Source organism: Borreliella garinii (genome assembly GCF_001922545.1).
Taxonomy (GTDB): domain Bacteria; phylum Spirochaetota; class Spirochaetia; order Borreliales; family Borreliaceae; genus Borreliella; species Borreliella garinii.
Genome location: NZ_CP018744.1, coordinates 115,343 through 576,715, shown reverse-complemented (window position 1 = coordinate 576,715; position 461,373 = coordinate 115,343). Strand labels below are relative to the sequence as shown.

Here is a 461,373-nt window from a genome sequence, read left to right as displayed (position 1 = left end):
CTCCACCACCACCAACGCTGACATATTTAAGAATATTATTTAAATAAGGGATAGTATTAAAATCAAAAGCTTTGGTTAAAAAATCTTCAAGATAGTCTTTATAAAAAACAAGACCTATTCTATAGGATTTAAACTTTTGCAGTTGAGGCTCTATTATTGAAAATAAATGCTCTTTTAAAATCTCAATATTACTTTTCATGCTGTCAGTAACATCAACAACAAGCACTAGATCTAAATCATAAACTGAATCTTCTGAGTTTTTTAAAATTTTTTTTATTTTATCAACAATATCAATGCCATTATTAGCAATAACAACCTCATCTGAAAATTTTGTAAAAGTATCCCTTAATTCATTAAATTCAATTTTTCCTTGATTTTGAGTATCCTTGAAAAACAATTCATAAGCATTGTCTTGATACCTACCTAAATAATCATTATATTTTTTCTCAAAAGATCTTATAGAAAACCAAAAAGGTTCTTTCTTGCTCTTTAATATTTCTAAATCAATCTCACCACTTCTTGTTGAAAAATTTGGAAATCCATATTTTAATTTTTTTGGAATCAATATATGAAAAGCTTCTCCAAACTTCTTATTAGGAACAGGTGTTGACGATGTTAATGATAAAAGTTCTTTATTCTTAATAACCCTCCCATTTAAAATTCGAATTTCATCTCCATTAATCTTATTATAACTTAATGTGCGAAATGAATAAGTCGCCACATCTTTTTTCTTATCAGGAATTTCAAAAGACTCTGTCAATATTACTGACTTGATTGAAGGTTTTTTTCTAATAAAAAGATGAAATCCCTCTTCATGGGCCTCAACATAAACATCATCAATGTCGATTTTTAAAGAATTATCTTCAAATCCAAACAAATAAAAGCTAATAAAAAGAAAGAAAAAAATTTTCTTCATAAGGAAACCACCCTCATAAATAATTCAAAACAAATGAATAAGACCCATAATTAAAGTTTTTCGGATAAATTTTCATAAAACAAAACATTCGATTTAAAAAAATTATTCTTAAAAATATTCCTGAGATTTAAGCTAGCAAGATCTTTTTTAACACTTTTTATCATATCTTCATCTCTATTTAATATATCAAAAATCTTAGCTGATTCGCTTAAATTACTAACTCCAGAATTAAAAAGTTTAGTATCTCTTATGGATGAAAAAGAAGCAATCACTTCTACAACTCCAAGATTATTATAAGTTTCAATTTCTTTTAATAAAAGAATTTTATGATAATCATTTTCTTTGGGATTAAAATTCAAAACATTAGCCTTTTCTAGTTCTAAATTTTGCATAACTCTTAAATAATAGCTCCTGGAAGCTAAAAAATCACCTATTTTATAAAGAGTTAGAGCAATAGAATTTAAAACTTCGTTACTACTTGAAAACCCCGCCATGCTCTCTACTTTAAACAAATATTTCAATGCATCATCATAATTATTTTCCCTATAACTAAGTAATCCAACCTTATAGTAAACATCCGGATAATCAACACCCTCATTTATTGCCAATTTATAAGAAGATATCGCAGACTTAAAATCATTTAAAGATCTAAGAATATCGCCTTGCTTTTCATAAATCGAAGAAATCTCCTTAGACCCTTTTATAAGATTATGTTTTTTGTAAAAAGAATAATCATTTAGGGCCAAACCAATAATATTGCTAGCTCTAAGAGAATCCTTAGATTTTTCATAAATGTCTGCTAAAATTTTATAAGCCAATATCTTGTCACCAGCATCTTCAATTGAATTTTTCTGCCTAAAGCTACTTAATGCCTTAAGCAAATATACTTCCGCTTTCTTGAAATCACCTATATAATAAGAATATCTTCCACTTTCAAAAAGTGCCTTATCATAATTGGGATTTTTATTTAATATTTTTCTGAGAATGTATTCAATCTCTGAATTCATATTAACATTATTGTCAAGCTTAAAAATAGTTCTACCATCATTTCTTTTAAAATCAGAGAATTCCTTATTCAATAAATTTGTTTGTCCATTAAGATAATTTAGGTTTATGGCAAGATTATTTGCCCTCTGGTTATAGGTCACAAAAGAAATATACTTGTCTATCAGCTTTTTAGCATATTTTGTATAAACAACTTCATCAACATCTAGGATTTCATTTGACTTAATAAAATTATTAACATTGTCAGACTCAGTATCTAAATCGGCTTCAATATAAGCATTGAAAAGTTTAAATAAAATTTCCTTTTTTTGTCCATACTTCGAAAGCGCAACTGTATAACTATTAATACTATCTTTATAGTAATTATAATTTGTCTTAGCCCATTTAAAATAATTATCTCCCTTTAATACTAAAGCATCATAATCATAAAGATCATAAGATATAACCTCATCAAGTATTGAATTGGCCTGAGAGTATTCTCCAAGACTAATTTTCATAGAAGCATACGCAATATATCCTTCCTTATTAAACTTTTTTCGCCTTCTGCTTGCAGAATTTTTAGAAAAAGGCTCAATTGTAAACAATTCTTCATACTTCTCTTCAGCACTATCAAAATCTCTGATTTCTTCAAACGCTTTAGCATAATTTAAAAACCATTTATCATCGGGCCTAATGTAATAAGCGTCTCTAAAGATAGCTTTTGCAAGCTCTCTTTTATTTGCATATATAGATTCTATACCCTCTTTATACTTGCCCTCAGAGGCAACATAAAAAAATACTACATCTACTATAAAGTATAAAGAAACTAATACTAAAACAACAAAAAGAGAAGCTATTTTTATCAAAGGTAGTAAAGCCCTTGAGATTCTATAGCTTAATTTCTGCTGAAGCTTGTTAAATTCTTCCGCCTTAAAATAAATTAAAGGCAATTTAATAGATCGCCCAACAATATCCCCTACAAATTTAGCAATAAATTTTAACCCTTTTTTATTTTTTTCAACAAGGTCAATTAAAGCTTCAAGTTTATACCTTGAAACATTCTCTTTAGTTAAAGCCTCGGCAATTGCAATTCTTAAATTTCTAGGATAGGAACTTAAATGTTTCAAAAATAACGGATAATTAACCTTAAATTCAAAGCGTTTAGAATTTGTATTTTGATCATACTCTAAAAATTTAAAATCATCTGCAACATTTTCAAAATCATTGTCATCAGTGCCTAAATTTAAATCATCTCCAACAAACATCTCTGATTGTTCGTTTGCCTGGATTTTATCATTTACTGTGGCATCAATATTAATTTCATTAGATTTATTAGATTCTAAAAAATCATCATCCCCCGAAACAAAAAAATCATTGCTAGATTCTAAAAAATTATTATTGTCTTGATTGTTAATCAATTCTTCAGAATTAAATTCTGAAGAATTGATTAAATTATCAAAATCAAGTTTAGAAGCAATGTCTAAATCAATAGAATTATCATCAAGAACTTTGTCAATATTATTTTCAAAAGAATCGCTAGAAGAAACGTCAAAATCATTATTCAAAGTTGAAAACTCTGAATCCATATCAACTTTCAAGTCAGAACTACTTAAAGGTAAATTGTCATTAAAAATGTCAGAGTAAGGCAATTTATCCTCACTCTCAAGAGCATCAAGCATAAAATTTAAATCAAGCTCATCATCATTTTCCTCTAAAGCAAGATCTTCATTTATCCAAGGAACAATACTCTCTCCAGGTTCAGGGACATTAACATCCATACTTACACCAAAAGATTCTTTAGATAATCTTTCATTAGAAAGATTATCTAATATTTCTTTTTTAAACTGCTTTATCTTATCTATATCAGGCATATTGTAATCAAGTTCCTAGCTCATCAAAAACTCTTTTTATAAACTTCAAGCCCTTCTGCATGAAGCACATTAAAACGATTTTCTAAATCTTCAGCAATTTTTAACCCTAAAACTTCTTTTGTAATCTCTGTCTGACAATCTTTTAAAGCGCTTAAAATTTCATCCCTATATTCAGCAATACTCATAACCTTGTCAGCATTATATATAAGAGAATCTCTTTTAAAAACATCGTGAGACATATCTCCATCTTCAGAAACCTCTAAAACATTTCCATTGACTCCAATCATCAAATAATAATCAAAAATTTTAAAATAATTACCAATTTCGAAAATTATTTTTTTTGTTTCGGGCTTTCCTTTTCTATATCTAGTAGCCGTAGGGAAAATAAGTATAATGTATCCACTATTTTTCTTTTCATAAATATATTTCATAGAATTAGCATTAAAAACACGTCTTTGCCTCGCATGCTCTAAACCAACCCCAACAAATGCGTGTGGTGGATACACCAATATTGCATTGTATCCCAAAGAAAGAGTTTTAACAAATAAATTGTCTCTGAAAAGCTTAACTCCAGCTATTGGAATAATATGATCTGCAATTTCATGATAACCCATTTTATAAAGTAAAAATTGGAAACAGGGAAAATCAAAATTACTGTAATGCTCCATTAATATAATTGAAGACTTGCCAGATTTGGCCTTTTCGTAAAGTTCTAAAATATTTTGAATGCCAACAATTGTAGATCCGCTCTTAAGAAGTCTCTCTATCATTCTATCTGCCAATTTTCTACTATTAGAATCTGCATTACGATAAGATTTATCTAAATAATTAACATTTTCAACAGACTTAAATTGACTTATAAAGTCGCTCTCCATGTCTTTAAAATATTTATCAAAACTTTCATTTTGTACAAACATAAAACTAGCACCTTTTAAAGCATTCTATGTTGCCACTTAATCATTAGTTAAATCATTTTTTACTAACAAATAATTCTAAAATAATTCTAAAAAACTAAAAATACATAACTAATATTAAAAGCATACATTTTTGAAAACATTTTAAACCCATTATACCTTATTTATTACACAAATTAAAGTAACATTTTAGCCTACAATAATAGAAAAATATCACTAAAGAGTACCCAATTTATTAGACTTTCTTTATTGCAAGATTTAAAGTAAAATTTAAACATAAGGCAAATCAAAGTACCAGGAGGCACATATATTTAAAAGCAAAATATAATAAAAAATTTTTTATTAAAAAAGATTAATAAAAAATCAACAAAACAAATATATAAAATATGGAAAAAGGAAAATCCCATGAAATACATAAAAATAGCTTTAATACTAACTATCTTCTCTTTAATAGCTTGTACTAATAATGGAAAAAAAGAAAAAATAACCTTTAGAGCGTCAAACTTAAGCGAACCATCATCACTTGATCCACAGCTCTCAACAGACCTTTACGGTAGCAATATTATTAGAAACCTATTCTTAGGGCTAGCAGTAAAAGATTCACAAACTGGGAAATATAAACCGGGACTTGCAAAAAGCTGGGATATTTCTGGCAATGGAACTGTTTACACATTTAACCTAAGAGAAGATATAGTTTGGAGCGATGGAGTTGCCATTACTGCTGAGGAGATAAAAAAATCATATCTAAGAATTTTAAATAAAAAAACAGCTGCACTATATGCCAATTTAGTAAAATCTACAATAAAAAACGCACAAGAATATTTTGATGAGACAGTGCCTGAATCTGAGCTTGGCATAAAAGCTATTGACAGCAAAACCCTAGAAATAACATTAACATCTCCAAAGCCTTATTTCCCCGATATGCTAACACACTCAGCATACATACCAGTTCCAATGCATATTGTTGAACAATATGGAGAAAATTGGACAAATCCCGAAAATATAGTTGTTAGTGGCGCATACAAACTCAAAGAAAGATTAATTAACGATAAAATCGTAATAGAAAAAAATGAAAAATATTATAATGCAAAGAATGTAGAAATTGATGAAGTGATATTTTATCCAATAGAAGGTAATGTAGCTTACAATATGTACATAAACGGTGAACTCGATTTTCTGCAAGGAGCAGAAAAAAGCAATTTAGAAGAAATTAAAATAAGAGATGATTATTACTCAGGATTAAAAAATGGAGTGGCATACATAGTATTCAATACAACCATAAAGCCACTAGACAATTCAAAAGTTCGACAAGCCATCTCACTTGCTATTGATAGAGAAACTTTATGTAAAATAGTTTTAAAAGGAAGTTCAGAGCCAACAAGAAACCTAACTCCAAAATTTGATGATTATTCTTATGGAAAAAATTTAATATTATTTGATCCTGAGAATGCAAAAAAACTTTTAGCTGAAGCTGGATATCCAGATGGGAAAGGATTCCCTACATTAAAATATAAAGTCTCAGGGAGAGACCAAAAAGGAGCAGAATTCTTACAAGAACAATTTAAAAAAATCCTAAATATTAAAATAGAAATCGAGAACGAAGAATGGACAACATTTTTAGGAAGCAGAAGAACTGGAAATTACCAAATTTCAAGTTTGGGGTGGTTAGGAGACTATTTTGATCCTTTAACATTCTTAGAAAGCTTACTTACAACAGAAAATCATTTTTTTGGAGCATACAAATATTCAAACAAAGAGTATGATGCATTAATAACAAAATCTAATTTAGAACTTGATCCAATAAAAAGGCAAGACATTTTAAGAGAAGCTGAAGCAATCATAGTAGAAAAAGATTCTCCTATGGCACCCTTATCTATACCCAAATCTCATTACCTTTTCAGAAATGATAAATGGACAGGATGGGCACCAAATATTGCAGAAAGCTATTTATACGAAGATATTAAAACTAAAAAATAATAAAATAAGTAATTTTAAAATTAAGATTTAAAATTAATATCTACAGAAGGAAAATTATAAAATTAAAGTTAGCTTTAAAACGGAGGTATAAAAAATTATGAAATTACAAAAATCATTATTTTTAATAATATTTTTTCTAACCTTTCTTTGTTGTAGCAAAGAGAAAGCACAAGAAGGAGTATCATTTAAAATAAGCTTAGGATCAGAGCCAAGTAGCCTTGACCCTCAATTGGCAGAAGATAATGTAGCATCAAAAATGATAGACACAATGTTTAGAGGGCTTATTACAGGCGATCCTAACACAGGAGGAAATAGACCAGGACTTGCAAAAAGTTGGAACATTTCTCCTGACGGAACAGTTTACACATTTACACTAAGAGAAAAAATCACCTGGAGTGACGGAGTTGCAATCACTGCAGAAGGAATTAGAAAATCTTATCTTAGAATTTTAAATAAGGAAACTGGCTCAAAGTATGTTGAAATGGTTAAATCAGCAATTAAGAATGGTCAAAAATATTTTGACGAACAAGTGCCTGACTCTGAAGTTGGAATTAGGGCAATTGACGAAAAAACATTGGAAATAACACTAGAATCACCTAAGCCTTATTTTATTGACATGCTAGTACACCAATCATTTATTCCAATCCCAATTCATGTTACCGAAAAGTATGGACAAAGCTGGACAAGCCCTGAAAACATGGTTACCAGTGGTCCTTTTAAATTAAAAGAAAGAATTCCTAACGAAAAATATGTAGTCGAAAAAAATGACAAATACTACAACTCAAACGAAGTAGAAGTACAAGAGATTACATTTTATACAACAAATGACAGCTCAACAGCATACAAAATGTATGAAAATAAAGAATTAGATGCAATATTTGCCTCCATACCGCCTGATTTAATTAAAGATCTAAAATTAAGAAACGATTATTACTCATCAGCTGTTAATGCCATATATTTTTACGCATTCAACACAAAAGTTAAACCGCTTGACAATGTTAAAGTTAGAAAAGCCTTAACTCTTGCTATTGATAGAGAAACACTTACATATAAAGTTCTTGACAACGGAACTACTCCTACAAGAAGAGCAACTCCTAACTTTAGCTCGTATTCTTATGCAAAAAATTTAGAATTATTTAATCCTGAAATTGCAAAAACCCTTTTAGCTGAAGCTGGTTACCCTAATGGCAACGGATTCCCCATTTTAAAATTAAAATATAATACAAGCGATGCAAATAAAAAAATTTGTGAATTTATTCAAAACCAATGGAAAAAAAATTTAAATATTGATGTGGAACTTGAAAATGAAGAATGGACAACTTACTTAAACACTAAAGCAAATGGAAATTACGAAATAGCAAGAGCAGGATGGATAGGTGATTATGCTGATCCAGCAACATTTTTAAGCATATTCACACAAGGATATACACAATTCTCATCTCACAATTACTCAAACTCAGAATACAACGAACTTATTAAGAAATCTGATCTTGAACTTGATCCAATAAAAAGACAAGACATCTTAAGACAAGCAGAAGAGATAATTATTGAAAAAGATTTTCCAATAGCCCCAATATACATATATGGAAATAGTTATCTTTTCAGAAATGACAAGTGGACAGGCTGGAATACTAATATTTCAGAAAGATTTGATTTATCTCAACTAAAATTAAAAAAATAAACAATTAATATTTAATTATTAAATAAAAATCGTCTATTAATTTATTTTTGATGGACGATTTTTTATTGACTTTATTCTAAAAAAAAGATAGCTTAAAGTTTATAAATAATTTTAATTTGGGGAAAGGTTAAAATGAACTTTAATAAAGCTAAAAAAATCGGTAAAAAAATTAAAATAGCAACACTAATTATGCTTGCCGTATCTTTAATTACATGTAAGAGTAATTTAGAAAAGGAAAAATTAACATTTAAAGTATATATAGGGGGAGCACCTTCATCGCTTGACCCACACTTGGTAGATGAGACAATCGGAGCAAGGATTTTAGAACAAGTATTCTCAGGGCTCTTGACATTAAATACTAAAACAGGAAAGCTTAAGCCTGGACTTGCTAAAAATTGGGAAGCTTCAAAAGATAAAAAAACATATCAATTTTATCTAAGAGATAATCTTGTTTGGAGCGATGGAGTTCCAATTACCGCTGAAGGAATAAGAAAATCTTTTTTAAGAATTTTAAATAAAGAAACAGAATCTACACATGTTGATATGCTTAAATCAATAATAAAAAATGGACAGGAGTATTTTGATGGAAAAGTATCTGATTCTGAACTTGGAATTAAAGCAATTGATAGCAAAACATTGGAAATAACACTTACATCTCCAAAACCCTATTTTCTTGAATTACTTCTACATCACACATTCATGCCAGTACCTATTCATGTTATTGAAAAATATAAGGGAAATTGGACAAACCCTGAAAACATGGTTACCAGCGGTCCTTTTAAATTAAAAAAAAGATTGCCTAATGAAAAAATTATATTTGAAAAAAACGAACATTATTACAATGCAAAAGAAGTAGAACTTGAAGAGCTTGTCTACATTACCTCTGACAATGATATGACTGTATATAATATGTACAAAAACAATGAAATCGATGCTATTTTTAACAGCATACCGCCGGATATTGTAAATGAAATAAAACTACAAAATGACTATTATCAACACAAAAGCAATGCAATTTATTTATACTCATTTAATACAAAAATAAAACCCCTTGATGATGCTAAGGTTAGAGAAGCTTTAACGTTAGCTATTGACAGAGAAACTTTAACTTACAAAGTACTTAATGACGGAACAGTTCCCACAAGAGAAATAACGCCTAATCTTGAAAATTACAATTATGGCAAAAAGTTGGCTTTATTTGATCCTGAAAAATCTAAAAAGCTTTTAACAGAAGCTGGATATCCTAATGGAAAAGGATTCCCAACCCTAACGCTAAAATATAATACAAACGAAACTCACAAAAAAGTTGCTACATTTATTCAAAACCAATGGAAAAAAATTTTAAATATAAACATTATGCTTACTAATGAAAATTGGCCTGTTCTTACCAATAGTAGAAATACGGGTAATTTTGAAATAATAAGAATTGGACGCATTGGGGAATATTTGGATCCACACACATACTTTACTATATTCACAAGCGAAAATTCTCAACTTGCATCATACAAATATGCAAACTTAGAATTTGACAAGCTCATCAAAGAATCAGATTTTGAAAAAGATCCTATAAAAAGAAAAAATTTACTCAGAAAGGCAGAATCAATAATAATTGAAAAAGATTTTCCTGCCGCACCAATATACATATATTCTGGACACTATCTTTTCAGAAACGATAAATGGACTGGATGGAATCCTAATGTATCAGAAATTTATTATTTTTCTGAATTAAAATCAATTAAAAATGCAAAACAAAATTAATTAATTTTTTCAAAAGGCTTAATATAAATTGAAAATAATATTTAAGTCTAATATAAAAGTAAAAATATACAAATAACGTTTAAGATTCTAAGTTGAAATTACCTTAGAATCTTAAATAAAAAAATAAATCTTTCTCTAATCAATATAGCAAAATTTATAATAAAAAATTTTAAAAAAGACAAAAGTTCATTTTATTGAAAATTAAATTATTAATTACAATGCAAAAAACCTTCTATTTCATCAAAAATTATAATTTACAGCTTGAAAAACAATAAACACTATATGATATAATTGACTAATACGTAATGTTGTCAATCTATTTACAAAGGGGCAAAAATGTTAAGGTTTACTTTAAAAAAAATAATAGGAATGATACCAACTTTACTAGCAATAGTTTTTTTATGCTTTTTTGTAATGAGAATGGCTCCTGGAAGTCCATTTGATTCTGAAAAGCCTATTGATCCTCAAGTAAAAGCAAGATTAATGGAAAAATATCATCTTGACAAACCTTTTTATATTCAAGCTTTTTATTATATTTTAAACGTTCTAAAAGGAGATCTGGGGCCTTCTTTAAAAAAGAAAGACCTTACAGTTAATCAATACATAAAATTGGGATTTCCAAAATCACTTACACTAGGAGTAATATCCCTTATAATATCACTATCAATAGGAATACCAATAGGAATATTAGCTGCTATTTATAAAAATACTTATATAGATTATATAATAATATCAATAGCACTATTCGGGATTTCCATACCATTATTCGTAATAGGACCAATTTTACAATACTTTTTTGCAATTAAATGGAGTTTGCTTTACACCTCCGGATGGATCACAGAAAGAGGGGGATTTTCAAATTTAATTCTACCTATAATAACTCTTACCATGCCCAATGTAGCTATTTTTTCAAGAATAATCAGGGGCTCAATGCTAGAAATAATACAGAGTGACTTTGTAAGAACTGCACGTGCAAAAGGGCTAAGCTTCAGAAAGATCGTTATAAAGCACATGTTAAGAGGAGCAATGCTGCCTGTAGTAAGTTATATAGGTCCAGCATTTGCTGCCATAATCTCTGGAAGCGTAGTTATTGAAAAAATATTTAGAATTGCTGGGATGGGAATGTTTATAACAGAATCCGCACTAAACAGAGATTATCCAGTATTAATGGGGGGATTGTTAGTATATTCAATAATACTTCTTATTTCTATATTAATATCAGATATTATATATAAAATGTTAGATCCAAGAGTATAAAAAAAGGAAATCAAAATGAATAGCATTGAAAAACAAAATGAAGAAAACAATTCTAAATCCGAAAGAAGAGCTTGGTCAAGATTCAAAGAAAATAAACTGGCATTTGGCAGTCTTTTTGTAATTGGATTTTATATCTCAATTGCCATTCTTCGGCCAATATTGCCAATATATAAATACCATACTCAAATAGTAGAGCATTCCGATTTACCACCATCTTTCCAGCCTGCTGGAGAACTATGGTACCAAAAAGAAAAAAAATTTATTGAAAGATTAGCAAAAAAAGAAAAAAGAGAAATAAATGAAAACGAACTAAAAAAACTTGAAGACATAAAAAGAAAAATAGAGAATGAAGTTCAAATAATAGACAAAAAGGAAGTAAAAGTACATAAAAGAGTGTATGTGCTTGGCACAGACAATCTTGGAAGAGACTTGCTTGCAAGATTAATACAAGGCAGCCAAATATCTCTTGCTGTAGGATTTATTGGGGCTTTTTTGTCTATGATAATAGGAACTATTCTAGGCTCAATAGCAGGATTTTTTGGAGGATTGCCTGACAAAATAATCACCAAAATAATCGAAATTCTTTATGTATTGCCCTATTTGCTTATTGTAATAATACTAATGGCAATAATGGAAAGAAGTATAATAGGATTATTCATAGCACTTGCATTTGTATCATGGTTAACAGTAGCTCGAGTTGTAAGAGGCCAGGTACAATCACTATCAAGTTCAGAATTTATACAGGCAGCCAAAACCTTTGGTGCAACAAATCAAAGAATAATCTTAAAACACTTAATACCTAATAGCATTGGAATGATAGTTATATTCACAACAATAAGAGTTCCAAGCTTTATTATAGCTGAGGCATTTTTATCCTTTTTAGGACTTGGAATTTCAGCTCCAATGACAAGCTGGGGAGAATTAGTACAAAATGGAATTGCTACATTTGTTGAATATCCATGGAAAGTTTTTATTCCGGCTATAGTTATGACAATATTTCTATTATTTATGAACTTTTTAGGTGACGGGTTAAGGGATGCATTTGATCCAAAAGATAGCATCTAAGGAGAAATTGAATGGAAAAAGAGAATATATTGGAAATAAAAAATTTAGCAATTGAATTTAGATTAAAACATACAACAATTCATCCCGTAAGAAATATTAACCTATCTGTAAAAAGAGGAGAAATCAGAGCTATTGTTGGAGAATCTGGAAGTGGGAAATCCGTAACAAGCATGGCTATTTTTAAATTATTACCAGAACTTACAACAGTATATAAAAGTGGAGAAATACTATTTGAAAATCAAGATCTGCTAAAACTTAGCGAAAAAGAACTTTTAAAAATCAGAGGGAATAAAATATCAATGATATTTCAAGACCCAATGACTTCATTAAACCCATTTTTAAGAATATCAACTCAACTTGAAGAAACAATAATCTTACACCAAGGATTAGGGAAAAAAGACGCCAAAGAAAAAGCAATAGAAATGTTAAAAACTGTTGGTGTTGTAAACGCAGAAGAGAGAATAAAACATTTCCCCCATCAATTTTCAGGAGGAATGAGGCAAAGAGTCATGATTGCTATGGCACTTAGCTGTCATCCATCCCTACTAATAGCGGATGAACCTACAACGGCCCTTGATGTTACAATCCAAGAGCAAATATTACTATTAATCAAAAATCTATCTAAAAAATTCAATACTTCTACCATATTTATAACTCATGATCTTGCAGTTGTTGCTGAAATTTGTGATACAGTATCTGTCATGTATCAAGGAAAAATTGTAGAAGAAGGAACAGTAGAAGAAATATTTAATAATCCCAAACACCCTTACACTATTGGGCTCTTAAAATCAATTCTTACACTAGAACAAGATCCAAATAAAAAACTTTATTCAATAAAAGAAAATACTATTAATCTCACAAAAACCAGTATTGAGGAGTTTTAAATGAGCAGTAAAAAAGAAATAATTCTTAAAGTAGAAAACTTAATACAAACATTCACAACTGGAGAAGATTTTTTATTTTGGAAAAACAAACAAAAAGTAAATGCAGTAAACAATGTTAGCTTTGAAGTTGAAAAAAATAAAACTTTGGGACTTGTAGGAGAATCTGGCTGCGGCAAATCCACCACTCTTCGCTCAATAATGCAGCTTTACACACCAACTTCTGGAAATATTTACTTTAACGGAAAAAACATAACTAAACTTTCAAAAAAAGAGCTCTTAAAAACAAAAAAAGATATGCAAATGGTATTCCAAGATCCCCACACTTCACTTGATCCAAGAATGACAATAAAAGAAATAATAGCAGAGCCGCTAGAAATATACAATGAAAACAAAATTCTTCCAAAAACAAAACAAGAAATAGAACAAAGAGTAAACGAACTAACAGATATTGTTGGATTACATAAAAGCATGTTAACTAGATATCCTCATGAATTTTCAGGGGGGCAAAGGCAAAGAATAGGAATTGCTAGAGCATTGGCCTTAAATCCTAAACTTTTACTTTTAGACGAAGCCGTTTCTGCGCTTGATGTATCAATAAGAGCTCAAATTTTAAATCTGCTAAAAACCTTGCAAAAAGAATTCAAGTTATCTTATTTATTTATTTCTCATGATCTTGCTGTAGTAAAATATATGAGTGATAAAATCGCTGTAATGTATCTTGGGGTTATCCTGGAACTTGCACCCAGAGAAACACTATTTTCAAATCCAATTCATCCATATACTAAAATGCTAATAGCATCAATTCCTGAAATCAACCCTGAAAAAAGAAAAAATAAAAATATAAAACTAGACGAACAAACTCTAGCAAACATTAGAAAAATTCATTTATCAACCCAAGTACACCCAAAACTCGAAGAAGTAGAAAAAGATCACTTTGTATCTAAATACCTTTTTGATGAAATGAATAAATAAATAATTTAAAAGTTTATTTATGGTCAAAATAGGAAACTTCAAAATCTATTTTATTATCAATCCCCTCAACAAAATATAAGTTAATTCTATTAACATTATTTTTATCTATTACTTTGTTACCAGAATCAATAAAATAATAATAAATTCTATCCTTCGGTAAATTTTTAAGCTTAATAGTATAAATTCCCCTATTATCTTCTTTTTCTACAAGCCTATTTAAAAAAGGATTAAAATTATTAAAACTACCAGCTATTGTAACTATTTGTCCAGGACGACCAATATAAAAAATTTCAATCTCATTATTATCATAAGATTGTATTGGATTTCTCAACGAAATATAACTGGACTTCTCTTTAGCAACCTCAATTTTAGAAAATGGGATTAAATCTTCATTGTAAACCACATTTTTATTATACTCATCATTAGTCCAAACACCATCTACAATAAGCCTATATTTTATATTGCTTGTGCCATGAGGAATATTGACTTTAACAAAAAAAACTCCATACTCATTTTTTTTGAATAAATATTTCTTAGAATAGTGATCAAAGTCAAAAGCAGCAAAAATTTTTCTAATTTCCTTATTGGGAGGATAAAATAATAATATGCGTTTGGAATCAACTATGGGCTCAAGATTGTCTTTTCTTATTGAAACTTCTAAAAATTCATTTAAACTCAAATCAAAATCATATATTACATAATCATCTGAAAAAAGATTACTAACACATAAAGCTGTAAAAATCAATAAATACAAAAACTTTTCTTTCATAGATTATATACAAAGCTCACAATAATAATTCTTTTGGTAAATGCTACACATTTAAACTTTTTAACATTATACTAAAAACATACATTAAAGTAAATAAATAATAAGAGGAGTATAAAAATGGGTTTTCACATTTATGAAATCAAAGCCAGACAAATTATTGATTCTAGGGGGAATCCAACAGTTGAAGCTGATGTCATTTTAGAAGATGGAACTTGCGGAAGATCTGCTGTACCATCAGGTGCATCAACAGGAATTAACGAAGCTGTTGAGCTTAGAGATGGTGATAAGTCTGTATATATGGGGAAAGGGGTTTTAAAAGCAATTGAAAATATAAAAAACATAATTGCCCCAGAACTTGAAGGTATGAGCGCCTTAAATCAGGTTGCAATCGATAAAAAAATGCTTGAACTTGATGGAACCCCTACAAAAGAAAAGCTTGGCGCTAATGCAATCTTAGCGGTTTCAATGGCTACAGCTAAAGCTGCTGCGAAATACCTTGGACTCAAGGTTTATCAATATCTTGGAGCTTACAAAGCCAACATTTTGCCTACACCTATGTGTAACATTATCAATGGTGGCGCACATTCTGACAACTCTGTTGACTTTCAGGAGTTCATGATAATGCCTACAGGAGCAAAAACTTTTAGTGAAGCAATAAGAATGGCGGTAGAAGTTTTTCATACACTAAAAGGCATTCTCAATGGCAAAGGGTATGCAACTTCTGTTGGAGATGAAGGGGGATTTGCTCCAAATTTAAAATCAAACGAAGAAGCTTGCGAAATGATTATAGAAGCAATAAAAAAAGCAGGATATGAGCCTGGAAAAGACATAGTAATAGCTCTTGATCCAGCAACATCTGAGCTTTATGACCCAAAAACAAAAAAATATGTACTTAAATGGTCAACAAAAGAAGAGCTCACTTCTGAACAAATGATTGAATATTGGTCAAAATGGGTAGAAAAATATCCAATTATTTCAATCGAAGATGGTATGGCCGAAGAAGATTGGGATGGATGGAAAAAGCTTACAGACAAAATTGGACACAAAGTACAACTTGTTGGGGATGATTTATTTGTAACAAACACCTCATTTCTTAAAAAAGGAATTGAAATGGGGGTTGCTAATTCAATCCTTATAAAGGTAAATCAAATTGGAACACTAACAGAAACATTTGAAGCTGTGGAAATGGCTAAAAAAGCAGGATACACAGCAATAGTATCTCATAGATCAGGAGAAACAGAAGATACGACAATAGCTGATCTTGTAGTAGCTCTTGGAACGGGGCAAATTAAAACTGGCTCACTCTCAAGAACAGATAGGATAGCAAAATACAATCAACTCATAAGAATAGAAGAAGAATTAGAAACAACTGCAGAATACCACGGTAAAAACGTCTTTTATTCTATTAAGAAAAAATAAATCAAATCCCTGTAAAAGGGATTTTTTTTGCTTAAATAACAATGTAAAATGTATAAAAAATAAAATTATCTTTTGGAAAATTGAAAACTTTTTCGTGCTTTTTTCTGCCCAAATTTCTTACGTTCAACTCTCCTAGAATCTCTTGTTAAAAACCCATTAGATCTCAAAATCATCTTATTAGATTCATCAAGTTCAAAAAGAGCCCTTGAGATCCCATGCCTTATTGCACCCGATTGACCTGAAATTCCTCCCCCATAAACATTAATGTAAAGATCATATTTTCCGAGTGTATTTGTCAAAACTAAAGGCGCTAGTGCCATTGTTCTTAAATTTTCAAGCTGGATATAAGAGTCAAAATCTCTATTATTTACTCTAATATTTCCACTACCCTCTCTAATGTAAACTCTAGCAACAGAAGACTTTCTCCTACCAGTTCCCATTGATAAATTAACATTGCTAAAATTTGATTTTTTCATTTTACCTCTCTTAAATTAGCTTCCAGCTTTATAGGATTTTGAGCTTTAAGAGTATGCTCTGAACCAGAAAAGACTTTTAAATTTCTAAAAAGATCACGCCCCAAAGGACCTTTTGGCAACATACCTTTAATAGCGATCTCAAGAGGTGCACAAGGCTTTCTCTCTGACAATGTTTTAAAAGTATCAGAATAAAGACCTCCTGGATATCTTGAGTGCCTATAATAAAGTTTTTGTTGATATTTTTTTCCAGTCAGCCTAACCTTAGAAGCATTAATAATAATAACATTATCACCTAAATCTTGATGAGGAGTATAATAAGCTTTATGTTTGCCTCTTAAAATTCTAACAACATCTACAGCAACTTTACCTAAAACTCTATCTGCTGCATCAATTAAATACCATTTTTTCTCAACAGTCTTTGGCTTGATCCAAATCGTAACATTATTGGTTATTTTCTTCATAATAGCGCATTACCCTTGCATATAATTTTATGCATAAATCTTATTTATTTTATTATTTGTAAGGATCACTGTCAAGTACATCAATAAACTTATCCTTAAGGGCAAAACAAATTTTTTTAAAATTATCCAGATCTCCTTTAGAAAACTTCAAAGGAATAATAGATGGAATACTAAAATTTGGACTAATTAAATACCCATGTTTGAGAAATTCATTAAAAATTTCAGCATGATAACAAGCATCATAAAGAGGAAACATATACCTATCAGTCACTCTAAACAAAGGTGTAGCAAAAGAATTAAAATTAATATTGAGATTTTTACTATAAAATAAAAGTTTGCTTAATGTATGTCTAGCCAAAGATAAAGTTACAGCATCAAAATTATCTCTAAATTCTATTTTCCTAGAAAGATTGTCTACAACAACAATAATAACAGACATAAAATCAGGCAAAGGAATATTAAAAATCATAGGATATTTAATATTCCTAAATCCCATTTTAAACTCATATATTCCTTCTTCTTTTTCCCAGGGCATAAAAACTTTATCTTTACCAGTTAAAGATAATAAAAATTTTTTTGCATCTTGCTCTAGCTTAAAAATATAAACAGATCCAGCCTCTTTAAAAAAAGTAAATACCAAATTGATAAACTGATTTTTAAAAACAGAAGCATAAGGAGATATTAAACCCCTCGACATAGTTTGCTTAAAAAGGCGATTTAAGCCTTGAATTCTATAGCCTAAAAAATTTTTTCCACCATTTAAATATAAATCTAAATATCTCTTACCGTTAATATCGTAAAGATAAAAAAATCTTGCCCTCTTAATCACTGGCAAATTGTCTATTAAGGATAAATCATACATTTGATAAACTTTGTAAAAGAATTTCATTTGCAAGGATAGGATTAATCTTTCCTGAAGATTTTTTCATTATTTGCCCCATCATAAATTTAATAGCATGATCTTTACCCTTTTTGTAAAGTTCAATTGATTTAGGATTTTCATTTAAAACTTCAAGCACAATCTGCTTAATAACAAACTTGTCATTTATTTGCTCTAATTGATTTTCACTTATAATAACAGAAGCGGAAACTTCTCTACTCATCATCTCTAAAAACACCTTTTTTGCCATTTTGCCACTTATTTTACCAGCAACAATAAATTCAACAAGCTCTGTAATATAGCTTGGAAGTAAATTAAATTCAAGAACACTAATCCCTTTATCATTAAGAACGCTTAAAACTTCAGACAATATCCAATTGGCTACTTTTTTAGGATCGCTTGCATTAATAGCAGCCTCTTCAAAATATCTAAGTAGATGCTTATCTGTTGTTAAAGTAATAACATCAAAATCACTTAACCCATATTGATCTTTAAGCCTAACTCTTGCATCAAATGGAAGTTCAATTAACTTTATTTTTTTAATATTGTCAATATAAAAATCATCAATCTCTATTAAAGGTAGATCGGGTTCTTGGAAATAACGATAATCAGATACGGTCTCTTTATCTCTTTGAATCACAGTTACCCCATTTTTATCATCAAATCCTCTAGTGTGCTTACCACAACTATCAAGGGTTTTCCTAAATTGAACCCACTCCTCTTGCTGCCTTAATTCTTCATATTCAATGGCAGCTTTAATAGATTTAAAAGAGTTTAAATTCTTTATTTCAGCTATAGGAGTTTTATGCTCAACTCCACTCTCTGTAATAATTAAATTAACATTTACGTCACATCTAAAAGAACCATTCTCCATATTACATTCCGACAAATCAAGATACCTAAAAATTTCTCTTAAAGAACTTAAAAAAGCAACTGCTTCATCCCCACTGCTAATATCTGGAGCAGAAACAATCTCAAGTAAAGGAGCTCCCGAACGATTAAAATCAATATAACTTTGATTTTCACTATCCAGCAAATGCAGACTTTTACCTGAATCTTCTTCCATATGAATTCTAATAATGTTAATCTTTTTAAGCCCAGAAGGGGTTTCAATCAATAAGCTTCCTCCCTCACAAATCGGCTTATCATTTTGCGAGATTTGATATCCTTTTGGCAAATCTGGATAATAATAATGTTTTCTATCAAATTTAACAACATGCCTAATCTTTGAATTTGTGGCATGACCCGCTAAAATTGCACTATTAATAAGCTCTACATTCACACTTGGTAATGAACCAGGCAGTCCAAGACAAATTGGACAAATACGAGAGTTGGGAACTCCTCCAAACTCATTCTTACATCCACAAAAAGCCTTTGTTCTTAGCCCTAGCTGAATATGAATTTCTAATCCAATAACTAATTTATATTCCATTCAATCCTAATTCCCTAATCACATTTTTTGAAAAACTTAAAAGTTCAAAATCCTTCTTGCTACGCCCAATAATTTGCATTCCAATAGATAATCCTTCCTTGTCCTTAGAATACGGAAGCGAAATAGCAGGAGCACCAATAAGATTTGCAATCACAGTGCAAATATCTGAATAATACATTTTAACAGGATCATCAAAATCTAAACCAACTCTAAAAGGCTTAACAAAACTTGTTGGGGTAATAATAAAATCACAGCTTTCAAAAAGCTTGTTAAATTTGGGAATAATCAAATTCTGAAGAATTTCACAAGCTTTTACATAATATTTGGCATCGTACCCTTCTGACAATAAATAATTTCCAAGAATAATACGCCTTTTAACTTCTTCTGACAAGAAATTACTTCTATGTTTAAAATAAAAATCATTAAGACTTAAATTTTCTGATATTCTCTTGCCGTAGCAAAGTCCAGTATAACGAGCAAGATTGGAAGATGCTTCAACGGGAGAAATTGTATAATAAATTGATAAAATAAAATTAATCTCTTCTATTGAAACTTCTTTTATATTAGCACCTTTTGACAAAAGATCAAATTTAAATTTGGCAAAACTACTTGCAACATTTTTGTCCATTAAATCTTCGCTAAGCTCTTTAATTAAAGCTAAATTTTTACCTTGCAAAGACTCAATTTTTAAGGGATAAAAATCGTCAAAGATATCTACACTGGTAGAATCCATTTTATCAGATCCACAAGTATGTTTTAATATTAAAGCAATGTCTTCAATAGAATGAGAAAAAAATCCTATTTGATCAAAAGACGAAGCATAAGATGCAAGCCCATAGCGAGAAAGGCCTCCATAAGAAGGTTTAAAACCTAAAATTCCTGAAAAAGATGCAGGAAGTCTAACAGAACCCCCAGTATCACTGCCAAGAGAAAAAGGTGCTTGAAAAGATGCAACTACAGCTGCAGAGCCTCCAGAACTACCCCCTATAACATATTCTCTATTTAAAGGATTTAAAGTTGCACCATAACATGACAATTCACCGGTAGAACCCATGGCAAATTCATCCATATTGGTTCTGCCAATTAAGATTGCTCCTTTATTCTTGAGCCTTTTAATCACAGTCGCATCATAAGGAGAAATATAGCCTTTTAAAATTTCAGAAGCACAAGTTAAAGATTTATCTTGAATTGAAATATTATCTTTAACAGCAATAAGCATGCCAATTAAAGGCAAATCTTCTAATTCGCAATTTTTTAAACAATCGTCATACCTTTTTGCAATATCTAAAGAATCATCAAAAAATTCAATATATCCATTTACATCTTTATTTGATTCATAATTATTTTTATAAGCAAGTAAAATGTCATAAATTTTACATTTTTTAGTCAAAACTAATTCTTGAATTTTGGTTAAAGTTAAATTACTTAAGTCCAAGACCTTATCCTTATTCTAATATTTTAGGAGATGAAAAATATCCATCTAAAAACGAGTTACTAAGCTTTTTAATTGATTCAATAGAAAGAGAACATCTGACTTTATCCTCACGCAATGTAGAAATATTTTTCTTATTAGCATTAAAATTAATTTTAACCTCAAAATTTGAAATTTCATTAACCAATTTAATAACTTTCTCAAATTTTGAAATAAATTTATCCTCACTATCCCTATTAAGTGTCACCAAGCTTAATTTTAAACTATTTTCTAAATGTATATCTTTCAAAATAAACCTCTAAACTTTAATAATTTTTTTAATATACTCAGAACTCAAAATAGCCTTCTTTCCATTTATCAAACTAATTTTAACAAACTGCGAGTTACCTTGGTACCAGCTATCAATAATCATTCCCCTTTCTCCATTATAAATTATATAGTCTCCAATATTAAATCTAATATCCCTTTTACTATCAATAAAAAAATTATTAAAACTTTCTTTTAAATACTCAGGAATAAAAATAGTGTCATAAAAATTTTTGTTAATATCTTGGGAAAAAACGGAAAGCTCGGTACTTTTAAAAGAACCCCTAAAAGCTCGCTTCAAATTTAAGGTAATAATAAGCTCTGATTTAGCTCTTGTGATTGCAACATAAAAAAGCCTTCTCTCTTCCTCAAGCCTATCTTCTGTTAATTCTTCAATTTCAGCTGGCAAAAGACCTTTTTCAAGTCCAGAAATCACAACTCTATCAAATTCAAGTCCCTTAACACCGTGGATTGAAGATAAAAATATATTGGACTTAAAATCTCCAGAAATTAAAGGAGAAAGTGAAGAATTTTCTAAAAAAATAGCAAGACCTTCAAATGTACCTGAATATTCAATTCCACTATTAATAAGCTCATCAATATTTCTTAATTTTTCATCTTTATCAAATTTTTTATAATAATCTAAAAGGCCAAACTTAATTACAACATCCTCAATAAAAGCAGATAAATTAATATAATTACCTTCAAAAAGTTTTCTGCCCAGCTCATCATAAATATTTAAAAACAATAAAAGAGACTCTTTGGCCCTATTTTTAAGAGAACTCAAAGTTTTTTTACTAGCACAAAACAAATTGAAATTAACATCATCGTCGTTTAAAGAACTAATTATTTTATCTAGAGTAGTTTTTCCAATTCCCCTAGAAGGCTTATTTATCATTCTTAAAAAAGCTATTTTATCTTTCTTATTTATAAGAAGCCTAAGCAAACAAATAATATCCTTTATTTCCTCTCTCTCATAAAATTTAATTGATCCTAAAACCTTGTATGGAATATTTTTCTTTAAAAAAGATGTTTCAAAATGAAAAGATTGAGAATTGAATCTATAAAGTATTGCTGTCTCAATATCATTGGAAACAAGCAAGTTAGAAAAATATTCAGCTTCATCTGATGTGCTTTGAAAAACTAAAAATTTCATTCTTTTACCAGAACCATTTTGAGTTGTTATTTGTTTTTCATACCTATTTTTATTTTTTGAGATAACTCCATTTGCAATCCTCACTATATTTGAATTTGAACGGTAATTTTGCACTAAATAAAATTTAATAACATTGTCAAAAGTTTTTTCAAATTCAAGAATATTTTCAATTCTAGCTCCTCTAAAAGAATATATTGACTGATCTTCATCTCCTACAACCATAAAATACATACCATCCGAATAAAGTTCTTTCAAAAATAAAAATTGTGAATAATTAGTATCTTGATATTCATCTACAAAAATAACTTTAAATTTAGATTGAACAGATTCTTTTAGAGATTTAGAATGCCTCAGCATTAAAATAGGTTTAATAATAAGGTCTGCGAAATCAAAAGCATTATTTTTAGCTTTCTCTTCCTCATAAATTTTAATATACTCATATTCCTTTTCTGCAAATTTAATAAATTTTTCTAAGAAAAAATTTTCTTTGTCTTTTAAAATCAAAGCTGCAATATGTTTTGCCATTTCAAAATTTGAAGCAAGATTAATTTCTTTGACAAATTTAACTACATCATTAGTATCCCAAATTGTAAAATTTGAATCATAATTTCTATCAAAATCCTTATAGTAAGCTCTCAAAAGCCAAGATCCAAAAGAATGAAAAGTTTGAATATGAAGTTTCTTGTCAAATTTTAAAAGATCATTTATTCTATCATTCATTTCATTTGCAGCTTTATTGGTAAAAGTTAAAGCCAAAATTTCATTAGGATTTATATTCATATGTTTGATTAAATACACAATTTTTGCAATTATAACCCTAGTTTTACCACTTCCAGGCCCTGCTAAAACAAGAATTGGATTTTTACTTTTACTAAAAACAATTTTTTCCTGGGACGAATTTAAGCTGGAAAAAAAATTTTTTATTTTATCCATTACTAATAAACTTCAGAAACTTTGAGATCAAACCCTGAAGGTGTCTTTACCCAGAAGAATTGAACAGCAAAAATTTCTTTCCCCTGCTCTTTTAAAAAAGGAGTAATGTCTCTTTCATTGAGAATAATATTAACATCAGAAAGTCTTGAAAAGAATAGTATCAAAGATTTCTCAAAAGCTAGATTAATAGGAATACCTTTGGATGCAAAAAAAGACTTGCCATGAAGATTGTTTTCATCAGCATATCTAAAAAATGTATCATTTAAAAAATCGATTTTTAAATCAACATTTGAAAGTTTCTGAGAAGAATACAGAGTAAGATAATCGCCACTTGGTAATTTTTCAGTTCCCTTAACATCAAACTGCCAATTTAAAATGTTAAACCTATTGTCAATATTAGTTTCAGATACATATTTAACATTTAAATCAAAAGATTCTAAACTTACATTGGCTATTTTCGACTTATCATAATAATAATTCTCATAAATAATTTTGACTCTCATATTATCATCAAGATTTATCTCTTTAAACTCTCCTAAATTAAAAATATTTTTACTTTTTTTAGACTCATCAACAATAACTAAATCATCACTAATAAAAGATGCTCTATATTTTGCAATATTATCGCCATACGTTAAAAATAAAGAATCTCCCTCTTTAAGAGAAATATTCCAAAAATTCTTTTTATCAAAAGACACTTCATGAAGATTTGAAATTATCTTTTCATTCTGACTAAGCTTAAAAAATTTTTTAAAATAAACTTCCACTTCTCTAAAAGAAAAAAACACAAACAATAGTAAAATAACACCAACAATTCCTAGCAGAATTTTCAATATACTTAAGGACTCTAAATTTAAAAAAAACAATTTTTTATCTAAAACCTTATTATCGCCTAAAAATCCCAAATTTGAAATTTTATCTTCAGATCTAATCCCAATATAACTATTATTAAGTTTACTTTTATAATCCTTAAAAAGTGTTGATATCAATCTAGAATCAATATCTAAATATTCGCTATAAGTTCTTAAAAATCCAACAGCCAAAACTTCATTTGGAAAAATTTCAATATTAGAATCTTCAAGAGCTTTAAGATACTTAATAGAAATTTTAATATCCTCCGCTACCATTTCAAGAGTCAAATTTTTACCATTTCTAACTTTTCTCAAATAACTCCCAAATTTAATAAAATCATTTTCTTCCATAGATTAAACCTTAATTTTTTTTAATATCATATAAAAAATTATCTACCTTATTTGAAGATTTTGGGGGATCGTACTTAAATTTGCTATCAAGAATTCCAACATTAAACTTAACAGCGGTTAAATCAATAACTATTTCACGCCCACCGCTAGTAGGATAAGCAGTAATCCTTCTAATTGTTCCATCCGGAGTAAAGGCAATAATAAAAGAATTAATAGTAGCGGCCCCTTTGTAAAGCTTTCTAGAAAAGGTTAATTTAATATATTTTCCAGGCTCAGATGAATCTAGAGCTTCTAGATTTGGAGAATTGGTATAAGATACGCTGTACTCACTATTTAAAACTTTCATAAGACCTCCCCCACTACTACCTTTTAATAATTGCTGATTAAACGAGGTACCAAGAGATGGAACATAAACTGTCAAAAATTCACCATCGCTTACAAAAACTTGATTATTTGAATCTAGATTAATAATAAACTTATCTGGAAACTTATAAAACAAAACACCTGTCTGCTTTAATCCCTTTAAAGTGAAATTAATTGTCGCTTGCATATCCTCTATATTTTGATATTTAGCATAAATTCCTTCAAAGTATTGATTTGCAGATATTTGAGCAAAAACAGCAACAGGATACAAAACTAATAAAAGCATTGTTTTTATCATTCTATGAACTCTTATTATTAAGCTTAAGCTATTAACAAAACTAAATTTAAACGATTGCCAATAAACTTTATTTCCATAATACTACATATCATGGAAATAAACTATTATTAATAGTAATAGTTTAATACATAAAATAAAAATTTAAAGCTTAAGTATAAAACACCTTTAAAGAATTAGGATTTGATAAAAATGTCTTTGAATTACGTTGAAATAAATACTTTGATTAAAGAAATCCCTTTCTCAAACTCTTTAATAAAAGAAATAATACAGCCGGATTATAAAAGTTTGATTTTAGAGATTTACAATAAAATTGACAATAAAAAATTTAAAATATTGATCTCTTTAAATCCAAGCACTACCAGATTCCATATAACAAGAAAAAATTTCAAAAAGAATGCTTTAAAATTAAGATTTTCTGATTTCTTAAAATCAAAAATTCAAAATGGAAAAATTCTAAAAGCTTTCCAAATGAAAAATGAAAGAATAATTTATCTTGAGATTTTTAAAAAGGACATAATTATCTTATTCATTAAATTGTGGCCATCCTCTCCAAATATAATAGCTACAAACCAAAACTTTAAAATACTGGACGCATATTACAGAAGACCAAAAGCAAAAGAAACAACGGGTGAAACCTTTTTAAAAGCTAAAGAAATACATGAAAGCAATAAAATGCCTGATAAAAAAATCATGGGCCTAAAAGAAGAATACAATAATACCAGCCATAAATCTTATTCTGAATTTCTTGAAAATTACTACGAATCACTCAGTAATCAAATTAAAAAAAACAATATAAAAGAATTGCTTATTGAAAAATATAAAAAAGAGTTAATTGCTTTAGAAAAAAGAATAGAGTCTTTAAAACAACAAATCAAACTAATTGAAAACATTGAAAACGAAAAGGAAAAGGGCGAGTTGATTTTATTAAATATCAACAAAATACAAAAAGGGGTCAAAGAAATAACCCTCTTAAATTATAAAGAAGAAAAAATAAAAATATCGTTAAACCAATCGTTATCGCCAAAAGAAAATGCCTTACAATATTTTAAAGCATACAAAAAGGGCAAAAATTCTTTTAAAACCATACAAAATCAATTAAAAGATAATCTAGACAAATTTAATCTCATTAAATCAAAAATAAATATGTTAAAGATCGAAAATTTCATTCCAAAAGAAGAATATAATCAAGAAGAAACTGCTATTAAAAAAAAAGAAAAAACACCAAAAATAGGCTTACATTTTACCTCTTGTGGATTTGAAATTCTTATTGGAAGAAACGCAAAAGAAAACGATGAACTTTTAAGGCGCTGTGTTAAAGGAAATGATTATTGGCTTCATACAAGAGATTATCCTGGAGCTTATGTTTTTATTAGAAATCAAAAAAATAAAACTCCTTGCCTCGATGTCCTTTTAGCTGCTGGTAATTTATGCGTATTTTATACAAAATTAGCAAAAAAATCAGGAAAAGCAGATATTTACTACACGCAAGTTAAAAATTTAAGAAGGGTTAAAAACGGAAAGCTAGGCCTTGTAATTCCAAAAGCAGAAAAAAATTTACATATTAAGCTAGATGAAAATCTAATAAAAAAAATAAAAAATCAAACCTAAATAATGTTTATAGCAAAGCAAAGTTTTGAATTTTTTACAAAATATTGTTATTCAAAGACAAAAAGCATAAAATTTATAAAAGTGGAGGAAGAACTTTATGATTTCAAAGTTAACAAAAATTGTAGCAACAATATCTGATCTTAGATGCGAACCAGAACACATAAAAGATTTATACGATGCAGGAGTAAATGTAATAAGACTAAATACTGCTCATCAATCACACGAAGATACAATAAAAGTAATAGACAATGTTAGAAAAATTTCAAATAAAATAGCTCTAATGATCGACACAAAAGGACCAGAAGTTAGAACAGCAAATATTGAAAATCCTATTATTGTAAAAACTGGAGACAAAGTAATAATCTCAACTTCGCCTATTAATGAACCTAACAGCCTTCAAACTAATTATGATGGATTTGTTAAAGAAGTGCCCCAAGGATCTAAAGTGCTAATTGATGATGGTGAGCTTGAAATGACTGTTGTTACTAAACTGCCTGACCGATTAATTTGTGAAATTAAAAATGACGGAAAAATTAAAAATAAAAAATCAATCAATACTCCCGGCATTTCTCTTAAACTGCAATCAGTAACCGAAAAAGACAAAGGATTTATTGAGCTTGCAGCAAAATATAATGTTGATTTTATTGCCCATTCGTTTGTAAGGAATTCCAAAGACATTCAAGATGTTCAAAAAATTTTAAATGCTGCTGGAAATCCTGATGTAAAAATCATATCCAAAATCGAAAATCAAGAAGGAATTGACAATATTGAAGAAATTGTAAAAGCATCTTATGGAATAATGGTCGCAAGAGGAGATATGGGGGTCGAAATTCCTGCAGAAGATGTGCCTATTGCCCAACTCAAAATAACACAAACCTGCATAAAGTATGGAATACCTGTGATTACAGCAACTCAAATGCTTCATACAATGATTGAAAATCCAAGGCCTACTAGAGCAGAAGTATCTGACATCGCTAACGCTATTTTAAACGGTACAGATGCAATTATGCTATCTGGAGAAACCGCTTACGGAAAATATCCAATTGAAGCTGTAAAAATGATGACAAGCATTGCTAAAAAAGTTGAAAAACATAGAAAAATGACTTTATATAAAGATGAACTTTTTTACGATAAAAGCATTACAAGAAACTATATTATAAAATGTGCAATCGATGCCACAAAGCTTATGGATGTAAAAGCAATTATTGTAGATTCTCTAAAAGGCAAAACTGCAAGAATAATGGCAACTTACAGGGCAAGTGTTCCATTATTCATTACAACAAATAGCGAAAGACTGGCAAGAGAATTATCCTTATCTTACGGTGTTTATTCTAATCTTGTAGACAATAATTTTAAAAGAACTACCGAATTTGTAGTAACTTCTCTTAAAATGTTAAAAGAACAAAATATTGTCAATGACAAAGATACTGTAATAATTATTTCTGGTAACCCAAATAGAGATACTGACAAAGGAACAGAATTTATGGAAATAAACACAGTAGAAGATGCAATCAAGGGGCGAAATATATAAAGCAAGTTAGAAACCCCTTGGTTGAAAACATATTTTATTCAAATAACACAAACAGCTTGTCATTTAAGCTGGCAGAAAAAAAAACTCACAAAGCTATCCTAACAAGTTATGGAAACTATGAGTTTTTTTTAAAAAATGAATGTTTGTTTAAAAAAATAATATCAAATCAAACTAATAATGTATTTATAATCTCTGAAGCAAAAAGCAATTTTTTAATTAATATATCTAATCATCATGTATGGAGAATTTTTAATAAAAATATTAAAGTAAACTTAAAAATATTAAAGTTATTAAAAAATTTAAATTTTATCAATATAGACGATAAATTAATCGAAAATGATCATAAAATTGAAATTACATTGAATTTTATTAGTAATATAAAGAAAAATATAAAAATAATTCCAATAATTTTTGGTAAAATTTGCAATAAACATTTACTAAAATTTTGTGAGTTTTTAACACCTTTTATAAACGAAGAAGAAAATTCATTTATTTTTCTATCTTGCTTTATTTCAAAATCTACAAATATAAAAAAAGCCCTAAGGCTTGAAGAAAATTTAAAGCGCATCTTCCTTGAAGAAAAACCGCCTACTCTAAATCTAATACTAGAAAGCTATAAATCAAAAAAAATATTTCCGGAAAACATAAATTCAATCATGGTTATTTCAAGCCTTTTTAAAAATTTTGAATTTACAGACTCAAAAATAACAACCAACCCTCCAGAATACTTGATATCAAGCAGTATTCTAATAAAATAAAATTGTCAAAATTAAAATTTATAAAAAGTTTTCTATTTTTTTGCAGTTTTTCTTTAAAAAAGCATCAAGTCCTATCTTTGAAATACTTCTTAATGCATTGGCAGAAACCTTAATCTTAATACTTCTTCCAAGATCTGGAATAAAAAATTTTTTATTTATTAAATTGACCTTAAAGGTTCTTTTGGTTTTTACTCCAATATGCTGCCCAGCTCCACCCTTTTTCTTGGCAAGACCCTTCCTTGGAACATTGTTCCCAAACATAGTTTTTTTTCCTGTTATTTCACACTTTCTAGCCATTTAACACTCCTTCAAATTTTTTATTATTTTTTCTCCAAATACAAATCCATTAACTTTAAAAATAAAGCCAAACTACCCAAAATATTCTTCATTATACCTCCAAAGTTTAAATTGTTTCCATAGCTTTTAGCAAGATCCATATCAAGCTCTTTCCAATTATAAATTAGCTCTCTTTCCAAAGACGCCTTTGAATAGTCTGAAAGACAATCTTGTAAACGCTGTTCAATAGAATAAATTTTAGAATAATATTCGCTTGATATAGTAAACGCCTTTTTATTAACATCGGCTATTATATTTAATAATAATTTCTCCGAAGATTTATCTCCAACAGAAGCTCTATGTAGTAATGCATTTATTCTATTACCATAGCCACCTTGCTCTCCTAAACTAGAATCAAAATCAATAAGGTTTGCATAAATATTAATCAAAGCATGCATGTCATTAGACATTTCTCTAGAAAGCTCTATAAGCTTCCACTGTCCCTTAATTATAAGCAAATTAATAATATCATTAAGATCTTTTTTGACAAAATAAATAGTATATGTTCTTAAATAAACTAAAAGCTCGCAATAAATATAGCCTGTAGTGCTCATAATTTTAGATACAATCTTTTCATTCATTTTTTCATTATAATTATCCAAATTTAAAAAAGATATTCCTGGGAAAAGCTGTTCGGCTAATATTTTAGATTTGCTATTTTTTTGCAAAACTTTAATTTTTTCAATTTCATTAGCAACATGCTTGGTAAGATCATTGAAAAATATTCTTGCCACTGGATTAGGCTTTTGCCCAATAGAAATAGGAAAATAATCTGGATCCCCACTAACATATCTTATTAGATATAAAATTTCTTTACTCTTATTTATATCCATAATGGAAGAAACAATCTTAATCCAGGCATTCGATTTAATGGGAAAATCTTCTTTATTTCCATAAATTTCTAAAATAATGTCATAAAGGTTTTTCCAAATAGAAATATTCTTGATGCAAGAAATACATTCTAATAAATCTTTAAGATCATCTATAATAACTCCACAACCTATAGAACTGAATCTAGGCCTATAGACAAAATCATCTTCTGGAAGCAAGTTGTCAAAATTTTTAAGAACCAAATAATATTGATATAAGACTAAATCAAAAAAATTATGCAAAGCTCCATAAGTTTCATCTATCAATTTAATTTGTTCTTGAGTTATGTTTTTAAACAAATAAGATAAATTATTATGTAAATTTTTAGGAAGATCTGGAGTCAAATTTATATTGTCGCTTGCAGAAAAAGAATAAATATAATCTAAAGATTTTTTCTGACTTTCATTTAAATATTTTTCAACAACAAAATGAACAATTTTATTGGAATTTTTATATCTTTGAACAAATGGCCTTAAGGGAGAAAAAATTTTATAAAAATTATAAAGAAATCTGGAAAATTGAGGTAAAGCCTGAATTTTTGAAGCATTAAAAAAATTGCTTACTCTGCTTAAACTAATTTTAACTTCTTTTAACCTTTTTTGCTTTATCTGTTCAGAAGTAAGTTCTTTATTAATACTAAACATAGAAAGTATAAAATCAAATAAACCCAAATTCATTATCCCCCTAAAAACTCTTCGGTTCCCTTGCTCTATTTTCCAATTAAACACAGAAATCAATATTAACTATAAAAATTATACATAATTTATTGTAAAATAAAAGAAAAAACTTGAATAATTTTATGAGAATAAAAAATTTAATACTAATGGCAATTTTGTTGATTAGTCCTAGCTGCTCAACAAATAAAAATATAATTGTACTAACTGACAACAAAACAATACCATTTTATATAAATCAATTTAACATCGAAAATAAACTAAATTTTATAATTAAGTTTAGGAACAACATTGATCTGCAAACAGTAGAAAAAGAAAATGCACAAATAATTATTTCTAAAAATATTGGCAATACAAATATTATAAACCATTTTAAATCTATAAAAATCAATTATAATCCCGACTATCCTATCTTAAAAAATATTTTCAAACAATTTAATTACAAAATTATCCCATTAAGCTTTGATATTCCTATTTTAATCTATAAAAATACACACCACATTAAAAAATACATAAACACCAAATATTTAAAAGAAGAATACGAAAATTTCATTAAAGACGGAAAATTCTTTATATCGCCCTATATTTCTGAAAACTTATTTTATGTGATTTCTGAAATAAATGATGTGAGGTTTTCTTTTGAAAAGAATAAATTAAATTACAATGAAAATAAAATTTTAAAAATGCTAGAATATTTCTCATCATTTTTAAATGCAAAACAAATGGATTTGCAAAAAGATTTCTTTAATAAATACGGCTACCTTAAACTAAACAAAATATTACTTAATAAAAAATCTCTTTTAATAACAGGATTGAGCGATCTAACCTTTTACAATAGCTTAAGCGAACAAGAGAAAGCACAAATAAAATTTTCATATCTAATCAATAATAACAATGAAATTGTTATTTCAAGCCCAAATTTTATTGGTGTTTTAGAAACATCTATTTTAACTAAAAAATTTATCAGCTGGATTTTAGATAAAAAAACCCAAAAAAACCTAATTGGATTTAACAATCAATTCCAATCAAACATATGCTTTGGCTTTGCTAATGGTTTTACCCCTTACAAAGAATTAAATTTAAAAATAAAACACTCAATTGATGGAATATCTCCTTTTATAATTGACGAAACCCAAATCAATAGCTATTCTTATGCATTAAGCAAAAAAACAATTGAAAAAGAAAACTTGCTAATAAATGAATGGTTTTTCTCTAGAATTAAGAATCTAAAAAAAAATAAAAATTAAATGCGCTTTTCTCTGCAATTTACAACAATGACTTTAAAAATAAGGAAAAACAATAACGAAGAAAGAATAGCTAAAGATATGTGCACACTATTAAAAGCATATATAAGAAGAGAAGTAAAGACAATTAAAAAATAATTTACAAAAAGACAAATAATCCCAGAAAAAATAGCTATCATTAATGAAACTAGAAAAATCATAGCCTTGGAATTAAAATTAAATTCTATTTTAGAAAACAAAGAGATAAAAAATGCCCCCATTAAAACTAGCAAAATAGGAGAAATTAGCAAAATCAAGCTCGAGGAAAAAATATTAATTAATTTCAAATTTAATATAGCAACTTTATTAAAAGCGCTTGACAAACTTTGAATTTTTAAAAAAAATCCAACCTCAGGGAAATTTGAAAATAAAGCTAAATTTTCTACATTCTCATTAATTTTTACAACCTCTAAAACATTCGTATCAAAACTATCCATAGACACAAAAACTTTGGTAAGGGTAATTTCACTCTGCTCATCGTCTTTATTTAAAACATTTTGATACACAGAATTACCTCTCAAAGTAGCAAATGGAATTTTAATATGCAATATAACATTTCCTGTATTATTAAATCTAATAAGCTCAAAATTTTTTATTATTTTAGAATAATTATTAAGAGTGACAACTTTTTGCATATAAATATAATCATAAAACCCTTTATTAGAATCTGGCTGCAATAAAAATACATCGTTTATTCCGTAATATTCAAAATATTTTTCAATCTCATCAAAAAAAAGATACTTTTTCCTAAGTTTTTCAAGCGATTTATTTTTATAATTTAAAATTTCATTATCACTGGGCAATAGCTTATGAAGATTAGAAAAACCGTAATAAGCTAATTTAAACTTTTCAGTATTAAGATACAAAAAATTTTTTTGCTTTTCTTCAGAAATCAACTGCATTTTTTCTTTTTCAAAATTCCTGTTTTCATTAATAAACTTTAAAGTCAAATTTAAAAGTTCAACAAAATTATCGTCTTTTGTTGCAACATAAGCAATATAAGCAAAGTAATTGGCCGTATAATAATCATTTTGGAAAATAAATTCATTAACAATATTGAAAAAATCTTGCTTTTTAAGGCTTCGCAAAGGATACCTTGAAAAAGTTTTTTTAACCTTTTCCAAATCAACATCATAGTTTGGAATTTTATTATATTCAGATTTCACTAAATAATAATTTGTTAAAAGCTCTTCATTATTTACATAAATAATTCGCATTTTATCATATATTCTAATCAAATTTTCAAGATGTTTCCTTTTTTGCTTCATTGAATCTGACAAGTCAGCAGATAAAAAAAGTCTATTTGAAGACAAACTTATATCTATATTTTTAATTTTAAGAGATATTTCATTTGCTTCACTTTCAAGAAGGTTATATCTATCGTAACTAAACTTATACTCATTTCTCTGGGCAATTATATAAGGCAATGTTAAATTAAATATAAAAGTAAAAAAAAGCCCTATAATAAAAAATAATAGTAAAAATGCATAAAACCTAGAAAATAAATATCCATTATACGATTTTAAATAAATCTTTATTTCTTGGCGAACAAAAAAAGCAAAGTAAATACAAACAATAAAAATAAAAAATCCATAAAAATACTTATAAAAAAGCAAAATAGAATCAAAAAAAGCTGCTACTAACCTATGCTTTTCTAAAAAATTTTCTCCAAAAAAATAAGAATAACTAAAGATTAACCCTAGGAAAAAACATAGAAAAATAATAAAGTTGCTCAAAAATGCATATATTTCTCTTTTCATAAACTTTAAGAATTAACTAACCTTATATAAATTATTATCTAAATCTTTGCTGATTTTAATATATTCTGAAACAAAGCCAAATAAATAGGTAGAAAAAAAAGTTAAAACACAAAAAATAAAAGGAATAAAATCAGAGACAATACTCTTTCCTATTATTACATTGTAAATCTTAGGAAACTCAATCGAATAGACATTGTAAATTTTTAAAAAAAGTATAATAAAAATGGGATAAAGAAATATTGCAAAACTATTTGAAAAAATAAGATTGAAAACATAAGAAAATGCAAATAATAATAAAGAAATTCCTAATATATTAAAAATTAAATTTAAATAATTGAGTGAGAATAGAAAATTATTCAAAATTTTCAAATCCCTGAAAAGAAAATCAACAAAGTTATTATAAATCTTTTGCTCTAAAAAATTCTTATCAATCAAATCAATCTTACTAGAATAAGAAAGATTTGATTGATAAGAAAAACTTTTATCTTTTTTATCATCCTCTGAAACAATTAAAACTCCATTAAAACCATAAAATTTAGGCCTATTGCTAGAAAATATTATTTTGCCATTTAAAAAATGCACAACCTCGTCTTTAAGAACAAAATTATCATCGTTCCCATTATTAATATAGTAGGAATGAAAACTATGGCTAACCAAAAATCCTAAATAAGAAAACAATAAAATAAGAATAAAAATAATGCAATAAAAATGAAAAGTATCTCTGGGAGACTTTAAAACCACTCCATAAAAAGGATAAGGTATTCTCATAAAAGTAACAATAAGCGACAAAGGAAAAGAATAAATATAGGCATTGTAATAAAGACTATAACTAAAAATAGAAAAATTAAAATACAAAAACTTATGTTTTAAATAAAATGTAAATATAAACATTAAAGAAAAAAGGCAAAATATTAAAATAAATCTATAAATTATTAAAAAGATCAATCTTAAAGAATCAAGCACAGCAAATCCTCCCCCTCAAAAATTGAAAAAACTTTAAGCCTTTTTGTTATCCACCAAAATATTTTTAATCTTCTCCTTAGCTTCTTCAAAGCTAATTTGCAAAGCTAAGCTAATCTCGTGCTCCAATATTAACTCAAAATCATTTAAAATCCTTTTTTCGTAAAAGGGAAGTTCTTTTTGAGTAGATTTTTTATATAAAAACTTATATAACTTTGCTGTATCTAAAATATCACTTTTTTTATAAAATTCATGACCACCATCTTTTATTTTTTTTGAATCTATTTGACCTTCGAACTCTTTAATAACATCAAAAACTTCTTCTACCTTTTCTCTACTAACCAAAGCTCTAATCCCAAAATCGTCAACTTTAGCAACAGGAACCATAAAAATCATATCACTAAATGGAAAATGTATTTCATAATAATCAATAATCTCGCCATTAAACTCTTTAGTCCTAATATCCTTAATCGTACCTACTCCATGCATTGGATAAACTACCGATTGGTTTAGCAAAAATGCCATAACTTACCTCATAAAATATAGATAGTTAAAATTTAAAAGTTCATAAAAAAACGCTTAAATTGGTTCTAATATTAAATTTATTTTCATAAAATAAATTTTCAAGATATCTATCATTACAAAAGCTTATTATTACACTGGGAGTAAGTTTGTTAATATTTGCAAAAAACATTTCTTTATTTCTCTTTACAGCTTTTAAATCATAATACCCAATAAAACTAATTTCTTTATGAGATTCTTTCAATCTTAAAAATTTTTTCTTTGAAATTGCTTTATCCTTGTCAATAATATAACATGTTTTATGGGCATTTTCTAGTATTCCCATTAAAATAAGAAGAACTGTATTTGAATCATAACAGTCAATATCAACTCTTTTAAAAATCTTACAAAAAAATCTTACAATCTTAGAATTTAAAAAAACAAGAGAAGAATTTTTAATGTGATTTCTAAATTTTTTAAAAATCAAAACCTTAAGGAAAGCCTTAAAGCCAATAAAAATTACTATTGAATGATAAGGATGTCCCGAAAGATAAGCAAATCTGCTTATAAGCTTACTGCGACTATCAAAAACATCTATAGGCACCCCTAAAAAATAAAATCTGTCTGGTTTTGAATATATATCTTTTAAATTAGCCATTATAATCCCCTAATAATGCCTTAAAATAAGCAAGTGAATAAATAATAGCCGTATCTGCTCGTAAAACCGGAGTGTTAAACCTTACAAAATTAAAGCCTTTCTCCTTGAAAAAGGCAATTTCTGGCTTTGAAAAGCATCCTTCAGGACCTATTATAATTCCAATTTTGCTAAAATTGTCAAAATTTTCATTCTTGCTTAAAAGCATTCCACTTTGATGTGCAACATAATATTTGGTAGTACAAAAAGAATAAGGCAAATAAAAAAAATTATTATAAAAATTAATTTTAGGAACAATTTGATTGCCGCTTTGCTTTAAAGCCTCATCTATTATTTTTGAAAATCTTAAAGTTTTGGCAGATGTACTATTTATATCTATTTTGGACACAGAATGATCTGCATTAATAATATTAATTTCTGAAACTCCAATTTCAACAACCTGTCTTAACACCGAATCTATTTTTTTACCCTTTAAGCTAGAAATAAAAATACTTATCTCAAAATTATTTTTTTCAATTTTATCTATTTTATTGGTAGCAAACTTAATAAAGTTACTACCAATCTTAACTATTTCTGACGCCCTTGATTCCTTATCTTTTAAAAGAATGTTAAGCTTATCGCCTTTTTTAAACCGTCTTACATTAACAAGATGATGATATATTCTCATATCTTTAACTATAATAAAATCGCCTGCTAAACAACTGGCATCTAAAACAATTTGCTTCACAATTTAATTACCTAATTTAGATAAATACTCACAAGCTGCTTTTAAAGTCTTGTCATAATGTAGATTATAAATTGGGAGTTCTTTATTATTATCTTGATAATAATTAAAAAACACATACTTGCCCAAAAATTCTTTATCAATTTTATATTTTGGATTTTCTTTAACAAGATTCTCAACAAAAAAATCAATCTCTTGCTCTGTAATGGATTTTTTGCCTTTCAAAAAGCCTTCTATTAGCTTTTTGTCAAAAATTTCTTTATATATTACTGCCTCCTCCTCAGAAAAATCTGGAGATTTTATTTCTAAATCAGGCTCAATCCCAACCTTATGGATACTCTTTCCAGATGGAGTATAATACTTTGAGCTTGTAATTTTAAATCCACCAGTATAAAAAGGAACTACATGCTGAATAACTCCCTTGCCGTAAGACTTTTCACCTATAATATAGGCTCTCTTATTATCTTTTAAAGCCCCTACAAAAACCTCCGACGCTGACGCTGATGATCTATCTATTAAAGCAACGATTTTTATATCTGAAGGCAAAATCTGTTTTGAGCTTGCCTTGTAATCAATAGGCTTGCTAGAATTTCTTGATTTTGTGGAAACAATAGTTCCTTTAGATAAGATATCATCTGCCATTTTTATAGCTGCCTGAAAATATCCACCGGTATTAAGTCTTAAATCCAAAATTAAAGATTTAATATTTCTATTCTTAAGATTGTCTAAAGCTTTGCTAAAATCTACAGAAGTGTGTGGATTAAAGCTTACTATTCTTATATAACCAATATCTTGATTAATAACATCATACTTAATTGTTTGTATTTCTATCTTTTCTCTTGTAAGTTCAAAATCTAATGTTAAATCTTTTCCCCTAAGAATAGACACTTTAACTTTTGTACCCTCTTTGCCTTTTAAACGATCAACAACTTGATCTACTTCCATAAAAGAAACACTCTTACCATCAACAGCGGTAATACAATCTCCAGATTTAATTCCAGCCTTATAAGCCGGACCCCCCTCAAAAGGTGTAACAATAGAAACACAAGAGCTATTAGGATCAAGATTTTTTGTTTTGTCTTGCTTATCTTGAGAATGCATTTTTTTTATTATAGAAATTCCAATACCAACATAATCTCCTACTGTTGTTTTTGAAATTTCTTCTAAATCTTTTTTTGTCAAATATTGAGAATAAGGATCACCTAGTGCTTGAAATATTCCTTTTAAAGCGCCTTCAAAAATCACTTCATCGTTTACAGGTTCAACATAATTTTCTTTTACAAATTCAAAAGCTTGAATCATCATCTGCTCATAACTAGATCTTGACAACTTATTATTAGGCTCATCAACAGCAAAAATAGATTCAACAATTACCAAAGAGCTTATAATAAGAGTCAGTAAAAAATACACGCATATTAAAAATTTATTTTTCATTTATCCATTCCTAATGCAAAAATTAAAACTTGATTTTATTTCCATAATATAATATTTTAAAACTATGTTAAACTCACATCCTAAAAAAAAACAAAACCTCAAAAGAGTAAGCCTTATTATACTACAAATACTCGAAAGCCTTTTGATTTTAGCCCTACTGTACCAAGCTATTAATAAATTAATTTTTATTAATAATTACTCCATAAAGTTTATGCTAACATTTATTCTATACTCACCCGAATTTTTCATGGCAAATTTAACACTCTATTATTTTATCTACGAAAAATTTAAAATTCTTCATAGCATTATAGTAATAACCAAATTATTCCAAATAATATTAACATTATTATTATTTATCTTAGGATTTACTTTTAAAGTATACGTCTATCAGGTCTCTCTGGCTATACTTTTGGGAATTACAGCAGTTTATCTGGTATTTAATGTAGTAATTTTAGCAATAATTAAAGCAAAAGTAAAAACAGCGGAGTAAAGCTTGATTATTATTCCTGTAGCCAGTGGTAAAGGGGGAGTTGGCAAATCCCTTTTCTCGGCAAACATAGCAATTTGCCTGGCAAATGAAGGGAAAAGTGTCTTGCTTGTAGATCTTGACCTTGGAGCATCTAATTTGCATTCAATGCTAAACATTACTCCCAAAAAAAGTATAGGTACATTTTTAAAAACAAAAATTAATTTCTCAGACATTATTATTGAATCTGGAATTAAAAATCTAAACTTCATTGCGGGAGATTCTGATATCCCAGAGCTTGCTAATATAACCGCTTCTCAAAAAAAAACTATAATAAAAAATTTAAAAGCCTTAGAATATGATTACCTGGTGATTGATCTTGGAGCAGGAACAACTTTTAATATTATAGACTTTTTTTTAATGTCAAAAAGAGGAGTAATAGTAACAGCTCCAACGGTAACAGCCACAATGAATGCATATTTATTCCTTAAAAATATAATATTTAGGCTGTTATCAAGCATATTTAAAAGAGGAACAAAGGGAAATGAAATTCTAAAAACAATAAAACAAAATTCAATCGACCTTCAAAGGGTATATATCCCTAATTTGTTGTTAAAGCTCGAAAGCGAAGATCCTGAAAATTACTCTAAATTTAACAAATTGTTTAAAAACATTAGTCCTTTTATGATATTTAACATGCTCAAAACTCCCAATGACATTGGAAAAACCGAAAAAATAATAAAATCAGCAAAAAACTATTTAAGCATAAATTTACAAAGTATTGGAGCAATCTATAAAGATGAAATGGTTGATCAAGCTTTAAACAACAAAATCCCTATTACTATATACAAACCTACAAGCTTAACCTCTAAAAGTATCAAAAAAATTGCAAAAAAATTGATCGAAATTGAAGATTTGACAAATGATGCTGAGCTTTTAAACGAAGAAGATTTAAATGAAAGTTATGATTTCGTATTAAGAGAAGCTCAAGAAGAATATATTGAAAAAATTGAATACCTTGAATCGTTGATAAAAAATAAAACAATAGAAAGTAGCGAAATTATTGATATAATAAAATCTCAAAAAAGAGAAATCGAAACCTTAAGAAAGCAAAATATGTTATTTAAAAAAAAGCTTTTTGAAAAGTTTGAAAAGACTAAGGAGGTCTAATGCCAAATTATATAAATTACCCAAGTTGGTTACATCCTGAAGTGATTCAAGGCATACCAATTACATGGTACAGCCTATCTTACATTTTTATAATACTAATCTCTTATAAGTTTATTTGGTATCAAATACAATCAGACAGAATTGATATCAAAAAAGAAGATTATGAAACATTTATGTTCTCGCTTGTGCTTGGAGCAATTTTAGGAGGCAGATTGGCATCTACTTTGGTTTACGATAAATCAGGGATTTATTATTCTCATCCTTGGTTAATTTTTTTACCATTCGACCAAAATTGGAATTTTACAGGCTTTAGAGGTATGGCCATTCATGGTGGTTTTTTAGGTGCAATAATTGCTCCTTTAATCATAATAAATACAAAACTTAAAAATACAAATGTTAAAAAATATTTTCTAAAACTAACAGACTATGGATCAATAGCTTTTTCTTCTGGTTACATACTTGGAAGACTGGCTAATTTCGCAAATGCAGAGCTTTATGGAAGAGTAATGAAAGGGGGAATAATATTCCCTAATGCAGAACCATTTGATACAAATATACCAGGTGTCAAAGAATTTGCATCATCCATAGGGCTTGAAATCTTGCCTCATGACCTGCTAATCAACCTCCCAAGAATACCCTCTCAACTTATTGAAGGATTTTTCGAAGGACCTGTAACTTTTATGTTACTATGGTTTTTATTTAGAAAAATTAAAAAATATGATGGATTTATTTTTGGTATATATGTAATGCTTTACGCTTTTTTCAGATTCTTTATTGAATATTTAAGAGAACCTGACAAAGACCTTGGATTTATAATAAACTACAAGCCAATTGAAAGTCTATCAGAATTTTCTTTTTTAAACATATCAATGGGACAAATTCTCTCACTAATACTAATGCTTTCAGGTTTAATATGGGTAATAGTCACTAAAAAAATCGCAGATAAAAAAATAAAAAATAATACTAACTTGGCATATAAAAATTAAAATAAGAGCAAGCCAATAAAATGAAAGGGGTTAATAATTACAAAAATATAAATTCTGTTGTAATCTCTAAAAACGAAATTGATGTTAGAGATCTTATAAAACTCAAATCTATTTTTAACTTAATTCAAATTGTAAAATCTGAAAAAGCTTTATACAGTGAATACGTAAAACAAAATAATATTAAATTCGCTATTATTTATAATCATGAAAAACCAATAGATTTCTCAATAAAAGTTGCAAATGAATTAAAAAATATAAACAAAATCCACTCTATTATAATTAGCAATGAAAAATTTGATGAGGAATATTTAAAACTTAACCACATAGAAATAATAAAAGATATAAGCGAATTAGAATATAAAAAAAGCTTAATACACCAAAAAAAACTATTTTGCGACAATCAAAACTCAACCTTAGATTTCTTTTTAAATTTATCAGAACTCATTAAAGAAATAGTAATCATCACAAACACCGAAAATGAAATTATTTATATCAATGAAAAAGGTAGTAAAAATCTTAATCTTCCAATAAAAACCTCTGGAAATAAAATCAAAGTAACCGACATAGACATTAGAGATTGGGAAAAGTTAAAAAAAATAGATTTAAGTTATCATACAAATTCTATTCCTGAATTTAAAAATATATTAATAACCAATTGTATTTTAACTTTAAAAAATAATAAAAAACTATATGTAGATGTATTTATTAGCACAATTGATCAAAACAATATTGATAAATTAATAACAATAAAAGAAATACCAAACCTTAATAAAATAGAAAACTATAAATATCTAGAAATTATTGATTCGCAAGACGAGATTCAAAATGCCAAAGAAATTGAAAAATTACTAGTAAACCATATGGATATTTACAAGAAAAAAAAATATATTTGCTTAATTTAGACCTATTCCTAACAACAGAATATGAATACAAAGAAGATAGAGAAAAGCTTAATATAAAAATACTTAAAATAATGTATTCAAAAATAATGTCATTATACTCTGAATATATTTTTAAGCTAAAAAACAACAATTTAATAGTAATCATATGCACAAGTGGTGATGAAAACCAAATAATCTCAATTGCCAAAAAAATCAAAAAAACAATTACGTTGGCATTAAAAAAAGAAGATATTATTATATTCAAATTCAATATCGGAATAATAGAAGTAAATTTAAGAGAAAACCTAGAATTAAAAATCCCCAAATTAATGATGGCTACAAAAATATCATCAGAATACAAAGACTCTAATCCTATTATATATAAAGAAGAACTACCAGAAGCGGTGATTTTAAAAAATCAAAACAAAATCTTTCAATATATACTTAAAGCAATAAAAAATGATTTTTTTACTCTTTATTATCAAAAAATAAATCCTCTTAAAAAGAACCTAAAGCCTAAAATAGAAATCTTGACAAGACTTTTTGACCACATGGGCAAACCAATTCCAAACGAGCAAATTTTTAACTTAATAGACAAATACAATTTAACTGCTGAAGTTGATCAATTGGTAGTTAAAAAGGCTTTAAGAGAATATAAAAGCTTTGTATCAAAAAATGGGGTTCACATTTTCTCAATTAACATATCTCCTTATTCGCTAAAATCCCAAAACTTTCGAATCTTTTTAAAAGATACTTTATTAAAAAGCCAAATCCCACTTCAAAATATATGTTTAGAAATAACAGAAACTGGAATTCTTGAAAATTTTGAGATAATAAATAAATATTTTCAAGAATTAAAAAGTTTTGGAATCAAACTAGCACTTGATGATTTTGGAAGCGGGCATACATCACTCTCATATATTAAAACACTACCAATAGACTTGCTTAAAATAGATGGATCTTTCATAAAAGCAATAAACTCCAGTGAAATAGATTATGTAATAATAAAATCCATTAAAAAAATAGCAGATACAAAAAATATAAAAATTATTGCTGAATTTGTATATAATGAAGAAATATTAAAAAAAATAAATGAACTAGAAATAGACTATGGACAAGGATTTTTATGGCACAAACCAGAACCAATATAAATTCTAAAAACGGTGAAATCTAAAAAATATATTCATGGCTAAATTTTATTAAATTTCAAAAAAAATTTTACATTAAAAAAGGAATAAAATTAATGGAAAAAAAAATAGCATTAATTGCACATGACAAAAAAAAGGATGATTTGGTAAATTTTGTAAAGCAAAACTATCTCTTCTTATCCAAATTCAAGCTTATTGCAACAGGGACAACAGGGTCCAGAATCCAACAAGCTACTGATCTTACAATTATTAAATATAAATCAGGCCCTATGGGGGGAGATCAGCAAATTGGAGCTGAAGTAGCTGAAGGGAATGTCTTAGCTATATTTTTCTTTAGAGATCCCCTAACAAGTCAGCCTCACGAACCAGATGTGTCAGCTCTTATTAGACTTTGCGATGTACATAATATACCGCTTGCAACCAATGTAAAAACAGCAGAAATTTTAATAAAAGGGCTTGAGGGTTTGAATGCTTGATTTTAAAATAGGCTTTAATTTTAAATCAAAGCCTAAAAAATCAAAAATATAAATTAATTCATCATCATAGGTGAAATTTTTTCAATACCGTCGATAATATAATTAACAGATTCAAGGAAAGTCTTGGCATCTGAATTATTCTCATCAACTGTAACTTCCAATTTTGAATTTTTAATATTAAGATCTCTAAAAGTACCAATAAGATCGCTTTTAGCACCATGCAAATTACTATTTATAATCTTTTTAAAATCAGGAGTAATCCCAACAAAAATAAAAGCTTCTTTCCCAGAAATATTAATTGGGGCTTCTCCTGCATAAATATTATCATAAAAATAAACTATTAACTTTGCATTCTCTTTCGAAGGTATTGTTTCAAAGTATCCATCTTCTTCAGAAAAATAAAAAACCTTTATATTTTTTCCTAAACTTTTTCGATCATTTTTTGAATGAACTACTCCCATAGCATGAAAAACATGACCAATAGTATGTTCATCTATTTTAGAAGTATTATCAAGCTTGGAAGTGTTGTCTACTTCTTGCTCCTCAACATATTCATTTGAGCTATCTTTTGAAGTACACGCAATTATTAAAAGAAATAACAAGCTCATTAAATAGTTTTTTAAAAAACCATTTTTATACATAAAAATTCTCCCTTATGATTAATTAATAACATTAAAATTAAAGGTAAGTTTACAATAAATAATTTATTTTGTACACACCTTAAAAACAATTAAAATGCTAAAATAAGATAGGAGGTATTATTAATGAAAAAACAAAATCCATGGATATCTTTAAGCGAAGAAGAAAAAAATCAAATTTTCAATTTTTCCGAAAGTTACAAAAAATTTATAAGTAAATTTAAAACAGAAAGAGAAGTTACATCCTACGCTCTAGATAAAGCAAAAAAAAGGGGGTTTATTGATGCTGAGGAGAAAAAAAATTTAATTCCAGGCGATAAAATTTTTTATACTTGTAGAGAAAAAACTGCTGCTTTTGCTATTATTGGCAAAAATCCTATTGAAAATGGAATGAATTTAATTGTTTCTCATACAGATTCCCCAAGACTTGATGCAAAGCCTTCCCCAATCTCTGAAGAAAACGAACTTGCATTTCTTAAAACCAATTATTATGGGGGAATAAAAAAGTACCAGTGGTTATCTACACCCCTTTCAATAAGAGGTGTGGTATTCTTAAAAAATGGAGAAAAAGTTGAAATCAATATTGGCGACAATGAAAACGATCCTGTATTTGTAATTCCCGACATTTTGCCTCATCTTGATAAAAAGATACAAAGAAATAAAAAATCAGATGAAATTGTTGAGGGAGAAAATCTTAAAATTTTAATTGGAAGCCTACCAATCGAATCAAAAGAACAAGATAAAGTTAAACTGGCAACTCTGCAACTAATAAAAGAAAAATACAAAATAGAAGAAGAAGATTTCGTATCATCAGAAATTGAAATAGTACCTGCAGGAACAGCAAAAGACGTTGGATTTGACAAAGCTTTAATTGGTGCTTACGGACAAGATGACAAAATATGCGCTTACACTTCACTAGAATCTATATTTGATCTTGAAGAGATTCCAAACAAAACAGCTATTTGCTTTCTTGTAGATAAAGAAGAAATTGGCTCAACAGGCTCAACTGGACTAGATTCAAGATATCTTGAATATTTTGTTTCTGACATGATCTTTAAAATTAAAAAATCAGAATACAATAATCTTCAAGTCCAAAAAGCTTTATGGAATTCAAAAAGCATTTCTGCTGATGTTTGTGCAGCAATAAACCCAATATTTAACTCAGTTCATGACACACAAAATGCTCCCAAACTTGGCTATGGTATACCCATAATGAAATATACAGGACATGGTGGAAAAGTTATGGCCAGCGATGCTGATGCCGAGCTTGTTTCTTATATTAGGCAATTATTAAATAAAAACAATATAGCCTGGCAAGTAGCAACACTTGGAAAAGTAGAAGAAGGCGGAGGAGGAACTGTTGCTAAATTCCTAGCTAGCTATGGAATAAGAACAATAGACATGGGACCTGCTGTTATAAGCATGCATTCTCCAATGGAAATAACTTCTAAATTTGATTTATACAATGCTTATTTAGCATACAAAGCTTTCTACAAGGAATAAAATTGCTATGGCAGACATAGAAAAAACAAATAAAATAAAAGTAGCAGAGCATATTGTAGAATGCTTTGGAGGAATCAAAAATATTAAAAACATCAGCAAAGAAATAACGAGAATAAAAATTTTAGTAGACAGCAATTCTTTAGTCAAAAGAGACGATTTAACAAAAAATGACAACATAATAGGAACTATTAAATCTAATGAACTTACAGAAATTGTAATGAATTTCGAAATAATAGAAGATGTTTATAATAAGATTTTATATATGATGAATGATCAAAAACAATAAAGCCTCTTTAAGAGGCTTTATTTCATTATCCAATATCCCTCATATACTCAATAACAGATTCAGCTCGCAACTCTTTATTCAAAATTTTATATATAACACTTAACAAGCTATTAGGATTGAAATCGCGATTTAATTCTTTTAAAAGGGAAAAAATTGATTTAGCAGCAAAAACTCCCTCTGGCAAATATCCAATTTTTTCAATATTGTTTATCAAATCATCGATACTAAAAAAGCTTTCCAAAATATTTTTGCTAACAATTTCATTGCCAAATCGCCTATTCCTTCCAAACATGCTTCTACAAGTAACATCTAAATCACCAGAACCAGACAAAAATAAAAACGTTTCAATATTTTTTCCTCCAAGCTCAATTGCAATGTCTTTCATATTATTTAAGGATATTGAAAATAAAAATGATTCTGTATTATTCCCTATCAAATTAGGATAATTTAATTTATACGCATCTAAAATTCCAAATGCAATTGCAAACACATTTTTTAAAGCTGCTGCTATTTGCACCCCAAAAACATCTTTGCTATAAAACAAAGAAATTGGGGTTTTGCTAAATAAATTAATAAACAAATATGCATTTTCCCTATTATGACTAGCCGCAACAAGTCCTGTTATCACACCAAGTCCAACTTCCTCAGCATGACTTGGCCCAACAATATAGGTAATTTCATCTTTATATCCTTTAATAACTTTCTCAGCAGCTTCAATAACTGTATGAGTCTTTCCATTAAAAGTAAGAAATCCTTTTGTAAGTATTGCTAATTTTGGCTTTAGCTGTAAAGAATCAAAAAATTGATCCAATTTTTTAAAAATATCAACAGTAAAAAGAGAAGGCGTTGCAATTAAAATATAATCAGACATCGATACAACTTCAAACAAATCTGAACTTGCAACCAAATTTTTTGGCAATTTAATTCCCTTTAAATATTTATCATTAACATTACCATTATTAATACCATTCTTAACATCTTCTTCAAAAGACCATAAAAAAATATTAAAATCAAATTTATCTGCCAAAGACTTTGCGATAGCTGTCCCCCAAGCCCCCGCTCCTATTACTGATATTTTCATAAATACTCCCTATAACCTTATAAAAACTCATATTTTATTGTTTCATCTAAATAGATTTTTATTTTACCAGAATTTTCAATTTTCTTAAAAAGAATTTCATCTATTAAAAGCTTTCCCACTTCTTTGAATATAAACTTTTTAATCCTTTTTAATCCATAACCCTTTCCATAAATCTTTTCCCGAATATAATCAATAACACTTTTCTCAAAAAAAACATCAAATTTTCTATCTCTCAATATCCTAGCAAAACGATTAAGCTCATTAAAAACAATTTTTTCAAAATCTAACTCATCAATAGATTTAAATAAAAGAACATAATCTATTAACTCTAAAAATTCATTAGGAAATCTCTTCTCTAATATAAGATTAAAATCATTTTCCCCTGTCATTTTGTTTTTAAAGCCAATACTATTAAGCTCATTGCTCTCAGCATTAACGCTTATTACTATTAAACTTTCTGATAAACTTGCCTTTTTCCCAAGACCATCAAAAAGCTTGCCTGTTTTAAATCCTTCCAAAAAAAAATTTAAAACCCTTTTATTACATTTATCAAAATCTGATAGAAAAATAATAGAATTAGAAGATTTGTTTAAAAAATTAAAAAATCTAGTAGATTCATAATACCCTTCATTACTTAAAACAGGTCCAATCAATCTATCAAGAGAATTAAAATCGCTATATTCGCCCATATTAAGACTAAATTTTTGAATTCCAAGCTCTTCTGATAAAATATCCGTCAATTTGCATTTTCCCGCTCCAGAAGGACCAATAAAGGCAAATATGCCAATAGTACTTCTGTTGGCAAGTAAATTAAATTTTAATAGTTTTATATTTAGTATCAAATCAAATATTAAACTATCATGTATAATAAGTTCTTTTTTTATTCTATTCTCTAAATTAATTAACAACTCACTATCATACTCTTCAAAATTAAAAATATTAGAGCCAACAACAGACTTAATCAGATCACAAACATCCTCTTTTGTTATGACTCTTTTTATGTTTTGAATCTTAAACTTAGAACCTAGTTCATCTAAAATATCAAAAGCTTTGTCTGGAAGAAATCTATCTTTAATATATTTTTGAGACATAACAATGCAGGCTCGTATTGCCTCGTCTGTATATTCCACATTATGATATCTCTCATAATCTTTCTTAATCTCATGCAAAATATTATAAGTGTCGTCAAAATCAGGCTCTTTGAGCTCTATACTCTGAAACCTCCTCATTAAAGCCTTATCTTTTAAAAAAAATTTTCTATATTCATATTCTGTGGTAGCTCCAATAAATTTAATTTTTCCTAAAGTCAAAATAGGCTTCAATAAATTAGAAATATCCATACTACCAAATGAAGTGGCGCCCGCCCCTACTATCATATGGATCTCATCAATAAAAAGCATAACTTTTTTTCTTGAGTTTAAAAAATCTAAAACCCTGTTAATCCTACTCTCAAGATCTCCCCTATATTTAGTGCCCGAAATAAGCCTGCCAATATCAAGAGAATAGATTTCATATCCTATTAAATCCCTTGGGACATTCTCTATTTTTATTTTATATGCAAGACCTTGGATTAACACTGTTTTTCCAACACCGGGTTCTCCAAATAAAATAGGGTTACTTTTATGCTTCCTAAGTATTACCTGAATTAACCGAGATAATTCTCGCTTTCTACCAATTAAAGGATTGTGCTTTAAATCCAAAGCATCAATAATGTTTGTTAAAAAATTGCCAATAGAGTCATTCTTTTCTAAGAAAGTATTATTTTGATTCAACTTATCACGATTATTATTAAAAATATGAAAGCCTCCTTTACTTTTTGGCGCATTATTGTGAATATATTCTGCAATTAATTCACTATCATAATCTAAATCGGATTTAGTATTTACAGCCAAATAATCATGAACTTCAATAAGTTTGTCAAAAATAGTTAAATTAAAACCTGAGTTAATTAACGTATCTAAAATGCTATTTTTTCTTTTTTTGATAAGCACCCACAATAAATCTTTTTCTTGTATTTTATAAGGCTTTTTATAAAAAGAAAGAACACTGATTATGTCGTCATACAAATAATCCATACTAGAAACATAATCAGGAATATAATTGTCTCTTAAGGGAAGTTTACTAAAAAATTCTTCTAGCTGTTTATTAAGCTTATAAAAGTCAATTGTACAAAAATTAAGTAGTTCTTTAATTTTATCGCTTTTAATCAACCCATAAAAAATGTGCTCTTCTGTAAAAACAAGATGCTTAGACTCCATGAAAAACAAAAACGTGTTAAAAAACAAACAATTTAAAACTCTTCTGTCATACATTCAAAATCAACTATAAAACAATTCGTAAAAATTTTTTCTTACCTACTCGTAATTCAATTTCATTGTTATTAAAATCCTCTCTAGTAATAAAATGGTTCTGATTTTCTACCCTTTTGCCGTTGATATACACCCCCCCAGAATTAATCAATCTTCTACCCTCTGACTTACTAGGCACAATTTTTGAATCAAGCATTAAATTAATCAACAATATCTCTTCTTCTAAGCCAGAAAAGCTAAATTTAAAAAATGGAATATTACTTCTATCTCCACTCCCCCTAAATGCAGCAAAGGATGCTTCTTGAACTTTCAAGGCTTCCGCTTCTCCATGAACAATTTTAGTTATCTCAAAAGCTAAAATCTCTTTAGCCTTATTTAAAGAATTTCCCTTAAAATTTGAAATTGATTCAATCTCATCTTCTTCTAAAAAAGTAAAAAGGTATAAAAAAGTTTTCACATCAGAATCTGAAGTATTTCTAAAATACTGATAAAAATCATAAATACTGTAAAGACTAGAATCAAGATAAACAGCACCTTTTTCTGATTTGCCCATCTTTTTCCCATCACTTCTTGTAATTAATGGAAACGTAACTCCAAAAGCTTCTACTCCCGTTTTTCTTCTAATCAAGTCAACACCCGACACAATATTCCCCCATTGATCATCCCCACCAATTTGAAGTCTACAATTTTTAATTTTATTAAGCATATAATAATCATAAGACTGCAAAAGCTGATAATTGAACTCAATAAAGGAAAGTCCAAAATCTAGTCTTCTTTTATAAGTTTCAAAGCTTAACATACGATTAACAGAAAAATGAATGCCAATATCTCTTAAAAATTCAATATAATTAAGATTATCTAACCAATTTGAATTATGAATAAAGCAGCTTGAACTAAACCTCGTTATTCTTTGAAGTTGATTTTTTATCGATAAAGCATTATTGTTAATCTCTTGTGAAGACAAAATCTTTCTCATCTCGCTTTTTCCAGAAGGATCGCCTATTTTTGCTGTAGAATCTCCAATCAAAATAATTGGCATGTGACCATGTTGTCTAAGATGCATCATAGCCAAAAAAGGAATCAAATGACCAATATGAAGAGAACTAGATGTTGCATCAACTCCTGCATAAAAAACTATTTTTTCCCTATCCATTAAATCACTTAAAACCTTTAAAGATGTGCATTGCTTTAAAAATCCGCGCTTATATAAAAGGTTTAAAGCAAGATTCATTTATTAAAATCCTCTTTGTAATTTAAAATCTCTGTTTTAATGTATGAATATAAATCATTAGTAAAAATTCTCTTCTGGGTCATATTATTTCTTTCTCTAACAGTGACTGTTTCATCCTCAATAGTATTGTAGTCTACTGTTACACAATAAGGGGTCCCTATTTCATCTTGACGTCTATACCTTTTACCTATTGTTCCACTATCATCGTAGAATATATGAAAATCATCACAAAGCTCCATATAAATTCTTCTAGCAATCTTAACAAGCTCAACTTTTTTAACAAGAGGGAATATAGCAATTTTATAAGGAGCCAACTTAGGATGTAATCGCAAAACAATACGCTTATCTCCATCTGAGAGTTCTTCTTCAGAATAAGCGTTGCAAAGGATCATTAAAACAGATCTTGTAAGTCCGGCAGAAGTTTCAATAACATGAGGCACATATCTCTCTTTTGTTAACAAATCATGATACTCAAATATTTTAGGATTGTTAGAAAATTTAGAATGCTGAGTTAAATCATAATTGCCTCTATTGTGAATACCTTCTACTTCCTGAAATCCAAACGGAAATTCATACTCAATATCAAATGCAGATTTTGCATAATGAGCAAGTTGTGTTGAATCATGAGCTTTAAATCTTAATTTATCGGGTCTAATTTTAAGAGTTTCTATAAAAAAATTCATTCTATTTTGTTGCCAATAACAAAACCATTCATCTATTTGCTTAGGATGAACAAAAAACTGCATTTCCATTTGCTCAAACTCACAAGTTCTAAATATAAAATTTTTAGTAACTATCTCATTCCTAAACGCTTTCCCTACTTGAGCAATTCCAAAAGGAATCTTAAGCCTTGAAGAATCCAAAACATTCCTAAAATTAACAAAAATTCCTTGTGCTGTCTCGGGTCTTAAATAAATCTCATTAGAGCTATCCTCAACTACTCCAATATGGGTCTTAAACATTAAATTAAAACTTCTCGGAGAAGTAAAATTGTTCCCAACTTTACAATTTGGACAATTTTTTGACAAATCAACAAAATCGGCTCTAAATCTACTTTTACAATCTTTGCAATCAACCATAGAGTCTGAAAAACCGTCAATATGACCAGATGCTCTCCAAATTTCAGATCGCATAAAAATAGCACTATCCAAACCTACAATATTTTCATGTAAGTACACCATGCTCTTCCACCACTCGCTTTTTATATTTTTTTTAAGCTCAACCCCCAAAGGACCATAATCCCAAGCTCCCGAAAGACCCCCATAAACCTCTGAAGACTGAAATACAAAACCTTTTCTCTTAGCAAGAGAAATAATATCTTCCATTCTAACCATAAAAATATCCTTAATAGTTATTCATTTATTCTTAAAAATTCCTGTGCCAATTTTATTCTTTCAAAAACCTTAGACTTACCTATCAATTTTAAAGAATCAAAAAGCGGCGGAGAGACTTTGCTGCCAAGTGCTGCAATTCTAATAGGAAGAAGAATTTCTCCCAATTTAAAACCATTATTCTCAGCAAAATCATAAAAAATTTTATCATTTTCCTCTGACGATCTTTTTTCAAATCCTTCTAAAATAGGCTTTATTAATTCTAAAATATAACAAACCTCTTTAGCTGTTTTTTTTCTATTTAAAAACTCATCTAAATTCCAAGATTTAATGTCCTCATAAAAAAATTTGGTCATATTTAAAGCATCACTTAGTTTTTTAATTCTATTCTTTATAAGAGGGATTAATAATTTTAATTTTTGACTCTCTTCTAAAGTAATAAGCTCAGAAACATATCCTTTTTTTTGAAAAAAAGGGAGTAAAAGATTATATAAATCTTCATCTTTTTTTTCTCTAATATAGTAACTATTGAAAAAATCTAACTTATGATAATCAAAAATTGCAGAAGATTTATTGATCTTTTCAATTGAAAAAAATTGTTCAAGGTCATTTTTTGAAAAAAATTCTCTCTTATCATCGTAAGACCAACCAAGCAAAGTAACATAATTAATAATAGCTTCCGGAAGATATCCATCTTCAATAAATTGCCTTAAGGCTGTTGATCCATGTCTTTTGCTTAATTTTTGACCATCATTTCCCATAACCATTGGAAGATGACAATAAATAGGCGATTTCCATTCAAAAGCCTTATAAAGAAGTATGTGCAATGGACCTGAAGAAACCCATTCTTGAGACCTTAATACATGAGTAATTTTCATTAAATAATCATCAACAACATTCGCAAGATGGTAAGTCGGTAATCCATCTGACTTGAGAATTACAGGATCAGGACTAATGTCTTTATTCGACCATGTAATCTTTCCAAGCAAAATATCATCAAAGCTAGTCTCTCCTTCTAAAGGAATTTTAAATCTAACAACAGGCTTGATTTTTTTAATTAGTGCATTCTCAACTTCGTCATCACTTAAATTTCTACAATGCCTATCATATCCAGGTGGCATCTTATTAATATTTTGAATTTTCTTAATTCTTTCCAACCTTTCAGGAGTACAATAGCAATAATAAGCATGCCCAGATTCAATTAAATATTTAGCATATTTTTTATATATTGCACTTCTTTGAGACTGAACATAAGGTGCATAATCACCTCCTACAATAGGACCTTCATCAAAAGAAATACCAAGCCATTTAAGGCTTGAATAAAGATCATTTTCAGCTTCTGAAAAATATCTGCTCTGATCTGTATCCTCAATTCTAAGTAAAAATTTACCCCCACAAGACTTTGCAAAAAAATAATTAAACAAAGCCGTTCTAATCCCACCAATATGTTGTAAGCCCGTTGGAGAAGGCGCATAACGAACTCTTATACTCAAAACACAACTCCTTCAATAAAAAACATCTTTTTTAGAAAAATCATAAATATAATAAAAAACAACAAAAAATAAATTTGAACTAAGTAGCTTTGTATGCTTAGAATCTATCCTATTTTTAAATTTATAATATCGATCTCTAATCTCAATTTTCCTACTTTCAAGCAAATCAAAAGACATACTCGATTTTCGCAACAAATAATAGAAATAAATGGTAAAAATATCATTTTTTAAAAAAAACTTATCTAAAAAATTTACTAACTCTTTTAGCTTTAAATGCTCTTCAAATGACAACATGCTAAGAGCCTCACAATATTTCACCCACTTATTTCTACTCCACTTGTAATTTAAAATTAAACTAGAAGCCTTTTCTTTTTCCCTAAAGCTAATAAGAACAGAATAAAGCTCTATTATTGTCTTATACCTTAATCTATTATCTTTTAAATAAAAATAAAGCTCATCAAGGCTTTTTTTATCTTGTTTTATTAAAATAAACCTAAGAAGAATAGATATTTCAAAAACACTTTTAAGCTTTTTGCGAACCATTTTAAGCTTTAAAAAAGTAAATGTATCTTCCATCCCATTTAAAATAAAATACAATCTTGAAGAAAAATATTGGGAGTAAATAATATTAAAAACAATCACTAGTAAAAGATAAATTACAATAAACTGGTAATTAAATAAAATGAAGCTTAAGTTCATTTGAAATCTTAAAATTGCCAGAAAATAAATAAATAATCCAAGAAATATAATATTAAAGCCTAAGCGTATTTTTTCTACCATAAAAATCTCTTCAAAAGAAGCTTAATTCAAAAATTGAGATATAATAAATACATTATACTAATAGATAGACAATTAATAAATAATATGATATACATGGTTAATAGAGCTCAATTTTAAGGAAATAAATGCAAAATTTTGAAAGCATTATCAAAAATATAAAAAATTCATCGTATTTAATAGACAAGGAATTCCTGGTTTGGCCTGAGAATGCATTTATTGGAGACAAAAACTTTGAGCTTATTGAAAAATGGAACCTAAAATCATACATTAAAGAAAGACCAAATTTTTTTAGCGATGATTCTGTTAAAAAAGAATATGAAGAAATACACAAAAAATTCAACGAAGAGGCTATTTCCAGTTATCATGTAATAATAAGCAATTTAGAAGAAATTTATGAAAATTGCAAAAGAAATAAAAAAATTTACTACCAAGACATTATGCCCACTGTCAAAAAAGTAATAGAATTTTATAAAAAACAGAAAAAAATTTTTATCAAATATTTTAGAATTCCCAAGCTTTCTGCAAACTATCACATTATTCATTCAGTAAATACAGCTATCTTAACAGTAGCCCTTGGCAACAAAATGGGACTAAATAACTACAAAACAGTAGAGCTTTGTAGCATTGCTCTTTTACATAAAATAGGATTTCTATTTATCCCCTCAAAAATCAGCGAAAAAAAAGAAGCATTAACTGACAAAGAACTAGAAATAATACGAAAATATCCCATAATTAGTTATAAAGTAGCTTCAACAAGCAATTTGTCACGATCAATATGTTTGACACTTTTAACACATAAAGAAAATCTAGACGGAACAGGTTATCCTAAAGGACTAAAAAGTGAAAATATAAGCATAGAGTCAAATATAATAGGCGCTGCTAGCGCCTATTCTGCTATCATTTTAGATAAGGCATACAAAAAATCTTTTAATTCTGGGGCATCTATTATTGAATTAATTAAAGATGCTGACAAAAAATTTGACAAAAGGGTTTTAAAGTTAATAATCAATGCAATATCTTCTTGTCCTTTAGACTTTATTGTAGAGCTTAATGACAATTCTATAGCCAAAATAGTAGATATAGATGATTTCAACCCAAATCTACCATACGTAAACTACATAATAAAAAATGGAAAAGTTGTAGACAAAAATGAGCCTATCGTTCAGTCTATACCAAACACAAACACAGGAATTAAAAAAATACTCAATCAAGATGAAATAGAATTAATTAAAAATAAACATTCTTTAGCAGATAGTATATAAAACACTTAAAAGGAGAAAAAAACATGATTTTAATCATATCAGCTATGCAAGAAGAAGCAGAGGAAATAAACAAAATGATTGATGACAGAGAAGAAATCTTATTAAACGACTACTTAGAAAATAAAAAAATTTATAAAGGAAAAATTTTAGGAAAAGATGTAATATCTTTAACTACAGGAATTGGAAAGGTTAACGCAGCGACTTGGAGCAGTCAAATTATATCTAAATACAAAATTACTCATATAATAAACTCTGGAAGTTCTGGTGGAATAAAAGAAAACTCTAACCTTAAAATATTAGATATCATAGTGTCCTCAGAAACAGCATACTATGACTTTGACCTAACCAAGTTTGGACATAAAATAGGACAAGTCCCTAATTTGCCACAAAAGTTTAAAGCGGATGAAGAGCTATTAAAAAAAGTAGTAAATATTGCTGAGAATAAGCTTTTAAACATTGATATCCATATTGGCTTAATACTAACAGGTGATCGATTCGTTGATAATGAAAAAAGTCTTGAGACAATTAAAAAAAATTTCAAAGATGCTTTAGCTGTAGATATGGAAGGAGCTGCAATAGCTCAAGTGGCATACATATTCAAAATACCATTTATAATAATTCGTTCAATTTCTGATTTGCCAAACAATAAAGACAACCATATAGATTTTAATAAATTTTTAAAAACATCTTCAATAAATTCAAGCAAAATGACAAAGGAACTTATTAGGCTAATATGAATAAAATACTAGCAGCTAACAAAACTTTAACTTCTGAGGCTGTATCTGAAGGACATCCAGATAAAATTGCAGATCAAATCTCCGATGCAATCCTTGATGAAATACTAAAATTAGATAAAAATGCAAAAGTAGCTTGCGAAGTCATAATTACACAAAATTTAGTAGTAATAGCAGGAGAAATAAATAGTCCTGTTAAAAAAACCTTAGATATAAAAGAAATTGCTAAAAACATCATTAAAGATATAGGCTATACAAATATTGATTATGGACTTGATTACAAATCAATAACGGTAATAGACGCCATTGGCAATCAGTCGCGTGACATTATAAACGCAATTGAAAAAAAAGGATCTAATGTTCTTGGAGCAGGCGATCAGGGAATAATATTTGGATATGCTTGCGATGAAACAAAAAATTTTTTACCTGCTCCTTATGAACTCGCCAATTCAATTTTAAAAAAAGCTAGTAATCTTAGAAAATCAGGGGCAATAGAATGGTTGAGACCCGACTCAAAATCTCAAGTTACTATAGAATACGACAAAAATAGAAGGCCTGTAAAAATAAAAAATATTATAGTCTCTCACCAACATCATCCAAATATCTCCCAAAAACTAATAAGAGAAACAATAATTGAAGAAATTATTAAGCCCACCATTCAAGACAAGTCAATAATTGATGAAAATACTACTTATTGTATTAATCCTTCTGGAAATTTTGTAATTGGAGGACCTACCGGAGACACAGGTCTTACAGGAAGAAAAATTATTGCCGATAGCTATGGAGGATTTGCAAGACACGGAGGAGGAGCATATAGCGGCAAAGATGCCACAAAAGTAGACAGATCAGCCGCCTATATGGCAAGATATATAGCAAAAAATATGGTAGCAGCCGGCATTTCTAAAGAATTTGAACTACAACTTGCATATGCAATTGGAATTGAAAATCCAATATCTATTCAAATAACTTCAGGAATCAATGATCCCAAATATGCAAATAAAATATTAAATTTCATTGTCAATAACTTCGATTTAACTCCCAACGGTATAATTGAAAAATTAAAACTAAAACAACCCATATATCTTAGAACTTGTACTTATGGTCATTTTGGAAAAAATGAATTTGAATGGGAAAAATTAGATTTTGTAAAAAAAATACAAACGGTGCTAAAAAAATGAAAAAAATAACAAGCTTTACAATAGATCATACAAAATTAAACCCCGGCATATATGTCTCAAGAAAAGATACCTTTGAAAATGTAATATTTACTACAATAGACATTAGAATCAAAGCTCCCAACATTGAACCAATAATTGAAAACGCAGCAATACATACAATAGAGCACATAGGAGCTACTTTACTTAGAAACAATGAAGTTTGGGCCGAAAAAATAGTATATTTTGGTCCCATGGGGTGCAGAACTGGTTTTTATTTAATAGTTTTTGGAAACTATGAAAGCAAAGATCTTATTGACTTAATATCATGGCTTTTTTCCGAAATTGTGAATTTTTCAGAGCCCATCCCAGGCGCAAGCCATAAAGAGTGCGGAAATTACAAAGAGCATAACCTTGATATGGCTAAATATGAATCTTCTAAATACTTACAAATATTAAACAATATTAAAGAAGAAAATTTAAAATATCCCTAGTTAATAAAATTTACAAAATAGAAAGTATCTCGCTGTCATTTTTTGTTGCTACGTCAAGCTGAAAAATAAAGCCTAAAGTTATTTTATGCATTTGATTTAAAAGTAACGGCTTGTTATAAAAAATTGGAGAAATTGCATATTCCAAAAAAATAAAATCCATATTAATTCTAGCTCCAATGTCTACTCCCAAAACAATATTATCAAATAATACCGAACCACTTGAATCTCTAAAATAAACTTTTGCACCAATGTATGAAAATTTTAAACCTGCAAAAAAGATTAAACTAAACATTGGGGTATAAGGTAAAAAGAAATAATTACCATACATTCTCATCGAGACTGAAACATCTTTTACTATGAAATAATTTAGAGAGTGCTTCAAATATGCTTGATTGTCCAACATAAACATAATCTCTTTGGTGTAAAGAGTATTACTTGGCAAAAATTTAATATCTAAATTAAATTCTCCACCAAATGCAAAATTTTGAGAAACATTAATACCAAGTCCGCTGAAAAATTGATACTTAAGTCTTTCATAGAAGAATAAATCTTGAGTAAAATTATCAACACCAACACCAATTCCATTGTACACATTAAGATAACCAGGAATTCCTGAATAGAGTCTTAATGCATTAAGCATCAAAACAAAAAATAAAAAAAAGCTTCTTTTCATAAAGAATCCTTTTTGGCAAAATAAAATTAAATATTCATACTTAGTTGTATAGACAGCTCTTTAAATTTTTCAACTTCAAGATTAATTTTATTGCCTCTCTTAAAACCAAAACCATCATTTTTAAATCTTGGGATTACATGGAAATGGGTATGGAAAACCTCTTGCCCTGCACCAGCCCCTAAGGAAGAGTAAATATTTATTCCACCATAAATGCTTGAATTTATTCTCTTTAAAGCATTCGAAATTTTTTTACACACTCTTAAAACTCTCTCGTTAAATTTATCATCCATATTCAATAAATTCTCACTATGTTCTTTAGGAATAACAAGAGTATGCCCAACAGTTAAAGGATTAATATCTAAAAACGCTAAAACTAAATCGTCTTCGTAAACTTTATAACTAGGAAGCTCTTTGTTAACTATTTTACAAAAAATGCAATCATACATTAAAACACCCCATTAGAAAAAATAACAATTAACATGTTTAAATGAGATTTAAACAGCATAACTAACCAAAACCCATTTTGCTATATTAAAATAAGCTATCAAAGTAATAGCATCTGCAATCGTAGTGATCAAAGGACCTGCCATAAGTGCTGGATCTAACTTGAAAATTTTAGCAACAATTGGTAAAAGACCCCCCAATATCTTTGCTACTGTCAAGCTTACCATCAAGCATGCTGAAACGACAAATGCTATTTTCAGTTTATCAGCATGCTGCGGAGCTACAAAAAATATAATTCTTAAAAAATTAACACTAGCAAGAATTGCTCCTACTAGGATACTAACACATATTTCCTTTAAAAAAACTTTAAAAAAATCTTTTACCTTAATAGTACCAAGAGCAAGCTCACGAATTATTAAAGCAGATGCCTGAGAACCAGCATTACCTGAAGTATCCATTAAAAGGGGAATAAAACTAGCCAAAACCACTAAAGATAGCATTAAATTTTGATAATTTGAAATGATTGTCGCTGTAAAAGTAGAAGATACCATAAGAACCAGAAGCCAAATTATCCTATTTTTTGTCATAACTAAAATAGAAGTATCAAGATAAGATGTATCTAAAGGTTTAACAGCCGCGATCATTTGAAAATCTTCAGTATTTACAGATTGAATAACCTCTAGAATATCATCAATAATAATAACACCTATCATTCTCCCTTCATTGTCAACAACAGGAACACTGGTAATATCATATTTTTGGAAAAGAAGTGCAACATCTTCTTTCTCATCATTGACCCCTACAATATAAAACCCACTACTTCTCATTATTGATGACAGAATGACATCATCTTTAGCTAATATTAAATCTTCAATTTTTATAACTCCTTTTAAATGTTTTTCATCATCTGTAATATAATAAGTGTAAATATCTTCTTTGGTTTTAGCTACCCTTCTAATATAGTCAAGAGCTTCACCAACGGTGAAATCTTCTTTAAGTTCAACATACTCAATTGTTACAATCGACCCTGCAGAATCATCACTGTAAGACAAAAATTTATTAATAATTTCTCTATTCTCTTCTGTAGAACTTGCTAAAAATCTCTGAACAACATTTGCAGGAACCTCTTCTAAAAGGTCAATAACGTCATCAAGATTAAGTTCATCAATCATTTCACTTATTTCTTTATTTGTAAAAGAATTTGCTAATTTGTTTTTTGTAGATTGGTCAAAATTAGAAAAAGTTTCAACTGCTATTTTTTTGGGCAAAAATCTGTAGAGTAAAATCAATTCAGATCCATTAAGTCTTTTAAGAGCCTCAGCAATATCAAAGGAATCGTGCTTTAAAAATTTTTCTCTAATTTTAGAATAACTCCTTTCTTTAAGAAAAATTCTCAATTCATCAATATCTATCATTAAAAGGCCTCCAAAAAATTTAAATTTTACAAGACATTTAATGAATCCAATTCATCAAAGCTTATCTAACAACATAGAACATCTTCCCGAAGGGATAGGAAGGGTTTTCTCTTTTTTATTTAATATATTTATTGTAAAATAATAAAGTTTTTCGGATTCCATTTTTATTTCCCAACCTCTTTTTCCTTTATTACAAATTATTGTAGTTTGATTCTTTTTAAGAGATAAGCTTTCTATCCCCATAATCTCAAGAGTGGGTATATTCCAATATACAGTTTTATCGGGCAAACTAATTGTAAGTCCAATAATATTTTCTATCATTAAACTAATGCTAAAAAGAGCAAGATAGCAAATAAGGTCTTTCTCAGTATAAGTTTTTTTATTGGAATCAAAATATGCAGGTCCTTCTTGCATGGGCTTATAAGCTTCCCAAATATGCCCTTTTATTTTATTAAACGGCATTAAAGTGTCTAATATATAATATAAATGTCTTATAGTAAATTCTCTTGCAATATTTGCACGACCACAATATTCAAGGCCTTTGATCACAAAAAAATTCATATAGGTATAAACTGATCCATGATATCCATTGCCATCCTCACTAAAACCCGGCTCACTAACAGAAAGAGTTGGAAAAGGATTTGGAGTTCCAAAATGATTAGTGCTTTTTAAATAAAAAATCATTCTTTCTATTCTGTCCTCACTGGGAATCTCGGAAAGCATTGGAAAAAACCCTACTATTGTCTTGATTTCAAGAATATTTTCATTAGCATCAAGATCATAATAAAATCCATCTTTTTCACTCCACATTAAAGAATTAATTTTAACCTTAAGAGAAAAAAAACGTTTTTTGTATTCAAGTGATAAATTTTTATCATTTAAAATATCTGCTAATTTAGAAATACAATATGCACTATGAACTTGTAATGAATTAAAATCTATAGGATAGTATGCACCCGCTCTTGGAGAGTTTTTATAAAAAATTTTATTTACATCAATTGAATAAAGACCATTTTCCTTTAAAAATTTGCTCTCTATCCACTTATAATACTTGTCAAGAATTGGCAAAACTTCAGAAATTCTCTTTTTATTTCCTGTTTTATGATATAAATTATATTCAGCCCATGCAAAAATAGGGAATCCAATATTCTCTTCATTCTCATCAAGATCAATAATAGCATTGTTATTATCATATCTAGCCCTGATTGCGCCAGATTCTTCCTGTAGTTGATAAAATTTATCAATTGCAGATGTAGATGAATATTCCCCATTACTATAAACAAGAAAAAAGCTTGCCATACAAGCTTGCATCTGATCTATATAATTACAATTCTCCGAATAATAATTTTTATCTTTTTTACCCTTATCAGCAACTTTTTGTAAAATAACCTTGTCTTGAATCCAGGATAAACTTTTATTATAAATATCAATAAAGTCTTGATCATAATAGTAAATTTTAGGAAACATTTTTTTATTCAATGCAAAATCCTCTAAAACAATAGAAATGTACTTCTATTTATTATAACACAATAAATCCAACATAATTAAAAAATTAAAAACTAGAAAATTAAAATCTTTTTATCTAAAAAGTCTATAACTTTAATATTTGTTTTATAAAAATTTCATATCCTTCATAATTATAAGGAACAATAATCTCTTCATTAACTATTTTTCTTTCAATGACTTTTATGTATTCAAATTTATTCGCATTAGATAAGCCAACAACACCATCTCTTAATCCCATTTGAATAATTTTTCCACCTTCCCAAGTATTATTATTTTTAAGATATTCGCTAGTAACCAGATATAATGCATCCCCAACGTTTTTTAGAACAGAAGTAATAAAATTCCTAGGAGCAAGATGGGACTGATCTTGATCAGCCCCAATAACATAGTAACCATCACCAAGTTCTTTTGCTGCCTCAATAACACCAATTCCTGATAAACCGGCTGCAAAATGAATTATATCTATACCTTTAGAATACATTTTATTAGCTATGGCTCTACCAATATTAACATCAGAAAAAGAATTGGAGTATTCACTTACAATCTCTATGCCTTTATCAGCATACTTTGCACCAGCTTCATAGCCATAACGAAATGCATCTACTATATCACCCTTAACTCCCCCTATAAAACCTATTTTCCTAGAAACGCTTTTTTTAGCTGCAATATAGCCAGCTAAAAAAGCGCCTTGCTCTATTCTAAAAACAACACCAATCAAATTTTTAGGAATCCGAACATCATCGCTATAAACAGGATCTATTATTCCATAACTAATTTTTGGATTCTCTAATGAAACCGATAAAGAAGCATCCGTAAGCATATACCCTACAAGCCAAATCAAGTCTGAACCATTCATTTTTAAATTATCAAGATCTGAAACATAACTAGAATAAACCCCAGAGGCAGCACTAGAAAAAACTTTTTCAATATTTTCTGGAAAATCTTCTTCTAAACGCAATAAAGCCCTATTGGCACTAGAATTAAAAGATTTATCATCAAGAACACCATCTACCAACATAGATATCTTAATTTTATCTGGGCCAGATTCTATTTCATTCCTACCTAAGCAAGAAGTCAATAAAATTCCGAATATAAAAATTACAATCCTCATATAAAACGCTTCTCCATTTCCATCATTTAAACAAAACCAATGTGTTTTTTATACTTAAAAACAAAACATATAAATTGATCCTTTATTTAAATAAATTCATTCTTTAAGAAATTTTTCATAACTTTCTTTATTATATGGAACAATAATTTCTTGATTGATTATTTTGCTAGAAATGTTATCAATTTCTTTTTCAAGTTCAAATGGAATAATCTTAGGATTTCTTACAAATCCTACAACTCCTTCTTTAAGGCCATAATTTATTAACCTTCCACCTTCGAAAGTATTAGTTTTTAAATAGTTAGATGTAAAAATATTTAAAGCTCTCCCAACATCTTTAGTTGAAGATGTGATTACATTACTGGGAGCAAGATATGATTGATCCTCATCAACTCCAATAATATAATGCCCAGAACCAAGTTCTTTTGCAACCTCAATAGCTCCAATTCCCCCAAGACCTGCAGCATGATGAATAATATCTATCCCATCAGAATACATTTTAGTTGCAACACTTCTACCGGCTTCAAGGTCAGCAAAACTGCCAATATAATGAGTAGATATCTTTATATCTTTATTGGCATACTTAGCACCAGCCTCATACCCATACCTGAAAGCATCTACTATTTCACCCGCTATTCCCCCTAAAAATCCAATTTTACCTGTCTTAGAAACTTTTGCAGCAATATAGCCTGTTAAAAACGCACCTTCTTGGGATCTAAAAGTCATACCTACTAAATTTGCAGGAATAGGTTCGTCAGAATAAACAGGATCAATAATTGCATATTTCATCTCGGGATTCTGCAAAGAAACAGCCTTGGCTACATCACCAAATTTATATCCAATAAGCCAAATTAAATTTGAACCTGCATCTTTAAGTCCTTCAAGATCAGATAAATAAGAGTTTGTTGAAGATTCTTTTAAAACAAGCTCAATCTTAAATTCCTCTTTAACTTTTTTTATGCCATTTAAAGCACTCTCATTAAAAGATTTGTCATCAAAAGTTCCATCAATTATTAAAGATACCTTGGGAATTCCACTCTCAAGACTATCCTTAGCACTACAAGATAAAAAAATAATACATTCAAATAAAATTAAAAATAATAATTTATGCATAAACTATTCACCTCCCTAAATAAAATTATACCTAAGTAGTTTATAACTTTGATTTAAATAAATCAAATGCATATTCACTATCAGAAACAATAATCTCTTCATTAACTATTTTTCTTTCAATGACTTTTATGTATTCAAATTTATTCGCATTAGATAAGCCAATAACACCATCTCTTAATCCCATTTGAATAATTTTTCCACCTTCCCAAGTATTATTATTTTTAAGATATTCGCTAGCAACCAAATATAATGCATCTACTATATCACCCTTAACTTTCCCTATAAAACCTATTTTCCCAGAAACGCTTTTTTTAGCTGCAATATAGAAAGCTAAAAAAGCGCCTTGCTCTATTCTAAAAACAACACCAATCAAATTTTTAGGAATCCGAACATCATCGATATAAGCAGGACCTATTATTCCATAGCTAATTTTTGGATTCTCTAATAAAACCGATAAAGAAGCGCCCATAAGCATATACTCTACAAGCCAAATCAAGTCTGAACCATTCATTTTTAAATTATCAAGATCTGAAACATAACTAGAATAAACCCCAGAGGCAGCACTAGAAAAAACTTTTTCAATATTTTCTGGAAAATCTTCCTCTAAACGCAATAAAGCCCTATTGGCACTAGAATTAAAAGATTTGTCATCAAGAACACCATCTACCAACATGAATATCTTAATTCTACTTGAGCCAGATTCTATTTTATTCCTACTGAAGCAAGAAGTCAATAAAATATCGAATATAAAAATTACAATTCTAATATAGAACGCTTCTACATTTCCATCATTTAAACAAAACCAATATGTTTTTTATACTTAAAAATAAAACATATAAATTGACTCTCTATTCAAATAGATTCATTCTTTAAGAAATTTTTCATAACTTTCTTTATTATATGGAACAATAATTTCTTGATTGATTATTTTGCTAGAAAGGTTATCAATTTCTTTTTCAAGTTCAAATGGAATCATCTTAGGATTTTTTACAAATCCTACAACTCCTTCTTTAAGGCCATAATTTATTAACCTTCCACCTTCGAAAGTATTAGTTTTTAAATAGTTAGATGTAAAAATATTTAAAGATCTTCCAACATCTTTAGTTGCAGATGTGATTACATTATTGGGAGCAAGATATGATTGATCCTCATCAACTCCAATAATATAATGTCCAGAACCAAGTTCTTTGGCAACCTCAATAGCCCCAATTCCCCCAAGACCTGCAGCATGATGAATAATATCTATCCCATCAGAATACATTTTAGTTGCAACGCTTCTACCAGCTTCAACGTCATCAAAACTACCAATATAATGAGCAGATATCTTTATATCTTTATTGGCATACTTAGCACCAGCCTCATACCCATACCTGAAAGCATCTACTATTTTACCCTCTATTCCCCCTAAAAATCCAATTTTACCGGTTTTAGAAACTTTTGCAGCAATATAGCCCGTTAAAAACGCACCTTCTTGAGCTCTAAAAGTCATGCCTACTAAATTTGCAGGAATAGGTTCCTCAGAATAAACAGGATCAATAATTGCGTATTTAATCTCGGAATTCTGCAAAGAAACAGCCTTGGCCACATCACTAAATCTATATCCAATAAGCCAAATTAAATTTGAACCTGCATCTTTAAGCCCTTCAAGATCAGATAAATAAGAATTTGTTGAAGATTCTTTTAAAACAAGCTCAATCTTAAATTCCTCTTTAACTTTTTTTATGCCATTTAAAGCACTCTCATTAAAAGATTTGTCATCAAAAGTTCCATTAACTATTACAGATACCTTGGGAATTCCACTATCAAGACCATCCTTACTACTACAAGATAAAAAAATAATACATTCAAACAAAATTAACAATAATAATTTATGCATAAAATATCCCCCTTCCCAAATAAAGTTATACCTAAGTAGTTTATAACTTTGATTTAAATAAATCAAATGCATATTCACTATCAGGAACAATAATTTCTCCACTTATTATTTTATTTTCTAGCTCAACAACTTCATTAACTAACCTATTATTTAAAACATCAGGATCCTTAACAATTTCTATTACTCCTTCTTTCAACCCTCGATCAATAACAACTCCACCCTTAAAAACTCCATTTTTAATATAATCTGATGAAACAGAATAAATAACCTTGCCAATATCCTTAAGCACTGAAGTAATAACATTTTGAGGCGCAATATATGATTGATCTTGATTTAAACCAATAACATAATATTTGGGCCCAAGCTCCTTAGCAGCGTCATAAACCCCAAGACCAGTTATACCTGCTATTGGGAAAATAACACCTACTTTATCCTCTTTATACATGAACCTGGCCATTTCTTTACCTTTCTCTTTATCAAAACGAGAAGGTGCTTTTTTTGAAACTAATCTTAATTTAGGATTAGCATAAAAAATCCCAGCCTTAAAACCAAACTTAAAATCATTCAAATATTCACTTTCAGGACCTGTTAAAAATCCAATCTTTTCCTTTCTACTCATCTTGGCAGCAATATATCCAGCTAAAAATGCAGCCTCTTCATTTCTGAACTTAATAGCCAAGGAATTCTTAGGAACTCGAATATCACCATAATCAAAAGCATCTATAATCCCATAACAAATATCTGGTCGTTCATAAGAAAGCTTAACCGATAAACTGGAAAATTGGTGCCCAGCTAACCAGAAAAGATTTAAAGGATTTTTTTGTACCTCATAAGCATCTTCTGCCATTGCCTCATTAGCAGTAAGAAGTCTTTTACCCTCAATGGGGTAAGGCCTCAAAGATTTAGTTATAAGCTTTATTCCAAAATCATCTTTAAGCTTTACAACGCCATCATAAACACTTTGATTATAGCCTTTATCATAAAAGCTACCATTAGCCAAAACACCTATAACAACTTTGTCAGATTTAACAGACTTTTTATTAGATTTAAAACAAGCCAATACTAATAAAGATAAAACAATAAAAACAAACCTTTTAAACAAAATTAATCCTCCCCTTACAAAATTTATTTAAAAAATTTAGAATTTTTTAAAAATTAAAATATTAACTTTATTTTACTAACAAATAGTACTCTTTATTTATAAAACAAAAATCTCAATAAACCTTTTTAAAAATAAAAAATACTTTTAGCATTAATAAAAACATGGTGATAAGAAAAATTATTTTTCCTACATCACCATAATATCTAAATTTAAACCCTTTTGCAAGATTAATCTAAATTAAACTTACAACAATTAAAAAACTCTTTAAAATCTCTTCAAAAAACTAAAAACATTTTTCAAAGGCCAACTCCATAAAAATCAAGTTAATTTGCTATTTGCAAAACAAAGTTATCATAAGATGCCTTGTCATAAGGCACTTTTATTATACCTTCCATTATATTTTGCCCAATTTCCAATGATTTGTTATAAATTTCAGAATAATTTGATTTTAAGTTTTCATTTAAAACTAAACCAAGTCCATCTTCTTTAAGCCCAAAAAATATGTTTTTCCCCCCATCCCAAGTTCCAGTTTCTAAATACTTTTTTGTTAAACTATACATCAATGAATCAACTTTCTTTACAGCAGAAACAAGAACATTATTAGGAGCAAGATATGATTGATCTTGATCGACTCCAATAATATAATGATCGGGTCCCAGTTCTTTTGCAGCCTCAATTACTCCTATACCAGAAAGTCCTGCAGCTGCAAATATAATATCAACCCCATCTCGATACATATTAGATGCTGTTGAGCGACCAAGTCCGAAGTCCCCAAATGTGCCGACATATTGAGAGATCACTTCAATAGTAGAATTTGCATACTTAGCACCAGCTTCGTATCCATACATAAAAGATTCTAAAACTTTTCCCTTCACTCCTCCAATAAATCCAATTTTACCCGTTTTAGAAGCCTTTGAAGCAAAATATCCAGCTAAAAAAGCCACCTCTTCAGATCTAAAACTAATATTAAGAAGATTTTTGGGCATTTGAATTTCATTATAAACACCCTCCATGATTGCATAATTAATAGAAACATTCTCGCTGGCTCTTTGCAAAAGAACGTCAGACAATCTAAATCCAATTCCCCAAATCAAATTTGAATTACCATCTTCCAGAGTCGCAATATCTCCTAAATGAGAATTACCCGTAGATGCTTTTTCAATTATATTAATATTAAAATCTGTCTTTAATTTTTTTATCGCCTTAGAAGAACTTTCATTAAATCCTTTATCATCAAAAGCGCCATCAACTATAAGCGAAACTGTTTTTGACTCTGACTTATCATCATCATAACCAGAACAAGCAATAATAAATAAAAAAATAATAAAGCAATAAACTTTATTTAACACAAAATACCCCCTTACTTTTAATAAAATAAATATAAAAAATAACCCTTAGTATACCATAACATATAAACAAAAAAAGACACCTTGAAGGGTGTCTTTTTACCATCTATAATGAGTAAAAGCTTTATTTGCCTCAGCCATTCTATGAGTATCTTCTTTCTTCTTAAAAGCAGCTCCAGTAGAATTATATGCATTTAAAAGTTCGTTTGACAACTTTTCCTTCATGGATCTACCACTAGACTTTCTAGCAGCAAAAATAATCCACTTCATAGCTAAAGCTTCTCTTCTCTCTTCTCTAACTTCAACAGGAACTTGATATGTAGCGCCACCTACTCGTCTACTTCTTACTTCTACTAATGGCTTAATATTATCTAAAGCTTTATAAAAAACAGCCATTTTATCACTATCTTCAAGCTTATCAGCAAGCAAATCAATCGAACTATAAAGTATGCTCTCGCTTATTGATTTTTTTCCATCATACATCATTCTGTTTGCAAACTTTGCAACAACTCTAGAATTATACCTGGTATCAATGAAAATTTTCTTTTTGATTTTTTTATTTTTTCTTGACATATTTAATATTAATCCACCTTTCAGTTAAGCTTTAGGCTTTTTTGTTCCATACTTAGATCTACCCTTTTTTCTATTATTAACACCGAGAGTATCCTTGGCTCCTCTAACAATATGGTATCTTACTCCAGGCAAATCTTTAACTCGACCACCTCTAATAAGAACCACAGAATGCTCTTGCAAATTATGGCCAATTCCCGGAATATATGCTGTTACTTCAAATCCATTTGAAAGTCTAACACGAGCTACTTTTCTTAAAGCTGAATTAGGCTTTTTAGGAGTTACAGTCATTACACGCGTACAAATTCCCCTTCTTTGAGGACAATTTTGAAGCGCAGGAGATGCGGTCTTCTCCGTTTGACTTTTTCTAGGCTTTCTAATTAACTGATTAATTGTAGGCATTTATCAACGCTCTCCTTTTAGAAATTATTAATAAAATGGTAGCAAATATATCACTTATTTTCAAGTTAAACCTTAGCATCGATATTTTCACTAACTTTAATTTTTTTATAAAGTCCCATACCGGTTCCAGTAGGAATTAAATGCCCAATTACAACATTTTCCTTTAATCCCCTAAGATCATCTATTTTTCCAGCAATAGAAGCATCTGTTAATACTTTCGTTGTTTCCTGGAAAGAAGCTGCAGAAATAAAAGAATCTATATTAAGAGACGTCTTAGTTACTCCTATAAGAATAGGACTTGCTATTGCTGGCTCACCACCTTGTTCGATTACTTTTCTATTTTGCTCATAAAAAGTATGCTTATCTACCTTTTGTCCATAAACAAAATTGGTATCACCAACTGCTACAATCTTAACCTTTTTCATCATTTGTTTAATTATCACACCAATATGTTTGTCATTAATGCTAACACCCTGCTTTCGATAAACATCCTGAATTTCTGCCAACAGAAACTCTTGCAAACTAATCCCGCCTAAAATTTCAAGCACATCATGAGGATTAATTCTGCCATCACAAAGCATATCGCCTGCTTTAACAACATCTCCATCTCTAACCAAAAGATGCTTACCGGCTGGAATATAATGTTTATGTTCAACCCCATACTCATCTAAAATATTAATAAGTCTTTTACCTTTTTGAATTGATTTAAATTGCACAATTCCACTTACTTTAGCCATTTCAGTTAAATTCTTAGGAATTCTTGTTTCAAAAAGATCATTAACACGAGGCAATCCCCCTGTAATATCTTGAGTTTTTTCAGAGCCTTTAGAAAGTTTTGCAATAACATCTCCTATATTAATATTTTGACCATCTTCAACTTGAAGATAAGCATCTCCTGGTAATACATAAGATGCAACCTCCATACCACTACTATCAATAATAAAAATCCTAGGATCAAGAGATTCAAAAACATTATCTGTAATTCTTTTCTCAACATTTCCTGTTTCAGTATTAATCTCTTCTTTAAGGGTGGTCCCTAAAATAATGTCCTTAAATTTAATTTTGCCTTTAACTTCTGCAATAATAGGCTCTGCAAATGGATCAAATGTACCGATAACTTTACCTGATTCAACATAATCACCAACCCCTATTTCAAGCTTTGTGCCAGCTTTTAAAGCAACTTCTTGCTCTTCTGATACTATTAAAAATTTATCGTCTCTTAATTTAGCATAACCAATATAAGAAGAGAGAATCTCTACACCCTTTTTATTAACAAACAAAGAAATTCCTTTGATTACTCTTTGAGAATCTGAAACTTTAATCTCTTTTATGTTCTTAATTTTTTCCTCATAAAAAACATTGATTATTTTTAAAGTTCCTTTTCTTGTGAAAAGAATTCCATTGTCAACATTAACATTAAAACCCTCTATACTATTAAGTATAAAAGCATTCTTTAAAGATATTTTATCATCTTCACTGCCGGCCTGAGCAACTCCACCAATATGAAAAGTTCTCATGGTCAATTGAGTTCCTGGTTGACCTATAGACTGAGCAGCAATTATTCCTACAGCCTCGCCAATATTGACAGGCTTATTCTTTGAGAAGTCTCTACCATAACATTTTTGACAAACACCATGCTCAGCTTCACATGTTAAAACAGATCTAATCACAAGCTTTTCAATACCAATTTTCTCTAATAATTCTATTTTGGCTTCTGAGATTTCTTCATTTGCATCTAAAACGATCTCACCAGTAATTGGATTTTTTATTCTTTCAATGGAATAGCTCCCAACAGCTTTTTCTTTTAAAGATTCTAATATTTCTTCACCATTTTTGACAGTTTCAACTTTTATTCCATTTATGGTTCCACAATCTTCTATTCTGACAACAACATCTTGAGCAATGTCTACTAATCTTCGAGTTAAATATCCAGCATCAGCTGTCTTAAGAGCAGTATCTGCTAGACCTTTTCTAGCTCCATTTGTAGATATAAAAAACTCTATCACAGAAAGACCTTCTTTAAAGTTAGAAATAATTGGAAGCTCAATAATATCCCCAGAAGTTTTTGCCATTAATCCTCGCATACCAGCAAGCTGTCTTATTTGATTTCTACTACCCCTAGCACCAGAATCTGCCATCATATATATAACATTAAATCCATCTCTGTCTTTCTTTAAAATTTCCATCATCTTATTAGTAAGTTCTTCGTTAGTCTTTAACCAAACAGAAACTACATTATTATAGCGCTCTTCACCAGTAATAACACCTTTGGCATAATCATTTTGAATTTTAGCAATCTCTTTATTAGCCCTGTCTATATAAGTTTTCTTTTCATTAGGAACAATAATATCGCTCATACTAATTGTGCACCCAAACTTAGTGGCATACTTAAAGCCAAGCTCCTTGATAATGTCAAGCATTTCAATTACAGTAGAAGAACCATGAACTACATAAACTTTTGATATTAAAATTTGTAGTTCCAAATCACTAAGAGTTTTATTTACGAATTCAATTCCATTGGGCAAAGCCTCGTTAAATATAACCCTACCGGCTGTAGTTTTTTTGTATTCGCCATCAATTTTTACATAAATAGAAGCATTGTAATCTAGACTTCTATTATTTATAGCGAGAATAACGTTGCTAAAGTTTAAAAACTTTTTACCTTCCCCAACAGTATTCTTTTTTTCCATCGTTAAATAATAAAGACCTAAAACAATATCTTGAGATGGAAAAACAATAGGATGCCCGTTTGCGGGATTTAAAAGATTGTTTGTTGAAAGCATTAAAGCCCAACTTTCAGCTTGTGCTGATGGAGTAAGGGGGACATGCACTGCCATTTGATCACCATCAAAATCAGCATTATACGCATGACAAACAAGAGGATGTAATTTTATTGCCTTACCCTCAACTAACACAGGCTCAAAAGCTTGAATTCCAAGTCTATGAAGAGTAGGCGCCCTATTTAAAAGAATGGGATGCTCTTTTATAACAAGATCTAAAATTTGCCATACCTCGTCCACTTCTTGTTCGATTAAATTCTTTGCTCTTTTAATATTAAAAACAGCCTCACTCTCAATTAATCTTCTTATCACAAAAGGCTTAAACAGCTCAAGAGCCATTTTTGCAGGTAGTCCACATTGATGCAGCTTTAACTCAGGTCCAACAACAATAACAGAACGACCAGAATAATCTACTCTTTTCCCAAGAAGATTTTGCCTAAACCTTCCCTGTTTACCTTTTAAAGCATCGGAAAGCGACTTAAGAGGTCTACTAGATGAGCCTTTGACAACCTTTCTTTTATGAGAATTATCAAAAAGAGAATCTACCGATTCTTGAAGCATTCTTTTTTCATTTCTCACAATAATCTCTGGCGCATTAAGAAGAAGTAACTTCCTTAAACGATTATTCCTATTTATAACTCTTCTGTAAAGATCATTAAGATCAGATGTTGCAAAGCGCCCTCCATCAAGCTGAACCATTGGCCTAATCTCTGGAGGAATAACAGGAAGAACCTCCATAATCATCCATTCTGGCTTATTCCCAGAAATTTTAAAATTTTCAATAATTTCAAGACGTCTTAAAAGTTTCTTATCAGTTTTATCATCTTTATCTATCATTTGAATCCTAAGCTTAGATGAAAGTTCATCAAGATCAAGATTTTCAAGAAGAGTTTTAATAGCTTCAGCTCCCATCGAAGCATTAAAAGACATTCCATATCGCTCTCTAGCTTCTATGTACTCATCTTCATTTAAAAGTTGCATTTTTTTAAGATCAGTATCACCCGGTTCAATTACTACATATTTTTCATAATAAAGAATAGAATTTAAACTAGATGCTGTAATGTCAAGCAAAAGACCAATCCTAGAGGGTATATATTTGTAATACCAAATATGGGCAACTGGAGCTGCTAGCTCAATATGTCCCATTCTTTCACGTCTCACCTTAAAATGGGTAACTTCTACATTACAACGATCACAAATAATACCTTTATATCTAATTGATTTAAATTTACCGCAATAACATTCCCATTCTTTTGTAGTGCCAAAAATCCTTTCACAAAAAAGCCCATCCTTCTCGGGTCTTAAGGTTCTATAATTAATAGTCTCGGACTTTTTAACCTCTCCGTAAGACCAATTTCTAATTTGATCAGGAGATGCTATTTTAATTTTTATTTTTTCAAAATCTTTTATCTCTTTCATAAAAACTCCAAAAACCTAGCTTTTATTAATCAATTCTTCTTCTTTTTCTGTCAAAGGAACTTGATTCCCACTTTCATCGTAAATTGACAAATCAAGTCCAAGTCCTCTAAGCTCTTGCATTAGCACATTAAAAGACTCAGGAATACCTGATACATTAGTAGGAACGCCTTTTACTATATTTTCATATATCTTGACTCTACCCGACATATCATCAGATTTAACTGTTAAAAGTTCTTGAAGAGTGTGAGCTGCACCATAAGCCTCAAGGGCCCAAACCTCCATTTCTCCAAGTCTTTGCCCACCAAATTGAGCTTTTCCTCCAAGAGGTTGTTGAGAAACAAGAGAATATGGTCCTGTTGATCTTGCATGCATTTTATCATCAACAAGGTGGTGAAGTTTAAGCATGTAAATCACTCCAACCATTACTTCATTTTCAAACGGCTCTCCTGTATAACCATCATATAAAATTTCTTTAGAAGTTGGATTAAATCCAGCTTTTTTCAATTTTTCTTGAATTTGTTCATTTGTGGCAGATTCAAAAACAGGAACATTATAAGATTCACCAAGATATTTACCAGCAAGGCCTAATTGCGATTCCATTAACTGTCCAATATTCATCCTAGATGGAACTCCTAAAGGATTTAAGCATATGTCAAGAGGGGTTCCGTCTGCAAGATAAGGCATATCTTCAACAGGAAGAATTTTTGCAACAACACCTTTATTGCCATGTCGTCCAGCCATTTTATCACCCTCTTTAAGCTTCCTTTTTTTAGCAACATAAACTTTAAGTATCTCCTCAACCCCAGGAGCAAGATTGCCAACATCCTCTTTAGTAATCCTTTGAACATCAATAACTGTACCTTCAGTGCCATGAGGAACTTTTAAAGAATTATTTTTAACATCTTTTGCTTTTTCTCCAAAAATGGAAGTTAAAAGTCTAAATTCAGGAGTAATGTCTCCTTCTGATTTTGGAGTAACTTTACCAACCAAAATATCACCAGGCTTCACATAGGTTCCTATCCGTATAATCCCATTTTCATCTAATTTGTTTAGTATCTTCTCGCTAACATTTGGTATATCTCCTGTAACCTTCTCAGGACCAAGTTTAGTTTCTCTTACCTCTATGCTAAATTCTTTAATATGAATAGATGTATAAAGATCTTCCTTTACAATTTTATCAGAGATTAATATAGCATCCTCATAATTAAACCCATTCCAAGGAATAACCCCTAGTAATAAATTATTACCAAGAGCAAGCTCTCCATATCTAGTAGCAGGACCATCAGCTATTATCTCTCCCCTTTCAACCTTTTGGCCCTCTTTAACCAAAACGGATTGATTAAAACAAGTATCTTGATTTGTCCGTTCATACTTAACAATATGGTATTCATCTAAATCTTTAGCATTTTCTGATTCAAAAGGCTTAACAACTATTTTATTACTTGTTGCAAGAACAACTTCCCCACTTCTTTTAGCCTTAACTACTACTCCTGAATCCTTTGCAACAATACTTTCCATCCCTGTGCCAACAATCGGGGGTTTAGGGAAAAGCAGGGGTACTGCTTGTCTTTGCATATTAGAACCCATAAGAGCTCGATTTGCATCATTGTGCTCAAGAAAAGGAATTAATGCCGAAGATACTGAAATTAGCTGCCTAGGGGAGACATCCATATAGTCTATATTTTTGGGGCTTGTTGTAGTATAATCACCAGAAATTCTAACAGAAACTAAATCTTCAAGATACTTTCCATTAGAATTAAAGGCAGCATTGGCCTGCGCAATACACTTTTTCTCTTCATCAATAGCAGATAAATATTCTAATTCGTCAGTCACTTCTCCATTAACAACTTTCCTATAGGGAGTTTCCAAAAAACCATAATCATTAACTCTCGAATAAGTAGCTAAAGAAACAATAAGTCCAATATTTGGTCCTTCAGGAGTTTCAATAGGACACATTCTGCCATAATGGGTGTAATGGACATCTCTTACTTCAAATCCTGCTCTATCTCTTGAAAGTCCCCCTGGTCCAAGGGCATTAAGACGCCTTTTGTGGGTAAGTTCGGCCAAAGGATTGACCTGATCCATAAACTGCGAAAGCTGGCTGGTTGCAAAAAATTCTTTAACAGCAGATACAATAGGTTTAACACTTATTAACTCTTGGGGCTTTAGATTAAAAACTTCCTTATTAGACATTCTATCTTTAGCAATTTTTTCAACTCTTGACATCGCGCCTTTATATATATTGGTAAGAAGCTCTCCAACAGAACGCACTCTTCTATTTCCTAAATGATCAATATCATCAAGAATATCATGACCTTCATATATTCTTAAAAGATGAGATATTGTGTTAACAATATCATCCATAGTTAAAACCGATGTACTTAAGTCGTCAAATCCAAATTTTTTAGAAAGTTTATAGCGCCCCACACGCCCAAGATCATATCTTCTTTCAGAAAAGAATATAGTTTTTAAATCATTTTCAGCATTATCAATCGATATTGGTTCACCAGGGAAAAGAGCCCCATACACAGCAAGCATAACTGATTCTTTTGGAAGCTCTTTAGAGCCATCCTTTAATGCAAAAAAGGCATCCTCTTTCTCAAGACAATTTAAAATAACATTTGAACTCACAAAGCACTTTCCAGAAATAGCATCATAACCATCAAAATCAACAAGCTCTATTTCATTTACTCCATTTTGCAAAAAATCTTCAACATCTTGTAGAGTAATCTTATCTCCTGCTCGATAATACATATTCTCTCTTATGTTAATGTTCTTAGCTAAATATTGACCTGGAAGGTCTCTTTTTGTGCCGTCTTCAACTTTAATTTTTTTAATGTTATAAAAAGTTTCTATTATTTTTTCTCTCGTATCAAATCCTAAAGCTCTTAAAAAAAGAGTTATGAGTATCCTTTTTTTTCTATCTATCTTTACATAAAGATAATCTTTTTTAGAATCAATCTCAAATTCTAACCAAGAACCACGATAAGGAATTATTCTGGCAGAATACAAATCTTTTTCTTTATAAAAAACAACTCCTGGGGATCTATGAATTTGAGAAACAACAACCCTCTCGGCCCCATTAATAATAAAAGTTCCCCTTTCTGTCATTAAAGGAATAGTTCCCATATAAACGTCTTTTTGCCTTATTTCTCCAGTAGTCAAAAATTGTAAATTTAGTCTTACTTTTAAAACAGCTTCATAACTTTGACCCTTTCTTTTACATTCTTTTTCTGTAAAATTAAGGGCATCGTTTTCTATATAGTACCTTTCATACTCAAGAGCAACATCACCATTTCCACTTTTGATGGGAAATATATTTCTAAAAACAGACTCAAGGCCTTCATTAAGTAAAGGTTTTTTATTTTTTAATTTATCAAGTTGTAAAAATTTTTCATAAGAATTTAATTGTATTTCTATCAGGTTAGGTAGGTCTAAAATCTCATCAGCTCTTCCTTGTCCCAGATGAACTCTTTTTATCATTAAAAGACTCCTTTTTTAAGACATAACAAGCCGCATATCATAAAGACATGCGGAATAACAACTTTGATATATTTTTAATTTTTTTATTTAACTTCAACTTTTGCGCCAACTGCCTCAAGTTTCTTTTTTAATTCCTCAGCATCTGACTTAGAAAGACCTTCTTTAATAGCTTTAGGGGCAGATTCAACTAAAGCCTTAGCTTCTCCAAGACCAAGCCCTGTAATAGATCTAACCTCTTTTATAACATTTATCTTACTATCACCAAAAGACATAAGAATTACATCAAATTCAGTTTGTTCTTCAGAATCAGTTGAGCCTGTTGAAGCAGCACCCCCTCCGACAGCAGAAATAGCGGCAGTTACTCCAAACTTTTCCTCAATAGCTGTTACAAGGTCAACAACTTCCATAGTTTTTGCACCCTCAAGCCAGGTTAAAATATCTTCTTTGCTTAGTGCCATATTAACTCCTTATATATTTTCATTTTACAGTGATAGCATGCACTCAAAAATTAAGACTAACACTGCCATGTTAATTTTTAACATCAGCCAAAGCTTTCAAGGTTCTTGCAAGCTTAGAAACTGGCGCTTTTAACACGCTAGCTAATAAAGAAATAGACTCTTTTTTGGTAGGAAGCTTACTATAAGCTTGAACTTTAGCTTCATCATAAAACTCTCCTAAAACAAAACCACCCTTTACTTTTAAGGTACTACTTTTTACAAAATCATAAAAAATTTTTGCTATTACATTAGCCTCTTCTAATGCAGTAACAACAACCGTAGGACCAACCAAACAAGAATCAACAATATTAATATTCTTTTCTTTTAAAACCATCTTCATTATATTGTTTTTAACAACTTTTAAGGCTCCATGTTCGCCTTCTATTTTATTACGAAGATCTGTCAACTGAGATACACTTAAACCTCTATAGTCTAAGAAAAAAAGATTTTGTTTATTGTCTATAAATTTTTTCAATAAATCAAACATTTCCAGCTTTTTAGAATTTATTTTTGCACTCATAATGCTACCTCCAAACAAAATCAACTTTTATAGAAGGCCCCATAGTAGATGAAATATAAATACTGTCTATAAAAGCTCCCTTTAAGTCACTTGGCCTTTTTTTAACAACTTCCTTGATAAATTCATCATAATTTTCTTTTATCTTTTCATTGTCCATAGAAGATTTACCAAAAGAAAAGCTTATTACGCCATTTTTATTTGCTCTAAACTCTGTTCGACCCTTTTTAAGACTGTTGATTGCATCTTTAAGATTATTTGTGACTGTTTGAGTCTTTGGATTTGGCATTAAGCCTCTTTTCCCTAAAATAGGGCCAAGTCTTCCAACGTCCTTCATCATATCAGGAGTTGCAACAACAACATCAAATTCATCCCAGCCACTTTTAATCTTATTAATAAGATCATCATCTCCAACATAAGTTGCACCAAAAGCTCTAGCTTCATCTGCTCGATCGCCTTTTGCAAAAACAAGTATTCTTTTTGGCTTCATAAACTGATTTGGCAAAACTATAGTGTCTCTAACAGTATGATTCTTTTTTAAATTAAGGTTAATAGATATATCTATAGTTTCATCAAATTTAACAAATTTGATTTCTTTCAACAGTGAAATTGCATCTTCAATGCTATAAAATTTACTCTTATCTACTTTAGAAAAAGCTGCAATATATTTTTTACCCTTTTTTGACATTATTTCTCCACCTCAACACCCATTGAGCGCGCACTCCCTGAAATAATTTTAAACGCTGCTGATTCTGATTTTGCGTTTAAATCAGGCATTTTGATTTTTACTATCTCCATTAACTTTTCTTTTGATATAGTTCCAACTTTATCTGTATTGGATTTTTTAGATCCTGATTCTATCCCAATAGCTTTTTTAATTAAAATCGAAGCTGGAGGAGTTTTTACAATAAAAGAAAAACTTTTGTCACTATAAACAGTAATAATAACGGGAACCACAATGCCGGGATCCATCTTTGCGGTTCTCTCATTAAATTCCTTTACAAACTGAGGACCGCTCACTCCATGAGGTCCGAGCGCTTGTCCTATTTTAGCTCCTGGAGCTGCTTGAGCAGCTGGAACCTGCAATTTAATCCAAGAAATTGCTTTTTTTTTTGCCATAATATCATCTCCTTATGGTAATAACGCTTTAAAAGCTCCCATTAGTATCAAATTTTAAATCTTTTCTATGTGTTGAAAATCAACTTCAACGGGCGTTGACCTTCCAAAAATTTGAACTGCAACTTTTAATTTCTTTCTTTCGTAATCAATAGAACTAATAAGTCCTTCAAAGGAATCAAAAGGCCCACCTTTAATTCTGACCCTTTCTCCTTCTTCAAAGTCATAAAGCATAAAAATAGATTTATTTGCTTTAATCTCTCCAGTAAGCATAAAAACACTTTTTACTTCTTCATCATTAATGGGAATAGGCTTTTGCCCCTTACTAACACCAACAAAATTAATAACACCTTGAACTTTAATGATATTGGCAATAACATCTTTCCAACCTACTTCTGGGAGATCTAGCTCAATAAGAATATAACCTGGCCAAATTTTTCTCTCTCTTATTCTTTTCTTACCATTTTTTATCTCTTCTACTTTTTCAATAGGAGCCTTAACATCCAATACTATACTACCAAAAGCACCTTCGCTTATTAAAAGCCTTATGTCTTGCTCTATCTTTTTCTCATATTGAGAATAAGTTTGAACTACATACCAAGCTCTAGACATAATTTAACCTTCTTATAATAAAACTAAAATACATAAGTTACAACAAGAAACATGAGATAATCAACTATACCTAAGAAGATTGAAACAAATAATACTAACCAAAAAACTTGTTTCCCATTTTCAACCACTTCATTATACTTAGGCCATGTTACCTTCTTAAGCTCCAAGATACTATCTTTGATAAACCTAAACACTTAAAGCCTCACTTTAATTCTAACAACAGGTCAGGAGGGATTCGAACCCCCAGCATACAGTTTTGGAGACTGTCGTTCTACCGTTGGAACTACTGACCTATTATTTGCTATTTTATTTTTCCTTCCTTATGAAGAGTGTGTTTGCGTAATTTTGGACAATATTTCATCAATTCCAACTTTTCTTGCTTATTACGTCTATTCTTAGTAGTGGTATAATTTCTAATTCCTGTCTCTTCACAAATCAAAGATATAAGCTCAACAGCTCCTTTCCCTTTCTTTTTACCCATACAACAAAACTCCTAACTACCAATAAAAGCCCTCAATCGGACTTGAACCGACGACCCCCACCTTACCATGGTGGTGCTCTACCAACTGAGCTATAAGGGCATTAATTCCTTATAAAACTCTTTATTATCTTAGTTGATTGTTTGGAAAAAAACAAGTACCCAGTTTAATTTTCTTGCTTTATTACAACAAGTTTTCCGTCTTGCAAAAGTTTAATGTTATTGCTGTTTGAAAACAGCTTATTAATAGAATACTCATCAAGTATAATATCTGTATTATTTTTGCCATAAACACTTTTGGCAACTAATTTTAAAGGACGATGCCCAACCCTATTTTTGTTATTATAAAGAATATCATTACTATACTCAAGCATTCCCCATTTTTTTAAAGCCTCTGAAGAAACCATTCTCTTGTCAAAATATGGCCTAATGTTTTCATCATAAATTTTGATAAAAAAAGAGTCTTCTAATTTTTTAGATCCAAAAGTATTGCTATAGACTTCACCTACATAAATCACAATCCCTGTATAATCAGTCTTATCAACATCAGAATTTACTAATGGATAAAAAGATTTATATGGCTTTTCATGCGAAAAAAATAAATTTATAAAATCGGGGAAAAGACTAAGCTCATACCTAACAGTTAGACTTCTTAAGTCTTCTGAATATTTTATATAAGATCTTTTCAAAATACTATTGGGGCCTGAAAAATTAAGTATTAAGCTGGGATTCAAATCAAAATAATTCTTAAAAGTATTTTCAGAGTCCATAATTATCTTAAAAAGAGACTCTCTTATTAACGTATCTTTAAAATCATTGATAGTTGCTATTAATTTAGACGCTGTATTTAAGCCTACTGGCCTAAATTCATTTTCATTAATTTCCTTAACAATATCAAAACAAATAACCTTCCTATCCCAATCAATTATTCTATGCACACTTGTTTCGGCAACCTCATCTTTTATTATGGAAACATTAGAATAAAGTAGAAATAAATAACTAAAAAGAAACTTAAGAAAATGCATTATCTCCTTCCTATTATTTTTTGCCTAAATATACACCGATCCAAGTCCAGCCATTATTAATTTCTGGATCTTTAGGATAAGCAATTCTTTTAAAAACAAAATACCATTCTCGAATATAATCCCATCCGCTTGATTCAAGATAAGATACATCATCACTAGAATCCGCCTCAAGATGCTTTGCAAATTGTATTCCGTTTTTTCTTCTCCCTCCAAGCCTAATCATCGTGGTTAAAAAGCTGTTGGTATTAATGGAATTACTTTTCCCGCCCTTTTGATCCCAGCTTTGAATAAAAAAATTATTCTTATCTCTTATATTAAGCAGCTTAAAAGTATCTCCAGAAAGAACAAATTTTTTAACATCCTGGATTAAATCTCCTAAATTTCTATAAACAACAAACTCTGGATTATTAAAGTAATTAATTTTTGTAACTACATTAAAATAGTCTCTAGAATCTATTTTTAAATGTGCTCTTGGAATTGAAAGAAATTTTTTATAGTAAAAATAAGATTCATCGTAATCTTGAACATCTTCCAAGCTTAATGCAAGATTATAAAAATAATTACCTTTTTCCTCATTATTTAAATTATCAATTTCTGTATTTAATATAAATTTGTAATAATTGATCTTATCGATTGAATCAATATTTAAATTAACAATCTTTTTGGCTACTCTTGTTTTCACTGAACAGTTTTCATAAACATAATCATCAAAATTGTCAACAACATACTTATAAATACTAAAAGCTACAAAATCTTCTCCCATAGAATCATAAATATTGCCCATTAAATAAAGATACAAAGGATAATATTCTCTAGACTCATCATCAATAATTCCACTATTTACAATTTCTAAAGCATTTTCATAATTTTTATTTGCAATATATATATTAACAGCTCTATCAATAATAAGAAATTTATCTAATCTATTCTTATTAGAAGATTTTAAAAGATGCGTAAGATTTTGAATCTCGCTTTGTTTTTGTTTACAAGAAGTAAACAAAAACAAAAACAAAATCAAAAAAAATTTAGCAATTTCAGCAAACAGATTCATAAGAGTATTTTACAATATAAACTATACATAATAAAATGCACACCTTAATTTAAAAAATTATCAAATTTTTTATAAATACTAATTTAACATGATCACATTTTATATTAATAAATATACAAAAAACATCAAAATAAAATAGCCAAAATCTAAATTATAGATTTAAAATAAAAATACCTAATATTTAAAATATAGATAATTATGATTATAAAAACATTGAAAAACAATCTTATAATAACCTATAATAAATGTTAATTTAATACTTATTAAAAAAGCAATCATCTAAAATTAAATACTTTATTAAAGGAATACAAAACTCACAAAACATGAAAAAGGAATTAATTATACTTTTTTTATTATTACAAATAATAAAAAATTTGAATTCAATAAACACTGATACAAGTACTTCAATAATAAAAGAATTACAAAAAAATTTGTATGCTTTTAATAGTAAAGAATATCAAAATAATAAGGACACTTTAAATAAGTTTATAAATTCAATAAATATAAACGATAAAAAAACCTTGCAAAATTTAGAAAAAATTAAAAATGATCTTTTTATAATATCCGTTTTTTTCGACAATAAAAAAGGAGTTTTAATTGCACTAAATCTTGGAGCAGAAATAAACCTTAAACATAAAATATCTCCAATTTCAATTTCAATAATAAACAATAAATTTGAAATCATAAAAATATTGGTAGATTATGGAATAGGTCTTAATCAAATAGATGATACCGGGCATTCTCCAATATTTTGGGCAATATATACTAATAATGAAAAAGTATTTGAATTTTTAAAAGAAAGCGGAGCTGATTTAAGTTGCACACTTGAAAATAGAAAAACACCAATGCAAGCCGCAATAGAAACAGAAAATATAAAATTAATTGAATCTCTTAAAAATAAAAAAATTTACATTGACGACAATTACAAAAAAGAAATTAAAGCGCTGAAAAACAAAGAAATAGTTAGAATTCTAGCAAAATAGAAAATAAATTTAATACCCATCAGATGTTTGAATATTTTTATCTTTATCAATAAGATCTTTGTATATAAAAGATTTTTTAGCAAGTGTCTCTTTTAAATTTTTAGAAAAGGGTAAATTTCTCCACATTATTCCACGCACCAATTTATCAAGCTTTTGAATTCCCTTACTTTCCTTCTCTATCCAAAGAAAATAATCTTCTAGAAAAAAATTTTTAACATTTCCTTTTTTAATAAACTTAACATAATAATCGTAATATTGACCTGTAATTCCTGTTTCCATCCACCTAAAAGAAGCTTGTTCTTTAGCAAGCTCCCAAACAAAATCACCAATGCCTAAAATAACCGCCCTTTTCAAGTTTTTAGCATACATAGGTATTAATATTTTACCCCTACCATTTGCTCTATTTTTAACATCAATTGATTCCCAACAAATTCCTTTATCACCATAAGAAGGTATCAATATAAAATAAGGAACCACTCTAAGCAAATCTCCTCTATACGCTTTTTGAAAAAGCCGGGGCTGAATATCTTCGATTTCCGAAACAAGTTGCATAATTCTTTCTCTGCTTCCAAAAAATTGAGGATTGGCAACTATATTATTTCTCAAAAGAATAGGAAAATGGTTGCCTCTTGGGCCTATTGCAAGCTTATTAGCACTTCTAATAGCCTCAACTTCATCATATGCAATAGTTGATTCAACAGACATTCCAATATTGTTCATTTTATTTTGAATTTCAAAAAGCTCTTTATTAGCATCTTCAATTTTATTGATAAAAACATTAATATCTCTATTTGATTTAATAAGATCATTAACATAATCACTGGCAAAATTTAAGGGCTTTAAAATAGAATTGGCATAAGGGCTTTTTACTCCGTATTCAGGGATATAAGTTGAATCGTTTTGGCTATTATGTGAAAATAAAAATCCAAACATATTTCTTAGTTTGCAAAGAGCTTCTTCCCTAATCTTGTCAGTTCTCTTTAGGCTGCTCTTTGCAAAATCAATATTTGCCAAAAGTTTTTCTTTTTTATTAAGTAAAATTTTTTCCATATCTTCTTCTTTAAAATTATCCATCGGCAAATCAGTTGCTAATCTACTAAGCTTTAAACTACTAACTCCATAAAGCCATTCATCAAAATAAATAAAAGACTCATTATAATGATTGTCCCAAATAGTTTTTGAAATTAATAACTGAATTTCAGATCCAAGTGCATTTGGAATAAGAGCAGCAAATCTAAATAAAATTTTCTGCTCCATAGTTAATGACGAAATGTTTTTTGCAATTGATTTCAAAAAAGACCAATAAATGTTAATCACTTGATTATACTTTAAAACCCTATCAACCTCTTCTGGTTGAGGATTTAAATAATCTACTAAAACTTTATGAAGCTTAAGACCAATTTCTTTGCTACTTGAAATAAGATTTTTATAAAAATCTTTAGTAAAAAATTGTTTATCATGCTCCTCTAAAGTTAAAATATTTGGCAATCTTGAATCTAAATCTGTATCTACAGAATCAGGATATTTATACAAAAAACCCCCAAAAACACCCCCAAGCAACATAACAACATAATTATAATTGTAACTCTAAAGTTTATATTTACAAAAAAATTTAGTACTATTATTATGCACAGTGTACCTTAAATCTCTGAAAGGAGAAGTCATATGAATGTAAAAATCAATTTTTTTTTCACTATACCCATTGGAATATTATTGGGATTGTTTTTACCTCTTGGGATTTACAGCTCTTTATCTCATGCTTTTATAAGATTATCATACTTATCTCTTATTCCTTTTTTAATATTTTCAATTCCATTAGGAATTGAAAATATTATTGAAAATAAAAACTTTAAAAAACTATTTAGCAAAACAATTTATTATGGAATTTTAATCAACCTATCTGGAGTTGCTGTATCAATAACAGCTGCAATAATATATCTTCCACAAAGAATTCCAATACTAGAAAAAACAATGCAAAATATATATTTTTTTGAAAAAGAAGCTTTATTAGAAACATTTTTCCCAAAAAATATTTTCAAAATATTTACGTCTAGTAATCCAAATTTACTTAGCATCTATATGATTTCAATAATAATAGGCACTAGTTTTTATTATGCAAAACAAAAGGGAAGAATAGCTAGAGAACTAATGCTAAGCGCATCCAATCTTTTTTACCATGCAAATGGATTTATTGCAAATATATTAAATATAGGAATTATTTTTATAACAGCAGATTATACTACAAGCTTAAAAAGCTTTAAAGATTATCAAAATTATACAAATAGCATAACATTCTTTTTGACATGGACAATTATAATTTTATTCGCAATATTGCCAATAATTAGCTATAGATTAACAAAGAATTTCAGAATGATATATAAAGGAATCTTTGTATCATTTAAAAACATAATATTTTCAGGACTAACAAAAGATTCTTATTCCCCTTATGTAATATTAATAGAAGATATTAAAAACGAAAGAATAAATATAAAAAAATCTATAATTATAAATATACCTCTAATAAATTTTGTTTCTAAATTTGGAACTATCTTTGTTTCAGTAATATCATTTTTTATAATTTTAAAATCATATTCAAGCTTGCCTATTTCTATCTATGAAATAAGCTATATGAGTACTTTATCATTTTTTTTTGTCCTTGCATTTCCTCATATACCAAATAGCTTAATTTATGTAATTACAATGCTTTGCTCTACTTATACAAAAGGAATAGAGCTAAATGTTTCCAACATAACCCCAATGCTGCCAATACTAATCTCTTTGGCTTTACTAATTGACTTTGCTTTTAACATTGCAATTATTCATATAATAAACTTTAAAGAATTGAAAGATCAAGAAAAGATTAATTAAAGCCAAACAAATTAATAAGATTTGGCAAATAAAACAAAATATTTAGCTCTAGAAGCACAATAAATACAGGCCATATCTGTTAAATCCTTGGCTTTAAAATCATCAGGAATGCATCTTATTGTAGCTTTAGTTTCATTTTTAATAATATTTTCGCAATCCAAACCACCACACCAACAAGAAAGCACAAATCCAGAATGATCATTCATGTAAGCTTTGAATAACTCATAACTATCCTTCCCAGTTCTAAAAATCTCCCTAGTATTTAAGGTCCTAAAATTCAATGCTTTTTTAAATAAATCCTTTTGCATAGAATCAAGCTCGATCTTAACCTTGCTGGCAAGAGAATCAAGTGATATTTGATACTTAAATTTTCTGTCTTTATCTCTTCTTACAATAGTAACAGAATTTAAAAGGACATCATTTATCCCCACTTCAATACGTATTGGAATTCCTTTAAACTCGGCAGATGAGAATCTAAATCCCGGAGAACTTCTAACATCCTTATCAATTTCAACCCTAAATTCTGCTTTTTTTAAAGCATTAACAACACAATCAGAATAGTCTAAAATCTTTTTATTAATCTCATCTTCTTTTTTAAAAATAGGAATAACAATAATTTCTATCGGAGCAATGCGAGGCGGCAAAATTAAACCTTTCTCGTCAGAATGAACCATAATCAAAGCACCAATCAATCTAGTAGAAACACCCCAACTACTAGCAAATACGTGCCTCATCTTTCCATCTTTGTCTTGAAATTTTACATCAAATGCCTTTGCAAAATTTAACCCCAAATAATGGGATGTAGCAGCTTGAAGGGCTTTTTTATCTTGCATCAATGCTTCAATTGAATAAGTAGAAACGGCCCCTGCAAATTTTTCCTTTTCAGATTTTTTACCACAAAAAACCGGAATAGCTAAATAGTCTTCCATAAATCTTTTATATAAATCCAAAATAAGCAAAGTTTCTTCTAATGCCTCTTCTTCAGTAGCATGAGCAGTGTGCCCTTCTTGCCATAGAAATTCGGTGGTTCTTAAAAAAGGCCTTGTTCTTTTTTCCCAGCGAACAACATTTGCCCATTGATTAATTTTAAGAGGAAGGTCTCTGTAAGACTTAATCCACTTACTATACATATTCCAAATAATTGTCTCAGAGGTAGGCCTTAAAACCAAAGGCTCCGCCAAGCTCTCTCCACCAGCGTCCTTAATAATAGCAAACTCAGGAGAAAATCCTTCAATATGATCCTTTTCTTTTTCTAAAAAACCATAAGGAATAAGCATGGGAAAATATGCATTCTCATGTCCAGTCTCTTTAAATTTTTTATCAAGTATGCTCTGAATTTTACTCCAAATAGAATATCCATAAGGCATAATCACCATACACCCTTTTACAGGACTATAATCAGCAAGTTTTGCTTTCTGAACTATATCTAAATACCACTTAGAATAATCATCTTCTTTTGATGCTATGAAATCACTCATAATTTATCCTTAATGAAGCATTAAACTTCTTTGAAACACTAAATAATTATATTCAATATTTTTTAACTTCAACCATAAACCGCTTATACTTATTCCCATAAGCATTTAACATGATTTTTTCCAAAACAAAAACAATTCCATCTTCATTTGGGAATAAAAAAATCTCCCTTATTTTGTAATCAATAACATTCTTTCTATAGTAATTCCCTCTTCCAACAGTCAGATGTTTTTCTAAAGCTGAATTACAATATCTGACAGATAAAAAAATATTAAAAGAAGAAGAAAGTTCTTGAGAATTAATATCCTTATTTACAAAAACTTGATATTCGTTTCCTGTTTTAAAATCAACAAAATTTAAAAAATCTGTTTCTGGAATTTCACTCTTAACATAAAAATAAATTTCTCGCCCTCTTCTTAAATGATTAATTTTAAATTCCTTAATTTTAAAATTAATCATCTTTAAAAGTTCATAAAGACTTTTATCATAACTGTCTGAATACTCAATGTACTCCTTAAAAATCTTAGAATGCACTCCAGATTTTGCAAAATTATTTTCAATAACATCAACAAAGTAAACAGCAGAATAATAATATCCATTTTCAAGTCCATATTCGCCAAACATAAAGCACTGATCATTATTTGAGAATCCTAAATTTTTAAAAAAAATATTTTCTGAAAACCCCAGTAAAAAAGAAAAAAAATAAAAAAAAACGATATACAGTTTAATCATAAGCTTTGTATAAATTTAATAACAATGAATTACATGTTAAACTTATTCATAATTAATTTACTCTTATTTAAAATAATATCAAACAGCATTTCAAATTCAAAACTTTGATGTACTATTTGTTTATAGATTAAAAAATTAATATTCAAATTTTTGGGATAAATTTTTGGACAAAAGGATTCGTAACCTAAAATTAGTTTCAAAAGCCTTAAGGCAAATAAAGTTTTTCTGCAAGCGTTTTAACATAAAACATTGCAATAAACCTTATTTACTGCAAATTCATCAATTTATGTTTTTTTTAAAGGCCAAAAAATCAAAGCAAAAATATATTCCCAAAAATCTTATACAAACGAACAAGATTAACATCAATACCCAGTCAAGTAGTATAATAATACCTGTATTTGTGATTAAAAATTTTTTGATAAACAAAACTTTAATAAATAAAACGATAAAAAAATTAAAAATAAAGTTTTGCTATCAAGATAAGCAAATAAACATCAATATTTTTAATTTTTTATGCTTTATTAAAAATATTGTAAATATAAAATCTAAAATTATTGGATATAAAAAAGGAGAATTTCAATGAGAATGCTATTAGCAACAATAATACTTATATTAACAACAGGCTTGTTAACTGCCCAATCAAAAAGCAAATCTATAGTTGAAGATGACTTTGATTTTGAGAAACTTCTTGCAAAAGAAGAGTCTGTCCGCCGTTTATTTGGTATAGGCTTTGGGATTGGATACCCACTTACAAACATTACAATATCTGTTCCATATGTAGACATAGACCTTGGCTACGGAGGATTTGTAGGACTTAAGCCCAACAATTTCATGCCCTATGTTGCAGCAGGAATAGATCTTTTATTTAAAGATGAAATACATAAAAACACCATGATTTCTGGCGGCATTGGAATAGGAGCAGATTGGTCAAAAGGAAGCCCTGAGAAATCGAATGAAAAGCTTGAAGAAGAGGAAGAAAATGAAGCTCAACAAGTAAATTCTCTTCAGAATAGAATAGGGGTTGTGATAAGGCTACCCTTGGTAATAGAATATAGCTTTCTTAAAAATATTGTGATTGGGTTTAAAGCTGTTGCTACCATTGGAACAACTATGCTGCTTGGCGGCCCAATATCATTTGAAGGAGCTAGATTTAATTTCTTGGGTACAGGCTTTATCAAAATATATATATAGTGGAGAATAAATGATAAAAAATTTTAAAAAAATGCATATTTTAATATTAGCATTAGGTGTAATACACCTTTCTTTTGCATCTGACAATTATATGGTCAGATGCAGCAAGGAAGAAGATTCAACAACCTGTATCGCAAAGCTTAAAGGCATAAAAGAAAAAAAAAGTTATGACTTATTTTCAATGGGTATTGGGATAGGTAATCCTATTGCAAACATAATAATTACAATTCCTTATATAAATATTGATTTTGGATATGGGGGTTTTATTGGTCCTAAGTCAAATAATTTTGAAAATTATCTAAACGGCGGAATAGATATTGTTTTTAAAAAACAAATTGGACAATACATGAGAATCGGTGGCGGCATTGGAATAGGTGCAGATTGGTCAAAAACATCCCTTATACCTCCTGACGAAGAGAAAGAGACTGATTATGAAAGAATAGGCGCTGTTATAAGAATTCCTTTTGTAATGGAATATAACTTTGCAAAAAATTTATACATAGGATTCAAAGTTTACCCTGCACTAGGGCCAACAATATTGCTAACAAAGCCAAAAATTTTATTTGAAGGAATTAAATTCAATTTTTTTGGATTTGGATTCATAAAATTTGCATTTAATTAGCCAAATAATTAAATTGGTGATTAAAATTAAGCTTACTTAAGTAAGCTTAATTTTAATCAAAACCAGCAATAAAAGCTTGACCATCCCCATCAATAAACAGGTTTTCAGCTTTTTTGCCTATAAAAATGCTCTCTCCCTTGTTAAGGTCGAAAGATTTATTTATACTCACACAACCATCTAAAACTAACAAGACCATTGCACTATTTCTATTGATGCAAATACTCTCATTTACTTTTTTTTGAATTAGTTTCAAATTAGTATTTGGCAGTCTAAATACACTAAAACTATTTTGAAAATCGGGCTTTAAAAATGATACCTTTCCTTCTTCAAATTGGCCAACTCTCAACATCTCTTCTTTATCAATATACTTGGTAGTAAGCCCAGCTCTAATGACATTGTCAGAATTAGTCATAAGCTCAATACAGTCTCCTTTAAGATATGCATGCACCTCCTGACTATTTGTATAAACAACTTCTCCTGGTTTTAGTTTTAAAATATTCATGCCCAAAAATACTAAAAGACCCACATCTACACCATAAATATTGTAAATTTCATTAAACCAGTAACCCCTAAAACTATCAATAAGATTTAAATTTTTTAAAATTTTTTCAATAATCATCTCAAGTTCATGCACTTGTAAATCAAAAATAGTCTTTACAAAGTCTCTATGTGACTGAAAGTCTAAATTTAATTTCAGAATTTCACAATTTTTTTTAATCTCACTCAAAGGCAAAAAGCCCTTAAGAGCATAAAAATCACTTAAAGCATAAATAAGTTCAATTTTGGGGTTTTTGTCTTTATATATCCTTTTGGGGTCATTAATGTCTATCCCTTTATTATTCTCTGATTCATAGCCTTTTAAGGCAGTATCTTTAGAAGGATGAATTTGAATAGATAAAGGCTTATTTGAAGACAATACCTTAAATAAAAAAGGAAATTCATCATTACGGCCTAAAAGCTCTTTATGATCTTCTAAAAAATCACTTAAAAGCACATATTCATTTTTATATAAAATCTTACTAGAAAATGTCTTGTGTGCTCCAAGCCACATTTCAGCCTTAGGTTTTCCATCAATCTTATCACCCAAAAGATTGGGAATAAAGCTAATCCCTCCCCAATCATATTCTTTAATATTATTTTTCATTAAATAAATATTATCTTTATTCATTCAGATTCCTTTGATTTTAAAGATTTCAAAAAAATTACTAAAGCCGTTGCAACTGCAACTCCAACAGCAATTGCAATAATAAACTCAAATTTATTATCAACAACAGGAAGAACTATTGGACCTCCGTGTGGAGCATGATTGGCAACACCCAAAAAGGCAGCAATAATGCTTGAAACAGCTCCTCCTGCCACTATCGAAGGAATCACCCTTCCAGGATCACTAGCAGCAAAAGGAATAGCTCCCTCGCTAATACCAATAAATGAAATCAAAAAGGCTATTTTGCCAGATTCTTTTTCTTCATTTTCAAATAATTTAGGCGCTAAAAAAGTTGCAAGCCCCATAGCCATAGGAGGAACAGGAATTGCTGCTGCCACCATTCCCATTATTTCTGGCACTTGAGGAATTAGCCCTACTCCAAAAAGAAATGCCACTTTATTAAAAGGACCACCCATATCAACAGTAATCATTGAACCTAGTACCAAACCTAAGAAAATTTTACCCAACACACCAAACGTTTCTGAATTACTTTGTAAAGATTTAAGCCCGCTCTCAAGCACCCCCATAAATTCTCCAATATAAACACCAACATGCAATATAAAAAAGCCAACAATAATAGTGCTTATTAGTGGAATCACAAATATAGGCATCACGGGCCTTAACCACTCAGGAACAGATCTCTTTGCCAAAAACCTTGCAACATAGCCTGCAAGAAACCCCGCAAATATTGCACCTAAGAATCCTGCTTTTACATTGCCAGACATTACTCCACCAACAAGACCGGGCGCAAGACCGGGTTTATCGGCAATTGCCATTGAAATAAAACCAGCAAGCACGGGTAGCATCATTCCAAAAGCCACAGAGCCAATATCTGCAAGCTGCTTATAAAATGGATGCTCAGAAAAATTGGGCCCATCAGGTCCAATCCCAACAAAAGCAATGCTAAGGGCAATTAAAATTCCTCCAGTTGCAACAACAGGAATCATTGGGGATACTCCACTCATTAAATATTTATAAAAACTACCTTTGCCTGTTGCAATCGAGCCTTTAGATCTGTTATTAGCACCAGAGTCTTTGCAAAAAAATACTGGGGCATTAAATGCCTCCTTAATAATATTTTCTGTATTGTTTATCGCTTTTACAGTTGAGATTTTATAAACTTTTTTACCTTCAAATCTCTTTTCATCAACATCCTTATCAACAGCAAGTATTACAATATCTGCATTCCTAATTTCTTCTTCTGTTAAGGCATTTTCAATACCAATAGATCCTTGGGTTTCGACTCTAATATTGTAACCCTGCTTTTTAGCTTCATTTTCAATTTTCTTTGCTGCAATATATGTATGAGCAACTCCAACAGGACAAGCCGTTACAGCTACTATTTTCTCTTTTTTCGTAGCTCCAAAAACCTCTTCTTTGACTTTTCTATGAACATTCTCCATATAATAATAAATGTCATCAGCAGTAACAATCCCACTTAAAGCATTTTTAAAAGCATCGTCTTCAAATAGCTTAGCTATAAACGCGATCGACTTAATATGCTCGTTGCCTTGTTGTTTTTTTGACATACAAATTAAAAATATTAAATTAACAGGAGGATTTTCTTCAGACCATTTAACACCAGTACCTTTAATGTAAAGCAATGAAATAAAACTGGTCTTAACAACATCTCCTATAAAATGGGGAATTGCAACCCCATTTTCCCAAGAAGTGTCGCCTATTTTTTCTCTATCAAGAATTCCTTGAAGAAACTCTTTTTTACTATCTATATATCCCTTATCATTAACTTTTTCAACTAAAAAATCAATTACATCTTCTTTTGAATTTGCTTCTGGCAAAATAAATACAAGATCTTTTTTCAAAAAATTAAAAAACATAAATGTAGACTCCTACTAATTAAACATATTGTATAATATACAATAAAACAGCATACCACAGCCACCTAATATAAAAAATATTTTTTATATTAAATAGGAAAATTACCCCTAAATACATGTATAATATTGAAAAGAAAAATCAATTTTTATATTATTTAAAATAATCTGTTTATGAAAAAAAATCCAAACATTTATATTTCCTTAACATTGCTCATAATTTCCACTTTAAATGCACTTGCAAATGAAGACGACAATACTAATGAAAAAAATAATCAATCCAAACAAAGCTCCAATTTCTTTAACCCAGAAAGAGGATTCACATATTCAACAGGAATTGGAATTGGAATTGGATTTTTCCTAAATTCAAATACTAAACATCTTATTTTTAGACCTTACTACACATTCTCTATTAATACTTTTGATTTTTTAATCGTTGCTATGATATTAACAAGGGAAACCCTTAATATACCTAAAGAAATGCAATACTTTAAATCTTATATTGGAGGAGGAATAAACTGGCACATTGCAAATTTAATTAAAAAAACAAAATATTTTTCCTCTACTATTGGCATAGGTGGTCGTTTTTACCTATCTACAAACTTCATAGGAGACATTCAATTTTATGAAAAATTGCCTTATGTGCTAGAGCCTTATATGTTTATTGAAATTTCTACTAAAAAGGCAATACCTTTAATGGGATTAGACTTTAAAGTTGATTTTTTATTTTTAGATACATTTAACATTTCTTTTAATTTCACTATTAGATATAATCTTAAGGACGAAAAAGAGATGGAAACATGAAAAAAAGATCAAAATTTTTTCTTTACTGCTATATTTTATGTCTAGCAGGATTTTTATTTTTTTCCTTAAATCCAAAAGTCCTAAAACAAATTAAACACAAAATTTATGACTATTTAGAGATAATAGAAAATAAATATATTAAAATTACAAAATCTATTCCAATAAAAGAATCCCAATTAATACCTAAAGGATATCTTACTACCCACATAATAAGCAAAAAACACTATACCTTGGGATATGCTGAAAGCGCAAGACAATCCGAATGGGCCGCTTATCCGCTTAAAAGAGAAATGGTGGAACTAGCATTAACTTTGTTAAAATCAAAAAAAATTAAAAGGAGTTCTAAATTCTTTGAAGACACCAACATCAAAGGCATTTTTCCAAAACTTGAAGATTACTTTAAAAGCGGTTATGACAGAGGACACATAGTAAGTTCTGCAGATATGTCTTTTTCTGAAAATGCAATGAAAGATACATATTTTTTATCAAATATGTCGCCCCAAAAAAGCGAATTTAATTCTGGGATTTGGCTAAAACTTGAAAAATTAGTAAGAGAATGGGCAATCTTAAAAGGATATATATATATCATAAGTGCTGGAATTTTAACGGAAAATAAAGGATTTATTGGTAAAAACAAAATTTTGATACCTAAAAATTTTTATAAAATAGTACTAGCAATTAATAATAAAAATTTTTATGACATAATCTCTTTTATTATCCCAAATGAAAAAGCAAAAGACTTGGATTTGAAAAATTACGTTGTTAGCGTAGATTTAATTGAAAAAAAAACAAAAATAGATTTTTTTGCAAAACTTGATTCAAAAATTAAAAAAAATATCAAAAAAATAAAAAATACGCATTCTTGGAAGTTTAAATGAAATCAATATTTACAAAATTAAACGCTTCTATTAATCTCTTTCTCTTTATAATTTTTATTTTAGCAACACTAGTTATACTGATTTTCTCTTATAAAATAAAATATAATGAAAATTATCAAAATTATGTTCTAGAAATTTACAATAATAATTTTATAATATTGGTTAATAAATTCGCCATTTTTTTTGCTGGAATTATAGGCTCACTTTGGTCATATATTAATTACAAAAGAACCAATAATATACAATTTATACTTTTCTATTGCTTTATTAGTTCATATACATTAGAACCTATTTTGATCTCTGAAGATTTTTTTTTAAAAAATAACCTAAATTCAAGTTATTACTTATTTACAAAATTTATCATTTTTGTAAATACTTTTTCATTATTAAATTTATTTTTTCTAAGTTTATATATATGCGATTTCAAAATAAAATCAATAAATTATACAATTTACATTATTTTGACCTTTGCTTGCATATATAGTTACACAATGCCTATTAATTCGTACGAAAATAGCCAAAACTACGGCATTCTTAAAATCGAAAGTACAAAATTTTACATAGACGCATTCTTGTCGCTTATTTTAATAAACTTTATAGTAGCCTTTTTGAGAAAAAAAACCTTTGACTATTTTTTCCTTTTTGTTTCAATGCTTTTAATATTAAGTGGAATTTACTTGAATTTGCTAAAAATACCTTATGCTTTTCTCCCAATCTCAATTGGTATACCAATCTACTTAAAAAAATCAGGAAAAATTTTCTTTTACTGGCTATAAAAAAAAGAAGTTAAAAAATAGGACGAAGTTGAAACAATAAGAGGTAAAAATAAATTATCATAATTATCAGCATCAAAAAGCTCTACTAATACTGCTAAAATTCCAAGAATTAAAGCTGTTATCAAATAAGGGAAAAAATAATAATATGAAAAAAAAGTAGCGCAAAATACAACAAAGCTACCAGAAATCGTTTTACCGTTTACAAGCTTAAAAGAAGGAATTAACTTTCCAGCAATACTTGCAAATCCATCACCAAGACATACTGAAAATATTCCAATATAATTAAAGGGTTCCATAATCAAGCAATATGATATCAATATGCCTAAAAACAAAAAAACAGGTGGAAAAGATACTTTATTAGGCAATATTTTTCTTGATTTTAATATTATGTCTGAAATAGTTTTAAAAAAAAGTAGTTTTTTTTTAGTAATTCTAAAAACTTCAGAACTTAAATATAAAATCATAAAAAGTATATTAGAAAAAAATCCTATCCAAAAATTTATTCCATAAAAAACTAAAACTATTAAGCTAAAAATATGAAAAAATTTTCTAAAAATTTCATACTTAACGTCTTCTCTAAAAATTATTCTTTTAAACTTATTAAGCATCATTCAATCTTTTTAAATATATTAAATCGGCATTTGCAAATCTTTTTTTAAACATTCATTAAATTCCTCATTTATTGCTGCAAATAAATTAAAATAAACAAAAACCTTTTTATAAAAAAAATCTTATAATAAAATTATTTATGTTAATTTTACAATTTTTTTTTCAAAAAAAATATTCTTACCTAGAGATTTATTATAAATAGGTAATACTTATTTATAAAGATAATAATTAAGCAGGTTCCAAAAAGTGCTAGAAATTGAAGATAAATTATTTTTAAAATTTTGTGACTTTATATACAACAACAGTGGAATGCGTTTTGACGAAAAAAATAAATTTGTTCTTCAAAGCAGAATTAATGACGCAGTAAGAGAACTTGCTCTTAAAAATCCATCACAACTTTATAATTTAATAATTAGTGAAAAATTAAAAAAAGAATATTTCTTGGATCTAGTTACAACGAATTTAACAAGATTTTTTAGAAATTCTCTACATTTTCAAACTTTTGAAAAATTTGTAATTCCTAATTTAATTAATATTAAAAACATAGAAGAAAAAAATAGAATTATTATCTGGTCTGCAGGATGCTCAACCGGAGAAGAACCTTATTCATTAGCATTTGTACTCAAATCAAAGCTTCCAAAAGAAATAGATTTTATTATTATTGCTTCTGATTTAAGTTTAAAATCTTTGATGATAGCAAAAGAAGGATATTATTCATCAAACAAATGTGAAAATATTCCCAAAGAATACCGACACTATATATATTCTCATTCAAACGGATATAAAATTAAAAATGAAATTAAAAATCACATAAGATTTGATTATCATAATCTAAACTTTGAAAGCAATTTTTCAGAAATTGATGTTATTTTTTGTAGAAATGTATTAATATACTTTGATGAAAAATCAAAAATTAAAGTACTTAAGAGATTCTACAATAACATGTCTAAAAACAGCTATTTATTTATAGGACACTCAGAATCACTTTTTGGGCTTAACCTACCTTTTAAATTCTTAAAAACACCTTGGGCAATAATATATGAAAAAAAAGATACTGACTCTCAAAAAGAAAAATTTAAATTACAAAATAAATATAAGTTATAATTTAACAAGAATTAAATAGGGAAAAAGTAACTGTGGAAACAAAAATTTCTGTACTTATCATAGAATACTTTGCTGTAAAGAGAAAACTTATATCAGACCTTATTAATTCGTCTCCCAAACTCCAAGTCATTGCAACTGCTTCTAATGGTAAATTTGCAACCAATAAGCTTAAAAAGCTTAACCCCAAAGTAATACTAATGAATTTAGAAGAAAATAACATTAAAGATATTCTCTTTTTGGAGAAAAAAAATAATATAAACAAAACAATACCAATTGTAGTCACATCTTCAAATCAAAACCTAATAAATATTGCTGCTTTAAAGGGCGCTGATGATCTTATACTAGTATCTAAAAATAAAAAATCACATGAAAACAAAAAAGAACAAATTATTAATTCTCTTTTGGCCTATGGATCAATATCTATAAAAAACAAAATTGTTTGCAATAAGGATATGAAAATAAAAAACTATGATGGAGCTAGAATTTTTTTAAATCACAAAAATGACATTTTTTCATCAAATAAACTTGAAGAACATACAAAAGAAAAAATATTAAATGAAAAAGAAATAAAAAAACTTAAACTTAGAAAATTCGACATAATAGCAATTGGAATATCAGCAGGGGGCCCCGTGGCCTTGAAATCAATATTACCAGAAATACCTGAAAGCTTCCCCCCAATAATAATTGTTCAACATATGCCTAAAGGATTTACAGAAGAATTTGCAAAAAATCTTAATAATCTTTGCAAAATAAGGGTAAAAGAAACCGCCAATAAAGAAATATTAAAGCAAGGACATGCATACATAAGCTCAGGTGGATATCATACCAAAATCCAAAAAATCGATGGCAACTATCAAATACAAATCTTTGATGGCAAACATATAAATGGCCACAAACCATCTATTGGGGTATTATTTCAATCTATTGCAGAAATTGCAAAAGATAAGGCAATTGCCCTAATAATGACTGGAATGGGAAATGATGGATCAAGAGAAATTGGCGATATAAAAAAAGCTGGGGGACTAACTATTGCGCAAGATAAAGAAAGTTCCATGGTTTTTGGAATGCCCAAAATAGCAATAAAAGAAAACAATATAGACTATATAGTTCCACTAAACCATATGGTAAAATTATTAAAAGCTATACTAATTGATAGCTAAATTTTTTAATTAAGGAATATTTTTTGGACAACAAAAAAGAAAACACCAATAAAGAAGACTATTTTTCCCATGTAAGTAAATTTAATATACACAATAAAACAATATACATACTTGGAACTGCTCACGTGTCAAAAAAAAGCTCAGAAGATACTGCAAATTTAATAGAAATCTTAAAACCAGACTATATTGCCGTTGAACTTGATGAAGCTCGCTATCATTCGATATTAAACACCGATGAAAATGAAAAATGGAGGAACTTAGATATAGATAAAGCATTAAAACAGGGGAAAGCCTTCTTTCTCATAATAAACATCATTCTTAGCAACTTTCAAAAAAAATTAGCAAAAGAACAGGGAATACAACCTGGCGAAGAAATGAAAACAGCTATTTTAAAAGCCAAAAAGCACAATATTCCACTAATTCTTGCTGACAGAAAAATTGAAACAACTCTAAAAAGAGCTTGGATATCTATTCCGATATTTGAAAAAATAAAAATAATCTCAAGCCTTTTTTCCCTAACAGATACAAAAATTACAAAAGATGAAATCGAAAAGCTCAAAGAACAGGATGCTCTTTCAAAAGTAATGGAAGAACTTTCCAAAGAAATACCCCAAGTAAAAAAAGTTTTGATTGACGAAAGAGACGAATTTATTGCAAATAAAATCCTTGAAGGAACAGGCATCGTTCTTGCCGTTGTAGGCGCAGGTCATGTAAACGGAATCATGAACACTCTAAAAGAAATAAGCCAAAATAAAAAAATAATAAACATTGAAGAACTCGACAAAATACCTAAAAAACATTTTTCATTTAGCAAAGTGCTATCTTACTTAATCGCAATTTCAATCATCCTACTAATAGTAAGCTCTTTTTACTTTAAAGGATTTGATTTTGCTTACAAAAATTTAAAGCTTTGGATAATATCTAATTCTCTTTTTTCAGGCATTGCAGCCATCTTATTAAAATCTCACCCTTTAACAATTTTAACAGCTGTTATAGGTTCTCCAATATTTTCCTTAATACCATTCATAGGAACGGGCATGGTAGCAGGACTTGTTGAAGCTTACATAAACAAACCAAAGGTCAAAGATTTTGAAAATCTACAAGAAGAATTATCAACAACAAAAGGATATTTTAAAAACAAAGTTACAAGAATTCTATTAATAGTGCTTTTTGTAAACCTTGGATCTACAATTGGAACAATTGTAGGGCTTAAATTTTTATTAAATGTTTTCAAATAAACCCTTAAAACAATAAATATCTACACAGGAGTATATATATGGGGCTTGTATTTTTAGGTCCTCCAGGTTCTGGAAAGGGGACTATTTCAAAAATTATTTCTAACGAATTTAAATACCATCACATTTCAACAGGAGATTTATTTAGAGAAAATATTTTAAATTCTACAACCCTTGGAAAAGAAATAAAAAAAATTGTTGAAAAAGGAGAGCTGGTCCCTGACCTAATTACAATCAAAATAGTAAAAAATAAAATTAAAGCTATTGAAAAGAATGATAATTTTATTTTAGATGGATTTCCGCGCAATATTTGCCAAGCTAAAGCTCTTGATAAGTTTTTGCCAAATGTAAAAATAATAAACTTTTTAATTAATGAAAAATTAGTAATAAAAAGACTCTCTGGAAGAAGAATTTGTAAATCCTGCAACAATATTTTTAATATATATACCTTAGCCACAAAAAAAAATGGCATTTGCGATGTTTGCGGAGGAGATCTTTACCAGCGAGAAGATGATAAAGAAGAATGCTTAAAAACAAGACTTAAAGAATATAAATTACAAACACAACCACTAATAGAATTTTACTCAAAATGCTCTAGACTTAACAATGTTGATGCATCTGTTGAAATTGATGAAATTAGAAAAAAAATAATTAAAATAATGTTAAAAAAAATTAAATAAAAAAGGTAAAAAAATTAAATGGAAAAGGTATTTAAAATAAAAAAAATTTGCTTTTGCTTGCTTCTTTTGCAAGCAAAAATAGTTCTTGCCCAAGATCAACAAGACCTAAAATTCAATAGTGAATATTTTTACTTTAATTTTCAATCGGCTTATTACCCTCCCCATGAGCTAGGAACAAATGGAAGTAACTTTTCACAAAGCTTTAAACATCCCAACTTCCAAAATATTGAACCAAGTTTAAAAATTCCAGTCAATTATTGGGGAGGAATAAAATTAATATCATACTTAGGGTACTATAAAAATTTTAAAGCTTTACACAATCCTAATTCTATATTTTTTAAAAACAATGGCATAGACGTCGATTTAAATATCGGATTGTCTCCTGTAATCATCTCATTTAAAAGCATGCTAAGCTTTACTCCTATTGCTTTTTTAAATTTATATGTATCAAATGAAATTGGTATGGGCTGGGAAGCTTTTGGATTTAAGGGGATTGGTGTGCACATTGAAAATGGAAAATATTCAAATGATATTGAATTTTATTCGGAAATAACAATAGGGGGACGATTCCAATTTGATTTAAACGCTATTTTTAAAGGGGAGTGGACACATATTATTACAGTTATTGGAAATAATTTTACATACTTAATTAATCCTCATGCAAATAAAGATCAACTTTGGAAATATAAAGCAGACGATGGCAAAAATATAAATGGCATGCTAATAAAGCCTTACGCTCTTTTAGCTTACAAAATGCCAATACCCCTTAACACTATAGGGCTACTTTATGAGGGAAAAACACAAATCGGCAAAGAAAGAAACATAAGCTCATGGAAAAACAAAGGTTGGGGAAGTGATATTTTTTATCACAATATTTCTCTTATTGCTAATTTTGAAGTTGTCAAACCTTTAACAATTGGCCTTCAATTAAAATTATCTACAAATCCTACATACACAAGTAATACAGCTGGGCTAGCTGATATTTCAAAAAGAATAGCAACTGGTAATTCCTATTTTTACTACGATTCTATCGGAATCTCTATAACTTATAAATACTAAAGTCTAATAAATATAAATTTAATATCTAAACTGATTCCTTCCAGAAACTTTAGCCTCATAAAGCTTGCTATCAGCAAGCTTTATGATATTGGTGAAATTGTTGTCAATAGGAATTTCTTGAGCAAGACCAATTGAAACAGTCACAATGTTAGAAGTACTACTATGGTCATGCACTATTCTTAAACGCTTTATATCATTAATCATTGCTTTAATAATACTAATCATTTCATTTAGACTCTTATTAACAGAAAAAAAAATAAATTCCTCTCCTCCATATCGAGCAACATCTATTTTATATTTTAAAGAAACCTTATATAAGGCTTTAGCAATCAATTTAAGACACTCATCACCATTAGTGTGGCCATAATTATCATTGTAATTTTTAAAATTATCAATATCTAACATCCCAACAATTACTATTTCTTTACTTTCTAAAGCTTTAATCCATGACTTAGAAAATTTATCCATAAAAAATCTTCTGTTTGGAATCTGAGTAAGCCCATCAATTCTAGATAAGCTTTTAAAATAATCTCTTAACCGCTTTAATTCAAGATGCGTCTTAACTCTAGCATCAATTATTCGGCTATTAAAAGGCTTTAAAATATAATCTACTCCACCAACGTTAAATCCCTCAAGTTGAGCGTCTGTAGAACCTCTTGAACTAATGAAAATTACAGGAATCTCTTTAGTATCAGGGTCGCTTTTTAGCTTTCTACACACCTCATAACCATTAATATCTGGAAGACCTATGTCAAGAAGTATAAGATCGGGATTATCTTTTTCAACTTGTTTTAAAGCATCAAGTCCATTTGTTGCAACTTCAACCTCATAAGCACCTTGTAATATATTTACCAATAAATCTAAATTGGTTGGAGAATCATCTACAATTAAAAGCTTCTGATTTTCCACTTCAAAAGCTTTATCTTTAATTATCATTTCCACTGCTAATATCTCTTATTACTAAACATTTCAATAATCTCTTCAAGAATCTTAGAGCTCTCAGCAAATCTATATAATCTTAAATTCCTGCGAAGATCACTAAATAATATCTGAATATTATCGTCTAAAACATACTTTTCAATGCTTTCAAGAATTTCCTTATATTCTCTTGGCTTTCTGGTCTTAATACCAATTAAAAGCTTGTTGAGAAGGGTTAAAAATTGATCATTGTTTTTAAAGTATAACTTATTCTCACTAATAACCTTGGGCTCAAGTAAAACATTCTCCTTTATGTTGTTTATTAGTCTCAATAAATCATCTTTTACAAAAGAATACATTTTTTTCAGCTCATAAATTGAATCTTTACTTGTTTCAATTTTTTTAAAATCTTTATACAATTCGCTACGCATATTAGAAAGAGCTCCGGATATTGAATGAGATATGTCCCTAATTAAAGGCAAATTTTCCTCATCAAAAGCTTTATCTAAATCAATAATATTAATAGAGATAAAATCAACAAGGCCTATACATAATTCAGAATATAATGCATATGAAAGATTTAATTCTTTTAAAGCCCTATTAATATCCAAATGAGGAAACTTAACAGGTTGATTTAAATCTTTATTCTCCCAAGTATCATCAACTTCAAACTGTAAATATTTTTTTAATATAATCTTAATTGAACTTATGTGTATTGGTTTTGAGATGTAATCATTCATGCCACTTTCAAAACACTGGTCTTTATACTCTTGCAAAGCATGAGCTGTTACAGCAACCAAAACACATGGTTTTAAATTCTTTGCCTTTTCAAATTTTCTAATTTCTTTAGCCACTGAAAATCCATCATATCTTGGCATTCTTATATCAATAAAAGAGATATTATATTGTTTCTCTTTTAAAGATTTTAAAGCCTTTAATCCATCATCTACAACATCAATAAGATTTTCATTAATACCTATTACCACAAGAATGTCTTTCAACACTTTTTGATTTACTTGATTATCTTCAGCTATTAACACATTAATAGGGCCTTTTACCTTAAAATCACTATCTATTGGAACCAAATCTTCAAAATCCGCTTCTATTTTAAACTCTTTTTTAGAAAGAATAGAAGATATGCCAAGCCCCATTAAGGGCTTTTTAACATACATGTATTTTAAATTTTTTAAAGCTTTATTATCTAAATAATAAAATAAAAAAATAATTTGTACATCAGAGCTTAGTCTTTCAATATTATTAGCAAATCGAATACTCTCTTCAATATTGTCGTTATTTACATTTACAAAAACAAAATTATAAAAAGAGGATTCCTTAAAGGCTTTATAAGCATCCTCAAAAGACGCTACATAATCTACATTAGAAGATTCGCCCAACAAAGTCGAACAATGTTCAAAAATTTTAATAGATTTTTGACTCAAGAGCACATTCAATACCTTATTATTACTATTTATTGATTGAAATCTATTGATTGATAAACTTTTACTTTTAAGCTCATCCCCTAAGTAAAAAGGCAACATAAATGAAAAAGTTGTGCCCTCCCCCACCTTGCTATCAACAGCAATGCCAAGACCGCCCATTAGCCTTATAAGCTCTCTAGATATTGACAATCCTAGTCCCGCACCCTCATGGATTCTTGAAGAAGAATCATCCTCTTGTTTGAATATTTCAAATATCTTAGAAAGATTCTCCCTTTTAATACCTTTGCCTGTATCTATTACCTTAAACTCAACTGTAACTAACAATCTATTATCATCAGCTCTTGTTCTACATACTTCTTCATAGTTTAAAACAATAACACCATCATCTGTAAACTTAAAAGCATTGCCTATTAAATTAATTAAAACTTGTTTAATTTTTACAATGTCACCTTTTATATAATTCTTAAAAATAGATTTCGAATAAGAGAATAAATCAATATTTTTCTTTGCACATTGAGATTGAAAAATTTTTAAAACCATTTCCATTTCACTCTCTAAATCAATCTCTTGACTATCAACATATAATTCATTGACATCTATTTGAGACAAATACAATATATCGTCAATTAAAGAAAGTAAAGAATCAGACGAATAATTTATCATTCTAACATAGTCTTTTTGAACATCCGTAAGAATAGTGGTATCCAAAAGCTCGGTAGCCGCCATTATTCCATTAATGGGAGTCCTAATATCATGGCTAATGTTCGCTATAAAAATGGTTTTAGCAGTATTGGCGGATTCTGCAATCTTTTTTTCATTCATTACAGAAAAATATTTTCTTTTCTGCTCAAATGATAATTTGAACATAAGAATTATTACAAATCCTAAAAAAGTAAAATAAAATATAATGACTGTTAACACTAAAAATTTGAAATTTTTAAACCTAATGCCTTTGGATTTGTAATAAATATCAAATTTCCAATCATTTAAATACTTCTGACTATCAACGTTTGAACGAATAACAACTTTTTGAATAATTTCTTTCAAGATATAATCCTGATCATAAATAGCAAGACTCAAATCAAAAGCCAAATCTCTAAAAGTAGGAAGTTTTTCAACATCGGTAACATTTAATTCTTCAAAAACAGCGGCAGCTGTATACTCATCGCTAATAATCCCATCTATCTTTCCCTTATAAAGAAGAAGTAAGGCTTCTTTAAAGCTACTTACCAAAATAAGTTTTGATTTAATATTAGAAGCCAAGTTTTTATTATACAAAAAATCAAGTACAGCAAACCTCTCTAAAGACCTAGATGGAAGCACTCTTTTTTTATTTGAAAAAATATAAAGTGGAATTCGAGAATTTAATTTTATATTAAAAACATTATCTAAATTTGAATCGATCGCATTAGTATTTAGCATATCGATTTTTCCAGATTTGATTAATTTTTTGAGATCTAAGATGCTATGTGTTTCAATTATGTTAAATTCTAACCCTGAAAACATTCTAATCTTATCAAGCAAAAATTGATTTATTCCTTTATAATTATTTGCTTCAACATAATCTATTGGATACCAATTTTTAACAGCAAGATTTAATTTATTATTTTTTAATAACCAAATTTTTTCTTCTATATTAAATTTAAGCTTATTCATAATTTTATAACTATTTATTCGAGAACTATTAATCTCTTCTTTATCTAGCCAATTTTTATCTATTTGAAGTAAAGATTCAAATGAAATATCATCAAATATAGAATTAAGAATATATTTAATAACCTTATAAATCCTGTTATCAATAGCTAATACTAAAAATCTATTTTTATGAAAAATCGAATCGTAAGATTTTAATCTACCGTTATATCCATTTAATTTTAATAAATATTTTGTTGTTATTGAATTTTCTATAAATCCATATGAATTATTAACAATATCTATAAAGTTATTAACAATATCTTGATTCTTATTTAATTGAATATTATTAAAATCAAAATCAATAAACTGAGAATTTATTGGGCCAACATTATTGCTTAACCCTTTAGAATAAAATTTAAAATTAAGAGGATATATTGGCTTACTTACCACATAATTAACATTTTCAAATACACTATCATTACTAATGATTCCTCCAAAAATGCCCACTGACTTTCCATCTAATGATTTTTTAATATCTTCTTTAGGAAATCCCTTGAAAATAGGTTTAAAAATATGCTGTCTTGAGAGAAGATTCCATAAATCTACTAAAATGCCAGACAACTTTCCCTTTGAATTAATAAAACTTAAAGGGGGATAATCATTATATAAACCAACATCAATAAAACTACCCTTAGAAGTACTATCTAAAAAAGAAAAAACATGTTCATCAGGTATTTCCATTAGATACGAAAACAAATCCAAATTTAAATTCTTTATTATCTCAGGAGCATTTCTACTAATGGCCACCCTATTTTTAATACTATAAAAAATATCTCCATTAAAAATTGCAAGATCTTCACCTAAAAAACGCTTTGCAATATAAGCTAAAGTCTTACAATCACCATATATATAGTCAACTTTATCATTTTTTAAAGCTAATAATAACTCTTCAGCATTATCAGCCAAAAAAATAGTGTTAGCACGTCTTAGTCTTAAGATATCTTCATATATTGTATTTTTAACAACTCCTATATTAAAATTAGACAAACATGTTGAATGAGCATTTTTATATTTTTTATTAGAGCTTTTAGAAAATAAAATTGCAATGCTCCTAGAAAACTCACTTTTAAAATAAAATAAATCATTTAATTTTGAATTATAAGTTAATCCTAAATATATTGAGTCGTCTTCAATGTTACTTTCATTTAAATTGTCAATAGTTTCAACTCTAATATCAACATTATTATCTTGTGCCCATTTGTCTAAAATAGGAAAAATAAGCCCCTCATATTTTTCTTTACCATTCTTATAGTAAAAAGGAAAATATTGCCCTACAAGCTTAAACTTGAAAATATCCTTAGAAAATAAATTAACGTTAACAAAGCAAACCAAAAGCAAAATTAAAAAATTAATACTTAAAAAATTTGCTTTTTTCATGTTATTTTAAAATTTCCTTATTTAAAATACAATAGTTTTACTAATGTGTAAAAATAAGTATACACATTAAAATCAATGTTTAAAGTATAAAACAAAAACCCTGGCAATAACTTACTCTCCCGCGAACTCGCAGTACCATCAGCGAATAAGAGCTTAACTTCTGTGTTCGGAATGATAACAGGTGTTTCCTCTTTTCTTTAACCACCAGGGTTTTTATAAGGAAGACAAAAATATGGCCAAAGACACGGGTAATTAGTATTAGTCAGCTTAATATATTACTATACTTACACTTCTAACCTATCAACCTGGTATTCTTCCAGGACCCTTAAAGGATATCTCATCTTGAGGAAGGCTTCCCACTTAGATGCTTTCAGCGGTTATCCTTTCCGAACGTAGCTACCCAGCACTTACCCTTGGCAGGATAACTGGTACACTAGAGGTTCGTCCATCTCGGTCCTCTCGTACTAAAGATAGCTCCTCTCAAATATCCAACGCTTGTGGCAGATAGGGACCAAACTGTCTCACGACGTTCTGAACCCAGCTCGCGTACCGCTTTAAATGGCGAACAGCCATACCCTTAGGACCTGCTCCAGCCCTAGGATGCGATGAGCCGACATCGAGGTGCCAAACCCTTCCGTCGATGTGAACTCTTGGGAAGGATAAGCCTGTTATCCCCGGAGTACCTTTTATTCGTTAAGTGACGGCGCTTCCACTTGCCACCGCCAGATCACTAAGACCTACTTTCGTATCTGTTCGACTTGTCAGTCTTACAGTTAAGCTACCTTATGCCTTTACACTTACAGAGTGATTTCCAACCACTCTAAGGTAACCTTTGCGCACCTCCGTTACTCTTTAGGAGGCGACCGCCCCAGTCAAACTACCCACCTGGCACTCTCCTTATATTTCTATAAGTTAGAAACCTAATTAAACAAGGGTGGTATTTCAAGATTGACTCCACTATCCCTAACGAGATAGCTTCAAAGTCTCCCACCTATCCTACACATATTTAATCAAATCTCAATACCAAGCTATAGTAAAGGTTCACGGGGTCTTTCCGTCTAACCACAAGTAATCGGCATCTTCACCGATACTTCAATTTCACCGAGCTCCACGTTGAGACAGCGTCCAAATCGTTACACCATTCGTGCGGGTCGGAACTTACCCGACAAGGAATTTCGCTACCTTAGGACCGTTATAGTTACGGCCGCCGTTTACTGGGGCTTAAATTCAATGCTTCGAATAAACTAACATCTCCTCTTAACCTTCCAGCACCGGGCAGGTGTCAGTCCCTATACTTCTCTTTACAGATTTGCAGAGACCTGTGTTTTTGGTAAACAGTCGTTTGGACCATTTTTATGCTACCTAATTGCTTAGGTCGTACTTATCCCGAAGTTACGTACGTATTTTGCAGAGTTCCTTAACGTGGATTCTCTCGCGCGCCTTAGAATTTTCATCCCACCTACCTGTGTCGGTTTGCGGTACGGTCCCTTATAGCCTAACCTTAGAAGTTATTTCTTGGCACCTTGACTACCTACATTTCATGTTACCTAAATAACACTCATCATCACATCTCAGCTCTCTTAACGGATTTTCCTATTAAGATCATAACCTTAATGCTTAAACTAGGACAACCATCGCCTAGCAGTAGTTAACCTCATGCGTCACTCCATCGAAACTATAAGAGGTACGGGAATATTAACCCGTTTCCCATCGACTACACTTTTCAGCTTTGCCTTAGGGGCCGACTAACCCTGGGAAGACGACCTTTACCCAGGAAACCTTAGGTTTTCGGCGAATGGGGATCTCACCCATTTTTTCGTTACTCATACCTGCATTCTCACTTCTGATACCTCCATCAAACTTTTCAGCTTAACTTCTCTGGCTTACAGAACGCTCCCCTACCATCTTAACTTTCGTCAAGATCCAAAGCTTCGGTAATGTGTTTAGCCCCGTTACATTATCGGCGCTTAAGTACTCGACCAGTGAGCTATTACGCACTCTTTAAAGGTATGGCTGCTTCTAAGCCAACCTCCTGGCTGTTTACGTACCTAAACCTCCTTTTCCACTTAACACATTTTTGAGACCTTAGCTGTTGGTCTGGGTTGTTTCCCTCTCGACTATGAACCTTATCGCCCATAGCCTCACTCCTATTCATCATTTAATAGCATTCGGAGTTTAACTGAGTTTGGTACCCTTTGACAGGCCCTAGCTCAATTAGTGCTCTACCTCCATTAAACTAAAATAAGGCTGAACTTAAATCCATTTCGGGGAGAACCAGCTATCTCCGAGTTTGTTTAGCCTTTCACTCCTATTCACAGCTCATCCCTGCCTTTTTAAACAGACTAGAGTTCGGCCCTCCACTTGGTTTTACCCAAGCTTCAGCCTGGCCATAAATAGATCACTCGGCTTCGGGTCTACCACATCTAACTAAATCGCCCTTTTAAGACTCGCTTTCGCTTCGACTCCAGCACTTCAATGCTTTAATCTTGCTAGACATGATAACTCGCAGGTTCATTATGCAAAAGGCACGCCATCACCGCAATAAATCGCGGCTTTGACTGCTTGTAAGTCTACGGTTTCAGTTCTATTTCACTCCCCTCCCGGGGTTCTTTTCACCTTTCCCTCACGGTACTCTTCTCTATCGGTAGCTTTTTAGTATTTAGCCTTGGAGAGTGGTCTCCCCAGCTTCAAACAAGGTTTCTCGTGCCTCGTCCTACTCAGGAACATTTTAAAAAGATATTTACATTTAAATTACAGGACTATCACCTTCTTTGGTTAAACTTTCCAGATTATTCTTCTATATAAATATTTTGTAACTTTTTTGCTTATCACAGACTAAGCTTAAACGTCCTACAACCCCATAAATGCAACGCTCTGCAGCTTGACACACTTAAAGTTTGGGCTACTCCCCTTTCGCTCGCCACTACTAAGGGAATCTCTTTGATTTCTTTTCCTCAGGGTACTTAGATGGTTCACTTCCCCTGGTATCGCCTCTATCATTTAAATAATAGATAGCTAGCATCTTGCTAGCTGGATTACTCCATTCGGTAATCTTGGGATCAATAAATGTTTGCTTCTCCCCCAAGCTTTTCGCAGCTTACCACGACCTTCTTCGCCTTAAAGCTCCTAGGCATTCACCATAGACTCTTATTACTTTGACCATATTTTTATCTTCCATCTCTATTTTGCCAATTTGTTTATACAACATAGAATAATATATATCTTTGTTTAATCCATGTCAATATATATTTTATTTTTTATATTATTTGAATAAAACATTCAAAAACATGAACATCTAAAAACATAAAAAATAAAATCAATGTTTAAAGTATAAAACAAAAACCCTGGCAACAACTTACTCTCCCGCGAACTCGCAGTACCATCAGCGAATAAGAGCTTAACTTCTGTGTTCGGAATGATAACAGGTGTTTCCTCTTTTCTTTAACCACCAGGGTTTTTATAAGGAAGACAAAAATATGGCCAAAGACACGGGTAATTAGTATTAGTCAGCTTAATATATTACTATACTTACACTTCTAACCTATCAACCTGGTATTCTTCCAGGACCCTTAAAGGATATCTCATCTTGAGGAAGGCTTCCCACTTAGATGCTTTCAGCGGTTATCCTTTCCGAACGTAGCTACCCAGCACTTACCCTTGGCAGGATAACTGGTACACTAGAGGTTCGTCCATCTCGGTCCTCTCGTACTAAAGATAGCTCCTCTCAAATATCCAACGCTTGTGGCAGATAGGGACCAAACTGTCTCACGACGTTCTGAACCCAGCTCGCGTACCGCTTTAAATGGCGAACAGCCATACCCTTAGGACCTGCTCCAGCCCTAGGATGCGATGAGCCGACATCGAGGTGCCAAACCCTTCCGTCGATGTGAACTCTTGGGAAGGATAAGCCTGTTATCCCCGGAGTACCTTTTATTCGTTAAGTGACGGCGCTTCCACTTGCCACCGCCAGATCACTAAGACCTACTTTCGTATCTGTTCGACTTGTCAGTCTTACAGTTAAGCTACCTTATGCCTTTACACTTACAGAGTGATTTCCAACCACTCTAAGGTAACCTTTGCGCACCTCCGTTACTCTTTAGGAGGCGACCGCCCCAGTCAAACTACCCACCTGGCACTCTCCTTATATTTCTATAAGTTAGAAACCTAATTAAACAAGGGTGGTATTTCAAGATTGACTCCACTATCCCTAACGAGATAGCTTCAAAGTCTCCCACCTATCCTACACATATTTAATCAAATCTCAATACCAAGCTATAGTAAAGGTTCACGGGGTCTTTCCGTCTAACCACAAGTAATCGGCATCTTCACCGATACTTCAATTTCACCGAGCTCCACGTTGAGACAGCGTCCAAATCGTTACACCATTCGTGCGGGTCGGAACTTACCCGACAAGGAATTTCGCTACCTTAGGACCGTTATAGTTACGGCCGCCGTTTACTGGGGCTTAAATTCAATGCTTCGAATAAACTAACATCTCCTCTTAACCTTCCAGCACCGGGCAGGTGTCAGTCCCTATACTTCTCTTTACAGATTTGCAGAGACCTGTGTTTTTGGTAAACAGTCGTTTGGACCATTTTTATGCTACCTAATTGCTTAGGTCGTACTTATCCCGAAGTTACGTACGTATTTTGCAGAGTTCCTTAACGTGGATTCTCTCGCGCGCCTTAGAATTTTCATCCCACCTACCTGTGTCGGTTTGCGGTACGGTCCCTTATAGCCTAACCTTAGAAGTTATTTCTTGGCACCTTGACTACCTACATTTCATGTTACCTAAATAACACTCATCATCACATCTCAGCTCTCTTAACGGATTTTCCTATTAAGATCATAACCTTAATGCTTAAACTAGGACAACCATCGCCTAGCAGTAGTTAACCTCATGCGTCACTCCATCGAAACTATAAGAGGTACGGGAATATTAACCCGTTTCCCATCGACTACACTTTTCAGCTTTGCCTTAGGGGCCGACTAACCCTGGGAAGACGACCTTTACCCAGGAAACCTTAGGTTTTCGGCGAATGGGGATCTCACCCATTTTTTCGTTACTCATACCTGCATTCTCACTTCTGATACCTCCATCAAACTTTTCAGCTTAACTTCTCTGGCTTACAGAACGCTCCCCTACCATCTTAACTTTCGTCAAGATCCAAAGCTTCGGTAATGTGTTTAGCCCCGTTACATTATCGGCGCTTAAGTACTCGACCAGTGAGCTATTACGCACTCTTTAAAGGTATGGCTGCTTCTAAGCCAACCTCCTGGCTGTTTACGTACCTAAACCTCCTTTTCCACTTAACACATTTTTGAGACCTTAGCTGTTGGTCTGGGTTGTTTCCCTCTCGACTATGAACCTTATCGCCCATAGCCTCACTCCTATTCATCATTTAATAGCATTCGGAGTTTAACTGAGTTTGGTACCCTTTGACAGGCCCTAGCTCAATTAGTGCTCTACCTCCATTAAACTAAAATAAGGCTGAACTTAAATCCATTTCGGGGAGAACCAGCTATCTCCGAGTTTGTTTAGCCTTTCACTCCTATTCACAGCTCATCCCTGCCTTTTTAAACAGACTAGAGTTCGGCCCTCCACTTGGTTTTACCCAAGCTTCAGCCTGGCCATAAATAGATCACTCGGCTTCGGGTCTACCACATCTAACTAAATCGCCCTTTTAAGACTCGCTTTCGCTTCGACTCCAGCACTTCAATGCTTTAATCTTGCTAGACATGATAACTCGCAGGTTCATTATGCAAAAGGCACGCCATCACCGCAATAAATCGCGGCTTTGACTGCTTGTAAGTCTACGGTTTCAGTTCTATTTCACTCCCCTCCCGGGGTTCTTTTCACCTTTCCCTCACGGTACTCTTCTCTATCGGTAGCTTTTTAGTATTTAGCCTTGGAGAGTGGTCTCCCCAGCTTCAAACAAGGTTTCTCGTGCCTCGTCCTACTCAGGAACATTTTAAAAAGATATTTACATTTAAATTACAGGACTATCACCTTCTTTGGTTAAACTTTCCAGATTATTCTTCTATATAAATATTTTGTAACTTTTTTGCTTATCACAGACTAAGCTTAAACGTCCTACAACCCCATAAATGCAACGCTCTGCAGCTTGACACACTTAAAGTTTGGGCTACTCCCCTTTCGCTCGCCACTACTAAGGGAATCTCTTTGATTTCTTTTCCTCAGGGTACTTAGATGGTTCACTTCCCCTGGTATCGCCTCTATTATTTAGATAATAGATAGCTAGCATCTTGCTAGCTGGATTACTCCATTCGGTAATCTTGGGATCAATAAATGTTTGCTTCTCCCCCAAGCTTTTCGCAGCTTACCACGACCTTCTTCGCCTTAAAGCTCCTAGGCATTCACCATAGACTCTTATTACTTTGACCATATTTTTATCTTCCATCTCTATTTTGCCAATTTGTTTATACAACATAGAATAATATATATCTTTGTTTAATCCATGTCAATACTTATTCCAATATTTTAATAAATAAATTTACAAAAATACATTATAAGTAAAAAATTCTACTAAAAACAAACCAAATGTATTAAACATTTGAACCCAAACTATTCATATTTAATATTAAGCTCAAAAAAATCAACTAAAAACTTAGCAACACCATCCTCATTATTACTAAATCTTGTTGTTTCATTATTTGCTAAGTTAATCTTAAGAAATTCATTAGCATTTTTCATTAAAACCCCTTTGCCAAGATTTTTGAGCATCTCATAATCATTATTATTGTCTCCAAAGGCTAAAACATCAGACAATGGAATGTTTTCAAGAAAAGCAATATTTTTAATAGCATTATACTTATAAGCATTAATATTGGTAATCTCTAATAAATCCTTAAAAGAAAAAAACACCCTTATGTCCTGAAAATCTTTATTCTTAATCTCATTTTCAAGTTTATTAAGAGTTGCTAAATCGTCACAATAATAAACAATCTTAGAAACAGAATCAATGCCTAATGCAGTCAAATCTCCGATGACAGCATTTAAGCCTAAATCCTTAATAAAATGTTTCATAATGGGACTTTTAACATCTGAATTAGAATACCAAGTGTCAAAAGTATAAAGATTAACATCAACATTATCTTTATGTATCTTGAGAATTTCTTTTACTAAGCTATAACTCATTACATGTCTAAAAATTAAATTTTCTTGTAAAAACACTTCAGCTCCATTTGCCGTTACAAGATAATTCTCATTAATATTAATTTCTTTTAATTGATTCCTGACATTTCTAATTTCACTCAACCTTCTACCAGTTGCAATAATTATTTTAAAATCTTTCTTCAAGATCGAAAGAACCTCAAGGGTTAAAAAAGCAATCTCATGATTATCGTTCAGCAAAGTACCATCAAGGTCAAAAACCAACATTTTATATCTTTTATAATTGGAATTCATATATAAATCTCTCTTGTAAGATATAATATCACAAATAATTTATTCTCAATAAATTGATCCTAAAACATAAAATAATCAAATTTAAGCAAATTATATTTTTTGATTTTTTTTAAAACTTTATTTAAACGAAAATCAAAGCCTTGAAACAAATTTATTATCTTTAATATAAAATCTCCAAAGTTTGTTTATATCATACTCTTGAGCATAATTAATATTTATTCTTTTTGAACAAACTATATTAAAATCTAGATTCAAATCTCTTTGCAAAAAAAGCTCATTATTACCAATAAGATCAACTTCATTAAAAGTTAAATCAATGTTTAAAAATTTTGTAAGTTTACCCGGGCCATTAGTAAGAGCACTTTTCTTCCCCAATAATGGAGAAATAGGTTCTATGCTTCTAATTAAAACGGCTTGGGGATTGTTTTTATCTGCAGTCACAATATTAAACATGTAATGCATTCCATATATCATATATACATAAGAATATCCTCCTATGCTATACATAGCATTTGTGCGATTTGTTCTCTTGCCGCCATAAGAATGACAAGCGCTATCTGCTATTCCCATATAAGCTTCTGTTTCAACAATTCTGCCAACTATTTCCTTTTTATTAATTTTCCTGATCAATAAATTGCCAAGCAATAACCTTGCAACAGTAGTAGCATCTTGCAAAAAAAAATATCGATCCATAAACTCAATTTTAAAACAAGATAATAATAAAAAAAATTATTGCCAAAACACATATGTAAAATACAAAAACACATTACCCATAATAAGCATAAAAACTAAAATGGTTTAATTATTCAATAAATACATATTTTAATAAAATTCTTGACTGGTTAATAAATTTTTGTTGATTAAAAAGCAAAAAAATTTAACAGTACACAAATTCATAGATTTTAGATCTACCTATGTGAAAAACTTTTAATAATAAATTCTTGAAAAATTTCAATTGCTAAGATTGGAAAAAGGTCTGAACAATCCCCCATCTATTAATAAAGCTTAATTTTTAAAATAGGTATTTATAGATTTTCAATTATAAATACCTACTAATAAAATGTTTTGCATTTTTTAAAAAATCAAACATTGGTCATGCATAATGCATCAAGTATAATACTTTTTAGACTACTTTTAATCTATTCCTCTATAGCAATAAAAACAAATTAAAAAGCTAAAATAGCCCAGCTTCAATACGCTTATATGAAAATACTAATTCAAAATATCTAAGCAGTAAAAATAAAAGATATTTTATAAAAAATTGATTAAATTAATCTATCGATCAATAAAAAATATTTCTAAAAATTGATTGCACTTCAAAAAAAGAAAAATATCTTTACCTTTAAAGGACGCTTCAGGTAAAGATAAAAGCCGCCAAAACAAAAGCAGCATTATTTCTTTATTCAACTTTTTTGGAAAAGTTGAATAAAGAAATAATGCTATAACTTTAAAAGTTTTTATGACCTACTCAAAACAACCACACAATAAAATGCTGCAATTTCAATATCAAAATAATTGATATCAATCATAACAATCTTTTAAATAGGTAGAAATAAAATTAACAAATCTTATAAAACACTTATATAAAATAGCAGGCATTAATAAATATATGGAAAATCATAAACCATATACAATATCTCTTATATCTTTTCAAGATATAAGAGATATTGACAAAGTCAGAAGATTTAAATAAAATTTGTAAAGAATTGGTACGTTTAAGGGATCATAGCTCAGGTGGTTAGAGCGCAGGTCTGATAAACCTGAGGTCGGATGTTCAACTCATCCTGGTCCCAATGTGTTCCATTATTATAATCACTTCGGTATTCCTTTAAGCCAATTAATCAAAACAATAAAAAATTTGGTAAATATTAAGTAATATTTAGAATATAATCTCAATTTTAAAATGGCCAATTGCCGTTATATTAGATTTAAAATGCACATCTAGCAATATAAAAGCTTTTCACTTCAAAATTAAAATTATGATCTACTATTAACAACGCCTAATTCAATACTAAACTATATAACACTAAATACTTACCAAAGATTTATTTTTTCTAAAGTTTAAACTAAAAATTTACTTTGACTTAAAAAAATTTTCATCAAAATAAAAATACAGAGAAGAATTAATGAAATTCATCTTAATTTATCTTTATCTTAAAAACAACCATATTTTATAATACAGCTGCCTTACTGAGCCTTTAACCCCACACTAAACATACCTCAAATACCTTACTCTCTTATAGATTAGAACAATGACTTTAGACCTTCTCATCTTCCGCTGACTTATCGCTTGCAGTCTTATCTAGGGCTATACCATTATGCATCGATAATAAAAAATGAAGATTGAACTCCTCGCTAGGGCTGGCTCAACACCTCATAATCAAAACCGACAATAACCATATAGCAATTATATATAACTACCAAGCGGGGAATAATTATCTCTAACCACATCCTATACATACCAAACCCCGGCAAGGTTCACCGCATATCGTCGAATTTAAATACATGCTCCACCGCTTATGCAGGCCCCAGTCAATTCCTTTGAGATTCACGATTAAAAGAATCTCCCCCTCAAGAGATATACTTAACACGTTAGTCCTAGTGTCAACTTTTAGTTAAAACTAAGTTTTCATCATTTACAGCACAGAGTGATGGGATATCTAATCCTATTTGCTCCCTACGCTTTCGTGACTCAGTATCAGCCTTGCCCCAAAAGTTCGCCTTCGTCTCTGACATCCTTCTTAATATCAACAGATGCCACCCTTACATCAGAAATTCTAACTTCCTCTATCAAGCCCTAGATATATAATTGACAACATAGATCTATAATTGAGCTATGACATTTATACATAAACCTATATACTATTTCTAGTGGTTGTTCCCATCTCATAGGTAAATCATTCACACGCTAATTGCTTGTTAGCCACCAAATATATTACTATATCCCGCTTGACTTGCATGTTTAAGACAAACCAATAGGGTTAGTTCTGGGCCAGAGCCAAACCCTTCGTAATTCTTGTTCTTATTTAAAAGAATTAATACGCTTTGCTTATTATTTTGTTTGCCTTCTAACCTTTCTTAACTTTTCCCTATCTCCTATTCCAATAATTATTTTAACCTTTAATAAACTTGCTTAACAACATGCTTAATCTATATGCGTAATGGAGGTTAAGGGACTCGAACCCTTGACCCTCGGCTTGCAAAGCCGATGCTCTAGCCAACTGAGCTAAACCCCCAATCAATCTAAACTCAAGCTTGGGCTTAACGAAATTCTTTAATATTCCTAAAAAATAAATATACAAACTGTTCTCAAGCCTATAAAAACAATCTTGGTTTTAAAAACTCTTTTACAAAAAGAAAAGAGCAGGGAAGAGTTAATGGAATTAGCCTTAATTTATCTTTCTCTTAGAAAGGAGGTGATCCAGCCGCACTTTCCAGTACGGCTACCTTGTTACGACTTCACCCCCCTCACTAAACATACCTTAAATACCTTCCTCCCTTACGGGTTAGAATAATAGCTTCGGGTATCCTCAACTCGGGTGGTGTGACGGGCGGTGTGTACAAGGCCCGAGAACGTATTCACCGTATCATTCTGATATACGATTACTAGCGATTCCAACTTCATGAAGTCGAGTTTCAGACTTCAATCCGGACTGAGACCTGCTTTATGCGTTTTGCTTCACATCACTGTTTCGCTTCGCTTTGTACAGGCCATTGTAGCACGTGTGTAGCCCAGGACATAAGGGCCATGATGATTTGACGTCATCCTCACCTTCCTCCGACTTATCACCGGCAGTCTTATCTGAGTCCCCACCATTACATGCTGGTAACAGATAACAAGGGTTGCGCTCGTTGCGGGACTTAACCCAACACCTCACAGCACGAGCTGACGACAACCATGCAGCACCTGTATATAGACCCCAAACGGGGAATAATTATCTCTAACTATATCCTATATATGTCAAGCCCTGGTAAGGTTCCTCGCGTATCATCGAATTAAACCACATGCTCCACCGCTTGTGCGGGCCCCCGTCAATTCCTTTGAGTTTCACTCTTGCGAGCATACTCCCCAGGCGGCACACTTAACACGTTAGCTTCGGTACTAACTTTTAGTTAACACCAAGTGTGCATCGTTTACAGCGTAGACTACCAGGGTATCTAATCCTGTTTGCTCCCTACGCTTTCGTGACTCAGCGTCAGTCTTGACCCAGAAGTTCGCCTTCGCCTCCGGTATTCTTTCTGATATCAACAGATTCCACCCTTACACCAGAAATTCTAACTTCCTCTATCAGACTCTAGACATATAGTTTCCAACATAGTTCCACAGTTGAGCCGTGGTATTTTATGCATAGACTTATATATCCGCCTACTCACCCTTTACGCCCAATAATCCCGAACAACGCTCGCCCCTTACGTATTACCGCGGCTGCTGGCACGTAATTAGCCGGGGCTTATTCATAAATTAACGTCATCACTTTGTCATTTCCTACAAAGCTTATTCCTCATTTATAAAAGAATTTTACAATCTTTCGACCTTCTTCATTCACGCAGTGTCGCTCCGTCAGGCTTTCGCCCATTGCGGAAGATTCTTAGCTGCTGCCTCCCGTAGGAGTCTGGACCGTATCTCAGTTCCAGTGTGACCGTTCACCCTCTCAGGCCGGTTACTTATCATCGCCTTGGTAGGCATTTACCCTACCAACTAGCTAATAAGACGCAGACTCATCTACAAGCGAAGCTTTAAAGGCTTCCTTTCATCAATTAACAAATTAATTGACTTTATTCGGTATTAGCTACTATTTCTAATAGTTATCCCCATCTCGTAGGTAGATCATCCACGCGTTACTCACCCGTTCGCCACTAGATGTATTGCTACATCCCGTTTGACTTGCATGCTTAAGACGCACTGCCAGCGTTAGTTCTAAGCCAGGATCAAACTCTTCGTTATTCTTATTTTTATTTAAAAAAATTAACAAGTTGTGTTTATTCTTTTGCTTGGCTTTCAACCTTACTTAACTCTTCCCTTCTCTCATCTTCCAATAATCATTTCGACTTTTAAGAGTTTAACAAAATAAGAATCATATTGTCAATACTTTTGCATTATTTTATTAACACAAAAACATAAAAAATAAATTTTATTACTCAACCATGATAAAAGCATTAACAACCACATTTTTCATTAACAGGTAAAGTTGTAAGAATTTTTTTCAATTTATCCCCTAATTTAGCTTTTAAATAATCGAAGAAAGTCCTAAAACTTTCATTATCTCCTTTAAACTTAATCCACAATTCTTTAAAAGTCAAAATTCCTTCCCTAAGATCCTTGTAATTAGAAAAAGATGCATTACAATCGCTATACATCAAATTATAAAAATCAGAATCTTTTTTGTCTTTAAAAAAATCTATGCTTGGTATTTTTTTAGCAAAGGCAAATCCCCTCTCATAAGCCGTGCCTGCATCAACATAATTAACCAAAGCTAAGACAATGTCACTACTAACTAACTCTTTTAAGTCTATTTCTCTTACTTTCTCTCTTATGTCTCTATTGGCAAACTTATAATCAACCTTTTCAAGCAGTCCCATCTTTTTGACAGCATGATGCTCTGGAGAAAATACATCTAAATTAAACTCTTCAAGAAATTTTAAAACCTCATCCCTCAGCTTAATTTGCTCTTCATTAAAAAATGGAGAAGCTAAATAAATTTTCATAAAAACCCCTATTAAAACTTAATTATAACATAATAAATCAATAGGGTAAAACCAAAAATAAATAAAGTTTTAATATCTAAATAGAAAACATTTATTATGAACAACTTCTACTGACTAAAATAGTAAATTCTCCTTTAACCTTCTCCTTACTTGATTCAAAATAATTTTTTAATTCTAAGGGCTTGCCAATTTGATATTCTTCATAAATTTTTGTCATCTCTCGACCAATAAGAATCTTAGCATCTAAACTAACGGAAGAAATTTCAACAAGCAATTTCAAAAGTCGATGACCAGATTCAAGCAACACAAATGCATCACCCCTTTTATATAGCTCAGCAATTCTTTTAAATCTTTTAAGACCCTTGTTAGGCAAAAATCCCTCGAAAAGCACTGACTTATCCCTAAAAGGATTAACGCTTACAATCGTATTAAAAGAGCTTACTCCAGGAATTGGACAAACTTTATATCCCTCTCGAAAAGCAGCGGCAACTAACAGACTACCAGGATCACTAAGGCCTGGAGTACCGGCATCACTAACAAAAGCAACAGAATCTCCTTTTGCTAAATAATCCAATAGTAATCTTATCTTTTTATTTTCTGTTGCGGCATTACAAGAAATCATTTTTTTATTAATTTTATATCGCGACAAAAGCTTAATAGTGACTCTTGTATCTTCTGCAAAAATAACATTTACCGATTTTAAAACATCAACCGCTCTATAAGTAATATCTTCTAAATTGCCTATTGGCGTACCCACAATGTATAACATAACCCCTTTTAATTCCTCCAAAAAACAAAAATAAATATATTAAAAGTATCTTTCTTAATGATAAAATTCTAAAATCCTTTATTCACTAAATAGAACAATCTATAAGCTATATTTTATATGTCTATCAAAATACTTGCTTTTGTATTACACTTAGTTATATCATTAAGTATTAATGATCAAAAAGTTAAAAGAAAGGGAAAATTTATGTTTGCATTAATTAGAAAAATATTTGTAATTTATTTTCTATGCATTACTCTTGCAGGTTTTGCCATGATTTTTATTGACAGTAAATTTACCGAACAACCTAATGCTAAAGAGAATCAAAACAAAATTAATCAACATACAATCGAACCTAATTTAATTATGTTTACATCTTCTATAGGAGGATTTTTGGGCGTTTATGCTGGAATTTGGATCTTTAACTATGATAAAAACAATTTTTACCTAAATTGGGGGAACTTAATAATATTAATATACAATATAGCCCTAATTATCACCGTATACTCAAAGTCACATAGTTAGCTAAAACTAAGCTTAATTATTTTAATAATTTATAAATTATTAACTATAATGCCTCTTTTAATCATATATTTATAAACCTCTTCGGGATTTTCCAAGCTTTCAATCAAGTTTTCTGCCTTGTCATTTATTTTTTCCACCAATTTTTTATAAGCTACTTTTATTCCCCTACTTTCTAAAAAATCCTTTGCAGGTTGAGAAACAACCCCAGCTTGAACATTTTGAAGACCTATATTATAAATAATAATAGCCGCCGCCTTGCCCACAACTTTATCATAAATCTCAAGCCCTTCTTTATTCTGAATATACTTGTTGATAAAATTATCTACCTCTAAAAGAGGCTTTAATCCCCTTTCCATGTTAGAATAAAGTATTTTATGATCTTTGAATAACCTTAATGTTGGATTCAAGCCTGATATCATTTAAAACCCCTTTTTTGACCATACTTTATAATAATCAATAATAAAAACAAACACTATTAATAATATACATAAACAATAAATACTGCAATATCTAAAAAAAATAGTATACTTACGCTATATGATATTCGTGCCCAAAAACAATAGTAATTCTAAAATTGAAATAAAAAAATCTATCTTTGTTTCATATATTTTAAATATTGAAAAAAAAGAAGATATAAATAAAACTATTAAAAAATATAAAATAAAATTTAAAAATGCTACACATGTAGTTTATGGATTTAGAATTGGAAACAAGAACTCATTCCTCCACGGAATGAGTGATGACAGAGAGCCCAATTTAACAGCCGGAAAACCCACATTAGATGCTATAATACACAACAATTTAACTGATACCTTAATAATCACATTACGATATTTTGGAGGAACTTTACTTGGTAGAGGGGGGCTAATTAAAGCATATTATAAGTCTGCTAAAGAAGTTATTAAAAATACGCCTATAATAGAAAAAGAGGAATTAGAAACTCTAAGTTTAAATTTAAATTACAACCAATACAATTTACTATTAAAAATGAAAAATAAACTTGAAATAGAAATAACAGATTCAAACTTTTCAAACAAAATAAACACTTCAATTAAATTTAAAACAAAAAATAAACAAAAAATATCGGAATTTTTTATAAAAAATGGTTTAATTCAAGAAATTTTCAAGTTTCATAAAGAATAATATATATATGCCAAATAATCAAATATTTAAAAACTACTTTAAAGTATTATTATTTTTGCCATTTATGTTTTAAAATATAAAAACAAAACCAAATAAAAAGAGAAAATTTATATGAAAATAATATCTGTAATTAATCAAAAAGGGGGAGTAGGAAAAACTACAAGCGCTATTAATATTTCTTATTCAATGACCCTCCTTAACAAAAAAATTCTTCTAATAGATATTGATTCACAAGGAAACTCTACTAGCGGCACAAACACTTCAGAATATATAGCCGAAAATTCAAGTTATGAACTTATTAATAAAAAAATTAAGGTCAAACCTTTAAATCATTTTGAATTAGACATAATCCCATCTAGTATAAAATTAGCTTTGCTCGAAAAAGAATTAATAAATGAGCTCTCAAGGGAAAATTTTTTAAAAAATGCATTAACATTATATGAAAAAGATAAATACGATTTTATCATTATCGACTGCCCTCCTACACTTTCAATATTAACTATAAATGCCCTTATTGCAAGTAATTATTTATTAATACCAATTGAAACAGAATTTTTTGCATTTGAAGGTATCAATCAACTAATAGATACAATAAATACAGTAAAGCAAATAAATACAAATTTGGAGATTTTAGGTGTTTTTATAAACAAATACGATATAAGAAACAAAAGTAAAGAAAAATATGTAAGCTCATTAAAAAAAGTTTTTAAAGAAAAACTTTTAAATACAAAAATAAGGAAAAATATAACCATTTCAAAATCTCAAGAAGCAAAAATGCCTGTATATGAATATGACAAAGAAAGCAATGCTGCAAAAGATTTCTTAGAGCTCTCAAAAGAGATAATAGACAAAATTGAGGAATAACTATGTCTGACAATCTAGAAACTTTAATGTTTCTAATGGGAAAAAAATTAGAAACATCTTCAAGCGATTCGGGAAATATCGAAAAAAAAGAAATTATTTCAATTGAAAGAAAAAACTTTGACTACAGCAAACTAGATAAAGATATTTCTGATTTTTTAAAAACAAAGCAATATGAAATTTTCAATATTTTTAATAATACTTATACAAAAATTGGAAAGATACTTAAAGAAACTCAAGATAAATTAAAAGGCAACAATCAATATAACGGACTTTTTTATCAGTGGTTCAAAAGCATGGGATTTAAAAAAGATAAGGTTTACGCTTTAATATCAAGATATAATTTGCTTGTCGAAAATTCCGACAAGCAGCTCACTATAGAAAAATTGCCATTATCTTTATCATATGAAATATCTAAAAAATCTTGCCCCTCTATTTTAAAAGATGAAGTTCTAAATGGCAAAATAAATTCTTTAAAAGAATTTAAAATTGTTTATAAAAAAAATTTTGATTTAAAGAATGCACACAAATCATTACCTAATAAAGATAAAAAATATGAAAACGATATAAAAAAAGAGTTGGATTTCATATTAAAAAATATGATAGAATTTAAAAATATTGAATTTAATAAATTAAGCCAAGAAAACTTAAAATTATTTTTTCATTCTATTTTGGAAATAAAGAAAAAAATAAAATATATCAAAAATAATTTTATCTAAATTTACAACCCCACTAATAAGTATAAATAAAATATATATTCTTATTGTTCATTTTGCAAATATTAGATTGTTTTTTTACTTTTAAATTTAACTATAAATGACAAAATATAAACTTTGCCTTTCATTTAAAAATTAAGATTTCTTTATAAAAACTAAATAACTTTAAAATAAGCTTAAAAAATTGTACATTGTGGCAAATGTCTAAAAAATAAAAACTCTCATAAAATTAAAAAAAGATATTTTACAATCTTTAAATTATAAAAACAATTTAGCTAATATGACCAAAAAAGGAAACAATTCTTCTTAAATCGCCCGCTGTAAAATACTCTATCTCTATTTTTCCTTTATCTTGATTCCCTTTAATATCTATTTTTGTTTGAATTTTATCAAATAAAAACTCTTTTATATTGCTTAAAAAAGGATCTTGTTCTAATTCCCTTTTTCTTACTATGGATTTATAAAAATTTTTTACATATTTCTCTGCATCTCTTACAGAAAACTTTTTTTTCACTATCATTAAATAAAGATTATACCTGTCTTGCTTGTCTTTTAAGGATAAAATAACTTTAGCATGCCCAAAAGAAATTTCTTTCCTATGCACTGCATTTAATATTTCTTGCTCAAGATCCAAAATCCTAACTAAATTTGAAATATAGGCCCTACTTTTGCCAATTTTTTCAGACAAATCCTTTTGAGTTAAAGAATATTTATTCATTACATTTTTATAGGCATAGGCTTCCTCAACAGGAGTAAAATTTTCTCTTTGAATATTTTCAACCAAAGGCATAAAATCTCTACAAGATTCTTTTATGTTAACCTCTATAACAGGAATATTTGTCATCTTAATAAGTTTGGCAGCCCTAAACCTTCTTTCTCCTACTATTATTTTATATCTCTCATTTGTTTTGCAAACAATTATGGGTTGCAAAATTCCATTTTCTTTTATAGAAATGCTTAATTCTTCTAATTCAACAGGGCTAACAGATTTCCTTGGCTGATCGTTATCAATATCTAAAAGTTGAATATCTATCATTTTAAAAACTCCATCCATATTATCAGAACCTCCTACAACACCAAATTTTACCAGGTTATAATATTGAATTACAATTTAAGAATAAAAAAAAAGAATGTTCCACGTGGAACATTCTTAAATAAGAAAAACCAATTCTTTATTTAATAAATTTTGAAACAGAAACCAAACTGTCATTATCAAGAAATAATACTTGAATTCCTCTAGCATCTTTACCTTGTTCAGATACTTTTCCAGCTACTGTTCTTAAAGCTTTTGAACGTTTACTTACAAGCAAGATTTCATCATCCTCTATAACTGCTATAGCATCAACAACACTACCCGCTTTTTTATCAGATTTTTTATAACTAGTATAGCCAGTGGCTCCTCTTTTAAGCTCAGATATTTTAGAAATGCTTAATCTTTTTCCATACCCATTCTCAGAAATAATCAAAAGATAAGGATTTTCTCTAATCGCCAAAACCTTAACAAACAAATCGCCTTCTTTTAATTTCATTCCACAAACACCCTGGGTGCCTCTATTAGTAAGCCTAACATCTCTTGAATTAAATATAAATGCACTACCCTTTTTAGAAAGACAAATTACTTTTTCATCCTTTAAAACAATCTCTGCACTTGTAACAAAATCTTTATCATTAAGTTTAATAACAATAACGCCTCGTGACTTTACTGTTTTAAAATCTGTAGATTCGAATCTAGCTATCTTCCCACTTGCAGTTGTAAGCAACAAATAGGAATCATCGGTAAACTCTTTACTATTCTTAATAGTTAATATTTCTTCCTGATCTCCCAAATTAATAAGCTCACTAATGTTTTGACCTTTTGAAGCTCTTGAAGAATCTTTTATTTCATAAGCATTAATTAAATAAAGCTTTCCTTCATTTGAAATCATAAACAAATAATCATGAGTATTGACACACAAAGCAATAGCAACTTCATCTCCATCATTAAGATCAAAAGAACTGAGACCTTTCCCTCCTGTACCTTGCAATTTATACTCATTTTGTGAAAGTCTTTTAAGGAAACCTTTCTTTGTAAGCATAACAACAATATTTTCTTTTTGCATTAAATCCGACATACTAGTTTTTAAAACCTCCTCATCATAAATTATTTTAGTTCGACGTTCATCGCCAAATTTCAAACCTAAATTTATAGTTTCTTCTCTTATGATATTAATAATCCTTGCTGGATTCAAGAGAATATCTTCATAATCTTTTATTAAGCTTAAAAGTACATTAAGCTCTTCTTCAAGCTTAAAAATCTCAAGCGCTGTAAGTTTTTGCAGCTTCATATCAAGAACTGAATTGGCCTGAATCTCTGAAAGGCCAAAATTTGCGACAAGTCTCTCCCTTGCATCTTTTGCCAACCTAGATGATTTAATAATATTAATAACCTCATCTATATTATTTAAAGCAATATTCAATCCCTCAAGAATATGTGCTTTCTCTTTTGCCTTTCTCAAGTCAAATTCAATACGTCTTTCGATAATATTTTTTCTATGCTCAATAAATTCAAATAATAATTCTTCCAAATTTAACTGTTTGGGAATACCATCAACAAGAGCTAAATTATTTATACTAAAATGCTTTTTAAATTCAGTATATTCATAAAGCAAATTCATAATAACATGAGGGTCAAATCCTCTTTTAACTTCAAGAACTATTCTAATTCCTTCTCGATCAGACTCATCTCTTATATCCAAAAGCCCTTCTAGCTTTTCTTCCTTTACCAAAAGCGCAACTTTCATAAGAAGCGCAGATTTATTTACTGTATAAGGTATTTCTGTAACAATTATAGCATTTCTATCTTCTGTTCTTTCTTCAATATGATATCTTGCCCTAATAACAACACTTCCTTTGCCAGTTTTGTATGCTTTAATTAAATTGTCATTATAAACAATCTCTCCAAAAGTTGGAAAATCAGGGCCTTTAACTATTTTGAGCAAATCAAAAATAGAAGCATTCTCATTATCTAACATATAAACAATAGCATCACAAATCTCTCTTAAATTGTGAGGTGCCATGTTAGTAGCCATTCCAACAGCAATTCCACTAGAGCCATTTACCAAAAGAAATGGGAATGATGAAGGCATGATCTCAGGCTCACTTAAAGAATCATCATAATTAGACTTAAAATTAACAGTCTCTTTGTCTATATCCTTAACAATATACTCAGTTATTCTTTCCATTTTAGCTTCAGTATATCGCATAGCAGCAGGAGGATCTCCGTCAATAGATCCAAAATTTCCCTGTCCCCGTATTACAGGATATCTAAGTGAAAAGTCTTGAGCAAGTCTTACAAGAGCATCATAAATTGATTGATCTCCATGGGGATGATATTTACCAAGAACATCCCCTACTATTCTTCCAGCTTTTTTAAAAGCTTTATCAGAACGAAGTCCCATTTCATACATAGAATAAAGTATTCTCCTATGAACTGGCTTAAGACCATCTCTTACATCTGGAAGAGCCCTGGAAACAATAACTGACATTGCATAATTCAAATAAGAAGTTTTTATTTCATCTTCTATCTTAATATTTAAGATTTGCTCTTTATTTTCTCCAACTGCCATTAACGCTCCAATTACACATCAAGATTAATTACATTGAGTGCATTCTGTTCAATAAATTCTTTTCTAGGCTCAACTAAATCTCCCATAAGGGTAACAAAAATTTTTTCAGCCTCAATAGCATCATCTATATTTATCAATCTCATTTTTCTTCTAGCAGGATCCATAGTCGTTTCCCAAAGCTGAGTTGGATTCATCTCCCCGAGACCTTTATATCTTTGAAGAAAGATATTATTGCGATTTTTAGTTTCAATAGAATCTAAAAATTTTTCTTTTTCTTTCTCGTCATAAAAATAATAAATACGATTATCATACTTCATTTTATAAAGAGGAGGCATTGCTATATATATATATCCATTTTCAATTAAATCTCTCATATATCTAAAGAAAAAAGCTAAAAGCAAGGTTCTAATATGAGATCCATCAACATCAGCATCTGCCATAATAATAACCTTGTGGTAACGAAGTTTTGTAATATCAAAAGTTTTGCCAACTCCTGCGCCAAGAGATGCGATTATAGGAATAAGCTTGTCATTGGTAATTACCTTGTCCTCCCTTGTTTTCTCAACATTAAGCATTTTCCCCCATAATGGTAAAATGGCCTGAAAAAATCTATTTCTACCCATTTTGGCACTTCCTCCAGCAGAATCACCTTCTACAATATAGATCTCTCTTTCTGAGGGGTTTTTAGAAGCGCAATCAGCCAATTTTCCGGGCAATGCCAAGCTTTCAAATGCATTTTTTTTCCTTTCTGATTCTCTTGCTTTTCTTGCAGCCTCACGAGCACGAGCGGCTCTTATTGCTTTTTCAAGAATAATGTCTATCTCTAAAGGATTTGAATTAATAATTTCCAATAAATGCTCATATACAATAATCTCAACTATTTTCTTTATCTCAGAATTACCAAGCTTACTCTTTGTTTGACCTTCAAATTGAGGTTCTGGAACTTTAACAGAAATGACAGCTGTAAGTCCCTCTTTAAAATCATCTCCCGTAAGATTTGGAATATCTTTTTTACTTATTTTTGAATTTTTAAAAGCTTCGTTCATAGCCTTAGTAAGTCCACTTCTAAACCCCATAACATGGGTCCCCCCTTCTCTTGTATTAATATTATTAACAAAAGAAAGAATATTATCAGAATAACTTTCAGTCCATTTAAGACCTACATTAACAATAACATCATTAATAAAACCATCAATATAATAAGATTCTGATTGAAAAGCTTTACTGTCATTAGTTAAATAATCTACAAAAGATTTTATCCCACCTTCAAAATAAAATTTTGAAGATTTTTCTTTGCCAGCCCTTTTATCTTCAATTGTAATGTATATTTTATCGTTTAAAAAAGCAAGCTCTTTAAGCCTTTTTTCAAGAACATCGAAATTATAATCTAAGGTTTCAAAAATTTCAGAATCTGCTAAAAAAGTAACCTTGGTTCCCGTAATAGAAGATTCTCCCACAACTTCTACTTTAGAAGTTGGAATACCTTTTGAAAAAGTTTGCCTAAAAATTTTTCCATCCCTATTGACATAAACCTCTAAAAATGAAGACAACGCATTTACAACCGAAATTCCAACGCCATGCAACCCACCAGAAACTTTATAAGTACCCTTATTAAACTTACCGCCAGAATGTAGTTTTGTTAAAACAAGTTCAAGAGCACTAATTCCCTCTTCTTCATGAATATCAGTGGGAATCCCTCTCCCATTATCAATTACAGTTATGGTATTATCTAAATTAATAACAACATCTATTTTATCACAAAACCCAGCTAAAGCCTCATCAATGCTATTGTCAACCACCTCATAAACCAAATGGTGCAAACCATTAACAGAAACAGAGCCTATATACATACCAGGCCTCTTCCTAACAGCCTCAAGTCCTTTTAAGACCTGAATGTTACTAGCAACATAATTCATAAACCTTCCATTCATTTAATCAAAATCTAGACACAGATAAATTCTACATTAAAAAAAAAATAATATCTATTACATACAAAGCATCAAAAATTTTTAAAACTTAACAAACAACTTATATAGAATCCTAATTTAACATTATACTATATAATATTAAAAGTATAGTACTAAAACCAACAAGGACAAGAAATGGAAAAATCAAAAAATATATGGAGCTTGATTTTAACAGAAATAAAAAAAGAACTATCAGAAGAAGAGTTTTATGTTTGGTTTGAAAATTTGTATTTTTTAGAATCAATAGGTGATAATATTCAAATATCTACTCCAAATTTATTCCACAAAAATCAAATGGAAAAAAGATTTACAAAAAAAATCAAAGAAATCCTCACAAAAAATGGCTATAATAACGTAACAATTGTATTTACGAATCAACCACCTAAAACATATTCTAGCAAACAAGAAAGCGAAAAAACAACTTTTAACGAAACTTTGCAAAATTTTGACAAGCTCAAAGGAAATACACTTTCTAAAGAACCAATTCAAAGCATTAAAGATCACATAAAAATGTATATCAAAAAAGAAGAAGAGCCTACAAATTTTAGAAATCCCTTTCTTAAAAAAAGATATACATTTGAAAATTTTATCATAGGACCAAACAATAGACTTGCATACAACGCCAGCTTATCAATCTCAAAAAATCCTGGAAAAAAATATAATCCTTGTTTAATTTACGGTGGAGTTGGACTTGGGAAAACACATTTGCTTCAAAGCATAGGGAACAAAACAGAAGCATTACATAATAACCTAAAGATATTATACGTTACCGCTGAAAATTTTTTAAATGAGTTTGTAGAAAGCATAAAGACACATGAAACAAAAAAGTTTAAAAAAAAATATAGATACTTGGATATGCTACTTATAGATGATATCCACGACTTACAAAAAAAAGAAGGTATACAAGAAGAGCTTTTTCACACATTTAATGCCCTTTATGAAGACAATAAACAATTAGTATTCACATGTGATCGATCTCCTTCTGAGCTTACAAATTTTACAGATCGACTAAAAAGCAGGTTCACAAGAGGATTAAATGTTGATATATCAAAGCCCAATTTTGAACTCAGAGTCGCTATTATTGAAAAAAAAGCAGAAGAGGATGGCATAAAGGTTCCTAAAGATATACTAAATCTGGTTGCTCAAAAAGTTACAACAAATGTAAGAGACCTTGAAGCTGCTGTAACAAAACTAAAAGCATATATAGATTTAGACAATATAGAAATTGACATTGACATTGTTGAAAAAATAATCAAAGAAATAATAATTTACGAAAAAGAAACAACCAGTGAATCAAGCAATAAAATAAATATCGAAAATATAAAAAAAATACTCTTGCGGGAACTAAAAATTGCACATAAAGACATTGAGGGACATAGCAAAAAACCAGAGATAACAAAAGCTAGACATATTTATGCGTACCTTTTGAGGAATTTTACAGAGTTATCAACAGTTGAAATTGGAAAAATTATTGGAGGAAAAACCCATTCAACAGTACTTTATTCAATAAATAAAATAGATAGGGACAGAAATAATGACGAAGAAATCAACAATTTAATCACAGAACTTATGAACAAAATAAAAAAAAATTAAGCCTAATTGAAAAATCAAACATTCTTTTAAACAGTTAAAACAAATAATTTATCAAAAACACAACAAAAAACAAACCATAATTCAACAATATATTTCTTTATGCTATACAACATTAAATACAATTAAACAATCAAACAGAAACTTACTACTATTACTATTATATATATCTAAAAAAACTAAAAATAAAAAACAATAAAAACTTACAAAGATAAAATGTAATAAAATATATGAGGGGGTATTATGCTAAATAACACATTTTTTATTTGCGAAACAAATCAAATTACAAGTGAAATAGAAAAAGCAAAAGGAATAATATTAAACAGAAATATGAATGACATTTGGAGCGCATTGTTAATTGAAATAAAGAGATCTAATCTCATAATTAAATCAACAGACAGAAACATATTTTTTGAAAGCACAATATCAATTATTTCAGAAACAGATTTTAAGGTATTAATTAATGCCTCAAATTTTTATGACGCAGTAAAAGCATTCAGTTTTTACAAGAAAATTAAAATAGTTTTTAATGAGAATAACAGCAAATTGGAAATCATGGGAGAATCACAAGATGAAAAAGAAGAAAAATGTGAGGATCACTTAAAAGAACCTACCTTTTCATACGAAGAAATAGAAAATTACAATTATGATATGGTCAATGAAGATTACACTTTTGAAATTGAATTAAAACAAAAATCTTTAAAAAAAATAATAAATAGAATAGCTTTTTCAGCACATCTTGATGAATCCAAAAATGTATTAAATGGTGTATTTTTTACAAAAGGTGAAGATTCCAAATTATTGCTCGTTTCTACTAATGGCCACAGAATGTCTATTTGCAAAACAGAAGTCATAGTTGAAGAAGATGTTAATTTTATAGTTCCTGTAAAAATATTTAATTTTTTAAAACACCTTATGTCAGGAGAAGGTATGGTTAAAATAAAGTCTTCGGATAAAAAATTTTATGTTGAATTTGATAATTATAAAATAGCCTGCAGTTTGATTAGTGGCAATTATCCTGATTACGAGAGCATTATACCTAAAGAACAAGAAAATAAGTCTTTGGTTTCGCTAAGCATTTTAAAAGATAGACTCGCAAGAGTTAATTTATATGTTGATAAGTCAAAAAAGTTGATTTTAACTTTTTCTGAGCTTCAATTAAAACTTCTTGGAGAAGATTTAATTACTGGAAGAAAAGGTGAATTTTTCATTAAAAATCCGAACTATCTTTATAAAGGATCAGATGAAGTTATGGCAATTAATATTTCATATTTTATTGAAGCTATTAGTGTTTTTGAAACTTCGAAGATAGAAATACAATTTAATTCGGGGAATGTATTGAAATTGAGTGAACCTGAAAACTTTAATTTTACACACTTGATAATGCCGATGTCTTTAGGTTAAAGTGAATTATTAATGTGATTTTAAATATTAAAACAAGCTTTTCTAAAGTTTATTTTATATTGTTTTTTACATTGTGGTATAAAAAAATGTTATGAATGATTCTGCTTTTAAAAAAATAGGTAATGTTCTTAAAGATTATTTAGAATCTAATTTGCTTATTAATAAAAAAATAAGTTCAAAATTATTGATTGCTGACAAATGGAATCAGATCTTTAAGACTTTATCAGATGATGTAAAATTTTTAGATTTTAAAAATGAGCAGGTTCTTTTCCTTGAAGTAAGTAATTCAAGTCTTTTGTATAGCATATCAATTAATAAATCAAAGATAATAAGGGAAATAAAAGAATTAACGGGGATTGCAATAATAGATATAAAAGTTTTAGTAAAGTGATCCTTATTGACAATCGCATTTATATACTATACCATTGTAGTGTTCAATTTGCAGCTTAGTAGCGAGAAATTATTTTTAATGGAGGAGCGTTTTGAAAAGAACTTATCAGCCTAGTCGTGTTAAAAGAAATAGAAAATTTGGGTTTAGAGCTAGAATGAAGACTAAAGGTGGAAGACTTATTCTTGCAAGACGAAGGGCAAAAGGAAGAATAAAATTAACCGTTTCTGATGAAAAAAAGAAATATTAGTCTAAAATCAAAAATAGAAATTCAAAAAATTTTCAAAGAAGGCAATCTGATTAGATTTAGTAATCTTAATCTTAAAATGTTCTTTAAATCAAATAATTTGATTTATTCTAGACTTCTTGTTACCTTTTCTAAAGGTTTTAGGGGGTCTGTTAAAAGGAATCGTGTTAGGAGGCTTTTTAAAGAAGCTTTTAGGAAAAGATTAGTATTATTAGAAGGTAGAGCTGTAGATATTATTTTTGTAGTTTCTTATAACAGGTTGAATTTGACGTATTTTAGTATTGAATCTCTTATAAAAAATTTAGTTTTAATGGTGTGAAGGGGTATGAGTGAATCAAAGTAAAAGAATTCTAAGAACGGTTTATTTGTCTTTATTTTTAATAGGTCTTTTTATGCTTATTAATGATATTTTTTCTTCCAGCATGTTAAGCTTTAATTCTTCTGACAAGGAAGTGCAGTTTGATTTAAATAAAAGTTTTGATGATAATGAAATATTTTTAAGTAAAAGCAATAGCTTCGATTTGATTAATAAATCTCAAAATATTGTTGTAGAAACAGAAATATATTTTGCTACTTTTTCGACATTTAGAGGAAATTTGGTTTCATTAAAGCTTAAAAATCATTTAAATTTGGAAAAAGATCCTACAGATTTGATTAATGTTAATTATCAAAATGAAACTTTTTTCGATGTTAGTTTAGACTATTTAGTAGAGGATTTATTTTTGTATAAAAAAATAGATGATTTTAATCACGAATTCAAGGCTTATTTTAAAAATCATGGCAAAACTTATGAGTATGTAAAGAAGTATACATTTTCGGAAAAAAATGAATACTTAATGAAATTTACAGTTATTGTAAATAGTCTTGATGATTATAACTTATTTGATATTGATTCTTATAAAATTGTTTTTAGTTCTGAGATTGAGAGATTGAGTGATAAAGCTAAGCTACAATACAATAATTATTTATCTCAAATAATTTATTATGACAATAAGCTTAAATATGGTAAAGATGGCCTAAGTATTCACAATCCCAGATGGATTGGTTCTAGTACTAAGTATTTTGAGGTGTTGGTTTCTAGAGAAAATATGGAGGTTGAGTTTAAGAAGGAAAGAGGAATTCTTAAATCATTTATTGTCAATAATGTTGGAAATAAAAAAAACATTAGTGATGAGTTTTTTATTTATGCTGGACCTAAGGACAATAGATATCTAGACATTTTTGACAAGAGTGGTGACAATACCTTCGGTTTATCTGATATTGCCTTTGGAATGTCAGTAGAAAAGAGTTTGTGGTATTTAATTCAAGTTCCTATGCAAATGGTAATGCAAGTTTTTTATGGTGTTATACCTAATTGGGGGCTTTCAATTATTTTTTTGACAATTGTTGTTAGAATACTTATATTTCCTTTGACATTTAAGGGATTTAGAGCTACTGCTGAGCTTTCCAAACTTCAACCTAAAATGAAAGAACTTCAAGTAAAGTTTAAGCATGATCCCAAGAAGTTGAATGAAGAGATGGGAAGACTTTATAAAGAAGAAGGGGTTAATCCTCTTGGAGGGTGTTTTCCTGTAATTTTGCAGCTTCCTATATTTTTTGCTCTTTATTCACTTGTAAATAACTTATTTTTATTAAGAGGAGCTAGTTTTATTCCAGGATGGATTGACGATTTGTCTATTGGTGACAGTGTATATCATTTTGGATATAAGCTTTATTTTGTTTCTTGGACTGATATTAGAATTTTACCTTTTATTATGATGTTTACTCAATTGGGATCTACAATTGTTAGTTCTAATCTTGATTTAAAAAATCTTGGAGCACAACAGAAGTTTTTATATTTTGGAATGCCTATTATGTTTTTTTTCATACTTTACAATATGCCGTCAGGGCTTTTGATATATTGGATTACAACAAATATTTTTACTATTTTGCAGCAATACTATATAAAGATGCATTTGTCTTAAAGGGGGAATAATATGAGCTATGAATTTTACGGAAAAACCGAACAAGAAGCAATAAAGAAAGCAATGAGAGATCTTGAATTAAAAGAAGGTGAGTTTGATGTAGAAATTTTAGATAAAGAAAGGGTTGGATTTTTATTTAAGAAAGAAATGATTAAAATAAGAGTTTCTCCTCATGTAAAGGAAGTTAAAAAAGGTGGTTTTGAAATTAAAATTGGGGATGAAATTTGTGATAAAATTTTAGAATTTGTAAAAGAAATGCTAATTAAAATGGGATATTCTGTAAATTTGACAATAGAGCCCAAAGAAGGAGGGCATATTAAGATTTCTATTGAGACAGATAGTCCAAATATTTTAATTGGACGAGAGGGTAAAAATTTAGATTCTTTGCAGCTTTTGACAAATGTTTATACTTCTAAGCTTATTGGTGAAAATGGTTCCTTTAATAGAGTTGTATTGGATATTGGAGACTATAGAGAACGATTTAAATCTAGGTTTATTAATTTAGCAATAAATTCTTTTCATAAAGTTAAAAGAACCAGGCGTTCTATTTTATTGCCTTCAATGAATCCTTTTGAAAGAAGAATTATTCATACAACTTTAAATCGTTATAGTGATATAAAAACTGAAAGCGAGGGTGATGGAAATATAAAAAGAATAAGAGTTTCTTATGTCAGAAATAATAGGTTTAGTAGCAATAATTCTCGCAGTTATCAAAAAAGAGATCTTGGTTTTAAAAAATAAATTGATGGTGTCAATTTGTATTGAATTTTAAAGGGGAATGATAATATGAAAATTTTTTTAACTGGAATTGCAGGGTTTATTGGATTTCATGTAGCTAGAAAGCTTGTAGAAGAAGGGCATGAAGTTTTAGGTATAGACATATTAAATGATTATTATGAACTCAAATTTAAAAATGAAAGATTAGAGGCTTTAGGTTTTTGTCCCAAAGATGTCAAAATTCATAAGATTATTAAGAGTGAAAAATATAATAATTTATCCTTTGCCTATCTTGATATCCTAAATAAGGATAAACTACTAAAACTTTTTAAAGAGTATAAGTTTACACATGTTTGTCATTTAGCTGCTCAAGCAGGCATTAGAGATAGTCTTGAAAATCCTGATAGCTATGTTTCAATAAATATTGTTGGATTTTTTAATGTTTTAGATGTATGCAGGATTTATAAAGAAAACATTAAGCATTTTGTTTATGCTTCAACTTCATCGGTTTATGGTATAAATGAGAATATTCCATCTAGTGAAGATTCTATTACGGATCATCCTTTAAATTTATATGCAGCTAGTAAAAAATCTAATGAGATGATAGCTCATGCTTATAGTGCGTCTTTTAATATTCCTACAACAGGGCTTAGATTTTTTACAGTTTATGGAACATATGGAAGACCTGACATGGCTTTATATTTATTTTCAGATGGAATTAAAAATGGTGAGCCCATTAATATTTTTAACAATGGGAATATGGCTAGAGATTTTACATATGTAAGTGATATTGCAAACGGCGTTTACAAAGTGTTAAAAAATCCAGCTAAGAGTGATTGTAATTTTGACGTTAAAAATCCAAATTCGTCAACATCTTCTTTTCCTTACAGAATATATAATATAGGGACTGGGCATGCAACTAAATTGTTAGATTTTATTAGAGAGCTTGAGGCTAATTTTGATAAAAAGGCTCTAAAAAATTATATGCCCATGCAAAAAGCAGATGTTGTGGAAAGCTGTTGTGATATTGTAAAGCTTAAAAATGATGTGGGATATGAGGCTAAAATTTCTATTCAAGAAGGAATAAAAGAATTTTCACAGTGGTATAAAATGTTAGAGTCTACTGGGAAGGTTTAATTTTAAGCTTTTTTATACAGCATAATAAATTTTATGTTTACTTTTAGTTTAATAATTAATTAATTAATTAATTTATTGATTTAAATTCAATTCTATTTCTTAGGTGTATAATTTATTATAGGCATTTGATAAAAGAAAAAATAAAATAGAAAGGAGTGATATAAGTGGGTGTTTTAGACAAGATTAAACCTGGTGTAGTTTATGGGAAAGAACTGCATTCTTTATATGAAATATGTAAAAAGGAAGGATTTGCTATTCCTTCTATTAATTGTATAGGAACAAATTCTATTAATGCGGTTTTAGAAGCAGCAAAAGAAATTAATTCTCCTATTATGATACAATTCTCCAATAGTGGTTCTGCTTTTATTTGTGGGAAAGGATTGAAGATAGAAAAACCGCAAGGAGTTTCAATAGTTGGAGCCATTTCTGGTGCTATGCATGTTCATTTGATGGCAGAGCATTATGGAGTTCCTGTTGTTCTTCATACTGATCATTGTGCTAAGAATTTGCTTCCTTGGGTTGAGGGGCTTTTAGAGTATGGTGAGAAATACTATAGTCAGCACAAAAGGCCATTATTTTCTTCACATATGTTAGATTTGTCGGAAGAACCTATTAAAGAAAATATTGAAATTTCTAAAAAATTCTTAGAAAGAATGGCAAAAATTGAAATGTTTTTAGAAATAGAGCTTGGGATTACGGGTGGAGAAGAGGATGGAGTTGATAATTCGGATAGGGCTTTGCATGAACTATTTTCAACTCCCGAAGATATTTACTATGGATATTCAGAGCTTTTAAAGATTAGCCCAAATTTTCAGATTGCAGCAGCTTTTGGAAATGTTCATGGAGTATATAAACCGGGAAATGTTAAGCTTACTCCAAAAGTGTTAAAAGATGGTCAAGATTATGTCATATCAAAAACAGGAGTAAATGTTACTAAGCCAGTTTCTTATGTTTTTCATGGAGGGTCTGGATCTACAATTGACGAGATTAATGAGGCACTTTCTTATGGGGTTGTAAAGATGAATATTGACACAGATACACAGTGGGCTGCCTGGGAGGGTGTTTTAAATTATTATAAAAAAAATGAAAGTCGTTTACAAGGTCAATTAGGAGATGGTAAGGATATTGATATTCCCAATAAGAAATTTTATGATCCAAGAGTTTGGTTAAGAGAAGCTGAAGTTTCCATGAAAGAGCGTGTAAAGATTGCATGTAAAAATCTTAATAATATTAATAGGAATTAAATAAAAATTCACTAATTTTTATTTGTAAGCTGCTTTTTGAGCGGCTTTTTTTATTATTCTATTATGCTTTATATATTTAATTATAAAATGATTGATTATTCGATGTATTTCCCTATTATTTATTTAGCCATCTTTTTTTATTATTTTTGCTTATTCTTTTCAAAACTTAAATAAAAATATTAATTTATAAATGATTGTTAAATATTATGTTTATGAGTCTTTTATGATTAAATAAGGAGGCAATCAAGATTGTTTCTAAATTTCCAAAAAAGCATTTTGCTCTGGATTGACTTCATGTCTTTTAGAAGTGTTTGTTGTTTGTGAAAAATTAAACTTGAGCTTTCTTTCTTTGAAAGAATAGTAGGTTATTGTAAAATCCCAAGGAATACGGTTTAACTGATTTTTATACTTTAAAAGTATATAGTATAAGCTATATTTATGAATTTAAACATCATCAGTAACAATATTTATTCCCAGTTCTTTTAGTTGTTCATCGGCGATTTTAGAGGGGGAGTCATCAAGAGGACTTGCCGCAAAAGAATTCTTGGGAAATAGTATTACATCTTTTATTGAAGTTGATTTTGTCATTAGCATTATTAGTCTATCAATACCAATTGCAATGCCACCATGATTAGGGGCGCCATATTCTAATGCTTTTATAAAAAATCCAAATCTATCTTCTGATTTTTCTTTTTGAAATCCTATTATGTTGAAGATTCTTTGTTGAAGTTCTTTATTGTGTATTCTAATTGAACCTGAACCAAGCTCTACACCATTTAAAACAAGATCATAAATTTCACCTATGGTTTTGTTTGGGGTTTTTTCTAAACTGGCAATATATCGCTTTTTAGGAAGCGAGAACATGTGGTGAGCTGGCGTATAGGTTTTTGTATTTTCATCATATTCAAATAGTGGGAAGTCGTAGACCCATAGAAATTCAAATTTATTTTCATCTATTAGTCCAAGATCGTTTGCAATTTTTATTCTAATTTGGCCCATTGCTTTACAAGCAGCTTCCCATTTTTTATTAGCTGTAAAGAAAATTATGTCATTATTTTTTAGAGAATAGGTTTTTATTAATTGCTGTTCTTCTGTTTTTAAAAATTTTGCAATTCCTCCAGAAAATTTGTTGTTTTCAATTTTTGTAAAATAAAGCCCTTGTGTTTTGTAAAGCTTTGCAATTTCTTCTAAATTATTTATTTTTGCTCTTGAAAACTTATCAGCTTTATCTTTTACTATTAAAATTTTAATTGAACCTTTGTTTTTTAGAGTATCTTTGAATACATTGAATTCTGAATTTTTTAGATTGCGACTTATATCTTGCAATGTAAGTTCAAATCTAGTATCTGGTTTATCGCTCCCATATTTATTCATTGCCGTTTTGTATGCTATTTTTTTGAATTTTTTAGGTAATTTAATATTAAGGCAATTTTTAAATATTAAAAAAAGCATATTTTCTATTAATTTGAAAATGTTTTCTTTTTTGATAAAGCTCATTTCAAGATCGAGCTGAGTGAACTCTGGTTGCCTATCTCCTCTTGAATCTTCGTCTCTGTAGCAACGGGCTATTTGAAAGTATTTATCAAATCCTGCTATCATTATAAGCTGTTTGTAAAGTTGTGGAGATTGAGGTAAAGCATAAAAAGATCCTTTATGAATCCTTGATGGGATTACAAAGTCTCTTGCGCCTTCTGGTGTTGATTTTACAAAAGTTGGGGTTTCTAGTTCTAGAAAATTTTTTTTTACTAAAAAATTTCTAATAAGATGAGTAGCCTGACATCTTAAAATGATTTTATTTTTTAATGAATCCCTTCTTAAATCTAAGTATCTATATTCAAGCTTTGAGTTTTCACTTGCATTATTGTCATCTTCTATCATAAATGGCAATTCATTACACTTTGAGATAATTTCAATATTTTTTGCCAATATTTCAAAAGATCCTGTTTTCATATTTTCGTTTATCATGTTGGGAGGCCTTTTACTCAATAATCCTTGGATTTTAATGCAATATTCAAGTTTTATTTTTTCTGCGATCTTTAAAAGGTGTTCTTCGGTTATCAGAACTTGAGCTTGTTCATATCTGTCTCTTATATTTAGAAAGATAAATTTTCCGTGGTGTCTAATTTTTTTTACCCAAGCATTTATTTCAACTTTTTTGTTTATCAATTTTTCATTCAATTCATTACATTTGATAACTTTAAACATAATTTAGCCTACTATTATATTATAAATTTCTTTGTCTGTTTTCGCATTTAAAATTTCTTTTTTGTATAGATCAACTTTGCCTACAACAGATGCCAAGATTCTGGGATAGCTAACATAATCTTTTGCTGGGCATAATATTAATATAAAAACATGGCTTAAATTTTTGTCAAGAGCATTAAAATCAATCCCTTCATGGCTTATTCCTATTGCAATATGTATTTTTGAGATTAAATTTGTTTTTAAATGAGGAATAGCAAAGCCTTCTTTTAGTGCAGTAGTAATTAATTTTTCTCTTTCCATTAAATCTTGAAATATTCTTTCTTTATCAATTTCAATGTTTATTACGCTTAGAAGTTCTCTTATTACATCAGCCTTATTGCTTGCTTTTAATTCTAAAATAATGTTTTCCTTTTTTATTCTTTTATTTAGGTTGATCTTACTAAGAATTTTATCATAATTTATTGAATAATCTAGTTTTTTTGCTCTTAAAGAGACTGTTTTAACTTCTTCGGTTATTTTTTCTAAGTTTAAGATTGTTTCTCTAAAAAGATCTTGTATTATAATTAAGTGCTTGTTTGGGCATTCGAATGTGATTTGACTGCCTTCTCGCTTTATTGAGAAGGATATATTATTTTTTCTTGCATTAATATATTGTGAAGAGTCATTTTTAATTTGTTGTGTGAAAAATCCTTCTTTTCTTAACTCATTTTTCAAGTCCCATACAAGAATTTTGGCTAAATTATCATATTCAAAATACACGCATATGTGTGTATTTTGATCTATTGGGAGCTCTTTTTTAAGTCCGCTTTTATTTATTTTGAATAAAAAGTTTATTATGGGTGTTACAATGATTGTTGGCAAAAATACCATTATTATTATTATTCCAAATATTTTTTGGCTAATAAATCCCGAAGATAATGCTACATTTGCCATAATAAGTGAAACTTCTCCTCTAGGTACCATCCCGGTTGCAATTTTTAAGGCCCCAAGTTTATTGAATCCTAAAAAGAGTGCTGGAATAAAGCAAAATATACTTTTAGTAATTATTGCTATTGTGCTAATTGCTAATCCTAAAATAAGAACTTCTTTTGAGAATATTTCATTAATATCTGACATAAGTCCAATTGATGTAAAAAAGATTGGGATAAAAAATCTTTCAAAGATTGTTAGTTTGTCTTGAATTACATATACAATGTCTGTTTTTGACATGGCAAGTCCAAACACATAAGCGCCAACAACAAAAGACATTCCTAGATTTTGGAAAATACTTGCAATAGTAAGGGCTAGAGAGAGTGTTATTACGGTTGCTAAGGTAACACTATTTAATTTTTTCAACAGTTTTGAGAGTGTTTCTGATACATATATTAAAGAGAAAGTTAAGCATAGCCAAATTACTATGCTTTGAATTATTGTTTTGATAGAGCTTGCTATATCAAGATCTGATATAGATCTTGATATAGTTATTACGCTTGTAAGCATAAGCATTGAAAGCACATCGTCAATAATTGAAGTTGAGATTATTGTCACTCCTTCTGAAGTGCTCATTTTTTTCTTTGCGGAGAGTATACTTGCTGCGATTCCTGCTGATGTTGGAGTTCCAATTATTCCAATAAAAAGCGAGGTTGGGCTTATTAGAGGGACATTAAAAATTATGCTGGCCATTAGTACAAAACTTGTGAAGGTGCCAATAACTTCTGTTATTCCAATAATTCCTCCGCGTGGCAAAAATTTGATAAACAATTTTAAGTCAGTTTCAAGTCCCGCTGTAAAAAGCAATATTATTGAAGCTATGGTAGAGATTGCAAATATTTTTTCATCTATTAAATAATTTTCTCCAATTTGAGTTATTCCTAATGGGAATAATAAAGGTATTTGAATTTTCCCAAAGGCATTCGGACTTAGAATTATTCCTGCTGTTATTTGCCCTATTACTTTTGGAATCCCTATTTTAGCTACTAGATTGCCCAGTGAAATAGATGAGATTACAATGATTGCCAGGCTCATGACAAAATATGACATTTTTGCTTCAATGTCATATTTTGTTGAGTATGAAAATAGAAGATTAGGTAAGTGCAATAATATTGTTGTATAAAAAATTTTTTTATTCATTTTTCAAGCTCTTTTTAAAAATTGCATTTTAGTAAGTTTGACAAATTTTTAATTACCAGTTTTTCTTTTTTCTCTACGACTATTATGTTTGCTTTTTCTTTGTATATTATTCCTAATATAATAATTTCAATTGCAGATTTTGCATCAGCTTTTCTATTATTCTTTTTTGTTATCTTGATATCGCATAAAGAGTTTTTATTTGTGGATTCAGCAATGATGTTTGCTGACCTTGAATGTATTCCATCTTTATTTATTATCTCAATTTTTACTTCTTGCATTTTTTACTTATCTTATTTGTTATTTTTTTTCTCTTTTTCTTTAATTGCTGTTTTGTAAAGTTTTTCTATTGCTCTATCAATAAGGTTGAGAAATACTTTATCGTCTTCTCTTATATGTATTATTTTTCCCCAATTAAAGTGAACATGTGCGTCGAATTCAAGAAGCTCATGTTCTTTTTTTATTGTAATTTTTAAATTTTCTACATGTTTTTTGATATGAGTATCAAATTTTTCTAGTTTTTTGAGAATAAAATTTTTTTCACTCTCATTTAAGTTATAATTAACTGTCTGAATTTTAGGTTCCATAATATATCTTTCCTTTCTCAGATTTTAATTCATTTCTATACTTGTTTACTGTTCTTCTAGAAATGGAGATCCCTTTGGATTTCAGTATAGCAGAAATCGCTTTATCTGACATCTTTTTATTTACTTCTAGTAACTTTTTTACCGTTATTTTAATGCTTAATTTTGAAAATTCATTTGTTTTTGCTCCACCAACAGAGCTAAAGAGCTCTTTGATTAATATAGTACCCCATTCACATTTTAAATATTTATTTTTTATTGCTCTTGATATTGTTGATTTTGATACACTTATTTTTTCTGACAAAATGCTCAAGTTCATTGGTCTTAAGCTTTTAAAACCTCTTCTTAGAAATTCTTTTTGCAATGTATATATAGCTATTCCTATTTTTGCAAGTATTTCGTCTCTATATCTTAATGATTCTATTAACCATTTTGCTTTTTTTTGTTTTTGAGGATTTATAGTTGTCTTTTTAAGTTCTTTTTTAAAGATGTTAACTTCTTTGATTTTAATTTCAAATTTGTTATTGTGGTTTATTATTAATATATCTGGATCAATATAGAAATTAGTGTCTTCTGGGTCTTTAAATTCGAGTGTTGGGTTGGGATTAAGTTTTTGTCTTATAATTTCTAAAGCTTTGTTAAATTCTTTACTTCTTATTTTAAGTTCTTCTTTTAACTTTTCTTGAGTTTTTTCAAGAAGTTCTGCCTTTTCAAGAATTTTAATAATATTGGCTTCTAATTTATGATGCTTTGCTTGCAAAATTAAAGATTCTATTATATTGGGAACGCAAATTCCAATTGGATCAAATTTTTGAATAAGTTCAATTATTTTTTTTACTTTTTCTTTTTCTTCCTTTTTAAAAAGGTCGTAAGGGTTTATTATATGAAACCCTTTGTTGTTTAGATTGTTTATTAATATTTCACCTATTTTAAGTTCATCTTCATTTATTCTCTGAATTCTTAGTTGTAGCAAAAGGTGTTCTTTTAAAGAAGTATTTGTTTGTGTTTTTTCAAGAGCTATGTCGTGTTGATTTTTTATCATATTATCTTCTTTATAAAAAGCTTTTTTAAACCTATATGTTTTTAATGTTTCAAAAAATATTTTGTTTGAGTCTATTTCTAGGCATTCGTTATTTTCGCTTTCTTCCAGTATAAGCTGTGTTAATTCTTTTTTGTTAAGACTTAATATTTTTATTGTTTGCAATTGAATTGAGTTTAAATTTTGGGATAACTTTAATTTTTGTTTAATCATATTTATATTAATGTATAAAAAAACCCGCTAAGTATAATTACTAATGCTGGGCTTATTTTATTATAAAAAAATAAAATAAAAAAATTAATTCCCACAATAGCCAAGGTTCTTAAAAACTCTGTTTTGTCGTTTTCTATCTTTAAATATGTGTTTTCGATCAGAATGATTATTGTAATTATCCACAGTGCAACAATAATAGGCTTTAGATTTTCTAAACAATAAGTTAAAAAGCTTGTTTTGTGTAGCATTAAGAGGATAATAATCATTATTATTATTGGAGCCGTTATTAATGCCCCTGTAGCAATTATTGCTCCTGCAATTCCTGCAGTTTTCATTCCAACGTATGTTGCTATGTTTGTGGCAATAGGCCCAGGAGTTATTCTTGATATTGTAATCATATTGACAAATTCTTCTTTTGTTATCCACTGTTTATTATTAATTATTTCATTGTTTATTATCGCTGCAATTCCATTGCCACCCCCGAAATTTAATAATCCGATTTTTAGAAATGTAATGAATAAGTTTATTAAAATCAATCGATATCCTTTTTCTCTTTAGTTAATATTTTTTTTATTGTTATATATTTTAATGTGTATATTAAAAAGAAAATTAGCAGTATATATGATATTCTTATTTTTAATTTAAAAATTGCAAAAATTACAAGAAAACATATTGTCCATTTTATTATAGAATTATTCAACATTTTTTTTGAAAATTTTAAAACAACTGTTAACATTATAATAATTGAAGAGATTTTTGCACCTTCGAGAAATTTTTCAACATGTATGCTATTTGGTACTAATTTTAGGTAAAGAAAAACCATTATTATTGCAATAATGGAAGGTAAAATTCCGGCAACAACGAGTAAAAGTGCGCATGGAAACCCCCCAAATTTTCTTCCTACTAGGAACACAAAATTAATTGCTGTAACTCCAGGAATAACATTTGATGTTGCTAATATTTTGTTAAAATCGTCCTCAGATATTATTTTTCTCTTTTTAACAAGTATTTTCTTAAGTTCAGATATGATTATTAATCCCCCACCAATTGTAAGCGTTGTTGTTTTGAAGACAAGTAAAAATAAGTTCAGCATTTCATATATTTTTTTTTGTCTCTTTCTCTTCATGTGTTTTGTCAAATTTAGTAAAAACCTTTGGCACTAATTCTACCACAAATATTGTTGTAATGTGTATTTTATTGTTGAACAGCGGCAATTTAAACATACTTTATTATGTTTAAAATATTTACTTGTTGTTTTTACTAGAGTTTTTCTATTGGAAAGGTTTGTTTGTTTTTGTGATATAATTCAATTAATTTATGTGAATATTAGAAGGAAAGTTTAGTTTGTTTAAGGAGTTTTTTATATTTCAAGATTATTTTAATCATATTCTTGAGAGTGTAGTAGGTTATGGTTTAAAGGTTTCTATTGCTATAGCGCTATGGTATTTTTTAAAGTTAATAGTTAAGAAAATAGGCAAAATCTTGTTTAAGACTTTGGAAAAGTCTAGATTAGAGGAGAAGTTAGAGGCTACAGTTTTCAACTTTTTAAAATCTTTTTTCAAAATCTTAACAGATTTTCTTATTGTTTTAATAATATTGCCATATCTTGGGGTGCCTACAACATCTATTATTGCTGTATTCGGATCATTAGGGCTTGCTATTGGGCTTGCTGCTCAGGGCATTTTGTCTAATTTTGTTAGCGGATTTATTGTTTTGAATTCTAAGTTTTTTAAGTGTGGAGATCATATTAAATGTGGCGATGTTGAAGGTTTGGTTGAGAATGTCCAAATTTTTTTTACTACACTTAAAACATTTGACGAAGAAATTATTAAAATTCCAAACAGTGAGCTTACATCCAATTTTGTTGTTAATTTTTCAGCAAATCCTAGAAGAAGAGTTGTATTTTCTTTTCAAGTTCCTCATGATACGAATATTGGTTTATTGAAAGATAAAATAGAGGATTTAATAATTTTTAATAATAAGGAATTTAATGTTGAGATTTGTTCTCCTACTCTTATTGTCAAAAAATATACTCCCTGTTACATAGTCGTGCAGGTTCGATTTTTTATTAATACAGATGCTTTTTGGGCTTTTCAATATTTTATTGGTGAGTCTATTAAAAATGTTTTATTGGATATGAAAATTAAGTTTCCAATTTGTTTTATACCTTTTGATAAGCCATATTAATGATTTTTTCTTGCAATAATTTCTGAGTAATAATTTTCAATTTTTTTTGTAAAAAAATAGCTTGAAAATTTAATAGAGTGTTTTTTAGCATTTTGTTTAAATGTTTTTAGTGTTTTATCATCTTTTATTACTTTTTCTATGTAATAAGATAAGTTTTCGTACTTTTTTATTAAGAATCCGTTTATTCCTTCTTTTATTACGTCTTTATATATATAATCATTTATTAAAATAGCAGGTATTCCAGCAGTTAATGCTTCTATTACTGTCATTGGATACACCTCGCTTCTTGATAGACTAGCAAAGATATCAGAAATTTTGTAGTAAAAGCATATTTCTTCCCATGGAATTGTTCCTATTAGCAATATTTGTTTTTCAAGCCCATGTTTGATGCTAAAGTTTTTTATTTCCTTTTCTTCACTTCCTTTGCCAATAATGATAAGCTTATAATTTTTGTTTTGTATTAAAAGGTCTTTTAAATTCATTACTAATGAATTTATGTTTTTTTCTTTATTGATTCTTCCAACAAATATTATTATTTTGTCTGTTTGTTTTATATTGTGTTTTTTAAAAATTTCATCTTTTTTTTCTTTGCTTAAAGTTTTTATGAAAAGCTTTCTATCAACTCCATTTGGAATAATTCTATAATTAGAATTATTTGAAAGTCGAAAATACCTCTCTTTTGCTTTGCTTGACGGATAAATAAAATGTTTTATTTTATTATAATGTTTTTGCATCATTTTGTCGGGTTTAATAAAATATTTAAAAATTCCTAGGTAATGTAAATAATAATCCCACATTGTATGACTTGTGTGAACTATTGGTATGTTTTGCTTTAATGCAATTTGTTTCCCAATTTTACCCATAGAAAACTCGGAGTGAGTATGAATAATGTCTGGTTTATAGCTTTTTATTATCTTAGATATTTTTCTTTTATTGGGAAAAGCTATTACAGCATCAAGTTTTTTATTTATTTGAATAGATGAACATCTGTAAACGTTTTTTTCGTTTAAAGATGTTTTGGATTTTGGACAAAATATGTAAACTTCATATCCATTTTTTTCAAATCCTTCTTTAATTTGCTTTATTGAAGTTGCCACCCCATTTTTTTCTGGGATATAAGTATCTGTAAATATTGCAACTTTCATATTCTCCTCCTAGCTTAAGTATAATATATTTAACACTTGGATTATAATTTACTTTGATGCAAGTGGTTTATTTATTATTGGGTAGTGAGCAAGGTTTAAAAGAAGCTTATTTAAAAGAGTTGCTAGTCAAGATGGATGCTTTTAAATCGAAAGTTTTAGTTACTAAATTTTTTTTGTCAGAACTCTCGGTTGTGGAATTTGTTGAAAAGCTATTTTCCAATTCTTTTTTTTCAGAAAAAGAAATTTTTATTGTTTATGAGTCTGAACTTTTAAAAGCAGGTAAAGATTTAGAACTAGTATGTAATGCAATTTTAAAGTCTAGCAATAAAACTATTATTTTTGTTTCTAATAGCAATACATGTAACATTGATTTTAAGAGTAAGCTTAAGTTTATAAAAAAAGTTTTTTATGAGATTCCTGATGATGACAAATTTACATTTGTAAAAAGAAATTTTTTTAATCTTAATATTAAAATTACAGATTCTGCAATAAATTTAATGCTTTTAATGTTAAATTCAGATACTAAAATTTTAAAATTTTATATAGATTCTTTTGCGCTTTTTGCCAAGAACAACACCATTGATGAGGAAGATATAACTTCTTGGATTAGCTTTGTTCGTTTTGAAAACACTTTTTCTTTATTTAATTCAATTTTAAAAAAAGATATGGAGCATTCTTTGATAAAGATTAAGTCTATTTTGGATCAGGGAGAAGATTTTCTTAGTGTTTTGATGAGTCTTATTTGGCAATTTAAAAGATTGTTAAAGGTGCAAATAGATTATAATATATGTGGAAGCTTACAGAGTGCATTGAATAAAAATAAAATTTTTTTTTCATTAAATAAAATTTATAGAGTAGGGGTTAAAAATTATTCAATTGAGGAAATAAAAATTGTTTTGAAAATTTTATATAAGTTTGATTTATATTTGAGGATTTATTCTAAAAATATTCATCAAAATTTGTCATATTTTTTAATATTTTCAATCTTAAACTTTAATAATAACTTTTTAATAGATTGTTCCAAAGAATCAAAATTTAATTTTTAATCTATGAAGCAAAAATTAATTTGGATTTTATTGTTTTGTTTTTTTTCTTGTAGATCTGAATCTAGATTGGCGGAAATTGTTTTAATAGAGTTTTTTGATTCTATTAAAAATTTGCAAAGTAGTCCCGAAATATTTTTTAGCTATTTAAATATTCCAAGTGATGATGATCTGAAGGCAAAAATTTTTGGATTTAAATCTCAGGCAAAGGATGATTTTATTTTTTATCCTTTGTTTATTAATAATCTAAGATATGAAATAATAGGTAAAAAAAATATTTCTAAGGGCTTTGAATTTGAAGTTATTATTAAAAATATTAACTTCAAAAACGGGATAGAAAAATTTTTGGCCAAATTAAATAAAATTGAAGTAGGATCTTCAAAGATTAAGAACTTAGGGAAAAAAGAGCGTAAAAAAATATTTGACAATTTAATAAATGAAGTTATTGGAGAGTTGGATAATTGTGATTACACTGAGATTGTTCATTTTTTTAGAGTGGTCAAGAGTTCTTCTGGAGGCTATAAAATAGAGCTTTTGGGAGATGTTTTAAATATGCAAGCTAGAAACAAGCTTATTAATGAACTTTTTTTAGTTTTATCGCCTGGAATTTCAAATAGTGTTTTAATTTTAAAAAATATTAATAAATAATAATTTAGTTTAAATTTTGTAATTTTATCGTTAATTTAGGGAGTATATAAATTTTAAATTTAATTAAAATTTATTTATCGTTGTCAATATTTTTATTGAGTTTTCTTTTATTGCAAATTCTTTTATTCTTTTTGCAAGCTTAATATTTACTTTTATTTTTTCTGAAATTTCATTTTCACTTAAAGGCAATATATCCTTATAGGTTCCAATTAATTTTAATATTTTTTGAGCTTTTTTTTCTCCAACCCCATCTATTTTTGTATACAATAGGGTTATTTTTTCTCGTCTTTTTTTATTAAATCCATTAGCTTTTCTGTGTGCTTCATCTCTTACATTTTGCAGTATCCTAAGAGCAGGATGTCCTTGGGTGAGATTTATTCCTTTTTTGTTGGTTGTTAAGAATATTGTTTCGTGTTTTTTTGCTAACGAACAGACTTTAACTTTGTCTTCTATTTTTAAGCTTTTTAAGATAGAAAAAGCAGCACTTAATTGTCCTTTTCCCCCGTCAATTAAAATTAAATTTGGTAGCTCTAATTTTTTATTGATTATTTCTGAATATCTCCTTAAAATTACTTCTTTTATTGCCTTAAAGTCGTCAATTTCTCCTTTCAACAGTGAGTTTAGCTTGTAAAGCCTGTAGTTTTCTTTAAAGGGCATTCCCATTTTAAAAGTAACCATAGAAGCCACTGTTTCTTGACCTTTAAGATGAGCAATGTCAAATCCTTCAATTATTTTGGGAAGTTTGTCCATTTCTAGTAAAAGTTTCAAACTTTCAAGTGCTTTGTTGCTTTTATTTTCGTATTCTCTTAAAGATAATTCAGCGTTAGATATGGCCATTTCCATTATTTTTAAAATTTCTTTTGTTTCTTTGTAAATAATTTCTGTTTTTGTATTTTTAATTTCATTTATTAGTTTTTCAACATTTTTAGTATCGACATCTTTGAGAAAAATATGAATTTTGTCGGGTACTATCATATTAATAGATGTGTAATATTGAATCAAAAATTGTAAAAGCAACTCATCTTTTTTGCATATGCTCTCATCAAAATTTGCATCTCTTTCAACTAATTTTCCATCTCTGTATTTTAATACTATTATTGTATTTACATTATCTCCCGGATGAACATATACATAGTCTATGTTTAAATTATTGGCTTTTGTAACGATTTGGATTCGATTAATTTCTATTAAAGAACTTTTCATTTCTTTTAATTTAATGGCAGTTTCAAAATCTTCTTTTTGTACAGCAAGTTTTAATTTAATGTTAATTTGGTCTAATATTTCTGATATATTCCCGCTTAGTATGGATTTTGCCTTATTTACTTCTATTTGATATTCTTTTTCAAGGTTTTCCTTGTAGCATACTCCAAGGCACTGTCCCATATGGTAATATAGACAAGGAGCATTGGATTTTTTTTTACACTTTCTAATCTTAAATGTTTTGTTAATAAAATCTAATACCTGATCTAATTTTTTTACATTGGTGAATGGGCCAAAATATTCGCTTTGATCATTAATTATTTTTCTAGTTTTAAAAATTCTTGGATATTTTTCATGAGTTATCCTTACCATAGGATAACCTTTTCCGTCTTTTAATTTTACATTGTAATCAGGCTTATGAGTTTTGATTAGATTGCATTCTAGTAGTAATGCTTCGTATTCGCTGTTTGTTGTAATAACTTCTATTGATTTTACATTTTTCATTAATATTTTGATTTTGTGACTTTTTTTTTCTAAAAAATAACTTTTTATTCTTGATCTTAGATTTTTTGCTTTTCCAATATAGAGTATTTTTTTATTTTTATTTAGCATTTTATAGCAACCGCTTGTAGTTGGCAATTTGGTTACTTTTTCGAATAAACTTGTTAGGGCCTCTTTCATAATGTCAGGTAGTTTTTAGATTTTAGAAATCATCTTATGATATAATATTGTATCATAAGATGATTTGTTTTATGATCTGGGGTATTTAAAAATATTAATAATAACAAATAAAAGGTCAAAAATGAGATTAATTTTAATGCTCTTGCTATTTTTTTTGTGCTTTTCTGTTCTTTTATCTCAAGAATTGAAGTTAATACTTGATTCGAAAAAAAATTTTAAATTTGTTCAAGATTCTAGCAATATTACTTTTGAAAGGGACATGAGGGGTTTGCTTGGTATTTATTTGGACAGATATAAAGCCGTTTTGGATTTAAATAATATTGATTTACGCTTAGAAATAGGAAGGGATAATAAATTAAAAGATACATCTTCAAACTATTTAGTTAGTGCAAACAGTTTGAGAGTTTCAAATGAATTTCGAAATGTTTCTAATGGCTCTTTAATTTTTTATTCAAATCAAAATCCTGTTAAGTTTAAGCCATTAACAAAGAAAGCTTTCTTTTCCTCAGGTAATACTGTTTCTGATTTTACTATTAAGTTTTGGGTATATCGAACAACCTCTGTTACAGGGGAAATTATTTTTAGTTGGGACGGCTATAAAAATATTAATAATTTATGGGTAGATCAGTCCATTAGATTAGAGAGTGACGAGGGAAATTTTGTTTGGGTTTTAAACAATGTATTTTTAAAAGATAATAAAAATCCACTCAAAATTAGAATGAAAAGTAATGATGATTTTATTCCCAAGAAATGGCATTTGCATACTTTAAGATATAGACAAAGGGATGGCATGCTTGAATATTTGATAGATTCTAAACCTCAGGCAATAGAATATATAACAGATAATAAGAAAGAAGGATCGGGATATTTATTAAGCATTGGCAATTTTATTGATTTTACCTTAGGGACTTATTTTACTGGTGCTGTTGAAAATTTAGAAATACATAAAAGCTTTGAAGAGGTTAGTAATGCTTTTTTTTCAAAGAATATGGGATACATTATTACAGAGCCTATCAAGCTTTCTAAATATTATTCTCAAGTATTGTCATTTGATGTTGATTCTAATGTTCCTAAGGATACAGAGATTGTTTATTATTATAGATTAGACAATAAGGTGTTTTATGATACGGATAGCTATGGGAATATTAAGAAAAATTTAACCGGGGCGTGGATTCATTTTGATCCTAAAAAAGATTTTCCAGATTCAAAGATATCAAAATATATTCAAATAAAAGTTGAATTTTATCCTAGTGGAGATTCCGTAAGTAGTCCTTCTCTTTATAGTATGTCGATCACTTATGTTCCTGAAGCAGCTCCATTTCCCCCTGTAATAACAAGGGTTATTCCGGGTTCCAGAGAAGTTTTTCTTGAGTGGATTCCTGTTGTTAATAGCAGCGTTGAAGGATATTATATTTATATTGGTGTTGCCTCTGGCAATTATCATGGAAAAACTAGTGGTGTTTTAACTTCTCCTATTGATGTTGGAAATCAAACTTCTTTTAAGATTACAGGACTTGAAGATGGAAGGCTTTATTATATTAGTATTGCTGCTTATAATTTGGATAAAAGTGTTAATAAGACTTCCTTTTCGAAGGAAATTTCTGTAAGGCCCATGGAGATTTTTAAAAAATATGAATAACTTTAGTTTTGAGAAAGCTTTAAATTTTTATAAAAATGGTGATCTTAAAAGCTCTCTTGACAATTTAGATGTTTTTGATGAAAATTTAGATTCTCTTGCACTTAAAGCTCTTATTTATTTCAAAAAAAAGGATTATAAGGCTCTTTTATATGTGTTGAATACTTATCCTGACGTTTTGAGTGAATACAATTTTTTAGTTAATCTTATAGATTATGGTAAAATCGAAAAAAATAAAGAAGATTTAGGGCCTTTTGAGAGTTATAATTTGGGTGTTTTTTATTTCAATTTAAAAGAATATAAACTTGCTTTAAGTTGTTTTTTAAAAGCCAAAGAGCAAAAACCTGATTTTATACAAGCGTTAAACAATAGTGCTGTCTTATTTGAAATGTTGGGCAACAAAGACGAGGCTTTAAAATTATTTTTTGAGGCTAGAGATTTAGATCAAAATAATTCTCTTGTTAGGCTTAATATTTGGATTTTAAAAAATAGAGAATCTCTTAAAGCAGGAAGCTTTTTGGAAGTAGACAAAATTTTTTCTGATGTCGATCTTGCTCTTGTTGTTAATTATTTGATGTATTATTTCTATTTTATTGGAGAAATAAGCAGGGCAATCAGACTTTCTGAAAAATTTTTAACAGATTCTCATTATTCTAAGTATATTTGGCACAATAGGGGGACTATTTTTCATAAAATAGGCAATATGACTCAAGCTACTACATCTTATGTTAAAGCCATTTTGAATTTTTCAAATATTTATACAATTTATAATATGCATATCGCAACAATTGAGCTTTTAAAATTTTCTCCTAAAAAGTCTATTGAGAGAATGGTTGATGATTATTCCAACCTAGACTTGATATATTTGTATGCAACTTTATTCTTTCTGAGAAATCGTGATCTTGAAGATGCCTATTTTTACATGAAAAAACTTTGCGAGCTTAATCCAGAGCCTTATTCAAAATTTTTAAAATTACTTGAGTCTAGCGAGGATATGTTAATTGAAAATCTGCTTGAAGAATTTGCAGTATCTTTAAGGGCAAATTGGCATTTAGAGTATTTATTTTTTATTGACAATTCTTTAAATTTGAGAGATCCTATTTTTATTTTTGATCACAATATAAGGATAAATACATATATTTGGAGAATTAAAGATGAGTTTATTGAATTGAAATTTAGCAATAATGAGGAAAAAATGGTTCAAGAGATATTGCATGCAGAATGTGTTTGTCCCAAAATTGATATTTCTATTGGAGATTTTCAAAAGTTAATAGAAGCTTATAAAGAGTTTAGAATAAATTACTATTATTTGTAATTTATTTAGTTGACAATAATAATATCTCTAATATAATATTTATTAATGCTGTAGGAGAGATGCCAGAGTGGCCGAATGGGGCTTCCTGCTAAGAAGTTGTCCTTTTAAAAGGGGACCATGGGTTCGAATCCCATTCTCTCCGTAATTATTTAAATCTTGACAGTGGATACTTTATTTATTAAAATTTGTTTTAACTCTGGAGAGGTGGCAGAGTGGTTTAATGCTACGGTCTTGAAAACCGTTGTAGGTGTAAGCCTACCGTGAGTTCGAATCTCACCCTCTCCGTAATTATTATATTTAAAGTATTAAGATTAAGGGCGCGGGTTTTTATTGGACTGATATTCATTTTCTGTGTTTTCATGTATAGGGAATTGAAACTCAATTTTATCGAATTCATTATAATCAATTAAGAATGGATTATAAAAAATTATAATTTGGTTCTTTTTGAAGTAATATTTATATCTTGGAAAAATTGTTGTGAATTTTTTTTCCAATTCGTTTGGGGTATATTTGTCTTTGACGTTAAGATCTTTAATCTTACTTCTTACCTGTTCTTTTAATACGTTTATTAGAGAGTCTATTTGATCTTTTGATATTATTTCTGAAATTTCTATTTTTTTGTTTCCTTTTAAGTTTAAAGGGTAATATCTTAAGAGGGTGTTTGATTCTTTTTCTTTGAGGGATTCTTTATATAAAATAGATGTAATGCCAATATTTTCATTTTTAAATATTGTAAAGCTGGAAAAATAAAAATATTCATTTTCTGAATTTTCGGTTTTTGATATTTTATTTTCGATATCTTTTTCCCATTTTTTTATAAAATTTTCAAATTCAAAGTTTGCATTTTCCATAAAAGGAATTTTTGCATCTATGTGGAGAATATTATTGTTTTTTAGTATTTTTTTTTCTTTGACATTTTTAGTTTTAATTATGAATTCAGAATTAATTTCATTCGAAACTGATTTAGAGCATGATAAAATAGATAACATTAAAAGAAAAATGATTATTTTAGTTTTCACAACTTCTCCATTTTCTATTGAATGTTTTTATTGTAATAAATAGTAATTTTTATTACAATAAAAATTAATTGTTTGTGTCCATAGCTCAGTTGGATAGAGCGTTAGATTGCGATTCTTAAGGTCGGAGGTTCAAGTCCTCTTGGACACGAAAAATTTGTTAGTTTGGAGAGATGGCCGAGTGGCTTAAGGCGCACGCTTGGAAAGCGTGTATACGTAAACTGTATCATGGGTTCGAATCCCATTCTCTCCGATTCCTAGGACCCGTACTATCAAGTGTTGCTAAACCCCGTCAGGACTGGAAGGTAGCAGCGGTAAGCGATTTTTTTGGTGAGTACGCAAGTCTTAGGTTGAATTTTAAGTCAAAATGTAATGTTTCGTTTTATGTTAAGATATAGATTCATCTTTTTGAAGCTTTTAACTCTGCTATATTTTCTTAAGAACCTTTTCTTTGTTAGGTATTTTTTATTCTTTATAAAATTCTTTGGTAAATCTTTTAAAATAATAGTTCTGAGGTATAAATATGTTGTATAGTATATATTTATAGCATTTTACTTATTAAAGCATTGGGAGGTAAAACGTTAATGGCGCCTTCAAGAGGTACTGCTCTTAAGAAACGCCCCAGAGATTTCAACTCTCTTGAAGGGCAAGATTTTGTTGTTGAAACTCTAAAGCATTCTATAGAGAAAAATAAAATAGCAAATGCTTATATTTTTTCGGGGCCAAGAGGTGTTGGGAAGACTTCATCAGCCAGGGCTTTTGCTAGATGCTTAAATTGTAAGAATGGCCCGACAGTTATGCCTTGTGGAGAGTGTAATAATTGTAAATCTATTGATAATGATAGCAGTCTTGATGTTATTGAAATTGACGGTGCTTCAAATACTTCGGTTCAGGATATTAGGCAAATTAAAGAAGAAATAATGTTTCCTCCTGCAGTTTCCAAATATCGAATATATATTATTGATGAAGTTCATATGCTTTCCAATTCTGCTTTTAATGCTCTTTTAAAGACAATTGAAGAGCCCCCCAATTATATTGTTTTTATTTTTGCTACTACAGAGTCACATAAACTTCCAGAGACAATAAAAAGTAGATGTCAGCATTTTAGTTTTAAACTTTTGTCTTTAGAAAAAATTTATAATATGCTTAAGAAAGTTTGCTTTGAAGATCATATTAAATATGAAGATGAGGCTTTAAAATGGATTGCATATAAAAGTAGTGGTAGTGTAAGAGATGCTTATACTCTTTTTGATCAGGTAGTTTCTTTTACTAATTCTGACATTAAATTAGATCAAATAAGATCTAAGATGGGCTTAACCAATGATGAATTTTTAGAGAAGTTATCAGTTAGTATTCTTAGTGAAGATGTAAAAGAGTTAATTTGTGTTCTTGATTCTATTTTTTTGTCCGGAGTGTCTTATGAGCAATTTCTACTAGATTCAATCGAATTTTTTAGAGAGGCATTATTTTTAAAGATAGGTATTAAAAATTTTGAGTTTATTGGAATTAAATCTGAAGATTTAAGAAAGAAATTAGCTGAGTTTGATTTGAACTATCTTGAGAGGATTATTGTTGTTTTGCTTGAAACTTACAGAGATTTGCAATTTTCGGTTAATCCAAGATATGAGCTTGAGATTAATTTTGTTAAAATTTTAAGACTTAAAAACTATATTCCAAATCATGTTTTAATAAAACAAATTCAAAATCTTGAAGACAATTTGTTAGAAAATATGGCTTTAGATTCAAACAATTTTGATGTTTTAGCAAATAAGAAGAATAAAGATGATTTAGCTTTTATTTCAGCAAAACCTGGCTTAGAATATGAATTTTCTGAAATCAAACCTTTAAAAAAAGAGGAGACTAGTTTTGATGAAAATTTGTCAACAAAAATTGATGAAAATCTTTTAGAGGCCAATAACATTGACGAAATTGATGAGATTTTTATTGAGGATGACAATTTAAGTGAAGCAAATGATTTTATTGATATAAGAGATAAATTTATTTATGTTGTTTCAAGATATATTCAAACTTTAGTTCATTCAGGAGAAGTTGTTATTGATGACAATGTTCTCTATTATAAGGTGTTTAGTGAATTTGAGTATAATGAACTTCAAAGTTATAAAGGTGAGATAAGGTCTGAGTTTTATAAAGAATTTCCCAATTTAAGCATTGTTTTTCAGAAAAATTTTAAAAGCCTTGAAAAGGATTTTAAAAAATTAGAAACTGTAAAAAATATTTTTGGAGCAAGTGAAGTTCTGGAGGGATAGAGATATGGCAGTAAATCCATTAGATTTTTTAAAAAATATGTCTAGTGTTAAGAGCAATATTGACAATATTAAAAAGGAAATGTCTAAAATTACGGTTTGTGGTAAAGCTGGCAGCAATATTGTTGTTATTGAGATGGATGGCGAATTTAATGTTAAAAAAGTTTCAATTAATAAGGAATTTTTTGATGATTTAGACAATGGTGCTTTTGAACAAATGGTTAAATCTGCTTTAAATGATGCTGTTTCTAAGGTTAAAGAAGAGATAAAATTAAAAACTATGGGGGTTCTTCCCTTTGGAATGTAGTTATTAATTTTGTAAAAGTTATATTTTAATTTTTTAATATAATGTTAGGTGCTTTATAATTTGTAACATTCCGTATAAATTTAATTAATCAGATATACTGTTAGTATTAAGCAAGTGTTTTAATTTATTTAATTATTTTTAAATAAATGTCCTAAATTTTAGGGGGATTTTATGTTAATGTTATTACAAAAAACTTTATGTATTATTAAGCCAGATGGGGTTAGGAGAGGTTTAATTGGCGATGTAATTGCTAGATTTGAACGAGTAGGTTTAAAAATAGTGGCTGCTAAAATGCTTATTGTTGACGAGAGTCTAGCAAAAAAACATTATTTATATGATGATATTGTCCTTAGGCATAGCGAGGCAGTTTGGAAATCTTTAATTAAATTTATTTCAAATTCTCCTGTTTTTGCATTTGTTGTTGAAGGAGTTGAAAGCATTGAGGTTGTAAGAAAGCTTTGTGGTGCTACTGAGCCAAAATTAGCCATTCCTGGAACAATACGGGGAGATTTTTCTTATCATAGTTTTAGATATTCAAATGAAAAAGGTTTTTCAATTTATAATGTGATTCATGCATCTGCAAATGAGGTAGATGCCATTCGTGAAATACCAATTTGGTTTAAAGATAATGAAATTTTAAACTACAAAAGAGATGATGAGTGCGAACATTATTATTGTTGATTTTTATAATCTATTTCTTCAAAGGAATAAGTTTTAAATTGCCATTTTAATACTGATCTAAAATAAGAGCAATTTTTGTATTTTATTTTAATTTTTTGGCATTTTTAGGAGAATTTTTATACAGAAGGCTATTCCTGAGAATGGTGTTTTTATTTTGTTTTTATGTTTTACATTATAATTAATTATGTAAATAAATTTTGTTTGATAAAGTTTTTAATGTTATGTTGTTATGTTTAGTAGATTGTCGATTGAAATAGAAAATTTCTATTCTTGTTGAAAATAGTTATGAAAATACTAAGGCTTTATTCGTTATTTTTATTTTTTGCTTGTACTTTTGATTATGATGAATATTCTAATAGATCTGATGCGGCCAAAAAGTTTCCCTCAATACAAATATTAGGAATCAAGTACTATAATGTTGTATACAATAAAGAGCAAACTGCTTTAGAGTCTTTAAGCTTTAGCTATTTTAATGACTATAAAGTTTATAAAGCAGAGAATGGAAGGTTTTTATATCATTCACTAGATAATGAAATTTCAGGAAAGTTTAATAATTTGGAAGGTTCTTATATTACAAAGGATTTGGATATGAGAGATTCTGTAGAATTTAAAATAGAAGATAAAAATAAGTATTATTTACTTAATTCAAATAGGATTTTGTGGAAGAATAAAGACAAGAAGTTGCAATCTCCTCCAAATGAGCTAGTATTAATTAGATTTAATGATAGCAAAATAAAAGGAAAAGGATTTTCTTATTTTTTAAAGAGCAATGTTTTTTATTTTGATTCTGGGGTTGAAGGAATCATGAATTGAAGGATTTAATTTTAATATGGATTTTTATTATTTTTGTTAATAATATTCAAGCAACACAAATAAAATCTAAGCCCAAATCTGAAAGCTTTCAAGGGAATGAAAAAAAAAATACTAATTTTACCTTTAAGTCAGATTTTGCACAAGGAATAGTGTCTTCTTTTTATAAAAAAATTGTTTTAAAAGGAAATTCAGAGGTTATTTCGCCAGATTTTAAACTTAGGGCAGATGAAATTGAAATTTATGGAGAAAATGGCTCTTATCTTGAAGCTCGAGGTAATGTTTTTTATGAAGATTTTAAGAATAAGATGCATGTTAAGGCTCAGTTTTTGTTTTTTAATAGAAAATTAGATAATTTTTATCTTCAAAAAGGGGTAGAGCTTGAAGACTTAGAAAACAATATGCTTATTAAAGCAGAAAGAGTTGAAGGCAGCAATAAATCCAACGTTTATATTATGCAATATTCTGTTAAAATATATAAGGACGATACTTTTGCAAGAGCTGAGAATGGAACTTATAATAAAGAAGAAAAAGAAATGATTCTTGAAGGAGTCCCAGTAATTTATCAGAAAGACAACTATTATTCTGCTTCAAGAATCATTTTTAATACAAAAACTAATAGGTATAAACTTGAGGGGAGTGTTGAGGGAGAGTTTACTCAAGTTGAAAATGATGTTTCTGAAGAAAAAAAATAAAATAGAAGAGATTAAGGAAAATCTCAACCTCAATTCTGTTAATAATGTTGTCTTAAGAGCAGACAACATTATTAAAAAGTATGGTGAAAAGTTTGCTGTTAATGGTATTACGATTGACATTCATAAAGGTGAAGTTGTTGGGCTTCTTGGTCCAAATGGAGCTGGCAAAACAACAACATTTTATACGATTGTAGGCTTTATTAGGCCTAATTCAGGCAAGGTTTTAATAAATAATTACAACATTTCATCTCTTAATATGTATGAGCGTGCTCGGATAGGAATTGTATATCTTCCTCAAGATGCTTCAATTTTTAGGGAACTTACAGTTGAAGAGAATATTATGGTTGCTTTAGAGAGAAGAGAGGATCTGTCTAAGGCTGAACGCAAGATAGAACTTGTGAATTTACTTAAAGAATTCGAGATAAAAAGAATACAAAGCCAAAAAGCTTATACTCTTTCTGGTGGAGAGAGAAGGAGGGCAGAGATAGCAAGAGCTTTGGCTGTAAACCCCTATTTTTTGCTCTTAGATGAACCTTTTGCTGGTATTGATCCTATTGCGATCGGGGATATAAAGAATATAATAAAAATTTTAAAAGAAAGAAACATTGGAGTTCTTATTACCGATCATAATGTAAGAGATGCTTTTGATATAATCGATAGAGCTTATATTGTTTATCAGGGGCAAGTACTTGATGAAGGTGATGTTGATTATATAATAAGCAGCGAAAAGGCCAAAAAGCTTTATTTAGGAGAAGAATTTAGATTATGAAAACAATAGATCATGAATTTTATTATGAATTTAGGGTAGCTGATGATGTTAGAATGATTTATACTAAAAAACCTTTTCATCTAAATTTAAGAGAACTTAATAATGATAATTTAAATTTTGTTCCGAAGTCTAAGAAAATAAAATATTTAAAGCAATTGCATACAGACATTATTTATAAGGTTGAAGATGATTTTATAAATTTCCAAGAAGGAGATGGGCTTATATCTAGTTCTTTAGATGTAGCTCTTGTTGCTTACTTTGCAGATTGTCTTCCAATATACTTTTATGATTCAGTGAAAAAAATCATAGGGCTTATTCACAGTGGATATAAAGGAAGCTTTAGTTTGGTTATTTTGAAAATGTTGTTTATGTTTGAGAAAATGGGATCAATTTTTAAAGATTTAAAAATTGTTTTTGGACCTTATAACAGATCTTGTTGTTATGAAGTTTCTGAAATTTTCTTAAAAGAAGTAGATAATAAATTTAGCAAAAGTTTATTAAATACTGCTTTTGATATAAGAGATGGTAAAATATATTTTGATAATGCTAGTTTTAATTTAAATTTACTTTCTAGTTTTAATTTAAATATTTATAATTCAAAACTTTGTACGCATTGTTTGAAAAATCTTTATTCTTATAGAAGATTAAGAGAAGGGCAAAGTTATGCTTTAATTTGGAGAATTTAATTTGAAAGTAAGAGATTTGTCTTTTAAGCTTAATTCAATTTTTGATATAGAGAAGTATGAACGTGTTGATAAAAATTTAAACGGTCTTCAAGTAGGAAATCTCAATGCCGAGGTTAATAAGGTTGCCTTTGCAGTTGATGCAAGCCTTTCAACTTTAAAAGAAGCAAAAGGAAATGATTTTTTAATTACTCATCATGGTATTTTTTGGTCAAAAAGAGAGCGCATTGTTTCTAATATGTATGATAAAATTAAATTTTTGATTGAAAACAATATGGCTCTTTATTCGGTGCACTTACCTATGGATGCTCATCCTGTTTATTCACATAGCAAAGTGTTATCAGATGTTTTAGGATTAAAAAATCCTTTTGCTTTTGCAAATTATGGGGGTTTTAATCTAGGAATTATTGCCGATTCTACTTTTAGCTTTTCTGAAATTTTAGAAAAAATCAAAAAGGAAAATAAACATATTCTTTTTTATAAAAAGTTTAAAGAATCGGTGAATAGGGTTGCGATTATTAGTGGTTCTGGATACTCTTTTTTTGAAGAGGCTTTATGTCATGGTATAGACTTGTTTATAACCGGAGACACTTCTCATCAAATATATTCTTTAGCAGAAGAATGCGGTGTGAGCTTGATTTTTGCAGGTCATTATTTTACTGAAACTTTTGGTTTAATCAAATTAATGGAAGATTTCAAAATTCAAGAAGATTTAGAGGTTAAATTTATTTTTAAAGATACTAATTTATAAGGATTTTTATATGGGCGCTAAAAGTAAACAATATTTTAATATTTTTGTATTTGTTATTAGTTTAATTTTTTTTGATCAACTTTCTAAGTATTTGGTTGTGAAGTATGTCAAATTGGGTTCAATATATTTTTCCTTTTTTGATAATTTTTTTAGGATAATACATGTAAGAAATACGGGCATTTTATTTTCAATGGGTTCTGATATCCATTATAGTTTGAAAAAAATTTTTTTTCTTGCAATGCCTATTTTTATCTTAATATTTGTTTTTTCTCTTGCTTTGAAAGAGAAAAATTGTATTAGCAGAATTTCACTTTTATTAATTTTTTCAGGAGGGGTGGGGAATATTATTGATAGATTATTTAGACCCTCCGGAGTTGTAGATTTTTTAGATTTTAAATTTTATGGAATTTTTGGACTTGACAGATGGCCTACTTTTAATTTTGCAGATAGCTATGTTGTTATAGGAATGATTTTATTTTTGGTTTATGATTTTTTTTATAAAAAGAAAAGCGCTTAATACATGAAGATTTTAGGCTTTATTTTATGCGCATTAATAAACTTATCTATAATGTTTTTAGTTTTCTTTTTAGAGTTTCTTTTAGTTATTAAATTTAGTATTATCGTAAAGCCTTATTTGCAATTTATATTGATTTTCATGATGATTGTTTTTGCTATTTTGGTGGGATATTTTGTGTCAATTCTTATTGTAAGAAATTTGTTTATTGAGTTATTTGAACCAGATCAATAAAGAGGGGCTTTGTGTCTTTAAGGGTTTTGATTGCCGGCGAGGTTGTCGGTAAAGCTGGAATTATTGCTATAAAATCTTTTTTATCATCCTTTCGGGTTAGGAGAGGGATTGATTTTGTAATATCTGGCAATAATTTTACTACGGGTTTAAGGGGTCTTGGTAAGAAGCATGCCTTTTTATTGAAAAAGTATGGGGTTGATGTTTTAACCTTAGGTGAAAATGCTTTTGCAAGGGCAGATTTGTCTGATGATCTTGACAAGTATAATTTTATTTTAAAACCTTTAAATTGTCCTGCAAAATTAAAAGGATATTCTTATTTTATTTATAATATTAATGGTAAAAAATTAGCTGTGGTGAGAATTGTAGGCCAAACAGGAATAACTAAGTATAAATTTAATCATCCTTTTTATAGTTTTGACTTTTTTTATAAAAGAATTGAAATGCAAACAAACAATATTATTGTTCTTTTTGATTCAAATACTACGGCCGAAGTTAATGCTTTATTTTTTTATCTAAAATCAAGAGTTAGTGCTTGTCTTGGAACTGGCAAAAGGATTTTAACAGCTGATTTGAGAATTTTAGATAATACTGCTGTTATAACTGATTTAGGCAGAGTTGGGAGTTTGGATAGCGTTATTGGATATGTTCCTGATTTAGAGGTGGATAAATTTTTGAAAGGATTTTTAAATCAAAAATTTAATGAATCTTGGGAAGGTATTGGTTTTAACGGTGTTTTAATTGATATCGATGAGAATGGGCATTCTTTTTCTGTAGAAACTGTTAGAGAATATATAGATTATAAATCAAGTTTAAAAGATATGGATGATATGGATATTATTTGATATTCATATCTTTTAAGGAATTTTTTAAATTTAATTGATCTTAGCTATGTGATTTAATTTTATTAATTTTCTTATGTATAGTATGTATAGGAGGGTGGATTATGTATAGTTATATTGTAGAAGGTGGTTTTAAGATAGGTGGTCAAATTACAGCTAGCGGCAATAAAAATTCTGCTTTACCTTGTATTTTAGCGGCTTTACTTACCGATGAAGATGTTATTTTAGAAAATATTCCTAATATTAATGATGTAAAAGTTGTTTTAGATATTTTAAGTGATATAGGAGCAGATATTGTAAGAGAGGGGAATACTTTAAAAATAAAAGTTTCAAATATTGTGAAAACAGAAATAGATTCCTCTTTTACAGATTTAATTAGGGCCTCCATACTTTTATTAGGACCTTTTGTCTCTAGATTTGGGGAAATAGATATGGCGCTTCCAGGAGGAGATGTGATTGGAAAAAGGCGGCTTGATACTCATTTTTATGGCCTTTCTAAACTAGGAGCTAAGTTAATCAACAAAGATGGAAGAATTGTTTTAAAGGCCAAAAAGCTTGTTGGAGCTGAAATGTTTTTAGATGAAGCTTCTGTTACAGCTACAGAAAATATCATTATGGCTTCAGTTCTTGCCGAAGGAAATACTGTTATTATGAATGCTGCTTGTGAGCCACATGTTCAAGATTTATGTAATATGTTGAATTCAATGGGTGCTAATATTTTAGGGATTGGTTCAAATGTTTTAGAAATAAAGGGTGTAAAAAAATTAAGAGGAACCACATTTAGAATAGGTGCCGACTTCATGCAAGTTGGTTCTTTGATCAGTCTTGCTGCATTAACAGGGGGCGAATTGGAAATTAAAAAAGCAGATCCCCAACATTTCAGATTAATTAGGCATATATATTCAAGGCTTGGTATTAATTTTGAATATGATAGGGAAAATGTATACGTAAGAGATAAGCAAGAGTTAAAAGTTAAGCTAGATTTTGGTGGACACATTCCAAAAATTGATGATGGTCCATGGCCTGCCTTTCCGACAGACCTTATGAGTATTATTATAGTCACTGCAACTCAAGTAGAAGGTACAGTTCTTGTTTTTGAGAAAATGTTTGAATCCAGGATGTTTTTTGTAGACAAATTAATCAAAATGGGGGCTCAAATTGTGCTTTGTGATCCACACCGTGTAGTAGTTACTGGTAAATCTCCTCTTAAAGGAAATGTTTTATCTTCTCCAGATGTGCGGGCAGGAATGTCTCTTCTTATTGCTGCTTTTGTTGCTGAAGGTCGCAGCGAAATTCAAAATGTTTATCAAATTGAAAGGGGATACGAAGATGTAGCTAATAAATTAATTAATTTGGGGGCAAAAATTAAGAAAGTTAAAAGTCAATAGCTTGTTAATAGGCCTTATTATATTTTTATTATATGTGGCTTATTGAAAATGTTTTCAAGAGAGGATAAGGTATTAGGTGATTGAATTATGAATGAAAATATATTAAATAATTTTTATTGTTGGGATTTTCTATCTAATATTATTAAATTTTGTTCTATTTTAGAGTTTAAAGATTTTAATATAAAAAACAATATTGAAAGATTGAGAAAAATTTGCAGCGGTATTTCTGATTTTGAATTTTTGCCTTTATAATATTAATTATTATTTTAAATAAGTATTTATTGCTTTGCTTTAGTTCTTGAAAATGGTTTTAATTTTAATAATTGCTGTTTATTTATAATTAATATCAGTATTATTAAATTTTTGTTATATCTGGTTTTAATTTTTATGTTTTTGGTTATGGTTTTTTGGTGTGGCGGGTTAATAAATTTTATTTGTATCTTGACTATTATAATGCATAATGTGTTAACTGTTAATTTCTTTGACACTACATATTAATTTTTAATTTTTGAAATTAAAAATTAAATACTTTTTTATTATTGATGAATAAATTTGAGTTTATATTTTTTATACAAAATATTTTAGATAAGGATAAAGTTTTATGTCTACAAATAAGAGCAAGGCTAGGGAATTAATATTAAAAGGCAATCTATATAAGGTTCTTTTTTTAATAAGTTTTCCTATTGTTATAACCAATATTATTCAAGCTTTTTATGATCTTACTGATATGTTTTATGTTGGTAAGCTTGGAGCCATGCCTTTGTCAGCGCTTTCACTTGCTGGTCCTGTAAATTTTTTTATTATGGCTATTGCTATGGGTATGGCTACAGGAAGCATTTCTTTGACTTCAAAATGTATAGGAGAGGGAAATTTTTCTCGTTTTTCAAGGTATGCGGGGCAACTTATTGTTTTAAACTTTGTTTTATCCTTATTTGTTGCTATTTGCGCTTTTTTTTTTATTGAGCATCTTTTAGATTTGCTAGGTGTAAAAGACGAGCTTAAAGAACTTTCAAGAGCTTATTTTTATGTGACAATTTTTGGAATACCTATTATGTTTTTGAGCATTTCAATTACATATATTTTAAATGCTCAAGGAGAAACTATCCTTTCAATGATAATAGTTTTATTTGCCAATATTGTTAATTTTATTCTTGATCCAATTTTAATATTTAGTTTTAATATGGGCATTACTGGAGCCGCTTGGGCTACTTTATTTTCAAAATTGCTAACTGTTGCTTTTTATTTATTTTTGACCTATGGGCTAAATCGTGGATTAAAAATTTATCCTAAGGACTTAGCGTTAGATATAAGATCTATTAAAGAAATTGTTAATTTAGGATTACCTTCAACTTTTGGGCAAATAATGGTTTCGTTGTCTTTTTTTATTTTTAATTATATCGTTATTGATATTAGTCCGAAATTTTTGGCGGCGTATGGACTTACAAACACCATTATTTCTTTTTTATTTCTTCCTGCCATGGGGATTGGTACTGGAATTATTTCGATTGTTGGTCAAAATCTTGGTGCTAAAAAAATTAATAGGGTGGGAGAAGTTTTGAAAAAGGGATTTTTTATTTCTTTAGCAATTTTATTAATAATAAATTCAATTGTTATTATTAATAAACATTTTATACTGAGATTATTTACAAATGATTTGGAAGTTTTAAATTATGCTAATAATTATTTATTGTTAACAACTATTGGTACTTTTGGATATGGGTTGCAACAAGTGTTCTTTGGGGGACTTATTGGATCTGGTAGGACAAAAATTGCAATGATTATTATTTTTATTAGGTTGTGGCTTATTCGTCTCCCGGTAGTTTTTATTTTTCAATATTTTGGCATAATTGAAAATTCTTTAGGTTATGCTTTTATAATTTCCAATTATTTGGCAATTATTATTTTAGTTGGTTTTACTTGTACTCGCTATTGGGCTAAACCCATTTTAATTAAAAAATAGAAATACTAATTAAGATTTATTTATATTTTTATTTCACCAAAGGAAATGGTTTGTTTATTTTTAATAATTTAATGTTTTTGGCCTTTAAAATTGTTTTTAGATTTTTTGTTAATCTATTTTAAAGTGCAATAAGGCTTAATTTAAAGTAGAATTAATTTTAATAATTTTGGTTTTAAATTGTTTCTCTTTGTTATTGTTTTTCAAAAATATATAATATGTTTTTTCTTTTAGTGTTAATTTTAATTTTCAAATAAAAAGTTTTTGTTTCAAATCCATTAAGTTTTTCTCTAATTAATTCACCTGTTTTACTGCCTTCTTTAAAAATTGCTAATGAATTTGCATTTATATTTTCTTCACTTTTGTTTTTAAGCGTAATTATTAGATTGTTTTTGCTGTCGGATTTGTAGTTTACTATTTCTACTTTTTTAGTAGTTTTTATAGTGCTAATAAGATAGGTAATTTCTTGTGCATGTTCTTTTGATTTTATTGTACTTGTTTTCAAGCAAGACATAAAAACAATTGAAATACTAGGAATTGTAAGCATCAGTAGCAATTTAAGCTTAAATTTTTGAATTTTCATCATTTTTATTATATTTTTTTATTGGATTAGTGTTAACCTTTTTTATAAAACAAAGATGTTCGATCAATTTTAAATGTTGATTAGATTTTAAATTGTTTACTATTATTTTGAATTTCATTATTCGAGTATTTTTTATTTTAGGCGATTGTTTTTAAAGCTTTATTTTTAAATATTTTGTGTTTTTCTTTAATTAATATAAATTTCATGTTAATTTGAATACTATGTTATATGCGAGATTAATTCAGTTTAAAAGTTCAAGCATGTTGACTATATTTTATAAAATGTGTAAAATTTTAAAGCTATTAAAATTTTTTAGAAAAACACGCAGTGCGGGTCAATTTCTAAAAAATAGTTTTTTGTTTTTTTGATTATTTGTAGCTATTTTTTATTTTGATAAGAATAAAATTGTTAAAAATTTTTTAAAGAGATTAAATGTAAGTAGCTATTTAGGATGTGAAATTTAGGAGGTTAATCATGGCAAAAGAAGTTTTTCAAAGAACAAAGCCGCACATGAATGTTGGAACAATAGGTCATGTTGATCATGGTAAAACAACATTAACAGCGGCTCTTAGTATTTATTGTTCAAAATTAAATAAAGATGCAAAAGCATTAAAGTATGAAGATATTGATAATGCACCAGAAGAGAAAGCAAGAGGAATAACAATTAATGCTAGGCATATTGAGTACGAAACAGCCAATAGACACTATGCTCATGTTGATTGTCCAGGCCATGCCGATTATATAAAAAATATGATTACAGGAGCAGCGCAAATGGATGCAGCCATACTTTTGGTTGCTGCTGATAGTGGTGCTGAGCCTCAAACAAAAGAGCATTTACTTCTTGCTCAAAGAATGGGAATAAAGAAAATAATAGTTTTTTTAAATAAATTAGACTTAGCAGATCCTGAACTTGTTGAACTTGTTGAAGTTGAAGTTTTAGAGCTTGTTGAAAAATATGGCTTTTCAGCCAATACCCCAATAATCAAGGGTTCAGCTTTTGGCGCTATGTCTAATCCAGAAGATCCTGAATCTACAAAATGTGTTAAAGAGCTTCTTGAATCTATGGATAATTATTTTGATCTTCCAGAAAGAGATATTGACAAGCCATTTTTGCTTGCTGTTGAAGATGTGTTTTCTATTTCAGGAAGAGGTACTGTTGCTACTGGGCGTATTGAAAGAGGTGTTATTAAGGTTGGTCAAGAAGTTGAAATAGTCGGCATTAAAGAAACCAGAAAAACCACTGTTACTGGTGTTGAAATGTTCCAAAAAATTCTTGAGCAAGGTCAAGCAGGGGATAATGTTGGTCTTCTTTTGAGAGGAGTTGATAAAAAAGATATTGAGAGAGGACAGGTTTTGTCAGCTCCAGGCACAATTACTCCTCATAAGAAGTTTAAAGCTTCAATTTATTGTTTGACTAAAGAAGAAGGCGGTAGACATAAGCCATTTTTCCCAGGGTATAGACCACAATTCTTTTTTAGAACAACCGATGTTACTGGCGTTGTTGCTTTAGAGGGCAAAGAAATGGTTATGCCTGGTGACAATGTTGATATTGTTGTTGAGCTGATCTCTTCAATAGCTATGGATAAAAATGTAGAATTTGCTGTTCGGGAAGGCGGGAGAACTGTTGCCTCAGGAAGAATTCTTGAGATATTGGAATAGTTTAAGACTTTAGGGATATATTTAATACTCTCTAAAGTTTAGGAGAATAAATTGATTGCTAAAGATAAGATACGCGTAAAATTATTTAGTTTTGATGTTAAGATATTAGATCAGAGTGCCGAATCTATTGTTAAGGCTGTTCAGAAGGCTAAGGCTCAGATTAAGGGTCCAATCCCTTTGCCGACAAAAATAAAAAAATATACTGTTTTACGTTCTCCTCATGTCAATAAAAAGTCAAGAGAGCAATTTGAGATGCGAACTCATAAAAGGCTTATTGATATCTTAGAACCCACTTCTGCTTTAATGGATTCTTTAATGAAATTAGAGCTTCCAGCAGGCGTTGAGGTAGATATTAAACAGTAAATGATATTTTAAGTTAAGTATATGAATTTGAGGTGTTTTAATGTTGGGATTGATTGGAAAAAAAGTTGGCATGACTCAGATATTTCAGAAAAATGGCATTGTGATTCCTGTTACTGTTATAGAGTTTCAGCCCAATTATATTATAGGGAAGAAAACAGTCGATAGAGATGGTTATAACGCTCTTATAGCAGGTTCTGTTGATCTTAAGGGTTCTAAAGTTTCAAAGCCTATAAAAGGTCAATATAAGAGTTTAAAAGATATTGAGCCCAAAAAATATGTAATAGAGCTTAAGGGGCTTGACGGATATGATCCTGGAGATGAGATTAAGGTTGATGTTTTTAAGTCAGTTAAGTATGTAGATGTTACAGGTACTACTAAAGGCAAAGGTTTTCAAGGGGCTATGAAAAGGCATAATTTTAGTGGTGGTCCATCTTCTCATGGATCAAAATTCCATAGACATCTTGGTGGAACAGGACAAGCTACTACTCCCGCAAGAACATTTAAAGGGACCAAAATGGCTGGTAGAATGGGTGGAAATAAACAAACTATTCAAAATCTTGAAGTTGTTTTAATTGATGAAGAAAATAGGGCTATTCTGGTAAAAGGAGCTGTGCCTGGTGCTAAGGGTTCTTTTGTTGTTGTTAAGAAATCTAAAAAGTAGGTATTTAGTATGGAAAGAAAAGTTTTTTCTAAAGATGGGAAAGAGATCGGTACTATAAATTTGGATGATAGAGTTTTTAATATAGAAATTAGTCATGGATCTATTTATAATGCTATAAAAAATGAGTTGTCTAATCTTAGGGTTGGAACATCTGCAACTAAAACCAGATCAGAGGTCAGGGGTAGTTCTAAAAAGCCTTGGAAGCAAAAAGGAACTGGCAGAGCTAGAGTGGGTACAAAGCGAAATCCAATTTGGATTGGCGGAGGCATAGCATTAGGTCCAAAGCCCAGAGATTATAGCTATAGATTACCTAAAAAGGTAAAAAGGCTTGCATTTAAGTCTGTATTAAGTTTACGTGCTGCTGATGAAAATAATTTTAAGGTTGTTGAAAATTTTAATATTGAATCAGGCAAAACAAAAGATCTTGCTTTAATAATCAAGAATTTTGCGAGTTTTAATGGTAAGGTAGTTATTCTTTTGGGCAATGATGATCAGATGATTAAAAGGGCTGGTAAAAATATAAGAGATTTAAAGATTTTGTCTTTTAATAAACTTAGAGTTGTTGATTTGTTTTATGCTAAGAATTTAATAGCTCTAGAATCTGCTGTTAACAAGCTTAATGAGTTTTACGTTAAATAAAAAAGATGTTGAGGATAAGTATGAAAGCTTATGATATAATAGTTTCACCTATGCTTACTGAAAAAACCAATACTCAAAGAGAAAGTATTAATGTTTATGTTTTTAAGGTTAATAAGAGAGCAAATAAAAAAGAGGTTGGTGCAGCAATAAAAGAACTTTTCAATGTTACTCCAGTGTCGTGTAATTTACTTAATATTAAAAGTAAAGCCAAGGTTGTGGTGTCTCGAAGAGGATATCCTATAGGCAAGGGGAAAACTTCTTCATGGAAGAAGGCATATGTTTATCTCAAAAAGGAAGATAAAATAGATATTTTTTAGTGGTTTTGGAGAAAAATAAATATGGGTATTAAGACTTATAAGCCAAAAACTTCTTCTTTGCGCTATAAGACGACTTTATCTTTTGATGATTTGAGCAAAGGTAATGATCCTTTAAAATCTTTAACAAAAGGTAAAAAGTTGAAATCGGGCAGAGATTCTTCTGGTAGAATTAGTATTAGAAGAAGAGGTGGTGGGCATAAGAGAAAATATAGGTTGATTGATTTTAATCGAAGAGATAAATTTAGCATTCCTGCTCGAGTTGCTTCTATTGAATATGATCCTAATAGAAGTGCTAATATAGCTTTGCTTGTTTATAAAGATGGAGAAAAAAGGTATATTATTTCTCCTAAAGGGATTAAGGTTGGAGATGTTTTGGAAAGTGGTCCGAATGCCCCAATTAAAATTGGCAATGCCTTACCCCTTGAAAACATTCCTATTGGAAGGACTATTCACAATATCGAGCTTAATGTAGGAAGGGGTGGACAGCTTGTAAGAAGTGCTGGGGGATATGCCATGATGCTTGCTTCTGATGGGAATTATGTCACTGTAAAATTGTCATCTGGTGAAATGAGGTTAATTTTCAAAAAATGTATTGCAACAATTGGTGAAATTGGGAATGAAGATTATGCCAATGTTTCTATAGGGAAGGCCGGTAAAAGTAGGTGGCTTGGTAGAAGACCTAAAGTTAGAGGTGTTGCTATGAATCCTGTTGACCATCCGCATGGTGGTGGTGAAGGGAAAACTTCTGGAGGTCGCCATCCTGTTTCTCCTTGGGGACAGCCTACTAAAGGCTATAAGACTCGCAAGAAGAAGAGATATTCAGATAAATTTATTATTAAAAGAAGAAATAAATAGGAGAGTATAGTGGCAAGATCTATTAAAAAAGGACCTTTTATAGAAAAGAGTCTTTATCAAAAAGTTTTATCATCTTTTGGAAGTGAGAAGAGGGTTGTTATTAAAACCTATTCCAGATCTTCAACAATAATTCCTGAAATGGTAAGTCTTACTATATCTGTTTACAATGGCAAGACTTTTATACCTATTTATATTACTGAGGATCTTGTGGGGCATAAGCTTGGCGAGTTTTCACCTACAAGGATTTTTAGAGGGCATGCTAAGTCAGATAAAAAGGGAAGGAAATAAAGTAGTTATGTTGGTAAATAGAAGATATACAGCAAGGGGCAAAAATTTACCCTCTTCTCCCAAAAAAGTTAGGCCAATAGCTGACAATATACGGGGGAAGTCTTATATTAAAGCTATTGCAGTGCTTTGTTCTATGCCTAATAAAGGAGCTAAGCTTTTAGAAAAAGTTGTTAAATCAGCAGCATCAAATGCGATGTATCACAATAAAAATCTTTCCGAGGACATGATATTCGTTAAAGTAGTTATGGTTGATGATGGGCGTCGTCGTAAAAAGATTTGGCCTAGGGCTAGAGGTAGAGCTGATAGGCTTGTTAATAGAAATTGTCATATTTTTGTTGAAGTTGATGAAAAAAAAGATATTAAAGGATAAAGCATGGGCCAAAAAGTACATCCATATAGCTTAAGGGTAAAAATTAATAAGGATTGGAAATCAAAATGGTATTTTGATAAAAAATTATATTCTACAATTCTTCATGAAGACTTTTTAATAAGACTGGAGATTATGAAGTTTCTCAAAGGGATTAAATTTGATATTTCTGATATAGAAATAATTAGAAATAATCCTCAAAAAGTAACAGTAGTAATTGTTACTCCAAGGCCTGGTTCTGTGATAGGGCTTAAAGGCTCTAATCTTGAAAAGATTGGGCAATTGTTAACTAAAAAAATTTCTAAAAAGATTAGTATTAAAATCAAAGAGGTTAAAAGACCAGAGCTTGATGCTCAAATTATTGCTAATGGGATTGCAAAGCAAGTAGAAAATAGAGTGTCTTATAGGAAAGTTTTAAAATCATCTCTTTCTACTTCTATGTTAAAAGGTGCTCAAGGGCTAAAAATTAAAATTGCTGGTAGACTTGGTGGGGCTGAGATTGCAAGAAGCTTTGAAGTTAAGGAAGGTCGTGTTCCTTTACATACTCTTAGAGCTAATATAGATTATGGGTTTTCTGAAGCCCAAACTACTTATGGCATTATTGGAGTTAAGGTTTGGTTATTTAAAGGTGAAGTTTTAGGCAGACAAACCAATTCTGATGCTGGGCAGGTAATAAATAAAAAGCCTTTTAGGGAAAAAGGTGAGTCCGTTAAAAATTTTGATAAAATTTTAAATAATAGGGAAAAAAATAATGAAAGGCAAAGTAGGGCTGTTTTAAATAAAAAAGATGGATTATCTAAAGACGAAGTAGGTCTTTTGAATAAACTTGGTTCGTCTTTTTCTAAAGAAAGAGTCGATTCTAATGAGCAAAATATTGGAGGATAATTAGATGTTAAGTCCAAAAAAGGTTAAATATAGAAAAAAGCAGAGGGGAAGATTATCTGGAGAGGCTCAGAAGGGCAATAAAATTTCTTTTGGTGAATATGGACTTGTTTCTTTGGAAACAAGTTTTATTACTGCTCGCCAAATTGAAGCTGCTCGTATTGCAATGACTCGTAAAATAAAAAGAGGTGGGAGAGTTTGGATAAGAATATTTCCTGATATTCCTTATACTAAAAAACCAGCTGAAACTAGAATGGGCAAAGGTAAAGGGGGTGTTGACCATTGGAATGCTCCTGTTAAGCTTGGCACTGTTATGTTTGAAATGGCTGGAGTTATAGAGGAACTTGCTCAAGAGGCTATGTCACTTGCGAGTTCTAAACTCCCAGTAAAAACCATGTTTGTTGTAAGGCGAGATTTGAGGTAATTATGTTAAAAAATTTTAAGAATTTTACTCTTGAGGACATGAAGGCCAAGAGGCTAGAATTAAAGAAAGAATATTTGGATTTGAGATTTAAATCTGTTGTTGGTCATGTTGAAAATCCTTTAAAGAAAAGAGAGATTAGACGTGATATTGCAAGGCTTAATACAATGATTTGTGAATATGAATTAGGTATTAGAAAGGTTTAAATATGGCAAGAGAAAATAAAAAAGAATTAATTGGCAAGGTTGTTAGTGATAAGATGTCTAAGACTATAGTAGTAAAAATTGTTCAAAGAAAGATGCATCCAATCTATCATAAGTATTTAAAGGTTAGCAAGAAGGTTAAAGCACATGATGAAAAAGAAGTTTCCAAGGTTGGCGATAAGGTAAAAATTATTGAGGTTCGGCCTATTAGTAAAGATAAAAGATGGGCTCTTGTTGAAGTTTTAGAAAAATTAAAATAGCTTTGATTTTTCTAAAGGAGGTTGATTATGATTCAGATGCAAACTTATTTAACAATTGCTGATAATACTGGTGGCAAGGTGGCTCAGTGTATTAAGGTGCTTGGTGGTAGTAAAAGGCGTTATGCAAAAATCGGGGACATAATAACTATTGTAGTAAAACAAGCAATTCCCAATTCTTCTGTTAAAAAAGGAGATGTTTGTAAAGCTGTAATTGTTAGGACTTCTAAGGAAGTAAGACGTAAGAACGGAACTTATGTTAGATTTGATGATAATGCTTGCGTGATACTTGATGCCAATTTGAGCCCTAGGGGTAAAAGGGTGTTTGGGCCTGTTGCAAGAGAACTTAGGGATGCTAATTTTATGAAGGTAGTATCATTGGCCTCAGAGGTAATATAGCAAAAGGGGGTTTTGTGAAGACAAAGTTGAAGATAGGTGATAGCGTAAAAATTCTTTCTGGAAAAGATAAGGGAAGAATAGGTAAGATTGCTAGTATAAATAGAAAAAAAAATAAAGTTATTGTTGAATCTTGCAATATGGTTAAAAAAGTTATTAAAGCTAGGACACCCCAAGAAAAAGGTAAAATAATAGATAAGGAAGCCGCTATAGATATTTCAAATGTAATGATATTTATCAAAGGAACTTCTTCAAGATTGGGTATTAGATTTGAAAATAATGAAAAAATAAGATATCTTAAAAAAAATGGACAGAGGATATAGAGTTTATGAATTATGTTCCTGAATTGAAGAAATATTATAAAGACATTGTTATAAAGGAGCTTGTTAAGGAATTTGAATATAAATCTATAATGCAAGTTCCCAAGCTTGAGAAAATAGTAGTTTCCGTAGGTGTTGGTGAGGCTGTTAGGAATAAGAAGTTGTTAGATTCTGCGGTTTTAGAGCTTGCTCAGATCACTGGTCAGAAAGCTGTAAAGACAAAAGCAAAAAAAGCAATAGCAGGGTTTAAAATTAGACAAGGGCAAGAAATAGGCGCTAAAGTTACGCTTAGGGGCAATGCAATGTATGAATTTTTATATAAGCTTATTCATTTAGCATTGCCAAGGGTTAAGGATTTTAGGGGAATTAATGGAAATGCTTTTGATGGTAATGGAAATTATTCTTTTGGGATAACGGAGCAAATAATATTTTCTGAGATAGACTATGATAAAATAGAGAGAATATCTGGTTTGAATGTTACAATTGTGACAACAGCTTCAAATGACAAAGAAAGCAAAGCTTTGCTTTTAAAATTTGGAATGCCGTTTAGTAATTAAAGGGATTTATAAGGTATATGGCTAAAAAATCAATGATTATTAGGGCTTTAAGAAAGCCTAAATATAAAACAAGGCAGAATAATAGATGCAAGTTGTGTGGTCGTCCAAGAGGATATTTGAGAGATTTTTGTATGTGTCGAATATGTTTTAGAAAGTATGCGTCTCAAGGATTAATTCCTGGCGTTTCAAAATCAAGTTGGTAAGGGGATTTTATGGCGATTACTTATTCAGTAGGAGATATGCTAACTAAATTGAGGAATGCAAGCAGAGTTAAGCATGGATCTGTAGATTTAAAGATGTCCAATATGAATAAATCAATATTAAACATTCTTAAAGAAGAAGGTTATATCAAGGATTTTAATTTTTTAGAAAAAGAAGGAATTGCTTTTATTAAAGTTTTGTTAAAGTATGACAACAAAAGAAATCCTGTTATAAATAAAATAGATGCCATTTCTACTCCCGGTAGAAAAATTTATTCTTCATATAAGAATATGCCAAGAATAAAGAATGGATATGGAATATTAATCATATCTTCTTCCAAAGGTGTTATTACTGGAAAGGAAGCTAAAGATAAAAAAATAGGTGGTGAGTTGATTTGCTCAGTTTGGTAGTTTAATAGGGGGAATATATGTCACGTATTGGAAGACTTCCGATAAAGATTCCAGATACTGTTAAGATTGATGTTAAAGGCAATTTAGTAATAGTTGAAGGTACTAGGGGAAAATTGGTTCAAGATATAAAAGACAGCATTAATGTTAAAGTTGAGAATGGTAGCGTTATTGTTGATCGAGTTTTTAACGATAAAAAAACAAAGGCTTACCATGGTCTTTACAGAAGTTTGATTTTTAACATGGTAAAAGGAGTAACTGAAGGATTTTCCAAGTCTCTTACTATAAATGGTATAGGGTATAGAGTAGAACAACAAGGCAATAGCCTTTTTTTAAACCTTGGTTATTCAACTCAGTTTGAATATGTTGTTCCAGATGGTATTAATGTAAAGCTTGACGGTAGTACTAAAATTTCTGTTGAAGGAATAGACAAGTTTAAGGTTGGTCAGGTTGCTGCCGAGATTAGAAGTTTAAAAAAACCAGAGCCATATAAAGGAAAAGGTATTAAGTATGATAATGAAGTTATTAGAAGAAAAGTTGGAAAATCTGGTGTAAAAAAATAAATTTTGGGTTAGTAGTTATGAAAAAAATAAAAGAAGCAGAACAGAGAAAGCTTATGCGTAAAAAAAGAATAAAGGACAAAATAGGGCGTGGAGTAGCGAGCAGGCCACGAATTACTATATTTAAATCTAATAGGTATTTTTATGCACAAGTCATAGATGATAGTAGGGGGCATACTGTTGTAAGTATTTCTACTATTGAAAAAAGTCTTAATTTAAGCAAAAATATTGATGATATAAAAAAGCTTGGAGAAGTTCTTGCTAAAAGGCTTAAGGAGAAAAATATAAATAATCTTATTTTTGACAGAAATGGTTATAAGTATCATGGACTTATTGCAAGTTTTGCAACTTCTTTGAGAGAGTTTGGTATTAATATTTAAGGGAGTGTATTTATGGTAGATGTTCAGGCACAGAGAAAGCAGATAGAAAAATTAATATCACTCAACAGAGTTACTAAAGTTGTTAAGGGCGGGAGAAGATTCTCTTTTGCTGCTTTTATGGTTGTTGGAGATGGAGAAGGATATGTTGGCTGGGGCTTTGGCAAAGCTAATGATGCTAGTGATGCAATAAAAAAAAGTTTAACAAGCGCTAGGAAAAATTTAAGATTTGTTCCTATTCGAAAAGGAACATTGCCACATGAGGTTATTGGTTGCTTTAAAAAAGCTAAAGTTTTAATCAAGCCAGCTACTCATGGTACTGGTGTTATTGCAGGAGGGCCTGTTCGAGCTGTAATGGAAGCTTTAGGAGTGCATGATATTTTGAGTAAATCTCTTGGTTCTAATAATTCTATGAATGTAGTAAAGGCGACTTTTAAGGCATTTGATTTAGTTTTAAATGCTGAAAAAGTGGCAGAGATGCGCGGAAAAACTTTAAAAACTTTATGGGGTTAATATATGATTAAAAGGAAATTAAGATTGCAACTAAAGAAAGCTAGGTTTAATGCCTCAAGGTCCAGGTCTAAAAATAAATGTTTTATTAGAAGAATGGAAAAGAATAGGGAAATTATTTCTAGAAATAATATTAATGTGCAAGTTTTTCTCGTAAGAAGTCTTATTGGGAAATTAAATAAAAAGGTCAAAGTTTTAAAAGCGCTAGGTTTAAATAAAATAGGTGATAAAAAGGTCCATTTTTTAAATGAATCTATTAAAGGCATGCTTAACGAGACTATTAATATGATTTTATTAAGTGAGGTAAATAATGTTTAGCCTATTAAAGCCTAAAGGAGCTAACAAGCGACGTAAAATTGTTGGTAGAGGTCCGGGTTCAGGACTTGGTAAAACTTCTGGGAGAGGGCAAAAGGGTCAAAAAGCGAGAAATACTTCTCCAAGACTTGGATTTGAAGGTGGGCAGACTCCTCTTTATAGAAGATTACCTAGGAAAGGTTTCTCTAATAATGATTATAAATTGAAATATACAATTGTTAATCTTGGAGATATAGATAAAAAATTTAAGGATGGACAAGTAGTCAACTATGACACTTTGCTTGAAAATAAACTTATAAGAAAGAAAAATAAAAAAATTAAGATTTTGTCTAATGGCGAGCTTACAAAAAAAGTTTCCTTGGAAGTTTCTAAAATTTCTAAATCAGCTGAAAGCCTTGTAACAAGAATCGGTGGTACTATTAAATTAGTTTAAAGTGGAATAAAAATGAAAGAATTGTTTTTAAGTTTATTTACTGTTAAGGATTTAAGAAATAAGTTTTTGTTTACTTTATTTATTCTTTTTCTTTTTAGAGTTGGTTCATACTTGCCGATACCAGGAATAGATTCTGTAGCGCTTAAAAGTTATTTCAAGTCACAATCAGATTTTTCAATTGCTAATTATTTTGATTTTTTTTCAGGTGGAGCTTTTAGTAATTTTTCTATATTTATGCTTAGTATAGGGCCCTACATTTCAGCATCTATTATTGTTCAGCTTCTTGTTTATTCTTTTCCTTATTTGAAAAAAATGCAAGAAGGTGATGGAGGGAGACAAAAGACTAAAAAATATACAAAATATTTAACAATAGCTGCAGCTATGGTTCAAGGATATGCAACAAGTCTTTATGCTAAGGGTATTCCGGGTGCCGTTACTATTCCTTTTTATAGGTATATTTTTATTGCTATTTTAACAGTTACTACAGGAACATTTATCCTTTTGTGGTTTGGAGAGCAGATTAACCAAAGAGGTGTGGGCAATGGAACATCTTTGATAATTTTTTCCGGCATAGTAGTTAGACTTCAAGCAGCTTTGTTTAACTTATTCCAAAGCATGCAAGATCCTTCTCAAAATGTTAATCCTGTTTTTGTGATACTTGTTATAAGCATATTTATTTTAGTTGTTATCTTAATTATATATGAATATAAAGCTCAAATGCGAATTGCTATTCATTATGCTAGGGCAAATTCTAATAGTACGGTTAGTTCATATTTGCCAATCAAGTTGAATCCATCGGGCGTTTTGCCTGTTATTTTTGCCTCTGTTTTAATTACTTTGCCCTTACAAATTTTAAGTGGTTTTGCGGAAACTTCTTCTATAGCTAGACAAATTTTATCTTATTTAAGGCCCAACGGATTTTATTATACTTTCTTGAATGTAGTCTTAATAATCGGATTTACGTATTTTTATTCTAAGATTCAGTTAAGTCCTAAAGAAATAAGTAATAATATTCGTAAGAACGGAGGCACTATTCCTGGAATAAAGTCTGATGAGATGGAAAAATATTTAGATGAAATTATGAATAAAACTTTATTTTCAGGATCTATTTTTTTGTCAATTATTGCAATTATTCCATTTTTAGTGCAAAATATTTTTAGATTTCCGCATGATGTTTCTAGGATAATGGGGGGGTCTTCTTTGCTTATTATGGTAGGAGTTGCGCTTGATACATTGATTCATATTGATGCTTATTTGAAAACTCAAGGATTTTCTTATAGAAATAAAAAAAATTATGCATTTTTGCAAAAAATTTAGGAGTGTTTGACTATGAAAGTTAGGGCAAGTGTAAAGCCAATTTGTGAAAAATGTAAAGTCATAAAAAGAAAAGGTGTATTAAGGATTATTTGTGATAATTTAAAGCACAAACAAAGACAAAAGTAAAAATTAGAGGAAATAAGATGGCTAGAATATTGGGAATAGATTTACCAAGTAATAAACAATTAAAAATAGCGCTTACTTCTATTTATGGTATAGGTAGAACAAGAGCTTTGGAAGTTTGCAATAAGTCAAGTATTTCTCCAAGCAAAATTGCTAAAGATTTGGATAATGATGAGGTTAATCGACTTAGGAAGGTAATTGAGAGTGATTATGTTGTAGAGGGAAAACTTAGAAGCGAGGTTGCTATGTCTATTAAAAGACTTATGGATATAGCATGTTATAGGGGCGTTAGGCATAGAAAAGGATTGCCTTTGAGAGGACAAAGAACTAAAACGAATGCAAGAACTAGAAAAGGAAAAAGAAAGACTGTAGCTAATAAGAAAATAGCTAGTAAGTAAAATAGTTTTTAAGATTTGGAGGGCAAGTTGAGCGCAAAATTATCAACTAATAGTAAAAAAAAAATTAAAAGAAACATCGGAGAAGGAAACGTTTATATACAGGCTACTTTTAATAATACGATAGTTACTGTATCTGATATAAAGGGGAATGCTTTAGCTTGGGCAAGTGCCGGCGGAATGGGTTTTAAAGGGGCTAAAAAGTCGACTCCATATGCTGCTCAAATAACAGCAGAATCTGCTTTAAATAAAGTAAGAGATTTTGGAATTAATTATGTTCATGTATATATAAAAGGGCCAGGTATTGGTAGAGAATCTGCAATAAGAGCTATTGGTTCAATTGGTATGACTGTAAAGTCAATTTCAGATATTACCCCTATCCCTCATAATGGATGTAGACCGAAAAAAACCAGACGAGTTTAGCTAGAAGGAGTTATGATGCCTGTAGAAAAATTTTTGAAAGATTTTACTATACCTGAAAAAATTGAATTTTTGAAAAGCCAAGGTGATGGATCTTATGGTAAATTTACGATATATCCTTTTGAAAGAGGTTTTGGAGTTACTATAGGTAATACTTTAAGACGCGTGTTGCTTTCTTCTATTGAAGGGTATGCGATTACTGCTATGAGAATTCAGTCTAACAATAAAGATTCTTCGTCAAAGGTTGTTTCAAGTGAATTTGATTTGATTCCTGGAGTTTCTGAAGATACTCTTGAGGTCATTGCTAATATTAAAAATATCCATTTGAAACTTGGAGAAGGAGAGCAAAGAAAGACAATAAGCTTTAGTGTTAGCGGTAAAGATACCAAGGTTTTGAAAGCTTCTCATTTTGAAAGAGATGGAGTTGAGGTTTTTAATAGAGATTTAGTTATAGCTACTTTATCACAGGATGTGAATTTAGATCTTGAATTTCAAATTAACTATGGTAGAGGCTATGTGTCTTCTGAGCAAAATTCCAAGTATTTAGAAGAAGTTAATGTTATTGCTTTAGATTCTATATTTTCGCCTATAGAGAAAGTTTCATACTCTGTAGAAGATACTAGGGTTGGACAAAGGTCAGATTATGACAAGCTTGTAATGGAAATTTGGACTACAGGCGTGATTTCTGCCAAAGATGCTATAAAAAAGGCCGCATCAATAATAAGAGAGTTTTTATTTCCCCTTGTAGATTTTGAAGATAATGTTAATACATCTTTTGAGAAATCAAAATCAGAAAGTTCTAACTTACTTGATATGAGTATTGAAAAATTGGATTTGTCAGTCAGATCTTTAAATTGTTTGGCTAAAGAAAATGTTAGAACTTTAGGGGAACTTATTAGTAAAAATGCAGAAGAGCTTTCTAAGGCAAGAAATTTTGGGAAAAAAAGTTTAGAAGAGATAGTCGAAAAACTTAGTTCTTATCAATTGTTTTTAGGAATGTCTAAAGAAGATGCTTTATCTGTATTGAGTAAGAATGTTAAAATATCGGAATAAAAGGAGAGTTTAGGTTATTTCATGAAAACAAAATTAGGTTTTAATAGGTTAAGTAGGAAATCTAGTCATAGGAGAGCACTTTTAAAAAATATGATAATTTCTTTTTTAAAACATGAAAAAATTTCTTCTACTAAGGCAAAATTGTTTGAAGTTAAAAGATTTGCTGAAAGATTAATTACAAGGGCAAAAGTTGATACTGTTCATAATAGACGGGAAGTATCAAAATTTATACATGATAAGTATATTTTAAATAAGCTGTTTACAAAAATTTCTCCTGTTTTTAGGCAAAGAAATGGTGGGTATACTCGGATGATTAAATTAGGAAAAAGATATGGAGATGCGGCTGAAATGGCTATCCTAGAATTAGTTGAAAAGCCTTTAAAAGTTGAATAATTAATAATTACACACTGTTTTAAAGATTAAAGTTTAAATTGCTTTTAAACAGCATAGGAGTTAAATGATATGACATATATTATTTTTTCTTCTATTTTTGCTGGCTTTATATTAGGATTTTTAGTAAGAGTTTTTTTAGGTAGATTGTCTTTATTAGATTTAGAAAAAAATCTGACAAAAGTAAGGGTAGAATCACAATTAGAGATAGAAAATGAAAGAAAGCAAATTATTGCTAATGCAAAATCTCAAATGCTTAAAGAAAAAAACCAGCAAGATAGGGATATAAGAGATCGGAAAAATGAGATTGTTAATCTAGAAAAAAGATTGTTACAAAGAGAAGAAACCTTAGACAAGAGGATATCTGCTCTTGATAAACAGCAGTCTAGAGTTGATTTTAAAATTAAAGAATTTGAACAAAAAGAAAAAGCAATAAGAGAAAAAGAGGCAGATCTTGTTAAAAGATTGGAGAATATTTCTGGTCTTACAAGAGAAGATGCAAGAAAAATTGTAATTGAAAAAGTTGAGCATGAATCCAGAAGAGATGCTCAACTTATTATTAATAAAAGCGAACAGGAAGCCCAGTTATTAGCAGATAAAGTTGCAAAAGATATTTTAGTATCTACTATGCAGCGTATTGTTACAGAGGTAAGCTCGGAGTTTACAGTAGCTTCTGTTGAATTACCTAATGACGAGATGAAAGGGAGGATCATAGGTAAAGAAGGGCGCAATATTAGGGCTCTTGAAACTTTAATAGGGGCCGATATTATTATTGATGATACTCCTGAGGCTGTTGTTATTTCTTGTTTTGATCCAATAAGAAAAGAGCTTGCTAAGAGGACTTTAGAAAGACTTGTTACAGATGGCAGAATTCATCCTGCTAGGATTGAAGAAGTTGTATATAATGTTACCAATGAGATAAATGGTATTATTCAAGAAGAAGGCGAGAAAGTAGTTTTTGATCTTAATATACATGGGCTTGATAAGAGGCTTATTAGAGGGTTGGGAAGGCTTTATTTTAGAAGTAGTTATGGTCAAAATGTTTTAAGCCATTCTAAAGAAACGGCCATAATAGGAGAAATTTTAGCTAAAGAGATGAAATTAGATCCTATTGTAGTAAAAAGAGCATGCCTTTTACATGATATTGGGAAAGGGATGGAAAGTATTTCTGAGAATAGCGAGGGACACGCTATTACTGGTGCTGAACTTGCTCAAAGTTGTGGAGAGAGCGAAATTGTTGTCAATGCCATTGCTGCTCATCATAATGAAGTGAAACCCGAGAGTCTTGAGGCTATTGTTGTTCAAATAGCAGACGCCATTTCAGCATCTCGTCCGGGAGCAAGGCGAGAAAGTTTAAATAACTATATAAATAGACTTAAAAGACTTGAAGATATTGCATATAGTTTTGAAGGTGTTCAAAAATGTTATGCGATTCAAGCTGGTCGTGAAGTTAGAATTATTGTTGACAATGTGTTGGTTAATGATGAAAAATCAATTTTACTTGCAAGAGACATTGCTAAGAAGATAGAAGCTGAAATGAGATATCCTGGAAAAATTAAAGTTACAATTATTCGTGAAACTAGAGTTATTGAATATGCAAGATAGCACTATTAAAACCTTGATAATTGGGGATATAATAGGTGAGAGTGGATTAAAAAAAGTTTTTTTTAATCTTAAAAATATTAAGAACAGATATAGAATAGACTTGGTAATTGCTAATGGAGAAAATTCGTCAAACGGTTTTGGAATAACTCCAGAAATAGCAAACAATCTTTTTAGATCGGGTGTTAATGTTATTACTACTGGCAATCATGTATATTCTAATTACAAAATAAATGACTATTTAAATAAGCAAACATATATTTTAAGGCCAAATAATTTTTCAGATTTGTTAGATGGTCATGGTTATTGTTTTTTAACTATTAGAGATGAAAAGGTTGCTGTGATTAATGTTCAAGGGGTTTTAAATATGAATTTTATTGTTAAGAATCCTTTTGATAATACAAAAAAATTGGTCAATATGCTCAGCAATAAGGTTAGAACCATTTTTGTAGATTTCCATGCTGAGAGTAATTATGAAAAAGAAAGTTTTGGATATTTTTTAAATGGTTTTGTAACAGGTGTAGTTGGTACTCATACCCATGTTATGACTAAAGATGAAAGAATATTGTCAAAAGGGACAGCCTATATTAGTGATGTTGGGATGACAGGTGGATTAAATTCTGTAATAGGATTTAATCCTGATATTTCTCTTAAAGGCTTACTTGAATATACTCCTTTAAGAGCTGAAGTTGTAGAAGATGACACAATTTTACAGGGAGTTATTATTACTTCTAATCTAAAGACAGGCCGCGCTTTAAAAATTGAAAGGATTCAGAAATAATTTATTAAACATACTTTGTAAAAGGTATCCAAAAAAAACACGAGAAGAATTAATGATTTTGATTTTAACAGGGAATATATATGTAAATTCTCATAAAGAAAAAAATCCTAAAGTCTTAATAAGCAAAACAAGTAAAATAGATTTAGTTGAGAATGCTTGTCAAACATTTGTATCAAGGGGAGGTTACAAGCTTTTAGAAGCTCTTAAAGATTTTAAGATCGAAGTGAAAAATAAAATTTGTGTTGATGTTGGTTCTTCAACTGGTGGTTTTACTGATTGTTTATTGCAGTGTGGTGCCAATTTTGTTTATTCAGTTGATGTAGGTACTAATCAACTTTCTTATAAATTGAGAATTGATCCAAGAGTTAAAGTTTTAGAGAGAACTAATATTTTTGATGTTACAGAATTTAAAATTGTTCCTAATTTTGCGGTTGTAGATGTTTCTTTTAGATCATCAATAAGCATATGTGTGAATTTAATAGATAAGCTTTCTGATAATTTTATTATGGTTTTGATCAAGCCTCAGTTTGAGGTTAAAAGTTTAAATTTAGATATAAAAAATTTTAATGGTGTTGTGAATGGCGATTATTTGAAGACAATTTTGCAAAGTGTAATTGAAAAGTTCTATAAAAACAAATTACAAGTTAAAAATATATTAAAGTTAAAAACAAAAGGTAAAAAAGGCAATCAAGAATTTATGTTTTTAGTTGTTAGGTCAAACGTTTTAAATATTTTAAGCTCTATGCAATTGCTTAACAATATTGAATTTTAATATTTGTCTAAAGTTTTTTTATTTAATATTCCTGAAAAATTTAAGTTTAATTCTTCAAGTATTATTGGATTATTTTCTATTGTTAAAATTATTCCAGCAATTCCTTTAATTTCAAGACATGTCAAGGTTATTTGAGCTATTTGATTAATTATTCCTTCAATGCCGAAACTATTTTCATAAAATTCTTTAGATAGGTTTATTTTGGCAATTCCTTCGCTTAGGCTTAAGTTTAACAGTTTAGTTTTTATAGGTATTAAACTTAAAAAATTATTTTTTAGCTCGTATTCATTTGGCCCTTTGATTAAAGATTTTAGTGTTTCTTCAAGTATATTCTTGTCGTAATATATAGCTCTTTTTACAGTTTGTCTTAAAAAATAGCCTTCTGGAGTGACTTTTATAAAATAAAGTTTAATAAATTTTTTGTTTTTAAGGTTATTATTTCTTTGGTTTTGCTTGAGCTCTTCTTCAAGTTTTTTTATTTCTGGTGGTTGGATTAAAAAACTTTCATTTTTAAGTATTTTTGTATTTACATTTTGATTTGTGTCTTTTTTGGCTTCAATTAACTTATTATCTTGTGTTTGACTTGATTCAAATAAACTGTTATCATAATTTTTTTCCTTAAAAATATGCATAATAAGCGAATTTTTGATTATTAATAGTGCACTAATTATTGTTAAAGTAATAGCAATTAAAATTAGAAGTATGTCTGATTTGTTTGAGCTTGAACTTTTTTTTCTTTTCAATATAAACACTCATTTGTAATTGGCATAAATACTAATATTTGCTATTATAATGGAAATATCGGAATAAATAAAGAGGTATATTTGCTTTGCTTAGTTACAAAAAGGTTCTTATTGTTGGTAGACCGAATGTTGGGAAATCTGCTTTATTTAATCGAATTTTAGATACAAAAAGAAGTATCACCGAGAGTACTTACGGTGTTACTAGAGATTTAGTTGAAGAGGTTTGTAAGGTTGGTTCTTTTAATTTTAAATTAATTGATACTGGTGGGTTTACGATCTTAAAAGATGAAATTAGCAAAATTGTTGTTCAAAAAGTTTTAAGCTCTTTAGAACAAGTTGATTTAATTTTATTAGTTTTAGATGTTAATGAAATTTTACTTGAAGATTATGAGGTTATTGAAAGACTGAGAAAATATACTAGTAAGGTAATTTTAGTTTTAAATAAAGTAGATACTAAAGATAAGGAATTTTTAGCCCATAAATTTCATAATTTAGGGTTTAAGCGGTATTTCCTTGTTAGTGCACTTCATTGTAGAGGCATTACTAAGCTTAGAGATTTTTTAAAATCAGAAGTTGGAAGAGCCAATATTGAGGATGAAGTTAATATTAAGGTTGGGATTATAGGTAAGCCTAATTCAGGTAAATCCACTCTTATTAATTATTTATCTGGAAATGAAATTTCAATTGTTTCAGACCAGCCCGGCACTACTAGAGATTTTATTAAAACAAAACTAACTAGAAATGGAAAAGTTTTTGAGATTATTGATACAGCTGGAATAAGACGAAGAGCTAGAGTAAATGAGGTTGTTGAATATTATTCTGTTAATAGGGCATTGAAAGTAATTGACATGGTGGATATTGTTTTTTTGTTGATTGATGTTAAAGAAGAATTGACCTCTCAGGATAAAAAGATTGCCCATTATGTTACTAAAAAGGGGAAAGGAATTATTATTGTGTTTAGTAAATGGGATCTTTTAGAGGAATCTAAAGGCTATTTTGAAACTTTAAAGGGTCGTGTGAAATTTTTTTTCCCTGTTTTAAATTTTGCTCCTATATTTAGAATTTCTGTTCATAAGAAGATAGGTCTAGATTCTCTTTTTAAAGAAGCTTTGAAGTTAAAAGATCAGCTTGAGCTTAAAACCAGCACTTCAGATTTAAATAAAATGTTAAATTTGTGGATCAAAGACTATCATTTAAACATTTCTCATAAAATAAAATATATTACACAAGTTAGTACTAATCCTGTAAAGTTTATTCTTTTTGCAAATAAAATAAAGAATTTTCCAAATTCTTACTATAATTATTTAGTAAATAATTTGCGTAAAATTGGATATAAAAATATTCCAGTTTTAGTAGAATTGAGAGAAAAAATAAGAGATTTAAAGTGAAATATATATTTTTATTCTTAATAATTAAGAGTCTAAATCTTTTTGCGCTTGAGAGCTTTTTTTATGATTTTGATATAAGGAGTAAGTATTCAAAATATTTTAATTCAAGCGATGTGCAAAAAAAAATAAGTCCAATAAAGCATTTTATTACAGAAAATTGTTACATTGAAGTTTCAAGTGCAGTTTATCCTGGGTATGTTTACTATTCTTTTTTTAATAAAAAAAAGAATGTGGATTATATTTTCCCAGGTTCTTATGTGATTAAGGTGGGCAAAGATGGTATTGAGCAGATAAAAATATTTTTTATAAACAGAGGGGATACGTTTATTAGAATAAAATCTTCAAAATTTTCTTCTAGTGCTGATTTTTATTTAATAAATACTTTAATTTATAAAGACGTTAAATTACCTTTTAAGATTCAAGACATTGCAGTAACTTCTATTAGCAATATAATAAATTATATTGCCAAGGTTATTGATTTTAGGTATTTTATTCCTGAATATTTTGATATTTATAAAAATATTTCTAATATGGTAATTAGTTTAAGAAAGACTCTCTCATCTTTTCCCATTGCTGAGGTTGTTGATGGTGCAATGGATGAGTATGGCAAAATGGTGCACATAGAAACTGGGTTGTTGCAAAAAGATCCTGTAGGATTTAATTGTTCAGGATTTGTTAAATGGGTGGCGGATTCGATTTATAAATCAATGACGGGGCGACTTTTAAGAATTGATGATCTTAAGATTAGGCATATTGGTGTTAGAGGGAGTGTTTTTACTAAAAGTCAGGAATTTAACAAGGATCCTTTTTTTGGTCTTGATTGGATTCGTAATATTGCCTATAGGATAAATAATATTAATATGGACTTAAAATTATCTAAAATTAAGGAAAATGATGTCAATAATATTAAGTTTTTTAATTATATTGACAATCGTGGCTATAAAATTGAAAATTTAGAGTTTTTATTATATAGTCTGGCTTTAGATGAGCCTGGATATATTTATTTTGGATCTATTAGCACAGGTGTTAACAATTTATCAAGTATGATGCTTCATAAACATGTTGTTTTGTTTCTTCCATTTCTTGATGAAAATAGGATTTTTAGAGTTTCAGTTAATGAAGTTAATTCTGAGACTTCAATCAAGTCTCTTCAAAAAAGATATCCAAACTCTTATATTCATTTAGTTAGAGTTAAGGTTCCTGAAAATTTACCAATAGTACCTATAGCTATAAAGGCAAATAATCAATCATCATGATTAAAGCTGTAATATTTGATTTAGATGGCACCTTGTATCCTGAGGTGGATAGAAATAAATTAATGTTTTTTGAATTTTTAACCAATGTTAAGTTTTTTTTAGCTTTTAAACAGATTAGGAAAAAAATACGCATTTTACAAAGAAATCAATTTTCACCTTCAAATAGGGATGAATTTTTTTCCCTTCAGGTTAAAATGCTTTCCCAACATTTAAATCTTGATGAGAATAGGTGTGCTTTTTTATTAAATAAAATATATTACAGTCAAATTTTTAGCGATAAGTTTAAAAAACTCAAGCCATATCTTGGAGTTCAAGATTTAATCTATTGGCTTAAATTTAAGGGAATAAAATTAGGTGTAATGTCGGACTTTCCTATTTTAGATCGTGTCAAAAATTTATTGGGCATTCAGGATAGTTTTTGGGATATTCTTTATTCTTCAGAAGATACTGGATATTTAAAGCCACATAAAGTACCTTTTTTAAAGATTATTGAGGATTTAAATTTGAGTAGTAATAATATTTTGTATGTAGGGAATTCTTATGAATATGACATTTTGGGCGCTAAAAATGTTTCAATGAAAGCAGCTTTTTTTTCAAAAAAGAATATAAATTGCAAAGTAATGATTGATTTTATTTTTCATGATTATAAAGACTTAAGAGAATATATACGTTTAAATATATAGAATATGGGTAAAATATTTTATGATAGATTTTGCTACTATTTTAGTTAACCTTTTTTTGGTTTCAATAGTTTTGTTTATTTATAGGCAATATGACAAACGTTCTAGGGCGTTAGATAAAATTAAAAAGTTCATCGATCTTGCGAAGGTTAATCTTGAAGATTTTATTGAAGATAAGACAAAAGAGATTAATGATCTTGCTGTTGATATGGAAGCTTATCAAAGATCTAGCATAGAAATAATAAAAAAGATTGATGAAGTTCAGCAAAAGATTAAAAACAAGAGCAATGATTTTGCAGAGGTTGAAAAAAAGATAGCTTATCATGATTCTATGCTCAAGGATCTTGACGAAATGACCTTGAAAGTTCAAGAGAATATTCAAAGGTTGCAAGTTGATGGGAAAATAGTAGATAAACTTTCAAAAACTTTAAAAGGATTTAACACACAGATTGATTCTGTTGAATCAAATTTGAATTCAGTGTTAGAAAAATTTGAAAAGTCCAATAAAGAAAATCTCGAGTCTATTAAAATTGCTAGTTGGGAAAAGTTTGATATTAATATTAAGGACCTTGTTTTTAAAATGGATAATTTGAATAGAGAGATTGATCTTTATGAAAAAGATTTAGCAAATATTGAAGAGAGAAAAAAGGATATTTTATATAAGGGTAATGAGAAATTAGATTTAGAATTTAATGATTTTCTTGAAAAGGTTGAATTTAATATTGGTAAATATAATAAAGAGATAGAAAGTTCTTTTATTTTTTATGAAAACAAATATAAGTTAATAGAAGATTCTATAGAGCTTATTATGGATAACGTAAAGAATAAAATTAATGAGAAAGAAGATTTTATTTTAAATAGACTGAATGAGGAATTAGAAAATAAATTTAAAGATATTTTCACATACGTTGATGATCGTTCTAGGGAAATTCAAGATAAACTTGAGGATAAATTGATTTTAGTGGACAATGAAATTTCTTCTATGAGTTCTTCTTTCAAGGACAATGTTTATTCAAGAATTAATTCACTTGAGGAGTCAATACGAATAGAGATGGGAAAGTATGAGGAGCAGGTTGATGATGTTTTTGATAAATTTAGATCTCAAGTTGAGCTGAATCTTAAAAATATTTATGAGGACTATGAAGATAAAATAAGCCAAGTTGATAAGAATATTAGAGAAAGGGTAGAGCTTAGTTTGTTAGATTTAAATTCTAAAATGGAAAGTGTTCAAGCAGGTGCCATCTCTTTGATTAAGAAGCTTGAGGACGATTCTAATGAAATATATCTTGAATTTAAAAATAAGTTTGGGTCAGACATTGAAATATTTAGTGAAAGTTTTAAAGATGATATTAATCAACTTAAAAGGCAATTAGAATCTCAACTTTTAGATGTTGATTCAAATATTCAAGAAAAGCTTATTAAGCTTAATGATAATTTGATTTCTAATTTCCAAGAAATTGATGGCAGGTTTAATAATAATTATTCAAATTTAACTGATAATATAAATGCCAAGTACACTACTCTTTTTGAATCTTTAGATTCTAGTAGCTCTAAATTTGAAGATCAAATGGAATCTAAATATAAAGGCTTTAAAGATAAATTAACGGCAGAAATGGATGAGTTTTCTTTAGTTTATGGTGAGAAATTTGAAACGCTCTCTCAAGAAGCAATTAATAATTGTCGAGAATTTCAAGATTTAAACAAGAAATTAGAAAATGAAATTGAATCTTTGTGTAATATGTTTGGAGAAAATCAAGAGATTTTAAAGAGAGATTTTAATACCAATTTAATTAATATTAAAGATGAAATTGATAAAAATATAGTAGAGTTTAAGAATCGTTATTCCGATGAGGTAAATAATTTTGTTAGTAAGCTAGAAGAAAGTAAGCTTCAATATTCAAAGTGGCAAGGTGAGATGGATTCTAATTTAAAAAATATTGAATCTCAAATAAATAAAACAAATGAAGAATTTTTAAGTTTAATTCAGATTCAAAAAGACAAGGGAATAGAACTTAGTGAGAATGTTTTTAATGATCTTTCAGATCATATTCAAAAGAAAGCTATTGACATTCATGGTAGTTGGAAGGATGAGCTTATTGCTTTAAATAAATCATTGCTTGATATTAAGATCTCTAGTGAAGAGCTACTTTCATCTGCTACTTTAAAAATAGAAAATCTAGAAAGAGATGTTAACGATAGAATAGAATATGTTTTGTTAAAAACAGGCGATATTGAGAGTTTAGTAATAGAAAAATATAAAGAATTAAAAGATATGTCATATGCACAAAGTGACGAGGCTATATTAGGAATTAAAGAATTTATTAATAGGCAAACAGAAATAATTAAAGATAAAAGTGTATTTATGCTTGAGGATTTGAACAAAAAATTTGATGATAAAAATAATTTTGTTATAAGTAAGATTGAAGAATGTGATTATAAATTAAAAGATTTCAAAATTGAATCAGAAGATATTTTAAATAATTTTAAATCCGATCTTAATGAATTTATTGAATCAAAGCTGCAAATTGTCTCTAATATAAAATCAGACAATCAAAAGCAAATTGATGATTTTTTAGATAGAATCTCTAAAGATATTTTAAATAGGAAAGATTTAATTAACAATGAAGTAGACAGTAAGCTTAGTGATTGGCAAAGCAAATTAAACGAAATAACTGTTAAAATTGAGAATTTATTATCTTCGGGTAAAGTGGATTTGGATTTAATAGATTCTGAGGTGACTACAAAAATTAAAGAGCTTAAATTTTCCATAGAAAGCCTTGAGAGTTATTACCTTGAAAAAATAGATGAGTTTAGAAATCAAGGCGCTATATATTCTGACGAGCTTTTACAAGATATAATGAATCATTTTAATAAAGAGACTAGAGAACTTGAGGAAAATTTGTCAAAAAAGTTTGCTGTAGTTTTAAACAATTCAGAGGAATTTGTTAAAGAGGTTGATAGCTTGCTGCAGGATAAAAGAACCGATATTGCGTCTTTTCAGGCCAATATAGATATTACTCTTGATTCCCTTAGTGTAAAGTTTAATGATATAAATAAAGAAATTAATGGAAAATATAATGAAGTGATATCTAATTATAGAGGGTACTCAGAAAATATTTCTAGTAAACTTGAAAATGAAATAATGCATGAGATTGAAAATATAAATAGAAGATTGACAGATAGAATAGATAATCTTAGCAAAGGTATGGATGAAAATCTTCAAAAACTTAAGGAATCTTTTGATGTATCAAAATATCAAGTTGAAAAATTTGAATTAAAAGTTAAAGATCTAACAGATGATGGAGAGGCAAGAATTAGTGAGTTTGTTAAAGAGATTGAACAGTATTATAAATCTAGATTAGAGGAAGCAATTGATTATAGGAAAACTATTGATAGTGATATTATGCAAGCAAAAGAGAGATTTGGAGAGATAACAAATGATCTTAAAAATAATATTGAGAGTAAGTCTGAGTTTTTAAACGATCTTTATAAGGAAAGATTTAAACTTATTGAGAGTAATTTTGAAGAGAGGTATTCTACGTTTTTAATTGAAAGTGAGGGAGCTATTTCAAAAATTAGAGATGAAATTTATAAAACACTTACAATAAATGATGAAAATTTACAAATTAAGATTTCTGAAATGGATCATAATTTTGAGATAATAGAGCGAAGATCAAAAGATATTTTAGAGTTTGAAAAAGAATTGAGAGATAAAATTCAAGATTGTTACGGTATTATAAATTCTCAATTTGGAGAGATTAAAGGAAGTGTTGAAGAGAATATAAAAAATCATTTTGAGGTTTGTATAAAAAAGGTAAACACTTTAATTGATGATGACATTGTAAAGTATGAAAATGAAATTCATAAGAGAATCGATTCTTTAAAATCAATTGAAAATACTTTTGATAGCATAGAGAAAAATTTGAATGATAAAGTGAATGGGTGTATTGATAAAATAGCCAATGATTTTAATCTTAAGTATATTGAACTTGAAGAAAGGTGTAATGAAGGGCAATTGAATTTGGAGAGTAAAATTGATGATAAAATTAAAGCCATTGATAATTTAGCTTTAAGTCAATATGATGGGCTTGAGAAAAAGTATGCTGATGTGTACGATGAGTTTTTAGAGAGATTGAATTCTCATATTGCAACTTTAAGTGAAGAGTTTAAGGATTCAAATAAAGAGATGATTTTTGAACTTGAATCTCAACTGAAAAATCTTAAAAATCTTGAATCTGATTTAAATAATATTGAAAAAGATGTTATTAGATTGAAAGAAGAGTCTTATCATAATGTTTCATCTCATCTTAAGCTATTAGAAGAAGATTTTTTTAAAGATTTGAAAATTAGAGGTGAAGAGCTTAAATATTCTTTAGAAAACTTTGTTGCTTCGTATAATGATAAAATTCAAAATTTAGAATATGATTTGTCTAAAAATCTAGAAAATAAAACAGAACTTATTCAAAGTTTCCGCCTAGATATTGAACAAAAAATGAAAAATGATAAAGAAAATTTTTATTTAGATTTTACTAAGGAATTTTCTTCTAAAAAAAAAGATATGGAGAGTGAGATAGCTTTAATGGAAACTAATATTACTGGAAGGGTAGATGAATTTATTGATTTTGTAAATAATAGGCAAAATATTATTGATTCTTGGTTTTTAAATATTAAAGATGATGTAAAAAATTGGCAAGAAAAATCTTATAGTACAATAGAAAAAAAAATAAGTCTTGCTGAACTTGAAATTAAATCATTTGAGAATGATATTCTTAATGTTAAGATTGGTTTAGAATCTTTTAAAGATAGCCTTGAGATTAAGGCTGAAGAGATTTTTGGCAATTTGCAAAGCGAGGCTAAAAAAATTGAACAATCAGTTAATCTTGATTTTAAAAATATTGGTGAGTCATTAAATCTTAAAGTTTTAGATCTTGAAAAATTTGTTGATTTTAAAGTAGAAAAGATAGACGAAAGGGTTAATAAGAAAACCGAAGACATCTTAATTCAAGCAGAAGTGAAATTTTTAGATCAACAAAAGAGCCTTGAAGATAGGATTTTTGAGCTTAATCAAAAATTAGAGAATGAGTTTACAACCTTGTCTTCTAATCTTGATAAAGTAAGACGGGAAATGATTGATGTAATTTCTAGTGATAAAGAAAGCTTTGAAGGTCAAATTGAATTAATGCATAAAAATATTTCAGAATTTTCTGAAAAAATTGGTTTATATAGAAATAATATTGAGGCATCAATTGAGAATGAATATAATGCGTTTTCTAAATCTATAAAATCAGAGTTTGGCTTACTTGAAGATGAGCTTAAAAAAAGTTTAAAACATTCAACGTTGGAGATTGAAACTGTAAAGAATGATTTGCAAGAACAAATTGATAAATTTGAGGTTGAGTTCAAGAAAAATTATAAAGAATTATTGAAAGAAGTTGATACTAATGTTTTAGAACTTGAATCTAAAATATTAAATTGTGATACTGAATTTAATAAATTTATTAGTGAAGCTAAAGACAATTTGGTTGAATATAAATCTGACTTGAGAAAAGAATTTGAAGATAGTTATGATAAAATAAATTTTCAAATTGAAAATTTTAAGAAACTAGATGCTGAGCTTGAAAAAAATAATTCTATATTTTTAGAGGCTTATTCTCTTAAGGAGAAGTTGGAAAAATTATGGGAAACTTTAAAAAATGAGATAGATCTTGCTCAAGAATATAAAAATAATTTTGAAAACGTTAACAAGGAATTCTATAATATTCAAAAAGAAACATTAGGTATTATTGAAACTTTTAATGAGTTGAAGTTAGAACAAGAATCTATTAAAGATATTAAGAATGATTTTAATAGATTCTTTGAATTTTACTCTTCATTTGATAGTAGATATAAGAGTTTAATCGAATCTTATGATGAAATGCAAATTTATAAAGCTAAAATAAAAGATATAGCTGACGAACAGAGAAATATTCTTGATAATTATGAAAGAATTAGCAATAAAGAGGGTATATTAAAGAGTACTATAGAGTCCGTTGATAAAAACTTTGATTTAATAAATGAAATGGAGAAAAGATTTAATACTTTAAGTAAAGAGAGTGCTAAGTTTCAGAACAATCTAAAGGATATGGAAAATGCTGTTTCGAATCTTTTATTAAACAAAGGGCTTTCAGAAGAAGTATTGATTAATGCTCAGAATTTAAGGGAAATGCTCTTAGATATTGAAAATAGGTTAAAAAATACTTTAACTATGAGAGAAAAGGTAGTGAAATCTGAAACAAGGTTAGAGAATTTAAATATTGCAGCAGAAGAGAGAATAAAAACTCTTGGTATTCTTGTCAAAACAGATTCTAAATATCAAGATAATGTTGGTCTTAATAATGAAACTGTTAGGAATTCTGTAATAAAATTAATGAGACAGGGGTGGAGTGCTGAAGAAATTTCTAGAGCTACTAAATTATCTATTGGGGAAGTTGAACTTATTTTAGAGCTTGGTATAAGCAACAAAGGTGATTAAGGGTTATATTTATGAAGTCAGATTTAAATTTAATAAAAACATTACATCCTCTTGAGATGAAAATAATTTTAAACAATGGAGAAGAGGATGATATTTCTGCTTCAATTATTATTGAAAAATTAGGGTTTAATGAAGGTCAGGCAAACAAAACAATTGAATGGTTAAATTCTAAAAAGATTATTGAAGAGACTTGTAGGAAATTAAATGTATTTTATAAAGCAACAGAAAGAGGCCTTAGCGCTTTAACAGCTGGATTTGTTGAGGAAAAAATAATAAACCTGGTATCTCGAAAGGCAGTTTTTGCTTCAAATTTAGCCTTAGAGCTTGATCTTGATGTTAAAGAAGTGGGCAAAGCGTTTGGAAATTTATTAAAAGAGGGCATTCTTTCTCTTGATTTGAATAAACAGATTATTATAAATTGTTTAGACGGCATAGAGGTCAATTATCAAAAAATACGTGTATTGCTAGAAAGAGCAAAAAGCAATGATCTTCTTAGAGAAAGTTTAACAAATGAAGAGCTTTCATTAATATCAAATTTTGCTAAGAAAAAAGGAGCAGATTCTGTATTTTTTAAAATAACAGAAAAACTTGATTTAACTTTTAGATTATCTGGTTTTGGATTGGAAGTCAAAAATTTTTTAATGAAAAACAAATTAACAGGAGATGAGATTACTAAGCTTACTCCTGAAATTTTAAAAAATAAGACTTATGAGAATAAAAAATTTAGAGCTTATAATATTCATGTTCCATCAGCTAAAATTTTTATTGGGCGCTTTAATTCTTATTTAGATTATGTTTCTAAAATTAAAGACAAATTGGTAGGGCTTGGTTTTGAAGAGTTTGACGGTCCTTTGATAGAAACAGAATTTTTCAACAACGATGCTCTTTTTATGCCCCAATTTCATCCTTCTCGTGATATTAAGGATGTTTATTACATTGCAGATCCCAGTATGCAAAAATCTTTACCCGAACCTTATTTTTCTAATGTAAAATTAGCTCATGAAACAGGATATGCAACAGGCTCAAGAGGTTGGAGATATAGCTTTAGTGAGGATCTTTCCAAGAGATTGGTTTTAAGAACCCATGGCACCGTTCTTTCTGCAAAACAATTAATTAATGCCAAAAATCCAAGCAGATATTTTGGAGTTATTAGATGTTTTAGATATGATCAAGTAGATGCAACTCACGGAGTCGATTTTTATCAAACCGAGGGGATTGTTATTGAGGATGGTGTTAGTATTAAAACTTTGCTAGGCCTTCTTGAAATTTTTGCCAAAGAGTTTGCGGGCGCTACAGAAGTTAAATATGTTCCCGCATATTTTCCTTTTACTGAACCATCGATTGAAATACATGTAAAACATCCTGTTCTTGGCTGGTTTGAGCTTGGAGGAAGTGGAATTTTTAGGCCAGAAGTTACAAAACCCTTAGGCATTGATTTTCCTGTTATTGCTTGGGGAATTGGAATAGATAGAATGGCTTTAATGCACTTAGGCCTAAATGATTTAAGAGATCTTTTTACTTATGATATTGGTGATGTTGTTTTAAGGCGAGGAAAGAGAAGATGCCAAAGGTAGAAATTTACAAAAATCTTTTTTTAGATAAAATAGGAAAAAATTTTACAAATTTAGAGATTTCAGAATTACTTGAACCATTTAAAGCAGAATTTGATGGTTTTGATGAAAATTCAGGAAAAATCAAAATAGAATTTAATGATACAAATAGACCAGATTTGTGGTCTTATACTGGACTTGCTCGTCAAATAAAAACGTATCTTTTTGGAGAAATTCCTTATTATGATTTTTTTTCAAAAAAAGGAGATTTCAAAAAGTGCTATGGTGAAATTTTAGTGGACAATAAAATGTCCCAAATAAGACCGTTTATTTTTGGGTTTTTAGCAAAAGGATTGATTATTAATGATAGAATGCTTGAAGCACTAATTCAATTTCAAGAAAAACTTTGTCAAAGTTATGGACAAAAGAGAAGAAGAGTTGCAATGGGGATGTATAATTCTAATTTTATTAAATTTCCAATCAGTTATGTTGCTTCGTCTCCTAATCATAAGTTTGTTCCTTTGGGAATGGATTGTGAGCTTTCTCTTTTAGAAATAAATGAAAAGCATCCCAAAGGGTTGGAATATTCCTATATTGTCAAAAATTTTGATAAGTATCCTTTATTATTAGATAATAATAATAAAGTAGTTTCGTACCCCCCAATAATTAATTCTAACAATATTGGATCTTTAAAGGTTGGTGATACTGATTTATTTGTTGAGGTTACAGGCATCGATTTTGAAGCAACTTTGCTAGCTTTATCTATAGTAGCTTGTGATTTTTATGATATGGGTTTTGAAATTTTGCCCGTAAAAACTGTGTTTAGAGAGCCTTTTGGTTTAGATTTTGAAGAATTAGTATGCCCTTATTATTTTCAAGAAGAAGTAGAGTTTGATGTGAAAAATGTTAATAGACTGCTTGGAACTAATTTAACATTAGAGCGTATTTGCCTTAATTTAAAAAAAATGGGAGTAAGTTCTTATTCTAGAGATTTTAAAAATTATATTATTCCACCCTTTTATAGAAATGACTTTCTTCATGAAGTTGATGTAATTGAAGATGTAATGATAGGGGAAGGTCTTGCAAGTTTTTATCCAGAGCTTCCCAAGGCCTTTACAATAGGAAGGCTTGGGGCTTTGGAAAAGTTTTCAAGGAATGTTAGAAATTTAATGGTGGGTATGGGATTCCAAGAGATGATTTATAATTATATGGGCTCTAAGAAAGATTTTATTGATAGAATGAATATTGATGATCAAAATTTTTTAAAAGTATCTAATCCAATGACAGAGAATTATGAATATATTAGAGCATCAATAATACCTAATTTATTAAAATCAGAAAGCGTTAGTTCTAATTTTCCTTATCCACATAAAATTTTTGAGGTTGGCAAGGTAGCTTTAAAGAATTTGGATGCTGCTGAAGGAACAAGCACTTTTACCAATTTAGCTTTTTTAATGTCTGGCAAAGAAATTTCTTTTAATGAGATTAATTCAATTGTTGCAACGCTTTTTTATTATTTAAATATTGAGATTAATTTAAGAGAGTCAAAAGCTACTTTTTATATTAATGGTAGGGGAGCAGATATTTTGATTGAAGGTTTCAATGTGGGTAGCTTTGGTGAAATTTCACCTTATGTTTTGAATAATTTTGGGATTTTTATTCCATGTTCTGTTTTTGAGGTTAATATCAATAAACTTATGAGTCAATCTTAAATATTTAATATTAATTTTAGCAATGCTAAGATTTATATTGAAGTTTTTAAGAGAGGCTTAAAATTTAGATATGTTAGAATTTGAAACTATTAATGTAAATCTGACCAAAAAGGAAAATTTATCTCAAAAAGAGATAGAATTTATTGAAGATGTAATAATTTTAGGATCTGGTCCGGCTGGATTAACAGCTGGTATTTATTCTGTTATGAGTAATTATAAAGTTGCTATTTTAGAAGGCCCTGAACCTGGAGGACAGCTTACTACAACTACAGAAGTTTATAATTATCCTGGCTTTAAAAATGGAATAAGTGGTAGAGATTTGATGTTAAATATGAGAGAGCAAGTAGTAAATCTTGGAGCCAAAACTTTTCCCGAAACTGTTTTTTCTATAAAAAGGGAGAATAATATTTTTTACCTTTATACAGAAAATTATATTTATAAAAGTAAAGCTGTTATTATTGCTGTGGGATCAAAACCTAAAAAACTTGAAACTCTTAAAAATTCAGATTTATTTTGGAATAAGGGTATTTCGGTTTGTGCTATTTGTGATGGACATCTTTTTAAAGGTAAAAGGGTTGCCGTAATTGGTGGAGGCAATACTGCCCTTTCAGAATCAATTTATTTAAGCAAATTAGTGGATAAGGTTTATATTATTGTAAGAAAAGATTATCTTAGGGCTATTGCTATGCTAAGAGATAGTGTTGCGAAGTTGCCAAATATTGAGATTTTTTATAATTCAGAAGCCATAGAAGTAGATGGCGAATCTTCTGTTTCTTCGATTAAGATTTTTAATGAAAAAGATAATGTTGTAAATAAATTAGAAGTAAATGGTGTATTTATGGCTGTTGGTTATAAGCCGAATACAGAATTTTTAAAGGGATTTTTAGATTTGGATGAAGAGGGATTTATTATAACTAAAGATGTTGTTAAAACAAGTGTTAATGGTGTTTTTTCGTGTGGAGATGTTAGCAATAAACTTTATGCTCAAGCCATTACTGCTGCTGCTGAAGGGTTTATTGCATCTGTTGAGTTAGGAAATTTTTTAAAATAGTTTTTATTAAGATGTTTTTTAGTTTTAAATAAAGCTTTAATTTAATGTTTTAGAGTAGATTTAATTGCCTTTTGATTTCAAAAATTAAAATGCCTGTTGATACAGAAACATTAAGTGAGTCTATTTTGCCGCTAGTTGGGATTCTTATTAAAAAATCAGAATTTTCTTTTATTAGCTTGTGTACGCCTTTGCCTTCATTCCCTAAAATAAGTGCAATTTTTTTATCGTTTATTTTAATTTTGTTTATATCTTGTCCTTTAATATCACCAGCGTATATCCAAAAGCCATGTTTTTTCAAAGAATATATTGTGTTGTTTATGTTTGTAACTGTTATTTTTTTTACATATTGACTTGCACCAGAGCTAGTGCGCAAAACTGTTAAATTGTCTTTTGCACTACGTTTTTGAGTAGTAACTACAAGATCTATACTAAACTGTTCTGCTGTTCTAAGGATTGCTCCGAAGTTTTGGGGATCTTCTATTTTATCCAAAAGCAAAATGAAAGCATGTTCTTTTTTTTTAAATGTTTCTAGTAGGTTTTCAAAATCTTTAGTTTGTGTTTTTTCATTTTTATTTTTTTCAAGTTTTAGTTTTAATGCAAATCCTCTGTGGTCTTTGCTTTTAAGAATTTTGTCAAGTTCATTTATACTTATTCTTATTATTTTTATATTTTGTGTTTTAGCTAATCTTTCAATTTCTTTAGTCTTTGAACTTTTTTTTGATATATAAAGTTCAAAACCTTTATTATTTTTTATGCTTTCAATTATTGAATTGGCATGAGTTATATACATATTTATACTTTGAGTAAATCTATTTCATCACCATCTCTTAATTCTTTACTTAAGTTTTCAAAAAGTTTGATAGCATTAGAATTTAAATTTTTAGGTGTTTTTATTTTAGTGATTAATATTAAGTTTCCAAACTTTTCGGTTTGAAGAATTGGCATTCCTGCGCTTTTAACTAAAATTTGTTCTTCATTTTCTATTCCTTTTGGAATTTGTATTTTAATCTCTTTTGAAGCTATTGTTTTTATTCTTACTTCTTTTCCCAGGGCTGCTTGAGTAAAGCTTATTGGAAGAATTGCGTAGAGATCTTTGCCATTTCTTTTAAATATTTTATGAGATCTTATTAATATTTTTACATAAAGATCACCATATTCTTGGTTGTCTGGATTAACATTTCCTTTCCCTTTCATTTTTATTTGTTGGTTATTATCAATGCCTGAAGGAATGTTTAATTGAATAGTTTCTTGACTTGTAATGCGTCCTTTTCCCTTACAAGATTTACAAGGGTTTGATATTATTTTACCCTCACCGTAGCATTTGGAACATGTTGTTGTAACTCTGAAAAATCCTCCGCCTTGTACTACTCTGCCGCTGCCGTTACACATGTTACATATTGAAGGACTTGTCCCTTTTTCGGATTTTTTCCCAAGACAAGAATGGCAGAGTATTTGTCTTGTTATGTTTATATTATTTTTGTAACCAAAGTATGCATTTTCAAGGGATATTTCTATATTGTATCCTACGTCTTCACCTTTTGCATGTTTTTTATTTCTTTCTTGTCCTTTGTTCCCAGTGAAAAATGAATCAAAAATATCGCCAAAATCTTCGAAGATGTCTGAAAATCCACTAAATCCGCCTGAAAATCCCTCAAAGCCCCCTCCTTCAAAAGCCGAATGTCCAAATCTGTCATATTTGGCTCTTTTATTGTCGTCTATTAAAACTTCGTAAGCCTGAGTAGCTTCTTTAAAGATAGAAGCGGCCTCTTCATTTCCTTGATTTCTGTCGGGGTGATATTTAATTGCTATTTTTCTATAAGCTTTTTTTATTTCATCTTTTGAGGCTCCTTTTGAGAGCCCCAAAATTTCATAATAATCTTTTTTCACTATTTTTTATCCTCGTCAACAACTTCGTAATCAGCCTCTTTCCCTTCTTCGCTTGTATTGCTTTGGGTACCATTTTCTTGTTGGCTGCTTGCATTTTGCTGGGAAGAATCTTTATACATCATCTCAGCTATCTTGTAAGAAGCTTTTTGAAGTTCTTCTGTTCTAGATTTTATAAGTGAAATGTCTTCTTTATCAAGACCTTCTTTTAATTCTTTTATTTTATTTTCAATAGCTTCTTTGTCTTCGCTTGAAATTTTTTCAGAATATTCTTTTAATGATTTTTCTGTTTGATAAATTAAAGAATTAGCTGTATTTTTTGTCTCAATATTTTCTTTTAATTTTTTATCTTCTTCCGCATGAGCTTCTGCATCTTTTACCATGCGATCTATTTCTGATTCAGAGAGCCCTGATGATGATTCAATTCTAATTTTCTGTTCTTTGCCTGTTCCCATATCTTTTGCAGATACGTGAACTATTCCATTAGCGTCAATGTCAAAGCTTACTTCAATTTGAGGTACTCCTCTTGGTGCTGCTGGTATTCCATCAAGTATAAAGTTACCAAGTATTCTATTTTGTGCTGCCATTTCACGTTCACCTTGAAGGACTTTAATATCAACAGAGGTTTGATTATCAGCAGCTGTTGAGAATACTTGACTTTTTTTTGTAGGAATTGTAGTGTTTCGTTCAATAAGTTTAGTCATTACACCACCTAGAGTTTCTATTCCTAGTGAGAGTGGAGTAACGTCAAGGAGTACCATGTCTTTAGTTTCTCCGGTTAAAATACCACCTTGAATAGCAGCTCCAATTGCTACGGCTTCATCTGGATTTACTCCTTTGTTGGGATCTTGTCCAAATATATCTTTTACAATTTTTTGAATAGCAGGAATTCTTGTTGATCCGCCCACAAGTATTACTTCGTTAATGTCAGAGGCTTTAAGCCCAGCATCTTTAATAGCCTTAAGGCATGGTTCTTTTGTTTTTTGAACTAAGTGGTCTACCATTTGTTCGAATTTTGCTCTTGTTAGAGTATATTGTAAGTGTTTTGGGCCGTTTGCATCTGCTGTAATAAATGGAAGATTTATTGAAGCTTCTTGAGCGCCTGAAAGTTCTATTTTAGCTTTTTCAGCTGCTTCTTTGAGTCTTTGAAGAGCCATTTTGTCGTTTGACAAATCAATAGCGCTTTCTTTTTTAAATTCTGAAATTAAATGCTTTATTATCTCATCGTCAAAATTGTCCCCCCCAAGATGTGTGTCTCCATTAGTTGACTTAACTTCAAAAACGCCATCTCCAAGCTCCAATATTGAAATATCAAATGTTCCTCCGCCAAGATCGTAAACAGCAACAATCTCTTCATGTTTTTTTTCAATTCCATAAGCAAGAGCAGCGGCAGTTGGTTCGTTAACAATTCTTTTTACTTCAAGGCCGGCTATCTTACCAGCATCTTTTGTAGCTTGTCTTTGAGCATCGTTAAAATATGCAGGAACTGTAATGACAGCTTCTGTAACTTTTTCACCCAAGTAAGCTTCTGCTGTTTCTTTCATTTTTGTAAGGGTTGCTGCTGAGATTTCAGGCGGTGACATTTGCTTTTTTATATTGGAAATGTTTACTCTTGCATCGCCATTTAGTCCCTTTTCTATTTTATAAGGAACCATTTTTATTTCGCTTGCAACCTCTTCAAATCTTCTTCCCATGAATCTTTTAATAGAATAAATTGTGTTTTCAGGGTTTGTAACCATTTGGTTTTTTGCGACTTGCCCCACAAGCCTTTCGCCTTTGTTTGTGTAAGCAACAATAGATGGAGTAGTTCTTCCACCCTCTGAATTTTGTATTACAACTGGTTTTCCATGCTCCATTATAGCTACGCATGAGTTTGTTGTTCCTAGGTCAATACCTATTATTTTGCCCATATTATAAGCCTCCTTTTTTATAATTAATTTTTACTTTGAGCAACTTTAACTTTTGCTGTTCTTAATATTCTGTCGTTGTAGCAATATCCTTTTTGGTATACTTCTACTATTTCTGGATTTTTAAGATCTTCTTTCTCTTCAATGCTTATTGCTTCATGACGACTTGGATCAAAATTTTCGCCATTTTCTCCAAATTTTTTTAAATTATATTTTTTATCAAAGATTGATAGTATTTCATTTTCAATCATGCTTATTCCTGTTAATAGGTTGTCAAAATCTTTAGATTTTCTTGAAGAGTTAATAGCTCGTTCTAGGTTATCAAGAAAATTAACGACATCTTTCATTATGGTTTCATTTGCAAATTTAACAAAATTGTCTTTTTCTTTTTCTAATCTTTTTCTGAAGTTTTCAAATTCTGCTTGTTTTCTTAAATACAAATCTTTAAGATTGGAGATTTCATTTTCAAGCTCAGTAATTTTTTTATCAGAATTTACCAAATTTAAGTTTTCTTTTTTTTGAGATTTTGTATTTTTGTTATCTTGTTTGTTGTTTTTTTCGGCATCGTTTTTAGTTTCTTTTTTTTCCATTTTTCCTCCTTTGATAAAGCATTTTATCTTTAAAAAAAATATTTTACAAATTTTTTTCTTTCTCAAAATTTACTAAAAATGATTCATTTTGATCATTCGCAAGATATATATCTTTCTTAAGCTTTCAATAATAGTGTTGTATTGATACATATTGTTATTTAACAAAATTTTGGTGTGTATTTTTTTGTCAAAATAAAAAATTTTAATTTTTTATTTCTCAGAATATTTTTGATATCATTTTTTGATTTTGTTTGTTTTTAGCGTGTTTATAGATAACCTTAATTTTAGAGGTATTAAAATATGGATGAGTATTGGCTTTGCGAAGCTGTTAAAATTTTGTTGTAATTTAATGTATTATTGCTTATTATTTACCTATGAAAATAAGCATTGCTCAAACTAAATATAAAGTTTTAGATTTTAATAAATGTATTGCTGATTTTAAAATTAATTATGAGGAAGCCTTGCTAAGGGGATCAGAAGTTTTAGTTTTTCCTTCTATCTTTTTAGACAAGACTAAGCATAGTGAGTTTTTTGAGCGTTCTAAATATTCTCAAAATATATGTAAATGCATTGAGTTTATAAGAGAACAGGTTGATGATAGAATTTTGGTTGTTTTTGGTTATAGTGTTTATAAGGGTGGCAAATTTGTAGATATTGTTTCTGCAATCAGTAATCATAAAGTTATTCTAACTGTATCACAATGCAACTTGCCTGGTTTTTTTAGTTATAAGGACAATGTATTTGCGGTATTAAATTTTGAGGATGCTTCATTGTTTAATGAATTAAGTTCCAAATTTGGTGAGAATTTAAAAAAAGCTCAGTACTTAATAGTACCATCTAAATCTTATTTCACTAAGGAAAAGAATAATCTTAGGTTAAAATTCTTTGAAAGAGTTGCTGTTGAGAACAATCTAGATGTTGTTTATTCAAATTTTTATGGGGCTGAAGATTCTGCAGTTTATGATGGGTGTAGCTTTTTTATTAATAGTTTTGGGAAGATAAAACAAGCCAAAGGATTTGAATTTGATTTTATATCTAATGATGCGTTTCAAGATTTGAAATTTGATACATGTGATGATTTTTTTGAAAAAATTATTTTAGCAATATCTCTTGTTTTAAGAGAATATGTTTGTTTTTCAGGATTTTCTAAAGTGCATTTGGGGATATCTGGAGGTATTGATTCTGCCCTTGTTGCGTGTCTTGCATGTTTTGCTTTGGGCGCTGAGAATGTTGTTGGAATTTCTATGCCTAGTAAATTTTCATCAAAAGGTTCTATTTCTGATGCTAAAGAGCTTTCTAGAAAATTAGGTTTTAAATTGATTGAAATGCCAATAAAAGACTTGTTTGAGGTAAGCAGTAGATTTCTTGAAGGGCATTTTGATGTTAAAGGCGTTACTGGAGAGAATTTACAAGCGCGGTTAAGGGGACTTTTATTAATGTCTTATAGTAATTCTCAAAATTCTTTACTTTTAAATACTGGCAATAAAAGCGAGATTGCAGTTGGTTATTGTACCCTTTATGGGGATACCTGTGGGGGACTTGCTTTGATTGGAGATCTTTTTAAGACTGAGGTTTATGATCTTGTAAAGTATATTAATGCAAAGTTTGACGAATGTATTATTCCTGTTAATATTATTTTAAAGGAGCCTTCAGCTGAGTTGAGGTTTGACCAAAAAGATAGCGATTATCTTCCAAAATATGAAGTTCTTGATGTTATTTTAAATAGATATTTGATTGAAAATGAATCTGTAGATTCAATTTATCTTCATTTTGAAAAAGGTGTAGTAGATAAAGTTTTAACTCTATATTTTAAAAATGAATACAAAAGAAGACAAGGGGCTCCTATAGTTAAAGTTTCTAAAAAAACCTTTGGGTTTGAACTTTCAATTCCTATTTTAAATAATATGGTTTGAAATTATGTAAAGCTTAGTTTTTTAAATTCTTTTCCTTTTTTTAAAATTTTATTGACAATATTTTTTATGGGGAAAATTGGAGATTTAATATTATTTAATGTATTTGGGAATAAAAAAATTTACAATTTAAAAAGTAATAGGATTTCAATCCTATATCATAATGTTATTTATAGCAAAAAATTACAGAGTATTTAATTTTTAAAAGATATAGCATGAATATTTCAAATATTTTTAGATTTTTTAAAAAGGCCTTTAAAATGTCTTTTATGATCTAATTGTTTTTGATTGAGTTTTTAAAAGTAAAATTAATTTAGCTTTAAATCTGCTCAAATTTTTTAAAGGAACAGTCTTTTAGAAAAGATACTCATTATTGTTTTATTAAAAATATGCGACAATAATATTATTAAGGTGTTCTTTAGAGAAAAGTTTGATTATTTTTAAAGAGTCTGGATTTTACAATATTGGATGCTAAAATTAAAAATTTTATTGAAAAGAAGCGAGTTAAAGATTAATAACAAAAGTATTTAAGGCTATTATTTGAGAATGGAAAGTACTTTAAGAGTAATATAATTAAAGGTGGTTAACATTATATTAAAGGTTTACTTGCTAAAAAATTGAAAAACAGCTTTTTTAAAGTTTAAATTAAATTTTTATACCCTTAAATAAATTATATGAGGATTTTTTAATTAATTATTATTTATAAATAATAATTAATTAAAATCTATTTAATAGACATGTCTAGTTATGTTATAGGATCTGTTTTTTCTTGTTTAGTGTATCACTATTATTACAGTTACTAATATATCTATAGGGGGGAGTTTGTGTTTGATAAATTTTCTCAGCTTTTGCTATTTAATGGAGTCTATGAGATTAAAAATAAAAAAATGTTAATATGGATATTTATGCTTTAAATTATACTAGCTTTAGTAAAAGCTAGTATAATTTAAAGCATTTTGTTTTAGTAGTGCTTTATGAAAAAAGGTTAACTTTGTTAAAGTATAATGTTTTTATAAATAATTTTAGAATTTATTATTAATAAAAGAATCGAGATAAAAATGGATTGGGATTTTGAAAAAATTATATTTTTGCTAAATGAGTCAACTAGGCTTGCATTAAGTGGTTCTGCTAAATTAAGTTTGTATTTTAAATCTGATGGGTCTATTGTAACTCAGGTTGATAAGCAGATTGAGCAATTCTTATTCAGAGAAATCAAAAAGCCTGGTAATTTTTTTATTGGGGAAGAGACCATATTTACTTATGGAGAAGAGTATATTAAAGATGCTTTAATGGCAGAGAATACTTTTATTATTGATCCGATTGATGGAACTTCTTCTTTTGCAGCAGGCCTTCCTTCATATGGAATATCACTAGCGTGTGCCAGTGGTGGTAAAATTACTGAAGGCGCTATTTCTCTTCCTTTAAGCGGAGAGTTTTTTATTACTTTTAAAGACAGTGTATTTTATGCTAAAAAAAACGTTGGTACCTATCCTTTAAGAAAAGATTTTAATAAGTTTATTTTTGCTAATTCTAAATGTTATAATAGCCACAGTTTGCTTGCAGTTTCAAAGTCTATTATAAGGTCATTTAATCTTAATACTTCTTCTCATATTCATATTAATGGTTCTTGTGTTTATTCTTTTGCCAAACTTTTTACAGGTTCTTATAAGGCTTATTTTTCTTTTGTAGGACTTTGGGATATTGCAGCGTGTTTAGCTATTGGGAATAAATTAGGCATGGTTGGCGAATTTTATTGTGGCAATAAAATGACATTAGACATTTTAGATTCAATGTACATTTTAGAGCCTAATAATCGTAAAAGATGGTCCTTGAAAGATTTTTTTATTTATTCTGATAATAAATCAACAATAGACATTGTAAGAAAAGTCGCGAATAAAAAATTTAATAAGTAAGATATTTAAAAAGAATTTGAAAATTGTTATTTATTTTTTACAGTTTTATTTTTATTAGATTCAATGTCGAGTGTTTTGATTAGCTTGTTCAAGGTCCAGCTTGAAAATTTTATGTAAAGCATTTTAATTGGATTTTTTGTATTTTTTTTTAGCACTTTTAACGATTCGATATTCATTAAAGCTATTATTTCTTTTAGTGTTTTTGGCAAATTGTTGAAAATTTTTGAACCAACCCTATGTCCTTCTAGAATAAAGTTTTGAAGAGTTATTTGATCTTTTTTTTGCAGACGTCTCATATATAATTTCAAAATACGCTCTTGCGATTTCATAATTTCTGAATTAATTTGTTCTTGTTTTTTAGTAATTTTTTTCTTGTTTTCAATAATAGGTTTTTTAGGTAGAGACTTGTAAGGATTTGTTCCTGGAATATAATTTTTAGGAATTTTCATACATTTTGCTCCTATTCAGCTAGCCAACCCATATATTCTATTATTTTTTTTGTTTTTATGCAATCAATATTGATATTTTAATTTTTTATTATTAGAATCATCATATGAAGGGGTTTTTAAGGGCAGGCGTTTTTAATTTATTGCTTGGTCTTCTAATATTATTTGTTGTTATTTTTTTACAATTTAGGAATTTAAACTTAAATATATTTTTTCTAAAAGATATAAAATTAGAAGTAAACAATACGGTTGAAAATAGTGAATATATTTTAAATGATATTGTTGTTAATGTTAGGGGACTTAGGATACTTTTGTCCAAACTTAATCCACTTATTGTTTTGGAAACAGGGTTAAATCTTTTACCCATCTCTTATAAAGTGCAAGACATGGGCATTTATGTTTATTTTGAGAATAATATTTTTCTAGGATTTTTGCTTGATTTAGAAAATAATTTTAGTATTGAGTCAAATCTCTCTAAGAGCTTTTTGTTAAGCTATGAAGTTGAAAATCATTATGAAGTTTTATTAGATAAGCCTACTATTTCAATAAGACAAGGAGAGAATTTAGAATATAGAGTCTTTTTAGGAGAAAATGTAAAACTAAGAGAAAAAGATATTTTAATTTCTCCTCAAGCAACATTTAGAATTGGCAGTGCTATTTATATCGATTCACCAAAGAAAAATATTTCAAATTTAATTATAGAGAGCAATAAAAGCAATATATTAGACCATTCTACTGTTCATTCAAAAATTAAAGAGGTGGATAATAAAATTTTTAATGATACTTTAAATAATTTTAGACAAAGTGCTTATGATTTTTGGAACAATCCTGCTAATTTTAATGTTTCAAGGGGAGGATGGCTTAAATACGGTGATTATGGCTTTGATGAAAATCTAATGGTTTGTTTTTTAGCAGAATCTTTAATTAGAGGAGATCACGAATCAATATTTTTAAAATTAAATTCTTTGTTGGTTAAAAATGAACATAAACTTACTTATTTAAGTTTAAATTATTATGCTAATTCAGATCAAATCGATAAATTTATTTCTTATTTATCAAGAAATAAAACTTTTATTGACTCTCTTGAGAAAGACAGACTTATGGTTTATTTAAAAGAGGATCCTCGTCTTTTGGAAAAAATTTTTTTATCAGAAAACGGTTCTAAATTGAATGATGCTTTAAATCTTCTCAAAGATCCTAAAAAAATATTAAGTTCTAATTTTGATTTTATTCAAACCTATAACATTCTATCTAATTATTTTACTTTTCTTAAGATTAGTAATGATGATTCTGTTTATTTAGATTTTAAAAAGGAGCTTTATAGATTTGTATTCACTTTATTTGGCGTTACAGATGAAGGAAAAGTGTATATTTTAAATAATGATAACATGAATTCATCTGATGTTGTTGAGTATGCAGTAAAGATTTCCGGAGTTCTTAAAAGAATAGCATCTTATTTGAAAGATAATTTAATATTAAAGCTTTCATTTAATGTGATTTATCATTCTTTAATGAATGATTATGTTAAAGGAATTCCTTATGAAAGCTATTATTCTGATATTATTGATAATCAATACATGCCCCAATTTATTTTCATTCCTAGCAATGGGTCTATCAGGTGGATATATGCTGCTTCTAGGATTTTAAATTGCGACATTACTGATACCAAGGTTATAATTAATTTTGATCAAGAAATTAATTATTCAAGCTATATATATTTTGGAAATATTTTAAATCCAACTTTAGTTAGATTTAGAGAAATTGATTGGTTTACAGATTATAAGTTTTATATATATTCTGATGGTTGGAAGTATTATCCTTCGAATAAAATTTTAGTTATTAAAGCAACGCCTAAGAAAAAGAAGCCCCTTAATCTTTTATTAAGATTTGACAAAATTCCAAAAAAAATAAACATTTATGAATAAGCCCTTATTATCAGAATTGATAATTGATATTGGAAATACTAGTATTGCTTGTGCATTATTTGAAGACAATAAAGTCAATTTATTTATTAAAATGAAAACAAATCTTATGTTAAGTTATGATGAGGTCTATAGTTTTTTTAAAGAAAATTTTGACTTTAATGTAAATCAAGTTTTTATAAGTAGCGTTGTTCCTGTTCTTAACGGAATATTTGAAAATATCATTTTTTCTTTTTTTAAGATAAAGCCTTTGTTTATTAGTTTTGATTTAAATTATAATTTAACATTTAATCCTTACAGAAGTGGTAAATTTTTGCTAGGATCAGATGTTTTTGCTAATCTTGTTGCGGCCATTGAAAATTATTCATTAGAAAATGTTTTGGTAGCAGACCTTGGGACAGCATGTACTATTTTTGCTGTTAGTAGGCAGGATGGAATACTTGGCGGTCTTATTAATTCTGGTCCTTTGATAAATTTTAATTCTTTATTAGATAGTGCTTATCTTCTTAAGAAATTCCCCATTAGTACCCCAACCAATCTTTTAGAGAGAACTACATCTGGGAGTGTAAACAGCGGTTTATTTTATCAATATAAGTATTTAATAGAAGGTGTTTATCATGATATTAAAAAGATGTATAAAAAAGAATTCAATTTGATAATTACTGGGGGTAATGCGAATCTACTTTTACCATTAATTGAGGTAGAATTTATTTTTAATATTCATTTAACTGTAGAAGGTATTAGAATTTTAGGAAATTCTATTGTCGTTAAGTTTGTTAATTGAAATATTTATTTTTATGAAGTCTTAAATTTTTTTGTTAAATAAATTTGGGAAATTTTTTGTTTGGTGATTAAAATTATCTAAGATTGATGTAATCTCTTTGTATACTTCGTCATTAATTTCCGCTTTAAATGAATTCAAGTTTGATTCTACATAACTTTCCTTGCTGAAACCCACTATAAATCCACTTAATTTTGTTTTTTTAAGCCATGAATATGTTAATTCTAAAATTGTTAAATTGTTTCTCTTTGCTATCTCTGCAAGTTTATTTATGGTTTTTAAAGTATGAGGCCAAATTTCTTTTTTAAAAAGTATCAATTTCCCCGTTATAATATCATTAAATTTGCTTTTGTCTTTTATATTAGCTTTAGATAAAAGTCCTTGAGCAATTGTTGAGTATGATATGGTTGCAATATTGTTGTCTTCGCAGTAAGGAATTACATCTTTTTCTTTATTTCTAAATAAGGGGTTGTATCCTATTTGGTTGACGTCAATTTTGCAAACGTTTTTTATGCTTTCCATGTGTGATATTTCAAAATTACTTACACCCACATATTTTATTTTTTCTTTTGCCCTCATTTCTTCAAGAAATGAGGCGATTGGTCTTAGATCAAAATCGTTTTTAGGCCAGTGTATATAGTAAATATCTATATAATCGGTTTTTAAATTTTTAAGGCTTTCATTAAAGTTGTTTGTAAATTCTGAAATTTCCATTGGGTAGCATTTACTTGCAATTAAAATATTTTCTCTTATTGTTGGGTCCTTTAATATTATTTCACCAATTATTTTTTCTGAAATTCCATTTCCATAAGCTTTTGCAGTGTCAATATTTCTAATCCCGTGATTATATGCTTTTTTCAATATTTTTTTGGCAGTTTCTTTTTCAACCTGTTTAAAATATCCCCCTCCAAATTGCCAAGACCCCAAAATTAGTTTGCTATAAGTATTTATTTTTTCTTTAAGATTATTCATAGATTTTCCTTTTTATTTTATTATAAATTAGTGCTTTTGTTTTAATGATTTAAGTATTTCTTATTTTAAAGGTTTTTAACTAAAACTTTATAGTTTGTCAATATTATTTAATAATTTTTCTTTATTAAAATCTCTATTTATTCCAAATCGGGTTAAAGAAAAATCGTATTTTACAGGATCTTCTCTATTTTCTTTTGCAAAATATCTTGTAATTTTTATTGCTTTTTTAAGATTTGCGTTTTTTATTTCTTTTATTTTAAATAGCTTTGAGGCAATATTTGTCATATGAGTATCCATTGGTATTATAAGCTTGTTAGGATTGAATTTTTCCCAAATACCTAAATCGATGTCATCTTTGCGTATCATCCATCTTAAAAATAAAAAAAGTCTTTTACAAGAGCTTCCCTTTGAAGGCTTTGGAAGCAGCATTCCAAATTCTCTTCCATTTATTTTTTCCATATGCTTTATTAATTCATCTATACTAAGTATAAAATTTTGGTTTTTTTGATAAATACTGTAAAGAAGATTTTCAAGTGTATGATACTGTTCTTTTATTATCTTAAGGGTATATAGTAGTCTTACAATGTCTTCTTCTTTAAAGAATCTATAAACAAAGCCTTTAAACATTTCTTTTAAGTCTTTTTCATTTACTAGCTTAAGCTTCTCAGAAGGGGATTTGCCAAGTGGCTTGAGTATTCTCTCTATTGCTTCTAAAATTTTTTCTACTCTTCCAAGTGACAATGAAGAACTAATTAGGCCTACAAGTTCAATGTCTTCTTTTTCTTTATATCTATATAAAAATTCTAAAGGATCAGGATGTATAAATTTTTTTTTATTATATTTTGAATATATCTCTTCTAGAAAATCATATAGCGAGTTTTTAGCTTTTATTTGCATTATTATATTCTAATAGTTCTAATAATATTTTTTTAAGCTTTTTATCATAAAGTTTATCTTTTGCCCATTTCCCAGTTAAATCATATATTGTTGGAGCAGATCCTCTTTCAACAAGGTAAAATCTAGGATCAACCACATTTGAGTTGATATTTTGTTTTGATGCATAAGCTTTTAAATGTTGAATATGAGCTTTAATTCCTTCTGTAATACTGGGAAAAGAATTTCCCTTTGTAAGATTATTAGTAGCGCCTATTCCTGAAAAATTGTGTTGTTCCTTTGATACTATCCCATTAAATTTTAGAACGCCTGTTTCTAGTAGCATTTGAGCATAGGCAATATCGTAATTAATGCCTTCAATTAAAGATTCTTCTATGTAGGTTTTAGCAATAGTATTTACATAGTTTTTGTCAAGGTCTGGATTTATTTCTAGAGTATATTTTACAAGGTCTTCCAGTTGGGTTTTTCCTCTACTTATTAAAAAGGGAATATATTTTTCTTTTTGTATTTCAGTACTTATTTCGATTACCTCTTCATTACTATAAGCTTTATTTATTAGAAAGATGTTTATCATTGCAAATAGCAAGAATTTTTTTATCATTGTTATTTTTCCTCTTCAATAAATTTATTAATTTCAGTAACTATAGAATCAAATCTTGATAGCATTGATTTTTTGTTTTTTAAAAAATTAAAACTTTTTAAATAGTTTCGACTAAAAATAAGATCAGAAATTTCTGCAATATTATTTATGTCTATTAGTTTTATAGAATTTATATTAGTAACTTTTGTATGGAGTTCCTTTTCATTTTCTTTTAGAATTAGTTGCAAGTTTTTTAAATTTCTTATTGTTTGTGGTTTGCCTCCTATATTGATATATTTTGTTATATTTGTGTTTTTTGCAAGGATAAAATTAGCAATATTTGCTTGATTTCCCAGTGTAATTAACGTTAGTTTATTCAGGTTCATTTTTGAATTTAAAAATTTTAAATTTTGGCTTGATTTTACTAGTTCAATAATGTTTTGAATATCATTTTCAGTAGATGCAATATCAGCTTTTTCATTAAGGATATTGGCAGGCTCAATTAAATAGCCAATGCTTTTATTAATTACATAGCTAAATATACTTTTATGGCTATTTTTAATAAAATCGTATCTTTTCATATGCTTATATTTTGGTGAATATAAATAAACAATTTTTCCCTTCTTAACAAGCTTGCTGATTAGGGATTTGAACATTGAATCGTGAGAATAATAAGGAAGTATAAGTAAAATAGAATCATATATTTTTTGGTTATTGCTAATAAAGGCTTGTTTATATGTATTATTCTGCTTGGATAAATAATTCATTTCGTTTATGAAAAAAGGATTAAATTCATATAAAAGAAATGGATTTTGTTTTTTTAGGCCCAATGTTGAGCTTACAGGATACCAAATCGACAAGTTCAAATCATTTTTGTGATCTTTAATTCTTATGAATCCAATTTGATAGCTACCGTTTTCATCTTTGGGATAATTTATAAAAAGTGCTAAATATGAAAAAATGGTTGCAATAATAACTGTTAAAATAGCAGGCATTACAAGTATTGTTTTTAGCAAAATTGAAAGAAATATTCCTTTTGATTGTTTTATAGGCCTGTTAGTACTTCTTCTTCTTTTATTTACTATTGTTTTTATGTTTTTAAAGAAGATTAGTATCATAAAGATTAAGAATATACTGCCAATATATAACATTAATGGGCTGATTTCTGTAAAGTATAAAGTTATTACAAAAAACGCACCTGGGAATATTATGAAGTAGTCTTCATAAGTAAATTCTTTTTTAAAGTTAAATAAATTTACTATTAAAAATATACTAAAGCTGGTTAAGAAAATGAGTTCATAAATTTGCGTATCCATAAAAATAACTTTTCCTTAAATAATTATAAGCATAAAAGCGTTTTTTCCAAAATAGTTTACAGAATTGCTTATTAAATAGCGTTAATTTAATTTTAGATTTAAGGGGATCTTTTGTTAAGAGAGTTTATTTTTTGTTTAATATAAAATGTTGTGTTAAAATAGATTATGTTTACAGGCGAAAGGTAGTAACATATGGTTGGAACCTTTTTGGGAACAGGTGCTTCAAGTGGTGTTCCTATGTTAAATTGTAGCTGTAGAGTCTGTACTTCAAGTTTTAGCAAAAATAAAAGGTTAAGAAGCTCTTTTTTTCTTAAGTTATCTTCTGGCATCAAATTATTGATTGATACAGGTCCTGATATTAGGCAACAACTTTTAAGAGAGAATATAGATAATCTTGATTTAGTGCTTTATACTCATGAACATTATGATCATATTATGGGTTTTGATGATATTAAGTTTTATACACGAGAGGCTCCTTTAAACATTTATGCTAGAGATACCACTATGGTTCACATAATGAATGCTTTTTCGCATAATTTTTCATCTAAACCTTCTTTAAGTGGAAAGGCAAACATTATTCCTAATGTGATTAGAGATTTTGAACCCATTTTTTTTAAAGATCTAAAGATAGTGCCAATTCCTTTGATTCATGGAGAGATAATTAGTTTGGGTTATAGAATAGGCAATTTAGCGTATCTTACCGATGTTAAATCTATTCCGGAAGAGTCCTATAATTATTTAAAAAATTTAGATCTACTTATAATAGATGCTATAAGGATTAAGCCTCATCCCGCTCATCTAAATTTTTCAGAGGCTATTTGCGAGGTAAAAAAAATCAATCCTAAAATTTCTTACTTTACACATATTGCACACGATATAATGCATGAAGAATTTGATTATTTAGAAAAAGACAATATCTATTTAGCTTATGATGGATTAAAGATTTATTTTTGATTTAAATTTTGAGAGGATTTATGAAATTAATTTCATGGAATGTAAATGGAATTAGAGCCGTTTTCAAGAAAGGTTTTCTTGAGTTTGTACAAGAATATACTCCAGATATTTTATGTGTTCAAGAAACTAAAGCTTTGAAAGAGCAGTTGCCAAGGGATTTAATTCTTGAAAATTATTATTCTTATTTTTCAAAGTCAAAGATTAAAGGTTATAGTGGTGTTTGTATTTACTCTAAAGTTAAGCCTATTGCTGTAAATTTACTTGGAAAAGAAATTTTTGACAATGAAGGTAGGGGGCTTATAGCATACTACGATAATTTTGTATTGATTAACGGTTATTTTCCTAATTCTCAAGCTTTAAGAAGAAGGCTTGTTTATAAACTTAATTTTTTATCTTATGTTGAGAATCTTATAGATTCTCTTGTAAATGGTGGGAAAAATGTGGTAATTTGTGGTGATTTTAATATTGCTCATACCAAGATTGACCTTATAAGTCCTGATTCTAATAGAGACTCTCCCGGATATTATATTGAAGAAACGACTTGGCTAGATCGTTTTTTAAACAAAGGATATGTGGATACATTTAGGATATTTAATAAGGAACCCGGTTATTATACTTGGTGGAGCTATAGAACAAGAGCAAGGGAGAGAAATATGGGTTGGAGAATTGATTATTTTATTGTTAATGAATTTTTTAAGAGAAATGTTAAAAAATCTCTAATTTTAGACAAAGTAATGGGAAGCGACCATTGTCCTGTTTTTTTAGAGTTGGCTGATGTAGTTAATAAAGGGAGGAAGCTAGATTGAAAAAAAACATTGCAATTTTTTATTTAATATTTAGTGCTATTTTTAGTTTTGGCATTAATTTAAATGATTTTGATTTTTACCGTAGTCTTGAAAAGGAAGAATTGATGTTTCTTATTAATTTGCTAAAGAGAGAGCAACTTACTTTGGCAAATAGTTGTGCTTTAGAGTATATTGAATTAGCTTATAAAGCGTTAAAAGAAAAAAATATTAATTTATTATTAAAAAATGACAAAGAATTAACAGTAGATAGTAATATTAAGCATTTAAGAGAATCTAAAGTTTATAACAATGCAAGGCTTATTTTTAACGCTACAAAGGATTTAAATACTTTAGTTCATATTAGTAAGGATGGGCTTTTAAAGACTTTAGATGGAAGAAATGTGGGGTTTAAGGATAATAAATTTATTATTTTAGATTCTTTTTTGAATAACGATTTTTATAATGATGTACCAAGTGAATATACTACTATTGAAATTTATAATAAAAGCATTTTAATGCCTAATTTAAATAAATTTATTCTAGATAAGCGCTCAAATCCTTATGTTTATCTTGAAGATTTTAATAAAAAGGTTTACTTAAATGATATTCCAAAATTAAGCAAAGAAGAGCTATTGTTTTTATTTTATGAGCTATTTCCAATTTCCAAGCTAAAGAGTTTAAAAGATTGGAATGATTTTGGATTTTCATCTATTTCAAAAACATTAAATAAAATTTATTCTGAAAAAATAAATTCAAAAAAAGGGAGTGCAAATGAATTGTCAAAGAATTAAAAGTTATTGGAAATTTACAAGCGTTTTTCTATTTTTTTTCTTTTCCTGTGTTTCTAATGAGTTGAAGCTAGATAAAAACTTAGTAAAGGGAAAACTTGTTAATGGACTTAGCTATTATATTTATAAAAATCAAACCCCAAAGAATGTTGTTAATATGGGAATTGTCTTTAATGTCGGCTCTATTAATGAAGAAGATAATGAGAGGGGCATTGCTCATTATCTTGAACATATGGCCTTTAATGGTACAAAAGATTATCCTGGGAATTCCATTATCAATGTTCTTAAAAAATTTGGAATGCAATTTGGTGCTGATATTAATGCTGCCACTAGTTTCGATTTCACTTATTATAGACTTGATTTGTCAGATGGTAACAATAAAGATGAAATTGATGAATCTATAAATATTTTGAGGAACTGGGCTTCTCAAATCAGCTTCATGAAAGAAGAAATAGATTTGGAGCGTAATATTATTATCGAGGAAAAAAAGTTTAGTGAAACTTATCCTAGAAGAATTTATGAAAAAATGTATAAGTTTTTGGCAAGTGGAAGTATTTATGAATTTAGGAATCCTATTGGACTTGAAGAGCGAATTTTGTCTTTTCAGCCAGAAGATTTCAAAAAGTTTTATCGAAAGTGGTATAGGCCAGAACTTGCAAGTGTTATTGTGGTAGGAGATATTGATCCTAGAGAAATTGAAGAGAAAATAAAGAAACAATTTATTTCTTGGAAAAATCCAACTGATAAAATTAAAAAGGTAAAAGTAAATTTAGATGTAAAGCTTAAAGATAAGTTTTTACTTTTAGAAGATTTGGAAGTAGGGGAACCCAGTTTAATGTTCTTTAAAAAGGAAATTGTTAACGTAGAACAGACTAAAAATGACGTTTTAAATGCTATTAAAAGTTCTTTATTGGCTGCTCTTTTTGAAAATAGATTTTCTGAATTAAAGACTGCTGGGGTAAAGCATTTTAAAAATGTTTCAAATAAAGATTTTTTTTCATTCAAATCAGATAACAATACTATTGTTGCAAGATCAATTTCCTTAAACTTTAATCCAGATTATTTGAATGAAGGAATAGAAGACTTTTTTTATGAGCTTGAGAGAATAAGAAAATTTGGATTTACCCAGGGTGAGTTTGAAAAAGTTAGATCTCAATTTTTTAAATTTTTGTCATTAAAAAAAGATAATATAAATAAAACAAATTCAGGGGCTATTTTTGAAGATTTAATAGACATTGCTGTTGCTGGTTCTAATAAATTCGATATGAGTGAATATTGCGATCTTTCTTTACAATATTTAGAAAAAATTAATTTAAAGACAATAAACAATCTTGTAGGAAAAGAGTTTGATGTGAAAAATTGTGCAATTTTTTATTCTTATAATGGAAGAGTACATCCTACTTTGGCTTTTGAAGACGTTGATAAGCTTCAAAAGATAGCTTTAAAAAGAGAGTTTAAGCCTTATGAGAATTCTTCAATTGAAGGTAAATTTTTTAAAGAGTCTTTAGAAAATAAAGATATTATTAGAGAAAATGAGCTTGAAAATAAAATTTCATCATTTGTTCTTGAAAATGGAGTTGAAGTTTATTTTAAATATAATGATCAAAAAAAAGGTGTAATTGATTTTAGAGCAACTTCTTGGGGAGGTTTAATCAATGAGGATCCAAAGCTTATTTCTGTTTTAACTTTTGCTCCTGGAGTAGTATCTAGTTCAGGCTACGGTGATTATTCTGCATTGCAGATTGAAAAATATTTATCAGATAAAGCTGTTTCTTTAAATGTTAGCGTTGGAGCCCAAGAATCATATATTGTTGGAAGTTCAGATAAAAAAGATCTTGAAACTCTTTTTGAGCTTATATATTTTACTTTTAAGGCACCCAAAATAGATGATGTTTTCTTGCAAAATGCTATTAATGATATAAAAGCATTAATAAAGACCAATGAAAATAATTCTAAATATCATTTTAACAAAGCTATTAGTAAATTTTTAAACAATAATGATCCTAGATTTGAAGATGCAAAAGAGAGTGATTTGCAATATTTTACAAAAGAAAATATTTTATCTTTTTATAAGAAAAGGTTTACTTATGCAAATAATTTTAAGTTTGTTTTTGTTGGAGATTCAGATATTGAGACAATAAAAGCTTATTCAAAGAAATATTTAGGAAATCTTAACTTTAAAAAAATAAGCGAGTATAAAGATTTAGATTATTCTTATAGTACAAATTTTAATAAAACAGTTATAAGGAAGGGAAAAGATTCAACTAGCTTTGCTTATGTGGTTTATCCTTTTAAATTTAATTATTTAGAAGAAACCTCATTAAATTTAAATGCTTTAGCGGATCTTTTAACGGATGATCTTATAAAAAATATTAGAGAAAAAATGTCGAGTGTTTATTCAATTCAAGCTTATTTTGACTCCAATTTAAGGAAATATGTAGATTCCGATGGTATTTTGTCTATTTTGTTTACTACTGAGCCCAAAGAGTTGGATAATGTTTTGAATTCTATTAATCGCTATATGATCGAAAGGCAAAAAATAGATTTTAATGATCAAGATTTTTCTTATGTTAAGAAGAATTATATTAAAAATACAAAGATAAATTCAGAAAAAAATAGTTATTGGATTTCAAATATATTAGCATCATTATCCTGGCATGGAGTATTTAAAAATAATTTTGGTGTTAAGTTTATAGAGACAAATTTAAGCAAAGATTTGATAAATAAATTTTTTAAGAAAATTAATCTTAACGAAAAAGCAGAGATATTGTTAATACCCGAATAGGTTATGTTTATTGGAAATCTAAAAGACTAAATATAACTTTTTCTTAAAAGACATCCTCTAGGGGAATCGAACCCCTCTTGCCAGGATGAAAACCTGGAGTCCTGACCGATAGACGAAGAGGACAAAAATGAGCTCAGTAGGACTCGAACCTACGACAAACGCCTTAAAAGGGCGCTGCTCTACCACCTGAGCTATGAGCCCAAAAGTCATTTTATGACTATCAAAATTAATAGTATATTTAATTTCCAATAATGTCAAGTTAAATTAGCATAAAAATTAAGAACTTTATACCAAAAAGGCACTTAACAATTTGAGCTGCACAGGACTTGAACCTGTAACCAACGGATTAAGAGTCCGATGCTCTACCACTTGAGCTAGCAGCCCAGTTTATTAATTTGCTAACAATAAGAATAAGTTTTTATAAATTGAATGTCAAGGTTTACTGTTGTTTTTTTTTAATTCTTCTAGTAAATTTTTTGCTTCTAGATTATTAGGAGAGATCGTAAGGAGTTTAATTAGTGCTTCTTCTGCTAATATTTTATTATTTGCATTTATTCTTGATCTTGCTAATTTTATTAATAAATTTTGGTTATTAGGAGCAAATCGTAATGCATTTTCGTATGCAAAATCTGCTTCATTATATCTTTTTAACTCATAGAAGGAATCTGCAATCAAATTATAAACTTTTATTATTCTTGCGCCCTTGGAATCAAGGCTAATATATTCTTGAAAGTATTTTAATGCATTCTCATAATTTTTTTGGAAAAAATAAGCTTCTCCTAGTGCTTGAATAATTCTTATGTCATATTTTTTAATGCCAAGACCCACAATAGCTTCTTTTTCAGCTCTTTTGTATTCTCCTATAGCTATTAAGCTCCATATCAATATTGTTCTAGCATCTAAGTTGTTAGGACTTAACCGAATTTCTTCTAACGTATTTGAAATAGCTTCTTTAAATTTTCCTTCTTTATAGAGAAGGAGGGAGTCTTCTTTTTCCTTAAGCTGCGATTGTCCAAATAATAAGATTGAATTGGATAGCAGAATTAAAGTTATTTGTAATAGAAAAAAGAATTTCATTCTTCAAAATCCTCCATTTCACAATTCCCCTTAAATATTGCTCCAGAATCAATAAAAAGTTCTTTGGTTTTAATGTTTCCTATTAATTTGCCGGTTTTGTAGATTTTAATTGTTTTTAAAGCCTCAATATTTCCTTTTATTTTTCCATGATTTAGTAGGTGTTGGCATTTTATTTCAGCTTCAACACTAGCTTTTTCCCTTAGATAGATTGAGTTTGATGAGTTTATTAAGCCCTTAAGCTTTCCTTCTATTATTATTGGTTTATTACTTTCAATATATCCTTCAAATTCAAAATTTTTTTTAATTACATTTTGAGTACTACTTTCTTCGAATTCTAAACTATCTATGCTCATTGAAACCTCTAAAAATGAATGCTTTAACTTAAAAGCATTCATTTTTGATTGAATTTTTCATAAAAATGTTTTTTTATTGTTATTTTAGTCGTTTCTTCTTTGGCCCAAAAATCTTAGAAGATATAAGAATAAATTTATAAAATCTAAATAAAGCTTAAGTGATGCTACAACTGCCATTCTATTTTTTATTTCAGTATCGTCTTGTAGCATTCTATCCATTTTAGCAATATTTTGAACGTCATAAGCTGTTAGTCCTGTGAATATGATTACGCCTAAAATAGATATAAGGAAATTAAGGCCTGAACTTCTAAAAAACATATTAACAAGAGATGCAATAATAATTCCCCATAAGCCCATTATTAGATAGCTTCCCATTTTTGTTAGATCTGTTGTTGTAGTGTATCCATAAACAGACATTCCAAGAAATGTTCCAGCAGTAATTCCAAATGTAAATACTATTGATCCTTGTGTATAAATCATAAATATAGAAGATAATGTTACTCCTGTTAGTGCTGAGTAGAGTAGAAAAAGAGCTGTTGCAGTATTGCTTGATATCTTATTAAGAGCGCCACTTATTGCATATACAAGTCCAAATTGCATAAGTATTATAGTCATAAATGACATTGGATTTGAGAATATTATTGCTTTTATTGCTTGATTTTCTGAGGTTGCATATGCAAATATTGCTGAAATTAAAAGTCCAATTGACATAAGCCCAAAAACTTTGGCTAAAAATTTATTTTTTATTAATATTTCTTGTTTTTCTTGTGTTAAGTCGATCATAATAAAGCCTCCTTATTATTGTTTAAGATTTGTTTTGATCGTTAAATTTTTTGCGAAGTTCATCAAATATGGCGCTTGGAACTTTTCCATATTTTAAGAATTCCATTGAGAATTCTGCTTTTCCTTGGGTAGAGGATCTAAGGACTGTTGAAAATCCAAACATTTCACTTAAAGGCACCTCAGCTTCAACTTTTGAAAAACTTCCATCTTCTAGTGAACCTGTTATTATTCCCCTTCTTTGGTTTAAAAGTCCAAACATATTTCCTTGGAATTCAGTAGGCCCCTCAAGGGTAACTTTCATTATTGGCTCAAGAATTGTAGGTTTTGCTTTTTCATAAGCCTCTCTAAAAGCACCAATTGCTGCTAATTGGAATGCAATATCAGATGAGTCAACAATGTGATATTGGCCATCATTGATTGTTATTTTTATATCAACTATTGGAAAACCAATTAATGTTCCTTTTTCCATTGCCTTTTGGAAGCCTTTGTCACATGATGGGATGTATTCTGTTGGGATTACTCCTCCTTTTATCAGATTAACAAATTCATATGTTTCTCCTTCTTTATTAAGAGGTTCCATAAATCCAGCAACTCGTCCAAACTGACCAGCTCCCCCAGATTGCTTTTTGTGAGTATAATTGAATTCAGCTTTTCCTGTAATTGTTTCTCTATAGGCTACTTGTGGCATGCCGGTTTCAACTTCTGCTTTAAACTCTCTTTTCATTCTTTCAATGTAAACTTCTAAGTGTAGTTCTCCCATGCCTTGAATTATTGTTTCGTTTGATTCAATGTCAACATAAGTTTTAAATGTTGGATCTTCTTTTGTAAATCTTCCAAGAGCTTTAGCCATATTGTCAGCAGATTTTTTGTCTTTTGGTTTTACAGAAAGAGAAATTACTGGGTCTGGAATAAACATTGATGTCATTGAATAATTGATTGATGGATCACAAAATGTATCTCCTGATGCACATTCTATTCCGAATAAAGCAACAATGTCACCGCTTCCTCCAAATTCAATATCTTCTGTATTATTAGCGTGCATTCTGATAAGTCTTCCGACTTTGAATTTTTTAGAAGTTCTTGAGTTGATAAGTTCTTGTCCTTTTTTTAAAGTTCCTTGATAGATTCTAACATAGGTTAATTGGCCGTATTGTCCGTCTTCAAGTTTAAATGCAAGAGCCACAGTTGGTAGATCGTTGTCAATTTTAAGATCGATTTCTTTTTCATTATTATTGAGGTCAAGAGCAGTGTTTTTTATATCATGAGGGGATGGTAAAAATCTAGTTACAGCATCTAAGAGCAATTGCACCCCTTTGTTTTTATAAGCAGAACCCATAAATACAGGGCATAATTTTAAAGCCAATGTTCCTGTTCTAATTGCATTGTATATTATTTCAATAGGGACATCTTTACCTTCCATGTGTAGTTCCATAAGTTCATCATTAAAGTCTGCAAGAGCATCAAGCATTATTTCTCGTTTCTTTTTTGCTTCTTCTAATAGATCTAAGGGTATTTCTTTTTCTATTATTTCTGTTCCATCTTTTCCCTCAAAATAGTAGGCTTTCATTAATACAAGGTCTATAACTCCAATATGTTTATCTTCTAACCCAATTGGAATTTGCATTAAAACGGAGTTTAAGTCAAGTTTTGATCTTAGTTGATCTTTTACATTGTAGGGATTTGCTCCAATTTTATCGCATTTGTTTACAAATGCAAGGCGTGGCACGCTGTATCTTTTAAGTTGTCGATCAACAGTTATTGATTGGGATTGAACTCCAGCAACAGAGTCAAGAACTAATATTGCTCCGTCAAGCACCCTAAGAGATCTTTCAACTTCAATTGTAAAATCTACGTGACCTGGTGTATCAATAATATTTATTGGAAAATCTTTCCATTCAACGTGAGTTGCAGCTGATGCTATTGTGATTCCTCTTTCTCTTTCAAGTTCCATTGAGTCCATTGTTGCGCCAACTCCATCTTTACCTTTTACTTCGTGAATTGCATGAATTTTGTTGCAATAAAAAAGAATGCGTTCTGTAAGAGTGGTTTTTCCTGAGTCGATGTGAGCGCTGATACCTATGTTTCGTAATTTATTGTAGTCCATTAGACATTGTTCCTCCTGATGACATTTGAGTAGAAGATTAACTATCTTAGTAATTTTACAAAATTTTTTTTTAAAAATCTATCTCATAGCATTTTATACTATTAAATATTTTGAAGTTTAAACTATTTAACACGATGTTTGCAGTTTGCTTGATTAAAGTTACATTAATGTATATCCTTATATTAGGGAATATATCATTTAGTAGATTTTGATTTTATTGATTAAAATTTTTTATTTAGTGAATTAACTCTTACTTTATTATTATACTCCTAAGATAATTATTTGGAGGAATTTGAGTTGGAAACTTTAACAATATCTAATGAATTGAGCAAAATATCACAGGTAGGTTATGATTCTTCTGTGTCTGAGCTTTCTGTATTTTTTAAGGATGGAAGAGCTTATAAGTATTTTAAGATCGAACCAAGACATTTTAGTGTAATATCTAAACTTATTGAGGACAAAAGATCAGTTGGCAAATATTTAACAGAAAATATATTTAACAAGTATGACCAAGAAAAGCTTTAATTTGTTTTTTAGATAGTATTAAAAGCCCTTTTGTTTTTAAACAGGAGGGCTTATTTTATGGTTAGCTTTTAGAGTAATAAATTTTATTCTATAATCATCAATATGGTTTGTTTAATTTTAAATTTTAATAACATTGAAGTTTAATATTTTGATTATTGTTAGATTTAGCGCTAGTTTACTGCTTTAAATAATTTAAATTAGTATTAAGGATTTAGGTAAATTTTTTATGTATAAATTACTATTTGTTATTGTTTTTATTTTGTCTTGCAGCTCTATTTCTAGGGAATATCAAAACATATCAGGTGAATATTATAAGCTTGCTAAATTAAATGAAGAGCTTGGTAATAATGAGACTTCTGTTTTGCTTTATGAAAAATCTATTAAATTTAATATTAATGCTGGCAATGATTCAAGTTACAATTTTATTTTAGCTTGCATTAATTTGAAAAAATATGTAGAAGCTGAGTTGAAACTCAATTCCATTATAAAAGAAGATCCAGAAAATATTTTGTTAATTAATTTGAAAGGATATTTATTCTTTAAAAAAAATGATTTAGATAATGCTTTGATTTATTATTTAAAAACTCTAGAATTTGCACCTGCAAATAAAGAGGCGCTATTTAATATTTTTTACATTTATCATTTAAAGAGCGATAAAAAGAATGCAAAAAAATATATTTTAAGATATAAAGAGCTAAATCATCCTATGCCAAGCGGTGTTGAAGAAATAGTTTCTTCTATTATCAAGGGTTAATTTTTTGCTTACTTTTTTACTTTGTCATAATTATTATATAATAAGGTATGCAATATAAACTCTGTTTTATTTTTCATAAATTTTTGTAGGAGATTTTGTATATGATGAGGCTTAAATTTTTAATTTTATGTTTATTTGGGATTTTTGTGGTTAATGGTTTTGCAGATACTAATTTTGAATTTAATTTTGGTGGTGGGGTTGCTTTTCCTGTTAGTCCCTTTTCAAGCTTTTATAATGAGGCTTTAGAGATTAATGCAAAGCTTAAGCAAAATTTGCCTTCAGATTTATCCCCAATGGAAAAAGAAGGTATAGTTCAAAAATTTTCCGATTTGGCCAATATTGCTAAAGCTGGATTAAGATATGGGACTTATGCTCAATTTGGTGCTAAATTTGATGATTTTGTTTCTATTGGAGGTGAGCTCATGTTTGACATAAACCTTTTTAAAGTAATAAAGCGTTCAGATGGAACTGCAAATGAAAATTTTTCGTTTGTTATGGCAATAACACCGAGATTTTATACAAAATTAGATTTTTTTGTTTTGGCTTTAGCGTTTTTCACAGGTCCTAAAATTAATATAGCTACTGCTGCTGCAGATTCTGTTTTAGCAGAAATGGGAACAATAGGTTGGGATATTGGTGCTAGGCTTTCATTTTCTTTTTTAATTCTTGAAGGTTACTATGTTTGGAATATTCAAAACTTTAAATTTTCTGATTTTAAGTTTGGGATAGGATTTGAATTTGGAATTGTATAGTTTAGTCAATTTTGTTTTTAGGATTATGCATAATATTTGTTTTTGATATTAATAGGATTTTTCGATTTTTCTTTTTATTATTAAAGCTAAATTATTTTAATGACCTTGCTTTAAAAAATTTTTAGTTATTTTCGTGTTTATAAATTATATTAATTGTCAAATGAAAGTTGTTAAGGTATTTTTTAAAAAAATAACGAGGAGTTAGGTGAATTTACTTAAAAAAAAATCAATAGGAATTATTGCTTGTCCTGGGGGCAAAGTTTTCGCCAATAAAATAATAGAAGAGCTTGAACGAATATTTATAAATGTTGAAAATGATATTGTAGATAGTATATGTCAAGATTCTAAAGCCTTAAAGGAGGAAATTTTTAAGATTGAAAAAGTTTTATCTCCTTTTTTAGAAGGGCTTAGTTTATCTACTTTTAAAAGTAAAGAGCCTTTAGAAATTCCTGTAAAATTTGTTAAATTCGCCAATGGTGAATTTAAAACTGAAATTTTAAAAACAATTAGGAATAAGGATATCTTTATTGTCCAGGATGTTGCTAATACTTATGAAGTTGAGATAAATAGTAGTGAAAAAATTATTATGACAGTTAATGATCATATAATGAATTTAATGACAACAATAGATGCTTGTATGCAGGCTAAAGCCAACTCAGTTAGTGTTATTATTCCATCTTATCCTTATTCAAGGCAAGATAAAAAACATTCAAGAGAATGTTTAACGGCAAGTCTTATTGGAAGATTTTTAGAAGAGTTGGGAATTAGGCATATTTTAACCTTGGACATTCATTCAAAGGCCATTGAGAATGTATTTAGAAAGGTTTATTTTGAAAATTTAAATGTTTCTTATGAAATCTTTAAGTCTCTTGGGGATTTGATTGACATCAGAGATTCTAATTTAGTTATTGTTTCACCTGATACAGGTGCTGTAAGTAGAAATAAATTTTTTGCATCAAGTCTTAAGAGTCCTCTTGCTTTGCTTTATAAGGAGAGAGATTATTCAAGAGTTTCAAATGATGTTACTGATTCAAATATTTCTGTAACCAAACTTTTAGGAGATGTTGAAGGTAAGAATGTTTTTATGAGTGATGATATGTTGGCTACTGGGGGCACTCTGATTAAGGCAATGAAATTGCTTAAAAGCATGGGCGCTAAAAAGATTATATGTGGGATTAGTTTGCCCTTTTTCAATGGAGATGCTATTAAATATTTTGACAAAGCTTATGAGGAAGGGTATTTTTATAAAATAATTGGAACGAATGCTGTTTGTCATAATGATGAGTTAATAAATAAACCCTGGTATCATGAAACTAATGTTGCACATCTTTTTGCGAATGCAATATTTGCAATTTATAATAAAGTTGGTTTACAAAAGATTCTTGATAGAAGAGACGATATTCAAAAATTGATTACTAAGGGCTAGTTTATGAATTCCCTTAGTATTGATATTGGCACTAGTGTTTTAAAGGCAGCATTAGTTAGTTCTGAAAATGGAGTTTTAAGTTATATTGATGTTAGTTATTCGGATTATTTTGATGTCGATTTCGAAAATTTTGACTTCAATATATGGCTTTTTTCTTTTAAAAAGGCTATATCCAATTTTCAGTCTAGCAAAATAGATTGCATTTCTATTAGTGGTATTTCACCATGTTTAATTGCTTTAAATTCAAATTTAATTCCTTTAGAAGTGTTACATTGGAATTCCCTTAAAAAAAATAAGCCCTATTTTAGAGGAAAGTCTGTATTTTTGCCCTATGTGCTTAGTACGGTTGAAAGAGGCACATATTCTAAAATAAGCTATTTTGTTTCCTGTTTTGAGTATTTTATTTATTTGCTTACAGGAAAGCTTTTTACAAGTTTCCCAAGCATAGAGTACATTCCCTTTATTTGGGATGATATAGAGATAAAAAAATATGGACTTGATAAGAACAAATTTCCTCCGTTTATAAAAATGGGGGAAAATGTTGGCGTTGTAACCTATAAAGCAGGAGTTGAATTTGGACTAAATAGCGGAATTAGTGTAATTAATGCGGGATCAGATTATTTGAGTGTTTTAGTAGGAAGCGGTGCTTTTAAAGAGGGAATTGTATCAAATAGAATGGGTACAAGTGAAGGGTTTAATTTTGTTTCAAGTGCATATTTACCCGGATTTTCTTTGGAATATCCTTATTTTTTAGAAGGATATTTTATTGTTGGGAGAATTGTTCCTTTTGGATATTTGATTCAATTATTAAAAGACAGTTTTTATAAAAAAAATTTGACTTTTGAGGCTCTTTTAAAAAAGATTGTTAACAGTGCCACTTTAAATAATGTATACTTTTATCCAAGCAAAATTAAACTTTTTAATGATCTATTTATTTTAGATCCTTATATTTGTAAAGATTTAAGTAAAGGAATTTTTGGTAGTATTAAAAATCCGTTAGAGATTGGTTTAGCAATACTTGAGTTTGTATGTTTTGCTTTTTACAACAGATTGGTAGAGTTAAAAGCCTATAAAAAAGAAATTTTGAGTATTTTTGTTAGTGGATCTAATTCTGATAATTTGTTTTTAAATCAAATAAAAGCAAATATTATTGGCAAAGATTTAAAGATTTTTGATTTTAAGCATTCAGAGATTATTGGGGGAGCAATTCAAGCATTCTATTCTTTAAGAGAATTTGGCAGTTTGAATGATTCTTTTCTAAAGCTTGCAAAGATTAAGCATGTTGTTTCGCCTATTAGTGAGATTCATGAAGAATATTTAGAAAAATATCAAAAATATATTAATAATTATAGTCTATTTGTTAACGGGTAATATATAAGTTTCTTTAAATTCGCTTATTCCTGTTATTTTTTTAAAGTCTGCTTTTGCTTCTGATTTCGTTTTATAAGGACCAGATCTTACTCTGTAAATATCTTTATTATCCACTGTTGCAGAATATATTTTGGCAACTATATTATATTTGAGTAATTTTTGAATATAGTTGTCTGCATTGATTGGGTCTGAGAGTGATACAAATTGTATGTAATATTCTGTATTAGGGTTATATACGCTATCAATATCTAAAGCTTTTTTGGCTACGGGTTGAGATTTTTCAATAGGTTTTAATTTTTGAGAAGTATTAGGTATTTTTTTGGCTACGGGTTGAGATTTTTCAATAGGTTTTGATTTTTGAGAAGTATTGGGTATTTTTTTGGCTACGGGTTGAGATTTTTCAATGGTTTTTGATTTTTGAGAAGTATTAGGTGTTTTGCTTGTAAGTTTTTTTCCTTTATTTAAATCTTGTGTTAAATCTATGATTATTTCATTTGGAGTTTCAGATATCTTTAAAGATTTTTCATTTTCGTCAACGTTTTCTAAAATGTTTTGATCTTTGGCTTCTTCTAAAACAATATTCTTCTCTGCAATATCTGAGGCCAAATTTTTGTTTGGAAAGAAAATAATTGTCCCAAGAAATATTATGATACAAACTGTTGCAATCGAAGTTAATGCTACAAAAAATCCTTTATTATTATCATTGTTTTCATTCAAATCTTTCATAGTTAATTATCTCCCGCATTTTTTTTTCAATTTCTTTTTCTAGATATGCATAATTCTTGTTATTAATTATATTGATTATTTTTAAGTTTATAATATTTTTTTTAAAAAAAATATCTTTTTGGATTTCGAGTATTTTATTTATTATATTTGAGTCAATACTTGGCATAGAATATGATAATCTATTTTTTATTATAGGAGTATTTGCTTTAACTACAATTATATAGTCGCAAAGTTTTTCCAAATTTATTTTAAAAAGTAAAGCAGCATTGATTATTATTTTTGTAGATTGGTTTTGAATTAGGATTTTTTTTATTTTATTAAATATGATTGGATGCGATATACTTTCAAGTTTTTTTAATTCTTTATTATCATTAAATACAAGATTTCTTATCAAGAGTCTGTCTATTTCATTCCTGGTATTTAATATTTTTTGACCAAATATTTTAACTAATTCTTCTTTTTTTTCATGTAAGACCAAGTGTCCAAGCTTGTCTGCACTTATTTCATAAAATCCATATTTATTGCTAATTATTTTAGAAACAGTATCTTTGCCAGATGCAATTCTTCCTGTTATTCCAATAATTAATGGATTTCTCCCCATGATTTGCCTGTTTCAATATTTGCTCTTAGGGGTAGATTTAATGTGTAAGCGGTTTCCATCATAATTTTTAATATTTTTTTCACCTCATTTTCCTCTTTAATAGGAGATTCAATGAGCATTTCATCGTGCACTTGTAATAGTATTTTTGATTCCATTTTTTTACTTTTAAATTCATTAAATACTTTGATCATTGCAATCTTCATGATATCAGCGGCACTTCCTTGAATTGCACTATTTATTGCTATTCTTTCTGCAGCAGATCTTTCTAGATAATTATTGCTATTAATTTCTTTTATATATCTTCTTCGTTTTAAGATGGTTTCGCTATATCCAGTGTTTTTTACGAAGTTTATTTGATTTATTATAAACTCTTTAATCTTCGGATAAGAGTCAAAGTAAGAGTTTATAAATCCTTTTGCTTCTTCTTTTGTAATTCCGAGCTCTTTTGCAAGTCTAAAATCTGACATTCTATAAATTATTCCAAAATTAATAGATTTTGCTATTCTTCTTAAGTTAGGAGTAATTTCTTTTTCCTCTATTTTAAAAAGCTTGGAAGCAGTTTCTATATGAATATCTTTATTGTTTTCAAATGCTTTAATAAGGGCTTCATCTTGTGATAAATGAGCAAGTATGGCGAGCTCAATCTGAGAATAATCAGCTGAAATAAAAATGTTTCCATTTTCCGGTTTAAATGCTTTTCTTATTTTTCGCCCTTTTTCATCTTTTATTGGTATGTTTTGTAAGTTGGGATTTATGCTAGTGATTCTACCAGTTGCTGTTCTTGTTTGTATAAAGCTTGTATGTAGTCTGTTTGTTTTATAGTTTATTAGTTCTATTAAATTATCTGTGTAAGTACTCTTTAATTTTGCAATTCGTCTGTGTTTTATGAGGTTTTCAATTGATTTATGCTGTTCTCTTAGAGATTCGAGCACTTTTATATCAGTTGAATCTTTTTTCATTTTCTCTGGTAATTTTAGATTTAATTTTTCAAATAAAATTTCATGCATTTGTTTTGGAGAATTTAGATTAAAATCAATTCCTATGCTTTTTATTATTTCGTTTTCGATTAGTTCCAATTCTTTTCCAAGTTCTTTTCCATATTCTTTTAAATACCTTTTATCAAGGTAAATACCATTTTCTTCCATTTCTATAATTACCTTATTAAAAGGCATTTCTATTTCGTGCATCAACTTATAGAGTCCGTCCCCTTTTAATTTTTCAGTAAATATATTGAATAATCTAAATGTAATATCGGCATCTTCACATGAATAACTCGTTGCCATTTCTAGAGATATATTTGCGAAGTTGTCATTTTTTTGTATTACATCTTCATATTTAATATTTTTATGCATTAAATATTTTTCTGCAAGAAAATCAAGCGATACTTTTGAGTTTGTATCAATAAGGTATGCTGCAATCATTGTATCAAAATAAGGCGGTATAGGGCTAAATCCATTATTTTTTAGTATTTTATAGTCAAATTTATAATTTTGACCAATTATTTTTGGGTTTGATTTAAAGAGATTGTTAAATTTTTGTATTATATAATGTTTTTCTATGTAAAATTTTCCTTTGGCTTCGATTGGAATATAATAACTTTCAAATTCTTTGAATGAAATAGAAATTCCAATTAATTTTGCTGTGTAGGTATCAAGCGAAGATGTCTCTGTGTCTATTGATATGTATTTAGCTTGTTTTAGACTTTCTATTAAATTGTCAAGCTCTTTTTTTGTTGTTATTGAATGGTATTTAACATTTTCTGTGTCAATTGTATTTAGGGTATTTAAGCTTTTGGCGATATATTCTTGCTCAAATAGGCTTTTTTGGCCTAAATTTTCTTCTTTTTGTTTTAAGATATCCTTTTTATAAGTTTTTATTAGAGCAACTGCTGAATGCTTTTCAAACAAAGATATTATCTCTTCACTAAAATTTTTTAAGTAGAAGTTTTCAATTTCTGGAATTTGTAAATTTTCTTCAAGACTTACAAGATCGTAGCTTAAAAAAGCGTTTTCTTTTTCTTTAATTAAAATTTCTTGATGTTTTTTATTTATTAGCTCTAAATTTGAATATATTCCTTTTAAGGTTTTAAATTCTCTTAATAAATTTGCTGCTCCTTTTGATCCAATGCCTTTTATTCCAGGTATATTGTCAGACCTGTCTCCAACAATAGCTAAATAATCTTTTATTTGAAAGCTATTTATTCCAAATTTTTTTATTACGTATTCATTGTTCATTTCAACAAAGCTGTTGTTTTCAATTTTAAGTATTTTTATGTACTCTGACATTGTTTGCAGCAAGTCTTTGTCAGGAGAAATAATATAAGTTAAATAGTTATTCTTTTCAGCTTTTTTCGCAAAACTAGCTAAAATGTCATCAGCTTCGTAGCCCTCGATTTCAAAGATTGGTATTTTTGCCTTTAAAAGACCCTCTTTTATCCATCCAATTTGAGGTATTAAATCATTCGGAGGCGCATCTCTTGTTGCTTTGTAGTTTGGATATTTTTGTTTTCTAAAAGTTGGTACTTCTGAGTCAAAGGCAATGATCAAGTGTTCAGGATTTTTTTCTTTTATTATAAAAAATAATGTTTTAAAAAAGCCGATAAATGCGTTTACATTTTCTCCTTGTGTGTTTAAAAGTGGATAATTTTTCAATACGTGATAATTTCTAAATATTATGTTTAGTGCGTCAATTAGATAAAGTTCTTTCATATTTTAATATCTAACATTATAGGTGAATTGTTTACTATAATGCAGCTTTGATGTTTTTTAATTTTTGGGATTTTTCTTTTTGAATTTACAATTTTTTGTAATAATTTATAGCAAATTTGATATTTAATATATATTTCTTCTTTTAATAGGTTAATTTCTTTAATCAAGTGGTCGAAATTATCCAATTTTTGGTTTTTGGAGGACTTCAACCATGCATTTATTGTTTTATAATAGCTTTTGATTGATTCTAATATTAAATCCTTTTTAGGATTGGTTATATTCAATATTCTTATTTCTTCTCTTTGTAATTCATTACTTTCCATTGTTAATATTAACTTTAATTCTTTTAATTCTAATAATAAATTGCTAAAATATTTTTTTAAAATTTCATTAACTGACAATATTGATTCCTAATTTATTTTGAGTAACATTATTTTCTTTTTTTCTTAACTTTTTCCAGGTAAAGCTTAATTCTTGTAATTGTTTTATAACATTGTCAATTTTATGTATTTCTTTTTTTAAAAGAACATTTTCTAGTTCTTTATTTAGAAACGAGTATATTGAGAGTAAGTTTGTAGAGATGTTTCCACCTTTTTCAAAATTTAAAGTTGACATTAATTCAGTAATGATTTCTTGTGCATGAAAGATTTTTTCATTAGCTTTAATTTTATTTTGCCAATTTTCATCTTTTATAAGTTCTTTGGCAATTTTTAAATCCTGTATTGCTTTATCATAAAGCATTATCAATATTGAGAGGGGGTTTGATGTATTTATTTGTGTTTGTTTATATATTGTTTCTTTTGCTATCAAAATTTCCTCTAATCTAAAAGTTTAATTTGTTCTATTATTTGGTCTTCTTTAAAAGGTTTTGTAATGTATCCTCTAGCTCCAAGAGATAAAGCTTTTTGTATTAATTCTTGCTTTCCAATGGCTGTAACCATTAATATATTAACCTTTTTAAGCAATTTTTTATTAATTTCATACATTCTCTCAAGAGCTGTGATTCCATCCATTCCCATCATTGTTATATCGAGTGTTATTAAATCAATATTATTTTGTTTTTCAAATTCTTTAACAGCCTGAATTCCATCTTCAGCTTCTAAGAATTCTTTAAATCCTAATTGTTTTAAGATTTTTATTAGGTTTTTTCTCATAAAAAGTGAGTCATCAGCTATTAAAGCTTTTTTGCCTTCTTCCAAACGAACACTCCTCTATCCATTTTAACATATTAAAATATCTTTAACGACAATTAAAATATAATTCACATTTTTATAATATTGTCTTTTTGATTGATCTTTTTATTTAAAGATTATTTTAATTTGAATATAAGTATAAATGATATATGTTTTGTGGTGCTCTTTTACAGTTTATATAATAAAAAGGTGGTTTTTGCTTGTGAGTGAGTTTAGATTATTTGATAAAATAATAAAGAATATGTTAAATTTTACCCTATGAGCATTAAAATACAGCAAGAAATTGAAAACTTAAAGAAGTTGATCAGAAAGTGGGATAAAGAGTACTATGTCGATTCTTTGCCTAGTGTTGAAGATTTTGTATATGATAATCATATTTTAAGGCTTAAAGAGTTGGAAAGTAAGCACCCCGAATATAAGACCTTAGATTCTCCTACTCTTAAATTTGGTAGCGATCTTTTGAATAACTTTGAAGAGGTTGAACATTCTGTTCCTATATTAAGTCTTGACAAGGTTTATGATCTTGATTTGCTAAAATCATGGATAGATAAGATTGATTTTAATAATTCTTTTAATATTTCCGTTGAACCAAAAATTGATGGATGTTCTATTGTTCTTTATTATAAAGATGGTATTCTTGAAAAAGCTCTTACTAGGGGTAATGGGAAATTTGGCAATGATGTTACTAAAAACATTAGAACCATTAGGCATATCCCCTTATTTCTTGACGAAAAGGTTGATTTAGTATTAAGGGGTGAAGTTTATATTACTAAAGAAAATTTTTTTAAAATAAATAAATTTTTGGAAAAGCCTTATACTAGTTCTAGAAATTTAGCTTCGGGAATGCTTAGAAGGGTTGATAGCAGAGAGGTTGCTAATTTCCCTTTAAATATTTTCATTTATGATTTTTTGAATGCTGAACTAGAGTTTAAAACCAATGATTTGGCTATTACAAAACTTAAAAAATTGGGCTTTAAGATCGATCCTTTGATTAGGTTTTTTGATCAAAAAAGTTCAATTAAAGAAATTTTAAATTACATAGCAGATATAGCAAAACAAAGAAATTCTTTTGAGTACGAAATAGATGGAGTTGTTCTTAAGGTTAGCGATTTTGTTTTAAGGGAAAAATTAGGGTATACCTTGCACCATCCTAAATGGGCAATGGCTTATAAGTTTGAAGCACTTTCGGGTTTTAGCAGGGTAAATAGCATTGTTGTTCAGGTTGGGCGTAGTGGCAAAATTACTCCGGTTGCCAATATTGATAAAGTTTTTGTTTCAGGGGCTTTTATTACTAACGCAACATTGCACAATCAAGATTATATAATATCTATTGGTTTAAATGCTGGCGATATTGTTAAAGTTTCAAGAAGGGGAGATGTAATACCTGCTGTTGAAATGGTGATAAATAAATGTTCAAAAGGAGTTTTTAAGGTTCCTGATAATTGTCCAGCTTGTAAAACGGTTTTAGTAAAAGAAGGGGCACATTTTTTTTGTACAAATAATAGTTGCCCTTCAGTAGCAGTTGAGAAAATAAAATATTTTTGTAGTAAAAATTGTATGGATATTGAAGGGTTTTCCGATAAGACTATTTCTTTTCTTTTTGAGAAAAAATTTATTTCTTCAGAAATTGATCTTTATACATTTAATTTTTATAAACTTCTTAAATTTAAAGGCTTTAAAGATAGAAAGGTATTTAATTTGATAAATTCAATTGAAGCTAGCAAAAGAAAACCATTTAGCAAATTACTTCTTAGCATAGGAATTAAAGAGTTGGGAGAAAATGCCATAAGGTTATTATTTCTTAATAATTTAAATTCATTTTCAAAACTTTTTAGGCTTTGTCAAGACAGGGATTTTGCTTTTTCAACATTGTTGAAAATTAAAGGAATAGGGGAGAAAATTGCTTTAAATATTATTGAAGCTTTTAATGATTCAACAATGCTTAATAAGTTTAAATTTTTTGAAAATTTGGGATTTAAAATGGAAGAGTCTATTTTGATTGATGATGACAACAAGTTATTAGCTGGTAAAAAGTTTTGTATTACTGGAACTTTTAAAGATTATTCTAGGCCTATTGTTATTGACAAACTAAAAAATAAAGGAGCAATTTTTAAAACTTGTGTTACTGAGGGTTTAGATTTTCTTATTGTAGGAGAAAAAGCTGGATCAAAGCTTGAAAAAGCTTTAAATTTGAATGTAAAAATTATGTCTTTTGAAGACATAAAGAGTTATTTAGATTGATTTAGATTTAAAAGGATTGAATTTTTATTTAATTATTTTTATTTGCTTAAATTCAGGCTTTAGGCTTTTATACATAATTCCTAGTTCGTGGATATTTTTGACTTCTATTAAGTTCCTAAAAAATTCTTCTTTATTTTTTAGAGTGGGATTAATGAAATATTTTTCAAATTTATATTTTGAGATTATTTCATGATTTTTTAGAGCTTCATTTAAATTATTGGTTGGATCTATTTCAATATAGTATGTGTTTTCTTTTTTAAATGCAAATTGATCCCCTTTTTCTTTAAATTTATAGTTATTAACGTATATGTCAGGGTAGATTTGAAAATCTGCTGTTTTGATCATAGTTGTTTTTTTAGTGCTTTTGGCTTTTTCTTCTAGATCTTCGCTTTCATTTTTTTCTATAGGCTTGAAATATTTCTTTTCTAATTTATTACTTTCTTCTAGCTCGTCATTTTTGTTTGTAACACTTGGAATAAAAGTTTCTTCGTTTGAAGATTTTTGAGAAATTTCTTTTTTTTTAAAATTGTTTAATTCTTTTTGAAGTTTCAAAATAGTCTCTTCATTTTCCTTTATTTTATCTTCTAATTCTTTGAGTTTATGTTTATCGGTTCTTATTTTTTTTTGATTTTCTTTATTTATTGCTTCATTTGCGCTAATTTTCTCTTTTAGATCATTAATTATTCTTCCTATTGAAGATAGGTTTTCTTCAATTTCTTCTAAGTTTTTATCTGAGTTATCTTTTTTTTTAAAATTTCTTAATTCTCTTTGCAAGTCTAAAATAGTATTTTCATTATCGTTAATTCTGTCTTCAAGTTCATCGATTTTTTTTTCATTAATAGCATAATATTTTTCATTCGCATGAAGGTTTTCTTTTAGGTTATTTATTATTCCTTCATTAGAAGGATAATCGTCCCCATTTATTTCTTCAATTTCATCATTATATTCATAATTTTCTTCAAAATCATCATCATCTTCTTCAATGTTTTCAATATTTATTTTTTCATAATTTTCATCTTCTTTAGGTTTGGACCTTTTGTTAAGGAGCTTTTTTATTTCTGTTATTTCGTTTTTTAATTTGTTGGTTAAAATTTCATATTTTTTTGCTTTTCTTTCGATTGATTCTATTTTTTTATTTTCATTTGACGATGCTTTTTGATTTTTAGCTTTTAAAAGCTTTTCTATATTTTTAATTTTATTTTCATAATTTTCAATTATAGATTTTAGATCATTTTCATCCATTCTTTTTTTTAACAATTTTTCATCTTTTATATTTTCTGGCAATTTTAGCTCTTTACCCCTTTTGGGGTCTTTATAAGAAACTATGTTTTTGTTTAAATTTTTTGAGGTATTTATTTGATCGTTTTTATTTCCAATGTCTTTAAATTCTTCACTTAAGTCTTCTAAGGGGATTTCAATGCTAGAGTAATTTATTGTATTATTAGCCCCAAATAATGATATACATAAAAGTATTATAAAATACTTAAAGCTTTGATTTTTTGTTTTATTCATAAGGTCCTTGTTTTTATTTAGAAAACATCTATAATTTATAATGTTAGCATAGTTTGTCCATTTCTCAAAAGTGATAAAAAAACACCGAAGGTGCTATTTTTATTGACAAGCGGAATTGATTTCAAATTAGTTTTAAGTGAATTTCTTATTAAGTTGCTTTAAGATTGTTGCATATGTTGGTAAGGTCAGCTGTTTTTGAAGTTTTATTTTTCACTCCTTTTTACTTATGCAATGCTATGTTCTTACTAATTAAATTTTTTTGTTTAGTTGGAGTTTGCGAGTTTGACAAATGTTGATGCATATGAATTTTGGGCTTTGCCAGTTTGCTGCAATGTTAAAGATTCTTTTATTGAAGATTTTAGCTTTGTAGATGAACATATAAGTTCAATTTTTAGTATCAGTTATAAAGATAATATAACTTTAAAGTTCAGGGATTTTGTTGATTCTAATGAATTTAATTTAAAGCTTTTTGACAATAAAGTAAGCTTTGAGGGTCAAATTCCTTTGGTTTTGTATTCAGATAATTTGGATTATTTGCTAAAAGCAGAAAAAAGTGTTCTTTTTAATTTAAGAATTGGTGACGGTAGTAATAATTATTCCCCTGGATTTGAAAAGAAAGAATCTGGAGATTGTAATGCTTTGAATGCTTGTTATGAATTTAGTGATTACAATAGTTTTCCAGATGACTTTATTTTGGTTAAAATATTTTTTGATTCTGAAAATTTAATTATTGATGCTAATGTAGACAATATTTCTTTTTTAAAATTTTTTATTAGTGAAAATTTTGGTGTGAATAAAGACAAAATCAAAATTAATTCTCTTAATAATTACTGGTCTAGTTCTATTTTTCCTATTTCTTTTAATGCAATTTTGCAAGGCATTGTAATTTCAAAAAAAATTAATAAAAGGGTTAATGTTATTTACTACAAAAGGCATTTTAGAATTTTGGATAATTTAAATTTAACTTTTTCAGTTTCTAATTGTTTATTGGCAGATAACAAGCTTTCAAAAGTTATTTTAGAAATTATAATAAATAGACCTTTAAATTTTTTATATAAGTTTTATTTTAAATTTATTAATAATATTTTTAAAAATTTGTTTTTTGATGGGTTTTTAGAAATTTTTTTTGTTGAAAATAAAAGTGATTTCATATTTTTTTATGACAATCTTTTGGCATTTGAGACTTCTGTTTATAATTTTATTTATTCTAATTTTTATAATCTTGCTTTAGTGATGCCTTGTGAGCCAATAGGTTATTTGCTTACACAGATTAAAGGTGATTATAGCAGGTTTTTTAAAATTTTTAAAAGATTAGATTTAAAAAATTCTTTAATAAAGAAATCTTCTGTTATAAGTGTTAATAAAAATTATGATATTTTTGACACTAGTCGCAGGGGAGTCGGTTTTGCTTATTTGAATTCAAACGCTTATTTTTTAAGTGGTGAGCAATATGTTGTTGCTTGCTTATATAAGGATAGATTAAATATATTTTTGCCTTACAGTATTATTGACAACAATTTAAGCAACTATTTGAAAAATAGCTTAGCTAAAACATTGGGCTTAGCCTATAACAGTATAAATTTTTTGATAGATGAGAGTTCATTAGATTTTACTAATTTTTATAGTCTTCTTTTCAAAGATCCTTATTTGATTGAAAAAGCAATTTTAACCATTAAGGATAATTTTTCTTCTTTGTTAAGTAAGGGCTTTATAAGTGAATATCCTGTTATTTTTAAAGAAAAAATGGCTACTGAATATGTTAATGATTGCGTGCTTGGATGTTCTGTTGAACTTAAATTTGAATTTTATTCTCTTAGTGCTGTTTTTACTAATGTAAGTTTTTTTGTAGAGCAAGGCAAATTTACCAAGCTTAAGTTAAATAACAAAAGAATTCGTACAATATTTGGGTTGGCAGTTGATTATGTATTTTGCAGTGCTAATGTAAATTGCGATATTGAAGATTGTTTAAGCTTAGAGTTTATTGAAGATGGTGAGTTTGTTTTTTCTTTTAGAAGTTTTTTTATCGTTTCTGTTTCTGCCATTCGAACTGCTTTGATTCAGATATTTGATTTTAATGCAAGCAGCACGCCTCTTAATTTTGAAGAAATTTTAAATAGTTGGAGTGTAAAAATTGATATTAATTAATTTCAATCTAAATGGAGAGAGTATTTCAAAAAAGATTAGTCTTTCTTTGGGCACCAGAAGTCTTTTGGATTCTATTTTTTTTGCCAAAAGTAATAGTTTAGAGTATATTGTTAATAATAGATTTTTTTTAATTTTATTGGATTTTAGACTTGTTTATTCTAATTTAATTCCTGCTTTTATTTTAAATGGTCGTAGTGTAGTTACTCTTGAAGGACTTAAGAAAACAAGTTTTTATCAATACATGCAAAATATTTTATTAGAAGACGATTTTAATTTTTGCAGCAATTGTTTTGAGTCCAATATTTTGTTGTTTTATTACTTTTTGGAAAACAAGATTGTAAGCAAATCAGATATTTTAGGCTATAGAAATTCATTAAAATGTAATTGTATAGATGTTAATACTTTTTTATCTCTCTATTTGAAAGCTGAAGAATTGTATAGAAAAAATGGTTAATGTAAAGGTTTATTATCCTGAAAATTTTAATATACTATCTAATTTATTTAACAAAAATTTAAATAATTATATCATTTATAATGAGCTAGATTTTAAAAAAAATCCTAATTTATTTAATAGGGAAACGCCTATTGATAATTTTTTTCTTGTTGGTAATTTTGAAAAATTTAATAAGGTATCTTTAAGGGGTAATTTTCTTGAGATGGGGCCTTGTGTTACTTACAACGAGATACTTAAGATTGGTAAGAAAAATATTCCAAGTCTTTTTTATGAATTTATTTCGAAATTTAATGATAAAATATATTTAAATAGTATTAACCTTGCAAATGGGTTTTATTATAAAAACACTATTTTTGATATTTATCCTTTATTATTAAGCCTTGATGCACAAATTGAGTTTAAAAATGTTTTAACCAAAAAAACTTATGTTTTTAGTGCTTATAATTTAAATAGAGCTGAGTATATTGCAAACCGAAGTACTGTTCTTGTTACTAAATTTAAATTTCCAATGATGAATCTATATAACAGAAGCTTTTATCATAAAGTATTTTTCAATACCTTATCTTTTGATATTTTAGAAGAAGCGGACATTATCTTTATATGCATTCTTTTAAACATAAAAAGAGACGTTATAAATGATTTTTTGTTAAAGATATTTTATGATGATAAGGTGATTGTCATAAAGGATTTTCAGATTTTACTTTTAAACAAATCTTTGCCACTTTCATTTTCTGAGATAGAAAATTCTCTTAAAATGTTGGATAAAAACATAAGAGATTCTAAAAATTTTAATATAGGAGAGAGAAATTTAAAGCTAATAAAGAATTTTTATTTAGATATATTAATGAATTTTAATTTTTAATATTTCGAATAAGTTTAATTACTATCTTTATTATGCTATATTTCTTATATAAAGGGAATATATAATTTATTTTTATGTATTATAATGTAAAAAGTTAATCAAAAAAAATAATATTCATAATGAGGGGTTTCTGTACTTATGGTAAAAAAAGAAGCAATTATTAAGGCTGTAAACGGTTTACATGTTAGGCCTGCGTCAACTTTTGTAAAAAAAGCTAAAGAATATTCTAGCGAGATAACAATAGAGTCCGATGGCAAGTCTGTTAGCGGGAAAAGTTTATTCAGGCTTCAAACTTTGGAATTATCAGCAGGTAAAAAGCTTTTGATATGTGCTGAGGGTGAGGATGAGGAGATTGCTGCTTCAGAGCTTGCGGAGCTTATCGAATCTTTTAAAGAATGAATTTTAGAAGGATTTAAGTTATGACTTTATCGGGCAAAAGAATATCCAGAGGAATAGGCATTGGAGAAGTTCTTTGTATTAGGAAAAATTTTGATAAAATTGTAAGTAAGGAAAAAATCGAATTTTCTCAAGTTGATAGCGAGATATCGAAATTCAATAAAGCTAAGTTAAAAGCAATTGAAGCGCTTAAAGACCTTGATAGAAAAGCTGTGCTTCAATTTGGAGATGACAAGAAAGGTATTTTTGAAGGTCAAGTTTTGATCGTTGAAGACGATGAACTTTCCGAGCTTGTTATTGAGCTTATTACAAAGGAAAATTATAGCGCTGCTTATTCTATTTATTTAGCGTTTGAAAATTTGGTTAAAAGCGTGGAAGACTATAAAGATCCTTATTTAAAAGAAAGGGCGTCTGATTATAAGGATATTAGGAATAGATTAATTTCTATCATTTTGGGTCAAGTAACCGATTTTTCTGAAATTAATAAAGATATTATTCTTGTTACCGAAGAATTAACTCCATCTGATACCATGCAATTTGACTTAAATTATGTTAAAGGGTTTTTAACTGCAGTTGGAGGAGAAACTTCTCATGCTGCTATTTTGGCAAGAACAATGGGGCTTCCAGCGCTTGTTATGACTTTGTTAGATATTGATGCGTTAAAGGATGGTGATAAAATAGTCATTGATGCAATATCTTCTATTGTTATTAAAAATCCTTCTTCTGATGAGCTTGATCTTTATAGGGGTAAGATTTTGCGCCAAGTAGAGATGGAAAAAGAGCTTTTTTCTTTAAAAGATAAAGATGCTGAAACAAAAGATGGTGTAAAAGTATTTTTAAAGGCAAATATTGGAACACCTGTTGATATTGCCTATGTTAATAAATATGGTGTTGAGGGAATAGGTCTTTTTAGAACAGAATTCTTATATATGAAATCTTTACAACCCCCAACAGAAGATGAGCAGTTTGAAACTTATAAGAGAGTTGTAGATACAATGGAAAAAAAGGGGATTGTTACGATTCGTACTCTTGATGTTGGTGGAGATAAGGAAATTCCCTATCTTAATTTTGAGAAAGAGGAGAATCCCTTTTTAGGCTTTAGAGCACTTAGGATGTATAAGGAATATGAGGAATTGATCCAAGCACAGTTTAATGCTATTTTCAGGGCCAGTCATTATGGGAAAATAAGGGTAATGGTGCCTATGCTTACTAGATATGAAGAGATTGAAACGATCGAATATTTTGTGAATAATGCAAAAATTAGCTTAAAGTCTAGAGGTTTGCCTTTTGATGAAAACTTGGAAGTGGGCTGTATGATAGAAGTTCCTTCTGCGGCTTTAATTTCCTCTAAACTTGCCAATAAATTGAAATTTTTTAGCATAGGGACTAATGATTTAACCCAATATGTTTTAGCTGTTGATCGTGGCAATCAAAAAATATCAAATTTATATGACAAGTATAATCCTGCTGTGTTGAAATTAATCAAAAAGGTTCTTGATGATGGAATTAGTTCTGGAATTGATGTGTCTGTTTGTGGCGAGCTTGGGGGAGATGACGCTGGAGCATTACTTCTTGTAGGTCTTGGATTTAGGTCTTTAAGCATGATTCCTAGTGCTACACTTAGAATTAAATATTTGCTTAAAAAGTATACAATAGTGGAATTAGAAGAATTGGCAAATAAGGTTTTAAATAGCGATTCTGAGCAAGAGACTTTAAGTTATTTTGATAAATTTATAGGAGATTAGTTATGGGTTTTTTAGATTTTTTTAAAAAAACCGCTACATTGGATTTGATTGCGCCGATTAGTGGAAAAGTTATGTCAATTGATAAGGTTCCCGATGAAGCGTTTGCTGAAAAAATAGTGGGTGATGGAATTGCAATTCTTCCAACAAGTAATGAGTTGCTAGCGCCTTGTGATGGGAAAATAGGTAAAATTTTTAAAACTAATCATGCCTTTAGCCTTGAAACCAAAGAGGGTGTTGAAATTTTTGTTCATTTTGGAATTAATACTCTTAATTTAAATGGCAAGGGTTTTACAAGAGTTGCCGAGGAGGGCATTAATGTTAAACAAGGTGAAGTTATTATTAGACTTGATCTTGAATATTTAAAAGAGCATTCAGAATCCGTTATTACTCCAGTTGTTATTGCAAATTCTGATGAAGTTTCAAGCATAGAATATTCTTTTGGAAGGCTTGAAAATGAGTCCGAATATATTTTGTCGTCGTCAACTGTGTTAACAGAAGAAATTAGACATAAAATATCTCAAACAAAGCCTGTTACAGCAGGTAAAGATTTAGTATTGCGAGTTAGAAAGTAATAAAAAAAGAGAGAGTTTAAAACTCTCTCTTTTTTTTAAAATCATAACAACCCTTTTTCTAGAAATTCGTTTATTATGTTTATGAATTTTCCTGGATTTTTGCTAGGCATTCCTGAAGTTAGCAGAGCCTCCTCAAATAGGAGAATGCTTATTTTTTCTAATTTTTCAGACTCTAAATTTTTTAAATTTTGGACTATTCTATTATTAGGGTTTAGTTCAAGTATTGGTTTAATTTCTTTTACTTCTTGTCCCATTGATAGCATGATTTTTTGCATTTGGTAAGTTGGATCATTGCTGTCAACTATTATTGCCGAAGGTTCTTTTATCAATGTTGCCGAAAGATTAACTTCTTTTATGTGGTCTTTAAGGATTTCTTTTACTTTTGTAAGTATATCTTTGAACTCTTCTTCAATTTTTTTGAAATTTTCATCTTTTAATTCATTGCTAGTTTCATTTTTGTTTATTGCTTTTAGTTTTAATCCTTCGTATTCTGGAATTAGATTTAAAATAGCCTCATCAAGTTCATCGTCCATGATTAGGATTTCAAATCCTTTTTCTTTATAAGCGTTTACTATTGGATTTTCTTTTAATATATTTTCTTTACCACCTGTTATATAGTAAATGCTTTTTTGGCTTTCGTTCATTCTTTCTTTATACTCTTTAAAAGAAACAAATCCATCTACGCTTGAAGATTTAAATCTTATTAATGAGATAAGCTTTTCTCTGTTTTCAAAGTCAGAATAAACACCTTCTTTAATACATCTCCCAAATTCTTTAGAAAACTCTGAAAATTTTTCAGGATTTTTTTTGCTTAGCTTTTCAAGTTCGCTTAGTATTTTTTTTACAGAAGATGATTTTATTTTAGACAAAATTTTATTTTGTTGTAAAATTTCCCTACTTACATTGAGCGGTAAATCTTGGCAGTCTATAATTCCTTTTATAAACCTTAGATAGTTTGGAAGCAAACTACCTTCAGAGTCTGTAATAAAGATCCTATTTATAAATAGCTTTACTCCAGGTTTGGTATTTGGATAATATAAATCATAAGGAGCTTTACTTGGGATATAAAATAAATTAGTATATTCTAAATTTCCTTCAGCTTTTGTATGAATATGCATCAATGGATTTTCATAATCAAAGGTTGTATTTTTATAAAATTCATTGTATTCTTCTGCTTTAATTTCGCTTTTATTTTTTGTCCAAAGAGCAGTGGTTTCATTTAATTTTTCTTCTTTTTCTTCTATTCCCTCTTGTTTCCCGTCCTTCATTATAGGTTCACTGTATTTTATATAAATGGGATAATTTATGTGATTGGAATATTTTTTAATAATTTCTTGAATTTTCCATTTATTGGCATATTCAAGCCCTTCTTTATTGAGATAAAGCTTTATTTCTGTGCCTGGCTCTTCTTTTTTTGCTTTTTCTATTTCATATCCTGTTTTACCATCACTGGACCAAATATAAGCATCGCTTTCTAGTGCTTTTTTTGATGTAACTTCTACTTTTTCTGATACTATGAATGCACTGTAAAATCCAACTCCAAATTGGCCAATTAGACTTGCAGATTTTTTTTCATCTTGTTTTAAATTGTTAATGAATTCTTTAGTTCCTGATTTTGCAATTACACCAAGATGATTAGTTAAATCTTGTTCATTCATTCCGATTCCATTATCCTTAATTAGGATACTTTTATCATCAAATGTTATTTCTATTTTTGGTTCTAGGGCGATGTTTTTGAATTTTTCATTTGTCAAGCTTAAAAACTTGAGTTTATCAATGGCATCAGATGCATTTGATATCAATTCTCTTAAGAATATTTCCTTATGGGAGTAAAGAGAGTGAATGATTAAATAGAGCAAATCATTTACTTCTGTATCAAATTGTTTTTTCATGTAAATTTTCCTTTTCAATTTAATCTTTACTTTTTTTATAATATAACATAATCTAAAAATAATAAATAAAGCAATTTGTTTAAAATAGAAAATTAGAATCAAGGAGAATGCAATGGATGTAGGAATTTATGGTCTTGGTGTTATGGGCGGCAATTTAGCTCTAAATATTGCTGATAACGGTTTTAATGTTTCTGTTTACAATAGAGATAGTGAAAAAACTGAAATTTTTGTTAAACAAAATTCTCATAAAAAGATAAATGGCTTTAAAGATGTTGAATCTTTTGTTAAAAGCTTAAAATCCCCAAGAAAAATTATTTTAATGGTGACAAGTCTAGCTGTAGAAAAGGTTGTTGAACAAATTTTACCCCTTTTGAATAAATCGGACATAATTATTGATGGTGGGAATTCTCATTATAAGAATACAATGAGAATAGAAAAAGAATTGTTTGCCAAGGACATTTATTTTGTAGGGCTTGGAATTTCTGGAGGAGAGAGGGGCGCAAGATTTGGTCCTGCGCTAATGTATGGAGGCAGTAAATCAGCTTATGAAATTCTTGAGCCTATGTTAAATAAAATTGCAGCTAAAACCAAAAGCAACGATATTTGCTCGACTTATATTGGAGAGAATGGTTCTGGACACTATGTTAAAATGATACATAATGGGGTTGAATACGCTGATATGCAGCTTATTAGCGAGGTTTATTTCTTCATGAAAAAAGCTTTCAATTTAGATAATTCAAAAATTTCTGAAGTTTTTGAAAAATGGAATGAAGGCGATCTTTCAGGGTATTTGCTAGAAATAACTTCTAAGATTCTTAGGTATAAAGAAAATAATGAATATTTAGTTGATAAGATTTTAGATGTTGCAAATCAAAAAGGTACTGGTGTTTGGACATCTATTGATGCTCTTGAATCTGGTATGCCTGTAAATTTAATTCTTGAATCTGTTTTTTCAAGATTTATGTCGGGGCTAAAACACGAAAGAATTATTGCTAGTGATTTGCTTAAGATGGATACCACTTCTTTTGAGTTTGAGCTTAGCGATTGGATTTTAGATCTTTATTATGCTCTTTTAGTTTCAAAAATAGTAGCTTATGCCCAAGGTTTTATGATGCTTAAGACCGCATCTGTAAATTATAGTTGGGATTTAAATTTGGGTAAAATTTCTTTGGTTTGGAGAGAAGGTTGTATTATTCGTAGCAGTTTTTTAGACAAAATTAAATTAGCTTATGATAAAAATCCTCATCTTATTAATTTGCTTTTTGATGATTATTTTTTGGATTTATTAAAAAATAATCACAAATCTTTGAGAAGAATAGTTTCAAAGGCTAGTGAAATTGGGATTCCTTTACCGGCATTTTATGCCAGTCTTTCATTTTTAGATTCTTATTCCACTAATTATTTGCCTTCTAATCTAATTCAAGCGCAAAGAGACTTTTTTGGTGCCCATTCTTTTGAAAGATTAGACTCAAAACGAGGTGAATTTTTTCATAGTACTTGGCAATAAATTTAATGAATCACTATGTGGATTTAGATATAGTACTTAGCGGATATTCCCCCAGCAAGGTTTGGTTTTATGCCTGAATAGGTTCTGTGGTGTGCAAGGGATCTTGTATTTGAGATGAATTCTATTGAAGGTGCTATCTTTATGCCTATTTCTAAATTTTCTGTAATGTCGTAAAAAATAACCAGTGGAATTCTTATTCCAAATCCTAATTCTATGTTTATTAATTTAGATGTGTGAGACGATAGACTTAGATTTCCTCCTATTCCAACTCCTAAATTTAATTTTTTTATCAAAGGTATTGTAAAAATGAAATCAAGTGCTGCTATTGCTAATAAATTAAAATCATAAAGTTTTGATTCAAGCTTAAGGCCCGATAAATTTATTCCATTGCTACCACCATAGCCTATTTCAAAGTCAATGAAAGGAAATGACATTATTAAGTTAATAATTGGATTTCCAATGCTTGCTCCAAAGCCAATACCTCTATTTAAATACGAATCTTTTGCAAAACTATTTATAGATATATTTGCAATCATAATGAGTAATATGAAGATTTTTTTCAACATTGTCTCCCAAATTTTATCTTATTATTATATTTTATTTTTGAATTTTAAAACAATAAAAATAATTCTTTGGATATTTAAATTTTGTGTTTAAGTTTTTTGGAATGATTTGATTTTTTAACAATTATTCTTTTAAAAAGAATAATTGTATTATTAAGTAAACCAGAATCTTAGTCCCAATCCTGCGAATACTTCCCATCTAAATCCAATGCCAGCGCTCCAAATGTTCATTCCAAGCCCCGGTGCTATTCGTAAAAATATGTCAAATTTTTTTCTAAATACTGCAAGATTGAAAGCCAAAGGCAATCTTGCTCCAATGCTCATTGGTCCAGAGCCCGATTTACTGCCGCCAAATCTTGAAAACCATATTGTTCCATACCCCCCAGCTCCAACTGAAAAATCCAAAATATTAGCAGCTCCTGGGAATGTATATATGTAGAAAATATAGTCCAATGCGATAAACAGTGTTTTCCAATCTGAAAATAAATTATTTACTCCACTGTAAAGACCAATGTCAAGATCAAAGTTCCCCATATTAATATGTAAAGCAATTGGTAGTGGGAGGATAATTCCTGCTCCAAATTTACCCCTTGCAGATGCTTTTGAATTAGCAAATCCTAAGCTTGGGGCTAATAAAATAATAATTAACACAATAATTATTTTTGTTCTCATTGTTTTGTCATCTCCTAAGCGCAATATTTTGGCCTTTAAATAATTTTAGTTCAATAATTTTTTTTATCTAAAGAGTGGAAACTATATCTTAAAAGAGCATTTTATTCCGATAGAGAAATTTCCTTTTATTGGGAACATTAAATTTCCGTTAGGTAATTGGCCAATAAAAATTGATGGTGTTGTTTTTATTATAATTTCAATAACGTCATAATAAGCTTCATATGTTATTCCTAAGGGCAAACCCATTCCGATTTTATAGGTAATCCCAGAAAAAACATTTGTTAAATTTGAGTTTGTAATTTTGCCTATTTCAAAAAATAGGCCAGATCCTAGAAAAAAGATAAAATTTGAATTTTTAATTCTTAAATTTAAGAACATATAGTCAAAATATGTTTTAAATAGCAATGCTACTGGTGATTTTGGAAAAAATTCTGAGACGCTTAGTATTGTTACTCCTATTCCAATATTAAAGTTATTGATGCTAAATTCTATTGCAGTAGGATAAGGCAGAATAAAGCCAAATTTTATTTTAGTTTTTGTTTGTAAGCTGTCAACTTTTGAACTAGTTGAGCTGTTTTTAGATTTTTCGTTTGTGAAAATATTCTCAACATTGAATAATAATATAATTATTATTAATAATTTGATTATTTTGTTTTTACTTTGCATTGTTAACTTTTTTATGCGAAATATAAATTAAACTACAACTTTATATCTAAATTATAAGATAGAATTCTGCTAAATTATGTCTTTTATTGTTTATTAGAAATTAAATTTTATTAACTTTTAATTTGTATTTATTAATATATGAAGTAATATTAATCTTGATATTAATATTCTATTTGAGATTTTAATTGTATTTAAAGGGGCGTTTATGGGCATGGATTCAGATATGCAAGATTCTTTAAGTCAGTATCTTTTATTTAGTTTGGACGAGCTTTATGCTATTGAGATTAAATATGTTGTTGAGGTTTTGGAATATACGAAGATATCAAAAATCCCAAGAACTCCCAGTTACATGGCAGGAATAATAAATAATAGAGGCAAGATCGTTCCAATAATTGATATTCGAAAGCAATTTGGAATGGGTGATCGTGTTGTTGATGAGGATGAGAAAAAGAGAAATAAGGGAGTTAATATTTCAAATATTATTATATTGACTTTAGTTTACGAGGGAGATGAATTTAATCTTGGAATTTTAGTAGATTATGTCAATGAAGTTCTTGAATTAGATCCATTTAGTATTGATGACGCTCCTAAGATTGGATCAGGATTTAATTCAAAGTTTATTTCAGGAATTGGCAAGAGTAATAATAAGTTTATTATTATTTTAGATGTAGAAAATTTATTTGACGTTAGAGAGCTTTCTAGATTTAGAAATACAACAATATATGATCCCGAGCATCAGCAGCAATAGGAGTTTTAGTCATGATTTATAGGCCTGAAGGAGAGCTTGTAGTAAATAGTATTTTTAAGGTAAAAGAAGATTTGTTGCATATTTTTAAAAAAATGAAAGAAGGGGATACTCTTACTATTGATCTTTCGAATGTTGAAAAAATAGATATTACTTTTATACAAATTTTGTATGCATCTAATAAATATGCTAAGAATAAAAATTTATTTGTAAAAATTGAGTATCCATCCGATGAAGTTTTAAGTTCATTAATATATGGCGGGTTTTTAATAGATATTGAAGATGTTGATAGCTTTGATTTGGGAGCTAATTTGGTTGGATTTTAAATTTAAGGAAAGCTTATGGATAGTAGTGATGTGATTGATAAATTTAAGAATTCCTTTAAGGAAGAATCAATAGAAAATATTTCAGATATTGAGCAAGCACTTCTTAATCTTGAGGCAGGTTCAGATCAAGAGATTATTAATTCTATTTTTAGAAATTTACATACCATAAAGGGAAGTTCTGGTATGTTTGGTTTTAATTTTACAGCATCGCTTGTCCATGAAATAGAAACGGTTCTTGATGTTATAAAAGATGGTCGGGCTGCTTTTAATCAAGCCGCTATTGATGCTACCTTAATGTCAGTTGATTTTATTAGGGAGCTTATTGAAGGTGATGAAGAAATTTCTGAGATTGACTTTGATAAGCGTAAACAGTTTTTGGTAGATGAAATTAAAAGAGTTCTTGAGGCCCCTAATGTTAAAGAGGCTTTTCAAGAAGCTTTAGAAAATGATTTTTCAAAACCCGACAATAGTTCTGTTTTAGAAGAGTGTTTGAAAGTAAATTCAGACAATAAATTTGATGATGAGGCTTTACGATCTGAATTTAAGAGTTATAAAATTCTTTTTTCTCCTGCTAAGGGTATTTTGTTTCATGGGCACAAGCCTATAAATCTATTGAACAAGTTAATTGATTTGGGAAGTGGCCATGTTAGAGCCAAAGTAGATAACATTCCAGATTTAGAGCTTATTTCTCCTGACAATGTTTATGTTGATTGGGAGATAAGGTTAGATACAGAAGAGAACAGAGAGAGTATTGCAGATATTTTTATATTTTTAGATTCTCAATCGAAAATTGATATTCAAGAATTAGATAAATGTTTAGAGACAGATAAAGGCGATAATTTAGGACTTAAAAATTTTAATTTATCGAGCTTGGATAGAAGTATCAAAGATTCTGCTAATTCTGCATTTAAAAAATCGGCATTTATTGGAAAATCTTTTTCAAATGGAGACAAAAACAGATCCAATGTTCAAGATGATACTGCTAGAAGCAAGGTTAATATTGCTAGTATTAAAGTAGATTCTAAAAAGCTTGACCATTTGGTAAATCTTGTTGGAGAGCTTGTTACAATACAGTCAAAGCTTTCAAAAGAGGCCGAAAACAGAAATAGTAATATTTTAAATTCAATATCAGCAGAATTTTCTTTACTGATTAATGAGCTTAGGGATTATACAACAGGGCTTAGAACAGTTCCTATTGAGATTTTGTTTGTAAAATTTCAAAGGATAGTAAAAGATTTATCTACTAGTCTTGGTAAGTCAATTCTTTATCATGCTTCTGGGGGCGATACTGTTCTTGATAAAAGTATTATTGAAAAGCTTAATGAACCTTTGGTTCATTTAATTCGAAACTCAATAGATCATGGAATTGAATCGCCTGAAGAGAGAGAAAGGTTAGGCAAAGATCCTAAAGGAATTATTAAGCTTTCAGCTTGTCAAGCTGGGGATTCTGTTATTGTTATTATTGAGGATGATGGAAGAGGTCTTGATAAGAATAAAATACTTAAAAAGGCCATAGAGCGCAATATAATTTCTGACTCAGCTGCCAAAACTTTATCCAATATTGATATTTATAATTTGATTTTTGAGCCTGGATTTTCAACCGCAAGTTCCGTTACTGATATATCAGGTCGTGGGATTGGTATGGATGTTGTTAAGAAGCAGGTTGAATCTTTAAGAGGACATGTTGTACTTGAAAGCGAGCTTGGCAAATATACTAGAACTAAATTAATTTTTCCATTGACCTTGGCTATTATTGAGGGTTGGCTTGTCAGGGTAAAAGATGAGCACTTTATTGTTCCCCTTTCTAATGTTGAGTCTTGTTTAGAATCTAATAATTTAATTTCTCAAATGGATGGGGTTGAGACTAAAAGCAATGTAATGAATTATAGGGGTAGTATGATTAGTTTTATTCGGCTTAGAGAGTTTTTTCAGGTTTCTAGCGAGAAGAGCATTAGTGAGCAAGTTGTTGTTGTGAATACAAATAGCGGGAAAATGGGTATTGTGGTTGACGAAGTTTTAGGGCAACATCAAACCGTTATAAAAGCTTTGGGTAAAATTTATTCTCGAGTGGAAGGGGTTTCTGGAGCCACTATACTTGGTGATGGAAGTTTGGCTTTGGTTGTTGACATAGATGCAATAACTAAGCTTATAAGATAAAAAAAACGAAAATACAGATTTTTGGTTTTAAAGGTTAAAAATATTAAAATATAATAATGAAGATATTAGTAATTGATATTCAAGGTCTTATAAAGCAGGTTTTTATTAGAGCTTTTTCTAAAGATAATGATGTTGAGATATTAAATGCTGGCTTTAATTCTTTAAACCTTATTAATGTGTTTTTGCAAAAATTTCCAGATTTAGTTATTATTGACGAGAATACGGCGAGATCTAATTTTGGGAATTCTTTGAATAATGTTCTTAATAATATATCTCTTCCTGTTGTATTTATTGCACAAAATGAAATGTTTCCAAATTTTGGATGTCTTGAGCAAAGTAAAGAAAAGGTTAAATTAATAATAAATAAACTTAACTTTAAGCTTACAGTTGATTTATTTCGTAGCAAGTATTTAGCTTTAATAAAGCTTGAATTGAGAAATCTAGTTAAAAATAAATTAATATCTTCTTATGAAGTTAAAAGGATTTCTGCACCCGATTTTTCCAGTCATTCTAAAGTAGAATTGAGAGAAAACAGCTTAGATGATTCAAGTATAAGGAAAAGCTATAGAGTTTCTGATGTTATTAATTTTGCTCCCAAAAATGATCCGGATGTTATTATTAAATATCAAGGCCTTCTCAATAAGCATAAAACTGGTAAAATTATCGTTGTTGGTTCTTCAACTGGTGGTACAGAGGCTTTAAGAATTTTTTTAAGCTCTTTTAAAAAAGATTCTCCCCCAATTATTATTGTTCAACATATGCCGGGGGGATTTACAAAGTCTTTTGCAAGAAGCTTAAACAATGAGTTTAATATTGATATTAAAGAAGCTGAGGATGGAGACATTCTTCGTCCAGGTCTTGTAATAATTGCTAATGGAAGTTATCATTTGATTGTAAAATATGGTAGTGGAAATTATTTTGTAAACTTATTAGATGGGCCCCTTGTTAGTAGGCATAAGCCTTCTGTAAATGTACTTTTTAGGTCTGCTGCAATGTATGCAGGCTCTAATGCTATTGGTGTTATCCTTACAGGTATGGGAGATGACGGTGCTATTTGTATGCTTGAAATGAAAAAAAATGGCGCTTATACTATTGCCCAAGATCAAGAAACGTCTGTTGTTTTTGGTATGCCAATGGAAGCTATAAAAATAGGAGCTGTAGATAAAATCCTTCCTTTAAGTAAAATAGCTGATCATGTTCTGAGGAGATCTTAGTAATGGATAATGACAATAATGACTTTTTTGCTAATGATTATTTGGCAACTTTATTTTATAAACTTGAAGCTTTCGATGAGAGTGCAAGGCATATTTATTCAAATTTAAGCAAATCAATTCCTAAATTAATAGAAAAAATTTCTAAAGATTCTAAGGATTTATCTTTTAGTATTGACTTGATTTCTAATCTTGATCTTGATAATGATGCTTCTTTGAATAATTTCATAGCTAAGATTATAGGAGCATTAGATGATTTTGTTGCTTACTTCAATTCGTCAACAACTTCTCTTGAATCTCAATTTAGTGTAATAAGGAGTAAGGTTAAAGACATAGAAATACTTGAAGATGTGATTGAAAAAATGAAAAAAAGCTCCCTTGATATGGAAATAATGTCTATTAATACATTAACAGTTGCCATGAGGGCTGGTAAGGCTGGGGGAGCCTTTTCTTATATTACTAGTGAAATCAAGGTTTTAACCCAATCTATGATTAAACAGGCAGATCAACTTACCAGTAAGGGGCGAGAAGTTAAAATTGGTTTAGATAGGGCTAAAAATCAAGTATATGAAAGTAATACAGCTGAAAATAAAATTCTTGAAGAATTTAGAGATAATTTAATGAAAAAAATAGATGCCTTTTCAGATGGAATAGGAAGTGTTATTGCTCTTTATGATGATATTTTAAAAGTTTTATTAGAATTTAAGTTTAAACTTGTAAATTCTATTTCTTATCTTCAGTTTCAAGACAGACTAACTCAATCTTTACAACATTTAAATATTATGTATTCTAATATTGATGTTTTTAAATTTAGAGATATAAGCGAGATTCAAAAATTAAAAATTTTATCAGTTTTTACTGATACATCAAAAGTTATAGTAAAAGATGTTCTTGAAAAGCTTGAAAAAAATTATACTATTTTTGAGAAATTTATTGATGCTTCTCTTGGTTCGATTCAAACTATTAACGATTTAAGGTCTGATAATTCCTTATACATAGATATTCCTAAAATAATAGAACAATTTTCTAGCATTTTGTCTGATTTGCTTAGAAGAATTGATGATGTTGAGAAAAATAATTCTAATTTTTTGAATTTATATTATGAACAGGTTAAGCTTATAAAATCATTAGAGCTAATGTTTTCAAATATTGCAGCTATTTCTGCCAGGTTTCAAAATATTAATATAGCGTCAAAGATAGAAGTTGTCAAAAGATCAGAACTTAAAGCTATGGAGGGTAATATTTCAGAAATGTCAAAAATTATTAAAGAGATTGATTCTAATATTACTAAGGGAATAGAATTTCTAGATCAAATAATCTTTTTTCTTGAAAAAGTTGTTAAAGATTATGACAATAGATTTTATCTTGAAAAAAATTATTTTAATAAATTTAAAAAATTATTTATAGAAATTAAGAATGATATTCTTGATATTAAGAACATAGCCATTGATAATATTTTGTCTTATGAAGTTTTTTCAATTGAATTTATGGAAATATTTGAAGAAATGAAATTAGAAGTCTACAATGTTAGAAATTTAAAAAATTCTCTTTTAGATATAGAAAACTTTTTAAGTAATATGGAAAACAAAATAAATTTTAGTCTTAATTTAGAATTATCCAAAGCTGGAATTCAATCTGTTGAAATTGAAGATAAAGAATTTGTCAATAGAATTGCTAATCGATTTACTTTATTTGTTCATAAAAAATACCTATTATCTTTGATAGAGGAAGCTAAGGATGTTCATTCCTTTGATGAAGGTAGTGTAATTTTATTTTAATTTTTATATACTTTTTGGGAGGGTTTTAGGAGAAACTTAGATGAAAAAAAGAATTTTGGTTATTGATGATAATAGGGCAATAAGGCAAAGCGTTGCTTATATTTTAGAACAAAACGGTTTTGGAGTCTCAGAAGCAAAGGATGGTCTAGAAGGAGTTTTAAAGTTTAAAGAAGCAGTTGGGCAAGGAGATAAAGATTTTGATCTTGTCATTACAGATATCAACATGCCTAATTTAGACGGAATTGGTGTTATTAAGCAGATAAGAGAGTTTGGAAGCTTTGTTCCTATACTGGTTCTTACTACTGAATCTGAGCAATCTAAGGTTGATGAGGGACGTAAAGCAGGTGCTACTGGTTGGCTTGTTAAACCCTTTAATCCTGAAGCTTTAATGAAAACAATCTCAAAGATATTTTAAGTTTTTATTTTTCAATTAATTTGTAGACTTTAAAGTTTTATTATAAATTAAAATGATTTTCAATATGTTGTTTTAGAATAAAGATAGCATATTAAAGAGGATGTTTTATCTCTATTGTAATAATGTTAAATTTTATTGACTATAAAGGATAGTATAAATTTTTATTAGTATATAAATAGTTTATGAAATTAAATTTTGTTTAAAAGAAGCAATTATTACATAGTAACATTCGGTAATTTTGAAATTTCTAAAAAAGTAATTAGAATACCGGTAGTCGGAGTCGAACCGACACGAAGTTGCCTTCATCAGATTTTGAGTCTGACGCGTCTACCAATTCCGCCATACCGGCATTAACTTTTATTTTACTATAACAGTACCAAAAAAATCATTATTTTTGTTGAAAACTTTTTCTAAGTTTTCAATATTATTTCCGTTTACTATGTAAAGAGTAAGTCCAAGTTTTGAAGAGAGTTTTGTTGCTATTGGGTCAAAAGGTAAATTTAAGCCCGGATTCCACTTTTGTCCTACAATGTTTTGTAATTGTTTCCAATTTAATTTTTTAAAAGCTGTTGCATTTTTAAATTTTTTTGGATCTTTATCATAAACTTGATTTACGTTTGTTATATTTATGACATCTTTTTTATTAAATTTTTCTGCAAATTTTACGGCAATGTAATCCGTTGAAAATCCCGATTTCCAGCCGGAAGCAATTAATATTTTCCCCTTAAAAGAAAAATTTTTTAAAGGATTGGTAACAATTTTGTCTTTACAGAGAGGATTCATTACTTTGCAGAGAAATTCTGCATTTAATCTTGTTGACATTATCCCAATCTCATCAAGCTCACGAACTTTAAAATCAGGGTTGATTTTTTTATAGGCGTCTTGGTATTCTCTTGCAACTTTTCCTCCACCAACTATTAAAATGATTTTTCTTTTTTCATTTTCTAGTAACCATTTAAAAACAAAGTTTTTGAAATTTTTAATGAATTCTATGTTGATTTGATTTGAATTTATTACTCCTCCTCCAAGACTTATTATTTCAAGCATTCAAGCTCCTTATTTAGGCTAATGTTTTTTAAATTTTTACTTTTAATAATATAGCAATTTCTGCTAAACTTTTCATTAAAAATAAGTTTAAAACAATACAAACTTGTTAATTATATATTACAATTTAATTGTTATGCAAAAAATTAAAAGAATTTGTTGTTAAGTGTTTTAGCTTTAGCTTCGGTTTTACTTAGCAGTTTTTATTTTGGAGGATATTGTGCATAAGTATAAAGTTTCTGTTATTATTTGTTTTTTTAATTCGGCTGAAACTCTTGATGCAATGATAAAGGACGCTGTTAATCAAACATTAAAAGATAAAGAAATCATATTAATTAACGATGGCTCTTATGATAGTAGTTTAGAGATAGCAGAAAAATATGCTAATAAGTATAGCTTTATTAAGATTTTTAGTCAAAAAAATATGGGACTTTCTGCTTCTAGAGATAAGGGGCTTTCTGAGGCTCAAGGGGAATATGTTATTTATTGGGATAGTGATGATTCTGTAGAGAGCACCATGCTTGAAGTTTTATATAATAGGGCAAAGGCAGATAATTCTGATATTGTTTGTTCTCAATTTTATGTTTATTTTCTTGCAATAAATGTAAAAAGAAAATCTCTTCTTCCTTTTCCCAATTACCCATTGACAGGTAAGGAGGCTTTTAAAAATTTACTTTTTACTGTTTATGCGAGTTTTGGAAGGAAAAATTTTGTTGTTGGAACGTTATGGGATAAATTGATTAGACGAGAATTGATCTTAAAGAATAATATTCGTCAGCAAAATGTAGTATTTGAAGATATGGTTTTTGTTATGCAAATTTTTTTAAAAGCCTCTAAGGTTTCTTTTGTAAACAATTATTTTTATACTAATTTCCAAAGAATGGGAAGCATGAGCTCTTCTATTAGTGTTTTGCATAAAGCTAAATTATCTCTTAATACAATAGAAACTTTATTAAAAAAAGAAGGTGTTTTAAATGAATATCAACATTTGTATAAAAGATTTTTCTTACAATTTTATTATTTTATTTCTTTTAAGCAAATTTATATTATTAGCTGGAATATTCCCGATAAGCTTGTTTATAGGGCTTACAAAGAAAAGCTTATTTCTGTTCTTGATGAGATTAAAGGATTATCTGAATTTCAAGATTATTATGAATATGTAAAAAATTTTGGATTTAACGAAATTCAAATTTTACCTAGAATTATGTTAAAAATTTGGAATTTTAGCTCAAGACTTTATGTAAATTTTTCTATATTTATTTATAAGTTGTTTATAAAGAATTGAATTTATATTTTTGGGGTAATTAATTTTTTTTATATTTTGACCTTTAATATTAAGGAGTATTTATGGCTATTGAAGTTTCTAATGTAAAATTTTCTTATAAGGGAAAAGAAGTTTACTCAGATTTGAATTTAAACATTGAGACTCCTCAATCTTATTTGCTTCTTGGTAAAAATGGGGTTGGAAAAACAACTTTGCTTAAACTTGTAAGTGGACTTTTAGAGCCATTAAAGGGGAAGGTTTTATTCAACTCTTTGGCAGCTTTCCCAAGAAATCCCTTGAATTTAATGAATTTATTCTTTATTCCTGAAGAATTTTCACTTCCTAGATTGTCTTTAGCTGAATACAGTAAATCTTTATCTAGATTTTATCCAAATTTTAATAAGGCAGATTTTGAAAAATATTTATTAGATTTTAATCTAGATATTTCCCTTGATCTATCTTCTGCTTCTTTTGGACAAAAGAAAAAAAGTATTATTGCATTTTCTCTAGCTACAAATGTTTCTTTCTTATTGTTTGATGAGCCAACAAATAGTCTTGATATTGTTTCAAAAAATGCTTTTAGAAATGTACTTTCTAATTTAAATGATAGAGTCATTTTTATTACAGGTCACAATGTGAGGGATTTGACAGGAGTTATAGATTATTTAATTATTGTTGGGGAGAAGTCAATTCTTTTTTCCAATTCAATATCTTATATTAATAAAAATTATAAGATTAAAATTATCAGCGAACTTAATGGAAATGAATTGTATTGTGAAAAAAATAAAGATGGGTTTAAGGCACTTTATTTTGAGAGTAGCAATGGAGCTGAAGTTGTTGATATTGAATTTTTCTTTTTATATGTTACTGAAAATAAAAAGGAGAGATAATAAAAGATGTTTAGCTTAAAAAGATTTTTAAATTTATTTTATTTTGATTTTTTTTATAATAAAAAATTCTATATTTTATTAATAATCAAAATTTTAGGAATGATATTTATATCTTATTTTCTTGTTAGATTTTATTTTAATTTTACAGCAACTGATTTTTTAAGATTTTTTGTTCCTAAAATTATGGTTTTAACTCTGATTATATCGATGTTTGCTATTTGTGATTACTACAAAGTAATTCATGATCCTTTTAGAAATATTCTTTATTTATCTTTACCCGTTTCAACTTTTGAGCGTTATTTTTTCAATTTAATTAAATATCTATTTGCGCTACCTTTGATTTTAATATTTTTTTATTATTTGGGGCTTAATATTTTTTTATTCCTAGATAATGCATTCTTTGTAAGAGGGGAGAATGCTGTCTTTTTAGAATTAAGATATCTTTCTGATTTTTTCTTTTTTAGTTATTTGAATTTTTTATCTATTTTTCCAATTTTCATGTTTTTTAGAATAGCATTTAAAACGCATCCTTTTATTAAGGTTTTAATATTCTTTTTAGGGAATATTGTTTTATTATTTTTTTTCACATCTTTTCTTTATTTAGTTTTTAAATATGTACCATGTTCTTCGGATTTAATTTTTTCTTTTGATAGATTTTTAGGTGACTTTTTTTTTAAAATAGTATATGGTTCGGCATTTTTTTTATATTTAGCTTCATATTTTAAGATAGTGGAGCTTGGAAGTGTTAGGAAAAAAAGCAATTTATTTGCCATTTTAGGATTTTTAGTTTTTTTGGCAATGTTTAATTATTACTATTTAACCAAAGGCTCATTATATTGTTTTGTTAAATATGATTAAAATAGTTTAAAAGATTTAGAACAATGGCTTAGGAATAGAGTTGTAGCTAAGCATTAATAATTTTATTTTAGTTTAATGTTTTTGTTTGTTTTAATGTAAGCAAGTAATGTTTTATATGTAATTTGTGTGTCTTTTTAAGCGTAAGCTTAATTGGTTTGAAATTTAAAGGTTTGATTTTGGGGTATACATGAAAAAAAACTTAAAGATTTTGGTAATAACAGGAGGCGTGATCTCTGGAATTGGGAAAGGAGTTACATCGGCAAGTATTGCAAGATTGTTTAGATATGATTTTAGGGTCACTCCAATCAAATGTGATGGATATTTAAATACTGACCCCGGGACTATTAATCCTGTTGAGCATGGAGAAGTTTTTGTGCTTGATGATGGAGGAGAGGTTGATATGGACTTTGGTCATTATGAGAGATTTTTAAATCTTAATGCGAAGTCTAGTTGGAACATTACAATGGGCAAGATATACAAAAAAATACTTGAAAATGAGCGAAAGGGTAAATATTTAGGAAGAACAGTTCAGCTTATTCCTCATGTTACTGATGAGATTAAGTCTACAATTTTTCAGATTGCAAGTTCTGAGAATAGCGAGATGCTGATAATTGAAATTGGTGGAACTGTAGGAGATATGGAAAATATTTTATTTATTGAGACAGTAAGGCAAATAAGACATGAGATTGGAAGCAGCAATATTGCTTTTATTCATTTAACCTATGTACCAAGTCCAGCTGGAATTAATGAGCAAAAATCTAAACCTACTCAACAGAGTGTTAAAACTTTAAATAAAGCAGGCATTTTCCCCGATCTGATTATTGCTAGAAGCTCTCAAGTATTAACAGATCAAATCAGAAAAAAAGTGGCAATGTTTTGTAATGTTGAGAGCACTTCTATTATTGATAATATTGATGTTTCTACTATTTATGAAATTCCTATATCTTTTTACAAACAAGGCGTACATGAGATTTTAAGTTCTAAGTTGAATATCAAGGTTGATCCAAAAATAGAAGAGCTTTCAAAGCTTGTAGGAGTTATAAAATCTAATTTTTTTGCGCCTAAAAAAATTATTAATATTGCCATTTGTGGCAAATATGCTGAACTTGATGATTCTTATGCGTCAATTCGAGAGTCTTTGGTTCATGTTGGAGCCAATTTGGATTTACTTATTAAAAGCACTCTAATTGATTCTAATGATTTAAATGAGAGTTATTTAAAAGAGTTTGACGGCATTATTGTTCCCGGCGGCTTTGGGGGGAAAGGATATGAAGGTAAAATTATTGCTATTAAATATGCTCGTGAAAATGACATTCCCTTTCTTGGAATTTGTCTTGGTTTGCAACTTGCTGTAATAGAATTTGCTCGCAATGTTTGTGGGATACTTGATGCTGATACAGAGGAAAATTTAGTAAAAGACAAACCTTTAAAAAGCCCTGTTATTCATTTGCTTCCCGAGCAAAAGGGAATTAATGATAAAGGTGCTACAATGAGGCTTGGAGGATATCCTGTGATTCTTAAAAAGAATACAATAGCTTTTAATCTTTATGGTCAAGACAGGATAATCGAAAGATTTAGGCATAGATATGAAGTTAATAATGATTATATAGATTTATTTGAGAAAAATGGACTTGTAGTATCTGGATTTTCAAGTGATTTTAAAATAGCAAAATTAATAGAAATTCCTAAAAATAAATTTTTTGTAGCCTGTCAATTTCATCCAGAACTTATTACAAGAATAGAAAATCCAGCTAAGCTTTTTTTAGGGCTAATTAAAGCTTGTATTTGAGTCTCTGCTTATTTACTTAGTGAGTGGGTAGGTTTTCAAAATTAATGTTTGTAGTATTCTCAAAGTGCAATAATTTATAGCTTAAAAATAATTTAGAGAATATGGTTAGCAATATTATTATTAAAAGGTCAAAGAAAGCATTAGATATTGTTAACTTAAACGGTCTTTTTTCATAGATTATATCGTTTATTACTTTGGGCAAGCTAAATGCAAGCCAAGTTATGCTAGATATTAGCATTGCAGATAATACATTGTAATTTAAGCCCATTAAGCTTCCAAGAGAGTTGTTAGTTAGGGTTATTAAATTATTAAATAAATTGACAAGAGCGTTAATTAAAAAACTTTGTAATAAATTGCTGAAAGCTAAAACGACTATAACAATTATTTTGCATTGTTTTTTTTGAGTATTTAATATGCTAATATTGCCAATTATTTTTTTAAATAATATTTTTCGGTATATTATTTCTAATAATATTTTAAATAAAGTCATACTGACTATTAAGATTAGATTAATGTTTGAGAACATAAATTTTATTAACATAATTGTCTCCTTCATTTTAGGCAATGATTTAATTATAATTAGTATATAATAAAGTATTTTAATTTCTTTAATGCGATTCAGATTTTATTATATTTGTATAATGGTTTTAACTTTTGGCAATTTTTATTAGGAGGATTAAATGAAAGAAGAAGACATTAGAAAAACAATTTTAATGAAAAGACTTGTTAAATATTTTTTTGATGAGCTTAAGTATAGAATGAAGATTCCTTGTCTTAGAATAAACAATAAAGAGATGAGCACTAAGTACATACTTCTCAATCTTTTCAGGAAAATTGCAAATCTTCCTTTTAATAAGCAATATGAGATAGAAGAGCAGTTTACTCTTGAAGTTGGTGATAGAGTTGTGCTTACGGATGCTGTTTTGATTAAAAGAATTGATCATGAACGATGTGTTATTGTTGGGACTGTTGAAGCAAAAACGGATCAAGTTGATCTTGACTATGAATTTAATAGATTTTTTCTTCAGGATAAAAAAACCAACGTTCTGTTTTGGCAGCCCAAAAAAGTTATTCTTAAGCAAGATGACAAATTATTTACAGCAGGATCAGATGATATTTTTAATTTTGACAACGATTTTAACTTGCCAAAAGTTAAGGCTAAATTAGAAGAGTTTATCAATATTTTTTTATGTTTTTTTTCTTACAGAGATGCTCTTTTTGAGTATAATGAGGTTAGTGGGCGTTACTCTTGGATAAAAAGAAATAAATAAAATTTAATATTATTTTAAAATTTAATTAAATGAGGAGAATGATTTGTATCTTTAAATGGTTTTATGGGTTAAGGTAAAAGTTTAAATTTATGCCAAAGCTTTAATCTTTATTAATTTTTACTATTTAAATGTAAAAATATTTTTTTGTTTATCTTTGTATTTGATTTGATATTAAGGTTGAAATAATGTGTCAAATTAAGTACGTGTGGATCTATTCAAAAAAAAATTTTTATGTTAGAATCCCCTTATGAAAAAATTTTCGTTTTTAAAGAAAAAGAAAGAAAAAGTTTGTGATTCAAGCCTTTTAAATGTTGTCGATAATGACAAAAAAGATTTGAGTACGTATGAATATAAAGCTCCTGTTAAGGAAATGCTAAAGGGATTTTATCATACTAAAGCTTCCATTGCTACTTTAAAAGTAGGATTTGAATCGTTACAAAGAATTTTATTTTCTGGAATAGAAGATTTTGATCATATATTTTCCGTTCTTGTTAAGATGACAAATGATGCTCGTGATCAGATAAGTGTTATTTTTAGTGATATTGGTAAAAATAACAAGGAAAAACTAAATCAAATATCTTCTGTTATTGTTGGAATTCAGGGAAGCTTAGAAACAATAAGTAGTTTTTTGGGCGCTACTAATATGATTTCTCTTAATGCAAAGCTTGAAGCTGCAAGAGCTAAAGAATATGGAAAAGGATTTTCTGTTGTTGCAGATGAGATTAAGCGACTTTCTGATCAGGCAAAAGGTGTTATGAATATGATTTCTGTAAAGGAAATTGAGGAGGTTTCTAAAGATTTAATTTCTCATAACCTTAAGGATTTGCAGATTGATATTGATAAGTTCTTTGCCGAGATTCTTGAACAGCTTAATTATCTTGAGAGCATATTTAAACGCTTTTCAAAAAGCCAAGAAGAATTTTCTTCTTTAGTTGAAAATCTTGAAAGCATAGATGCTAATATGGCTTATTATTCAAGGAATTGTGATTCTTTGATTAGTTCTGATACTTTTGTGCTTTCTAATGATGAATTTTTAAAAGAGCTGGAATTTATTCTCTCAGAGCAGTTTTCTTGGATTAATAATTTGAGATTAATTGTTGAAGGACAAAGGACAGTATTTATTCAAACGGACGCTTCCAAGCATGGATTTGGATTGTTTTATAAAGGACTGTCTCCTAAGAATGATATCATTAAACAGCTGTGGGAAGAAGTATATATTCCTTATTTAAATATTAATAAGTTTGCAGCTGAAATTTTGATTATATTTAGGGTAGAGAATCGTAATGATAGTGGCTTAAGGCAAGCTAAAGATTTTTTGTCTCAAGCTGAGAGTTTATCCGAAGAAATTGTCAGAAAACTTGAGCATATTAAAAAAATGGTAATTGAATTAGATAATCAAGGAATTAGTATTTTTTCTTGATTATTTTGATAAGAGTTGTTTCAATAATTTAAATTAGAGATTTAAAATTATTATGGTTTTTTAAATTTTTATTTATTTAACTAGGGTTTGTTAAAAATCAAGTTTTATTTTGATAAAATAATTTTAGGTATGAGTTTTAAGGCTAAATTTATTCATCTTCATGTTCATTCAGACTATTCTCTTTTGGATGGAGCTGCAAAAATATCGGATATTATATCAAAAGCAAAAAAATGCAATATGTCACATATTGCATTAACAGATCATGGCAATCTTTTTGGAGCTATTAAATTTTATAAAGAAGCTAAAAAAGCAGGAATAAAGCCAATAATTGGCATTGAAGCTTATATGGCAAAAACTTCTAAGTTTTTTAAAAAACATGATGATCTTGGGAAAATGTCTTACCATTTAATTTTGCTTGCCAAGAATGAGATAGGTTATAAAAACTTATTAAAGTTAACAAGTATTTCTTATCTTGAGGGGTTTTATTATCGCCCAAGGATAGATAAAGAGGATCTTGAAAAATATTCAGAAGGTTTAATTTGTACTTCAGCTTGCATTGGAGGACTCATTCCAAGACTTATTTTGGCGAATAGATTTGAAGATGCTAAGAATGAAATTCTTTGGTTTAAAAAAGTTTTTGGCAACGATTTTTATCTTGAGCTTCAAAGGCATGGCATTAAAGATCAAGACATTGTAAATGAAAAACTTGTTGAATATTCTAGAGAACTTGGAGTTCCTTTAGCAGCAACTAATGATTCTCATTATGTTAATAGAGAGGATGCAGTTGCTCAAGACATCATTGTTTGTATTGGTACTGGCGCCAAGAAGAGCGATGAGAATAGATTAAAAATGGAAACCAATGAATTTTATATTAAATCTCAAGAGGAAATGTGTGAACTTTTTAATGATTTGCCTGAAGCTTTAGAAAATACTGTAAGGATTGCAGAAAAATGTGATGATTTTAAAATAACTTTTCCAGGACCTATTTTGCCTGATTATCAAATTCCTATTGAATTTAATACTCTTGGTGAATATTTAGAATATCTCACTCTTGAGGGATTAAAGTTTAGATATAAAACTTTGACAAGCAAAATAAAAGATAGAGCTTTTTATGAATTAAGTGTGATAATTAGGATGGGCTTTGAAGGTTATTTTTTGATTGTTTGGGATTTTATTAAATTTGCTCATGATAATGATATTCCTGTTGGAGCTGGTCGTGGTTCTGGTGCTGGTTCAATTGTAGCTTATGCTCTTAGAATTACCGATATTGATCCTTTAAAGTATAATTTGCTTTTTGAGAGATTTTTAAATCCTGAGCGTATTTCTATGCCTGATTTTGATATTGATTTTTGTTTCGAAGGCAGAGATGAGATCATAAAATATGTTACCAATAAATACGGAGAAGATAAGGTAGCTCAAATAATTACTTTTGGAACCTTAAAGCCCAAGGCTGTAGTTAAAGATGTAGCTAGAGTTTTAGATATTCCATTTGCCGAATCGAATGAACTTACTAAGCTTATTCCCGATGGTCTCAAAGTTTCTTTAAAAGAGGTTTTAGATGACAATTCTTTGAAAGAGTATTTTACTAGCAAGCCTTTTTATAAAGAATTAATGGATGCTGCATTGGTTCTTGAAGGAATGAATAGACATGCTTCAACCCATGCTGCAGGAATTGTAATTTCTAAAACCCCTTTAACCGATTATGTGCCTCTTTATAAGGATTATAAGCAAGGCTCTGTTTCTACTCAATACACAATGGATTTACTTGAAGAATGTGGACTTGTTAAGATGGATTTTCTTGGCCTAAAAACATTAACTTTAATAAAAAATGCAGAAAATCTTATTAGAAGTGTAAATCCAGATTTTAAAATAAAAAATATTCCAGATAATGATTTTAAGACTTTTAAGATGCTAGGAGAAGGAAAAAGCGCTTCTGTTTTTCAGTTCGAATCTGAGGGAATGCAGCAAATTTTAAAAGACGCAAAGCCCGATAATATTGAAGATTTAATAGCCTTAAATGCTCTTTATAGGCCAGGTCCTATGCAATTTATTCCTCAATTTATTGCTGCCAAAAAAGGCGTAAAGAGTATTAAGTATCCTCATCCAGATTTAAAGGAAGTTTTAAAGCCAACTTATGGAGTTATTGTTTATCAAGAACAAGTAATGGAAGTCGCAAAAATAATTGGAGGTTTTTCTCTTGGCAAGGCTGATATTTTAAGACGTGCTATGGGAAAAAAGAAAGAAGATGAGATGGATGAAATGAAGGTCGACTTTTTAAGAGGCGCTATTGAGAAAGGGTATGACAAAGAGGTTGCTAGTGAAATTTTTGAACTTTTAAAGCCCTTTTCCGGGTATGGATTTAATAAATCGCATGCAGCAGCATATTCTTTAATAGCGTATCAAACTGCTTATCTTAAGGCTAATTATCCTCAGTATTTTATGGCTGCTAACTTGACAAATGAAATTAATAATAATGATAAGCTTTCTTATTATATTGAGGAGTCAAAAGCTATAGGTATAAATGTGCTCAAGCCCGATATAAATCGATCATTTAAAGAATTTCGTGTAACTGATTCTGGAATTTCTTATGGGCTTAATGCGATTAAAAATCTTGGAGAAATTGTTGTTGATTTAATAATTGATGAGAGAGAAAAAAACGGCAAATATAGTTCTTTTGAGGATTTTATCAGACGTGTAGACGATAAAGTAATTAATAAGAAATTTTTAGAATCTGCAATAAAATCTGGACTTTTTGACAGTTTGGATCAAAATAGAAAAACTTTATTTGAAAATCTTGATCGTTTGATTGAAGTTGTTTCAGAAGATAAAAATAATAAAAAACTTGGTCAAAATAGTTTGTTTGATGTTCTTAAAGGTCAAAACCCAATCCAGCAAAATTTCAATTATCAGGCTTTTAAAGAATATTCTTATTCTGAGCTTTTAGAATTTGAAAAAGAGCTTTTAGGATTTTATGTCTCGGGCCATCCTCTTGATCCTTATAAAAAGGCAATTAATAGTTTTTCCAGTTTAAATGTTTTAAAAGATCTTGCTACTAAAAAAGATAGCATTGTTCAATTTTCTGGCATTTTAAATTCAGTAAAAGTTATTCAAACCAAAAGAAATAATGCAAAAATGGCTTTTGGAGTCATTGAAGATTTTAAAGGTGCAATAGATATTGTAGTTTTTACAGAAAGCTATGAAAGGTATAGAGATTTTTTAATTGAGGGCAATGTTATTGGGGTTATAGGTAGACTTACGTTTAACAGAGACAAATTTTCGATTGTAGTTGAAAAAGTTGTAAATATTGAGAGACTCTCTGAAGATAAAGTAAAAAATATTCATATTAAATTTTTGAATAATAAATTAAATGACTTACAATTACTTAATTCTTTAAAGGAAAGTATAAGTAATTTTGAGGACAATTCTGGATTTTCAAATATTTATTTTTATTTAAGGGAAAATGGCAAGGATTTAAAATTAAAAATGAATTCAATTTTGAATTTTGTGCCAGATGAAGACAAGCTTGATAAGTTGAGGCGGTGCGTGATAGTTGAAGATGTTTGGGTTGATTAGGAGGTGCTGTGTTAGTTGTTTTAATAGAAACTTTAATGGTATTTTTACAGATTTATAGGATTTTAATTTTAGTTAGGATCATTCTTAGCTGGCTTGTGTCCTCGGGAATTAATACTAATGTATTTTTCAGATTTATACATATTGTAACAGAACCATTTTTATCTTTTTTCAGAAGAATTCCTTTTTTTACATTTGGCATGTTTGATTTTTCTCCAATTGCAGCTTTAATAACTTTAACTATTTTTGAAAGAATGTTGGCTTATGGAAATTATAAGCTTTCTACATTTATTATTTTATTTATTGTTGAAATTTGGGGGATATTTAGAAGCATTTTTATTGCTATAGTTTTCTTTTTATTATTGAGATTGTTATTATTGCTTTTAAATTTGTTCCAAGGTTCAGACTTTTTTAAAACAGTCGATTCATTTTTACTTCCTTTATCTACTAGAATAAGTGGTGTAATTACTGACAAGCATATGTCTTATACTTCACGTTTAATTATTGGGAGTGCTTTAATGGTAGCCTTTATAATTATTATTGAACAAGTTGTATTTGCTATTAGAGTTTTAGGAGGATATTTACCTTTTTAGGAGATTATAATGTTTTTACATGAGTTTGAATATGAGCTTAAAGGTATAAGTGGCCTTGGTGAAAAAGGGGTTGAAAGGCTAAAAAATCTGCAAATTTTAAATGTTAAAGATCTTATTGAGTTTTTTCCTGTAAAATATGAAGATCGTCAAAATATACAAACTTTTCCAGATTTTTCTAAGGTGAAAAGTTTTGATATGATGACGGTGTTCACTGTTGTCGGGCATAAAAAATTTGGGGATAGTTCTAAAAAAAATTTAAAGTTAACGGCTAGAAGTATAAATGATGAGCCTTTCGAAATTCTACTTTTTAATAGGGCTTTTTTAGAGAATGTTTTTAGAATAGATAAAAAATTCTATATTTATTCTAAATTTACTTATAACGATTATAGTGGGTTATGGAGTTGTTCTAATTTTGACAGTGAAGTTTTTACTGATAGTCCTGAAAGATTTAAAAAAATTCTTCCGGTTTATTCTTTAACAGAAGGCTTAACATCAAAGAAAATTTCATTATATGTAAGAGAAGCTCTTGAATATTTTTTTAAGTTTGGCCAAACAGATATTCCTAAATTTTTAATAGAAAAGTATTCTTTGTTGTCGTTAAGCGAGGCTTTAAAAGAGATTCATTTCCCAAGTTCATTAGAAATGCTTGAAAAGGCAAAAAAAACTTTAATTTATAGAGAAATTTTCTTGCTTCAGTTTTTTTCAAGGTATAGATCTTCTAAGGTTCTTTTTCGAGAAAAAAAACATTTATCAAGAGATTTGCTTGAAAGAGTTGTCTCAAGCTTGCCCTTTGAGCTTACAGAAGATCAAAAAATTTCTGTTGATGAGATATTCTCAGATCTTAGCTCTTCTAAGCCAATGAATAGATTACTTCAGGGTGATGTTGGAAGTGGCAAAACCCTTGTTGCCTTGCTTTCAGGGCTGCCTTTAATTGAAGCTGGATATCAAGTGGCATTTATGGCACCTACTGATCTTTTGGCTCGTCAACATTATGATAATTTATCCAACATATTGTCTTCTTTTAACATTTCAGTGACTCTTTTGACAGGTAGTTTGAAAAAGAAGGATAAAGAACAAGCATTAGAAAGTATTAAAAGTGGAGTTTCTGGTTTAATAGTTGGAACACATTCTATTTTTTACGAAAGTACAGAATTTAAAAGATTAGCATATGTTATTATTGACGAGCAGCATAAATTTGGAGTTGTTCAAAGAGAAGAGCTTAAAAATAAAGGAGAAGGGGTAGACATACTTTTAATGTCTGCAACACCTATTCCTAGAAGTTTTGCGCTAACACTTTTTGGTGATCTTGAAGTCTCACTTATTAAAACTTTACCCAAGGGCCGTTTACCTATTACTACTTATTTAGCAAAACATGGCAATGAAGATAAAGTTTATGATTTTTTAAGAAAAGAGCTCTTAAAGGGTCATCAGGTTTATTTTGTTTATCCATTGATTTCATCTTCAGAAAAATTCGAATTAAAAGACGTTAATAATATGTATTTAAAATTGAAGGAAGTGTTTAGTGAATATGTTGTAGACATGCTTCATTCTAAGTTGCCATCTGATTTAAAAGAAGAAATTATGAAGAATTTTTATTCTAAAAAGGTAGATATTTTGGTGGCTACTAGTGTTATTGAGGTGGGAATCGATTGTCCAAATGCAACTTGCATGGTGGTAGAGCATGCTGAGCGTTTTGGACTTTCTACTTTACACCAAATTAGAGGTCGTATTGGTAGAAGTAATTTGCAATCTTTCTTCTTTTTACTCTATAAGGAGCCTTTGACAAGTGCTGGAAAATTTCGATTGAAAACCATAAAAGAAAATTTGGATGGATTTAAAATAGCAGAGGAGGATTTAAGGTTAAGAGGGCCTGGTAATTTATTTGGGCTTGAGCAAGCAGGGTATTTAAAATTAAAAATATCTAATTTTGTTGATGATAGAGATGTTATAGTTTTAATTCGAAAAGAACTTGACTTGTTTTTTGATGATAAATCTTCTTACGATAAGCTTGATATTGATTTGCTAAATAATCTTTTTTGTTCTTATTTGAATGTCGGAAGAAGTATTTAGTTTGCGTATTTTTCAATCAGGTTAATAAGGTTTGTTTTGTTATGATTCCAGAATTCAAGAAGTTTATGTTGTAAATTATTAAAATATTTTTTCTGAATAAAGCATGGCTTAGGACCTATGTATAGGTAGTGCCAAGGCTCTGCTTTATATCCAGTTTCTATTTCATGTCCTTTTGGGTATGAAAGAGAAAATCCATATTTTAGAGAATTTTCGTAAAGCCATTTTCCTTCTTTTGTGTTTAGCAGATTATCGTCTAGATTTATAAAATCTATTGTTGTTCCTGTATGATGTTGGGAATGACCTGGAATTGCTGATTGAGTTTCTGCAACTTTTCTTCCGTAAGTTTTTACGTTGTAATCGAATAAAAATTTTTGATATTCTTTTGTTCTGTAAGCAGATTTGATTTTAATTTCAATTCCATTTTTTTTTGCATCTTTTATTAATTGAATTAAATCTTTGATTAAGATTTGTCTTACTTTAAGATTCTTTGCTCCAAGATTCTTAAGATCTTTAAAATCATCAATATTTACCAAATCAGGTATTTTATAATCTTCAGGAATTGGTATTTTTTTATTTATTAGAGTTAAGAGGTTGTTTTTTTCTGCATCTACTAAAGGCTTTATTTCTTTTAAAAATTGAATAGGATTTTTTTCAATAAAATTTTTACACTGTTCACTCATTGTTTTAGTAATCTTTAGTAGTATTTTTAAATCTTTTTTTGAAACATTGCTGGTCAACAAAGATATGTTAATAAATATAAGCAATAAAACATAGATTGATTTCATATTATTTAATTATAATATATTTTAGTATAATAAATAGTTAATTCTAATTATATATGCATATATATGTATATTTCAGATTGGGTTAAGTTTACTTTAAAGTAATAAATAAAGGAGAGTATATATAGGAAATATGATCAAAAAGTTTAAAAATTATGATCAGATAATAAAAGAGCTATTTATTATAGCTATTCCTACAGCTTTTGAATCGCTTTTATTTCAAATGGTAACTTTTTTTGATAATTTTATGATCTCCTATTTGGGTTCTTTTCATATTACAGGAGTTTCTTTAGCAAATAGAGTAACTTTTCTTTTTTTTATTATTGTGTTTGGACTTGGTACAACTTTAAGCGCTTACGTGTCCCAAGCAATTGCAAAAAAGAAGTTTCTTCAAATAAGACAATCTTTTGCTTATATATTATCAATTGGAACTACAATAGGAATAATTTTTTTTATATTTTCATTTTTTTTCCCAAAAAACATTCTTAGACTATTCACAGCTAATCAGAATTCTTTAAATTTTGGATCAGAATATTTAAAAATTATTTCATGGTCTTATGTGTTAATGGCATATTCTTTTTTATCAGCCATGGGGTTTAAGAGCGCTAAAGAAGTAAAAATACCTTTGTATGTTACTTCTATTGTTGTTTTAATAAATATTGTTTTTAATTATATCTTTATTTTTGGTTTTAGCATGGGAATAAAAGGTGCTGCATATTCTACTGTGCTTGCTAGAATTGTTGAGTTTGTTTTTTATTTTTTATACAGCTTAATAGGTGACAATTCATATTATCGGATTAAGTTTAGCGATTTTTTTGCTTCAAAGATAGTTACTAGAGCTAATTTGAAACTAATTATACCTGTTTTATCGCATGAGCTTTTTTGGGTATTAAGTATAACTATTTTGCATGCATTTTATTCTCGTGTTGGGAGTATTGAATACGCTTCATTTGCTGTTGCATCAAATCTTTTTGACATTTGCTTTGTATTGCTTCATGGCATGGGACTTGCAACAGGCGTTGTTATTGGGCATTTAATGATTCATGACAAAAAACATGTTAGGTCAGTTGGATTTTTTTTATCTTTTTTAGGATTTCTTTTGGGTATTTTTGTAGCTATTTTGCTTATTGGAATATCGGGCTTTGCACCTTATATTTTTAGTAAGTTAAATTCTCCTAAACTTGTTAGTGTGTTTATTTATGTTTTTGCAAGTATTGTAGTTTTTAAAGCTTTTACGTTGCAAGTTCTTGTTGGCGTTTTTAGGGCCAGTGGCATCCCAAATGTTTGTTTTTTTATTGAATCAGGGGCAATTGTTTTTTATACACTTCCGGTTGCTTATTTATTAGTGTTTTATACAAATTTAAGTTTGCCAATGGTGGTTTTTATTGTAAATGCTGAAGAGATCATTAAAAATATATTTATCATGATTGAATTTTTTCACGATGATTGGATACGAGAGATTGATTATTAAGAGCTTGATTTAGGATAGAGCAGCATGATATATTTGGTGTTAATAAAAATTTTAATGATCTTGATTAGTCTAAAATTCATTCTGATTATACTGATTTAAAAGCAATTCCTTTTGTTTTATTGCAGTGTTTTAGTATTTGTCTTTGCAAAAGTCTTGATTTTTTATTTGGAGAAGTTTATGTATTCATTAAGTGTGTTAAAAAAAAATAAAATTTATAAAGATCTTTTAAAGATTGCAATTCCAACTGCTATTGAGTTTTTTTTATTTAATTTTATTTCTCTTACAGATAATGCTATGGTTGCATATCTTGGCGATTATCCTGTTGCAGGAGTTTCTCTTGCAAATAAATTTTTCGAACTGTTTGTTACTATTGGGTTTGCTATGGTAGGAGCTTACAATATAATTGCTACAAGGCAATACAATCGGGGCGATTTTAAGAGTTTTAGAAATACATTTTTTATTAGTATATTAATTATTATTTTATTTTCTTTCCCGTTTATATTGATTTCGAAATTGAATCCTTTTTTTTTACTTAGATTAATTTCTAATGATGTGCAGGCAGTTTATTATGGAGCGATTTATTTAAACATAGCTATTTTTTCCTTCGTATTTGCAATCATAAAAGGACTTGTTGCCAATGCTCTTAAAGTTGTTGAAATTGTTAAATTTCAAGTTTACATTTCTGTTTTTTCGGTGCTTTTAAATCTAATATTAAATTATATTTTTATTTTTGGTTTTCGTATGGGAGTAGTTGGAGCTGCTATTGCAACAACAGTTATTCGTGCCTTAGAGCTTATTGTTTATCTTATTTATACAGTGTTTAACAAGAATTCAGTTTTGAATCTTAGGCTTGATGATTTAAATATTAATATTAAGTCGTTTGTTCAGCTAATTAAATTTTTTATTCCAATCCTTTTAAATGATTTTATTTGGTTTTTTGGCTATCTTGTGTTGACATCAATTTTTATAGGAATTGATACTCATAAATATGCTGCTTATAGTATATCTTTTTCTATTTATTTTATTATCTTTAATATAATTAATTCCTTTTGCATCTCTTTAAATATTATGATGGGCTATGAAATGCATAATAGTAAAAAAGAAGTCATGAAAGTTGCAATCTATTTAGGTAACATTGGCTTCAAACTTGCTTTTTTAACATCTTTTGCATTGTTTGTATTTTCATTTTTTGCTCCCTATATTTTTTATACATTAAAATATTCGCAACTTACAGGAATTATTTTAAGGTATTCTTCTATTTCTGCCTTTTTTATGGCGCTTGCTTTTCAGTATCTTTTTGGATTTTTTCGTGCAGGAGCATCTCCAAGTTTTGGGGCTATTATGGAAGGTTCTGTAACGTTTATTTATACTATTCCTATTGCTTTTATTTTAGCAAATTATACAAATTTGCCTTTTGAAATCATTGTTTTTATTCCAGCTCTTGAGGATGCAATAAAACTTGCTATTTCGCTTCCTTATTTTTATAGTGAAAGGTGGATTAAACCTGTTAAAACAAGTTGGTGGGTTTGATATAATCTTATTGTGCGTTTAGACGAAATTAAAAATTTAAATTTTTTAGTCATGGGGTTAGGTCTTAATGGAGGGGGAGTAGCTCTTTCTAGATTTTTATTAAAGCACGGGGCAAGGCTAGTAATTACTGATCTTAAAAGTGAGGCAGAATTAGCTTTAAGTATTGATTCTTTAAAAGATTTTGATGATCAAATTAGGTATGTTTTAGGTAAACATGATATAAACGATTTTAAAAAAGCTGATATTGTTGTTAAAAATCCTAGTGTTAAGCCCAATAATAAATATTTAAAGCTTGCAAAACGAGTTGAAACTGATATTAGCTTGTTTTTGATATTTAACAAGAACCCTATAATAGCAGTAACAGGCACTAAAGGTAAATCAACGCTTGTATCTCTTTTGTATCAGGTTTTGAAAAAAAAATATCCAAGGGCAAAGCTTGGAGGAAATATCGGGATATCTCCTTTAAGTTTTTTTGATCAACTTGATGGAAGATCTCCCTTGATTTTAGAGCTTTCTTCTTGGCAGTTGCAATCTTTAGAGAATTTTAATCCTATTCTTAGTATTATTACAAATGTTTACAACGATCACCAAAACTATTATTTAAATTTTGATGACTATATTATTGATAAGTCAAAGATTTTTGTAAATCAAACTTCAGGAATTGCGATTATTCAGGATAAGGCTTATTACAAATATTTTTCAAAATTTGAATCAAAAGCCAAAGTTATTTTATTTTCCGAATTTAATCCTTTAGTTTTAGATCAAGATGTTTTTTATTATAATAAAGGTGAAGTATATTTTAATGACAACTTAATTGGAAGTTTTTCTGAGTCACAAGTTGTTTTTATGATTCCCAAGCTTATTGCTTTTTTTGTTTCGTATTATTTAAATATGGACCTTAGTCATACGTTTAAGATTTTAAATAAGTTTAGAGGCATTGAGCATAGATTGGAGTTTGTTAAATTAGTTCAAAATGTAATGTTTTATAATGATACAGCTTCAACTATTCCCGATTCTACGGTTTTATCTGTTAAAAGTTTAAAAACAAATGATAATTCTATTAACTTAATTGTTGGAGGAACCGATAAAGAGCTTGATTTTTCAAGTTTTTGTAAGATCATTAATCTTGTAAAAACTTGGATCTTGATCAAAGGTAGTGCAACTGTAAAAATTATTAAGATTTTAGAAAAAAGTAGCATACAATATTTTGTATTTGATTCTTTAAGAGATGCAGTAAATTATGCTAGCAAGATTTCAAGTCCAGGCGACATTGTATTATTTTCCCCTGCTAGTGCTTCTTTTGAACTTTTCAATAATGAGTTTGATAGAGGCTTACAATTCAAAAATTTAGTTAATATGCTGGGTTAAATTTTTTTCCTTATTACTTTGTAATAAAAGTATCTGAGTTTTTCAAGATTTGCATAAATCTGATAAATAAAATTTTTGTAAATAAAATCATAGCATCCAATTCTGTGAATGATATCTCCTCCAAATCCTGTTTTAAAAGCAAAAAGACCAGATAAGGGGTGTTTTTTATTTGCAATTGGGGGAATTCCTAAAAAATCATATTCTTTTATTCCTAATTTTTTTAAAATTTGTATTGCTTTAAATTGCACTGCGTAATTCGGCATTAAATTTCTATATTTTTTACTGGAAGCTCCGTAAAGATAGACTGCTTTTTCCTTGTAAATTCCCATTATTATGCCAGAAATAATTATGTTGTTATAAAATGCAATTATCAATTTTATTTGAGCATTTTTGTCTTGTTCGAATATTTCAATGAGGTTTTTTATATATTCTTCTGAGTGGATAGTAAATTTATCTCTTTTGCTAGTTTCTTTGTAGAGTTTATAAAATTCATTTAAATGTTTAAATTTATCATCTATTGTTATATTCAGATTTTTTTTTGTGCTGAGCTTTATGTTGTATCTTGTTTTTTTTTTCATGTTAAGCAAAATATCTTCAAGAGAATTGTTTAAGTTTAATATTGTTGTGTTTGAGGGCTGTATGTCATCAAATGATTTTTTTAGATATTTGATGTTAATTTTTAGCGGATAGTATTTGTCATTGAGTGTTCTTTGATAGTAATACATTAAATCGAATCTTAAAAAAATTGTATTTTTATGTAAGTAGGGTTTTATTTTTATGCTAAATTCTTTAATAGTTTTGCCAATTTTGTCAATATCAATGTTCTCAAGAGTTTTGTTTGAGAATTCTGGATGTGGAATATATGCTAAGTAAAAATTTTTAAACAGTCTTCTTTGCATTACAACAATTTTACCAAGAACATCACTTTTAAATGCTATGGTTTTCCAATTGCTGTTTTTTGTTGTTTTTATTAATGCCCACAGTTCGCTTTGAAGATAATTTTCTTCCATTTCCTTTGTTTTTATTTTTTCAATAGTCATTAACAGCTCTTAGCAAACTATTCCGTTTGGAATATCTTTAGACAATATTTTATTCTTAGAATGTTCTAATATTAAGTTTATTCCGTTTATTTTAAGCTCTCCGTCTTCTGCTACTATATTAGCTTTTGAAAATTTATTTATGTCAATTTTAGGTGGGCAAATGAGATCTTTATTTTGATCGTTTTCAAGTATTATTCGCTCCCCAGGAATAGGATTTTTGATTGAATCTTCTACAATTACAATTTTAAAATTTTTATTTTTATCCTCAGCAGCTATTAGCATTCCTTCAGATTTTATTCCTCTAAACTTTGCAGGCTTTAGATTATCTACTATTATTATATGTTTTCCCAAAAGCTCTTCTTCTGTATAATATCCCTCAAGGCTACTTACTATTTGTTTGTTTTCATTAGTTCCGTCATCTAGTTTTAATATGAATAGGTTTTTAGCCTCTGGATTTCTTTCTATTTTATTTATTTTCACAACTTTTAAGAGCACTTTTTCTCTAAATAAGTTTTCTGGTTGTTCTTTTTCTTCCATGTTTTTTTCTCCTGAATATTTCAGCTTTAAATTGTTGATTTTTTTTTGATCTAGTTTATTGAATAATATTTCTGTAAATTCAATTCTTTTAATTCCCGATTTAGTTCCAAGAATTTTGGTAGAAAATTGATAACTGTTGCCAAAGAATTGTTGTATTTTTTTGCTTGTTTCGGGAATGAATGGCATCATTAAAATAGATAAATCTCTGACTAGGTATATTAAGTTTGAGATTAGTTCTTTTGTTTCTTGCGGAGAGCTATCTTTTCTTTTCCACGGTTCATTATCTTGAAAGATTTTGTTTCCAAGGGATGAAATTTTAAGTATTTCTTTTAGCGCAGATTTTAGTTCTGTCTTTTTAAAAAGATTTAGTATTTTATTATATTTTGGTATTATTTGTTTCCAAAATTTATTTTGAATTTCTATTGTTTCTATTACATCTCCAAAGAATTTTTTTTGAAATGTTAATACTCTGTTGACAAGGTTTGAAAAATTATCAATAAGCTCTGTATTTACTCTTTCCATAAGATCTTGCCACATAAATTGAAAATCAGATTTTTCGGGTCTGTTATAATAGATATAAAATCGCCAAACATCAGAAGGGATTCCTGTCGTAATAACATCGTTTCCAAAAATTCCTGTTCCTTCTGATTTTGAAAATTTAAGATTTTCATAATTTAAGTACTCGCTTGATGAGAGCTGATTTAATATTGTCCAATTTCCTTTACTTCCAATTTCTATGCAAGGGAATATAACTGTGTGAAACAATATATTGTCTTTTCCAATAAATTGTACAAGATTTACTTGCTCATTGTTTTTCCACCAAGATTCCCAATTTTTTACAATGTTTTTGGTAATTGAAATATATCCTATTGGAGCATCAAACCAGACATAAAATACTTTATTTTCATAACCTTTTTTAGGCACAGGAATTCCCCATTTTAGGTCTCTTGTAATTGCTCTTTCTTTAAGACCATCTCTTAAAAAAGCATTTGTCATTTTAAGGGCATTTGTATTCCAATTCTTGCTAGTAGTCGAATTTTTTATCCATTTCTCAAGTTTTGTTTTTATTTTGGGAAGATCTATATAAAGATGGTTGGTTTTTTTTAAAACAGGTTTGCTTTTACAAATTATACATTTTGGATTTATTAGGTCTATTGGATTTAAAAGCTTAGAACAATTTTCGCACTGATCTCCTTTAGCTATGCTTTGGCACTCTGGGCATTCTCCTATCACATATCTATCAGCTAAGAATATTGAATCTTTGTTGCAAAAAAACTGTTCAGTTTCTCTCTCTTTTATATAGCCATTTTTTTCTAATTTTAGGAAAAAATTTTGTACAATGTCTTGATGGTGCTTATTGGTTGTGCGACCGAAGATATCAAATTCAATATTGAACCATTTGTAAATTGATTTATGTATTTCATAATATTTATTGCAAAGTTCTAAAGGGGTAGTTTTCTCAATCAAGGCTTTGGTTTCTGTGGCTGTTCCATATTCATCTGTTCCACAGACATAAAGAGTTTCAATTCCTGACATTTTAGAATATCTTGCAAAAGCATCAGCTGATAATACTTGTACTAAATTTCCAAGATGAGGAATGTTGTTAACATAGGGTAGAGCAGCTGTAACCAGATTCATTTTTTTCATTCAGTTTCCCTTTTTTGTTTAAGCTATTAATATTGTAATATGGATAGGATATTTTTTTTCAATACCTTTTATAAAAATTATTTCAAAAGTAATTCAATTTTGATTTTTTTGTAAAATAATGCTATAAATATTTTTTGCTATAAGGAGTGTGATTTTATGAACAATTTTTTAATAAAATTTTTTCTTTTTTTATTAGTTTTTTCAAACGGTCATGTTGCTTTTTCTAAAAACATCAATGTTTTAATAGTAACTGCCATGGATTCTGAGCTTGAAGAGATAAATAAGCTTATGTCTAATAAGGAAGAAATAGTACTTAAGGAATATGGTCTTAATAAAAAGATTGTAAAGGGGAAGTTGTCTAATCGCAATGTTATGGCTAGTGTTTGTGGGATTGGCAAGGTTAATGCAGGTGTGTGGACTAGTTATCTTTTGTCAAAATACAATATAAGTCATGTAATTAATTTTGGAGTTGCTGGTGGTGTTATTAGTGATAAATACAAAGATATTAAAGTGGGAGATATAGTAGTGTCTTCAGAGATTGCATATCATGATGTTGATTTGACTAAATTTGGCCACAAGGTGGGACAGCTTATGGGATTACCTCAAAAATTTGTTGCCAATAAGAATTTGGTTAACAAAGCTAAAGAGGCCGTTAAATTAAAGGTTAAAGGCGCTAATGCATATTCAGGATTAATATTAACAGGAGATCAGTTTATTGACCCAATTTATATCAAAAATATTATAAGAGACTTTAAAGATGTAATAGCTGTTGAAATGGAAGGTGCAGCAATAGGGCATGTTGCGCATATGTTTAATGTACCTTTTATAGTTATTAGGTCCATATCTGACATTGTAAATAAAGAAGAAAATGAAGTTGAATATAGTAAATTTTTAAAATTAGCTTCTTTTAAATCAGCTAAAGTTGTACAAGAAATTTTAAGAATTCTTTAAGGAATATTTAATTTTTATAATTGAAAATTATGCATGAAAAAAGATATTTTTGTTTAAAAAGTATCTTTTCTTTGTGCGCTTGTAAATTTATATTTTTATAAAATGTTTTGTTTAAAAGATTATGCCTTTAATAAGGCAAGAATATTTGTAAAAGAGAATAAGCTTAAGGCCAGTGTAGTTTTTCCTGAAAGTAGTGATTCTAGAGTTTTGAAGGCAGCTGTTATTGTTTTGCAAAAAAATCTTGCTAATTCAGTTATTTTGATAGGTAAAAAAGATCCTGTTATTAATTCTCTAAAAGAATTTTCTAATTGTAATAATATTTTAGAAAGAATAGAAGTTATTGATCCTCATTCTTTCCCAGACATTGAAATGTATTTGGATGAATATTGGAGTTTGTTAAAGCTAAAAGGAGCTACTAAGCAAAGTTTAAAGACTCAAGTTTTAGATGAAATTACTTTTGCTATGCTTATGGTAAGATTTGGGCATGTCAAGTCTTGTGTTTGTGGGGCTATTTCAACTTCTGCTAAGGTTTTGTCTAATGCTTTGAGAATAATTTCTAAGTTGGATGGTGTTAAGACTGTATCATCTTTTATGATTATGGATACTTTAAATATTGCTCGCAATCTTGATTTTTGTTTTGGACATAATGGAATTTTATTTTTTGCAGATTGTTCTTTAGTAGTAAATCCCAATTCTTTAGAGCTTGCAGAAATTGCATTGCAAAGTGCTAAATCTTTTAAAGACATTTTAAATGCAAAGCCCAAGGTTGCTCTTTTAAGTTTTTCAACAAAAGGATCTTCCAATGCTAGAGAAACTGAAAAGGTAAAGAATGCTTTAAATATTGTAAAGAATAAAGAGAGTGATTTGCTTATTGATGGGGAACTTCAACTTGATTCAGCTATAATTAAGGATGTTGCAGAGAAAAAATGTAGCGAATCTTTGGTAGCAGGTTCTGCTAATGTTTTAATATTTCCTAATTTAGATGCCGGGAATATTGGTTATAAATTAGTAGAGAGATTTGCTTTTGCTAAGGCTTACGGTCCTTTTTTACAAGGTTTGTCAAAGCCTATTAGTGATCTTTCAAGGGGTTGTTCTGTTGATGAAATTGTATTTGCAAGTGCTTTAATGATGGGCAGTTAAAGTGTTTGAAATTTGTATGAATTCTTCAACAGAAATGTTTTCAGGTCTTTTGCCTAAATATTCTTTTAAAAAATTTTCTTCCAGAATAGCTTTATTTTTGATGAAATTAATAATAGTGTTTTTTAATTTCTTTCTTCTACTTGAGAATACAGTTCTAATCAGTTTGTTGAATTCTTTGAAGTCTTTTATGTTGTTTTTTTTAGGAATTAATTTTAGTGTTGTGGATTTAACTTTGGGTGCAGGATAAAAATTGCTTTCTCCTATGTCTATTATTTTAATTGCCGTGAAGTGTGATTGTACTAAGACTGTAAATGAAGAATAGTTTTTGCTATTTGTTTTTGCAGTTATTCTGTCGGCCAATTCTTTTTGCACTGTTAATACCATTTCTTTTAAGAAATTTTCTTCAATTAATTTAGATATTACTTTTGAAGCAATATTGTATGGCAAATTTGAAAATATTTTATCAATGTTTTTATTTTCGTTTGGATATTTTTTTAAAAAATCCCCTTTTATCAATTTAAAGTTTTTTAATTTTCCAAATTTTTCATTTAATATTTCTGAATATTTTAAGTCAATTTCAAATGCGGTTAAAAAATTGGTTTTTTTTAGTAAAATATCAGTCATTGCTCCAAGGCCTGGACCAATTTCCCAGATTTTTTCATTTTCTTTTATATCTAAGCTTTCTATTATTTTTTGTCTTATGCTTTCGTTGATTAGATAGTTTTGTCCCCATAATTTTCTTGGAGCTATTTTTCTTTCTTTTAATATTTGTTTTATGCTAGTTATACTGTTATAGTTGATATTCATAGATCAAAGAGATAATATCATATTATTCTTTATATTTGCAGCTATTTTTGGATTATTTTGAAGTTTTTTTGGTTTCGTTATTATAAATAATGTAAGTTATAAGGAGAATACTTAATATTAAAAATATAGGTATTTGGTGGTGCTTTACTATAAAGAATTTGCTAAAAAATATTGCTGTAATTTTTATTGTTTGGAATATGTAGGCATTAATAAGGTCAAGGAGAAAAAATAAATTCAAGCTTAAAAAGTAAGTTATTAGGCTTAATATTGTTATTAATAAAAAAATTAATGTCAATGGAATAATTATTAAGTTTGATAGCACTGAAATTGGTGCTAGATCAAAATTGTTAACATAAATTACTGGCGAAGTGAATATTTGAATAAAAAACGTTGTAAGCATTAATGATGTTAGTCTTTTAAGATTGTATCTATTTTTTAGATAAACCGATGCTGATATCCCTATTGTTGCAAGGTAGGAGAGCTGAAATCCTATTGAATTTAGTGTTTCGGGGAATGTAATAGCATTTATTACAAAACTAATAGATGTACAGCTTATTAAATTAATTTTGCCGTAAATTAGTTTATATATTATAAGAGATTCTGTCATTAGAAATGCTCTTAGTGTTGAAGGTGTAAATCCAGTTAATATTAGATAATTTAATAAAATTATGCTTAGTATTAAGTATTTTAATTTTTCATTTGTGATTATTAAAAGTAAATAGTAACTTATTAAGCTTATTAGGTAAAAATGTAGTCCAGACACTACTAAAATGTGGGCAACCCCTGCATTTTGAAATAATGTTTTTTCATATTTTGTTATTTCTGACTTGATATTCAAAATCATTGTTTTTGAAAAATGGGAATAACTAGGATTTAATGTGGTAAAAAAATTATTTAAAGTATTTGTATACTTTTCTTTAAGCTTGGCAAAAAAGGGTCTTTTAATAAGTTTTATTTTTTGGTTTTCAATTTTAATGATATCTCCGATTTTATAAATGTTTTCAATATTTTTAAAATTGAATCTATGTGTATTTATTTTATTGTCAATTACTTCAATAATGGTTTTTGAATCTTTTTTTAAATTTTTAATGTTTGTTATTTGATAAATATTTTTTTCCAATGCTTTAAAATTTAATCTAACTTGAAAGCTTAATAGCAATATTGTGCAAAAAATAAAACTAAGTGCTAGGTGTTTGTTATTTTTTATTATAAAAAATAATGTTAGTATTATGTCAAAATAAATCAAATTGAGTTTTAAATAATATTGAATTGATAAATTAATTGAAATAAGGATGAATATTAAAATCATTTATAATATTCCTATTTTTTATTAATAATAATTATCTTTTGAATTCTAATTTGTTTTGATTAATCAATCAATAATCATTAATTGACAATTAATGATTATTTAATTACAATACTTTATGCAATTGTTAAAAAATAAATATCCATTCAAGCTAGCTTTGCTTGATATTTTTTTGGTCTATGTAGTTATTCATCTTGCATCTCCTTTTGAAAATGTCAATTCAGAATTTTGGAATGTTAATGAAAACCATTATTATTTTTGGATTTCAAGATCTTTTTTAATTATTTTTATAATTTATTTTTTTAAACTTACCAGTTCTTATGATGATTTTAGAGCAGAGTTTTTTATTCCTAAATTTAAATTTATTTTTATTTGGGAATCTATTGTAATTTTTATTAAAACAATATTGAGTGCAATGATATTCATTTTTTTAATAGCTTTTTTACTTGAATATCTATTGCCAGAATCGGCACTTGCCTATTATTTCCAAAACAATGTTGGATTTAATTGGAAAATTAGCAGTAAAAAATCATTGTTTTTAATGACTTTTACCTCTTTTTTTACAGGATCTTTTGAAGAGTTGTTTTACAGGGCTTTTGTTATTACCAAGTTTGTACAAATGGGATTTCCCGCCGTAGTTGCCATTTTTCTCAGTAGTATTTTTTTTGCTTATGGGCACTTATATTATGGAATTTTAGGATTTTTGATTACATTTATATTAGGGATATTTTTTGCTTTTATCTATTTAAGGTATAAAAATGTATATTATGTGATTTTTATGCATAGTTTTTATAATATTATTGTTAGCAGTCTATTGCTTGTTTTAAGTTAATTTCAAATTGATTTGAGGGGGATTTATGAGAGATACTGTGCCCAAGCGTTTTAAAGAGGTAATAACCCTTTATAGTGAGCTTGATATTTTTATGTATAAGGAAGGAGATTCTAAAAGTTTTAAGAAGCAAATATATGCTGACTTTTGGAATGAAGTAAAAAGAGTGGCTTCTGGGCTTTTGCATTATGGCATTAAAAGGGGAGAAAAGGTTGTCATTATTTCTGATTCTAGAAGAGAGTGGGTAATAATTGACATTGCTACTTTAGGGTTAGGTTGTGTTGATGTTCCACGGGGGAATGATTCTTCTGAGGATGAATTAGCTTATATTATTAACCATTCTGAATCCACTTTTATTTTTGTTGAAAACAATAAACAACTTCAAAAAGTTTTATCCAAAAAACATGATCTTAGATTGGTGAAGTGCATTGTTGTTATTGATGATGATAAATCTTATGAAGAAAAAATGGGGACTATTACTATTTTTTCTTATAAAAAATTACTAGAACTTGGAGCTGAGCATTTAAGAGCTAATCCAAAATCATTTGATATAGAGATTGAAAAAGGTTCTTCAAAAGATATTGCAACTATAATATATACTTCTGGCACAACAGGTATGCCAAAGGGAGTAATGTTAAGACATGAATCTTTTATTTTTCAATTAGACAGACTTTATGATTATCTTCCAGAAATTAAACCTGGCAAGATAATGATTTCTATTCTTCCTCTTTGGCATTCTTTTGAAAGGGCTTGTGAATATATAGTTGCTTTAAAGGGTGTAACAATTGCATATTCAAAGCCTATAGGTCCTGTTTTGTTAAAAGATTTTTTACTTTTAAATCCCCAAATGATTATTTCTGTACCTAGAATTTGGGAAGGCATAAGAATAGGCATTATTAAAAAGGTATCAGAATCTTTAATTAAGAAACTTGTGTTCGGGGGATTTTTAAAAGTTGGAATTATTTATGCAAAGCTTAATGAAAAATTTTTAGGTTTTTCACCTGTTTATAAAAAACCCAATTTATTTATTTCAATTTTTTCAAAGTTATTTTTATTTATTGGGATTATTTTAATTTTTCCTATTAAATTATTAGGTGATATTTTGGTATTTAAAAAAATAAAAAATGCCCTTGGACAAAATTTTGAATTTGGAGTTTCTGGTGGTGGGGCGTTGGTTGATTATGTTGATTATTTTTTTAAGGCTGTAGGAATTAAAGTTCTTGAAGGTTATGGTCTTACCGAAACGGGTCCTATTTTGAGTGTTAGGCGTCTTAAGGGTCCCGTAGCAAGAACTGTAGGCCCTATTTTGCCAGATGTTGAATACAAAGTAGTTGGAATTGATGGGAAAGTTTTGCCTTATGGAGAAAAAGGTGAGCTTTGGGTAAGGTCCCCACAAATAATGAGCGGTTACTTTAAGGATAAGGCTAAGACCAGTGAAGTTTTAACAGAAGATGGTTGGTTGAAGACTGGAGACTTAGTTAGATTGACAATTAATAATGAAATTTCAATTGTTGGTAGAAGCAAAGATACAATTGTTCTCAGAGGAGGAGAAAATATTGAACCTGAGCCCCTTGAGAGAATTTTGGGTAAATCTTTATTTATTGAAAATATTATGATTGTTGGTCAAGATCAAAAATTTTTGGGAGCCGTTATTGTGCCTAATTTTGATAATCTTGAAAAATGGGCAAATTCCAATGGAGTATCTTTTTCTTCTAGAAGTGATTTATTGGTTAATGAGGATGTGAACAAACTTTATTCTAAGCATATCTCAGATACTATTAATACTAAATCGGGTTTTAAAAATTTTGAAAAAATAGTAGGCTTTGTTTTACTTCAGGATTCTTTTTCCATTGGAGAAGAACTTACCAATACCCTTAAGTTAAAAAGATACTATATATCTCAAAAGTATGAAGATAAAATAAAATTAATTTTTAGTAAAAGTGATTTAGATTTAAACGGATATTAGACAAGAAAATTCTACAAAATTTTCTTGTCTACATTTTTAACATATAAGGAATATTTAGCAGGTGCATGCAATTTTTTATTGTTTGTAATATAGCTTTTAAAAATTCAATTCTTGCGGCTGTTAAATCTGCGTTGTTTATATCTATCACTTTCACTTCTTGATAGTATGCGCTAAAATGCTTTGCAAGCGAGTATGAATAGTTTGCAAGTATTGAAGGGTTTAAATCTTTTGCTGCCTTGATTATAGTTTCTTCTAATTCTGATATTATTTTAATAATTTCCCACTCTTTTTCATGTTTTAAAAGTTCAAAATTAATTTTTTTTATTATTGGAATAGAAAGTGCATTATATTTTTCAAGAATACTATTAATTCTTGCTCCAACGTATTGGATATATGGTCCAGAATTTCCCGTAAAAGATAGACTTTCTTTTTTGTTAAATAAAATATCTTTATGTACAGCTGATTTTAGCAGATAATAGTGAATTGCTCCTAGTGCAATATTTAAAGCATTTTTTTTGGCACTCTCTTTATTATCAATTTTTTGTGTAATTTCAGGCATTATTGATTCTATTAGCTCTGAGATTAAATTATCCCCGTCAATTACATTACCTTCTCTTGATTTCATTTTGCCATCAATAAGATTGACCATTCCGTGTGATAAATGAATAAGTTGTTTGTTTTTAGAAATTCCCAATTTTTCTGATACAAAAAATAAATTTTTGAAGTGCTGAATTTGCTCACTTCCAACCACATAAATCATTTCGTCAAAATCAAATTCTTTTGTTCTAATTGCTATATTTCCTAAATCTTGGGTAAGATAGATAGATGTTCCGTTTGATCTTATTAGTACTTTTTGTTTTGCTTTAGCCTCTGCTTTTTCATCCGAGTCAGAAGGCAGGTCAATACATATTGCTCCATCTTCTCGTTTGTAGCAAAATCCTTTTTCAAGCCCTTCTAATACGACATTTTTCCCAATTTCAAAAATTTCACTTTCAAGGTAAATTTTATCAAATAAGATGTTTGTAATTTTGTATGTTTCTTTTATTCCTTCAATTGCCCATTTGTTTAACTTTTCCCAAAGTTTAATTGTGTTTGCATCTTTTTGTTCCCATTTTAAAAGTAGATCTTGAATTTCTTTTTCAGCATTTTCATTTTCTTGTGAGTATTTGTTGTATTCAATATAAAACTCGCCAATTAAATGGTCTCCTTTTTTAAAAGCTTTTTCTGGGGTAATGTCATTTCCAAATTTTTTGTATGCAAGCATTGATTTGCAGATATGAACTCCCCGGTCGTTTATTAAGTTTATTTTTGTAATTTTTGCACCTACAGCTTTTAATATTCTTGACAGACTTTCTCCTATTGCGTCATTTCTAAGATGTCCTACATGCAGTGGTTTGTTTGTATTGGGCGATGAAAATTCTAATATTATTTTTTTATTGTCTAGATATTTACTTGTTCCATAGCTATCTTTTTGGGCATTTACCATTTGTATTGTATTGTTTATATATTCTTTTCTAGGAATTTTAATATTTAAGTAAGGCCCCATAGCTTTAATTTCATATTTAGCTTTAAGAGTTTTTATTATTTCTTCAGAGATAGTTGCAATAGGAAGTTCTAAGGTTTTGCTAAGTTCAAATATTAATATGGAAATATCCCCTAAATCATTTTTGGGAGGTTTTTGAATATTTATATTGATTTTGTCCAGTTTTATATTTTTTGATAATGCTAGATTGGCAACTATAATGCTAATTTCGTTTTTAATATCTTTTTTAACACTTTTAGTCATTTTTTTCCTCTTTAACACTTGTTAGTATATTGATTAATAGTAAAATTAAAGATGCTACAATAAAAATGTTTGAGCTATGGGCTAACATTTTTGTATTTATAAACTCTTTTATTATAGGTATTTCTTTATTAAAAAGTTTTAAATTTCCTGTGTTTAATATTTCTCTAATAATTGAAATTGTAAAGCTTAGAGCAATGAAAACTAAAATTGGAATTTTAGAATATTTAATTATCATTGATGGATTTTTCATGATTTTAAAAGGCTCATTTTTATGGAATGATATTATTATGGCTATTAAAATGGGTATTGAAAATTTGAATTCTTTGTATAAGGTCGGTGTTAAATATAGCATGAATAAGTAAGTAAGACTAGTAAAAATTCCTATTATTAATAGATATATTCCTAATATATGACTTTTATGCTTTTTTAGTTCTATTTGATTGATTATTAAGGCAGGGAATATAATGCACAGTGAAATCCAAACAGATGCGATACTAGCATCTAAAAAGTTTTTTGTATAAGCAAAAATAGGAAATAACATTAAATGACTTTTAAGATATTTTTCAGTGTTATAAAATGTCTTTTTTTGCATATTATTTCCTATTAATCCATTTTATTTGGTTTTAAATTGATTTGTACTTTCACTAATTCCAGAAATATGGCTTGAGTTTGTAGTTCCTAAAACTTTAATACGCTCAATAGCTTCTACTAGTTTATTAATCTCTTCTTTTAAACCTTTCATTGAGTTTGAGACCGTAATATTAATTTCTCCTAATAGTTTAAAAGTGCTAATGATTTCTTTGTTGCCTCTAAACATATCATTTGAGCCAATCTTTACTTCATATGTTATTTCTCTCATTGTATTTAAAGCCTTTAAAATTTCTTGGCTACCTATTGATTGCTCTTGCATTGTGTGATTTATTTCTTCTATTACTTGAACAACTAGATTGATTGAATCGAATATTTGATTGAAAGCTTTATTTGTTAATTCAGAAGTGTTTACCGTTTTAGTTATTGAATCCATTATTTCGTTAATTGATGAAGCAACAGATTCTGATTGTGATGTTACTTGTTCTGCTAAGTCTTTTATTTCTTCTGCAACAATAGCAAATCCTTTTCCAGCTTCACCAGCATGAGATGCCTCAATTGCAGCGTTCATTGAGAGTAGGTTAGTTTGACTGGCGATGGATGAAATTAAAGAGTTTGCTTCTTGTAATCTTGTTGAGTTTTTAAAAATCTCTTTGATTTGAGTAATAACTTCTTCTTGTTTTTTTCGCCCATCATCAGAAAATCTTTTTAGTTCTTCTGTGCTTTTTGCAGCTTTTTGAGTTATTTCTGTTATTGATTGTATCCCTCCTATCATTTCTTCGATAGCTGATGAGGATTGTTCAACGCTTGCAGCTTGAGTTTCAATTGAGTTGTCAAGAGACGAAATATTTTTTGAAAGACTTTCAATTACTCCTGTTGTATTAGAGATGAATTCTACCTGTTTTTCTACTTCTTCTTGTGTTTTTTCTATGTATTGATTTGAATTTTTTATTGTACTGTGGGTTTTATTTATTTCACTAAATAAATGGTCTCCGTTTTCTTTAAGCAGCCTCACTCGTTCTTGTAGCGAATTGATTACATTTTTTAGATTTTCAATAAAATGCCCAAAAAGATTTATTGTTGAGCTTATTGAATCTTTGCCTTTAGATTCGATTTTAAATGTTAAGTCGCCGTTTTTAACTTTTGGAATGACAACGTTGAGTTTATCTATTTTTGATATTATTAAAGTTTTTATTGTTGATATCATTATTAGTATAAAAATTATTACCAAAATAAATATAATAGAAAGTGAAACTAATCTCATATTTTTAAATTCTGTTGAAAATATATTATTGTAATCTATCTTTATTCCTAAGTACCAATTGGATGTTGTGATTCTTGCTAAGGAGATTATTTCATTTGAATTGCTTGCATTGTAATTTGCTTTTCCTTGAGATAATGCGCTTAAAATTTGAGTTAATGTTTTTACGTTAAAGCCAAATATGTGCTTTATGTTTTTCAAAACTTCATCTTTTCCCCCAAATGCATCTCCACTGCTGTTTATTATGTATACATTAAAGTATTTTGATGAGTTTTGGCTGCTTGCATTTTGTTCTAGTAGTGAGTTTTCCAAAAGCAATAAAAGATATTCTTTTAGTTCAGCAATTTTTTCTGAAATGTCAGCATATAAAATAATATATCCAATATTAGATTTTTTTGAATCTGTTATTTTATATGCTATTGGAATATAAAAATTGTTATTTATTTTTGCTAAACTGTTGTAAAGAATTGAAATTTGAAATGTAGTTATAGCTTTGCCTAAGAGCAATTCTTTTAAGCTCATGTATTGACCATTTCTTCTTTTTTCACTTGATGCTATTATGTATCCATCTTTATTTGCATACTCTATTATTTTAATAAAAGACGGGAGTGCAGCTAAAATCTTGCCAGATACTAAGTGCTCATCACTTCTGTTATTTAGAATTGCAGATTTATAATCATACCTAGCTGTTAATACGCTTAAGGCTTTTATTATCTCTTTAGATTCATCAGAAAAGCTTTTAATCATTGCTTGGTTAATGAATTTTGTAAAGTCTTTAAGTTCTTTTGTTATTATTTTTTTATAGCCTTGGTCTAATAGTAAAAAGGTTGTTGCAATAATGATTATTGTATATGCCAGAATTATAAAATTAAATTTATAAAAAAGGTTGGAGTTAAGTTTCTTTTCTTTCACTAAGTCCCCTCAAAATTTTGATTTTTCATAAAATTTTAAAAAATTAAATTTTTAGTATTCCATATGTTTTATTATATAATTATATATGCATGTAGCTAAATAATAAAATAATTATTTGCAAATATTTGGGGATTTGATCTTTAAGATTTAGAAAGAAAAGTCTAATTTGCTAATTGTTATTAGTAATTATTTATACGTTATTTGTGAAGGTGAAAGTTTTGTTTTAAGGTTTTAATCATAATATTAATGTTATGTTTGGAGAGCTTTTATGACTGATGAGAATTTAATCGATGCTAATCTGAAAAATACTAAACGGTTTCTTTATCTAATTTTATTTGGATTTCTTTTTTTAAACTTTTTATTTATAGGCTATTCTTATATAAATCATAAAAATGAATATTTGGATCGCTTTAAATCTGATGCTAAGTTATTTTTAAACAGCGCGTCTTCTGTTATTAGGGCTAAATATTTGGAATCCTCTAGGTTTCTTGAAGAGTTTATAAAAGATAGCTATAGGTTTGGGATATTGGTGAATTCTTCAAAGAGTTTTCTTTTGTCTTCAAGTTTAAAATTGGGTGATAATTTAGATGAAAATAGCGATTTGTTTTTAAAGTCAAGAGAATTTAGCTCTATAGATAAAATTTTTAAAACTATTCCTGTAGCAGAAAATTCACTAGAAGGTATATTTTATATTCCTATAGGGAAGAATGTTTTAATATCAAATTCAAATTTTTCATCTCTGGGCTTAAAAGATGTTAGACTTGATCCAATTTATTCTGTTCCTGTAGAAAAAAACTTTAAATATTATTCAAGGTTCATGAGAATAGATGGAAAAATTTATTCTGTAGTAAGTTTTCCCGTTAGGGATTCTGTTGCAACATTGGGCGTTATAGGAATTCTAGTATGTTTTGATGAATCGTTTGATATTATTGAAAATCAACTGTATTCTTCTCTTAAATTTAGCAGTAAGGATTATAATTTTTTTATGCTTGACAGAAACTATATGCCCATTTTTTTAAACTTTAATAATCTTAAGGCCAAATCTTTTTCTACAGCTTATAGTGAGAATGTTTTGAACAAAGTTATAACCTATCTTAAAAAAGATTCTTCTGTTTCTCAGCATACTTTTAATTATGAAAGCGATTTTTATTCTTTAAGCTTTGTAAAAACCGATGATTTTTTGATTCAAGGATTGATTTTTAATGTCAATTCTATTCCTATTATGTTTAAATCAAATTGGGTTGTGTTTTTTATATTCTTATTATCATCTTTTGCAATTATATTTTATTTGTGCAATACTTTTATTTTTTCATTAATTAATGATTTTAACAGAATTGTTAATTATCAAAAATCAAAAAGCGATCCTTTTAATCTTGAACCTCCTTTAGAGGTTAAGTATTCGTCGGCTATTATTTCTTATATTGGTTCAAAGCTGGACAGTATTTCGTCCAAAAGTAACGAGTCTTTTAAGAATATAAAATTTTATTCTGAAGATTTAAATGCTTATTTAGAACAAATAGAAACTGCCATGTTAAATACTGAGAGTATAGATTCTAGCGTTTTAGCTTACGAGCAACTAAGAGATACTTTTTCTAGATTTGAAAAATCAATTGTTGATATTTCAAAAGGCTTTGAATCTGTTGCTGATCCAATTAATGACCACAATAAGCATATGTCAGAAATCTCCTCAAATTTTGAAGAGAATGTTAGTTTTTTTTATACTATAGATAAAAATTTGGAAATTTTTAATAAAGTTGCTACTACAAATTCTACTGATATTGAAAATATTAAAAGTAAAGTTCTTGATTTAAATATTGTTTTTGAAAATGTGAATAAAAATTTTGCAGATCTTTTGTCTCAAACAAATAGCTTGCAAAGTGCAAATAAACTTTTAGTGTCAATTTCAGCTCAGACTAATATGCTTGCTATGAATGCAGCAATTGAAGCAGCAAAAGCAGGCGATGCGGGCAAAAGTTTTGCAGTTGTTGCTGAGGAGATTAGAAAGCTTGCTATTAATTCTGGAAAATATTCTAAAACCATTAAAGATGAACTTAAAACGGTTGATAGTATTATTGCGGTAATTAATTCAGAGATCGATACAATTTATAAAAATTTTATAGACATTCAAGATAATGTGGACAGCAATTTTTCAAGACACGAGAAAGTAGACCTTACTCTTGCTAAGCATTTTAAAGAAATTGGTGAGTTTAAAGAAAGGTATTTGTCTCACGATACTAAGATTAGAGATGCTAAGAATATGTATAAAGAAATATTTAATAACCATTTTTTTGTGAGCAGTAAGTTTAACAACTTTAGTCAAGATTTAAAAGAGTTTAAAGTTTCTAAGATGAATTTAGACGCAATAAGTTCTCTTCAAGAATATTCATCTTTGATGAAATCTTCTAAGGATAAGATATTAAAGATAAAGGAATTGATTAAAAAGATTAATGATGAGATTAAAGATATTGTTTTTTAGCTTTTTTGATTTTTAAATCCTATGTAAAGAACTTCTTCTTCGAGTAAAAGTCCAGTTTTTGAGTAGACTTCAGTTTTTACTTTTTCAATTAAACTTTTTACGTCATTTGAAGTGGCATTGTTAATATTGATAATAAAGTTTCCATGATATTTAGATACTGTAGCTCCCCCAACGCTTAGCCCTTTGAGTTTGCACTCTTCAATTATTTGTCCACTAGGCCTTAGAAATGCTTTATTGTTTTTAAAAGTGCTCCCACTACTTGGGAATAAATAGTGACCTTTGTTTATTCTTGCCTGTTTGTTTTTATTCATTTTTTCTTCAATAATTTTCTTATCTTCTTTTTTTAAATTCAATTCAGTTTTTAATATGAAAAAGTTTTTATTTTGAAAAGGTGATACTTTATACTTAAAGTCTTCTTTTTTAAATTCTTTGCAAATAGTTTTTCCTTTATCGTTTATAAATGTAATTTTTTTTAGTATTTCAGAGATTTCATTCCCAAAGCATCTGGCATTCATCCATACAGCTCCCCCTAGTGTTCCAGGTAGTCCATAGATAAATTCTAGGCCGCTTAAACCGCTGTTGAGCGCAATTTTACATAAATTTTCGAAATTTGCACCACATTCGGCTACAATTTTATTATCGAGAACTTCTATCCTATTTAGATGTCCGGTGTATATTATTGGAAAATCAAGTTCTTCTTTATCATTGACTAAAATATTGGATCCTCCTCCAAGAATAAATAGTGTAATATTTTCTTCTATTGCTGCTTTAAAAATATTTTTAGCTTCTTGAATATTTTTAGGAATGAGAAATAATTTTGAAATGTTTCCAATTTTATATGTTGTGTAGTCAATCAGATTTTTTGTTTGAGGCTTTATATTGATTTTTTCAAAAAAATTATTTAGTCTTTTAATCATGCTTACTTAATAATAGATTAGACTTTGTATTTTTTCAATTTTGAGAAATGTATGATTTTAAAATTATATAATACTAGAACAAAGGATTTTTCAGAATTAGCAAATTTTGCTAATGTTAAAGTGTATGCTTGCGGGCCTACTGTTTATAATTATGCTCACATTGGAAATTTTAGAACTTATATTTTTGGAGATTTGTTAATTAAAACTTTAAGGTTTTTAGGGTATAAAGTTAATTATGCAATGAATATTACAGATATTGGGCATTTAACAGGTGATCTTGATGATGGAGAAGATAAAGTTGCTAAAACTGCAAGAGAGAAAGGCCTTACGGTTTATGAGATTAGTAAATTTTTTACGGAAGCTTTTTTTAAGGATTGTAGAAAATTAAACGTTGTATATCCCGATAAAGTTCTTATTGCAAGTAAACATATTCCTAATATGATAGAGGTTGTTAAAATTCTTGAAGAAAAAAAAATTACTTATTTTTCTAATGGCAATGTGTATTTTGATACTTCTTGTTTTAAAAGCTATGGTGAGATGGCTGGCATTGATTTGATTAATAAAGATATGACTTTTTCTAGGGTTGATATTGATAAATTTAAAAGGAATAAAACCGATTTTGTTCTGTGGTTTACTAATTCTAAATTTAAAGATCAGGAAATGAAATGGGATTCTCCTTGGGGATTTGGTTATCCGAGTTGGCATTTGGAGTGCGCTGCTATGAATTTAGAGTATTTCAAAGATACACTTGATATTCATTTAGGCGGAGTTGATCATATTGGAGTTCATCATATAAATGAAATAGCAATAGTAGAGTGTTTTTTGAATAAGAAATGGTGCGATATTTTTGTTCATGGAGAATTTTTGATCATGGATTATAATAAGATGTCAAAGTCACATGGGAATTTTATTACAGTTAAAGACCTGGAAGAACAAAATTTTTCTCCTCTTGATTTTAGATATTTATGTTTAACATCACACTACAGGAATCAATTAAAATTTTCATTTAATAATCTTAAAGCAAGTAAGATTGCTAGGGAAAATATGATAAACAAGCTAAGCTATTTTTATGCATCTTTAGATCCAGCTGATTTAAATATGCTTAATAAAGATTTAAAAAATTTTGGTTTTAGTGCAGAAAAAGAATATTATGATTCTTTTGTAGAAAAAGTTTCTTTTGATTTAAATGTTTCTAAAGGATTAGCTTTGCTTTGGGAGGTAATTAAATCTGAAAATCTAGCCTTTGTTTCAAAGCTTAAATTAGCTTTTATTTTTGATGAGATTATGTCGCTTAATTTAAGAGAAGAAATTTTAAAAAATTCGGAAAATCATAATGTAGTTGTTGATGAGAATATGAAAACTTTGATTGAAGAAAGAAGAATAGCTAAATGTGAAAAAAATTTTAAGCGTGCAGATGAAATTAGGGATTTTTTTGCTAAAAAAGGTTTTGTTTTGATTGATACCAAGGAAGGAACTAAAGTTAAAAGAGGTTAGTATTTGGCTATTTTTTTTAAAAACAAATATTTTCATTTAAGCTTAATTTTTATTATTTTTTTATTTTTATTTATTTTTTCTGGATTTTTATTTTATTCAAAGCCAATTATTTATGATATATCTCCAATTCCCACTTCACACAAGGATATTATTGTTATTAAAGGGAATAATTTAGGCTATAGTACAGGAGAGATCAATATTAACAATAATTATTTGGTTAAAAGTAGTATCATTAGTTGGAACAACACCGAAATAGTTTTTAAAATTACAGATGAAGTAAATTCCGGACTTATTTTTGTAAAAAGTGAAAGTGGGACTAGCAACGAACTTTTTCTTGTTATTAGTAGACAAGTTCCTGTTAAGCTTAATAGAGAAAATGTTCCTTCTATTTTTTCAGAGGATAAAATAATTTTAAATGCAAATTCTTTAACTTTATTGCGGGGTATGAATTTGTTTTCACGTTCTAGTGCTATTCAAATTTTTCTTGAAACCAAAGATAAATTTTATACAATTTTACCCCAAAATATTTTAAATGTTTCTGAGAATAGAGTAGAATTTATTTCTCCTAAAACTTTAAATTCTGACGGGAAACTTTATGTTTTATTGGACAATCTTCAAAGCAATAAAGTTCCGTTTTCTGTTAAAAATGATTTTTTTAGGTGGACTTTGAATGATTCAAAAGAGTTTACAATAATTGAAGAAATTTATTTTAATCAAGATCTTGTTAGCAATGTTGATTCAAGCCTTGAAGATATTAATTTTAATATCTTCTATTTAAGGCCAATTGAAAATGAGCGTCAAAAAATTATAGAGTGTAGCAGTGAGTCTCTTGATTTTAATATTGGTAATTTATTTTTTGAAAGCTTAAGGACAAATAAATTTGTTTTTAAGACTAAGGTAAAGACACATAAACTTAATTTGGAATTTTTAGATACTAAATATTTAGAAAGCATTAAGATTAATAGAGATATTAACAATCAAGAGTACAAAACGTATGTTCAAGACAAAAAAAAAGATTATTTATCTTACAGCTTTGTTGATTTAATATCGTTAGATTCTCTAATTTTATCTATGACTGCTGGAAATAATTCAGTTTATAAGTTGGCTAAAGCAATTATTGATGCTTTGACTTTAAATTTTAAAATTGTTGAGAATAATTTAAGCTTAAAGGATTCTATTAAAGAGAAAAAAATTTCATCTAGCAATTTAATACTTCTTACGAATTTATTATTTTTAAAATACGAGATTCCGCTTAGAAATATAGTTGGGCTTTACTACGATTCTAATTCTCTTAAATTGACTGAGCATTTTTGGTTTGAATTTTTTTTGGATGGGGTTGGTTTTGTATATTTTGATATAATAAATGCAGTATTATTTAAGGATAACTCTAAGTATTTTTTAAATATGTCTGAGAACTATATTCAATATGGGTGCATAGAGGACTATGATAAAAATGAATTTTTTGATGGATACCTAGATTCTAGGTTTTTGAAGTATAAAAGCTTGACAAACGGATCGTATTCTTTAATGCATAGGTTTGTTTTGGAGGATAATTTTTGATGAGAGATGATCAAATATTTAATTTAATTGAGAAAGAAAAATTAAGAGAAAAAGAACATATTGAGCTTATTGCATCTGAAAATTTTACATCTTTAGAGATAAGGCAAGCTGTTGGGAGTATTTTAACTAATAAATATGCGGAAGGATATCCTTTGAATCGATATTATGGTGGATGTTCTTTTGTTGATGAGATTGAAAGTTTGGCAATTTCAAGGGCAAAAGAGCTTTTTGGTGCAAAGTATGCCAATGTTCAGCCTCATAGCGGATCTCAAGCTAATATGGCTGCTATAATGGCTCTTATTAACCCAGGCGACAGGATTCTTGGTATGCAATTGTCTCATGGAGGGCATTTAACACATGGTAGTAGGGTAAATTTTTCTGGCATATTTTTTAACACTTATTTTTATGGCGTTTCTAGAGATTCTGAGTTGATTGATTATGATGAGGTTCTTAAAATAGCTAGAGATTGTAGACCAAATTTAATAATAGCTGGAGCTTCTTCTTATTCAAGAGAAATTGATTTTAAAAAATTTAGGGAAATAGCAGACGACGTTTCTGCTTATCTTTTGTGTGATATTGCCCATATTGCAGGCCTTATTGTTGCCGGTTTTCATAATTCTTCGATTGATGTAGCACATCTTACTACAAGTACTACTCATAAAACTTTAAGAGGGCCAAGAGGTGGAATAATACTTTCTGGAAAAGATTTTGACAAATTAGCAACCTTTAATGGAAAAGAGAAACCTTTGTTTAATGCTGTAAATTCTACAGTTTTCCCCGGAACTCAAGGAGGTCCTTTAGTTCATGTTATTGCGGGGAAGGCTATTGCATTCAGAGAGGCTCTTCAAGAAAGTTTTAGAGAATACATTGCTAATGTAATAAAAAATACTAAAGTTATGGCTGAATATTTCAAATCGGAAGGATTTAGGATTGTCAGTGGAGGCACAGACAATCATTTATTTTTGGTTGATCTTAGCAATTTGGATCTTACAGGTGCCGATGCTGAGAAATTGCTTGAGGGTATAAATATTACTTTAAATAAAAATGCCATTCCTTTTGATAAAAAAAATCCTTCTTTGGCTTCTGGTATTAGAATTGGAGGCGCTGCTATTACTTCCAGAGGTCTAAATGAAAGTGATTCTTTAAATGTTGCTAAATTTATTGTTAGAGCTTTAAAGACAAGGTCTGATATCGAATTAAAACAAATAAAAAAGGAAGTTGTAAGATTTATTAGAGATTTTGACATGCCTTAATTATGTTTGGAGGTTATGATCAATAAATGCCAAGCTTAATTAGAACGTTTTTTTTAGTGTTGCTACTTATTTTCATTTTTAATCCCATTTTAATAGGAATGCTTTTTATATTATTTCCTTTTATTTTGATATTGTTTAGTTTTTTGGGTGTTTTTAGAATATACTTTACAAGAGATTATTCATATTCTAGATCTAGAGAGTTTGAATTTTATAAACTTTCTTTTTTATTAATGTCTAAATTACTATCCATTTTAGGAACTGTAACTGGAGAACAGCTAAGTTACGTTAATTTCATTATTAATTCTTTGAATTTATCTGAACGTGGTAAATCAGAATTGTATACCATCTTTCATTCTGCTATTACTAAGAATAATAATGCGGATAAAATTTTATATACCCTTAAGCTTGGTTATTTTCAACATAAAGATCTTTTTATATGGCTTTTTGCCTCTCTTAAAGAAATTAACAGGCTTTCGAGGTATAAAAACTTAGAAGCTGAAAAATTTATTTCTTATGTTGGCGTTTTTCTTGAACTTGAATCTGATGGTTATGAAGCTTATAAAGATATTAATATTAAAATTGTAAATCCCTATAGTGTTTTGGGGTTAGTCTATAGTGCTAGTGATGATGAGATTAAAAAGGCTTATAAAAGTCTTGTTATAAAATATCATCCTGATAAGTTTGCAAATGATCCTGTAAGGCAAAAAGACGCAAATGATAAATTTATTAAAATTCAAGATGCTTATGAAAAGATTTGCAAAGAAAGAAATATAAAGTAATTAATATTAATTTGTTTTTAAAGATAAAAAAAGAAGGACCCAAAGCCCTTCTTTTGCTTTTAGCTTCCACTGTAGGCTATTTTGAATTGCAAGAAAGCACTACCAATGGCAGCATTATTTTTGTTTTTATTAGCAAGTTCTATAATGTTATTTGAATCCCAGCCAAGAGAAATTGTTGTAAATCTTATTAGTTTTTCAAGACTAAGTCCTGTCTTTAAATAAATTTTTGTAGCATCGCTTGAGATTTTATTAGAAGGCCCTAAAAGGTATGTCCCAATATAAGGTACTACATATGCTTCTGTTGAAATGGATTCTATTGGAATTGCATAATCAAGATATAAAGCTATACCGAGTTTCATTGCGTCTTCAAATGTTAGATTAGGGGTTGTAGCTTGTGTGCTTCCTGAACTTTGTCCGGCTTGATTCTTTGCATCAGCAGCTGAGTTTATTGCTGTGGGATAGTTTTCTACAGATTTTTGTCTTAAAATATCATAAAGACCGATAGATGTTATCCATCCTAGTCCATTCATAAGTCCTTTTTTGTTGTCTTCATAGCTTGAGATTTCAACATTTAAGCTTTGAAATGCATTTTCGGATATGGTTTTTAATCTTTTTTCTGTATCTTTGGATCTATAAAGATTTTGTCCATAACTTATTCCTAATGCAACTCCAGATTTTTTGTCTTGTTCTCCAAATAGTCTTGTACTGTAGGAATCAGCTCCCTTAACCTTCCAAGATTCTTTTTCACCGTCGTCTTTATTCCAGAGAAGCCCTATGCTTGCTCCTGTTGAAAATGCAATGCCCAGCTCTGTATTTTTACTGAAATTAAGAACATTGCCATTTGGATCAAATATATCTTCGGCTTTTTTAATAGGATCTGTAGATATTCCTTTTTTAGAATTTGCTGCTTTTGAGATGTGTCCAAATACAGAAAAATCGCTTGCAAAAGGATCTATTCCAAAATCGGTACCCATTTGTAAAATAAGATAGGTATTTTTATTGTTGATTTTTGTTAATCCAAGCTTATATTGAGCTCCAAAAGATGCTAAAATTGCAGAATTTGATAAAGTTGGACTCAATAAATCGTTACCAACTACAGATTTATCTTTTAAAGAGTATGTTATTGATGAATTATTGAATGTTTCATTTCCATAAGCTCCTGATAAGCCAAAATTTAATTCAAAAGGTGTTTCTGCAATTACAGATCGATTATCTTCGTTTTTATCAAGTAGATTTTTTATTGGCTTCCATGTTGCTTGAACCCCATAAAGTATTCCTTTATAGGTTTTATTGTATGGAGTGTCTTTGTCATTCTCTTGATTTCTGTTACCTGTGCCTGTTCCCCCTATTGCAAATGTAAGGTCTATTTGTGGGAGCTTGTATCCCATTTGAATTGTTCCTATGTTTTTAGAAGCACCTCTTGCAAGAATTGTTCCTCTTACTATTCTGTCTTTGCTTGGAAATCCGTAGTAAGTGCTTTTGAATCCGGTCATGGGCGCAAAACTAAATAAAGATTCTTTATTAAAGTCAAAATCTGTCATAGTGCTTATCTTAATAAAAAAATCGTATATATTAATTTGAGCTGTTATGTCTCCTACGTCAATTTTAAATGGATCGCCTTTTTTACCTTCCGCTTTTAATGCAAGATCTTCCATCTTAATGTAAGCTGAGAATGGATCGTCTTTGCCTAATTCGGGATTAACTTCAAATGGTTTAAGTTTAATAGTAATTTTGCTTTTGTTTTCAAATCCAGGAACAAGCTCATCCATATCAAGTCTGAACTCACTTGTGTTTTCAATTCCAAATGTAGGTATCCATGGATTTATTTTAAATATATCTTCTTCCTTTAATTTATCTGCTGCTGCAAATATTGCTACAGATGTAGTTAAAAATATAATTAATTTATATAAAATATGATTTTTCATAATTATACCTTCCTGTTGTAACTATAAACTTTTTATTAGTTCTAGTTATTTATTAAACGTATTAATAAAATATATTATATACATGCTATTATGCATATAATAATATATATATAACATGTATATAATATTAAAATATTGGGTAAAAATTCAAGATCATATTATTATTTTATGATTTTTATATTATTCAAATCTATAAATAAGATTAATTTTATTATAAATTAATCTTATTTATTTTAAATGATTAATTTATAATAAATAAACTAGCAATCCTGTTGCTAGAATGTAGTATAAAGCGTAAGGTATTGTTTTTGATAAAAGCTTGCCTTCTTGTCCAATTAATCCAGCAGTTGTTGTTGCTATTGTGATGTTTTGGGGAGAAATCATTTTTCCCCCAGTTGCTCCTGTTGTGTTTGCTGCTGCAAGCCAGTAAGGATTTATTCCAATATTTTCTGCCATTTGTGTTTGCAAAGGTCCAAAAAGAACATTCGAAACTGTATCACTCCCTGTTAAAAATGTTCCAATAGTTCCAATTAGTGGACTAAATAATGGGCCAAATTTACCTGTTATTATTGAGATTCCATTAGCAAGATCTCTTATCATCCCACTGTGTGTCATTAATCTTGATATTGCAACAATGCATATGATTATAAATGAAGATAATGCCATCTTTTTCAAGGTTAGTGTAAATATTTTTAGTTGTTTTAATATTGGAACTCCTCTTATTGAGTAAGATATTATTGTTGCAAGTATAATCAAGAAGCCCGGAGAGGTAATCCATTTAAAGTGTAGGGGATTTGCTTCTGGATAAATGCTAATAGTACTTTGAAAAGTTTTTAGGTATTCGTGAATTTTGCTAAAAAGAGGAGATACAAGCACTATAAATACTACTATTAAAATGTATGGTGAGCAAGCAATAATTCCTTTTGATAAGGGTATTGTGCTTTTGTTTTGATGGCTTTTTGTGTCTTTATTTTCAAAAAACTTTGCATAAACTATTGTTATTGTCATAGAAAGTATGCTTCCAAGTATTGCAGGAAGTTCTGGACCCAAAGTTCTTGATATTAATACTTGAGATATTGCCATTGACATTCCTGAGAGTAGGGTAAGAACAAATACCCCTTTTAATCCTTTAATGCCTCCTCCTGCAAGAATTACCAATACAAAAGGTATTGTTAAGGTTGGAAGTATTAGTTGTAATGCAATCTCAGATGAAAGAGTGTTAACATCTAAGTTGGTTGCCTGGGCTAAAGATATTATAGGGATTCCCACAGATCCATAAGCGGTTGATGAGGTATTCATTATTAAGCAGATTAAGCAGGCAAAAAATGGTTCAAATCCCATTGCTATTAATATTGACACAGGGATTGCAACGGCAGTTCCATATCCAGCAACTCCTTCTAAAAAATTCCCAAATCCCCATGCTACTAACAAAACTATAATTCTTTTATCAGAAGATACGTTTGACAATATATTTTTAATAGTTTCTATGTCTTTTTGATCTTCTGACATTTTGTATGTAAATATGGCAGCAATAATTACGGTTGCTATTGGCCATATCCCCATTAAGGCACCTTCAAACATTGCAAGACTTGTGTTTACTATTCCTAAGTTTTTATAAAAAATAACTATAGTAACAGTGGTGATTAATGATGCAGGTATTACATAATAAGCAGGCTTTTTTATTATGCCAAGTCCAATAATTATTAGGATTATTGGCACCAAAGCTATTATAAAATCATAAGAATTCATAAAAAATGACTCCTTGTTAATTATACTATGATTAACAATCAATAAATAATATATAATTTTAATATTACAACATGAATAGTATATGTGTTATTAAAAAATTGCTATTAACTTTATTTTTAATTTTTTTCCTGCTTTTTGATGATCTTTTTGCAGTTAATCTAGCTGAGATTAATGAATTATCAAAGCATGCAAAATCAATAGTTTTGATGGATTTTGATACTAAGCGGATACTTTATTCTAAGAATCCCAATTTGGTTTTTCCTCCTGCATCGCTTACAAAGATTGTTACAATTTATACGGCTTTAATTGAAGCCGAAAAGCGAAATATAAAGTTAAAAAGCATAGTTCCTATTAGTGATTCTGCTTCATATTATAATGCGCCTTTAAATTCTTCTTTAATGTTTTTAGAAAAAGGTCAAATTGTTAATTTTGAAGAGATTTTAAAGGGGCTTTCAGTTTCGTCGGGCAATGATGCTTCTATTGCAATTGCTGAGTTTGTAGTAGGCGATTTAAATAGTTTTGTTAATTTGATGAATATTAATGTTTTAAATTTAGGACTTTTAAATATGCATTTTGTTGAACCTTCTGGATATAGCAATGAGAATAAAATTACAGCACTAGATATGGCTTTTTTTGTAAAATCTTATATTGAAAAGTTCAAATTTATGCTTAATATCCATTCTTTAAAGTATTTTGTTTATCCAAAGAGTAAAAATTTAGGAACTACTTTATCATCAAAGTTTTTAAACTTAAAACAAAAAAATGCTAATTTATTAATATCTGATTATCCTTATTCAGATGGTCTTAAAACGGGATATATTAAGGAATCAGGCTTAAATCTTGTTGCTACTGCTCAAAAGGATGGAAGAAGATTAATAGCAGTTGTATTGGGGGTTGAGAAAGGAATTAATATGTTTGGAGAGAAGATGAGAGCTTTGATTGCAAAAGATTTATTTGAGTACGGATTTAATGAATACTCCAAATTCCCTTTAATAGTAAAATTAAAAGAAAAAGTCTATAATGGTACAGTAGATACAGTTGCTCTTTTTTCTAAAGAGCCTTTTTATTATGTTTTAACAAAAGATGAATTTGATAAACTTAAGATAAGTTATACTGTTGATAAGTTGGTTGCTCCCCTTAGTGGGGATATGCCTGTTGGGAGGGCTATGATTTTTTTAGAAAATGAAAAAGTAGGGGATGTTGCTTTATTTAGTAATAAAGTAAATAAATTAGGGTTTTGGCAAGGTCTTTATAAAAGTTTTATAAATTTTTTTTAAGAGAGTATTAAGTTTTATGTTAAATCATTTTAATTTTAAATTGAAACGAGATGTTACAATAATAGTTCCTGGTGAAGCTTTTGTTTCAAATAAAAGAGTTATTTCTACAATTCTTGGTTCTTGTGTTGCTGTTGTGCTTTGGGATGAATCAAACAATTTAATTGGAATGAATCATTATGTTCTAGTTAGGTCAGATCTTGATATATCTCCTGATCAGAGAGGAAGGTATGGGATTTATGCTATTCCCATGTTAATAAATGCAATGTTAGAGAATGGGGCTAGTAAAAGTAATCTTAAGGCTAAGCTTTTTGGAGGAACTAATTTTATGGCAAAAGGATCTGTTAAAGTGGGACTTGAAAATTCAGAGTTTGCTGTTAATACATTAAATAAGTATTGTATTCCAATCTTAGCTAAAGATTTTGATCAATCTAAGTCACGAAAGATTTTTGCTTTTCCTGAAAACTTTAAGGTTATTGTGGAATATCCAGATGGAACAAAGGTTTTTTAATCTTGCCTGATGATTTTTTTAAAAATTCTCTCAATCAATTTCAATATGAAGCGGTTACCACTATTGAGGGTGCTCTTTTAATTATTGCTGGTGCTGGCAGTGGAAAAACAAGGGTTGTTACTCATAGAATAGCCTATTTGCTTCGAAAAGGCATCGCTCAGAAGGAAATTTTAGCCTTAACTTTTACTAATAAGGCGGCTAGTGAAATGAAAGATAGAATTAAAAAAATTTTAAAAAGTCCTCTTAGCAATCTTATGGTCTCAACTTTTCATGCTTTTGGACTTTTCTTTTTAAAAGAAAATTATAAATTGTTAGGATATAAAAAAAACTTTAGCATTTATGATGATAATGATAGAATTTCTCTTCTTAAAGAGATTTTACTTGATGAAGGTCTTTTAAATAAAAAAGTTTCTTTAAATTCGCTTAGCAATGCTATTTCACTTTTAAAAAATGGTATCCTAACCCTTAATGATTTAAAGGAAGAAGATATAAATATTTTTAAACTTTATGAAGAGCGATTAAGGCTTTACAATTCTTTTGATTTTGACGATTTAATTTTAAAGCCAAAAGAATTGTTAAGTAATAATTCTGACATTAGAAGTAAATATTCTAAAAGATATAGGTATGTTTTGATTGATGAGTTTCAAGATACTTCTTTGCTTCAATATAATTTTATTCGACTTTTAATAAATCATAGTAATTTATGTTGCGTTGGGGATGATGATCAATCGATATATTCTTGGCGTGGGGCTAGCTATAACAATATGTTGCAATTTGAAAAAGATTACAGCGCTAAAGAAATAAAGCTTGAACAAAATTATCGTTCTGCAAAAAATATTTTAGATGTTGCCAATTCTGTGATTTTAAATAATAAAAATCGAAAGGAAAAGACCTTATGGTCTTCAAAGATGTGTAGCAAAGTTATAGATGTTTTTGTGTTTGAGGATGAGATTCAAGAATCTGAGTTTGTTGCAAGTCAAATAATAGAGCTTTCAAGGATAGACGGTTTTAAATCTAAAAAAATAGGAGTTCTTATGCGAACTAATGCCCTTTTTAGAAACGTTGAGATGATTTTTAAAAGACAGGGCATAAAATATAAGGTTTCAGGGGGAACATCTTTTTTCCAGAGAAAAGAAATAAAGGATATTATTTCTTATTTAAATGTAATAATAAATCCTAAAAGTGATTATGATTTGCTTAGAATCATAAATGTTCCAAGAAGGGGAATTGGCAAGGAATATTTGAAAAAAATTAGAGATATAGCAGATAAGAAAGGTTGTTGTATTTATGATGCTCTTTGTGATATTGTTTTTTCTTTTACAAACACTTCTACTTACAATAAAGCTTTAAATAAGCAGGTCATTGAAAGTATAGAAGATTTTGTGTCTTTTATTGAAGAGTATCAATATAAATTTAGTATAACAAAAAACACTTATTCTAATATAATCAAAGAAATGATAGAAAGCATTGAATATTGGGGATTTCTGGTTAATGAAAATCCCAATTCAATTAAAGTGGCTGAGTATAAATATCAAAATATAGAAGGGTTTTTAAGTATAATTAAAAATTGGGAATCCAAGCAATTTGGCGAATTGAGAGATTTAAGCAGTTTTTTAAACTATATAGTTCTTCAATCTAATGAAGTTAGTGAGGAATCTGAAAATATTAATATTAATTTAATGACAGTGCATTCTGCTAAAGGTTTAGAATTTGATTATGTATTTTTTATTGCTGTTGAAGACAATATTATTCCGCATCATAGAATAATTGAAGAGAGCGAGATTGGTTTAGAGGAGGAAAGACGAGTTTTTTATGTTGCATTAACTCGTGCAAAAGATTCTCTTATTATTACTATGGCCAATAAGCGAAAAAAAGATAGGCAAATTTTTGATCAGCTGCCTTCAAGATTTATTTCAGAAATTCCTAAAGAATTTTTAAATTTTAACTATTATGCAGATTTTATTGAAAATAAAGCTTGATTAGCATTATTGAATGAATTTTAATATTGATTTAGTATATTACATTATTAATTATAATTAAGTCTAGGTATTTTTATGGATTTAATATAATCACATAATTAAAGGAAAGTTATTATGAGTATTGTAATTGATTCTTTTAAAGAGATATCAAAAATTCCAAGATGTTCAAAAAATGTTAAAGGAATCATTAATTTTATTAAGGAGAGATCCAAAAAATTTGGTTATTCTTTTAAAGAAGATAGTGTTGGAAATCTTGTGGTGCAGATAAAATCCAATAGTAATATTAATATGCATCCTATCATTTTACAATCTCATGTTGATATGGTTTGTGAAAAAAATGAATCTAGTTTGCATAATTTTGAAACAGATCCAATTGAAATTGTTGAAGAGGATGGGTATCTAAAAGGAGTGGGGACTACCCTTGGAGCTGATAATGGGATTGGAGTAGCTATGATGCTGAGCATTATGAGTGAGGCCAATAGCTTCTCTCATCCTGATTTAGAACTTCTTTTTACCGTTGATGAAGAAATAGGCCTAATAGGTGCTCTTAGTCTTGATTCTAAGCTATGCAGTGGCAAAAGCCTTATTAATCTTGATGGCGAGGAAGAGGGTTATTTTTTAGTTGGTTGTGCGGGATCAAGACTTGTTGAGATTGTTTTTTCTCCTCAGTATAGCCTTGCAACAAAAAAAACAAAAGTAGAAATTTTGCTTAAAGGGCTTAAAGGCGGCCATTCTGGGGCAGATATTCATTTAGATTTGGCAAATTCTTTAAAATTAATGTTTTTTGCTCTTTTCGAAATTAAAGCAAATATTGATTTTGAGATTGAAAGTATTTTTGGTGGAGACAGCAGTAATGCGATTCCAAATGAAGCCAAGGCTTTAATCTTTATTAATGATAGTGATTATGATTTATTAAGTAAAGAACTTAAACTTTTCGTATTTAAAGTTAAAAGTGTATATTCCCTTGAGGATGAATTTGACATTGTTGTTAATAAAAGAGAATTTTCATCAGTTAAAGTTCTTGATGAAAATAGCAAAAGCAAGCTTTTAAATATGGGAATGGGATTTTTGCATGGAGTTCAAAAAGTAGAAAATTATGAAAATAAGCTCATCAAAACTTCTTTAAATTTTTCAAGTCTTTTCAAAATTAAAGACGACTATATTTTTACTTTTTTAATAAGATCTTTATTTGATTCAGATAAAGAGTATGTTTTTAATCATTTACAATCAATAGTCGGTTTATCGGGAGCTAATTTGCGTGTAATTTATGACTATCCTTCTTGGAAGTCTGATAAGAATAATAATCTTTTAAAACATCTTAAAGAGGTGTATAAAGAAATGTATCTTGAAGATGCTAATATTTCTTTAATACATGCGGGGCTTGAGACAGGTATAATATCTTCTAGGTTGGGGGGCATAGAATCCGTTACCCTTGGACCTTGGATTGAATCGCCTCATACTACTAGAGAAAGAGTAAATATTTCTTCAACTATTAGAGTTTATGATTTTTTAAAAAAAAGTTTAGAAAGATTTCAAAAATTTTAGTTTTAAAAGTTTAATGTTTTAATATTATTTTTTTAATAAAGGCCCTATAGTTTTTATTATCCTTATCTTTTGTTGACTTAGAAATTAAATATTTATAAAATATTATAGTAATCATAGTTATTGGTGGTTGTAGCTCAGCTGGTAGAGCGTCGGGTTGTGGTTCCGAATGTCGCGGGTTCAAGCCCCGTCAATCACCCTGTATTTGATTTTCTTTTTAGCTGCATTCATAGCTCAATTGGATAGAGCAGTGGACTTCGAATCCAAAGGTTGCAGGTTCGAGTCCTGCTGAGTGCGAAAATATTATTTATTTCTTGGATTAGGCATACTTGCAAAAGCTTTTAAGTTTTTGTATACTAGTTTGAGTATGAAGTATGCAGGAGTGGTGGAATTGGCAGACACGCTAGACTTAGGATCTAGTGCTTTTGGCGTGTGGGTTCGACTCCCACCTTCTGTAAAAGTGCGAAAGTAACTCAGGGGTAGAGTGTCACCTTGCCAAGGTGGAAGTCGCGGGTTCAAATCCCGTCTTTCGCTTTTAAATAATTATCAATAAAGTTTAATTGAGGCATTAGCAGTGATTTTGAGTAAAGATATTAAACTTCTTCCAGGTTCAAAAGTTGAGGTTGTAATTAGAGTTTCAAAAAATGTTATTCAGGAAAAATATAAGTCGTTGTTGCAAGATTATTCTTCCCGACTTAAGATTCAGGGTTTTAGAATTGGAAAAGTCCCTATTAATATTATTGAGAATAAATATTCTGAGGGGTTGAGAGCTACTGTTTTAGAAGAAGTGATTAATGATTCTTTTAAAGAATTCTTCAAAGAAGAACCTAAAAGACCTTTGAGTTATGCTGCTCCTACTATAAAGGAAAAAGATTTAAGATTAGATCTTGATAAAGATTTTGAATTTACTTTTGTATATGAGACTTATCCTGAATTTGAAATTCCAAGTGTTGATAGTATTGATATTGAAATAGAGGTTCCTGAAGTTTTTATTGATGATTCTGATATTGATAATGAGATTAGGCGTCTTCAAATAGAAAATTCAATTATTATTGAAGATGAGGAAGGGGTTGTTAAGAAAGATAGCATTGTTAAAGTGGATTTTGTTGAACTTGATGATCTTTTAAATGAGATATTATCAACCAAAAGACAAGATTTTGTTTTTACAGTTGGAAAGTCTGAGACCTATTATGATTTTGACAGAGATGTAATTGGTATGAGGATAAATGAGGAGAAAGTTTTAGAAAAATATTACATTACGGATTACAAATTTGAAGAACTTGCGGGCTCTTCAAGAAAATTAAAGATTAAAATCAAAAGTATTAAAAAAAGAGATCTTCCCTTAATAGATGATGAATTTGCACAAGATATTAGCGACAGATATAATACGTTGGATGATCTTAAAAATTTTGTAAGATCTGATATTTTAAACGTTATTGAAGAAAAAAAAGAAACTTTAAAGCTAAATAAATTTTTTTCTACTATTTCTGAAAAATTAGAAATAGATATTCCGCATTCAATGATTGAGGCAGAAATTGAAATTGCTTTTAAGGATGCTGCAAAACAAAATAAGATGGGGCTTGATGAGTTTAAAAATATTTTTTATTCTTCGGGATATGTTGGTGGTGTCAATTTGAAAGATGAAATTCTTAGCAATTTGAAATCTAAGTTGATAATTCAGAAAATGGTGGATTTAGATCCAATTGAAGTTACTGAGAGTGATCTTGAGGATGAAATAGCTAGACAGTCTGAGAATTCAGGTGTGAGTTGCGAGGAGATTAAGAAATTTTATGAAGATCAAAATTTGATTTCTTATTTAAAGGATGATATCAAAAGGAAAAGAGTTAAGAAAAGAATTTTAGCAAATCTTAAAGAGGTAAAAGGCAAGCAAGTTTCTTTTAAAGATTTTGTTAATTATAAAATTTGTGAGTAAGAAAAATGGAATTTATGCATAATTTAATACCCACTGTGATAGAGCATACGGGAAATTATGAGAGAGTATTTGATATATATTCAAGATTGCTTAGAGAGCGTATAATATTTTTGAGTGGTGAGATTAATGATCCTAAGGCAGACACCGTTATTGCTCAACTTTTGTTTTTAGAATCAGAAGATTCAAATAAAGATATTTATCTCTATTTGAATTCTCCAGGAGGCAGTATTACTGCAGGTCTTGCGATTTATGATACTATGCAGTATATAAAACCTGATGTAAGGACAATTTGTATTGGTCAAGCCGCTTCAATGGGAGCTTTTTTGCTTGCTGGTGGCGCCAGGGGTAAAAGAGAATCTCTGGCTTATTCTAGAATAATGATTCATCAGCCTTGGGGAGGAATAAGTGGTCAGGCTAGTGATATTAATATACAAGCTAATGAAATTTTAAGACTTAAAAAGTTAATAATAGATATTATGTCTAATCAGATAGGGGTTGATAAGGAAAAACTGGCTCTTGATATGGAAAGAGATTATTTTATGACTTCAAACGATGCTCTTAAATATGGTCTTATTGATAGTATCTTAGTGAGGGAGTAGTTTTATTTTTGGTAAAAATTTTTATGGCAAGAGTAAAAGGTCAAAAAGTAAAAGAATGTTCTTTTTGTGGACTTAGCGTTGCTGAGCTTGGGGGCAATGTTGTTATATCTAATGGAGTAGCGATTTGCCCCGAATGTTCTAAAATATGTCACAATCTTTTTAAAGAAAAGTTGAGCAAGCCGCTAGATTCTAAATCCAATGGTTTGCCAACCCCCAAACAACTTAAAGATCATTTAGACATGCATGTTGTTGGACAAGAAGATGCAAAAAAAGTTTTGTCTGTGGCTGTTTACAACCATTATAAGAGAATATTGAAAAATAATAAATATGATAATGGCATTGAAATTGAAAAATCCAACATACTTTTGGTTGGGCCTACAGGCAGTGGTAAAACTTTGCTTGCAAAAACGTTGGCTGCAGAGATGAATGTGCCATTTGCAATAGCAGATGCTACGACTTTAACAGAAGCTGGATATGTTGGTGAAGATGTAGAAAATATTTTGCTTAAATTAATACATGCTGCTCATGGGGATGTTAGTCTAGCTGAGAAAGGGATTATTTATATAGACGAAATAGATAAAATTGCTAAAAAAAATGAAAACGTTTCAATAACAAGAGATGTTTCTGGAGAAGGGGTTCAGCAGGCTTTGTTAAAGATCATTGAGGGTACTATTGCTAATGTTCCTCCAAGAGGTGGTAGAAAGCATCCTTATGAGGATACTATTGAAATTAATACTCAAAATATACTCTTTATATGTGGTGGCGCTTTTGTTGGGCTTGAAAATATTGTTAAGAATCGAATAAACAAAAGTTCTATTGGGTTTTCAGCAATTGAAAAAAAGAATATAGAGGACACTTCATTAAAGTATTTAGAAATGGAAGATTTGATTAAATTTGGCTTGATACCAGAGTTTGTTGGTAGACTTCCTGTACATTCGTATCTTGAAAAGTTAAATAAAGAAGATTTGATGAAAATATTAGTTGATCCTCAAAATTCCATTATTAAACAGTATTATTATATGTTTAAAATGGATAATGTTGAATTGGTATTTGAAAAAGATGCTTTGGAATCAATTGTAGATGAAGCTATTCTAAAAAATACTGGGGCAAGAGGTCTTAGATCTATTTTAGAGGGTCTTCTTAAAGATGTTATGTTTGAGGTTCCTTCGATTAGCAAGACTAAGAAGGTTATTGTTACAAAAGAATCTGTTTTAAATACAGATATTAATCCATTAATTTTGGTGGGAAACGCAATTAAAAAGCCTTGGACAAAAGAGTTATATGAAATCAATCTTAAATATGATAAAAAGTAGAAAAGAAGATCTTCCAATTGTTATTTTAAAAGAAAATGTTCTTTTCCCCAATATTACATTGTGGGTAACCTTTGATAATGAATATGTAATTAATTCCATAGCCCAATCCATGTTAGAGGAAAGATTGATTCTTTTTGCGTATCCAAATGAATCTAATCATGACGAATCTGGTAAAGGGGGGGTTAAAAACCTATGTTCTGTAGGCACTTATTCTAAACTTATCCAGGTTATAAAGGTCAGTAAAGACGTAGTAAAGGTTTTGGTTGAGTGTCAAAGCAGAGTTCTTATAGGCAGTGTTTCAAAAAAAAATGATTATTTAAGAGCTAAAGTTACTTTTGTTCCTGATGCTAGTGGATTAAACAGAGAGCTTTTTACTTATTCTAAATTTTTAAAAGAAACTTACGAAGTTTATAGAAATTCTTTATCTTTAAAATCTTATGATAGTGATAATGAGCCAATTAATTATTTTGAAAATCCAAGCAAGCTTGTTGATATTATAGCTTCTAATTCAAACTTAGAAAATAGTATAAAATTAGAGCTTTTGCAAGAGTTAAATGTTAAAACCAGAATAGAAAAGTTAATTGTTAATTTAAACATTGAAATTGACCTTTTAGATCTTAAAAAAGATATTAATTCTAAAGTTAGAGCTAAGTTGGATAAAGGACAAAGAGATTATTTTCTTTCTGAGCAAGTTAAAGAGATACAAAAAAGATTAGGTAAAGATGAGAACGATTATATTGACAGGTTAAATTCCAAAGATATTCCAGAAGATGTTAAATCTAAGATTGAAAAAGAAATTTCTAGATTATCTAAAATGCAGATGAATTCTCCCGATGCTAATATTATTAGAAGTTATATAGAATTAATATTAGATCTTCCTTGGAATGAAAATACTGTTATGAAAAATCATTTAAGCGAGATTGAGTTTATCTTAAGAAATTCTCATTATGGTATGGATGAAGCAAAAGAAAAGATAATAAATTTTTTAGCTGTTTATCAAATTAATTCTAAGGTTAAAGCTCCTATTTTATGCCTTGTAGGGCCTCCCGGTATTGGCAAAACATCTCTTGTAGAATCTGTTGCAAGATCGTTGTCTAGAGAATTTGTTAAAATATCTCTTGGTGGCTTAAGAGATGAGGCAGAAATCAGGGGACACAGAAGAACCTATGTTGGTTCTCTTCCAGGTGTTTTTATTAGTGCAATGAAAAGAGCAGGCAAATCTAATCCTGTTATTCTTCTCGATGAAATAGATAAAATTAATAATAGTTATAAAGGAAATCCCGAATCTGCCCTTTTAGAAGTTTTAGATCCCGAGCAAAATTACAAATTTATAGATCATTATTTAGAAATTCCTTATGATCTTTCTAATGTTTTATTTGTTACAACAGCCAATTCTCTTAATGGTATGTCAAAGCCACTTCTTGATAGAATGGAAATAATTAAAGTTGAGGGTTATTCTTATATTGAAAAGTTAGAGATTGCTAAGATTTTTTTGATTCCAAGTATAATTAAAGAGAGTTTTTTAGACAAAGTTTATATAAGAATAGAAGATGAGGTTATTTTTAATTTAATTAGAAACTATACTATGGAATCTGGCGTAAGGGGACTAAAGAGAGTTTTAACTAATTTAATTAGAAAACTTGTAAGGGAATTGCTTTATGAGTATTCTAAAGATCAAATCATCAAAGGCAATTTTTATTCACCAAGTTCTTTAATACATGGAAACAATTCACTTTTTACTCATGATCCTGATATTCCAGGTATTTATAAAATAATAAATATTAATAATTATTGTAATTATGTTGATACTGAGTATAACTTGGATTTAATTAAGATTGACTCTTCTGGATTTGTTTATGGACTTGCTTGGACAAATTATGGTGGCGCAGTTCTTCCTGTTGAGGCAACTAAGTTTGAGAAAACAGGAGACATTATTCTAACAGGAAGTCTTGGGGCTATTATGAAAGAGAGTGCACAGCTTGCATATTCTATAGTTAAGACCTATTCTTCTAAGCTTAATTTTGACATAAAAGAAAGTCCCGAAATTCATTTACATTTTCCAGAAGGGGCAACGCCAAAAGATGGACCTTCTGCAGGTATTACCATTGCAACAGCAATTGCTTCAATACTGTCTGACAAGAAGGTCCCCTTGGATCTTGCAATGACTGGTGAGGTGACTTTAAAAGGTTTTGTTCTTCCCGTGGGTGGTATTAAAGAAAAAGTTTTAGCAGCCTATAGAAATGGTATAAACAAAGTTATTTTACCTAAAGATAATAAAAAAGATTATTTTAAGCTTCCAGAAGAAGTTAAGGATAATATAGATGTTAAGTTTGTCTCTAGCTTGGAAGAAGTTTTTGATTATTTGAATATTATTTAAAAGTTTATATATTTATATTTTAGGAGTAGATATATGAAAGATGGAGTTAGAAGGCCCTCAAGCAGTAGGACGTCTTTTAGTGCTCAGCCTTATGCTAAAAACTTGAGAAAGAATAATGATTTTTCTTGTTTTGTTAAAAATAATTTGGGAAAAAATTTTTCAAAGGGTAAGAAAAAGGGTAAATAAAAAAGTGGCTTTAATTAGCCACTTTTTGTTCTTTTAATAATACAGAAATAAAAAAGATATGTTATGCTCTCTTAGAATAATACTCTACAACCATTTGCTCATTAGCAAGTGTTGGTATCTCATCTCTTGATGGAGCATGCTTTACTTTTATGTTTAAATCATCGGCGTTTACTTCTATCCAAGTTGGTAAATTTCTAAGAGACGAAGTTTTTTCTATATTTGATCTTATTAGTTTTTTTAGACTGTCTTTTTCTTTTATTTGAATTTGATCATTTGCTCTTAGTATTATTGAAGGGATTGTGACTCTTCTTCCATTTAATATAATAATACCGTGAGAAACTATTTGCCTTGCGTGTGCTCTTGAGATGGCAAATCCAGCTCTATATACAATATTGTCAATTCTTCTCTCAAGTATTGAGAGCAAGTTGTCTCCAGTAACACCGTGGTGTTTTTTAGCTTCTTTAAAAGTATTGGTTAACTGTCTTTCACTTACGCCATAAGTAAACTTTATCTTTTGCTTTTCTATTAATTGTTTTCCATACTCTGTAATTTTAGCTTTTCTGGCTTTTCCATGCATTCCGGGAGGATGTGGCTTTTTTTTAAGGATTTTGTCATATTTTGGCTGCTCAAAAATGTTAATACCGAATCTCCTTACCAGCTTACCTTTAGCTATTTGTTTTCTATTCATCAATTCCTCACATATTAAAAATAAAGCATAGCAGGGATAGGACTCGAACCTATGACCTTCGGGTTATGAGCCCGACGAGCTACCAACTGCTCTACCCTGCGTCTTACAGTTTAAAATGTTAGCACAACTTTATTATAAGTGTCAATTATTTGTTTATTATTAATTAAATAATTAAATTAGACTAAGAAATATATATCATTTATTTCTTTATATTCTTGTTTTATTATTTTCCTAATATTTTGTGTTTTATTTATAAAACTTTGAAATTCATTTTCTGAATTTAAATTTATTTTGATATAAAGCACAAGCTTGTTACCTTGATTATGAAAATTGAGTGTTTTAAAGTTTATATTTAAATTTTTTAATGTATCTTTTACGCTTCTTTTAAGATCTATATTTTGCTTTGAGAGTAAATTGTTTGCGTTATTTATTATTACGTTAAGTCCCTCTTTTATTATAATAAAACCAATAAATATAGACATGATTTTATCAAATCCACTCCACATATAAGTTGCAAGTAGCAAGCTTAGTGTAATCCCACCATGTGAGAATATACAGTTTTTATCAGCTGAAGCTAATGCTAAGAGAAGTTGATTGTTGTATCTTTTTCCTATTTGGAATTTTGTTAAATATTCTATTATTTTCACTATAAAAAAAATGAAGGGGGTTATTGGTATCCATAAGCTTTTTTTAAGAGATTTATTTGAAAATATTTCTAGTATATTTTTTTTGTCTTCTTCGCTGTGGTTGTGATCATGGTTATGGTCGTGGTCGTGGTCGTGGTCGTGGTCGTGTAAATGGTTGTGGTCATGTTCATATATAGTATCATTTTTTTTGTTTTGGTGTATGTGAAGATTAAATCCAGATTCTCCCCCAAGGGTGATAAATTTATTTAATCCGGTTGTATTTAAAAATAGTGTAAATCCTGCCATAAGTATTATTATTCCCATGATAAAAGCTATTAAGCTTTCCATTAGTTTATGTCCATGGGGATAATGGATGGTTTCAGGTTTGCTTGTAATTTTTAAACTAAAATAAGTTATTGTAGATAAAACAAAGTCGGCCATGACGTGGAAAGCATCAGCAATAAGTGCAAATGAGTTAAATAGTATTCCGACAGTAAGCTTAGAAGATATTGATGCTACTTCTGTAAATATAGAGATTATTCCTATTCCCATTACAAATTTATCTTCTTCTATTTCAGATTCTAATTCTTTTTTATATTGAGAATCTATATTTTCAAATCCTAAGCTTAAAAGCTCTTCTTGTATTTCAGTAATTTTACATGAAATTGTTTTAAATTTATTTTTTTTGCTATAGTAAATTAAATTACTAATCATTATTCTTTCTATGCCTTCTGATTTAAAATCGTCACTAATATAAAAATGAATTATTTCAATTTGATCAGCTTTTGTTTTTGCTTTAAGATTTGCAATTAATTTTGAATTATTTTCAATATAAACGATACAGATATCTTCTTTTTTAAAAGGATCCAGCTTTAAATAAGTAAATTTATGAAGGTTTTTTAAGCTTATTACCTTGACCATAATTGTAACATTCTCCTAGTTATTGCATAATTTTATTAATGTAGTATTAATACTGCATTTTATCATTTATTAAATTTAAGCTCAATATTGGCTTTTTAAGACAAAAGTGAGGAATATTTTATGCGGCAAGCGGATTTTTTTGTGAAAAAATGTAAAAAAAATATTTTACATAATAATGATTTGTACAGTTTAATTGAGAATATTAAAAATATTTTTTGTGATACTTTAAAAGATTTTGACAGAAAGTCATTAGAGGATATATTTAGTTATTATTATGAAGCTTATGATCTTAATAATAGTTTATACAGCTTTGTAGAAAAATTTGTTCCAATTATTAATTTTTTATTATCTGAGGATTTGGAATATAATTTTAATTCTGATGAAAAAAAACTTATTTTAAATGTGTTTGATTTATCTGCCAATACTCTTGAAAGTGACAAATTAAATAGACTTGCAAGTGCTTTAGTTTCTCTAAAGATATTAGATTGATTTAATTTTTTCAAGTTGAGATTGTGTTACTCTCCGAAACTCTTTTTTATCAAAAGGAGTTTTTAGCAAATCTTTTAATGTATAAATTTTTATTAGCGTTTTGTTTTCATTAAATGAGTTAGGTTCTGTTATTATTATTTGTGTGTCTTGATCAAAAAATTCTGCCATTACTTGCAGGCATATAGCACATGGAATAGCTTCAGGACTTGTATTAAGTAATAAAAAATCTATTGTTTGTACGCCAATTTTTGCAATCATATTTGAAATAGCACTTCTTTCTGCGCAACAAGTTGCTCCAAAGCTTGCATTCTCAACATTTGTTCCAATAAAAAAATCGTTTGTTTTGGTCTTAATACAGACCCCTACTTTGAATTTTGAATATGGAGAATATGAATTGTTTCTTGCTTTTTCTGCCATATAAAATGCTTTATCTATATCTTCTTGTTTTGGTTTTTCCACCATTTTCCCTCATCTTTTATATTTTATTAGCTCTTGTGGCTTATTTTATTGAAATATTGTAATATAGTCAATGTAAAATAAGTTAAAAACTTGTTTTATGAAAGGTTTACGGACTTTGTTATGAGAGATGTTATTAATTTTATTGAAAAGTATAATAATTTTATTATTATTGGACACAAAGATCCTGATTTTGATTGCATAGGTTCGTCTTTAGCTTTATCATCTTTTCTCTCAAGAATTGGTAAAAATTCTATTTTGTTAAATGAAGGTCCTTTTGTTAGAAAAGAAATAATTCCTTTTAAGGATAAATTTTTATCTGAATGGCCTAATATTGATCTTTCAGATTATTCAGCTATTATTTTGGACTGTTCAATTCTAGATAGGATAGGCGATGAATTTATATTTTATGTAAAGGATATGCCTATTTTAGTAATTGATCATCACATGTCTGGTGAAAAATTAAAATGTGAAAGTTATATTGATCCTTTTGCACCCTCTACTACTTTTTTAATTGAAAAATTGATCAGAGAGTTTGGATATGATCTTACAAAAGAAGAGGCTTGGTATATTTTAGTAGGATTTTGCACTGATACTGGTTTTTTTAAATTTATTTCAAGAAGTGATCCGGAGCCTTTTGAAATGGTTGCTAGACTGATTTCAAAAGGAATAAGCCTTAAAGAAGTTCACAGTTATATAGAAACAACCAAAAGCCTAAAATCAATAGAAACTCTCAAGTTAATGTTAAACAGTCTTGAATCTTATTGGAATGGGAAGGTTTTGTTTACATTTTTATCTTCTTCTAGTTTTAATAAAGATGGTAGTGTTAGTGGAGTTAATGAACTTTTTTATATGATTTTGAGCAATGTTGAAAATAATGAAATTTTAGGCATTTTAAAGGAAATGGATGATGGTTCGATTATAGTTGGGCTAAGATCCAAAGATTCTTTTAATGTTGGAAAATTAGCAGAAGATTTTGGGGGCGGGGGACATAAAAATGCTAGTGGGTTTAGAATTAAACAAAGTTCTCTGGAGATCGTAAAAAATCGAATGCTAGCATACATTAAGGATAATATTTATTTGTAATATCCCTTAAAGGGATAGTTCCTTTTGGATCAAAATCCTTAGTGAGTGTTAAAAATCCAGATTTAAATGCCAGAGGTGTTGTTCCATAAATGATTACTATGTTTTTTATCCAATTTAATTTTTTAATATGTTGAGGTGTAAGAGATACAATTACACTTATTTTATCTTTATATTCTTTCAAATTTTCTAAGTATTTTAAGCTTCCGGGCGTTGATAAATTAAAGATTACTTGCTCAAATTTTTTAATTAATTTTTTAATTTCGTCGAGTTTTTGGGGATTAATCCCGTTTAAGGGATAATAGCTATAATAATAAGCATATGTATTTTGAAATATTTTTTTGCCTTCTGTAATCATTTTATAATAAGGAGATATTATAAGGGTTTTTTTAGTTTTAGACATTTCTTTTTCTATTCTTACTTTTGTAATACCTCTTAGTGTGCTTTGTTCAAAAAATTTTTCACCTTCTTTTGAATATATTTTTTCATTTTTATTTAAATTAGGATAAAGATCAGATTGATTTTTATTTTCTTTTAAGTATTCCAATTTTATTCTTAATATTCTTTTATTAGATTCAATAATATTGTTTTTTATTTCTGAATCTTTTTTCATTAAGTTTAATAGCGTGTTGTAAGCATTTTTTTGTATATTTTCATTTAAAGATATTAAAAAAATGTCACTTTTGGTTCTAACTATTCTTTCGATTGTATTATAAATACTCTCATTATTGTATTTTACTGCATTCATTAATAGGTCATCGGTAATTATTATGTTATTATATTTTAATTTTTTTCTTAGTATATCTTTAATTATTTTTGTTGAGGATGATGCAGGAATATTTTCTCCATTTGTAAGCTTTGGATATGCTATATGGCCTGTCATTATTACAGGTATGTTTTCTTGGATTAGTATTTTATATGGCAAAAGTTCATTTAAATTTATTTCTAGCAAATTAGAATTTATTATTGGAATATTTATATGGGAGTCAAGAGTAGTATTGCCGTGTCCTGGGAAATGCTTTGCAGTAGAAATTATTCCTCCTTGCTTTTGTCCTTTGTAAAAGGCCAGAGAAAAAAGTGATACTATTTTAGTGTTATCTGAATATGTTCTTGGCCCTATTGTGAAATTATTTTCGTTACTATATATATCTACTATGGGTGCAAAATTTAAATTTATTCCAAGCTGACTTAGCTCTTGTGCTATATAATATCCTGTATTATAAGAATCTTTTGGAGATAGAGATGCTGCAATCCCAAGATTACCAATTGTTTCTGATGTATTTAATTTTATGTGCTGTGCCAATCCTCCTTCTTGATCTGTTGCTACAAATAAAGGAATTTTAAATTTATTATTTTGAGATGTTTTTTGAGCTTTATTAATACTTTCTGTTAAGTTTTTTAAATTTTTTGCGTTCCATCCAAAAATTTTAATTCCACCAAGGTTTTTTTTACTTATAAAATCAAGAACAAAATTTGTTATTGATTGATTTGGATAGCTTATCATAAACATTTGTCCTAATAGCTCATGGTCTTGCATTTTGCTTACCATTTCGTTTATTAGTTTTTCTCTTTCCATCGTATCCCAAAAATCAATTGAGAAGCAGTTATTAGCTATAAAAAGGACAATAAGATAAAAATTTCTTTTCATTTAACCATACAAATAATAAATGCTAATATTAGTGTCTATGCTTATTAGCAAATCATTTTGTATTATACTGCATAATAATGCTTTTGAATAATAATATTGACAAAGCATTGCTTAATTTATACACTTAATAAAAGTTTAAGCTGATGTAGCTCAGCTGGTTAGAGCACTCGGCTCATATCCGAGTTGTCGTGGGTTCAAGTCCCTCCATCAGCATTAGGGGTTTTAAATGGTAGTGGGAATTATTCTTGCAAATGGCTTTGAAGATATTGAGGCTATAATTCCGATTGATATTTTAAGACGGGGCAATGTTAATATTCAAGTTATCAGCTTAAATGATAACAATGTTGTTACAAGTTCAAAAGGTGTTTCTTTTTTAACAGACGATGTAATATCAAACTGTAAGGAGAATTGTTTTGATTTGATAATTCTTCCGGGAGGCATGCCTGGAGCCACCAATCTTTTTAATTCAAAAGAATTGGATTTGATTTTAAAAGATATGAATGCTAGAGGTAAATTTATTGCAGCTATTTGCGCTTCTCCAGTAGTAGTGCTTGCTGCTAAAGGTCTTTTAGGATTTAATAAGTTTACATGTTATCCGGGTTTGGAAAAAAGTGTGCTTGATGGTGAGTTTGTAGATAAAAATGTTGTTATTAGCAATAATTTTATTACTTCCAAAGGAGTTGGAACTTCATTTGAATTTGCTTTTACTCTTCTTGAAATGATAAAGGGAAAACAAATAATGGAAAATGTTAAAGAAACAACCTTGCTTTGTGACAGTTAAACATAAAATTATTTGAAATAATTATGCTAAATAAATCAAATTTAAGTTTTAAAATTAAAAATTTTTTGGAATCAAATTATAAATGTCATTAAGAATTGTTGATTCTTCGTTTGTTGGTATTGCTAGTATTTTTACTTTGCTCTTAATGGTTGATATTTCGGATTCCAAATTTTTGTTTTGAGCCATTTTATTTTTTTCAAGGTCCAGCTCTATTCCAATTTTTTCAAACCCTTTTAGTGCAAGCTCCCTTACTTCATAATCAACAACACCAATTCCACCTGTAAAAACTATTGCATCAACATTAAAATCAAGAATGGCAATGTAAGATCCAATATATTTTTTTAATCTATATGTCATTATTTCTACTGCAAGTTTTGATTGATATTCTCCTTCTTCGATTTTGTTCCAAATATCTCTCATGTCATTTGATTTTTCAGAAATTCCTAGCATACCGCTTTCTTTATTTAATATTTCTTCAATTTGTTGAGTGTTTTTATTTAATATCGTGCTCATCAAATTAATAATTGATGGGTCTATATCTCCACTTCTTGTTCCCATTACAAGGCCTTCAAGTGGAGTAATTCCCATGCTTGTGTCATAAGATTTTCCATCTTTAACAGCATTAATGCTTGCGCCATTTCCAAGATGTAATATTATTAAATTTAGATTATCTATTTTTTTATTTAAAATTTCTGAAGATCTTTTTGTTGCGTAAGAATAAGAGAGACCATGAAAGCCGTATTTTCTAATATTGTGTTCTTTGTACCAAGAATATGGGGTTGCGTAAAGAAAAGCGTGTTCTTTTATAGTTTGATGCCATGATGTATCGAAGCATAAAACTTGTTTTGCGTGTGGTAAAATTTTAAGTACTGTTTCTATTGCGGCTATTGCACTTGGGTTGTGAAGTGGAGCAAGTTTGGAACTTTGTTTTAATTTATCTAAAATGCTGTTTTTAAGAATTACTGAATTTTTAAAGTTTGATCCCCCATGTACAACGCGATGTCCTATTATTTTAATCTCACTGATAGTTTTAAGGATTTTTGAATTACTGTTTAGCAATATTTTAAACATTTTTTCTATTGCTTTTGGGTGATTTTCAATTCCTTTCTCAAATCTTTCTGTGATTGATCCGTCAGTATTTATAATTTTTATGATTGATTTTTGTTCTTTTATTTTTTCAATAACTCCAGATATTAATTTTTTTGAATTTTCATATTGATAAATAGCGAATTTTAACGAAGAACTTCCTGTGTTTATGATTAATATTTTCATTTTCTTCCTTTCATGTTTGATAAGCTATGTGTTTGTTTTTAGTAAATTAATATTTTTATATATGTAATTCATTTTGTCAGATTTTTCAATTTTTTTAAAGTTTAAAAATATTGATTTTTGATACAATGGATTTAACATAAATAAATTAGGATGCTTTTTAAGTATTTCTATTATTTTTTCCATAGGAATGCTTTCTGCATTTTTATATTCTATTTCCAAAGTTTTGTTTGTTTCTTTTAGTTTTGTTATGTTTAATTTTTTCGCTAAAATTTTAAGTTCAGCTAACATTAATAGACTATTTATTTCTTTAGGTATTGGGCCAAAGTTGTCGTGGATTTCTGATCTTATCTTTTTACTTTCTTCTTCAGTTTGAATTTCAAAGATTTTTTTGTAGATTAGTATTTTATCCTGTTCATTTTTTGCATAATTGTCAGGAATAAATCCACTATGATTAATTTCAATATCAACTTCTTCTTCTGATGAGATTTTTCCCATTTTCTTTTCAATTGCTTTGTTTAGCATTGTTAGATAGCAATCCAACCCAATCGACTCAATTTCTCCATGTTGTTCTCTGCCAAGCAAATTTCCAACACCCCTTATTTCCATATCTTTCATTGCTATTTTAAATCCTGCTCCTAGATCTGAAAATTCGGTTATTGCTCTTAGTCTTTCAATAGAGCGTTCATTTAGCTTTTCGCTATCTTGGTACAAAAAATAAGCATAAGCTTTTTTGGATCCCCTTCCAACTCTTCCTTTTAGTTGATATAGCTGCGCAAGTCCAAACTTGTTTGCATTATTGATTATTATTGTATTTGCATTTGGAATGTCTATTCCATTTTCAATTATTGTTGTTGCCAATAAAATTTGATACGCTTTTTTAATAAAATTGTGCATTATGTTTTCAATCTCATCTCCTGTGAGTTTTCCATGAATAATTGCAATTCTTGCATAAGGAGTTAATTTTTCAATTAGCGTTTTCAAATAATGCAGTTCTTCAATATTATGATTTACTAAAAAAACTTGACCATCTCTAGATAGTTCACTTTCAATCGCATGCTTTATTAAAAGCTCACTAAACGATTCTAAATAAGCTTCTATTTTTACTCTGTTTTTAGGCGGAATTTTTAAAACAGAAATATCTCTGAGCTTAATTAGTGACATGTGAAGAGATCTGGGAATTGGCGTTGCAGAAAGAGAAAGACAATCAACCGAAATTCTTATTTCTTTAAGTTTTTCTTTTTCTTTTACGCCGAATCTTTGCTCTTCATCAATTATTATTAATCCTAAATTTTTGCAAGTGAATTTTTTTGAAAGAATTTTGTGTGTTCCTATTATTATATCGATTTCCCCGCTTTTCAATTCTTTTAAAATCCGTTTTTCTGAGTTGTTTTTTATAAATCTGCTTAATACTTCGATTTTGACTGGAAAATTTTTGAATCTTTTTTTGAATGTATTAAAATGCTGTTCTGCTAAGATGGTTGTTGGTGAGAGTACAATAACCTGTTTGTTTCCCATTACAGCTTTAAATGCAGCCCTCATTGCTACTTCAGTTTTTCCAAATCCAACATCTCCACAAAGAAGGCGATCCATCACTTTGAAACTCATCATGTCTTCTTTAGTTTCTTTTATTGCTGTTATTTGATCTGGAGTTTCATCGTATGGAAATTCAGATTCAAATAATAATTGTAATTCATTATCTTCTGGGTATTTAATACCTTTAATACTTTCTCTTTTTGAGTAAAGTTCTATTAATTTGTCTGCAATCTCGTCGATTCTTTTTTTTGCGTTTGCTTTATTTTTTATCCATGTTTTAGAACTAATTTTATCTAATTTAATATTTTTAGGATTACTCCCAATATATTTTTGGATTAAATTTGTTTGTTCAATTGGAATAAATAGTTTTTCTCCTTCAGCATATTCAATCTCAATATAATCCTTTTCAAGAGAGCTTGTTTTTATTCTCTTTATTTGTCTAAATATACCAATTCCATGGTTTATGTGAACTACATGACTATTTTTCTCGATCTCAATAAAAGAGTCGATAGCTTTTGTTTTTGAAGATTCAAAAGCTTTGTTTATTTTTTGTCCTGTATTGAATATGTTTGATTCAAGAATAATGGCAATTTTTTCTTCTTCTATTATTAAAGAGCTGGATATTTTTAAAACCTCAATTGATACTTTTGGTAATTCTTTGAAAATATATTTAAGTTTTTCTTTTTGTGATTCAGACTCTGCTGCAATAATGATTTTAAATCCATTTTTTAGCCAATTTTTGAATTCTTCTTTTGTAAGCATAATATTTGAGAAGAAGCTTCTCTCACTTTCAATTTTAAATTCGACAACTTCTTTGGATTTAGAACTTTTAATCTTTGAAAATAAAACATCGCTTTTTAGATTGAAGGTTTTAGGATTTAAGAGAATTCTTTTTGGATCAATTGTATTTTTACCAGCCTCTTTTGCTTCTTTGTAAAGCTTTTCATATTCTTGGTGTATTTTTTCAATTTCTTTTTCGAAATTGTTAATTTCAAAGTTTACAATGGGTGTTTGTTTTTCAATCTCATCACTTAAGTAAGTATTTGCTACTAGTGGATAAAACATTTCTTCTGTTTTTGCTTCTTTTTTAAAATTCAACTCTTCGAGAATCTTGTTGTATTCAACAGATTTAATCTTTGTTTTTAAGCTGTTAATAATTTCATTCTTCCAAATAATTTCTTTTTTTGGAAGAATTTGGAATTCTAAAATTTCATTATCCTGTTTTAATTGGGTTAAAGGATTAAATTTCCTTATTTCTTCTATTTTGTCGAAGTTTAGTACAATTTTTATTGGACTTTCTTCTCCAAAAGGGTATAGGTCTATAATTTCTCCTTTTATTGCAAATTCTCCTGGAATTGTTACTCTTAATGTTTTTTCATATCCTAATGTTACAAGAGTCTTTTCAATGTCTGTTCTATTAATATTAGTATTTTTTTCAATTTTACATACATTGTTTAGTAATGTATTTTTATCGGGTATTTTACTTAGTAGTGATTTTAATACTGTAATATATATTCCAGGATTTTTTTTATAAAAATTGATCAAGAATTTGATTCTTTCGTTAAAGATCGTACTTTTTGAGCCAATCCCTTTGTATACAAGGGGACTGAAATAGTTTAGCTCAAAGATTTGATTTGTAATTACTTTTAAATCATTTTTGATGTTATCTAATGTATGCTCGTCTTTAACTATTAATATTATTTTTCCGATTTTGCTATATTCTTTAATTTTTTTAATTAAAAAAGCCTTGAAAAATCCTTCATATCCTGTTAGTGAAAAAAATGTATTTTGCTCTAAAAATTCTTTCATTTTTTTTAAATTGGAATTATTTTTTAATATTTTTGTTAGTTCTTCATCTATATTCATTTTTTACCTTTTTGTTTAATTTATTTAGTATAATAATATACTATAGGTATTATTACTTTCTTTATATATAATGTGGTTAGGTTTTGAGGGGAGCTTATGAAAATTAGAAAATTACTTTTTTGTGTCTTTTTTACGAATATTTCTTTTGTTTTGTTTGCGAAGGATTATAAGGACCTTGATTTTAAAATCAAGTTTTTTAATCAATCTATTTATCGTGTCAATAGTAATGTTTTTATTGAAGTTTCTCTTAGTAATACATCTGACAGTGTTTTAACTTTAGAAATAGGCGATATTAATTCTTTTGGCTTTGATTTTGATGTTACTGATACCACCAATATTAAAGTTAAAAGACCTATTGAATATGTTAAGATGAGATCTAAAAATGTTGCTATTCCTGTTAGAAATATGAGTTTAAGACCTAATGAAAAGTTTTCTGCAGTTATTAACTTAAATCAATTTGTTAAGTTTAGTAAAGATGGAGTTTATTTTGTTAAGGGTGTTTTTTTCCCAGACATTTCAGATCCATCTAAGAAAAAAGAATCCAATATTATTACGCTTTTTTTAAATGATAGTTTTGATGAAAATCCAGGCAGTATAGATCTTGTTAATTTGTCTGAAAATAAGGATATTCAAGATATTCTGAAAAAGAAAAAACTGTCTCCCGACGAAATTGTTAAATATTTATTAAAGGCATTACAGCTTGGAAAAAAAGAAAAATTCTTTTTATATCTTGATATTGAAGGCTTATTATTAAACGATAAAGGCAAAGCATACCTTTATAAACAAAAGTTATCATCTGTTCCTAATCAAAATGTACTTGAAGAGTATAAGGAATATTTATGGAATTCTAATAATTCAGATATTTCAAAAGCACCAAATGAATTTTCTATTATTGAGACAACTTATTCTGATACTGCGGGCAAAGTAATTGCTGATTTATATTTTGACGATGGGCATTTTTATATTTCCAAAAGATATACTTTTTTCTTCAAAAAATATGATTATTATTGGATAATTTATGACTACATTGTTCAAAATACTGGCATTAAGGAAAAGTAAAACTCTTGGTGTTTTGCAAATTATAGAACTTATTATTTTATTTTATTTTTCAATAATAAGTCCTATTAATCTTAATGCTGATTTTGAGTATAAGGTTGTCAAAGGAGATACTCTTTTTTCAATTGCAATTAAATATAAAGCTAAATTAAATGATCTTAAAAGGATTAATAAACTTAATGTTGACAATATTAGGGTGGGTCAAATATTAATTATTCCAAGTAATTCTAATTTAGATCAGAACATTACTCATAAAGTCAATAATTCTCTTAATTCGTTAGAATCTGTTAAGAAAGGGGCAATTCTTTATACCACAAAAGAGGGTGACACTGTTGAGAGCGTTTCAAAGCTTGTTGGAATAAGCCAAGAAGAGATAATAGCTTGGAATGATTTACGCTCTAAAGACCTTAAAGTTGGAATGAAACTTGTATTAACTGAGCCTGATTTTTTAAAGCCTTATGTAGTTAAAAAAGGCGATTCACTTTCAAAACTTGCTCAGGATTTTGATATTAGTTCTAAGGATATTTTAAAATTCAATTTTCTTAATGATGATAAATTAAAGATTGGTCAACGGCTTTTTTTAAAGAAAGCGACCGAGAGTGTTAATTTTCATTATGTTAAAAAAGGAGAAACTCTTGGCAGAATAGCTTATATTTATAGCCTTACTGCTAGAGATCTTGTAGCTCTTAATGGCAATCGAGCTGTTAATCTTAAAGCAGGCTCATTGCTAAATGTTGTAAAGATTGTAAACAATGATTTAGAAAAGCCTGTTGAGAAAAATTTAAAAATTGAGGAAAAAACAGGTAATCAGTTTATTTATCATTCAGTTGCTGTGGGGGAGACTTTATATAGCATTGCCAGGCACTATGGTGTTTTAATTGAGGATCTTAAAAATTGGAATAATTTAAGTAATAACAATATTATGCACGATCAAAAATTGAAAATTTTTGATAAAAAACTTTTACTTGATTCTTCTATAATTAAATCTAAAAACGATTTATTTATTAAAAACAAGGTTGATTCTAGCGCTAATTTTTCTAATAAAGTTCAAACAATAGTTAATCTTCCCTCAAGCAAAAACAAAAAGCTAAATTTAAATACTTTTGGAACTACTATCAATCAAGATCTTTTTGATATTAGTTCTTTGGTTATTTTAGACTCCAAAATACCAATATTTGAGGTTGTTGGTGATTTCTATTATTGGTATAGACCTAAAAAGATAAGTCAGCCAAGTGAGTTTTATTCAGAAGATTGGCATTCTCCTTTAAATTCTTATAAAAAGGCGACTCAACTTTTCAAAAGTTTTGAAAAGTTGGTAAATTCTAGGTTTAATAAAGGCTCAAGACTTAAAGATAAGTTAATAATTCTTGATCCCGGGCACGGGGGCCTTGATCCTGGAGCTATTGTTAAATCTAGAGATGGTCTTGGAAACGAGGTTTTTGTTGTTGAAGATGAATATGTTTATGATATTGCTTTAAGGCTTTATGTATACCTTAAACAAGAAGGGGCCAATGTTGAGCTTACTATTTTAGCTCCTGATCATTTAATTAGGAATAGTGTTTTTGCTAATAATACTTTTGTTAATGTTAAAAATGAGGTTTACAATGATTATGACCTAAATAAAAATGATACTGTTGATTCCTGGATAAGTGGCACTCCATCAGGCCTTAAAAAAAGATTGGTCGTTGTTAAAAACATTGTTAGTAAATATAAAAATATTAAAGATAAGGATATAGCCTTTTTTAGTTTACATGCAGATAATAGTGTTGGAGCGCCTAAGAGCATGGGGTTTTATTATCAAAAAGATGACGAAAAAAAATATGATATTCATTCAAAGTCTGCAGCAGAAAAAATTACAGAAGGAATGAAAAGAAGTTTTTATATTAAGGGTCAAAATCTCCATGTTTTAAGAAACAATATAGTAATGACGAAGCTTTTAATAGAAGTTAGAAATTTAGCATTTCCAGAGGAAGCTTGGTCTATTAGGTCTTCTAAGCTTAGAGATCAAGATTCCAAAATTCTTGCTAATGGGATTTTAAAAATATTAGAAAATAATTGACAAAAATTTTTAAATTTAAGATAATATTCCTAGTGTTCAATTTCCCCTATAGCTCAGTGGTAGAGCGGGTGGCTGTTAACCACTAGGTCGGAGGTTCAAGTCCTTCTGGGGGAGCTAATTGTTTTTTTAGTTCTGTTTTTGTTATTTTGAAGTAATTAAGTCTTTCTAAGAGTTTTTTGTTATTTCCATATCCCAGGCAAAGACGCTTTTGTATTTTTTGTCTATTTTCTTTTGAATTTTCTCCTATTATGCCAATTTCTAGTAAATCGCTTAATGTTAATAAATCTTTTTGATTATCTTTAGATAAAGTGCCAACTTCTTTAAGTATTTTTATTATTTCTGTTTTATTTACTGATTCAACTTCGGTATCTTTAGTATTAAGATATGCATGTTTTATTTTATTGTTTTCTCCTAGATGTTTGACTATTTTTTGTCTAATAATATTTCCAGATTTATCGCTGTCTGTTAAAATTATTATTCCTTTGTATTTTAAGGCTTTTTTTAATAATTTAATAGTTTCGATTTTTAAAGCAAATCCTTTTGTTTCTATTACTGTGCAGTCAAAAGATTCTTTTATTCTTTTAAGATCATCTTTCCCTTCAACTACAATTATTTCTTTTATTTTTTCCAATTTTAAATCCCTTTTTCAAAGAAAGCTCTTAGTAATTTAATTGCTTCTATATGGTCAGCTATTGATACTGTTTCGCGTAGGGAGTGCATTGCCCACATCGGTGTTCCAATGTCAATAGTTTCTATTCCTGTTCTTGCATTTGAGATTGGACCAATTGTTGTGCCTGAAGGAACATTTGCTTTCATTATTATTTCTTGAATCTTAATATTATTTTTAATAGCCAAATTTTTTAATTTTGCAAATCCTGTTGAAGTTGTTGCGTATCTGAAATTTGCGCTATTTTTTACAACTACACCTTTACTTAGAGTCGCTTGATAGTTTGGATCATGTTTAGATGCATATCCTGGATGAATGCCGTGAACGCTATCAATAGATATATTAAATGATTTGTTTGTTTTTATTAAATGCTCTTCTCTGGTTAAGTTAAGAGCAAGATCGATTCTTTCTAAAACTTCTGATAAAAGATTGGAATCAGCGCCTCTTGAGGTTAAAGATCCTACTTCTTCGTTATCAAAAAATACAGCTATTTTATTTTTATTATTGCTTGTGTGGATATAAGAGTTCATGATTGCATGGCATCCCGATTTGTTATCAAGATTTTTAGAGGCTAAAAATTCTCCTTCAGTTCCTATTATTTTAGAAGGTTGTGATTCTGTGAATATTAGATCACAAGATAGAAAATTTTCATATTCTATTCCAAGTTGTTCTAAGATATTATCTTTTATTGTTTTTTTAGTGCTATTTATTACTGTTAAATTGTCGTGAGTATTGTATTTAAATCCTTCGTTGATTTGTCGGTTTAAATGGATTGCAAGGTTTGGAATAATTCCTATGTTTTTAATATTGATTAATTTTGAATTAATATTCTTATTTTTTTTGAAATATATAATTCCTGCTAAGCTTAAGTCTCTGTCAAGCCAAGTAGAAATTATTGGGCTACCATAAACTTCAATATGGTTGTAGAACACGTCACCTGTTTTTTCTGTTGCATCTATTTTTAATTTTAATCCCGGACTGTCTGTATGTGCTGCTGCTATTAGAAAAGGTTCATATTTTTTTTTTACATCAATATTAAAGGCAATAAGGCTAGTTCCTTCTTTTTTTATGTAATAAGATCCTGTTTCAATTTTCCATTTTTCATCAAGTTTTAATTGTTGTGCATTAAAATACTTTATTAATTTCTCTTCAATATAATTTACTAAGTGATAAGGGGTAGGACTATTGTCTAGTAGGCTTTGAAAAAATTTTGGTTCTAGTGTTTTATCTTGCACCATAGGGGTCTCCTTTAATTTTATTGCTTTATAGCTATATATTCTATTATAATAGTTTTTAACTGTATATTAGTTAGGAGTTTGTTATGAGAAAGCGCTTTGTCAGCTTGAGTTTATTGTTTTTTATCTTCTTTGCTTGTAGTTCTAATGTCGAAATTGAGTTAAAAGATGATATTAGCGGCATTGTTTCAATATTGATCAATGTTAATAGAGAATTTGAAAAAATTAGAAAAGAACTCTTAACAACTTTGGTGGGGGAAGAAATTGCAAGCATGCCTCTTTTCCCTGTAGATGAAATAAAAAAATACTTTAAAGATGGGGAGGAAAAGTTTGGACTTAAGCTTTTGAGTATTAAAACCCAGGGAGATTCTATTAATTTAGTTGTTAAGTTCGATAATTTAATTAAAATTTTAGGTGATTATATGAAAAAATCTGATATGTCTGTGTTTAAGATAGAAAAAAAAGATGGTAAAAATATTATTGAACTTGATGTTAATTTAGAAAATGCTACTAAGAATATTAATGAAAATAAAGAATATATTAGCGATGCACTTGCTGCTCTTTTGCCATCAGATGAGATTCCAATGTCTGCTGAAGAATATAAAGATGTTTTGGTTTATTTTTTATCGGATTTTACCTCTAAAGCAAGTGAACTTATTGACAATTCAAAACTTAATCTTATAGTTAAGACTTCTAGAAATATTCAAGAACAATTTGGATTCAAACAGATTAACTCAAAAACACTGAAGTTTGAGATAGACATGATTAAAGGATTGAGTCTTGAAACATCAATAAAACTTAGGTTAGTTTATTAAAGAAGCTAAGAATATAAACTATTAAGTTTATATTCTTGAATTATATTCTTTTTTTTAAAAATCCTATTAAAATAGCTGTTATAATTGATCCTGCTAAGATAGATATTATCCACATTAATGGGTTTGCTACTATTGGTAGAATAAATATTCCGCCATGTGGTGCTATAACTTCTACCTTGAAAAGTGCAGAAATAAATCCTCCTAAAGATGAGCCTAGTATACATGCAGGTATTACCCTTAAAGGGTCTGATGCTGCAAATGGAATTACTCCTTCTGTAATAAAGCATGCTCCCAAAAAATAACAAACTTTTCCAGATTCTCTTTCTTCTTTTGAGAACCTGTTTTTAAATAAACTTGTAGCAATAGCAATTCCTATAGGGGGTATCATTCCTCCTGCCATTATGCTTGCATGAGGAATATAATTTTTTGCAGTTATCATTGCAATTCCAAATGCGTATGCAGCTTTATTTACAGGTCCTCCCATATCTATTGCCATCATTCCTCCAAGTAAAGCGCCAAGTATTGCCATATTAGTCCCGCTAAGTTGATTTAGCATATTTGTTATTGATTCATTAATAAATGATATTGGACTAAGCGTTACATATATTAAAATTCCTGAAATTATAACTGATAAAAAAGGATAAGTTAATACCGGATTTATTCCTCTTAAATTGCTAGGAATGATTTTGTCAGATATTTTTTTTACAATTAGCGTAATATATCCTGAAATAAATCCTGCCAAGATGCCTCCCAAAAACCCTGCATTTCCATTGCTCATCATTAATCCTGTAATCATTCCAGGTGCAAGTCCTGGTCTTTCTGCTATGCTAAATGAAATGTAGCCAGCAAGTATTGGGATCATTAAAGCAAATGCGCTTCCACCGCCGATTTGCATTAGAATATCTGCTATTTTATTGTAGCTTGGGTCGTTTATATCAAATGCTTTGATTCCAAACATAAATGATATTGCTATTATTATTCCTCCTGAGACTACAAATGGAAGCATAAATGAGACACCATTCATTAGGTGTTTATAAATTCCTGTTCTTTGGTTTTGTTTGGGTTTTTTGGCAGTTGTGTTTGCGTTGCTTTTGTTATAAATTTGTGCTTCGTTTTTAAGAATTGTTTGAATAAGCCCTTTTGCTTTATGTATGCCGTCTTTTACGCCTACTTCGATTAAAGGTTTTCCGATAAATCTTTCTTTGTTGATAGTCTTGCCAGATGCAATAATGATTCCTTTTGCGTTTTTTATTTCTTCTTCTGTTATTGGGTTTTCAGTTCCACTAGATCCATTTGTTTCTACTTTTATGTTTATGTTTAATTCTAAAGCTGCTTTTTTAAGGCTTTCTGCTGCCATATAAGTGTGAGCTATTCCCACAGGACATGCTGTTACTGCAAGAATGAAATCTTTTTTTGTATTTAAATTATTAGATTCATTTATGTTATCATTACTCATGATTATTTCTAAAAATCTATCCTCATTATTTGTGCTCATAAGCTCATGTCTTAATATGTTGTTACTAAAAGTGTTACTTAGATATGATATAGCTTTTATGTGCGCATTACTAGGAGTTTCTTCGGGGAGAGCCATCATGAAAAACAGTTTTGAAAGTTTTTGATCAGAAGAGTTGAAATCAAATCCATTGCCATCAACTCTTAAAATAGCAATTCCGTGTTTTTTAATGAAATCACCTTTTGCATGGGGCATGGCTATGTGTTCTTCAATGCCTGTTCCGTTAATTTCTTCTCTTTTTTTAATTTCTTTTATAAATGCTTCCATGTCGTTTAAGTATCCATTTTCATTGAGCATGTTAGCCATTTTCCTAATTACATCTTCTTTGCTAGTTGCATTGTAATTTAAAGCAATTAAGTTTTTTGAAAATAAATTTTGCATAATAATTACCTTTATATATTATATAGTGTATATATATTTATTAAATTTTACATTTATTTAATTAATTTTATCAATTAAAGGAGATTATCTTGATATATACTCTAACACTTAATCCTTCTGTGGATTATAAAATAGTTTTAAAAGAATTTCAGGAAGAAAGTCTTAATTATGCTTTGAATAACAATTTCTTTGCTGGTGGTAAGGGAATAAATGTAAGCACTGTTCTTAAAAATTTAGGAAAGTCCAGTACGGCTCTTGGATTTTTAGGGGGTTTTACGGGCGATTATATAAAATCTTCTCTTGATTCTAAGGGTATAAAAAATGATTTTATTAAAATAAAATATGATACAAGATTAAATATTAAAATGATAGCAAATGGCAGAGAAACAGAAATTAATGCCAATTCTCCAGATATTTCTGAGAATGAATTTAATCTTTTAAAAGATAAGCTTAAAAGTTTAACAAATAATAGTATATTGGTGATGTCGGGAAGCGTTCCTGCAGCTCTTGGTGAGAATGCATACAATGAAATATCTAACGCCATTTCTAATGATGTTAAGCTTATAATTGATACTAGTGGTAAACCTTTAAAAAAAATTCTTAGATTAAATCCCTTTTTAATAAAACCTAATATTTATGAACTTGAGGATCTTTTTAATGCCAAATTAAATTCTACAAAAGAACTAATTAAAATTGGGAAAAATATTGTAGAAAGTGGAGTTCAAAATATTATAATTTCCATGGGAAGTGACGGAGCTATTTTTATTGGTAGTGAAAATGTTGCTTTTAGGGCCTTTGTTCCAAAGATTAGCTCTGCTAGCACTATTGGAGCAGGAGACTCTGTGATTGCAGGATTTGTGTATGCTTTTGATAATAGAAATACCTTGAAAGATTCATTTAAATTTGGTGTTGCGGCCGGTACAGCTACAGCATTAAAAGGCAATCTTTGTGAATTTCAAGATGTTAAAAAAATGCTTTGCGAGATTAGGGTTGAGGATGTTTGTATTTCTTAATCTTTTAAATCGAGCTGAAGATTTGATTTTGAAACTTTACTGTAGCTTTTAAAAAGCTACAGTATTTAGTTTGCTTAAATTTTTAATTTTGACTTATACAATTTACTTGTTGTTAGAGCTAATCCTGTAATTGCTAACAATGTAAGTATAGCTATTCTTGTAAACGAGCTTGTTGTATTTGTTTGAGTAATTTTTGCAGCGATTTCTGTAGTTTTTTCATCGCAAACACAGTTAACATATCCACATATTGGGCAGATTTCTTCTACTCCAAATTGGCTTAAGTTTTCATTTGGAATTATATTCCCTTTTGTTATTGTGCTGGTTTGTGCGAAAACAGATGTTGAAATCAATAGTAAAACATTAAAAAATAAACATTTTGTTAGATTCATTTTATATTCTCCTTATAGGTTTTATTTTTTTAATTACTTAAATTATAGCTTTTAAATTAAATATTTGTAATTTTTTATTATTCAAAACTCGCCAGAGTAGCAACAAATTCTCTAAGAAAAACGGTTGACATAATAAATTGAAAAAGTTGTTATCGGGAGCGACGGGTCTCGAACCCGCGACCTCCTGCGTGACAGGCAGGCGTTCTAACCATCTGAACTACGCCCCCAAAGTCATACTTTTTTTAAGATTATAGTGGTTTTTAATTTATTTGTCAATTTCTTTAAATGAGTTTAAGTGTTCTAGTATTTTTGAATCTCTTTTGCTAGCTTTTTTACTTAGCTTAAGAATAGTCTCTTTATTAGAAATTATTTCTAAGCTATCTTTAGCTCTTGTTATTGCAGTATACATAAGTTCTTTTGTCAAAAAAGGGTTATTTTCTAATATTACTTTTATATGTTTGTATTCAGATCCTTGGCTTTTGTGTATTGTTGTAGCAAAGCTGAATTCATAATTTGTTAGTAAATCTAAATTTATTTTTTTATATTTTTCATTTTTTCTTTGAAATAAGGCGTAAAATTTAGAATTTTCATTAAAAATGATACCCCGTTCTCCATTAAATAATTTATTTTTATAGTCAGTTTTAGTTATCATTATTATTTGACCAATAAAGTTCCCATAGGTCTTTTTTAGGTAATTTTTTATTATTTCATTTAGTGTTTTAGTTCCAAATTTCCCAAAATTCTTTGAACTTAAAATTATATTTTCAAGCAAAGTTTCAAGTATTGTTTCAATTCTTGATTCTTTTAGTAATTTAAGATTAAAAGTGGGTATTTTTCTATATAAATTGTTTATATATTCTATTAGATCTTTTTTTAAGTTTATTTTTTCTATTTCTTTTAATTTAATATTTTCATTGTTATTAATGTATTTGCAAATCAAGGTACTATCTTCTTTGTATATGGCTTTTGAGAGCAAGTTTATTTCTTTGTTGCTTCTAAAATTTTCTTTAAGATCTTCTACATTGTCGTTATTTATTTTTTTTATTCCTAGAAGACTTGAATATACATTTCCTTCATTTACCGATGGGAGTTGATTTTTATCTCCTACTATTATTAATTTAGTAGTTATTGGTGTTGCTTTTAATAGCTTTAAAAAAGTATATGCATCTACCATTGAAGCTTCGTCAATTATTATTACATCAAAATTTAGTTGATTTTCTTCATCATATAGATTTTTTTTGTTTATAAATTTGATTCCCAATAGTTTTTGGATTGTATTGCATTCTATTTCTAAATTTTTGAATGAATAGTCAATACTTGTTTGTAGTCTTAAGCTAGCTTTTCCTGTAGGTGCTGTAATTGCTACTAATCTTTTTTTTTTATTGTTCAATGTTTGATTAATTGCTTTTAAGATATAGTTAATGGTTGTAGTTTTGCCTGTTCCAGGGCCCCCGCTCAATAAAAAGAAGTTGCTTTTTAATGCTTTTCTCACTGATGTAATTTGCTCTTTATTTAAATTACTGGTGTTTAAATTTGATATTATATTTTGTATTTGGTTGTCATTTAATTCACTTTTATGGTTTTTCAATCTTTTTATAATTTGTTTTATTAACTCTTCTTCTTCTCTATAGTTTTTTTGAGTATAAATGTAGATATTGTTTTCTAGGATTAGGGGAGTTGTAATTTTAAGTTTATTAAATTCCATTAGTATATTATTTTTTTTTAAAAGTGAGACTATATTATTAATAGTTTCTAGATTCCCAAATATTTCTAACCCTTTTAGCATTTTTATTAATTTGTTATAACTTTTATTGGTTTTTTCCAGGTTGTCTTTTGTTAATGTTATTGTATTTTGAATATCTTTTGCTAATAGCTTTATATTAGCTCTTAAGTGGCCTTTATCATAGTAGTTAAATAAAAATATTAAAAATATTACAATATTTTCATCGTTTATGGACTTTGCAAGTGTTTGTGCTTTATAGTAATTTTTTTTATTGATATTTAAAAGTTCAATCATTTCATAAAGCTTAAGCTCAGGAGTTAAGAATTTTTTGTTTTTATCTTTTAAAAATTCTCTTAATACTAAAAAATCTCTCATAAGTGCCTTTTAATACTTAATTCTAAGATAATTTTATCTAAATCTACGTCATTGAATTTTGGAAGATCAAAATAAATGCCATTTTCAACTTTTGATTGCAAGCATTCAATATTGTCTTTAAATGCTCTTGTAAAAAGATATATTATTCCGCCAAATTTTTGATTATATTCTTTTTTGTTTTTAAATAATATTTTTTTTATTCCAAGTGCATATATTTTGTATTGCAAATCATAATATTCTTTTTTTATTATATTTTCTAAATTGGTTATATTATAATCATCTTTATCTTTTCCAAGGTAGTTTGTTTTGTAATCGAGGATGTATATTTTATTATTAGCTTTAAATATGAGATCTACTATTCCTTTTAAATATCCATCACTTAGTTTTATGTGAAGATCTTCAAAGTGGTTTTCAAAAAGATATTTTTGTTTTTGAACTTTAGGATTTATTTTGATTAAAAATTCCATTTCTTTTTGTAATTCTTCAATATCACACAGACGAGTATTAATTGCTCTTATATTATAAGTTAGTATGTTGTAAATCATTTTAGTTAATGAATTTTGTATTTCTATTGTATTTAGGTTTGAGTTAATTTTTTGTATTTGTTTTTTAATAATTTCAATGTTAATTTGTTTAAAATTATCAAATGTATCTTTTGCTGTACTAAAGACTATTTCTTCCATGGCAGCATGCAAAATGTTTCCGCTATCTTTTCCTTTAGGTAGAGCCTCTTCTAGTGTAGTTTCGTAATCAAGATCAGTTTCTTTTTCATAGTTGGTATTTTTAAAATCATAGTTTTCGTAAAATGTTGTATGATGAGCATGCGCTGTTAAACTTGAAAAACTAGATGTATATTCTTTTTTAAACATGTTTTTAATTATTGGTTTTGGGGGAATTAATTCCGTAGTTACATTTGCATTGTTCTTTTTTTTATTTAATCTTTTTTGGCTAATAAATTGATATATGTTAAAGTCATGATTTATATTATCTATAGTAAAACTTTTTGCTATTTCTAATAATTTGCTAGTTATGCTATTTGTTTTTGTAATAAAAAGAGCAAATTTAGCTCTTGTTGCTCCCACATAAAATATATTTTTTTCTTCACTTAGTATTTTTAGTCTTGCATATTTTTTGTTTTCTTCCAATTTAAAAAAATCATATTCAATGTTTCCGTCTTTATAAAATTTGTAAAAATGATTTTTTTTTGAAAAAATATTGCTATTCTCTACTGGAGATGTATTTACTAAGAATACAATATTCATACTAAGCCCTTTTGATTTGTGTATTGTGATCAACTCTATAGATTCATTATCATTATTTATATTATTTGCTTTTTCTTCTATTTCTTCAGACTCTTCGTTTATTATTAAACTTTCTAAAGTAGAGATTAGAGATTGTATGTTTTGTTCTTTATGATATATTCTAGAGATTATCTCAAGTGCTATTTCATAGGTTTTTAAATTTTCAAGCTTGCCTTCTTTAATAAGAAGACCTTTATAATTTATTTTATTTTTTGCCCATTCAATAATTTTTGGATCCTTAGTGCTATTTGCAATTTTGATCCACAAGTTTTTTTCTAATGTGATTTTATTGATTGCATTTATTAATGTTATTTCATTTTTTTCAAGCAAAATCGTTATATTTTCAATAAATTCTTCTATAAGTTGAATTTTTTCTTGTTTGATTAAAATTTTTTGCAAATCCCATGGTACATTTAATATTTTGCTGTTTAGAATATAATTTAAGTTTTTAAAACTTTGTTTTCGGTCTAAGCACTTAAGAATATAGAAAATTTCGTTAAATTCTTTAGTTTTTAAAACTTTTTCTTGGGTTTTGTTTGTTCGGATTTGCTCTTTTTTTAATGCTTTATCTATTAAATTGATTTCATTTTTCCCTCTACAAAGTACTTTAATGTCTTGCATTTCAATATTTCTAATATTATTGTTCTCAACAATTGCTCCATATGTAAGTAAGTATTTTATTGTTAATGCTGTTTTTTGGTAAATGTCTTCTTCGTTTTCGGTAGTTGTGGTTATTATATTGATTCCCTCTATTTCTTGTCCATTGATTAAAATATTATTATTGTCATTTTTTTGATTTGAAAGTGAATTGGTAAATTCAATTTTTTCAATTTCGTCGGATATTGCATTATTGTATATATTGTTAAAAATTCTATTTAAAGGTTCGATGAGTTTTTTACTTGATCTGTGATTTGTTTTTAGCACAATTCTAGCATCTGTTTTAATTTTATTTTTTATTTCTTTGTTATAAAATGCAATGTCTGCTTTTCTAAAGGAATATATTATCTGTTTTGGATCAGCTATGAATATTAATTTTATTCCTGCTGTTTTTAATATTTTAAATATTTCGATTTGCATCAAGCTTAGGTCTTGAGCCTCATCAATTAAAACGATTTTGTATCGATTTTTAATTGCATTTAGAAGTTTCTGATCTTCTGATTTTAAATAATTTTTTAAATTTGAAATTATGTAATTTTGATCTATTGTGTTTGTTGATTTAATAATCTTCTCTAGTTCTTTTTCTATGTATTTTAGTATTTTGTATTCAACTTTTAAAATAACATATTGCTTTAAATTATTTCTATTTTTATTTCTATTGTCTTCTGATTTATATTTTTCATGTTTAATATTAATTCCTAAATATATTAAATCATTTTTAATCTTAAGTTCCTTAGGCAATAATTTAGCATTTTTTTTAGTTTCTTTTTCTATTAGAGTTGAAAAAAATTTATTTTTTAATAATGTTTCTGCTATTTTGAATATGTCGTTTTCTTTAGAATATTCTATTTCAAGTTTGCCAGTTTGAATATGTTTATTGTAAAAACTTAATATTTCATCTGATGTCATTTGGTCTAAGTCTTCTATTATTTTGTTATAATCTTTTATCAATTCTTCCTTTTTAAGAAGAATGTTTTCAAATGATGTTTGGGTTTTAAGCCAATCTCCGAGCTCTTGAGTTGTATCCCTTTTGTAAGCTTTTTTTATTTTAAGAGCAATTTCTTCTGTTTTTTTAGCATCAGATTTAAATACTTTAAGTTCATAGTCTTTGATATCAAGAGCTTGAATCAAGCTATCTGATTTTCTTAAAAAGTCATAAACTATTTCATCTATTTCTTTTGAAAATTTTTCTTTAGGTTTATATTTGGAATAATTTTCTGTTTCAATTTGAAAATTATTTAAGGCATGTAGTGCGAATTTATTGATTGTTGATATAAAGAGTTTTTTTGATTGCTCATAAGCTTCTTTTAAAATTTCATTTGTTTTTGAGCCAAAATAAGCACTTTCTATTGCTTTTAGTATCCTTGTGTGCATTTCTTCTGTGGCTTTGTTTGTAAAAGTTAATACCAAAATTTCATTTATGGAGTATAGTTTGGTTTTAATTAAATTTATAACCACATTTTCAAGTATGTGGGTTTTACCAGTGCCTGCCGAGGCTTCTATTAATATTGTTGTGTTATTTTGAACTTTTTCTAGGATTTTGTTCATGAATTTTAATTTTTTGTCCTTGCGAATTTAATATAAAATTTTTCTATCAATATTAGTAAATTTTTGTCTAGCTTTAAATCATGAGTGTCTTTAAATCTGTTATAGTAATCACATAGTGTTATTTCGCTAGTTTTTAAGAATCTCTCGTGTGATTTGCTTGTGAAATAGGCTTTGGAAGGGTTTTTTATTTGCATTTTTATGAGATTCTTAAAGCAATTTGAAAAATTATTTTGATTTATTTTTGTTAAAATTTTAATTATCGAGCTTTGGTAAATTGGAGTTGGATAGCTTGATATGTATGCAAATTGCATAAGTATATTTTCAATGTCATCAATTATTATTTCTTCGTTGTGATACAAAATAGTTGTTTTAGCAGATAAGCTTTCAAGATTAATTTTTATTTCTGTTAATGAATTGAAATTTTGTATTTCTTTTTTTATTAGCAATCCTGTTATATATAAATCTATTTCATTTTTTATTTTATCCGGAATACTGCAATAGTCTTTTTTTACAAAATTTAAATAAAAATAATCGTTTTCGATTTTATATAGATTCTCAATATCTTTTTTTAATTCAAATTCTATATATTTTTTTTGAAAATTTAGTTTTATTGTTTGACAAAATTTAATTTTGGCTTCTTTCATTATTGAAAGGTTTTTAAGGGTTTCAGCAGCATTATATTTTAATTTATTTATTTTTGTAAAGATATTATTCACAAGCGTTTTTTGATCTATGTTGAAAGGAATACTTCCTTGTTGTATTTCATATCTAATCTGGTTTTTAATAATTTCTATTGCTTTATTTTCATTATCTTTTTTCCCCATTATGTATTCATGCAGTAGTATTGAATTTTTTATAAGTCTGTAAATAATATCGATAGCACTGAAAATTTGTTCTTCTTGTTTTTCTTTTATTTCATTTTCTAATCTTATGTCTTGTATTTTAACGTTTAAAGTTTTTTCATAAAAATGTTTATAAGGATTAGAAAGGGCGCTTTTTAATTCGTATAAATTTAACTTAATTGGACCTTCTAGTTGAATTTTATTTTGCTTAAACTTAATTGGTTTAGAATTTTGTAGTATTTTTGCGATATTAAAGGCCTCTAAATCATAGTTTATTAAATAATTTTCTTTTACATCTTTAAAGTATGCTAGATCATGGTTTTCATTTGGATGCTTTTCTATTTGAAAATTTTTTTCATATTTTTGTATGTGTTCAAGTATTTTATTTATTGTTTTTGATATATTAAGCTCTGGGTTTAGATTGTTTTGAAATGAGCAGTAAAGGTAAAATTTTTCTGATGTTGCAAAAATTAAATTAAAAAGAGCTGTGATTGCCTCTTTTTCAGTGTTATTATATTCATAGTATTCATTTAATAAATTCATATTATCATAATTTATCTTGGAGTTGAATTTTTGAAATCCCAAAAAATGAATTTCTTTTTTTTGAAGATATTCTATTTCTTTGTAATTGGCAATTAGTATTCCATTTTTTTTATACATTATTCCATATTTTTCTTTTTCAAGACTTTCTTCAAGCATAATCTTAAAAAGATAAAATTCAATTTTTATTTCATTAATTTCTTTTAAATAGTTTTTGTAAAGATTGTCATTAAAATCTTTGGGGAAATTTTTAAAGGATTTTATTTTATTTCTTAAATATTCATCAGTTATATTAAATTCTTCAAGATCAATATATTTTTGAATAAAAATTTCTATTATTTCTGCCCATTCATATACTTTATATGTTTTATTTTTAAAATAGTTTATATCTTCGTACAAACTTTTTACTATTGTTATAAGTTTTATTATTGATTCTTGATCTTGAAATCTTATGCTTTCTTTTGGAGTTTCATCTTCGTATTTTTCGTCAAATATTTCAGACATTAAAAATCGATTAAATCCGTCTTCCCATGAGTTTAAAAAGTTTTGATCATATTTTAAATTTTCTTTGTGAGTGCTGTTTGCACCAAAACTAATGTTCATTGCATCGCTAAATTCTATTAAATAGTTTAATTCAGATGTTGATATGTTAAATTTCTTCATTACTTTATTATTACTTAGCAGATTGAATACTTCTTTTCTGCTGAAATTGCTAATTTTTTCGTTTTTTGATATAAAAAGATCCATTAGCCTTTTTAAGGCTATTATACTTTCTCCTTTTGACAAATTATTATAAGATAGAACACTATATTCAATCTCATATTTATTTAGGCACTCTTCTATATATGGCAAATATTCATTAAAGCTTTCTTGCAAAGAAGTTATTGCTATTTCGCTTAATTTTAGGTTATTTTTTTGCATTGAGTGTACAATTTGATTGACTAAAATTTCTACTTCACGTTTTTGATTTTTAGCTTCTATTATTTTAAAGCTATCGTCTAATTTTGAAAGCGGAGTTCCTTTTATAATGTTATTTTTAATGCTTGTTAAAAAATTTTCACCTTTGAATAATTCAATATCTACTTTTTCTAAAGCCTTATATTTTATTGGATTGGTTTTTGCTTTTGTTAACAATAATTCTTCAATAAGAGTAGATTTATAGTTGAGAAAATCTTCAAAAATTAATACATGCACTTCAAAATCAAAAATTTTTTCTAAAGAGTTAAGAATTTTTTTTTCAATCTCTCTATTATTGCCAATAAATATTATTTTTTTAATTTCAATTTCTATATTTTTTGTTGGTTTTTCCTGAATTATTTTTTTATGTAAGTTTAAAATATTTTTTTGCTTTTCAAAGAGCTTTTTGAATAGTTCTTTTTGCATATTCTCGTAGGGTTTTAAATTTTCTTCTTGGAATAAAAATCCATCGTCTTCCCAGGTTTCAATTAATTTTGAAAATTTTGAGTAATAATGGTGGAATAAATCTATTATTTTTGATGCAAAAAAGTACCTATTCTTTGCTGATTTGAAATCTTTTATGTATTTTAGTTTTTCAGTTTTTAATATGTTATATAAAATGAATTTTTCTGTTTCCAAATAAAATGAAAAAGTGTTCTTTTCTATGTATTTTTTTATATTGGGATTTTTTAAAGAAATTTCATATATGTTTTTTACAGCATTTTTTTTAATATTTAGATTATAAGAAATCTCATTTAGCCTTGCTATGGTTTTTTTAATTTCTTCTTTTAAAAGATCATTTTTTACTATGATGAGTGTTTCTTTTTTAAAAATATTGTCTTTTTGAGTTAATTCTTTGATTTTATTATAAATTTTATTTACTTTATTAGTTTTATATATATTCACAGATTAATTACTTTTATTATCTTTTATGAGTTTGTTTCTTAACTTTCTTAAGTTTTTACTTATACTCACTTTATATATATGGGGATTAATTATTCTTCTGTAAGTATGTTCAAGCTTACCTAAGTCAAGCTTCGTTTTATTTCTAATGTTGTTTAAACTAGATTCATAGCCTTTGCACAGTTTTCCATTTTCTAAGACAGTGTGAATTAAAAATTCAAAATCGTCATATTGTTTGATAATTTTGAAAACATTCTCTTGTATTGGATGAAAAATGGTAAATTCTTTTCTTAAGTTTAGATGATCTTTGATTTTATCTTTTTCTTCTTTTAAAAATATAAAATCAAAGATCATTTGACCATTTAAATAGATTCTTGCAACTTCTTTTTGGTCAGGTAATGTTGATTTTTCTATGTTATTTGATATTTTCATTTTTGGTATAAATTTTCCATTTTTTTCTATAGAGATCATTTTATATACCCCTGAAAGATTTGGATCTCCTTTTGCTGTAACTAGATTTGTTCCAACGCCCCAAATATCAATTGGAGCATTTATTGAATTTAAGTACATGATAATATTTTCGTCAAGCTCATTAGATGCAATAATTTTTACGTGATTTAATCCATTTCGGTTTAATTCTTTTCTTGCCTCTTTGCTTAAATATTCAAGATCTCCACTGTCAATTCTTATTGAAAAATTATTTTTTTCCCCTTGTTTTAGCTCCTTAAATATCTTAATGGCATTTTTTAATCCACTATTAAGCGTGTCATAAGTATCAATTAGTAAACTTACTTTGTTTGGATATGTCTTTGCATATTCTCTAAATGCTTGTTCTTCGCTTTCAAAACTCATTACCCAGCTATGGGCCATTGTTCCTATGACTGGTATATTGTATTTATACCCAGCAAGCATATTACTTGTAAAGTCTGCTCCCCCTATGTAGGCGGCTTTGCTAGCAGAGAGTGCGCCATTTATTCCTTGTGCTCTTCTTAATCCAAGTTCTGCTAAAATTTTTGCACCAGATTCTTTTATTCTGGCGGTTTTTGTTGCTATTAAACTTTCAAAGTTTATTATATTTAAAACTAGTCCTTCTATTAATAGTAATTCTATTAGATGCCCTTCAATCACAGCTACTGGGGTATAGGGGAAGACTAGGCGACCTTCTTCTATTGAGCTTATTTTTATGTTTAGTTTAAATTCTCTGAGAAAGTTTAAAAATTGCTTATCCAATATATTCAAGCTTTTTAAATATTTAAGTTGATTTTCATTGAAACAAATATTTTTTAATTCATTAATTAATGTATTCATTCCAGCTAAAACAATATAGCCATTTTTAAACGGTGTTTTTCTAAAAAAAACCTCAAATTTTGCTTTAGGGTTAATACCTTTTGTAAAATAAGCATTCATCATTGAAATTTCATAAAAATCTGTGAATAGTGATAGATTTTTCATTCTCCTTATTATATACTAGTTTTGTTTGTAAAAAAAATGATATTTAATTTTTATTTGCTAATGTTTATGAATGTGTTTTTATATGTAATAAATTGACCAGATTGGGCTAATTGTATGAAAGAAAAAAGTGTTTCTAATTTTGATATTGTAATTTTTGGAGTTACTGGGAATTTGTCTAGGAAAAAACTTATTCCTTCACTTTTTAACTTGTTTAAAAAAAAATGTATTAGTAATTTTAGGATTATTGGTTTTTCTCGTAAAATTTTTACAGATAAAGAATTTAGATTGTATATTAAAGATTCTTTATGGCAGGAAGAGACCGATTCTTTGATTGAAATTTTTTTAAATTTCTTTATTTATGTATTTGGTGATTTTAATGAAAATGAGCCTTATATAAAACTATTTAAATTTTTAGATAAAAGTAGAGAAACAATATATTATCTTTCGACGTCTCCTACATTTTATGGCCCAATAATTAATAATTTAAAAAAACATTTTGTAAGTGAAAGATTGACTTTATCAAAAATAGTTCTTGAAAAGCCTTTTGGTTCTAGTCTTGAGACAGCAAAAAAATTAAATAGTTTACTTTACTCTGCTTTTAGAGAAGATCAAATTTATAGAATAGATCACTATTTAGGTAAAGAGACAGTTCAAAATATTTTTACATTTAGATTCGGCAATTCTATTTTTGAAAATATTTGGAATAATCGTTATGTAGATTTTGTTCAGATTACGGTTGCAGAAGAATTAGGCCTTGATGGAAGGGCTGAGTATTATGATTCTGTTGGTGCTTTGAAGGATATGGTTCAAAACCATATTTTACAATTGTTAAGTCTTGTTGCAATGGAGTCTCCTATTAAATTTGATTCTGAGTTTATTCATGATGAGAAAGTAAAAGTTTTAAAAAGTTTGAGGAAAATTAACAAAGAGGATATTAAGAATTGTATTGTTAAGGGACAATATATAGGTTCACAAGTTCAAGGGGTTTTTAAAAAAGGCTATAAAGATGAAACAGAATCTTTGGGGAATTCAAATACTGAGACTTATTTAGCTATGAAAGTGTTTATTAATAATTGGCGCTGGTCTGGTGTTCCTTTTTATCTTAGAACCGGCAAAGGTCTTGCTAGAAAATTTTCAGAAATATATATTCAATTTAAAAAACCAAGCTTTACTCTTTTTAACAATAGCTCTGTTGATTTTTCTAATGCCTTAATATTTAGGATTCAACCAAGAGATGGAATTGAAATTAAATTCAATACCAAGAAGCCTGGATATAATTATGAAATTCAAACTGCTAATATGGAATTTTCATATTACGGGACATTTAAAAGATTGTTTGATGAGGCTTATGAGCGTTTATTGTTAGATGCTTTCTTAGGAGATGGCACTTTGTACGCAACAAGTGATGAGATTGAAAGTTCTTGGGAATTCGTTTCAGATATTGCAAATAAATGGGAAGATATTGAAATTTTTAATTATTTTTATGGATCTGAAGGACCAAAAGAAATAGATTCTATTTTAGAAAAAGATCATTTTTGGCGTAAAATTTAATTTTTCAGTTTCTTAATTTTAAAAGATAAATGAGATAAAAATTTTTATATCATTTATTCTTGTTTATTTTTAACGCTTACTTTATTTGTAATTTAAAGGCATCAAATTTTTATTTCTTTTTAGATATTTTAAGAAAATTGGGAATTTTTGTTCTTGAATTGATTGTAAATTTATGCAGTGATTAATAATTTGCGTTATTATTTAAAAAATATAAGCAATCTTTTTTTAAAAACAGTGCTTATATTTAAAGGATGTATATATATGGAAAATATTGAAGTAAGAGGTCAGCCAAATTTTTTTGGACTCGTTCCTTTTTTTGTTTTTATTATTATGTATTTAGGCACAGGGATTTATTTGGGGGTTATTGGGGTAGAAATGGCCTTTTATCAACTACCGGCCAGTGTTGCAATGTTTTTTGCTTCTATTGTTTGTTTTTTAGCTTTTAAAGGAAAATTTTCTGACAAAATTCACATATTTATTAAAGGAGCTGCTCAGTATGACATTATACTAATGTGTCTTATTTTTATGCTTTCGGGGGCTTTCTCTTTTCTTTGCAAAGAAATAGGCTGTGTTGAAACTGTAGCAAATTTAGGGATTAAGTATATTAATCCTAATTGGATTGTTTCTGGTATATTTTTTATAACTTGCTTTCTCTCTTTTTCTGCTGGTACTTCTGTTGGATCTATTGTTGCAATTGCTCCTATTGCTTTTAATATTGCTGTTAAAAGCAATATTAATCCAAATTTAATAGCAGCATCTGTAATGTGTGGGGCTATGTTTGGAGATAATCTTTCTTTAATATCAGATACAACTATTGTTTCTAGTCGAACTCAAGGCAGTAATATCTTAGATGTTTTTATTAGCAGTAGTTTTTATGCTTTTCCATCTGCTATACTAACTTTTTTTTCTTTTTTCTTTCTTTCTGAAAATTTGCTTAATACTACAAACTTTTTACATGAAGGTTCAATAGATTTGGTAAAAACTGTGCCTTATTTAATAATTATATTTTTTTCTTTGGCTGGGATGAATGTTTTTTTAGTTCTTTTTTGGGGAATTTTTTTTATATGCCTTATTAGTGTTTTTTATGAGAATTTACACCTTTTGGATGTAATGAAAAACATTAATAAAGGGTTTTTAAATATGGCAGATTTAATTTTTCTCTCAATTTTAACAGGGGGAGTGTCTTTTACTGTTATTCATAATGGAGGCTTTAAATGGTTGTTTATTAAATTGAAATCTTTAATTAGAGGGAAAAGTTCAGCTGAATTTTCTATTGGGGCTTTTGTTTCAATAGTTGATATGTTTCTTGCTAATAACACAATTGCCATACTTATTTGCGGTAAAGTAGCAAAAAAGATAGCTTTTGAAAATAATATTAGCTTTCAAAGAAGTGCTTCTATTTTAGATATGTTCTCTTGTATTTTTCAGGGCATTATTCCTTATGGTGCTCAAATGATTATTCTAGTAGGCTTTTCAAATGGGCTTGTATCGCCAATTAGCGTTTTACCATTTTTAATTTATTTTGGATTTTTATTGTTTTTTGTTATTTTATCTATTTTGGGAATTGATATAAAAAAAGTTTTTTTATATTTTTTAAAAAAATAAAAATTTTGAAAATTTTAAGATTTGTATTGTTCAATTTTTATTTGTTTTATTTAGAATAAATTGCTTTTAATTGTGCTATATGATTTAGGAGGTTTAAAATTGGAAAGAGAAACTAATATAGTTCCAAATTTTTGGGGACTTACGCCTTTTTTTCTTTTTATAGGGATTTATATTGGTACAGGACTTGTTCTTTATTTTAATGGTGTAGAAAGGGCATTTTATCAAATGCCCCCCATATTTGCTATGTTTATTGCTATTGTTTTGACATTTATTGTTTTTAGAGGATCTTTTTTAGCAAAAATGAATAAATTTATTGAAGGGTGTGCCCAGCAAGATGTTATTTTTATATCTTTAATATTTATGTTATCCGGTGCTTTTTCTGCTGTTTGCAAAGAAATAGGAAGTGTTGAGGCTGTAGTAAATATTGGCCTTAAATATGTTCCATTAAATTTACTAGTATGTGGCATTTTTTTAATTACTCTTTTTTTGTCTTTTTCTACTGGAAGTTTTATGGGGACTATTGTTGCTGTTGCGCCTATTGCTTTGGAACTTGCAGACAAGGTAAATATTTCTCTTCCATTGGTTGCTGGCGCTATTCTTAGTGCTGGTGCATTTGGAGACAATATGTCTTTAATATCAGATACTCCTATTATTTCAAGTCATACTCAAAAGGTTAATATTGTTGATGTTTTTAAAAATGGAGCTTTTTATACGTTTCCAGCAGCAATTTTAGCAAGCATTGTTTTTGCATTTTTAGGTTCTTATTATAGTAAGACTGCTAGTTTTATTATTGAGCCTAGTGATATAAATTTTTTTAAAATTGTTCCATATGTTTTTGTTATGGCTGTTGCAATTTCAGGCTTTAATGTATTTTTAGCCTTGTTTTTAGGGATTTTTGTTGCTGGTATTATTGGAATTTATTACTCAGATGTTACTTTTTTATTGCTGGCTAAAAAAATCAATGAAGGATTTTTAGGCTTAGGAGAAATGTTTATTCTTGTTGTTTTTACAGGCGGAATTTCTTATATGGCAATTAAGTATGGGGGGTTTGATTGGTTACTGTTAAAATTGCAAAAAATGTCAAAGTCTAAAAGAACTTCGGAATTTGTAATTGTGTTTTTGGTTGGCATTTTAACAGTGTTTCTTGCAAATAATGGACTTGCTATTTTAATGAGTGGTTCTGTTGTAAGATCAATAACTCAAGAGAATAATTTAAATTCAAAACGTATTGCAGCTTTACTTTGTATGTCTTCGTGCTTTTTTTTAAGTATTTTACCCCATAGTATGCATGTTATAGCTCTTGTAGATTTTACAAAAGGCAAGCTTTCTCCTTTTGACATTTTCCCATTTTTAATTTATCAAGGATTTTTAGTTTTATTGATTGCTTTGTCTATAATTGGACTTGATATAAGATTAGTATTTAGATCTTTTTTAGATAATAGCCAAAAATCTTAAAAGCTTTTAAAATGAAAGCTTTTAAGATTGTTTTTGCATTTAAATATTTAAGAAGATAGATTTAAATATATTTTTAGGATTTCTTCTTTTATTTTTTTAGGTATTTTTTTAAAAATTTCAAATTTGGAAAAATCTTTTGGTAGAAATTTTTCTTCTAAATATAATTTCATTTCGGGATTATTTTTTGCTTCTTCTTCTATTCTTTTTATTACATTTTTATTTGGAGAATTATATCTAGTTTCTTTAAAATTTTTATAAGATGGTTCATTTTCGTATAGAAAGTTTATAAATTTGTAAGCCAAGTTTTTATTTGGAGCATCAATAGGAATTACAAATGCATCTATCCATAGATTAGTGTTTTTTGGTGCATAAAAGTCTAAGTTTTTATCTTTTAGCATGGCGTTTTGTGCTTCACCGCTCCATGTAAGCTGAATAGATGCTTCTCCGTTTAGCATTAATGATTTTGCGGGTACATCTGAGAAATATCCGATTAATAGTGGATTTTGGATTTTTAAAAGTTCACCTGCTTCTTTGATTTTATCTATATTATTTTCATTTATTGAGTATCCAAGTTTTTTTAGAGCAACCCCAATATTGTCTTTAGGGGAATCTAGCATTGTAATCTCTTTTTTATATTTTTCATTAAATAGTATATCAAAACCTTGCATGTCATTTAAATCTATTTTGGTTTTATTGTAAAGTATTCCCATTAATCCCCAGTAAGCTGGCACTGAATAAAAATTGCCAGGATCATGTTCTAGGTTTGTGAGATTTTGAGAAATATTTTTTACTACATTTGGTAATTTTGAGTAATCTAATTTTGTAATTTTGCCTTCATCGATTAATTCTTGGATTAAATATTCTGATGGGACTATTATATCGTAGTAGTTATTTGTGGTGTTAAATTTAGCTATCATTTCTTCATTGTTATGAAAGATTTCATAATTAATTTTTATATTATTTTCCTTTTCAAATTGATCTAATAAAGTCTCGTCAATATATTCTGCCCAATTAAATACGTTTAAGGTTATTATGTCTTTTTTGGTGCAAGTAAAAGTTGTAAGAATTGCTATTAATATAAACATTTTTTTCATAAGTACTCCTTTTTTATTTTAAAGCTCAGCATCTGTTGTTAATTTTTTAATTCCTATAAATTTATTAATAACAAACAAAAGGCTCAATATTGTAAAAAATAATATAGCAGAAATAGCATTTATTATTGGCTTGATACCCCTTTTTGTTAGAGAATTTATTAGAATAGCTAAATTATTAAATCCTTGTCCAGTAGTGAAAAATGATATCAAAAAATCATCTATTGATAATGTGAAGGCAATAAGAGCTCCAGTTGCTATATTTCCTACAATTTCTGGATAAATTATATTGAAGAATATCTGAATTTCTGATGCTCCAAGGTCTCTTGCAGCATCAATAATATTGTTAGGAAGAGAATATAATTTGGGCAAAATTATTATTACTACGTAAGGCGTTGAAAAAATTATGTGTGATATTAGCATTGTAGAAAATCCTAATTGCATTTTTATTGCAGAATAAAATGTCATTAAGCTTATTCCTGTTACTATGTCTGGATTAATTATTGTTATTTTATTTGCTGATAATAATATTGTTTTTAATTTTTTGTTTTCTGCTTTGTAGATTGCGTAAGCACCAATAATTCCAATAATAACAGAGGTTAAAGATGAGATTGTAGCTATTAAAATGGTGTTAAATATTGCTGATTTTATTTGACTTGAGGCAAAAATTTCTTTATACCATTTTAGACTAAATCCTTGCCATATAAATCCACTATCACCAGAGTTAAAGGAATAAATTATTAAGATTATTATTGGGAGGTAAATAAAGCTGAGTATTAGAAATAGGAAAATGTTTTTAAAAGCTCTAAACATATTTTACTCTCCATTATTTTTTCGCATTAATTTTATTATTATTAAATTAAAAATTAATATTACTAACATTAAAATAAATGAAATTGCAGCTCCTGTATTCCAGTCTTCTATGAAAAGAAACTGTTTGCTTATTAGATTTCCTATCAAAATTTGTTTAGAGCCTCCCAATAAGTCTGAAATTATGAATACCGTGATTGAAGGAATAAATACCATGATTATTCCTGTTGCAAGGTAGGAGAGCGTTAAGGGTATTTTTACATAAATTAATATTTGCCACATTCTTGCTCCAAGATCTTGTGCTGCTTCAATGTATTCTGACTTGATTTTTAAAAATCCTGTATATATTGGCAAGATCATGAAAGGCAAAAAATTGTATACCATGCCTATTGTAACAGCTTGTTCATTGTAAAGAAGATCCAAAGCACCAATTCCGATCTTTTCAAATAAGTTGTTGATGAATCCATTTTTTCCAAGTATTCTCATCCAGGCATAAGTTCTAAGCAATGTGTTTATCCACATGGGAAGTATTATCATTATTATTAATTTATTTTGAGCACTTTTTTTTGATAATGAAATTAGCCAGGCGCCAGGATAGCCTATTAAAATGCAGAAAATTGTTGCTATTGTTGCTAGTTTCAAGCTCCTTGAAAAGATACTAAGATAGCTTGGGTTTAAAAGCCCAATAAAATTATAGATTGTAAATTCATGCTTTTCATTTAAAAATCCCAGTACGATTATTATTAGTAAAGGCAGAATACTAAATGTTAACAGGAATATAGAGTATATGATTAATATCAATTTTTTCAAAACCATTATTCCTTGTGCATAACATGAATATCATCGGGTTCTAAGAATATGTCAACCTCTTCTCCAACTTTTGTAAGTCTTGTGCTTTGAACTATCCAATTTGTTTTTTGAATTTCTAGAGTCATTTCGTAATGAACTCCTTGAAAAATTGCAGATGTTATAATGCCGCTTAAATGTCCTTTTCCTTTTGGAAGCAGTTTTATATCTTCGGGGCGTATTACAAGGTCAACTGCTTCTTCAGCTTCAAATCCTTTGTCAAGGCATTCAAATTCATAGCCGAGCAAACTTACAACTAGCTCCTTTTTATATGTTCCATCAAAAATATTACTTTCTCCAATAAAATCAGCTACGAATTTTGTTTTAGGCTCATTGTAAATTTCTTCAGGTGTTCCTACTTGCAGAATTATTCCTTCATTCATTACAACAATTCTATCACTCATTGTCAATGCTTCTTCTTGATCGTGAGTAACATATATAAATGTGATTCCAAGTTGGCGCTGTATTTTTTTTAATTCTTTTTGCATCTCTTGTCGCATTTTTAAATCAAGGGCAGAAAGTGGTTCATCTAGTAGCAGAAGCTTGGGCTCCATTACCATTGCTCTTGCTATTGCAACTCTTTGTTTTTGCCCCCCTGATAGTTCGTTAATATTTCTGTATGCATATTTTGGCATTCCTATCAATGAAAGAGATGTTTTTACTTTTTCTTTTATTATATCTTTTGGTGTTTTTTTCATTCTAAGTCCAAATGAAATATTATCAAAAACATTCATATGCGGGAAAAGTGCATAATTTTGAAATACAGTATTAATTTCTCTTTTATTTGGACTGGTTTTAGATATTTCCTTAGAAAAGAAATAAATTTCTCCATTTTTTTGACTTAAAAAACCACCTAATATTTTTATTAATGTTGTTTTTCCACATCCGGATGGGCCTAATAATGTAATAAACTCATTTTTTTTAATTTTTAAATTTATGTTATCTAAAGTTTTGTTTCCATTGTTATCATAATAATGACTTAGATTTCTAATCTCTAGGATACAATTATCCAACTAATTCTAACCTCCTATGGCTGTATTAATACAGATCAAGATTATACTTAATATTATTATTTATGTAAATGCCTTTTTTAAAAGACATTATAATTCTTGTCAAGAATTATTTTCCCAAATTTACCTTCTCTAAATTCTTTAATTAATATTTTTGATGCTTTTTCAAGGTTAAGCTCATTTTTTTTATGGATTAATTTTCTTGCTTTTGCAAAATTTTGAAGAATATCAAGTGAATTTTTATGATATATTTCATATTTTTTTAGTAAAATATTTTTATTGTTTTGATCCATTATTTCAAGTAAATATAATGCAAGATCTATATTGTCTACTATTTCATTTTTGATCATATCTAATATTGCAAGTTTTTTTGCAATTGATTGGTCTGCTAGATTATGCCACAAAATCCCTGGCATATCAAAAAGATTTATTTCTTCATTTATTTTTACTATTTGTATATTTTTAGTATATCCAGGTCTATTGGCAACTTTTGCGCTTTTTTTGCCGGATAATAGATTTATTATTGAAGATTTTCCAACATTTGGGACTCCAATAATCAAAACCTTTATTTTTTCTTTATAGTTTTTTATCTTTTTAACAATTGCCAGTTTTTTAATATTATCTATTATTTGCTTACGCATTCCTTTTTTGTAAATATTGCTTATTATTACAGTATTGCCAAGATTTTCAAAATATTTTTTCCATTTTATAATTTCAGTTATTTGAGCAATATCAGATTTGTGTAAAAGAATTATTTTGGTTTGATTTTTAATAATTTTTTCAGTTAATGGATTTTTGCTACTAAATGGAGCTCTAGCATCAAGTATTTCTAGCACAATATTGGTTTTTTGTAAATTATTCTTTATCAGATCCAAGGCTCTTTTCATATGGCCAGGAAACCAGTTGATTTTATTTATCATGTTTAAATTATAGCTTAATGCATATTGAATAATAAATTATTTTTCTTTTTATCTTTTTAATTTATGTTAATTTCTTTTAAAAGAATTGTTTTTTTTAAAGAAAAAATATAATCTGTATTTGAGTTTTTATATTTTTTTTAAAAAATATATTTTATAGGAGGTTTTATTATTATTGCAAAAATCAAAAGAGGGTTAATAGTATCTTGTCAAGCTCTTGAAAACGAGCCTTTACATAGCAGCTTTATTATGTCTAAGATGGCTTTGGCAGCTAAAATAGGCGGAGCTATTGGAATAAGAGCTAACGGAGTTAATGATATTAGCCAGATTAAATTGGAAGTTGATTTGCCAATAATAGGTATTATTAAAAAAAATTATGATAATTGCGAGGTGTTTATTACTCCTACCATGAAAGAGATTGATGAGCTTTGTAATGAAGGAGTAGATATAATTGCTCTTGATGCCACTTTTAGAAATAGACCTAATGGTGTATTGCTTGATGATTTTTTTAAAAATATTAAAAAAAAATATCCAAAGCAGTGTTTAATGGCAGATATTTCTTCTTTAGATGAAGCTATTAATGCTGATAAATTAGGGTTTGATTTTATTGGAACAACTTTGTATGGCTATACAAAGAGTACTAATGGTTTGGATATTGCAGATAATGATTTTAATTTTTTAAAAACCCTGATTAATTCTAATTTGAAAGCTACTTTAATAGTGGAAGGAAAAATAGATACCCCCTTAAAGGCTCAAAAATGTTTTGAAATGGGGGTTGATTTAGTAGTTGTGGGGGGAGCTATTACAAGACCCGTTGAGATTACCAGAAAATTTGTAGAAAAAATAAATCAGGTTAAAAGATAATTTTAAGCATTAAAGAGTTAATTTATTGTTTATTTTAGGAGGTTTTTATGGCAAAGGTTTTTGAACGAGCTCAAAAATTTGGACGTTCTTTTATGCTTCCCATTGCTATTTTGCCAGCAGCAGGGTTGCTTTTAGGAATTGGAGGCTCTCTTTCTAATCCGGAAACCGTTAAGATATATTCTTTTTTGGATATATCTTTTTTGCAATCAGTTTTTAAGATAATGAGTGCATCAGGTTCTATTATTTTTTCAAATTTAGCAGCAATATTTTCTATTGGGATTGCTGTTGGACTTGCCAATTCAGATAAAGGTACAGCTGGAATTGCAGCATTTATTGGTTATCTTGTAATGAATGCTACTATTGGAGTTTTAATTGACATGTCAGGCAAAGCAGAGTCTTTCTCTAGTGGTGCTGTGGGTTTGATTCTTGGAATTAAAACTTTAGAAACAGGAGTTTTTGGTGGAATTGTAGTTGGTATTTTGACCTATTATCTTCATTCTAAGTTTAACAAGATAACTTTACCTAAGTTTCTTGGATTTTTTTCGGGATCTAGATTTGTGCCAATTGTTGTTTCTTTTTCTAGTATTTTTCTTGCTGTAATTATGTTTATTTTTTGGCCATTTGCACAAAATGGAATTAATAAAGTAGGAGGCTTAGTTGATTCAACCGGTTATATTGGAACACTTATTTATGGAATTTTTTTAAGGATGCTTGGACCTTTTGGTCTTCATCATATATTTTATTTGCCATTTTGGACAACAGGCCTTGGAGGATCTGTTATTATTGATGGAAAGTTGATTGAGGGAACTCAGAACATCTTTTTTGCAGAACTTGCTGTTCAAGGCACAAATAGATTTTTTATTGGAACTAGTCGTTTTATGAGTGGACGATTTATTACTATGATGTTTGGTTTGCCTGGAGCTGCGCTTGCGCTATATTACACTGCAAAGCGTGACGAGAGAATAAAAGTTTTTGGTCTTTTAATGTCTTCAGCCTTAACATCATTTTTAACAGGCATAACAGAACCCCTTGAATTTTCTTTTCTTTTTGTAGCTCCTATTCTTTATGTTGTTCATGCTACATTTGATGGGTTTGCTTTCATGCTGGCGCATATTCTGCAAATAACAATAGGCCAAACGTTTTCTGGAGGGTTTATTGATTTCATTCTTTTTGGTATTTTGCAGGGAAATTCAAGAACTAATTGGCTTTTAGTGCCAGTTGTAGGCATTGTTTGGTTTTTCCTTTATTACTTTGCTTTTGTATTTTTAATAAACAAGTTTGATTTTAAAACTCCTGGTAGAACGCAAGATTTAAATTCTGGAGATTCTCCAAATCCTAAGAGTAGTGAATTTGAAGAAAGTTATGCCACTAAGGTTATTATTGGGCTTGGTGGCGCTTCAAATATTGTTGAGCTTGATTGTTGTGCAACTAGGTTAAGAATTACAGTAAGAGATGCTCTTAAAGTTTCTGAAAAAATTTTAAAAAAAACTGGCTCTAAAGGAATAATTATTAAAGGCAATGGAGTTCAGGTGGTTTACGGGCCAGGTGTTAGTGTTCTTAAGAATGAAATAGAAGAATTGCTAGAGGATTGATCTTTTTAATAAGTAATAGCCTTAAGGCTATTACTTATTTGTCTTGTTTATAAAGTCAACTGCATATTTTGTGAAGTACGATGTGTTTTGGGCGCTTTTGTAGCTTTGGTTTCCAATCGGTAGGTGTGCGTGTGAATTTTCAAGAAGTATAATGGGAATATCTTTTTTTTCACCTCCATAATTTTTTATGAATTCGTTTATTTTTATTGGGTCCACTGTATGATCATTAGGTGTGTGGGTTATTATTAAAGGTGTTTTAATTGCATCAAAATCATATGAATTTAATAATTTGACAAGGCCCATCATCGCAATAATTGCGTCTACATGTTGCACTTTTGAAGAGTAGCTTTTTATAGTCTTATACTCTTTTCGTTTATCCTCTTTTGTTTCGAATTTATTGTAACCACCTGTTATAAGATATGCAATTTGTCGTCCCCAGGGATAGTAAACAATATTTGTTCTCTTGTCATAAGGGAATATATTGGGTGAAATTAATACTGCTGAGTTTATTTCATCTGGATAGTTTGCTAAGGCCCAAATACTGGCAGCACCTCCATTAGAGGTGCCAATTAATATTAATTTATCACCTATCATTTTTCCAATTTTAATAGCCTCATCAATATCTCTCAGCCAATCTTGGGTAGTGATCCCCCGAAATGCATTTTTATTGTTAATTCCGTGTCCTTTTAATCTTGTAAAAAAGATATTTGCATTAAGCGCTTTTGCAATATTATTTGGAACCGGATAAATTTCATTTTTTGATGCTCCAAATCCATGAATATAGACTACAGAATATTTTGTTTTTTGCGCCTCTTTATACCATATTATTTCTTTTTTTGTATTTTTTTCTAAATTAAATTGTAATTCTTCTTTTAATAAGTAATTATCAATTTCTTTGAGGTTTTTGGGAATTGTTTTTTTTGAAAATTCATTTTTGAATTTTATTCTTGGACTAACTAGTATTAAGAGTAATAAGAATGTAATTATAAAAATGATATTCTTTATATTCATACAGTGATTTCCTTATTATCTAAGATGTTGTTGTTATTATGAATATCTTTTTTGTAACAATTATTGCAATGCCCTGAGTAAATTATTTCAATAGATTTTGTTTCCCAGTTTTCCCCAAGTTTGTCTTTCAAAATATCTTTAATATCGTCAAGTTGAATAGGATGGACTTGATTGCATTTATTACATTTAAAGTGAGCTATTGTGGAAGCCAAGCTTAGATAAAATTTTGTTTCTTTTTGATCAGTAGTTTTTATATCTTTTAGTATATTTCTTTCTTTTAAAATGTTTAATGTATTATATACTGTTGCTTTTGATAGGCTTGGAATTTCTTTTACAAGTTTATTGTAAACTTCTTTTGCCGTAAAATATTCTTTTGGGTTTGATGCTATGTAGAGAATGATTCTGTTTCTCGAATGAGATGCTTTAATTCCCAATTCTGATGTTAAATTTTTCAATAATACAGGATCATTTGTAATGCCGACTTTTTCCAATGTAGAATGGACGTCTATTATGTTATCGCTCATGTTATTATACCTTTTTGTTTAAATTAAAGATTAAATACTTTTATGTTCTACTTAAGATAATTTTATACCCAGTTATTAATATTTTACTACTTATTATTTATTTATTTTTCATATTTTTTTATATTAGTATAAAAAATTAAATTTTTTATTTTTGAATTCAGTTTTATTTTGTTATCAAAATTATTATTTAATGGTAGTATCATTAAATTTAGCGTTTGAGAATAATTTATTACATCTTGAATCTTGACTGTGTTATAGGAACCTCCTATGTTTAAAATTAACCATTTTTTAGAATTTATTTTTTCAATTTTATAATTAATTGTATGAATGATTTGTTTTTCAACATTTAAAAAGCTTATAAAAAAATTACTATTTTTATCATTTCCTTTAGATATCAAAAATTCTGTACCATTAATGTACCCTTTGGGATTGTTTTTAGTGATTATTATTTTTTCATAAGTATCAAGATCGCTGTATTTTGCTGTTATTTTTAAATTAGTGCCTTTTGCAATTTCAAAAACAGGTATTTCAAGGGCTGAATATTCAAGAAGATAATCAGGATTGCATTTTTTTAATGTTTTTTTATCCAGATTGATTTTGGAAGGCCATTTTATTTTAATTGATAAAAAGAAGCTAGGGATAGTCTCATCTATAAAAAAATCAATTGTTGATTTTGTGGCAGAGTTAAAAGCTAAATATTGTTTTATTCCTAAAATTTTTTCATTTGAGAAGGAAAATGAGCTTTCAATAGATGCTTCTCTTATTAATTCTTTTTTTGATAAAACTTTTAAGTAGGTTCTAGATGTGTTTAAAAATTCAACTTTTTTATCTTTAAATTTTATTTTATTTAACTTTCCATTTTCGAATTTGATATTGTATTGATCGTGAGATAGTGTGAAATTTCCTTCCATATTGTATTCCAAATTCTTAGGCGCAATGGATTCTAAATCTTTAACAATTTCTTCTTGTTGTTTATTTATTAAAAATTCTCTTAAGCTTTTTTCATTGATTTGATAATCTTTAAGCCTTTTGTTTTGAAAATTTATTATTGGCTCTTGCTCTTTAAGGGAGTTAAATTTTGGAATTTCTAGTAGTTCGGCAGTAAGTTTAGATCCTTCTAGATTTTGTATTTTGATGCTGTGCAAATTATTTTCCAAGGCCAAGGCTTTTAAATAAAGTAAAAAATTTTTTAATTCTTGATTATCATAACTTTCTTTGATTTCATAAAAATAAATAAGAGTTTCTACATTGCTTTTTGGAGAATCTATTTTTTGGACTTCATATAAATATTGACAGTTATTTTTATAAAAAATTAAGTAAGTTTTATTATTTTTACTCTGCCTTATTCCCTCTGTATAATTGAAATTAAGCTTTCTGTAAAGCTCGGTCACTTTTTTTCTAAACTTTTCTATGTTGTATATATAAAGCATAATAGGTGTATTTTGAAATATATCTTTGTATCCACTTCTAAATGGATTTTTTAGTGCCCAATACAAATCTAAATGTATTTCATCGTGTAGCATGTATTCATGAGGACTTCCACTGTAAGTTCCTGGCATATATATATCTTTATTGGTTTTAAATCTTTCAAATAGCCATTTATTTAATTCCTCATGTTCTCTTAGGATTTCAAAAAAGTATATTGGGAATGTCCAATGTATTTTGTAAGCTAGCTGTTTGTGCTCAATTAAATATTTTATATTTGATATTATTGATAACAGGTTATTCTCTGAAAATTTAGTTATTGAAATAATAATAATATAAGTTTTTGATTTTTTTAGTTTTCTAAACATAAATTCTTTGTCTTTATGATATAAAGATCAGTCAATGTTTATATTATATAATAAAAATTTGTGCTGGCTTTGTATATTTTGTATTTTTTGATATACAGAAGTAATACTCTATAGCGAATGTATTAAGTTTATGTTAATCTTATATTGTTAAATATAAATTATTTTATGTATAAAAAGGGGTAAAATTTTTATGGCTAAAGACATATATTTTAATGAAGATGCTAGAAAAAGCTTACTTAGTGGCGTTGAAAAATTATCCAATGCTGTAAAAGTAACTCTTGGGCCAAAAGGGAGAAATGTTCTTATTGATAAAAAGTTCGGTTCTCCAACGGTTACAAAAGATGGGGTTAGTGTTGCTCGCGAGATTGAGCTTGAAAATCCGTTTGAAAATATGGGAGCGCAGCTTTTAAAGGAAGTTGCTATTAAAACAAATGATGTTGCCGGCGATGGAACAACAACCGCTACTGTTCTTGCTTATGCTATTGCAAGAGAAGGCCTTAAGAATGTGTCTTCAGGAATTAATCCTATTGGAATAAAAAAGGGAATAGATCACGCTGTAAGTTTAGCTGCTGAGAAAATTCGTCAGTCTGCAAAGAAGATTACAACAAAAGAAGAGATTGCACAAGTAGCTTCAATTTCTGCTAATAATGACAGTTATATAGGTGAAAAAATTGCTGAGGCAATGGATAAAGTTGGAAAAGATGGGGTTATAACAGTTGAAGAGTCAAAAACTTTTGATACTACGATTTCTTATGTTGAGGGTATGCAATTTGACAGAGGATATCTCTCTCCTTATTTTTCCACCAACAAAGAGAATATGAGCGTTAGCTTTGATGATGCTTTTATATTAATATATGAGAAAAAAATTAGTTCTATTAAAGAGCTTTTACCAGTTCTTGAGAAAGTTTTGGGAACAAATAAACCTTTATTAATTATTGCTGAGGACATCGAAGGGGATGCTCTTGCTGCTCTTGTTTTAAACAGCGTTAGAGGAGCCTTGAAAGTTTGTGCAATTAAATCGCCTGGTTTTGGTGATAGACGAAAAGCAATGCTTGAGGATATTGCAGTGCTTACCGGTGGTGTTTTAATCAGTGAGGAGCTAGGTCTTACTCTTGAGACAGTTGAAATTGAGCAACTTGGACAGGCTAAAACTATTAAGGTTGATAAGGACAATACTACTATTATTAATACCGGCAATAAAGAACAAATAAAAGAGCGTTCAGAGCTTATTAAAAAACAAATTGAAGATTCAACATCTGAATATGATAAAGAAAAACTTCAAGAACGTCTTGCAAAGCTTGTTGGCGGAGTTGCGGTTATTAATGTTGGAGCTGTTACTGAAGTAGAGCTTAAGGAAAAAAAACATAGAGTTGAAGATGCTCTTTCTGCAACTCGTGCTGCTGTTGAAGAGGGTGTTGTGCCTGGTGGCGGATCAACTCTTATTGAAGTTGCCATGTATTTGGATACAATAGATACAAGCAAATTAAGCTATGAGGAAAAGCAAGGTTTTGAGATTGTAAAAAGAAGTCTTGAAGAGCCAATGAGACAGATTATTTCAAATGCTGGTTTTGAAGGATCTATTTACATCCATCAAATTAAAACTGAGAAAAAGGGACTTGGGTTTGATGCTTCCAGCTTTAAGTGGGTAAATATGATTGAGAGTGGAATAATTGATCCTGCTAAGGTTACAAGAAGTGCGCTTCAAAATGCTGCTTCAATTGCTGGGCTTTTATTAACAACAGAATGTGCAATCACCGATATTAAAGAAGAGAAAAATACTTCTGGTGGAGGTGGTTATCCTATGGACCCAGGAATGGGAATGATGTAAATTAAAGTTTCACCGGTGAACTTTTGTTTTTGCCGGTGGAATATTTTATTATTCAAAGGAATTTGTTTTGAGTGAGGATGAATTTGTTTTTTGTATAGGCTATGATTGTTCAAAAGCAATAGTAGATAGGCATCTTTTAAGGGAAAATAAAGGTAAAAGCGTTAAGGAACTTTTTGAACTTGGTCTTTATAGAAGTGCCTTTAGCAAAGCTCTTTATAGAAATGATGATGCTCTTATTAATTATTTAATTGAAGAGTATAATAAAATAAGTAATTCTAATTATACCAAAAAAGACGAATTTAAGCTTTTATTTGGGGTAGTTTATCCTGATGATATTAATAAGATAAAAGTGACATATGTATAGTAAGGGGGGTTTTGTGTTTTTATTGCAAGAATTTAGCAGCAATAGCAGCTTTTTCCGAAGTTTATTAGTTTTTTTGCCTGTTATTGCTATATTTTGGTTTTTAGTAATATCTCCGCAGCGCAAGGAAGAAAAGAATAAAAAAGAAATGATAAAAAATCTAAAAAAAGGCGATAAGGTATTAACAATAGGTGGAATTTTTGGGGTTGTAAAAAAACTAGGTGATACGGATGTTATTTTAGAATTAAATCCAAATATCGAAGCAGTATTTGTAAAAAACTCTATTGATAAAGTTTTGTCTGAAAAAAATGAAGTTAAAAAGGTGTTATAAGGTATTATATAATTTAAGGTAAAATTAAAACTGTTAGCTAATAATGGTATTTATTAAAAATTTTAAGGATTTGTATAATGAAAAAAGGATCTAAGCTCATATTGATATTGTTGGTAACGCTTTTTGCATGTCTTTTAATATTCCCGACTTTAAAGTGGTATTTTTTAATGAGCATTGAGGATAAAAAAATAAGCTCATATTCACAAGAGGCTTTAAGGGATTACTCAAAGAAAAAAGCTTTGGATGATCTTGTTAAGCTTAGGGAGCTGTATCATAAAGATCCCAATAGCAGTATTCCGTCTAATCTTTCTTATTTGATTCCGATAGCAAAAAATAATTATAAGTCTTCAATGAAAATTCCGCCTAATTTTTTTACTGCTAAATCTTTGCGTGAAGGATTTTTGACCGATTCGGATATGGGAGAAGTAAGTTTAGAGATTTATAGACATTATGAGAACATAAAAAAGAGTAAAAGCAGAATAATACATCTTGGACTTGATTTGTCTGGAGGGATGAGTGTTACCATTTCTCTTGATTATTCAAGTGTTGAAAAAAAATTAGGTCGTTCTTTGACCTTTGCTGAGAAAGAAGATGCTATTTACCGCATAATGCAAATTCTTAAGGATAGGGTAGATAGGTTTGGGCTTACAGAGCCTAAAATTGCAAGAGAAGCTGGAGGAAATAAAATTTTCTTAGATATTCCTGGAGAAAAAGATGAGAGTAGGGTAAGCACTCTTTTGAGTGGGAAAGGCAATTTAACTTTTTATGTGGTTGATGACGAACTTACATCTCTTTTACATAAAAAAATATTAGAAGCGGGCTCTCTTTTTTCTATTTCCGAAATTCAGAAAAATATGAACCTTTCTGATAGTAAGCAAATTTTTCCTTGGTATGTTAAAGATTCTTATGGAGTGGATGATGAGTCATCAGTTCGTTATTATGTAGTTGATGCAAGTCCCGAAAATTCATTTGATGGTGCTCATATTAAAGATGCCGGGGTTTCTAATGACCCTAGAACAGGCCGAGATATTGTTGCTTTTAATCTTGATGTTGATGGGAGTGAGAAATTTTTTAAATTTACTCAAAAAAATGTTGGAAAGTCTTTGGCCGTTGTTATGGAAGGTAAAATTAAGTCTGTAGCAGGAATTGGGTACGCTATTACTGGAGGTAATGTTTCAATCCAAGGCGATTCTTTTGATAAAAAAGAGGCCTTAGATCTTGCCTTAGTGTTTAAAACCGCAGCCTTTCCGGTTGATATTAAAATAGATGATTTGAGAATAATAGGGCCTACTCTTGGTGCTAAGACTGTTGATCTTGGTATTAAAGCCTCTGCGCTCGCTCTTTGTCTAGTTTTTTTATTTATGTGTGTTTATTATGGTTTAAGTGGTGTTGTAGCTGGATTTTCACTTGTTATTTATAATGTATTTTTAATTTTAGCAATATTGTCTGCCTTTAATTTTACTTTAACTTTAACAAGTATTGCAGGTCTTATTTTGACAATGGGTATGGCTGTGGACATAAATATAGTTATTTATGAAAGAATTAAAGAAGAAATTAGAGGAGGCAGAAAATTTGAAAATGCATTTGAAGATGGTTTTAAAAAAGCCTTTTTATCCATTATGGATGCAAATATAACGACATTTATTGCAGTGCTTTTTTTAACTCTTCTTGGGACAGGAGTTATTCAAGGTTTTGCATGGTCTCTTTCTGTTGGAATTGTGGCTTCCCTTTTTAGTAGTTTGATTTTTTCAAGATTTATTTTGGAATTTATCATATCTGCTAGAAAAAGCAAATTTATAAGTATATCTTGGAGTTCAAAATATGCAAAGAGTAATTAATTTTTCAAAGTATGGAAGCAATTTTTTAATTGTTAGTGTTATTTTAACTTTTATTGGACTTATTTATACCTTTTTTTATCATGGTGGATACAATTGGGGAATAGATTTTTCTCCTAGAGTTAATATTAATCTTTCTATAGAAAAATCAGATATCAAAGAAAATGAAATTAAAAGAATATTCTCTCCGATTTATAAAGCTTTAGATGTCAATAGCATTTTTTCACCAAATGAGAATAAAAGCGAATTCTCTATTATGGTAAAGTCAGATATTATTGATTATGCTTTTAAAACAGAAGTTCAAAAAACAATAATGGATGAACTTAAAAAAACATTTAATGCTAATATTGAAGTTTTGGATTCTTATTTTATTGATTCAAGCTTTTCTTCTACTTTGAGAATTAAGTCTATACTTTTGGTATTAGGAACATTTACTCTGATTTTGATTTATATAACTTTAAGATTTAAACTAAGTTATGCTATTGCTTCCATACTTGCAACATTTCATGATATATTTTTTATAGCTGCTTTTTTAGGGGTATTTAGAATAGAGATCAATAGTTATATTATTGTGGCAATACTAACTATTATTGGATATTCTTTAAACGACACAATAATTATTTTCGATAGAATTAGAGATAATGTTAGGCGATTAACCGATAACACATTTTTAAATGTATTAAATATAAGCATTAGTCAAACTTTATCAAGAACTGTTTTGACGTCAGTTACAACATTTGTTGCAGTATTTTCTATTTATGTGTTTACTGAAGGGTCTATAAAAGATTTTTCTTTGGTATTTATGGTAGGTGTAATTGTTGGAACTTATTCTTCTGTATTCATAGCGTCTCCAATACTTTTAAATCTTTATAAAAAGATAAAGTAGATCTTAAATAAGATGATATTGCGACATGAAGTTTTTTGATTTCGGTTCATTAGGATTTTATAGATTTTTTGATTTTCAAAAATATCTTAATTTTAGCATTTTCAGGTATAGTTTAATAAATTATTATTCTTATCGAGAACAATCTAGCCTTATTAACGATGCTAATTTACTTAAAGATAAACTTGTGTTTTTGGATAAGATTTATAAGGATTTTAATCCCAGTATCAGTAAATCTTGGGATTCCAATAAAGCTATTTTTTTAGATACTTTGCTTATTATTAAAAATTTAATAAAAAAATATCATCCCAATTCAGAATTTTTAGACGTTCAAGAAGATGAATTGTTAGGAGATGTTTCTCATTTTAATAAATTTTTAGATAAACTTAAATATTTGAATTTTAGAGTAGATCTTAAACAAAAAATTGAAAATTTTGAAAAAAAGAGTAAAGCTCCATTTTCTTGCATAAGAATTGCTACATTCTTTATTCAAGAAGAGTTTTTAGATCGACTTAGTAATTCGTTGGATTTTTTTTCTAATGAGGCCAATAGCAATAATTTAGATGTAATTAATAAAGAAATTAATGATTATTATGAAAAAGTAGAGCAAATTAAGAAAAGTAGCAATATTAAAGAAACTCATAAAAAATTTATTATAGACCACACAAAAGATAGAATTGATAAAATCATGAAAGATCATAGTCTTGATATTTCTAAGCTGCTTATAAAAATTGCTTTGCTTGAGATTACAATTCAATGTTTTGATAGCTATTATTTGAATTTATTGGAAATTTTACAAATTCTTTTATCTATCAATAATATAATTGAGATAGGTTTAAATGAATTGCCCGATGCTATTTTTAATGAGTGGAATGAGCTTATTTATTTAAGAAGAAAAGAATTTCAAAAATTTGTTTTAATATCTGATTATGTTTTCCAAAAAAGGATAATATCTACTATAAATTCTGGAAATTGGAAATTTGCCTTTTTTACTCTTGCCCCCCGACAAGGTGATGTTTTTCAATTTTCAGTGGATATTGCTAAGAATTTTGATAGTATTGAGGATGGAATCAAAGAATATGAGTCTAAGATAAATAAATTTAATGAATATAGGTCAGGCTGGGAGGCAAATTTAAAAAACTTTGGTCATTTATTTTCAGAAATACTTTAGCCATATATCTCTTTTAATCTTTCGTAAATAGCTTTTACTTCATTATTTATTATTTTTGGAATTTTTACTATCAAAGTGACTTTAAGGTCCCTTTTTGAGCTGCTTCCAATTATAGGCATTCCTAGTTCTTTTAAGTTTAAAATTTCTCCATTTTGTGCATCCGAAGGAATTTTAAGTTTTATTTTTTTCCCTTCAATTGTTTCAAATAATTTTTCGCAACCTAGAGCTATTTCCCATGGATAAACTTCTATTGTTGTTTCTAAGGTTTTTCCATTCAGTCTAAATTTTTTATAGCTTGATATGTTAAATTTGACTATTAGGCTCCCTTTAATTCCAGAAATTGGATTAATAGGTCCTTTATTGTTTATTTTTATTTTAGTTGTTTCTAATGTTCCTTTTGGTATTATTACTTCGACTTTTTTGTTGTTTATAAGTATTGTTTTCTTACTTCCCATATAAGCATCATAAAGCGAAATATTTAAAGTTATTTCCTTGTCTGTTGTTTTTCTTGAAGATCCAGTAAAGATTTTGGAAAAAAAATCTAAATCTTCAAAATTGCTAAATCTTGAGCTATTAAATTCTCTTTCAAAATGGTCGTTGTTTTCATTAAAATTGGTGCTACCCAAAGCGTCGTAATTTCTTTTTTTATCAGGAGAAGATAAAATTTCATAGGCTTCATTTATTTCTTTAAACTTTTCTTCAGCTATTTTGTTTCCTTTGTTTTTGTCCGGATGATATTTTATTGCTAATTTTTTGTAAGCTTTTTTAATTTCTTCATCACTAGCATTTTTTTGTATTCCAAGTATATTATAGTAATCTTTTGCCATTAAAAAATCTCCTTCAAATCCCCTTTATTTATTATATTTTTTTTAAATAAAATTTAATATTTATACTTTATACATGTTATAATTAAATTTAAATTTTTAAAAGACCAATTATGAGAGTAGATCTTTTACCTCTTTTCGAGTTAAGTCTTTATATTAATATTTCATTTTGTTGTAAAGATTTTAGCATTTTTAATAAAATTTTAGAGGAATTGAAATATTATTTAACCTTATTAGGTCATCCAATTATAAAAACACTTTACATTAAGCATGTAGATTTTTGTTTATGTAGGCAGGATAGTTTAAAATTTATTTTCACTTCTTTGTCCAAATGTATTAATTTGGCTTTATTAGAAGAATTTACTTTAGAAATTATTCCAGGTTATGCTGATTTTGAAAAATTCAAACTTTTGGATGAATTTTTCATTACTCGAATTAATCTTAGTGTTCAAAGTTTTTCTTTAAAATTTAGAAAGATTATGGGGATACCTGAAATTTCTTATGAAAAAATGAATATTCTAATTAAAAATATTAGAAAGTTTCCTTTTGATTTAAATATTGATATGACTATTAATATTCCTTTTCAAAAAAAATCTGATCTCAAGCGAGATTTAAAAGAATTACTCTCATATATACCCGAGCATATTTGTTTTAGTGATTTTATATGTGAAGAGCAAGACCTTGCCTTGAGAGATTTTGATAACGGTATTGGTTCAGAAAAGCTGTGGTTTTATGCCCTTGAGTGTTTAGAGTCCAATGGCTACATTAATTATGAAATTACCAATTTTATGTTAAAGGGTCATGAGAGTAAGCATAATAAATTAAATTGGGAGTTAAAACCGTATTTAGGATTAGGATTGCACGCTGTAAGTTTGCTTTTCTGTAATGATAAGAATAATAATGTAAGAGCTTTGATTAGAAAAGATAGTGGTTTTGTTAAAGCAAATAATCACTTGGCAAAGTTTGAATTGTTAGAGGATTTAGAGTTTTTTATTTATCATTTTATTCAAGGACTTGGAACTATTCAAGGTGTTAATTTGCGGTCTCTTAGGCTTAGATTTGAGTATAATGAAAAACAATTTTTTCAGTTTATTAATTATTGCTCAAATTTAAGTAAAAAGTTTGTTTTTGATAATAATATTATGTTATTAAAAGGGCGTGAAAGATTTAAGTTAGATTTTTATTTAGTAAAAATTATGAACTATTTTAATGATAACTTTTTTAAAGTGAAATTTAGGCTTCCTTGATTTGTTTGTTTTGGTAATAAACTATTTTTGTGTTTTTATGATTGAATATTCCAATCTCAAGTATACCTGGAAATAGTTTGAAGTATTTTTCTGTTCCTTCGGGATTTTCTACATGCATTTTTACATCTAAAATGTAATTATTGTTATCAGTTATAATAGGTCCTTTTTTTTCTTTACAAACTCTTAAGGTTGTGTCTAAATTCATTTCTTCAAGTCTGCTCATAATAAATCCAACCGCATTTTGGGCAACTTCTATGGGAATAGGCATTTTTGTTCCCAATTTTTTTACGATTTTTGTTTCATCTGCTATTATTAGCAATGTTTCTGAATTGTAAGCGATTACTTTCTCCATTAGATGTGCACCCCCCATTCCCTTTATTAAGCTTTTTTTTTCTAATAGAATTTCATCAGCTCCATCAATTGCGATGTTTAGATTTTTATTAAGTTTTGAAAAATTTGATTCATAAGGAATTTGTTCTTTTGATAGTAAATATTTTGTATCGCTACTTGTTGCATAGAGTTTTAAATTTTTTAGGTTGCCCGATTTTAGCTTTTCGCTTAAATATTTTATTGCATAATAAATAGTTGTACCTGTTCCAATCCCAAGATTCATATTGCTTTTGATGTAGTGATCAATTGCATATTTTGCTACCAACATTTTTTGATTTTCCATAAATTTTTTTCCTTGCTTTAATGGATTTAAAGCCCAAAATTCATTTTAAAGTATATCATTATTTAATTAAGATTGAAATCTTGACTAGATTTCGTGCTAATTTATAATTATTAGTATTAGTAAATAAAATAATATGCTAGGAGATTTTATGTATAAATTAGTTTTAGTGAGGCATGGAGAGAGTGAATGGAACAAAGAAAATCTTTTTACTGGTTGGACAGATGTTAAACTTTCTGACAAGGGTATCAATGAGGCTTTAGAGGCAGGTTTGCTACTAAAGCAAGAAGGTTATTCTTTTGATATTGCTTTTAGTTCTTTATTGTCAAGGGCTAATGATACTTTAAATATTATTTTGCGAGAATTAGGGCAATCTTATATTAGTGTAAAAAAAACCTGGAGATTAAATGAGAGGCACTATGGAGCATTACAAGGTTTAAATAAGTCAGAAACAGCTGCAAAATATGGGGAAGATAAAGTTTTAATTTGGAGACGCAGTTATGATGTGCCCCCAATGTCTTTAGATGAGTCCGATGATCGTCATCCAACAAAAGATCCAAGATATAAATATATTCCTAAAAGGGAACTTCCTTCAACAGAATGCCTTAAAGATACTGTTAAAAGAGTAATTCCTTATTGGACTGATGAGATTGCAAAAGAAGTTCTTGAGGGTAAAAAAGTTATTGTTGCTGCTCATGGAAATTCTTTAAGAGCTCTTGTTAAATATTTTGATAATTTAAGCGAAGAAGATGTTTTAAAGCTTAACATTCCTACGGGTATTCCTTTAGTTTATGAATTGGATAAAGATTTAAATCCTATTAAACATTACTATTTAGGTGATGAAAGTAAGATTAAAAGTGCAATGGAATCTGTTGCTAGTCAAGGAAAGTTAAAGTAACAGTCTATTACTATTGAAGTGTTAATAAGCCGTATTTATGGCTTATTTTTTTTATCATTTTAAGGTTTAAATATATTTGCTTACAATTTTTTCAAAGCGGTCAATACCAATTATTTTAATAAATCCGGCTAATTTGGGTCCTTTTTCTTTGTCGATTAAAATTTTATAAATTTGTTTAAAGAACAAAGCGGGTTCTATATTATTTTCTCTTGAAATTTTATATATTTCGTTTTGAATGTCTTGCTCTGTAGCAACTTCAAAATTTTTCTTTAAGAAATCCAAAAGTTCACTAATTGCCTTTTTGTTATCTTCTTTTAGTATTTCTATATTATCAAATTTAGATCTTAATGAAAATTTGAAATCCTCGGGTGCAAAATCTTTTATCCAATTAATTACACATTTGATCTTATTTATTAGTTTATCTTTCTGATCGTCTTGAACGTTTTTTAAGTAATTTAGAATTTTATTTATATTATTTTCAAATATTTGACAGATTACACTTAAATGTCTAAATCCAATTTGATAAGGGATTCTTTTACTTGGCATGTATGGTTGAGATAGCTCATAAATTCTTTTAAATGATCTTTTTTTTTCTTCTTTTATATCTTCTACTCCATAGTAGATTCTCTCGAATCTGTCGTAATCTTCGTATATTTTAATTACGTCAAGATCAAATGAGATCGAAAACTCAGTATTTGGCTTTGTAGCGGCAAATAAAAATCTTGTGACCTCAGGTGTGTAGATTTCAAGAACATCTTTGAGTGATATGACATCTCCTGATGAGGATGATATTTTCCCACCACGTCCTTTTATTGAAATAAAGTCATATTGAAATGTTACAGGTGGGCTGCCTTGAAAAATTTTTACAATATTTTTAGATGTATCAAAACTACCACCACTGCTGTGGTGATCTTTTCCTGCAGGTTCAAAGTCAACTTTTTCATATTTCCATCTCATAGGCCAATCTATTCTCCAGGGAAGCTTAATGGCCCATGTAGTCCTTATGTCTAAAGATTCTTGATTTCCGCATTCACATGAGTATTCAACAGAGTAATGATTGTCATAATTATTTACAGTTGTTGTATCTCTATTGCATTTTGTACAAAATATACTGATTGGATACCAATTTTCTTCAAGTTTTGAAGTTCTATATTCGTTTAATGCTTCAGCCAGTTCTTTTTTATGATTAAGTGCAAATTTTATTTGACTTGCATAAGTACTGTTAGTATATTTTTTACTTTGGTCAATGAATTCAGGATTGATGCCTACTATGGGCAGATATTTTTCAAATTCAATTTCATTAGCTCTTGCATAGCTTGTTTTATGGCCTCTTGTGTCAGGAACTCTTGTTATTGCTTGTCTTAAATAAGTTGTAAGAAGTTCTTGTTCTGGCATATTTTGGGGAACTTTGCGAAATACATCGTAATTATCCCAAGAATAAATAAATCTTACTTGTGATCCAGAGTCTTTTAAAGCTCTTGCTACAAGGTCTACCGAAATAACTTCTCTAAAATTGCCAATGTGCACAGTTCCAGATGGAGTAATTCCTGATGCTACTGTATATAGGGTTTTTGGACCCTTTTCTTTTTTTATTTTTTCTGCATAAAAATCTGCCCAATGCGCCGTCTTCACATTTTATTCCTAACCCAAATTTTAGCATTTTATTTTTCAAGTTTCAAGATTTTAGAAAATTGTAGTTGAATATTAATTTATAAGTCTTTTTATTAGTTTGTCTTCTTTGTTCCAATTTTTTTTAAGTTTTACCTGGAGGAATAGGTTGCATTTTGTTTCAAAAATTTTTGCAATCGTTTTTCTTGCCCTTTCTCCTATTGATTTTATTTCTTTTCCGTTTTTTCCTACAATTATTCCTTTTTGACTTTCATTGGCTACAAAAATATTGGCTCTGATAAAAAGACTTCTCTTTTTATTTTCCAAGGTATCAATATCTACATACAAAGAATAGGGAAGTTCTTCTTTTAGGTTTTCAATAGCTTTTTCTCTTATTATTTCACTAATTCTAAAATTTATTTCTTGATCTGTGTAGTATTCTTGTGGATAATAAAGTGGGCCTTCTGAAAAATTTTCATAAATTTTATTTTTTAATTCTTCTGTGTTAATTTTTTTTTCAGCAGATATCTTAATTATATTGTTATCTTCTATTCCTTTTTCTTTTAGAAATTGTATTATTTCTTTTATTTTTGTATTTTTAAGATCAACTTTATTGATTAGCACTAAAAATTTAATTTTAGAGTTTTTAATTATTTCTAGCATTTTATTTTCCTCTTCTCCAGGTTTGTCTTGAATATCTATTATGTATAGAATAAGCTCAACTTCCCCTATTGAAGAGTGTATATTTTTCATCATTGCAATATTAAACTTTTTTTTACTCAGATGAAATCCTGGTGTGTCTATAAAAATAATTTGCCCTCTGTCATCGGTAAAGATTCCTTTTATTTTATTTCTAGTTGTTTGTGGAATAGGGGATATGATTGATATTTTATGCCCACATATTGAATTTAAAAGGGTAGATTTTCCGGTTGATGGTCTACCAAGTATTGCTACAAATCCCGATTTCATCTTTTAGCATTCCTTAAATATGTAATATTCATACATTTTTTATTATAATTAATTATACAGTATTTTAGATACTTTATAATTAAGTAAAATTTGAGGAAATTTCGTTTGGCAAAGGTAAATTTTGAAGTTTTTTGTGAGCAATGTGGTGAAAAGGTTGGGCTTAATAGGTCTATTTGCCCTAACTGTGCTGCTAAGCTTGGCGACATAGAATGTCCAAATTGTCGGCATGTAGGGCCAGTTTCTGCTTTTGGAGAGGGTTGTCCTAATTGTCACTACAGTCCCTTTCAAGAGCTTAAAGAAAAACCTTTTAAAAGAAAAGAAAGAGTAAGAATAGCCGGTGATGGAGTAGTTTCTAAAGTCTTTGTAAGACTTTTTCATTTTGGGATTAATGTTAATATTTTGCTTTATTTATTTTCAAGTTTTTTATTTGTTCTACTTTTTCTTTACATTGTTTATGGCTAAAGGCTTTGTATGGGTATTACAGTTTTTTATTTATTTTCTGTTTTTACATCTTTTGCTATGGGTTCTAGCATGGAGTCTGTTAAAGAGAATGTTATCAAGAGTACTATTTTTTATTATGATATTGAAGAAGTTGAATTTCCTTATGCCATGAAACAAACTTTACGATTTGTTGGTAAAACCCATTTAAAATATGCTGTTTTTAATTTTGACAAAAATAAAATGTTTTCATACACTTTTGTTTTTGATAAAAAATTAATATCTCAGTATTCAATTTTTATTGAGGTAAAGAAAAAGTTTGGCGAGGCTACTCTGGTAACGCCTTTGAATTATTTTTGGGATCTTGGCGAGTATATTATTGTCTTAAATAAAAATATTTTAAGAATGACCTTAAAATCTTATATTGAAAATTATAATAAATGATTCTTAATAAGGTTGATAATTGGAAAAAATTTTAAAACGGTTTTTATGTTTAGTTTTGTTGATGCCTTTTTTATCTTTCGCTGATCATTTTTATGATAAAAAAGTTGTGATAAATGGGTTTAAGTTTTTTGTAAAAATAGCAGCTAATGAATTTGATAGAGCAAAAGGCTATATGGGCGCTGAAAAAGTTGAATATGGAAATGGAATGCTTTTTGTTTTTAAAAAAGAGCAAAAGCTATCTTTTTGGATGGAAAATACACCTTTGCCTCTTGAAATAGCCTATATTGATTCAAATGGAATTATTAAAGAGATTTATGATTTAGAGCCATATTCTAGAGCAAATGTTAATTCTATTTATAAAGCAAAGTATGCCCTTGAGCTTCCAAGAGGCTCATTTTCTAAATTTCAAATAAAAATAGGCGATAAGGTGAATTTTTGCTTTGATATTAATTCTTTATCGGTAGAATGATTTTGAAATTATTGGGCTTTAATTTCTTGAAGTTCTTCTTCGATTTGATCTTCTTGAAGTTCATTTTTATTATTTTCTTTTGTTGAACTTGTTTTTTCTTTTTTTAAAGAGGGCTGTTCACTTGATGCTTTATTTGCATTATTATTTTCTTCATTATTATCAATGCTTTCGTTGTTGGTTGTGATTATTTTCTTAAAAATAGTTATTGTTGAGGCGATCTCGTCAATTGCATCAAGCAAAAGTGTTTCGCTTGCAAATTCTTCTGCTTTTACAATATATACTAAAGAGTTAATTCCTCTTTCTGCATTGTGAATAATCTCCCATGATCCCAGTACTCTGTTATTATAGCTGTCGCTCATAAGGGAGTCAGATATTTCTTTAATTTTTTGTGTGTTTACATCAAATACTTTGACAATTCCAAATATTTCTCTTATTTTTGAATTTTTATATGAGTTTAGCCTTGATCTAATGATTACTTCTTCTCTTTCGTTACTGTTTATATCTTTAAATGCTATAAAGTCATTCTCTGAGTCTATTTTATATTCAATTTTGTTTTTATCTAAAAATTTTTTAATTCTCTTGTCATACTGTATATTCTTATGGTTGCAAGAAATGAGTGTAAAAATGATAATAATCGTGCTATAGAATAATGAATTAATATTAATTATTCTTGGAATTAACATTGTATTATTTGACATATGATTATTATAATTTAATTGTGAGGATTTTAAAAGTAATTTATGCGTCTTCAAGGTAGCGGCTATTCATATACTGTTATTCAATCTAAAAATAATTATTCACAAAAATCTTCTTTTGGGATTTCTTTTGTAATATTAAGCAGAGGAACAAAAATTTTTAGAGAAGATTTGTTTGAATTTTTATCAAATTTTGACTTCATAAGAGAAATAATTTCAATTGAAAAACAGAGTAATAGAAGTTCTTTGCAGTTTATCTCAGAAAGTTATGGTAAGTTAAAATTTATTTTACTTTCTGATGATTTGAATTCTGGAGAAAAGGTTAATTTAGCAATGAAAGAATCCAGCTGTGACTTTGTTTTTGTTTTGCAAAGTGATATGTACTTGTTAAATCCTTTTTGGATTCCAAATATATTCGACGAAATAGTCAAAAAAAATGTTCTTCTTGTTGGGGGTGAGTTTTTTGACAAAGAAGAAGAAATGATTCCCTCGATTTTTCTTCCCAGCATAGATGAACAGCAAAAGTTTAAGGTAATTTTAGTAAATTCTGAAAAAGACTATGAAAAAACTTTGATTACCATGGATTATTGCGGACTTTATTCTAAGGAAAAGTTTTTACAGCTTGGAGGTTTTGATGGAAGGATTCAAAATGAATATTTTCAAAGAATAGATTTTGGACTAAGGGCTATTTATTTTGGAGAACATGTTTATATTTATAGAAAGCTAAGAATCCAGTATACTGCATTAAATTCGCCAGAAAATTTGACCAAAAATAAAAGTTTTTTAATTTTTTTACTTAAGAATTATGTTCCAATTTTTGTTGGAAATGGCGTTGTTTTTTCTTTTTTGAGGTTTTGCAAAATTTGTTTAAAATACAAAATTAATCCTTTTCTCTTTCAAAAAGAGTTTAAGGAAATAAAAAGTGAGATTGCTAAAAATAGCTTAAGATTCAAAGGAGACTTAAAGAGTGCTATTGAGCTTTGGGAAAATGATATTATTGATTGATTTGATTTTGTTTTCATATTTAAGCTTATATTCCAAGACCCTTGATTACTTAAATGTTCTTGATTTTTTTGACACCAATGTTTTTAAGTTTGATTTAAACATTGAAAATGATGTTTTTACAATTGAAAATGATAAGGGATATTTAAAGTTTAGGTTAGGTTTTGAATATGCGCTTACATCTTCTGGTTATTATATGTTTGTAGACCCAATTATTGACATTCGTGGAGAAATTTTAATAAGTCAAAAGGTATTAAAACAAATTGAAAATTATTTCAATTCTCTTAAAAGTTATAATAAACCCAGAATTACTTCCATAATCATTGATCCTGGACATGGAGGGCATGATGCTGGTGCGGTTGTGACCTTAAATATAAATGGTTACGATGTTGTGCTTCAAGAAAAAGATTTTGCATTAACTTATTCTATACATTTGTCTAAAATTTTAAGTAATTATTTTATAAATAAAAATATTTTGTTAACTCGTATAAATGACGTCTTTTTAACTTTAAAAGAGCGGTCGGAATTTGCAAATGCAATAAAACCAAATTTTCCCAATAATGTCATATTTTTGTCCATACATGCTAATGATGCTCCAAATAATGAAGCTAGAGGAGTTGAGTTTTGGTATCTTCCCAAGGATTCAAAAAGAGAGGTTATTAAACATTTTAAAGGATATGATATTAAAGGTAATAGATACTTAAGTGAGCTTAATGATATACTAGATATTAAATATAAATATGAATCTAAAAGATTGGCTGAAATTTTGTATAAAGTATTTAAAAATGAGTTAAGCGAAACTAATATTAGGCCAATTAGAGAAGAGCAATGGTTTGTAATAAAAAATAGCAGTATGCCTGCTGTATTGATTGAAATGGGTTTTTTGTCCAATATTTTAGATGCTAAATTAATTTTGGATTATAATTACATGAGCAAGTTTAATATCCTAATACTTAAATCTTTGGTGGAATTTATAAATTTTTATGAAAAATAATATTTCGGATGTATTTTTTAAATATAATGCAGTGATTTTTAATTTTTTAAATTCAAAAAAAGAGCATACGGTTAGATTGCTTTTAGGGATTTTGGCAGCAAGCTTTTTGTTTTCTATTTGTATGGTTTTTTTAAATTATGATAATCTTTTTTCAAAAAAGGTTTTTTATTTTTACTCTAGCAAGGGATTTGTTTCTAATTTAAGGTACTTAAGAGATGAAAAAAAATTGAAAGATAATTTAGATCTTTTAGCAAAAGATTTCCTTTTGGGAAGCAATGAAGGGTTTTCTTTTGGATTTTTATTAAGTGATGCGAGATTTTTATATTCTTTTTTAAAAGATGGAATTTATTATATAAATCTTTCAAGGGAGTTCTATGATTCTTTTAATAACGGGGATTATAATGAATCTTATGAATCTTTTGATGTTAAGGTTAACCTATTTGTCATGTCTTTAATAAAAACAATACACTTTAACTATCCCGGCAAGGTAAAAAAACTTGTTATTCTTATTGAAGGGTGTATGCTAAAGGAGCAAATTTGATAAATTTAATTTTATTAATAATGGCAATTAAAAAACGAAAATTTTATAAAAGATTTATATATAAGGAGTTGGTTTCCATGAAGAGGAAAGCGAAAAGTATTTTACTTTTTTTATTATCCACGGCTCTTTTTGCTCAAGAGGCTGATGGATTGCCAGAAGGCTCTAAAAGGTCAGAGCCTGGAGAATTGGTTTTAGATTTTGCAGAACTTGCAAGAGACCCAAGTTCAACTAAACTTGACCTTACAAATTATGTTGATTATGTTTATTCAGGTGCTTCTGGCATTGTTAAGCCGGAAGATATGGTTGTAGATCTTGGGATAAATAATTGGAGTGTTTTGCTTACTCCTTCTGCAAGGTTGCAGGCTTACGTTAAAAATTCAGTTGTTGCGCCTGCTGTTGTCAAGAGCGAGTCAAAAAGATATGCAGGCGACACTATTTTAGGAGTAAGAGTTTTGTTTCCAAGCTATTCTCAATCATCTGCTATGATTATGCCACCATTTAAAATTCCTTTTTATTCAGGAGAAAATGGTAATCAATTCTTAGGCAAAGGTCTTATTAATAACATTAAAACTATGAAAGAGATTAAAGTATCAGTTTATAGTTTAGGATATGAAATAGATCTTGAAGTTTTATTTGAAGATATGAATGGCATGGAGTATGCTTACTCTTTAGGGACTTTAAAGTTTAAAGGCTGGGCTGATTTAATTTGGTCAAATCCTAACTATATTCCCAATATATCATCTAGAATAATTAAGGATGATGTTCCAAATTATCCTCTTGCTTCAAGTAAAATGAGATTTAAGGCTTTTAGAGTTTCAAAATCACATAGTTCAAAAGAGCAAAATTTTATCTTTTATGTTAAAGATTTGAGAGTTCTTTATGATAAGTTGAGTGTTTCAATAGATTCTGATATTGATAGTGAATCTGTGTTTAAAGTTTATGAGACTAGTGGAACTGAATCTCTTCGTAAATTAAAGGCACATGAAACTTTTAAAAGAGTTTTAAAGCTTCGAGAAAAAATTTCTATGCCCGAAGGGTCTTTCCAAAACTTTATAGAAAAGGTTGAGAGTGACAAAAAACCTGAAGAATCATCCTCAAAAAAGTAGGTTCAAATATGTAAAGCTAGCCTAAAAGGTTAGCTTTACATGTATAAGATTTTAATAGGAAATGGTATGGAAATATTAGATTTAGAAAATGAAGAGCTTTTAGGAGTTTTTTTCGAAGAGGCTCAAAATCTTGTAGATATCCTTGAAGAGAATATTATGTCATTAGAGGATGATCCTAATAATTCTGATACTATTGATGAAATATTCAGGGCAGCCCATACTTTAAAAGGAAGTTCTGCTTCTCTTGATATGATGGAGTTATCTGATTTTACTCATATTGTTGAAGATGTTTTTGATGCTATTAGAGATGATAGGATAAATATAAACAATGATCTTGTTGATCTGCTTTTAAATTCATTAGATGTTATTAAGGAAATGCTTGCGTTTCGTCTTGATGGCAAGGTTTATTTGAGTGATATAAGTGATCTTAAAAACAAGTTAAATCAATTTTTAGTAGTTGATAATCAAACATATATTAAGAGATTGGACGAAAATTCAACCAAAAATGATTTTTGTCTTTCAGAATTAGATCTTGAGGAGATAAGAGAAGGGTTAGGAATTGGGCAAAAGGTTTTAAGGATCAGTGTTATTTTTAATGCAAGCAGCGATTCTGAAGTTGAAAATGGTGGATTGAAGATATTTAATATTTTAAAAAATTTAGGGTCTGTGTTACATACAATCCCTAAATATGAGCAAATCATTGAAGATAAATTTTTAACAAGAGTAGATTATTATCTAATATATTCAGATATAGAGGGCGTGAAAAAAAGTTTAGACTCTTCAAATTTAATTGAGAGCTATTTGGTTGATGAATTTAATGTAAAAGAAGAATTAAAAAAACTTTCAGATAGAAAAACTAAAGATATTGATTTAGATTCCAACCTTGTTTTAAATGATGGTTTTTTTGATTTTACAGAGAATGAAATTTCTGATTTATTACTTGAGATTGAAAATCAAAAGTTATTTAAAGTTAGATTAAATTTTGTAAAAGACAATCCTATGGCTACGATTAGTGGGTTTCAAATGTTTCAGGCATTAAAAAGTCTTGGAAAAATTTTCAAGTCTCTTCCAGATTCTAGTGAATTATTGGCAGATAAATTTTTTGATTTTGTTATATATTACTTAATATCAAATGTCAGTGTAGACAGTATTGTTAAAAAGATTAATTTACCAGATGTTGTTAGTCATTTTGAAATCAAAAATGTTGATTTAGAATCTTTAAAGAATATAAGCTTAAAAGAAAACGATGAAGTGCCTTTTAAGGCAAATAAAAGTATTAAGAAAAACAATCCAATTAGTGTTAATTTAATTAGAATAGATAGTAAAAAAATAGATTACATATTAAACCTTGTCAGTGAAGCTGTAATAAGCAAATCATCTTATAATCAAATAAATTCAGAAATGATTACATTATTTTATAATTTTAATTATTTTTATGATTATCAAGAAAGTTTTCAGAGAAACTTTTTAATTGATTTAAAGATAATTTTTAAAGATGCAGGCTTAACATTAGAAGATGAGATTGAATCACACATTAATTCTTTGATGAATTTTAAAATGGAGAAAGCTCTTAATGATATATCTGAATTGAGAAATTCTTTTTTCAGACTTCTTCAAAATTTTAAAATGACTTCTGGGCGGCTATCTAGAATAATTACAGATTTGCATGAAAGCGTTTTAAAGACCAGGATGTTGCCAATATCTAATATATTTTCAAGGTTTACAAGAGTTGTCAGAGATCTTTCAAAGAAATTGAATAAGATTGTAAATCTTGAAATGGAAGGAGAGGAAACTGAGCTTGATAAGTCTGTTATAGATGACCTTGTAGATCCTTTGATGCATTGTGTTAGAAATTCAATGGATCATGGACTTGAAACAGCTGAAGAGAGAGTTAAAAAGGGGAAGAGTAAAGCAGGTACTATAATTTTGCGCGCTAAGAATGAAGGAAATGTAATATCAATTGAGATTGAAGATGATGGGATTGGTATAGATCCAAAGATTATTAAGCGCAAATTAATTGAAAAGGGAATAATAAAGGAAGGTGTAATTTACTCTGATTTTGAACTTATTAACTTAATTTTTGCTCCTGGTTTTTCAACAGCAGCTCAAGTGACAGATCTTTCAGGTAGAGGTGTTGGTCTTGATGTTGTTAAAAAAAGCATTGAAAAGCTTAATGGAACCATTTTAGTAGAATCAGAAATTGGACGTGGAACAATTTTTAAAATTAAGCTACCATTGACATTAGTGATTATACAAGGTCTTTTGGTGAAGTCAGGGCCTGAGACTTATGTTATTCCTTTGAACAATGTTCTTGAAACTCATAGAATAACTGAGTACGATATAAAATTACTTGAAAATTATCATGAAGTTTATAATTTAAGAGATGAAATCATTTCTGTTCTCAGGCTTGATAAACTTTTTAATATAATAAGAGACGATTCATTAATAGAGAAATTTTTAATAGTTGTTAATACTAATAACATAAAAACCGCAATTGTTGTAGACTCTATTCTTGGCGAAGAAGATTTTGTAGTAAAGCCTATTAAGGATAAATTTTCAGCAAGCTCGGGTATAGTTGGAGCTACTACGCTTGGTAATGGTAAGGTTGTATTAATAATTGATGTTTTTAAACTTTTTGATTTAAAAAAGGCTATTAAGGAGTGAATCTCTTGTGCAGATAAAAGAAATTTATTTTGGACCTAAAATTTTAGACGATAAAAATTGTAATTCTAAATTGACCAATTTTGATTTTAAGGTTGTTTCTTTTGAGCTTGGGTCAGATCATTATTTGGTAGACATTATGCAAGTTAAAGAAATTAGAAAATCTAGTAATTTTACTTATGTTCCAAATGTCAAAAAATATGTAGCTGGGCTTGATAATTTACGAGGCGAAATAATTCCTATTATAGACCTTAGAATAATGTTTAATTTAGAATTTAACAAAAAAGATCTTGAAGATATTATGGTTTTAAAAAATGAAGACCTTCTTATAGGGGTTATTGTTGATAAAATTAATAATGTTTTTTCAATAGATTCTAGCCTTATTCAAGATCCACACCCAGTTTTATCCCAAGATTCTTTAATAAACTATATAAAAGGCGTTGTAGATTATAACGAAAAACTTTATATACTGCTCGATGTTTTTAAAATTTTTAATTATAGTGAAGAAGAAAAGGTATTAAAGCCTGGCCAAAATTCTGCTGAAAAAATCGATTTTGTAAGCGATTCTGATGATTTAGATGTGCTAGAGGATTGTAAAGGTAATTTTTCTGCCAATAATGTTTTTCCAAAAAATAGCAATAACAATGAAAATTTAATTTTAAATAATATTTCAACTTTTAATTTAGAGAATATTAAAAAAAATCTTTTGAAATACAAGTTTAATGCTTCTTTGGTAAATGATGTGTTTTTAGAAAAAGTTGGAGTAAAATTTAATATGGTTGATACTGATTGCTTGCCTTACGATAGTTTTTTAAATGAATTTTATTCAAAATCATCGGGAAGTTTGTGGGGAGTTGATTGTTTGGAAGAATTTCAAAATGAAATTGTTAAGAATCGCTTAAATTTTATGGATAATTTGAATTCTATTTTCAATGTATTGGAAATTGGTTGTGGTAGTGGAAGAGAGACTATAGCCTTAGTTAATGCTTTGTCTGAATATTATGTAAAACCTTTTAAGTTGACAGCTATTGATAATGATTTGTCAAAAGTGGTTGAAACTTCTAGGTTGATTTTTTCAGAGTCAGAAATTGGTATTAGTGAAATTTATCGTAGGAACTCTTTTGAACAAAGTCCTGGGGTTTATAAATTTAAGTCAGAAATTCTCAATAATGTCTTGTTTGAATATTCCGATGCTCTTTTTTCAGATTTGCCTGATAATTTGGGAATGGTTTTTTTAAAAGATGTTTTATGCTTCTTGGATAGTAAAGATCAGATTTTAATTTTAAATATCATTGCTTCCAAAACTATTAAAGGGGCTCTTTTGGTTTTGGGAGATAACGAAGAGCTTAAAAATAATGATGTTTTTATAAAAGAGAAATCCGCAAAATATTTTAACTTATACAGGAAAGTCTAAAGGAGAAATTAATGAGAATAGATTATATAGAGCCGTTTTTGGATGCCGCTTCTTCAGTTTTAAGAGATATGTTGCTTGTTGAGAATATAAAAATGGGTAAACCAGGGCTTAAATCGATAAATCAAAAGATAAAAGGTGTTTCTGTAATAGTAGGGCTTGCCGGGTCTGTTGAGGGTAGTATAATTATTGACATGGATATAGAAACAGCTCTTTTTGTTGCTTCTAAATTAAATTTTGAAGAGTATGATGATTTTGATGATGAGGAAACAAAAGAGATGGTTGCTGCAATTCTTACTGAGGTTGGCAACATTATTGCCGGAAATTTTGTTACTACTCTGCATGCTAAAGGTTTTGTATTTGATATAACTCCACCAGCTTTTATTTATGGAGAAAATATGAAAATAAGCAATAAAGGTTCTGAAGCTTTGATTGTTCCTTTTTCTTTGCCTGATGGTAAAATTATAGAAGTTAATATTGCAATAAGAGAGAGGGTTTGATATGAAAAGAAATCTTTTTATTAGAAAAGAGAGGTTAATATGATTCAAAAGACTACAATTGCTGCAGATTCTTCATCTAAACCTAGGGGAATCAATTATGATACAGGCATTCCTTTTAATGTTTTAATTGTTGACGACTCTGTTTTTACCGTAAAGCAGCTTACACAAATTTTTACATCAGAGGGCTTTAATATTATTGATACAGCAGCTGATGGAGAAGAGGCTGTGATAAAATATAAGAATCATTATCCTAATATTGATATTGTTACTCTTGATATTACTATGCCAAAAATGGATGGAATAACTTGTCTTTCTAATATTATGGAATTTGATAAAAATGCTAGAGTGATAATGATATCTGCTTTAGGTAAAGAACAATTAGTTAAGGATTGCTTAATAAAAGGAGCAAAAACATTTATTGTTAAACCATTAGATAGGGCAAAGGTTCTTCAAAGAGTAATGTCCGTCTTTGTTAAATAAATTGTTTATAAAATAGCTCAAGTTTTAATTTTATTATTTTCATTCATTTGGAGAAAAAATCATTTCATTACTTATTTTATCTGAATTCTTTAAAAAATAAGTAATGTTAAGATTGAATATTTTTATAGGCTCTACATTATTTTCTATGTAAAGCTCTAATTTGTAAAATCCCGTTTTTGTGTATATTAGCGAATAACTTTTAAAAATCCCATTTATATTTTTAATTTTAAATATTTTGTATTTTAAAAATTTGTTATCAATAAGCTCGCTTTGAATTAGATATTTATTTACTTCTTTGTAGTTCGAATTTAATAAGCTGTAGTCAGTTTTATTTAGCATTATGCTTTTTACAAAATGTTCGGTTAGTTTATAAATATTTTTTTCTATTTCGCTTGTTGGAAAATTAGTATAGTATTCTTTTTCTAAAATTAAATTGAAAGATGAATATTTTTTTATTTCTTCGCTTGCTCTTTTTTCAATTGAGATGTTCAAAAGCCTAGCATTAAGTGGTAAATATAATACTATAAGTAGTATTGAAATTATTTGAATTTTCATTTTAATTCCTGGCTTTTGTTAATTATTTTTTTTACTTTTTCAATTTCTAAAGGTATTTTGCTTTTTCGCTTTGAATTTAGTTTTTCTTTTAGTAAAAGATTGTTAAATGCTTTTGCAAGTTCATATACTTTTTCTTCGCTTAAAGTAAAAGGAATTTGAATTTTTCGATATTCTAATGGGTCTTGTAAAATTTTTGTCATTAAAATAATAGGATTTAAAAAGCTTGCTTTAAAAAATTTATAAAAATTCATTAAAAAAATAGTAAATGATGCAAACAATGCAAATAGAAAAATCCCAAGAATAGAATCGCTTTTTCTTTGCAAATATTTATCTATATAAAATTTTGTCTTCTCTATTTCTATTACTTTGTATTCACTAGGACTGTAGTAAACAAATATTTCGTCTGATTTTGAGTATATTATATCTTCTTTTTCCTTGATTATTAGGATGAAAGGATATTTTTCTTTAATGTAAGCTTTTTCATTTATTATTGATATATTTTTAATAATATTAAATTCTTGTTTTTCTGGTATTGAATTTACAATTTTTGAGCTTGATATTATTATAAAAAATGTAAATGGTATTAATAAGCTCATTGAAAATGTCCTAGCAAATGCTATTAGTATTAGGTTCTTTTCTTTTGAATTGTAATAGATTTCTATTATTAGGTCGTTAAACCTAAGAAGCCTTAAAAATCTTAGCTTAAAAAGTGATAGCATTATTGGATTTAATATGGTTTCGTGGGCGACAATTATGTTTTTAAGCTGATATGAACTATAAAATACTAATGGGATAAGGCAGTGAATTATGTCGAAAAATAGATTGTTTCTGACGTAGATTTCTAATCTTTTAGAAAGGTAAGCCTTGGTTATTTTATATAAAAAAATGAAAATAAAAATTGTGTCAAATAGAAAACCAAGAAATATTAGTGCAAATCGTATTTTGTATGGTAAAAAAAGAATTATTGAGAGCTCTTCGATTAAAAGTTCAAATATTGAAAAAATTATTATTGCTTTTAAGAAAATTGAAAAATTTTTTACCATTTATTTCCCTTGGCTATTTCTAATAATTCTTTGATTATTCTTGAATCATATTCTCTAGAGCCTGATTGTTTTATTGAAAACCAACTTTCATCATACCCAATAAAACCTTTGACTGGATTGTTTTTATATTTTGGAATTCTTGCTCTGGCTGAAAAAATGGCAATTAATGTTGAAATTGGAGACATTGTTTGTAAAGTCTCATATTTAAAAAAGCTTTCAATTATGAGTCTAGCTGTTTTTTCGTCTAGAAAATCGGTATCATTGCTTATTGCTTTTGAAGTCGATTCAATATTTTTAATAGTCAATTCTATTCCTTTTTCAAAGCAGTATTTAATTACCAAAACTTTTAAGAGGAGTAATATCTTTATATAATTTTTTATAATGTCTGATGAATAAAGGGCTTTATTTTCCTTTTGTATTAAATATATTGTATAGGAATTTTTTCCTTCAAATAGTTTGTTTATGTAAAAAGTGATGTATCCATTGCTTATAGTATTAAAATTATAAAAGAATTCTTTTCTTAAAGATGAGTTGGCTTTAACGAAGTTAAATATCAAATTTAAGTCGTTTTTTGTTAATTCTTTGGTAAAAAGAGGCTTTACAATGTTAAAATCAATAGCTTCAATGCCAGATAAAACAAATGGCGTAATCATTGCATCTGTTTTATCTTTGATGTATTGAATTAGATCTTTTAGTTCTGATTCAAAATCATTTTTGATGAATGTAGCAATAGTTTTTTTGTTTTCTTTTAAATAGCTGAGCATTTCAATTTCTTTTTCTATAGCAGACAAACTTTTTATGCTTTCATGATTGAATAGGTAATGATATAGGTAAGGAAAATATGGTTTTGCATTCATTTTATTAGGTCCAATAGTTCAAGGGGTTTATGGAGTATATGTTTTGCTCCATTTTGTTTTAATTCTTGAACACTTCTAAATCCCCAGGAAACCCCTATTGGTATAAATCCAGCGTTTGTTGCAGTTAGCATATCTACGTCGCTGTCTCCAATATATGCGATTTCTTCTTTTTGGACATTCAATTCTAATATCATATCAAGGGCATTTTCAGGATCTGGCTTTGGTGGAAATTTTTTTGAATAACCTCTGACTTCAAAAAAAAGTATTTTTCCAAAAATATTTTTTACCAAACTTATTAATTCTTCGTGGTTTTTATTACTTAAAATTCCAATGGGAATTTTAAGTTCATTCATATTTTCTAGAAGGGTTTTGATATTTTCGTATGGTTGTGTTTTAGATGAAAGATTTTTGTTATATTCTTTTACAAATTCTTTATAAAGTTTGTCTTGTAAATTGGGATTATTATATTCAAGAGATAATAGCTTTAGAGTGTCTATTACAAATTTGTCAAATCCTCTACCAACAAGGGCATTGAATTTGTTTAGCTCTATTTCATTATATCCCAAGTTTGAAAGAGCAGAATTCATTGAGAATGCAATATCCATGATGCTATTTACCAGGGTTCCATCCATATCAAAAATGCAGGCTTTAATTTTCATAATACTCTCTTTTTTGATAGTTTAATCATTCTTTTATTTTATCATTAATTTGCTCTCTTTATTAAGGTTTTTATATTTTAAGCATTTTTTATTTACCATTAATTAACTTTTATGAATGATTTATTTTTTTATTGAAATCTAGAAATGCTATTGAAAATATAAGCTTTAAGCTTTATTATATTTCATTAGAATAAAAAATATTGTGGGCAATTCGTTTGATATGTTTATTGGGATTTAAAGCTTAATGAAAGAAGATATACTAGTATTAGAAAATATTACAAAAAAGTACGGCGATTTTGTTGCCAATGATGATATTTCTATTAAATTTAAGGCAGGCGAAGTTCATGCTATTCTTGGAGAAAATGGTGCTGGAAAGACTACCTTAATGAAAACTATTTATGGGATTCATCAAGTAGATAGTGGTCGAATTATTTTAAAAGGCCAAGAAGTAAGCTTTAAGGATTCAAGCGAGACCATTCACAATGGGATTGGAATGGTTTTTCAGCATTTTATGTTAATTCCACAATTTACCGCTGTTCAGAATATTATTTTAGGATATGAAAATTCAAAATTTGGTTTTCTTGATTACAAACAAGCTAAAAGAAAAATAAATTATCTTTCGGAAAAGTATGGTTTAAAGATAGATTTAGAGAAAAAGGTTGAAGACCTAAGTGTTGGCATGGAGCAAAAAATAGAGATATTGAAAGTGCTTTATCGAAATGCAGATATTATTATTTTTGATGAACCTACTGCAGTGCTTGCTCCTAGTGAAGTTGATGATTTTATAAATATTTTAAAGGTACTAACTCAAGAGGGTCATACTGTAATACTTATTACTCATAAAATAAAAGAAATTAGATCTATTGCAAAGCGATGCACAATTATGCGCCTTGGGAGGGCTGTTAAAACTGTTGATATTGCTGAGATTAATGACAAGGATCTTACAAAATTAATGATAGGCAAAGAGGTTTCACTTCGCTCATCTAAAATTCAATTTGAAAATCATTTTAATGTTCTTGAAATAAAGAATCTAAGTGTTAAAGATGAGAGGGGGGTTTTAAAAGTTAAAGACGTTAATCTTAATCTGAGAAATGGTGAAATTCTTGGGATATCTGGTATTGAGGGAAGTGGCCAAGAAGATTTAGTTGATGCAATTTTGGGTTTAAAAAGCATATTTAAGGGTGATATTTTTAAAAAAAATTCTTCAGGGAGTCTAGAATCTCTAAAAGGTTTAACGATTAAGCAAATAATAGATAAAAAAATTGGCAATATTCCTTCGGACAGGCAAAGACATGGTCTTATTTTAGAATTCAATGTTATGCAAAATATTGGACTTAAGAGCTTTGATAATCCCGATTATTTAGGATTAAAAAAAAATCGTTTAAAGAGTAGTTTTGATTTAAAATTTAATTTTTTCAATTTTATTAAAAGACAATTTGATAAGGTTAAAAGACAATTTGTAGGGTTTGATCTTAACATTTTAAAAAAATTGAGCAACCAACTTGTAAATTATTTTGATATTAGGCCAAGAGGTATTTTAAATAAGGTAAAATATTTATCTGGAGGCAATCAGCAAAAAGTTATTATTGCTCGTGAGATTAGTTTAGAGCCAGATATTCTTTTAGCTATTCAGCCAACAAGAGGTCTTGATGTTGGAGCTGTTGAGAATATTTATAAAAGAATAATAGAGCAAAGAGATGCAGGTAGATCCGTTTTGTTGGTTTCTCTTGAGCTTGATGAGCTTGTTAATGTTTGTGACAGAATAGCCGTAATGCATGATGGGAGGATAGTGGGTATTTTAGAGGACAATTTTGATATTGATGTTATTGGTAAAATGATGATAGGTTTAAGCTAAATGACAATTAGTAAAAACATATGCAGCAAATTTATATTAAAAATTTTAAATTCTTCAGCATTTGTTAGTATTTTTGCTCTATTTGTTGGATTTTTAATCGTTGGACTAGTGGTGATGGGGCTTGGTTATTCTCCTTTTAGAATGTATTTTATAATACTGGAGATTTTATTCTCGTCCCCCAAACATTTGGGTTATGTTTTAAGTTATGCATCTCCTTTGATTTTTACAGGGCTTTCTATTGGTATTTCTTTGAAAACAGGCCTTTTCAATATTGGGGTCGAAGGTCAGTTTATACTAGGATCTATTGTTGCTTTAATAGCATCGATTTTCCTTGATATGCCTCCAATTTTACATGTAATTACTATTTTTATTATTACTTTTTTAGCGGCAGGTAGTTTAGGGATTTTAATTGGATATTTAAAAGCTAAATTCAATATTAGCGAAGTGATTTCAGGAATAATGTTTAATTGGATATTATTTCATTTGAATAATATAATTTTGGATTTTAGTTTTATTAAAAGAGATAATAGTGATTTTTCAAAGTCCATTAAAGAAAGTGCATTTATTGATTTTTTAGGTTCTTGGAAGCTTTCACCAGAAGGTCTTGCTTTTAGATCTTCTCATCCTTTTATTAATGAGCTTTTAAAAGCGCCGCTTCATTTTGGAATAATTTTGGGCATAATTTTTGCTATTTTAATATGGTTTTTGCTTAATAAAACTATTATTGGATTTAAAATAAATGCCATAGGAAATAATATTGAAGCTTCAAGATACATGGGCATTAATGTAAAGGCCGTGCTAATCTTTTCAATGTTTCTCTCAGCAGCTGTTGCGGGTCTTGCTGGTGCTATTCAAATTATGGGTGTTAATAAAGCCATATTTAAGCTTTCTTATATGGAAGGAATTGGTTTTAATGGGATAGCTGTGTCTTTGATAGGAAACAATTCGCCGATTGGCATACTATTTTCTAGTATTCTTTTTTCTATATTGCTTTATGGAAGTAGTAGGGTTCAAAGTTTAATGGGTCTTCCATCTTCAATTGTATCCTTGATGATGGGAATAATTGTTCTTGTAATTTCTGCTAGTTATTTTTTAAATAAAATCTTTTTAAAAGGTGTTAAGAGTGTCAAACGTAATAATATTTTTAATTAGTGAAACTCTAATAAATTCTCAAACCTTAATTTTAGCTGGCCTTGGTGGTCTTATAAGTGAGAAAAGTGGAATTATTAATATTGGACTTGAAGGAATAATGACAATAGGAGCATTTTCAGGAGCCACAGTTGCATATTTTACAAATGACCCATTATTTTCAATTTTTGTTGGTGGATTAGCAGGTCTTGCGCTTGCTATTTTGCACGCTGTTTTTACAATTTTTTTAAAATCAGATCAAATTATAACTGGAATGGCGCTTAATTTTTTAGGGCCCGCTATTGCTGTTTTTACAAGCACTTTGATTTTTTCTTCTATTTCAACTCCGCCTATAGATATAAAGTTGCCAATACTTTTTGATGGAATTTTAAGCAAAACGTCTTTTATATTCCAAATTTTTGGCAAAAGATATTCTGTATACATTGCAATGCTAGGTGTGGTTTTACTTCATATTGTTTTCAAATATACTAAAATTGGGCTTAGAATTAATGCTAGTGGTGAAAATCCAGAGGTATTGGAGTCTGTTGGAGTTAGTGTAAATAAAATTAGATTTTTTTGTGTTCTTTTGAGTGGTTTTTTAGCAGGGGTTTCGGGTGCTATTCTTACAACAGTGATTGCATCAAGCTATGTGCAAGGGATTACAGGTGGACAAGGTTTTATTGCTATTGTGATGTTAATTTTTGGAAAATGGACGCCTTTGGGGATTTTAATGGGTAGTTTTTTATTTTCATTTGTTAAAACCTTGGCGATTGTTTTGGCTCAATCGTCTTTTTTGTCTTTAATAATGCCTCCTAAAATGTTAGTTATTACTCCGTATTTAATTGTTATTTTAAGTCTTATCTTTTTTTCAAAAAGAAGTTATGCGCCCAAGTTTTTAGGAATACCCTATAAAAAGCATTAACATTTAATATGTAGCTTATAACTTGTTTTTCATATTGTAAAAATATCTTTTAATATTTTAAGAGTTTTTAATTTTTTGCTGTAATATTTTTTTTAATACCCTTTTGATCTTAAGTTTGTTTGATTAAATAAGTAGATGATTTGTGAGGTAGTTTATTATGCTTGTGAAGCTTAAATACAGTTTTGTTGGATTTTTATTATTGTTTTTAATTTTTATACTGTTACTTTTTTCTATGATTTTTAATTTTGTTTTATGTGGTTATTTAGAAGATTATTATAAGCAGCTTACAAGGGCGCAATTAAGAAGAGCAGCTTTTTCTACGCAATCTTTTTTGGATACTTTATATGTTATAATCAACGGCGCAGCTTCTAATTTAGCACTTGAAACTATATCAGAATTTGCAATTTCCGAGAATAGAGGAAAAGATTTCTCTGAGTCTGAATTGGTAGATTTAAGAAAAAATTCAAAATTTGTTATTGATTCTGTAAAGGTGAATAAAAAATATCGACAATACTTATACAATTTTATGACTAACCTTAAAAATGATACCCTTTTTGAAGAATTCGCATTTTTTGATTTTGAAGGAAGAATAATTGTTAGCACAAGGCATGAAAATAATATGGATTTTGGACATTCTGAGGCCAATACTAATTATTTTAAAAAAGCAATTGAGGATTATAAGCAAAACCAATTAAAATTTATAGGCTGGTATTCAAATCTTTCTGAAGGAATATCGGCAGAAGTTGCCGTTAGGTCTAGGCAAAGTGAAAAAAAGGCTTTTGCAATAATTGTGCCTGTATTCTCTCCAGAAGATAAGCTTGTTTGTGGATATTTGGCTGGATATTTGCTTAATGATGTTTTAGCAGACAGTTTTGATAGATTTAGATTTGGTTTTTATAAAAGGGGTAATTTTGTTTATGTGGATTCTAATAATATAGCAGTTAATCCTTTTGAAGAATACAATGAAACCAGTAGGGTTAGTTCTAAATTTTTAAATATTCTTAAAGATGTTTTTTCTAAGCCACCTCTTTTATCAAATGTTCCTACTGAAGTGTCGGTTTACACTATTGATAGAATATTATTCTCCGAAATGGGAGAAGAGTGTTATTATGCATTGTTGCCCATAAGTAGTAAATTAGGAGAGAAAGGTGGGGTGCTTATTGCTAGACTTCCTTATAAAGATATTTACGGAGTAATATCTAGTCTAAAATTTCAGTATATCTTATATTCAGTTTTAGGCATTATTTCATTAAGCATTGTTCTTTTAATGAGAATAGATAGGATTATTAGTTTTCGTTTAAACGCAATTAGAGTTTTAGTTCAAGATATGGTTAAGGGAGATTTAGACAAAGATTATGCCCTTGATGATGGTGATGATTATTTTGATGAGCTTGGCATGTTAAGTCTTCAGGTTGTGAAAATGAAAAAAGCTATTTCTGTAGCAATTGCTAGTGTTTTGAGAAATATTAGCTATGTAAATAAGGCAAGTTTAGAAGTTGCCAGTTCAAGTCAAAATTTAAGTTCTAGTGCGTTACAGCAGGCATCTGCTCTTGAAGAAATGTCAGCCAATGTTGAGCAAATAGCGTCAGGTGTTAATATGAGCGCTAATAATTCTTATGAAACTGAGCAAATAGCTTTAAAGACCAATGAAAATTCTCAGATAGGCGGTAAGGCTGTTGAAGAATCTGTTATTGCTATGCAAGATATTGTAGAGAAAGTTAGCGTTATTGAAGAAATAGCTAGAAAAACCAATTTACTTGCTTTGAATGCTGCTATTGAAGCCGCAAGAGCAGGTGATGAAGGAAAGGGATTTGCTGTTGTAGCTAGTGAGATTAGAAAGTTAGCTGATCTTAGTAAAATTTCGGCTCTTGAGATTGGAGAGTTGGTTGAAGATAACTCTAAGGTAGCAACCGAAGCTGGAGTGATCTTCAAAGAAATGTTGCCTGAAATAGAAGAAACAGCTAATCTTGTCAAAAAAATTTCAGAAGGCAGCTCTAAGCAGAGCGATCAGATTGCTCAATTTAAAATGGCTTTAGACCAGGTTGGAGAAGTTGTTCAGTCTTCAGCTTCAAGTAGTGAGCAACTTTCTAGCATGTCCGATAAAATGTTAGAAAAGTCTAAGGAACTCAGAAAATCTGTATTATTTTTCAAGATTAAAGATTCTAAGATTGAAAATCTGGAAGATGGCGATTATGATTTCAGGTTGATGGATTGTCCTGAAAATTCTTTTAAAGATGAAAATCAAGATTTGAAAGGCAATGAAATCTCTACTTTAAATGGCATTAGGCATAGTAATCATTCTTTAAGTGTTGAAAGCGAGCCTTCTGCAAGAACTATTAATAAGCGGGTTGATCCTAAAAAAGCTATCGATATTGCTGATAAGGATTTAAATTTTGATGATGATTTTTCAGAGTTTTAGAATTTATTTTTTGTAAAAGAGGTGGTTAGTATGAAGCTGAAAGCTAGGATGTTGCTACTTGTTCTTGTTCTTATAGCATTCTTTATATCAATTTTGTTTTTTGTGTTTGGAATGTTGATTAATAATAAATTGGTAGATCAACAGTTTGATCTTATGATAAATCTTATTGGAAACATTAAAAGTTCTTTTAACCTTTATATTTCTTCTATGGAAGAGAAAGTTAGGGTTAGTTCCATGTATTTCAATTCTGCTGAAAAATTTAAGGAGGCTAGTAAAATTAGATCCAAAAGGTTGAATTTCATTTCAGATCAATCTGAAATTCTTGTTCAAACCGGTAGTAATATGATGGTTACAAACAAGGAAGGTGAAATAGTTTTTACTACGGCTGTTAAGGATAATAGTGATTTTGGAAAGTCTATTGGGGATAGAGAATATTTTACAAAACTTAAAGAATCTCAAAGCATTGTTTACAATTCTTTTGTCATGTTAGCAGATCCTGGATCTATTGAGGAGTCTTTAGTTAAAAATATTTCCAAAATAAGAAATAAAAAAGGTCAGATTCCTTATATATTAATAGGTATACCATTAAGAGATTTTGGCACAGGCGATATTTTTGGTTATTTTATGTTTTTTTATTCAGTAGATTATATAAATAGGTCTTTTAGAGGAATTAATTTTGGAATACTCTCTAGCGGCCGTGCTTTAGCTTATGATACTACGGGTAGATTCTTGGTTCATCATACAGTATTGCCAGGCGATGTTTTGACTGATCTTAGTGCTTCTTATTCTAACATTCTTAAAAAAACATCTGAAGAGTTGTTGCAAAAAAATAAAGAAATTTCAACTGTTTATTATTATGATCCTAATAACAGTAAAAAATATGTGGGAATTAGTCAAAAGGTGTTATTAAATTTGTCTAATAGTAAATTTATTCTTTTGATGAGAACTTCAGAGGATGATTTTTATTATATGTCGCGAGCCACATCTTTAATCTTGGGTATTAGTTTTGTATTTACATTGCTTATTCTTGCCATTGCAACTCTTTATCTTGTGAAAAGGTTGAGCTCTTCTTTGAATAAGATATTAGAATATTCTGAGCGACTTGCTTCTGGTAATTTTACTGCAGATGTTAATTTTGGCAAATGGGATACTGTGGAGCTGTATAGTTTATACGAAGGTCTTGAACAACTCAGAACTAATTTTTCTTCAGTTGCTAAAGGGGTCATTGAAAACCTAGATTACCTTTATGAAAATGCTATTCAAATAGCAAATGCAAGTCAGAATTTAAGTTCTGGTGCTGTTGAGCAGGCTTCTACTTTAGAGCAAATGACAGCAAATATTGAACAAATATCACAAGGTGTTTCTGAAAATACTGAAAATGCATCTACTACTGAAAAAATTGCTGTTAATACTAATGAGAGAACCAAAGAGGGCCATAAATCTGTTGTTAAAGCTATTGAGGCAATGACCATAATTACTGAGAAAATTGGAATTATTGATGAGATAACAAGACAAACTAATTTGCTTGCTTTAAATGCCTCGATTGAGGCTGCTCGAGTAGGTGAAAAAGGTAAGGGATTTGAAGTGGTAGCTGCTGAGGTTAGAAAGCTTGCGGATCAAAGCAAGGAATCAGCAAGAGAGATTATTGATATTGCAAACAGAAGCTTAACTGTTGCAAGCCGTGCTGGGGAAAATTTTGAACAAATAGTTCCTGGTATGGAGCAAACGGCTAGACTTGTGAAAAACATTTCTAATGAAAGTTCTAAGCAAAGTGTTCAGATAGAGCAGTTTAAAAATGCAATAGAACAGGTTAGTCAGTTAGTTCAGACTACAGCTTCAAGTAGTGAAGAACTTTCTGCTATGTCTGAAAAAATGCTAGAGAGTGTCAAAGATTTAAAAGAATCTGTTGATTACTTTAAGATCGAAAAGTAAGGGGAAGATTGAAAAAATCTTCTCTAACTTTTTGGAGGCTTATTATTCTATAATTTTAAAAATTTTAGCACCTCCTAGGCATTCTGTATTTTTGTAAAAGATTGCAAATTGCCCCGGAGAGATCCCATGATCTTTTTTATTTAAATAAATTTCAATTAAGTTATTTGTAATAAGTCTTAATTTGCATGAGTATTTTTTTTCACCATGCCTTATTTTAATTTTGAAATTTTCAAAATCTGAAGGCATGCCATTTATCCAATGTATTTCGTGAACTAAAAATTTGCGCTTTGCTTGTTTTAAATAATTCTCGTTATGTGAGATATATATAATATTTTTTTTTAAGTCTTTTTCTATGACGAACCAAGGTCCGTTGCTAAGTTTTATTCCTCTTCTTTGGCCAACTGTAAAAAACCAATATCCGTTGTGAATTCCTATTATTTTTCCTGTTTCTTTTTCAACTATATTGCCTTTTTTCTCGCCAAGATGATATTTTATAAATTCGTTATATTTAATTTTTCCTAAAAAGCAAATACCTTGACTGTCTTTTCTATCTTTGTTGGGCAAATTTATGCTTTTAGCTATTTGTCTTACTTCGCTTTTAAACAATGTTCCTAGGGGGAAGCATAGTTTTGACATTTGTTCTTGAGAGAGATGAGATAAAAAGTAGCTTTGGTCTTTAATTTTATCTTTTGCCTGTTTTAAAAAAAACTTTTTCTCTTTTTTTTGTATTCTGGCGTAATGTCCTGTGACAACCAAATCATACTGTTCATTAATTTTCTCAAAAAATGCTCCAAACTTTATTCTTTGATTACAAAAAATATCTGGACTTGGGGTATTGCCATTTTTTAGTTCTTCAATAGTATAGCTTACTACTTTGTTATAATATTCTTTTTGAAAGTTTATTATTTCATATGGTACATTAAATTTATTACATACAGCTTCAACGTAATTTAAATCTTCTTGCCAAGGGCAGTTTCCAATATAAGACAGTTCATCTTCAAGCCAAATTTTTAGATAATAGCATTTTATATTTGTATATCCTTTGTTTATAACTTTATAAAGGGCAACAGAACTATCAACTCCTCCAGATAAAAGTACGGCTATTTTCATAAACTTCCCTTTTTAGGTTTCATTATATAAGATTTTGCTAATTTTTGTAAATTATAATATAATACTTAAATCCATTAATGCACCGAGGAATATATGAAAATAGGTATTAGTGATATTAGGATTTTTTTACCTTTAAATTATTTAGACTTTTCTGTTCTTTTGGAAAATCCTTTATATTCTTCCAATGAAGTTTTTTTTAAAAAAATCAATAGAGCGATAGATGCAACCCTGCAAAAAGGTTTTAGGTTTACCAGTCCCAATGAGGATAGTGTAACAATGGCAAGTTCAGCTGTTAAGCTTATTTTTGACAACAATAATCTTGATTTAAACAAAATTAGAATGCTTTTAGGTGGAACTGAGACAGGTGTTGATCATTCAAAGGCAATTTCTTCTTATGTTTTTGGAGCTTTAAAGCAGTCTGGTATTTGTTTGGGAAATAATTTTCTAACTTTCCAAGTTCAGCATGCGTGCGCTGGTGCTGCTATTTCTTTACACACTGCAGCAAGTGTTTTAAGCCATTCTAATAATTCTGAATATGGTATAGTTTTTTCTTCAGATATTGCGCATTATAGCAATCTTACTACAGCCGAGATTACCCAAGGAGCTGGTGCAACTGCAATTCTGGTTGAAAAAAATCCAAAGCTACTCTCTATTAATTTATCTGAATTTGGAGTTTATACCGATGATGTTGATGATTTTTTTAGACCTTTTGGAAGCGTTGAAGCTAAGGTGCGGGGTCAATATTCAGTTGAATGTTACAATAATGCAAACGAAAATGCTTTAAAAGATTTTGCTGCCAAAAAGCAACTTAGTATTAAAGATTTATTTTCTAATTATAGGTTTATTTTGCATGTTCCTTTTGCTAAAATGCCGATAGATTCAATGCATTATATTTTAAAAAAATATTATAGTGATGATGAATCTGTTAGGAATGCTTATTTAGAATCAATAGATTTTTACGATGGAGTTGAAGCTGCTATGGAAGTGGGGAATTTGTATACGGGTTCAATTTTTCTATCTTTAGCATTTTATTTAAAAAGAGTGTTCTCCAAGAAAGATATTACAGGAGAAAAGATATTGTTTTGTTCTTATGGATCTGGCAATATTATGATTATTTATGAATTTACCATTGAAAAAGGTGCTTTTGATGTTGTTAAATTATGGGATCTTGATGGACTTATAAAAAATAGAAATAATGCAAATTTTGAAGAATATAAAGATTTCTTTCAGAATAAAATAGTTCCTGGCGAATCCAAAGGATTTTATTTAAAAGAATTAAGGAATGATGGATACCGAGTTTATGGGTATCGAGCCTAATATACTAGAAAATAAAAAGAGGCATATTGAAATTTGTTTAAATAAAAACGATGTTAAAGGCGGCTGCAATTTTTTAAAGTTTATTAAGCTAAAACATAATGCTCTTAGTGATTTTAATTTTTCTGAGATAAGCATAAAAGAAGAAATATTTGGATACAATATTAACATGCCTGTTTTTATTTCTTCCATGACAGGAGGCGGTAAAGAAGGGAATGATTTTAATAAATCTTTAGTTAAAATTGCAAATTATTTGAAAATTCCCATTGGTTTAGGTTCTTTTAAGCTTTTGTTTAAATATCCCGAATACATAACAGACTTTAGTCTTAAAAGGTATGCCTATGATATTCCTTTGTTTGCTAATATTGGTGCTGTTCAGATTGTTGAGTTTGGTATTTCTAGAATAGCTGAAATGATCAAAAGATTGGAAGTTGATGCAATTGTTACTCATCTTAATGCAGGTCAGGAATTGATGAATGTTAATGGAGACAGAAATTTTAAAGGAATAAAAGAATCAATAGCTAAATTGTCTGAGTTTATAAATATTCCATTGATTGTTAAAGAGACGGGCTTTGGAATTTCACCAAACGACGTTAAGGAATTATTTAAACTTGGTGTTTCTTATGTTGATCTTGCGGGGAGCGGTGGAACTAATTGGGTCTTAGTAGAAGGTATGAGGAGTAATGATCTAAATGTTGCATCTTGTTTTTCTGACTGGGGCATTCCTTCGATTTTTACTTTACTTAGCATTGATGATTCTCTAAAGACTAATGTTTTTGCATCTGGTGGATATGAGACTGGTATGGATATTGTTAAAGGAATTGCCCTTGGAGCTAAGCTCATAGGCGTTGCAGCGGTTGTTCTTAGAGCTTTTTATAATTCAGGAGAAGATGCTGTAATTAGTCTTTTTTCTGATTATGAGCATGTTTTAAAAATGTCTATGTTTTTAAGTGGAAGTAAAAGTTTGTTAGAACTTAGAAAAAATAAGTATTTTTTGAGTAGTTATTTACTTGCAGAGCTTGGAGTTTTTAAGCAGTTTTATGGAACTTAGTAAAAATTTTAGGCATAAAAGTGTTTTAGAAAAAAGGCAAGAGATAAAAAGTTTTTTGGGATTATCTTTTAAAGATTTTTTTTATAATAATGCCAATGAAGATTTTCTTTTTAATATGATAGAAAATTATATTGGATATTTATCTTTTCCTATTGGAATCGTAAAAAATTTGAAAATAAATGGTAAATACTATTCTTTGCCTATTGCAACAGAAGAATCTTCTGTGGTTGCTGCCTTAAATTTTGCGGCAAAAATTCTTGAAAATGCTAATTTGAGGTATTCTTTGGGCGAAGTATTGGGAATTTCTCAAATTTATATAAAAACGGAAAAAGATTTAAGTAAAATTTTTGTTGATCTTGGCGATAAAATCAAGACCTGGATTGAACCTCTTCTGGTCAATATGAATCAAAGAGGAGGTGGATTTAGAAGATTATCAACTAGGTATATTAAAGAGCTTGGTATTCAAAAATTGAATCTTTATTTGGATACCTGTGATGCGATGGGTGCTAATTTACTAAACTCAATTGCAGAGCGTGTAGCAGCATGTATTTTTAAAGAATTTGGATATGAGTGCGTTTTAAAAGTTTTAAGCAATGATATTAATGAATTTACAACCAAAGCCTCTTTTGTTTTAGATTTTAAGCATTTGCTACCAAGCAAAGAGGGATCTTGGAATTTGGCTAAAAAAATTGAACTTATTTCTAGTATAGGTTTCTATGAAGAGGAGCGAGCTGTTACTAATAATAAAGGTATTATGAATGGAATTACAGGAGTATGTCTTGCAACTTTTAATGATACAAGAGCGCTTGAGGCTTCTGTTCACAGATTTGCTTCAAAAAGTGGTAAATACCTTCCCCTTAGTAAATTTTATACTATTGATAATGCTTTGGTTGGAGAAATCGAAATTCCTTTGCAAGTTGGCACTAAGGGTGGGGTTACATCTTTTAGCGAAGCTTCAATTTTAAGCTTTAGAATTATGAATGTAAATAGTAAGAGTGAATTTATGGGTATTCTCTCTTGCGTTGGACTTGCTAGTAATTTTGCTGCATTAAGAGCTCTTGCATTTAACGGGATTAAAAAGGGTCACATGAGATTACATGTTAATAAAATACTTTACCTTTTAAAGACAAAATATAATATTTCTAATTTCGAGAAAGACAAATTATTATTAGAAATGGAAAGAATGGGTATTTATTCTTTTGATTTTGCTTTTAAAATTTTAAAGAAAATAAGGTTAGAGAATGAAAGTAAAGTGCAAAGTTAATGCAAGCTTAGCTTTAATTAAATATTGGGGTAAGAAGGATGCTTTTTTAAATATTCCAGCGACTTCTAGTCTTGCCGTTAGTGTTGATAAATTTTATTCAATAAGTGAACTTGAACTTTCAGATCAAGATGAAATAATTTTAAATTCAAAGCCAGTTGTATTTCAAAATAGAGAAAAGGTGTTTTTTGATTATGCAAGAAAAATTCTTAGTGAACCGAATGTTAGATTTAAAATTAAAAGTGAAAACAATTTTCCAACAGCAGCAGGCCTTGCAAGTTCAAGTTCAGGTTTTGCTTCTATTGCTGCTTGTATTTTGAAATATTTTAATAAATATTCTTTTAATAGTGCATCTAATCTTGCAAGAGTAGGATCAGCTTCTGCGGCAAGGGCTATTTATGGGGGGTTTACTATTTTGAAAGAAGGATCAAAAGAATCTTTTCAATTAAGAGATCAATCTTATTTTAATGACTTGCGCATTATATTCGCCATAATTGATAGTAATGAAAAAGAATTGTCTTCAAGAGTTGCAATGAATATTTGTAAACACCATGAATTTTATTATGATGCTTGGATTGCTTCTAGTAAAAAGATTTTTAAAGATGCTTTATATTTTTTTTTAAAAAAAGATTTTATACGCTTTGGAGCAAATGTTATAAAAAGTTATCAGAATATGTTTGCTTTAATGTTTGCATCTTCTATTTTTTATTTTAAAAGTAGTACAATAGATTTAATTAAATATGCTGCTAATTTGAGAAATGAAGGAATTTTTGTATTTGAGACAATGGATGCGGGCCCCCAGGTAAAGTTTCTTTGTTTGGAGAAAAATTTAAATACTATTTTAAAAAGACTTAAACAAAATTTTACCGATATTAATTTTATTGTTTCAAAGGTTGGGTGTGGCTTAGAATGGATTTGATTAGTTTTTCTGTGCCTGGAAATTTGCTTTTAATGGGGGAATATACTATTTTAGAGGAAAGTGGACTGGGGTTGGCAATTGCCATCAATAAGAGAGCATTTTTTTCTTTCAAAAAAAGCGATTCTTGGCGTTTCTTTAGCAAAAAGAAAGAGATAGACGATTTTTCTTTAATAGAAAATAGAAATGATCTTGTTTTTAAAATGTTTTCATATTTGAGTCAAAATTGTTTTTTAAATTTAGAGAGTTTTGCATATGATGTGTATATTGATACAAGTAATTTTTTCTTTAATGATGGAACTAAAAAGGGATTTGGATCAAGCGCTGTTGTTGCTATTGGTATAGCATGTGGACTTTTTTTTATTTATAATGCTACTAATGTTGTTGATAAAGATGAAATTTTTAAATATTGTTTAGAAGCTTACAGGCACGCTCAAGGAGGAATAGGTAGTGGGTATGATATTGCTACTAGTATTTTTGGAGGTGTTATTGAGTTTGAAGGTGGTTTTGCTCCTAAATACAGACAACTAGGTTCTTTAGAGTTTAATGATTTTTATTTAATTCGGGGTTTGCAAGCAGTTAAAACCACTGCTTCTATTTATGAGTACAACAAACATAGAGATTCTATTTTAGATTTTATATTTAAATGCAATTCGGAGATGAAAAAACTTGTTTTAAGTGTTAGCGCTTCTAAATCCGCATTAATTTCTAGTTTAAGAAGAGCTAAAGAATTAGGATTGGCAATCGGAGAGGCAATAGGAGTTTCTGCAGCCTTGCCCCCAAGTTTTGAGCACCTTCAGGATCAATGTGATTTGATTAAGGCCTTAGGAGCTGGAAATGAAACTTTTTTAGTTTTTAGGCCTAATATTAAAGCTTTTGATTTGTCAAAAATTATTCCAATTGTTTTAGAGCACGAAAGCATTAAGTTTGAAATCGAGAAATGCTAAGAATAAGAAAGCCTGCTAAAATATTATTCTTAGGTGAACATAGCGCTGTTTATGGATTTCCAGTTATTGGAGCTACAGTTCCAATTTATATGGATTTGGTGTACAGTGTGTCTAAAAATTGGAAATATTTAGGAAAATCTAGTACAAGACTAAATAGTCTGATAAGTTTTATTGTTTCAAATTACAACAAAGTTAATCCAATTGAGTTTGATATTCTTTCTGAAATTCCTATTGGAGTTGGCTTTGGTTCTTCTGCTAGTCTTAGTTTGTGTTTTGCAGAATATATTACAAGTCATTTTGAATATAGGGATTGTAATAAAATTTTTTTGGCAAATCAAATTGAAAACATTTTTCACGGCAAATCTTCTGGAATGGATATTAGACTAATTGATCTTGGTGGAACTTTTTATTTAGAGAAAAAAGAAGATATTTTTAATTCAAAAAAATTGAAAGATTCTGGTTTTTATTTTTTAATAGGAGCTATAAAAAGAGATTTTACGACTAAAGAAATAGTTGTTAATTTAAAAAAACAGTTATTATCTAATGCTGATTTGTTTGTTTTTATTGAAAAGCTTGGTCTTGCTGTAAGCAATGCTTATGCTGCTTTTCATAATAAAGATGTATATTCTTTAGCTAATGAAATAAATGTTGCACACTATTTTTTAAAGCGCTTAGGACTATCTAATGATACTCTTGATTGGCTAATAAGTAGTGGGATTAAATTAGGTGCTCTTTCTGGCAAGTTAAGTGGCTCTGGTAAAGGAGGAGCTTTTATTTTTCTTTTTGAAAGTCGAGAAAAAGCCAATACAGTTCAAAAAGAATTAAACAATATGCTTAAAAATTATAAAATAAACTTGGTCTTAGAGTTAAAAATAATTGAAGTTTAGATTATTTTTGGGCCCAGAGAGATTCGAACTCCCGACATCCTGCTTGTAAGGCAGGCGCTCTGACCAACTGAGCTATGAGCCCTTTTTACTAATAAGTAGTATACAGTATAAGCTTTAATGGTGTCAATTATTCTCTTTTCTTTTTCCAAAAAGAACCACAAATATATTTATATTGTTATTTGTTTTTAATCTATACCCACCTATTTTATCGGTATCTTTATTAATAAGAGCTTCTTTGTGGCTTGGACTTTTAAGCCATGCATCAACTACTCTGTCAAGTTCAATTCCTGATGCTAGTATCTCTCTTGTTAAATTAAAGGATTTATCGTATTTATGTATTCTTGTCATTGGGGATGTGCCAAAAAGGGTATGAGTTAGTGTTTTATTTTCACCTAGTTTGATAGCATATTCTTTTGCAACTTTTTCAAGAGTATCATCTATTTCTAGATGGTTTAGATTTAATTTTTTTCTCAATTCAGCAATTTCTGAATATAGAATTTTCATATCTTCTTTTGTATCTATTGGATGTATTGTATTTAAATTGCATGCTTGAGACGAAAACAGTGTAAAAATCAAAATCAATTTTTTCATTAAAGTTCCTTTTTATTTATTATGGTATTAAAATCATAATTATATCTCATTATGTATTATAATGATTATATAAAGGAGATAGTTATGGAAAAGAATTTGAGTTATATAAAAAAGGATGATTTAGAAGAAATACACTTAAAATTACAAGAACTCTTAGCAAGTTTGCATATTTTTTATTCTAATTTGAGAGGTATTCATTGGAATATAAAAGATACCAATTTCTTTGTTATTCACAAGAAAACCCAAGATCTTTATGAATATATTGAAAAGATTATTGATATTGTTGCAGAGCGTTCAAGAATGCTTGGATATGATTCTGAATTTAGATATTCTGAGTTTATAAAAAAATCCTTTATTAAGGAGCTTGATATTGAGTCAACTTCTGATTTTTTACTTTCAATGCAAAGCATTGTTTGCAGTCTTGCCGAGATTTTGAAAAATATTTTTGAAATGAGGAAATTGATTGATACTGCTTGTGATTATGGTACTGCTAATATTATGGACGACATAATGAGTGATCTTGAAAAGCATTTATGGATGCATAAGGCATTGCTTGAAAATTGTGATTGTCTTTGTCATGATGAACACAAATGTTGCGAGTGCGATATAAAATAACAATTTTATTAAAAAAGGCTTAACTTATACCAATGATTAGTTTATCTGAATTAAGGTGTAGTTGTTGTTGGGAATTTTATGAATATTAGAAATATTGGAATTATGGCTCATATTGATGCTGGAAAAACTACTACTACAGAAAGAATTATTTATTATACTGGCAAAAGTCATAAAATAGGAGATGTGGATTCTGGAAATACTATTACTGACTGGATGCCTCAAGAGCAAGAAAGAGGAATTACTATTAGTTCAGCTGCTATTACTTGTCATTGGAAAGATTGCCAAATAAATATTATTGATACTCCAGGACATGTTGATTTCACAGCAGAAGTTGAAAGATCCCTTCGAGTTCTTGATGGGGGTGTTGTTATTTTTAGCGCTGTTGATGGAATTCAAGCTCAAACAGAAACTGTTTGGAAACAGTCGGAAAAATATGAAATTCCTAGACTTGCTTATATTAACAAGATGGATAGATTGGGCGCTAATTTTTTTAAAGTTGTAGAGGATATTGAAAACAAGTTTAAAACTATTCCTTTAATTTTGCAAATTCCAATTGGAAATGAAAGTAATTTTGAAGGAGTAGTTGATATTATTTTAAACAAAGAGCTTCATTTTGTAATGGAAAATGGAATTCCAAAATTAACTTATAGCCCTATTAGAGAAGAATTTGTTGAAAAAGTGGTCTTTTTTAAGAAAAAACTAATAGATGTTCTTAGTCAATTTAGTGAAGAGATTACTCAATTATTTCTTGAAGATAAAGAGATTAGTTTAGATATTATTAAAAGTGAGATCAGAAGAGGTACTATTTCTAGATTCATTATTCCTGTTTTAATGGGAACTAGTTTAAAAAATATTGGAATAGAACCTTTAATTGATTCGATTGTAGATTACTTGCCAAGTCCTTTTGAAAAAAACTTCAGTGCTTTTTCTTTAGATGCAAATAAAAAAATTTTAGTTAATCCTAATGAAAATAAAAAATTGTCAGCGCTTGTTTTTAAAGTTCAATATTCAAGCGTAATTGCTGCACATCTTTATTTTGTTAGAGTTTATTCTGGCGAGATTAATTCTAGTAAAAAAATTTTTAATGCTTCAAATGGTAAGCGTGAGAAGTTTACAAAAATTTTTAGAGTTTTTTCAAATAAAAATGAACAAATAGATTGTGTAAAAACAGGGGATATTGGTGCTGTTTTGGGATTAAAGTTTTCTTTCACAGGAGATACTCTTGTTGAAGAAAACAATAATGTTTTACTTGAATCTGTTACGTTTCCAGAGCCAGTTGTTTTAATGTCTGTTGAGCCTGAAAGATCATCAGATGAAGTTAGACTAAGGGAAATTTTTGGAATAATATCTAAAGAAGATCCTACTTTTAGTTATTATGAAAGCAAAGAAACAGGGCAATTAATTATATCTGGAATGGGCGAATTACATCTTGAGATTGTTTTGACAAGAATTAAAGATGAATTTAATCTTAATGTTTATACAGGAAAACCTCAAGTAAGTTATAGAGAGAGTGCAGGTAAAATTGTAAAAGAAGTTTTTGAGTTTAATAATATTTTTGCTGGCAAAAATATTGATTTTAAAATTGGAATGAGCATTAAACCTTTGCCGCGGGGGGAAGGAAATAAAATCGATTTTGAATGTGTCATTAACCCTGCAATTAAGTCTGCAATATTAAGGGGAATTACAACCGCATTTGTAAGTGGAGTTTTTGGGCACCCTATTATTGATATTAATGTTGGCATTTTTTCTATTGTTTCTGAGGCTAGTAAGATTAGCGAAAGCGCTTTCGAATCAATTTCAGGATTTGCCTTTCATAGTATTTTTCAAAAATCGGATCCTATTAAACTTGAACCAATAATGTTATTAGAAATTAGAACGCCTATTGAGCATACCGGAGAAATTATTTCTAAATTAAATGTTATAGGCGGTGTTATTCATTCAGTTAACAATATTGGGGAGTATGATTTAATAAAATCGGAGGCGGCTTTTGAAAAACTTTTTGGGTATGCTTCTATTTTAAGAAGTTCTACTAAAGGGAGAGGTAGTTTTACTATGGAATTTTCTTATTTTAAGGAAAAAGTAGATTAAAGTTATTAGTTTTTAAGGTAAAATGGCTTTTCTTGTTTTTGTTATTTTTTAAATCTAATTAATTTTTATTAATGAGTTTTATGTAAAAATGATTTTATTCCTTTTTTTGCTAAGCTTTAAGTTTTTAATAGTTTATGAATGTGATATTATGATGTAAAATATTTTTTAGCCTTATAAAGGCATGCTTATCTTTTAGGGATAGATAGAATATTATATTGGTTTTTCTGTATGATATTTTATAATATTTTTTTATTTTAAAAAACAAAGGAGGTCTACTATGCAAGGCGAAAATATGGTTTCAATTAGGGGTGGAAATAGAAGAAAAATTCTTCTTAGTTTGAAGAATATGCAATATTCAAGAACAGACTTAGCTCGTAAGTTAACCTTAACAAATGCTGCGGTTACTATTTTGACTAATCAAATGATAAAAGAAAATCTTTTGATTGAAGTTGGTTCTAGAGTGTCTGATATTAAAAAACATGGACGAAAAGAAATACTTCTTGATATTAATAAAGATTATGCGTATTCAATGGGAGTTATTGTTTCTAGCAATTATTTTCAAATAGGCATTGCGAATCTTAAATGCGAGGTTTTAATAAGCGAGACTCATTCTTTTGAACCCCCAGTTAGTGCTTATGAGATTTTAGAAAAAATAAAAGATCATATGATAGAAATTATTTGGAAACATAATTTTTCAAGAGACAAGTTTATTGGTTTGGGTTTTAGTATTACAGGGTTAATCAAAGATAAAGAATCAGGAATTGTTAATGACAGTTATGGAGCATGGATTGAAAAAGATGTCCCTGTTAAGAGAATACTTGAGGAATATTTTTCACTTACAGTTTATCTTGAAAGTTATGTTAAAAATTTATCTCTTGCTGAATTTATGGGCAAAAATATAGATAATATTATGTTTTTTGACTACACAGATACTGCTGAACTTTCGATTTGGTCAGGTGGCAATGTTTATCCTGGTTTTAACAATAAGTCAGGTATGGTTAGTCACATGATAATTGATTACGAAGGAGAAAAAAATTGTCCAACTTGTGGTAATAAGGGTTGTGTTAATATGCTAATATCTAACTTTGCTTTGCAGAGATTAATTTCAAAAGAGTTTATGAATGGCGAGATTCCTGAGCTTTATGAAAAGTATGAGGGTAGATTGAAAAAGGTTACAATATATGATGTTTTTTCTCTTTATGAAAAATATGATTTTATAAATAAAATTATGCAAAATACGGTTAAATATTTAGCAATAATTATTATCAATATTCAAAGAATGCTTGATTTTAATTATTTAGTACTCTATGGTCAAAGTTTTAAATTAAAAGCTTTTTTTGATTTGTTAAAAGAAGAGATTAAAAAGCGTAATAAAGAGAATATAATATTAAAGCTTAGTTCATTAGACACTAAAGTTTCTGTTGTTGGACCTGCTTCTAGCGTTATTTTTAATAAATTTTATTTGACAGGAGGAGATATTGATTAATATTGCCTTTTTTTGTATCTTATATTTGATAAGATTATTTTTGAGAATAAAGGTTATTTTTAATGCTTGAAAGTTTGGGGTCAAATTTTAAAAATTTTATAAACTATCTTTCTGGAAAATCTACAATAAATGATAAAAACATCTCAGAGGCTATTGAGATTATTAAGAATTCTTTGGTTGATGCTGATGTTAACTTAAGAGTTGTAAGACGTTTTTTAAATTCTATAATTGAAGAATCCAAGGGAGTAAAAGTTTTAAGAGGCATTGATCCTAAATATCAGTTTATTAAAATTGTCAATGATAATCTTGTTAAATTTTTGGGAGGCAAAAGTTATGAGCTTAGCTTACATCCTGTCAATAAGCAATCTTATATTCTTGTGCTCGGACTTCAAGGTTCTGGCAAAACTACAACATGTGCTAAGCTTTCTTTAAGGCTTAAAAAGGAAAATAGAAAAGTGCTTCTTGTAGCTGCTGACACATTTAGAGCAGCGGCTGTAGAGCAGTTAAAAATATTGGGCAACCAAATAGGTGTTCCAGTGTTTTCACTTGCAGGAGAAAAAGATCCTATTAAAATTGTTAAAGCATCTATGAAGTTTGCCGAGTCTGAGTTTTTTGATTCTGTAATAGTTGATACTAGAGGACGGCTTGAAGTTGAATCTTTGTTAGTTGAAGAGATAAAAAAAATCAAGGATATTCTAAAACCCACAGAAACCATTTTGGTAGTAGACTCTATGATGGGACAAGTTGCGGTAAATATTGCTAAGGAATTCAATGAGAATGTTGGACTTACTGGTGCAATATTCTCTAAATTTGATTCAGATACTAGGGGTGGGGCTGTACTATCGTTCAAAAGTATTTGTGCAGTTCCTATTAAATTTATTGGGGTTGGAGAAAGAGTTGAAGATCTTGATTCCTTTTGCCCGGAAAGAATTGCTTCTAGAATTCTTGGCATGGGGGATGTGGTTAGCCTTGTAGAGAAGGTTCAAAGCGTTGTTGACAAAGAAGAGGCTATTAAGCTTGAGGAAAAAATTAATAAAGCCAGTTTTAATTTTGAAGACTATCTAAGTCAATTTAGGCGCATGAGGCAAATAGGGGGGATTTCTAATTTTGTAAGTTTTTTACCAGGTGTTTCAAAATCAATGTTGAATATTAATAATTTAACCGAAGAAAGTTTTAATAAAGAAGAAGCTATTATTCTTTCTATGACTAAAAAAGAAAGAATAAATCCAGTGATTTTGAACAATCCCTCAAGGAAAAAAAGAATAGCTTTGGGTAGTGGAACAACTATTTTTGATGTTAATAAGCTTATAAAGAAGTTTAGTCAAACAACTTTAATGATGAAAAAAATGAAAAATAAAGATTTTCAAAATAAGATTGCATCCCTTTTAGGGAAATAAGGAGGAATAAATTTGAGCGTTAGGATAAGATTGAAGAGAATGGGAGCTAAAAAAAGACCTTATTATAGGATTGTAGTTATGAATTCTGCTTCTCCTAGAGATGGTAGAGCAATTGAAGAACTTGGTTATTATCATCCTGTTGAAAAGCAAAAACAAATAAAAATTAAGGAAGATAGAATCAAAGATTGGATAAGCAAGGGAGCAATTTTAAGCGATACAGTGAAAATGCTTTTAAATAAAAACAACTTGAATGCGAAAAGTCAGGAGGTTTAGATGAAAGAGTATGGGAATGAGATTGAACTTATAGAGTTTATAGTAAAGTCTCTTGTAGACAAACAAGATGAAGTAAAGTTAAATGTAATTGAGGGGGAAAAATCAACTATTTTAGAATTAAGGGTTTCTCAAAGCGATGTAGGAAAAATAATCGGAAGACGAGGGCGTATTGCGCGAGCTATTAGAACTTTGCTTGGAGCTTGTGCTGCTAAAACCAATAGGCGAGTGCAATTGGAAATTTTAGATTGATTTATGTTTATTAAAGGCGTAATATTATCGTCTTATGGAGTTAATGGGTATGCTAGGGTTAAAAGCATATCCAATAATTTTTGTGATTTTATTAACCTAAAAGACAATAAAGTACTCCTAAAAAAAAGCAATGGCTTTACCATTGAAGTTAAAGTTGTAGATGTTAATATAAAGGGCAATTCTTTGTATTTGAAGTTTGAAGGGATTAATACTCCAGAATCAGTTAAGTCTTTGATTGGTTTTGAATTATGGGTTGATGATTCGCTTGCATCGAGTTTGAAAGAAGGCGAATATTATTTGGGCAAATTGATTGGCTATACCATTGTTAACGACAATATAAGGTTAGGAGAGGTTGTATCTTTTTTTGAATATTTAAATAGAGTATTTCTTGAGGTCAAAGTGGGTATTAAATTTTTTTTTATTCCCTTTTTAAGCATTTATATTGGAGATATAGATGCAAGAGAAAAAACAATTGAGCTTAAGGTTTTAGATCTTTTAAGATGAAATTTACAGTTATATCTCTTTTCCCAGCAATAATTAAACCATTTTTTGAAAATTCAATAATGAAAAAAGCTATTGACAAGGGAATAGTAAGTTTTGAGCTTATTGATGTTAGAGATTTTTCAAAAGATAAGCATAAAAGATGTGACGATTTGCCTTACGGAGGCGGTGCTGGGATGGTGTTAAAAGCTGAGCCCATGTATTTTGCTCTTGAGCATGTCGAAGCTACTAAGAAAACAACAATATTTTTAAGTCCTTCTGGTATAAAGTATACTCAAGAACTGGCATATTCCTTGTCAAAAAAAGAAGAAATTGTTATAATTTGTGGAAGATATGAAGGAATTGATCAACGTATTATAGATTTGTATGTTGATTTTGAGATTTCTATTGGAGATTATGTTCTATCTTCAGGAGAGATTGCAGCTCTTGTTTTAATAGATAGTGTATATAGGTTGCTAGATGGAGTAATAAATCCTAATTCTTTATTAGAAGAATCATTTGGGATGAAAAATGGGTTACTTGAATATCCTCATTACACCAGACCTTATAATTTTATGGGGATAAAGGTTCCAGAAGTTCTTGTTTCAGGGCATCATGAAAATATAAAGAATTGGAGACTTTTTAAAGCTAGAGAAAAAACTAAGAAAAATAGATATGATTTATACCTTAAATATTTAGAGATAATAGGAGAAGATAATGGATTTGATAAGAAAAATTGAAGCCCAGAATAAGAAAAGCGAGGCTTTTATCTTTAATGTGGGGGATACTGTAAGGGTTATTTATAAAATTATTGAAGGTAGTAATGAAAGGTTACAGAGTTTTGAAGGAATTGTTATTTCTTTTCAAAATAAGGGGATTGGCAAAACATTTTTGGTTAGAAAAATTTCTTCAGGAATAGGCGTTGAAAAAATTTTTCCAGTATATTCTCCTATTATAGAAAAAGTTGAAGTTTTAAGAAGGGGAAAGGTTAGAAGGGCAAAGCTTTATTATATGAGAAATAGAATTGGTAAAGCTGCTATGAAGATAAAGGAGCGTCTTAATATTAAAAAAGTTAAGCATTAGTTTTTAAGTATTTTAAATATTTTAGTAAATTGGGTCATGAGATTAATATTAAAAATTATTTTTTAATGCTTTTTTGTTTTGTGAGTTTTTATTCAAAAATTTAGGATTTTTACTGTTTTAGAAAATAATTTCGGTAAGCTTAATTTTGTATTTGTTGCGATTAAAGGCATTAATCAACTATTTTTATTAATTTTAATGTTAGTTTAATTGTACTTTTGTATTTTAAAAAAAGCTAAAGATTTGAAGTTTTGATTTATCGAAAAACTTTCAAGTTATGTAAGTAATTTTGTCCTTAAATTTTTGTTTTTTGGAGGACAAATATTTATTTATTTTCTTTAAGGAGAGTTAATTTTGAAATATACTCAAAGTAAGTTTAAGGGCAGTAATTTTCAGAAATACAATAAGCGTTTTTATGGTTTTAAAAATAAAAGATTAAATTCTGAGAGTAAAAGTCAAAATGTTATCCCATTAAACAGTTTTAATAATAGATCGAATGCTTTAAATCCAGATAAACAAAATGTTTTTAAGGGTAAGTTTAGAAGAAAAAATATAAAATTTAAAACAAGGATAAATCTTGATATTACTTGTGTTATTTGTGAAAAAAAAATAAATGATCTTGCTTTTAGTATGTCTTTAAAGGTTGAAAATGAAGATAAGCCTATTCATTTTGATTGTGCTATCAACAAATTAACGGCTGAAAATAATCTTTCACGTAATGAAAAATTGGTTTATAGGGGTGTTGGTAAATTTTTTATTGTGGATACATCTTCTAGAGGAGAATATTTATATTTCAAAATTATTAAAGAAATTGAATTTGAAAATTTAGAAGAGCAGCCAATGTGGCGCAAAAAAATTCTTAAAGATATCAATAGAGGATTTAGGCTTTCTTGATATGAAGGTGGCAGTTTTTCCAGGATCTTTTGATCCAATTACCTGGGGTCATATTGATTTAATTAAAAGATCATTGGCTATTTTTGACAAAGTTGTTGTTTTAGTAGCTAAAAATAAATCAAAAAAATATTTGCTAAGTGATGTTGAGAGGTTTAGTCTTACAAAAGATGTAATTTCGTCTTTAAATTTTTTAAATGTATTTGTAGATAGGTATAGCGGGTTTATTGTTGATTATGCACTAATTAATTCTATTAAATTTATTGTTAGGGGAATTAGGGCTTTTAATGATTTTGATATAGAGTTTGAGAGATATCTTGTTAATAACAAGTTAAATTTTAAAATCGATACTATATTTTTGCCAAGTAGTGCAGAGCATTTATATGTAAGGTCAGATTTTGTCAAGGAATTGATGATGAAAAAGGATATTGATCTTTCTCATTTTGTTCCAGAATTGGTATTCAATAGATTGAAATCTAAGTTTATTGACAAATGACTTGGTTAATATATATATTATTAAGATAATTTAATGTAGTTTAAAAGTAGTAGGAGAAAGTAATGGCTGTTCCAAAATTTAAGCCTTCAAAATCTAGGAGTAGAACAAGGCGTAGTATAAATATGAGAAAAAAAATTCCACAATTTCAAGAATGCTCTAATTGTGGTAATCTTGGGGTGAGGCACAGAATTTGTTTAAAGTGTGGATATTATAGAAATAACCAATATCTAGAAATAGGTTTGTAATTTGTAGCAAGGAAGGTGTATTCATGGATAATGATGAAATTTTTAGTAAGGTTAGGTCTATTATATCTGAACAACTTGATAAAAAAGAAGATGAAATTACTATAGATTCTAGATTTGTTGAGGATCTTAATGCAGATAGTCTTGATATTTATGAGCTTTTATATTTACTTGAAGAGGCTTTTGATGATAAGATTCCAGAGAACGAAGCCAATGAATTTGAGACAGTAGGTGATGTTGTTAATTTTATTAAAAAGAGAAAAGGTTGATGAAAAAAAAATCTTCCGATTTTTGTTTTGGCAGTGAAAGGAAAGCACAATTAGGTGAATTCTTGGAAAATTTGAGCATTGATTTTAATAATTTTGATTTACTAAATACGGCATTGAGCCACTCATCTTATTCTAATGAGTTAGATCAGAAAGCTGACAATAATGAGAGATTAGAATTTTTAGGAGATTCTGTGCTTAATTTGATTATCACAGATCATCTTTATAAAACTTATCCAAATAAAAGTGAAGGAGAGCTTAGCAAGGCCAGATCTTATATTGTTAGTGAAGACTCCCTATCTAGTATTGCTAGAGAGATTGATCTTGGTTCTTATATTTTACTTGGCAGAGGGGAGGAGAGCAATGATGGTCGCAACAAAAAAGGCATTCTTGCAGATGCTATTGAAGCTTTTGTAGGCGCTATTTATCTTGATAGTGGGTTTTCAATGGCAACAGAATTTGTGGTTGGACTTTTTGACATGTATATAAGATTAATGTTTAATAGAGGTGATTTTAAAGATTATAAGAGTTTGTTACAAGAGTATGTTCAAAAGAAATATAAAATCTCACCAAGTTATAAGCTAGACAAGGAAATAGGTCCAGATCATGATAAAGTTTTTTGCGTGGAGCTTTATGTTGGAGAAAAATTTATATCAAATGGAAAGGGCAAATCTAAAAAAGAAGCCGAAATGAGAGCTGCTGAAGTGGCTTTAAAAGCTATGGAAGATATTAATCTTTAGGGTTTTTATTCTTTCAATAAGATACTTTTTAGTATTAAGCTTGGGGTTTTCAATTACATGGCTTAGAAGTGTATTTAAAATTTTACCTATATTTTTATTTTCTATTTCTTCTAGATTTTGAATATCTTTTCCATTTATTTTTAAATCTTTTAAAGAGAGAGGATTTTTTAACAATTTTTTTCTTTTTATGTTTTTTACTATAAATAAATATTTTTTCTTTTTCCCTTTGAGTGCCTTGTATATATCAATTATTTCTTTATAATGTTCTCTTGTACTTTTGCTAAGCAAATATCTAATATCGCTCAATTTTTTGATATTAAAAATATTTTTATTATCGATTATGCTTCTATAAAATAAAATTAACTTAATTTCTTTATTTGAGAATTTAAGTAAAATTAATTTTTCTTTTAGCTCTTTTATGGGTTTCTCAATTGTCAATATAGTGATTGCTTTTAGATAAAATTTTTCTTTGTTCAGCAGAGCAGTTTTTTTGATTAATTTTGTTTTTATTTCTAGATTAAAAAAATTTTTAAAAAAATCAACTTTTTTAAGATAATAAATTCCTTTTTGTATATTTTTACCCTCTAACAATTTATGAAATTCATTTTTTATTCTTTCCTTTGAAATTATTAAAATATTTTCTTTTTTATATTTCATTGAAATTAAAGTATTTTTTTCAATTTTAAAATTAAGTGTAGATGAAAATCTTGCTGCTCTTAGTATTCTAAGGGCGTCTTCTTCAAGTCTTTTATTTGAGTTTCCTATGCATCTTATTATTTTCTTATTAAGATCTTTTTTCCCATTATAGCAATCTATTATGTTGAAATTAAAAATGTCCATTGCAATTGCATTGATTGTAAAATCTCTTCTTTCAAGATCTTTAATTAAATTTTTGGTATATTCTACTTGTTTAGGGGTTCTATTGTTCTCATATTCTTTTTCTATTCTATATGTAGTGATTTCAAAGATTTTTTTATTAAAAATAATACCAATTGTGCCATGTTTTATTCCTGTTTTAATGTTATTTGGAAATAATGTTGTTATTTCTTCAGGAGTTGCATTTGTTGCAAAATCAAAATCGCAAGGTTGTTTATTGAGTAGTAAGTCTCTTAAAGCACCTCCAACTAAATAAAATTCGTAGTTGTTTTTTTTAAAAATTTTACCAATTTTAATTATATTTTTATTATTTTTGCCTAGATTCATATAAAATTATATTATATTGTAAATAATTTTTTTCTAAAATTGATTTACAATTTTAATTTATTTGAAGTATGTTGTAAGTAGTGCTTTTATTTTTAAAATGGTTTTATTGGGGTTTTATGAGTGGTAATAACAATAGTGTATACAACGCTATAGGTCAACTTTCAAAAGAGACTAAAAATAGGTTGATGAACGATATAAGAAAAAGCTTAGGCTTGAATTCTTCCGAGTTTGTTTTGCCCAATTGTAGTAATGAGCCTTATGTTGATTCTCAGCTTGAAAAATTTCTTTCAGGGCGTTTAATGGAAGAGTCATTTCTTATGAGAATGTGGTTAACTATTTTAAATTTTTTTCAGAAGGATAAAAGTAAAGAAGATATTTATAAAGCTTATGTTATAAAAAACCTAGAAAATCAAATTAATGAAATGTGTAAAAATCCAGTAATAGATTTTAAGAAAGAATGTTTGTATGTTGGCTTTGTAGAAATGTTTTTTAGTGTTTGCCGATATTCAATGGAATTAAAAGAATTTTTTAAGAAATTAGAAAAAGGTGGCATTGCTGTTGAACAAACTATTTTAGAAGTTATTCAAAACAAAGTTCTTAATTCTAAGAAAAATTTGGAAGATTTTTTGAATGAAGGCGAATATGAGCTTTTTTTGAAAAAAGAAAAGACCCAAAACGATTTAGAAGAATCTCTTCAGGTTAAGATAAATGAGTATATTAATTCTATTCCACTTGATACTTACAGAACTGTCTCTGATATGTTTGAGTTTTATTATGTTTTTAATAGTTTAGCGTTTTTTCCTTACAAATCTTTTTTTTCATTTTTCAATGTAGATCTTTTAGATAATGTTGAAAATATTAGCATTGTTGACCTTGAGGTTGACTTTGGAACTAGCTTTTCAAGTGTTAGTAAGTATTTGAATTATTTTTTTGACATTTTGTATACATTAAAAGATATTGAGATAGATGAGAATATCGTTAAAAGTATTATATCAAATTATTTTTTAATATCTGATGATATTAGCAATTCAGAAATAATTTCAAGAGAAGATCATTTATCTCGAGTAGAATATGTATTGAAAAATGTTTTATCTATTGTATCTAAAATTGTTGGCTTGTCAAGAACCTTACCTTATTTAGATGTTTTTAAGGTTTATTGCAAAAACCCGGTTGCATCTCCTAAAAAATATGTACCCTTTTTTGATGTGAAAAATTTTTATGAGAACATTTTATTTTTAAATGTTATGGGCCAGGCTATTGAAAGACGTGATAGCTGTTTAAAAGCTCTTGTGATTAAAGAGATGAAAAATCTTGTTAGAGATCCTAGTGTAGTTTTAAATTTAAAGGGTGAGATTTTTAAAGAATTAAATCTTGGTCACTATAGTTTTAAAAAGTTATATTTTCTTAATGATTTTTTTAAAAACATATATGATGTTAGAATGATGGAAGTTCTAAGAACTGTAAATAATGTCGTATTAATTAATAATCATGACCTTAGAAATATATATGTTGACATTGAAAATAATATTACTGCTTTGAAAAAAGAAATTTATAATATTTACTTTGAGATTGATTATAAAAATGAAGAGTTTGAAAGGCACAAAAGAGAGAGTAAAATTGATGATCCTTATAAGGAAAGGATTTTGAAGTGGTGTTTGAATGAATCGATTTCTATTGATAAAGCTTCAAATAGATTTGTAGATTATTTTATTGAGCTTAAAAAGAGATGTTTGGCTCTTTTAGAGAATCAAAATGTTTTTATTCGAAAATCCTTAACAGTTTCTTACAAGTCAATGGCAAATGAAAATAAAAAAATTACATTAGCTGATGTTATTAGTAATCTTTTGGAAATTATTAATCAAGCACTTTTTATAATAAAAAATTTATAAATTTGATGAAAGCTTTTAAAGTAAAAAATCTAAGACGTTTTTCAAATTTTATTAGAATCTTGGTTATTGTATTGTTTTTAAATTCTTTATTGAGTTTATTTGTTTTTTTGGCTGGTTCTTACAATATTTTTGTTTACAATTTTCAGAAATTTTATCTTGATCTTACTATTGTTTTAAGTGCTTTTGCTTTTGGGCTTGAATCTACTAGGCTAATATTTTTTTATTTATTGAGAAATAAAAAAATTAATTATTATTTAATTTTAATTTTTAGTTTTATGATTTTTTTTTGTGCCCTTGTTTTTAAAATTTTTCTTTCTGGCAATAAATAGATTAATAAGAAGATTGATTAATTGTTTGTCATTATTCTATTGACTAATAAATTTTATTTTTATAAACTAACTATTAGTTTCTTATTTGCCGACTTAGCTCAGCTGGCCAGAGCAGCGGTCTTGTAAACCGCAGGTCGTCGGTTCGACTCCGACAGTCGGCTTTTAGGGGCGGTACCGAAGTGGTTAACCGGGGCAGACTGTAAATCTGTTGGCTTTGCCTACGTGGGTTCGAATCCCACCCTCCCCAATTTAGTGAAATTATAAATTATTGCCTTTTTTATAATTTTTTGATTGTAATCTTTTAAATGTGTTGTATCGTTTTATTATGGTGCTTATATTTTTATCTATTTAGAAAAGTTCTTATTGGTTATAAAATATGATGTTAGTTGTCAGTTGAAGCTTTTAATTGATAACTAAAGAGTAATTAGCAAATACTTTTGTTTAGCTAGGAGATTCTTGTGCTTATTAAAATTGGGAAAGTATTTATTCTTTTTTTCTTTTTAGGATCTGTTTTTTCAATTTTTATATATTTTTTAAATCTATCTTCTTTAGCAAATGATTTAGTCTATGAATTTGATATTGAGAAAGGTTGGGGAGTTAAAAAAATAGCTAAAGAATTAAAAAAACAAAAATTAATTAAATCCGAATTGCTTCTTGTTTTTATTTCGTATATTTTTGGTAGTGACAAACAATTTAAAGAGGGAAGATATTTAATCAATAGCGATCTTTCTACATTTGAGATATATAAAGAGTTTTTAAGGGGATCTTCTAATATAAATATTGATGTTACAATACCCGAAGGATATACTAGCAGAAGAATTGCTTCTAAGCTTAAAGAATTTGCTGTTATTGATGATGTTAAAGATTTTCTTTTTTTGATCAACGAAAAATCATTTATTTACGAGCTTGGATTTGACTATGATTCTCTTGAAGGATTTTTATTCCCAGATACCTATAAATTTTATAAAGGTATGGAAATAAAGAATATTGTTCGCATGTTTGTTGACAATTTTTTTAATAAGCTTAAATCTATAGGTGTTGTTTTTAGTGATTATTCAAGTAAAGATCTTTACAATAGAGTAATAATAGCATCTATTGTTGAGCGTGAGTATAGAGTTAAAAGTGAAGCTTCAACTATGTCTTCGGTTTTTTATAACAGAATAAAATCCGGTATGGCATTACAATCTTGCGCTACTATTGAATATATTATTACAGAGGAGCTAGGACGAAGTCATCCCAAAAGAATTTATTTTTCAGATTTAGAGATAGATTCTCCCTATAATACATATATTAATAAAGGGTATCCTCCTACTCCAATTTCAAATGCTGGTATTATTTCGCTGCAAGCAGCTTTTTTCCCTAAAGATACGCAATATTTATTTTTTGTGGTACAAGACTCTAAGTTGGGCACACATCAATTTTCATCAGATTATTCTTCACATCTTTTAGGAGCAAAAGATTATATTAAGAATTTTATTACTAAGGATTAAGAAGCATGGAGCATTTACAAACTACAGCTTCAATTAAAGCTAAATTTGATATTGTAGCTATTGTGGAGCAATATATTAAGCTTGTTAAATCGGGATCTACTTATAAGGGGCTATGTCCTTTTCATGCTGAGAAAACCCCTTCTTTTTTTGTAAATTCTTTGCAAGGATATTTTTATTGTTTTGGATGTAAAAAGAGTGGGGATGTTATTGCATTTTTAATGGATATGGAAAAAATCAATTACAATGATGCTCTTAAGATTTTATGTGAAAAATTTGGTATTTATTATAATGATTTAAAAATAAATCGAAAAAATGAAAAAAAAAGTGAAAATAAAGACATGGTTTCAAAAATTTACTCTTTAAACTCTAGATTAGTCAATACTATTAAATTTTTTTTGAATAAAAATCAAAAAGCATTAGATTACGTTTTAAAGAGTAGAGCAATATCTAAGGAAGTAGTTGATTTATTTGAACTTGGTTATTTGCCGTTTAATATTAAAGATGGCTTAGAGCTTCATGATTTTTTAGTTTCAAAAGGATACTCTTCTGAAATACTAAGGAAAAGTGGTTTATTCTCAAAAACAAATCCCAAAGCTTCTATTTTATCTCAAAGATTAATTTTTCCAATTAAAGATTTTAAAGGAAACGTTGTTGGCTTTGGGGGTCGAGATTTAGATGGGAAAGGCTCTAAGTATATTAATTTAAGCGAAACTGAAGTTTTTAAAAAAAAGGAGCTTCTTTATGGATTTTATGAGGGTCTTAATGAGATTAAATCTACAAAGTCAGTTATATTAGTAGAAGGATATATAGATGTTCTTGCCTTTTTTACATCTGGGATTAAGAGAGCTGTATCTACTCTTGGCACTTCTTTTTCAAAAGAACATCTGGCTTTGATTCAAAGATATGCCGATGAAATAATATTTTCTTTTGACGGGGATGATGCTGGGCTTTCTGCAACTTTAAAGGCTTATCAAATTTGTTTGCCATTTAATATTAATGTTAGTGTTGTTAAAATGGATTTTGGCCTTGATCCTGCGGATCTTCTTAAAGATAAAGGTGAGGGATCTTTACAAAAAATTTTAGATAATAAATGCGATGCTTTTGAGTATCTCTTAGATGCTTATTCTAATAAATATGATTTAAATAAAACTGTAGATTTAAATGCTATGATTAATTTATTTTTAAATTTGATAAATTTATCTAAAATAGATACTCAAAAAAAAATTTTTTTAGACAAGCTAAGCAATAAGCTTGGTGTTGGTGTTACAACTTTATTGAAAGATTATTATAGAATAAAAGAAAGATTTGTAGTTGACAATAATAAAAGAAATTTGTATGCTCATAATGATGATTCTTATGAGAGGTATCTAATAGTAGCTTTGTTGAAAAATTTTAGTTATTTTGGTATAATAAGGCGCAATATTATTGATAGTGATTTAATTGATATCGATGCCAGAAAAATTTTTATGTGTTTTGAGGATTTATTTGAAAATAATAAAGATTTTTCATTAATGGATTTAAAAAGAAATTTAAAAGATAGCTATAAAGTTAGTGAATTTTTTTTTGAAGAAATTTTAAATTCTGGATTTGAAGTAGATGATGAGGCGCTCATTCATATTTTAATTGCAATCAAGAGAAGAAAATTAGATTCTCGTGTTTTGCTTTGCAAAAAAAAAATTGATGGGGACTCTTTGGTAAATGCTAAGATTCAAATAAATGAATTAATGTTTTTAAATATGCAGAGAAAAAATTTAAAAATCTACACAGACGATGTTCCAGGGAGTTAAGTTTTGTCCGATTTGGAAAAGAAATATTCGAAGCTTATAGAGGGTATTGTTGCTCATTTGGGAGATAGGAAATCTCTTAGTTTTAGTGAATTATCAAATTTACTTCCCGATGATATATTAGAGCCAGAGATACTTGATTTTATTTGTTCGATACTTGAGGATAGGGGAATAATATTGGTTAATAAAATTTCAGAATTGGATCTGGTCGGCACCGAAGATGGAAATGATGAAGAGGAAGAGTCAGAGATTGAATCTGATAGAAATTTTATGATTTTAGATGATGGTTTTCAAAGTGAGGAAGATATTGATATTAATGGGAAGCTGGATGATTGTGATGAAGAAGATATTTCTATAAAGGATGATTTAGGTTCAGGGTATATTAAAAGTAATGCCTTAAAAGATAGTCACTCAGAAGATCCAATAAAGCTTTATTTAAAGGAAATAGGAAAAGAGTTTTTATTAACAGGAAATCAAGAAGTTGAACTTGCAAAGCAAATGGATTCTGGGGAGAGTATAATTGAGAATATTCTTAAGAATGAGGGACTTGTTATAGAAAATTATTATAATCTTATTAATACTATTTATTCAAGAATGGAAAGGGAAGAGTTTTTTAAAAGAGAAAAAGATAAGGATAAAGAGAGTAATCCCGATTATTATAATAAAAAAAAAAGAATTGCCTCTTTTTACAAAGTTCCTTTAAAACCAATTCAAGATCGTTTAATAAGTTATGTAGATAGTAAGCATAGGGTATATGAGCTTGGGGGGGATATTTTTGAAAAGAATTTAAAAAGTGAAAGATTGGCCCTAAAAGAGCTTTTAAGAAATGTTCCTTTATATCAAGATGAACTAAGGATTTTTTCAGATGATTATATTGACTCTGCTAACAAAATAAAGGATTTGCAAAGACAGCAAAGAATAATTTTAAGCAGGTTGAAAATTGAAAAAATAAGAGACTTAAGGGTACTTGGAAGAGATTTAACTATTGCTGAAAAAAGAATAGAGATAGAAAAATCTCTTAAACTTAAAGAAGATGCTATCAAAGAGCAGATTACAGAGGCTCAACTTGCTCAGAAAGAACTTGAGAGAATTGAAATGTATTATGAATATCCAATGGATAAAATAATAAGCATGTCAGAAGAAATTGCTAAAGGAAAACAAATGATGCAGCATGCTAAAGATCAGTTAATTAAGGCTAATTTAAGGCTTGTTGTAAGCATTGCTAAAAAATATGCAAATAGAGGTCTTCATTTTTTTGATCTTGTTCAAGAAGGCAATATTGGATTAATTAAAGCTGTTGAAAAGTTTGAATATAAGAGAGGTTTTAAGTTTTCAACTTATGCTACCTGGTGGATTAGACAGGCGATAACAAGATCTATTTCTGATCAAGCTCGTACAATTAGAGTTCCTGTACATATGATTGAACAAATAAATAGGCTTAATAGAGAAACTAGATATTTAGTTCAAGTTTTGGGAAAAGATCCTACAGATGAAGAGCTCTCAGACAGACTTGGATGGGAGCTTAAAAAGGTTAAAACCGTAAAAAGTGTTTCAAGGGAGCCTGTTTCTCTTGAAACGCCAATTGGAGAAGAAGAAGATTCTGTTCTTAGCGATTTTATTGAGGATAAGGCAATAAAAAATCCTGCAAATCATACATCCTTTGTGGTTTTGCAAGATCAAATAAGATCAATTCTTGGGACTCTTCCCGAAAGAGAACAAGAAGTTGTAAAAATGAGATTTGGACTTGAAGATGGTTATTCTTTAACTCTTGAAGAGGTTGGACTTCATTTTAATGTTACAAGAGAAAGAATTAGGCAAATTGAATCTAAGGCATTAAGGCGACTTAAAAATCCCAAAAAAACTCAAAAATTAAAAGATTATCTTGAAGATTTAAATTGAACATGGAGGATTAATGGAGAATAATATTGATACATTAAAGAAACTTGAAATTATATATAAATCTAAGTTTGAGCTTGAGGAAAGGCGAAAAAGTATTCCTAGGTATTTAGAGATGAAAAAAATTCAGATTGAAGAATTATCGAAAGCTCTTATTGATTTGCAAGAAAAGTTTAAGGAATATCAAAAAGAAGACTCTGCTTTAAAGTTAGATATTCAAGATATTAATTCAAGAAAGAGCAAGGCAGAAGAAAAAATTGATAGCATTAAAACGCAAAGAGAATATGAAGCTCTTGAAAAAGAACTGCAAGTTATTATTGACGATGAAGTTACAATTAGGAAAAAGATGACACATGTTAATGGGCTTAAAACTAAAGTGGAAAAGGAAATATTAGATCTCAACGAGAGGCACAGTAAAGAAGAAGAATGTTTTAGAGCTGAAAGTAATAGTTTAGAGTTAGAGCTTTTAGAAATTAAAAATAAGCTTTTAGAAATAGAGAGTGAAGAGCTAAATTGTGCTTCTAAGATGAATGAAGATTTTTTATTTAAATTTCAAAGAATAATAAGAAATAAGTCAAATGGAGTTGTGCCTTTGATTAATAATGTTTGTAAAGGTTGTCATATGATACTTCCTGTTGAATTTGCAAATAAAGTAAGACGTGAGCCCAACGATATTAAATTTTGTCCTTATTGTAGTAGAATACTCTATTATCAGGATAAAATTCGAATAAGTGATGAAATAATTCCTGGTAGTTTGGCAGATCTTGTTGAATAAAATTTATTAATTTGATATTTTTTATTTAAGCTGACAGTCAGCCATCGCTTGGTTTTATAATAATTAAAGTTTAAGAGGAAAGTCCGAGCTCCAATAAGAACATAATGCTAGGTAATGCCTAGGGGTTTTAAACCTAAGAAAGTGTCGCAGAAAATTACCGCCATAAAAGGTAAGGGTGAAAAGGTGAGGTAAGAGCTCACCGCTTATTTAGTAATAAATAAAGGCAAGATAAACCTCATTAGGAGCAAGATCAAGTATGTAAGCTTCCTTTGTTCTTGAGGGCATGCTTACGGGTAGATCGCATGATTTTTTTAGCGATAAAAAAACAAGAGAGATGATGGCATAGTACAGAACTCGGCTTATGGGTGTCAGCTTAATTTCATAAGTCTAAAAGAGAGTTTTAAATGGAAATAAGATATTTAAGATATATTTTTTATTCATTTATGATTTTCATTTTTATTTTTTTAATTTATTATATTTTGTCATATTTTAAATCTTTTTCTAATACTTATTTAAAAGCCGGGCCAACAGAGGTTGATTTGCTTTTACTGTGGGATAAAAAAGAATATAAAGAAATAATAGATTATGCTGAAAATGATATTAAAAATCATAGATTTGATTTTAATTTAAATTTGCTTTTAGGATTTTCATACTTTTATTATTCTTTAATAGTAAATGAAGGATATTTAAAAGGAGAATTTTTAGATAAATCCATAGAAAGATTAAGATTTTTGATTTCTATAAATAATGGAGTCTCTATAGGCCCTTTGTATTATATATTAGGAAAGGCATATTCTCATAAAGGAGAGTTTTATAGTGAACTTGCTGTAAAATTTTTGAAGAAGGCTTTAAGTGTTGATAATTTTAATTTCATGAACATTAAAGAGGATATTTTTGAATATTTGGGGTATTCTTATCAGCTTTTAAGAGATTACAAGTCTAGTTTAAAGTTTTTTGAAAAAGCTTATAATGAAAATAAATCTGATTTAGTGCTTTGGAGCTTGGCTTATGTTAATTATAAGCTGAATGATATAAATAAAAGTATCGAGTATATAAAAAAAATAATAGAAGAAGAGCAAGAAAAATTGTCAAAGGGTGAGAAAACTGATGAAAATTTAATTCAAAAGGTATATTTGCTTTATGGAGACATTCTATTAGATAAGGGTGACTTTGACAATGCTTTTAATTACTATAATAAAGTTCTAGAAATTAATAGTTCAAATTCTAGCGTTTATGTTAAAATAGGAGATATATATAGAAAGAAAGATAAAGATTATCCTAAAGCTAGAAAATACTGGAGAGAAGCTCTCAATCTAAATCCTTATTTAGAATCAGCAAGAGAGAGGCTTGGAATTACTTTGGAAGACTTTTAGGGAGGTTGATTTGAATTTGTTTAAGTCTTTTTTAATAGATATTGGTATTGATCTTGGTACATGTAATACGTTGGTTTATATTAAAGATTATGGTGTGGTTATGAGTGAGCCTTCTGTTGTTGCAATAGATATTACCAAAGGTAATAAAGTTGTTGCGGTTGGCCGAAATGCTAAAAAAATGCTTTGGAAAACTCCAGAAAATATTAAAGCTGTGCGTCCACTTAGAGATGGAGTTATTGCTGATATTGAGAATACGGAGAAGATGATTAAATATTTCATTAATCAAATTTTTTCGCGTAAAAAATTGTTTTTCAAGCCAAGAATGGTAATAGGTGTCCCAACTTGCATTACAGAGGTTGAGCGAAGAGCTGTAAAAGAAAGTGCAATGAATGCTGGTGCAAGAGAAGTTAAGGTAATAGAAGAGTCTCTTGCAGCTGCTATTGGATCTGATATTCCTATTTTTGAACCTACAGGGCATATGGTGTGTGACATTGGAGGTGGAACTACAGAAATATCGGTTATTTCTCTTGGTGGTATGGTTGTAAGTAGAGCGATTAGAACTGGTGGTGACGAATTTGATGAGAGCATAATAAAGTATATGAGGAATTCTCATAATATTATAATTGGTCAACAGACAGCAGAAAAATTAAAAATTAAGATAGGAAATGTATATCCCGATATTCAAAATCTGAGGGTAGAAAAAATAGATATTAAGGGCACAGATGCTGTAACCGGCCTTCCTAGAAAGCAACTTGTTGATTCTATGGAAGTAAGGGAATCTTTACAAGAACCCATTAATGTTGTTGTGGATGAAGTTAAGCGCACTCTTGGTGCAACGCCTCCAGAGCTTGCTACAGACATTGTTGAACGTGGCATCATTTTAACAGGAGGAGGAGCTCTTCTTAAGGGTTTAAATAGGCTTCTTTCAAAAGAGACCGGAGTTCCTGTTTATGTTGCAGACAATCCGCTTCTCTCTGTAGCTGTTGGTGCGGGATTATTTTATGATTATGCTAACAGAATAGATATCAGTAAGAATATTTACAGTTTTATCAATGAATAAGTTATGAATTTTCTTGTCAAATTCAAGAATTTTATCAAAGTGCTTTTGGTATTGATAGTTGCTCTTGTTTTTATGATTTATGATTCAAGCAGTGTTCAAAGGAGAAGGCCTGATAATTTTTTGTTTTTTACTTTTAATTCTTATATTCAAAGTAGAATGCATGGGGCTTTGAGTTTTATTTCCAATGTTTTTAAAACTGTAAATGAATACAAAAATTATAAGGACAAGATAGAATTTTATAAAAAAAGGATACAACAGCTTGAAATAGTAACTCAAAATATACAGTCATTAAGGCAAGAGAATATTCGCCTTAAAGAGCAATTAAATTTTTATTCGTCAAGTTCTAGCGATTTTATTTCAGCAGAGATTATATATCTAAATTATTCAAATATATCGACTTTAATGGCTATTAATAAAGGATTCAATGATGGGATAGAAAAGGATATGATAGCAGTTGCATATCAAGATGGATTTAGTGGACTTGTAGGTAAAGTTGTAAAAGTTTATTCTAATACTGCTAAAATTTTGCCTTTAACTAATTATGAAAATTTTGTTTCGGCAAGGATTCAAAGCAGTAGGTTTATAGGCCTTATTGAAGGAAATGGTTATGGTAAAAAACTTGAAATGAATTATGTTAATAGACTTGCTGAAAAAGATTTGAAAATAGGTGATCCTATTGTTACTGCTGGGTTTAGTGAATATCCAGTTGGTATTTATATTGGAAAGATTACCAATTTTCATATTCTTGATTACAATTCTCTTTTAAAAATAGAAGTAGAACCGGCAATAGTTTTAGACAAACTTGAGTATGTTTTTCTTGTTAAAAACAATAAAGAGATTAGTGAATAATGGTAGCATTTTTTACATATTTTATTTCTAGTGCATTTTTAGGTAAAATTTTTCAACATTATTTTGCAACTTATTTTTATTTTTCAATAGATATTTTTTTAATTTTTTTAGTTTTTAATTCTTTGAATTTTATTTTTAATGTGGGATTATTATCTAGTATTTTATATGGTCTTCTTATGGATTATTTTACAGGATTACCACTTGGATTTTTTGTTTTTGGGTATACACTAATATTTTATTTTAACAATAAAATAAAGTTATTAATGCCTAAAAATATGCTTAGTATGACAATATTTTTTGTCTTTGCAAAAGTTATATTATGGTTTTTGGCTATCATATTTTATGATTTCATAGATTTAAAATCTTTTAATTATTCAATTTTTAATCTTGACCTTGTTGTAAATATAATGTTTATCAACTTTTTATATCCAATTCAAAATTATTTTACTAGAAGTTTTTATTCTTTTAAAGAGGATTATTAGTGGGTGTTATAACAAATTTTAGATACAAGTTTGCCATATTGTTTTTAATAGCAATTATGTTGCTTTATTTAGCGATTTTATTTCAAATGCAAATTGGTAAGCACTTATTTTACGATAGAGAAGCTAATGTTTTTTTATCAAGATTGGAAAAAATCAATGCCTCAAGGGGTGAGATCTTAGATTCTAATTCTAATGTTTTGGCAAATAATTTAACTATGTTTATCTTAAAGATAAGCTTGCAACAGTATTATAATATGCCTGTTGCTACTAGAATTGAGATGATAGACTTTTTATCAAGCACTCTAGATATTGATAAATCAATCATTTTATCTAAACTTCAAGAGCCTGGTGGATATCTAAAAGATGTTGAAATAGTTGAACTTACTCCAAAGATGTTGTTTAAAATTTCTGAAAAAAAGTTTTATTATCCTGCTCTTTTATGGACCTATTCTTTTAAGCGTAACTATTTAGTAGACGATTCATATTCGCATTCAATAGGTTATGTTGGACAAATAAATCAAAGAGAACTTAGAACTTTTTATAATATTAGTGGATATGATAATACTTCTACAATTGGAAAGTTGGGTATTGAACAAGTTTATGATAATTATATTAGAGGACAAGAGGGATTAATTAAATACAAAGTAGATTCCAAGGAGAGAAGAATAGACGACGGCACTATTATAAGGAATATGGTGCCGGGTAATGATGTTGTACTTAATATTAATAAAGATATTCAAGATCTTGCTAAGAATGCTTTAGGTAAAAGGTATGGTGCTATTGTGGTATTAAAACCATCAACAGGCGCTGTTCTTGCTCTTCATAATTATCCTTATTATTCTATGAGAGATGTTTACAATAAATATAATAAAGAAGATTATTCTTTTTTAAATAAAGCGATTCAATCTGTTTATCCACCAGCGTCTATTTTTAAATTAGTTGTTGCTGCTGCTATTCTTGAAGAGAAAGTTATAGATAAAGATCGTAAAATTTATTGCCCTGGACATTTTAAAGTTGGAAATAGAATTTTTCATTGTTGGAAGCCGGGCGGTCATGGGTATGTTAATTTAGAAGAGGCAATTGCACATTCTTCTAATGTTTATTTTTATACACTTGGACTTAAGTATCTTGGGGTTGATAGAATTAGAAAATATGCAAAAGAATTCGGGTTTGGAGAAAAAACGGGAATTGATTTGCCCAACGAAGTATCTGGTCTTCTTCCTAGTCCTGAGTGGAAAGAAAAAACTTTTAATCAGTCTTGGGTAGGAGGAGATACTGTTAATTTTTCAATAGGTCAAGGATTTTTAAATGCTACTCCTATTCAGATTGTCAATATGGTTGCTATGATTGCAAACGAAGGTGTTATATATAAGCCTAGAATTGTAAATAAAATTTTAAAAGGCGGTGGTAATGAAGTTCTTCTTGAAAATAAACCAGAAATACTAAGAAAGACAAACCTTATTAGTAAGAACACATTTAAGCTTCTAAAAAAATATATGAGAAGTGTTATAACTTATGGTACAGCAAGATATGCAGTTCTTACGAAAGCTGTTGAGGTTGGAGGCAAAACAGGTACTGGTCAAACCGGTATAGATGGTTTTGAAAATAGTTCTTTTATTGGACTTGCTCCTTATAACGGTTCAGCTGATAATCAAATTATTGTTTTTAGTTTAGTTGAGGCAAAGAGCAATGTGGATTGGTGGCCTGCAAAATCTACAGATTTAATAATGCAAGGTATTTTTGCAAATCAAAGCTATGAAGATATTCTTAAAGGTTATAGGCCATGGTATATTAGGTAGATTAATGGTTTTTAGAAAAAATTATGATTATTTAGCTTTGATAAGCCTACTTATAGTTTCTTTTGTTGGTATATTGTTAATTTATTCTAGCGATTATAATATTAGTGGATCTTTAACTAAGAATGAATATATAAAGCAAATATTTTGGGTAATTATTGGATTTTTTCTAATTTTTATAGTGGGTAAATATGATTTAAAATTTGTTTATAGCATGGTATATCCTTTATATTTTTTATTAATCTTAGCTTTAATTTGTACTGCACTTTTTGGAATGACGGTAAACGGAGCAAGGTCTTGGATTGGTATATGGAAACTTGGAGGACAACCTTCTGAATTTGGTAAAGTTATTATTATTTTAACCCTTTCAAAATTTTATACTGAAAAAAAAGGTTATAATGAATTTTTTATCTTTATTGCTGCATTTTTATTAATTTTTCCATCAGTGATTCTTATATTATTGCAGCCTGATTTTGGTACAGCTATAGTGTATTTAACCATTTTTATATTTATTTCTTTTTTTGCAGGAATAGATTTACATTATGTTTTAGCATTTACGTTGATAGGATTTTTTTCTTTTATTTTTGCAATTCTGCCCGTTTGGTATGAATATAAGGTAAATATGGGTAATGTGTTTTATCTTATTTTCTCAAATCCTTTTTATTTTAGAGTAATAATAGGGGTATTGCTTTTAATACTTTTGATTTCTGTTTTAGGATTTTTTATTGCTAAATATGGTTTGAGTATTAAAATAATTTACTTTTATGTATTTTTTGCAAGTTCTATTTTATTGGTTTCAATAGTGCTTTCAAAAGTCCTTTCAAAGTTAATGAAGACTTATCAGATTAAACGGTTTTTAGTATTCTTGGACCCTGCTATTGATGCTAAGGGCGCTGGTTGGAATTTGAATCAAGTTAAGATAGCAATCGGTTCTGGAGGTCTTTTTGGTAAAGGATTTTTAAAAGGGCCTTATACCCATGCTAATTATGTGCCGTCTCAGAGCACGGATTTTATTTTTTCTATTCTTGCTGAAGAGTTTGGGTTTTTAGGTGTTAGTACGATTTTAATATTATTTTTTTTTCTTTTTTTCAAATTTTTGATAATAATGAATAAAAGTCAAGACAGATATATGGCTTTAGTAATATCTGGAATTTTAGGACTTTTGTTTTTTCATACTTCTTTTAATGTTGGAATGTCTTTAGGAGTTCTTCCTATTACTGGGATTCCTTTCCCTTTTCTATCTTATGGGGGTTCTTCTACTATTACATTTTTTTTAGCGATGTCTTTTTATTTTAATATTGAATCAATAGTTGCTATGGATTGAGAATTTATTTTTCATTTTTTTGTTTTCTTATCTCTATTTTTTTAGAAAATTTTTTTGTATATTTTAATTTAGTAATTATTAATATTTAAGGTATGTGTTTTTGCGTAAAAGTGATGAATGTGAGTTTTAATTTTTTAATAAAAATCGAAAGATTAAAGGTGTTGCTGTGAGTAAAGATTTATATAAAGAAGATATTCTTTACAAAAAGAGACATTCAATAGCCCATGTTATGGCAGAAGCTGTATGCGATTTATTTCCAAATACGAAAATTGCAATAGGACCCCCTATTAAAGATGGTTTTTATTATGATTTTGAATTTAAAAAGCAAATTACAGAAGATTCTCTTTTGGATATAGAAAATAGAATGAGAGAGATTTTAAAGACTGGGAGTTCTTTTGAAAAAGAGATAATAAGCTTAGAACAGGCTCTTGAAATTTTTAAAGATGAGCCTTATAAGATCGATTTGATTAAAAATTTTGATTTACAAAATGAAATTTCTATTTACAAGAGTCATAATTTTATTGATCTTTGTAGGGGTCCTCATGTTGATAATATGAATAAAATTGATCCAAAGGCATTTAAGCTTACTGGTATTGCTGGGGCTTATTGGCGAGGCAATGAAAAAAATACAATGCTTACCAGAATTTATGGAACCTTATGGAATAATGAAAAAGAGCTAAGATCTTATCTTAATTTAAGAGAGGAAATAAAAAAAAGAGACCATAGAAAGCTTGGGAAAGAGCTTGATTTATTTTCTATTCATGAAGAGATTGGACCAGGACTTATTTTCTTTCATCCAAATGGAGCCAAAATAAGAGCTTTAATAGAGGATTTTTGGAGAGAAGAGCACTCTAAAAATGGATATGATATTCTTTTTACTCCTCATGTTGGCAAATCTTGGCTTTGGCAAACTTCTGGCCATTTAGACTTTTATAAGGACAGCATGTTTGAAAAAATAGAAATGGATAAAAGTGATTATTATCTTAAACCTATGAATTGTCCTTTTCATATTGCAATTTACAATACAGGCAAGCATTCTTATAGAGATTTGCCATTTAGATGGGCTGAACTTGGTACTGTATATCGTTATGAAAAGATAGGTGCTTTGCATGGTATTATGAGGGCCAGAGGTTTTACTCAGGATGATGCTCACATTATATGTACTCATTCTCAAGTTGTAGATGAGATTAAAGAAGTTCTTAGGTTTGCTATTTATATGTGGAGTAAATTTGGCTTTAGCAGCTTAAAGGCATATCTTTCTACAAAGCCTGACAAGTCTGTTGGGAATGATTATGATTGGGAAATGTCTTTAAAGGTTCTTGAAGAGGCCTTAAGTAATTTTGAAGTTCCTTATGAAATTGATAAAGGGGGAGGTGCTTTTTATGGACCTAAGATTGATCTCAAGATAGTTGATTCGCTTGAGAGAGAGTGGCAGATGAGTACGATTCAATTTGATTTTAATCTTCCTGAGAGATTTAATATGACTTATACTGCTGAGGATGGTAAAGAAAAAAGACCATTTATGATTCATCGAGCCCTGTTAGGATCTATTGAAAGATTTTTTGGAATTCTTGTAGAGCACTATGGTGGAGCATTTCCTTTGTGGTTGTCTCCTGTTCAAGCAGTAATCATTCCTGTTAACAATACTGTAGAAGATTATACTATTAAGGTTTTAAATAAATTTAAAAATGCGGGAATTAGAATAAAACTTGATAATAGTTCCTCAAGAATGAATGCTAAAATTAGAGAATATCAGGCTAAAAAAATACCTTATATGTTTATAATTGGCGAGAGAGAAGCAATAGAAGAAAAAATATCTATTAGAACAAGAACAAATGAGCAAATAAATGGAATTGAACTTGATGAAGCTCTTAAACTTATTTTATTAAAAGTAAGAGATAAGGAGATTTGATAAATTGAATAATTTAATCAAGGTTATTACTCCTAATAAAATCACATTAGCTAGGATTATACTTTCCTTTATTATATTAATTTTATTTTTTTTGGAAAATATATTTTTTCCATATTTGTTTTTTGGGATTATTTGGTTTTTAATCATTTTTAATGAATTTACTGACTTTATTGATGGACATCTTGCAAGAAAATATGGTCTTGTTAGCAATGTGGGTAAAATTTTAGATCCTTATGCAGATGTTTTGCAACATTTAACATATTTTGTTTTTTTCTTCTACAAAGGCATAACCCCTTATTATTTTTTTTTAATATTTATTTATCGTGAAATTTCTATTGGTTTTGTTAGAAATTTAATTATTCAGTTTAATATAGTTCAACAAGCTAATTTCTTGGGAAAATTAAAGTCAATTCTTTATGCTGTTTGTACTTTTGCAAGCCTTTTGTTTTATACTTTAAATCAACTAAACTTTATAGAACCGATGCAAAATTTTATTAGCTACATTTTAAATTTTGAATTTAAATTTTTATTTATTGTTCACGCAGCGTATGTTTGTGCTGCTTTTTTTGCAATTTTATCATTTTTGGATTATGTGTTAATATTCTTGAATGTAAAAAAATATGAAAATAAATAAGACATTAATTTTGCTATTTTTATTTACAAAGCTTTCTTCTATTCAAGCTCAAGTAAATCAAAATCAAATATTAACAGAAATTAGTCCGATAAGTATTTTAAGTAGAAATGGGAAAGGGAGTGTTTATTTAAAAGTCAGTAAATCTTCTAATTATATTTTAACTTTAGATAAGAGTTCAAATTCCGATTTTGTTTTTAAAATTTATGATATTTCTAATAAAAAGTATATAACTGATAAAATAAAAAGAAGAGATTTTAAAATAAGGTTAGATGAAAATTCTCTTTATGCAATAATATATGTTGGTACTAAAAATGAAAACATAAAGTTTTCGCTCACAGATTTAGATTTTTCAATTTTGAATAGCGATTCCCTTAAAGCTAAAACATCTAAGATTGAAAAAGAAGATTTATTTTTTACTTTAAAAGATTTGCCCGTTTTAAATTTAACTGCCAAGCTTAAAAAGTATGTATTAAGGATTTATAAAAGCAATATTTATATTGCTTATCAGTTAGAAAATAGCGACGACATTAAAGTTGCTGAGTTTATTGAGAATGTTGGTTGGTTTAATCTTGATTCATCTGTTAATGGAAATATTATTAATATAGTTAATTTTGATTTTTCAATTAATTCAAAAGGAAATTTATATATTGCTTTTGTTACTAAATCAGGTTCTGATTTTGCTAGTGAGCTTATAGTTAAAAAATTTAATAGTAGGAAGTGGATTGATATTAGTCCTGGTTACATAGAAAATTTTGGATCTTTATTGAATATTAGCATTGATTTAAAAGATAGGCTTTATTTGGCGTATTTAAGAGAAATTGGAGGTGAATATAAAATAAATTTAATCTCAAATATGGGCTACGGAAGTATTTGGACCGATGTAATACATTCTTATTTAAGCAAAGGTGATTCTAATGTTGATTCATCAAACATTGGACTAATATCTGAACCTTTTTTGGGTATTTTTTATAATTATAAGTCAAATAATGAGATTAAATCTGAATTTATTGTAAACAATGAAAATGCTTGGGTAAATGCAAATATTTCTTCTGTTTATATGGCTAATTTTATTAAAGGTTTTTTTGATTCTAATTTTAATCAAATAATTATGAGTTTTCTTTCTGAAAATAGGCCTATTGTAAGCATTTGTCCTTTAAAAAGCAACAGGTGGGTTAATATAAGCCCTAATGTTGAAATGGAAGGTTCAAGCATTGATGTTGGGTTTTATAAAAATAATTTGTTTTTAGCTTTTGAAGACAATAATAATGTGAGATTAATTTATCTTAAGAATAAAAATTGGTATTTTTTAAATAAGTTGGAGCATTTTAAGAATAATGTTGCTAGTCCCCAGATTGGAATTTATGGGAATCAAGGTCTTGTAGTCTCTACTTTAAGCTCTAATTCCAATGAATTATTTTTTACTTTGATTTGTCAATGAAAGTAATTCAAAATAAGATCTAGTTTCAAGGTTTTTTTTTAATCCAAATTGATTAATTATGTTATGAATTTCTTTTTTTGCTAAATCTATGTCATTTTGATTATTAATTATTTTTTCTATTTCTAAAAAAAATCCAAGATTTTTTATTTCGTTTATCTCTACATTTAAATTATTAGTTTGATAAACTAGACTTTTTTTTATCTTTTTGTATAGCTTTTTAAATTCAAGCTCTTTAATAAGGATTAAAAAATTATTAATATTATCTATTTTGAATTCTACCTCTTTATTAATTTCTATAGCATTGTTGTTATCTAATATTTTTTTTTTAAATGTGACAATTTTTTCTAGAGTATTTAATTTTCTTATTCTTATAATTTTTTTTAGGTTTGAGTAATAGATATCAGTTTTTATTTCTTCTTTAATAAACTTGAATTTTTTATTTGCTAACTTAATAATTCTTTTTAACTCTTTTTGGGGAATAAATGCTTTTGATTCTATTTCGAACATATATTAAAAATAATGTAATTATGATAATATTTCAATGTTAAAATATTATGCTATATAAAATGGATTTTTAATAATTTAAACAACTTTTTGTATGATATGTTGAGATTTGAATTTAGCGACAGGTTTTTACTTTTTAGTTATTTTGTTTTAATTATGCTTATAGGCTCTCTTTTATTAATGTTGCCTATTTCTTGGGGAGGTGATGGCAAATTAGCATACATTGATGCGCTTTTTACTGCTGTTTCTGCTGTAAGCATTACAGGTCTTATAACAGTTAAAATAGAAAGTTTTTCTACTTTTGGATTTATTTTGATAATGTTACTAATCCAGCTTGGGGGATTGGGATTTATAAGTATTACTACTTTTTATTTGCTTATACCTAAAAAGAAAATGAATTTAACAGATGCAAGAATAATAAAGCAGTATTCTCTTTCAAATATAGAATATAATCCTATTAGAATTTTAAAAGGCATACTGTTTATCACCTTTTCAATTGAAATGATAGGTTTAATATTAATACTTATTTGTTTTAAACTTAGGGGAGTTAGTATTTCATTTTTAGAAGCTTTGTTTACTACAATTTCTGCTTTTTGCAATGCAGGTTTTTCCATGCATTCTGAGAGTATTTATGCATGGCGAGATGTTCCTGAAGCTATAGTTGTGGTTTCTATTTTAATAATTTGTGGTGGGCTTGGGTTTATGGTCTATAGGGATGTAAATAATACTATTAAAAATAAAAAAAAACTATCACTTCATGCTAAAATAGTTTTTTCTTTAAGTTTCTTTTTAATTATGATTGGTGCAATTTTATTCTTTTTTACAGAGATGCATAAATTAAAAGATGGTTATTCAATAGGTACTCTAATATTTAATTCAATTTTTTATTCGATTAGTACTAGAACAGCTGGTTTTAATTATCTTGATAATTCTTTAATAAGTGGAAGAACCCAAATAGTTTCTCTGCCATTCATGTTTATTGGTGGGGCGCCCGGATCAACTGCAGGAGGAATTAAGATTACAACATTTTTTTTAATTGTATTAGCTGTTGTTAAAAATCAAGACGGCAATGGATATATTATTGGGTCTTACAAGGTTTCAATAGATAGTATAAGATTCGCACTTTTATTCTTTGCAAGAGCTATTTTTATTGTAAGTTTTTCCTTTTTTATGCTTCTTTTTTTTGAAGGAGGATCTGGCAATTGGAAAGTTATTGATTTAGGTTATGAGGTGTTTTCTGCTTTTGGAACAGTTGGTCTTTCGGTTGGAGTAACTCAGGATTTGTCATTTTGGGGTAAAGTTATTATAATCTTTACTATGTTTTCAGGACGAATAGGACTTTTTTCAATGGCTGTTTTTGTTTCAAGAAAGTCGCGTTTTGAAGAATTTACAAGGCCAAGGCAAGATATTTTGGTTGGTTGAAGCATATGAAAACATTTGTTATTATTGGACTTAGTAATTTAGGAATTCACTTGCTTGAGGATTTAAGCAGACTTGATTGTCAAATTATTATTATAGATACATCTAAAGAGCTTATTGAAGAATATGATGTGATATCTACAGAAAGCTTTGTTGTTGAACAATTTACTAAAAATGCTTTGAAAAGAATAATTCCTGTAGATACAGACGCTGTTGTGATTGACTTTGATGATGATCTTGGTAAAAGTGCTCTTGTAACTCACTATTGTAATCTTTTGGGTTTGAAGGAAATATGTGTTAAGACAGAAAATAGGGATGATGCTGAAATATTAAAAACTCTTGGCGCAACAAAAATTATATTTCCAAGTAAAGATGCTGCAAGAAGATTAACTCCATTATTAGTATCTCCTAATCTTTCAACTTATAATATTATTGGGTATGATATTATTGTTGCTGAAACTGTTATTCCTAGAGAATATGTTGGAAAAACCCTTTTTGAAGCTGATCTTAGAAGAGAGTGTGGAATTACAGTTATTGCTGTTAGAAATTTAAGTAATTCTAGATATGAATTTGTTGATGGCGATTATTTTTTTTTAAAGGATGATAAGATTGTAATTTGTGGGAAACCAGATAGTATTGAAAATTTTACAAATAATAAAGATTTAATTAAAGATTTAATTTCGGTTTCTAAAGAGGATGAAAATTTAAATAAAGATGTTGAAAAGAAATCGAGATTTTTAGGTATTTTTAATTTTATGAAAATTTTTCAAAAAGATCGTAAGGATAATTAGGATTCAAGAATGACTAAAATTATTCCTGTAGCAAGTGGCAAAGGTGGTGTGGGAAAAACATCTTTTGTTGCAAATATTGGCTATAAGCTTTCTAGTTTAGGTAAAACCGTAATACTTGTTGACCTTGATCTTGGAGGTTCTAATCTACATACATGTTTAGGTGTTAAAAATAAGGGCGTGGGTATTGGTTCTTTTATTAATAAAAAGGATAAAAGTTTTTCGGATTTGGTATGCAAAACATCTTATGATAAACTTTACCTTATTCCAGGTGATGCTCTTTATACAGGAACGGCTAATCTTCCTTTTTCTGCTAAGAAAAAGATTATAGAATCTATTCAAAAAGATCTTATTGCTGATTTTATTTTTTTAGATTTAGGATCTGGAACTTCTTATAATACAATAGATTTTTATTTAGCATCTTATAGTGGTGTAATTGTTACAGTACCAGAAACCCCTTCTATACTTAATGCTTATTCTTTTTTAAAGAATGCTCTTTATCGTCTTTTGTATTTAGGATTTCCACAGAAAAGTCCTGAGCGCGATTATATTGGCAATTTTTTTAAAGATAAGATTGAAGGGACAAAGCTTGGATTTAAAGATTTGGTTGTTGGGATTGAGCTTATTTCTTTGAGTTCTTCTTTGAAAGTCAAGAAGATGATGAATAATTTTTATCCTAGAGTAGTGCTGAATAGAATAGAAACTAGTGAAGAGATTGCTATGTGTGAAAATTTGATTAATGTTGTTAAGAATAATATTAATATACCAATAGAGTTTATAGGCTTTGTACCTTTTGCAAAAAGTTTTAGAGAGGCTATTAATAATAGAGTGCCATTTATTGATTTTGAGAAGAATTCAAAGCTGAATAAATATTTTGAATTCATAGCTGGCAATTTAATTAAATCTCCTGTTGAAGGGTCTCCTTATATTTACGACGACATATACGATATGATTAAAGATCAAAGTCAATTTATTAGAAAATAATTGGGTTATAATTTTATAAAGGAGTATTTAGTGTATAGAATTAAAAATGAAAATTTAGATTTTAAAATAGATAGTTTAGGAGAATGCAAGCAAAACAATCCTTTGATTGATTTTTATGCTGGTGAGGGCTCTTCACATTTTGTTAATGAAAAAAATAAAATTAAGTTTAGTGTATATAGGAATGAGGACGAGGGAGATAAGTATGAAGATATTCTTTTAGAAAAAGCTGGACCTAGAGAAAAAATTTATTTTGTTCCCAGGCACGTTAAAGCTGCTATTACTACTTGCGGTGGACTTTGTCCTGGCTTTAACGATGTTATTCGTTCTATTGTGCGAACTTTATGGAAAATTTATGGGGTTCGTAATATTTATGGGGTAAAATTTGGATATCAAGGCCTTCTTCCCGAGTCAAATTCACCTTTTATTAATCTTAATCCAGATGTTGTTGATGATATTAATAAATTTGGAGGCACTATTCTTGGCTCTTCAAGGGGTGGTATTAAACCTGTTGAAATAGTTGACACTTTAGAGAGAATGAACATTAATATGATTTTTAATATTGGTGGAGATGGTACTCAAAAGGGATCTCTTCTTATTGCTGAGGAGATAGAAAAAAGAAATTTAAAAATAGCGGTTGTAGGCATTCCTAAAACTGTAGACAATGATTTTATGTTTGTTCAAAAATCTTTTGGATTTGAGACTGCTGTAGAACAAGCGGTTGCAGCTGTTGCTGGTGCTCATTTTGAAGCTAATAGTGCTTATAATGGTATTGGACTTGTTAAAGTTATGGGGCGGGATTCTGGGTTTATTGCTGCTCATACTGCGCTTTCTTCTAATGATGTTAATTTTTGTTTAATTCCAGAGCTTGATTTTGACATAGAAGGTCCTAATGGATTTCTTGTTCATCTTGAAAGACGACTTTTAGAGAAAGAGAGCTTAGAAGAAATTCCTCATGCAGTAATATTGATAGCAGAAGGAGCAGGGCAAAAGTATTTTAATCAGTTTTCTCGCAAAAAAGACGATTCTGGGAATTTGCTTTATGAGGATATTGGGCTTTATATTAAAGATAAAATTACAGAATATTTTAAAGCAAAAAATATACAATTTACTCTTAAATACATTGATCCTAGCTATATTATTAGAAGTTCGCCTGCTAATGCTAGTGATTCACTTTATTGTGCTAGGCTTGGTTCAAATGCTGTACATGCTGCAATGTCTGGTAAGACAAAAATGTTGATTAGTTTGTGGAGTACAAAGTTTGTGCACATACCGATTAAGATGGCAGTAATTGACAGAAATAAGGTTAATCCCAATGGTTCTTTTTGGAGAGATGTTCTTTCAAGCACAGGACAACCGATTAGCATGAAGAATTAAATTAATTAAATTCTTTCTATTTAGCAGCATTTCCAGCAATATTTAATATATCCCAGGTTCTTGAGAATGGTGGAGAATATGAGAAGTCCATCATTCCTAATTCTTTTGTTGTAAGTTTTGAATAGATTGCAATTGATAAAGCATGAATTCTTATTACGGCTCCATTTTTTCCTATTGCTTGTGCTCCAAGGATTATTTTAGTATTCTCCTCATAAATTAATTTAATATAAAGATCTTCTTGGCCAGGATAATAATTTGTATGATTTTTATCTTTTACAAAAATCGTTTTATATTTTATTTGAAGCTTTTTTGCATCTTTTTCTGTAAGCCCTGTTCTTGCAGCTTCTAAAGATAGTATCTTAATTGAAGCTGAGCCCAATGTACCTTTAAATGGAACATGATTCCCAGCTAAATTTTCACCGACTATTCTTCCAAGTTTGTTAGCTGTTGTTGCCAGAGGTATATATTCATTTTTTTTGCTTACTATATTATAAATAGTTGCACAATCTCCTGCAGAAAAAATATTTTTTATGCTAGTTTCGCCATACGCATTTACAATTATTGCTCCATTTGTACTGGTTTTAAGCTGATTTTCTAAAAACTCAGTAGCAGGCTTTATTCCAGTAGCAAGTATAACAATGTCAGCTTGATAAGTATTTTTGTTTGTTACTACTCCTTCTACTTTTTTTTCTCCTATTAAACTTTTTACAAACTCACTTGTATGAAGATTAACTCCTTTTTGTATTAGTTCTTCTTCCATTATTTTAACTATTTCTTCGTCAAAGGAATCTATTAGTATGTGTTTGTCTAGTTGAATTAATCTTACATTTTTTCTTTTATTTTTTGCTGCTTCTATCATTTCAATTCCAATGTATCCAGCGCCAATTATCACTATATTTTTAATCTCTTCTTTATCCATTAAATTTTTTATTTTTTGACCGTCTTCTAAATTTCTCAGAGTATAAAAATTTTTAAGATTGATATTATTGATTGCCGGAATAATAGGTTTTGCACCAGTTGCTATCATGAGTTTGTCGTAGGTATTGTTAAAAATGCTTCCTGTTATTTGATTTTTTATTACAATTGTATTGTTTTTTACATTTACTTTGATAACTTCGTGGTTAGTTTTAACAGAGATTCCAGTTTTTTCGAATTCTTCTGGTGTTCTTGAGATCATTTCATTTGGATTATCAAAAAATCCCCCTATAAAGTAAGGTAGGCCACAAGTTCCAAAGGACACAATATTTGTTTTTTCATAGATAGTAATATCTAGCTTTTTGTTTAAGCGTTTTGCTTTAGCAGCGGCACTAGTTCCTGCTGATGTGCCCCCAATAATTATTATTTTCATGATTGTTTTTCCATTTATTTAGTTATACACTCTTTTTCGTTGTATATATTGTGGTTAAATTGTTTAAGTTGTTTAGCAGATATAACACCGGCAACCATTGAACCGCTTACATTAACAGCTGTTCTTCCCATGTCAATTAAAGGTTCAATGGATATTAGAAGTCCAACCAATCCTACTGGAAAGTTCATTGCTGAGAGTACCATTAATGAAGCTGTTGTTGCGCCTCCGCCAGCACCAGCAGCTCCAAATGAAGTTATTATTATTAATCCAAGAAGTGTGAGTATAAATAAAGTGTCTGTAGGGTTTATTCCTTGAGTGGGTGCTATCATCACTGCAAGCATAGCGGGGTGCAGTGCTGCACAACCGTTTTGTCCAATTGATGTTCCAAAAGAGCTTGATAAATTTGCTATTCCTTCGCTTACACCTAGGTTTTTAGTTTGAATTTCTATATTAATAGGTATGGTTGCCGCACTAGACCTAGATATAAATGCAAATGTTAGTGCTGGAGATATTTTTTTTATAAAAGTAATTGGGTTTAATTTGTTTATTGCAATTAATGTCATATGCATAAGAAATGTAAGACCTATGGCAATGTAAGAAGCAATGACAAATTCTCCAAGCTTTATTATGCTTTTGATTTCGCTGGTTGCTGTAATTTTTGTTATTAAAGCTAATATAGCATAAGGCGTTAGTTTTAAAATTAAAGTTACTATTCCCAATATTGTGTCTTGAAGCGTTAATATTATTTTTTTAAAAAATTCTATTGATTCTGGCTTTTTTCTAGATGTTTTAAGGGCGGCTATTCCTATGATAGCTGAGAATATTACAACTCCGATTGTTGAGTTTTTTCTAAGTCCTGCCAAATCTTCAAATATATTTTGCGGAATGAGTTCTGTAATTTTTTTTGTAATTGGTGTTTGATTTAAAATTTCAAGGCCTTTTTGCAATTTTTCACCTTGTAAAATTTCTCTGGCCTCTGCTTGCAATCCTTCAGCTGTTAATCCTAATATTAAAGCAGTGGAAATGCCAATTATAGCAGCAATGCCTGCTGTAAATACTAGTGTTAATATTACAAATAGGCTCATTTTTCCAACATCTTTACTGTTGGTTAATTTTATTATTGCAGAGATTATTGATGTTATTATTAAGGGGATTATAATCATTTTAAGAAGTCTTACATATCCATCACCTAAAATATTTATCCAATTGATAGTTTCGTTTGTTATAGATGAATTTGTGCCATAAAAATATTGGATAGTCATTCCAAATACTATTCCTAGTCCTAACGATATAAATACTCTTTTTGTAAAAGAAATATTTTTTCTTTTACAAAAAGAAATTATGCTTATTAGAACAAGCATAATTATAATATTAATTAATGTATATAATATACTTATCTTATCCATTCTTACCTCTTTTATAAGCTTAGTGCATTCTTTTTTAAACTTAAGTTTATATATTCAAGATTAATTAATCTTGTTTTAATATTTTTTTAGAATAAGACTCTATTACTTCATCTTCAAAGGCATTATTTTTTAAAATTTGATTTGCAAGAATTTTCCCTAACTGAACTCCTTCTTGGTCGAATGAGTTTATATTTAATAAAAATCCCTCAAACATTACTTTATTCTCATAATGGGAGAGTATTGCCCCTATTGCATAAGGTGTTAATTCTTTTGAATATATTAGCGCAGAAGGTCTCTCGCCTTTGAAGTTTTTATTTTTATTACTATTTTCTTTGCCTTTTGAAAATGCTATTATTTGGGCTATTAAATTTGCTTTTAATTTGTCATTACTTGATCTATTATCAGATATTACATCTTCTTTAAGTTGTGTTTCATTAAAACCTATGAAATCCATTGGGACTATATCTGTTCCTTGATGAAGCATTTGAAAGAATGAATGTTGAACATCTGTTCCAACACCTCCCCAAATTATTCTTACAGTTTTATAGTTTATTGTTTCGTTAAATCTGTTTACACTTTTCCCATTGCTTTCCATTTCAAGCTGTTGTAAGTGAAGATAAAAATTTTCCATTGCCTTAGAATAAGCAATGATGCAGTTGCTACTGTAGTTGAGAACATTTCTTTCGTATATACTAATTAGTGCTGCTAATAGAGGTGCATTGTCTTTTATGTTTTTATTTAATGATTTTTTATCAGTCTTATTGGCTCCTTTTAAAATCTCTTTTACAATTTTTTCTGTGAAGCAAAGAGTAAGTAGTGCAAGTCCAACTGCTGATGTTGGAGAAAATCTTCCACCTATTGAATCATGCATGAAAAAATATTCAAGGCATCCTGTTTCCTCTACTGCTAACACGCTATTCTTTAATGTTATAATGGCCATTTGTTTTTTATATTCTTTTATGCCATTTGATTTTAATTTGTTTATTAAGAATTTCATATTAGCTGTGGTTTCTAATGTATTTCCACTTTTTGAGACAATAATAAAAAGCGTTTCATCAAGATTAATGCTATTTAATACTTCTTCTGATTCGTCTGGATCAATGTTTGAAATAAAATAGCCATTCATTAAGGCTATATTGTGTTTTTTTGCATAATTTTTTATTGAGCTATAAAGAGCTTTTGGTCCTAGACTGGATCCACCAATTCCTATTTGAACTACATTTTTAAACTTTTTACCATTTACACTTTTAATATTTCCAGAATGGACTTGATTTGCAAAATTATATATTTTTTCAAGTTCTGATTGGAAAAACTCGCTCATATTTTCTTTATTGTCTTCTATTACGTCCTTACCAATTTGCCCTCTTGTAAGGTGATGTAGAACTTTTCTGTTTTCACTAATGTTGATTTTTTCCCCATTAAGTACTTCTTTATATTTTTCTATTAAATTTGCTTCATCGCTTAAATTTTGAAAAATTTTAAGGTGGTTTTCATTAATTTGCTTTGAAGCATAATTATAATGCACACTATCTCCTTCTATTGTAATGTCGTACTCTTTTATTCTTTCTCCAGTCAATGCAGTTTTTAGCACCTCTGGAGCAATTCCTTCAAGAATTTTAAAATTTTCAAGTTCATTAAGATTTTTGTAATTTATCATAAACATACTCCTTTGTTATGGCTTAAATTTTTCTATTTTTTCTTTTCCACATGTTTTTAATTTTTAAGATAATAAATTTAATAAATCTTATTATTACATTGCTTTCAGAATAAATCTTCAAATAAGCTTCACCTTCGTTTGCTTCACTTTTTGTAAATGACTTTCTAACATTATTCTCATCAAGTTCAATTTCAAGTAAAGTTTTTTTGTTTTCACTTGAGATTACCTTTACTTCAGCTTCTTTATAGCCGATTTCTTTTAAGGCTTGATATCTTCTAAATCCTGCAATCAAATTCTTATTTTTATCGATTATTATTGGATAAATTAATCCATGCTTTATAATGCTGTTTTTAAGAGTTTCAATGTCACCTACATTTTTTCTAATTCTTTTTTTTATTTTTATTTGATCGATATCTATTAACATATTGCTTTAATCCAATTGGATATCTTCTCCATTGACGTCTTTATTGTTAATTTTTTCATTTTCATTGTTATTTGAATTTAATTCTTTTATGTTTTGTACTTCTGTGTTTGTTTCATTAACAATGACTTTGTCTTTAATTTCTTTTGTGTTTTTAATAAACATTTCTTTGTTATTGTTGTCGTTATTTAGTAGATCTTGTTGTGGGTTTTTATTTTCTATTTCATTTAAGGGTTTTTTAATGCCCATTTCTATTCCATCTTCATTTTTATTTTCATCATTGTTATTATTGTTGTTTTCAAGATCATTGTTATTATTGTTTAGGCTTTCAAGATTATTATCAAGATATTCAAATTCAGGAGTGTCAAAATTTATTTCATCGTTATTATTAATCTCATCAATTCCATATATGTTAAATTCTATTGTATTTTTAAATTCTAGTTTATTTTTATAGTATTTTGATTTTTCAATTGGTTGGGTGCCGGAAATAAATAATTCATTTATTATTTTTTCGTCAGCAATCTCTTCTGGTAATAGCCCTGTTTCTGCTTGCACCGGGATACTAATTATTCCTGCAGGTTTTACAAAAACTTTTTTGGGCAAGTTTTTGTGATATTCTGCCATGAATTCCCCCCAACTAGGTCCTACCAATCCTGTTCCTGTTCCGGATATTCCCAGTGAATATCCTTTTTTATCAAATCCAACCCAAAATGCTGTTGTTATATAAGGAGAATATCCTATTGCCCATCCGTCTGCCCAATTTTGCGTTGTTCCCGATTTTCCGGCAATGTCAGAATTAAAATTTTTGAGATTTGTATATCTTTGATTTGATAAGGTTCCATATTGGATTGTTGATTTCATCATATCTGTGATGATATAAGCAGCTTGAGGAGACACTATTTGAGTTTGATATTCTTGGCTTTTGATTTTAGCTAATATCTTTGCTTCTTCATTTGCTATTATTCTTCCAGCTCTGTCTTCAATGTATCTTATTCCATAAGGTTCGATTTCGTTACCACTATTCCCCAAAATTGCAAAGGCTCTTGCCATTTGGATTGGAGAAACTGATATTACACCTAGTGCTAGCGGATAAACTTTGGGAAACGTTTTTTCTATTTCTTTTGGGTCTGTTATTCCTAGTAGTTTTGAGGAATAGCTAATCGCAGAGTCAAAACCCAACTTGTCCAATATTCTTAATGCTGGAATATTTAAAGACAAAGCCAATGCCTGGCGTGTTAAAACGTTGCCTCTCCATTTGCCACCATAATTTCCTGGAGCATAAACCTCTCCGTTTTTATCTAGAAATGCTACTGGAGAGTCTGAAAACATTGTGGCAGCTGTTATTTTTTTCAGATCAATTGCGGCTGCAAAATATAATGCTTTAAATGCACTTCCAGGCTGGACTTTTGCTTGTGTGGCGCGATTAAATTCATTGTCTTTAGCATGTCCGCTACCCCCAACCATGGCTCTTATTGCTCCGCTTGTTGTGTCTATTGCTATCATTGCTCCCTCAGGCTGTGCAATAAGTTTTGGTGCTAATTTATTTTTGATAATATATTCTTTTGTTGCCTTATCTATTTTATCAATTCCAAGTATAGCTCCAAAGCTTGCAATTAGATCAATATTGTCTTCGTAAAATTTTCTTTTTCTAAGTTTTTTATATTGCCGTCCATTTATTCTTAAATTTTTAATTCCTAATAAATCTGATATTGCATCTACTACAGGGACAATTTCTGAATTAATAATTATTGTTTCAGATGATCTATTTAAATTATGCATTGTTCTTGCTTTATTAATCATATCGTTTGTAACTTTATCTGCATATTTTTGTGCTTCAAGGTCAAGAGTTGAGTATATTGAGTATCCATCTTTATATATGTTTGCACCATCTGGTAAATATTTTATTATTTTTTGCCTTATGTATTCAGAGAAATAAGGAGCTTGGTCTTTTTTGTTTGAAATTGCGGATGTATCAGCCATTCTAGTCCAATCATAATTTTGCCAATATTCATTAAATTCTTTTTCAGCAATTTCGGCTTTTACTATTCCATTTGATACAACTTGGTTTAAAACTGCACGTTGTATTTTTTTTGAAAATTCTGGATTGTAAAGAGGTGAATAAAGTTTTGCATTTGGGAGTTGAATTATCATCATCACAGATTCTGCTGTATTTATTTTATTTACGCTTTTACCAAAAAAGAATTTTGATGCGGCAACTATTCCATAATTGCCGTTTCCAAAATAAACCTTATTAAGGTACTTTTCTAGTATTTCGTATTTTGAGAGTTTTTTTTCAAGTTGGATTGCCCACCATATTTCATGTAATTTCCTCAAAATAGATCTTCTTGCTTGATTTGTATAGAGAAGTTTTGCAAGCTGTTGGGTTAATGTGCTGCCGCCTGAAAAATATCTGCCAAGAACAATATTAAATGCGGCTCTAAATATTCCTATTAAGGAAAAGCCTCGATGAGAAAAAAAACCAATATCTTCTCGTATTAGAAGTGTATTAATTAGATTGTCAGGCATCTTTCTCAATGGCATTAATTCTCTATTCTCATCAGATATAAATTGAGTTATTTGTTTTCCATTAATATCTAAAAGTCTTGAAGGAATTGCTGGGTTTATATATCCAAAGTTTTTATCTTTTTGTATGTTTATAGTCTTAGATATTGCTAATGAGAGTGCAATAATAGAAAAGCTAACTGTGAAATATGTTAAATAAATAAGTAGCTTATGCTTATTTATTTTTCTCAAGCTAAGACTATTTAATTTCATACTTTTTACTAAAGTATACTATAAGTGTATAAGAATTAATAATATTATAAGTTGATTGTTATAGTGTAAAATTATTGTTATAATTTTACACTATGTAAGCAGTATTTTAAAGTTTTTTAAATTAAACGGATGCTGTAAGGGTGGGGTGATGGTATGTCTTTGATTTTAATAGCAGATTTATTGATTATTGATTAGGCTTGTTTATAACTTGATTGTTTTAAAGTTGTTTTAAATAGCTTTAAATGTTGTTTAGTATTTTTATTTTTTATATTCAAAAAAAGGAGAAAGGAGAGGTTTATGCTTTTATCTAGAAAAATAAGAGATTATGGAGCTAAGTATAGGGGTAAAGAAATTAAAATGAGTACAGAGATAAATAGTTTTTTAAATCTTCGCAATACTATTGAGATGAGAATAGGTGCTTATTCTGTGCTTGGAGTAATTTATTCTATTTCTATGGATTCTCTTAAGCTTATTTTTCAAGAAGATACAGTATTGCCTGCTTTGGCTAAAAATAAAAATTTAGGCTCTATTCAACTTAAGAAGAATTCAGATCCTAATAATAACGTAGCTTTTTCCCCCTTTTTGTCTGTTAAACTCTTAAGTGCTTCTGCCTATTCTTCTCAAAACAAAGAATACAACTTATTAACATTGGAATTTTTATCTCCTATGCCAGAAGAGATTGCTATTAAAGTTGGGAAACTTCTTGATTTAAAACTTGGTCAAAATCAGAGAATTCACGAGAGGATTATTGTTGATAAAGATTCTATTAGAAAACTAAAAATTGATTCTGATAAAGCTTTTATCAAGTTTAATGGATCAAAACATAAATGCTTAATAAAAGATTTATCTTATGGGGGTGCTTTAGTAATTTCTTCTTTTGATTATGGGGATTTCAAAGAAGATTCAATTGATTTGATTTTTAGTTTTGAATTCATGGATAAAGAGATTTTTATTGAGGGAAAATCAAAAAGTTTAAGTGTTATTCAGACGCCTAATGGAAAGGTTTTTGCGCTTGGCATTGCTTTTGATGAAGACAAAATACCACTTGAGTATACTATGTTAATCCATGATTATTTCAATTAATCAAAAGATTAAAATTTTTCTTATGTGAAAATTTGCTCGTAATGCTTATTTTAAGTTTTTCTTTATTTTATTTTTTGGCTTTATTGGGGTTGGGAAAGACAGTTTGTTATACTATGGGCTTGGATGTCTACTTGCAGATTTAGTATTGTTTTGCTAATGAGTAATTATGTTTATGCTTTTTAAATTTTTAAAATAATAATTCAGCACCATTTTTAATTAATGAATGTATTTAAGCTAGCTTTTCTGATTCTATTGTTTATTGAGTATCCAAGTTCTTCGTCTTTTACGAATTCACTAAGGATCTGTTTGTAGCTGTTCTCAGAATTGACTAGCTCTTTGTAAAGATTTTGTGCATATTCTTCAAGAGTGTTAAATACTGTAATATTTTTTTTATCCCACAAAAAATTAAATAAATAGGAGTTTAGAGTAGGTTTTGTAATAAGTATTTTTGTATCTTTGTTTAAATATCTTCTTATGTTGTCTTGACTTTTAAATAAATAGACGGGAATTTTTGGTTTATAATGTTCTATCATGTTCCCTGGTGATTTTTCTAACTCTATTTTCGTTTCTGCGTAATTTACTGTATATTTTCCTTGAAGCCCTTTTTCTATCATTTTTTTTGTTATTGCGCCTGGTCTTAATATTATTACGTTATCTTTTAGGTCAAATCCAATCACAGTTGATTCGATTCCGATATTAAAGTCTTTATTTTCTTCTAGTTTTATTATTCCCCTTACAAGTCCATTTAATTCTTTTAAAGCCATTTCGAAGTTTGTTGCGCTTGGTCTTTTTGATATATTTGCAGATGGTGCTACTATGGGGACTTTAGATGCTTTAATTAAGTTTAAAGCTATTTTATTTGCAGGAATTCTTATTGCCACTGTGTCTAGATTTCCACTAACAAATCTGGATATTTTTATTGATTTCTTAAGAACATAAGTTAAAGGACCTGGACTAAACCTTTTGATTAGCATTAGAGCACTTTTAGGAATATATTCCGATAATTCTTTTATTTTTTTTACTGTGTCAACGTGTACTATTAAGGGGTTTTGAATAGATCTTTTTTTAACTAAAAAAATCATTTTTACGGCATCTTCATTATAAGCATTTGCACCAATGCCATAGACTGTTTCTGTTGGAAATACAACAAGCTCGCCTGTTTTGATAAGTTTTGCTGCTTTTTGTATTTGATTACTTCTAATTATTTCTGTAGATATCATTTTTTAGTCTTTTTCCTTTTTATAATTAAATCAAAAAAAATGTGAATAAGCAATTTGTGAGCTTGATTGTTTATTGAAATATGTTTTTATATTATAATAAACATTATGAGAAATTTAATTGATGCCATCGCAAGATATAATAGAAATTTTGTTTTTCTCTTTGTATTTTTTTTTATTGCTTCTCATTTAAATTCTGCTACAGTAGGCCTTGCTTCATGGTATGGTGAAGCTTTCCACGGCAAAATTACTGCTAATGGCGAAAAATTTGATATGATGGCTCTTACTGCTGCTCACAAAGAATTACCCTTTAATACTGCTGTAAGGGTTACGAATCTTTTAAATAATAGGTCAGTTGTTGTAAGAATTAATGATAGAGGGCCTTTTAGGAAGGATAGAATAATAGATTTATCAAAACATGCTGCTGAAAAGCTTGATTTTTTGGGAATAGGAGTTGCTCCTGTAAAAATTGAAGTAATTGACAGTGTAAATGAAAAAAGACCTTCTGTATCAAAATCTAGTGATTTTAAAAAAGAATTTAATACTCCTGAGATTAAAGAAGAAAGTAAAACTAAGCAATCAGAAGAGAATGTTTCTGTTGAAAATAAATCTTCAAATTTATTAGCAGATTATTTAATTCCTGCCGACAAAGAAACAGATTTTTACATACAAGTTGGATCTTATAGAAAAAAAGATTATGCTGATAGGGCTTATCGAATATTAAAAAAAGCAGGCCTTTTTGTTGTAGTAAATTCTCATGGGCCTTTTTATACTGTTTTTATTCCTACTAATGCTGATGATATTCAAAAAAATATAGAACTGATTAAATCTGCTGGATATAAAGATACTTTAATAAGAAAAACCAAGGTTCCAGGAGAGGGTCTTATTATGGATTAATTTTGTAAATTATTTTTTTTATCAAAATTATTTATTGACTTTTAAAAACTTATGATTATTGTATTTGTTACCAGTCCTTTTGTGATGGTTTTTTATTCTAAAAATTACAATGTTATTTGAAAAGTTTGAATCTATTAAGCAACTGTTTTGCTTTGCTTAATAGTTATGTTTTATTGTTATATAGTTATTTGATGAAGTTTTTATTTGATATTCCTCTTCCAATTATGATTTTGGCTCCAATGGAAGACGTTACTGATACTGTTTTTAGAAATTTAATTCATTTAATAGGATCTAAAGAAGGAGAACCCCATATTTATTTTACTGAATTTATTTCTGTAAAGGGAATTTTAAATGGATCAAAACAATCTATTCAACATGTTTTTTTAAAACCCAATGAACTTAATAGGCCTTTAATTGCTCAAATTTGGGGTAATGATCCTGAGCAATTTTATAGAGCAATAGAAATATTAGGGGGCATGGGATTTTGGGGAATTGATATTAATATGGGTTGTCCTAAGAGTAAAATAATTAAAAAAGGGGTTTGTTCGGCTTTAATTAATAATAAATCTTTGGCCAAAGAAATAATTCTTGCAAGCAAAGAAGCTTGTGCGAGATTTAATTTACCTCTTAGCGTTAAGACCAGGCATGGATTTTCATATCCAGAAGTTAATGATTGGCTAGGATTTTTATTGGGCTTTGGAATTGATATGTTAACGGTTTATCCAAGACTTGCTGTTAATCAGAGCGAAGGCCCTGTTAATTTTGATATTTTTTATGAACTTGTTAAATTGCGGAATAATCTTAGTCCTTCTACTCTTATTATTGGCAATGGAGATGTTTTAAGTCTCAAGGATGCTAGATATTACGTTGATAAATATTTAATTGATGGGATTATGTTTGGTCGTGGAATTTTTAAGAATTTAAATTTATTTAAATTTTCTTCAAAACATTTTTTGGATAGTAATTTAAATTTTAGGTTAAATATATTAAAATTCCATATAAAGGATTTTTATGCTACTTGGGGACTTGAAAAAGATTTTAATAAACTTAAAAAATATTTTAAGATATATTTTACTGAGAAGGAAAGACAGAGTAAATATTTCTCAAATCTTATAAATTCGAAAACTTACGAAGAGCTTTTTGAAAATTTAAACGTTATTGACATGGTAGGAGATTTTTAAAACAATGAATTTTAGACTTCTTGAAAAATATGATCCCAAGGCATTTGAAGATGAAATTTACAACAAATGGCTTAAAAATAATGTTTTTTTGCCAAATAATTCTTTATTTGAAAAATTTAGTATGGTTGCACCGCCTCCTAATGTTACTGGTGTATTGCACATGGGGCATGCTCTTAATTTTGTTTTGCAAGATATTCTTGTAAGGTATAAAAGAATGAAAAAGCACAATACTTTATGGCTTTTTGGCACAGATCATGCAGGAATAGCAACGCAGGCTGTTTTTGAAAGGAATCTTAAAAATATTGGCAAAAGTAAGGATGATTTTGAAAGAGAAGAGCTTGTTAAAGAAATTTTTAAATTAAAAGATAAGCATAGAGGTGTAATTGTTAATCAGATAAAAAAACTCGGCGCGTCTTATGATCACTCAAGAGAAAGATTTACTCTTGATGAGAGTCTTTGTAAGGCTGTTAACAAGGTTTTTAAGGATTTATATTCCAAGGGGTTGATTTATAGAGGTGAGTATCTTGTTAATCTTGATCCTGGATCTGGGAGTGTTGTTAGTGACGAAGAGATTGAATATAAAGAAGTTGATGGCAAGCTTTATTTTGTTAAGTATTTTTTTGATGATTCTTCTTTTATTGAGATTGCAACAACTAGGCCTGAGACGATGTTTGGGGATACTGCTATTGCTGTTAATCCCAATGATGAGAGATATAAATCTTTAGTTGGAAAAGAAGTCACAATTCCTTTGACAACTAAAAAGATAAAAATTATTGCAGATTTTCATGTTGATAGTGATTTTGGTACTGGGGCTTTAAAAGTTACTCCTGCACATGATCCTAATGATTTTGAAATTTCAAAAAGGCATAATATTCCCAAGGTCAATATTTTAACTCAAGATGGAAAACTTAATGAAAATGTTCCTTTACAATATCAAGGATTAAGCACTAAGGATGCAAGATTTAAAATAGAGATAGAATTAATGGAAAAAGGGTTTTTACAAGGTGTCAAAAAACATATGCAACAGGTTGGGCATTGTTATCGATCAGGGGAGGTTGTTGAACCTTATTTATCTACTCAGTGGTTTGTGAGCATGAAACCTTTGGCAGAGAAAGCTTTAAAGGCTTTGAAGAGTGGCGAATTAAGATTTTACCCTAAAAAGTGGGAAAATACATATAAATACTGGTTGTCAAATATTAAAGATTGGTGTATATCAAGACAGCTTGTTTGGGGACATAGAATACCGGCTTGGTACAATATTGATACATTAGAACTTATTATTAGTGATACTGATCCTTCTTTAGATGAAAAGAACGTGGGGAAGAGATTTGTTCAAGATCCAGATGTTCTTGATACTTGGTTTTCTTCTTGGTTATGGCCTTTTTCTTCACTTGGATGGCCTAATATTACTGTTGATTTTGAAAATTATTATCCAACAAATACCTTAATTACAGCTTATGATATAATATTTTTTTGGGTTGCAAGAATGGTGATGGCGGGATTAGAATTTACAGGACAAATTCCTTTTAGAGATGTTTATATTACGCCTCTTTTGCGTGACAAACAAGGTAAAAAAATGTCAAAGTCTTTAGGTAATGGAATAGATCCTCTTGATATTATTCATGAGTATGGAAGTGATTCTTTGCGATTTACTTTATCCTTTTTGTCTGTTCAAGGCCAAGATTTAAATATTGATGCTAAGGATTTTATGTTTGGAGCTAAGTTTGCAAACAAAGTTTTTAATGCTTCCAAATTTATTCTTTTAAATTTAGAAAATAGAGAAGTATTCAATGATTTGAAATTTAACGACATTGACAAGTGGTTGCTTACAAGCTTAAATTCAACCATTCTTGGTGTAGAGTCTTCTTTTGCAAATTATAAATACAATGAAGCTTCAAAATTCGTTTATGAGTTTTTTTGGAATGATTTTTGTGATTGGTATATTGAAATTAGTAAAATTGATCTTAATAGTGAAAATGTTGATATTCAAAATATGGCTATTTCTAAGTTGCTATTTTTTCTTAAAAAAGCATTGTTAATTTTACACCCGTTCATTCCTTTTGTTACAGAAAAAATTTATTCTGAATTTTCAGAAAAAGGAGATATTTTAGCCTTAAATGAATATCCAAGTTTTGATATTTCCAGCAATTTTAAAGAAGAATTTGAAAGTTTTAAAGTATTTAAAACTTTCATTGTAGCCGTTAGAACACTTAAGAGTGAATTCAATATATCTCCTAGCATTGAGATTGATGTTGCTTTGAAGTTTGATTCTGACTTTAAATATGAAGGATACTTTAAGTCTAATGAGAGCATTGCAAAAAGAATGATTAATTTCAAAAATATATTTTACAATGAAAATTGTGATGGTATGCTTGGTTTAGCTGTAGTTGGTTTTGAAATTTATGCAGATGTTAAGTCATTGATAGATAAAACCAAGGAGTTAATAAGGCTTGAAAAGCAGCTTGAAAAGTATAAAATGCTTAAGATTTCTGTTTCAAAGAAACTTGAAAATGAAAATTTCTTAATGAATGCTCCTAAGGAAATTATTGAATCTGAAAAATTAAAATTTGTAGAATTTTCTTCTTTAATTAATAAGATAAATAGTTATATTATTAATTTAAAAAATCTGTAAAAAAGTTGAAAAATTATTATGTAATTGAATTTGCTATGGTTAGCTTTTTAGCAAAATGCTTGCTTTTTATTAGAAATAGCACATTTTGTGCTATTAATTGTTAAGAAGCTTGAGGAGATAAAAAGCTTGAATCTTGTAGTTTCATGAAGCTGTTTATTATTGTTGATACATCTTCTTCTTTGATGTAAATTGATGGAAACGTTTTTCTTTGATCAAAGAGAAACTCAAAATCAAGAATTAAATAAATTTGATTACTTTTACGAGTTACGCTCAGTTTTAATTCAAAATCATCATCATCTTTGTATCGTTTATTAGGATTTTCTTTAATTATTTTTGTGCCTAATAATACGATTTCATTTTCTTTAATGCTTTTTGGTCTGTTATCAAATAAGCTTAGACTTTTGATTATATTGCTAGTATTTAAAAGATTAAAAAAGCTAAAATTTCTTCTATATCCATTTTCTTTTAGGATAAGCTTAACTTCTGAATCGTTATCTTTAATGTATGATCCTTTATGTTCAATTTCAATAATGCCTTCAAGGCTTGCATTATTTAGAACTTCAGAATATTTTTCTTTTTTTATTAATATATCTTGTATAAAGAACAAATCCTTGATTGTGTCTTTTGCAAAAATATAATTATTAGATATTAAAAAAATTAAGGCTGTAGCAAATATTTTCCTTGTCATTAAAATTTTCCTTTCCTGATAGCATATCATATTTGATTTGCATTGTTTTTTAACAGCTTATTTTAAAAGTAATTTTTAATTTTTTTGGGCCCTTATCATATGTCTTTTATTTCCAAATCCTTTTTCTATGTGAATGCATTTGAAATTGGCAAGCTTTAAGCCATCTTTTACAATTCTTGCAGAAGAAAATGTTGAAAGCTTGCATCCCGGACTGCTTTTTTGAGAAATTAAATTAAATATTTCATTGTTCCACATTTCAGGATTTTTTTTAGGGCTAAATCCATCTAAAAACCAATATTCTACATTTTTTGGAATTTCTTTGATTTTTATTTTAGCGTTTCCAATTAAAATTTTTAAATTAACATTTTCTGTTATTTTTACTTTTAAATTTTTTTTTGGAATTTTAGGATAATGTTTTAGCATTAATTTGAAATAAGCGGTTTCTTTAGTGAAGAACTTTGAAATTTGCATTATTGTCTTTTTTTTGAGTGGAAATTTTTCTATAGAATAATAATTAATCTTTGAGGTTATATTGTTTTCTTTTATGAATTTTAAAAGACATACAAAGTTCAATCCTGTTCCAAATCCTAACTCTGCTATTAAAAGATTTTCTTTTGTTTTTAATTCTAAATCCAGATTGCAGCCTTTAATAAATGTATAAAAACTCTCTTCAATTCCATATTTTGGATTGTAATAGATGTCATCGAATTTGCTTGAATATATGGTGTTCTCTTTAAAAATTAGATTTTTCATTTAATTTCACTTTTTCAAGCTTACAGAATTCTGTAAGCTTGAAATTTTTAATTTGATTGATCAGAATAATAAGTTTTTATGATAAACTTATAATCTTTATTAAAAGACTGCAAATTTTAATAAAAAATTTTAACTTATAAGTATTTGTAAAGTTGAGTATTTTTTTAGGAATATAAAACTTCCTACCATTTCTACTGTCTCTTTAAGTTATGGTCATTTTTTTATTCATATTAAAACCATAGCCTTATTTTTCAATAATCTTTATAAAATATTTTTTATAAAGATTAAAGCTAAGTAGCTAAACTTAGCTTTTTACTCTTCTATTATTGCAACTATTTCTTTTGCTTTTAGTATTAAATGCTCTTTATTCTCGATTTTTACAGCAGCTCCTGCATACTTTTCATAAAGTACAGTGTCGCCAACTTTTACAGTGATCTCTTCTTTGTTAGAACCAATGGCTATAACCGTTCCAATATTTGTTTTTTCTTTTGCATTTTCTGGTATGTAAAGTCCTGAGATTGTTTTACTCTCAGCTTCTTTGATTTTTATCAAAACTCTATCAGCTAAAGGCTTAATATTTTTCATTTCAAACATCTCCTTGTGTTAATAATATTAAATATACGAAAAAATTGAGAGTTGAGTCAATATATTTATATAGTGCTTGAAAATTAAATTAATTTTCAAGATAATTTTGTTATTAGAATATTAATTTTAGGCAGGGTAATGGTTTGATAACTGTAAATAATTTGGAAGTTGCATTTGGAGAGAGAGTTTTATTCAAAGATGTAAATATTAAATTTTCTTCTGGAAATTGTTATGGAATAATTGGTGCTAATGGAGCAGGAAAAAGCACTTTTTTAAAAGTACTAGGTGGAATGATTGAATCTACTAAGGGTGAAATATTTATTCCAAAAAATCAAAGAGTAGCGGCTCTTGAGCAAGATCAATTTGCTTATGATGCATATAAGGTTATCGATACTGTTATTATGGGTCACAAAAGGCTTTATTCTGTTCAAAAAGAAAAAGATGAAATTTATAATAAACTTGATTTTAGTGATGAGGATGGGATTAGAGCTGGGGAGCTTGAAGCAGAATTTTCAGAACTTGGAGGATACGAGGCTGAATCTAGTGCAGCAGTTCTTCTTAAGGGCCTTGGAATAGATGAGTCAATTCATAATAATTTAATGAGTGACATTGAAGGGTCTTTAAAGGTTCGAGTTCTTTTGGCGCAAGCGCTTTTTGGTGAACCTGATATATTGCTTCTTGATGAGCCTACCAATAATCTTGATCTACAATCTATTAAATGGTTGGAAGAGTTTTTAATTAATTTTGAAAATACAGTTATTGTTGTATCTCATGATAGACATTTTTTAAATCAAGTTTGTACCCATATTGTTGACATTGATTACGGAAAGATTCAAGTGTATCTTGGAAATTATGACTTTTGGTATGAAACAAGCCAAATTTTAAACAAGCAACTAAAAGATGCTAAAAAGCGATCTGAAGATAAAATTGCTGAACTTAAGGCATTTATTCAAAGATTTTCTAGTAATGCATCTAAGTCTAGGCAAGCAACATCAAGGAAAAAGTTGATTGAAAAAATAAAGGTTGAAGATTTGAAGCCTTCTTCAAGGAAGTTTCCTTATGTTAATTTCAAAAGCGAAAGAGAACTTGGTAAAAATGTTCTTACAATTAAAAATTTGACAAAAGAATTTGAAGGGAATTTAATTTTAAATAAATTTAGCAGTATTGTTGAACCCCAACAAAAGATTGTTTTTTTGGGAAATCCCATGTTTGCAACTTTTTTGTTTGATATTATTACAAATGAAGATAAAAATTATAAAGGTCATTATGAATGGGGATCTACTGTTAATTTTTCATATTTTAATAAGGATAATGGGAAATATTTCGATTTAGATTTAAATTTAGTTGATTGGTTGCGTCAGTATTCAAAAGAACAAGATGAAACTTATATTAGAGGATTTTTAGGTCGAATGCTTTTCAGCCAAGATGAAGCTTTAAAGAAGGTAAATGTCCTCTCAGGAGGAGAAAAAGTAAGATGCATGCTTGCTAAGGCTATGCTTAGCGGAGCAAATGTTTTAATACTGGATCAGCCTACAAACCACTTGGATCTTGAAGCAATTACATCTTTAAATGCTGGGCTTAAAGAATTTAAAGGAGTTGTTCTTTTTACATCGCATGATCATCAATTTATAGATACTGTTGCCAATAGAATTATCGAGTTTACTCCCAACGGAATAATTGATCGATATATGACTTTTTCTGAGTATATTGATGATGCTAAGATTAGGGATCTGAGAAATAACCTTTATGGTGATAATGCTGGGTTTAGGCTTTAGTAGTAGTTTTTTAAAAGCTCAAAAGGTTTTTTGTTTTGAGAGGCTTACTTTTTATATTTTTGTTTTCAGCTTCTTTTTTAAGGCTTTATTCTAGCATTAATTTATATTTCCAAAAAGCATTAACTGGTAAAGTTGTAGGTAATCCAATTATTGATGAAAAACGTGATACTATTACGGTTTTAACACAAGATAGATGGTTGACTACTTATACAATGTCATTTGAGAAGAAATATTCTTATAGATTGAATAGAATTCCATATCCTTTTCTTTTAAAAGATTTTGATAATGGTTATTATGTTATTACAGCTAGAAATGAAGTTCAAAAGATTGAAAGAGGAAGGCTTGTTTGGAAACATAAGCTTGATTTTTCACCTTTAGGCGATCCTGCCATAGGCAATGTTAGCATTTTAATTCCCCTTGTTAATGAGAGGGTTGTTTCTATTGATTTAAAGAGTGGAAAAAAGATGTTTGAAGTTAACATAGGTGGCAAACCCGCCACTTCTCCTGTAGTTTTTGATAATGGTGATTTTTGCATTGCAAGCGAAAATGATGAAATACTTTTGTTTGATTTTTTGGGTAATAAGAAATGGTCTTCCAGGCTGGTTGCTTTCCCTTTTTTGTTAATGATAAATACAAGAAAAGAGGTAGTTATTGGACATAAGTCAGGTCATATTGTTGCTTATGGGAGAGATTTTGGGGAAGTTGTTAACTCTATTAAATTAGACTTTCCTATTAATTTTTTGTTTGAAAAATTTAATGGTGAATATGTTGCAATTTCAAGTGTTGGTATGTTTTTTAATTTAAGTAGAAACTTAAAGCTTAAATTTAAAAAAAAAATGAACTTTAAGATTGAGAAAGCTCTTCTTTATAACAATAGAAATCTTTTAATTTCAACTAAATCACATGGACTTTTGTCTTTTGAAGAAGATTTTGATATATCTTTCACAGATTCTAAACTTAAGGATTTGTTGGGACTTAGTGCTAATTCAGGTATTATTGTCTTAGGGGGGTTTGATTGGGTTCTTAGTACTTATTATTATGAGTACGACAAAGAGCTTGATGTTAGTGTATGGAACCATTTTAGAGGTAATAAATACAATCAAGGTAGAATAGATTTAAAAGAGAAAGACTCTGTAGATTATGATGAAAATTATTTACTTCTTGATGAGATTCTTAATTCTAGTTATAGTGATTCTGCTTATGATAAATTTTTAGGTATTTTAGATTTTCTTGCAACTAAAGATGGAAATTTCCCCAAAAAATATTTAAATTTATATAAAAGGGCTTTTAATGTTTGGCTTTTGCCAGAAAAGGGGCTTGATAGAATTATTGCAAGGGGCAAGCTTTATAGATATTTTATATATGTTAATGATGAATCTGCAATTAAGAGCTTTATTGATTTGGCAATTAGAGAAAGAGATATTAATAATATAGTTGCCATAGTGAAAACCATTACCAAATTTGAAAGTTATTATGGTCAAGATTGTATTATATATAATTACATCCAGCATATAGTGTTAAATTATCAAGGTAATTTAGAAATAGCTTATTCTGTAATTTTAAATTTAAGAAATATAATTTTAAATTCAACAGACAAGCTTATTACACTTTGTAAGCATAAGTATCTAAATTTATTAATGTTTATGAGGCGGCAAAATTTTTCTGAAAATATTAATAAGCACATTAATGAAATTATTTCAATCATTCAAGATTGAAATAATTGTTTTGTATATAAATCTGATTATGTTAAAATTAGGTTTAAATTAGTGAATTTAGTTGGTAAGGTAGATTATAATTAAGTTTATAGGAGAATTTCTTTTATGAAAAAAATGTTACTAATCTTTAGTTTTTTTCTTATTTCTTTGAATGGATTTCCTCTTAATTCAAGGGAAGTTGATAAGGAAAAATTAAAGGACTTTGTTAATATGGATCTTGAGTTTGTAAACTATAAAGGTCCTTATGATTCTACAAATACATATGAACAAATAGTAGGTATTGGTGAGTTTTTAGCAAGACCATTGATTAATTCCAATAGCAACTCAAGTTATTATGGTAAATATTTTATTAATAGATTTATTGACGATCAAGATAAAAGAGCAAGCGTTGATGTTTTTTCTATTGGTAGTAAGTCACAGCTTGACAGTATATTGAATCTAAGAAGAATTCTTACAGGGTATTTGATAAAGTCTTTTGATTATGAAAGATCTAGTGCTGAATTAATTGCTAAGGTTATTACAATACATAATGCTGTTTATAGAGGGGATTTAAATTATTATAAAGAGGTTTATATTGAGGCTGCTTTAAAGTCTTTAACTAAAGAAAATGCAGGTCTTTCTAGAGTGTACAGTCAATGGGCTGGAAAGACACAAATATTTATTCCTCTTAAAAAGAATATTTTATCTGGAAAAATTGAGTCTGACATTGATATTGACAGTTTGGTTACAGATAAGGTTGTGGCAGCTCTTTTAAGCGAGAATGAAGCAGGTGTTAACTTTGCAAGAGATATTACAGATATTCAAGGCGAAACTCATAAAGCAGATCAAGATAAAATTGATATTGAATTAGATAATGTTCATAAAAGTGATTCCAATATAACAGAGACTATTGAGAATTTAAGAGATCAGCTTGAAAAGGCTACAGATGAAGAGCATAGAAAAGAGATTGAAAGTCAGGTTGATGCTAAAAAGAAACAAAAGGAAGAACTAGATAAAAAGGCAATCGATATTG

404 protein-coding genes, 22 tRNA genes, 5 rRNA genes, 2 other RNA genes, 1 pseudogene and 1 other annotated feature (2 of these 435 only partly in view) are annotated in these 461,373 nt (G+C 28.6%); of the genes and pseudogenes, 260 read left to right on the top strand and 174 right to left on the bottom strand.

Going from position 1 to position 461,373, the window contains the following annotated elements; genetic code table 11:
- The 3 genes in view from BLA33_RS02685 to BLA33_RS02675 are tightly spaced (at most 50 nt apart) and all read right to left on the bottom strand, a layout consistent with a single transcriptional unit that may run on beyond the window.
- Nucleotides 1–916, bottom strand: the 5' portion of a protein-coding gene (locus BLA33_RS02685; protein ID WP_029346562.1) for a VWA domain-containing protein. It extends 194 nt beyond the left edge of the window; the window shows 916 of its 1,110 coding nt (coding positions 1–916); its start codon is at nt 914–916; the stop codon falls past the left edge of the window.
- A gap of 50 nt (nt 917–966) precedes the next feature.
- Nucleotides 967–3,771, bottom strand: a complete 2,805-nt coding sequence (gene flcA, locus BLA33_RS02680; protein ID WP_029346561.1) for a periplasmic flagellar collar protein FlcA — start codon at nt 3,769–3,771, stop codon at nt 967–969.
- A gap of 23 nt (nt 3,772–3,794) precedes the next feature.
- On the bottom strand, nt 3,795–4,688 hold the full coding sequence (locus BLA33_RS02675) for a 1-acyl-sn-glycerol-3-phosphate acyltransferase (protein ID WP_075226413.1): 894 nt from the start codon (nt 4,686–4,688) through the stop codon (nt 3,795–3,797).
- Between the two features lie 402 nt (nt 4,689–5,090).
- On the opposite strand from BLA33_RS02675, the gene BLA33_RS02670 reads away from it, so the two are divergent.
- From BLA33_RS02670 to BLA33_RS02640, 7 genes are all read left to right on the top strand, one after another.
- Nucleotides 5,091–6,662, top strand: coding sequence for a peptide ABC transporter substrate-binding protein (locus BLA33_RS02670; protein ID WP_075226411.1), 1,572 nt, complete (start codon nt 5,091–5,093; stop codon nt 6,660–6,662).
- Between the two features lie 97 nt (nt 6,663–6,759).
- The gene (locus BLA33_RS02665) at nt 6,760–8,343 is read left to right on the top strand and encodes a peptide ABC transporter substrate-binding protein (protein WP_032985650.1); all 1,584 of its coding nucleotides are present in this window, start codon (nt 6,760–6,762) and stop codon (nt 8,341–8,343) included.
- Nucleotides 8,344–8,475: 132 nt separating this feature from the next.
- Complete coding sequence (locus BLA33_RS02660; RefSeq protein ID WP_004791931.1) at nt 8,476–10,101, top strand: peptide ABC transporter substrate-binding protein; 1,626 nt, start codon at nt 8,476–8,478, stop codon at nt 10,099–10,101.
- Nucleotides 10,102–10,437: 336 nt separating this feature from the next.
- Entirely contained in the window at nt 10,438–11,358 is a 921-nt protein-coding gene (locus tag BLA33_RS02655; RefSeq protein WP_004791770.1) for an ABC transporter permease, read from the top strand.
- A gap of 15 nt (nt 11,359–11,373) precedes the next feature.
- Complete coding sequence (locus BLA33_RS02650; protein WP_032985652.1) at nt 11,374–12,423, top strand: ABC transporter permease; 1,050 nt, start codon at nt 11,374–11,376, stop codon at nt 12,421–12,423.
- A gap of 11 nt (nt 12,424–12,434) precedes the next feature.
- On the top strand, nt 12,435–13,307 hold the full coding sequence (locus BLA33_RS02645) for an ABC transporter ATP-binding protein (protein WP_029346560.1): 873 nt from the start codon (nt 12,435–12,437) through the stop codon (nt 13,305–13,307).
- Nucleotides 13,308–14,279 (top strand): ATP-binding cassette domain-containing protein, encoded by a 972-nt coding sequence (locus BLA33_RS02640; protein ID WP_004791633.1) that lies wholly within the window; start codon nt 13,308–13,310, stop codon nt 14,277–14,279.
- A gap of 13 nt (nt 14,280–14,292) precedes the next feature.
- Here BLA33_RS02640 and BLA33_RS02635 read toward each other — a convergent pair whose 3' ends face one another.
- Nucleotides 14,293–15,024 (bottom strand): early set domain-containing protein, encoded by a 732-nt coding sequence (locus tag BLA33_RS02635; RefSeq protein WP_174565083.1) that lies wholly within the window; start codon nt 15,022–15,024, stop codon nt 14,293–14,295.
- Between the two features lie 141 nt (nt 15,025–15,165).
- Between BLA33_RS02635 and eno the strand changes: the two genes are divergently transcribed.
- Complete coding sequence (gene eno / locus BLA33_RS02630; RefSeq protein ID WP_029346559.1) at nt 15,166–16,467, top strand: phosphopyruvate hydratase; 1,302 nt, start codon at nt 15,166–15,168, stop codon at nt 16,465–16,467.
- Nucleotides 16,468–16,532: 65 nt separating this feature from the next.
- Here eno and rpsI read toward each other — a convergent pair whose 3' ends face one another.
- Genes rpsI through BLA33_RS02585 form a run of 9 tightly spaced genes read right to left on the bottom strand, consistent with a single transcriptional unit; the run spans nt 16,533 to nt 25,406 of the window.
- Nucleotides 16,533–16,943 carry a 30S ribosomal protein S9 gene (rpsI, locus tag BLA33_RS02625; protein ID WP_004791830.1) on the bottom strand — a complete coding sequence of 137 codons (411 nt, stop codon included), beginning with the start codon at nt 16,941–16,943 and terminating at the stop codon, nt 16,533–16,535.
- Entirely contained in the window at nt 16,940–17,404 is a 465-nt protein-coding gene (rplM, locus tag BLA33_RS02620; RefSeq protein ID WP_029346558.1) for a 50S ribosomal protein L13, read from the bottom strand. The genes rpsI and rplM overlap by 4 nt, the downstream gene beginning before the upstream one ends.
- 52 nt (nt 17,405–17,456) lie before the next feature.
- Complete coding sequence (locus BLA33_RS02615) at nt 17,457–18,266, bottom strand: hypothetical protein (protein WP_004793194.1); 810 nt, start codon at nt 18,264–18,266, stop codon at nt 17,457–17,459.
- Complete coding sequence (gatB, locus tag BLA33_RS02610) at nt 18,259–19,716, bottom strand: Asp-tRNA(Asn)/Glu-tRNA(Gln) amidotransferase subunit GatB (RefSeq protein ID WP_032985663.1); 1,458 nt, start codon at nt 19,714–19,716, stop codon at nt 18,259–18,261. Before gatB ends, BLA33_RS02615 begins: the two co-directional genes overlap by 8 nt.
- Nucleotides 19,706–21,151, bottom strand: a complete 1,446-nt coding sequence (gatA, locus tag BLA33_RS02605) for an Asp-tRNA(Asn)/Glu-tRNA(Gln) amidotransferase subunit GatA (RefSeq protein ID WP_029346557.1) — start codon at nt 21,149–21,151, stop codon at nt 19,706–19,708. The genes gatB and gatA overlap by 11 nt, the downstream gene beginning before the upstream one ends.
- Nucleotides 21,152–21,161: 10 nt before the next feature.
- Nucleotides 21,162–21,437, bottom strand: a complete 276-nt coding sequence (gene gatC, locus BLA33_RS02600; protein WP_029346556.1) for an Asp-tRNA(Asn)/Glu-tRNA(Gln) amidotransferase subunit GatC — start codon at nt 21,435–21,437, stop codon at nt 21,162–21,164.
- A 9-nt stretch (nt 21,438–21,446) separates the two neighbouring features.
- On the bottom strand, nt 21,447–23,543 hold the full coding sequence (locus BLA33_RS02595; protein WP_029346555.1) for an ATP-dependent helicase: 2,097 nt from the start codon (nt 23,541–23,543) through the stop codon (nt 21,447–21,449).
- A 2-nt stretch (nt 23,544–23,545) separates the two neighbouring features.
- Nucleotides 23,546–24,745 carry a BB_0345 family helix-turn-helix protein gene (locus BLA33_RS02590; protein ID WP_075226408.1) on the bottom strand — a complete coding sequence of 400 codons (1,200 nt, stop codon included), beginning with the start codon at nt 24,743–24,745 and terminating at the stop codon, nt 23,546–23,548.
- A 10-nt stretch (nt 24,746–24,755) separates the two neighbouring features.
- Nucleotides 24,756–25,406: a LolA family protein gene (locus BLA33_RS02585; RefSeq protein ID WP_029346554.1), complete on the bottom strand. Its 651-nt coding sequence runs from the start codon at nt 25,404–25,406 to the stop codon at nt 24,756–24,758.
- 189 nt (nt 25,407–25,595) lie between these two features.
- On the opposite strand from BLA33_RS02585, the gene BLA33_RS02580 reads away from it, so the two are divergent.
- From BLA33_RS02580 to amrB, 3 genes are all read left to right on the top strand, one after another.
- Entirely contained in the window at nt 25,596–27,014 is a 1,419-nt protein-coding gene (locus tag BLA33_RS02580) for an NFACT RNA binding domain-containing protein (RefSeq protein ID WP_075226406.1), read from the top strand.
- A gap of 97 nt (nt 27,015–27,111) precedes the next feature.
- Nucleotides 27,112–28,545 (top strand): pyruvate kinase, encoded by a 1,434-nt coding sequence (gene pyk / locus BLA33_RS02575; protein ID WP_004791906.1) that lies wholly within the window; start codon nt 27,112–27,114, stop codon nt 28,543–28,545.
- Nucleotides 28,546–28,562: 17 nt separating this feature from the next.
- Nucleotides 28,563–29,303, top strand: coding sequence for an AmmeMemoRadiSam system protein B (gene amrB / locus BLA33_RS02570; RefSeq protein ID WP_075226404.1), 741 nt, complete (start codon nt 28,563–28,565; stop codon nt 29,301–29,303).
- Nucleotides 29,304–29,321: 18 nt separating this feature from the next.
- On the opposite strand, the gene rpmB is transcribed toward amrB, so the two are convergent.
- A complete protein-coding gene (rpmB, locus tag BLA33_RS02565) occupies nt 29,322–29,600 on the bottom strand; it encodes a 50S ribosomal protein L28 (protein WP_004793123.1) in 279 nt (92 codons plus the stop codon).
- 23 nt (nt 29,601–29,623) lie between these two features.
- A complete protein-coding gene (locus BLA33_RS02560; RefSeq protein ID WP_029346552.1) occupies nt 29,624–31,186 on the bottom strand; it encodes a hypothetical protein in 1,563 nt (520 codons plus the stop codon).
- A gap of 110 nt (nt 31,187–31,296) precedes the next feature.
- Here BLA33_RS02560 and BLA33_RS02555 point away from each other — a divergent pair, with 110 nt between their 5' ends.
- Nucleotides 31,297–32,430, top strand: coding sequence for a hypothetical protein (locus BLA33_RS02555; RefSeq protein ID WP_075226402.1), 1,134 nt, complete (start codon nt 31,297–31,299; stop codon nt 32,428–32,430).
- Here BLA33_RS02555 and BLA33_RS02550 read toward each other — a convergent pair.
- The 6 genes from BLA33_RS02550 to BLA33_RS02525 are packed head-to-tail and all read right to left on the bottom strand — an operon-like array spanning nt 32,427 to nt 38,500.
- Nucleotides 32,427–34,226 carry a hypothetical protein gene (locus BLA33_RS02550; protein WP_075226400.1) on the bottom strand — a complete coding sequence of 600 codons (1,800 nt, stop codon included), beginning with the start codon at nt 34,224–34,226 and terminating at the stop codon, nt 32,427–32,429. The two genes, BLA33_RS02555 and BLA33_RS02550, sit on opposite strands and share 4 nt — an antisense overlap.
- Before the next feature lie 12 nt (nt 34,227–34,238).
- Nucleotides 34,239–35,189: a hypothetical protein gene (locus BLA33_RS02545; RefSeq protein ID WP_029346550.1), complete on the bottom strand. Its 951-nt coding sequence runs from the start codon at nt 35,187–35,189 to the stop codon at nt 34,239–34,241.
- Nucleotides 35,190–35,222: 33 nt separating this feature from the next.
- Nucleotides 35,223–35,711: a CarD family transcriptional regulator gene (locus BLA33_RS02540; protein ID WP_004793081.1), complete on the bottom strand. Its 489-nt coding sequence runs from the start codon at nt 35,709–35,711 to the stop codon at nt 35,223–35,225.
- A gap of 40 nt (nt 35,712–35,751) precedes the next feature.
- Entirely contained in the window at nt 35,752–36,345 is a 594-nt protein-coding gene (locus BLA33_RS02535) for a hypothetical protein (RefSeq protein ID WP_029346549.1), read from the bottom strand.
- Nucleotides 36,338–37,069 (bottom strand): 16S rRNA (uracil(1498)-N(3))-methyltransferase, encoded by a 732-nt coding sequence (locus BLA33_RS02530; protein ID WP_029346548.1) that lies wholly within the window; start codon nt 37,067–37,069, stop codon nt 36,338–36,340. The genes BLA33_RS02535 and BLA33_RS02530 overlap by 8 nt, the downstream gene beginning before the upstream one ends.
- 3 nt (nt 37,070–37,072) lie before the next feature.
- Nucleotides 37,073–38,500 (bottom strand): S41 family peptidase, encoded by a 1,428-nt coding sequence (locus tag BLA33_RS02525; RefSeq protein ID WP_029346547.1) that lies wholly within the window; start codon nt 38,498–38,500, stop codon nt 37,073–37,075.
- A 64-nt stretch (nt 38,501–38,564) separates the two neighbouring features.
- Here BLA33_RS02525 and BLA33_RS06110 point away from each other — a divergent pair, with 64 nt between their 5' ends.
- The 5 genes and pseudogenes from BLA33_RS06110 (at nt 38,565) to mgsA (ending at nt 43,627) form a co-directional block, all read left to right on the top strand.
- Nucleotides 38,565–38,990 carry a hypothetical protein gene (locus tag BLA33_RS06110; RefSeq protein ID WP_029346546.1) on the top strand — a complete coding sequence of 142 codons (426 nt, stop codon included), beginning with the start codon at nt 38,565–38,567 and terminating at the stop codon, nt 38,988–38,990.
- A gap of 3 nt (nt 38,991–38,993) precedes the next feature.
- Nucleotides 38,994–40,136, top strand: a complete 1,143-nt coding sequence (locus BLA33_RS02515; protein WP_075226399.1) for a MinD/ParA family protein — start codon at nt 38,994–38,996, stop codon at nt 40,134–40,136.
- Nucleotides 40,136–41,122: a prolipoprotein diacylglyceryl transferase gene (gene lgt, locus BLA33_RS02510; protein WP_031505578.1), complete on the top strand. Its 987-nt coding sequence runs from the start codon at nt 40,136–40,138 to the stop codon at nt 41,120–41,122. Before BLA33_RS02515 ends, lgt begins: the two co-directional genes overlap by 1 nt.
- 20 nt (nt 41,123–41,142) lie before the next feature.
- A pseudogene (locus BLA33_RS02505) lies at nt 41,143–43,154 on the top strand (EAL domain-containing protein).
- Nucleotides 43,155–43,246: 92 nt separating this feature from the next.
- A complete protein-coding gene (mgsA, locus tag BLA33_RS02500) occupies nt 43,247–43,627 on the top strand; it encodes a methylglyoxal synthase (protein WP_004791588.1) in 381 nt (126 codons plus the stop codon).
- Between the two features lie 53 nt (nt 43,628–43,680).
- On the opposite strand, the gene p22 is transcribed toward mgsA, so the two are convergent.
- A complete protein-coding gene (gene p22, locus BLA33_RS02495) occupies nt 43,681–44,268 on the bottom strand; it encodes a lipoprotein P22 (protein ID WP_075226398.1) in 588 nt (195 codons plus the stop codon).
- 123 nt (nt 44,269–44,391) lie between these two features.
- Here p22 and BLA33_RS02490 point away from each other — a divergent pair, with 123 nt between their 5' ends.
- Nucleotides 44,392–45,768 carry an aminopeptidase gene (locus tag BLA33_RS02490; RefSeq protein ID WP_004793189.1) on the top strand — a complete coding sequence of 459 codons (1,377 nt, stop codon included), beginning with the start codon at nt 44,392–44,394 and terminating at the stop codon, nt 45,766–45,768.
- A 7-nt stretch (nt 45,769–45,775) separates the two neighbouring features.
- Complete coding sequence (locus BLA33_RS02485) at nt 45,776–46,054, top strand: PTS transporter subunit EIIB (protein WP_029346545.1); 279 nt, start codon at nt 45,776–45,778, stop codon at nt 46,052–46,054.
- Between the two features lie 25 nt (nt 46,055–46,079).
- Here the strand turns inward: BLA33_RS02485 and BLA33_RS02480 are convergent, their stop codons facing one another.
- From BLA33_RS02480 to BLA33_RS02455, 6 genes are read right to left on the bottom strand one after another with little or no spacing between them, the layout of a single operon-like run.
- Nucleotides 46,080–47,135 (bottom strand): NAD(P)H-dependent glycerol-3-phosphate dehydrogenase, encoded by a 1,056-nt coding sequence (locus BLA33_RS02480; protein WP_075226397.1) that lies wholly within the window; start codon nt 47,133–47,135, stop codon nt 46,080–46,082.
- A 17-nt stretch (nt 47,136–47,152) separates the two neighbouring features.
- Nucleotides 47,153–49,447, bottom strand: coding sequence for an AAA family ATPase (locus BLA33_RS02475; protein WP_029346544.1), 2,295 nt, complete (start codon nt 49,445–49,447; stop codon nt 47,153–47,155).
- Between the two features lie 10 nt (nt 49,448–49,457).
- Nucleotides 49,458–50,675 carry a tyrosine--tRNA ligase gene (gene tyrS / locus BLA33_RS02470; RefSeq protein ID WP_075226396.1) on the bottom strand — a complete coding sequence of 406 codons (1,218 nt, stop codon included), beginning with the start codon at nt 50,673–50,675 and terminating at the stop codon, nt 49,458–49,460.
- Nucleotides 50,672–52,009 carry a glycine--tRNA ligase gene (locus BLA33_RS02465; RefSeq protein ID WP_029346543.1) on the bottom strand — a complete coding sequence of 446 codons (1,338 nt, stop codon included), beginning with the start codon at nt 52,007–52,009 and terminating at the stop codon, nt 50,672–50,674. Before BLA33_RS02465 ends, tyrS begins: the two co-directional genes overlap by 4 nt.
- Nucleotides 52,010–52,026: 17 nt before the next feature.
- Nucleotides 52,027–53,499 (bottom strand): glutamate--tRNA ligase, encoded by a 1,473-nt coding sequence (gene gltX, locus BLA33_RS02460; protein ID WP_029346542.1) that lies wholly within the window; start codon nt 53,497–53,499, stop codon nt 52,027–52,029.
- Nucleotides 53,500–53,511: 12 nt separating this feature from the next.
- Nucleotides 53,512–54,279, bottom strand: a complete 768-nt coding sequence (locus tag BLA33_RS02455) for a hypothetical protein (RefSeq protein WP_029346541.1) — start codon at nt 54,277–54,279, stop codon at nt 53,512–53,514.
- 125 nt (nt 54,280–54,404) lie between these two features.
- On the opposite strand from BLA33_RS02455, the gene pdeB reads away from it, so the two are divergent.
- From pdeB to BLA33_RS02435, 4 genes are read left to right on the top strand one after another with little or no spacing between them, the layout of a single operon-like run.
- Complete coding sequence (pdeB, locus tag BLA33_RS02450; RefSeq protein ID WP_075226395.1) at nt 54,405–55,541, top strand: cyclic di-GMP phosphodiesterase PdeB; 1,137 nt, start codon at nt 54,405–54,407, stop codon at nt 55,539–55,541.
- Between the two features lie 23 nt (nt 55,542–55,564).
- The gene (locus BLA33_RS02445) at nt 55,565–56,278 is read left to right on the top strand and encodes a 5'-methylthioadenosine/adenosylhomocysteine nucleosidase (RefSeq protein WP_029346540.1); all 714 of its coding nucleotides are present in this window, start codon (nt 55,565–55,567) and stop codon (nt 56,276–56,278) included.
- Nucleotides 56,275–57,453: a methionine adenosyltransferase gene (gene metK, locus BLA33_RS02440; RefSeq protein WP_075226394.1), complete on the top strand. Its 1,179-nt coding sequence runs from the start codon at nt 56,275–56,277 to the stop codon at nt 57,451–57,453. Before BLA33_RS02445 ends, metK begins: the two co-directional genes overlap by 4 nt.
- Entirely contained in the window at nt 57,450–57,923 is a 474-nt protein-coding gene (locus BLA33_RS02435) for an S-ribosylhomocysteine lyase (protein WP_004791844.1), read from the top strand. The genes metK and BLA33_RS02435 overlap by 4 nt, the downstream gene beginning before the upstream one ends.
- 10 nt (nt 57,924–57,933) lie before the next feature.
- Here the strand turns inward: BLA33_RS02435 and BLA33_RS02430 are convergent, their stop codons facing one another.
- From BLA33_RS02430 to BLA33_RS02310, 25 genes are all read right to left on the bottom strand, one after another.
- Nucleotides 57,934–58,596: a hypothetical protein gene (locus tag BLA33_RS02430; RefSeq protein ID WP_029346539.1), complete on the bottom strand. Its 663-nt coding sequence runs from the start codon at nt 58,594–58,596 to the stop codon at nt 57,934–57,936.
- A 26-nt stretch (nt 58,597–58,622) separates the two neighbouring features.
- Nucleotides 58,623–59,042, bottom strand: a complete 420-nt coding sequence (locus BLA33_RS02425; protein WP_029346538.1) for an HIT family protein — start codon at nt 59,040–59,042, stop codon at nt 58,623–58,625.
- Between the two features lie 48 nt (nt 59,043–59,090).
- Nucleotides 59,091–60,455: a magnesium transporter gene (gene mgtE, locus BLA33_RS02420; protein WP_004793089.1), complete on the bottom strand. Its 1,365-nt coding sequence runs from the start codon at nt 60,453–60,455 to the stop codon at nt 59,091–59,093.
- Nucleotides 60,456–60,509: 54 nt separating this feature from the next.
- Nucleotides 60,510–61,934, bottom strand: coding sequence for an MGH1-like glycoside hydrolase domain-containing protein (locus BLA33_RS02415; protein ID WP_075226393.1), 1,425 nt, complete (start codon nt 61,932–61,934; stop codon nt 60,510–60,512).
- 112 nt (nt 61,935–62,046) lie between these two features.
- Complete coding sequence (gene bmpB, locus BLA33_RS02410; RefSeq protein WP_029346537.1) at nt 62,047–63,072, bottom strand: nucleoside ABC transporter substrate-binding protein BmpB; 1,026 nt, start codon at nt 63,070–63,072, stop codon at nt 62,047–62,049.
- Between the two features lie 96 nt (nt 63,073–63,168).
- Nucleotides 63,169–64,182 (bottom strand): nucleoside ABC transporter substrate-binding protein BmpA, encoded by a 1,014-nt coding sequence (bmpA, locus tag BLA33_RS02405; protein WP_075226392.1) that lies wholly within the window; start codon nt 64,180–64,182, stop codon nt 63,169–63,171.
- Between the two features lie 40 nt (nt 64,183–64,222).
- The gene (locus tag BLA33_RS02400; RefSeq protein WP_269466391.1) at nt 64,223–64,855 is read right to left on the bottom strand and encodes a BMP family ABC transporter substrate-binding protein; all 633 of its coding nucleotides are present in this window, start codon (nt 64,853–64,855) and stop codon (nt 64,223–64,225) included.
- 189 nt (nt 64,856–65,044) lie between these two features.
- Nucleotides 65,045–66,058 (bottom strand): nucleoside ABC transporter substrate-binding protein BmpA, encoded by a 1,014-nt coding sequence (gene bmpA / locus BLA33_RS02395; protein WP_075226577.1) that lies wholly within the window; start codon nt 66,056–66,058, stop codon nt 65,045–65,047.
- Between the two features lie 40 nt (nt 66,059–66,098).
- On the bottom strand, nt 66,099–67,160 hold the full coding sequence (gene bmpC, locus BLA33_RS02390) for a nucleoside ABC transporter substrate-binding protein BmpC (RefSeq protein ID WP_029346783.1): 1,062 nt from the start codon (nt 67,158–67,160) through the stop codon (nt 66,099–66,101).
- A gap of 323 nt (nt 67,161–67,483) precedes the next feature.
- On the bottom strand, nt 67,484–68,509 hold the full coding sequence (gene bmpD, locus BLA33_RS02385) for a nucleoside ABC transporter substrate-binding protein BmpD (RefSeq protein ID WP_029346784.1): 1,026 nt from the start codon (nt 68,507–68,509) through the stop codon (nt 67,484–67,486).
- A 96-nt stretch (nt 68,510–68,605) separates the two neighbouring features.
- Nucleotides 68,606–69,079 (bottom strand): 30S ribosomal protein S7, encoded by a 474-nt coding sequence (gene rpsG, locus BLA33_RS02380; protein WP_004793121.1) that lies wholly within the window; start codon nt 69,077–69,079, stop codon nt 68,606–68,608.
- Between the two features lie 24 nt (nt 69,080–69,103).
- Nucleotides 69,104–69,478, bottom strand: a complete 375-nt coding sequence (gene rpsL / locus BLA33_RS02375) for a 30S ribosomal protein S12 (protein WP_002656492.1) — start codon at nt 69,476–69,478, stop codon at nt 69,104–69,106.
- 65 nt (nt 69,479–69,543) lie between these two features.
- Nucleotides 69,544–73,677 (bottom strand): DNA-directed RNA polymerase subunit beta', encoded by a 4,134-nt coding sequence (gene rpoC, locus BLA33_RS02370; protein ID WP_029346785.1) that lies wholly within the window; start codon nt 73,675–73,677, stop codon nt 69,544–69,546.
- A gap of 15 nt (nt 73,678–73,692) precedes the next feature.
- Entirely contained in the window at nt 73,693–77,160 is a 3,468-nt protein-coding gene (rpoB, locus tag BLA33_RS02365) for a DNA-directed RNA polymerase subunit beta (protein WP_075226391.1), read from the bottom strand.
- A gap of 83 nt (nt 77,161–77,243) precedes the next feature.
- The gene (rplL, locus tag BLA33_RS02360; RefSeq protein WP_029346786.1) at nt 77,244–77,618 is read right to left on the bottom strand and encodes a 50S ribosomal protein L7/L12; all 375 of its coding nucleotides are present in this window, start codon (nt 77,616–77,618) and stop codon (nt 77,244–77,246) included.
- Nucleotides 77,619–77,688: 70 nt separating this feature from the next.
- Nucleotides 77,689–78,177: a 50S ribosomal protein L10 gene (rplJ, locus tag BLA33_RS02355; protein ID WP_004793210.1), complete on the bottom strand. Its 489-nt coding sequence runs from the start codon at nt 78,175–78,177 to the stop codon at nt 77,689–77,691.
- Between the two features lie 4 nt (nt 78,178–78,181).
- Entirely contained in the window at nt 78,182–78,862 is a 681-nt protein-coding gene (rplA, locus tag BLA33_RS02350; protein WP_004791838.1) for a 50S ribosomal protein L1, read from the bottom strand.
- Entirely contained in the window at nt 78,862–79,293 is a 432-nt protein-coding gene (gene rplK, locus BLA33_RS02345) for a 50S ribosomal protein L11 (RefSeq protein WP_004791542.1), read from the bottom strand. Before rplK ends, rplA begins: the two co-directional genes overlap by 1 nt.
- Before the next feature lie 54 nt (nt 79,294–79,347).
- Nucleotides 79,348–79,902, bottom strand: coding sequence for a transcription termination/antitermination protein NusG (gene nusG, locus BLA33_RS02340; protein ID WP_004791646.1), 555 nt, complete (start codon nt 79,900–79,902; stop codon nt 79,348–79,350).
- A 23-nt stretch (nt 79,903–79,925) separates the two neighbouring features.
- Entirely contained in the window at nt 79,926–80,096 is a 171-nt protein-coding gene (gene secE / locus BLA33_RS02335; protein WP_011600998.1) for a preprotein translocase subunit SecE, read from the bottom strand.
- Nucleotides 80,097–80,122: 26 nt separating this feature from the next.
- Nucleotides 80,123–80,195, bottom strand: a tRNA-Trp gene (locus tag BLA33_RS02330).
- Between the two features lie 8 nt (nt 80,196–80,203).
- On the bottom strand, nt 80,204–80,383 hold the full coding sequence (rpmG, locus tag BLA33_RS02325; RefSeq protein ID WP_002556991.1) for a 50S ribosomal protein L33: 180 nt from the start codon (nt 80,381–80,383) through the stop codon (nt 80,204–80,206).
- Between the two features lie 27 nt (nt 80,384–80,410).
- Nucleotides 80,411–80,483: transfer RNA gene (locus BLA33_RS02320), tRNA-Thr, on the bottom strand.
- A gap of 64 nt (nt 80,484–80,547) precedes the next feature.
- A complete protein-coding gene (locus tag BLA33_RS02315) occupies nt 80,548–81,405 on the bottom strand; it encodes a hypothetical protein (protein WP_029346787.1) in 858 nt (285 codons plus the stop codon).
- A 13-nt stretch (nt 81,406–81,418) separates the two neighbouring features.
- Nucleotides 81,419–82,456, bottom strand: a complete 1,038-nt coding sequence (locus BLA33_RS02310) for a hypothetical protein (protein WP_029346788.1) — start codon at nt 82,454–82,456, stop codon at nt 81,419–81,421.
- 323 nt (nt 82,457–82,779) lie between these two features.
- On the opposite strand from BLA33_RS02310, the gene BLA33_RS02305 reads away from it, so the two are divergent.
- Nucleotides 82,780–83,439, top strand: a complete 660-nt coding sequence (locus tag BLA33_RS02305) for an ankyrin repeat domain-containing protein (protein WP_004791555.1) — start codon at nt 82,780–82,782, stop codon at nt 83,437–83,439.
- Nucleotides 83,440–83,448: 9 nt separating this feature from the next.
- Here the strand turns inward: BLA33_RS02305 and BLA33_RS02300 are convergent, their stop codons facing one another.
- Nucleotides 83,449–85,002: a hypothetical protein gene (locus tag BLA33_RS02300; RefSeq protein WP_075226390.1), complete on the bottom strand. Its 1,554-nt coding sequence runs from the start codon at nt 85,000–85,002 to the stop codon at nt 83,449–83,451.
- A 102-nt stretch (nt 85,003–85,104) separates the two neighbouring features.
- Here BLA33_RS02300 and BLA33_RS02295 point away from each other — a divergent pair, with 102 nt between their 5' ends.
- Nucleotides 85,105–86,307, top strand: coding sequence for a dicarboxylate/amino acid:cation symporter (locus tag BLA33_RS02295; RefSeq protein ID WP_029346789.1), 1,203 nt, complete (start codon nt 85,105–85,107; stop codon nt 86,305–86,307).
- A gap of 11 nt (nt 86,308–86,318) precedes the next feature.
- Here the strand turns inward: BLA33_RS02295 and proS are convergent, their stop codons facing one another.
- Both proS and BLA33_RS02285 read right to left on the bottom strand, forming a co-directional pair.
- Nucleotides 86,319–87,785 carry a proline--tRNA ligase gene (proS, locus tag BLA33_RS02290; RefSeq protein WP_075226389.1) on the bottom strand — a complete coding sequence of 489 codons (1,467 nt, stop codon included), beginning with the start codon at nt 87,783–87,785 and terminating at the stop codon, nt 86,319–86,321.
- Between the two features lie 52 nt (nt 87,786–87,837).
- Nucleotides 87,838–88,515, bottom strand: coding sequence for a DUF2259 domain-containing protein (locus BLA33_RS02285; protein WP_075226388.1), 678 nt, complete (start codon nt 88,513–88,515; stop codon nt 87,838–87,840).
- Nucleotides 88,516–88,678: 163 nt separating this feature from the next.
- Here BLA33_RS02285 and BLA33_RS05915 point away from each other — a divergent pair, with 163 nt between their 5' ends.
- The 3 genes from BLA33_RS05915 to BLA33_RS02270 are packed head-to-tail and all read left to right on the top strand — an operon-like array spanning nt 88,679 to nt 90,328.
- Nucleotides 88,679–89,098, top strand: coding sequence for a hypothetical protein (locus BLA33_RS05915; protein WP_075226387.1), 420 nt, complete (start codon nt 88,679–88,681; stop codon nt 89,096–89,098).
- Nucleotides 89,095–89,706 (top strand): DUF3996 domain-containing protein, encoded by a 612-nt coding sequence (locus tag BLA33_RS02275; protein WP_029346791.1) that lies wholly within the window; start codon nt 89,095–89,097, stop codon nt 89,704–89,706. Before BLA33_RS05915 ends, BLA33_RS02275 begins: the two co-directional genes overlap by 4 nt.
- A gap of 10 nt (nt 89,707–89,716) precedes the next feature.
- Nucleotides 89,717–90,328 (top strand): DUF3996 domain-containing protein, encoded by a 612-nt coding sequence (locus tag BLA33_RS02270; RefSeq protein ID WP_029346792.1) that lies wholly within the window; start codon nt 89,717–89,719, stop codon nt 90,326–90,328.
- 52 nt (nt 90,329–90,380) lie between these two features.
- On the opposite strand, the gene manA is transcribed toward BLA33_RS02270, so the two are convergent.
- Both manA and BLA33_RS02260 read right to left on the bottom strand, forming a co-directional pair.
- Nucleotides 90,381–91,496 (bottom strand): mannose-6-phosphate isomerase, class I, encoded by a 1,116-nt coding sequence (gene manA, locus BLA33_RS02265; protein ID WP_075226386.1) that lies wholly within the window; start codon nt 91,494–91,496, stop codon nt 90,381–90,383.
- Nucleotides 91,493–93,370, bottom strand: a complete 1,878-nt coding sequence (locus BLA33_RS02260; protein WP_004793118.1) for a fructose-specific PTS transporter subunit EIIC — start codon at nt 93,368–93,370, stop codon at nt 91,493–91,495. The genes manA and BLA33_RS02260 overlap by 4 nt, the downstream gene beginning before the upstream one ends.
- A gap of 171 nt (nt 93,371–93,541) precedes the next feature.
- Between BLA33_RS02260 and BLA33_RS02255 the strand changes: the two genes are divergently transcribed.
- The 3 genes from BLA33_RS02255 to BLA33_RS02245 are packed head-to-tail and all read left to right on the top strand — an operon-like array spanning nt 93,542 to nt 95,825.
- Nucleotides 93,542–94,171, top strand: a complete 630-nt coding sequence (locus BLA33_RS02255) for a hypothetical protein (RefSeq protein ID WP_029346793.1) — start codon at nt 93,542–93,544, stop codon at nt 94,169–94,171.
- A complete protein-coding gene (locus BLA33_RS02250) occupies nt 94,168–95,049 on the top strand; it encodes a DNA/RNA non-specific endonuclease (protein ID WP_004793113.1) in 882 nt (293 codons plus the stop codon). Before BLA33_RS02255 ends, BLA33_RS02250 begins: the two co-directional genes overlap by 4 nt.
- Complete coding sequence (locus BLA33_RS02245; protein WP_075226385.1) at nt 95,046–95,825, top strand: hypothetical protein; 780 nt, start codon at nt 95,046–95,048, stop codon at nt 95,823–95,825. Before BLA33_RS02250 ends, BLA33_RS02245 begins: the two co-directional genes overlap by 4 nt.
- Here the strand turns inward: BLA33_RS02245 and BLA33_RS02240 are convergent.
- Nucleotides 95,813–96,433, bottom strand: a complete 621-nt coding sequence (locus tag BLA33_RS02240; RefSeq protein WP_075226384.1) for a diacylglycerol/polyprenol kinase family protein — start codon at nt 96,431–96,433, stop codon at nt 95,813–95,815. The two genes, BLA33_RS02245 and BLA33_RS02240, sit on opposite strands and share 13 nt — an antisense overlap.
- Before the next feature lie 247 nt (nt 96,434–96,680).
- On the opposite strand from BLA33_RS02240, the gene BLA33_RS02235 reads away from it, so the two are divergent.
- Genes BLA33_RS02235 through BLA33_RS02215 form a run of 5 tightly spaced genes read left to right on the top strand, consistent with a single transcriptional unit; the run spans nt 96,681 to nt 101,672 of the window.
- The gene (locus BLA33_RS02235) at nt 96,681–97,538 is read left to right on the top strand and encodes a protein-glutamate O-methyltransferase (RefSeq protein WP_029346910.1); all 858 of its coding nucleotides are present in this window, start codon (nt 96,681–96,683) and stop codon (nt 97,536–97,538) included.
- A 32-nt stretch (nt 97,539–97,570) separates the two neighbouring features.
- Nucleotides 97,571–98,698 carry a chemotaxis protein CheB gene (locus BLA33_RS02230; RefSeq protein WP_075226383.1) on the top strand — a complete coding sequence of 376 codons (1,128 nt, stop codon included), beginning with the start codon at nt 97,571–97,573 and terminating at the stop codon, nt 98,696–98,698.
- Nucleotides 98,699–98,721: 23 nt separating this feature from the next.
- Nucleotides 98,722–99,936 carry a TraB/GumN family protein gene (locus BLA33_RS02225; protein ID WP_029346911.1) on the top strand — a complete coding sequence of 405 codons (1,215 nt, stop codon included), beginning with the start codon at nt 98,722–98,724 and terminating at the stop codon, nt 99,934–99,936.
- A gap of 38 nt (nt 99,937–99,974) precedes the next feature.
- A complete protein-coding gene (locus BLA33_RS02220; RefSeq protein ID WP_075226382.1) occupies nt 99,975–100,613 on the top strand; it encodes an adenylate kinase in 639 nt (212 codons plus the stop codon).
- 18 nt (nt 100,614–100,631) lie between these two features.
- Nucleotides 100,632–101,672, top strand: coding sequence for a hypothetical protein (locus tag BLA33_RS02215; RefSeq protein WP_029346912.1), 1,041 nt, complete (start codon nt 100,632–100,634; stop codon nt 101,670–101,672).
- 18 nt (nt 101,673–101,690) lie between these two features.
- Here BLA33_RS02215 and rrp1 read toward each other — a convergent pair whose 3' ends face one another.
- The 8 genes from rrp1 to BLA33_RS02175 form a co-directional block, all read right to left on the bottom strand.
- A complete protein-coding gene (rrp1, locus tag BLA33_RS02210; RefSeq protein WP_029346913.1) occupies nt 101,691–102,614 on the bottom strand; it encodes a cyclic-di-GMP-producing response regulator Rrp1 in 924 nt (307 codons plus the stop codon).
- Between the two features lie 2 nt (nt 102,615–102,616).
- Nucleotides 102,617–107,101 (bottom strand): ATP-binding protein, encoded by a 4,485-nt coding sequence (locus BLA33_RS02205; protein ID WP_029346914.1) that lies wholly within the window; start codon nt 107,099–107,101, stop codon nt 102,617–102,619.
- 98 nt (nt 107,102–107,199) lie between these two features.
- Nucleotides 107,200–107,310: ribosomal RNA gene (gene rrf / locus BLA33_RS02200) — 5S ribosomal RNA — on the bottom strand.
- Between the two features lie 23 nt (nt 107,311–107,333).
- A 23S ribosomal RNA gene (locus BLA33_RS02195) occupies nt 107,334–110,262 on the bottom strand.
- A gap of 181 nt (nt 110,263–110,443) precedes the next feature.
- Nucleotides 110,444–110,554, bottom strand: a 5S ribosomal RNA gene (gene rrf, locus BLA33_RS02190).
- Between the two features lie 23 nt (nt 110,555–110,577).
- Nucleotides 110,578–113,506, bottom strand: a 23S ribosomal RNA gene (locus BLA33_RS02185).
- 181 nt (nt 113,507–113,687) lie between these two features.
- The gene (locus BLA33_RS02180; protein WP_075226381.1) at nt 113,688–114,530 is read right to left on the bottom strand and encodes a Cof-type HAD-IIB family hydrolase; all 843 of its coding nucleotides are present in this window, start codon (nt 114,528–114,530) and stop codon (nt 113,688–113,690) included.
- A 132-nt stretch (nt 114,531–114,662) separates the two neighbouring features.
- Nucleotides 114,663–115,223 carry a DNA-3-methyladenine glycosylase gene (locus tag BLA33_RS02175; RefSeq protein ID WP_029346536.1) on the bottom strand — a complete coding sequence of 187 codons (561 nt, stop codon included), beginning with the start codon at nt 115,221–115,223 and terminating at the stop codon, nt 114,663–114,665.
- Between the two features lie 1,026 nt (nt 115,224–116,249).
- Here BLA33_RS02175 and BLA33_RS02165 point away from each other — a divergent pair.
- Nucleotides 116,250–116,323, top strand: a tRNA-Ile gene (locus BLA33_RS02165).
- 784 nt (nt 116,324–117,107) lie between these two features.
- Nucleotides 117,108–117,393 (bottom strand) — a sequence feature (16S ribosomal RNA rRNA prediction is too short).
- Between the two features lie 299 nt (nt 117,394–117,692).
- Here BLA33_RS02165 and BLA33_RS02160 read toward each other — a convergent pair.
- From BLA33_RS02160 to rsmI, 4 genes are all read right to left on the bottom strand, one after another.
- Nucleotides 117,693–117,766: transfer RNA gene (locus BLA33_RS02160), tRNA-Ala, on the bottom strand.
- A 173-nt stretch (nt 117,767–117,939) separates the two neighbouring features.
- Nucleotides 117,940–119,475, bottom strand: a 16S ribosomal RNA gene (locus BLA33_RS02155).
- A 212-nt stretch (nt 119,476–119,687) separates the two neighbouring features.
- Nucleotides 119,688–120,236 carry a nucleoside 2-deoxyribosyltransferase gene (locus tag BLA33_RS02150; RefSeq protein ID WP_004791077.1) on the bottom strand — a complete coding sequence of 183 codons (549 nt, stop codon included), beginning with the start codon at nt 120,234–120,236 and terminating at the stop codon, nt 119,688–119,690.
- Nucleotides 120,237–120,330: 94 nt separating this feature from the next.
- Nucleotides 120,331–121,005, bottom strand: coding sequence for a 16S rRNA (cytidine(1402)-2'-O)-methyltransferase (gene rsmI / locus BLA33_RS02145; RefSeq protein ID WP_004791141.1), 675 nt, complete (start codon nt 121,003–121,005; stop codon nt 120,331–120,333).
- A gap of 204 nt (nt 121,006–121,209) precedes the next feature.
- Between rsmI and BLA33_RS02140 the strand changes: the two genes are divergently transcribed.
- Nucleotides 121,210–121,527, top strand: coding sequence for a hypothetical protein (locus tag BLA33_RS02140; RefSeq protein WP_004791034.1), 318 nt, complete (start codon nt 121,210–121,212; stop codon nt 121,525–121,527).
- 29 nt (nt 121,528–121,556) lie between these two features.
- Here BLA33_RS02140 and BLA33_RS02135 read toward each other — a convergent pair whose 3' ends face one another.
- Complete coding sequence (locus BLA33_RS02135) at nt 121,557–121,946, bottom strand: DUF1893 domain-containing protein (protein WP_004790796.1); 390 nt, start codon at nt 121,944–121,946, stop codon at nt 121,557–121,559.
- Between the two features lie 118 nt (nt 121,947–122,064).
- Here BLA33_RS02135 and BLA33_RS02130 point away from each other — a divergent pair, with 118 nt between their 5' ends.
- The 3 genes from BLA33_RS02130 to BLA33_RS02120 all read left to right on the top strand — a co-directional run bounded on the left by BLA33_RS02130 (nt 122,065) and on the right by BLA33_RS02120 (nt 124,250).
- Nucleotides 122,065–122,670, top strand: a complete 606-nt coding sequence (locus BLA33_RS02130) for a YigZ family protein (protein ID WP_029346535.1) — start codon at nt 122,065–122,067, stop codon at nt 122,668–122,670.
- Nucleotides 122,671–122,781: 111 nt separating this feature from the next.
- Nucleotides 122,782–123,534 carry a ParA family protein gene (locus BLA33_RS02125; protein WP_029346534.1) on the top strand — a complete coding sequence of 251 codons (753 nt, stop codon included), beginning with the start codon at nt 122,782–122,784 and terminating at the stop codon, nt 123,532–123,534.
- Nucleotides 123,535–123,536: 2 nt separating this feature from the next.
- A complete protein-coding gene (locus tag BLA33_RS02120; RefSeq protein WP_075226380.1) occupies nt 123,537–124,250 on the top strand; it encodes a hypothetical protein in 714 nt (237 codons plus the stop codon).
- Nucleotides 124,251–124,518: 268 nt separating this feature from the next.
- Here the strand turns inward: BLA33_RS02120 and BLA33_RS02115 are convergent, their stop codons facing one another.
- From BLA33_RS02115 to gyrB, 3 genes are all read right to left on the bottom strand, one after another.
- Entirely contained in the window at nt 124,519–125,301 is a 783-nt protein-coding gene (locus BLA33_RS02115) for a ParB/RepB/Spo0J family partition protein (protein ID WP_029346533.1), read from the bottom strand.
- Nucleotides 125,302–125,419: 118 nt separating this feature from the next.
- Nucleotides 125,420–127,852, bottom strand: coding sequence for a DNA topoisomerase (ATP-hydrolyzing) subunit A (gene gyrA / locus BLA33_RS02110; protein WP_075226379.1), 2,433 nt, complete (start codon nt 127,850–127,852; stop codon nt 125,420–125,422).
- Between the two features lie 11 nt (nt 127,853–127,863).
- A complete protein-coding gene (gene gyrB, locus BLA33_RS02105) occupies nt 127,864–129,768 on the bottom strand; it encodes a DNA topoisomerase (ATP-hydrolyzing) subunit B (protein WP_029358080.1) in 1,905 nt (634 codons plus the stop codon).
- 186 nt (nt 129,769–129,954) lie between these two features.
- On the opposite strand from gyrB, the gene dnaA reads away from it, so the two are divergent.
- The 9 genes from dnaA (at nt 129,955) to fbaA (ending at nt 138,510) form a co-directional block, all read left to right on the top strand.
- Nucleotides 129,955–131,412 (top strand): chromosomal replication initiator protein DnaA, encoded by a 1,458-nt coding sequence (gene dnaA, locus BLA33_RS02100; RefSeq protein WP_075226378.1) that lies wholly within the window; start codon nt 129,955–129,957, stop codon nt 131,410–131,412.
- A gap of 240 nt (nt 131,413–131,652) precedes the next feature.
- Nucleotides 131,653–132,813 (top strand): DNA polymerase III subunit beta, encoded by a 1,161-nt coding sequence (gene dnaN, locus BLA33_RS02095; RefSeq protein ID WP_029346531.1) that lies wholly within the window; start codon nt 131,653–131,655, stop codon nt 132,811–132,813.
- 91 nt (nt 132,814–132,904) lie between these two features.
- Nucleotides 132,905–133,204 carry a DciA family protein gene (locus BLA33_RS02090; RefSeq protein WP_029346530.1) on the top strand — a complete coding sequence of 100 codons (300 nt, stop codon included), beginning with the start codon at nt 132,905–132,907 and terminating at the stop codon, nt 133,202–133,204.
- Between the two features lie 91 nt (nt 133,205–133,295).
- Nucleotides 133,296–133,451: a 50S ribosomal protein L34 gene (rpmH, locus tag BLA33_RS02085; RefSeq protein WP_004791483.1), complete on the top strand. Its 156-nt coding sequence runs from the start codon at nt 133,296–133,298 to the stop codon at nt 133,449–133,451.
- Nucleotides 133,432–133,767, top strand: a complete 336-nt coding sequence (gene rnpA / locus BLA33_RS02080; RefSeq protein WP_029346529.1) for a ribonuclease P protein component — start codon at nt 133,432–133,434, stop codon at nt 133,765–133,767. Before rpmH ends, rnpA begins: the two co-directional genes overlap by 20 nt.
- Nucleotides 133,768–133,777: 10 nt before the next feature.
- Nucleotides 133,778–135,412, top strand: coding sequence for a membrane protein insertase YidC (gene yidC, locus BLA33_RS02075; RefSeq protein WP_075226377.1), 1,635 nt, complete (start codon nt 133,778–133,780; stop codon nt 135,410–135,412).
- A 12-nt stretch (nt 135,413–135,424) separates the two neighbouring features.
- A complete protein-coding gene (gene jag / locus BLA33_RS02070; RefSeq protein WP_004791214.1) occupies nt 135,425–136,153 on the top strand; it encodes an RNA-binding cell elongation regulator Jag/EloR in 729 nt (242 codons plus the stop codon).
- 45 nt (nt 136,154–136,198) lie between these two features.
- Nucleotides 136,199–137,266, top strand: coding sequence for an NAD-dependent epimerase (locus BLA33_RS02065; protein WP_029346528.1), 1,068 nt, complete (start codon nt 136,199–136,201; stop codon nt 137,264–137,266).
- A 164-nt stretch (nt 137,267–137,430) separates the two neighbouring features.
- Nucleotides 137,431–138,510 carry a class II fructose-bisphosphate aldolase gene (gene fbaA / locus BLA33_RS02060; protein WP_029346527.1) on the top strand — a complete coding sequence of 360 codons (1,080 nt, stop codon included), beginning with the start codon at nt 137,431–137,433 and terminating at the stop codon, nt 138,508–138,510.
- A gap of 444 nt (nt 138,511–138,954) precedes the next feature.
- Here the strand turns inward: fbaA and aspS are convergent, their stop codons facing one another.
- Genes aspS through BLA33_RS02025 form a run of 7 tightly spaced genes read right to left on the bottom strand, consistent with a single transcriptional unit; the run spans nt 138,955 to nt 145,795 of the window.
- A complete protein-coding gene (gene aspS / locus BLA33_RS02055) occupies nt 138,955–140,715 on the bottom strand; it encodes an aspartate--tRNA ligase (RefSeq protein ID WP_075226376.1) in 1,761 nt (586 codons plus the stop codon).
- A gap of 3 nt (nt 140,716–140,718) precedes the next feature.
- The gene (locus BLA33_RS02050; RefSeq protein WP_075226375.1) at nt 140,719–142,824 is read right to left on the bottom strand and encodes a cation:proton antiporter domain-containing protein; all 2,106 of its coding nucleotides are present in this window, start codon (nt 142,822–142,824) and stop codon (nt 140,719–140,721) included.
- 14 nt (nt 142,825–142,838) lie between these two features.
- Nucleotides 142,839–143,102 (bottom strand): HPr family phosphocarrier protein, encoded by a 264-nt coding sequence (locus BLA33_RS02045; RefSeq protein WP_029346526.1) that lies wholly within the window; start codon nt 143,100–143,102, stop codon nt 142,839–142,841.
- Between the two features lie 12 nt (nt 143,103–143,114).
- Nucleotides 143,115–143,408, bottom strand: a complete 294-nt coding sequence (locus tag BLA33_RS02040; RefSeq protein WP_029346525.1) for an HPF/RaiA family ribosome-associated protein — start codon at nt 143,406–143,408, stop codon at nt 143,115–143,117.
- On the bottom strand, nt 143,398–144,657 hold the full coding sequence (gene rpoN / locus BLA33_RS02035) for an RNA polymerase factor sigma-54 (RefSeq protein ID WP_029346524.1): 1,260 nt from the start codon (nt 144,655–144,657) through the stop codon (nt 143,398–143,400). Before rpoN ends, BLA33_RS02040 begins: the two co-directional genes overlap by 11 nt.
- Nucleotides 144,658–144,659: 2 nt before the next feature.
- Nucleotides 144,660–145,193, bottom strand: coding sequence for a chromate transporter (locus BLA33_RS02030; protein WP_004791048.1), 534 nt, complete (start codon nt 145,191–145,193; stop codon nt 144,660–144,662).
- The gene (locus BLA33_RS02025; RefSeq protein WP_075226374.1) at nt 145,190–145,795 is read right to left on the bottom strand and encodes a chromate transporter; all 606 of its coding nucleotides are present in this window, start codon (nt 145,793–145,795) and stop codon (nt 145,190–145,192) included. Before BLA33_RS02025 ends, BLA33_RS02030 begins: the two co-directional genes overlap by 4 nt.
- A 206-nt stretch (nt 145,796–146,001) precedes the next feature.
- Here BLA33_RS02025 and BLA33_RS02020 point away from each other — a divergent pair, with 206 nt between their 5' ends.
- Entirely contained in the window at nt 146,002–146,844 is an 843-nt protein-coding gene (locus tag BLA33_RS02020) for a mechanosensitive ion channel family protein (RefSeq protein WP_029346523.1), read from the top strand.
- Here the strand turns inward: BLA33_RS02020 and BLA33_RS02015 are convergent.
- Entirely contained in the window at nt 146,841–147,989 is a 1,149-nt protein-coding gene (locus BLA33_RS02015; protein WP_029346522.1) for a glycosyltransferase family 4 protein, read from the bottom strand. The genes BLA33_RS02020 and BLA33_RS02015 overlap by 4 nt on opposite strands.
- 56 nt (nt 147,990–148,045) lie before the next feature.
- Between BLA33_RS02015 and holA the strand changes: the two genes are divergently transcribed.
- Together holA and BLA33_RS02005 are read left to right on the top strand one after the other, a co-directional pair.
- Nucleotides 148,046–149,035: a DNA polymerase III subunit delta gene (gene holA, locus BLA33_RS02010; RefSeq protein ID WP_075226373.1), complete on the top strand. Its 990-nt coding sequence runs from the start codon at nt 148,046–148,048 to the stop codon at nt 149,033–149,035.
- Nucleotides 149,036–149,038: 3 nt separating this feature from the next.
- On the top strand, nt 149,039–149,680 hold the full coding sequence (locus tag BLA33_RS02005; RefSeq protein WP_029346521.1) for a hypothetical protein: 642 nt from the start codon (nt 149,039–149,041) through the stop codon (nt 149,678–149,680).
- A gap of 63 nt (nt 149,681–149,743) precedes the next feature.
- Here BLA33_RS02005 and uvrC read toward each other — a convergent pair whose 3' ends face one another.
- Nucleotides 149,744–151,561, bottom strand: coding sequence for an excinuclease ABC subunit UvrC (uvrC, locus tag BLA33_RS02000; protein ID WP_075226372.1), 1,818 nt, complete (start codon nt 151,559–151,561; stop codon nt 149,744–149,746).
- Nucleotides 151,562–151,682: 121 nt separating this feature from the next.
- Here uvrC and BLA33_RS01995 point away from each other — a divergent pair, with 121 nt between their 5' ends.
- The 4 genes from BLA33_RS01995 (at nt 151,683) to BLA33_RS01980 (ending at nt 154,797) form a co-directional block, all read left to right on the top strand.
- A complete protein-coding gene (locus BLA33_RS01995; RefSeq protein ID WP_004792726.1) occupies nt 151,683–153,200 on the top strand; it encodes a fibronectin type III domain-containing protein in 1,518 nt (505 codons plus the stop codon).
- Entirely contained in the window at nt 153,193–154,512 is a 1,320-nt protein-coding gene (locus BLA33_RS01990) for a tetratricopeptide repeat protein (RefSeq protein ID WP_029346519.1), read from the top strand. Before BLA33_RS01995 ends, BLA33_RS01990 begins: the two co-directional genes overlap by 8 nt.
- 53 nt (nt 154,513–154,565) lie before the next feature.
- Nucleotides 154,566–154,654 (top strand) — tRNA-Ser (locus BLA33_RS01985).
- Between the two features lie 56 nt (nt 154,655–154,710).
- Nucleotides 154,711–154,797: transfer RNA gene (locus tag BLA33_RS01980), tRNA-Ser, on the top strand.
- 26 nt (nt 154,798–154,823) lie between these two features.
- Here BLA33_RS01980 and BLA33_RS01975 read toward each other — a convergent pair.
- Nucleotides 154,824–155,531, bottom strand: a complete 708-nt coding sequence (locus BLA33_RS01975) for a hypothetical protein (RefSeq protein WP_174565082.1) — start codon at nt 155,529–155,531, stop codon at nt 154,824–154,826.
- 74 nt (nt 155,532–155,605) lie between these two features.
- Between BLA33_RS01975 and BLA33_RS01970 the strand changes: the two genes are divergently transcribed.
- The 17 genes from BLA33_RS01970 (at nt 155,606) to BLA33_RS01895 (ending at nt 167,423) form a co-directional block, all read left to right on the top strand.
- A tRNA-Arg gene (locus BLA33_RS01970) sits at nt 155,606–155,679 on the top strand.
- 16 nt (nt 155,680–155,695) lie between these two features.
- Nucleotides 155,696–155,781 (top strand) — tRNA-Ser (locus BLA33_RS01965).
- 3 nt (nt 155,782–155,784) lie between these two features.
- An RNA gene (ffs, locus tag BLA33_RS01960) (signal recognition particle sRNA small type) lies at nt 155,785–155,881 on the top strand.
- Nucleotides 155,882–156,112: 231 nt separating this feature from the next.
- Entirely contained in the window at nt 156,113–157,795 is a 1,683-nt protein-coding gene (dnaX, locus tag BLA33_RS01955; protein ID WP_029346518.1) for a DNA polymerase III subunit gamma/tau, read from the top strand.
- A gap of 4 nt (nt 157,796–157,799) precedes the next feature.
- Nucleotides 157,800–158,099 (top strand): nucleoid-associated protein EbfC, encoded by a 300-nt coding sequence (efbC, locus tag BLA33_RS01950; protein ID WP_004790964.1) that lies wholly within the window; start codon nt 157,800–157,802, stop codon nt 158,097–158,099.
- A 171-nt stretch (nt 158,100–158,270) separates the two neighbouring features.
- On the top strand, nt 158,271–158,780 hold the full coding sequence (locus BLA33_RS01945) for a nucleoside-diphosphate kinase (protein ID WP_029346517.1): 510 nt from the start codon (nt 158,271–158,273) through the stop codon (nt 158,778–158,780).
- 285 nt (nt 158,781–159,065) lie between these two features.
- Complete coding sequence (locus tag BLA33_RS01940; RefSeq protein ID WP_004791251.1) at nt 159,066–159,593, top strand: hypothetical protein; 528 nt, start codon at nt 159,066–159,068, stop codon at nt 159,591–159,593.
- Nucleotides 159,590–160,285, top strand: coding sequence for an LptA/OstA family protein (locus BLA33_RS01935; RefSeq protein ID WP_075226370.1), 696 nt, complete (start codon nt 159,590–159,592; stop codon nt 160,283–160,285). The genes BLA33_RS01940 and BLA33_RS01935 overlap by 4 nt, the downstream gene beginning before the upstream one ends.
- Nucleotides 160,263–161,054, top strand: coding sequence for an LPS export ABC transporter ATP-binding protein (gene lptB / locus BLA33_RS01930; RefSeq protein WP_031477545.1), 792 nt, complete (start codon nt 160,263–160,265; stop codon nt 161,052–161,054). Before BLA33_RS01935 ends, lptB begins: the two co-directional genes overlap by 23 nt.
- Nucleotides 161,051–161,740, top strand: coding sequence for a peptidoglycan editing factor PgeF (pgeF, locus tag BLA33_RS01925; protein ID WP_004791426.1), 690 nt, complete (start codon nt 161,051–161,053; stop codon nt 161,738–161,740). The genes lptB and pgeF overlap by 4 nt, the downstream gene beginning before the upstream one ends.
- A gap of 1 nt (nt 161,741) precedes the next feature.
- A complete protein-coding gene (locus tag BLA33_RS01920; protein WP_029346515.1) occupies nt 161,742–162,488 on the top strand; it encodes a Nif3-like dinuclear metal center hexameric protein in 747 nt (248 codons plus the stop codon).
- A gap of 10 nt (nt 162,489–162,498) precedes the next feature.
- Nucleotides 162,499–163,005, top strand: coding sequence for a signal peptidase II (gene lspA / locus BLA33_RS01915; protein ID WP_075226369.1), 507 nt, complete (start codon nt 162,499–162,501; stop codon nt 163,003–163,005).
- 3 nt (nt 163,006–163,008) lie between these two features.
- Nucleotides 163,009–163,236, top strand: a complete 228-nt coding sequence (locus BLA33_RS05910; protein ID WP_004791224.1) for a hypothetical protein — start codon at nt 163,009–163,011, stop codon at nt 163,234–163,236.
- A gap of 11 nt (nt 163,237–163,247) precedes the next feature.
- Complete coding sequence (locus tag BLA33_RS01905) at nt 163,248–164,078, top strand: TIGR00282 family metallophosphoesterase (RefSeq protein ID WP_004792615.1); 831 nt, start codon at nt 163,248–163,250, stop codon at nt 164,076–164,078.
- A 101-nt stretch (nt 164,079–164,179) separates the two neighbouring features.
- Complete coding sequence (gene murA, locus BLA33_RS01900; RefSeq protein WP_029346512.1) at nt 164,180–165,463, top strand: UDP-N-acetylglucosamine 1-carboxyvinyltransferase; 1,284 nt, start codon at nt 164,180–164,182, stop codon at nt 165,461–165,463.
- Between the two features lie 87 nt (nt 165,464–165,550).
- Complete coding sequence (locus BLA33_RS05805) at nt 165,551–165,715, top strand: hypothetical protein (RefSeq protein ID WP_157651906.1); 165 nt, start codon at nt 165,551–165,553, stop codon at nt 165,713–165,715.
- Between the two features lie 349 nt (nt 165,716–166,064).
- Nucleotides 166,065–167,423, top strand: coding sequence for an MATE family efflux transporter (locus BLA33_RS01895; RefSeq protein WP_029346511.1), 1,359 nt, complete (start codon nt 166,065–166,067; stop codon nt 167,421–167,423).
- A gap of 190 nt (nt 167,424–167,613) precedes the next feature.
- Here the strand turns inward: BLA33_RS01895 and BLA33_RS01890 are convergent, their stop codons facing one another.
- Entirely contained in the window at nt 167,614–168,003 is a 390-nt protein-coding gene (locus BLA33_RS01890) for a hypothetical protein (protein WP_029346510.1), read from the bottom strand.
- A gap of 474 nt (nt 168,004–168,477) precedes the next feature.
- On the opposite strand from BLA33_RS01890, the gene tuf reads away from it, so the two are divergent.
- The 31 genes from tuf to BLA33_RS01735 all read left to right on the top strand — a co-directional run bounded on the left by tuf (nt 168,478) and on the right by BLA33_RS01735 (nt 185,844).
- Complete coding sequence (gene tuf, locus BLA33_RS01885; RefSeq protein WP_004791386.1) at nt 168,478–169,662, top strand: elongation factor Tu; 1,185 nt, start codon at nt 168,478–168,480, stop codon at nt 169,660–169,662.
- A gap of 51 nt (nt 169,663–169,713) precedes the next feature.
- Nucleotides 169,714–170,025, top strand: coding sequence for a 30S ribosomal protein S10 (rpsJ, locus tag BLA33_RS01880; RefSeq protein WP_004790785.1), 312 nt, complete (start codon nt 169,714–169,716; stop codon nt 170,023–170,025).
- A gap of 40 nt (nt 170,026–170,065) precedes the next feature.
- Nucleotides 170,066–170,686 carry a 50S ribosomal protein L3 gene (gene rplC / locus BLA33_RS01875; protein WP_029346509.1) on the top strand — a complete coding sequence of 207 codons (621 nt, stop codon included), beginning with the start codon at nt 170,066–170,068 and terminating at the stop codon, nt 170,684–170,686.
- 9 nt (nt 170,687–170,695) lie between these two features.
- Nucleotides 170,696–171,325 carry a 50S ribosomal protein L4 gene (rplD, locus tag BLA33_RS01870; protein ID WP_029346508.1) on the top strand — a complete coding sequence of 210 codons (630 nt, stop codon included), beginning with the start codon at nt 170,696–170,698 and terminating at the stop codon, nt 171,323–171,325.
- Nucleotides 171,326–171,345: 20 nt separating this feature from the next.
- Nucleotides 171,346–171,642 (top strand): 50S ribosomal protein L23, encoded by a 297-nt coding sequence (gene rplW / locus BLA33_RS01865; protein ID WP_011193800.1) that lies wholly within the window; start codon nt 171,346–171,348, stop codon nt 171,640–171,642.
- Nucleotides 171,643–171,663: 21 nt separating this feature from the next.
- Nucleotides 171,664–172,497, top strand: a complete 834-nt coding sequence (gene rplB / locus BLA33_RS01860) for a 50S ribosomal protein L2 (protein ID WP_029346507.1) — start codon at nt 171,664–171,666, stop codon at nt 172,495–172,497.
- A gap of 9 nt (nt 172,498–172,506) precedes the next feature.
- Nucleotides 172,507–172,785, top strand: a complete 279-nt coding sequence (rpsS, locus tag BLA33_RS01855) for a 30S ribosomal protein S19 (RefSeq protein WP_002557073.1) — start codon at nt 172,507–172,509, stop codon at nt 172,783–172,785.
- Between the two features lie 7 nt (nt 172,786–172,792).
- On the top strand, nt 172,793–173,155 hold the full coding sequence (rplV, locus tag BLA33_RS01850; protein ID WP_029346506.1) for a 50S ribosomal protein L22: 363 nt from the start codon (nt 172,793–172,795) through the stop codon (nt 173,153–173,155).
- A 3-nt stretch (nt 173,156–173,158) separates the two neighbouring features.
- Nucleotides 173,159–174,037 carry a 30S ribosomal protein S3 gene (gene rpsC, locus BLA33_RS01845; RefSeq protein WP_029346505.1) on the top strand — a complete coding sequence of 293 codons (879 nt, stop codon included), beginning with the start codon at nt 173,159–173,161 and terminating at the stop codon, nt 174,035–174,037.
- Nucleotides 174,038–174,041: 4 nt separating this feature from the next.
- Nucleotides 174,042–174,458 carry a 50S ribosomal protein L16 gene (rplP, locus tag BLA33_RS01840; RefSeq protein ID WP_011193804.1) on the top strand — a complete coding sequence of 139 codons (417 nt, stop codon included), beginning with the start codon at nt 174,042–174,044 and terminating at the stop codon, nt 174,456–174,458.
- A gap of 2 nt (nt 174,459–174,460) precedes the next feature.
- Nucleotides 174,461–174,661 (top strand): 50S ribosomal protein L29, encoded by a 201-nt coding sequence (gene rpmC / locus BLA33_RS01835; protein WP_002557077.1) that lies wholly within the window; start codon nt 174,461–174,463, stop codon nt 174,659–174,661.
- Between the two features lie 2 nt (nt 174,662–174,663).
- Nucleotides 174,664–174,918 (top strand): 30S ribosomal protein S17, encoded by a 255-nt coding sequence (gene rpsQ, locus BLA33_RS01830; protein ID WP_004790877.1) that lies wholly within the window; start codon nt 174,664–174,666, stop codon nt 174,916–174,918.
- Between the two features lie 27 nt (nt 174,919–174,945).
- On the top strand, nt 174,946–175,314 hold the full coding sequence (gene rplN / locus BLA33_RS01825) for a 50S ribosomal protein L14 (protein ID WP_004789515.1): 369 nt from the start codon (nt 174,946–174,948) through the stop codon (nt 175,312–175,314).
- 14 nt (nt 175,315–175,328) lie between these two features.
- Nucleotides 175,329–175,634 carry a 50S ribosomal protein L24 gene (rplX, locus tag BLA33_RS01820; RefSeq protein ID WP_004791387.1) on the top strand — a complete coding sequence of 102 codons (306 nt, stop codon included), beginning with the start codon at nt 175,329–175,331 and terminating at the stop codon, nt 175,632–175,634.
- Nucleotides 175,635–175,639: 5 nt separating this feature from the next.
- Nucleotides 175,640–176,188: a 50S ribosomal protein L5 gene (rplE, locus tag BLA33_RS01815; RefSeq protein ID WP_004791248.1), complete on the top strand. Its 549-nt coding sequence runs from the start codon at nt 175,640–175,642 to the stop codon at nt 176,186–176,188.
- A 17-nt stretch (nt 176,189–176,205) separates the two neighbouring features.
- The gene (locus tag BLA33_RS01810; RefSeq protein ID WP_004791438.1) at nt 176,206–176,391 is read left to right on the top strand and encodes a type Z 30S ribosomal protein S14; all 186 of its coding nucleotides are present in this window, start codon (nt 176,206–176,208) and stop codon (nt 176,389–176,391) included.
- A gap of 9 nt (nt 176,392–176,400) precedes the next feature.
- The gene (gene rpsH / locus BLA33_RS01805) at nt 176,401–176,799 is read left to right on the top strand and encodes a 30S ribosomal protein S8 (protein ID WP_004790962.1); all 399 of its coding nucleotides are present in this window, start codon (nt 176,401–176,403) and stop codon (nt 176,797–176,799) included.
- A gap of 17 nt (nt 176,800–176,816) precedes the next feature.
- Nucleotides 176,817–177,359: a 50S ribosomal protein L6 gene (gene rplF / locus BLA33_RS01800; RefSeq protein ID WP_029346504.1), complete on the top strand. Its 543-nt coding sequence runs from the start codon at nt 176,817–176,819 to the stop codon at nt 177,357–177,359.
- Nucleotides 177,360–177,376: 17 nt separating this feature from the next.
- Nucleotides 177,377–177,736 carry a 50S ribosomal protein L18 gene (gene rplR / locus BLA33_RS01795; protein WP_075226368.1) on the top strand — a complete coding sequence of 120 codons (360 nt, stop codon included), beginning with the start codon at nt 177,377–177,379 and terminating at the stop codon, nt 177,734–177,736.
- 12 nt (nt 177,737–177,748) lie between these two features.
- Entirely contained in the window at nt 177,749–178,246 is a 498-nt protein-coding gene (gene rpsE / locus BLA33_RS01790; protein WP_004791464.1) for a 30S ribosomal protein S5, read from the top strand.
- 3 nt (nt 178,247–178,249) lie between these two features.
- A complete protein-coding gene (rpmD, locus tag BLA33_RS01785; RefSeq protein WP_029346503.1) occupies nt 178,250–178,561 on the top strand; it encodes a 50S ribosomal protein L30 in 312 nt (103 codons plus the stop codon).
- Nucleotides 178,554–178,991, top strand: a complete 438-nt coding sequence (gene rplO, locus BLA33_RS01780) for a 50S ribosomal protein L15 (protein WP_004791092.1) — start codon at nt 178,554–178,556, stop codon at nt 178,989–178,991. Before rpmD ends, rplO begins: the two co-directional genes overlap by 8 nt.
- Nucleotides 178,992–179,003: 12 nt before the next feature.
- The gene (secY, locus tag BLA33_RS01775) at nt 179,004–180,308 is read left to right on the top strand and encodes a preprotein translocase subunit SecY (RefSeq protein ID WP_029346502.1); all 1,305 of its coding nucleotides are present in this window, start codon (nt 179,004–179,006) and stop codon (nt 180,306–180,308) included.
- A 12-nt stretch (nt 180,309–180,320) separates the two neighbouring features.
- Nucleotides 180,321–180,434, top strand: coding sequence for a 50S ribosomal protein L36 (gene rpmJ, locus BLA33_RS01770; RefSeq protein WP_004790059.1), 114 nt, complete (start codon nt 180,321–180,323; stop codon nt 180,432–180,434).
- A gap of 17 nt (nt 180,435–180,451) precedes the next feature.
- Complete coding sequence (gene rpsM / locus BLA33_RS01765; RefSeq protein WP_075226367.1) at nt 180,452–180,829, top strand: 30S ribosomal protein S13; 378 nt, start codon at nt 180,452–180,454, stop codon at nt 180,827–180,829.
- Between the two features lie 27 nt (nt 180,830–180,856).
- Nucleotides 180,857–181,249, top strand: coding sequence for a 30S ribosomal protein S11 (gene rpsK / locus BLA33_RS01760; protein ID WP_002557092.1), 393 nt, complete (start codon nt 180,857–180,859; stop codon nt 181,247–181,249).
- 15 nt (nt 181,250–181,264) lie between these two features.
- Nucleotides 181,265–182,299, top strand: a complete 1,035-nt coding sequence (locus tag BLA33_RS01755) for a DNA-directed RNA polymerase subunit alpha (protein WP_029346501.1) — start codon at nt 181,265–181,267, stop codon at nt 182,297–182,299.
- A 21-nt stretch (nt 182,300–182,320) separates the two neighbouring features.
- Nucleotides 182,321–182,692 carry a 50S ribosomal protein L17 gene (rplQ, locus tag BLA33_RS01750; RefSeq protein ID WP_004790934.1) on the top strand — a complete coding sequence of 124 codons (372 nt, stop codon included), beginning with the start codon at nt 182,321–182,323 and terminating at the stop codon, nt 182,690–182,692.
- Between the two features lie 69 nt (nt 182,693–182,761).
- Complete coding sequence (gene rny / locus BLA33_RS01745; protein ID WP_029346500.1) at nt 182,762–184,294, top strand: ribonuclease Y; 1,533 nt, start codon at nt 182,762–182,764, stop codon at nt 184,292–184,294.
- The gene (locus tag BLA33_RS01740; protein WP_029346499.1) at nt 184,284–185,072 is read left to right on the top strand and encodes a TIGR00282 family metallophosphoesterase; all 789 of its coding nucleotides are present in this window, start codon (nt 184,284–184,286) and stop codon (nt 185,070–185,072) included. The genes rny and BLA33_RS01740 overlap by 11 nt, the downstream gene beginning before the upstream one ends.
- Nucleotides 185,053–185,844 carry a TlyA family RNA methyltransferase gene (locus BLA33_RS01735; RefSeq protein ID WP_029346498.1) on the top strand — a complete coding sequence of 264 codons (792 nt, stop codon included), beginning with the start codon at nt 185,053–185,055 and terminating at the stop codon, nt 185,842–185,844. The genes BLA33_RS01740 and BLA33_RS01735 overlap by 20 nt, the downstream gene beginning before the upstream one ends.
- Here the strand turns inward: BLA33_RS01735 and BLA33_RS01730 are convergent.
- Entirely contained in the window at nt 185,841–186,587 is a 747-nt protein-coding gene (locus tag BLA33_RS01730; protein ID WP_075226366.1) for a GerMN domain-containing protein, read from the bottom strand. The two genes, BLA33_RS01735 and BLA33_RS01730, sit on opposite strands and share 4 nt — an antisense overlap.
- An 86-nt stretch (nt 186,588–186,673) precedes the next feature.
- Here BLA33_RS01730 and der point away from each other — a divergent pair, with 86 nt between their 5' ends.
- From der to trxB, 7 genes are all read left to right on the top strand, one after another.
- Nucleotides 186,674–187,975 (top strand): ribosome biogenesis GTPase Der, encoded by a 1,302-nt coding sequence (gene der, locus BLA33_RS01725; protein ID WP_029346496.1) that lies wholly within the window; start codon nt 186,674–186,676, stop codon nt 187,973–187,975.
- A complete protein-coding gene (locus BLA33_RS01720) occupies nt 187,972–189,231 on the top strand; it encodes a hypothetical protein (protein WP_075226365.1) in 1,260 nt (419 codons plus the stop codon). Before der ends, BLA33_RS01720 begins: the two co-directional genes overlap by 4 nt.
- Nucleotides 189,228–189,914 (top strand): HAD family hydrolase, encoded by a 687-nt coding sequence (locus BLA33_RS01715; RefSeq protein ID WP_075226364.1) that lies wholly within the window; start codon nt 189,228–189,230, stop codon nt 189,912–189,914. Before BLA33_RS01720 ends, BLA33_RS01715 begins: the two co-directional genes overlap by 4 nt.
- A gap of 19 nt (nt 189,915–189,933) precedes the next feature.
- Nucleotides 189,934–196,422: a SpiroCoCo family coiled-coil protein gene (locus BLA33_RS01710; protein WP_029346495.1), complete on the top strand. Its 6,489-nt coding sequence runs from the start codon at nt 189,934–189,936 to the stop codon at nt 196,420–196,422.
- An 11-nt stretch (nt 196,423–196,433) separates the two neighbouring features.
- Nucleotides 196,434–197,996: a phenylalanine--tRNA ligase subunit alpha gene (pheS, locus tag BLA33_RS01705; RefSeq protein WP_029346494.1), complete on the top strand. Its 1,563-nt coding sequence runs from the start codon at nt 196,434–196,436 to the stop codon at nt 197,994–197,996.
- Nucleotides 197,984–199,684: a phenylalanine--tRNA ligase subunit beta gene (pheT, locus tag BLA33_RS01700; RefSeq protein WP_029346493.1), complete on the top strand. Its 1,701-nt coding sequence runs from the start codon at nt 197,984–197,986 to the stop codon at nt 199,682–199,684. The genes pheS and pheT overlap by 13 nt, the downstream gene beginning before the upstream one ends.
- 70 nt (nt 199,685–199,754) lie before the next feature.
- Nucleotides 199,755–200,735: a thioredoxin-disulfide reductase gene (trxB, locus tag BLA33_RS01695; protein WP_029346492.1), complete on the top strand. Its 981-nt coding sequence runs from the start codon at nt 199,755–199,757 to the stop codon at nt 200,733–200,735.
- A gap of 49 nt (nt 200,736–200,784) precedes the next feature.
- On the opposite strand, the gene rlmB is transcribed toward trxB, so the two are convergent.
- Genes rlmB through grpE form a run of 4 tightly spaced genes read right to left on the bottom strand, consistent with a single transcriptional unit; the run spans nt 200,785 to nt 205,116 of the window.
- Nucleotides 200,785–201,525 carry a 23S rRNA (guanosine(2251)-2'-O)-methyltransferase RlmB gene (gene rlmB / locus BLA33_RS01690; protein WP_029346491.1) on the bottom strand — a complete coding sequence of 247 codons (741 nt, stop codon included), beginning with the start codon at nt 201,523–201,525 and terminating at the stop codon, nt 200,785–200,787.
- Between the two features lie 2 nt (nt 201,526–201,527).
- On the bottom strand, nt 201,528–202,622 hold the full coding sequence (dnaJ, locus tag BLA33_RS01685) for a molecular chaperone DnaJ (RefSeq protein ID WP_029346490.1): 1,095 nt from the start codon (nt 202,620–202,622) through the stop codon (nt 201,528–201,530).
- Entirely contained in the window at nt 202,622–204,529 is a 1,908-nt protein-coding gene (dnaK, locus tag BLA33_RS01680) for a molecular chaperone DnaK (RefSeq protein ID WP_029346489.1), read from the bottom strand. The genes dnaJ and dnaK overlap by 1 nt, the downstream gene beginning before the upstream one ends.
- Before the next feature lie 23 nt (nt 204,530–204,552).
- On the bottom strand, nt 204,553–205,116 hold the full coding sequence (grpE, locus tag BLA33_RS01675) for a nucleotide exchange factor GrpE (RefSeq protein ID WP_004792613.1): 564 nt from the start codon (nt 205,114–205,116) through the stop codon (nt 204,553–204,555).
- Nucleotides 205,117–205,490: 374 nt separating this feature from the next.
- Between grpE and nadE the strand changes: the two genes are divergently transcribed.
- Nucleotides 205,491–207,029, top strand: a complete 1,539-nt coding sequence (nadE, locus tag BLA33_RS01670; protein WP_075226363.1) for an NAD(+) synthase — start codon at nt 205,491–205,493, stop codon at nt 207,027–207,029.
- Between the two features lie 1,055 nt (nt 207,030–208,084).
- The gene (locus BLA33_RS01660) at nt 208,085–208,939 is read left to right on the top strand and encodes an inositol monophosphatase family protein (RefSeq protein WP_075226362.1); all 855 of its coding nucleotides are present in this window, start codon (nt 208,085–208,087) and stop codon (nt 208,937–208,939) included.
- 26 nt (nt 208,940–208,965) lie between these two features.
- On the opposite strand, the gene BLA33_RS01655 is transcribed toward BLA33_RS01660, so the two are convergent.
- A complete protein-coding gene (locus BLA33_RS01655; RefSeq protein WP_004791417.1) occupies nt 208,966–209,388 on the bottom strand; it encodes a hypothetical protein in 423 nt (140 codons plus the stop codon).
- 104 nt (nt 209,389–209,492) lie between these two features.
- Between BLA33_RS01655 and BLA33_RS01650 the strand changes: the two genes are divergently transcribed.
- Both BLA33_RS01650 and BLA33_RS01645 read left to right on the top strand, forming a co-directional pair.
- Entirely contained in the window at nt 209,493–211,310 is a 1,818-nt protein-coding gene (locus BLA33_RS01650) for a hypothetical protein (RefSeq protein WP_075226361.1), read from the top strand.
- On the top strand, nt 211,303–212,091 hold the full coding sequence (locus BLA33_RS01645) for a type III pantothenate kinase (RefSeq protein ID WP_029346488.1): 789 nt from the start codon (nt 211,303–211,305) through the stop codon (nt 212,089–212,091). The genes BLA33_RS01650 and BLA33_RS01645 overlap by 8 nt, the downstream gene beginning before the upstream one ends.
- Before the next feature lie 21 nt (nt 212,092–212,112).
- Here the strand turns inward: BLA33_RS01645 and BLA33_RS01640 are convergent, their stop codons facing one another.
- The 4 genes from BLA33_RS01640 to BLA33_RS01625 all read right to left on the bottom strand — a co-directional run bounded on the left by BLA33_RS01640 (nt 212,113) and on the right by BLA33_RS01625 (nt 215,850).
- On the bottom strand, nt 212,113–213,060 hold the full coding sequence (locus tag BLA33_RS01640) for an aldo/keto reductase (RefSeq protein WP_029346487.1): 948 nt from the start codon (nt 213,058–213,060) through the stop codon (nt 212,113–212,115).
- An 87-nt stretch (nt 213,061–213,147) separates the two neighbouring features.
- A complete protein-coding gene (locus BLA33_RS01635; RefSeq protein WP_075226360.1) occupies nt 213,148–213,957 on the bottom strand; it encodes a TIGR02757 family protein in 810 nt (269 codons plus the stop codon).
- Nucleotides 213,941–214,555, bottom strand: a complete 615-nt coding sequence (locus BLA33_RS01630; RefSeq protein WP_029346486.1) for a glucosaminidase domain-containing protein — start codon at nt 214,553–214,555, stop codon at nt 213,941–213,943. The genes BLA33_RS01635 and BLA33_RS01630 overlap by 17 nt, the downstream gene beginning before the upstream one ends.
- Nucleotides 214,556–214,557: 2 nt before the next feature.
- The gene (locus BLA33_RS01625) at nt 214,558–215,850 is read right to left on the bottom strand and encodes a hypothetical protein (RefSeq protein WP_029346485.1); all 1,293 of its coding nucleotides are present in this window, start codon (nt 215,848–215,850) and stop codon (nt 214,558–214,560) included.
- Nucleotides 215,851–216,042: 192 nt separating this feature from the next.
- On the opposite strand from BLA33_RS01625, the gene BLA33_RS01620 reads away from it, so the two are divergent.
- The 4 genes from BLA33_RS01620 to BLA33_RS01605 are packed head-to-tail and all read left to right on the top strand — an operon-like array spanning nt 216,043 to nt 221,162.
- Nucleotides 216,043–216,804 (top strand): MBL fold metallo-hydrolase, encoded by a 762-nt coding sequence (locus tag BLA33_RS01620; protein WP_029346484.1) that lies wholly within the window; start codon nt 216,043–216,045, stop codon nt 216,802–216,804.
- Nucleotides 216,805–216,824: 20 nt separating this feature from the next.
- Complete coding sequence (gene xth / locus BLA33_RS01615) at nt 216,825–217,610, top strand: exodeoxyribonuclease III (protein ID WP_029346483.1); 786 nt, start codon at nt 216,825–216,827, stop codon at nt 217,608–217,610.
- The gene (locus BLA33_RS01610; protein WP_029346482.1) at nt 217,607–218,380 is read left to right on the top strand and encodes a hypothetical protein; all 774 of its coding nucleotides are present in this window, start codon (nt 217,607–217,609) and stop codon (nt 218,378–218,380) included. The genes xth and BLA33_RS01610 overlap by 4 nt, the downstream gene beginning before the upstream one ends.
- Nucleotides 218,361–221,162 carry a M16 family metallopeptidase gene (locus tag BLA33_RS01605; RefSeq protein ID WP_029346481.1) on the top strand — a complete coding sequence of 934 codons (2,802 nt, stop codon included), beginning with the start codon at nt 218,361–218,363 and terminating at the stop codon, nt 221,160–221,162. The genes BLA33_RS01610 and BLA33_RS01605 overlap by 20 nt, the downstream gene beginning before the upstream one ends.
- Nucleotides 221,163–221,290: 128 nt before the next feature.
- Here BLA33_RS01605 and BLA33_RS01600 read toward each other — a convergent pair.
- From BLA33_RS01600 to fusA (BLA33_RS01575), 6 genes are all read right to left on the bottom strand, one after another.
- Nucleotides 221,291–221,363, bottom strand: a tRNA-Lys gene (locus BLA33_RS01600).
- Between the two features lie 110 nt (nt 221,364–221,473).
- Nucleotides 221,474–221,546, bottom strand: a tRNA-Lys gene (locus tag BLA33_RS01595).
- A 48-nt stretch (nt 221,547–221,594) separates the two neighbouring features.
- Nucleotides 221,595–222,239: a tetratricopeptide repeat protein gene (locus BLA33_RS01590; protein WP_075226359.1), complete on the bottom strand. Its 645-nt coding sequence runs from the start codon at nt 222,237–222,239 to the stop codon at nt 221,595–221,597.
- On the bottom strand, nt 222,236–222,634 hold the full coding sequence (locus tag BLA33_RS01585) for a bactofilin family protein (protein WP_004791149.1): 399 nt from the start codon (nt 222,632–222,634) through the stop codon (nt 222,236–222,238). The genes BLA33_RS01590 and BLA33_RS01585 overlap by 4 nt, the downstream gene beginning before the upstream one ends.
- 42 nt (nt 222,635–222,676) lie before the next feature.
- Entirely contained in the window at nt 222,677–223,375 is a 699-nt protein-coding gene (locus BLA33_RS01580; protein ID WP_029346479.1) for a Bax inhibitor-1/YccA family protein, read from the bottom strand.
- A 22-nt stretch (nt 223,376–223,397) separates the two neighbouring features.
- Entirely contained in the window at nt 223,398–225,479 is a 2,082-nt protein-coding gene (gene fusA, locus BLA33_RS01575) for an elongation factor G (RefSeq protein WP_029346478.1), read from the bottom strand.
- Between the two features lie 297 nt (nt 225,480–225,776).
- Here fusA (BLA33_RS01575) and BLA33_RS01570 point away from each other — a divergent pair, with 297 nt between their 5' ends.
- The 5 genes from BLA33_RS01570 to BLA33_RS01550 all read left to right on the top strand — a co-directional run bounded on the left by BLA33_RS01570 (nt 225,777) and on the right by BLA33_RS01550 (nt 230,307).
- On the top strand, nt 225,777–226,004 hold the full coding sequence (locus tag BLA33_RS01570) for a KTSC domain-containing protein (protein WP_004789464.1): 228 nt from the start codon (nt 225,777–225,779) through the stop codon (nt 226,002–226,004).
- Between the two features lie 226 nt (nt 226,005–226,230).
- A complete protein-coding gene (locus tag BLA33_RS01565; RefSeq protein WP_029346477.1) occupies nt 226,231–226,758 on the top strand; it encodes a tetratricopeptide repeat protein in 528 nt (175 codons plus the stop codon).
- Nucleotides 226,759–226,859: 101 nt separating this feature from the next.
- On the top strand, nt 226,860–227,510 hold the full coding sequence (locus tag BLA33_RS01560) for a hypothetical protein (RefSeq protein ID WP_075226358.1): 651 nt from the start codon (nt 226,860–226,862) through the stop codon (nt 227,508–227,510).
- A gap of 205 nt (nt 227,511–227,715) precedes the next feature.
- Nucleotides 227,716–228,936, top strand: coding sequence for a ribose-phosphate pyrophosphokinase (locus tag BLA33_RS01555; protein WP_004792718.1), 1,221 nt, complete (start codon nt 227,716–227,718; stop codon nt 228,934–228,936).
- A 3-nt stretch (nt 228,937–228,939) separates the two neighbouring features.
- Nucleotides 228,940–230,307: an FGGY-family carbohydrate kinase gene (locus BLA33_RS01550; RefSeq protein WP_029346475.1), complete on the top strand. Its 1,368-nt coding sequence runs from the start codon at nt 228,940–228,942 to the stop codon at nt 230,305–230,307.
- Here BLA33_RS01550 and BLA33_RS01545 read toward each other — a convergent pair.
- Genes BLA33_RS01545 through BLA33_RS01520 form a run of 6 tightly spaced genes read right to left on the bottom strand, consistent with a single transcriptional unit; the run spans nt 230,290 to nt 235,541 of the window.
- On the bottom strand, nt 230,290–231,033 hold the full coding sequence (locus tag BLA33_RS01545) for an SPOR domain-containing protein (RefSeq protein WP_075226357.1): 744 nt from the start codon (nt 231,031–231,033) through the stop codon (nt 230,290–230,292). The genes BLA33_RS01550 and BLA33_RS01545 overlap by 18 nt on opposite strands.
- A complete protein-coding gene (coaE, locus tag BLA33_RS01540) occupies nt 231,017–231,634 on the bottom strand; it encodes a dephospho-CoA kinase (RefSeq protein ID WP_029346474.1) in 618 nt (205 codons plus the stop codon). The genes BLA33_RS01545 and coaE overlap by 17 nt, the downstream gene beginning before the upstream one ends.
- Complete coding sequence (gene polA, locus BLA33_RS01535) at nt 231,616–234,342, bottom strand: DNA polymerase I (RefSeq protein WP_029346473.1); 2,727 nt, start codon at nt 234,340–234,342, stop codon at nt 231,616–231,618. The genes coaE and polA overlap by 19 nt, the downstream gene beginning before the upstream one ends.
- On the bottom strand, nt 234,339–234,743 hold the full coding sequence (locus BLA33_RS01530) for a hypothetical protein (protein ID WP_029346472.1): 405 nt from the start codon (nt 234,741–234,743) through the stop codon (nt 234,339–234,341). The genes polA and BLA33_RS01530 overlap by 4 nt, the downstream gene beginning before the upstream one ends.
- The gene (gene fliS, locus BLA33_RS01525) at nt 234,733–235,152 is read right to left on the bottom strand and encodes a flagellar export chaperone FliS (protein WP_004790951.1); all 420 of its coding nucleotides are present in this window, start codon (nt 235,150–235,152) and stop codon (nt 234,733–234,735) included. The genes BLA33_RS01530 and fliS overlap by 11 nt, the downstream gene beginning before the upstream one ends.
- 8 nt (nt 235,153–235,160) lie before the next feature.
- The gene (locus BLA33_RS01520) at nt 235,161–235,541 is read right to left on the bottom strand and encodes a response regulator (RefSeq protein WP_004791346.1); all 381 of its coding nucleotides are present in this window, start codon (nt 235,539–235,541) and stop codon (nt 235,161–235,163) included.
- A gap of 252 nt (nt 235,542–235,793) precedes the next feature.
- Here BLA33_RS01520 and ligA point away from each other — a divergent pair, with 252 nt between their 5' ends.
- Nucleotides 235,794–237,776: an NAD-dependent DNA ligase LigA gene (ligA, locus tag BLA33_RS01515; RefSeq protein ID WP_029346471.1), complete on the top strand. Its 1,983-nt coding sequence runs from the start codon at nt 235,794–235,796 to the stop codon at nt 237,774–237,776.
- 24 nt (nt 237,777–237,800) lie between these two features.
- Here the strand turns inward: ligA and BLA33_RS01510 are convergent, their stop codons facing one another.
- Nucleotides 237,801–239,288: a hypothetical protein gene (locus BLA33_RS01510; RefSeq protein ID WP_075226356.1), complete on the bottom strand. Its 1,488-nt coding sequence runs from the start codon at nt 239,286–239,288 to the stop codon at nt 237,801–237,803.
- 282 nt (nt 239,289–239,570) lie between these two features.
- Here BLA33_RS01510 and BLA33_RS01505 point away from each other — a divergent pair, with 282 nt between their 5' ends.
- The 6 genes from BLA33_RS01505 (at nt 239,571) to crr (ending at nt 245,462) form a co-directional block, all read left to right on the top strand.
- Entirely contained in the window at nt 239,571–241,433 is a 1,863-nt protein-coding gene (locus BLA33_RS01505) for a hypothetical protein (protein ID WP_075226355.1), read from the top strand.
- Nucleotides 241,420–241,887 (top strand): hypothetical protein, encoded by a 468-nt coding sequence (locus BLA33_RS01500; RefSeq protein ID WP_004792781.1) that lies wholly within the window; start codon nt 241,420–241,422, stop codon nt 241,885–241,887. Before BLA33_RS01505 ends, BLA33_RS01500 begins: the two co-directional genes overlap by 14 nt.
- Nucleotides 241,880–242,749, top strand: coding sequence for an FAD binding domain-containing protein (locus tag BLA33_RS01495; protein WP_004790886.1), 870 nt, complete (start codon nt 241,880–241,882; stop codon nt 242,747–242,749). The genes BLA33_RS01500 and BLA33_RS01495 overlap by 8 nt, the downstream gene beginning before the upstream one ends.
- Before the next feature lie 138 nt (nt 242,750–242,887).
- Nucleotides 242,888–243,148, top strand: coding sequence for an HPr family phosphocarrier protein (locus BLA33_RS01490; RefSeq protein ID WP_004790978.1), 261 nt, complete (start codon nt 242,888–242,890; stop codon nt 243,146–243,148).
- Between the two features lie 20 nt (nt 243,149–243,168).
- Nucleotides 243,169–244,890 (top strand): phosphoenolpyruvate--protein phosphotransferase, encoded by a 1,722-nt coding sequence (ptsP, locus tag BLA33_RS01485; protein ID WP_029346470.1) that lies wholly within the window; start codon nt 243,169–243,171, stop codon nt 244,888–244,890.
- Nucleotides 244,891–244,892: 2 nt separating this feature from the next.
- Complete coding sequence (crr, locus tag BLA33_RS01480) at nt 244,893–245,462, top strand: PTS glucose transporter subunit IIA (protein ID WP_004791337.1); 570 nt, start codon at nt 244,893–244,895, stop codon at nt 245,460–245,462.
- A gap of 41 nt (nt 245,463–245,503) precedes the next feature.
- Here crr and htpG read toward each other — a convergent pair whose 3' ends face one another.
- Entirely contained in the window at nt 245,504–247,354 is a 1,851-nt protein-coding gene (htpG, locus tag BLA33_RS01475; RefSeq protein WP_075226354.1) for a molecular chaperone HtpG, read from the bottom strand.
- A gap of 112 nt (nt 247,355–247,466) precedes the next feature.
- Between htpG and gnd the strand changes: the two genes are divergently transcribed.
- On the top strand, nt 247,467–248,861 hold the full coding sequence (gene gnd, locus BLA33_RS01470; protein ID WP_029346469.1) for a decarboxylating NADP(+)-dependent phosphogluconate dehydrogenase: 1,395 nt from the start codon (nt 247,467–247,469) through the stop codon (nt 248,859–248,861).
- A 23-nt stretch (nt 248,862–248,884) separates the two neighbouring features.
- On the opposite strand, the gene BLA33_RS01465 is transcribed toward gnd, so the two are convergent.
- From BLA33_RS01465 to BLA33_RS01455, 3 genes are all read right to left on the bottom strand, one after another.
- Nucleotides 248,885–249,424 carry a DUF3996 domain-containing protein gene (locus tag BLA33_RS01465; protein WP_075226353.1) on the bottom strand — a complete coding sequence of 180 codons (540 nt, stop codon included), beginning with the start codon at nt 249,422–249,424 and terminating at the stop codon, nt 248,885–248,887.
- Nucleotides 249,425–249,577: 153 nt separating this feature from the next.
- Nucleotides 249,578–250,096 carry a DUF3996 domain-containing protein gene (locus BLA33_RS01460; protein WP_029346467.1) on the bottom strand — a complete coding sequence of 173 codons (519 nt, stop codon included), beginning with the start codon at nt 250,094–250,096 and terminating at the stop codon, nt 249,578–249,580.
- A gap of 81 nt (nt 250,097–250,177) precedes the next feature.
- Nucleotides 250,178–250,762, bottom strand: a complete 585-nt coding sequence (locus BLA33_RS01455; protein WP_029346466.1) for a BAPKO_0422 family outer member beta-barrel protein — start codon at nt 250,760–250,762, stop codon at nt 250,178–250,180.
- Between the two features lie 205 nt (nt 250,763–250,967).
- On the opposite strand from BLA33_RS01455, the gene BLA33_RS01450 reads away from it, so the two are divergent.
- From BLA33_RS01450 to BLA33_RS01425, 6 genes are read left to right on the top strand one after another with little or no spacing between them, the layout of a single operon-like run.
- Nucleotides 250,968–251,510, top strand: a complete 543-nt coding sequence (locus tag BLA33_RS01450) for a chemotaxis protein CheW (RefSeq protein WP_004790932.1) — start codon at nt 250,968–250,970, stop codon at nt 251,508–251,510.
- 11 nt (nt 251,511–251,521) lie between these two features.
- Nucleotides 251,522–251,833, top strand: coding sequence for an STAS domain-containing protein (locus tag BLA33_RS01445; protein WP_004790948.1), 312 nt, complete (start codon nt 251,522–251,524; stop codon nt 251,831–251,833).
- A gap of 15 nt (nt 251,834–251,848) precedes the next feature.
- Complete coding sequence (locus tag BLA33_RS01440) at nt 251,849–253,990, top strand: chemotaxis protein CheA (protein ID WP_029346465.1); 2,142 nt, start codon at nt 251,849–251,851, stop codon at nt 253,988–253,990.
- 56 nt (nt 253,991–254,046) lie between these two features.
- Nucleotides 254,047–255,204, top strand: coding sequence for a CheB methylesterase domain-containing protein (locus BLA33_RS01435; RefSeq protein ID WP_075226352.1), 1,158 nt, complete (start codon nt 254,047–254,049; stop codon nt 255,202–255,204).
- A 2-nt stretch (nt 255,205–255,206) separates the two neighbouring features.
- Complete coding sequence (locus tag BLA33_RS01430) at nt 255,207–256,979, top strand: BB0569 family chemotaxis protein (RefSeq protein ID WP_029346464.1); 1,773 nt, start codon at nt 255,207–255,209, stop codon at nt 256,977–256,979.
- 40 nt (nt 256,980–257,019) lie between these two features.
- On the top strand, nt 257,020–257,394 hold the full coding sequence (locus BLA33_RS01425; RefSeq protein WP_002557158.1) for a response regulator: 375 nt from the start codon (nt 257,020–257,022) through the stop codon (nt 257,392–257,394).
- 265 nt (nt 257,395–257,659) lie between these two features.
- Here BLA33_RS01425 and BLA33_RS01420 read toward each other — a convergent pair.
- Both BLA33_RS01420 and pyrH read right to left on the bottom strand, forming a co-directional pair.
- A tRNA-Leu gene (locus tag BLA33_RS01420) sits at nt 257,660–257,743 on the bottom strand.
- A gap of 8 nt (nt 257,744–257,751) precedes the next feature.
- Nucleotides 257,752–258,441, bottom strand: a complete 690-nt coding sequence (gene pyrH, locus BLA33_RS01415; RefSeq protein ID WP_032985856.1) for a UMP kinase — start codon at nt 258,439–258,441, stop codon at nt 257,752–257,754.
- 205 nt (nt 258,442–258,646) lie between these two features.
- On the opposite strand from pyrH, the gene BLA33_RS01410 reads away from it, so the two are divergent.
- From BLA33_RS01410 to pyrG, 4 genes are all read left to right on the top strand, one after another.
- On the top strand, nt 258,647–259,723 hold the full coding sequence (locus BLA33_RS01410; protein WP_029346463.1) for a glycosyltransferase family 2 protein: 1,077 nt from the start codon (nt 258,647–258,649) through the stop codon (nt 259,721–259,723).
- A gap of 62 nt (nt 259,724–259,785) precedes the next feature.
- On the top strand, nt 259,786–260,592 hold the full coding sequence (locus tag BLA33_RS01405) for an ATP-binding cassette domain-containing protein (RefSeq protein ID WP_029346462.1): 807 nt from the start codon (nt 259,786–259,788) through the stop codon (nt 260,590–260,592).
- Nucleotides 260,593–260,598: 6 nt separating this feature from the next.
- On the top strand, nt 260,599–261,450 hold the full coding sequence (locus tag BLA33_RS01400; protein WP_075226351.1) for a hypothetical protein: 852 nt from the start codon (nt 260,599–260,601) through the stop codon (nt 261,448–261,450).
- A gap of 187 nt (nt 261,451–261,637) precedes the next feature.
- Nucleotides 261,638–263,239, top strand: coding sequence for a glutamine hydrolyzing CTP synthase (pyrG, locus tag BLA33_RS01395; protein WP_029346461.1), 1,602 nt, complete (start codon nt 261,638–261,640; stop codon nt 263,237–263,239).
- 16 nt (nt 263,240–263,255) lie between these two features.
- Here the strand turns inward: pyrG and BLA33_RS01390 are convergent, their stop codons facing one another.
- Complete coding sequence (locus BLA33_RS01390; protein WP_075226350.1) at nt 263,256–263,780, bottom strand: DUF1761 family protein; 525 nt, start codon at nt 263,778–263,780, stop codon at nt 263,256–263,258.
- A gap of 139 nt (nt 263,781–263,919) precedes the next feature.
- Here BLA33_RS01390 and BLA33_RS01385 point away from each other — a divergent pair, with 139 nt between their 5' ends.
- The 5 genes from BLA33_RS01385 (at nt 263,920) to recG (ending at nt 272,163) form a co-directional block, all read left to right on the top strand.
- Entirely contained in the window at nt 263,920–264,510 is a 591-nt protein-coding gene (locus BLA33_RS01385) for a hypothetical protein (RefSeq protein WP_075226349.1), read from the top strand.
- A 247-nt stretch (nt 264,511–264,757) separates the two neighbouring features.
- Nucleotides 264,758–265,930 carry a methyl-accepting chemotaxis protein gene (locus BLA33_RS01380; RefSeq protein WP_029346460.1) on the top strand — a complete coding sequence of 391 codons (1,173 nt, stop codon included), beginning with the start codon at nt 264,758–264,760 and terminating at the stop codon, nt 265,928–265,930.
- An 87-nt stretch (nt 265,931–266,017) separates the two neighbouring features.
- A complete protein-coding gene (gene dnaE, locus BLA33_RS01375; protein ID WP_075226348.1) occupies nt 266,018–269,503 on the top strand; it encodes a DNA polymerase III subunit alpha in 3,486 nt (1,161 codons plus the stop codon).
- Between the two features lie 35 nt (nt 269,504–269,538).
- Complete coding sequence (locus tag BLA33_RS01370) at nt 269,539–270,093, top strand: YggT family protein (protein ID WP_088123895.1); 555 nt, start codon at nt 269,539–269,541, stop codon at nt 270,091–270,093.
- A 9-nt stretch (nt 270,094–270,102) separates the two neighbouring features.
- Complete coding sequence (recG, locus tag BLA33_RS01365) at nt 270,103–272,163, top strand: ATP-dependent DNA helicase RecG (protein ID WP_075226347.1); 2,061 nt, start codon at nt 270,103–270,105, stop codon at nt 272,161–272,163.
- On the opposite strand, the gene BLA33_RS01360 is transcribed toward recG, so the two are convergent.
- Nucleotides 272,160–272,948, bottom strand: coding sequence for a M15 family metallopeptidase (locus tag BLA33_RS01360; protein ID WP_075226346.1), 789 nt, complete (start codon nt 272,946–272,948; stop codon nt 272,160–272,162). The two genes, recG and BLA33_RS01360, sit on opposite strands and share 4 nt — an antisense overlap.
- 130 nt (nt 272,949–273,078) lie before the next feature.
- Here BLA33_RS01360 and BLA33_RS01355 point away from each other — a divergent pair, with 130 nt between their 5' ends.
- The 3 genes from BLA33_RS01355 (at nt 273,079) to murD (ending at nt 277,314) form a co-directional block, all read left to right on the top strand.
- Nucleotides 273,079–274,416, top strand: a complete 1,338-nt coding sequence (locus tag BLA33_RS01355; RefSeq protein ID WP_029346383.1) for an MATE family efflux transporter — start codon at nt 273,079–273,081, stop codon at nt 274,414–274,416.
- A gap of 177 nt (nt 274,417–274,593) precedes the next feature.
- A complete protein-coding gene (locus BLA33_RS01345; RefSeq protein WP_029346384.1) occupies nt 274,594–275,946 on the top strand; it encodes an MATE family efflux transporter in 1,353 nt (450 codons plus the stop codon).
- Between the two features lie 12 nt (nt 275,947–275,958).
- A complete protein-coding gene (gene murD, locus BLA33_RS01340; protein ID WP_029346385.1) occupies nt 275,959–277,314 on the top strand; it encodes a UDP-N-acetylmuramoyl-L-alanine--D-glutamate ligase in 1,356 nt (451 codons plus the stop codon).
- On the opposite strand, the gene BLA33_RS01335 is transcribed toward murD, so the two are convergent.
- Nucleotides 277,311–278,354: a lipid II:glycine glycyltransferase FemX gene (locus tag BLA33_RS01335; protein ID WP_029346386.1), complete on the bottom strand. Its 1,044-nt coding sequence runs from the start codon at nt 278,352–278,354 to the stop codon at nt 277,311–277,313. The two genes, murD and BLA33_RS01335, sit on opposite strands and share 4 nt — an antisense overlap.
- A 9-nt stretch (nt 278,355–278,363) precedes the next feature.
- A complete protein-coding gene (gene metG / locus BLA33_RS01330) occupies nt 278,364–280,538 on the bottom strand; it encodes a methionine--tRNA ligase (RefSeq protein ID WP_029346387.1) in 2,175 nt (724 codons plus the stop codon).
- Between the two features lie 156 nt (nt 280,539–280,694).
- Between metG and BLA33_RS01325 the strand changes: the two genes are divergently transcribed.
- The gene (locus BLA33_RS01325; protein ID WP_029346388.1) at nt 280,695–281,489 is read left to right on the top strand and encodes a 5'-methylthioadenosine/adenosylhomocysteine nucleosidase; all 795 of its coding nucleotides are present in this window, start codon (nt 280,695–280,697) and stop codon (nt 281,487–281,489) included.
- A 102-nt stretch (nt 281,490–281,591) separates the two neighbouring features.
- Nucleotides 281,592–282,629, top strand: a complete 1,038-nt coding sequence (gene pta / locus BLA33_RS01320; protein WP_029346389.1) for a phosphate acetyltransferase — start codon at nt 281,592–281,594, stop codon at nt 282,627–282,629.
- Here pta and rsmA read toward each other — a convergent pair.
- Entirely contained in the window at nt 282,612–283,436 is an 825-nt protein-coding gene (gene rsmA, locus BLA33_RS01315) for a 16S rRNA (adenine(1518)-N(6)/adenine(1519)-N(6))-dimethyltransferase RsmA (protein WP_029346390.1), read from the bottom strand. The two genes, pta and rsmA, sit on opposite strands and share 18 nt — an antisense overlap.
- A gap of 52 nt (nt 283,437–283,488) precedes the next feature.
- Nucleotides 283,489–284,745, bottom strand: coding sequence for a ComEC/Rec2 family competence protein (locus BLA33_RS01310; protein ID WP_075226345.1), 1,257 nt, complete (start codon nt 284,743–284,745; stop codon nt 283,489–283,491).
- A 115-nt stretch (nt 284,746–284,860) separates the two neighbouring features.
- On the opposite strand from BLA33_RS01310, the gene BLA33_RS01305 reads away from it, so the two are divergent.
- Together BLA33_RS01305 and BLA33_RS01300 are read left to right on the top strand one after the other, a co-directional pair.
- The gene (locus BLA33_RS01305) at nt 284,861–285,574 is read left to right on the top strand and encodes a CPBP family intramembrane glutamic endopeptidase (RefSeq protein ID WP_075226344.1); all 714 of its coding nucleotides are present in this window, start codon (nt 284,861–284,863) and stop codon (nt 285,572–285,574) included.
- Between the two features lie 25 nt (nt 285,575–285,599).
- Nucleotides 285,600–287,537, top strand: a complete 1,938-nt coding sequence (locus BLA33_RS01300) for an AMP-binding protein (protein WP_029346391.1) — start codon at nt 285,600–285,602, stop codon at nt 287,535–287,537.
- Between the two features lie 28 nt (nt 287,538–287,565).
- On the opposite strand, the gene argS is transcribed toward BLA33_RS01300, so the two are convergent.
- The 3 genes from argS to BLA33_RS01285 are packed head-to-tail and all read right to left on the bottom strand — an operon-like array spanning nt 287,566 to nt 292,084.
- Nucleotides 287,566–289,323 carry an arginine--tRNA ligase gene (gene argS, locus BLA33_RS01295; protein WP_029346392.1) on the bottom strand — a complete coding sequence of 586 codons (1,758 nt, stop codon included), beginning with the start codon at nt 289,321–289,323 and terminating at the stop codon, nt 287,566–287,568.
- On the bottom strand, nt 289,316–289,915 hold the full coding sequence (locus tag BLA33_RS01290; protein WP_029346393.1) for a hypothetical protein: 600 nt from the start codon (nt 289,913–289,915) through the stop codon (nt 289,316–289,318). Before BLA33_RS01290 ends, argS begins: the two co-directional genes overlap by 8 nt.
- Before the next feature lie 21 nt (nt 289,916–289,936).
- On the bottom strand, nt 289,937–292,084 hold the full coding sequence (locus BLA33_RS01285) for a methyl-accepting chemotaxis protein (protein WP_032985884.1): 2,148 nt from the start codon (nt 292,082–292,084) through the stop codon (nt 289,937–289,939).
- A gap of 268 nt (nt 292,085–292,352) precedes the next feature.
- Between BLA33_RS01285 and BLA33_RS01280 the strand changes: the two genes are divergently transcribed.
- Entirely contained in the window at nt 292,353–294,560 is a 2,208-nt protein-coding gene (locus BLA33_RS01280) for a methyl-accepting chemotaxis protein (protein ID WP_075226343.1), read from the top strand.
- Here the strand turns inward: BLA33_RS01280 and murB are convergent.
- On the bottom strand, nt 294,557–295,477 hold the full coding sequence (murB, locus tag BLA33_RS01275) for a UDP-N-acetylmuramate dehydrogenase (RefSeq protein ID WP_075226342.1): 921 nt from the start codon (nt 295,475–295,477) through the stop codon (nt 294,557–294,559). The two genes, BLA33_RS01280 and murB, sit on opposite strands and share 4 nt — an antisense overlap.
- 51 nt (nt 295,478–295,528) lie before the next feature.
- Here murB and BLA33_RS01270 point away from each other — a divergent pair, with 51 nt between their 5' ends.
- The 4 genes from BLA33_RS01270 to BLA33_RS01255 are packed head-to-tail and all read left to right on the top strand — an operon-like array spanning nt 295,529 to nt 300,563.
- A complete protein-coding gene (locus BLA33_RS01270) occupies nt 295,529–296,971 on the top strand; it encodes a cysteine--tRNA ligase (RefSeq protein WP_075226341.1) in 1,443 nt (480 codons plus the stop codon).
- A gap of 3 nt (nt 296,972–296,974) precedes the next feature.
- Nucleotides 296,975–298,531, top strand: a complete 1,557-nt coding sequence (locus BLA33_RS01265; RefSeq protein ID WP_029346395.1) for an IPT/TIG domain-containing protein — start codon at nt 296,975–296,977, stop codon at nt 298,529–298,531.
- Nucleotides 298,531–299,784 (top strand): serine hydroxymethyltransferase, encoded by a 1,254-nt coding sequence (gene glyA, locus BLA33_RS01260; protein WP_029346396.1) that lies wholly within the window; start codon nt 298,531–298,533, stop codon nt 299,782–299,784. Before BLA33_RS01265 ends, glyA begins: the two co-directional genes overlap by 1 nt.
- A 26-nt stretch (nt 299,785–299,810) precedes the next feature.
- Nucleotides 299,811–300,563, top strand: coding sequence for a J domain-containing protein (locus BLA33_RS01255; protein ID WP_029346397.1), 753 nt, complete (start codon nt 299,811–299,813; stop codon nt 300,561–300,563).
- Nucleotides 300,564–300,622: 59 nt separating this feature from the next.
- Here the strand turns inward: BLA33_RS01255 and BLA33_RS01250 are convergent, their stop codons facing one another.
- The gene (locus tag BLA33_RS01250; protein WP_029346398.1) at nt 300,623–302,488 is read right to left on the bottom strand and encodes an integrin-binding adhesin P66 family protein; all 1,866 of its coding nucleotides are present in this window, start codon (nt 302,486–302,488) and stop codon (nt 300,623–300,625) included.
- Between the two features lie 246 nt (nt 302,489–302,734).
- On the bottom strand, nt 302,735–304,237 hold the full coding sequence (locus tag BLA33_RS01245; RefSeq protein ID WP_029346399.1) for a lactate permease LctP family transporter: 1,503 nt from the start codon (nt 304,235–304,237) through the stop codon (nt 302,735–302,737).
- A gap of 71 nt (nt 304,238–304,308) precedes the next feature.
- Between BLA33_RS01245 and BLA33_RS01240 the strand changes: the two genes are divergently transcribed.
- The 13 genes from BLA33_RS01240 (at nt 304,309) to BLA33_RS05750 (ending at nt 315,951) form a co-directional block, all read left to right on the top strand.
- Nucleotides 304,309–305,514, top strand: a complete 1,206-nt coding sequence (locus tag BLA33_RS01240; RefSeq protein WP_032985894.1) for a D-alanyl-D-alanine carboxypeptidase family protein — start codon at nt 304,309–304,311, stop codon at nt 305,512–305,514.
- Nucleotides 305,515–305,530: 16 nt separating this feature from the next.
- On the top strand, nt 305,531–306,022 hold the full coding sequence (gene cheD / locus BLA33_RS01235; protein WP_029346400.1) for a chemoreceptor glutamine deamidase CheD: 492 nt from the start codon (nt 305,531–305,533) through the stop codon (nt 306,020–306,022).
- On the top strand, nt 306,022–308,001 hold the full coding sequence (locus tag BLA33_RS01230) for an ATP-dependent helicase (RefSeq protein ID WP_088123885.1): 1,980 nt from the start codon (nt 306,022–306,024) through the stop codon (nt 307,999–308,001). The genes cheD and BLA33_RS01230 overlap by 1 nt, the downstream gene beginning before the upstream one ends.
- 114 nt (nt 308,002–308,115) lie before the next feature.
- Entirely contained in the window at nt 308,116–309,546 is a 1,431-nt protein-coding gene (pepD, locus tag BLA33_RS01225) for a beta-Ala-His dipeptidase (protein WP_029346401.1), read from the top strand.
- A 123-nt stretch (nt 309,547–309,669) separates the two neighbouring features.
- Nucleotides 309,670–309,742, top strand: a tRNA-His gene (locus BLA33_RS01220).
- 24 nt (nt 309,743–309,766) lie between these two features.
- Nucleotides 309,767–309,840, top strand: a tRNA-Arg gene (locus tag BLA33_RS01215).
- Between the two features lie 79 nt (nt 309,841–309,919).
- Nucleotides 309,920–310,000 (top strand) — tRNA-Leu (locus BLA33_RS01210).
- A gap of 5 nt (nt 310,001–310,005) precedes the next feature.
- A tRNA-Gly gene (locus BLA33_RS01205) sits at nt 310,006–310,077 on the top strand.
- Between the two features lie 40 nt (nt 310,078–310,117).
- On the top strand, nt 310,118–311,476 hold the full coding sequence (gene tig / locus BLA33_RS01200; RefSeq protein ID WP_029346402.1) for a trigger factor: 1,359 nt from the start codon (nt 310,118–310,120) through the stop codon (nt 311,474–311,476).
- Between the two features lie 14 nt (nt 311,477–311,490).
- The gene (gene clpP / locus BLA33_RS01195; protein WP_014653791.1) at nt 311,491–312,075 is read left to right on the top strand and encodes an ATP-dependent Clp endopeptidase proteolytic subunit ClpP; all 585 of its coding nucleotides are present in this window, start codon (nt 311,491–311,493) and stop codon (nt 312,073–312,075) included.
- 23 nt (nt 312,076–312,098) lie between these two features.
- Entirely contained in the window at nt 312,099–313,388 is a 1,290-nt protein-coding gene (gene clpX, locus BLA33_RS01190; protein ID WP_075226575.1) for an ATP-dependent protease ATP-binding subunit ClpX, read from the top strand.
- Nucleotides 313,375–315,765, top strand: coding sequence for an endopeptidase La (lon, locus tag BLA33_RS01185; protein ID WP_029346403.1), 2,391 nt, complete (start codon nt 313,375–313,377; stop codon nt 315,763–315,765). Before clpX ends, lon begins: the two co-directional genes overlap by 14 nt.
- Nucleotides 315,766–315,798: 33 nt before the next feature.
- Nucleotides 315,799–315,951 carry a hypothetical protein gene (locus BLA33_RS05750; RefSeq protein WP_004791410.1) on the top strand — a complete coding sequence of 51 codons (153 nt, stop codon included), beginning with the start codon at nt 315,799–315,801 and terminating at the stop codon, nt 315,949–315,951.
- Between the two features lie 61 nt (nt 315,952–316,012).
- Here the strand turns inward: BLA33_RS05750 and rpsD are convergent, their stop codons facing one another.
- From rpsD to BLA33_RS01170, 3 genes are all read right to left on the bottom strand, one after another.
- Nucleotides 316,013–316,639, bottom strand: a complete 627-nt coding sequence (gene rpsD, locus BLA33_RS01180; protein WP_011193922.1) for a 30S ribosomal protein S4 — start codon at nt 316,637–316,639, stop codon at nt 316,013–316,015.
- Between the two features lie 28 nt (nt 316,640–316,667).
- Nucleotides 316,668–316,740: transfer RNA gene (locus tag BLA33_RS01175), tRNA-Met, on the bottom strand.
- Nucleotides 316,741–316,815: 75 nt separating this feature from the next.
- A complete protein-coding gene (locus BLA33_RS01170; RefSeq protein ID WP_075226339.1) occupies nt 316,816–318,186 on the bottom strand; it encodes a cation diffusion facilitator family transporter in 1,371 nt (456 codons plus the stop codon).
- 120 nt (nt 318,187–318,306) lie between these two features.
- Here BLA33_RS01170 and BLA33_RS01165 point away from each other — a divergent pair, with 120 nt between their 5' ends.
- Nucleotides 318,307–318,675 (top strand): hypothetical protein, encoded by a 369-nt coding sequence (locus tag BLA33_RS01165; protein ID WP_029346404.1) that lies wholly within the window; start codon nt 318,307–318,309, stop codon nt 318,673–318,675.
- Here BLA33_RS01165 and cdd read toward each other — a convergent pair.
- Nucleotides 318,667–319,134 carry a cytidine deaminase gene (gene cdd / locus BLA33_RS01160; RefSeq protein ID WP_004790806.1) on the bottom strand — a complete coding sequence of 156 codons (468 nt, stop codon included), beginning with the start codon at nt 319,132–319,134 and terminating at the stop codon, nt 318,667–318,669. The genes BLA33_RS01165 and cdd overlap by 9 nt on opposite strands.
- 120 nt (nt 319,135–319,254) lie before the next feature.
- Between cdd and BLA33_RS01155 the strand changes: the two genes are divergently transcribed.
- Nucleotides 319,255–320,217, top strand: coding sequence for a DHH family phosphoesterase (locus BLA33_RS01155; protein ID WP_029346405.1), 963 nt, complete (start codon nt 319,255–319,257; stop codon nt 320,215–320,217).
- Here the strand turns inward: BLA33_RS01155 and BLA33_RS01150 are convergent.
- Nucleotides 320,195–321,790, bottom strand: coding sequence for a glycoside hydrolase family 3 N-terminal domain-containing protein (locus BLA33_RS01150; protein WP_029346406.1), 1,596 nt, complete (start codon nt 321,788–321,790; stop codon nt 320,195–320,197). The two genes, BLA33_RS01155 and BLA33_RS01150, sit on opposite strands and share 23 nt — an antisense overlap.
- A gap of 211 nt (nt 321,791–322,001) precedes the next feature.
- Here BLA33_RS01150 and BLA33_RS01145 point away from each other — a divergent pair.
- Both BLA33_RS01145 and BLA33_RS01140 read left to right on the top strand, forming a co-directional pair.
- Nucleotides 322,002–322,075: transfer RNA gene (locus tag BLA33_RS01145), tRNA-Met, on the top strand.
- 13 nt (nt 322,076–322,088) lie between these two features.
- Entirely contained in the window at nt 322,089–322,643 is a 555-nt protein-coding gene (locus tag BLA33_RS01140; protein ID WP_029346407.1) for a DJ-1 family glyoxalase III, read from the top strand.
- 54 nt (nt 322,644–322,697) lie between these two features.
- On the opposite strand, the gene BLA33_RS01135 is transcribed toward BLA33_RS01140, so the two are convergent.
- Both BLA33_RS01135 and mfd read right to left on the bottom strand, forming a co-directional pair.
- Nucleotides 322,698–323,915 (bottom strand): acetate kinase, encoded by a 1,218-nt coding sequence (locus BLA33_RS01135; protein ID WP_075226338.1) that lies wholly within the window; start codon nt 323,913–323,915, stop codon nt 322,698–322,700.
- Nucleotides 323,916–323,939: 24 nt separating this feature from the next.
- Nucleotides 323,940–327,314 carry a transcription-repair coupling factor gene (gene mfd, locus BLA33_RS01130; protein ID WP_075226337.1) on the bottom strand — a complete coding sequence of 1,125 codons (3,375 nt, stop codon included), beginning with the start codon at nt 327,312–327,314 and terminating at the stop codon, nt 323,940–323,942.
- A gap of 96 nt (nt 327,315–327,410) precedes the next feature.
- On the opposite strand from mfd, the gene BLA33_RS01125 reads away from it, so the two are divergent.
- The 3 genes from BLA33_RS01125 to BLA33_RS01115 all read left to right on the top strand — a co-directional run bounded on the left by BLA33_RS01125 (nt 327,411) and on the right by BLA33_RS01115 (nt 330,543).
- Nucleotides 327,411–328,373, top strand: coding sequence for a hypothetical protein (locus BLA33_RS01125; protein WP_075226336.1), 963 nt, complete (start codon nt 327,411–327,413; stop codon nt 328,371–328,373).
- Nucleotides 328,333–330,429, top strand: coding sequence for a LysM peptidoglycan-binding domain-containing protein (locus BLA33_RS01120; RefSeq protein ID WP_050581067.1), 2,097 nt, complete (start codon nt 328,333–328,335; stop codon nt 330,427–330,429). Before BLA33_RS01125 ends, BLA33_RS01120 begins: the two co-directional genes overlap by 41 nt.
- A gap of 42 nt (nt 330,430–330,471) precedes the next feature.
- Nucleotides 330,472–330,543 (top strand) — tRNA-Asn (locus tag BLA33_RS01115).
- Here the strand turns inward: BLA33_RS01115 and rnmV are convergent.
- Both rnmV and BLA33_RS01105 read right to left on the bottom strand, forming a co-directional pair.
- On the bottom strand, nt 330,512–331,060 hold the full coding sequence (gene rnmV / locus BLA33_RS01110; protein WP_004791148.1) for a ribonuclease M5: 549 nt from the start codon (nt 331,058–331,060) through the stop codon (nt 330,512–330,514). The two genes, BLA33_RS01115 and rnmV, sit on opposite strands and share 32 nt — an antisense overlap.
- 2 nt (nt 331,061–331,062) lie before the next feature.
- A complete protein-coding gene (locus BLA33_RS01105) occupies nt 331,063–332,334 on the bottom strand; it encodes a M18 family aminopeptidase (RefSeq protein WP_075226335.1) in 1,272 nt (423 codons plus the stop codon).
- Between the two features lie 83 nt (nt 332,335–332,417).
- On the opposite strand from BLA33_RS01105, the gene BLA33_RS01100 reads away from it, so the two are divergent.
- Complete coding sequence (locus BLA33_RS01100; RefSeq protein WP_029346410.1) at nt 332,418–333,146, top strand: hypothetical protein; 729 nt, start codon at nt 332,418–332,420, stop codon at nt 333,144–333,146.
- A 40-nt stretch (nt 333,147–333,186) separates the two neighbouring features.
- Here BLA33_RS01100 and BLA33_RS01095 read toward each other — a convergent pair whose 3' ends face one another.
- The gene (locus tag BLA33_RS01095; protein WP_032989084.1) at nt 333,187–335,040 is read right to left on the bottom strand and encodes a fructose-specific PTS transporter subunit EIIC; all 1,854 of its coding nucleotides are present in this window, start codon (nt 335,038–335,040) and stop codon (nt 333,187–333,189) included.
- An 89-nt stretch (nt 335,041–335,129) separates the two neighbouring features.
- On the opposite strand from BLA33_RS01095, the gene pfkB reads away from it, so the two are divergent.
- Nucleotides 335,130–336,053 carry a 1-phosphofructokinase gene (gene pfkB / locus BLA33_RS01090; protein ID WP_029346411.1) on the top strand — a complete coding sequence of 308 codons (924 nt, stop codon included), beginning with the start codon at nt 335,130–335,132 and terminating at the stop codon, nt 336,051–336,053.
- 74 nt (nt 336,054–336,127) lie between these two features.
- On the opposite strand, the gene BLA33_RS01085 is transcribed toward pfkB, so the two are convergent.
- From BLA33_RS01085 to BLA33_RS01060, 6 genes are all read right to left on the bottom strand, one after another.
- A complete protein-coding gene (locus BLA33_RS01085) occupies nt 336,128–336,442 on the bottom strand; it encodes a hypothetical protein (RefSeq protein ID WP_004793592.1) in 315 nt (104 codons plus the stop codon).
- A 153-nt stretch (nt 336,443–336,595) separates the two neighbouring features.
- A tRNA-Asp gene (locus BLA33_RS01080) sits at nt 336,596–336,669 on the bottom strand.
- Nucleotides 336,670–336,707: 38 nt separating this feature from the next.
- Nucleotides 336,708–338,540 carry an exodeoxyribonuclease V subunit alpha gene (recD, locus tag BLA33_RS01075; protein WP_029346412.1) on the bottom strand — a complete coding sequence of 611 codons (1,833 nt, stop codon included), beginning with the start codon at nt 338,538–338,540 and terminating at the stop codon, nt 336,708–336,710.
- Entirely contained in the window at nt 338,537–342,046 is a 3,510-nt protein-coding gene (gene recB, locus BLA33_RS01070; RefSeq protein WP_029346413.1) for an exodeoxyribonuclease V subunit beta, read from the bottom strand. Before recB ends, recD begins: the two co-directional genes overlap by 4 nt.
- Nucleotides 342,047–342,051: 5 nt before the next feature.
- A complete protein-coding gene (locus BLA33_RS01065; RefSeq protein ID WP_075226334.1) occupies nt 342,052–345,291 on the bottom strand; it encodes an exodeoxyribonuclease V subunit gamma in 3,240 nt (1,079 codons plus the stop codon).
- Between the two features lie 3 nt (nt 345,292–345,294).
- The gene (locus BLA33_RS01060; protein ID WP_075226333.1) at nt 345,295–346,740 is read right to left on the bottom strand and encodes a nicotinate phosphoribosyltransferase; all 1,446 of its coding nucleotides are present in this window, start codon (nt 346,738–346,740) and stop codon (nt 345,295–345,297) included.
- A 114-nt stretch (nt 346,741–346,854) separates the two neighbouring features.
- Between BLA33_RS01060 and zwf the strand changes: the two genes are divergently transcribed.
- From zwf to BLA33_RS01045, 3 genes are all read left to right on the top strand, one after another.
- The gene (gene zwf / locus BLA33_RS01055) at nt 346,855–348,291 is read left to right on the top strand and encodes a glucose-6-phosphate dehydrogenase (RefSeq protein WP_029346414.1); all 1,437 of its coding nucleotides are present in this window, start codon (nt 346,855–346,857) and stop codon (nt 348,289–348,291) included.
- A gap of 261 nt (nt 348,292–348,552) precedes the next feature.
- Nucleotides 348,553–349,896 carry a Na+/H+ antiporter NhaC family protein gene (locus BLA33_RS01050; protein ID WP_075226332.1) on the top strand — a complete coding sequence of 448 codons (1,344 nt, stop codon included), beginning with the start codon at nt 348,553–348,555 and terminating at the stop codon, nt 349,894–349,896.
- A 99-nt stretch (nt 349,897–349,995) separates the two neighbouring features.
- Nucleotides 349,996–351,351, top strand: a complete 1,356-nt coding sequence (locus BLA33_RS01045; protein WP_004791459.1) for a Na+/H+ antiporter NhaC family protein — start codon at nt 349,996–349,998, stop codon at nt 351,349–351,351.
- Nucleotides 351,352–351,398: 47 nt separating this feature from the next.
- On the opposite strand, the gene BLA33_RS01040 is transcribed toward BLA33_RS01045, so the two are convergent.
- The 5 genes from BLA33_RS01040 to ylqF all read right to left on the bottom strand — a co-directional run bounded on the left by BLA33_RS01040 (nt 351,399) and on the right by ylqF (nt 356,028).
- A complete protein-coding gene (locus tag BLA33_RS01040) occupies nt 351,399–352,445 on the bottom strand; it encodes an ABC transporter substrate-binding protein (RefSeq protein ID WP_004791349.1) in 1,047 nt (348 codons plus the stop codon).
- A gap of 18 nt (nt 352,446–352,463) precedes the next feature.
- Entirely contained in the window at nt 352,464–353,255 is a 792-nt protein-coding gene (locus tag BLA33_RS01035; RefSeq protein WP_032985933.1) for an ABC transporter permease, read from the bottom strand.
- Between the two features lie 3 nt (nt 353,256–353,258).
- Entirely contained in the window at nt 353,259–354,062 is an 804-nt protein-coding gene (locus tag BLA33_RS01030; RefSeq protein WP_004791098.1) for an ABC transporter permease, read from the bottom strand.
- A gap of 5 nt (nt 354,063–354,067) precedes the next feature.
- Entirely contained in the window at nt 354,068–355,111 is a 1,044-nt protein-coding gene (locus tag BLA33_RS01025) for an ABC transporter ATP-binding protein (RefSeq protein WP_004791287.1), read from the bottom strand.
- A gap of 77 nt (nt 355,112–355,188) precedes the next feature.
- Nucleotides 355,189–356,028, bottom strand: a complete 840-nt coding sequence (gene ylqF / locus BLA33_RS01020) for a ribosome biogenesis GTPase YlqF (RefSeq protein ID WP_075226331.1) — start codon at nt 356,026–356,028, stop codon at nt 355,189–355,191.
- A gap of 195 nt (nt 356,029–356,223) precedes the next feature.
- On the opposite strand from ylqF, the gene BLA33_RS01015 reads away from it, so the two are divergent.
- Both BLA33_RS01015 and BLA33_RS01010 read left to right on the top strand, forming a co-directional pair.
- Complete coding sequence (locus BLA33_RS01015) at nt 356,224–356,889, top strand: N-acetylmannosamine-6-phosphate 2-epimerase (protein WP_233436594.1); 666 nt, start codon at nt 356,224–356,226, stop codon at nt 356,887–356,889.
- A gap of 47 nt (nt 356,890–356,936) precedes the next feature.
- Entirely contained in the window at nt 356,937–358,481 is a 1,545-nt protein-coding gene (locus tag BLA33_RS01010; RefSeq protein WP_029346416.1) for a maltose/glucose-specific PTS transporter subunit IIC, read from the top strand.
- Between the two features lie 30 nt (nt 358,482–358,511).
- Here BLA33_RS01010 and BLA33_RS01005 read toward each other — a convergent pair whose 3' ends face one another.
- From BLA33_RS01005 to BLA33_RS00995, 3 genes are all read right to left on the bottom strand, one after another.
- Nucleotides 358,512–359,492 (bottom strand): alpha/beta hydrolase, encoded by a 981-nt coding sequence (locus BLA33_RS01005; RefSeq protein ID WP_004793560.1) that lies wholly within the window; start codon nt 359,490–359,492, stop codon nt 358,512–358,514.
- Nucleotides 359,489–360,016 (bottom strand): oxidative stress transcriptional regulator BosR, encoded by a 528-nt coding sequence (bosR, locus tag BLA33_RS01000; RefSeq protein WP_004791289.1) that lies wholly within the window; start codon nt 360,014–360,016, stop codon nt 359,489–359,491. Before bosR ends, BLA33_RS01005 begins: the two co-directional genes overlap by 4 nt.
- Nucleotides 360,017–360,117: 101 nt before the next feature.
- Nucleotides 360,118–361,809, bottom strand: a complete 1,692-nt coding sequence (locus tag BLA33_RS00995) for a hypothetical protein (protein WP_029346419.1) — start codon at nt 361,807–361,809, stop codon at nt 360,118–360,120.
- Nucleotides 361,810–361,999: 190 nt separating this feature from the next.
- Here BLA33_RS00995 and groL point away from each other — a divergent pair, with 190 nt between their 5' ends.
- The 6 genes from groL (at nt 362,000) to BLA33_RS00965 (ending at nt 368,218) form a co-directional block, all read left to right on the top strand.
- Nucleotides 362,000–363,637: a chaperonin GroEL gene (gene groL, locus BLA33_RS00990; protein ID WP_004790077.1), complete on the top strand. Its 1,638-nt coding sequence runs from the start codon at nt 362,000–362,002 to the stop codon at nt 363,635–363,637.
- 67 nt (nt 363,638–363,704) lie between these two features.
- Nucleotides 363,705–364,001: a hypothetical protein gene (locus BLA33_RS00985; RefSeq protein WP_004790822.1), complete on the top strand. Its 297-nt coding sequence runs from the start codon at nt 363,705–363,707 to the stop codon at nt 363,999–364,001.
- On the top strand, nt 363,994–364,329 hold the full coding sequence (gene yajC / locus BLA33_RS00980; protein WP_004793573.1) for a preprotein translocase subunit YajC: 336 nt from the start codon (nt 363,994–363,996) through the stop codon (nt 364,327–364,329). The genes BLA33_RS00985 and yajC overlap by 8 nt, the downstream gene beginning before the upstream one ends.
- 77 nt (nt 364,330–364,406) lie before the next feature.
- A complete protein-coding gene (gene secD, locus BLA33_RS00975) occupies nt 364,407–366,167 on the top strand; it encodes a protein translocase subunit SecD (RefSeq protein WP_075226330.1) in 1,761 nt (586 codons plus the stop codon).
- Complete coding sequence (gene secF / locus BLA33_RS00970) at nt 366,151–367,050, top strand: protein translocase subunit SecF (RefSeq protein ID WP_004791401.1); 900 nt, start codon at nt 366,151–366,153, stop codon at nt 367,048–367,050. Before secD ends, secF begins: the two co-directional genes overlap by 17 nt.
- Before the next feature lie 25 nt (nt 367,051–367,075).
- The gene (locus BLA33_RS00965) at nt 367,076–368,218 is read left to right on the top strand and encodes a hypothetical protein (RefSeq protein WP_029346420.1); all 1,143 of its coding nucleotides are present in this window, start codon (nt 367,076–367,078) and stop codon (nt 368,216–368,218) included.
- Here BLA33_RS00965 and BLA33_RS00960 read toward each other — a convergent pair.
- Nucleotides 368,215–369,045 (bottom strand): DnaJ domain-containing protein, encoded by an 831-nt coding sequence (locus tag BLA33_RS00960; protein ID WP_004791283.1) that lies wholly within the window; start codon nt 369,043–369,045, stop codon nt 368,215–368,217. The genes BLA33_RS00965 and BLA33_RS00960 overlap by 4 nt on opposite strands.
- A gap of 110 nt (nt 369,046–369,155) precedes the next feature.
- On the opposite strand from BLA33_RS00960, the gene psgB reads away from it, so the two are divergent.
- A complete protein-coding gene (gene psgB, locus BLA33_RS00955; protein ID WP_075226329.1) occupies nt 369,156–370,289 on the top strand; it encodes a HemN-related non-iron pseudo-SAM protein PsgB in 1,134 nt (377 codons plus the stop codon).
- On the opposite strand, the gene rpiA is transcribed toward psgB, so the two are convergent.
- Nucleotides 370,276–370,962, bottom strand: a complete 687-nt coding sequence (gene rpiA, locus BLA33_RS00950; protein WP_075226328.1) for a ribose 5-phosphate isomerase A — start codon at nt 370,960–370,962, stop codon at nt 370,276–370,278. The two genes, psgB and rpiA, sit on opposite strands and share 14 nt — an antisense overlap.
- Before the next feature lie 148 nt (nt 370,963–371,110).
- Here rpiA and gpmA point away from each other — a divergent pair, with 148 nt between their 5' ends.
- Nucleotides 371,111–371,857, top strand: a complete 747-nt coding sequence (gene gpmA / locus BLA33_RS00945; protein ID WP_004790833.1) for a 2,3-diphosphoglycerate-dependent phosphoglycerate mutase — start codon at nt 371,111–371,113, stop codon at nt 371,855–371,857.
- A gap of 66 nt (nt 371,858–371,923) precedes the next feature.
- Here the strand turns inward: gpmA and lysS are convergent, their stop codons facing one another.
- Both lysS and era read right to left on the bottom strand, forming a co-directional pair.
- Nucleotides 371,924–373,489, bottom strand: coding sequence for a lysine--tRNA ligase (gene lysS / locus BLA33_RS00940; protein WP_075226327.1), 1,566 nt, complete (start codon nt 373,487–373,489; stop codon nt 371,924–371,926).
- 72 nt (nt 373,490–373,561) lie between these two features.
- The gene (gene era / locus BLA33_RS00935) at nt 373,562–374,434 is read right to left on the bottom strand and encodes a GTPase Era (RefSeq protein ID WP_029346421.1); all 873 of its coding nucleotides are present in this window, start codon (nt 374,432–374,434) and stop codon (nt 373,562–373,564) included.
- Between the two features lie 105 nt (nt 374,435–374,539).
- Between era and BLA33_RS00930 the strand changes: the two genes are divergently transcribed.
- From BLA33_RS00930 to BLA33_RS00920, 3 genes are read left to right on the top strand one after another with little or no spacing between them, the layout of a single operon-like run.
- Nucleotides 374,540–374,896: a hypothetical protein gene (locus tag BLA33_RS00930; RefSeq protein ID WP_029346422.1), complete on the top strand. Its 357-nt coding sequence runs from the start codon at nt 374,540–374,542 to the stop codon at nt 374,894–374,896.
- Nucleotides 374,897–374,905: 9 nt separating this feature from the next.
- Nucleotides 374,906–375,316: a hypothetical protein gene (locus BLA33_RS00925; protein WP_029346423.1), complete on the top strand. Its 411-nt coding sequence runs from the start codon at nt 374,906–374,908 to the stop codon at nt 375,314–375,316.
- A gap of 19 nt (nt 375,317–375,335) precedes the next feature.
- Nucleotides 375,336–375,785, top strand: coding sequence for a DUF192 domain-containing protein (locus BLA33_RS00920; RefSeq protein ID WP_029346424.1), 450 nt, complete (start codon nt 375,336–375,338; stop codon nt 375,783–375,785).
- An 8-nt stretch (nt 375,786–375,793) separates the two neighbouring features.
- Here the strand turns inward: BLA33_RS00920 and BLA33_RS00915 are convergent, their stop codons facing one another.
- Nucleotides 375,794–376,468: a hypothetical protein gene (locus BLA33_RS00915; RefSeq protein WP_029346425.1), complete on the bottom strand. Its 675-nt coding sequence runs from the start codon at nt 376,466–376,468 to the stop codon at nt 375,794–375,796.
- Between the two features lie 57 nt (nt 376,469–376,525).
- Between BLA33_RS00915 and BLA33_RS00910 the strand changes: the two genes are divergently transcribed.
- From BLA33_RS00910 to BLA33_RS00875, 8 genes are all read left to right on the top strand, one after another.
- Entirely contained in the window at nt 376,526–377,485 is a 960-nt protein-coding gene (locus BLA33_RS00910) for a glycosyltransferase family protein (RefSeq protein ID WP_004791468.1), read from the top strand.
- Nucleotides 377,478–378,476 (top strand): N-acetylmuramoyl-L-alanine amidase, encoded by a 999-nt coding sequence (locus tag BLA33_RS00905; protein WP_029346426.1) that lies wholly within the window; start codon nt 377,478–377,480, stop codon nt 378,474–378,476. Before BLA33_RS00910 ends, BLA33_RS00905 begins: the two co-directional genes overlap by 8 nt.
- On the top strand, nt 378,466–379,017 hold the full coding sequence (locus BLA33_RS00900) for a hypothetical protein (RefSeq protein ID WP_029346427.1): 552 nt from the start codon (nt 378,466–378,468) through the stop codon (nt 379,015–379,017). Before BLA33_RS00905 ends, BLA33_RS00900 begins: the two co-directional genes overlap by 11 nt.
- Before the next feature lie 77 nt (nt 379,018–379,094).
- On the top strand, nt 379,095–380,123 hold the full coding sequence (gene flaA, locus BLA33_RS00895) for a flagellar filament outer layer protein FlaA (RefSeq protein WP_029346428.1): 1,029 nt from the start codon (nt 379,095–379,097) through the stop codon (nt 380,121–380,123).
- Nucleotides 380,124–380,189: 66 nt separating this feature from the next.
- Nucleotides 380,190–382,787, top strand: coding sequence for a chemotaxis protein CheA (locus BLA33_RS00890; RefSeq protein ID WP_075226326.1), 2,598 nt, complete (start codon nt 380,190–380,192; stop codon nt 382,785–382,787).
- Between the two features lie 7 nt (nt 382,788–382,794).
- Nucleotides 382,795–384,198 (top strand): CheR family methyltransferase, encoded by a 1,404-nt coding sequence (locus BLA33_RS00885; RefSeq protein ID WP_075226325.1) that lies wholly within the window; start codon nt 382,795–382,797, stop codon nt 384,196–384,198.
- A gap of 11 nt (nt 384,199–384,209) precedes the next feature.
- On the top strand, nt 384,210–384,695 hold the full coding sequence (locus BLA33_RS00880) for a chemotaxis protein CheX (protein WP_075226324.1): 486 nt from the start codon (nt 384,210–384,212) through the stop codon (nt 384,693–384,695).
- A 39-nt stretch (nt 384,696–384,734) separates the two neighbouring features.
- A complete protein-coding gene (locus BLA33_RS00875; RefSeq protein ID WP_002557259.1) occupies nt 384,735–385,175 on the top strand; it encodes a response regulator in 441 nt (146 codons plus the stop codon).
- Nucleotides 385,176–385,214: 39 nt separating this feature from the next.
- On the opposite strand, the gene BLA33_RS00870 is transcribed toward BLA33_RS00875, so the two are convergent.
- The 4 genes from BLA33_RS00870 to BLA33_RS00855 are packed head-to-tail and all read right to left on the bottom strand — an operon-like array spanning nt 385,215 to nt 388,289.
- A complete protein-coding gene (locus BLA33_RS00870; RefSeq protein WP_029346429.1) occupies nt 385,215–385,730 on the bottom strand; it encodes a hypothetical protein in 516 nt (171 codons plus the stop codon).
- The gene (locus BLA33_RS00865; protein ID WP_004793332.1) at nt 385,727–386,773 is read right to left on the bottom strand and encodes a hypothetical protein; all 1,047 of its coding nucleotides are present in this window, start codon (nt 386,771–386,773) and stop codon (nt 385,727–385,729) included. Before BLA33_RS00865 ends, BLA33_RS00870 begins: the two co-directional genes overlap by 4 nt.
- Nucleotides 386,767–387,630, bottom strand: coding sequence for a hypothetical protein (locus BLA33_RS00860; protein WP_029346430.1), 864 nt, complete (start codon nt 387,628–387,630; stop codon nt 386,767–386,769). Before BLA33_RS00860 ends, BLA33_RS00865 begins: the two co-directional genes overlap by 7 nt.
- A complete protein-coding gene (locus BLA33_RS00855) occupies nt 387,627–388,289 on the bottom strand; it encodes an HAD family hydrolase (RefSeq protein ID WP_004791441.1) in 663 nt (220 codons plus the stop codon). The genes BLA33_RS00860 and BLA33_RS00855 overlap by 4 nt, the downstream gene beginning before the upstream one ends.
- 244 nt (nt 388,290–388,533) lie before the next feature.
- On the opposite strand from BLA33_RS00855, the gene BLA33_RS00850 reads away from it, so the two are divergent.
- From BLA33_RS00850 to BLA33_RS00830, 5 genes are all read left to right on the top strand, one after another.
- On the top strand, nt 388,534–390,144 hold the full coding sequence (locus BLA33_RS00850) for an ABC transporter ATP-binding protein (protein ID WP_029346431.1): 1,611 nt from the start codon (nt 388,534–388,536) through the stop codon (nt 390,142–390,144).
- A complete protein-coding gene (locus BLA33_RS00845) occupies nt 390,145–391,296 on the top strand; it encodes an ABC transporter permease (protein WP_029346432.1) in 1,152 nt (383 codons plus the stop codon).
- On the top strand, nt 391,268–392,194 hold the full coding sequence (locus tag BLA33_RS00840; RefSeq protein WP_029346433.1) for an ABC transporter permease: 927 nt from the start codon (nt 391,268–391,270) through the stop codon (nt 392,192–392,194). The genes BLA33_RS00845 and BLA33_RS00840 overlap by 29 nt, the downstream gene beginning before the upstream one ends.
- A 157-nt stretch (nt 392,195–392,351) precedes the next feature.
- Nucleotides 392,352–394,613: a methyl-accepting chemotaxis protein gene (locus tag BLA33_RS00835; protein ID WP_029346434.1), complete on the top strand. Its 2,262-nt coding sequence runs from the start codon at nt 392,352–392,354 to the stop codon at nt 394,611–394,613.
- Nucleotides 394,614–394,643: 30 nt separating this feature from the next.
- On the top strand, nt 394,644–396,545 hold the full coding sequence (locus tag BLA33_RS00830) for a methyl-accepting chemotaxis protein (protein ID WP_004790944.1): 1,902 nt from the start codon (nt 394,644–394,646) through the stop codon (nt 396,543–396,545).
- 42 nt (nt 396,546–396,587) lie between these two features.
- Here the strand turns inward: BLA33_RS00830 and mnmA are convergent, their stop codons facing one another.
- Entirely contained in the window at nt 396,588–397,655 is a 1,068-nt protein-coding gene (gene mnmA, locus BLA33_RS00825; RefSeq protein ID WP_075226323.1) for a tRNA 2-thiouridine(34) synthase MnmA, read from the bottom strand.
- A gap of 93 nt (nt 397,656–397,748) precedes the next feature.
- Here mnmA and BLA33_RS00820 point away from each other — a divergent pair, with 93 nt between their 5' ends.
- From BLA33_RS00820 to mvk, 6 genes are read left to right on the top strand one after another with little or no spacing between them, the layout of a single operon-like run.
- Entirely contained in the window at nt 397,749–398,972 is a 1,224-nt protein-coding gene (locus BLA33_RS00820) for a hydroxymethylglutaryl-CoA synthase (RefSeq protein WP_029346435.1), read from the top strand.
- Nucleotides 398,956–400,020: a type 2 isopentenyl-diphosphate Delta-isomerase gene (gene fni, locus BLA33_RS00815; RefSeq protein ID WP_029346436.1), complete on the top strand. Its 1,065-nt coding sequence runs from the start codon at nt 398,956–398,958 to the stop codon at nt 400,018–400,020. The genes BLA33_RS00820 and fni overlap by 17 nt, the downstream gene beginning before the upstream one ends.
- Nucleotides 400,010–401,284, top strand: a complete 1,275-nt coding sequence (locus BLA33_RS00810; RefSeq protein ID WP_029346437.1) for a hydroxymethylglutaryl-CoA reductase, degradative — start codon at nt 400,010–400,012, stop codon at nt 401,282–401,284. The genes fni and BLA33_RS00810 overlap by 11 nt, the downstream gene beginning before the upstream one ends.
- On the top strand, nt 401,262–402,200 hold the full coding sequence (gene mvaD, locus BLA33_RS00805) for a diphosphomevalonate decarboxylase (protein ID WP_029346438.1): 939 nt from the start codon (nt 401,262–401,264) through the stop codon (nt 402,198–402,200). Before BLA33_RS00810 ends, mvaD begins: the two co-directional genes overlap by 23 nt.
- Entirely contained in the window at nt 402,191–403,144 is a 954-nt protein-coding gene (locus tag BLA33_RS00800; RefSeq protein WP_075226322.1) for a GHMP family kinase ATP-binding protein, read from the top strand. Before mvaD ends, BLA33_RS00800 begins: the two co-directional genes overlap by 10 nt.
- Complete coding sequence (gene mvk / locus BLA33_RS00795) at nt 403,138–404,031, top strand: mevalonate kinase (RefSeq protein ID WP_029346439.1); 894 nt, start codon at nt 403,138–403,140, stop codon at nt 404,029–404,031. Before BLA33_RS00800 ends, mvk begins: the two co-directional genes overlap by 7 nt.
- Nucleotides 404,032–404,039: 8 nt before the next feature.
- Here the strand turns inward: mvk and BLA33_RS00790 are convergent.
- Nucleotides 404,040–404,113 (bottom strand) — tRNA-Val (locus tag BLA33_RS00790).
- A gap of 41 nt (nt 404,114–404,154) precedes the next feature.
- Nucleotides 404,155–404,622: a BB0689 family surface lipoprotein gene (locus tag BLA33_RS00785; protein ID WP_004793229.1), complete on the bottom strand. Its 468-nt coding sequence runs from the start codon at nt 404,620–404,622 to the stop codon at nt 404,155–404,157.
- An 84-nt stretch (nt 404,623–404,706) separates the two neighbouring features.
- Between BLA33_RS00785 and BLA33_RS00780 the strand changes: the two genes are divergently transcribed.
- From BLA33_RS00780 to rnc, 14 genes are all read left to right on the top strand, one after another.
- Nucleotides 404,707–405,237 carry a Dps family protein gene (locus BLA33_RS00780; RefSeq protein ID WP_029346440.1) on the top strand — a complete coding sequence of 177 codons (531 nt, stop codon included), beginning with the start codon at nt 404,707–404,709 and terminating at the stop codon, nt 405,235–405,237.
- A gap of 78 nt (nt 405,238–405,315) precedes the next feature.
- Entirely contained in the window at nt 405,316–407,325 is a 2,010-nt protein-coding gene (gene fusA, locus BLA33_RS00775; RefSeq protein ID WP_075226321.1) for an elongation factor G, read from the top strand.
- A gap of 277 nt (nt 407,326–407,602) precedes the next feature.
- Nucleotides 407,603–408,811 carry a host adaptation transcriptional regulator BadR gene (badR, locus tag BLA33_RS00770; RefSeq protein ID WP_029346441.1) on the top strand — a complete coding sequence of 403 codons (1,209 nt, stop codon included), beginning with the start codon at nt 407,603–407,605 and terminating at the stop codon, nt 408,809–408,811.
- A gap of 62 nt (nt 408,812–408,873) precedes the next feature.
- Nucleotides 408,874–410,208, top strand: a complete 1,335-nt coding sequence (ffh, locus tag BLA33_RS00765) for a signal recognition particle protein (RefSeq protein ID WP_029346442.1) — start codon at nt 408,874–408,876, stop codon at nt 410,206–410,208.
- A gap of 12 nt (nt 410,209–410,220) precedes the next feature.
- On the top strand, nt 410,221–410,481 hold the full coding sequence (gene rpsP, locus BLA33_RS00760; protein ID WP_004791060.1) for a 30S ribosomal protein S16: 261 nt from the start codon (nt 410,221–410,223) through the stop codon (nt 410,479–410,481).
- The gene (locus tag BLA33_RS00755) at nt 410,482–410,730 is read left to right on the top strand and encodes a KH domain-containing protein (protein ID WP_004791279.1); all 249 of its coding nucleotides are present in this window, start codon (nt 410,482–410,484) and stop codon (nt 410,728–410,730) included. It begins immediately after the preceding gene.
- Between the two features lie 3 nt (nt 410,731–410,733).
- On the top strand, nt 410,734–411,234 hold the full coding sequence (gene rimM / locus BLA33_RS00750; RefSeq protein WP_029346443.1) for a ribosome maturation factor RimM: 501 nt from the start codon (nt 410,734–410,736) through the stop codon (nt 411,232–411,234).
- Nucleotides 411,231–411,950 carry a tRNA (guanosine(37)-N1)-methyltransferase TrmD gene (gene trmD / locus BLA33_RS00745; RefSeq protein ID WP_029346444.1) on the top strand — a complete coding sequence of 240 codons (720 nt, stop codon included), beginning with the start codon at nt 411,231–411,233 and terminating at the stop codon, nt 411,948–411,950. Before rimM ends, trmD begins: the two co-directional genes overlap by 4 nt.
- Nucleotides 411,928–412,293, top strand: coding sequence for a 50S ribosomal protein L19 (gene rplS, locus BLA33_RS00740; protein ID WP_004791115.1), 366 nt, complete (start codon nt 411,928–411,930; stop codon nt 412,291–412,293). The genes trmD and rplS overlap by 23 nt, the downstream gene beginning before the upstream one ends.
- 351 nt (nt 412,294–412,644) lie before the next feature.
- Nucleotides 412,645–413,184, top strand: coding sequence for a hypothetical protein (locus tag BLA33_RS00735; protein ID WP_029346445.1), 540 nt, complete (start codon nt 412,645–412,647; stop codon nt 413,182–413,184).
- 1 nt (nt 413,185) lies between these two features.
- On the top strand, nt 413,186–413,677 hold the full coding sequence (coaD, locus tag BLA33_RS00730) for a pantetheine-phosphate adenylyltransferase (protein WP_004791384.1): 492 nt from the start codon (nt 413,186–413,188) through the stop codon (nt 413,675–413,677).
- 62 nt (nt 413,678–413,739) lie between these two features.
- Entirely contained in the window at nt 413,740–413,922 is a 183-nt protein-coding gene (gene rpmF, locus BLA33_RS00725; protein ID WP_002557290.1) for a 50S ribosomal protein L32, read from the top strand.
- Between the two features lie 23 nt (nt 413,923–413,945).
- Nucleotides 413,946–414,188 (top strand): acyl carrier protein, encoded by a 243-nt coding sequence (gene acpP, locus BLA33_RS00720; RefSeq protein ID WP_004789379.1) that lies wholly within the window; start codon nt 413,946–413,948, stop codon nt 414,186–414,188.
- Complete coding sequence (gene rnc, locus BLA33_RS00715; protein ID WP_029346446.1) at nt 414,188–414,925, top strand: ribonuclease III; 738 nt, start codon at nt 414,188–414,190, stop codon at nt 414,923–414,925. The genes acpP and rnc overlap by 1 nt, the downstream gene beginning before the upstream one ends.
- Here rnc and BLA33_RS00710 read toward each other — a convergent pair.
- Nucleotides 414,896–416,128 (bottom strand): CCA tRNA nucleotidyltransferase, encoded by a 1,233-nt coding sequence (locus BLA33_RS00710; RefSeq protein ID WP_029346447.1) that lies wholly within the window; start codon nt 416,126–416,128, stop codon nt 414,896–414,898. The two genes, rnc and BLA33_RS00710, sit on opposite strands and share 30 nt — an antisense overlap.
- A 116-nt stretch (nt 416,129–416,244) precedes the next feature.
- Here BLA33_RS00710 and BLA33_RS00705 point away from each other — a divergent pair, with 116 nt between their 5' ends.
- From BLA33_RS00705 to BLA33_RS00620, 18 genes are all read left to right on the top strand, one after another.
- The gene (locus BLA33_RS00705) at nt 416,245–418,017 is read left to right on the top strand and encodes a hypothetical protein (protein WP_075226320.1); all 1,773 of its coding nucleotides are present in this window, start codon (nt 416,245–416,247) and stop codon (nt 418,015–418,017) included.
- A 5-nt stretch (nt 418,018–418,022) separates the two neighbouring features.
- Nucleotides 418,023–418,346: a hypothetical protein gene (locus tag BLA33_RS00700; RefSeq protein ID WP_029346448.1), complete on the top strand. Its 324-nt coding sequence runs from the start codon at nt 418,023–418,025 to the stop codon at nt 418,344–418,346.
- Between the two features lie 87 nt (nt 418,347–418,433).
- Nucleotides 418,434–418,507 (top strand) — tRNA-Thr (locus tag BLA33_RS00695).
- A 4-nt stretch (nt 418,508–418,511) separates the two neighbouring features.
- A tRNA-Tyr gene (locus BLA33_RS00690) sits at nt 418,512–418,593 on the top strand.
- Between the two features lie 211 nt (nt 418,594–418,804).
- Nucleotides 418,805–419,836, top strand: a complete 1,032-nt coding sequence (gene mltG / locus BLA33_RS00685) for an endolytic transglycosylase MltG (RefSeq protein ID WP_075226319.1) — start codon at nt 418,805–418,807, stop codon at nt 419,834–419,836.
- Nucleotides 419,837–419,841: 5 nt separating this feature from the next.
- A complete protein-coding gene (dnaG, locus tag BLA33_RS00680; RefSeq protein WP_029346450.1) occupies nt 419,842–421,623 on the top strand; it encodes a DNA primase in 1,782 nt (593 codons plus the stop codon).
- Between the two features lie 3 nt (nt 421,624–421,626).
- Complete coding sequence (gene rpoD, locus BLA33_RS00675; protein WP_075226318.1) at nt 421,627–423,519, top strand: RNA polymerase sigma factor RpoD; 1,893 nt, start codon at nt 421,627–421,629, stop codon at nt 423,517–423,519.
- A 13-nt stretch (nt 423,520–423,532) separates the two neighbouring features.
- Entirely contained in the window at nt 423,533–424,291 is a 759-nt protein-coding gene (locus BLA33_RS00670) for a zinc ribbon domain-containing protein (RefSeq protein ID WP_004791365.1), read from the top strand.
- Nucleotides 424,292–424,317: 26 nt separating this feature from the next.
- An RNA gene (gene rnpB / locus BLA33_RS00665) (RNase P RNA component class A) lies at nt 424,318–424,671 on the top strand.
- 24 nt (nt 424,672–424,695) lie between these two features.
- Nucleotides 424,696–425,664 carry a tetratricopeptide repeat protein gene (locus BLA33_RS00660; protein WP_029346451.1) on the top strand — a complete coding sequence of 323 codons (969 nt, stop codon included), beginning with the start codon at nt 424,696–424,698 and terminating at the stop codon, nt 425,662–425,664.
- Between the two features lie 10 nt (nt 425,665–425,674).
- Complete coding sequence (locus BLA33_RS00655; protein WP_002557301.1) at nt 425,675–426,724, top strand: rod shape-determining protein; 1,050 nt, start codon at nt 425,675–425,677, stop codon at nt 426,722–426,724.
- Nucleotides 426,725–426,727: 3 nt separating this feature from the next.
- Nucleotides 426,728–427,573 (top strand): rod shape-determining protein MreC, encoded by an 846-nt coding sequence (gene mreC, locus BLA33_RS00650; RefSeq protein WP_029346452.1) that lies wholly within the window; start codon nt 426,728–426,730, stop codon nt 427,571–427,573.
- Nucleotides 427,573–428,055, top strand: a complete 483-nt coding sequence (locus BLA33_RS00645) for a hypothetical protein (protein WP_004793258.1) — start codon at nt 427,573–427,575, stop codon at nt 428,053–428,055. The genes mreC and BLA33_RS00645 overlap by 1 nt, the downstream gene beginning before the upstream one ends.
- Nucleotides 428,055–429,854: a penicillin-binding protein 2 gene (gene mrdA / locus BLA33_RS00640; RefSeq protein WP_029346453.1), complete on the top strand. Its 1,800-nt coding sequence runs from the start codon at nt 428,055–428,057 to the stop codon at nt 429,852–429,854. The genes BLA33_RS00645 and mrdA overlap by 1 nt, the downstream gene beginning before the upstream one ends.
- Nucleotides 429,855–429,858: 4 nt before the next feature.
- A complete protein-coding gene (gene rodA, locus BLA33_RS00635; protein ID WP_075226317.1) occupies nt 429,859–431,175 on the top strand; it encodes a rod shape-determining protein RodA in 1,317 nt (438 codons plus the stop codon).
- A gap of 166 nt (nt 431,176–431,341) precedes the next feature.
- On the top strand, nt 431,342–433,087 hold the full coding sequence (gene thrS / locus BLA33_RS00630; protein WP_029346454.1) for a threonine--tRNA ligase: 1,746 nt from the start codon (nt 431,342–431,344) through the stop codon (nt 433,085–433,087).
- Between the two features lie 4 nt (nt 433,088–433,091).
- Nucleotides 433,092–433,721 carry a CDP-diacylglycerol--glycerol-3-phosphate 3-phosphatidyltransferase gene (pgsA, locus tag BLA33_RS00625; protein ID WP_075226316.1) on the top strand — a complete coding sequence of 210 codons (630 nt, stop codon included), beginning with the start codon at nt 433,092–433,094 and terminating at the stop codon, nt 433,719–433,721.
- Nucleotides 433,708–435,159, top strand: coding sequence for a hypothetical protein (locus tag BLA33_RS00620; protein ID WP_032989094.1), 1,452 nt, complete (start codon nt 433,708–433,710; stop codon nt 435,157–435,159). Before pgsA ends, BLA33_RS00620 begins: the two co-directional genes overlap by 14 nt.
- On the opposite strand, the gene cyaB is transcribed toward BLA33_RS00620, so the two are convergent.
- A complete protein-coding gene (gene cyaB, locus BLA33_RS00615; RefSeq protein ID WP_029346456.1) occupies nt 435,133–435,666 on the bottom strand; it encodes a class IV adenylate cyclase in 534 nt (177 codons plus the stop codon). The genes BLA33_RS00620 and cyaB overlap by 27 nt on opposite strands.
- Nucleotides 435,667–435,762: 96 nt before the next feature.
- On the opposite strand from cyaB, the gene BLA33_RS00610 reads away from it, so the two are divergent.
- The 4 genes from BLA33_RS00610 to BLA33_RS00595 are packed head-to-tail and all read left to right on the top strand — an operon-like array spanning nt 435,763 to nt 440,228.
- Entirely contained in the window at nt 435,763–437,085 is a 1,323-nt protein-coding gene (locus BLA33_RS00610; protein ID WP_004790826.1) for a TrkH family potassium uptake protein, read from the top strand.
- Nucleotides 437,086–437,090: 5 nt separating this feature from the next.
- Nucleotides 437,091–437,873 carry a potassium channel family protein gene (locus BLA33_RS00605; protein WP_004790991.1) on the top strand — a complete coding sequence of 261 codons (783 nt, stop codon included), beginning with the start codon at nt 437,091–437,093 and terminating at the stop codon, nt 437,871–437,873.
- Nucleotides 437,874–437,882: 9 nt separating this feature from the next.
- Complete coding sequence (locus BLA33_RS00600; protein WP_004793263.1) at nt 437,883–438,854, top strand: MinD/ParA family protein; 972 nt, start codon at nt 437,883–437,885, stop codon at nt 438,852–438,854.
- 30 nt (nt 438,855–438,884) lie between these two features.
- Nucleotides 438,885–440,228, top strand: a complete 1,344-nt coding sequence (locus BLA33_RS00595; RefSeq protein WP_004791205.1) for an ATP-dependent 6-phosphofructokinase — start codon at nt 438,885–438,887, stop codon at nt 440,226–440,228.
- A gap of 16 nt (nt 440,229–440,244) precedes the next feature.
- On the opposite strand, the gene BLA33_RS00590 is transcribed toward BLA33_RS00595, so the two are convergent.
- The 5 genes from BLA33_RS00590 to BLA33_RS00570 all read right to left on the bottom strand — a co-directional run bounded on the left by BLA33_RS00590 (nt 440,245) and on the right by BLA33_RS00570 (nt 447,835).
- A complete protein-coding gene (locus BLA33_RS00590; protein ID WP_029346457.1) occupies nt 440,245–441,576 on the bottom strand; it encodes a CoA-disulfide reductase in 1,332 nt (443 codons plus the stop codon).
- A 14-nt stretch (nt 441,577–441,590) separates the two neighbouring features.
- Nucleotides 441,591–442,982 carry an L-cystine transporter gene (locus BLA33_RS00585; protein ID WP_004791376.1) on the bottom strand — a complete coding sequence of 464 codons (1,392 nt, stop codon included), beginning with the start codon at nt 442,980–442,982 and terminating at the stop codon, nt 441,591–441,593.
- Nucleotides 442,983–443,046: 64 nt separating this feature from the next.
- A complete protein-coding gene (locus tag BLA33_RS00580) occupies nt 443,047–444,639 on the bottom strand; it encodes a glucose-6-phosphate isomerase (RefSeq protein WP_029346458.1) in 1,593 nt (530 codons plus the stop codon).
- 22 nt (nt 444,640–444,661) lie between these two features.
- Nucleotides 444,662–445,063 (bottom strand): ParB N-terminal domain-containing protein, encoded by a 402-nt coding sequence (locus BLA33_RS00575; RefSeq protein ID WP_004793293.1) that lies wholly within the window; start codon nt 445,061–445,063, stop codon nt 444,662–444,664.
- 6 nt (nt 445,064–445,069) lie between these two features.
- Nucleotides 445,070–447,835: a penicillin-binding protein 1A gene (locus BLA33_RS00570; RefSeq protein WP_075226315.1), complete on the bottom strand. Its 2,766-nt coding sequence runs from the start codon at nt 447,833–447,835 to the stop codon at nt 445,070–445,072.
- 297 nt (nt 447,836–448,132) lie between these two features.
- Here BLA33_RS00570 and plzA point away from each other — a divergent pair, with 297 nt between their 5' ends.
- Nucleotides 448,133–448,918, top strand: coding sequence for a c-di-GMP-binding receptor PlzA (gene plzA, locus BLA33_RS00565; RefSeq protein ID WP_029346459.1), 786 nt, complete (start codon nt 448,133–448,135; stop codon nt 448,916–448,918).
- A 212-nt stretch (nt 448,919–449,130) separates the two neighbouring features.
- Here plzA and BLA33_RS00560 read toward each other — a convergent pair whose 3' ends face one another.
- The gene (locus tag BLA33_RS00560; RefSeq protein WP_075226314.1) at nt 449,131–450,138 is read right to left on the bottom strand and encodes an L-threonylcarbamoyladenylate synthase; all 1,008 of its coding nucleotides are present in this window, start codon (nt 450,136–450,138) and stop codon (nt 449,131–449,133) included.
- 105 nt (nt 450,139–450,243) lie between these two features.
- On the opposite strand from BLA33_RS00560, the gene BLA33_RS00555 reads away from it, so the two are divergent.
- The 3 genes from BLA33_RS00555 to valS all read left to right on the top strand — a co-directional run bounded on the left by BLA33_RS00555 (nt 450,244) and on the right by valS (nt 454,845).
- Nucleotides 450,244–451,032 (top strand): septal ring lytic transglycosylase RlpA family protein, encoded by a 789-nt coding sequence (locus BLA33_RS00555; protein ID WP_075226573.1) that lies wholly within the window; start codon nt 450,244–450,246, stop codon nt 451,030–451,032.
- 191 nt (nt 451,033–451,223) lie between these two features.
- Nucleotides 451,224–452,213 (top strand): tRNA dihydrouridine synthase, encoded by a 990-nt coding sequence (locus BLA33_RS00550; protein ID WP_029346876.1) that lies wholly within the window; start codon nt 451,224–451,226, stop codon nt 452,211–452,213.
- Nucleotides 452,214–452,217: 4 nt separating this feature from the next.
- On the top strand, nt 452,218–454,845 hold the full coding sequence (gene valS / locus BLA33_RS00545; protein WP_029346877.1) for a valine--tRNA ligase: 2,628 nt from the start codon (nt 452,218–452,220) through the stop codon (nt 454,843–454,845).
- A gap of 100 nt (nt 454,846–454,945) precedes the next feature.
- Here the strand turns inward: valS and BLA33_RS00540 are convergent, their stop codons facing one another.
- The 3 genes from BLA33_RS00540 to groES all read right to left on the bottom strand — a co-directional run bounded on the left by BLA33_RS00540 (nt 454,946) and on the right by groES (nt 456,871).
- A complete protein-coding gene (locus BLA33_RS00540) occupies nt 454,946–455,533 on the bottom strand; it encodes a hypothetical protein (RefSeq protein WP_031531062.1) in 588 nt (195 codons plus the stop codon).
- 75 nt (nt 455,534–455,608) lie between these two features.
- Complete coding sequence (mnmD, locus tag BLA33_RS00535; RefSeq protein ID WP_075226313.1) at nt 455,609–456,286, bottom strand: tRNA (5-methylaminomethyl-2-thiouridine)(34)-methyltransferase MnmD; 678 nt, start codon at nt 456,284–456,286, stop codon at nt 455,609–455,611.
- Between the two features lie 312 nt (nt 456,287–456,598).
- Nucleotides 456,599–456,871, bottom strand: a complete 273-nt coding sequence (gene groES / locus BLA33_RS00530; protein WP_004789371.1) for a co-chaperone GroES — start codon at nt 456,869–456,871, stop codon at nt 456,599–456,601.
- A 143-nt stretch (nt 456,872–457,014) separates the two neighbouring features.
- Between groES and BLA33_RS00525 the strand changes: the two genes are divergently transcribed.
- From BLA33_RS00525 to BLA33_RS00515, 3 genes are all read left to right on the top strand, one after another.
- On the top strand, nt 457,015–458,646 hold the full coding sequence (locus BLA33_RS00525; RefSeq protein ID WP_029346878.1) for an ABC-F family ATP-binding cassette domain-containing protein: 1,632 nt from the start codon (nt 457,015–457,017) through the stop codon (nt 458,644–458,646).
- 35 nt (nt 458,647–458,681) lie between these two features.
- Nucleotides 458,682–460,361, top strand: a complete 1,680-nt coding sequence (locus tag BLA33_RS00520; RefSeq protein ID WP_075226312.1) for a PQQ-binding-like beta-propeller repeat protein — start codon at nt 458,682–458,684, stop codon at nt 460,359–460,361.
- 105 nt (nt 460,362–460,466) lie between these two features.
- Nucleotides 460,467–461,373 carry the beginning of a P83/100 family protein gene (locus BLA33_RS00515; protein ID WP_075226311.1) on the top strand. It continues 1,175 nt past the right edge of the window, so the window shows 907 of its 2,082 coding nt (coding positions 1–907); it begins with the start codon at nt 460,467–460,469; the stop codon falls past the right edge of the window.

What these genes read in the sequence shown, in the direction of transcription:
- flcA (WP_029346561.1), bottom strand. Translation starts at nt 3,771, where the DNA reads ATGCCTGATATAGATAAGATAAAGCAGTTTAAAAAAGAAATATTAGAT.
- BLA33_RS02675 (WP_075226413.1), bottom strand. Translation starts at nt 4,688, where the DNA reads ATGTTTGTACAAAATGAAAGTTTTGATAAATATTTTAAAGACATGGAG.
- BLA33_RS02670 (WP_075226411.1), top strand. Translation starts at nt 5,091, where the DNA reads ATGAAATACATAAAAATAGCTTTAATACTAACTATCTTCTCTTTAATA.
- BLA33_RS02665 (WP_032985650.1), top strand. Translation starts at nt 6,760, where the DNA reads ATGAAATTACAAAAATCATTATTTTTAATAATATTTTTTCTAACCTTT.
- BLA33_RS02660 (WP_004791931.1), top strand. Translation starts at nt 8,476, where the DNA reads ATGAACTTTAATAAAGCTAAAAAAATCGGTAAAAAAATTAAAATAGCA.
- BLA33_RS02655 (WP_004791770.1), top strand. Translation starts at nt 10,438, where the DNA reads ATGTTAAGGTTTACTTTAAAAAAAATAATAGGAATGATACCAACTTTA.
- BLA33_RS02650 (WP_032985652.1), top strand. Translation starts at nt 11,374, where the DNA reads ATGAATAGCATTGAAAAACAAAATGAAGAAAACAATTCTAAATCCGAA.
- BLA33_RS02645 (WP_029346560.1), top strand. Translation starts at nt 12,435, where the DNA reads ATGGAAAAAGAGAATATATTGGAAATAAAAAATTTAGCAATTGAATTT.
- BLA33_RS02640 (WP_004791633.1), top strand. Translation starts at nt 13,308, where the DNA reads ATGAGCAGTAAAAAAGAAATAATTCTTAAAGTAGAAAACTTAATACAA.
- eno (WP_029346559.1), top strand. Translation starts at nt 15,166, where the DNA reads ATGGGTTTTCACATTTATGAAATCAAAGCCAGACAAATTATTGATTCT.
- rpsI (WP_004791830.1), bottom strand. Translation starts at nt 16,943, where the DNA reads ATGAAAAAATCAAATTTTAGCAATGTTAATTTATCAATGGGAACTGGT.
- rplM (WP_029346558.1), bottom strand. Translation starts at nt 17,404, where the DNA reads ATGAAGAAAATAACCAATAATGTTACGATTTGGATCAAGCCAAAGACT.
- BLA33_RS02615 (WP_004793194.1), bottom strand. Translation starts at nt 18,266, where the DNA reads ATGTATGATTTATCCTTAATAGACAATTTGCCAGTGATTAAGAGGGCA.
- gatB (WP_032985663.1), bottom strand. Translation starts at nt 19,716, where the DNA reads ATGGAATATAAATTAGTTATTGGATTAGAAATTCATATTCAGCTAGGG.
- BLA33_RS02595 (WP_029346555.1), bottom strand. Translation starts at nt 23,543, where the DNA reads ATGGATAAAATAAAAAATTTTTTTTCCAGCTTAAATTCGTCCCAGGAA.
- BLA33_RS02590 (WP_075226408.1), bottom strand. Translation starts at nt 24,745, where the DNA reads ATGGAAGAAAATGATTTTATTAAATTTGGGAGTTATTTGAGAAAAGTT.
- BLA33_RS02585 (WP_029346554.1), bottom strand. Translation starts at nt 25,406, where the DNA reads ATGATAAAAACAATGCTTTTATTAGTTTTGTATCCTGTTGCTGTTTTT.
- BLA33_RS02580 (WP_075226406.1), top strand. Translation starts at nt 25,596, where the DNA reads ATGTCTTTGAATTACGTTGAAATAAATACTTTGATTAAAGAAATCCCT.
- pyk (WP_004791906.1), top strand. Translation starts at nt 27,112, where the DNA reads ATGATTTCAAAGTTAACAAAAATTGTAGCAACAATATCTGATCTTAGA.
- rpmB (WP_004793123.1), bottom strand. Translation starts at nt 29,600, where the DNA reads ATGGCTAGAAAGTGTGAAATAACAGGAAAAAAAACTATGTTTGGGAAC.
- BLA33_RS02560 (WP_029346552.1), bottom strand. Translation starts at nt 31,186, where the DNA reads ATGAATTTGGGTTTATTTGATTTTATACTTTCTATGTTTAGTATTAAT.
- BLA33_RS02550 (WP_075226400.1), bottom strand. Translation starts at nt 34,226, where the DNA reads ATGAAAAGAGAAATATATGCATTTTTGAGCAACTTTATTATTTTTCTA.
- BLA33_RS02540 (WP_004793081.1), bottom strand. Translation starts at nt 35,711, where the DNA reads ATGGCATTTTTGCTAAACCAATCGGTAGTTTATCCAATGCATGGAGTA.
- BLA33_RS02535 (WP_029346549.1), bottom strand. Translation starts at nt 36,345, where the DNA reads ATGGCTAATTTAAAAGATATATATTCAAAACCAGACAGATTTTATTTT.
- BLA33_RS02525 (WP_029346547.1), bottom strand. Translation starts at nt 38,500, where the DNA reads ATGAAAAATAAATTTTTAATATGCGTGTATTTTTTACTGACTCTTATT.
- BLA33_RS06110 (WP_029346546.1), top strand. Translation starts at nt 38,565, where the DNA reads ATGTTAAACTCACATCCTAAAAAAAAACAAAACCTCAAAAGAGTAAGC.
- lgt (WP_031505578.1), top strand. Translation starts at nt 40,136, where the DNA reads ATGCCAAATTATATAAATTACCCAAGTTGGTTACATCCTGAAGTGATT.
- mgsA (WP_004791588.1), top strand. Translation starts at nt 43,247, where the DNA reads ATGGAAAAAAAAATAGCATTAATTGCACATGACAAAAAAAAGGATGAT.
- p22 (WP_075226398.1), bottom strand. Translation starts at nt 44,268, where the DNA reads ATGTATAAAAATGGTTTTTTAAAAAACTATTTAATGAGCTTGTTATTT.
- BLA33_RS02490 (WP_004793189.1), top strand. Translation starts at nt 44,392, where the DNA reads ATGAAAAAACAAAATCCATGGATATCTTTAAGCGAAGAAGAAAAAAAT.
- BLA33_RS02485 (WP_029346545.1), top strand. Translation starts at nt 45,776, where the DNA reads ATGGCAGACATAGAAAAAACAAATAAAATAAAAGTAGCAGAGCATATT.
- BLA33_RS02480 (WP_075226397.1), bottom strand. Translation starts at nt 47,135, where the DNA reads ATGAAAATATCAGTAATAGGAGCGGGGGCTTGGGGGACAGCTATCGCA.
- BLA33_RS02475 (WP_029346544.1), bottom strand. Translation starts at nt 49,447, where the DNA reads ATGTATGACAGAAGAGTTTTAAATTGTTTGTTTTTTAACACGTTTTTG.
- tyrS (WP_075226396.1), bottom strand. Translation starts at nt 50,675, where the DNA reads ATGAATCTTGCTTTAAACCTTTTATATAAGCGCGGATTTTTAAAGCAA.
- BLA33_RS02465 (WP_029346543.1), bottom strand. Translation starts at nt 52,009, where the DNA reads ATGGTTAGAATGGAAGATATTATTTCTCTTGCTAAGAGAAAAGGTTTT.
- BLA33_RS02455 (WP_029346541.1), bottom strand. Translation starts at nt 54,279, where the DNA reads ATGGTAGAAAAAATACGCTTAGGCTTTAATATTATATTTCTTGGATTA.
- pdeB (WP_075226395.1), top strand. Translation starts at nt 54,405, where the DNA reads ATGCAAAATTTTGAAAGCATTATCAAAAATATAAAAAATTCATCGTAT.
- BLA33_RS02445 (WP_029346540.1), top strand. Translation starts at nt 55,565, where the DNA reads ATGATTTTAATCATATCAGCTATGCAAGAAGAAGCAGAGGAAATAAAC.
- metK (WP_075226394.1), top strand. Translation starts at nt 56,275, where the DNA reads ATGAATAAAATACTAGCAGCTAACAAAACTTTAACTTCTGAGGCTGTA.
- BLA33_RS02435 (WP_004791844.1), top strand. Translation starts at nt 57,450, where the DNA reads ATGAAAAAAATAACAAGCTTTACAATAGATCATACAAAATTAAACCCC.
- BLA33_RS02430 (WP_029346539.1), bottom strand. Translation starts at nt 58,596, where the DNA reads ATGAAAAGAAGCTTTTTTTTATTTTTTGTTTTGATGCTTAATGCATTA.
- BLA33_RS02425 (WP_029346538.1), bottom strand. Translation starts at nt 59,042, where the DNA reads ATGTATGATTGCATTTTTTGTAAAATAGTTAACAAAGAGCTTCCTAGT.
- mgtE (WP_004793089.1), bottom strand. Translation starts at nt 60,455, where the DNA reads ATGATAGATATTGATGAATTGAGAATTTTTCTTAAAGAAAGGAGTTAT.
- bmpB (WP_029346537.1), bottom strand. Translation starts at nt 63,072, where the DNA reads ATGAGGATTGTAATTTTTATATTCGGAATTTTATTGACTTCTTGCTTA.
- bmpA (WP_075226392.1), bottom strand. Translation starts at nt 64,182, where the DNA reads ATGCATAAATTATTATTTTTAATTTTATTTGAATGTATTATTTTTTTA.
- BLA33_RS02400 (WP_269466391.1), bottom strand. Translation starts at nt 64,855, where the DNA reads ATGTTGGTAGATGGTGTTCTTGATGACAAATCTTTTAATTCTAGTGCC.
- bmpA (WP_075226577.1), bottom strand. Translation starts at nt 66,058, where the DNA reads ATGCATAAATTATTATTGTTAATTTTGTTTGAATGTATTATTTTTTTA.
- rpsG (WP_004793121.1), bottom strand. Translation starts at nt 69,079, where the DNA reads ATGTCAAGAAAAAATAAAAAAATCAAAAAGAAAATTTTCATTGATACC.
- rpsL (WP_002656492.1), bottom strand. Translation starts at nt 69,478, where the DNA reads ATGCCTACAATTAATCAGTTAATTAGAAAGCCTAGAAAAAGTCAAACG.
- rpoC (WP_029346785.1), bottom strand. Translation starts at nt 73,677, where the DNA reads ATGAAAGAGATAAAAGATTTTGAAAAAATAAAAATTAAAATAGCATCT.
- rpoB (WP_075226391.1), bottom strand. Translation starts at nt 77,160, where the DNA reads ATGATAAAAAGAGTTCATCTGGGACAAGGAAGAGCTGATGAGATTTTA.
- rplL (WP_029346786.1), bottom strand. Translation starts at nt 77,618, where the DNA reads ATGGCACTAAGCAAAGAAGATATTTTAACCTGGCTTGAGGGTGCAAAA.
- rplJ (WP_004793210.1), bottom strand. Translation starts at nt 78,177, where the DNA reads ATGAGTGCAAAAATAAATTCTAAAAAGCTGGAAATGTTTGATTTATTG.
- rplA (WP_004791838.1), bottom strand. Translation starts at nt 78,862, where the DNA reads ATGTCAAAAAAGGGTAAAAAATATATTGCAGCTTTTTCTAAAGTAGAT.
- rplK (WP_004791542.1), bottom strand. Translation starts at nt 79,293, where the DNA reads ATGGCAAAAAAAAAAGCAATTTCTTGGATTAAATTGCAGGTTCCAGCT.
- nusG (WP_004791646.1), bottom strand. Translation starts at nt 79,902, where the DNA reads ATGTCTAGAGCTTGGTATGTAGTTCAAACTTATTCTCAATATGAGAAA.
- rpmG (WP_002556991.1), bottom strand. Translation starts at nt 80,383, where the DNA reads ATGGGTAAAAAGAAAGGGAAAGGAGCTGTTGAGCTTATATCTTTGATT.
- BLA33_RS02315 (WP_029346787.1), bottom strand. Translation starts at nt 81,405, where the DNA reads ATGCATTTTCTTAAGTTTCTTTTTAGTTATTTATTTCTACTTTATTCT.
- BLA33_RS02310 (WP_029346788.1), bottom strand. Translation starts at nt 82,456, where the DNA reads ATGAATCTGTTTGCTGAAATTGCTAAATTTTTTTTGATTTTGTTTTTG.
- BLA33_RS02305 (WP_004791555.1), top strand. Translation starts at nt 82,780, where the DNA reads ATGAAAAAGGAATTAATTATACTTTTTTTATTATTACAAATAATAAAA.
- BLA33_RS02300 (WP_075226390.1), bottom strand. Translation starts at nt 85,002, where the DNA reads ATGTTGCTTGGGGGTGTTTTTGGGGGTTTTTTGTATAAATATCCTGAT.
- BLA33_RS02295 (WP_029346789.1), top strand. Translation starts at nt 85,105, where the DNA reads ATGAATGTAAAAATCAATTTTTTTTTCACTATACCCATTGGAATATTA.
- proS (WP_075226389.1), bottom strand. Translation starts at nt 87,785, where the DNA reads ATGAGTGATTTCATAGCATCAAAAGAAGATGATTATTCTAAGTGGTAT.
- BLA33_RS02285 (WP_075226388.1), bottom strand. Translation starts at nt 88,515, where the DNA reads ATGATTAAACTGTATATCGTTTTTTTTTATTTTTTTTCTTTTTTACTG.
- BLA33_RS02275 (WP_029346791.1), top strand. Translation starts at nt 89,095, where the DNA reads ATGAGAATGCTATTAGCAACAATAATACTTATATTAACAACAGGCTTG.
- BLA33_RS02270 (WP_029346792.1), top strand. Translation starts at nt 89,717, where the DNA reads ATGATAAAAAATTTTAAAAAAATGCATATTTTAATATTAGCATTAGGT.
- manA (WP_075226386.1), bottom strand. Translation starts at nt 91,496, where the DNA reads ATGAATAAAGATAATATTTATTTAATGAAAAATAATATTAAAGAATAT.
- BLA33_RS02260 (WP_004793118.1), bottom strand. Translation starts at nt 93,370, where the DNA reads ATGTTTTTTAATTTTTTGAAAAAAGATCTTGTATTTATTTTGCCAGAA.
- BLA33_RS02255 (WP_029346793.1), top strand. Translation starts at nt 93,542, where the DNA reads ATGAAAAAAAATCCAAACATTTATATTTCCTTAACATTGCTCATAATT.
- BLA33_RS02250 (WP_004793113.1), top strand. Translation starts at nt 94,168, where the DNA reads ATGAAAAAAAGATCAAAATTTTTTCTTTACTGCTATATTTTATGTCTA.
- BLA33_RS02245 (WP_075226385.1), top strand. Translation starts at nt 95,046, where the DNA reads ATGAAATCAATATTTACAAAATTAAACGCTTCTATTAATCTCTTTCTC.
- BLA33_RS02240 (WP_075226384.1), bottom strand. Translation starts at nt 96,433, where the DNA reads ATGCTTAATAAGTTTAAAAGAATAATTTTTAGAGAAGACGTTAAGTAT.
- BLA33_RS02220 (WP_075226382.1), top strand. Translation starts at nt 99,975, where the DNA reads ATGGGGCTTGTATTTTTAGGTCCTCCAGGTTCTGGAAAGGGGACTATT.
- BLA33_RS02215 (WP_029346912.1), top strand. Translation starts at nt 100,632, where the DNA reads ATGGAAAAGGTATTTAAAATAAAAAAAATTTGCTTTTGCTTGCTTCTT.
- BLA33_RS02205 (WP_029346914.1), bottom strand. Translation starts at nt 107,101, where the DNA reads ATGAAAAAAGCAAATTTTTTAAGTATTAATTTTTTAATTTTGCTTTTG.
- BLA33_RS02180 (WP_075226381.1), bottom strand. Translation starts at nt 114,530, where the DNA reads ATGAATTCCAATTATAAAAGATATAAAATGTTGGTTTTTGACCTTGAT.
- BLA33_RS02175 (WP_029346536.1), bottom strand. Translation starts at nt 115,223, where the DNA reads ATGGATCGATATTTTTTTTTGCAAGATGCTACTACTGTTGCAAGGTTA.
- BLA33_RS02150 (WP_004791077.1), bottom strand. Translation starts at nt 120,236, where the DNA reads ATGAAAATTTATTTAGCTTCTCCATTTTTTAATGAAGAGCAAATTAAG.
- rsmI (WP_004791141.1), bottom strand. Translation starts at nt 121,005, where the DNA reads ATGTTATACATTGTGGGTACGCCAATAGGCAATTTAGAAGATATTACT.
- BLA33_RS02140 (WP_004791034.1), top strand. Translation starts at nt 121,210, where the DNA reads ATGTTTGCATTAATTAGAAAAATATTTGTAATTTATTTTCTATGCATT.
- BLA33_RS02135 (WP_004790796.1), bottom strand. Translation starts at nt 121,946, where the DNA reads ATGATATCAGGCTTGAATCCAACATTAAGGTTATTCAAAGATCATAAA.
- BLA33_RS02130 (WP_029346535.1), top strand. Translation starts at nt 122,065, where the DNA reads ATGATATTCGTGCCCAAAAACAATAGTAATTCTAAAATTGAAATAAAA.
- BLA33_RS02125 (WP_029346534.1), top strand. Translation starts at nt 122,782, where the DNA reads ATGAAAATAATATCTGTAATTAATCAAAAAGGGGGAGTAGGAAAAACT.
- BLA33_RS02120 (WP_075226380.1), top strand. Translation starts at nt 123,537, where the DNA reads ATGTCTGACAATCTAGAAACTTTAATGTTTCTAATGGGAAAAAAATTA.
- BLA33_RS02115 (WP_029346533.1), bottom strand. Translation starts at nt 125,301, where the DNA reads ATGGATGGAGTTTTTAAAATGATAGATATTCAACTTTTAGATATTGAT.
- gyrA (WP_075226379.1), bottom strand. Translation starts at nt 127,852, where the DNA reads ATGGCAGTTGGAGAAAATAAAGAGCAAATCTTAAATATTAAGATAGAA.
- gyrB (WP_029358080.1), bottom strand. Translation starts at nt 129,768, where the DNA reads ATGAATTATGTTGCTAGTAACATTCAGGTCTTAAAAGGACTTGAGGCT.
- dnaA (WP_075226378.1), top strand. Translation starts at nt 129,955, where the DNA reads ATGGAAAAATCAAAAAATATATGGAGCTTGATTTTAACAGAAATAAAA.
- dnaN (WP_029346531.1), top strand. Translation starts at nt 131,653, where the DNA reads ATGCTAAATAACACATTTTTTATTTGCGAAACAAATCAAATTACAAGT.
- BLA33_RS02090 (WP_029346530.1), top strand. Translation starts at nt 132,905, where the DNA reads ATGAATGATTCTGCTTTTAAAAAAATAGGTAATGTTCTTAAAGATTAT.
- rnpA (WP_029346529.1), top strand. Translation starts at nt 133,432, where the DNA reads ATGAAAAAAAGAAATATTAGTCTAAAATCAAAAATAGAAATTCAAAAA.
- jag (WP_004791214.1), top strand. Translation starts at nt 135,425, where the DNA reads ATGAGCTATGAATTTTACGGAAAAACCGAACAAGAAGCAATAAAGAAA.
- BLA33_RS02065 (WP_029346528.1), top strand. Translation starts at nt 136,199, where the DNA reads ATGAAAATTTTTTTAACTGGAATTGCAGGGTTTATTGGATTTCATGTA.
- aspS (WP_075226376.1), bottom strand. Translation starts at nt 140,715, where the DNA reads ATGTTTAAAGTTATCAAATGTAATGAATTGAATGAAAAATTGATAAAC.
- BLA33_RS02050 (WP_075226375.1), bottom strand. Translation starts at nt 142,824, where the DNA reads ATGAATAAAAAAATTTTTTATACAACAATATTATTGCACTTACCTAAT.
- BLA33_RS02045 (WP_029346526.1), bottom strand. Translation starts at nt 143,102, where the DNA reads ATGCAAGAAGTAAAAATTGAGATAATAAATAAAGATGGAATACATTCA.
- BLA33_RS02040 (WP_029346525.1), bottom strand. Translation starts at nt 143,408, where the DNA reads ATGGAACCTAAAATTCAGACAGTTAATTATAACTTAAATGAGAGTGAA.
- rpoN (WP_029346524.1), bottom strand. Translation starts at nt 144,657, where the DNA reads ATGATTAAACAAAAATTAAAGTTATCCCAAAATTTAAACTCAATTCAA.
- BLA33_RS02015 (WP_029346522.1), bottom strand. Translation starts at nt 147,989, where the DNA reads ATGAAAGTTGCAATATTTACAGATACTTATATCCCAGAAAAAAATGGG.
- holA (WP_075226373.1), top strand. Translation starts at nt 148,046, where the DNA reads ATGCAAGTGGTTTATTTATTATTGGGTAGTGAGCAAGGTTTAAAAGAA.
- BLA33_RS02005 (WP_029346521.1), top strand. Translation starts at nt 149,039, where the DNA reads ATGAAGCAAAAATTAATTTGGATTTTATTGTTTTGTTTTTTTTCTTGT.
- uvrC (WP_075226372.1), bottom strand. Translation starts at nt 151,561, where the DNA reads ATGAAAGAGGCCCTAACAAGTTTATTCGAAAAAGTAACCAAATTGCCA.
- BLA33_RS01995 (WP_004792726.1), top strand. Translation starts at nt 151,683, where the DNA reads ATGAGATTAATTTTAATGCTCTTGCTATTTTTTTTGTGCTTTTCTGTT.
- BLA33_RS01990 (WP_029346519.1), top strand. Translation starts at nt 153,193, where the DNA reads ATGAATAACTTTAGTTTTGAGAAAGCTTTAAATTTTTATAAAAATGGT.
- dnaX (WP_029346518.1), top strand. Translation starts at nt 156,113, where the DNA reads ATGGCGCCTTCAAGAGGTACTGCTCTTAAGAAACGCCCCAGAGATTTC.
- efbC (WP_004790964.1), top strand. Translation starts at nt 157,800, where the DNA reads ATGGCAGTAAATCCATTAGATTTTTTAAAAAATATGTCTAGTGTTAAG.
- BLA33_RS01945 (WP_029346517.1), top strand. Translation starts at nt 158,271, where the DNA reads ATGTTAATGTTATTACAAAAAACTTTATGTATTATTAAGCCAGATGGG.
- BLA33_RS01940 (WP_004791251.1), top strand. Translation starts at nt 159,066, where the DNA reads ATGAAAATACTAAGGCTTTATTCGTTATTTTTATTTTTTGCTTGTACT.
- lptB (WP_031477545.1), top strand. Translation starts at nt 160,263, where the DNA reads ATGTTTCTGAAGAAAAAAAATAAAATAGAAGAGATTAAGGAAAATCTC.
- pgeF (WP_004791426.1), top strand. Translation starts at nt 161,051, where the DNA reads ATGAAAACAATAGATCATGAATTTTATTATGAATTTAGGGTAGCTGAT.
- lspA (WP_075226369.1), top strand. Translation starts at nt 162,499, where the DNA reads ATGGGCGCTAAAAGTAAACAATATTTTAATATTTTTGTATTTGTTATT.
- BLA33_RS05910 (WP_004791224.1), top strand. Translation starts at nt 163,009, where the DNA reads ATGAAGATTTTAGGCTTTATTTTATGCGCATTAATAAACTTATCTATA.
- murA (WP_029346512.1), top strand. Translation starts at nt 164,180, where the DNA reads ATGTATAGTTATATTGTAGAAGGTGGTTTTAAGATAGGTGGTCAAATT.
- BLA33_RS05805 (WP_157651906.1), top strand. Translation starts at nt 165,551, where the DNA reads ATGAATGAAAATATATTAAATAATTTTTATTGTTGGGATTTTCTATCT.
- BLA33_RS01895 (WP_029346511.1), top strand. Translation starts at nt 166,065, where the DNA reads ATGTCTACAAATAAGAGCAAGGCTAGGGAATTAATATTAAAAGGCAAT.
- BLA33_RS01890 (WP_029346510.1), bottom strand. Translation starts at nt 168,003, where the DNA reads ATGAAAATTCAAAAATTTAAGCTTAAATTGCTACTGATGCTTACAATT.
- tuf (WP_004791386.1), top strand. Translation starts at nt 168,478, where the DNA reads ATGGCAAAAGAAGTTTTTCAAAGAACAAAGCCGCACATGAATGTTGGA.
- rplC (WP_029346509.1), top strand. Translation starts at nt 170,066, where the DNA reads ATGTTGGGATTGATTGGAAAAAAAGTTGGCATGACTCAGATATTTCAG.
- rplD (WP_029346508.1), top strand. Translation starts at nt 170,696, where the DNA reads ATGGAAAGAAAAGTTTTTTCTAAAGATGGGAAAGAGATCGGTACTATA.
- rplW (WP_011193800.1), top strand. Translation starts at nt 171,346, where the DNA reads ATGAAAGCTTATGATATAATAGTTTCACCTATGCTTACTGAAAAAACC.
- rplB (WP_029346507.1), top strand. Translation starts at nt 171,664, where the DNA reads ATGGGTATTAAGACTTATAAGCCAAAAACTTCTTCTTTGCGCTATAAG.
- rplV (WP_029346506.1), top strand. Translation starts at nt 172,793, where the DNA reads ATGTTGGTAAATAGAAGATATACAGCAAGGGGCAAAAATTTACCCTCT.
- rpsC (WP_029346505.1), top strand. Translation starts at nt 173,159, where the DNA reads ATGGGCCAAAAAGTACATCCATATAGCTTAAGGGTAAAAATTAATAAG.
- rplP (WP_011193804.1), top strand. Translation starts at nt 174,042, where the DNA reads ATGTTAAGTCCAAAAAAGGTTAAATATAGAAAAAAGCAGAGGGGAAGA.
- rpmC (WP_002557077.1), top strand. Translation starts at nt 174,461, where the DNA reads ATGTTAAAAAATTTTAAGAATTTTACTCTTGAGGACATGAAGGCCAAG.
- rpsQ (WP_004790877.1), top strand. Translation starts at nt 174,664, where the DNA reads ATGGCAAGAGAAAATAAAAAAGAATTAATTGGCAAGGTTGTTAGTGAT.
- rplN (WP_004789515.1), top strand. Translation starts at nt 174,946, where the DNA reads ATGATTCAGATGCAAACTTATTTAACAATTGCTGATAATACTGGTGGC.
- rplE (WP_004791248.1), top strand. Translation starts at nt 175,640, where the DNA reads ATGAATTATGTTCCTGAATTGAAGAAATATTATAAAGACATTGTTATA.
- BLA33_RS01810 (WP_004791438.1), top strand. Translation starts at nt 176,206, where the DNA reads ATGGCTAAAAAATCAATGATTATTAGGGCTTTAAGAAAGCCTAAATAT.
- rpsH (WP_004790962.1), top strand. Translation starts at nt 176,401, where the DNA reads ATGGCGATTACTTATTCAGTAGGAGATATGCTAACTAAATTGAGGAAT.
- rplF (WP_029346504.1), top strand. Translation starts at nt 176,817, where the DNA reads ATGTCACGTATTGGAAGACTTCCGATAAAGATTCCAGATACTGTTAAG.
- rplR (WP_075226368.1), top strand. Translation starts at nt 177,377, where the DNA reads ATGAAAAAAATAAAAGAAGCAGAACAGAGAAAGCTTATGCGTAAAAAA.
- rpsE (WP_004791464.1), top strand. Translation starts at nt 177,749, where the DNA reads ATGGTAGATGTTCAGGCACAGAGAAAGCAGATAGAAAAATTAATATCA.
- rpmD (WP_029346503.1), top strand. Translation starts at nt 178,250, where the DNA reads ATGATTAAAAGGAAATTAAGATTGCAACTAAAGAAAGCTAGGTTTAAT.
- rplO (WP_004791092.1), top strand. Translation starts at nt 178,554, where the DNA reads ATGTTTAGCCTATTAAAGCCTAAAGGAGCTAACAAGCGACGTAAAATT.
- secY (WP_029346502.1), top strand. Translation starts at nt 179,004, where the DNA reads ATGAAAGAATTGTTTTTAAGTTTATTTACTGTTAAGGATTTAAGAAAT.
- rpmJ (WP_004790059.1), top strand. Translation starts at nt 180,321, where the DNA reads ATGAAAGTTAGGGCAAGTGTAAAGCCAATTTGTGAAAAATGTAAAGTC.
- rpsM (WP_075226367.1), top strand. Translation starts at nt 180,452, where the DNA reads ATGGCTAGAATATTGGGAATAGATTTACCAAGTAATAAACAATTAAAA.
- BLA33_RS01755 (WP_029346501.1), top strand. Translation starts at nt 181,265, where the DNA reads ATGCCTGTAGAAAAATTTTTGAAAGATTTTACTATACCTGAAAAAATT.
- rplQ (WP_004790934.1), top strand. Translation starts at nt 182,321, where the DNA reads ATGAAAACAAAATTAGGTTTTAATAGGTTAAGTAGGAAATCTAGTCAT.
- rny (WP_029346500.1), top strand. Translation starts at nt 182,762, where the DNA reads ATGACATATATTATTTTTTCTTCTATTTTTGCTGGCTTTATATTAGGA.
- BLA33_RS01740 (WP_029346499.1), top strand. Translation starts at nt 184,284, where the DNA reads ATGCAAGATAGCACTATTAAAACCTTGATAATTGGGGATATAATAGGT.
- BLA33_RS01715 (WP_075226364.1), top strand. Translation starts at nt 189,228, where the DNA reads ATGATTAAAGCTGTAATATTTGATTTAGATGGCACCTTGTATCCTGAG.
- BLA33_RS01710 (WP_029346495.1), top strand. Translation starts at nt 189,934, where the DNA reads ATGATAGATTTTGCTACTATTTTAGTTAACCTTTTTTTGGTTTCAATA.
- pheS (WP_029346494.1), top strand. Translation starts at nt 196,434, where the DNA reads ATGAAGTCAGATTTAAATTTAATAAAAACATTACATCCTCTTGAGATG.
- pheT (WP_029346493.1), top strand. Translation starts at nt 197,984, where the DNA reads ATGCCAAAGGTAGAAATTTACAAAAATCTTTTTTTAGATAAAATAGGA.
- trxB (WP_029346492.1), top strand. Translation starts at nt 199,755, where the DNA reads ATGTTAGAATTTGAAACTATTAATGTAAATCTGACCAAAAAGGAAAAT.
- rlmB (WP_029346491.1), bottom strand. Translation starts at nt 201,525, where the DNA reads ATGTATATAACTCATGCCAATTCAATAATTGAAAGCATAAAAAATAAT.
- dnaK (WP_029346489.1), bottom strand. Translation starts at nt 204,529, where the DNA reads ATGGGCAAAATAATAGGTATTGACCTAGGAACAACAAACTCATGCGTA.
- grpE (WP_004792613.1), bottom strand. Translation starts at nt 205,116, where the DNA reads ATGGAAAAAAAAGAAACTAAAAACGATGCCGAAAAAAACAACAAACAA.
- nadE (WP_075226363.1), top strand. Translation starts at nt 205,491, where the DNA reads ATGAAAATAAGCATTGCTCAAACTAAATATAAAGTTTTAGATTTTAAT.
- BLA33_RS01660 (WP_075226362.1), top strand. Translation starts at nt 208,085, where the DNA reads ATGGATTGGGATTTTGAAAAAATTATATTTTTGCTAAATGAGTCAACT.
- BLA33_RS01655 (WP_004791417.1), bottom strand. Translation starts at nt 209,388, where the DNA reads ATGAAAATTCCTAAAAATTATATTCCAGGAACAAATCCTTACAAGTCT.
- BLA33_RS01650 (WP_075226361.1), top strand. Translation starts at nt 209,493, where the DNA reads ATGAAGGGGTTTTTAAGGGCAGGCGTTTTTAATTTATTGCTTGGTCTT.
- BLA33_RS01645 (WP_029346488.1), top strand. Translation starts at nt 211,303, where the DNA reads ATGAATAAGCCCTTATTATCAGAATTGATAATTGATATTGGAAATACT.
- BLA33_RS01640 (WP_029346487.1), bottom strand. Translation starts at nt 213,060, where the DNA reads ATGAATAATCTTAAAGAAAAAATAAATACTTATAGCAAACTAATTTTG.
- BLA33_RS01635 (WP_075226360.1), bottom strand. Translation starts at nt 213,957, where the DNA reads ATGCAAATAAAAGCTAAAAACTCGCTATATGATTTTCTAGAAGAGATA.
- BLA33_RS01630 (WP_029346486.1), bottom strand. Translation starts at nt 214,555, where the DNA reads ATGATAAAAAAATTCTTGCTATTTGCAATGATAAACATCTTTCTAATA.
- BLA33_RS01625 (WP_029346485.1), bottom strand. Translation starts at nt 215,850, where the DNA reads ATGGATACGCAAATTTATGAACTCATTTTCTTAACCAGCTTTAGTATA.
- BLA33_RS01620 (WP_029346484.1), top strand. Translation starts at nt 216,043, where the DNA reads ATGGTTGGAACCTTTTTGGGAACAGGTGCTTCAAGTGGTGTTCCTATG.
- xth (WP_029346483.1), top strand. Translation starts at nt 216,825, where the DNA reads ATGAAATTAATTTCATGGAATGTAAATGGAATTAGAGCCGTTTTCAAG.
- BLA33_RS01605 (WP_029346481.1), top strand. Translation starts at nt 218,361, where the DNA reads ATGAATTGTCAAAGAATTAAAAGTTATTGGAAATTTACAAGCGTTTTT.
- BLA33_RS01590 (WP_075226359.1), bottom strand. Translation starts at nt 222,239, where the DNA reads ATGAAATTCTTTTTTCTATTACAAATAACTTTAATTCTGCTATCCAAT.
- BLA33_RS01585 (WP_004791149.1), bottom strand. Translation starts at nt 222,634, where the DNA reads ATGAATGCTTTTAAGTTAAAGCATTCATTTTTAGAGGTTTCAATGAGC.
- BLA33_RS01580 (WP_029346479.1), bottom strand. Translation starts at nt 223,375, where the DNA reads ATGATCGACTTAACACAAGAAAAACAAGAAATATTAATAAAAAATAAA.
- fusA (WP_029346478.1), bottom strand. Translation starts at nt 225,479, where the DNA reads ATGGACTACAATAAATTACGAAACATAGGTATCAGCGCTCACATCGAC.
- BLA33_RS01565 (WP_029346477.1), top strand. Translation starts at nt 226,231, where the DNA reads ATGTATAAATTACTATTTGTTATTGTTTTTATTTTGTCTTGCAGCTCT.
- BLA33_RS01560 (WP_075226358.1), top strand. Translation starts at nt 226,860, where the DNA reads ATGATGAGGCTTAAATTTTTAATTTTATGTTTATTTGGGATTTTTGTG.
- BLA33_RS01550 (WP_029346475.1), top strand. Translation starts at nt 228,940, where the DNA reads ATGAATTCCCTTAGTATTGATATTGGCACTAGTGTTTTAAAGGCAGCA.
- BLA33_RS01545 (WP_075226357.1), bottom strand. Translation starts at nt 231,033, where the DNA reads ATGAAAGATTTGAATGAAAACAATGATAATAATAAAGGATTTTTTGTA.
- coaE (WP_029346474.1), bottom strand. Translation starts at nt 231,634, where the DNA reads ATGGGGAGAAATCCATTAATTATTGGAATAACAGGAAGAATTGCATCT.
- polA (WP_029346473.1), bottom strand. Translation starts at nt 234,342, where the DNA reads ATGAAAGAACTTTATCTAATTGACGCACTAAACATAATATTTAGAAAT.
- ligA (WP_029346471.1), top strand. Translation starts at nt 235,794, where the DNA reads ATGAGCATTAAAATACAGCAAGAAATTGAAAACTTAAAGAAGTTGATC.
- BLA33_RS01510 (WP_075226356.1), bottom strand. Translation starts at nt 239,288, where the DNA reads ATGAATAAAACAAAAAATCAAAGCTTTAAGTATTTTATAATACTTTTA.
- BLA33_RS01495 (WP_004790886.1), top strand. Translation starts at nt 241,880, where the DNA reads ATGGTTAATGTAAAGGTTTATTATCCTGAAAATTTTAATATACTATCT.
- BLA33_RS01490 (WP_004790978.1), top strand. Translation starts at nt 242,888, where the DNA reads ATGGTAAAAAAAGAAGCAATTATTAAGGCTGTAAACGGTTTACATGTT.
- ptsP (WP_029346470.1), top strand. Translation starts at nt 243,169, where the DNA reads ATGACTTTATCGGGCAAAAGAATATCCAGAGGAATAGGCATTGGAGAA.
- crr (WP_004791337.1), top strand. Translation starts at nt 244,893, where the DNA reads ATGGGTTTTTTAGATTTTTTTAAAAAAACCGCTACATTGGATTTGATT.
- htpG (WP_075226354.1), bottom strand. Translation starts at nt 247,354, where the DNA reads ATGAAAAAACAATTTGATACAGAAGTAAATGATTTGCTCTATTTAATC.
- gnd (WP_029346469.1), top strand. Translation starts at nt 247,467, where the DNA reads ATGGATGTAGGAATTTATGGTCTTGGTGTTATGGGCGGCAATTTAGCT.
- BLA33_RS01460 (WP_029346467.1), bottom strand. Translation starts at nt 250,096, where the DNA reads ATGAGAACAAAAATAATTATTGTGTTAATTATTATTTTATTAGCCCCA.
- BLA33_RS01455 (WP_029346466.1), bottom strand. Translation starts at nt 250,762, where the DNA reads ATGCAAAGTAAAAACAAAATAATCAAATTATTAATAATAATTATATTA.
- BLA33_RS01450 (WP_004790932.1), top strand. Translation starts at nt 250,968, where the DNA reads ATGGGCATGGATTCAGATATGCAAGATTCTTTAAGTCAGTATCTTTTA.
- BLA33_RS01445 (WP_004790948.1), top strand. Translation starts at nt 251,522, where the DNA reads ATGATTTATAGGCCTGAAGGAGAGCTTGTAGTAAATAGTATTTTTAAG.
- BLA33_RS01440 (WP_029346465.1), top strand. Translation starts at nt 251,849, where the DNA reads ATGGATAGTAGTGATGTGATTGATAAATTTAAGAATTCCTTTAAGGAA.
- BLA33_RS01435 (WP_075226352.1), top strand. Translation starts at nt 254,047, where the DNA reads ATGAAGATATTAGTAATTGATATTCAAGGTCTTATAAAGCAGGTTTTT.
- BLA33_RS01430 (WP_029346464.1), top strand. Translation starts at nt 255,207, where the DNA reads ATGGATAATGACAATAATGACTTTTTTGCTAATGATTATTTGGCAACT.
- BLA33_RS01425 (WP_002557158.1), top strand. Translation starts at nt 257,020, where the DNA reads ATGAAAAAAAGAATTTTGGTTATTGATGATAATAGGGCAATAAGGCAA.
- pyrH (WP_032985856.1), bottom strand. Translation starts at nt 258,441, where the DNA reads ATGCTTGAAATAATAAGTCTTGGAGGAGGAGTAATAAATTCAAATCAA.
- BLA33_RS01405 (WP_029346462.1), top strand. Translation starts at nt 259,786, where the DNA reads ATGGCTATTGAAGTTTCTAATGTAAAATTTTCTTATAAGGGAAAAGAA.
- BLA33_RS01400 (WP_075226351.1), top strand. Translation starts at nt 260,599, where the DNA reads ATGTTTAGCTTAAAAAGATTTTTAAATTTATTTTATTTTGATTTTTTT.
- pyrG (WP_029346461.1), top strand. Translation starts at nt 261,638, where the DNA reads ATGAAAAAAAACTTAAAGATTTTGGTAATAACAGGAGGCGTGATCTCT.
- BLA33_RS01390 (WP_075226350.1), bottom strand. Translation starts at nt 263,780, where the DNA reads ATGTTAATAAAATTTATGTTCTCAAACATTAATCTAATCTTAATAGTC.
- BLA33_RS01385 (WP_075226349.1), top strand. Translation starts at nt 263,920, where the DNA reads ATGAAAGAAGAAGACATTAGAAAAACAATTTTAATGAAAAGACTTGTT.
- BLA33_RS01380 (WP_029346460.1), top strand. Translation starts at nt 264,758, where the DNA reads ATGAAAAAATTTTCGTTTTTAAAGAAAAAGAAAGAAAAAGTTTGTGAT.
- BLA33_RS01370 (WP_088123895.1), top strand. Translation starts at nt 269,539, where the DNA reads ATGGTATTTTTACAGATTTATAGGATTTTAATTTTAGTTAGGATCATT.
- recG (WP_075226347.1), top strand. Translation starts at nt 270,103, where the DNA reads ATGTTTTTACATGAGTTTGAATATGAGCTTAAAGGTATAAGTGGCCTT.
- BLA33_RS01360 (WP_075226346.1), bottom strand. Translation starts at nt 272,948, where the DNA reads ATGAAATCAATCTATGTTTTATTGCTTATATTTATTAACATATCTTTG.
- BLA33_RS01355 (WP_029346383.1), top strand. Translation starts at nt 273,079, where the DNA reads ATGATCAAAAAGTTTAAAAATTATGATCAGATAATAAAAGAGCTATTT.
- BLA33_RS01345 (WP_029346384.1), top strand. Translation starts at nt 274,594, where the DNA reads ATGTATTCATTAAGTGTGTTAAAAAAAAATAAAATTTATAAAGATCTT.
- BLA33_RS01335 (WP_029346386.1), bottom strand. Translation starts at nt 278,354, where the DNA reads ATGACTATTGAAAAAATAAAAACAAAGGAAATGGAAGAAAATTATCTT.
- metG (WP_029346387.1), bottom strand. Translation starts at nt 280,538, where the DNA reads ATGAAAAAAATGAATCTGGTTACAGCTGCTCTACCCTATGTTAACAAC.
- BLA33_RS01325 (WP_029346388.1), top strand. Translation starts at nt 280,695, where the DNA reads ATGAACAATTTTTTAATAAAATTTTTTCTTTTTTTATTAGTTTTTTCA.
- pta (WP_029346389.1), top strand. Translation starts at nt 281,592, where the DNA reads ATGTTTTGTTTAAAAGATTATGCCTTTAATAAGGCAAGAATATTTGTA.
- rsmA (WP_029346390.1), bottom strand. Translation starts at nt 283,436, where the DNA reads ATGAATATCAACTATAACAGTATAACTAGCATAAAACAAATATTAAAA.
- BLA33_RS01310 (WP_075226345.1), bottom strand. Translation starts at nt 284,745, where the DNA reads ATGATTTTAATATTCATCCTTATTTCAATTAATTTATCAATTCAATAT.
- BLA33_RS01305 (WP_075226344.1), top strand. Translation starts at nt 284,861, where the DNA reads ATGCAATTGTTAAAAAATAAATATCCATTCAAGCTAGCTTTGCTTGAT.
- BLA33_RS01300 (WP_029346391.1), top strand. Translation starts at nt 285,600, where the DNA reads ATGAGAGATACTGTGCCCAAGCGTTTTAAAGAGGTAATAACCCTTTAT.
- argS (WP_029346392.1), bottom strand. Translation starts at nt 289,323, where the DNA reads ATGACTAAAAGTGTTAAAAAAGATATTAAAAACGAAATTAGCATTATA.
- BLA33_RS01290 (WP_029346393.1), bottom strand. Translation starts at nt 289,915, where the DNA reads ATGCAAAAAAAGACATTTTATAACACTGAAAAATATCTTAAAAGTCAT.
- BLA33_RS01280 (WP_075226343.1), top strand. Translation starts at nt 292,353, where the DNA reads ATGACTGATGAGAATTTAATCGATGCTAATCTGAAAAATACTAAACGG.
- murB (WP_075226342.1), bottom strand. Translation starts at nt 295,477, where the DNA reads ATGATTAAAAGACTAAATAATTTTTTTGAAAAAATCAATATAAAGCCT.
- BLA33_RS01270 (WP_075226341.1), top strand. Translation starts at nt 295,529, where the DNA reads ATGATTTTAAAATTATATAATACTAGAACAAAGGATTTTTCAGAATTA.
- glyA (WP_029346396.1), top strand. Translation starts at nt 298,531, where the DNA reads ATGAGAGATGATCAAATATTTAATTTAATTGAGAAAGAAAAATTAAGA.
- BLA33_RS01255 (WP_029346397.1), top strand. Translation starts at nt 299,811, where the DNA reads ATGCCAAGCTTAATTAGAACGTTTTTTTTAGTGTTGCTACTTATTTTC.
- BLA33_RS01250 (WP_029346398.1), bottom strand. Translation starts at nt 302,488, where the DNA reads ATGAAAAATCATATTTTATATAAATTAATTATATTTTTAACTACATCT.
- BLA33_RS01245 (WP_029346399.1), bottom strand. Translation starts at nt 304,237, where the DNA reads ATGAATTCTTATGATTTTATAATAGCTTTGGTGCCAATAATCCTAATA.
- BLA33_RS01240 (WP_032985894.1), top strand. Translation starts at nt 304,309, where the DNA reads ATGAATAGTATATGTGTTATTAAAAAATTGCTATTAACTTTATTTTTA.
- cheD (WP_029346400.1), top strand. Translation starts at nt 305,531, where the DNA reads ATGTTAAATCATTTTAATTTTAAATTGAAACGAGATGTTACAATAATA.
- pepD (WP_029346401.1), top strand. Translation starts at nt 308,116, where the DNA reads ATGAGTATTGTAATTGATTCTTTTAAAGAGATATCAAAAATTCCAAGA.
- clpP (WP_014653791.1), top strand. Translation starts at nt 311,491, where the DNA reads ATGCATAATTTAATACCCACTGTGATAGAGCATACGGGAAATTATGAG.
- clpX (WP_075226575.1), top strand. Translation starts at nt 312,099, where the DNA reads ATGGCAAGAGTAAAAGGTCAAAAAGTAAAAGAATGTTCTTTTTGTGGA.
- lon (WP_029346403.1), top strand. Translation starts at nt 313,375, where the DNA reads ATGATAAAAAGTAGAAAAGAAGATCTTCCAATTGTTATTTTAAAAGAA.
- BLA33_RS05750 (WP_004791410.1), top strand. Translation starts at nt 315,799, where the DNA reads ATGAAAGATGGAGTTAGAAGGCCCTCAAGCAGTAGGACGTCTTTTAGT.
- rpsD (WP_011193922.1), bottom strand. Translation starts at nt 316,639, where the DNA reads ATGAATAGAAAACAAATAGCTAAAGGTAAGCTGGTAAGGAGATTCGGT.
- BLA33_RS01170 (WP_075226339.1), bottom strand. Translation starts at nt 318,186, where the DNA reads ATGGTCAAGGTAATAAGCTTAAAAAACCTTCATAAATTTACTTATTTA.
- BLA33_RS01165 (WP_029346404.1), top strand. Translation starts at nt 318,307, where the DNA reads ATGCGGCAAGCGGATTTTTTTGTGAAAAAATGTAAAAAAAATATTTTA.
- BLA33_RS01155 (WP_029346405.1), top strand. Translation starts at nt 319,255, where the DNA reads ATGAGAGATGTTATTAATTTTATTGAAAAGTATAATAATTTTATTATT.
- BLA33_RS01150 (WP_029346406.1), bottom strand. Translation starts at nt 321,790, where the DNA reads ATGGAAAGAGAAAAACTAATAAACGAAATGGTAAGCAAAATGCAAGAC.
- BLA33_RS01140 (WP_029346407.1), top strand. Translation starts at nt 322,089, where the DNA reads ATGGTAGTGGGAATTATTCTTGCAAATGGCTTTGAAGATATTGAGGCT.
- BLA33_RS01135 (WP_075226338.1), bottom strand. Translation starts at nt 323,915, where the DNA reads ATGAAAATATTAATCATAAACACAGGAAGTTCTTCGTTAAAATTCGCT.
- mfd (WP_075226337.1), bottom strand. Translation starts at nt 327,314, where the DNA reads ATGAATATAGATGAAGAACTAACAAAAATATTAAAAAATAATTCCAAT.
- BLA33_RS01125 (WP_075226336.1), top strand. Translation starts at nt 327,411, where the DNA reads ATGAAAATTAGAAAATTACTTTTTTGTGTCTTTTTTACGAATATTTCT.
- BLA33_RS01120 (WP_050581067.1), top strand. Translation starts at nt 328,333, where the DNA reads ATGACTACATTGTTCAAAATACTGGCATTAAGGAAAAGTAAAACTCTT.
- BLA33_RS01105 (WP_075226335.1), bottom strand. Translation starts at nt 332,334, where the DNA reads ATGGTGCAAGATAAAACACTAGAACCAAAATTTTTTCAAAGCCTACTA.
- BLA33_RS01100 (WP_029346410.1), top strand. Translation starts at nt 332,418, where the DNA reads ATGAGAAAGCGCTTTGTCAGCTTGAGTTTATTGTTTTTTATCTTCTTT.
- BLA33_RS01095 (WP_032989084.1), bottom strand. Translation starts at nt 335,040, where the DNA reads ATGCAAAATTTATTTTCAAAAAACTTAATTGCTTTAAATTACAATGCA.
- BLA33_RS01085 (WP_004793592.1), bottom strand. Translation starts at nt 336,442, where the DNA reads ATGAATCTAACAAAATGTTTATTTTTTAATGTTTTACTATTGATTTCA.
- recD (WP_029346412.1), bottom strand. Translation starts at nt 338,540, where the DNA reads ATGAGAGATTTTTTAGTATTAAGAGAATTTTTAAAAGATAAAAACAAA.
- recB (WP_029346413.1), bottom strand. Translation starts at nt 342,046, where the DNA reads ATGAACAAAATCCTAGAAAAAGTTCAAAATAACACAACAATATTAATA.
- BLA33_RS01060 (WP_075226333.1), bottom strand. Translation starts at nt 346,740, where the DNA reads ATGAAAAATCTATCACTATTCACAGATTTTTATGAAATTTCAATGATG.
- zwf (WP_029346414.1), top strand. Translation starts at nt 346,855, where the DNA reads ATGAAAGAAAAAAGTGTTTCTAATTTTGATATTGTAATTTTTGGAGTT.
- BLA33_RS01050 (WP_075226332.1), top strand. Translation starts at nt 348,553, where the DNA reads ATGGAAAATATTGAAGTAAGAGGTCAGCCAAATTTTTTTGGACTCGTT.
- BLA33_RS01040 (WP_004791349.1), bottom strand. Translation starts at nt 352,445, where the DNA reads ATGAAAAAAATGTTTATATTAATAGCAATTCTTACAACTTTTACTTGC.
- BLA33_RS01035 (WP_032985933.1), bottom strand. Translation starts at nt 353,255, where the DNA reads ATGTTTAGAGCTTTTAAAAACATTTTCCTATTTCTAATACTCAGCTTT.
- ylqF (WP_075226331.1), bottom strand. Translation starts at nt 356,028, where the DNA reads ATGATAAATAAAATCAACTGGTTTCCTGGCCATATGAAAAGAGCCTTG.
- BLA33_RS01010 (WP_029346416.1), top strand. Translation starts at nt 356,937, where the DNA reads ATGGCAAAGGTTTTTGAACGAGCTCAAAAATTTGGACGTTCTTTTATG.
- BLA33_RS01005 (WP_004793560.1), bottom strand. Translation starts at nt 359,492, where the DNA reads ATGAATATAAAGAATATCATTTTTATAATTACATTCTTATTACTCTTA.
- bosR (WP_004791289.1), bottom strand. Translation starts at nt 360,016, where the DNA reads ATGAGCGATAACATAATAGACGTCCATTCTACATTGGAAAAAGTCGGC.
- BLA33_RS00995 (WP_029346419.1), bottom strand. Translation starts at nt 361,809, where the DNA reads ATGTTTAGAAAACTAAAAAAATCAAAAACTTATATTATTATTATTTCA.
- groL (WP_004790077.1), top strand. Translation starts at nt 362,000, where the DNA reads ATGGCTAAAGACATATATTTTAATGAAGATGCTAGAAAAAGCTTACTT.
- yajC (WP_004793573.1), top strand. Translation starts at nt 363,994, where the DNA reads ATGTATAGTAAGGGGGGTTTTGTGTTTTTATTGCAAGAATTTAGCAGC.
- secD (WP_075226330.1), top strand. Translation starts at nt 364,407, where the DNA reads ATGAAAAAAGGATCTAAGCTCATATTGATATTGTTGGTAACGCTTTTT.
- secF (WP_004791401.1), top strand. Translation starts at nt 366,151, where the DNA reads ATGCAAAGAGTAATTAATTTTTCAAAGTATGGAAGCAATTTTTTAATT.
- BLA33_RS00965 (WP_029346420.1), top strand. Translation starts at nt 367,076, where the DNA reads ATGAAGTTTTTTGATTTCGGTTCATTAGGATTTTATAGATTTTTTGAT.
- BLA33_RS00960 (WP_004791283.1), bottom strand. Translation starts at nt 369,045, where the DNA reads ATGGCAAAAGATTACTATAATATACTTGGAATACAAAAAAATGCTAGT.
- psgB (WP_075226329.1), top strand. Translation starts at nt 369,156, where the DNA reads ATGAGAGTAGATCTTTTACCTCTTTTCGAGTTAAGTCTTTATATTAAT.
- rpiA (WP_075226328.1), bottom strand. Translation starts at nt 370,962, where the DNA reads ATGGAAAATCAAAAAATGTTGGTAGCAAAATATGCAATTGATCACTAC.
- gpmA (WP_004790833.1), top strand. Translation starts at nt 371,111, where the DNA reads ATGTATAAATTAGTTTTAGTGAGGCATGGAGAGAGTGAATGGAACAAA.
- era (WP_029346421.1), bottom strand. Translation starts at nt 374,434, where the DNA reads ATGAAATCGGGATTTGTAGCAATACTTGGTAGACCATCAACCGGAAAA.
- BLA33_RS00925 (WP_029346423.1), top strand. Translation starts at nt 374,906, where the DNA reads ATGGGTATTACAGTTTTTTATTTATTTTCTGTTTTTACATCTTTTGCT.
- BLA33_RS00915 (WP_029346425.1), bottom strand. Translation starts at nt 376,468, where the DNA reads ATGTTAATTCCAAGAATAATTAATATTAATTCATTATTCTATAGCACG.
- BLA33_RS00910 (WP_004791468.1), top strand. Translation starts at nt 376,526, where the DNA reads ATGCGTCTTCAAGGTAGCGGCTATTCATATACTGTTATTCAATCTAAA.
- BLA33_RS00900 (WP_029346427.1), top strand. Translation starts at nt 378,466, where the DNA reads ATGAAAAATAATATTTCGGATGTATTTTTTAAATATAATGCAGTGATT.
- flaA (WP_029346428.1), top strand. Translation starts at nt 379,095, where the DNA reads ATGAAGAGGAAAGCGAAAAGTATTTTACTTTTTTTATTATCCACGGCT.
- BLA33_RS00890 (WP_075226326.1), top strand. Translation starts at nt 380,190, where the DNA reads ATGGAAATATTAGATTTAGAAAATGAAGAGCTTTTAGGAGTTTTTTTC.
- BLA33_RS00880 (WP_075226324.1), top strand. Translation starts at nt 384,210, where the DNA reads ATGAGAATAGATTATATAGAGCCGTTTTTGGATGCCGCTTCTTCAGTT.
- BLA33_RS00875 (WP_002557259.1), top strand. Translation starts at nt 384,735, where the DNA reads ATGATTCAAAAGACTACAATTGCTGCAGATTCTTCATCTAAACCTAGG.
- BLA33_RS00870 (WP_029346429.1), bottom strand. Translation starts at nt 385,730, where the DNA reads ATGAAAATTCAAATAATTTCAATACTACTTATAGTATTATATTTACCA.
- BLA33_RS00865 (WP_004793332.1), bottom strand. Translation starts at nt 386,773, where the DNA reads ATGGTAAAAAATTTTTCAATTTTCTTAAAAGCAATAATAATTTTTTCA.
- BLA33_RS00860 (WP_029346430.1), bottom strand. Translation starts at nt 387,630, where the DNA reads ATGAATGCAAAACCATATTTTCCTTACCTATATCATTACCTATTCAAT.
- BLA33_RS00855 (WP_004791441.1), bottom strand. Translation starts at nt 388,289, where the DNA reads ATGAAAATTAAAGCCTGCATTTTTGATATGGATGGAACCCTGGTAAAT.
- BLA33_RS00850 (WP_029346431.1), top strand. Translation starts at nt 388,534, where the DNA reads ATGAAAGAAGATATACTAGTATTAGAAAATATTACAAAAAAGTACGGC.
- BLA33_RS00845 (WP_029346432.1), top strand. Translation starts at nt 390,145, where the DNA reads ATGACAATTAGTAAAAACATATGCAGCAAATTTATATTAAAAATTTTA.
- BLA33_RS00835 (WP_029346434.1), top strand. Translation starts at nt 392,352, where the DNA reads ATGCTTGTGAAGCTTAAATACAGTTTTGTTGGATTTTTATTATTGTTT.
- BLA33_RS00830 (WP_004790944.1), top strand. Translation starts at nt 394,644, where the DNA reads ATGAAGCTGAAAGCTAGGATGTTGCTACTTGTTCTTGTTCTTATAGCA.
- mnmA (WP_075226323.1), bottom strand. Translation starts at nt 397,655, where the DNA reads ATGAAAATAGCCGTACTTTTATCTGGAGGAGTTGATAGTTCTGTTGCC.
- BLA33_RS00820 (WP_029346435.1), top strand. Translation starts at nt 397,749, where the DNA reads ATGAAAATAGGTATTAGTGATATTAGGATTTTTTTACCTTTAAATTAT.
- fni (WP_029346436.1), top strand. Translation starts at nt 398,956, where the DNA reads ATGGGTATCGAGCCTAATATACTAGAAAATAAAAAGAGGCATATTGAA.
- BLA33_RS00810 (WP_029346437.1), top strand. Translation starts at nt 400,010, where the DNA reads ATGGAACTTAGTAAAAATTTTAGGCATAAAAGTGTTTTAGAAAAAAGG.
- mvaD (WP_029346438.1), top strand. Translation starts at nt 401,262, where the DNA reads ATGAAAGTAAAGTGCAAAGTTAATGCAAGCTTAGCTTTAATTAAATAT.
- BLA33_RS00800 (WP_075226322.1), top strand. Translation starts at nt 402,191, where the DNA reads ATGGATTTGATTAGTTTTTCTGTGCCTGGAAATTTGCTTTTAATGGGG.
- mvk (WP_029346439.1), top strand. Translation starts at nt 403,138, where the DNA reads ATGCTAAGAATAAGAAAGCCTGCTAAAATATTATTCTTAGGTGAACAT.
- BLA33_RS00785 (WP_004793229.1), bottom strand. Translation starts at nt 404,622, where the DNA reads ATGAAAAAATTGATTTTGATTTTTACACTGTTTTCGTCTCAAGCATGC.
- BLA33_RS00780 (WP_029346440.1), top strand. Translation starts at nt 404,707, where the DNA reads ATGGAAAAGAATTTGAGTTATATAAAAAAGGATGATTTAGAAGAAATA.
- fusA (WP_075226321.1), top strand. Translation starts at nt 405,316, where the DNA reads ATGAATATTAGAAATATTGGAATTATGGCTCATATTGATGCTGGAAAA.
- badR (WP_029346441.1), top strand. Translation starts at nt 407,603, where the DNA reads ATGCAAGGCGAAAATATGGTTTCAATTAGGGGTGGAAATAGAAGAAAA.
- ffh (WP_029346442.1), top strand. Translation starts at nt 408,874, where the DNA reads ATGCTTGAAAGTTTGGGGTCAAATTTTAAAAATTTTATAAACTATCTT.
- BLA33_RS00755 (WP_004791279.1), top strand. Translation starts at nt 410,482, where the DNA reads ATGAAAGAGTATGGGAATGAGATTGAACTTATAGAGTTTATAGTAAAG.
- rimM (WP_029346443.1), top strand. Translation starts at nt 410,734, where the DNA reads ATGTTTATTAAAGGCGTAATATTATCGTCTTATGGAGTTAATGGGTAT.
- trmD (WP_029346444.1), top strand. Translation starts at nt 411,231, where the DNA reads ATGAAATTTACAGTTATATCTCTTTTCCCAGCAATAATTAAACCATTT.
- rplS (WP_004791115.1), top strand. Translation starts at nt 411,928, where the DNA reads ATGGATTTGATAAGAAAAATTGAAGCCCAGAATAAGAAAAGCGAGGCT.
- coaD (WP_004791384.1), top strand. Translation starts at nt 413,186, where the DNA reads ATGAAGGTGGCAGTTTTTCCAGGATCTTTTGATCCAATTACCTGGGGT.
- rpmF (WP_002557290.1), top strand. Translation starts at nt 413,740, where the DNA reads ATGGCTGTTCCAAAATTTAAGCCTTCAAAATCTAGGAGTAGAACAAGG.
- acpP (WP_004789379.1), top strand. Translation starts at nt 413,946, where the DNA reads ATGGATAATGATGAAATTTTTAGTAAGGTTAGGTCTATTATATCTGAA.
- rnc (WP_029346446.1), top strand. Translation starts at nt 414,188, where the DNA reads ATGAAAAAAAAATCTTCCGATTTTTGTTTTGGCAGTGAAAGGAAAGCA.
- BLA33_RS00710 (WP_029346447.1), bottom strand. Translation starts at nt 416,128, where the DNA reads ATGAATCTAGGCAAAAATAATAAAAATATAATTAAAATTGGTAAAATT.
- BLA33_RS00705 (WP_075226320.1), top strand. Translation starts at nt 416,245, where the DNA reads ATGAGTGGTAATAACAATAGTGTATACAACGCTATAGGTCAACTTTCA.
- BLA33_RS00700 (WP_029346448.1), top strand. Translation starts at nt 418,023, where the DNA reads ATGAAAGCTTTTAAAGTAAAAAATCTAAGACGTTTTTCAAATTTTATT.
- dnaG (WP_029346450.1), top strand. Translation starts at nt 419,842, where the DNA reads ATGGAGCATTTACAAACTACAGCTTCAATTAAAGCTAAATTTGATATT.
- BLA33_RS00670 (WP_004791365.1), top strand. Translation starts at nt 423,533, where the DNA reads ATGGAGAATAATATTGATACATTAAAGAAACTTGAAATTATATATAAA.
- BLA33_RS00660 (WP_029346451.1), top strand. Translation starts at nt 424,696, where the DNA reads ATGGAAATAAGATATTTAAGATATATTTTTTATTCATTTATGATTTTC.
- mreC (WP_029346452.1), top strand. Translation starts at nt 426,728, where the DNA reads ATGAATTTTCTTGTCAAATTCAAGAATTTTATCAAAGTGCTTTTGGTA.
- BLA33_RS00645 (WP_004793258.1), top strand. Translation starts at nt 427,573, where the DNA reads ATGGTAGCATTTTTTACATATTTTATTTCTAGTGCATTTTTAGGTAAA.
- rodA (WP_075226317.1), top strand. Translation starts at nt 429,859, where the DNA reads ATGGTTTTTAGAAAAAATTATGATTATTTAGCTTTGATAAGCCTACTT.
- BLA33_RS00620 (WP_032989094.1), top strand. Translation starts at nt 433,708, where the DNA reads ATGAAAATAAATAAGACATTAATTTTGCTATTTTTATTTACAAAGCTT.
- cyaB (WP_029346456.1), bottom strand. Translation starts at nt 435,666, where the DNA reads ATGTTCGAAATAGAATCAAAAGCATTTATTCCCCAAAAAGAGTTAAAA.
- BLA33_RS00610 (WP_004790826.1), top strand. Translation starts at nt 435,763, where the DNA reads ATGTTGAGATTTGAATTTAGCGACAGGTTTTTACTTTTTAGTTATTTT.
- BLA33_RS00605 (WP_004790991.1), top strand. Translation starts at nt 437,091, where the DNA reads ATGAAAACATTTGTTATTATTGGACTTAGTAATTTAGGAATTCACTTG.
- BLA33_RS00600 (WP_004793263.1), top strand. Translation starts at nt 437,883, where the DNA reads ATGACTAAAATTATTCCTGTAGCAAGTGGCAAAGGTGGTGTGGGAAAA.
- BLA33_RS00590 (WP_029346457.1), bottom strand. Translation starts at nt 441,576, where the DNA reads ATGAAAATAATAATTATTGGGGGCACATCAGCAGGAACTAGTGCCGCT.
- BLA33_RS00585 (WP_004791376.1), bottom strand. Translation starts at nt 442,982, where the DNA reads ATGGATAAGATAAGTATATTATATACATTAATTAATATTATAATTATG.
- BLA33_RS00580 (WP_029346458.1), bottom strand. Translation starts at nt 444,639, where the DNA reads ATGATAAATTACAAAAATCTTAATGAACTTGAAAATTTTAAAATTCTT.
- BLA33_RS00575 (WP_004793293.1), bottom strand. Translation starts at nt 445,063, where the DNA reads ATGTTAATAGATATCGATCAAATAAAAATAAAAAAAAGAATTAGAAAA.
- BLA33_RS00570 (WP_075226315.1), bottom strand. Translation starts at nt 447,835, where the DNA reads ATGAAATTAAATAGTCTTAGCTTGAGAAAAATAAATAAGCATAAGCTA.
- plzA (WP_029346459.1), top strand. Translation starts at nt 448,133, where the DNA reads ATGCTTTTATCTAGAAAAATAAGAGATTATGGAGCTAAGTATAGGGGT.
- BLA33_RS00560 (WP_075226314.1), bottom strand. Translation starts at nt 450,138, where the DNA reads ATGATATCTACAGAAATAATTAGAAGTAATCAAATACAAAAAGCAGCA.
- BLA33_RS00555 (WP_075226573.1), top strand. Translation starts at nt 450,244, where the DNA reads ATGAGAAATTTAATTGATGCCATCGCAAGATATAATAGAAATTTTGTT.
- BLA33_RS00550 (WP_029346876.1), top strand. Translation starts at nt 451,224, where the DNA reads ATGAAGTTTTTATTTGATATTCCTCTTCCAATTATGATTTTGGCTCCA.
- valS (WP_029346877.1), top strand. Translation starts at nt 452,218, where the DNA reads ATGAATTTTAGACTTCTTGAAAAATATGATCCCAAGGCATTTGAAGAT.
- BLA33_RS00540 (WP_031531062.1), bottom strand. Translation starts at nt 455,533, where the DNA reads ATGACAAGGAAAATATTTGCTACAGCCTTAATTTTTTTAATATCTAAT.
- mnmD (WP_075226313.1), bottom strand. Translation starts at nt 456,286, where the DNA reads ATGAAAAATCTAATTTTTAAAGAGAACACCATATATTCAAGCAAATTC.
- groES (WP_004789371.1), bottom strand. Translation starts at nt 456,871, where the DNA reads ATGAAAAATATTAAGCCTTTAGCTGATAGAGTTTTGATAAAAATCAAA.